Source organism: Streptomyces sp. NBC_00873, from assembly GCF_045207415.1.
Lineage (GTDB): Bacteria > Actinomycetota > Actinomycetes > Streptomycetales > Streptomycetaceae > Streptomyces.
The window spans coordinates 7556006-8017378 of sequence record NZ_CP108803.1 but is presented as its reverse complement, the minus strand read 5'-3'; the positions used below and the strand labels follow the sequence as shown (position 1 = coordinate 8017378).

General features: G+C 69.6%; 392 protein-coding genes, 3 rRNA genes, 28 pseudogenes and 2 riboswitches (2 of these 425 only partly in view). Of the genes and pseudogenes, 200 read left to right on the top strand and 223 right to left on the bottom strand.

Features of this window, described 5'->3' with window-relative positions; translation table 11 throughout:
• A protein-coding gene (locus OH809_RS37020) for a hypothetical protein (RefSeq protein ID WP_406416945.1) crosses the window boundary here: on the top strand, nucleotides 1-45 show its end. It extends 132 nt beyond the left edge of the window; only the last 45 of its 177 coding nucleotides appear in the window; the start codon falls outside the window, past its left edge; it ends in the stop codon at nucleotides 43-45.
• Between the two features lie 197 nt (nucleotides 46-242).
• Here the strand turns inward: OH809_RS37020 and OH809_RS37015 are convergent, their stop codons facing one another.
• The 3 genes from OH809_RS37015 to OH809_RS37005 form a co-directional block, all read right to left on the bottom strand.
• Nucleotides 243-1409, bottom strand: coding sequence for a catalase family protein (locus tag OH809_RS37015; protein WP_406416947.1), 1167 nt, complete (start codon nucleotides 1407-1409; stop codon nucleotides 243-245).
• Nucleotides 1410-1464: 55 nt separating this feature from the next.
• Nucleotides 1465-2817 (bottom strand): Dyp-type peroxidase, encoded by a 1353-nt coding sequence (locus tag OH809_RS37010; RefSeq protein WP_406416949.1) that lies wholly within the window; start codon nucleotides 2815-2817, stop codon nucleotides 1465-1467.
• 115 nt (nucleotides 2818-2932) lie between these two features.
• Nucleotides 2933-3706 carry a hypothetical protein gene (locus tag OH809_RS37005; protein WP_406416950.1) on the bottom strand — a complete coding sequence of 258 codons (774 nt, stop codon included), beginning with the start codon at nucleotides 3704-3706 and terminating at the stop codon, nucleotides 2933-2935.
• A 583-nt stretch (nucleotides 3707-4289) separates the two neighbouring features.
• Between OH809_RS37005 and OH809_RS37000 the strand changes: the two genes are divergently transcribed.
• Nucleotides 4290-4967, top strand: coding sequence for a GAP family protein (locus OH809_RS37000; RefSeq protein WP_406416951.1), 678 nt, complete (start codon nucleotides 4290-4292; stop codon nucleotides 4965-4967).
• Nucleotides 4968-5338: 371 nt separating this feature from the next.
• Nucleotides 5339-5563, top strand: a complete 225-nt coding sequence (locus tag OH809_RS36995; RefSeq protein WP_406416953.1) for a hypothetical protein — start codon at nucleotides 5339-5341, stop codon at nucleotides 5561-5563.
• A gap of 1 nt (nucleotide 5564) precedes the next feature.
• On the opposite strand, the gene OH809_RS36990 is transcribed toward OH809_RS36995, so the two are convergent.
• Nucleotides 5565-5831, bottom strand: coding sequence for a hypothetical protein (locus tag OH809_RS36990; protein WP_266988742.1), 267 nt, complete (start codon nucleotides 5829-5831; stop codon nucleotides 5565-5567).
• A gap of 314 nt (nucleotides 5832-6145) precedes the next feature.
• On the bottom strand, nucleotides 6146-6793 hold the full coding sequence (locus OH809_RS36985; RefSeq protein ID WP_406416956.1) for a class I SAM-dependent methyltransferase: 648 nt from the start codon (nucleotides 6791-6793) through the stop codon (nucleotides 6146-6148).
• 300 nt (nucleotides 6794-7093) lie between these two features.
• Here OH809_RS36985 and OH809_RS36980 point away from each other — a divergent pair, with 300 nt between their 5' ends.
• Entirely contained in the window at nucleotides 7094-7318 is a 225-nt protein-coding gene (locus OH809_RS36980) for a hypothetical protein (RefSeq protein WP_406416958.1), read from the top strand.
• A 386-nt stretch (nucleotides 7319-7704) separates the two neighbouring features.
• Here OH809_RS36980 and OH809_RS36975 read toward each other — a convergent pair whose 3' ends face one another.
• The 3 genes from OH809_RS36975 to OH809_RS36965 are packed head-to-tail and all read right to left on the bottom strand — an operon-like array spanning nucleotide 7705 to nucleotide 10848.
• Nucleotides 7705-8631 carry a carbohydrate ABC transporter permease gene (locus OH809_RS36975; RefSeq protein ID WP_406416960.1) on the bottom strand — a complete coding sequence of 309 codons (927 nt, stop codon included), beginning with the start codon at nucleotides 8629-8631 and terminating at the stop codon, nucleotides 7705-7707.
• Entirely contained in the window at nucleotides 8628-9542 is a 915-nt protein-coding gene (locus tag OH809_RS36970; RefSeq protein ID WP_406416962.1) for a carbohydrate ABC transporter permease, read from the bottom strand. Before OH809_RS36970 ends, OH809_RS36975 begins: the two co-directional genes overlap by 4 nt.
• A gap of 16 nt (nucleotides 9543-9558) precedes the next feature.
• A complete protein-coding gene (locus OH809_RS36965; RefSeq protein ID WP_406416964.1) occupies nucleotides 9559-10848 on the bottom strand; it encodes an ABC transporter substrate-binding protein in 1290 nt (429 codons plus the stop codon).
• A 267-nt stretch (nucleotides 10849-11115) separates the two neighbouring features.
• Here OH809_RS36965 and OH809_RS36960 point away from each other — a divergent pair, with 267 nt between their 5' ends.
• The gene (locus OH809_RS36960; protein ID WP_406416966.1) at nucleotides 11116-13158 is read left to right on the top strand and encodes an NPCBM/NEW2 domain-containing protein; all 2043 of its coding nucleotides are present in this window, start codon (nucleotides 11116-11118) and stop codon (nucleotides 13156-13158) included.
• A 198-nt stretch (nucleotides 13159-13356) separates the two neighbouring features.
• Here the strand turns inward: OH809_RS36960 and OH809_RS36955 are convergent, their stop codons facing one another.
• Entirely contained in the window at nucleotides 13357-14301 is a 945-nt protein-coding gene (locus OH809_RS36955) for an ROK family protein (RefSeq protein ID WP_406416968.1), read from the bottom strand.
• A gap of 183 nt (nucleotides 14302-14484) precedes the next feature.
• On the opposite strand from OH809_RS36955, the gene OH809_RS36950 reads away from it, so the two are divergent.
• A complete protein-coding gene (locus OH809_RS36950; RefSeq protein WP_406424763.1) occupies nucleotides 14485-15513 on the top strand; it encodes a LacI family DNA-binding transcriptional regulator in 1029 nt (342 codons plus the stop codon).
• Between the two features lie 43 nt (nucleotides 15514-15556).
• On the opposite strand, the gene OH809_RS36945 is transcribed toward OH809_RS36950, so the two are convergent.
• From OH809_RS36945 to OH809_RS36920, 6 genes are all read right to left on the bottom strand, one after another.
• Nucleotides 15557-16048 (bottom strand): ArsR/SmtB family transcription factor, encoded by a 492-nt coding sequence (locus OH809_RS36945; RefSeq protein WP_406416969.1) that lies wholly within the window; start codon nucleotides 16046-16048, stop codon nucleotides 15557-15559.
• 222 nt (nucleotides 16049-16270) lie between these two features.
• Nucleotides 16271-17569, bottom strand: a complete 1299-nt coding sequence (locus tag OH809_RS36940) for a DUF6986 family protein (protein WP_406416971.1) — start codon at nucleotides 17567-17569, stop codon at nucleotides 16271-16273.
• 172 nt (nucleotides 17570-17741) lie between these two features.
• The gene (locus OH809_RS36935; protein ID WP_406416077.1) at nucleotides 17742-18704 is read right to left on the bottom strand and encodes an electron transfer flavoprotein subunit alpha/FixB family protein; all 963 of its coding nucleotides are present in this window, start codon (nucleotides 18702-18704) and stop codon (nucleotides 17742-17744) included.
• Nucleotides 18705-18768: 64 nt separating this feature from the next.
• Nucleotides 18769-19554 (bottom strand): electron transfer flavoprotein subunit beta/FixA family protein, encoded by a 786-nt coding sequence (locus OH809_RS36930; protein WP_406416972.1) that lies wholly within the window; start codon nucleotides 19552-19554, stop codon nucleotides 18769-18771.
• 201 nt (nucleotides 19555-19755) lie between these two features.
• Entirely contained in the window at nucleotides 19756-20262 is a 507-nt protein-coding gene (locus OH809_RS36925) for a flavin reductase family protein (RefSeq protein ID WP_406416973.1), read from the bottom strand.
• 196 nt (nucleotides 20263-20458) lie between these two features.
• Nucleotides 20459-20785, bottom strand: coding sequence for a TlpA family protein disulfide reductase (locus OH809_RS36920; protein ID WP_406416974.1), 327 nt, complete (start codon nucleotides 20783-20785; stop codon nucleotides 20459-20461).
• A gap of 218 nt (nucleotides 20786-21003) precedes the next feature.
• On the opposite strand from OH809_RS36920, the gene OH809_RS36915 reads away from it, so the two are divergent.
• Nucleotides 21004-21726: a lysophospholipid acyltransferase family protein gene (locus OH809_RS36915; protein WP_359117771.1), complete on the top strand. Its 723-nt coding sequence runs from the start codon at nucleotides 21004-21006 to the stop codon at nucleotides 21724-21726.
• Between the two features lie 107 nt (nucleotides 21727-21833).
• Here OH809_RS36915 and OH809_RS36910 read toward each other — a convergent pair.
• From OH809_RS36910 to OH809_RS36895, 4 genes and pseudogenes are all read right to left on the bottom strand, one after another.
• Nucleotides 21834-21923: pseudogene (locus OH809_RS36910) on the bottom strand (transglutaminase); the annotation flags it as partial.
• An 80-nt stretch (nucleotides 21924-22003) separates the two neighbouring features.
• The gene (locus OH809_RS36905) at nucleotides 22004-23065 is read right to left on the bottom strand and encodes a threonine aldolase family protein (protein WP_406424765.1); all 1062 of its coding nucleotides are present in this window, start codon (nucleotides 23063-23065) and stop codon (nucleotides 22004-22006) included.
• The gene (locus tag OH809_RS36900; RefSeq protein WP_406416975.1) at nucleotides 23062-23829 is read right to left on the bottom strand and encodes an SDR family NAD(P)-dependent oxidoreductase; all 768 of its coding nucleotides are present in this window, start codon (nucleotides 23827-23829) and stop codon (nucleotides 23062-23064) included. Before OH809_RS36900 ends, OH809_RS36905 begins: the two co-directional genes overlap by 4 nt.
• 26 nt (nucleotides 23830-23855) lie before the next feature.
• Nucleotides 23856-25253 (bottom strand): DUF6421 family protein, encoded by a 1398-nt coding sequence (locus OH809_RS36895; RefSeq protein ID WP_406416977.1) that lies wholly within the window; start codon nucleotides 25251-25253, stop codon nucleotides 23856-23858.
• Nucleotides 25254-25559: 306 nt separating this feature from the next.
• Between OH809_RS36895 and OH809_RS36890 the strand changes: the two genes are divergently transcribed.
• Together OH809_RS36890 and OH809_RS36885 are read left to right on the top strand one after the other, a co-directional pair.
• Nucleotides 25560-25685: a hypothetical protein gene (locus tag OH809_RS36890; protein WP_406416978.1), complete on the top strand. Its 126-nt coding sequence runs from the start codon at nucleotides 25560-25562 to the stop codon at nucleotides 25683-25685.
• Between the two features lie 122 nt (nucleotides 25686-25807).
• Entirely contained in the window at nucleotides 25808-26458 is a 651-nt protein-coding gene (locus tag OH809_RS36885) for a glycerophosphodiester phosphodiesterase (protein WP_406424767.1), read from the top strand.
• Between the two features lie 12 nt (nucleotides 26459-26470).
• Here OH809_RS36885 and OH809_RS36880 read toward each other — a convergent pair whose 3' ends face one another.
• A complete protein-coding gene (locus OH809_RS36880) occupies nucleotides 26471-27028 on the bottom strand; it encodes a GNAT family N-acetyltransferase (protein ID WP_406416980.1) in 558 nt (185 codons plus the stop codon).
• A 75-nt stretch (nucleotides 27029-27103) separates the two neighbouring features.
• On the opposite strand from OH809_RS36880, the gene OH809_RS36875 reads away from it, so the two are divergent.
• The 6 genes from OH809_RS36875 to OH809_RS36850 all read left to right on the top strand — a co-directional run bounded on the left by OH809_RS36875 (nucleotide 27104) and on the right by OH809_RS36850 (nucleotide 30967).
• Nucleotides 27104-27490, top strand: coding sequence for a VOC family protein (locus OH809_RS36875; RefSeq protein WP_406416981.1), 387 nt, complete (start codon nucleotides 27104-27106; stop codon nucleotides 27488-27490).
• A gap of 152 nt (nucleotides 27491-27642) precedes the next feature.
• The gene (locus OH809_RS36870) at nucleotides 27643-28242 is read left to right on the top strand and encodes a DUF5134 domain-containing protein (protein WP_406416983.1); all 600 of its coding nucleotides are present in this window, start codon (nucleotides 27643-27645) and stop codon (nucleotides 28240-28242) included.
• An 86-nt stretch (nucleotides 28243-28328) separates the two neighbouring features.
• On the top strand, nucleotides 28329-29264 hold the full coding sequence (locus OH809_RS36865; RefSeq protein ID WP_406416985.1) for a M56 family metallopeptidase: 936 nt from the start codon (nucleotides 28329-28331) through the stop codon (nucleotides 29262-29264).
• Between the two features lie 34 nt (nucleotides 29265-29298).
• Nucleotides 29299-29997 (top strand): phosphatase PAP2 family protein, encoded by a 699-nt coding sequence (locus OH809_RS36860; protein ID WP_406416987.1) that lies wholly within the window; start codon nucleotides 29299-29301, stop codon nucleotides 29995-29997.
• A 19-nt stretch (nucleotides 29998-30016) separates the two neighbouring features.
• Nucleotides 30017-30709, top strand: a complete 693-nt coding sequence (locus OH809_RS36855; RefSeq protein WP_406416989.1) for an HAD family hydrolase — start codon at nucleotides 30017-30019, stop codon at nucleotides 30707-30709.
• Between the two features lie 78 nt (nucleotides 30710-30787).
• Nucleotides 30788-30967 (top strand): hypothetical protein, encoded by a 180-nt coding sequence (locus tag OH809_RS36850; protein WP_358860614.1) that lies wholly within the window; start codon nucleotides 30788-30790, stop codon nucleotides 30965-30967.
• 654 nt (nucleotides 30968-31621) lie between these two features.
• On the opposite strand, the gene OH809_RS36845 is transcribed toward OH809_RS36850, so the two are convergent.
• Nucleotides 31622-33112: an LVIVD repeat-containing protein gene (locus tag OH809_RS36845; RefSeq protein ID WP_406416990.1), complete on the bottom strand. Its 1491-nt coding sequence runs from the start codon at nucleotides 33110-33112 to the stop codon at nucleotides 31622-31624.
• A 176-nt stretch (nucleotides 33113-33288) separates the two neighbouring features.
• Between OH809_RS36845 and OH809_RS36840 the strand changes: the two genes are divergently transcribed.
• Both OH809_RS36840 and OH809_RS36835 read left to right on the top strand, forming a co-directional pair.
• Nucleotides 33289-33957 carry a DUF305 domain-containing protein gene (locus tag OH809_RS36840; RefSeq protein WP_406416992.1) on the top strand — a complete coding sequence of 223 codons (669 nt, stop codon included), beginning with the start codon at nucleotides 33289-33291 and terminating at the stop codon, nucleotides 33955-33957.
• Nucleotides 33958-34035: 78 nt separating this feature from the next.
• Entirely contained in the window at nucleotides 34036-35418 is a 1383-nt protein-coding gene (locus OH809_RS36835; protein ID WP_406416994.1) for an FAD-dependent oxidoreductase, read from the top strand.
• Nucleotides 35419-35592: 174 nt separating this feature from the next.
• Here OH809_RS36835 and OH809_RS36830 read toward each other — a convergent pair whose 3' ends face one another.
• Nucleotides 35593-35979 carry an ArsR/SmtB family transcription factor gene (locus OH809_RS36830; RefSeq protein WP_406416995.1) on the bottom strand — a complete coding sequence of 129 codons (387 nt, stop codon included), beginning with the start codon at nucleotides 35977-35979 and terminating at the stop codon, nucleotides 35593-35595.
• A 387-nt stretch (nucleotides 35980-36366) separates the two neighbouring features.
• On the opposite strand from OH809_RS36830, the gene OH809_RS36825 reads away from it, so the two are divergent.
• The gene (locus OH809_RS36825; protein ID WP_406416997.1) at nucleotides 36367-36987 is read left to right on the top strand and encodes a DinB family protein; all 621 of its coding nucleotides are present in this window, start codon (nucleotides 36367-36369) and stop codon (nucleotides 36985-36987) included.
• Between the two features lie 7 nt (nucleotides 36988-36994).
• Here the strand turns inward: OH809_RS36825 and OH809_RS36820 are convergent, their stop codons facing one another.
• The 4 genes and pseudogenes from OH809_RS36820 to OH809_RS36805 all read right to left on the bottom strand — a co-directional run.
• Nucleotides 36995-38092: an NADH:flavin oxidoreductase/NADH oxidase gene (locus tag OH809_RS36820; protein WP_406416998.1), complete on the bottom strand. Its 1098-nt coding sequence runs from the start codon at nucleotides 38090-38092 to the stop codon at nucleotides 36995-36997.
• Nucleotides 38093-38323: 231 nt separating this feature from the next.
• Nucleotides 38324-38704: a hypothetical protein gene (locus tag OH809_RS36815; protein ID WP_406416999.1), complete on the bottom strand. Its 381-nt coding sequence runs from the start codon at nucleotides 38702-38704 to the stop codon at nucleotides 38324-38326.
• Nucleotides 38705-38735: 31 nt separating this feature from the next.
• Nucleotides 38736-38870 (bottom strand): annotated as a pseudogene (locus tag OH809_RS36810) (hypothetical protein); the annotation flags it as partial.
• A 17-nt stretch (nucleotides 38871-38887) separates the two neighbouring features.
• Nucleotides 38888-39136 (bottom strand): annotated as a pseudogene (locus OH809_RS36805) (glycosyl hydrolase); the annotation flags it as partial.
• 190 nt (nucleotides 39137-39326) lie between these two features.
• Between OH809_RS36805 and OH809_RS36800 the strand changes: the two are divergent.
• Together OH809_RS36800 and OH809_RS36795 are read left to right on the top strand one after the other, a co-directional pair.
• Nucleotides 39327-42062, top strand: a complete 2736-nt coding sequence (locus OH809_RS36800; protein WP_406417000.1) for a SpoIIE family protein phosphatase — start codon at nucleotides 39327-39329, stop codon at nucleotides 42060-42062.
• Between the two features lie 193 nt (nucleotides 42063-42255).
• The gene (locus OH809_RS36795; RefSeq protein ID WP_406417002.1) at nucleotides 42256-42780 is read left to right on the top strand and encodes a GNAT family N-acetyltransferase; all 525 of its coding nucleotides are present in this window, start codon (nucleotides 42256-42258) and stop codon (nucleotides 42778-42780) included.
• On the opposite strand, the gene OH809_RS36790 is transcribed toward OH809_RS36795, so the two are convergent.
• Complete coding sequence (locus tag OH809_RS36790; RefSeq protein WP_406417004.1) at nucleotides 42768-43484, bottom strand: cupin domain-containing protein; 717 nt, start codon at nucleotides 43482-43484, stop codon at nucleotides 42768-42770. The genes OH809_RS36795 and OH809_RS36790 overlap by 13 nt on opposite strands.
• A gap of 275 nt (nucleotides 43485-43759) precedes the next feature.
• On the opposite strand from OH809_RS36790, the gene OH809_RS36785 reads away from it, so the two are divergent.
• From OH809_RS36785 to OH809_RS36770, 4 genes are all read left to right on the top strand, one after another.
• Nucleotides 43760-44848 carry a WD40/YVTN/BNR-like repeat-containing protein gene (locus tag OH809_RS36785; RefSeq protein ID WP_406417006.1) on the top strand — a complete coding sequence of 363 codons (1089 nt, stop codon included), beginning with the start codon at nucleotides 43760-43762 and terminating at the stop codon, nucleotides 44846-44848.
• 34 nt (nucleotides 44849-44882) lie between these two features.
• Nucleotides 44883-45560, top strand: coding sequence for a uracil-DNA glycosylase (locus OH809_RS36780; RefSeq protein ID WP_266988694.1), 678 nt, complete (start codon nucleotides 44883-44885; stop codon nucleotides 45558-45560).
• Nucleotides 45557-46588: an N-acetylglucosamine kinase gene (locus OH809_RS36775; protein ID WP_406417008.1), complete on the top strand. Its 1032-nt coding sequence runs from the start codon at nucleotides 45557-45559 to the stop codon at nucleotides 46586-46588. The genes OH809_RS36780 and OH809_RS36775 overlap by 4 nt, the downstream gene beginning before the upstream one ends.
• 119 nt (nucleotides 46589-46707) lie before the next feature.
• The gene (locus OH809_RS36770; RefSeq protein ID WP_406417010.1) at nucleotides 46708-47631 is read left to right on the top strand and encodes a sirohydrochlorin chelatase; all 924 of its coding nucleotides are present in this window, start codon (nucleotides 46708-46710) and stop codon (nucleotides 47629-47631) included.
• A 103-nt stretch (nucleotides 47632-47734) separates the two neighbouring features.
• Here the strand turns inward: OH809_RS36770 and OH809_RS36765 are convergent, their stop codons facing one another.
• The 3 genes from OH809_RS36765 to OH809_RS36755 all read right to left on the bottom strand — a co-directional run bounded on the left by OH809_RS36765 (nucleotide 47735) and on the right by OH809_RS36755 (nucleotide 51910).
• Complete coding sequence (locus OH809_RS36765; RefSeq protein WP_406417012.1) at nucleotides 47735-48820, bottom strand: lactonase family protein; 1086 nt, start codon at nucleotides 48818-48820, stop codon at nucleotides 47735-47737.
• A gap of 173 nt (nucleotides 48821-48993) precedes the next feature.
• Nucleotides 48994-50508 (bottom strand): FUSC family protein, encoded by a 1515-nt coding sequence (locus OH809_RS36760; protein ID WP_406417013.1) that lies wholly within the window; start codon nucleotides 50506-50508, stop codon nucleotides 48994-48996.
• Nucleotides 50509-50770: 262 nt separating this feature from the next.
• A complete protein-coding gene (locus tag OH809_RS36755) occupies nucleotides 50771-51910 on the bottom strand; it encodes an MFS transporter (protein ID WP_406424769.1) in 1140 nt (379 codons plus the stop codon).
• Between the two features lie 812 nt (nucleotides 51911-52722).
• Here OH809_RS36755 and OH809_RS36750 point away from each other — a divergent pair.
• The 3 genes from OH809_RS36750 to OH809_RS36740 all read left to right on the top strand — a co-directional run bounded on the left by OH809_RS36750 (nucleotide 52723) and on the right by OH809_RS36740 (nucleotide 55438).
• Entirely contained in the window at nucleotides 52723-54141 is a 1419-nt protein-coding gene (locus OH809_RS36750; protein ID WP_406417015.1) for an APC family permease, read from the top strand.
• Between the two features lie 87 nt (nucleotides 54142-54228).
• Nucleotides 54229-54714 (top strand): Lrp/AsnC family transcriptional regulator, encoded by a 486-nt coding sequence (locus OH809_RS36745; protein ID WP_406417017.1) that lies wholly within the window; start codon nucleotides 54229-54231, stop codon nucleotides 54712-54714.
• A 25-nt stretch (nucleotides 54715-54739) separates the two neighbouring features.
• Nucleotides 54740-55438: an HAD family hydrolase gene (locus OH809_RS36740; protein WP_406417019.1), complete on the top strand. Its 699-nt coding sequence runs from the start codon at nucleotides 54740-54742 to the stop codon at nucleotides 55436-55438.
• A gap of 358 nt (nucleotides 55439-55796) precedes the next feature.
• On the opposite strand, the gene OH809_RS36735 is transcribed toward OH809_RS36740, so the two are convergent.
• Nucleotides 55797-57659, bottom strand: a complete 1863-nt coding sequence (locus OH809_RS36735; protein ID WP_406417021.1) for an APC family permease — start codon at nucleotides 57657-57659, stop codon at nucleotides 55797-55799.
• A gap of 220 nt (nucleotides 57660-57879) precedes the next feature.
• Here OH809_RS36735 and OH809_RS36730 point away from each other — a divergent pair, with 220 nt between their 5' ends.
• Both OH809_RS36730 and lepB read left to right on the top strand, forming a co-directional pair.
• Nucleotides 57880-58470 carry a hypothetical protein gene (locus OH809_RS36730; protein ID WP_406417023.1) on the top strand — a complete coding sequence of 197 codons (591 nt, stop codon included), beginning with the start codon at nucleotides 57880-57882 and terminating at the stop codon, nucleotides 58468-58470.
• Between the two features lie 121 nt (nucleotides 58471-58591).
• Nucleotides 58592-59293: a signal peptidase I gene (gene lepB, locus OH809_RS36725; protein ID WP_406417025.1), complete on the top strand. Its 702-nt coding sequence runs from the start codon at nucleotides 58592-58594 to the stop codon at nucleotides 59291-59293.
• 27 nt (nucleotides 59294-59320) lie between these two features.
• Here lepB and OH809_RS36720 read toward each other — a convergent pair whose 3' ends face one another.
• Nucleotides 59321-60193: a PLP-dependent aminotransferase family protein gene (locus OH809_RS36720; protein ID WP_406417027.1), complete on the bottom strand. Its 873-nt coding sequence runs from the start codon at nucleotides 60191-60193 to the stop codon at nucleotides 59321-59323.
• A 295-nt stretch (nucleotides 60194-60488) separates the two neighbouring features.
• On the opposite strand from OH809_RS36720, the gene OH809_RS36715 reads away from it, so the two are divergent.
• Nucleotides 60489-60872: a hypothetical protein gene (locus OH809_RS36715; protein WP_406417029.1), complete on the top strand. Its 384-nt coding sequence runs from the start codon at nucleotides 60489-60491 to the stop codon at nucleotides 60870-60872.
• On the opposite strand, the gene OH809_RS36710 is transcribed toward OH809_RS36715, so the two are convergent.
• Together OH809_RS36710 and OH809_RS36705 are read right to left on the bottom strand one after the other, a co-directional pair.
• Nucleotides 60778-61623 carry a zinc ribbon domain-containing protein gene (locus OH809_RS36710; RefSeq protein WP_406417031.1) on the bottom strand — a complete coding sequence of 282 codons (846 nt, stop codon included), beginning with the start codon at nucleotides 61621-61623 and terminating at the stop codon, nucleotides 60778-60780. The two genes, OH809_RS36715 and OH809_RS36710, sit on opposite strands and share 95 nt — an antisense overlap.
• Nucleotides 61578-61997: a hypothetical protein gene (locus tag OH809_RS36705; protein ID WP_406417033.1), complete on the bottom strand. Its 420-nt coding sequence runs from the start codon at nucleotides 61995-61997 to the stop codon at nucleotides 61578-61580. Before OH809_RS36705 ends, OH809_RS36710 begins: the two co-directional genes overlap by 46 nt.
• A gap of 254 nt (nucleotides 61998-62251) precedes the next feature.
• On the opposite strand from OH809_RS36705, the gene OH809_RS36700 reads away from it, so the two are divergent.
• Entirely contained in the window at nucleotides 62252-62542 is a 291-nt protein-coding gene (locus OH809_RS36700) for an MFS transporter (protein WP_406417035.1), read from the top strand.
• On the opposite strand, the gene OH809_RS36695 is transcribed toward OH809_RS36700, so the two are convergent.
• The 3 genes from OH809_RS36695 to OH809_RS36685 are packed head-to-tail and all read right to left on the bottom strand — an operon-like array spanning nucleotide 62526 to nucleotide 65147.
• Nucleotides 62526-63539, bottom strand: a complete 1014-nt coding sequence (locus tag OH809_RS36695) for an NAD(P)/FAD-dependent oxidoreductase (protein ID WP_406417036.1) — start codon at nucleotides 63537-63539, stop codon at nucleotides 62526-62528. The genes OH809_RS36700 and OH809_RS36695 overlap by 17 nt on opposite strands.
• Nucleotides 63536-64072 carry an isoprenylcysteine carboxyl methyltransferase family protein gene (locus OH809_RS36690; RefSeq protein ID WP_406417038.1) on the bottom strand — a complete coding sequence of 179 codons (537 nt, stop codon included), beginning with the start codon at nucleotides 64070-64072 and terminating at the stop codon, nucleotides 63536-63538. The genes OH809_RS36695 and OH809_RS36690 overlap by 4 nt, the downstream gene beginning before the upstream one ends.
• Nucleotides 64073-64079: 7 nt before the next feature.
• Nucleotides 64080-65147: a type III polyketide synthase gene (locus OH809_RS36685; RefSeq protein ID WP_406417040.1), complete on the bottom strand. Its 1068-nt coding sequence runs from the start codon at nucleotides 65145-65147 to the stop codon at nucleotides 64080-64082.
• A 42-nt stretch (nucleotides 65148-65189) separates the two neighbouring features.
• On the opposite strand from OH809_RS36685, the gene OH809_RS36680 reads away from it, so the two are divergent.
• The 5 genes from OH809_RS36680 to OH809_RS36660 all read left to right on the top strand — a co-directional run bounded on the left by OH809_RS36680 (nucleotide 65190) and on the right by OH809_RS36660 (nucleotide 69015).
• On the top strand, nucleotides 65190-66092 hold the full coding sequence (locus tag OH809_RS36680; protein WP_406417042.1) for a UbiA family prenyltransferase: 903 nt from the start codon (nucleotides 65190-65192) through the stop codon (nucleotides 66090-66092).
• A 254-nt stretch (nucleotides 66093-66346) separates the two neighbouring features.
• Nucleotides 66347-66742 (top strand): nitroreductase family deazaflavin-dependent oxidoreductase, encoded by a 396-nt coding sequence (locus OH809_RS36675; protein ID WP_406417043.1) that lies wholly within the window; start codon nucleotides 66347-66349, stop codon nucleotides 66740-66742.
• 610 nt (nucleotides 66743-67352) lie between these two features.
• Entirely contained in the window at nucleotides 67353-68156 is an 804-nt protein-coding gene (locus tag OH809_RS36670) for a metallophosphoesterase family protein (RefSeq protein ID WP_406417045.1), read from the top strand.
• A gap of 13 nt (nucleotides 68157-68169) precedes the next feature.
• Nucleotides 68170-68328 carry a hypothetical protein gene (locus tag OH809_RS36665; RefSeq protein ID WP_406417047.1) on the top strand — a complete coding sequence of 53 codons (159 nt, stop codon included), beginning with the start codon at nucleotides 68170-68172 and terminating at the stop codon, nucleotides 68326-68328.
• 219 nt (nucleotides 68329-68547) lie between these two features.
• Nucleotides 68548-69015 carry a DUF5709 domain-containing protein gene (locus tag OH809_RS36660; protein ID WP_406417048.1) on the top strand — a complete coding sequence of 156 codons (468 nt, stop codon included), beginning with the start codon at nucleotides 68548-68550 and terminating at the stop codon, nucleotides 69013-69015.
• 397 nt (nucleotides 69016-69412) lie between these two features.
• Here OH809_RS36660 and OH809_RS36655 read toward each other — a convergent pair.
• A pseudogene (locus tag OH809_RS36655) lies at nucleotides 69413-69610 on the bottom strand (aminotransferase class I/II-fold pyridoxal phosphate-dependent enzyme); the annotation flags it as partial.
• A gap of 924 nt (nucleotides 69611-70534) precedes the next feature.
• Nucleotides 70535-71179, bottom strand: coding sequence for a TetR family transcriptional regulator (locus tag OH809_RS36650; RefSeq protein ID WP_406417050.1), 645 nt, complete (start codon nucleotides 71177-71179; stop codon nucleotides 70535-70537).
• An 80-nt stretch (nucleotides 71180-71259) separates the two neighbouring features.
• On the opposite strand from OH809_RS36650, the gene OH809_RS36645 reads away from it, so the two are divergent.
• Nucleotides 71260-72198 (top strand): oxidoreductase, encoded by a 939-nt coding sequence (locus OH809_RS36645; RefSeq protein ID WP_406424771.1) that lies wholly within the window; start codon nucleotides 71260-71262, stop codon nucleotides 72196-72198.
• 160 nt (nucleotides 72199-72358) lie between these two features.
• Here OH809_RS36645 and OH809_RS36640 read toward each other — a convergent pair whose 3' ends face one another.
• The gene (locus tag OH809_RS36640) at nucleotides 72359-73465 is read right to left on the bottom strand and encodes an AI-2E family transporter (RefSeq protein WP_406417052.1); all 1107 of its coding nucleotides are present in this window, start codon (nucleotides 73463-73465) and stop codon (nucleotides 72359-72361) included.
• A gap of 761 nt (nucleotides 73466-74226) precedes the next feature.
• Here OH809_RS36640 and OH809_RS36635 point away from each other — a divergent pair.
• Nucleotides 74227-74760, top strand: a complete 534-nt coding sequence (locus OH809_RS36635) for a SixA phosphatase family protein (RefSeq protein WP_406417053.1) — start codon at nucleotides 74227-74229, stop codon at nucleotides 74758-74760.
• A 149-nt stretch (nucleotides 74761-74909) separates the two neighbouring features.
• Here the strand turns inward: OH809_RS36635 and OH809_RS36630 are convergent, their stop codons facing one another.
• The 5 genes from OH809_RS36630 to OH809_RS36610 form a co-directional block, all read right to left on the bottom strand.
• Nucleotides 74910-75374, bottom strand: coding sequence for a zf-HC2 domain-containing protein (locus OH809_RS36630; protein WP_406417054.1), 465 nt, complete (start codon nucleotides 75372-75374; stop codon nucleotides 74910-74912).
• A gap of 445 nt (nucleotides 75375-75819) precedes the next feature.
• On the bottom strand, nucleotides 75820-76632 hold the full coding sequence (locus OH809_RS36625) for an ABC transporter permease (RefSeq protein WP_406417056.1): 813 nt from the start codon (nucleotides 76630-76632) through the stop codon (nucleotides 75820-75822).
• Complete coding sequence (locus OH809_RS36620) at nucleotides 76629-77567, bottom strand: ABC transporter ATP-binding protein (RefSeq protein ID WP_406417058.1); 939 nt, start codon at nucleotides 77565-77567, stop codon at nucleotides 76629-76631. The genes OH809_RS36625 and OH809_RS36620 overlap by 4 nt, the downstream gene beginning before the upstream one ends.
• A 149-nt stretch (nucleotides 77568-77716) precedes the next feature.
• Nucleotides 77717-78415: a response regulator gene (locus OH809_RS36615; protein WP_406417060.1), complete on the bottom strand. Its 699-nt coding sequence runs from the start codon at nucleotides 78413-78415 to the stop codon at nucleotides 77717-77719.
• A complete protein-coding gene (locus tag OH809_RS36610) occupies nucleotides 78387-79643 on the bottom strand; it encodes a sensor histidine kinase (RefSeq protein WP_406417062.1) in 1257 nt (418 codons plus the stop codon). The genes OH809_RS36615 and OH809_RS36610 overlap by 29 nt, the downstream gene beginning before the upstream one ends.
• Nucleotides 79644-80004: 361 nt before the next feature.
• Between OH809_RS36610 and OH809_RS36605 the strand changes: the two genes are divergently transcribed.
• The gene (locus tag OH809_RS36605) at nucleotides 80005-80838 is read left to right on the top strand and encodes a pentapeptide repeat-containing protein (RefSeq protein WP_406417063.1); all 834 of its coding nucleotides are present in this window, start codon (nucleotides 80005-80007) and stop codon (nucleotides 80836-80838) included.
• 125 nt (nucleotides 80839-80963) lie between these two features.
• On the opposite strand, the gene OH809_RS36600 is transcribed toward OH809_RS36605, so the two are convergent.
• The 4 genes from OH809_RS36600 to OH809_RS36585 all read right to left on the bottom strand — a co-directional run bounded on the left by OH809_RS36600 (nucleotide 80964) and on the right by OH809_RS36585 (nucleotide 84756).
• Entirely contained in the window at nucleotides 80964-81458 is a 495-nt protein-coding gene (locus OH809_RS36600; protein ID WP_366134960.1) for a lamin tail domain-containing protein, read from the bottom strand.
• Nucleotides 81459-82020: 562 nt separating this feature from the next.
• Nucleotides 82021-83067: a M4 family metallopeptidase gene (locus OH809_RS36595; protein WP_406417064.1), complete on the bottom strand. Its 1047-nt coding sequence runs from the start codon at nucleotides 83065-83067 to the stop codon at nucleotides 82021-82023.
• Nucleotides 83068-83529: 462 nt separating this feature from the next.
• The gene (locus tag OH809_RS36590) at nucleotides 83530-83823 is read right to left on the bottom strand and encodes a hypothetical protein (protein WP_406417066.1); all 294 of its coding nucleotides are present in this window, start codon (nucleotides 83821-83823) and stop codon (nucleotides 83530-83532) included.
• Between the two features lie 84 nt (nucleotides 83824-83907).
• Nucleotides 83908-84756 carry a universal stress protein gene (locus OH809_RS36585; RefSeq protein ID WP_406417068.1) on the bottom strand — a complete coding sequence of 283 codons (849 nt, stop codon included), beginning with the start codon at nucleotides 84754-84756 and terminating at the stop codon, nucleotides 83908-83910.
• Nucleotides 84757-85037: 281 nt separating this feature from the next.
• Here OH809_RS36585 and OH809_RS36580 point away from each other — a divergent pair, with 281 nt between their 5' ends.
• A complete protein-coding gene (locus OH809_RS36580; protein ID WP_406417070.1) occupies nucleotides 85038-85460 on the top strand; it encodes an Hsp20/alpha crystallin family protein in 423 nt (140 codons plus the stop codon).
• 606 nt (nucleotides 85461-86066) lie between these two features.
• Here the strand turns inward: OH809_RS36580 and OH809_RS36575 are convergent.
• Nucleotides 86067-86780, bottom strand: coding sequence for a TetR/AcrR family transcriptional regulator (locus OH809_RS36575; RefSeq protein ID WP_406417072.1), 714 nt, complete (start codon nucleotides 86778-86780; stop codon nucleotides 86067-86069).
• A gap of 137 nt (nucleotides 86781-86917) precedes the next feature.
• Here OH809_RS36575 and OH809_RS36570 point away from each other — a divergent pair, with 137 nt between their 5' ends.
• Nucleotides 86918-88138: a saccharopine dehydrogenase family protein gene (locus OH809_RS36570; RefSeq protein WP_406417074.1), complete on the top strand. Its 1221-nt coding sequence runs from the start codon at nucleotides 86918-86920 to the stop codon at nucleotides 88136-88138.
• Here the strand turns inward: OH809_RS36570 and OH809_RS36565 are convergent.
• From OH809_RS36565 to OH809_RS36535, 7 genes are all read right to left on the bottom strand, one after another.
• Complete coding sequence (locus OH809_RS36565) at nucleotides 88098-88466, bottom strand: hypothetical protein (protein WP_406417076.1); 369 nt, start codon at nucleotides 88464-88466, stop codon at nucleotides 88098-88100. The two genes, OH809_RS36570 and OH809_RS36565, sit on opposite strands and share 41 nt — an antisense overlap.
• Nucleotides 88467-88655: 189 nt before the next feature.
• Entirely contained in the window at nucleotides 88656-92030 is a 3375-nt protein-coding gene (locus OH809_RS36560; protein WP_406417077.1) for a pyruvate carboxylase, read from the bottom strand.
• A 459-nt stretch (nucleotides 92031-92489) separates the two neighbouring features.
• Nucleotides 92490-94670 carry an MGH1-like glycoside hydrolase domain-containing protein gene (locus OH809_RS36555; protein WP_406417078.1) on the bottom strand — a complete coding sequence of 727 codons (2181 nt, stop codon included), beginning with the start codon at nucleotides 94668-94670 and terminating at the stop codon, nucleotides 92490-92492.
• Complete coding sequence (locus tag OH809_RS36550; protein ID WP_406417080.1) at nucleotides 94667-96700, bottom strand: beta-galactosidase; 2034 nt, start codon at nucleotides 96698-96700, stop codon at nucleotides 94667-94669. Before OH809_RS36550 ends, OH809_RS36555 begins: the two co-directional genes overlap by 4 nt.
• Entirely contained in the window at nucleotides 96697-97554 is an 858-nt protein-coding gene (locus OH809_RS36545; protein ID WP_406417082.1) for a carbohydrate ABC transporter permease, read from the bottom strand. The genes OH809_RS36550 and OH809_RS36545 overlap by 4 nt, the downstream gene beginning before the upstream one ends.
• Nucleotides 97551-98477, bottom strand: coding sequence for a carbohydrate ABC transporter permease (locus OH809_RS36540; protein ID WP_406417084.1), 927 nt, complete (start codon nucleotides 98475-98477; stop codon nucleotides 97551-97553). Before OH809_RS36540 ends, OH809_RS36545 begins: the two co-directional genes overlap by 4 nt.
• 4 nt (nucleotides 98478-98481) lie before the next feature.
• Complete coding sequence (locus tag OH809_RS36535) at nucleotides 98482-99819, bottom strand: ABC transporter substrate-binding protein (RefSeq protein WP_406516089.1); 1338 nt, start codon at nucleotides 99817-99819, stop codon at nucleotides 98482-98484.
• A gap of 136 nt (nucleotides 99820-99955) precedes the next feature.
• On the opposite strand from OH809_RS36535, the gene gcvPA reads away from it, so the two are divergent.
• From gcvPA to OH809_RS36505, 6 genes and pseudogenes are all read left to right on the top strand, one after another.
• Nucleotides 99956-101347 (top strand): aminomethyl-transferring glycine dehydrogenase subunit GcvPA, encoded by a 1392-nt coding sequence (gene gcvPA / locus OH809_RS36530; protein WP_406417087.1) that lies wholly within the window; start codon nucleotides 99956-99958, stop codon nucleotides 101345-101347.
• On the top strand, nucleotides 101344-102936 hold the full coding sequence (gene gcvPB / locus OH809_RS36525; RefSeq protein ID WP_406516088.1) for an aminomethyl-transferring glycine dehydrogenase subunit GcvPB: 1593 nt from the start codon (nucleotides 101344-101346) through the stop codon (nucleotides 102934-102936). The genes gcvPA and gcvPB overlap by 4 nt, the downstream gene beginning before the upstream one ends.
• Nucleotides 102933-104363, top strand: a complete 1431-nt coding sequence (locus OH809_RS36520) for an ATP-NAD kinase family protein (protein WP_406516087.1) — start codon at nucleotides 102933-102935, stop codon at nucleotides 104361-104363. The genes gcvPB and OH809_RS36520 overlap by 4 nt, the downstream gene beginning before the upstream one ends.
• Nucleotides 104364-104411: 48 nt before the next feature.
• Nucleotides 104412-105158, top strand: a complete 747-nt coding sequence (locus tag OH809_RS36515) for an SDR family NAD(P)-dependent oxidoreductase (RefSeq protein ID WP_406516086.1) — start codon at nucleotides 104412-104414, stop codon at nucleotides 105156-105158.
• 49 nt (nucleotides 105159-105207) lie between these two features.
• A complete protein-coding gene (locus OH809_RS36510; RefSeq protein WP_406417092.1) occupies nucleotides 105208-105849 on the top strand; it encodes a GntR family transcriptional regulator in 642 nt (213 codons plus the stop codon).
• A gap of 111 nt (nucleotides 105850-105960) precedes the next feature.
• Nucleotides 105961-106116 (top strand): annotated as a pseudogene (locus tag OH809_RS36505) (aldehyde dehydrogenase); the annotation flags it as partial.
• Here OH809_RS36505 and OH809_RS36500 read toward each other — a convergent pair.
• Nucleotides 106115-107527: an aminopeptidase P family protein gene (locus OH809_RS36500; RefSeq protein WP_406516310.1), complete on the bottom strand. Its 1413-nt coding sequence runs from the start codon at nucleotides 107525-107527 to the stop codon at nucleotides 106115-106117. The pseudogene OH809_RS36505 and the gene OH809_RS36500 sit on opposite strands and share 2 nt — an antisense overlap.
• A gap of 241 nt (nucleotides 107528-107768) precedes the next feature.
• On the opposite strand from OH809_RS36500, the gene OH809_RS36495 reads away from it, so the two are divergent.
• Together OH809_RS36495 and OH809_RS36490 are read left to right on the top strand one after the other, a co-directional pair.
• Complete coding sequence (locus OH809_RS36495; protein WP_393304225.1) at nucleotides 107769-108752, top strand: LuxR family transcriptional regulator; 984 nt, start codon at nucleotides 107769-107771, stop codon at nucleotides 108750-108752.
• A 327-nt stretch (nucleotides 108753-109079) separates the two neighbouring features.
• Nucleotides 109080-109952, top strand: coding sequence for a universal stress protein (locus tag OH809_RS36490; protein ID WP_406516085.1), 873 nt, complete (start codon nucleotides 109080-109082; stop codon nucleotides 109950-109952).
• A gap of 179 nt (nucleotides 109953-110131) precedes the next feature.
• Here OH809_RS36490 and OH809_RS36485 read toward each other — a convergent pair whose 3' ends face one another.
• Complete coding sequence (locus tag OH809_RS36485) at nucleotides 110132-110863, bottom strand: response regulator (protein ID WP_406417096.1); 732 nt, start codon at nucleotides 110861-110863, stop codon at nucleotides 110132-110134.
• A 458-nt stretch (nucleotides 110864-111321) separates the two neighbouring features.
• Here OH809_RS36485 and OH809_RS36480 point away from each other — a divergent pair, with 458 nt between their 5' ends.
• Together OH809_RS36480 and OH809_RS36475 are read left to right on the top strand one after the other, a co-directional pair.
• Nucleotides 111322-111585, top strand: a complete 264-nt coding sequence (locus OH809_RS36480; RefSeq protein ID WP_406516309.1) for an STAS domain-containing protein — start codon at nucleotides 111322-111324, stop codon at nucleotides 111583-111585.
• Nucleotides 111586-111742: 157 nt separating this feature from the next.
• A complete protein-coding gene (locus tag OH809_RS36475; protein WP_406424778.1) occupies nucleotides 111743-112204 on the top strand; it encodes a pyridoxamine 5'-phosphate oxidase family protein in 462 nt (153 codons plus the stop codon).
• Between the two features lie 51 nt (nucleotides 112205-112255).
• On the opposite strand, the gene OH809_RS36470 is transcribed toward OH809_RS36475, so the two are convergent.
• The 4 genes and pseudogenes from OH809_RS36470 to OH809_RS36455 form a co-directional block, all read right to left on the bottom strand.
• On the bottom strand, nucleotides 112256-113953 hold the full coding sequence (locus tag OH809_RS36470; RefSeq protein ID WP_406516084.1) for a GAF domain-containing protein: 1698 nt from the start codon (nucleotides 113951-113953) through the stop codon (nucleotides 112256-112258).
• Nucleotides 113954-114048: 95 nt separating this feature from the next.
• Nucleotides 114049-114338, bottom strand: a pseudogene (locus OH809_RS36465) (bifunctional acetaldehyde-CoA/alcohol dehydrogenase); the annotation flags it as partial.
• Nucleotides 114339-114507: 169 nt separating this feature from the next.
• A complete protein-coding gene (gene gap / locus OH809_RS36460) occupies nucleotides 114508-115536 on the bottom strand; it encodes a type I glyceraldehyde-3-phosphate dehydrogenase (RefSeq protein ID WP_406516083.1) in 1029 nt (342 codons plus the stop codon).
• Nucleotides 115537-115707: 171 nt separating this feature from the next.
• Nucleotides 115708-115995, bottom strand: a pseudogene (locus tag OH809_RS36455) (hypothetical protein); the annotation flags it as partial.
• Between the two features lie 334 nt (nucleotides 115996-116329).
• Between OH809_RS36455 and OH809_RS36450 the strand changes: the two are divergent.
• Nucleotides 116330-117127, top strand: coding sequence for an HPF/RaiA family ribosome-associated protein (locus OH809_RS36450; protein ID WP_406516082.1), 798 nt, complete (start codon nucleotides 116330-116332; stop codon nucleotides 117125-117127).
• A 494-nt stretch (nucleotides 117128-117621) separates the two neighbouring features.
• Here the strand turns inward: OH809_RS36450 and OH809_RS36445 are convergent, their stop codons facing one another.
• From OH809_RS36445 to OH809_RS36425, 5 genes are all read right to left on the bottom strand, one after another.
• Nucleotides 117622-119178: a YfcC family protein gene (locus tag OH809_RS36445; protein ID WP_406417103.1), complete on the bottom strand. Its 1557-nt coding sequence runs from the start codon at nucleotides 119176-119178 to the stop codon at nucleotides 117622-117624.
• On the bottom strand, nucleotides 119175-120128 hold the full coding sequence (gene arcC / locus OH809_RS36440; RefSeq protein WP_406516081.1) for a carbamate kinase: 954 nt from the start codon (nucleotides 120126-120128) through the stop codon (nucleotides 119175-119177). Before arcC ends, OH809_RS36445 begins: the two co-directional genes overlap by 4 nt.
• A gap of 34 nt (nucleotides 120129-120162) precedes the next feature.
• A complete protein-coding gene (gene argF / locus OH809_RS36435; RefSeq protein ID WP_406417107.1) occupies nucleotides 120163-121164 on the bottom strand; it encodes an ornithine carbamoyltransferase in 1002 nt (333 codons plus the stop codon).
• 65 nt (nucleotides 121165-121229) lie between these two features.
• Nucleotides 121230-122453, bottom strand: coding sequence for an arginine deiminase (locus OH809_RS36430; RefSeq protein ID WP_406417109.1), 1224 nt, complete (start codon nucleotides 122451-122453; stop codon nucleotides 121230-121232).
• A gap of 522 nt (nucleotides 122454-122975) precedes the next feature.
• The gene (locus tag OH809_RS36425; protein ID WP_406516080.1) at nucleotides 122976-123722 is read right to left on the bottom strand and encodes a universal stress protein; all 747 of its coding nucleotides are present in this window, start codon (nucleotides 123720-123722) and stop codon (nucleotides 122976-122978) included.
• Nucleotides 123723-123751: 29 nt separating this feature from the next.
• Between OH809_RS36425 and OH809_RS36420 the strand changes: the two are divergent.
• A pseudogene (locus OH809_RS36420) lies at nucleotides 123752-124315 on the top strand (tyrosine-type recombinase/integrase); the annotation flags it as partial.
• An 80-nt stretch (nucleotides 124316-124395) separates the two neighbouring features.
• Here the strand turns inward: OH809_RS36420 and OH809_RS36415 are convergent.
• The 4 genes from OH809_RS36415 to OH809_RS36400 all read right to left on the bottom strand — a co-directional run bounded on the left by OH809_RS36415 (nucleotide 124396) and on the right by OH809_RS36400 (nucleotide 133191).
• Complete coding sequence (locus OH809_RS36415; protein ID WP_406516079.1) at nucleotides 124396-124776, bottom strand: hypothetical protein; 381 nt, start codon at nucleotides 124774-124776, stop codon at nucleotides 124396-124398.
• Complete coding sequence (locus OH809_RS36410) at nucleotides 124773-128144, bottom strand: polymorphic toxin-type HINT domain-containing protein (protein ID WP_406516078.1); 3372 nt, start codon at nucleotides 128142-128144, stop codon at nucleotides 124773-124775. Before OH809_RS36410 ends, OH809_RS36415 begins: the two co-directional genes overlap by 4 nt.
• 390 nt (nucleotides 128145-128534) lie before the next feature.
• Nucleotides 128535-132887, bottom strand: a complete 4353-nt coding sequence (locus OH809_RS36405; RefSeq protein ID WP_406516077.1) for a tetratricopeptide repeat protein — start codon at nucleotides 132885-132887, stop codon at nucleotides 128535-128537.
• On the bottom strand, nucleotides 132877-133191 hold the full coding sequence (locus OH809_RS36400; RefSeq protein ID WP_406417117.1) for a trypco2 family protein: 315 nt from the start codon (nucleotides 133189-133191) through the stop codon (nucleotides 132877-132879). Before OH809_RS36400 ends, OH809_RS36405 begins: the two co-directional genes overlap by 11 nt.
• Nucleotides 133192-133614: 423 nt before the next feature.
• On the opposite strand from OH809_RS36400, the gene OH809_RS36395 reads away from it, so the two are divergent.
• Entirely contained in the window at nucleotides 133615-134040 is a 426-nt protein-coding gene (locus OH809_RS36395; RefSeq protein WP_406417118.1) for a hypothetical protein, read from the top strand.
• A 39-nt stretch (nucleotides 134041-134079) separates the two neighbouring features.
• Here the strand turns inward: OH809_RS36395 and OH809_RS36390 are convergent, their stop codons facing one another.
• Together OH809_RS36390 and OH809_RS36385 are read right to left on the bottom strand one after the other, a co-directional pair.
• Entirely contained in the window at nucleotides 134080-134502 is a 423-nt protein-coding gene (locus OH809_RS36390) for a secondary thiamine-phosphate synthase enzyme YjbQ (protein ID WP_406417120.1), read from the bottom strand.
• Nucleotides 134503-134609: 107 nt separating this feature from the next.
• Nucleotides 134610-135170: a GNAT family N-acetyltransferase gene (locus tag OH809_RS36385; protein ID WP_406516076.1), complete on the bottom strand. Its 561-nt coding sequence runs from the start codon at nucleotides 135168-135170 to the stop codon at nucleotides 134610-134612.
• Between the two features lie 459 nt (nucleotides 135171-135629).
• Here OH809_RS36385 and OH809_RS36380 point away from each other — a divergent pair, with 459 nt between their 5' ends.
• A complete protein-coding gene (locus tag OH809_RS36380) occupies nucleotides 135630-136769 on the top strand; it encodes an NAD(P)-binding domain-containing protein (protein ID WP_406516075.1) in 1140 nt (379 codons plus the stop codon).
• Between the two features lie 316 nt (nucleotides 136770-137085).
• Here OH809_RS36380 and OH809_RS36375 read toward each other — a convergent pair whose 3' ends face one another.
• Entirely contained in the window at nucleotides 137086-138891 is a 1806-nt protein-coding gene (locus tag OH809_RS36375) for an ABC transporter ATP-binding protein (protein WP_406417125.1), read from the bottom strand.
• Between the two features lie 117 nt (nucleotides 138892-139008).
• Between OH809_RS36375 and OH809_RS36370 the strand changes: the two genes are divergently transcribed.
• The 5 genes from OH809_RS36370 (at nucleotide 139009) to OH809_RS36350 (ending at nucleotide 148100) form a co-directional block, all read left to right on the top strand.
• Nucleotides 139009-139452, top strand: coding sequence for a MarR family winged helix-turn-helix transcriptional regulator (locus tag OH809_RS36370; protein ID WP_406417127.1), 444 nt, complete (start codon nucleotides 139009-139011; stop codon nucleotides 139450-139452).
• Between the two features lie 165 nt (nucleotides 139453-139617).
• Nucleotides 139618-142542, top strand: a complete 2925-nt coding sequence (locus tag OH809_RS36365) for an FAD-binding and (Fe-S)-binding domain-containing protein (protein WP_406516074.1) — start codon at nucleotides 139618-139620, stop codon at nucleotides 142540-142542.
• A gap of 220 nt (nucleotides 142543-142762) precedes the next feature.
• Nucleotides 142763-144223 (top strand): Gfo/Idh/MocA family protein, encoded by a 1461-nt coding sequence (locus OH809_RS36360; RefSeq protein WP_406417130.1) that lies wholly within the window; start codon nucleotides 142763-142765, stop codon nucleotides 144221-144223.
• A gap of 197 nt (nucleotides 144224-144420) precedes the next feature.
• Entirely contained in the window at nucleotides 144421-146322 is a 1902-nt protein-coding gene (locus OH809_RS36355) for an ABC transporter transmembrane domain-containing protein (protein ID WP_406417132.1), read from the top strand.
• A complete protein-coding gene (locus OH809_RS36350) occupies nucleotides 146319-148100 on the top strand; it encodes an ABC transporter ATP-binding protein (RefSeq protein ID WP_406417133.1) in 1782 nt (593 codons plus the stop codon). Before OH809_RS36355 ends, OH809_RS36350 begins: the two co-directional genes overlap by 4 nt.
• Nucleotides 148101-148130: 30 nt before the next feature.
• Here the strand turns inward: OH809_RS36350 and OH809_RS36345 are convergent.
• Nucleotides 148131-148463, bottom strand: a pseudogene (locus OH809_RS36345) (hypothetical protein); the annotation flags it as partial.
• On the opposite strand from OH809_RS36345, the gene OH809_RS36340 reads away from it, so the two are divergent.
• A complete protein-coding gene (locus tag OH809_RS36340) occupies nucleotides 148429-148581 on the top strand; it encodes a substrate-binding domain-containing protein (RefSeq protein ID WP_406417134.1) in 153 nt (50 codons plus the stop codon). The pseudogene OH809_RS36345 and the gene OH809_RS36340 overlap by 35 nt on opposite strands.
• 24 nt (nucleotides 148582-148605) lie before the next feature.
• On the opposite strand, the gene OH809_RS36335 is transcribed toward OH809_RS36340, so the two are convergent.
• A complete protein-coding gene (locus OH809_RS36335; protein WP_376664236.1) occupies nucleotides 148606-149397 on the bottom strand; it encodes a metal-dependent hydrolase in 792 nt (263 codons plus the stop codon).
• A 139-nt stretch (nucleotides 149398-149536) separates the two neighbouring features.
• On the opposite strand from OH809_RS36335, the gene OH809_RS36330 reads away from it, so the two are divergent.
• Together OH809_RS36330 and OH809_RS36325 are read left to right on the top strand one after the other, a co-directional pair.
• The gene (locus OH809_RS36330; RefSeq protein WP_406516073.1) at nucleotides 149537-152050 is read left to right on the top strand and encodes a DEAD/DEAH box helicase; all 2514 of its coding nucleotides are present in this window, start codon (nucleotides 149537-149539) and stop codon (nucleotides 152048-152050) included.
• Nucleotides 152051-152099: 49 nt separating this feature from the next.
• The gene (locus tag OH809_RS36325; RefSeq protein ID WP_406516072.1) at nucleotides 152100-152972 is read left to right on the top strand and encodes an acyl-CoA thioesterase; all 873 of its coding nucleotides are present in this window, start codon (nucleotides 152100-152102) and stop codon (nucleotides 152970-152972) included.
• A 6-nt stretch (nucleotides 152973-152978) separates the two neighbouring features.
• Here OH809_RS36325 and OH809_RS36320 read toward each other — a convergent pair whose 3' ends face one another.
• Nucleotides 152979-153209 carry a DUF6011 domain-containing protein gene (locus OH809_RS36320; protein ID WP_406417139.1) on the bottom strand — a complete coding sequence of 77 codons (231 nt, stop codon included), beginning with the start codon at nucleotides 153207-153209 and terminating at the stop codon, nucleotides 152979-152981.
• A gap of 505 nt (nucleotides 153210-153714) precedes the next feature.
• Between OH809_RS36320 and OH809_RS36315 the strand changes: the two genes are divergently transcribed.
• Complete coding sequence (locus OH809_RS36315; protein WP_406417141.1) at nucleotides 153715-155190, top strand: DUF2252 domain-containing protein; 1476 nt, start codon at nucleotides 153715-153717, stop codon at nucleotides 155188-155190.
• Nucleotides 155191-155246: 56 nt separating this feature from the next.
• Here OH809_RS36315 and OH809_RS36310 read toward each other — a convergent pair whose 3' ends face one another.
• From OH809_RS36310 to OH809_RS36300, 3 genes are all read right to left on the bottom strand, one after another.
• A complete protein-coding gene (locus tag OH809_RS36310; RefSeq protein WP_406516071.1) occupies nucleotides 155247-156275 on the bottom strand; it encodes a glutathione S-transferase family protein in 1029 nt (342 codons plus the stop codon).
• Nucleotides 156253-157779 carry an MFS transporter gene (locus OH809_RS36305; protein ID WP_406417145.1) on the bottom strand — a complete coding sequence of 509 codons (1527 nt, stop codon included), beginning with the start codon at nucleotides 157777-157779 and terminating at the stop codon, nucleotides 156253-156255. Before OH809_RS36305 ends, OH809_RS36310 begins: the two co-directional genes overlap by 23 nt.
• Before the next feature lie 106 nt (nucleotides 157780-157885).
• Nucleotides 157886-158260, bottom strand: a complete 375-nt coding sequence (locus OH809_RS36300) for a hypothetical protein (RefSeq protein ID WP_406424780.1) — start codon at nucleotides 158258-158260, stop codon at nucleotides 157886-157888.
• Between the two features lie 70 nt (nucleotides 158261-158330).
• Between OH809_RS36300 and OH809_RS36295 the strand changes: the two genes are divergently transcribed.
• The gene (locus OH809_RS36295) at nucleotides 158331-158564 is read left to right on the top strand and encodes a hypothetical protein (RefSeq protein WP_406516070.1); all 234 of its coding nucleotides are present in this window, start codon (nucleotides 158331-158333) and stop codon (nucleotides 158562-158564) included.
• A gap of 99 nt (nucleotides 158565-158663) precedes the next feature.
• Nucleotides 158664-158939 carry a hypothetical protein gene (locus OH809_RS36290; RefSeq protein ID WP_406516069.1) on the top strand — a complete coding sequence of 92 codons (276 nt, stop codon included), beginning with the start codon at nucleotides 158664-158666 and terminating at the stop codon, nucleotides 158937-158939.
• Between the two features lie 9 nt (nucleotides 158940-158948).
• On the opposite strand, the gene OH809_RS36285 is transcribed toward OH809_RS36290, so the two are convergent.
• The 4 genes from OH809_RS36285 to OH809_RS36270 all read right to left on the bottom strand — a co-directional run bounded on the left by OH809_RS36285 (nucleotide 158949) and on the right by OH809_RS36270 (nucleotide 165620).
• On the bottom strand, nucleotides 158949-161780 hold the full coding sequence (locus OH809_RS36285) for a DUF1349 domain-containing protein (protein ID WP_406516068.1): 2832 nt from the start codon (nucleotides 161778-161780) through the stop codon (nucleotides 158949-158951).
• Between the two features lie 68 nt (nucleotides 161781-161848).
• Nucleotides 161849-162880, bottom strand: coding sequence for an ABC transporter permease (locus OH809_RS36280; protein ID WP_406417153.1), 1032 nt, complete (start codon nucleotides 162878-162880; stop codon nucleotides 161849-161851).
• Nucleotides 162877-164472 carry a sugar ABC transporter ATP-binding protein gene (locus OH809_RS36275; RefSeq protein WP_406417155.1) on the bottom strand — a complete coding sequence of 532 codons (1596 nt, stop codon included), beginning with the start codon at nucleotides 164470-164472 and terminating at the stop codon, nucleotides 162877-162879. The genes OH809_RS36280 and OH809_RS36275 overlap by 4 nt, the downstream gene beginning before the upstream one ends.
• A 104-nt stretch (nucleotides 164473-164576) precedes the next feature.
• Complete coding sequence (locus OH809_RS36270) at nucleotides 164577-165620, bottom strand: substrate-binding domain-containing protein (protein WP_406417156.1); 1044 nt, start codon at nucleotides 165618-165620, stop codon at nucleotides 164577-164579.
• Nucleotides 165621-166016: 396 nt separating this feature from the next.
• Here OH809_RS36270 and OH809_RS36265 point away from each other — a divergent pair, with 396 nt between their 5' ends.
• The 9 genes from OH809_RS36265 to OH809_RS36225 all read left to right on the top strand — a co-directional run bounded on the left by OH809_RS36265 (nucleotide 166017) and on the right by OH809_RS36225 (nucleotide 172987).
• Nucleotides 166017-166784: an SDR family NAD(P)-dependent oxidoreductase gene (locus OH809_RS36265; protein WP_406417158.1), complete on the top strand. Its 768-nt coding sequence runs from the start codon at nucleotides 166017-166019 to the stop codon at nucleotides 166782-166784.
• 66 nt (nucleotides 166785-166850) lie between these two features.
• Nucleotides 166851-167567 (top strand): FadR/GntR family transcriptional regulator, encoded by a 717-nt coding sequence (locus OH809_RS36260; protein ID WP_406417160.1) that lies wholly within the window; start codon nucleotides 166851-166853, stop codon nucleotides 167565-167567.
• Nucleotides 167564-168709: a galactonate dehydratase gene (dgoD, locus tag OH809_RS36255; RefSeq protein ID WP_406417161.1), complete on the top strand. Its 1146-nt coding sequence runs from the start codon at nucleotides 167564-167566 to the stop codon at nucleotides 168707-168709. The genes OH809_RS36260 and dgoD overlap by 4 nt, the downstream gene beginning before the upstream one ends.
• On the top strand, nucleotides 168703-169596 hold the full coding sequence (locus OH809_RS36250) for a hypothetical protein (RefSeq protein ID WP_406516067.1): 894 nt from the start codon (nucleotides 168703-168705) through the stop codon (nucleotides 169594-169596). The genes dgoD and OH809_RS36250 overlap by 7 nt, the downstream gene beginning before the upstream one ends.
• Complete coding sequence (locus OH809_RS36245; RefSeq protein WP_406417164.1) at nucleotides 169596-170222, top strand: bifunctional 4-hydroxy-2-oxoglutarate aldolase/2-dehydro-3-deoxy-phosphogluconate aldolase; 627 nt, start codon at nucleotides 169596-169598, stop codon at nucleotides 170220-170222. Before OH809_RS36250 ends, OH809_RS36245 begins: the two co-directional genes overlap by 1 nt.
• Complete coding sequence (locus OH809_RS36240; protein WP_406417166.1) at nucleotides 170219-171184, top strand: sugar kinase; 966 nt, start codon at nucleotides 170219-170221, stop codon at nucleotides 171182-171184. The genes OH809_RS36245 and OH809_RS36240 overlap by 4 nt, the downstream gene beginning before the upstream one ends.
• Nucleotides 171185-171208: 24 nt before the next feature.
• A complete protein-coding gene (locus OH809_RS36235; protein WP_406417168.1) occupies nucleotides 171209-172081 on the top strand; it encodes an SMP-30/gluconolactonase/LRE family protein in 873 nt (290 codons plus the stop codon).
• A gap of 85 nt (nucleotides 172082-172166) precedes the next feature.
• Nucleotides 172167-172463 carry an Lrp/AsnC ligand binding domain-containing protein gene (locus tag OH809_RS36230; protein ID WP_406417170.1) on the top strand — a complete coding sequence of 99 codons (297 nt, stop codon included), beginning with the start codon at nucleotides 172167-172169 and terminating at the stop codon, nucleotides 172461-172463.
• A 35-nt stretch (nucleotides 172464-172498) separates the two neighbouring features.
• Entirely contained in the window at nucleotides 172499-172987 is a 489-nt protein-coding gene (locus OH809_RS36225; protein WP_406417171.1) for a glutathione peroxidase, read from the top strand.
• A gap of 176 nt (nucleotides 172988-173163) precedes the next feature.
• Here the strand turns inward: OH809_RS36225 and OH809_RS36220 are convergent, their stop codons facing one another.
• Nucleotides 173164-174390 (bottom strand): acyl-CoA dehydrogenase family protein, encoded by a 1227-nt coding sequence (locus OH809_RS36220; protein WP_406417172.1) that lies wholly within the window; start codon nucleotides 174388-174390, stop codon nucleotides 173164-173166.
• A 183-nt stretch (nucleotides 174391-174573) separates the two neighbouring features.
• Here OH809_RS36220 and OH809_RS36215 point away from each other — a divergent pair, with 183 nt between their 5' ends.
• On the top strand, nucleotides 174574-175224 hold the full coding sequence (locus OH809_RS36215; RefSeq protein ID WP_406516066.1) for a TetR family transcriptional regulator: 651 nt from the start codon (nucleotides 174574-174576) through the stop codon (nucleotides 175222-175224).
• Nucleotides 175225-175240: 16 nt separating this feature from the next.
• On the opposite strand, the gene def is transcribed toward OH809_RS36215, so the two are convergent.
• The gene (def, locus tag OH809_RS36210; protein ID WP_406417176.1) at nucleotides 175241-175786 is read right to left on the bottom strand and encodes a peptide deformylase; all 546 of its coding nucleotides are present in this window, start codon (nucleotides 175784-175786) and stop codon (nucleotides 175241-175243) included.
• 114 nt (nucleotides 175787-175900) lie between these two features.
• On the opposite strand from def, the gene OH809_RS36205 reads away from it, so the two are divergent.
• The 5 genes from OH809_RS36205 (at nucleotide 175901) to OH809_RS36185 (ending at nucleotide 180373) form a co-directional block, all read left to right on the top strand.
• Nucleotides 175901-177139, top strand: coding sequence for a MurT ligase domain-containing protein (locus OH809_RS36205; RefSeq protein WP_093893409.1), 1239 nt, complete (start codon nucleotides 175901-175903; stop codon nucleotides 177137-177139).
• 34 nt (nucleotides 177140-177173) lie between these two features.
• Entirely contained in the window at nucleotides 177174-177902 is a 729-nt protein-coding gene (locus OH809_RS36200; RefSeq protein ID WP_037690275.1) for a glutamine amidotransferase, read from the top strand.
• Between the two features lie 158 nt (nucleotides 177903-178060).
• Nucleotides 178061-179086 (top strand): 6-phosphofructokinase, encoded by a 1026-nt coding sequence (locus OH809_RS36195; protein WP_406417178.1) that lies wholly within the window; start codon nucleotides 178061-178063, stop codon nucleotides 179084-179086.
• A 111-nt stretch (nucleotides 179087-179197) separates the two neighbouring features.
• A complete protein-coding gene (locus OH809_RS36190) occupies nucleotides 179198-180148 on the top strand; it encodes a cytochrome c oxidase assembly protein (RefSeq protein ID WP_406417180.1) in 951 nt (316 codons plus the stop codon).
• 66 nt (nucleotides 180149-180214) lie between these two features.
• The gene (locus tag OH809_RS36185) at nucleotides 180215-180373 is read left to right on the top strand and encodes a hypothetical protein (protein WP_266988512.1); all 159 of its coding nucleotides are present in this window, start codon (nucleotides 180215-180217) and stop codon (nucleotides 180371-180373) included.
• Nucleotides 180374-180569: 196 nt separating this feature from the next.
• On the opposite strand, the gene OH809_RS36180 is transcribed toward OH809_RS36185, so the two are convergent.
• Nucleotides 180570-182081, bottom strand: a complete 1512-nt coding sequence (locus OH809_RS36180; RefSeq protein WP_406516065.1) for a glycoside hydrolase family 71 protein — start codon at nucleotides 182079-182081, stop codon at nucleotides 180570-180572.
• A gap of 113 nt (nucleotides 182082-182194) precedes the next feature.
• Nucleotides 182195-183364 carry an LCP family protein gene (locus tag OH809_RS36175; RefSeq protein WP_406516064.1) on the bottom strand — a complete coding sequence of 390 codons (1170 nt, stop codon included), beginning with the start codon at nucleotides 183362-183364 and terminating at the stop codon, nucleotides 182195-182197.
• Between the two features lie 555 nt (nucleotides 183365-183919).
• Between OH809_RS36175 and OH809_RS36170 the strand changes: the two genes are divergently transcribed.
• Both OH809_RS36170 and OH809_RS36165 read left to right on the top strand, forming a co-directional pair.
• Entirely contained in the window at nucleotides 183920-186643 is a 2724-nt protein-coding gene (locus OH809_RS36170) for a LamG-like jellyroll fold domain-containing protein (RefSeq protein WP_406516063.1), read from the top strand.
• Between the two features lie 125 nt (nucleotides 186644-186768).
• Entirely contained in the window at nucleotides 186769-187473 is a 705-nt protein-coding gene (locus OH809_RS36165) for a hypothetical protein (protein WP_406417187.1), read from the top strand.
• Here the strand turns inward: OH809_RS36165 and OH809_RS36160 are convergent.
• Nucleotides 187452-188579 (bottom strand): glycosyltransferase, encoded by a 1128-nt coding sequence (locus OH809_RS36160; RefSeq protein WP_406516062.1) that lies wholly within the window; start codon nucleotides 188577-188579, stop codon nucleotides 187452-187454. The genes OH809_RS36165 and OH809_RS36160 overlap by 22 nt on opposite strands.
• A complete protein-coding gene (locus OH809_RS36155; RefSeq protein ID WP_406417191.1) occupies nucleotides 188576-189115 on the bottom strand; it encodes a WcaF family extracellular polysaccharide biosynthesis acetyltransferase in 540 nt (179 codons plus the stop codon). Before OH809_RS36155 ends, OH809_RS36160 begins: the two co-directional genes overlap by 4 nt.
• Before the next feature lie 123 nt (nucleotides 189116-189238).
• On the opposite strand from OH809_RS36155, the gene OH809_RS36150 reads away from it, so the two are divergent.
• Nucleotides 189239-190744 carry a hypothetical protein gene (locus OH809_RS36150; RefSeq protein WP_406516061.1) on the top strand — a complete coding sequence of 502 codons (1506 nt, stop codon included), beginning with the start codon at nucleotides 189239-189241 and terminating at the stop codon, nucleotides 190742-190744.
• A 31-nt stretch (nucleotides 190745-190775) separates the two neighbouring features.
• Here the strand turns inward: OH809_RS36150 and OH809_RS36145 are convergent, their stop codons facing one another.
• The 3 genes from OH809_RS36145 to OH809_RS36135 form a co-directional block, all read right to left on the bottom strand.
• Complete coding sequence (locus OH809_RS36145) at nucleotides 190776-191993, bottom strand: hypothetical protein (RefSeq protein ID WP_406516060.1); 1218 nt, start codon at nucleotides 191991-191993, stop codon at nucleotides 190776-190778.
• Nucleotides 191994-192067: 74 nt separating this feature from the next.
• Nucleotides 192068-193762 carry a lipopolysaccharide biosynthesis protein gene (locus OH809_RS36140; RefSeq protein ID WP_406516059.1) on the bottom strand — a complete coding sequence of 565 codons (1695 nt, stop codon included), beginning with the start codon at nucleotides 193760-193762 and terminating at the stop codon, nucleotides 192068-192070.
• Nucleotides 193759-194964 carry a glycosyltransferase gene (locus OH809_RS36135; protein WP_406424782.1) on the bottom strand — a complete coding sequence of 402 codons (1206 nt, stop codon included), beginning with the start codon at nucleotides 194962-194964 and terminating at the stop codon, nucleotides 193759-193761. Before OH809_RS36135 ends, OH809_RS36140 begins: the two co-directional genes overlap by 4 nt.
• 386 nt (nucleotides 194965-195350) lie before the next feature.
• Here OH809_RS36135 and OH809_RS36130 point away from each other — a divergent pair, with 386 nt between their 5' ends.
• The 3 genes from OH809_RS36130 to OH809_RS36120 all read left to right on the top strand — a co-directional run bounded on the left by OH809_RS36130 (nucleotide 195351) and on the right by OH809_RS36120 (nucleotide 197675).
• Nucleotides 195351-195839 carry an adenylyltransferase/cytidyltransferase family protein gene (locus OH809_RS36130; protein ID WP_406516058.1) on the top strand — a complete coding sequence of 163 codons (489 nt, stop codon included), beginning with the start codon at nucleotides 195351-195353 and terminating at the stop codon, nucleotides 195837-195839.
• A 10-nt stretch (nucleotides 195840-195849) separates the two neighbouring features.
• A complete protein-coding gene (locus OH809_RS36125; protein ID WP_406516057.1) occupies nucleotides 195850-196560 on the top strand; it encodes a lysophospholipid acyltransferase family protein in 711 nt (236 codons plus the stop codon).
• A 65-nt stretch (nucleotides 196561-196625) separates the two neighbouring features.
• Nucleotides 196626-197675 (top strand): NAD-dependent epimerase/dehydratase family protein, encoded by a 1050-nt coding sequence (locus OH809_RS36120; protein ID WP_406516056.1) that lies wholly within the window; start codon nucleotides 196626-196628, stop codon nucleotides 197673-197675.
• Nucleotides 197676-197745: 70 nt separating this feature from the next.
• On the opposite strand, the gene OH809_RS36115 is transcribed toward OH809_RS36120, so the two are convergent.
• From OH809_RS36115 to OH809_RS36090, 6 genes and pseudogenes are all read right to left on the bottom strand, one after another.
• Nucleotides 197746-199323 carry an alpha/beta hydrolase gene (locus tag OH809_RS36115; RefSeq protein WP_406417202.1) on the bottom strand — a complete coding sequence of 526 codons (1578 nt, stop codon included), beginning with the start codon at nucleotides 199321-199323 and terminating at the stop codon, nucleotides 197746-197748.
• A gap of 159 nt (nucleotides 199324-199482) precedes the next feature.
• Nucleotides 199483-200229: pseudogene (locus tag OH809_RS36110) on the bottom strand (urease accessory protein UreD).
• Nucleotides 200230-200234: 5 nt separating this feature from the next.
• Nucleotides 200235-200430 (bottom strand): annotated as a pseudogene (locus tag OH809_RS36105) (TetR/AcrR family transcriptional regulator); the annotation flags it as partial.
• A gap of 189 nt (nucleotides 200431-200619) precedes the next feature.
• A complete protein-coding gene (locus OH809_RS36100; protein ID WP_406417204.1) occupies nucleotides 200620-200904 on the bottom strand; it encodes a type II toxin-antitoxin system Phd/YefM family antitoxin in 285 nt (94 codons plus the stop codon).
• Between the two features lie 974 nt (nucleotides 200905-201878).
• Complete coding sequence (locus tag OH809_RS36095; RefSeq protein WP_406417206.1) at nucleotides 201879-202226, bottom strand: hypothetical protein; 348 nt, start codon at nucleotides 202224-202226, stop codon at nucleotides 201879-201881.
• A 51-nt stretch (nucleotides 202227-202277) separates the two neighbouring features.
• Nucleotides 202278-202781 carry a hypothetical protein gene (locus tag OH809_RS36090; protein ID WP_406516055.1) on the bottom strand — a complete coding sequence of 168 codons (504 nt, stop codon included), beginning with the start codon at nucleotides 202779-202781 and terminating at the stop codon, nucleotides 202278-202280.
• Nucleotides 202782-203174: 393 nt separating this feature from the next.
• Between OH809_RS36090 and OH809_RS36085 the strand changes: the two genes are divergently transcribed.
• Both OH809_RS36085 and OH809_RS36080 read left to right on the top strand, forming a co-directional pair.
• Nucleotides 203175-204503 (top strand): PP2C family protein-serine/threonine phosphatase, encoded by a 1329-nt coding sequence (locus tag OH809_RS36085; RefSeq protein ID WP_406417209.1) that lies wholly within the window; start codon nucleotides 203175-203177, stop codon nucleotides 204501-204503.
• 84 nt (nucleotides 204504-204587) lie between these two features.
• On the top strand, nucleotides 204588-205295 hold the full coding sequence (locus tag OH809_RS36080) for a transposase (RefSeq protein ID WP_406417211.1): 708 nt from the start codon (nucleotides 204588-204590) through the stop codon (nucleotides 205293-205295).
• Here the strand turns inward: OH809_RS36080 and OH809_RS36075 are convergent.
• On the bottom strand, nucleotides 205288-206283 hold the full coding sequence (locus tag OH809_RS36075; RefSeq protein WP_406424786.1) for an IS110 family transposase: 996 nt from the start codon (nucleotides 206281-206283) through the stop codon (nucleotides 205288-205290). The two genes, OH809_RS36080 and OH809_RS36075, sit on opposite strands and share 8 nt — an antisense overlap.
• A gap of 399 nt (nucleotides 206284-206682) precedes the next feature.
• On the opposite strand from OH809_RS36075, the pseudogene OH809_RS36070 reads away from it, so the two are divergent.
• Nucleotides 206683-207330: pseudogene (locus OH809_RS36070) on the top strand (IS6 family transposase); the annotation flags it as partial.
• Nucleotides 207331-207528: 198 nt separating this feature from the next.
• Here the strand turns inward: OH809_RS36070 and OH809_RS36065 are convergent.
• Nucleotides 207529-207840: an FCD domain-containing protein gene (locus tag OH809_RS36065; RefSeq protein WP_406417213.1), complete on the bottom strand. Its 312-nt coding sequence runs from the start codon at nucleotides 207838-207840 to the stop codon at nucleotides 207529-207531.
• A 103-nt stretch (nucleotides 207841-207943) separates the two neighbouring features.
• Between OH809_RS36065 and OH809_RS36060 the strand changes: the two genes are divergently transcribed.
• The 3 genes and pseudogenes from OH809_RS36060 to OH809_RS36050 all read left to right on the top strand — a co-directional run bounded on the left by OH809_RS36060 (nucleotide 207944) and on the right by OH809_RS36050 (nucleotide 214661).
• Nucleotides 207944-209908: a hypothetical protein gene (locus tag OH809_RS36060; RefSeq protein WP_406417215.1), complete on the top strand. Its 1965-nt coding sequence runs from the start codon at nucleotides 207944-207946 to the stop codon at nucleotides 209906-209908.
• 109 nt (nucleotides 209909-210017) lie between these two features.
• Nucleotides 210018-211850 (top strand): annotated as a pseudogene (locus OH809_RS36055) (glycosyl hydrolase family 95 catalytic domain-containing protein); the annotation flags it as partial.
• 6 nt (nucleotides 211851-211856) lie between these two features.
• Complete coding sequence (locus OH809_RS36050) at nucleotides 211857-214661, top strand: right-handed parallel beta-helix repeat-containing protein (protein ID WP_406516308.1); 2805 nt, start codon at nucleotides 211857-211859, stop codon at nucleotides 214659-214661.
• A gap of 413 nt (nucleotides 214662-215074) precedes the next feature.
• Here OH809_RS36050 and OH809_RS36045 read toward each other — a convergent pair whose 3' ends face one another.
• Nucleotides 215075-215401 carry a hypothetical protein gene (locus OH809_RS36045; RefSeq protein ID WP_406417217.1) on the bottom strand — a complete coding sequence of 109 codons (327 nt, stop codon included), beginning with the start codon at nucleotides 215399-215401 and terminating at the stop codon, nucleotides 215075-215077.
• Nucleotides 215402-215455: 54 nt separating this feature from the next.
• Nucleotides 215456-219253, bottom strand: a complete 3798-nt coding sequence (locus OH809_RS36040; RefSeq protein WP_406417219.1) for an endo-alpha-N-acetylgalactosaminidase family protein — start codon at nucleotides 219251-219253, stop codon at nucleotides 215456-215458.
• A gap of 91 nt (nucleotides 219254-219344) precedes the next feature.
• Here OH809_RS36040 and OH809_RS36035 point away from each other — a divergent pair, with 91 nt between their 5' ends.
• The 6 genes from OH809_RS36035 (at nucleotide 219345) to OH809_RS36010 (ending at nucleotide 224498) form a co-directional block, all read left to right on the top strand.
• Complete coding sequence (locus tag OH809_RS36035; RefSeq protein ID WP_406516054.1) at nucleotides 219345-219788, top strand: dihydroxy-acid dehydratase; 444 nt, start codon at nucleotides 219345-219347, stop codon at nucleotides 219786-219788.
• Complete coding sequence (locus OH809_RS36030) at nucleotides 219701-220465, top strand: dihydroxy-acid dehydratase (protein WP_406424792.1); 765 nt, start codon at nucleotides 219701-219703, stop codon at nucleotides 220463-220465. Before OH809_RS36035 ends, OH809_RS36030 begins: the two co-directional genes overlap by 88 nt.
• Before the next feature lie 39 nt (nucleotides 220466-220504).
• Nucleotides 220505-221206 (top strand): FadR/GntR family transcriptional regulator, encoded by a 702-nt coding sequence (locus tag OH809_RS36025; RefSeq protein WP_406417221.1) that lies wholly within the window; start codon nucleotides 220505-220507, stop codon nucleotides 221204-221206.
• Nucleotides 221207-221386: 180 nt separating this feature from the next.
• Nucleotides 221387-222706 (top strand): ABC transporter substrate-binding protein, encoded by a 1320-nt coding sequence (locus tag OH809_RS36020; protein ID WP_406417223.1) that lies wholly within the window; start codon nucleotides 221387-221389, stop codon nucleotides 222704-222706.
• Between the two features lie 59 nt (nucleotides 222707-222765).
• On the top strand, nucleotides 222766-223665 hold the full coding sequence (locus OH809_RS36015) for a carbohydrate ABC transporter permease (protein ID WP_406417225.1): 900 nt from the start codon (nucleotides 222766-222768) through the stop codon (nucleotides 223663-223665).
• The gene (locus OH809_RS36010) at nucleotides 223662-224498 is read left to right on the top strand and encodes a carbohydrate ABC transporter permease (RefSeq protein ID WP_406417227.1); all 837 of its coding nucleotides are present in this window, start codon (nucleotides 223662-223664) and stop codon (nucleotides 224496-224498) included. The genes OH809_RS36015 and OH809_RS36010 overlap by 4 nt, the downstream gene beginning before the upstream one ends.
• 262 nt (nucleotides 224499-224760) lie before the next feature.
• On the opposite strand, the gene OH809_RS36005 is transcribed toward OH809_RS36010, so the two are convergent.
• Nucleotides 224761-226293 carry an alkaline phosphatase family protein gene (locus OH809_RS36005; RefSeq protein ID WP_406417229.1) on the bottom strand — a complete coding sequence of 511 codons (1533 nt, stop codon included), beginning with the start codon at nucleotides 226291-226293 and terminating at the stop codon, nucleotides 224761-224763.
• Nucleotides 226294-226400: 107 nt separating this feature from the next.
• On the opposite strand from OH809_RS36005, the gene OH809_RS36000 reads away from it, so the two are divergent.
• Nucleotides 226401-227294, top strand: coding sequence for a LysR family transcriptional regulator (locus tag OH809_RS36000; RefSeq protein ID WP_406417231.1), 894 nt, complete (start codon nucleotides 226401-226403; stop codon nucleotides 227292-227294).
• Nucleotides 227295-227301: 7 nt separating this feature from the next.
• Here OH809_RS36000 and OH809_RS35995 read toward each other — a convergent pair whose 3' ends face one another.
• From OH809_RS35995 to OH809_RS35975, 5 genes are all read right to left on the bottom strand, one after another.
• Nucleotides 227302-228759: an aldehyde dehydrogenase family protein gene (locus tag OH809_RS35995; protein ID WP_406417233.1), complete on the bottom strand. Its 1458-nt coding sequence runs from the start codon at nucleotides 228757-228759 to the stop codon at nucleotides 227302-227304.
• Between the two features lie 34 nt (nucleotides 228760-228793).
• Entirely contained in the window at nucleotides 228794-229894 is a 1101-nt protein-coding gene (locus tag OH809_RS35990; RefSeq protein WP_406417235.1) for a zinc-binding dehydrogenase, read from the bottom strand.
• Nucleotides 229895-229906: 12 nt separating this feature from the next.
• Nucleotides 229907-231220, bottom strand: coding sequence for an MFS transporter (locus tag OH809_RS35985; RefSeq protein WP_406417237.1), 1314 nt, complete (start codon nucleotides 231218-231220; stop codon nucleotides 229907-229909).
• Nucleotides 231221-231367: 147 nt separating this feature from the next.
• Entirely contained in the window at nucleotides 231368-232720 is a 1353-nt protein-coding gene (gene phnA / locus OH809_RS35980; protein ID WP_406417238.1) for a phosphonoacetate hydrolase, read from the bottom strand.
• Nucleotides 232721-232998: 278 nt separating this feature from the next.
• Nucleotides 232999-234252: an RICIN domain-containing protein gene (locus OH809_RS35975; protein ID WP_406516053.1), complete on the bottom strand. Its 1254-nt coding sequence runs from the start codon at nucleotides 234250-234252 to the stop codon at nucleotides 232999-233001.
• Nucleotides 234253-234263: 11 nt separating this feature from the next.
• On the opposite strand from OH809_RS35975, the gene OH809_RS35970 reads away from it, so the two are divergent.
• Nucleotides 234264-234983, top strand: coding sequence for a GntR family transcriptional regulator (locus OH809_RS35970; RefSeq protein WP_406417242.1), 720 nt, complete (start codon nucleotides 234264-234266; stop codon nucleotides 234981-234983).
• Nucleotides 234984-235053: 70 nt separating this feature from the next.
• On the opposite strand, the gene phnE is transcribed toward OH809_RS35970, so the two are convergent.
• The 5 genes from phnE to OH809_RS35945 all read right to left on the bottom strand — a co-directional run bounded on the left by phnE (nucleotide 235054) and on the right by OH809_RS35945 (nucleotide 241188).
• Nucleotides 235054-235872 (bottom strand): phosphonate ABC transporter, permease protein PhnE, encoded by an 819-nt coding sequence (gene phnE / locus OH809_RS35965; RefSeq protein WP_406417244.1) that lies wholly within the window; start codon nucleotides 235870-235872, stop codon nucleotides 235054-235056.
• On the bottom strand, nucleotides 235869-236582 hold the full coding sequence (locus OH809_RS35960; protein ID WP_406417246.1) for a phosphonate ABC transporter ATP-binding protein: 714 nt from the start codon (nucleotides 236580-236582) through the stop codon (nucleotides 235869-235871). The genes phnE and OH809_RS35960 overlap by 4 nt, the downstream gene beginning before the upstream one ends.
• On the bottom strand, nucleotides 236582-237490 hold the full coding sequence (locus tag OH809_RS35955; protein ID WP_406417248.1) for a phosphate/phosphite/phosphonate ABC transporter substrate-binding protein: 909 nt from the start codon (nucleotides 237488-237490) through the stop codon (nucleotides 236582-236584). The genes OH809_RS35960 and OH809_RS35955 overlap by 1 nt, the downstream gene beginning before the upstream one ends.
• 225 nt (nucleotides 237491-237715) lie before the next feature.
• Complete coding sequence (locus OH809_RS35950; protein WP_406516052.1) at nucleotides 237716-239833, bottom strand: alkaline phosphatase D family protein; 2118 nt, start codon at nucleotides 239831-239833, stop codon at nucleotides 237716-237718.
• 275 nt (nucleotides 239834-240108) lie between these two features.
• Entirely contained in the window at nucleotides 240109-241188 is a 1080-nt protein-coding gene (locus OH809_RS35945; protein WP_406417252.1) for a zinc-binding dehydrogenase, read from the bottom strand.
• A gap of 290 nt (nucleotides 241189-241478) precedes the next feature.
• On the opposite strand from OH809_RS35945, the gene OH809_RS35940 reads away from it, so the two are divergent.
• Nucleotides 241479-242207: a GntR family transcriptional regulator gene (locus OH809_RS35940; RefSeq protein WP_406417254.1), complete on the top strand. Its 729-nt coding sequence runs from the start codon at nucleotides 241479-241481 to the stop codon at nucleotides 242205-242207.
• Between the two features lie 37 nt (nucleotides 242208-242244).
• Here the strand turns inward: OH809_RS35940 and OH809_RS35935 are convergent, their stop codons facing one another.
• The gene (locus OH809_RS35935; RefSeq protein ID WP_406417256.1) at nucleotides 242245-243000 is read right to left on the bottom strand and encodes an SDR family NAD(P)-dependent oxidoreductase; all 756 of its coding nucleotides are present in this window, start codon (nucleotides 242998-243000) and stop codon (nucleotides 242245-242247) included.
• A gap of 216 nt (nucleotides 243001-243216) precedes the next feature.
• Between OH809_RS35935 and OH809_RS35930 the strand changes: the two genes are divergently transcribed.
• Together OH809_RS35930 and OH809_RS35925 are read left to right on the top strand one after the other, a co-directional pair.
• Nucleotides 243217-243774, top strand: a complete 558-nt coding sequence (locus OH809_RS35930) for a FadR/GntR family transcriptional regulator (protein WP_406417258.1) — start codon at nucleotides 243217-243219, stop codon at nucleotides 243772-243774.
• Nucleotides 243771-243914 (top strand): hypothetical protein, encoded by a 144-nt coding sequence (locus tag OH809_RS35925; RefSeq protein ID WP_406516051.1) that lies wholly within the window; start codon nucleotides 243771-243773, stop codon nucleotides 243912-243914. The genes OH809_RS35930 and OH809_RS35925 overlap by 4 nt, the downstream gene beginning before the upstream one ends.
• Nucleotides 243915-243961: 47 nt before the next feature.
• Here OH809_RS35925 and OH809_RS35920 read toward each other — a convergent pair whose 3' ends face one another.
• The 4 genes from OH809_RS35920 to OH809_RS35905 all read right to left on the bottom strand — a co-directional run bounded on the left by OH809_RS35920 (nucleotide 243962) and on the right by OH809_RS35905 (nucleotide 251607).
• On the bottom strand, nucleotides 243962-247687 hold the full coding sequence (locus OH809_RS35920) for a glycoside hydrolase family 2 TIM barrel-domain containing protein (RefSeq protein WP_406417262.1): 3726 nt from the start codon (nucleotides 247685-247687) through the stop codon (nucleotides 243962-243964).
• 136 nt (nucleotides 247688-247823) lie between these two features.
• Nucleotides 247824-248858, bottom strand: coding sequence for an ABC transporter permease (locus OH809_RS35915; RefSeq protein ID WP_406417263.1), 1035 nt, complete (start codon nucleotides 248856-248858; stop codon nucleotides 247824-247826).
• Nucleotides 248855-250450, bottom strand: coding sequence for a sugar ABC transporter ATP-binding protein (locus OH809_RS35910; RefSeq protein WP_406417265.1), 1596 nt, complete (start codon nucleotides 250448-250450; stop codon nucleotides 248855-248857). Before OH809_RS35910 ends, OH809_RS35915 begins: the two co-directional genes overlap by 4 nt.
• Nucleotides 250451-250566: 116 nt before the next feature.
• The gene (locus OH809_RS35905; RefSeq protein WP_406417267.1) at nucleotides 250567-251607 is read right to left on the bottom strand and encodes a substrate-binding domain-containing protein; all 1041 of its coding nucleotides are present in this window, start codon (nucleotides 251605-251607) and stop codon (nucleotides 250567-250569) included.
• A 322-nt stretch (nucleotides 251608-251929) separates the two neighbouring features.
• Here OH809_RS35905 and OH809_RS35900 point away from each other — a divergent pair, with 322 nt between their 5' ends.
• From OH809_RS35900 to OH809_RS35840, 13 genes are all read left to right on the top strand, one after another.
• Entirely contained in the window at nucleotides 251930-253690 is a 1761-nt protein-coding gene (locus tag OH809_RS35900) for an IlvD/Edd family dehydratase (protein WP_406417268.1), read from the top strand.
• Nucleotides 253691-253699: 9 nt separating this feature from the next.
• Nucleotides 253700-254644 carry a dihydrodipicolinate synthase family protein gene (locus OH809_RS35895; protein WP_406417270.1) on the top strand — a complete coding sequence of 315 codons (945 nt, stop codon included), beginning with the start codon at nucleotides 253700-253702 and terminating at the stop codon, nucleotides 254642-254644.
• Nucleotides 254641-255594, top strand: a complete 954-nt coding sequence (locus OH809_RS35890) for a sugar kinase (protein WP_406417272.1) — start codon at nucleotides 254641-254643, stop codon at nucleotides 255592-255594. The genes OH809_RS35895 and OH809_RS35890 overlap by 4 nt, the downstream gene beginning before the upstream one ends.
• A 50-nt stretch (nucleotides 255595-255644) precedes the next feature.
• Nucleotides 255645-256265: a bifunctional 4-hydroxy-2-oxoglutarate aldolase/2-dehydro-3-deoxy-phosphogluconate aldolase gene (locus OH809_RS35885; protein WP_406417274.1), complete on the top strand. Its 621-nt coding sequence runs from the start codon at nucleotides 255645-255647 to the stop codon at nucleotides 256263-256265.
• Between the two features lie 63 nt (nucleotides 256266-256328).
• Nucleotides 256329-257081: a FadR/GntR family transcriptional regulator gene (locus tag OH809_RS35880; protein ID WP_406417276.1), complete on the top strand. Its 753-nt coding sequence runs from the start codon at nucleotides 256329-256331 to the stop codon at nucleotides 257079-257081.
• A 188-nt stretch (nucleotides 257082-257269) separates the two neighbouring features.
• Entirely contained in the window at nucleotides 257270-258253 is a 984-nt protein-coding gene (locus OH809_RS35875) for a hypothetical protein (protein ID WP_406417277.1), read from the top strand.
• 108 nt (nucleotides 258254-258361) lie between these two features.
• The gene (locus OH809_RS35870; protein WP_406417279.1) at nucleotides 258362-259450 is read left to right on the top strand and encodes a LacI family DNA-binding transcriptional regulator; all 1089 of its coding nucleotides are present in this window, start codon (nucleotides 258362-258364) and stop codon (nucleotides 259448-259450) included.
• Nucleotides 259451-259564: 114 nt separating this feature from the next.
• The gene (locus tag OH809_RS35865) at nucleotides 259565-260869 is read left to right on the top strand and encodes an ABC transporter substrate-binding protein (protein WP_406417281.1); all 1305 of its coding nucleotides are present in this window, start codon (nucleotides 259565-259567) and stop codon (nucleotides 260867-260869) included.
• Between the two features lie 96 nt (nucleotides 260870-260965).
• Nucleotides 260966-261862 (top strand): carbohydrate ABC transporter permease, encoded by an 897-nt coding sequence (locus tag OH809_RS35860; RefSeq protein WP_406417283.1) that lies wholly within the window; start codon nucleotides 260966-260968, stop codon nucleotides 261860-261862.
• Between the two features lie 8 nt (nucleotides 261863-261870).
• Nucleotides 261871-262803, top strand: a complete 933-nt coding sequence (locus tag OH809_RS35855; protein ID WP_406424794.1) for a carbohydrate ABC transporter permease — start codon at nucleotides 261871-261873, stop codon at nucleotides 262801-262803.
• Between the two features lie 21 nt (nucleotides 262804-262824).
• On the top strand, nucleotides 262825-263835 hold the full coding sequence (locus tag OH809_RS35850) for a hydroxyacid dehydrogenase (protein ID WP_406417285.1): 1011 nt from the start codon (nucleotides 262825-262827) through the stop codon (nucleotides 263833-263835).
• 86 nt (nucleotides 263836-263921) lie between these two features.
• Complete coding sequence (locus OH809_RS35845) at nucleotides 263922-264593, top strand: ThuA domain-containing protein (protein WP_406417287.1); 672 nt, start codon at nucleotides 263922-263924, stop codon at nucleotides 264591-264593.
• Between the two features lie 72 nt (nucleotides 264594-264665).
• On the top strand, nucleotides 264666-266654 hold the full coding sequence (locus OH809_RS35840) for a hypothetical protein (RefSeq protein ID WP_406516050.1): 1989 nt from the start codon (nucleotides 264666-264668) through the stop codon (nucleotides 266652-266654).
• Between the two features lie 237 nt (nucleotides 266655-266891).
• Here OH809_RS35840 and OH809_RS35835 read toward each other — a convergent pair whose 3' ends face one another.
• Both OH809_RS35835 and OH809_RS35830 read right to left on the bottom strand, forming a co-directional pair.
• Nucleotides 266892-267743, bottom strand: coding sequence for a transposase (locus tag OH809_RS35835; RefSeq protein WP_406417291.1), 852 nt, complete (start codon nucleotides 267741-267743; stop codon nucleotides 266892-266894).
• Between the two features lie 123 nt (nucleotides 267744-267866).
• Nucleotides 267867-268208, bottom strand: a pseudogene (locus OH809_RS35830) (VOC family protein); the annotation flags it as partial.
• Between the two features lie 485 nt (nucleotides 268209-268693).
• Between OH809_RS35830 and OH809_RS35825 the strand changes: the two are divergent.
• From OH809_RS35825 to OH809_RS35815, 3 genes are all read left to right on the top strand, one after another.
• Nucleotides 268694-269329: an ATP-dependent Clp protease proteolytic subunit gene (locus tag OH809_RS35825; protein ID WP_406417293.1), complete on the top strand. Its 636-nt coding sequence runs from the start codon at nucleotides 268694-268696 to the stop codon at nucleotides 269327-269329.
• Between the two features lie 7 nt (nucleotides 269330-269336).
• Nucleotides 269337-269645: a hypothetical protein gene (locus tag OH809_RS35820; RefSeq protein ID WP_406417295.1), complete on the top strand. Its 309-nt coding sequence runs from the start codon at nucleotides 269337-269339 to the stop codon at nucleotides 269643-269645.
• A 315-nt stretch (nucleotides 269646-269960) separates the two neighbouring features.
• Nucleotides 269961-270147, top strand: a riboswitch (cyclic di-AMP (ydaO/yuaA leader).
• A gap of 3 nt (nucleotides 270148-270150) precedes the next feature.
• Nucleotides 270151-270624 carry a C40 family peptidase gene (locus tag OH809_RS35815; RefSeq protein WP_406417297.1) on the top strand — a complete coding sequence of 158 codons (474 nt, stop codon included), beginning with the start codon at nucleotides 270151-270153 and terminating at the stop codon, nucleotides 270622-270624.
• A gap of 29 nt (nucleotides 270625-270653) precedes the next feature.
• On the opposite strand, the pseudogene OH809_RS35810 reads toward OH809_RS35815, so the two are convergent.
• Nucleotides 270654-270872, bottom strand: a pseudogene (locus tag OH809_RS35810) (LysE family transporter); the annotation flags it as partial.
• Nucleotides 270873-271006: 134 nt separating this feature from the next.
• A complete protein-coding gene (locus tag OH809_RS35805; RefSeq protein WP_406417299.1) occupies nucleotides 271007-272149 on the bottom strand; it encodes an 8-amino-7-oxononanoate synthase in 1143 nt (380 codons plus the stop codon).
• Between the two features lie 144 nt (nucleotides 272150-272293).
• Here OH809_RS35805 and bioB point away from each other — a divergent pair, with 144 nt between their 5' ends.
• From bioB to OH809_RS35785, 4 genes are all read left to right on the top strand, one after another.
• Complete coding sequence (gene bioB / locus OH809_RS35800; RefSeq protein ID WP_406424796.1) at nucleotides 272294-273478, top strand: biotin synthase BioB; 1185 nt, start codon at nucleotides 272294-272296, stop codon at nucleotides 273476-273478.
• The gene (locus OH809_RS35795) at nucleotides 273471-274775 is read left to right on the top strand and encodes an adenosylmethionine--8-amino-7-oxononanoate transaminase (protein ID WP_406417301.1); all 1305 of its coding nucleotides are present in this window, start codon (nucleotides 273471-273473) and stop codon (nucleotides 274773-274775) included. The genes bioB and OH809_RS35795 overlap by 8 nt, the downstream gene beginning before the upstream one ends.
• A gap of 1 nt (nucleotide 274776) precedes the next feature.
• Nucleotides 274777-275472 (top strand): dethiobiotin synthase, encoded by a 696-nt coding sequence (gene bioD / locus OH809_RS35790; protein WP_406417303.1) that lies wholly within the window; start codon nucleotides 274777-274779, stop codon nucleotides 275470-275472.
• Nucleotides 275473-275612: 140 nt separating this feature from the next.
• A complete protein-coding gene (locus tag OH809_RS35785; protein WP_406417304.1) occupies nucleotides 275613-276296 on the top strand; it encodes a class I SAM-dependent methyltransferase in 684 nt (227 codons plus the stop codon).
• A 43-nt stretch (nucleotides 276297-276339) separates the two neighbouring features.
• Here the strand turns inward: OH809_RS35785 and OH809_RS35780 are convergent, their stop codons facing one another.
• Both OH809_RS35780 and OH809_RS35775 read right to left on the bottom strand, forming a co-directional pair.
• Nucleotides 276340-276711, bottom strand: a complete 372-nt coding sequence (locus OH809_RS35780) for a fic family toxin-antitoxin system, toxin component (RefSeq protein ID WP_406417305.1) — start codon at nucleotides 276709-276711, stop codon at nucleotides 276340-276342.
• Nucleotides 276708-276935: a hypothetical protein gene (locus tag OH809_RS35775; protein WP_024493431.1), complete on the bottom strand. Its 228-nt coding sequence runs from the start codon at nucleotides 276933-276935 to the stop codon at nucleotides 276708-276710. The genes OH809_RS35780 and OH809_RS35775 overlap by 4 nt, the downstream gene beginning before the upstream one ends.
• Nucleotides 276936-277086: 151 nt before the next feature.
• On the opposite strand from OH809_RS35775, the gene OH809_RS35770 reads away from it, so the two are divergent.
• From OH809_RS35770 to OH809_RS35750, 5 genes are all read left to right on the top strand, one after another.
• Complete coding sequence (locus tag OH809_RS35770) at nucleotides 277087-277521, top strand: hypothetical protein (protein ID WP_406417307.1); 435 nt, start codon at nucleotides 277087-277089, stop codon at nucleotides 277519-277521.
• A 53-nt stretch (nucleotides 277522-277574) separates the two neighbouring features.
• Nucleotides 277575-278000, top strand: coding sequence for a GNAT family N-acetyltransferase (locus tag OH809_RS35765; protein ID WP_406417308.1), 426 nt, complete (start codon nucleotides 277575-277577; stop codon nucleotides 277998-278000).
• Between the two features lie 196 nt (nucleotides 278001-278196).
• The gene (locus OH809_RS35760) at nucleotides 278197-279534 is read left to right on the top strand and encodes a hemolysin family protein (protein WP_406417310.1); all 1338 of its coding nucleotides are present in this window, start codon (nucleotides 278197-278199) and stop codon (nucleotides 279532-279534) included.
• Nucleotides 279531-280550, top strand: coding sequence for a hemolysin family protein (locus OH809_RS35755; RefSeq protein WP_406417311.1), 1020 nt, complete (start codon nucleotides 279531-279533; stop codon nucleotides 280548-280550). The genes OH809_RS35760 and OH809_RS35755 overlap by 4 nt, the downstream gene beginning before the upstream one ends.
• A 127-nt stretch (nucleotides 280551-280677) precedes the next feature.
• Nucleotides 280678-281520, top strand: coding sequence for an SGNH/GDSL hydrolase family protein (locus OH809_RS35750; protein WP_406417312.1), 843 nt, complete (start codon nucleotides 280678-280680; stop codon nucleotides 281518-281520).
• A 75-nt stretch (nucleotides 281521-281595) separates the two neighbouring features.
• Here the strand turns inward: OH809_RS35750 and OH809_RS35745 are convergent, their stop codons facing one another.
• The 3 genes from OH809_RS35745 to OH809_RS35735 all read right to left on the bottom strand — a co-directional run bounded on the left by OH809_RS35745 (nucleotide 281596) and on the right by OH809_RS35735 (nucleotide 283593).
• Complete coding sequence (locus tag OH809_RS35745; RefSeq protein ID WP_406417314.1) at nucleotides 281596-282288, bottom strand: hypothetical protein; 693 nt, start codon at nucleotides 282286-282288, stop codon at nucleotides 281596-281598.
• Between the two features lie 65 nt (nucleotides 282289-282353).
• A complete protein-coding gene (locus OH809_RS35740; RefSeq protein ID WP_406417316.1) occupies nucleotides 282354-282980 on the bottom strand; it encodes an RNA polymerase sigma factor in 627 nt (208 codons plus the stop codon).
• A gap of 178 nt (nucleotides 282981-283158) precedes the next feature.
• Nucleotides 283159-283593, bottom strand: coding sequence for a hypothetical protein (locus tag OH809_RS35735; RefSeq protein ID WP_406417318.1), 435 nt, complete (start codon nucleotides 283591-283593; stop codon nucleotides 283159-283161).
• Nucleotides 283594-284453: 860 nt separating this feature from the next.
• Here OH809_RS35735 and OH809_RS35730 point away from each other — a divergent pair.
• Nucleotides 284454-287171, top strand: coding sequence for an FG-GAP-like repeat-containing protein (locus OH809_RS35730; protein WP_406417319.1), 2718 nt, complete (start codon nucleotides 284454-284456; stop codon nucleotides 287169-287171).
• Here the strand turns inward: OH809_RS35730 and OH809_RS35725 are convergent.
• The 3 genes from OH809_RS35725 to OH809_RS35715 are packed head-to-tail and all read right to left on the bottom strand — an operon-like array spanning nucleotide 287108 to nucleotide 289523.
• Nucleotides 287108-288286 (bottom strand): hypothetical protein, encoded by a 1179-nt coding sequence (locus tag OH809_RS35725; RefSeq protein ID WP_406417320.1) that lies wholly within the window; start codon nucleotides 288284-288286, stop codon nucleotides 287108-287110. The genes OH809_RS35730 and OH809_RS35725 overlap by 64 nt on opposite strands.
• Before the next feature lie 38 nt (nucleotides 288287-288324).
• Nucleotides 288325-289017, bottom strand: coding sequence for an anti-sigma factor family protein (locus tag OH809_RS35720; RefSeq protein WP_406417322.1), 693 nt, complete (start codon nucleotides 289015-289017; stop codon nucleotides 288325-288327).
• A complete protein-coding gene (locus OH809_RS35715) occupies nucleotides 289014-289523 on the bottom strand; it encodes a sigma-70 family RNA polymerase sigma factor (RefSeq protein ID WP_406417323.1) in 510 nt (169 codons plus the stop codon). The genes OH809_RS35720 and OH809_RS35715 overlap by 4 nt, the downstream gene beginning before the upstream one ends.
• An 872-nt stretch (nucleotides 289524-290395) precedes the next feature.
• Here OH809_RS35715 and OH809_RS35710 point away from each other — a divergent pair.
• Together OH809_RS35710 and OH809_RS35705 are read left to right on the top strand one after the other, a co-directional pair.
• Nucleotides 290396-291091 (top strand): hypothetical protein, encoded by a 696-nt coding sequence (locus tag OH809_RS35710; RefSeq protein ID WP_406417325.1) that lies wholly within the window; start codon nucleotides 290396-290398, stop codon nucleotides 291089-291091.
• Between the two features lie 464 nt (nucleotides 291092-291555).
• Complete coding sequence (locus tag OH809_RS35705; RefSeq protein ID WP_406417327.1) at nucleotides 291556-292818, top strand: vanadium-dependent haloperoxidase; 1263 nt, start codon at nucleotides 291556-291558, stop codon at nucleotides 292816-292818.
• A 230-nt stretch (nucleotides 292819-293048) separates the two neighbouring features.
• On the opposite strand, the gene OH809_RS35700 is transcribed toward OH809_RS35705, so the two are convergent.
• Together OH809_RS35700 and OH809_RS35695 are read right to left on the bottom strand one after the other, a co-directional pair.
• A complete protein-coding gene (locus OH809_RS35700) occupies nucleotides 293049-295865 on the bottom strand; it encodes a family 20 glycosylhydrolase (protein WP_406417329.1) in 2817 nt (938 codons plus the stop codon).
• Between the two features lie 126 nt (nucleotides 295866-295991).
• On the bottom strand, nucleotides 295992-296372 hold the full coding sequence (locus OH809_RS35695) for a hypothetical protein (protein ID WP_406417330.1): 381 nt from the start codon (nucleotides 296370-296372) through the stop codon (nucleotides 295992-295994).
• Nucleotides 296373-296407: 35 nt separating this feature from the next.
• Between OH809_RS35695 and OH809_RS35690 the strand changes: the two genes are divergently transcribed.
• Nucleotides 296408-296782 (top strand): hypothetical protein, encoded by a 375-nt coding sequence (locus OH809_RS35690; RefSeq protein WP_406417332.1) that lies wholly within the window; start codon nucleotides 296408-296410, stop codon nucleotides 296780-296782.
• A gap of 1 nt (nucleotide 296783) precedes the next feature.
• Here OH809_RS35690 and OH809_RS35685 read toward each other — a convergent pair whose 3' ends face one another.
• The 14 genes and pseudogenes from OH809_RS35685 to OH809_RS35620 form a co-directional block, all read right to left on the bottom strand.
• Nucleotides 296784-297455, bottom strand: a complete 672-nt coding sequence (locus OH809_RS35685; protein WP_406417334.1) for a hypothetical protein — start codon at nucleotides 297453-297455, stop codon at nucleotides 296784-296786.
• A gap of 85 nt (nucleotides 297456-297540) precedes the next feature.
• Complete coding sequence (locus OH809_RS35680; protein WP_406417335.1) at nucleotides 297541-299652, bottom strand: type IIA DNA topoisomerase subunit B; 2112 nt, start codon at nucleotides 299650-299652, stop codon at nucleotides 297541-297543.
• A 68-nt stretch (nucleotides 299653-299720) separates the two neighbouring features.
• Nucleotides 299721-301766 carry a DNA topoisomerase (ATP-hydrolyzing) subunit B gene (gyrB, locus tag OH809_RS35675; protein WP_406417337.1) on the bottom strand — a complete coding sequence of 682 codons (2046 nt, stop codon included), beginning with the start codon at nucleotides 301764-301766 and terminating at the stop codon, nucleotides 299721-299723.
• A gap of 377 nt (nucleotides 301767-302143) precedes the next feature.
• Entirely contained in the window at nucleotides 302144-302698 is a 555-nt protein-coding gene (locus tag OH809_RS35670; RefSeq protein ID WP_406417338.1) for a hypothetical protein, read from the bottom strand.
• A gap of 319 nt (nucleotides 302699-303017) precedes the next feature.
• Nucleotides 303018-303548: a TerD family protein gene (locus OH809_RS35665; RefSeq protein WP_406417340.1), complete on the bottom strand. Its 531-nt coding sequence runs from the start codon at nucleotides 303546-303548 to the stop codon at nucleotides 303018-303020.
• Between the two features lie 394 nt (nucleotides 303549-303942).
• Nucleotides 303943-304116 (bottom strand): annotated as a pseudogene (locus OH809_RS35660) (serine hydrolase); the annotation flags it as partial.
• A 77-nt stretch (nucleotides 304117-304193) separates the two neighbouring features.
• Entirely contained in the window at nucleotides 304194-305585 is a 1392-nt protein-coding gene (locus OH809_RS35655; RefSeq protein WP_406417341.1) for a serine hydrolase domain-containing protein, read from the bottom strand.
• Nucleotides 305586-305725: 140 nt separating this feature from the next.
• Nucleotides 305726-306619 (bottom strand): serine hydrolase, encoded by an 894-nt coding sequence (locus OH809_RS35650; protein ID WP_406417342.1) that lies wholly within the window; start codon nucleotides 306617-306619, stop codon nucleotides 305726-305728.
• A gap of 74 nt (nucleotides 306620-306693) precedes the next feature.
• Nucleotides 306694-307950 carry an MFS transporter gene (locus OH809_RS35645; RefSeq protein ID WP_406417344.1) on the bottom strand — a complete coding sequence of 419 codons (1257 nt, stop codon included), beginning with the start codon at nucleotides 307948-307950 and terminating at the stop codon, nucleotides 306694-306696.
• Between the two features lie 140 nt (nucleotides 307951-308090).
• Nucleotides 308091-309746 carry a PucR family transcriptional regulator gene (locus OH809_RS35640; RefSeq protein ID WP_406417345.1) on the bottom strand — a complete coding sequence of 552 codons (1656 nt, stop codon included), beginning with the start codon at nucleotides 309744-309746 and terminating at the stop codon, nucleotides 308091-308093.
• 76 nt (nucleotides 309747-309822) lie between these two features.
• Nucleotides 309823-310926 (bottom strand): o-succinylbenzoate synthase, encoded by a 1104-nt coding sequence (menC, locus tag OH809_RS35635; protein ID WP_406417346.1) that lies wholly within the window; start codon nucleotides 310924-310926, stop codon nucleotides 309823-309825.
• Nucleotides 310923-311819 carry a GNAT family N-acetyltransferase gene (locus tag OH809_RS35630; protein WP_406417348.1) on the bottom strand — a complete coding sequence of 299 codons (897 nt, stop codon included), beginning with the start codon at nucleotides 311817-311819 and terminating at the stop codon, nucleotides 310923-310925. Before OH809_RS35630 ends, menC begins: the two co-directional genes overlap by 4 nt.
• 85 nt (nucleotides 311820-311904) lie before the next feature.
• Entirely contained in the window at nucleotides 311905-313017 is a 1113-nt protein-coding gene (locus OH809_RS35625) for a M20 family metallopeptidase (protein WP_406417350.1), read from the bottom strand.
• Entirely contained in the window at nucleotides 313014-314489 is a 1476-nt protein-coding gene (locus OH809_RS35620) for an amidohydrolase family protein (RefSeq protein ID WP_406417351.1), read from the bottom strand. The genes OH809_RS35625 and OH809_RS35620 overlap by 4 nt, the downstream gene beginning before the upstream one ends.
• Nucleotides 314490-314962: 473 nt before the next feature.
• Here OH809_RS35620 and OH809_RS35615 point away from each other — a divergent pair, with 473 nt between their 5' ends.
• Complete coding sequence (locus tag OH809_RS35615) at nucleotides 314963-315265, top strand: hypothetical protein (protein WP_406417352.1); 303 nt, start codon at nucleotides 314963-314965, stop codon at nucleotides 315263-315265.
• 140 nt (nucleotides 315266-315405) lie between these two features.
• Here OH809_RS35615 and OH809_RS35610 read toward each other — a convergent pair.
• Nucleotides 315406-315558 (bottom strand): annotated as a pseudogene (locus OH809_RS35610) (NUDIX hydrolase); the annotation flags it as partial.
• 191 nt (nucleotides 315559-315749) lie between these two features.
• The gene (locus tag OH809_RS35605; RefSeq protein ID WP_406417354.1) at nucleotides 315750-315917 is read right to left on the bottom strand and encodes a hypothetical protein; all 168 of its coding nucleotides are present in this window, start codon (nucleotides 315915-315917) and stop codon (nucleotides 315750-315752) included.
• 434 nt (nucleotides 315918-316351) lie between these two features.
• On the opposite strand from OH809_RS35605, the gene OH809_RS35600 reads away from it, so the two are divergent.
• The 6 genes from OH809_RS35600 to OH809_RS35575 are packed head-to-tail and all read left to right on the top strand — an operon-like array spanning nucleotide 316352 to nucleotide 321879.
• Nucleotides 316352-317962 carry an ATP-binding protein gene (locus tag OH809_RS35600; RefSeq protein ID WP_406417355.1) on the top strand — a complete coding sequence of 537 codons (1611 nt, stop codon included), beginning with the start codon at nucleotides 316352-316354 and terminating at the stop codon, nucleotides 317960-317962.
• 2 nt (nucleotides 317963-317964) lie between these two features.
• The gene (locus OH809_RS35595) at nucleotides 317965-318372 is read left to right on the top strand and encodes a roadblock/LC7 domain-containing protein (RefSeq protein ID WP_406417357.1); all 408 of its coding nucleotides are present in this window, start codon (nucleotides 317965-317967) and stop codon (nucleotides 318370-318372) included.
• On the top strand, nucleotides 318369-318734 hold the full coding sequence (locus tag OH809_RS35590; protein ID WP_406417358.1) for a DUF742 domain-containing protein: 366 nt from the start codon (nucleotides 318369-318371) through the stop codon (nucleotides 318732-318734). The genes OH809_RS35595 and OH809_RS35590 overlap by 4 nt, the downstream gene beginning before the upstream one ends.
• Complete coding sequence (locus OH809_RS35585) at nucleotides 318712-319320, top strand: GTP-binding protein (RefSeq protein ID WP_406417359.1); 609 nt, start codon at nucleotides 318712-318714, stop codon at nucleotides 319318-319320. Before OH809_RS35590 ends, OH809_RS35585 begins: the two co-directional genes overlap by 23 nt.
• The gene (locus OH809_RS35580; protein WP_406417361.1) at nucleotides 319317-320591 is read left to right on the top strand and encodes a cytochrome P450; all 1275 of its coding nucleotides are present in this window, start codon (nucleotides 319317-319319) and stop codon (nucleotides 320589-320591) included. The genes OH809_RS35585 and OH809_RS35580 overlap by 4 nt, the downstream gene beginning before the upstream one ends.
• Nucleotides 320592-320649: 58 nt before the next feature.
• Complete coding sequence (locus OH809_RS35575) at nucleotides 320650-321879, top strand: cytochrome P450 (protein WP_406417363.1); 1230 nt, start codon at nucleotides 320650-320652, stop codon at nucleotides 321877-321879.
• A gap of 73 nt (nucleotides 321880-321952) precedes the next feature.
• Here the strand turns inward: OH809_RS35575 and OH809_RS35570 are convergent.
• Nucleotides 321953-322565, bottom strand: a pseudogene (locus tag OH809_RS35570) (transposase); the annotation flags it as partial.
• A 10-nt stretch (nucleotides 322566-322575) separates the two neighbouring features.
• Nucleotides 322576-322707, bottom strand: a pseudogene (locus OH809_RS35565) (DUF6907 domain-containing protein); the annotation flags it as partial.
• A 477-nt stretch (nucleotides 322708-323184) separates the two neighbouring features.
• On the opposite strand from OH809_RS35565, the gene purB reads away from it, so the two are divergent.
• Nucleotides 323185-324627, top strand: coding sequence for an adenylosuccinate lyase (gene purB / locus OH809_RS35560; protein WP_406417364.1), 1443 nt, complete (start codon nucleotides 323185-323187; stop codon nucleotides 324625-324627).
• Between the two features lie 19 nt (nucleotides 324628-324646).
• Nucleotides 324647-325204 (top strand): G/U mismatch-specific DNA glycosylase, encoded by a 558-nt coding sequence (gene mug, locus OH809_RS35555; protein ID WP_406417366.1) that lies wholly within the window; start codon nucleotides 324647-324649, stop codon nucleotides 325202-325204.
• A gap of 300 nt (nucleotides 325205-325504) precedes the next feature.
• Here the strand turns inward: mug and OH809_RS35550 are convergent, their stop codons facing one another.
• Both OH809_RS35550 and OH809_RS35545 read right to left on the bottom strand, forming a co-directional pair.
• On the bottom strand, nucleotides 325505-326242 hold the full coding sequence (locus OH809_RS35550; RefSeq protein ID WP_406417368.1) for an ABC transporter permease: 738 nt from the start codon (nucleotides 326240-326242) through the stop codon (nucleotides 325505-325507).
• 2 nt (nucleotides 326243-326244) lie between these two features.
• On the bottom strand, nucleotides 326245-327183 hold the full coding sequence (locus OH809_RS35545; RefSeq protein ID WP_406417369.1) for an ABC transporter ATP-binding protein: 939 nt from the start codon (nucleotides 327181-327183) through the stop codon (nucleotides 326245-326247).
• Between the two features lie 108 nt (nucleotides 327184-327291).
• Between OH809_RS35545 and OH809_RS35540 the strand changes: the two genes are divergently transcribed.
• From OH809_RS35540 to OH809_RS35530, 3 genes are all read left to right on the top strand, one after another.
• Nucleotides 327292-328467, top strand: a complete 1176-nt coding sequence (locus OH809_RS35540; protein WP_406417371.1) for a sensor histidine kinase — start codon at nucleotides 327292-327294, stop codon at nucleotides 328465-328467.
• Nucleotides 328468-328471: 4 nt separating this feature from the next.
• Nucleotides 328472-329122 carry a response regulator gene (locus tag OH809_RS35535; RefSeq protein WP_406417373.1) on the top strand — a complete coding sequence of 217 codons (651 nt, stop codon included), beginning with the start codon at nucleotides 328472-328474 and terminating at the stop codon, nucleotides 329120-329122.
• A 100-nt stretch (nucleotides 329123-329222) separates the two neighbouring features.
• On the top strand, nucleotides 329223-330380 hold the full coding sequence (locus OH809_RS35530) for an ROK family protein (protein WP_406516049.1): 1158 nt from the start codon (nucleotides 329223-329225) through the stop codon (nucleotides 330378-330380).
• Nucleotides 330381-330428: 48 nt separating this feature from the next.
• Here OH809_RS35530 and OH809_RS35525 read toward each other — a convergent pair whose 3' ends face one another.
• Nucleotides 330429-331193, bottom strand: coding sequence for a GntR family transcriptional regulator (locus tag OH809_RS35525; RefSeq protein WP_406516048.1), 765 nt, complete (start codon nucleotides 331191-331193; stop codon nucleotides 330429-330431).
• A 395-nt stretch (nucleotides 331194-331588) separates the two neighbouring features.
• Nucleotides 331589-331801 (bottom strand): annotated as a pseudogene (locus tag OH809_RS35520) (helix-turn-helix domain-containing protein); the annotation flags it as partial.
• 61 nt (nucleotides 331802-331862) lie between these two features.
• Here OH809_RS35520 and OH809_RS35515 point away from each other — a divergent pair.
• The 5 genes and pseudogenes from OH809_RS35515 to OH809_RS35495 all read left to right on the top strand — a co-directional run.
• Nucleotides 331863-332356: pseudogene (locus tag OH809_RS35515) on the top strand (saccharopine dehydrogenase); the annotation flags it as partial.
• Between the two features lie 340 nt (nucleotides 332357-332696).
• Nucleotides 332697-334277 carry an alkaline phosphatase D family protein gene (locus tag OH809_RS35510; RefSeq protein WP_406516047.1) on the top strand — a complete coding sequence of 527 codons (1581 nt, stop codon included), beginning with the start codon at nucleotides 332697-332699 and terminating at the stop codon, nucleotides 334275-334277.
• A gap of 494 nt (nucleotides 334278-334771) precedes the next feature.
• Nucleotides 334772-336145 carry an SWIM zinc finger family protein gene (locus OH809_RS35505; protein WP_406516046.1) on the top strand — a complete coding sequence of 458 codons (1374 nt, stop codon included), beginning with the start codon at nucleotides 334772-334774 and terminating at the stop codon, nucleotides 336143-336145.
• A complete protein-coding gene (locus OH809_RS35500; RefSeq protein ID WP_406516045.1) occupies nucleotides 336142-338844 on the top strand; it encodes a DUF6493 family protein in 2703 nt (900 codons plus the stop codon). The genes OH809_RS35505 and OH809_RS35500 overlap by 4 nt, the downstream gene beginning before the upstream one ends.
• Nucleotides 338845-339054: 210 nt before the next feature.
• On the top strand, nucleotides 339055-340488 hold the full coding sequence (locus OH809_RS35495) for a GNAT family N-acetyltransferase (protein ID WP_406516307.1): 1434 nt from the start codon (nucleotides 339055-339057) through the stop codon (nucleotides 340486-340488).
• On the opposite strand, the gene OH809_RS35490 is transcribed toward OH809_RS35495, so the two are convergent.
• On the bottom strand, nucleotides 340424-341635 hold the full coding sequence (locus OH809_RS35490; RefSeq protein ID WP_406417384.1) for a trans-sulfuration enzyme family protein: 1212 nt from the start codon (nucleotides 341633-341635) through the stop codon (nucleotides 340424-340426). The genes OH809_RS35495 and OH809_RS35490 overlap by 65 nt on opposite strands.
• 59 nt (nucleotides 341636-341694) lie before the next feature.
• Between OH809_RS35490 and OH809_RS35485 the strand changes: the two genes are divergently transcribed.
• From OH809_RS35485 to OH809_RS35475, 3 genes and pseudogenes are all read left to right on the top strand, one after another.
• Nucleotides 341695-342198 (top strand): Lrp/AsnC family transcriptional regulator, encoded by a 504-nt coding sequence (locus tag OH809_RS35485; RefSeq protein WP_406516044.1) that lies wholly within the window; start codon nucleotides 341695-341697, stop codon nucleotides 342196-342198.
• Nucleotides 342199-342322: 124 nt separating this feature from the next.
• Complete coding sequence (locus OH809_RS35480; RefSeq protein WP_406516043.1) at nucleotides 342323-344008, top strand: DUF885 domain-containing protein; 1686 nt, start codon at nucleotides 342323-342325, stop codon at nucleotides 344006-344008.
• 91 nt (nucleotides 344009-344099) lie between these two features.
• Nucleotides 344100-344294: pseudogene (locus OH809_RS35475) on the top strand (hypothetical protein); the annotation flags it as partial.
• Nucleotides 344295-344431: 137 nt separating this feature from the next.
• Here the strand turns inward: OH809_RS35475 and OH809_RS35470 are convergent.
• Complete coding sequence (locus tag OH809_RS35470) at nucleotides 344432-344920, bottom strand: rhodanese-like domain-containing protein (protein WP_406516042.1); 489 nt, start codon at nucleotides 344918-344920, stop codon at nucleotides 344432-344434.
• Between the two features lie 94 nt (nucleotides 344921-345014).
• Between OH809_RS35470 and OH809_RS35465 the strand changes: the two genes are divergently transcribed.
• Nucleotides 345015-345461, top strand: a complete 447-nt coding sequence (locus tag OH809_RS35465) for an Lrp/AsnC family transcriptional regulator (RefSeq protein ID WP_406417391.1) — start codon at nucleotides 345015-345017, stop codon at nucleotides 345459-345461.
• On the opposite strand, the gene OH809_RS35460 is transcribed toward OH809_RS35465, so the two are convergent.
• From OH809_RS35460 to OH809_RS35445, 4 genes are all read right to left on the bottom strand, one after another.
• Nucleotides 345451-348537: an AAA family ATPase gene (locus OH809_RS35460; RefSeq protein WP_406516041.1), complete on the bottom strand. Its 3087-nt coding sequence runs from the start codon at nucleotides 348535-348537 to the stop codon at nucleotides 345451-345453. The genes OH809_RS35465 and OH809_RS35460 overlap by 11 nt on opposite strands.
• Entirely contained in the window at nucleotides 348534-349700 is a 1167-nt protein-coding gene (locus tag OH809_RS35455) for an exonuclease SbcCD subunit D (protein WP_406417395.1), read from the bottom strand. The genes OH809_RS35460 and OH809_RS35455 overlap by 4 nt, the downstream gene beginning before the upstream one ends.
• Before the next feature lie 197 nt (nucleotides 349701-349897).
• A complete protein-coding gene (locus OH809_RS35450) occupies nucleotides 349898-350263 on the bottom strand; it encodes a hypothetical protein (RefSeq protein WP_406417396.1) in 366 nt (121 codons plus the stop codon).
• Between the two features lie 87 nt (nucleotides 350264-350350).
• Nucleotides 350351-350977 carry a YigZ family protein gene (locus tag OH809_RS35445; protein ID WP_406417398.1) on the bottom strand — a complete coding sequence of 209 codons (627 nt, stop codon included), beginning with the start codon at nucleotides 350975-350977 and terminating at the stop codon, nucleotides 350351-350353.
• 59 nt (nucleotides 350978-351036) lie between these two features.
• Here OH809_RS35445 and OH809_RS35440 point away from each other — a divergent pair, with 59 nt between their 5' ends.
• Both OH809_RS35440 and OH809_RS35435 read left to right on the top strand, forming a co-directional pair.
• Nucleotides 351037-351462 (top strand): CoA-binding protein, encoded by a 426-nt coding sequence (locus OH809_RS35440; protein WP_406417399.1) that lies wholly within the window; start codon nucleotides 351037-351039, stop codon nucleotides 351460-351462.
• A gap of 70 nt (nucleotides 351463-351532) precedes the next feature.
• Nucleotides 351533-352366, top strand: coding sequence for an aminoglycoside N(3)-acetyltransferase (locus tag OH809_RS35435; protein WP_406516040.1), 834 nt, complete (start codon nucleotides 351533-351535; stop codon nucleotides 352364-352366).
• A gap of 43 nt (nucleotides 352367-352409) precedes the next feature.
• Here the strand turns inward: OH809_RS35435 and OH809_RS35430 are convergent, their stop codons facing one another.
• Nucleotides 352410-352970 (bottom strand): YbaK/EbsC family protein, encoded by a 561-nt coding sequence (locus tag OH809_RS35430; protein ID WP_406516039.1) that lies wholly within the window; start codon nucleotides 352968-352970, stop codon nucleotides 352410-352412.
• Between the two features lie 56 nt (nucleotides 352971-353026).
• Entirely contained in the window at nucleotides 353027-353599 is a 573-nt protein-coding gene (locus OH809_RS35425) for a helix-turn-helix domain-containing protein (RefSeq protein WP_406417404.1), read from the bottom strand.
• A 93-nt stretch (nucleotides 353600-353692) separates the two neighbouring features.
• Between OH809_RS35425 and OH809_RS35420 the strand changes: the two are divergent.
• Nucleotides 353693-354148 (top strand): annotated as a pseudogene (locus OH809_RS35420) (EamA family transporter); the annotation flags it as partial.
• A gap of 109 nt (nucleotides 354149-354257) precedes the next feature.
• On the opposite strand, the gene OH809_RS35415 reads toward OH809_RS35420, so the two are convergent.
• Entirely contained in the window at nucleotides 354258-354995 is a 738-nt protein-coding gene (locus OH809_RS35415) for an acyltransferase (RefSeq protein WP_406516038.1), read from the bottom strand.
• Between the two features lie 144 nt (nucleotides 354996-355139).
• Between OH809_RS35415 and OH809_RS35410 the strand changes: the two genes are divergently transcribed.
• Nucleotides 355140-355670, top strand: a complete 531-nt coding sequence (locus tag OH809_RS35410; RefSeq protein ID WP_406417407.1) for a gamma carbonic anhydrase family protein — start codon at nucleotides 355140-355142, stop codon at nucleotides 355668-355670.
• 41 nt (nucleotides 355671-355711) lie between these two features.
• On the opposite strand, the gene OH809_RS35405 is transcribed toward OH809_RS35410, so the two are convergent.
• Both OH809_RS35405 and OH809_RS35400 read right to left on the bottom strand, forming a co-directional pair.
• Nucleotides 355712-356371 carry a DedA family protein gene (locus OH809_RS35405; protein ID WP_406417408.1) on the bottom strand — a complete coding sequence of 220 codons (660 nt, stop codon included), beginning with the start codon at nucleotides 356369-356371 and terminating at the stop codon, nucleotides 355712-355714.
• 154 nt (nucleotides 356372-356525) lie between these two features.
• Nucleotides 356526-356963, bottom strand: a complete 438-nt coding sequence (locus OH809_RS35400) for a DUF4442 domain-containing protein (RefSeq protein ID WP_406516306.1) — start codon at nucleotides 356961-356963, stop codon at nucleotides 356526-356528.
• Between the two features lie 168 nt (nucleotides 356964-357131).
• Between OH809_RS35400 and OH809_RS35395 the strand changes: the two genes are divergently transcribed.
• A complete protein-coding gene (locus OH809_RS35395; RefSeq protein WP_406516037.1) occupies nucleotides 357132-358172 on the top strand; it encodes a hypothetical protein in 1041 nt (346 codons plus the stop codon).
• A 63-nt stretch (nucleotides 358173-358235) separates the two neighbouring features.
• Entirely contained in the window at nucleotides 358236-359540 is a 1305-nt protein-coding gene (locus OH809_RS35390; protein WP_406417412.1) for an MFS transporter, read from the top strand.
• On the opposite strand, the gene OH809_RS35385 is transcribed toward OH809_RS35390, so the two are convergent.
• The 5 genes from OH809_RS35385 to OH809_RS35365 all read right to left on the bottom strand — a co-directional run bounded on the left by OH809_RS35385 (nucleotide 359502) and on the right by OH809_RS35365 (nucleotide 363514).
• On the bottom strand, nucleotides 359502-360347 hold the full coding sequence (locus tag OH809_RS35385; RefSeq protein ID WP_406417414.1) for a spermidine synthase: 846 nt from the start codon (nucleotides 360345-360347) through the stop codon (nucleotides 359502-359504). The two genes, OH809_RS35390 and OH809_RS35385, sit on opposite strands and share 39 nt — an antisense overlap.
• 22 nt (nucleotides 360348-360369) lie before the next feature.
• Nucleotides 360370-361215, bottom strand: coding sequence for a patatin-like phospholipase family protein (locus tag OH809_RS35380; protein ID WP_406417416.1), 846 nt, complete (start codon nucleotides 361213-361215; stop codon nucleotides 360370-360372).
• A 68-nt stretch (nucleotides 361216-361283) separates the two neighbouring features.
• Nucleotides 361284-362453 carry an elongation factor Tu gene (gene tuf / locus OH809_RS35375; protein WP_406417418.1) on the bottom strand — a complete coding sequence of 390 codons (1170 nt, stop codon included), beginning with the start codon at nucleotides 362451-362453 and terminating at the stop codon, nucleotides 361284-361286.
• Nucleotides 362454-362546: 93 nt separating this feature from the next.
• Nucleotides 362547-362714: a hypothetical protein gene (locus tag OH809_RS35370; RefSeq protein ID WP_406417420.1), complete on the bottom strand. Its 168-nt coding sequence runs from the start codon at nucleotides 362712-362714 to the stop codon at nucleotides 362547-362549.
• A gap of 83 nt (nucleotides 362715-362797) precedes the next feature.
• Nucleotides 362798-363514, bottom strand: coding sequence for a DNA alkylation repair protein (locus OH809_RS35365; RefSeq protein ID WP_406417422.1), 717 nt, complete (start codon nucleotides 363512-363514; stop codon nucleotides 362798-362800).
• A 49-nt stretch (nucleotides 363515-363563) separates the two neighbouring features.
• Between OH809_RS35365 and OH809_RS35360 the strand changes: the two genes are divergently transcribed.
• The 8 genes from OH809_RS35360 (at nucleotide 363564) to OH809_RS35325 (ending at nucleotide 368457) form a co-directional block, all read left to right on the top strand.
• Nucleotides 363564-364277 carry a TVP38/TMEM64 family protein gene (locus OH809_RS35360; RefSeq protein WP_406417424.1) on the top strand — a complete coding sequence of 238 codons (714 nt, stop codon included), beginning with the start codon at nucleotides 363564-363566 and terminating at the stop codon, nucleotides 364275-364277.
• Between the two features lie 231 nt (nucleotides 364278-364508).
• The gene (locus tag OH809_RS35355) at nucleotides 364509-365381 is read left to right on the top strand and encodes an undecaprenyl-diphosphate phosphatase (RefSeq protein WP_406417425.1); all 873 of its coding nucleotides are present in this window, start codon (nucleotides 364509-364511) and stop codon (nucleotides 365379-365381) included.
• 702 nt (nucleotides 365382-366083) lie between these two features.
• Nucleotides 366084-366215 carry a hypothetical protein gene (locus OH809_RS35350; protein ID WP_406417426.1) on the top strand — a complete coding sequence of 44 codons (132 nt, stop codon included), beginning with the start codon at nucleotides 366084-366086 and terminating at the stop codon, nucleotides 366213-366215.
• A gap of 9 nt (nucleotides 366216-366224) precedes the next feature.
• Complete coding sequence (locus OH809_RS35345; RefSeq protein WP_406417428.1) at nucleotides 366225-366398, top strand: hypothetical protein; 174 nt, start codon at nucleotides 366225-366227, stop codon at nucleotides 366396-366398.
• Nucleotides 366399-366476: 78 nt separating this feature from the next.
• Nucleotides 366477-366683, top strand: coding sequence for a hypothetical protein (locus tag OH809_RS35340; protein WP_406417429.1), 207 nt, complete (start codon nucleotides 366477-366479; stop codon nucleotides 366681-366683).
• Between the two features lie 192 nt (nucleotides 366684-366875).
• Nucleotides 366876-367271 carry a hypothetical protein gene (locus OH809_RS35335; protein WP_406516036.1) on the top strand — a complete coding sequence of 132 codons (396 nt, stop codon included), beginning with the start codon at nucleotides 366876-366878 and terminating at the stop codon, nucleotides 367269-367271.
• A 329-nt stretch (nucleotides 367272-367600) separates the two neighbouring features.
• Nucleotides 367601-367951, top strand: coding sequence for a DUF6191 domain-containing protein (locus OH809_RS35330; protein ID WP_406516305.1), 351 nt, complete (start codon nucleotides 367601-367603; stop codon nucleotides 367949-367951).
• The gene (locus OH809_RS35325) at nucleotides 367948-368457 is read left to right on the top strand and encodes a DUF3995 domain-containing protein (RefSeq protein ID WP_406417433.1); all 510 of its coding nucleotides are present in this window, start codon (nucleotides 367948-367950) and stop codon (nucleotides 368455-368457) included. Before OH809_RS35330 ends, OH809_RS35325 begins: the two co-directional genes overlap by 4 nt.
• 431 nt (nucleotides 368458-368888) lie before the next feature.
• On the opposite strand, the gene OH809_RS35320 is transcribed toward OH809_RS35325, so the two are convergent.
• The gene (locus OH809_RS35320; RefSeq protein ID WP_406417434.1) at nucleotides 368889-369251 is read right to left on the bottom strand and encodes a holin; all 363 of its coding nucleotides are present in this window, start codon (nucleotides 369249-369251) and stop codon (nucleotides 368889-368891) included.
• A gap of 76 nt (nucleotides 369252-369327) precedes the next feature.
• On the opposite strand from OH809_RS35320, the gene OH809_RS35315 reads away from it, so the two are divergent.
• The 5 genes from OH809_RS35315 (at nucleotide 369328) to lnt (ending at nucleotide 374087) form a co-directional block, all read left to right on the top strand.
• Nucleotides 369328-369834, top strand: coding sequence for a hypothetical protein (locus OH809_RS35315; protein ID WP_406417436.1), 507 nt, complete (start codon nucleotides 369328-369330; stop codon nucleotides 369832-369834).
• 514 nt (nucleotides 369835-370348) lie between these two features.
• Nucleotides 370349-370606, top strand: a complete 258-nt coding sequence (locus OH809_RS35310) for a hypothetical protein (RefSeq protein ID WP_406417438.1) — start codon at nucleotides 370349-370351, stop codon at nucleotides 370604-370606.
• 281 nt (nucleotides 370607-370887) lie between these two features.
• Nucleotides 370888-371751, top strand: a complete 864-nt coding sequence (locus OH809_RS35305; protein WP_406417439.1) for a universal stress protein — start codon at nucleotides 370888-370890, stop codon at nucleotides 371749-371751.
• A gap of 102 nt (nucleotides 371752-371853) precedes the next feature.
• Entirely contained in the window at nucleotides 371854-372354 is a 501-nt protein-coding gene (locus OH809_RS35300) for a nuclear transport factor 2 family protein (RefSeq protein ID WP_406417441.1), read from the top strand.
• A gap of 107 nt (nucleotides 372355-372461) precedes the next feature.
• Nucleotides 372462-374087 (top strand): apolipoprotein N-acyltransferase, encoded by a 1626-nt coding sequence (gene lnt, locus OH809_RS35295; RefSeq protein ID WP_406417443.1) that lies wholly within the window; start codon nucleotides 372462-372464, stop codon nucleotides 374085-374087.
• Here the strand turns inward: lnt and OH809_RS35290 are convergent.
• The 3 genes and pseudogenes from OH809_RS35290 to OH809_RS35280 form a co-directional block, all read right to left on the bottom strand.
• Complete coding sequence (locus OH809_RS35290) at nucleotides 374082-374429, bottom strand: hypothetical protein (RefSeq protein ID WP_406417444.1); 348 nt, start codon at nucleotides 374427-374429, stop codon at nucleotides 374082-374084. The two genes, lnt and OH809_RS35290, sit on opposite strands and share 6 nt — an antisense overlap.
• 92 nt (nucleotides 374430-374521) lie before the next feature.
• Nucleotides 374522-375421: a Gfo/Idh/MocA family protein gene (locus OH809_RS35285; RefSeq protein WP_406417445.1), complete on the bottom strand. Its 900-nt coding sequence runs from the start codon at nucleotides 375419-375421 to the stop codon at nucleotides 374522-374524.
• Nucleotides 375422-375437: 16 nt separating this feature from the next.
• Nucleotides 375438-376184, bottom strand: a pseudogene (locus tag OH809_RS35280) (FAD-dependent monooxygenase); the annotation flags it as partial.
• A gap of 84 nt (nucleotides 376185-376268) precedes the next feature.
• Here OH809_RS35280 and OH809_RS35275 point away from each other — a divergent pair.
• Nucleotides 376269-376781, top strand: a complete 513-nt coding sequence (locus OH809_RS35275; protein ID WP_406417446.1) for a DinB family protein — start codon at nucleotides 376269-376271, stop codon at nucleotides 376779-376781.
• A 129-nt stretch (nucleotides 376782-376910) separates the two neighbouring features.
• Nucleotides 376911-377357, top strand: coding sequence for a hypothetical protein (locus OH809_RS35270; RefSeq protein ID WP_406417447.1), 447 nt, complete (start codon nucleotides 376911-376913; stop codon nucleotides 377355-377357).
• 100 nt (nucleotides 377358-377457) lie between these two features.
• Here OH809_RS35270 and OH809_RS35265 read toward each other — a convergent pair whose 3' ends face one another.
• The 7 genes from OH809_RS35265 to OH809_RS35235 form a co-directional block, all read right to left on the bottom strand.
• Nucleotides 377458-377931 carry a hypothetical protein gene (locus tag OH809_RS35265; RefSeq protein WP_406417449.1) on the bottom strand — a complete coding sequence of 158 codons (474 nt, stop codon included), beginning with the start codon at nucleotides 377929-377931 and terminating at the stop codon, nucleotides 377458-377460.
• Nucleotides 377932-378155: 224 nt separating this feature from the next.
• Nucleotides 378156-378839, bottom strand: coding sequence for a uracil-DNA glycosylase (gene ung, locus OH809_RS35260; RefSeq protein WP_393309580.1), 684 nt, complete (start codon nucleotides 378837-378839; stop codon nucleotides 378156-378158).
• 77 nt (nucleotides 378840-378916) lie between these two features.
• A complete protein-coding gene (locus tag OH809_RS35255; RefSeq protein ID WP_406424802.1) occupies nucleotides 378917-380497 on the bottom strand; it encodes an ABC transporter substrate-binding protein in 1581 nt (526 codons plus the stop codon).
• A 118-nt stretch (nucleotides 380498-380615) separates the two neighbouring features.
• A complete protein-coding gene (locus OH809_RS35250; RefSeq protein WP_406417451.1) occupies nucleotides 380616-381371 on the bottom strand; it encodes an SDR family oxidoreductase in 756 nt (251 codons plus the stop codon).
• 20 nt (nucleotides 381372-381391) lie between these two features.
• Nucleotides 381392-382153 carry a 3-oxoacyl-ACP reductase FabG gene (gene fabG / locus OH809_RS35245; RefSeq protein ID WP_406417453.1) on the bottom strand — a complete coding sequence of 254 codons (762 nt, stop codon included), beginning with the start codon at nucleotides 382151-382153 and terminating at the stop codon, nucleotides 381392-381394.
• A 202-nt stretch (nucleotides 382154-382355) separates the two neighbouring features.
• On the bottom strand, nucleotides 382356-382739 hold the full coding sequence (locus tag OH809_RS35240) for a DUF3037 domain-containing protein (protein ID WP_406417455.1): 384 nt from the start codon (nucleotides 382737-382739) through the stop codon (nucleotides 382356-382358).
• A complete protein-coding gene (locus OH809_RS35235) occupies nucleotides 382736-383650 on the bottom strand; it encodes a HipA family kinase (protein WP_406417457.1) in 915 nt (304 codons plus the stop codon). The genes OH809_RS35240 and OH809_RS35235 overlap by 4 nt, the downstream gene beginning before the upstream one ends.
• Before the next feature lie 523 nt (nucleotides 383651-384173).
• Here OH809_RS35235 and ctaD point away from each other — a divergent pair.
• Entirely contained in the window at nucleotides 384174-385808 is a 1635-nt protein-coding gene (gene ctaD, locus OH809_RS35230) for a cytochrome c oxidase subunit I (protein ID WP_406424804.1), read from the top strand.
• The gene (locus OH809_RS35225; RefSeq protein ID WP_406417458.1) at nucleotides 385805-386194 is read left to right on the top strand and encodes a cytochrome c oxidase subunit 4; all 390 of its coding nucleotides are present in this window, start codon (nucleotides 385805-385807) and stop codon (nucleotides 386192-386194) included. The genes ctaD and OH809_RS35225 overlap by 4 nt, the downstream gene beginning before the upstream one ends.
• A 9-nt stretch (nucleotides 386195-386203) precedes the next feature.
• Here the strand turns inward: OH809_RS35225 and OH809_RS35220 are convergent, their stop codons facing one another.
• The gene (locus OH809_RS35220) at nucleotides 386204-387844 is read right to left on the bottom strand and encodes a cytochrome bc complex cytochrome b subunit (RefSeq protein WP_406417459.1); all 1641 of its coding nucleotides are present in this window, start codon (nucleotides 387842-387844) and stop codon (nucleotides 386204-386206) included.
• Nucleotides 387845-388214: 370 nt separating this feature from the next.
• Nucleotides 388215-389645 carry an amino acid permease gene (locus OH809_RS35215; RefSeq protein ID WP_406417460.1) on the bottom strand — a complete coding sequence of 477 codons (1431 nt, stop codon included), beginning with the start codon at nucleotides 389643-389645 and terminating at the stop codon, nucleotides 388215-388217.
• Nucleotides 389646-389892: 247 nt separating this feature from the next.
• Between OH809_RS35215 and OH809_RS35210 the strand changes: the two are divergent.
• Together OH809_RS35210 and OH809_RS35205 are read left to right on the top strand one after the other, a co-directional pair.
• Nucleotides 389893-391341: pseudogene (locus OH809_RS35210) on the top strand (prolyl oligopeptidase family serine peptidase); the annotation flags it as partial.
• A 65-nt stretch (nucleotides 391342-391406) separates the two neighbouring features.
• Nucleotides 391407-391853, top strand: coding sequence for a Rieske (2Fe-2S) protein (locus OH809_RS35205; protein ID WP_406417462.1), 447 nt, complete (start codon nucleotides 391407-391409; stop codon nucleotides 391851-391853).
• Here OH809_RS35205 and OH809_RS35200 read toward each other — a convergent pair.
• Complete coding sequence (locus OH809_RS35200; protein ID WP_406417464.1) at nucleotides 391850-392497, bottom strand: cysteine hydrolase; 648 nt, start codon at nucleotides 392495-392497, stop codon at nucleotides 391850-391852. The genes OH809_RS35205 and OH809_RS35200 overlap by 4 nt on opposite strands.
• A 143-nt stretch (nucleotides 392498-392640) precedes the next feature.
• Here OH809_RS35200 and OH809_RS35195 point away from each other — a divergent pair, with 143 nt between their 5' ends.
• Complete coding sequence (locus OH809_RS35195; RefSeq protein WP_406417465.1) at nucleotides 392641-393111, top strand: pyridoxamine 5'-phosphate oxidase family protein; 471 nt, start codon at nucleotides 392641-392643, stop codon at nucleotides 393109-393111.
• A gap of 24 nt (nucleotides 393112-393135) precedes the next feature.
• On the opposite strand, the gene OH809_RS35190 is transcribed toward OH809_RS35195, so the two are convergent.
• Nucleotides 393136-394065 carry a LysR family transcriptional regulator gene (locus tag OH809_RS35190; protein ID WP_406417467.1) on the bottom strand — a complete coding sequence of 310 codons (930 nt, stop codon included), beginning with the start codon at nucleotides 394063-394065 and terminating at the stop codon, nucleotides 393136-393138.
• A 74-nt stretch (nucleotides 394066-394139) separates the two neighbouring features.
• On the opposite strand from OH809_RS35190, the gene OH809_RS35185 reads away from it, so the two are divergent.
• Nucleotides 394140-395189, top strand: a complete 1050-nt coding sequence (locus tag OH809_RS35185; RefSeq protein WP_406417469.1) for a DMT family transporter — start codon at nucleotides 394140-394142, stop codon at nucleotides 395187-395189.
• A 9-nt stretch (nucleotides 395190-395198) separates the two neighbouring features.
• Here OH809_RS35185 and OH809_RS35180 read toward each other — a convergent pair whose 3' ends face one another.
• Nucleotides 395199-396530 carry an aminotransferase class I/II-fold pyridoxal phosphate-dependent enzyme gene (locus OH809_RS35180; RefSeq protein ID WP_406417470.1) on the bottom strand — a complete coding sequence of 444 codons (1332 nt, stop codon included), beginning with the start codon at nucleotides 396528-396530 and terminating at the stop codon, nucleotides 395199-395201.
• Nucleotides 396531-396565: 35 nt separating this feature from the next.
• Between OH809_RS35180 and OH809_RS35175 the strand changes: the two genes are divergently transcribed.
• Nucleotides 396566-397261, top strand: a complete 696-nt coding sequence (locus OH809_RS35175; protein ID WP_406417472.1) for a pyridoxamine 5'-phosphate oxidase family protein — start codon at nucleotides 396566-396568, stop codon at nucleotides 397259-397261.
• A gap of 43 nt (nucleotides 397262-397304) precedes the next feature.
• Here the strand turns inward: OH809_RS35175 and OH809_RS35170 are convergent, their stop codons facing one another.
• From OH809_RS35170 to OH809_RS35155, 4 genes are all read right to left on the bottom strand, one after another.
• Complete coding sequence (locus OH809_RS35170) at nucleotides 397305-398261, bottom strand: DMT family transporter (protein ID WP_406417473.1); 957 nt, start codon at nucleotides 398259-398261, stop codon at nucleotides 397305-397307.
• 158 nt (nucleotides 398262-398419) lie between these two features.
• Nucleotides 398420-399430, bottom strand: a complete 1011-nt coding sequence (locus tag OH809_RS35165) for an EamA family transporter (protein WP_406417475.1) — start codon at nucleotides 399428-399430, stop codon at nucleotides 398420-398422.
• 93 nt (nucleotides 399431-399523) lie between these two features.
• Nucleotides 399524-399715 carry a hypothetical protein gene (locus OH809_RS35160; RefSeq protein ID WP_406417477.1) on the bottom strand — a complete coding sequence of 64 codons (192 nt, stop codon included), beginning with the start codon at nucleotides 399713-399715 and terminating at the stop codon, nucleotides 399524-399526.
• Between the two features lie 111 nt (nucleotides 399716-399826).
• Entirely contained in the window at nucleotides 399827-400378 is a 552-nt protein-coding gene (locus OH809_RS35155) for a Clp protease N-terminal domain-containing protein (RefSeq protein ID WP_406424806.1), read from the bottom strand.
• Between the two features lie 504 nt (nucleotides 400379-400882).
• Here OH809_RS35155 and OH809_RS35150 point away from each other — a divergent pair.
• On the top strand, nucleotides 400883-401314 hold the full coding sequence (locus tag OH809_RS35150; protein WP_406417479.1) for an SRPBCC family protein: 432 nt from the start codon (nucleotides 400883-400885) through the stop codon (nucleotides 401312-401314).
• A gap of 86 nt (nucleotides 401315-401400) precedes the next feature.
• Here the strand turns inward: OH809_RS35150 and OH809_RS35145 are convergent, their stop codons facing one another.
• On the bottom strand, nucleotides 401401-402006 hold the full coding sequence (locus OH809_RS35145; RefSeq protein ID WP_406417481.1) for a PadR family transcriptional regulator: 606 nt from the start codon (nucleotides 402004-402006) through the stop codon (nucleotides 401401-401403).
• A gap of 132 nt (nucleotides 402007-402138) precedes the next feature.
• On the opposite strand from OH809_RS35145, the gene OH809_RS35140 reads away from it, so the two are divergent.
• On the top strand, nucleotides 402139-402942 hold the full coding sequence (locus OH809_RS35140; RefSeq protein WP_406417482.1) for a class I SAM-dependent methyltransferase: 804 nt from the start codon (nucleotides 402139-402141) through the stop codon (nucleotides 402940-402942).
• An 86-nt stretch (nucleotides 402943-403028) separates the two neighbouring features.
• A complete protein-coding gene (locus tag OH809_RS35135; protein ID WP_406417484.1) occupies nucleotides 403029-403850 on the top strand; it encodes a PhzF family phenazine biosynthesis protein in 822 nt (273 codons plus the stop codon).
• Between the two features lie 59 nt (nucleotides 403851-403909).
• Here the strand turns inward: OH809_RS35135 and OH809_RS35130 are convergent, their stop codons facing one another.
• Both OH809_RS35130 and OH809_RS35125 read right to left on the bottom strand, forming a co-directional pair.
• Nucleotides 403910-404689: a CPBP family intramembrane glutamic endopeptidase gene (locus tag OH809_RS35130; RefSeq protein WP_406417486.1), complete on the bottom strand. Its 780-nt coding sequence runs from the start codon at nucleotides 404687-404689 to the stop codon at nucleotides 403910-403912.
• Nucleotides 404690-404878: 189 nt separating this feature from the next.
• Nucleotides 404879-405118, bottom strand: a complete 240-nt coding sequence (locus OH809_RS35125) for a hypothetical protein (RefSeq protein WP_406417488.1) — start codon at nucleotides 405116-405118, stop codon at nucleotides 404879-404881.
• 5 nt (nucleotides 405119-405123) lie between these two features.
• Between OH809_RS35125 and OH809_RS35120 the strand changes: the two are divergent.
• Nucleotides 405124-405522 (top strand): annotated as a pseudogene (locus OH809_RS35120) (hypothetical protein); the annotation flags it as partial.
• A 60-nt stretch (nucleotides 405523-405582) separates the two neighbouring features.
• Here the strand turns inward: OH809_RS35120 and OH809_RS35115 are convergent.
• On the bottom strand, nucleotides 405583-407088 hold the full coding sequence (locus tag OH809_RS35115) for a glutamate-cysteine ligase family protein (protein WP_406417489.1): 1506 nt from the start codon (nucleotides 407086-407088) through the stop codon (nucleotides 405583-405585).
• A gap of 481 nt (nucleotides 407089-407569) precedes the next feature.
• On the opposite strand from OH809_RS35115, the gene OH809_RS35110 reads away from it, so the two are divergent.
• Together OH809_RS35110 and OH809_RS35105 are read left to right on the top strand one after the other, a co-directional pair.
• Nucleotides 407570-408163 carry a hypothetical protein gene (locus OH809_RS35110; protein WP_406417490.1) on the top strand — a complete coding sequence of 198 codons (594 nt, stop codon included), beginning with the start codon at nucleotides 407570-407572 and terminating at the stop codon, nucleotides 408161-408163.
• A gap of 340 nt (nucleotides 408164-408503) precedes the next feature.
• A complete protein-coding gene (locus OH809_RS35105; protein WP_323135913.1) occupies nucleotides 408504-408710 on the top strand; it encodes a DUF5999 family protein in 207 nt (68 codons plus the stop codon).
• Nucleotides 408711-408796: 86 nt separating this feature from the next.
• On the opposite strand, the gene gcvP is transcribed toward OH809_RS35105, so the two are convergent.
• Nucleotides 408797-411682: an aminomethyl-transferring glycine dehydrogenase gene (gcvP, locus tag OH809_RS35100; protein ID WP_406516035.1), complete on the bottom strand. Its 2886-nt coding sequence runs from the start codon at nucleotides 411680-411682 to the stop codon at nucleotides 408797-408799.
• A 194-nt stretch (nucleotides 411683-411876) separates the two neighbouring features.
• Nucleotides 411877-411974, bottom strand: a riboswitch (glycine riboswitch).
• A 101-nt stretch (nucleotides 411975-412075) separates the two neighbouring features.
• On the opposite strand from gcvP, the gene OH809_RS35095 reads away from it, so the two are divergent.
• The gene (locus OH809_RS35095) at nucleotides 412076-412456 is read left to right on the top strand and encodes a PRC-barrel domain-containing protein (RefSeq protein ID WP_406417494.1); all 381 of its coding nucleotides are present in this window, start codon (nucleotides 412076-412078) and stop codon (nucleotides 412454-412456) included.
• Here OH809_RS35095 and OH809_RS35090 read toward each other — a convergent pair.
• The 13 genes from OH809_RS35090 to OH809_RS35030 form a co-directional block, all read right to left on the bottom strand.
• Nucleotides 412381-413835 carry a DNA polymerase IV gene (locus OH809_RS35090; protein WP_406417496.1) on the bottom strand — a complete coding sequence of 485 codons (1455 nt, stop codon included), beginning with the start codon at nucleotides 413833-413835 and terminating at the stop codon, nucleotides 412381-412383. The genes OH809_RS35095 and OH809_RS35090 overlap by 76 nt on opposite strands.
• A 57-nt stretch (nucleotides 413836-413892) precedes the next feature.
• On the bottom strand, nucleotides 413893-414510 hold the full coding sequence (locus tag OH809_RS35085; protein ID WP_406417498.1) for a MerR family transcriptional regulator: 618 nt from the start codon (nucleotides 414508-414510) through the stop codon (nucleotides 413893-413895).
• A gap of 168 nt (nucleotides 414511-414678) precedes the next feature.
• On the bottom strand, nucleotides 414679-415152 hold the full coding sequence (locus OH809_RS35080) for a bifunctional nuclease family protein (protein WP_037690563.1): 474 nt from the start codon (nucleotides 415150-415152) through the stop codon (nucleotides 414679-414681).
• A gap of 53 nt (nucleotides 415153-415205) precedes the next feature.
• Nucleotides 415206-415949, bottom strand: a complete 744-nt coding sequence (locus OH809_RS35075) for a MerR family transcriptional regulator (RefSeq protein ID WP_406417500.1) — start codon at nucleotides 415947-415949, stop codon at nucleotides 415206-415208.
• Nucleotides 415950-415966: 17 nt separating this feature from the next.
• Nucleotides 415967-416740 carry an FHA domain-containing protein gene (locus OH809_RS35070; RefSeq protein WP_406417501.1) on the bottom strand — a complete coding sequence of 258 codons (774 nt, stop codon included), beginning with the start codon at nucleotides 416738-416740 and terminating at the stop codon, nucleotides 415967-415969.
• A gap of 190 nt (nucleotides 416741-416930) precedes the next feature.
• Complete coding sequence (locus OH809_RS35065) at nucleotides 416931-417719, bottom strand: DUF881 domain-containing protein (protein ID WP_406417503.1); 789 nt, start codon at nucleotides 417717-417719, stop codon at nucleotides 416931-416933.
• Nucleotides 417720-417724: 5 nt separating this feature from the next.
• Complete coding sequence (locus OH809_RS35060; protein ID WP_023543062.1) at nucleotides 417725-418057, bottom strand: small basic family protein; 333 nt, start codon at nucleotides 418055-418057, stop codon at nucleotides 417725-417727.
• Nucleotides 418054-418974 carry a DUF881 domain-containing protein gene (locus tag OH809_RS35055; protein ID WP_406417504.1) on the bottom strand — a complete coding sequence of 307 codons (921 nt, stop codon included), beginning with the start codon at nucleotides 418972-418974 and terminating at the stop codon, nucleotides 418054-418056. Before OH809_RS35055 ends, OH809_RS35060 begins: the two co-directional genes overlap by 4 nt.
• A gap of 98 nt (nucleotides 418975-419072) precedes the next feature.
• Nucleotides 419073-421568, bottom strand: a complete 2496-nt coding sequence (locus OH809_RS35050; RefSeq protein WP_406516034.1) for a sugar phosphate nucleotidyltransferase — start codon at nucleotides 421566-421568, stop codon at nucleotides 419073-419075.
• A gap of 114 nt (nucleotides 421569-421682) precedes the next feature.
• Nucleotides 421683-422291 (bottom strand): CDP-alcohol phosphatidyltransferase family protein, encoded by a 609-nt coding sequence (locus OH809_RS35045; RefSeq protein WP_266988138.1) that lies wholly within the window; start codon nucleotides 422289-422291, stop codon nucleotides 421683-421685.
• Nucleotides 422292-422434: 143 nt separating this feature from the next.
• Nucleotides 422435-422551 (bottom strand): 5S ribosomal RNA (gene rrf / locus OH809_RS35040).
• 79 nt (nucleotides 422552-422630) lie between these two features.
• Nucleotides 422631-425754, bottom strand: a 23S ribosomal RNA gene (locus tag OH809_RS35035).
• A 299-nt stretch (nucleotides 425755-426053) separates the two neighbouring features.
• Nucleotides 426054-427579: ribosomal RNA gene (locus OH809_RS35030) — 16S ribosomal RNA — on the bottom strand.
• Together the 16S, 23S and 5S rRNA genes form the textbook arrangement of a ribosomal RNA operon.
• A 702-nt stretch (nucleotides 427580-428281) precedes the next feature.
• On the opposite strand from OH809_RS35030, the gene OH809_RS35025 reads away from it, so the two are divergent.
• On the top strand, nucleotides 428282-428731 hold the full coding sequence (locus OH809_RS35025) for a PTS glucose transporter subunit IIA (protein WP_406417508.1): 450 nt from the start codon (nucleotides 428282-428284) through the stop codon (nucleotides 428729-428731).
• A 75-nt stretch (nucleotides 428732-428806) separates the two neighbouring features.
• Nucleotides 428807-430477 (top strand): phosphoenolpyruvate--protein phosphotransferase, encoded by a 1671-nt coding sequence (gene ptsP / locus OH809_RS35020; protein ID WP_406417510.1) that lies wholly within the window; start codon nucleotides 428807-428809, stop codon nucleotides 430475-430477.
• A 63-nt stretch (nucleotides 430478-430540) separates the two neighbouring features.
• On the opposite strand, the gene OH809_RS35015 is transcribed toward ptsP, so the two are convergent.
• Nucleotides 430541-431440: a hypothetical protein gene (locus tag OH809_RS35015; protein ID WP_406417512.1), complete on the bottom strand. Its 900-nt coding sequence runs from the start codon at nucleotides 431438-431440 to the stop codon at nucleotides 430541-430543.
• 67 nt (nucleotides 431441-431507) lie between these two features.
• Nucleotides 431508-433484: an acetoacetate--CoA ligase gene (locus tag OH809_RS35010; protein WP_406417513.1), complete on the bottom strand. Its 1977-nt coding sequence runs from the start codon at nucleotides 433482-433484 to the stop codon at nucleotides 431508-431510.
• A 223-nt stretch (nucleotides 433485-433707) separates the two neighbouring features.
• Here OH809_RS35010 and OH809_RS35005 point away from each other — a divergent pair, with 223 nt between their 5' ends.
• Nucleotides 433708-436071 carry a glycoside hydrolase family 31 protein gene (locus tag OH809_RS35005; RefSeq protein ID WP_406417515.1) on the top strand — a complete coding sequence of 788 codons (2364 nt, stop codon included), beginning with the start codon at nucleotides 433708-433710 and terminating at the stop codon, nucleotides 436069-436071.
• Between the two features lie 355 nt (nucleotides 436072-436426).
• Here the strand turns inward: OH809_RS35005 and OH809_RS35000 are convergent, their stop codons facing one another.
• A complete protein-coding gene (locus tag OH809_RS35000) occupies nucleotides 436427-436951 on the bottom strand; it encodes an NUDIX domain-containing protein (protein ID WP_406417517.1) in 525 nt (174 codons plus the stop codon).
• Nucleotides 436952-437048: 97 nt separating this feature from the next.
• Here OH809_RS35000 and OH809_RS34995 point away from each other — a divergent pair, with 97 nt between their 5' ends.
• The 6 genes and pseudogenes from OH809_RS34995 to glpK all read left to right on the top strand — a co-directional run bounded on the left by OH809_RS34995 (nucleotide 437049) and on the right by glpK (nucleotide 441492).
• Nucleotides 437049-437855: a M15 family metallopeptidase gene (locus tag OH809_RS34995; RefSeq protein ID WP_406417519.1), complete on the top strand. Its 807-nt coding sequence runs from the start codon at nucleotides 437049-437051 to the stop codon at nucleotides 437853-437855.
• A 126-nt stretch (nucleotides 437856-437981) separates the two neighbouring features.
• Nucleotides 437982-438329, top strand: coding sequence for an Mpo1-like protein (locus OH809_RS34990; RefSeq protein ID WP_406417521.1), 348 nt, complete (start codon nucleotides 437982-437984; stop codon nucleotides 438327-438329).
• A 70-nt stretch (nucleotides 438330-438399) separates the two neighbouring features.
• A pseudogene (locus tag OH809_RS34985) lies at nucleotides 438400-438647 on the top strand (Zn-ribbon domain-containing OB-fold protein); the annotation flags it as partial.
• A pseudogene (locus OH809_RS34980) lies at nucleotides 438646-438865 on the top strand (thiolase C-terminal domain-containing protein); the annotation flags it as partial. The pseudogenes OH809_RS34985 and OH809_RS34980, both read left to right, overlap by 2 nt.
• Before the next feature lie 263 nt (nucleotides 438866-439128).
• A complete protein-coding gene (locus OH809_RS34975) occupies nucleotides 439129-439890 on the top strand; it encodes an MIP/aquaporin family protein (protein ID WP_406417523.1) in 762 nt (253 codons plus the stop codon).
• Between the two features lie 84 nt (nucleotides 439891-439974).
• Entirely contained in the window at nucleotides 439975-441492 is a 1518-nt protein-coding gene (glpK, locus tag OH809_RS34970) for a glycerol kinase GlpK (protein WP_406417524.1), read from the top strand.
• A 167-nt stretch (nucleotides 441493-441659) separates the two neighbouring features.
• On the opposite strand, the gene OH809_RS34965 is transcribed toward glpK, so the two are convergent.
• Genes OH809_RS34965 through OH809_RS34950 form a run of 4 tightly spaced genes read right to left on the bottom strand, consistent with a single transcriptional unit; the run spans nucleotide 441660 to nucleotide 446072 of the window.
• A complete protein-coding gene (locus OH809_RS34965) occupies nucleotides 441660-442265 on the bottom strand; it encodes a GTP-binding protein (protein WP_406417526.1) in 606 nt (201 codons plus the stop codon).
• Nucleotides 442246-442683 carry a DUF742 domain-containing protein gene (locus OH809_RS34960; protein WP_406417528.1) on the bottom strand — a complete coding sequence of 146 codons (438 nt, stop codon included), beginning with the start codon at nucleotides 442681-442683 and terminating at the stop codon, nucleotides 442246-442248. Before OH809_RS34960 ends, OH809_RS34965 begins: the two co-directional genes overlap by 20 nt.
• Before the next feature lie 9 nt (nucleotides 442684-442692).
• Nucleotides 442693-443136 carry a roadblock/LC7 domain-containing protein gene (locus tag OH809_RS34955; protein ID WP_406417530.1) on the bottom strand — a complete coding sequence of 148 codons (444 nt, stop codon included), beginning with the start codon at nucleotides 443134-443136 and terminating at the stop codon, nucleotides 442693-442695.
• Nucleotides 443133-446072 (bottom strand): nitrate- and nitrite sensing domain-containing protein, encoded by a 2940-nt coding sequence (locus tag OH809_RS34950; RefSeq protein WP_406417531.1) that lies wholly within the window; start codon nucleotides 446070-446072, stop codon nucleotides 443133-443135. The genes OH809_RS34955 and OH809_RS34950 overlap by 4 nt, the downstream gene beginning before the upstream one ends.
• Nucleotides 446073-446485: 413 nt before the next feature.
• On the opposite strand from OH809_RS34950, the gene OH809_RS34945 reads away from it, so the two are divergent.
• Nucleotides 446486-446932 carry a hypothetical protein gene (locus tag OH809_RS34945; RefSeq protein WP_406417533.1) on the top strand — a complete coding sequence of 149 codons (447 nt, stop codon included), beginning with the start codon at nucleotides 446486-446488 and terminating at the stop codon, nucleotides 446930-446932.
• Between the two features lie 66 nt (nucleotides 446933-446998).
• On the opposite strand, the gene OH809_RS34940 is transcribed toward OH809_RS34945, so the two are convergent.
• Nucleotides 446999-448342: an IS630 family transposase gene (locus OH809_RS34940; RefSeq protein ID WP_406417535.1), complete on the bottom strand. Its 1344-nt coding sequence runs from the start codon at nucleotides 448340-448342 to the stop codon at nucleotides 446999-447001.
• A gap of 83 nt (nucleotides 448343-448425) precedes the next feature.
• Between OH809_RS34940 and OH809_RS34935 the strand changes: the two genes are divergently transcribed.
• Nucleotides 448426-449547: an IS630 family transposase gene (locus OH809_RS34935; protein ID WP_406417537.1), complete on the top strand. Its 1122-nt coding sequence runs from the start codon at nucleotides 448426-448428 to the stop codon at nucleotides 449545-449547.
• On the opposite strand, the gene OH809_RS34930 is transcribed toward OH809_RS34935, so the two are convergent.
• The 5 genes from OH809_RS34930 to OH809_RS34910 all read right to left on the bottom strand — a co-directional run.
• Entirely contained in the window at nucleotides 449544-454430 is a 4887-nt protein-coding gene (locus tag OH809_RS34930) for a hypothetical protein (protein WP_406417538.1), read from the bottom strand. The genes OH809_RS34935 and OH809_RS34930 overlap by 4 nt on opposite strands.
• Nucleotides 454431-454483: 53 nt before the next feature.
• Nucleotides 454484-455419 (bottom strand): hypothetical protein, encoded by a 936-nt coding sequence (locus OH809_RS34925; protein WP_406417540.1) that lies wholly within the window; start codon nucleotides 455417-455419, stop codon nucleotides 454484-454486.
• A gap of 151 nt (nucleotides 455420-455570) precedes the next feature.
• Nucleotides 455571-457097 carry a hypothetical protein gene (locus tag OH809_RS34920; protein WP_406417542.1) on the bottom strand — a complete coding sequence of 509 codons (1527 nt, stop codon included), beginning with the start codon at nucleotides 457095-457097 and terminating at the stop codon, nucleotides 455571-455573.
• Nucleotides 457098-457115: 18 nt separating this feature from the next.
• Nucleotides 457116-460769, bottom strand: coding sequence for a hydantoinase B/oxoprolinase family protein (locus tag OH809_RS34915; protein WP_406417544.1), 3654 nt, complete (start codon nucleotides 460767-460769; stop codon nucleotides 457116-457118).
• Nucleotides 460766-461373, bottom strand: partial view of an SGNH/GDSL hydrolase family protein gene (locus OH809_RS34910; protein ID WP_406417546.1) — the 3' portion only. The gene runs 433 nt beyond the window's last position; only the last 608 of its 1041 coding nucleotides appear in the window; the start codon falls outside the window, past its right edge; it ends in the stop codon at nucleotides 460766-460768. Before OH809_RS34910 ends, OH809_RS34915 begins: the two co-directional genes overlap by 4 nt.

The window sequence follows — 461373 nt, the reverse complement described above, 5'->3', positions numbered from 1 at the left end:
TTCCTGGTGGTCGTACCGCGGCAGGCGGCGGACCGGGGCCAGTGACCCCGCCCCGCGCCCGCCGCTACGGCCTACGGCCGGGAGCAAGCTACGCGCCGCGGCCAGTGCGGACGGCTCGGCGCTGATTGAACTCAGCAGCCACCGCGCGGGATATCGCTGCGATCACCCGGAGAGTTGGCGTCCCGGAGCGCAGGGCCGGCTGAGCGTGAGCAGATACGAACCCACTCGCTCCGGACGGGCTCCTAAGGGCTGTCCGCCTTGGTCGACGCATCGCCGCGGTGGTGGGCCGGGCCAAGTACCTCGTCGGCGCTGCGCGGCTCTGTGCGCGGCTGCTGGTTGAGCTCGTGGCGCTCGATGGAGGAGCGCCGGTAGACCTCCTTGCGGGCCCGCATGATGTTGCCCAGGGGCGCGTGCTCGGCGGTGACCCGCCAGGGCGTGAATGACAGTGAGTCCATCTTCTCCAGGTTTTCGGGGCCGGAGATGTCCTGCTGCGGCAGCCGCAGCTTCGCCACGGTGACGGACGGCGAGAGCTGCTCGGGCCACTCGACGGTGGTGTCCTCCACCGGCATCCGCTCCAGGTCGGTGCAGAGCTGGACCTGGATGTCGAAGGCATAGGGCCGCTCCTGCAATTCGGCCTGCAGGGTCGGTCGGAAGACCTCTGCCCCCGAGGCCGGGTCGATGTCGCGCCGGACCACCGCGGCGGCGAAGAGCGGGTCGGGGGTGATGCGCACCTTGGCGATGTAGTCCCCGTGCCGGACCGCGCCCATCGTCCAGTAGCTCGACAGCAGCAGGTTGGCCGGAGGGGTCTTTGACAGGCGCAGGAAGGCCAGGAACTCGTCCCACGCCCAGTTGTCCTGGTCCAGCGTTCCCTTTCCGGTCACGAAATCGGTGAAGAAACGACGCGCGCCGGGTCGGCCCTGGGAGAAGTAGGCCGGCGCATTCAGGAACAATTCCTGGATGAACAGGTAGTGCTCGACCGTGTTGCAGAAGAAGATCGGTCCGTTGATGTTGGCGTAGTCGAAGGTGCCCGTGTCCGGTTCGTCTTCCAGCAGGGTCGGGCCGGGAATGTCGAACATCTTCAGGGCCAGTCCGGTGGCGCAGCCCAGTCGCGCGTCGGCTCCGGCATGGGGCGAGCCGTTGGAGAAGCGGATGAGCGCATCGTGGGTTCCCGGAGTCGCGTAGATTCCTTGGGCGTACTCGGGGGGAAGCCCGGCCAGGATCTCCACTTCCCCCCGGACCAACCCGTAGCCCTTGGCATGGGCGTCACGGAGGGCCCGGCCGGTGCCACCGGCCTCGACCGACTCGGCGATGTAGCTCTCGGTCTTTTCAATCACCGTCTGCAGGTTCTGGTCGAAGTACGGATCGTCGTCTTCGACGTCCGGCGTGTAGGGGACGAACTGTGCTGTCATGACTTCGGCCTCTCCTCGGAGAGCGTGATCGGACCTCAGAGGGTGGGAATTGCCGTCAGTCCTCCAGTTCGGCGAGCCAGCGCAGGGCACGCAGACCCGGCACGAAGCAGTACTCGCCGCCGCGGGTGACCACGAAGCTGGGCAGGTTCTGCAGGCGGCGCCGGACCGGCTTCTCCGGGATGGTGGCGCTGCCGGTTCCGTCGTGGTGCCCGGCTACCGGGTCCTTCTCGCCGGGGTAGCCGATGAAGTTGCCGTCGTTGACCCACTCGGCCTTGATGAATTCGAACTGCCGTTGCAGGTGGGCCCCGATGAAGACTCCGACCAGGCCCCGGTCGGCGCCGTCGTCCTCCAGCACGCCCTCGGGCAGCGGCGGGCCGTAGGTGGTGCCGCGGCGGATGAGGCGGTGCATCCGTGCGTCGCCGATGATGGTGGCATCGCGGGGGTTGATACGCCGGATGTGCGCACCGGCGGGGCACCGGAAACCGCGATCGTCGTTCTCCCGGTACAGGAAGTTGTTGACGCGGTGCGGATCGGCCGCCAGCTCCGGATCATCGTGCTCCGGGGCCAGCGCCAGCGGCGCCCCACTGGGCCAGCGCCCGACCATCTTCGCCGCCAGGAGCACCTCCTCCTCGGCGCTGGAGGTGTTCGCGCGCAGGTACCGGCGCCAGGCCGCCACGTTGGTGTGGACCTTGCGCACGGCCGCGTAGGTCCCGTTGCGCCCCAGCACGTCCGGGCTGGGCATGCGCGGCAGGCGGCCGGTTTCGTCGGGGTAGCCGAGGATGAACTCGCCGGCCTTGATGGGGGCTTCCTGCGGGTTGGAGCCGGGCAGGCCGACGCCCTCGATGTTCGGTTGGCTGATGCCGTCGCGGAAACCGAAGGTGGTGCGCCCGGTCGGGAGCTGGTGGACGCCCTGCTGCCAGATCACCCGGACACCGGGCGTGTCCTCGTAGGCGACACGGGCCCGCTCCAACTCCTTGTCCAGCTGCGCCGTATCGGAGGAGAGGGCGCTCAACGCGATGTGGACATCGCCCGTTCCGAACGGTGCCTCCCAGTGGGCCGGGGCACTCTCGCCCACGTCACCGATCAGCTCCGCCCGAGCGGCCATGCCCTCACGAAACGCCCGTGGAAAGCTGTCCAGCGACTCCTGGGGCACCCCCAGGGCCCTCAGTCCCTGGTAGGTGAACGCCACCGCCACCCACGCATCCTGGCTCCGGTCCACGCTGGGCAGACCACCCGCGGTCACCGGAAGCAGCCGCCGCAGCAGGGCGCGTCCAGCATGGCGGTCGTCGACGCGCAGGAAGATGAACTTTCCCTCGTACGGCACTGGCCGTGGACGCAGTGCCCCGCTTTGGACGTCGTCGATCTCGACACCCACGCTGGCTGCGCTGCTACTTGCCGCCGTGTTCATGCTCGCCTGTGCCTCCACATCGGTCTCTTCCTGGACAGTCCGGCAGCGACTGGGGCGCCCGTCGGCGCGGTCCAACGATGTTGCGTCGGCTCCGAGGGTTGGCTGTGCCCGGCTTCTAGCCTGCGGCCTCCTCCATTAGCTTCTGGAAGGCCGGCGTGGCCAGCAACTCGGCGTTCGCCGGGTTGTCCAGCGCCGCCCGGAACTCGGGGGTGTCCAGCACCTCCTGGAACGCCTCGCTCACGCGCTGGTCCTTCCAGACCTGCTGAACGGTCAGATCGGGATAGGCACTGACGAAGACCTCCGCGGGCGCCTGGTGGGCGACGAACCAGTCCTTCACCCCGGGATCGGCGACGCCGGGGAACCCTTCAGCATGCGAGAAAACCTTGTCGAAGCGGGCCCCGACTTCCGTCTTGGCGAAGTCGTCGATGTAGGCGTCCCAGGATCCGTCGAAGACGCTGGCGAACATGTGCCGGGCGTCATTGTCGAAAATCACATGGCGTGCGTCATGCAGGGTGCCGATCTGGCGCACCGCCGCACGGACGCCCTCGTCAGCCGCCGCGCTGGCGAGCGCGGCGAGATCCTCACGCAGCGCATCCGCGTGGCCCGCCTTGATCTTGGTGAAGACGGTGAACTCGCTACAGACCCCATCCGACCTGCCCGGGCGCTCGGGCTGAGCCGATTGGGCTGCACCTGTCGTCGCAGTCATCGTGAGTTTCTCCTGCCACGGATCGGTCCGAGGGTCGCCAAGCGCCCGAATACAAGGCACCATCGCCCTCACGTCTTCACCCTGACTGCACACGCGCTGCCTCGCATCTTCGCCCGTGGGTGATGCGGTCACCTGGGGCGGATGCTCGAGAAGCTCCGGCACTGTGGGGTCCAGCCTGATCACTTCACGATTCCCCCACCATGACCGATGACGTTCCGTGCCGCTTCCGTCACGGCGTCGAGAAGGAAAAGAAGCCTCGGGTGCCGGCTTGCCGTCCAGTTCCGGGAAGGCGGCAACGCGGGTGCGACAGGCCGGTACCGGGGTCCTCGCGTCCAGAGAAGCTCCCGAGGACAGATCCGGCCAGACGCAGGAAGATACAAGTGGGATGTGCCGAGTACGTCGTCGTCACGTTCTCGGGCAGCCACTTCCGTGTGGCCGTGAAGACAGCGGCGCAGCCGATCACATGGCAACCCGCTGCTCCGCCCAGACTCCGTCCTCGCTACACCGTAAGCGGGCTCGAATGACGAGGCGCTCAGCAGTCCCGAACGTCCGGGAAAGCTGGCGGGACGGGTGCTGACCGCCGAGGACTTCGCCGTTCAGAAGGACCGCTTCCGGAAAGGCGGCGATCCACGGCCCAGGTTCCTTCTGCAGACCCGGGGCACGTCCACGACAGTCCCGCGGCTGCCCGCCCAGGTGGTCGCGGCACCCATGTGCGCCAAGCCTCGCTCAACTGGATCGCCACCCTGACCCCCACCCGGAGGCAACCATGGGCAAAGTTCTCGGTGACGTGCTGGGTTTTGCGGCCGCCGTCGCGATCAGCCCGCTCCCGATCATCGCCATCATCCTCATACTCGCCACGCCCCGGGGACGTCTCAACGGACTCCTCTTCACCGCCGGCTGGATCCTGGGACTCTCGGCACTGGGCGCGGTGATGCTGGCGATCGCTTCCCCCGCAGGTGCCTCCGCCCACAATCACCCGGCCACCTGGGTGGGAGCTCTCAAGCTCGCTCTGGGCGTGTTCCTCGTCCTCTTCGGCGCCCGGCAGTGGCACCGGCGCCCGGCGGATCCCTCGCAAGCTCAGCTGCCGAAGTGGATGGACGCGATCGACCACCTCACGCCGGTCAAGGTCTTCGGACTCGGACTGGCCCTGGTCGCGCTCAACGCCAAGAACGCCCCGCTGACCATGGCCGCGGGCGCCGCGATCGGCTCAGCCGGACTGCCGGTCGGGCAGCAGATCGCATCGCTGGCAATCTTCGTCCTGATCGCCACCCTCGGCCTGCTGGCCCCACTGGGAGTCTTCCTACTCGGGGGAGAGCGAGCCAAAACCACGCTCGGCAATTGGAAAGAGTGGGCAGCCCAGCACAATGTCGCCGTGATGGCCGTCCTGTTCTTCGTTCTCGGGTTGAAACTGCTCGGAGACGGCATCTCCATCCTCACCTCCTGACAGGCTTGGACCGACCGGCACATGGGGGTGGGAGAAGGAGCGGAGCTGGGTGCGTGCAGCTGCAAGGCGGAGGCGTCGATGCCGTAAGGAGGGACACTGAATCGCTTCTTGATCAGCACTGCGGCCGGCAGAGAAGCGAGCAGTTGATATGCGTCCGGAGACGGATACGTGTTCGTGATCAGCCCCTGTCGGGTCCCCGCCGGGACCGGACAGCAGCGGGCATGCGTACCTCCACGCCCCCGCCGCCGGCTACGGAGCATCGGCCAAAGGCCGGGGCAACCGGTCCACCGCCCGTGCCCCCGGTCCTCACACACCACGCATCCGGACCAGCCGGATGGGCGCCCACCGGCAGCAGGCGTCACCCTGGAAACATGGCGACTCCACCGATCATCGTTCACGCCCCCACACCGTCCGGCGCAAGGCTCGTGACCGTCCACATCAACGGCCGCGACGAAAGGCTCGGGCTGGCGCACAGCGACCGCGACATCATTGTGTTCCTCGCCGACGCCGGAATGGCAGACCCGGAGCGGGCCCTTGACACTCCCGCCCTGGTGGAATGGCAGGGCGCCGCAGCGCACCAGTACGAGTCCACCTGACTCAGGGGGTGTCTCCCCGCCAATCCCACTTCAGTGAATCGTCCGCCCGCGGCCCGTACTCCGACCTGCCACCCGGACCGTGCATGCCGATCTCGGTGATCAGTGCGGCCCCGTCGGCCAGTGCCACCTCCGACCAGCCCGTCACGTCGAGGAGCAGTCCGTCGAGCGGGCCTCCGACCAGCTCGCGGTATGCACGCCCGGGCTGCGGGCCCGGATCGGGATCGTCGTGGTCGGCGCCGTACACCCGCCGGCGCATGATTTCGTCCATGCAGGCAGCATCGCAGCCACCACTGACACTGCCGCGCCTCACGGAATGGGGCCGCCCGGAGCCTCGGGGACGGATCTCCTGAAGCCGCCGTGGCCGGCTTCTGGCGCGCCACGCCTTCCCGCCGTCATACGCAGCCTCGATCGGCGGGACCCCGCCGGGGCTGCGTATGACGGCGGCTGCCGGGACACGGACGGCCAGGAAACCCGCCGTACAAGCAGTGCCCGTGTGGGCCTCCTCCTCCTCGCAGTGGCCGGTCCTGGTCCGACCGCGTTGCACGGAATGAGCGCGTGGCCGATCGAGCGCCTTCAAGCGTTCTAGGCTTTGCGCGCGAGCAGTTGAATCTCCTGGAACTGCCGTCGGTCGGTGGGCTGAGGCTCGCGAACCATCCGGGCCACCTCGGCCAACCCGGACTTGCGGAGCATCGCGGCGAGGTGATCAGGCGACCACCGATAGGCCGGCGCGACGGTGTGATCGAAGACCTGCGTCGGGTGAGACGGATCATCGCTGGCCGAAAAGCCGACCAGAAGGTGACCGCCAGGTGCCAGCACGCGGTGGAACTCCGCCAAGATGACAGGGAGTTCTTGCGGCGGAGTGTGGATGATGGACCAACGTGAGAGTACGCCGCCCAGCACGCCGTCAGCGATGTTCAACGCGGCCATCGAGCCCGTGTCGAACCGCAGGCCCGGATAGGCATGTCGAGCCAATTTGATCATCGCGGAAGAGGCATCAACGCCAAACACGGCAAGCCCCAACTTGTCCAGATAGGCGGTGATATGGCCAGGCCCACATCCCAGATCCGCGACCTGACCGTCCCCACTCGCGCATACGACCTCGACGAAGGCACTCAAGATCGCGCGGTCCAAAGGCCTGTCACGCAGCTCGTCGCGGAACCGCTGCGCATAGGTGTGGGCAGCAGCGTCGTAGGCCTTGCGGGTGACACTGAGGGCATCGTGTTCGACCATGCTCGCGACAGTAATTCCTGGCGCGGAGGCGCGCCGAGAAAATCACGATCTTCCCTCCCGCCTGTTCGCCCGGGCTATCGCTAATTCAGAGAAGTGACCGGCCCAAAACTGATCGCCCCACTCCAGATCGTCGACGGGATGCGTACTTCCGGGCCCCCTGGGGCCGTCGGGAGGCGGCCCGAGCCGCGGCTGGGAGGACATCTGGGCCCCCGTCCGTACACCGACCGTCATGCCGGACCAGGCCCTTCGCATCTGGGTCAGCCAGATGCGCCCGCCGTCACTCCGGGCCACCCTGGAGTCATGGCAACCCCACCGATCACCGTCCACGCGCCCACCCCGTCCGGTGCCCGTCCCGTGAGTGTGCACGTCAACAACCGCGACGAACGGCTCGGACTCGCGCACAACGATCACGACCTCATCGTGTTCCTCGCCGACGCCGGGCTGAAGGACCCGAAGCGCATCCTCGACAACCCCGCCGTGGTCCAGTGGCAGGGCACCAAACCGCATCAATACGTGGCCGCCTGATTCACGGCGGGCACGAGCAGCCAAGTCGGCAGAGGCTAACGGCATGAGCGCCTCGTTAGCCCCACGGCATCTCCCGCTGTGCCCGGCGATGGCATCGGCTTTGAGGTGAGACCACCACCGGGCCCGTCCAGCGTGGCACGGAGCACTGCCAATCAGATCCCGTCCTTGAGCATCTCCGCCATGTCAACGACACGGTTCTCGTCGATCCAGCCCTCTCGACGGGCGGTCACGCTGACCACGAGGGTGCTCCGCCGACCCCCACCCGCGGTCATCATCCGATGCTCGTAACTCCCCGCCCGGGCGTGGACCGCGACAACCTCAACCGGGTCTCAGTCCGCTCACTGTGTGTCCTGACGTGTCCGCGTGCCTGTTTACCCAAGTCGGACCTATCCCTTGCTCGACCCCAGCGTGAGCCCCGCGATGAAGTGCCGCTGCAGCAGCAGGAAGACCACAAGCGTCGGCAGGGCGACGATCACCGAGCCCGCGGCAAGGAGGTTGTAGTCCGTGAAGAACTGCCCGCGCAGGTTGTTGAGGGCGGAGGTGATGGGCAGCTTGTCGCCGTCGGAGACGAAGACAAGGGCCCAGAGGAAGTCGTTGTACATCCAGGTGAATTGAAGCGTGCCGAGTGCGGCGAGGGCCGGGCGGCACAGTGGCAGCGTGATCCGCCAGTACTGCGTCCACACGCCCGCGCCGTCGACAATGGCGGCTTCCAGGATCTCCTGCGGCAGGGTGCGCATGAAGTTGGCGAGGACGAAGACGCAGAAGCCGATCTGGAAGCCGATCTGGACGACGACGACGGCCCAGTACGAGTCGTACATCGTCATCGAGTCGGACATCCAGTACGGCAGCGGGATGCGGTTGAACACCACGTACAGCGGGGTCACGATCACCTGCTGGGGCAGCAGGTTGCCGGCCGTGAAGAGCATCAGCAGCACGATCCCGCCGCGCATCTTCAGCCGGGCCAGGGCAAAGGCCACGAACGAGGCGAGGAAGAGGGTGACGAGCACCCCCGGGACGGCGATGATCATGGTGTTGACGAAGTACTTCGTCATCCCGGAGTCGGCGAATGCCTGCCGGTAGTAGTCGAACGACAGATGCCTCGGCAGCGAGAAGTAGCCGTACCGGGAAGTCTCGTCGTACGGCCGCAGGGAGGCGTACACCGCCAGCAGCAGCGGCGCGAGGAAGGCGAGCGAGACCACCACCAGGAAGGCGTGCACGCCGAGCCGGCCCGGGCGGAGACCGAGGCGCACCGCAGCGGGTGGCGGGGGCGCGGGCTCTGCGGCGGGGCGGGCGGGGGCGGTGTCGACGGTCATCGGTTCTTCTCCCCTCGGAGCTCCTGGACCAGGTACGTCACGACGAATCCGAGGGAAACGGTGAGCAGGACCACGGCGATGGCGGATCCGAAGCCGACGCGGCTCGCCTCACCGATGATGTTGTCGGTGACGAGCACCGAGAGCAGTTCGAGTCCGTTGCGGCCGTGGTTGACGGCGTACACGATGTCGAAGGCGCGCAGGGACTCGATGACGGTGATGACGCCGACGATGACGTTGACCGGCCGCAGCGTGGGGAAGACGATGCGGAAGAAGGTCTGGGCCTCGTTCGCCCCGTCGATGGCGGCCGCTTCCTTCAGCGAGGGATCGACGGCCTTGAGCCCGGCAAGGTAGAGGATCATCACATAGCCGGTGTGCCGCCACGCCGCGGCGAGCAGGACCATCCAGATGTTGACGTCCGGGTCGCCGAGCCAGTCGGTCGGCGACGCGGTGTCCCCGATGATCGCGTTGAGGGCCCCCTGGTCGCGGGAGAAGATCAGCTGCGCGATGAAGCCGACCACGGCGAGCGACAGCACGACCGGCATGTACAGCGTCGACTGGTAGAAGCGGCTGAACCGCACGCCCCGGTCGATGAGTACGGCGAGGAACAGCCCGAACGGCGCGGCGACGAGCCCGAGGAAGGCCAGCCAGAGCAGGTTGTGCCGGGCGGCGGGCCAGAACTGCGGGTAGTTGGTGAAGAGGTTCACGTAATTCTGCGTACCGACCCACTTGATGTCGCCGATGCCGTCCCAGCTGGTGAAGGAGAGCACGATCGAGGCGAGGGTCGGGCCCCACACAATGGCGATGTCGAGCAGGACGGGTATGCCGAGCAGCAGACCGATGACGGCGAGGTCGCGGCCGGAGAATCGGCGCGGGCCCCGCCGTTCGGTGCGCCGCTCCGAGAGGAACGACACGGTCGGTACTCCAGATTCAGTCGGAGGCGAAGATGGTCTTCTTCTGCCGCTCGATGCCGTTGACCAGGCCGTCCACATCGTTCGGGTTGCTGATGAACTGCTGGATGGCCGGGATCATGACGGTCGAGGCGAAGTCCGGCCGGGTGTCGCGGTCCAGGAACTGGGAGATCTGCTTGGCACCGGAGACGAGCTCCACGGCCTTCTTCTGCAGCGCCGAGTACGGGGAGATGTCCGCCTGGTCGTTGACCGCGATGTTGTTGGGGTCGCTCTTGAGGTAGATGTCCTCGGCCTTGCCGGTGGCCAGCCACTTCACGAGGTCCTTGGCGCTCTCCAGCGTCTTCTTGTTCTTGAGGTTCTTCGACTTCTTCGCCAGCAGGAACCCGTCGATGGGTGCCTCGACCGCGTCCTGGCCGTGCTCCGGGTTGATGACCGGGAACGGGAAGAAGTCGATGTCCTCCTGTTCGCCCTTGGGGAACTGGGCGCCGGGGTGCGGCAGCCCGAAGACCGCCATGCCGGCTTCCTTCTTCTGCAGACTGGTCGCGGCCTCCTGCCAGGTGCGGCCGTTGGCGCCCTGCTGGCAGTACGGCAGGAGCCGGCGCCAGGTGTCGAAGACGTCCTTGACGCGCTTGTCCGTCCAGGCTTCCTCGCCGGCCATCAGGCTCTTGTGGAAGTCATAGCCGTTGGTCCGCATGTTGATGTAGTCGAAGGTGCCCATCGCGGGCCAGCCGTCCTTGTCGCAGAACGCGATGGGGTCGAGTTTGTCCTTCTTCATCTGCTCGGCGAGCGCCACGTACTCGTCGAGGGTCTTGGGCGCCTGGTAGCCGCGGTCGGCGAAGAGACTCTTCCGGTGGAAGACGGCCCACGGGTAGTAGTAGTACGGCGTGAGGTACTGCTTGCCGTCCTCGCCGGTGGACTGGGCCTTCAGTGCGGACGAAAACCCTTCGTAGTGCTGCCAGTTGTCGCTGATGTCGTACAACAGCCCCTTCTTGGCGAAGAACTGCATCCGGTAGCCGGCAAACCACATGAACACGTCGTCCGGATTGCCCTGCAGGTATTTGTTGATGTTCTCCTGGAAGGTGTTGTGGTCAACGGTGTTGACCTCGATCTTCCGCCCTCCGGACTGCGCCTCGTACGCCTTGAACGCGTCGGCGAAAGCCTTCTTGGGAATGGGGTCGGACGAATTCGACCCCATGTGGATCGTCTTGCCGTCACCACCGGGACCACTGCTGCATGCCGTGAGCAGCGAGGGAAGCGTGATCGCGCCCGCGCCAACTGCCGCACCACGCAGCAGATTTCGCCGAGACATCCGATGTCCTGCCATACTGCCGGGCATGCTTGACCTGTCGTACGACGAGTGCGCCATGACCCCCTCCTCCGGGATGCAACCCAACACGACCGAACGCGCGATTGGATCCCACCCCCAAGTCAGAGTGCGGTCAAGGGTTTTGACGAGATACCGAACAACCTTTACCGCTCCCCTTCCAACAGACTCCAACACGCCATAACGTAATCGCGCGCCCCTGGCGTGCGCATGATGTCATCCGATCTGACACGAGCGTGGAGGAACGTTACGATGCGTCATCTTCCAACCCGTACGACCCGAGCAAGCGGCAGAACAGTCATCGGAGCGCTGGCCGCCGGTCTGCTCTGCGCAGCGGGTGCAACCGCTCCCGCCGTCGCGGACTCACCGACGACGGCGGCTGCCGCAGCGGTCAGCCCGCAGTCCGACAACGGGCTCGCACTCACCCCGCCGATGGGATTCAACAACTGGAACTCGACCCACTGCCGGGCCGAGTTCAACGAGGCGATGGTCAAGGGAATCGCCGACATCTTCGTCGAGAAGGGCCTCAAGGAAGCCGGCTACCAGTACGTCAACCTCGACGACTGCTGGGCGAAGCCGCAGCGCAACGCGGACGGCAAGCTGGAGGCCGACCCGGTGCGCTTCCCGAACGGCATAGAAGCCGTCGCGGACTACGTCCACTCCAAGGGGCTCAAGCTCGGCATCTACACCAGCGCGGGCACGAAGACGTGCGACGGCACCGGACTGCCGGGAGCACTCGGCCATGAGTACAGCGATGCGCAGCAGTTCGCGGACTGGGGCGTCGACTACCTCAAGTACGACAACTGCAACAACCAGGGCGTCGACGCGAAGAAGCGCTATACAACAATGCGCGACGCACTGCAGGCCACCGGCCGTCCCATCGTCTACAGCATTTGCGAGTGGGGCGAGAACAAGCCCTGGGAGTGGGCCGCAGACGTCGGCAATCTCTGGCGCACGACGGGCGACATCAGCGACAGCTGGGGCAGCATGCTGTCGATCATGAAGCAGAACCTGCCGCTCGCCGCCGCCGCGGGACCGGGGCACTGGAACGACCCCGACATGCTCGAAGTCGGCAACGGCGGAATGACGGACACCGAGTACCGCACCCACTTCTCCATGTGGTCCGTGATGGCGGCGCCGCTGCTCATCGGCTCCGATCTGCGCAAGGCGACTCCGGAGACCTTCGAGATCCTCTCGAACCAGGAGGTCATCGCGGTCGATCAGGACCCGCTGGGAAAGCAGGGCACCGTGGTCTCCTCCACCGGCGGGCGCTGGGTCGTCGCCAAGGAGATGAAGGACGGCAGCCGGGTCGTGGCGCTCTTCAACGAGACCGGGTCCGCGCAGCGCATCTCGACGACCGCGAAGGAGGCGGGTCTGCCGGAGGCCGACGCGTACACGACGCGCGACCTGTGGCAGCACACGACGTACAACACGGCGGGCGGTATCTCCGCGACCGTCCCGGCGCACGGCACGGTACTGCTGCGCGTCGCCGCCGACAGCAAGTGGGCCGCCTACCCGCCGGCCGTGGAACTCGGCCTGACCGGCAGCCCGTTGGTGGAGGCCGGCCGCAGCGCCCCGCTGACGACGACGGTCACCGATCTGGGCCGTACGCCTGCCACGAGCGTCTCCGCGGCTCTCACCGGCCCGTCGGGCTGGCAGATCGAGGCGCTGTCGCCGACCGGCACCGATGTCGTGCCCACCGGCCGTGCGCTGACCACACGCTGGCAGGTGACGCCTCCCGCGGGCACAGCCACCGGTACGTACGATCTGAAGCTCAGCGCCCAGTACCGGTCACCGACCGGGACGCGCGTGCGGTCCTCGGTGCCGTTCCAGGCGCATGTGGTGGTGGCGCCCCCGGCCGACAGCAGCTATCTGAGCGATCTGCCGCAGCTCTCCGCTTCCAACGGCTGGGGTCCGGTCGAGAAGGACACCAGCAACGGTGAGAACCGGGCCGGCGACGGCCATCCGCTGACCATCGGCGGCACCGTCTTCGCCAAGGGACTCGGGGCACACGCGGACAGCGCCGTCGAGTTCTACACGGGTGGTGCGTGCAGCGCCGTGACCGCCCAGGTCGGAGTCGACGACGAGGCGGGTGCCCATGGCACGGTGGCGTTCGAGATCTGGGCGGACGGCACGAAGGTGGCGTCCACCGGGGTCCTGACCAACGCGATGGCCGCGCAGCCGATCACCGCGGATGTGAGCGGCGCGCAGGTGGTACGTCTGGTGGTCACCGACGGCGGGGACGGGATCAACTACGACCACGCCGACTGGGCGGACCTGCGGATCGGGTGCTGAGTCCGGCACGGGTGCCGGGCCCCGTAGGAGGAGTGCCCGCCCGGTAGGGGGCCGGGCGGGCACTGAGTACGGGCCTGGAGCCGCTTCCGGAACGGTTCCGGGCAGGGGCGCGGCCACCGGGCACGCCCGGCTTCCGGACCATCGTTCGGCTGCCGGACGGGACGGGTCGCCGCGCACCGTCCGGCAGCCGGACCCTGTTCAGCCGCTCAGTACGGCTGCGGCCGCCGAGGCGGCGGCCGCGGCGCCCACCAGGCCCGCGTCCGTACCCATCACCGCGGGTGCCACCGTGAACTGTTGGACGAAGGAGAGCGTGGCGTAGCTGCGCAGGGCGCGGCGCAGCGGAGCGAAGAGGACGTCGCCCGCACCGGCCACTCCCCCACCGATCACGGCGATGTCGATCTCGACCAGCGTGGCGGTGGCGGCGATTCCGGCGGCCAGCGCCTGCGCAGCGCGCTCGAAGGAGGCGACCGCCACCGGATGTCCGGCCCGCGCGGCGGCGGCCACGGCGGCGGCCGTGGCGTCGCCGTCCGGGCCCGGCTGCCAGCCGCCCTGCAGGGCGCGGCGGGCGATGTTCGGCCCGCTGGCGATCCGTTCCACACAGCCACGCGAACCGCACGGACACGGGTCGCCGTCCAGATCCACACTGATGTGGCCGATGTGACCGGCGTTGCCGGTGGGACCCGGGTGCAGCTTGCCGCCGAGGACGAGACCGCCGCCGACCCCTGTCGACACGACCAGGCACAGCGCGTTGTCGTAACCGCGGGCCGCACCGAGCCAGTGCTCGGCCGCGGTCATCGCGACCCCGTCACCGACCAGCTCGACGGGGAGCCCGCCGACGGCCCTCCGTACCCGGTCCACCAGCGGAAAGTCGCGCCAGCCGGGAACGTTGACGGGGCTGACCGTCCCCGCCGAGGCATCCACCGGACCTGCGCTGCCGATGCCGACGGCGGTCGCCCGGCCCCACAGCGGCGAGGCGGTCAGCTCGGCCAGCACGTCCGTCACCGCGCCCATCACCGTCTCGCCGCTCTCCAGGGCGGGCGTCGGCCGCTGCGCCCGCACGAGGAGCGTGCCGCTGCCGTCCACCAGAGCGCCGGCGATCTTGGTGCCGCCGATGTCGAGCGCGGCGACGAGGTCGGTATGCATCGGTGTGGGCTCCGGATGAGTGAGGAGGCGGGGACCTGCAGCTTCAGTAAATAGTCTGCATAGTCTCTATTCAGTTGACAACGTTGTCCAGGGCCTATGCTCGACGACACAGCCTCCGGCACCTCCGCAGCACCCGTCTGCGACCGGCCGGACAGCCCGCACCCGACGACAGGACAGCGCATCGTGGCAGAGACCGCCCGTCACTCCGAGCCCCGCTACGGCAATCGGCCGACCATGAAGGATGTGGCCGCCCGGGCCGGAGTGGGCCTCAAGACGGTCTCCCGCGTGGTCAACAGCGAACCGGGGGTCACACCGGACACCGAGCGCCGGGTCCAGGAGGCGATCGATGCGCTCGGCTTCCGCCGCAACGACAGCGCGCGCGTGCTCCGCAAGGGCCGTACCGCCTCCATCGGCCTGGTCCTGGAGGATCTCGCCGACCCGTTCTACGGGCCGCTGAGCCGCGCCGTCGAGGAGGTCGCCCGCGCCCACGGCGCCCTGCTCATCAACGGGTCGAGCGCCGAGGACCCGGAGCGCGAGCAGGAGCTCGTGCTCGCGCTGTGCGCCCGCCGGGTGGACGGGCTGATCGTGATTCCGGCCGGTGACGACCACCGCTACCTGGAGCCGGAGATAGAGGCGGGGATCGCCACCGTCTTCGTGGACCGCCCGGCGGGCCGGATCGACGCCGACATCGTCCTTTCCGACAGTTTCGGTGGCGCCCGGCAGGGTGTCGCCCATCTGGTCGCGCACGGACACCGCAGGATCGGCTTCATCGGCGACCAGCCGCGTATCCACACGGCCACCGAGCGTCTGCGCGGATATCACGCCGCGATGACGGACGCCGGGATCACCGTCGAGGACTCCTGGGTCTCCCTCGGCTCCACCGACCCGGCGCGGGTCAGGGCGGCCGCCGAGGCGATGCTCTCGGGCCCCGAACCGGTCACCGCGCTCTTCGCGGGCAACAACCGGGTGACGGTCACCGCGGTGCGCGTGCTGGCGGAGCGGGAGCGTCCGGTCGCCCTGGTCGGTTTCGACGACATCGAACTGGCCGACCTGCTGGGCATCACGGTCATCTCCCAGGACGCCGCGGCCGTGGGCCGGACGGCGGCCGAGCACCTCTTCCGCCGGCTGGACGGCGCGGACGACGCCCCGGCGCGGGTGGAACTGCCGACCTCCCTCATCGCCCGCGGCTCGGGCGAACTGCCGCCCGCCTGAGCCGGGGCGTCGACGGACCGGCTCGATCAGCTTCCGGCGGGCGTCAGCAGCGCTCCGCTACGGACGTGCGTGCGTAGCGGACCGAGCGTCCGGCGCGGTGGGCAGTCACCAGGGCGGCGTCGCGCAGGGCTGTGAGGTGCTGGGAGACGCCGGCCGCGGACAGTCCGGAACGCCGGGCGAGCGCGGTGGTCGACGCGGGGGTGTCGAGCTCGGCCAGAAGCAGGGTGCGGGAGCGGCCGAGGACAGCGGCGACCGCATCGGCGGCTTCGGTGCTGCGCGGCTCCCAGAGGGTGCCGATGCCCCGTGCCGGATAGGCGAGTTGCGGCGGGTCCGGCGCCACCGAGCGGGTGAGCACCCGCGGCCGGGCGAACACGGAGGGCACCAGCAGCATCCCCGCGCCCGAGTCGGCGCGGGTGAGGGCGCAGTGGCGGCGCACCAGGCGCAGGCTGCTCTCGTCCCACCGCACCGAGTCGTGCAGTTCATTGAGGACCTGCGCGACCCCGAGCTCGGCAACCTGCCGCGCCCGGCGGAACACATCGGCTTCGAGCAGCCGGCGGATCCGGGCCCAGTACGGCGCGAGCGCCAGCTCCCAGTAGGTCTCGATCTCGGCGGCGACCTTCTCCAGCGCCGTTCCCCAAGGCCGAACTGACCGTCCAGCCGGGCGCAGGTCACTTCCCGTGGCTCGACGATCCCGTCCGCTTCAGCGGGACCGTCGAGTCCTTCCTGCGGGGCTGACGGTACGGGCCCGGCCCGCGGCCTACGGCGCCGTCACCGTCAGTCCTCCGCGCCGGGGCGAGGCGAACGCGTCGAGGTCCGCCCGTGTCAGCCCCGTCAGGCGGGCGACCTCGGCGGTGTCGAGTGCGCCGCAGTCGATGCCGCGCAGCAGGTATCCACTGAGGGCCTTGGCGGTGGCGGGCTCGTCCATGACGTCGCCGCCGGCCTTGGCGACATACGCGGCGAGCCGGGCGGCGGCCTGTTCCAGGCCCTCGCGATAGAAGGTGTAGACGGCCGCGTAACGGGTCGGCAGGTGGCCGGGGTGCATGTCCCAGCCCTGGTAGTAGGCGCGGGCCAGCGCACGGCGGGTGAGCCCGTAGTGGAGCCGCCACGCCTCGTGGACCTGGTGGGTGGGGCCGACCGGGAGGACGTTGGTCGAGCCGTCGGAGACACGTACGCCGGTACCCGCGGCGGCCACCTGCATGACCGCCTTGGCGTGGTCTGCGGCCGGATGGTCGCCGGCCTGGTAAGCGGCGCTGACGCCGACGCAGGCACTGTAGTCGAAGGTGCCGTAGTGCAGGCCGGTGGCGCGGCCCCCGGCGGCACCGATCATGCGGGCCACGGCGGCGGTGCCGTCGGCGGCGAGGATGGACTGGCTGGTCTCGATCTGGATCTCGAAACCGAGCCGGCCCGACGGCAGACCGTGGGCCTGCTCGAAGGCGTCGAGGAGCCGGACGAAGGCGGTGACCTGTTCGGGGTACGTCACCTTGGGAAGGGTGAGCACCAGGCCCTCGGGAAGCCCGCCCGCCTGCATCAAACCGGTGAGGAAGATGTCCGTGGTGCGGATGCCCCGGTCGCGTACGGCGGCCTCCATGCACTTCATCCGGATGCCCATGTACGGGGCCGCCGTGCCGTTCTGGTACGCCTCCGAGACCAGCCGCGCGGCGCGGGCGGCAGCCTCGTCCTCCTCGGCATCGGGGCGGGGGCCGTAGCCGTCCTCGAAGTCGATGCGCAGGTCTTCGACGGGCTCGCGCTCCAGCTTGGCGCGGACCCGGTCGTGGACGGGCGCGGCGAGCTCCTCCGGGATGCCGAGGACGGCGGCGAACGAGGCCGCATCGGGGGCATGCTCGTCGAGGGCGCGGAGCGCCTGATCGCCCCAGGAGCGGATGGTGTCTGCGGCAAAGGCGTCGCTGGGGACGTAGACCGTGTGGACTGGCTGGCGGGTGCCGGGGTCTCCCGGATAGCGGCGGGCGAGCTCGGCGTCCACCGCGGTGAGGGAGGCACTGATCTCCTCGCTGACCGCACCGGCGAGGCTCGTTGCCACCTTCTCCTGCTGACCCATGTCCACACCCTCCACAGTGCCGTTGTTTCCGCTTCCCGGAATCAACAATCCGTATAGTGAAGTTATAAGGCCACCGGACCTGCGTCAATGGTGATCAGAAACGACCCGGGGCCGCGCGGTGAGAACACCACGCGGCCCCGGACCATCGAGAAGGGGCACCGCCCCCGACAGGTCAGCCCTTGCGGGAGTTGACCTCTTCGGTGAGCTGGGGGACGACCTGGAAGAGGTCGCCGACGATGCCGTAGTCGACGAGGTCGAAGATCGGGGCCTCGGCGTCCTTGTTGATCGCGACGATGGTCTTCGAGGTCTGCATGCCGGCCCGGTGCTGGATCGCGCCGGAGATACCGGAGGCGATGTAGAGCTGCGGGGAGACGGACTTGCCGGTCTGGCCGACCTGGCTGGAGTGCGGGTACCAGCCGGCGTCGACCGCGGCACGCGAGGCACCCACGGCCGCGCCGAGGGAGTCGGCGAGCGCCTCGATGATGTGGAAGTTCTCCGCACCGTTGACACCACGGCCGCCGGAGACCACAATCGCGGCCTCGGTCAGCTCCGGGCGCCCGGTCGACTCGCGCGGGGTGCGGGACAGGACCTTCGTGCCGGTGGCCTGCGCGGAGAACGTGACCGGCAGGGTCTGGACCGCACCGGCGGCGGGGGCCGGCTCGACAGGCGCCGAGTTCGGCTTGACCGTGATGACCGGGGTGCCCCGCGAAACACGGGACTTGGTGGTGAACGACGCGGCGAACGCGGACTGGGTGGCCACCGGACCCAGCTCACCGGCCTCCAGGTCCACCGCGTCCGTGATGATCCCGGACCCGATCCGGACCGCGAGCCGGGCCGCGATCTCCTTGCCCTCCGCGGAGGACGGCACCAGCACCGCGGCCGGGGACACCGCATCGAACGCGGCCTGCAGCGCGTCGACCTTCGGCACGACCAGGTAATCGGCGAACTCCGGCGCCTCGGCGGTCAGGACCTTGACCGCACCGTGCTCGGCGAGCACCGCCGCGGTGCCGGCCGCACCACTGCCCAGCGCGACCGCGACCGGGTCACCGATCCGGCGGGCCAGCGTCAGCAGCTCCAGGGTGGGCTTGCGGACGGCACCGTCCACGTGGTCGACATAGACGAGAACTTCAGCCATGGGACTTCAATCTCCTGCGGAAACGAGGGTGAGAGGAACGTACGGGGCCGAACAGGCCGACAGGTCAGATGAACTTCTGGCCCGCGAGGAACTCAGCCAGCTGCTTGCCGCCCTCGCCCTCATCCTTGACGATCGTGCCCGCCGTGCGGGCCGGACGCTGCGCCGCGGAATCCACCGCGGTCCACGCACCCGCCAGACCGACCTCGTCCGCCTCGATCTCCAGGTCCTCCAGGTCCAGGGACTCAACCGGCTTCTTCTTCGCCGCCATGATCCCCTTGAACGACGGATACCGGGCCTCACCGGACTGGTCCGTCACCGACACCACCGCCGGCAGCGACGCCTGCAGCTGCTCACTGGCACTGTCACCGTCCCGACGCCCGGTCACCGTGCCGCCCTCGACCTTCACCTCGGACAGCAGCGTGACCTGCGGAACACCCAACCGCTCCGCCAGCACCGCCGGCAGCACACCCATCGTGCCGTCCGTCGACGCCATACCGCAGATCACCAGGTCGTAACCCGTCTTCTCGACCGCCTTCGCCAGCACCAGCGACGTACCGATCACATCCGTACCATGCAGACCGTCGTCCTCGACGTGAACGGCCTTGTCCGCACCCATCGACAGCGCCTTGCGCAACGCGTCCTTGGCATCCTCCGGACCCACCGTCACCACAGTGATCTCCGCGTCATCCGCCTCATCGGCGATCTGCAGCGCCTGCTCCACCGCGTACTCGTCCAGCTCCGACAGCAGACCGTCGACATCCTCACGGTCCAGCGTCAGGTCATCGGCGAAGTGCCGGTCACCGGTGGCGTCGGGCACATACTTCACACAGACAACGATCCTCAAGCTCACGCCGGCTCTCCTACTGCATCGTCATTTCTGGGCTGCCTTGATGCACGCAGCATAGGCGCCTGATGGGGCGGATTCCGGTCGGGGCGACCGACGCTCCGAGCGAAATATTACTCGCCAGTACACCCAGTACGTTACCCATGAGCAAGCGCTTTGCACTGTGACCTAGCCGACGCTCGGTGCCCTTGCGCCACCTGGGAACCCTCAGTCCCGCAACGCCGTGAAACGACCCTGATGGTAGAGAAGCGGGCGGCCGCCCCCGGCCGGATCGCCGACGACGGCCTCCGCGATCACGATCCGGTGGTCCCCCGCCGGGATGCGCGCCACCACGCGGCAGACCAGCCACGCAAGCACTCCGTCGAGGACCGGGACACCTTCCGGCCCACTGCGCCAATAGGTGGACGGACCGAACCGGTCGGCGCCGCTGCGCGCGAATGTGGCGGCCAGCTCCTGCTGGTGCTCACCCAGTACGTGAACGCCGATGTGCTCGGCCTCCGCCACGACCGGCCAGCTGGAGGACGAGGTCCCCACACCGAAGGAGATGAGCGGCGGCTCCGCGGCGACGGAGTTGAGGGAGGTCGCGGTGAAGCCGACCGGCCGGTCACCGGCGGCGGTGATCACCGCGACACCGGCGGCATGCCGCCGGAAGACGGAGCGCAGGAGATCGGGGGAAGCCGTGCGGGCACTGGAAAGCTCGGGCGAAGCCGTCATGGAGATGTCCTTCTGCGAGGGAGGCGTACGGGGCCGTGGGTGCTCAGACACCCGGACAGCGCGCACTCGCGTTGCGGGCGAGGTCCATGGGGACCCGGCCGTAGAGAAGGAGTTCCGGCGGCATAGCGTCAGACTGACGATGCGTGGTGGGTGCAGTCAAGAGGGTTCCGCAATGTGGGAGATGCATCACGGTCCGTCACATCGCGTGCCCCAGCGCCGCGACAACATCGACGGTGCGGGGCTGCCCGACCGCTCGGCGGACGATCCGGCCGGTCGCGTCGAGAACCAGCACCGTCGGCGTGCGGCTGATGTCGAGCTCGCGTACAAGAGTGAGATGTGCCTCGGCGTCGATTTCGACGTGGGCGACGCCGTCGACCATTCCGGCCACCTCGCCGAGGGTGCGGCGGGTGGCCCGGCAGGGCTGGCAGAAGGCGCTGGAGAATTGCACGAGGGTCGCCCGTTCCCCCAATTCCGCGCCGAGTTGGGCCGCATCCAGCCTGTTCGCACGTGTCTGCCCGTCCACCGTCCGCCTCCTGTCAGAGCCCTTCGCAAAGGGTCAGCACCGTCGGGCACGGAGTCATTCCCGCCGACTCCACGTGACGAGAATCTCGCGCCCCACGCCCGCCGAGACTGGCCACCGCGACGGACATGGGGCACGATCGGCGCAATGCCGAAAACCTACGGCTGCGTAACTTCCGCCGGGAGAACCCTCCTCAGGCGCTGAAGAAGGGTCTTCTCCAGATGGCAGAACTCGTCTATCGGCCGGTCATCGGCGCCGCTCGCACCATGTTCAAGGCGCTGGACCTGAAGATCGACACTCAGGGTTCGGAGCACATCCCGAAGACCGGCGGTGCGGTACTGGTCAGCAACCACATCAGCTATCTCGACTTCATCTTCACCGGGCTCGCGGCGCTCCCTCAGAAGCGGCTGGTCCGCTTCATGGCGAAGGAATCGGTCTTCCGGCACAAGGTCTCCGGTCCGCTGATGCGCGGCATGAAGCACATCCCGGTCGACCGGAAGCAGGGCGAGGACGCGTATGCCCATGCGCTCGCCTCGCTGCGCTCCGGCGAGATCATCGGCGTCTTCCCCGAGGCGACCATTTCGCAGTCGTTCACGCTGAAGAGCTTCAAATCGGGCGCGGCCCGGCTGGCCCAGGAGGCCGGCGTGCCGCTGATTCCGATGGCCCTGTGGGGAACGCAGCGGATCTGGACCAAGGGGCGGCCGCGCAATTTCAAGCGCAGCCACATCCCGGTGACGATCCGGGTGGGTGCGCCGGTGGAGGCCCCCACCGACCAGTACGCGGGTGCGATCACCCGACGTCTGCGGGAGCGGGTGCAGGAGCTCCTCGAAGCCGCGCAGCGCGCCTACCCGGTCCGGCCGAAGGACGCGAGCGACACCTGGTGGGTGCCCGCGCACCTCGGCGGTACGGCTCCGACGCCCGCCGAGGTGCGCGAGGCCAGCTGACCGGGCCCGTTCGCTGTCACGGCTGAAACGTCACTCCGGAGTGCGGACGGTGATCCGCGCTCCGGGGCTCAGCTTCTCCAGCGACTCGACAAGTTCGGCGCCTGCGGGGTCTGCCGCACGAGCGGATGCTCGTGGTCGATGGCCACATCGGCGGCGAGACAGGCAGCCATATCCGGGGATTGCTGCGTCAGCTCCATGCATGCAGAGCGTACGGAAGCGACCGACCGGAAAGCAATGACTTTCCGGTCGGTCGCACATTCATGCGCAGCTTGGTGCTCTACTTGGCGATCTCTTCCTTGAGGGCGAGGACGAACGCGTCCACGTCGTCCTCCGTGGTGTCGAAGGAGCACATCCAGCGCACATCGCCGGCGGTCTCGTCCCAGAAGTAGAAACGGAAGCGCTTCTGGAGCCGCTCGCTCACGTCGTGCGGCAGACGCGCGAAGACGGCGTTGGCCTGGACCGGGTAGAGGATCTCCACGCCGTCCACCGCCCGGACACCCTCCGCGAGCCGCTGAGCCATGGCGTTGGCGTGCCGGGCGTTGCGCAGCCACAGATCACCGGCGAGCAGCGCCTCCAGCTGCACCGACACGAAACGCATCTTCGATGCGAGCTGCATCGACAGCTTCCGCAGATGCTTCATGGCCCGTACGGCATCGGGGTTCAGGACGACGACGGCCTCACCGAAGAGCGCCCCGTTCTTGGTGCCGCCGAACGAGAGGACGTCGACGCCGACCTCGCTGGTGAACGTACGCACCGGGACGCCCAGCGACGCCGCGGCGTTGGCGATCCGCGCCCCGTCGAGGTGAACCTTCATGCCGCGCTCGTGGGAGTGCTCACAGATGGCGCGGATCTCATCGGGCGTGTAGACGGTGCCGAGCTCGGTGTTCTGAGTGATCGACACGACCTGGGGCATGGCGCGGTGCTCGTCGTCCCAGCCGTACGCCTGCCGGTCGATGAGCTCGGGGGTGAGCTTGCCGTCCGGGGTCGGCACGGTGAGCAGCTTGAGGCCGCCCACGCGCTCCGGAGCGCCGCCCTCGTCCACGTTGATGTGCGCGGACTCGGCGCAGATGACCGCGCCCCAGCGATCGGTCATCGCCTGCAGCGAGACGACATTCGCCCCGGTGCCGTTGAAGACCGGGAACGCCTCGGCGATGGGGCCGAAGTGCCCCTTGACGATCTGCTGGAGGTTCGCGGTGTAGTCGTCCTCGCCGTAGGCGATCTGGTGACCGCCGTTGGCGAGGGCGATGGCCGCGAGGATCTCCGGGTGGGCGCCCGCGTAGTTGTCACTGGCGAATCCGCGTATCTGCGGATCGTGGTGCCGTCGCGCGTCGGTCCTTATGGTTGCGGGGTCAGCCACAGACGCTTTCCGTTCACTTCGGAGGCGGGCTTGGACCAGACGCCGGCGATGGCCTCGGCCAGCTCCTTGACGTCGGTGAAGCCCGCGAACTTCGCATTCGGGCGCTCGGCGCGCATCGCGTCGTGCACCAGTGCCTTGACGATCAGGATCGCAGCCGCTGCCTTCGGCCCTTCCTCGCCCCCCGCCTTGCGGAAGGCGTCGGCGAGCGCGAGGGTCCAGGCCTCGGCGGCCGCCTTCGACGCGGCGTAGGCGGCATTGCCCTCGGTGGGCTTGCTCGCCCCGGCCGCGCTGGTCAGCAGATAGCGGCCGCGGTCGCTGCGCTGGAGCCCTTCCTGGAAGGCCAGCGAGGTGTGCTGAACCGTGCGGATCAGCAGCTTCTCCAGGAGATCCCAGTCGGCGAGGTCGGTCTCGGCGAAGGTGGCGCTGCCGCGCCAGCCGCCCACCAGGTGGACCAGGCCATCGATCCGGCCGAACTCCTTCTCGGTCTTGTCCGCCCATCCCCGGGCGGCGGCGAGGTCGAGCAGATCGACGGTGTCGCCGGTGACGGTGGCGCCGCCGTGGGCGTATCGTGCGGCGTCGACGGCCTCCGCCAGGCGGGTGGCGTCGGCGTCCGAGGCGACGACGATCGCACCGGCCTCGGCGAGCCTGAGCAGCGTCGCCCGGCCGGCCGGTCCGGCGGCTCCGGCAACGGCGATCACCGCGCCTTCCAGCGCGCCGTTCCCATTGCCCGTGCCGTTTGCGTTCATGGCCACTGCCTCCTTGGAACGAGCGCTCACGCGGCTGCCTGCTCGGCGTCCGCCGCGGTGATCCCCTTGGTGGAGGCGATCACATTCTTCAGCTTCTTGGAGAGCGCCTCATAGAACATGCTCAGCGGAAACTCGTCGGGAAGCACGTCGTCCACGAGTTTGCGGGGCTGCTGCGAGAGGTCCAGGGCGTCCGGACCCTTGGCCCAGCGGGAGCCGGGGTGCGGGGCAAGGTAGGTCGAGACCAGGTCGTACGCGGCGAACCAGTGGACCAGCTTGGGGCGGTCGATGCCGTCGCGGTAGAGCTTCTCGATCTCGCCGCAGAGCTGGTTGGTGACCTGCGGGGCCCGGTCCCAGTCGATCTTCAGGGTGTTGTCGGTCCAGCGGATCACATCGTGCTTGTGGAGGTACGCGAAGAGCAGCTGGCCGCCGAGACCGTCATAGTTGCGGACCCGCTCGCCGGTGACCGGGAAGCGGAACATCCGGTCGAACAGCACGGCGTACTGCACGTCACGGCCCTGCGGGAAGCCGTCGGCCTCCAGCTTCACGGCCTCCTTGAAGGCGGTGAGGTCGCAGCGCAGCTCCTCCAGTCCGTACATCCAGAACGGCTGGCGCTGCTTGATCATGAACGGGTCGAACGGCAGGTCGCCGTGGCTGTGGGTGCGGTCGTGGACCATGTCCCAGAGCACGAATGCCTGCTCGCAGCGCTGCTGGTCGCCGACCATCCCGCGGATGTCCTCGGGCAGCTCCACGCCGAGGAGCTCGACGGAGGCCTCGGTGACGCGGCGGAAGCGGGCAGCCTCACGGTCGCAGAAGATGCCGCCCCAGCTGAAGCGGTCGGGGGCTTCGCGCACGGCGATCGTCTCCGGGAAGAGCACCGCGGAATTGGTGTCGTAACCGGAGGTGAAGTCCTCGAAGGTGATGCCGCAGAAGAGCGGGTTGTCGTAGCGCGTGGCTTCGAGCTCGGCGAGCCATTCGGGCCAGACCATCCGAAGGACGACCGCTTCGAGATTGCGGTCCGGGTTGCCGTTCTGCGTGTACATCGCGAAGACGACCAGGTGCTGCAGCCCGTCGGTGCGGTTCTTGGCGGGCTGGAAGGCGAGCAGCGAGTCCAGGAAGTCCGGCACACCGAAGCCGTCCGCCGCCCAACGCCGCAGGTCCATGACGAGGGCGCGGTGGTACGCGGCATCGTGCGGGAGCAGCGGGGAAAGCTCTTCGATCGCGGCGATCGCGCGTTCCAGCGTCACCATGACGGTGGCAGGCGACGGGGCGCCGTCGGCGTCGAAGTCGATCGAACCGTCCTTCGCCTGCCAGGGCCGGATCTCCTCCACGGCATCCTTGAGCGCAGGCCAGGCAGGCTGCTCGACCACCCGCTGGGCAGTAGCTATCGCGCCGGCCTCGGCGTCGTGCACAAGAATTTCCGTCATCACACTTCCTCCACAGGAGAACCTCGCGTCAAGCAACCGTATCCATGTGTGGTTCCTCGAGACAAGTGAGCCTCAGAAAATTATCCTGCCGACCCCCTATGGTCACCGCGATTCTTCCTGTCGCATTCCGCTTGCGCGACTCCTTCCGTCGGTTCCGGGGGATTCCGGACCGCCGACGGTCGCACACCCGGGCGTTCAGGCCGGGCGGGACGCGCCCACGTACGGGTGACACAGCTCGCCGGGCACCGGCGCTACCGGTAGGACGGGTGCCATCCGCCTCCCTCCCACTCGTCCGGAGACCGCCGCGTGAGTATCCGTGCCGTCCTTGTCGCAGCCGTCATCACCGGATTCCTGCTCGGTGTCGCCGGCGTCCAGGGACACGGCGCCACTCACCCGCGCGTGACCGGCTCTCCCTCGGGTCCGGGCCGCTAGGCTGCCGAGTTGCCGTAAGCCGAGTGCCGAAGTGCCGCGTGGGCAGGAGCAGCACGCGGGGAGACGCCGTCGACGGAAGCGAGATTGCCTTGACTTTTCTCACCATCGGTCATCGCGGGGTGATGGGTGTCGAGCCGGAGAACACCCTGCGGTCGTTCGTCCACGCCGAGCAGGCCGGCATGGACGCCATCGAACTGGACCTTCATCTGAGCAAGGACGGCGCACTCGCCGTCATGCACGACGCCGAGGTGGACCGGACGACCGACGGCACGGGCCCGATCGCCGAGAAGACCCTGACCGAGCTGCGGGAACTCGATGCCGGGCAGGGCGAACGGGTGCCCTTCTTCGAGGAGGTGCTCGATGCCGTGCGCTCCCCCTTGCAGGCGGAGATCAAGGATGCGGCCGCAGCCCGGGCTCTGGCCGAGGTGATGCGGCGGCGCGATCTCGTCGACCGGGTCGAGGTGTCGTCGTTCCACGACGAGGCAGTCGCCGAGATCGCTCAACTGGTGCCGGGGGTACGGACCGTGCTCATCGCCAGCCGGTGGAAGAGCGATGTGGTGGACCGGGCGAAGGCGGTGGGCGCGGCGACGCTCGCGCTGAACATCCGCCGCCTCACGCTGGAGGTCGTCGAGCAGGCGCACGCCGAGGGAGTGAAGGTCATCGGCTGGGTGGTGAACACCCAGGATCATCTGCGTCTGGTGCGCGCCCTGGGGCTGGACGGCGCGACCACCGACTTCCCGGAGATCCGCCGCGCCGGCCGTTTCACCGCGTAGGTGCAGGGAGGGCTAACCCTCCTTCAGGTCCTTGATCAGCAGTTCGAAGGCGAGATCGTCGCGCTGCGGGACGCCGAAGCGCTCGTCGCCGTAGGGGAACGGGCTCAGCTCTCCCGTACGGCGGTAGCCGCGGCGCTCGTACCAGGCGATCAGTTCCTCACGCACCGAGATCACGGTCATGTGCATCTCGGTGGCGCCCCAGCTCTCCCGGACGGTGCGTTCGGCCTCGGCGATGATCAGCTTGCCGAGGCCACCACCCTGTAGCTCGGGGCGGACCGCGAACATCCCGAAGTAGGCGGCTTCCCCGCGGTGTTCGAGCTGACAGCAGGCGATCAGTTCGCTGTCCCGCTCCACCACGAGCAGCCGGCTGCCGGGTGCCTCGACCACCGCGCGGACTCCGTCGGGGTCGGTCCGCTGCCCCTGCAGGATGTCCGCCTCGGTGGTCCACCCCGTGCGGCTCGAGTCGCCCCGGTACGCCGACTGGATCAGCGTCACGAGCGCGGGCACATCGGCATCCGCCGCGTCGCGGAAGGTCAGCTGTCCCGGGTCGCGGGGCGGGGCGGTGTCCATGGTGAGGCTCTCCGTTTCTCTGCTGGGCCGTGCCGCAGCAGAGTAACCCGCTGGTCCGCGCTTAATGTCTCGACCATGGTGCATGTGCTGAGCAGTCGGGTCCTGTTGAGCCCTACCGACCCCGAGCGGTCACGGACGTTCTACGGAGAATCCCTCGGGCTGCCGGTGTACCGGGAGTTCGGTGCCGGCCCCGAGCGCGGGACGGTGTACTTCCTGGGCGGCGGCTTCCTGGAGGTCTCCGGGCGCTCCGTCGCACCGCGCTCGCCCGGGCTGCGGCTGTGGCTGCAGGTCGCGGACGTCCGGGCGGCGTACGAGGAGCTGTCGGCCCGGGGCGTCGAGGTGGAACGCCAACCGGTGCGCGAGCCGTGGGGGCTCGTGGAGATGTGGATCTCCGATCCGGACGGGGTGCGGATCGCCGTCGTCGAAGTGCCCCAGGACCATCCGCTGCGCTATCGGCCTTGAGGACAGTGACCCGCGACGGCGCACAAGTGGCCACGTCCTTCTGCGGGTTTCCTCCACGCGCTCCCCTCGTACATCAGTGCGCCGCGTACGACCTGCTGGGTCGGGGCATCGACTAGTCGACACCGACGTCGTACGTCCTGGGGAGGTGCGCTGTGCACGGACCGGCGATGTCCGGCTGGCTGCTGATGGCGTTGTGCGGGGTCACGGGCGCGTACTGCCTGCTGCGGATGCGCAGCGGGACGGAGGAGGAGCGCAGAACGGCGCGCGCCGAGGCGGTCATGGGCTTCGGCATGGCCGCGATGGCGGCGCCCGCCGCGGTCTTCCCGCCGCCCGTGTGGGGATGGGCTGTGTACGTGGTGCTGTTCGGCGCGGCCGCGTTGCGCGCCCTCTGGTTCGCCCGCCGCAAGGGGCACCATCTGCACCATCTGGTCGGCTCACTGGCGATGGTGTACATGGCGTTGGTGATGGCGCCGAGCAGCGGCGCGGCGGCGCACGGTGCGGGCGGTGTGCAGGGTGCGCACGGCGGACATCAGATGGCGCAGGTCGCCGGTGGCGTGCCGCTGGTGACGGGGATGCTGCTGGTCTATTACGCGGCCTATGTGCTGCGGTCCGGGACGCGGCTGATTCCGGTCGCCGCCGCGGGTCCGGCCGAGGGGTCGACGGGAGGAGGCTGGGGCGCACGGCCGGAGCTGGCACTGGCCTGCCGGCTGACGATGGGGATCGCCATGTTCGCGATGCTGCTCACGCTGTGAGACACGGGGTGCGGTCAACCGTGGCGTACATCACTTGCCGAGCGCAGCCATACCCGCGGGTACCGCGCCACTCATAGGCTGACGCCATGTTGGTCTCCCTCATGCTGCTGCTGCTCGGTGCACTGGCCGCCGTCGTGACCCCGCGGCTGATGGCGCGGGCCGAGTGGCCCGAGCGCGAGCCCGTGGTGGCGCTGTGGGTGTGGCAGTGCGTGGTGGCCGGGGTGCTGCTGTCCTTCGGACTCTCCATGACGTTCAGCGCGGCCGCCGCCTGGCAGGCGGTGCGCGGGCAGGTGTTCGCACCCGCACCGCACGCCGTGGTGGAGGCGTACGCGCTGGCCGCGTACGGGCCGTGGTCCGCCGTCATGGCCGTTCTGCTGGCACTGGGTGGTATTTGGAGCGCAGCAATGCTGACACGGGAGATCCGCCGGGCTCAGGTGCGGCGCAGGCGGCGCCGGGCCGAACTGCTGGTCCGTTCCCCGTTGATGCCCGGCGAGGAGCCCGGGAGCGGCCGCCTCGTGGTGCTGGAGGGTGAACGCCCCGACGCCTGGTGGCTGCCCGGTGCGGCACCTCAACTGGTCATCACTACTGCGGCACTTGGTCGACTGAAAGGCCGTCAGCTGGATGCTGTGCTGGCCCATGAACAGGGGCACGCGCAGGCACGGCACGACTGGCTGCTGCACTGTTCTGCAGCGCTGGCGAACGGCTTCCCCCAGGTGCCGGTGTTCGCCGCTTTCCGCGACGAGATGCACCGGCTCGTCGAACTGGCAGCGGACGATGTGGCGTCACGGCGCTTCGGGCGGCTGACGATCGCTCTCGCCCTGGTCGAACTGAACGAGGACCGGGGCGTGTTCGGCCCCTGCCCGACGCCCGACGCGGAGCTGCCACTGCGCGTGAACCGGCTGCTGTCCCCCGTCGAGCGGCTCACCGCGGGGCGGCGGCTGCGGCTGACCGCGGCTGCTGCACTGGTGCCGGTGGTCCCGCTTCTGGTCGCCTTCGTGCCGGGACTCAGCGCGCTGGGATAGCCGTTGTCGTGGTCCGTCCGCAAGGATCACCCCCATGCACTCGACAGCCGCGCCCCCGCCCCTCTCCCCGCCGGACCGCTCGCCTGCTCTCGGAGCCGGCATCGTGTGCGGGTCCCTTGCCCTGGTGCTGCTGATCCTGGTCGCCCTGCGCTGGTCCCCGCTGATGTCGCTGGACCGTACGGTCGCCGACGCGCTGCACCGGCGGGCGGTGGCGGAGCCGGGTCTCGTGCACATCAACCGGATCCTGACCGACTGGGTGTGGGACCCCTGGACGATGCGCATCCTGATCGCGCTCGCCGTGGTGAGGCTGTGGTGGCGCGGGGCCCGGATGCTCGCGGGGTGGGTGGCGGCGACGAGCCTGTTCGCCACCCTGCTGCAGCAGGGGCTGAAGTCCGCGGTCGGCCGGGAGCGTCCTCAATGGCCGAACCCGGTGGACTCGGCCCACTACGCGGCGTTCCCGTCCGGTCACGCCATGACGGCGGTGGTGAGCTGTGGTCTGCTGCTGTGGCTGCTGCACCGGCACGGCGTGCGGCGGCGGGTGTGGCACGTCGCGCTCGCGGTGGCGTGGGTCTCGGTGATCGGCGTGGGGGTGACCCGGCTCTATCTGGGGGTGCACTGGATGACCGATGTACTGGGGGGCTGGCTGCTGGGCGCGGCGGTGGTCGCGTTCTCGATCGCCGTGTTCGCCCGGTACGAGGGGCGGGAACGGGCGGCCTTGCCGCAACGCTCCTGAACCGGCGAGGATCGGACCCATGGTGATCAAGGGTGTGCTCTTCGACTTCTCCGGGACCCTCTTCTGTATCGAACCCGTCCGGTCCTGGCTTTCGGCGGTCCTCGCCGAGCGGGACATGACCGTGGCCGATGCCGACTTCGAGCGGTACGTGGCGGACCTGACGGCCGCCGGGGCGCTGCCGGGCGGCCCGACGCCGCAGCACGTTCCCGACCGGCTTGCCGCGGCGTGGGCTACGCGCGACGAGAATACGGAACGGCACCGTGAGGTGTATACGGGGCTGGCCCGCCAGGTCGCCCTGCCGGATCCGGGGCTGTACGAGGCGCTCTACGACCGGCACATGTCGCCGACGGCGTGGCAGCCGTACCCGGACGCGGCGGAGGTGCTGGGGGCGCTGCGTGCGGGCGGGATCCGGGTCGGCGTGGTCAGCAACGTCGGCTGGGACCTGCGGCCGATCTTCCGCGCCCATGGTCTCGACGCTCTGGTCGACGCCTATGTCCTCTCGTACGAGCACGGGATCCAGAAGCCGCATCCACATCTTTTTCACACCGCCTGCACACTTATCGGCCAGGATCCGAAGGATGTGGTCATGGTGGGTGACGATCGACACGCGGATGGCGGAGCGGCCGCACTGGGGTGTGACGTGCGCTTCGTCGACCATCTACCGGTGGAGGAACGGCCGGGCGGGCTACGGGCACTCGGGCTCATTCCGTGATCCCGCGGAGGGACATGTGAGAGATGTCCCTGACGCCCAATGGGTCCGATTGTCACACCAGGGCCTTAGCCTGGTGGCATGTCCCGTTCTCCCCGCTCATCTGATTCCGTGCGCTCCGCCGCCGTGGTGAATGAAGAGATTCGCGACCTGTGGCAACGCTCCGGCGGATGCTTGTCCCCGGACGACGAGGAGGAGTACCAGCGACTCCTGGTGGAGTGGGCCGCTGTGACCGGCGGGAGCGCGAGGTCTGCCGCGTAACGGCCTCCCCCGCGGTAGGGAGTGGCCAGGAACGGCCGATCCCGGCGATCCCCTGCGTCGCCGGAACCAGGCAGCCACCCCGGTCGACCTGGCCCGTCGGGCATCGGTCGGGGGCCGTGTTGATGACGGACGGCACGAACCGGTCAACGCAGGGGTTCACAACTGCTGGGCAAGCACATCGTTTTGGCGAACGTGGACACGATTGGGTGAACGGTGTGCCGAGCTGCGGGTACGCCCGGCGGGGTGTGCGTAGCGTTCTCGGTGCGATCTGGGACGCCGGGTGTGGCGTCAGCAGTCGGGGCCCCCGTATCACCAGCGAGATCGTTCGGGGCCTCCCCGTCGCCTCCGGCCACACCCACATGGCCAGGTCGTAGGAATTCCGCCCGCCCGGGACGGACCGCATACGGGATATGCGTCGCCGACCGGGACGCGAAAGCGGAGGACCAGTGCGCCCAAGACCGTTCGGGGCGTACCGGTGAGCCGGGACTCACTCCTGCTCACTGCCCAGGAACGGTTCAGCATGTGCCCGCGCGGCGCATCGGTCAATGAGGCCGTGCACCACGCCGGGCTGCTCGCCGTGTCCCGCCGGGCGAGGATCCGCCCGGCGGGAACGCGCCGTGAGCCCACGGGTCCGGCGATACCTGCACAGCCGGATCAGTTGTCGAAGTAGTCCGGCTGCGTCTGCACATTGAGCTCCGGCATCCGCACGCGCTTCGCCGGGTCGGTCCGCGGGTCGTCGAGCTTCAGGACGTCGAAGCCCTTGGCGATGTCGTTGGAGTAGATGTATCCGTTGTAGTAGTACGCCGACCAGGGACCGGCCGTGGTGACGGCGTTCAGGTTGACGGGACCACGCTCGAAGAACGCGATCTCCTTGGGCGCCGAGGAGTCGGTGAAGTCCCATACCGAGACTCCGCCCTGGTACCAGGCCTGGACCATCAGGTCGCGGCCCTTGACCGGGATGATCGAACCGTTGTGGGCGACGCAGACCTCGGTGGCGGCCTGCGGGCGGTCGATCTTGAAGTAGCTGCGGAAGACAAGCTTGCGGTGGTCACCCTTGCCGACGATGTCGTAGATGCCGTCCGCGCCGCGCTTCGGCCCGATCTCCTTGTTGCAGGTGGCCGCGCCACCTCCGCCGAGCTCATCGGTGAAGACGACCTTGTCCGCCTTCTGGTTGAACGTCGCCGAGTGCCAGAACGCGAAGTTCACATTGTCCTGAACCCGGTCGATGATCTTCGGGTTCTCCGGGTCCTCGATGGAGAACAGCAGGCCGTCCCCCATGCAGGCCCCGGCGGCCAGGTCCTTCGACGGCAGCACCGTGATGTCGTGGCAGCCGGTCGTCTTCGAGACGCCGGGGTTGGTGGGCGCGCCCGGGTTGCCGCCGTCCGGGAAGAGCACCGGGAAGTTCACGACCGCGGCCTGCTCGGGCGCCTTGCGTGGCACCTTGATGACGGAGATCCCGTCGTGCGGCGGCTGGCAGTCCGGGAACGCCTCGCTCGGCGAGTACGAGGAGACGTATATGTACACGCTGTTGCGCTCCGGAACCAGCGTGTGGGTGTGCGAGCCGCAGGCGGTCTCGACGGCGGCGACGTACTTCGGGTTGCGCTTGTCGCTGATATCGAAGATCTTCATGCCCTCCCAGGAGGACTTCTCCGTGGCGGGCTGGGTGGTGCTGGCGCACGAGTTGTCGTTGCGCGAGGAGTCGGTGGACAGGAACAGCAGGTTCCCGGAGACCGAGACGTCGTTCTGGGATCCGGGGCAGAGCACCTGGGCGACGGTCTGCGGGGAACTCGGGTTGCTGATGTCGTAGATCCGGAAGCCGTCGTAATTCCCGGCGAATGCGTACTTCCCCTGGAAGGCCAGGTCCGTGTTGAGACCCTTGAGTGCGTCCTTCGGGACGTTGGCCACCGGGGTGATGTTGTCGCTGTGGACGATCTCGTCCACGCCGGGTATCTCGCCATCCTCGATGGCGGCCGTGGCGGCGGCCTCCTGGCTTGCGGAGAGACCGGTGCGAGTGGCGGGTGAATCACCGGGGTCGGGCGTTGCGGCCGCCGGTCCGGCCGTCAGCAGAGTGGCGAAGAGTCCGGCCGCGGCTGCCGCCACACCCAGACGTCTGCGCCGCACTTGGGTGGTGTGCAACGAAGTCACTGCTTCCTTCCCTGTACCAAAGCGTGGTTGAACGGTTGACTGACCCCGGCAGTATCGTCCTTCCCATGGGCATCCCAACAGATGGCAACAGCAACGTAATGAAAGTTACCGACCCCTGAGGTTGCGGATGTGCGCCAAATGACCCGCTACGACCTCATGTGGCAGTGGAGGCAGCCTTGTTGATTTTCCGTCAGGTCGCGTATGTGCACAGATCCGTAGTCGTCGCTGCCGTGGCGACCGCCGTACTCTCCCTCGCCGCGTGCGATGCGGACGGTGGCGGCCATGACGCCAACGCGCGTACAGGAGGGGGTCCTTCGGTCGTGGCACCGGGGAAGCCGGGCGAGCCCGCGCAGACCCTGTCCGTCGAGGAAGCCGCGAAGGCTGCCGGGGACGACACCCCCAACTCGGCCGATTTCCGCTACGTACAGCTGATGATCCAGCACCACGCCCAGGCACTGGAGTTGACCGCCCTGGTGCCGTCCCGTTCCTCGTCCGCCCCGGTCAAGCGACTTGCCGAGCGCATCTCCGCAGCGCAGAAGCCGGAGATCGGCGCCATGGAGGGATGGCTCACGCACAACGGCGGCGAGAAACACGCGGGCGGTCACGACCACGCCGGGATGCCCGGCATGGCGACGGAGGCGCAGCTGAAGGAGTTGCGGGCGGCAGAGGGCAAGGCCTTCGACAAGCTGTTCCTGCAGCTGATGATCACCCACCACCAGGGAGCGATCACGATGGCGACCGAGGCCCTCTCGGAGGGGAACAACGTTCAGGTCGAGGAGATGGCGGGCGATGTCGTCGCCCAGCAGACGGTCGAGATCGACCGGATGCGCGCACTGTCCTCCTGACGCGCCGCGCGGCCGCACCTCTCCCCTGCTCCGCCGACCGGTGGGATGCTGGAGTCACCTTCCGGGAAGAGGTGCACCGTGCTCCGTGTCGCCGTCGTCGGCTCCGGACCCAGCGGGGTCTACACCGCCCAGTCTCTGGTCGAGCAGTCCCGGGTGCCGGATGTCCGGGTGGACGTGCTGGACCGGCTGCCCTGCCCGTACGGCCTCGTGCGGTACGGCGTCGCCCCCGACCACGAGAAGATCAAGTCGCTGCAGAACAGTCTGCGGACCGTCCTGGAGCACGAGCGGATCACCTTTCTCGGCCATGTCCAGGTGGGCGGGGACGGGCTGCCACCCGAGCGGCTGAGCGAGCTCTACCATGCGGTGGTCTACTGCGTCGGGGCGGCGACCGACCGCGGTCTCGGCATTCCCGGCGAGGATCTGCCCGGCAGCCACTCGGCGACCGAGTTCGTCTCCTGGTACAGCGCACACCCCGATGCGGCTGCCAACAGCTTTGCGTTGCAGGCCCGTTCGGCCGTGGTGATCGGGGTCGGCAATGTCGCGGTCGACGTGGCGCGGATCCTCTCGCGCGGCGCCGAGGAACTGCGGCCCACCGATGTGCCCCACCCGGCGCTCGGCGCGCTGGCCGGCAGCCGGGTGCACGAGGTGCACATGGCGGGCAGGCGGGGACCGTCGCAGGCCAGGTTCACCACCAAGGAGCTGCGCGAGCTGGGCGGGCTGCCGGGGGCGCGGATCGTGGTGGACGGGGCGGAGCTTGCCCGCGATCCGGCGTACGCCCCCGTCGGGGCGCCGGCGGATTCACCGGTGCCGCTGCCAGCGGTGGTGCGGCGCAATATCGAGGTGCTGCGCGGGTGGGCCGAGGCCGGTGTCCCTGCCACCGGGCCGGACTCGATGCGCACGATCCACCTGCGGTTCTTTCTGCGTCCCGTCGAGCTCCTCGAACGGGACGGGCGGGTCGCCGGGGTCCGGTTCGCACGTACCGCGCCGGACGGCAGCGGAGGCGTACAGGACACCGGTATGTACGAGGAGATCGGCGCCCAGCTCGTCCTGCGGGCCGTCGGCTATCGCGGGCTGCCGCTGCCCGGTCTGCCGTTCGATCCGGCCCGCGGTACCGTGCCCCACCTGGCGGGGCGGGTGCTGCGGGACGGCGTGCCGTCACCCGGGGAGTATGTCGCGGGGTGGATCAAGCGGGGGCCGACCGGAGTGATCGGCTCGAACCGGCCGTGCGCGAAGGAGACGGTCACATCGCTGCTGGACGATGCGCCACTGCTCGAGGGGCGGCCGTCGGCCCCCGATCCGGTGGCCGCGCTGCGGGCGTGGGGGCTGCGGCCGGTGGAATGGGACGGCTGGCTGTCGATCGAGCGGGCTGAGGCAGCACTCGGGCAGTCGCTCGGCCGAGGGCCGGTGAAGATCCCGGACTGGGCGGGGCTCCTGCAGGCCGCACACGGCGACCGCCGCTGAGACCGGCCGGCAATTGGGGGGTGGGTGAAGGAGCGGGGCTGGGGTGCGTGCATCGCAAGGCGGAGGATTGAGTCATGGCGGAGCCATGGTGATTGACGACAACGCCGCGAGGTGCGTGCCCCAGCCCCGTGACGCCGCCCCCCAATTGCCGGCCGGTCTGAACCGCTCCGGGGATCAGTCTTCGCCGAGCCGGTCCGCCTGCTGGTTCGCGGCGGCGAGAATCGCGTCGAGCAGCCCCGGGAAGAGCGTGTCCAGATCGTCGCGGCGCAGCCCGTTCATCTTGGCGGTGCCCCGGTAGGTCTGACTGACGATGCCGCTCTCGCGCAGCACCCGGAAGTGGTGCGTGGTCGTGGACTTGGACACCGGCAGTTCGATACGGGAGCAGGTGAGTTCGTCCTCGGCGGCGGCCAGCTCACGGACCACCTGCAGCCGCATCGGGTCGGAGAGCGCGTGGAGCACCGCCTCGATACGGATCTCCTCGCGTGCGGGGTGGGCGAGTACACGGGCGCCGGCAGCCGGGGCGGCGGCGACACGAGCGGCGGCGGCGCTGGTGGCGGTCACGGTGACTCCCCTGACGTCGTTTCGAACGGGCACCTTATGGTACGAGACTCATCGTACTTTGCCGCACGGCTGACGCGTCAGGACGGCTTCTGCCCTGTACAGCGCCCGGGTGCGGCTGTCACCCTCTGACACGAGTTTCACGACGGCGCGAACGCGGTTGCTGTCCGGAAGCCGGTCCGCCGCTGAGCAGGTCCGGCCTCTCGGCCGGCGAGGCGGGATGTCCGGTCGGCGTCGGAGAACAGCGCGGCAGTATGCCGCGCGAGAAGTGGCCGCCGCTCCCCCGGAAAAAATGGGGCGCGCTCTCGCGCGCGCTGTGACACCCTCGCCCCGATTGAGCAGTTCAGCCCTTGCCCCCGAGGCCCCGCCGGGCCACCACAGGAGCGTCCGATGGCGACACCACCCCGCCTGATCCCCCTGCTTCAGCAGTTCGACTTCGCGCGGGGGCGCCTGGCCGACCGCCTGGCCGGCCCGGTCATGGACAGCGGCAACGGCACGGACGTCGAAGTCCCGCCCATGACCGACGCGGAGTACCTCTGGGAGCCGGTGCCGGACTGCTGGTCGGTACGCCGCCGCGCGGACGGACCCGGGAAGGGCGCGACCCTCCTGGTCGGTGCGGGCGACTGGGGGCGCGACTCGTCGCACGCGCCGCACCCCACACCGCCGCCGTTCACCACCCTCGCCTGGCGGTTGAGCCATGTCAGCGAGATGCTGGCCCTCCGCGCCGACCACACGAACGGCAGCCACACCCTGACCCGGGACGACTACCACGCCGCCGGGGACGCCGCAGGGGCGATCGCCGACTTCGATACCAGTGCCAGCGCCTGGCGGGAGGCTCTGCTGAGCACCGACGACACCGCGCTGGACACAGTGGGACACAGCACGTACCCGCATGGCAGTGACCCGGAGGACCCGTTCATCGAAACGGTCTGGTGGGTCAATCAGGAACTGCTGCACCACGGGGCCGAGATCGCGTTGCTTCGCGACCTCTTCCGCGCACAGCAGCACTGACGGAACCTCAGACTGCGCTCAGGTACTGATCGGGCCCGTGGACCTCACCGCTCAGTTCGCGCGCCGCATGCTGCGCCCATGACGGGTGCCGCAGCAGCTCCCGCCCGAGGAGGACGGCGTCCGCCTGCCCGTCGGCGACGATCTTCTCGGCCTGCTGCGGCTCGGTGACCAGACCGACGGCGGCGACGGGGAGCGAGGTCTCCTCCCGTACCCGGGCGGCGAACGGAACCTGGTATCCCGGCCCGGTCGTCATGCGGACGCCCGGTGCGTTGCCACCGCTGGAGACGTCCAGCAGGTCGACGCCGTGCGCCTGCAACTCCTTGGCCAGCCGTACCGTCTCGTCGACGGTCCAGCCCTCGCGGTCGTCCTCGTCGTTCTCCGTGAGCCAGTCGGTCGCCGAGATCCGGAAGAAAACGGGCAGATCCTCGGGCCACACGTCGCGCACGGCGTCGACGACCTGGAGAGCGAACCGGACGCGGTTCTCGAAGCTGCCGCCGTACTCGTCCGAGCGCCGGTTGCTGTGCGGGGACAGGAACTGTCCGATGAGATATCCGTGGGCGCCGTGCACCTCGGCGACATCGAAGCCGGCCTCGCGGGCACGGTGGGCGGCCTCGCGGAACTGCTCGACGACGCCGTGGATCTCGTCCACGGTCAACTCGTGCGGTACGGGGTGACCCTCGTCGAACGGGAGCGGGCTGGGGGCGACGGGCTGCCAGCCGTGCTCGTCGGGTCCGACGGGACCGCCGCCCAGCCAGGGCGCCGCCGTCGATGCCTTGCGGCCGGCGTGGGCGAGCTGAATGCCTGCGATCGAGCCCTGGCTCCTGATGAAGTCGGTGATCCGCCGGAAGGCTGCCGCCTGGGTGTCGTTCCAGATCCCGAGGTCGGCGGGGCTGATCCGGCCTTCGGGGCTGACGGCCGTCGCCTCGGTGAGGATGAGACCGGTGCCGCCGATCGCGCGCGCCGCGAGGTGGGCGAAGTGCCAGTCGGTCGCGACGCCGGTCTCCGGTCCCACCGGTTCCGCGCTGTATTGGCACATGGGCGCCATCCACACCCGATTGGGTATGACAAGCGATCTCAGGGTGCAGGGCTCGAAAAGGACACTCACGGCAGACTCCGTTTCGCCGGGAACGGCAGGATCGCTAGTACGATACATCTCGTAGTACGAGATCCGTCAAATTACGAAGGTTCTCGTACAACGAGACACCCGTGCATGAGGCCCCCCGGCTTCCTTGAGTTCTAGTGGTCGTTGCAACACCCCAGCTCAGGGGATGCAATGGACTTCGAGATACGCCCTTCAGGAGGGGCCTCATGCACGGGTGGGTCAGTCCTTCAGGATTCAGCCGCGGCGCCGCAGCGTGATCTCCGCATCGGCGTCGTAACCCTGGGTCCAGCTGCGTCCGGCACCCGACTTCCAGGTGATGTGGGCCCTGACCCCGTCGGCCTTGACCGCTTCCACGGTCATGGCCCGGTCGCCGTCCCGCACATCGCCGCGACGCAGCTCCCCCGCCTTGACCGTCACGGGCTCAGCCGACTGCGCGCTCTCCACCTCGTCCGCCGCACGGGCGAGAGCCGCAGCCAGCTCCCGGGCCCGGGCAGGAGTGCAGATCAGTGAGAGCTCCCCCGACGGACCCGCTGCCCGGACCTCGACCCCCGCCGCAACGGGGGTCACGCCCAGGGTCGCACCGCGTCCGTCGGTGTCCTCGATCTCACTCTTCATCGCTCTGCTCTCCCCTTGCCCGTCCCACGGCTCACTTCAGCCGGAGGCTCTCCGGCGGGCCCAGGTAGCTGGGCTTGAGGCCGCCGGTGTCGACCACCAGGTTGGGCAGCACCACCGTCGGGTCGACCATCCAGAATTTCAGCACATGCACACCGGCCCGGCCGATGTGGTGCGCCGTACGCTGTCGCGGCCGATCCGGTGGGCCATCCCGGTCACCAACTCCGGGTTCCAGGCGGCTCCCCAGGACAGCGGTACGGGGTAGGCGGTGGCGCCCCAGGCGGTGAAGCCCGCGAGGCACTCCTCGTGGGCGAGCGCCGGGATGCCGAACCGTCCGGCCTCCACGATCCGGGCCTGGGCCCGGGCCAGGGAGACGGCGGCGACGCCGGGGTCCACCGGGGCGGTCCCGAACGGCCGGGTCAGCTGGCGCCGCCCTGTCTGACCCAGCAGGGGTTTCGGGGGGTGGGTCAGCTTGCAGACGGCGGCGCGGAAGGGCGGCGGGCCGGGCCGGCCGAGTTCCCCTTCGTCGAACATGCGCCGCCCCCATGATGAAGGCCGCAGCCTGACCGCGTACCGGCACTACACGCGCGACATTTTGTATGGACATAGCGGGTAAACAGGAGCTATGGGTGGCTTTGGTCGATATATTTCAAGGCTTCGACAATCGAAACCTGGGCGCACCCGCACCCTGCTCGGCGTGCGCAGCGTGGCCGCGGAAGTGCTGCTGCTGGAACTGGCGCTCGTGGTGCTGCTCGTCGCCGCGGCGGCGTTCTCGCTCGTGGTGCAGGGTCGGCGGGCCGCCGTTCACGAAGCCGAGAGAAGTTCGTACGCCGTCGCCGAGGCGTTCGCTCACTCCCCCGGCATCGTGACGGCGCTGGACAGCCCCAATCCCACCGCTGTGCTGCAGCCGCTCACGGAGAAGATCCGGAAGACCACCCACGTCGATACCGTCGTCGTGACCGACATACACGGTATCCGCTACACCCATCCCGATCCCGCGCTGATCGGCAAGCACGTCCTGGGCCCGTACAAGGAGGCGCTTCACGGGCATGGCTTCACCCGTACCTTCACGGGGAGCCGGGGGCCGGCCGTGAACTCGGTGGTGCCCGTACCGAGGGCCGACGGCTCGACCGCCGGCCTGGTGTCCGTGGGCATCACGATCAACAAAGTGAACAAACTGGCCGACCGCGACCTGCCGGCGCTGATCGGCGCCGCGGTGGGCGCATTTGCCCTCACCTCCGGCGGTGCGGCACTGATCAGCCGGCGTCTGCGGCGGCAGACGCACGGCCTCGGCCCCGCCGAGATGACGCGGCTGTACGAGCATCACGACGCGGTACTGCACTCCGTACGCGAAGGTGTCCTCATCATCGACGGCAACGGGCGACTGCTGCTGGCCAACGACGAGGCCCGGCGCCTGCTGCGCCTGCCCGCGGGCGCCGAAGGACTTCCGGTGACAGGCATCGGCCTGCCTCCTCCCCTCGCGGAACTCCTCGCCTCGGGCCGCTCCGCCTCCGACGAGGTGCGCCTGGCCGGCGACCGGCTGCTGGCCGTGAACCTGCGGCCCACCGACGAACACGGCGGACCTGCCGGGACGGTCGCGACCCTTCGGGACACGACGGAACTGGCCGCACTCGCCGACCGGGCCGCAGAGGTACGGGAGCGGCTTCTTCTGCTGCACACGGCCGGTGTGCGCATCGGTACGACGCTGGATGTGACCCGGACCGCGAAGGAACTGGCCGAAGTGGTGGTCCCCCGTTTCGCCGACTTCGCCTCGGTCGACCTCGCCGAGCCCGTGCTGCGCGGTGAGGAACCGTCGGTGCCGCTCGGCACCGTGCTGAACATGCGGCGTACAGCCGCGGCGGGCGTGCGCGCAGATCACCCCTTCTACCCGATCGGGCGGGTCGTCGGGTTCGTTCCCACCAGCCCGGCGGCCCTGGGACTGATCCGTGGGCACACCATGCTGGTGCCGGACCTGTCCGCCGAACCGGGCAGGCTGAGGGCCGACCCCGAACGGGCGGCGAGGATCATCGCGTACGGTGTCCACTCCCTGCTCTCCATTCCGCTGCACGCACGCGGTGCGGTCCTGGGCATGGCGAACTTCTGGCGCTCGGAGAATCCGGACCCCTTCGACGAGGACGATCTGACGTTCGCCGAGGAACTGGTCGCCCGGGCGGCCGTCTGTGTCGACAACGCCCGCCGCTACACCCGCGAGCACGAAATGGCAGTGACGCTGCAGCGCAGCCTGCTGCCCCGCGACCTGCCCGAACAGGACGCGCTCGACGTCGCCTACCGCTATCTGCCGGCTCAGGCGGGGGTGGGCGGTGACTGGTTCGACGTCATTCCGCTGCCCGGTGCCCGCGTCGCGTTGGTCGTCGGTGACGTCGTCGGGCACGGTCTGCACGCCGCCGCGACGATGGGCCGCCTGCGCACCGCGGTCCACAACTTCTCCGCATTGGACCTTCCGGCCGACGAGCTCCTCGCGCGCATCGACGAAGTGATCGCGGGCATCGACCAGACGGAGAACGCCGACGGCGGGCGCGCGGAGATCACGGGGGCCACCTGCCTGTACGCCGTCTACGACCCGGTGACCGGCACCTGCTCCGCCGCCCGGGCCGGCCATCCCGGTCCCGTCCTGGTGCTGCCCGACGGCACGGTGCAGTTCCCCGACGTCCCCGCAGGCCTGCCCCTGGGCATCGGCGGACTGCCCTTCGAGGCGGTGGAGTTGCCGCTGCCGGAAGGGAGCCGTCTGGTGCTCTACACCGACGGTCTCGTCCAGTCGCGCGAGCGGGACCTCGACACCGGACTCGACACGATGCGCGAAACGCTGGCCGGACAGCACCGGACCCCGGAGGAGACCTGCGACGACCTGATCTCTGCGCTCCTGCCCACCCCTCCGGGTGACGACGCCGTCCTCCTGGTGGCCGCCACCCGCATCCTCGCCCCCTCCCGTGTCGGCGAATGGGACGTCGAGCCCGACCCGTCGGCCGTCGCCGGGGTCCGCAAGGACGTGTCCCAGTGGCTCAGCGACCGTGGGCTGGAGGAAGAGACCTTCGCCACTGAACTGATCCTCAGCGAGCTGGTCACCAACGCCATACGCTACGGCGCCCCTCCCATCAGGGTCCGGATGCTGCACAGCCGCGCCCTGATCTGCGAGGTGTCCGACTCCAGCAGTACCGCGCCGCATCTGCGCTATGCGTCGACGATGGACGAGGGTGGCCGCGGCCTGTATCTCGTCGCCCAGTTCGCCGATCGCTGGGGCACTCGCTACACAGCCGAGGGCAAGGTCATCTGGTCCGAACAGACACCGGGCACGAGTGGTGCGCCGTCATTCGAGTGGACCGACGAGGCTCTGGGTCTCTGAGCGCACCGTCAGGAGCGCCGTCGCCGGATGAACCGGCACCTCACGGTGCAGGAGTCGCGGCACAAGCCCACCCGGGACGTGTGCCTCGGCAAGCTTCCGGCCGTCCCCTCGAGCACAGCAACCTCGGCGTCCGGGGTCGCCGAATGCCGTATTCCGTTGCCGGTCGCAGGGGGTGTGTGTACGGTCGACCGGCATGACGCCCCCAACCCTGCACACAGCACGGCTGCTCCTGGAACCGTACGCACCTGCCGACGAGGACGATTTCGTGGCGCTCTTCCAGGACACCCGGGTATCCCGGTGGATGGGGGACGGCCCCGCGGCGGAGACCGAGGACCGTGCCCTGTTCGGGCGAATCTTCAGCAAGGTGTACGCGCAGGATCTGTTCGACGTCTGGGTGGTGCGACAGGACAGCCGGTTCGTCGGCCATGCGGAGATCAAGCCGTCGTCGGACGTGGATGGCCACGAGATCGTCTACGCGCTGGCTCAGGACTCCTGGGGGCAGGGACTCGGGACCGAGATCGCGCAGGCAGTCACCGCGTACGGGTTCGCCACCCTCAAGCTGACCGAGGTGCATGCGACGGTCGCCGCGGAGAACAGCGCATCGCTCGCCCTGCTGGGCCGGATCGGCTTCCGGCACGTGCGGGACAGGACGGAGGACGACGGGAGCATTACCCGGGTCCTTACCGTGGCCGCGGCCACGGACACTCAGCCGCTGTAGACGTCGAGACGGCCGCACATCCCGAACCTTCCGTAGGCCGAAGGCTGTTGGGCGTGCACACAGGCAGCGGCGAGATGGCCGCCGTCCCCGAGCGCCAGGGCGTCGAGCTGTTCACCGGTTGCCCGGGACGCGGCGGCGGCGCCCTGTTCCCAGCGCCCCCGCCAGTCGTCCGTCCGATGCCTCACGAGCGCGGCGGCCGCCCGGTGGAAGGCGGCGAGCGGCTCGGTGTCGCCCGCCTCCGCGGCCCGGCGCAGCGCGAGAAACCCCTGGATGGCAAGGTCGCGGCGGGCACGGGCGGCGCCTTCCTGTTCCGGCTCGGAGCCCTCGACGGGCAGAGCAACGGCCGCGCGATAGGTGTCGGGGTCCGTCAGGAAGCGGGGCGGGAGGGTGAGCACGGCGTCGCCCGCCTCGGGCAGTCCGCTGTTCTGCATGAGAACGACGATGCGCAAGTCCGCGTCGTTGACGAGCCGGTGGATCGTGCCGGGGGTGAACCACACCAGCGAACCGGCGGCCAGGGGCGTCTGCCGGAAGCCGGACTTGGTGAGCGTCTGCACCGAGCCTGTGCCCCCGACCACCACATACCCCTCGGAACAGGTGAGATGGAGGTGGGGCGTGCCGCCGCGCAGTCCGTCCTCGGTGGGCCAGTCGTAGACCCTGAGGTGGGAGACGGCTACGGCGCCGGGCAGTCCTTCGAAGGTCACCACGGGCGCTCCTCGGTCCGGTTCGTCGGCTGTTCGTCGGGGGGCCGATCGAGGGCCCACCGAATGGGCAAGCGCTTTCTGCCAGGAAGTTACGGCCCGCCCGGGACGGCGGTCAAGGGTGCCCCGACAGCGTCGGCCGCGCCCCGGGGTTCCGGATCGCCGCCCGCCCCCGCACTCGCCGTCCGACCTGCGCAAACGCCTACTCTGCCCGCCACTGTCAGTGGCCGGGTGCAGACTGGACCCTATCCGTCACAAAGGCGTTTCGGGAGGTGTCGGCGATGTCCGACGTACTGCTCACTGTGGGAACCCGCAAAGGACTCTTCATCGGCCGCAGACGCCGTGGCACATGGGAGTTCGGCGACCCGCATTTCAACGCGCAGGCGATCTACTCCATCGCCATCGACACCCGCGGGCGGGCCCCCCGGCTGCTGGTCGGCGGGGACAGCGCGCACTGGGGGCCCTCGGTGTTCCACTCCGACGATCTGGGCGCGACCTGGGTCGAGCCGAAGCAACCGGCGGTGAAATTCCCCCAGTTCACCGGGGCCTCGCTGGAGCGGGTCTGGCAGCTGCACCCGGCCGGGGCAGAGGCGCCGGATGTCGTGTACGCGGGGACGGAGCCGGCCGCACTGTTCCGCTCCGAGGACCGCGGGGAATCGTTCGAGCTGGTGCGCCCGCTGTGGGAGCATCCGACGCGCTCGAAGTGGGTCCCGGGCGGGGGCGGCGAGGGGCTGCACACGATCCTGACCGATCCGAGGGACGCCCAGGCGATGACCGTCGCGGTCTCCACGGCCGGGGTGTTCCGCACCAAGGACGGCGGAGCGAGCTGGGCCCCGTCGAACAAGGGGGTGTCGGCGGTCTTCCTGCCGGATCCGAACCCGGAGTTCGGCCAGTGCGTCCACAAGGTCACCCGGGATGCGGTCGATCCGGACCGGCTCTATCTCCAGAACCACTGGGGTGTGTTCCGCAGTGACGACTCCGGGGACAACTGGACGGACATCGGCGGGGGGCTGCCCTCCGACTTCGGCTTCGCCGCGGCCGCGCATCCGCACCGGGCGGAGACGGCGTACATCTTCCCGATCAACGCCGATGCCGACCGCGTGCCGGCCGAGCACCGCTGCCGGGTGTTCCGTACGAGCGACGCGGGCAACAGTTGGGAGCCGCTGTCCACCGGACTGCCCGAGGAGATGCATTACGGCACGGTGCTGCGCGACGCCCTCTGCACGGACGACGCCGATCCGGCGGGGGTCTATTTCGGCAATCGCAACGGCGAGGTGTACGCGAGCGGGGACGACGGGGACAGCTGGGAGCAGCTCGCCTCGCATCTGCCGGACGTCCTCTGTGTACGGGCGGCAGTCGTCGGCGGTTGATCACCCCGGTCGTATGAGCAGTAGAGTGCGCCCCGTGGCAGCACGACCGTTGAAAGAAATCATCGAGCCGGGATGGGCGCAGGCCCTGGAACCCGTGGCCGAACGCATCGCCGCGATGGGCGACTTCCTGCGCGCGGAGATCGCCGCTGGGCGCACCTATCTGCCTGCGGGGCAGAATGTCCTGCGGGCGTTCCAGCAGCCGTTCGACGAGGTGCGGGTCCTGATCGTCGGTCAGGACCCGTACCCCACACCGGGACATGCGGTGGGGCTGAGTTTCGCCGTCGCGCCGGAGGTCCGGCCGCTGCCGGGCAGCCTGGAGAACATCTACCGGGAGCTTCACACCGATCTGGGGCTGCCCCGGCCGTCCAACGGCGATCTGACGCCCTGGACCCGGCAGGGGGTGCTGCTGCTCAACAGGGCACTGACCACGGCGCCCCGTCGGCCGGCGGCGCATCGCGGCAAGGGCTGGGAGGAAGTGACCGAGCAGGCGATCCGGGCGCTGGTGGCGCGCGGAACACCGCTGGTGTCCGTCCTGTGGGGGCGCGACGCCCGCAATCTGCGGCCGCTGCTGGGTGAGCTCCCGGCGATCGAGTCCTCGCATCCCTCCCCCATGTCCGCGGACCGCGGGTTCTTCGGCTCGCGGCCGTTCAGCCGGGCCAATGAACTGCTGGAGCGCCAGGGCGCCCGGCCGGTCGACTGGCAGCTGCCGTGACCGCCGCCGCGGGGTCGTACGTCCTCGGAGTGGACTCGGGCGGTTCCGGGCTCCGGGTGGCGCTCGGCGCGATCGGGGCCGAGAAGCCGGTGGCGACGGCGGTCTGCGCCGAGCCGGTGCGGACCGGTCCGGCCGGGATCGATGCCGGACACCTGTTGGAGCAGCTGCTTCCCGCCGTCGACGAGTTGCGGGCGCAGGCCGGGGAGCGGGCGAAGACGGCCGCCGGCTCGTCCGTCGTCGCCGTGGCGATCGGCGCCGCCGGCATGGCGACGCTCGGGGACCAGCTGCGCGCGGAGCTGCCCGCGGCGCTGGAGCGGGCGCTCGGGGTGCAGCTGCTGGCACTGGCCGCCGACGCGGTGACGGCGTATGCGGGAGCGGTCGGGCAGCGGCCGGGAGCCGTCGTCGCGGGTGGCACCGGCATGATCGCGCTGGGGACGGATCTGACGAGCTGGCGCCGGGCCGACGGCTGGGGTCATCTCCTCGGCGACAGCGGCGGCGGTGCCTGGATCGGGCGGGCCGGGCTCGATGCGGCGATGCGCGCCCATGACGGGCGGCGCGGCGGTTCGGTCGCGCTGCTGGCCCGGCTGGAGGCGGTGTTCGGTCCGGCGCCGGAGCTGCCCGGTCTGCTCTATCCGCGTACCGACCGCCCGGCGCTGCTGGCCTCGTTCGCCCCCGAGGTCGCCGCGTGCGCCGGGGACGATCCGGTCGCCGCGGGCATTCTGCGGGACGCCGCCGGTCATATCGCGGAGGCGGCCGCCGCGGTGTGCCCGGAGGGCGGGGCGGCCGACGAGCCGTGCGAAGTGGCTCTGACGGGTGGCTTGTTCCGGATGGGCGATCCACTCCTCGCACCCCTGCGTGAAGAGCTCGCCCGGCAACTGCCGCAGGCGCGGACGGTCCCCGGTTCGGGTGATCCGCTGACCGGTTCCCTGCGCATCGCCGAGGCGCTGGCCATGGGTGATCTGCGGTTGCCGCTCCACCCGACGCTGCTGTGCGTACCTGCGTACGGGCCCGGGCGGGGGCGGCCGTAAGGGGCGACAGAGCAGGGCAGTTGGCCAGTAAGCCATTGATCGGATAAAAGCGGACAGATAACGCCCGACTGGGCCCTCCCCGAACAGTGGGGCAGCCAAAACCAGTAGCATGCGGCGCCATGAGCACCCCCACTGGGCCCGCTTCCGGCCTGCCTGTACGAATGCCGCGACCTCGCCAGTCCGGACGGCACCGCCGCCCGGAGCCCGTGGTCGCGCCCGAGGGCGCTGCCGCGCTCGTTCTCGCCGTTCCCGGTACCCCCTCTTCGGCCACGCGCAGTCTGGCCGAAGAGGTGATCAGCATTGCCCGTTCCGAGCTGCCCGGTCTCCATGCCCGGATCGGTTACCTCGACGGCGACGATGCCGAGTACCCCACGCTCGTCTCCGTACTCGCGGATTCCGCCGCCGAGCGCATCGCGCGCTTCGAGCAGGCGAAGGCCGTGGGCCATGAGGTCGCCGAGCCCGAGGGCCCGGCCGCCGTCGTGGTGCCGCTGCTCGCGGGACCGGATAACGCCCTGCTCCGGCGGATACGCCAAGCCGTCATGGACAGCCGTGCACCGGTCGAGCTGACCGATGTGCTGGGCCCGCACCCGCTGCTCGCCGAGGCGCTGCACGTACGCCTCTCCGAGGCCGGTCTGGCCCGCGCCGACCGCGCCCGGCTGTTCACCGTGGCCACGGCCGCGGACGGGATCGTGCTGGCCACCGTGGGGGGCGAGGAGGCCGTACAGGCCGCCGGGATCACCGGCATGCTGCTGGCCGCCCGCCTCGCGGTGCCGGTGATGGCCGCTGCTCTCGATGTCGAGGGTTCGGTCGCGTCCATCGCCGACCAGCTGAAGGCCTCCGGTTCGGTGCAGCTGGCCGTGGCGCCGTACCTGGTGGGTCCCGAGGTGACCGAGGGGCTGCTGGACGCCGCCGTGAAGGAGGCGGGCTGCGCGACGGCCGAGCCGCTCGGCGCGTACCCGGCGATCGGCAAGCTCGTCCTGTCGATGTACACGACGGCGCTCGGCATCGCCCCGGTGACGCCGCAGGGGGCCCAGGCCCACTGACCTGATCAGCAGGGAGCAGCGGGGCCTGTACCGGACGTTCGACCGGTACGGGCCCCGCTGTGTCTGCTGTCTGCTGCGCCCCGGGGCCGGACGGTGGGCCGGGTCAGTCGAAGATCACGCAGGAGGCGGCAGGAGCGGTCAGGGAGCCCGTGTGGCGTGGGATGCCGGTGCTCGGGTCGACGGCGAACCAGCTGACGTTCCCGGACCGCTCATTGGCCGCGTACAGCCACTGCCCGGTGGGGTCGAGGGCGAGGTCGCGCGGCCAGTGGCCACCGCAGCTCACGGTCGTGACCAGGGACACCTTCTCGCCAGTCGCGTCGAGGGTGAGGACGGCGATGCTGTCGTGTCCCCGGTTGGCGGCCCAGAGGAACCGACCGTCGCGCGAGATGACGAGCTCGGACGGGTGGACGACCGCGTCCGCGTCGGCGGCCACGTCCTCGGGCACGACGGTCGTTTCGCCGACCGGTGCGAGGGTTCCGGTGGCGGCGTCCCACCGGCAGACGGTGACAGTCGGTTCGAGTTCGTTGAGGACGTAGGCGTGGGTGCCTGCGGGGTGGAAGGCCAGGTGGCGCGGTCCGGTGCCCGGTCGCAGCGCCGTCTCGTCGTGCAGCCGCAGCGTGCCGGTGCTCGGGTCGAGGACGCAGATGCGTACGGAGTCGGTTCCGAGGTCCACGCTCAGCACCCAGGCGCCCGACGGGTCAGCAAGCACCTGGTGGGCGTGCGGGGCCTGCTGACGGGCCGGGTGCGGTCCGCTTCCCTCGTGCCGGAGCACGGAAGTGGCGGCGTCCAGCGATCCGTCGGCGCGCACGGGGAGGGCGGTGACGCTGCCGGAGCCGTAGTTGGCGGTGATCAGGTGTCCGCCGGTCAGTGCGAGGTGGGTGGGTCCGCTGCCGTCCACCGGCCGGATCCCACCGAGCAACCGCGGGTCGTCGCCGGTGATGTCGAGGGCGGCGGCCGCGCCGGACTCGGTCTCGCTGACCGTGTAGAGGGTGGTGGAGCCGGGGCCCAGGGCGATATACGAAGGATCGGGGACGATGTCCGTGGCGCCGAGGACGGTCAGCGCCCCGGTCTCCCGGTCCACGGCTGCAACGGTGACTCCCCGACCGCCCGCCGACGTGAACGACCCTATGAATGCCCGTCCGGCACCGTTGCTGCTCACCGCTTCTGCCCCTCCCCGCCGACTGATCATGACGGCTCGGGCCGCCGTGATCTTCCGGGGCGACGGTAGCAGTGCGCCCTGCGCGGTCCAGTGCCGTGACCGGCAGTGTTTGCCCCATGAGGAGCGTCGTCCGGTGCGTGCCGAGCCGGGAGCGGCACTGGACCAGGGCCGTGTCACCGCCGCCTGCTGCCGCGGGTCGCAGGTCAGGCCGGGACGAGCGGGGCGCGGGGCGAGGTGCGCAGGGGCGCGGCAAGTTCCCCGAGGGCCCGCTCCAGGGCGTGCAGATGCGCGAGTGCGGCCTCGGCGCCGGGGTGGTGGTGCGGCGCGTGTGCAGGCGCGGCGTTCAGTTCCGTACGGGCGGGTCCTGGCTGCGCCAGGGCGAGCACCGCGGCCTCGACGCGGCGGCAGGCCGCTCCGAGCCGGGCGTCGTGCGGGGCGTCGGGATCGGCGGCGACCGCGGCAAAACCACGCACCTCGCGGGCGCACAGGTCGAGCAGGGCGAGGACCTGGCGGGCGCGCGCCTTGCGGGCCCGCAGCGGGTTGAGTGGATGCACCAGGGGGGCGAGCGAGAGCCGGACCCGGCCGAGCAGCGCCTCCAGTTCGGTCACCTGCGGACCGGGGTCGGCGCTCGGGGAACCGGCCAGACGGGCGGCAGCCCCGGCGGTGCAGGCGTGCACGCAGCGCAGTGCGCGCTGGATCCAGGCGTCGGTGGTCGCGTGGAGGGTGACGGGCAGGACGAGGAGGACGGCGAGCGTCGAGCCGAGGGCTCCGGCCCCGGTCTCCGTGAGGCGGAGCACGAGCAGCCCCGGATTCAGGACGCCGAGCAGGCCGTACAGCAGTCCGGCCATCACGGTCACGAAGAAGACCATCCAGCTGTACGAGACGGCGGCGGTGTAGAAGATGCCGAAGACGCAGACGGCGACGAGGGCCGCGGTGGGGACCGTGTCGCCGTGCAGCGGCACGGCGACCAGCAGCCCTGCGGCGATCCCGGCCACCGTGCCGAGGACGCGGCGGAAGCCGCGGACCAGCGTCTCGCCGCGCGAGGCGGTGTTCACGAAGACCCACCAGACGGTGCCGACGGCCCAGTACCAGCGGTCGGCGGACAGCAGCTGCCCGATGCCGAGCGCGAAGGCACTGGCGGCGGTCGCCTGGAGCGCTTGCCGCGTGGTCGTCCGGGCCAGCCCGCGACCGCCCTGAAATGCGGGTACGACGGGCGTGGGCAGCCGTCGTTCGTAGCACCAGGCGCCGAAGCGGACGGCCGAGGCGGTGATGAGCGAGAGCGCGACGGCGGCGTACAGCTCGGGCAGCTGGCCCGGTACGGCGTGCAGGAACTGCGCCATGAAGAACGTCATGAACGCGAACACCCCCAGGGCATGACCGCGGGGACCCCAGCGGCGCACGTACACCCCCGCGCAGACAACGGCGAGGAACGCGGCGTCGCGCGCCAGGGGGTAGTCGTGCAGCGCCGTCGCAAGTGCCAGGACCGGGAATCCGGCGACGGGCAGCAGCGCGGTGGTGAGCGCCTGGTCGCGGACCTGGGCGTCGGTGACTGTGAAGAGTGCGAGCAGAGCGGCGAGGCCGCCGGCGACGGTCGCGGGAAGCGAGTGACTGACGAGGCCCGAAAGGGTCACGGCCAGACCGATACCGAGAACGGCCCGGGCCGAGCTGCGCAGCCGCAGCCGCCCCGGGTCCGGAGCCACCAACATCCGCTTCAGCACCGATTACCACTCCCTGTTCTGTCCGGGCATGAAAAAGGCGCCGCGGGATCCGCAGCGCCATCGACTGGCCCAATCAGAGCATCTCGCCACCATCTGGCTCAAGTCGAGCCGACACAGTTGCGCCATTGGCACAGCCTGATGTGCTTCCGATGTGCCAGGTGAGCGCCAATGGACCACGTCCTGCTGAACCGTCGGGCCGAAGAAAGACCCTCCGGGCGCGGCACCCCCCGGGTGACCGCGGCGCGCTGAACCGCCGGGAAGGTCAGCCGCGCTCCGGGGGTGTGCGGCGAGCACCCAGGAGAAGCGGCAGAACGGCGGTCGCTGCGGCGAGTACCGCGAAGCCCCAGGTCAAGGTGGCGGCACCGGCGACGGCGGCGACCAGCAACGGGCCTCCGGCGTCGCCGAGTTCACGTCCGAGTTCGGCCGTTCCCATGGTCTGGCCGACCCGTTCCTGCGGGGTGGTGCCCGCGAGGGCAGCGAAGCCGAGCGGAGTGATCAGCCCGGTTCCGGCCCCGATCAGCACGGCGGCCGACAGGATGCCGGGCAGGCCGGACAGCATGGCGGCGGCCAGTCCGCACGCGGTGACCAGCAGTCCGGCCGCCAGTCCCCCGCCGGCGCCTAGGCGCCCTTCGTCCAGGGCCCGCCCGGCCCACGGCTGTACGAGCGCGGCGCACAGGGCGAGGACGGAGACGGCCGCGCCGGTGGCCACCGGCGACAGACCGGCAGCCACCCCGGACACCGGCAGGAACCCGACCCCGACGGACAGCGCGGCGGTGGCGGCGGCCAGGGCCGCCACCGGCCGCAGAAAGGCACCCTCGGCCAGTCGCCGGACAAGTCCCAGGACGGTCTGACGGGTCTTGGGCAGAGGCGGGACGGCAGGTACCGCGAACGCGGCCCACAGGGCGACCGCGGCGGCCAGCGCGGCCAGCACCGCGAACAGCAGCGTCAGGCCGCCGGCCCAGACCAGCACGCCGCCGAGCAAGGGCCCTGCGGTGTAGCCGATGCCCTTGAAGAATCCGTACGAGCCGAATGCGCGGCCGTGCCGGGCCTGCGGGCTGAGTCGGGCCACCAGCGCGGAGGCGGCAGGTGAGAACGCGGAGGCGGCCGCGCCCTGTCCGAGGCGGGCGGCCCACAGCCAGCCGGGATCGCGGACCACCACGAAGACCGCGGAGGTGGCGGCGAACGCGATGAGCCCGCCGAGCAGCACCGGCCGGGCGCCGATCCGGTCGGCGAGCGTCCCGAACACCGGCTTGAGCACCACCTCGGCCCCGTCGTACAGCGCGAGCAACAGCCCGAGATACAGCACCGAACGTGTCAGACCGGGATCGCCCTGGCCGAGGTTGGCCGCGACGCCGTGCGCGCCGAAGGCGGTGGTGAACCCGGCTGCGTACAGCGGCCACATCCGCCGCCGCGACCCCGCGGGCAGAAGCCTCGATTCCTGGGCAGGCCCGGGGGTCACGGCTGCCGCCGTACCACGACCCGGTGCCGGGACGGCTGCGTCGGCAGCCGCACGATCAGCACCACCCACGGCTGCCGGGACGCCGAAGACTCCTCACCCACCGGGCAAAAGTAACAGTCGTTACGTCCTGAGGGGCGGGCGTCACGTGCCGGGCGCGACCTGCGCCGCGGGCAGGTGGCGACGGTGGGCCGGACCCTCCACGGCGACCGATGCGGCGAGCAGCGCGTCGACGCGCCCTCGTCGTGTGACATGACCCAGGAGACTAGCGCCCCTCCCGGCAAGCTTTGCCCCCGCCGGAAAGCGGGCGGAGATTTCCTGGTCGCCCCTCACCTGGGCATCCGGCCCGGGCCGGACCCCCCGCGCGCCTCCCAAGGCAAAAATCCGGACAACGTGACCGGTTACACGCTGCGCATCCCGTTGCGGTCCGAGCGCAGTTCGCCGCGCCCGAGCCCCTCACCGCCGACTCGCGCATCAAAGGCACTGGCGAATACGCGCCTTCATTTCGAAGGTCATCAAGTGAACGAAGACGCTGAACCATCAAGTTGTCAATAGGAGCCCGACCCTCGCCCAAGCTACGAATACCGCCGGACATACGCCTGACGGCAACGAATTCCGTAGGTAATAGGTGGTTGACGTGATGGATCCCACAGGTTTCCATAACGCGCCGGGAGCAGACGAAACCAACAGCGCAGCAAGCCACGGAGGCGATAGCGCTCCCGCCGTACCCGTCACACCCAGTCGATCGGAACCGCTCCATGACCGACATGCTCACCCAGCCCGTCACCTCCGGCACCTCACCGGCGGAGACCGATCCCCACAGCCAGGACGGCCCGCACACTCTCAAGCGTTCCATCGGCGTCGTCGGAGGAACCCTGCTGACCCTCTCCTGCGTGACGCCCGCATCCACGCTCTTCGTGGTCGTGCCCGACCTGTTCGGCGACCTCGGCTCCGCCACCGCGCTCACCATCGCCATCGGTTCGCTGCTCTGTATCGCCGTGGCGTTCTGCTACTCGGAGCTGGGCACCATGATCCCCAGCGCGGGCGGCGAGTACGCCATGGTCACCACTCTGACCGGTCGGCTGGCCGGGTGGCTGGTGTTCGTCCTGTCCCTGCTGGTCGTGATGATCGTCCCGCCCGTGATCGCCATGGGCACGGCGGACTACCTCGCCCCGCTGGTCCACATCCCGGCCGAGGCCGCCGGGGCCGGGGTCATGGTGCTCGCCACCCTGGCCGGTCTGCTGGACCTGCGTGCCAACGCCTGGATCACCGGCGTCTTCCTGGTTCTCGAAGTCATCGCGGCGGCCGTCGTCGCCGTGCTCGGCTTCGCCCACACCGAGCGCGGCGCGGGCAGCCTGATCCATGGTGTGGTCGCGAGCGACAGCGGGGCGTCCCGCCCGGTCACCGCGATGCTGGTCGTCTCGGGTCTGGCCATCGCACTCTTCATCACCCAGGGCTTCTCCACCGCCGTCTACCTCTCCGAGGAGATGGAGAACCCGCGGCGCAACGTCGCCCGCACGGTCCTCGCCACCCTCGCCATCTCGACGGCCGTCATCCTCGTCCCAGTGGTCGCGATCACGATGGGCGCACCCGACCTCGCGGCGCTCACCTCCGGTGACATCAGCGGCATGGTCACTGCCTGGAGCAACTCGGCCGTCGGTACATTCGTGAGCCTCTGCGTCGCACTCGCGATCATCAATGCGGGCATCGTCATGGTCATCCAGAACTCCCGGGTGCTGTTCGCCTCCGCCCGGGACAAGGCGTGGCCCGAGCCGGTCAACAACGCCCTCGCCCGCCTCGGCCGCTTCGGTTCGCCGTGGGTCGCCACCCTGGTGGTCGGAGTTCCCGGCGCGGCGCTGTGCTTCGTCAACCTCGACACCCTGTACGGCGTGACCGGTGTCTCGGTCACCGGTATGTACCTGCTGGTCGCCGTCGCCGCGCTCGCCGCCCGCCGCACCGGCCACAGGGAGCTGCCCGCCTGGCGGATGCCGCTCTGGCCGGCTGTGCCGGTGGCGCTGATCGTCGTACTCGTCTACATCCTCAGCCAGCAGGAGGCCACGTACCTGCTGTGGACCGGCGGCATCATGGCGGCGGCCACCCTCTACTGGGCCTTCTACCTCCGCCCCCGCCGCGACACCCGCTGGCTGGTCACCCTCCCCGAGGATGCCCGTCCCTGACCCCGCGTGGGCGGGCCCATGCCCGTACACTGGGCCATTGGTACAGTCGGAGTCCGCATCAGCAGACCAGGAAGAGGCCGACGGACCATGGCGGTGGACGCGCTCGACACCCGCATCCTGCGGCTGCTCATCGAGCAGCCCCGGACCAGCGTGCGGGAGTACGCGCGGATCCTCTCCATCGCCCGGGGCACCGTGCAGGCCCGTATCGACCGGCTGGAGCGGAACGGTGTGATCACCGGTACGGGCCCGGTCCTCTCCCCCGCCGCGCTCGGCCACCCGGTGCTCGCCTTCGTCCATCTGGAGGTCACCCAGGGGCATCTGGACGAGGTGGGCGAGGCCCTCGCCTCCGTGCCGGAGATCGTCGAGGCGTTCTCGACCACCGGCGGCGGGGATCTGCTGACGCGGGTCGTGGCCCGCGACAACGGGCACCTGGAGGATGTGATCCAGCAGCTGATCCAGCTGCCCGGCGTGGTGCGGACCCGCACCGAAGTGGCCCTGCGCGAGCGGGTCCCGCACCGGCTGCTGCCTTTGGTCCAATCCATCGGCCTGGCCACGGCCGGACCGTCGAACTGACCACCGCCTTGGCATGCTGGGTGCCATGAGCACTCGGCCCACCCCTGCCCTTTCGGTCATCTTCGATCTCGACGGCACACTCGTGGACAGCGAGCCGAACTACTACGAGGCGGGGCGCCGGCTCCTCGCCCGTCACGGCGTGCCGGACTTCACCTGGGAGCACCACACCCGGTACATCGGGATCAGCACCCGCGAGACGCTGACGGCACTGCGGGCCGAGTACGGGATCGCGACGCCCGTCGACGAACTCCTCGCCGGCCAGGACGCGCTCTATCTGGAGCTGGCGCGATCCTCGACGGAGGTGTTCCCCGAGATGCGGAAGTTCGTGGAACGGCTGCATCAGGAGGGGATCGCGACGGCCGTGGCATCGGGTTCGTCCCGGGCCGCGATCGAGGCGGTGCTCGCGGGCACCGGACTCGGCGCATACGTCACGGTGTATGTCTCCGCCGACGAGGTGGCGCACGGGAAACCGGCACCGGATGTGTTCCTGGAGGCCGCGCGGCGGCTGGGCGCCGCGCCCGGCGACTGCGTGGTGCTGGAGGACGCGGCGCCGGGAGTGGCGGCAGCGCATGCGGCGGGCATGCGCTGCATCGCGGTCCCCTATGTGGCGTCGACGGCCGACGATCCGGCGTTCGCCACGGCGGGGCTGCTCTTCCGCGGTGGTCAGGGCGAGTTCACGGCGCAGACCGCGTACGACTGGCTGGCTGGGGCTCAGCCTTCCTGATCCTGCCGGTGGCGGTCATCGGGAAGTTCTCGACGACCTGGGCCACCAGAACCACAGCAAGACGGACCGGATGCTCTCGATCGCCGAGCAGCGACGGCTGCCGGTGGTGCTCTTCGCGGAAGGCGGCGGGCTCGGCGCGTACCGGCCGGAGGAGGTCGGACCGCTCTCCGTCCAAGTGCCGAACGGCGTCGTCGATCTCCCGGTCGCGGACGAGGCCGAGGCAGTGGCGACGGCACGGCAGTGCCTCTCGTACTTCCAGGGAAAACAGAGCAGTTGGGAGACACCGGACCCGCGCGCCCCGCGCCGCGCCATGCCGGAGAACCGGCAGAGCGGGATCCGGAGCAGCCCCGGGCCCTGGTCAGGCCACGTCCCGGTCCAGCCGGAAGCGGAGTCGGCAGATCACCGCGTCGGTGTCGCGGCGTACCGCATGGGCCACCACCGCACCCCGCTGGTTCTGCAGTACGCGCTGCCAGACGTGGACGGGTTCGACCTCGGGGATCAGCACGGTGACCCGGGTGCCGGGCTCGGCGGCGGTCAGCTCCCGTACGTATGAGGCGATCGGTCGGCCCAACGAACGGCGGTCCGAGTCGACGCGTATCAGGGGCACTCCCGGGTTCCACAGCGCCCAGTCCCGTTCCAGTGCCTCGCTCAGGGCGCTGTCCTCCGGGTCGAGGTGGCAGACCGTGACCGCCCTGACCTCGTCGCCCAGCGACACCGCGGCCGTCAGCGCCTCGCTGGTGAGGCGGGTCAGAGAGGAGACCGGAACGATGATCAACGAGCAGTCGCGGTGCGGCGGTTCGGGGATGCGGCCCACCCCGAGCCGGTCACCGATCTTCCCGTACGCACGGTGCACGAACTCGAACGCGGCGACCAGCAGGGGCAGCACGACAATGACCAGCCAGGCGCCGTCGTGGAATTTGGTGGCGGTGACGACGACGGCGGATACGCCGGTGAGGAGGGCACCGACACCGTTGAGCAGCGCCTTGCCCACCCAACCCTCGCCGTGTGCCTGGCGCCAGTGCAGGACCATGCCCGCCTGCGCGATGGTGAAGCCGACGAAGACACCGATCGCGAACAGCGGCACCAGAGTGTTGGTGTCACCTCCGGAGAAGACAAGAAGCCCAGCGGAGACACCGGCGAGGGTCAGCACACCGTGCCGATGGACCTGACGGTCCGCCTTCAGCCCGAAGACGTGCGGAAGGTAGTTGTCACGGGCCAGCAGCTTCAGCAGCACCGGGAGCCCGCCGAACGAGGTGTTGGCGGAGAGCGCCAGCAGGGTCATGGTGGCGAACTGGATGAGGTAGAAGCCCCAGTTGTGGCCGACGGACGCGTCCGCGAGCTGCGCGAGCACGGTGACGCCTTCCACCGGCTGAAGTCCGAAGCGGGAGATCAGGACGGACAGCCCGACCAGCATCACGCCGAGGAGTGCGCCGAGGGCGATCTCCGCATGCTGGGCGCGGCGGGCGGCCGGGGCGCGGAAGGACGGGACGGCGTTTGCGATGGCCTCGACGCCGGTCAGGGCCGAGCAGCCGGATGCGAACGCCTTGAGCAGGAGCAGCGCGCCGACGGTGGTGGCGTTGTCGGCGAGCACGGAGGCATGACCGGCGGCCGCCTCCGTGGAGACCGGGACGTCACGGAGCAGTCCGACGGCGATCAGTACCAGGATCGAGCCGACGAAGACGATGGTGGGTATGACGAACGCCCGCGCCGAGTCGACGATTCCGCGCAGGTTCACCCCGGTGATCAGGACCAGGACGAGGAGGCAGAGCCACACCCGGTCGCCGTACAGCTCGGGGAACGCGGAGGTGAGCGCCGCGACCCCGGCGGTCACCGCGACGGCGACATTGAGCACGTAGTCCAGGACCAGTGAGGCTGCCGCGACCAGGCTCGTGCGGGCGCCCACATGCGCCTTGGCGACCGCGTAGCTGCCGCCGCCTTCCGGGAAGGCTGCGATCACCTGCCGGTACGAGGCGACGAGCACCGTCAGCAGCGCAGCAATCGCAAGGGTGACCGGGAGAGTGAAGCCGAGCCCGTGCGCCCCGGCGGCAGCGAGGACCAGAACGACGGCCTCGGGGCCGTACGCCACCGAGGCCATCGCGTCGAGCGAGAGCGCGGCAAGTCCGGTGACGACGGTGAGTCTGTGCTGCGCGCCGGTATCAGGGGGTTCCTCGACGTCGGGTCGCGCGCCGCTCGGTGCGGTCTCGGTGGTCGGAGCGGACATGGAACGGACTCCTTCTGTTCAGGTCCGCTCAGGTTGCGCCCGTCCGTGTCGGGCTGCACCCGGCCCTGTCGACTTCTTGCCGTCGGCAGACCGTGTATTCACGCCTTCTTGACTCCGGCCACCGCTGGTCGTCAGACATCCGTCAGGAGATACGGTTCCGGCGTCAGCGGTTCGTCAAGGCGCGCCGACCACCCGTCCCGCTCTCCATAGCCTCTGCGCCATGCAACGACCTGTGCCCGGGGCAGTCCCCGATCCCCACGCGGGCCCTGCCGGCCGCGTCAGCTGTTCCGGCCGTGCCCTCCCGACTCCAGACAGGACGGCGTACGACCGCGAGTGGTCCGGGGACGTCCGCTTCGCGGGCGGCTGCTCCGTCACGCTGCTGGGCCTTCTGCTGGCGGTCGACGCGGCCGCCGGCCGGCTCACCTGGCTTCGTGTTCTGCTGTGGGCGGCGATCGCCGCGGTGCTGTGTGCGGTCCTGGTGCCGCCGCGGGTCTGCGCGGGCACGGGGTGGCTCTCCTCCCGCGGCCTGCTGCGCAGAACGACCGTGCGCACGGACCTCCTGGTGTCCGTACGCTGGTCCGACGGCGTCGCGGAACGCCTGCTGCTCCGGGACGCCCACGGCTGCCGGGTCGAGCTCGACCCCCGGGTGTTCGTCGCCAACCCGGCCCTGTGGCACCGGCTGGACGAGGACGCGCGCACCTGTATGAAGCGCGGGACGCTGCTCTGCGGGGCGACGGCGCTGCGGCAGCTCGGTGACCGTATCGACCGTCGCACGGCCCGGACCGTGTTCGAGGTCTCCGGTCTGGAGTAAGAGGCCTCCGGGTCCGCCGTCCCGTCGTCACGGTCCCCGCTGCATGCCCGGTGACCGGGACCCTCTACGGTATCGCTGCACGTGTGCGGTGAGGGTGATGGCTGTGAGGGGAGATCGGCGGATGCGACGCGCTGGACATGGGTTGTTGATCACGGGGGCCGTACTTGCCGTCCTGGGGATCGTGCTGACCGCGGGGGCGCTATGGACCGTCAGCAGCAGCTACACGACGGTCACTCTCAGGAGCCGGTCCATGGAGCCGACATACGCCCCGGGTCATCGGGTCCTCATCGCGAAGACCGGTGGCGAGAAGACGCGGAAGGGCGATGTGGTCCTCTTCAGCCTGCCCGGCCGTTACCGGGGCGAGGCCGTGATGCAGCGTGTCATCGGGCTCGGGGGCGACCATGTGGTCTTTGACGGGACCCGGTTGACCGTCAACGGGACACCGCTCAAGGAGCCGTATCTGAAGGAGTCGGAGGTCGACGGCGGGCACGGCCCGTACGACGTGAAGGTTCCGGCCGGGCGGATGTTCCTCCTCGGCGACAACCGTGGGAACTCCAACGACTCGCGCTACTTCTCCGGCGAGGACGCCGGAACCGTGCCCGTGACGGCCGTGCGGGGCCGGGCACTTGACAATGCCACCGTGCCGACGGTGCTGGGCCTCGGTGCCCTGCTCGGTGTGGTTCTCGCCCTCGCAGGTGCCGTCTGTGCGCTGGTGGGCGGGCTGACACGGCGGCGCCGGGCAACGGTACCCCCGCCCTTTACCGGGTACGCGGGTGCCGGATATCCCGCTCCCGGGGGTCCGCCGCCCTTCCAGCGCCCCTGACGCGCGGCGCCATGTGACGCGTGGCCCTCAGAGGCTGTCGGCGCCTCGCCCCGCCGCGCCGAGACGGCTGGCGCCCTCGGTCAGTTCGGCAGGGTCCGCAGCGGCGGCAAAACCCAGGCGCAGGTAGGTGTCCGGCGGTTCGGCCGGGTAGTAGCGGCGGCCCGAGTCGACGACCACACCGTGCGCCCGCGCCACCTTGGAGATCGCGAAGTCGGAGTATCCCGACGGGAGTTGGATCCACAGGTGCAGACCCCCCACCGGCAGCCCGGCCACATTCCAGTCGGGGGTCTCGCGGGCCAGCGCACCGGCCGGCACCGCGCAGCGTTCCCGCAGCGCGGTGGACAAGGCGCGCAGGTGCCGCTCCCAGGCGGGTGTGCTGACCAGTTCGACGGCGGCTTCCTGCAGGGGCCGTGCGATGAAGAAGTCCTCGACCGCACGCATCCCCTGCAACCGTCGCATCACCGGGCCGCGGGCGATCACGGCTCCGATGTGCAGGCTCGGCGACGCGGGTTTGGTCAGTGAGGTCAGCTGGACCACGGTGCCGTCCGGGTCGTCGGCGACGAGCGCGCGGGGTACCGGCCGGCCGTGGCCGAGGTTCCGGGCGAAGTCGTCCTCGATGAGGAAGGCGCCGGCGGCGTGGGCCACGTCCACGACCTGGCGTCGTCGTGCGGGCGCGAGCACCGTACCGGTCGGGTTGTGGAACGTCGGCTGGCAGTACAGCAGTCGGGCTCCGGTCATGGCGAAGGCGTCGGCCAGCAGATCGGTGCGGATGCCGTCGCTGTCCATCGGGACGGGTACCGGCCGCAGCCCTGCGGCCCGGGCGGCGGCCAGCGCCCCCGGGTAGGTCGGCGACTCGACCAGAACCGGGCTGCCCGGTGCGGCAATCGCCCGGAACACCATGGACAGGGCATCAGCTCGTCCACGGCGGAGGTGGCCGGTCCCGGGATCGCCGGCATTCTCGTCTCGGTGCTGTCCGCGCCGGCAGCACTGATCGTGGACGCCTTCTCGTACGCGGTCTCCGTGGTCTCGCTGCTGCTGATCCGTACCCCCGAACCACGCCCCCGGCAAGCCGCGAAGCGGCACGTGGGGACGGAGCTCAGGGGACGGTCTACGCTGGGTTCTGCGCGACAGGATCCTCCGGGCGCTGGCGCTCATCGGGTTCTGCTGCAACTTCTCCATGATCACCGTGTGGACCATGTTTCTGCTGTACGGAACCCGGGACCTGCACCTCGACTCGAAGACCCTCGGCGGCATCCTCGCGACCGCTTCCGTGGGAGGGCTGATCGGCGCGGCAATCTCCGGGCGTGTCATCGGACGGTTCCGGCTCGGGCGCGTCTATCTGGTCGCGCAGTCGGCGCTGCTGCTGGGCCCGACGCTGATCGTGACCGCTGCCGGACCCCGCCCGGTGATGATCGGCATGTTCGTCCTGTCCTTCTTCATCACCTACCTGGGCCTGGGCGTGGGCGTCATCATCGTCAGCGTCTCTAGAACTCTGTGGTTGCCTGTGGTTTCCAGGCTTTTCGGGCGCGGCGGCGTGGCCGGGTGCGGTCACCGTTGTGGGGTCCGAACCTCGGGGTGAGGGGGTGGACTTCGGTGGCGTGCAGGTGGTGGAAGCCGGTCCGCTCAGCGGCGCGGGTGCGCCGCCGACAGGTTCTGCGTGAGAGCCGCACCCGGCCGACCGGAAGTTGGTCTTCTGGCTGGTGGGGTGTGGGTACTCCATGACCTGTCACCGGCCCGGTGGGGGTGGGTGTCGTGGTGTCATGCCCCGCCGGACGCTGAACCACCCCGATGGGGGTGGTGGCGGGGACCGTACGCACTTCGGGCATACGGCGGGAAGTCTTCGGGCCCGGAGCCTGCTCTGCGGCAGCGCGCGGGGCGCCTCGGTGCCGGGGACCGGTGGGCCTGCTGGGGGTGGAGCGCCCCTTGCCCGGGGTGATGTTGGTTCCGTCCGGCCGGGGCGGGGCCTGCTCCGCTTGGCGTTGGCGGCGCATACGACGGGTGGTCTTCTTCGGGCGCCGCACCAACGTCATGGTGCCGTCCACGGTGGTGCGGATGGTCCAGGTGTTGGTGGCACGCTCGGTGGTGGTGTGGGTCTGGGCGAGCAGGCCGCGGGAGACGATCCGGCGGGCGGCGGCATGGTCGCGGTCCATGGACAGCCCGCACCCGGCGCAGTGTGCCCATTTCCAGCCTCGCTCACCGAGCCGGTCGGGGGCGGGGTGGTGGGTGAGGGTCGCCAGGCAGCCGGGGCACAGTTTGGAGGTGCCCCGGGCCGGGACGGTGACCACTACCATGCCCGCCTTCGCGGCCAGATGCCGCACCGCCTGGGCCACCGTGCCGCGCACCTGCCCCGACAGGCGGGCATTGCCCTTGCGGTGGCCACGGCGTACTCCTCGGCACCCCGCCGCACCCGGTCCGACACATACACCCCGGCCAGGGGCCGCATCTCCTGCGGCCAGTTCAGGCGGCGTATCGCCATCCATCCCTTGGACGGCAGATCCTCACCCCGCTCGTCGACCCCGGCGGCCAGCACGTCCAGGGAGTCCTCGTCCCACCGGGAAGCCACCAGAGCACCAGTCAGCTCCTGGCTCAACCGGGCCCAAAACCCCACCCGTTCCCACAGCAAGCCCTGCCCGACCCGCTCACCGCTGCCCTCAAGGACACCACGGAAGGCGGTACAGGTGGCCGTCGCCATCAACCTTGCCACACCCACCACCCCGCTTCCCCGCACGAACCCGGCCAGTCCACCGGAGCGGCCGCATTCCGCCGCTCCGATCGGCCTAACGACCGACCATCACACAAAGACACGGCCCGAGCCTCGTCGCCACATACGCACAACAGTGCGCCCTGAAGCGGAGTCCGTGGACGCCCGCCGAGAGCAGGAGCGCGCAATCGACTACCGAATCCTCCAGCCCCCGTGATGCAGCACCGCTACGGCTCCTTAAGCCAATCACCCAACAGTTGAAGACCCTGCGGCAGACCAGTACGCCGCAGTCGATGACGGGGCGGATGACCGCGGTGTTCCGGACGCTGCTGTTCGGTGGCGGCGCTTTGGGCGGTCTGTCCGCCGGTCTCCTGGCCGGCGCCATCGGCGCCAAGGGCGCTCTGACCGTGGCGGCGATCGGCTCCGCCGCCGTGGTGATCGGGCTCGTCGTCTCACCGGTCAGCAGACTGAGCAGGCTGCCGTCGGCGGTGAGGGAGGAAGCTGCTGAGACAGCCACGCCCGGAGAGCCGGTCACGCCAACTGGTTGACCAGGGCGGTGAAGACCGCAGGATGGCGGGTCGCGGCCGGGACGATACGACGGGCGAGTCGCGGGTGCTGACGGACCCGGAGCAGCGACTCGGTGAGCAGGCGGTGGCGCCGGGAGACCTTGCGCCACGCCCGTTCGTACGCCAGTGGGCGGTCGTCCCGGATGCAGCGCACCAGTTGCGCGGCCCCGGCGAGGGCCAGGGAGACCCCTTCGCCGGTGAGCGCGTCGATGTATCCCGCGGCGTCCCCGACCAGCAGGACCCGCCCGGCCGCCCGGGAGCCGACACGCTGGCGCAGCGGTCCGGCGCCGCGCACAGGGGTGGTGGTGCTCGGGGGCAGATGGCGTGAGAGGAGGGGGAAGCGGGCCAAGTGGCTGTCGAACGGTCCGCGTTCCGCGGTCAGGACGGCGACGCCGACCAAGCGCGGGCCGAGCGGCGTGACGTAGGCCTCCGCCCGTGGTGACCAGTGCACCTCGACGCAGTCCGTCCAGGGCTCGATCGCGTAGTGCCGGCGCAGGCCGAATCTGGGGGGTCGCGGATCCGGGCGGTCCAGGCCGAGTTGGCGTCTGATCGGTGAGTGCAGTCCGTCGGCGGCGGCCAGGTAGCGGGCGGTGATGCCGGCTGCGCGGACGCTGTCGGTGCTCTGCCGGATGCCGCCTGCCCGCGCCTGGATCACCGGTACACCGAGTTCCGCCGCTCGGCGGGCCAGGGCGGCGTGCAGTTCGGTGCGCCGGACGCCGCAGCCGGGGGCGGGTGCGAAGAGGGCTTCGGCACTGTGGTGGTCGTCGACGTACCGGATCCCGCGCAGTGGGTGTCCGGCGACGGTGACGCCGAGTTCGGCCAGGGCGCGTACGGCGCCCGGCATGAGGCCCTCACCGCAGGCCTTGTCGATCGGGGTGGGGCGCGGTTCGGTGACCACCGCTTCGAGTCCGGATCCGGCGGCGTGGATCGCGGTGGCGAGTCCGGCGGGACCGCCGCCGACCACCAGCAGGTCGATCACGGCGTTGCCGCAGGGGTCGGCGCCGGGGCGGTCCCGGCCAGAGCGGTGTTCTCGCACCGCACGCGGGTTGCGAGAAGAGGCAGGTTGAGGAGTGTGAAACCGGTCGCGGTGAGCCAGTTGGTGTGTACGAGCGGCAGCGCGGCACCCTCGACGATCACGGCGACGTAATTGGGGTGGTCCATCCATCGGTACGGTCCGGCGGTGACGAGGGGCAGGTCCGGCACCACGATGACGCGGGTGTTCCAGCGCGGCCCCAGCGTGGTGATGCACCACCAGCGCAGCCCCTGGGCACCGAGGGCCAGGACGAGCATCGGCCAGCCGAGCGCGGGCAGGAAGGGGCGGCCGCCCAGCCAGGTCTCCCCCAGGCAGCCGGCCAGCAGCGCGGTGTGGAGGGCGACCATGACGGGGTAGTGCCCGCGCCCGTACTCCGTTCCGGCCTGGCGGCGGCTCCAGGCGGCGTTGCGCCGGGCGGTGACGAGTTCGGCGAGGCGCTCGACGGCGACCACGAGGATGAGGACGGTGTAGGGGATCACGGGGCGGCTACCAGCGGAGGAGGACTTGTTCGGTGCAGAAGCCCGGCCCCATCGCGAGAAGGAGACCGGGCGATCCGGGCGGTGGCGGGTGCAGCGCCAGGGTGTCCCGCAGGATGTGCAGGACGGACGCGGAGGAGAGATTGCCGACCTCGGCCAGCGAACGCCAGGTCGGTTCCAGCGCTCGGGCTGGCAGATCGAGCGTCTCGCGTACGGCTTCCAGGACCTGGGGACCGCCGGGGTGGCATACCCAGGCCGTCACGTCCTGCGTCTTGAGGTCGTGGTCGGAGAGGAAGGAGCGCACCTCGTCGCCGAGCGTCTCGCGTACCAGGTCGGGGAGGTCGGCGCCGAGGACGATACGGAAGCCCGCGTCGCCGATGTCCCAGCCCAGGCTGCGTTCGGTGCCGGGGTAGAGCGTGCTGCGGGTCGCGACCACCTCCGGCCCGCTCTGTTGTTCCCGACGGTGCGGGTGGTCCCGGCCGACCGCGAGGACCGCGGCGGCGCCGTCGCCGAACAGTGCGCCCGCCACCAGGTTCGGCATGGACGCGTCGGTACGTTGCAGGGTCAGCGAACAGAGTTCGACCGAGAGCAGCAGCGCGACCTGTCCGGGATGGCCGTCGAGGTAGTCGTGGACCCGGGCCAGTCCGGCGGCTCCCGCCACACAGCCCAGGCCGAAGATCGGCACGCGTTTCACATCGGGCCGCAACCCGACCCGTCCGGCGAGCCGCGCCTCCAGCGACGGGGCGGCGATGCCGGTGACCGAGGTGGAGATGACCAGGTCGATCTCGCTCGCGTCGAGACCCGCCCGGTCCAGGGCACCGCGCACCGCCTGCTCCCCGAGCCGGAGCGCGGATTCGATGAACGCGTCGTTGGCCTCACCGAAGCCGCTCAGGGAGGCGTACCGCTCCAGGGGCAGGGCCAGATGGCGGCCGCGTACCGTGGCGGACGTGTGCAGGCGTTCCAGCACACCGCGGTCGGCGCCCGATGGCAGGCACATGTCGGCGAAGGCATGGGTGATCTCGGACTGCTCGTACCGGTGTGGCGGGAGCACACCATGGATCGCGATGATTCGCGTCATGCCATCACCATACGGTCGAATAACGTATTTTGATTGAACGTCATGGATCACACTTTTCGGGCAGATTCCGCGTCCGTCTCGGTGCCTGCCTCCGCGCCGGCGGCCGCTCCCCGCCCCGGCCGGGTCGCGGTGGCCCTGTTCCTGTCGGCCCACCCGGCCCCCGCATTGACCGTCTCCGCCCTGATCACCGCGCTGGCCGTGGCCGCGGGACGCGATGCGTCCGGCAGCTGCCTGGTCGCTCTGACCATGCTCACCGGGCAGCTCTCCGTCGGCTGGAGCAACGACTGCATCGACATCGCACGGGACACGGCGGCGAACCGGCGCGACAAGCCGCTCGTGGACGGCGCCGTGAGGGCCCGAACCGTCGCGGTGGCCGCCTGTGCCGCACTTGTCCTGTGCGTCCCCCTGTCGCTGGCGAACGGCGCGACGGCGGGCGGCGCCCATCTGATCGGGGTGGCCGCCGCCTGGTCCTACAACCTGGGACTCAAACGAACACCGTGGTCCTGGCTCCCGTACGCCGCCGCCTTCGGCCTCCTGCCCGCCTTCGTCACGCTCGCGCTGCCGGGCCACCCCTGGCCGGCTACCACGCCAGTGGTCGCGGGCGCGCTCCTCGGCGTCGGCGCGCACTTCACCAACGTCCTCCCCGACATCGACGCCGACCTGGCCGCGGGCGTCCGCGGCCTGCCCCAGCGGTTGGGCCGACGCCGGACCCGTACCGTCGCGGCACTCGCGCTGCTCGCCGCATCGGCCGTCCTCGTCCTCGGCCCACCGGGATCGCCGGACGCGACGGGCTGGACCGGTCTCGTCGTGACCGGGACCCTGGCCGTGGCCGTCTGCCTCCCGCTGCGCTCCGCACCCGACAGCCGCCTGCCGTTCCTGGCCACGCTCGGCCTGGCCGGGACCGACATCGCACTGCTGCTCCTGCACGGCACGGCGCTGGGCTGACCACCCCTCCCACGGACGCCGCAGGCCGCCCGGCTTCTCGACCAGGGGTGTCCGGCGGATCGGGGCCGGACAGGTCGTGGCGTCCGGTGCGGTGCGTCGCGAGGCGGAGGAGCGTCCTCATACTGGACCTATTCGCTGCGTTCCGACACCGCGGCAAGGTGCCGTAGCTGTCGGTTCCGCACCCGCCAGGGATGACGGGACAGTCCTTGGGCCGGCTCCGGCGAAAGCTACCGGCAACGACGGGAGAGTCACCCATGTCGCGCTATCACGAGATGAAGTTCCGGGCGGTCACGACGTTCCAGCGGCGGATCGGCAATCCGGTGCTCCGCCGGCTGCCGAATCAGACCCTCCTGGAGACCACGGGACGCACGTCCGGACTGCCCCGCCGGACCCCGGTCGGCGGCCGCCGGGTCGGCAAGGAATTCTGGCTGGTCTCGGAGTACGGCGAGAAGTCGCAGTACGTACGCAACATCCGGGCGAACCCGGAGGTACGGGTCCGGATCAGGGGGCGCTGGCACGCCGGAACCGCCCATCCGGTCCCGCAGGACGACCCGCACGCCCGGCTCAGGACACTGCCGCGCTTCAACAGCGCGGCAGTCCGGGCGCTCGGCACCGACCTGCTGAGCGTGCGGGTCGATCTCAGCGACTGAGGGCGACCGGCCGGTCCGCCTACCAGCGCTGGTGGATCCCGGCCCGGATACGACGGTCGCAGAGGTCCCGTACCGCTTCCAGCGTCCCCTGCGGCAGCGGCGGAAGCGACGCAGCCGCGCAGGAACGCCGGGCCACGAGGACGAATGGACCTGGGCAGCGTTCGATCCGGCCCCCGACATCGCCCGATCCCCGGGTGTCAGCCCCCTCATCATCGGGCCGGACACACCTTCGCGCGGAACAGGCGTACTCGCCCTGACCCCGCACGGCGTAGCCCACGGCGCGCCGCAGGCGCGTACCGCATCCGAGAGGATCACCGGCTCCGCGGCCGGACCCGTGGGCCCTGCCGGAGTTCGGCGACCACGCCCGGCGTCATGGGGTCTCGTACATTGCCGGGCCAGATGGTTCGATCGGAGCCGGACAGGGCGAACGGGCCTGCCAGGCGCACGGCGTCACGCTCGCCCGCTCCGGTCCGGGACTGTTCCACCACTGACGGGAAGTACCGGGGGACGGCCGGGTGCGAAACCCACGGAACGAGGAGGGCTTGCCCTGAACGGACAGCTGCTGGCGGTCAGTGACCTGCACGTCGCCTACGCCGATAACCGTGCCATCGTGTCGTCCCTGCGTCCCGGCACCGACGCCGACTGGCTCGTCGTCGCGGGCGATGTCGCCGAGAAGGTCGCCGACGTCGAGCAGACGCTGAAGATGCTCAGCGAGCGCTTCGCGAAGGTCGTGTGGGTCCCCGGGAACCATGAGCTGTGGACCCACCCGCGCGACCCCGTGGAGCTGCGGGGCGAGGCGCGGTACCTCCATCTGGTCGAGCTCTGCCGGAAGCTGGGCGTCGTCACCCCGGAGGATCCCTATCCGGTGTGGGAGGACGAAGAGGGGCCGGTGACCGTGGCGCCTCTCTTCGTGCTGTACGACTACACGTTCCGCGCACCGGGAACGACCACCAAGGAGGAGTCCCTCGCCTATGCCCACAGGACCGGGGTCGTCTGCACCGACGAGCACCTCCTGCACCCCGACCCGTACCCGACGCGCGACGACTGGTGCCGTGCGCGGGCACGGCAGACCGAGCTCCGACTGGCCGCCGTTCCGGAGAACCACCGTACGGTCCTGGTGAACCACTATCCGCTGGTGCGTGAACCGACCGATGTGCTGCGGTACCCGGAGTTCGCCCAGTGGTGCGGGACGGAACTCACCCGGGACTGGCACCGCCGCTTCCGCGCCGCGGCCGTGATCTACGGGCACCTGCACATTCCGCGGGTGACTCACTACGACGGCGTGCGGTTCGAGGAGGTGTCGATCGGCTACCCGCGCGAATGGCGGGCCCGCCCGCCGCGCACCCCGCTGCGGGTCGTCCCGTTGTCGTCTCCCTCGGCGGACCGGACCCGCGCGGACAGGGAAAAGGGGTGATCGCGGAGTGCGAGTGATCGGCGCATGCCGCCGATCGGCCGGACCGGCTCCGCCGTCGGCCGAGGCGCCGCGCAGACAGGACTCCTCCGACTTCACCGCCACGGTGACCCGCGAGGTGCTGCGCCGGGCGGAACCTGACCCCGCTCTGCGGCCCCGCGTCCACGTCGGCTGACCTTGGGCCCGGCGGCGCCCGCGCGTATCCGGCCGGCCCCCCATACGGCGCCTCGGAGAGAGATTCTGCCCGTCGACGGCGCATTCCGCTGAGCAGTGCGTCGGGACGCCTGCGCGCTTCCGGTCGTCCCGACGGCCGACACCCCAGATGATGATAGAGAGGACATGGCGCGAAATGGGACGTTTGTCCCGACGATTCATTCGCGACAGTGGAGGTGCCATGGACGGCGACACCACGATGGGTGACGAGGTCTACCAGCCGGACGGCTCGGAGGTGCAGGACGACGCCGGGCTTCTGGACCCGGCCGACACTCTTGACGACAGGGCGGGCCAGGACCCGCTCGACACAGGCTATTCACCCCCTGAGCGGCCATGGGCCGTGGAACACCATGGCGTCACTGCGGCTGAGCAGCGAGAGGGAGAAAGTCTCGACCAGCGCCTCAGCGAGGAGGAGCCGGACGTGTACCCCCCGGACGGGGACGGGATCGGTGATGCCGTCGACACGGACGGTGAGGTCCGGGACGGGGAGGTCGGTGATCTGCGCGCGGGGCGACTGGTCGCGCCCGACGAGGGCGCGCACGGAGACGATGAGAGGTGCATGATCGCGCTCGACATGGGTATCGATGGCGCGGCGGCCTCCGCCGAGGAGGCGGCGGTACATGTGGTCCCCGACCAGAACGAGCAGTAGGCCACTCGTAGGGGCAGCCTGAGCGCTGATGCCCGCGCCTGGGCTCTCGGCAGAGTTCGGACCATGCGCGCTCGATCCTGTCGCAATGAAAAGGGAGACGATCCACGTTCAGTGAACGCGGTCGATGAACTCGGAGGCCAACATCTCAAACCTGTCCTGCACATCGTCAGTGATTCGCCGATAGACCTTGCCACGCACCGTCGCAGCCGTTCCGCCCCGGCCTCCAGGAACGTCAGACTCCGCCCCGGAAAACGGTTGAATCACCCGCCGATCGAGGCGGTCGACCGGCCGCTGGTGCGCCGGGCCCACCGCGCACACGCCGCCGGGTGCACCCGTGACCACGACAGCGGCCCCCGCAAAATCCACCTGCCCCTGCCACCCACGTCGCCTGGCACGGCCCGTTCGATGTGCCGGGCACCGGCGCGACGGGGATGTCCAGCAGGCTCGCCGCGCCGGTGATGCCGACGTACGAGGGGCTGTCGACGAGGAGCACGTCGTCGGGGCCGGTGAACAGCGCGCGGAGCGCGAGCAGGACGGCCTCCTGGCAGCCGACCGTCACGACCACGGAGGCGGGGTCCACCGTCACGTCCTCGTCGTGAAGATGTTCTCGCGCACCCAGTCGCCGATGAAGCGGTCGCCGATGATGTGCGACCGGCCTCCGCCTTGCGATGCACGCACCCCAGCCCCGCTCGTTCACCCACCCCCCAATTGCCGGTCGGTCATGGCCGGGCGGGTTCCAGGTGCCCTGACGCTTGCCGCGCGAGTTCGGCCCCTTCAAGTCCTGCGGACAGATCAGCGCCGTGGCACCGGTCGGTGTACCGTCCACCAGCGGCTGGCAGTTGTACCGCTCGCTGCGGGGCTGGGTGCAGGCGCCCCCCTCGGTGTCGGGGAGCAACGGAGGCCGGTCCGCGCTGCGGTCGATTTCGACCCAGTGCTTCTCCACCTTGTCGTCGTCGCCGAATGTCTGATCCGAGATCCAGTCGGTGGCCATGTCCGATGGGCTCTCGAAGCCGGCGAGATCGGCAACCGCACTCACACCGGTGCTGAACAGGTTGCGCTTTCCGATCGTCTTGAATCCGAACTTGAAGAATCCCTTGACGCCGCCGCTGGTGGCTTCTGTGTAGGTCCCCTTCGCGGCCTCCTCGATGGTGTCGATGACACCATCGAAGGACAGTGCCCGTCGATCTCCACCGAGGACGGATTGCCGCCCGCGAACGCGTACCGTGGGACTGTAAAACGTACCCGGAAGGCAGGTGCCCTGCCGCCTTTCCTGAGGGCTGTCCCGTAATCCCTGACGGGCGCACGAGGACAGCTACGGCACCGCGCCGCGTTGTCGGAACACCCGACACATGCGGAGCTGCAGCGGTTCCGGGCACGTGCACCCGCGGCTGGACACCGGCCAGGGTGCCGGGGTCAGCGGCATGCCGGTTTCCGGCCCTGCGGGTGAGGTGCGGTGTGGCGCAGCCGTTGCCTCGGCCGGTGCATCGGCAGGCCCACGGAGACCGCCGGCGCAGCCGGCTCAGGCATCGTGGGGCATGTGCCCGGAAGAGGCTCGCCGTTCGACGACGTCCAACGCCGGGGCGATCACCCTGAAGGCCCGGTCGGTCAGCTCGGCGGGGTCCTCGGCACCCTCGCTGCTGCTCCACCGTTGCAGCACGGCGCCGAAGGCCGTCAGCGCCATCCCGGCGGCCAGCTGCGGGTACAGATCGGTGTCGGGGTCTAGCTCCAGGCGGCGCGCCAACTCCGTCGTCAGGTCATCGCGCCACTGCGCCTGGCGCTCCAGAAAGCGTGCGTGCAGGGCGGGGGTACGCAGAATCAGCTGCACCACTCGCAGGGCCCTGTCGGATGGGTCGCCGCAGGCAGCCATGGAGACCCAGACGGCGTGCTGCAGCGCCACGGAGGGCCGTTCCTCGATGGGGCGGGCCGTCAACTCCGCGTGCATGCCGATGCCCATGTCGGCCAGAAACTGGACAACCACGTCCTCCTTGGACGCGAAGTACCGGAAGAAGGTGCGCTTGGACACTCCGGCCGTGGCCACGATCTCGTCGATGGTGACCGCGTCGAACCCCTTCAGCGCCAGCAGCTGCAGCGCCGCTTCGGTCAGCTCGTTCGAGACGAGCTGACGCTTGCGCTGGGCCAGGCTGATTTCGGGGTGGGAACTCACCGGTCAATCGTAGCGTCATGCCACGCATGACACTCAGTAGCAACTTGACACCAAGTGCCATGGGCGACAACATCTGCCATATGACACAGGAGCAGCGCTGGACTGTCGAGCAGATCCCGGACCAGACCAAGCGGGTGTTCGTCGTCACCGGAGCCAACAGCGGCCTCGGTCTGGCGACCACCCGGGCGCTCGCCCGCCAGGGCGGGCACGTGATCCTTGCGGTGCGCGACGAGGAAAAAGGTCACCGAGCGGTCGCAGAGATCACCGCCGAGCAGCCGGGCGCCTGCCTCGAAGTGCGCCACCTCGACCTGGCCGATCTCGACTCGGTCCGCGCCTTCGCCGATCAGTTGAAAACCGACCATCCACGGCTGGATGTGCTCGTCAACAACGCCGGTGTGATGGCGCCGCCTCGATCGCTGAGCACGCAGGGCCACGAGTTGCAGTTCGCCTGCAACCACCTTGGCCACTTCGCGCTCACCGGATTACTGCTCGACCTGCTGGCCGTCGGGCGCGACCCCCGCGTGGTCACGGTGAGTTCGATCAACCACCGACAGGGCCGCATCCACTTCGACGACCTCGCCGGCGAGCGCAGTTACTCGCCCATGGCCTTCTACAACCAGTCGAAGTTGGCCAACGCCGTCTTCGGATGGGAACTCCACCGGCGACTGACCGAGGCCGGCAGCCCCGTGCGCAGCCTGCTCGCCCATCCCGGCTATACCGCCACCCACCTGCAGATGAGTGCGCCGGTCGCCCTGTGGCGGGTGATATTCGGCCGCATCGGCAACCCGCTGTTCGCCCAGCCCCCGGCCCGCGGCGCGTTGCCACAGCTGTACGCGGCGACCGACCCGAATGCGGAGAGCGGTCAATTCATCGGGCCGGACGGCCTGGCCGAGCTGCGCGGCGGACCGACGCGGGTGCAGTTGTCCCCCGCGGCGGCCGACACCGAGACCGGCCGTCGCCTGTGGGAGCTGTCGGAACACTTGACCGACGTGCAGTTCGCGATTCCGACTCCCGACTGATCAATTGGGGCGCTCACCCCGCCCCGTACGAGGAGCGGCGGCGCCGGGACACAGCTCAGCGGTGACGGTGCCGGGCTTGCGCCGTCGACTTCGCGTACGAGGAGGTAGCGCTCATCGAGGTATTCGCTGGAGGCGCCGTCGAAAATCCGGTCCCGGGTCGCTACACGCCGGGACGGTTCGGCCCTCGTCCCCTGCGCATACCGGTCGCCGACCGCGTGCGGGTGGCCTTCGCCTGCGTGGATCCCCGTGCCCGCTGCAGAGCCTGATGGACGGACCAGACGACGGACACCAGCGGAACAATCACCACCGCTCCCAGTACCCCCGCCGCGATCGCTCCACCGATCACCGAGAGTGCGACCACGACTGGATGCAGGCGGACTGCCCAGCTCATCACGATCGGGTGCAGCAGGTGCCCCTCGATCTGGCCGATGATGACGATAAGCGCGATGACAACGGCCGCTACGATCGGGCCCTTTGACGCCAGAGCCACGACGGCAGCCACTGCGAGGGCGATGGGTGAACCGATCAGCGGGACGAAGGCGGCGAAGAACTCCAGCAGCGCCAGCGGAATCGCCAGCGGCACTCCGAGTACGAAGAGGGCAAGTCCCACGAGTACGGAGTTGGTAGTGGCCACCACGACGATGCCGTGGGTGTACCCGGTGAACGTCCGCCACGCCGCTCGGCCCGCGATCTCCATTCGCTCCCGCGCCGTCGCCGGAAGCTGTTCGCACAACCAGTCCCACTGCCGGTCGCCCGAGTGGATGAAGAAGACCGAGCAGAACAGCGCGAGAGCGAACACGGTCATCACCTCCACCAGTCGGCCCACGCCACTGAGCGCCGTACTGATCAGGGTGGACCGATGGCTGGACAGGTACTGTCCGATCCGGACCTGCAAGTCGCTCAGCGCCCCGGGGTTCAACCGGAACGGTGGCTCCTCCAGCCACCGCTCGATCCTGGCAAGGCCGTCGCTGAACTGCCGCTCCAGCCCGGCACGTTCTCCGGCGACCGCCTCGCCGACCAGGGACAGCACGCCGAGGACCAGGACGATACTGCCGAGGAGCGTCACTGCCACCGCCAGTGACCGCGGCATCACACGAGCCAGGAGGTCAGCCCCCGGGCGCAACAACGCGGTGACGACCAGGCCGAGGAAGACTGCCACCGCAACCTCGTGGAACCGTCCCAGTACGGAAAAGACGGCGTAGACGACAGCTCCCACGACGAGCGTCCGCCAGGCGTAGGCAGCGGCCGTCCGCAGCGCGGGAGGCACCTGCAGTTCCTGCGCCGGGTCGGCCACTGCGCGCTGCGAGCCCAGGTCCCGACGCGCGGGGCCTCTGATGCCACGCCTCGCCTGGCGCGACGCCGCACGGATCAGGTACCTCCGCCTTCCAGGCCGGGAGCCGGGGTCCGGGTTGTCGGGCTGGAGATGCGATCGCCTGGGCATTCCTTGCTGGTACCAGACGGCGCCGCGTCCCCCCGGCTCCCGCGGCTGCACACTCGCGAAGTCACCCGACAGGCGCAGTCGCTGGTTCCCGGCGGAGATCGGAGGCTGATTGCCCGCAAGGATGGCCACTGGTCAAACAAGCGGGGCCGGGACGGAACTGCGGCAGCAGCCCGGCTGATCACGCCCTCATCGGTGAACTGTCCGTCCGGGAGCGGCACTTTCGCCCGCGGTGGGCCTCCCACCATGCCACCCTCATGAACCCGGTCCGGATCCGGGGTGCTCCCTTGCGCATTCCGCCGGGTGGAGCAATCGACTGGTTCGGTGCCGGATGCCGACCAAGACTGGTCCCGTCAGGGCCGGCCGGTTTCCGGCCTGCCATTAGGAGAACCGACCCATCGAGCTGGAGGGAGCGCCCGTGGGCCTCACGATTCTGCGAGCCGGTCAGGGCAAACGGCTGTTACTCGTCCTCGCGAGCTGCACGCTCGTACCGCGGAGCGCTCCCGGCGCGCTGCCGGCATCCGGGCAAGCAGCGGCGGACGTCAGGCGCGGAGTCGGTGGCATCCAGCCGGCGGAAGCGAGATGAGACCGTGCCCAGGTCCGCGCACACCCGGTTGATCGTGCTGCGGCACGCCAAGTCGGCCTGGCCGGAGGGTGTACCCGACGACGAGCGTCCGCTCGCCGGGCGGGGCCGCCGGGACGCCCCGGCGGCCGGGCGGTGGCTGCGCGAGGCTCGGTGTGTGCCCGATCTGGTCATCTGCTCTACCTCCAGGCGTACCCGTGAGACATGGGAGCTTGTCGCGGCGGAACTCGATGCGGTACCGAAGGCGGTCTTCGAGCCGCGGGTCTACGAGGCAACCGCCTCCGCCCTGCTCGATGTGGTGCGTGCGGTCCCGGAGCGGCGGCGGACCGTGCTGCTGATCGGTCATCAACCAGGCGTACAGGACTTGGTCCTGTCCCTGGCCGGAGAAGGTGACGACCAGGCACTCGCACGGGTCCACGGAAAGTTCCCGACCTCGGCCATCGCCGTGCTCCTGTTCCCGGGCCCGTGGGCCCGGCTCGGACCCGGTACCGCGGCACTCACCGCCTTCGCGATTCCCCGCGGCCTGACCGTCAGGCCTTGAGCACCCCCGCCCCCAGCAGGCCGAACACCAGCGCTCCGACGACGATCCGGTCGTTGACGAGGGCATGGGAGGAGCGCTGGGCAACGAACCTCAACAGCCAGGCGGTCGAGGCGTATGCGACCAGGGAGCCCGGTTGGCACGCCTCGGCCTCACGCGGCCGGCCGGGGTGTGGCCACCCGGCGGAGAGGCTGAGGCGCGGCCCGCCCCTCGGCGCCGTCTGCCGTCGCCCGGGAGCCCTGGGCATCCCTGCCTGCGCACTTCCCGGATTCACCTGACGCACGCGTCCTGCTCACCAACTGGGTGAGCGTGAGCTGCCTGGCCATGACCCCCCGGGCCGGCCGACGCCGACGGGGCTGGGGACGGAGCGTGTGGCAGCCCTCCGCCGGGGCGGGCACGTACATGTGCTGCCGTCGGCCGGTGTCGCGGGCCAGAGCGTCGCGGAGCAGGGGCAGGTGCGCGCTCACCGCTGCGAGGCAGTCGTGTTCGTCCCGGCAGGCGGGGCAGGTCGTCAGGTGGGCGCGGACCTGAGTGGTTTCGTCGGCGGCGAGGGCATTGAGTGCGTATCCGGCCAGCAGCTCACGGATCGTGCCGCATTCCTGGGGTGTGGTGAACATGGCGGGTGTCCTCTCGGTGCGGGGCGGCCGCGCGGTCGGTGCGGCCATGGGGTTCAGGCGCGGGCGTCATCCTGGTCCTGCTCGGTGACGTCCACGGTGGACGTGGTCTGTTCGGCGGTGCTGTCCTGGTGGGTGTGGGTCGCCTTCGATCGGCGGGGCCTCCGCTCTGCGGGCCGGCCCGGCGCCGGGAGAGGAAGACTGCGGCTGCGAACAGCAGCGGGAAGATCCAGGAGATTCAGCCGTGGATCGGGGATGCGGTGGGCGGGCGGCGCAGCGAATGGTGCGCGGTGCCGTGGGCGCCGGGGCCGCGGCCCGAAAGAGCGGGGATGAGCGTGCCTCTCACCATCCGCCCCCGGTGTGTCGGTCAACTCCGGACGGGGCGTGCGGTCGGCGAATCCGGCGGGGCGAACCTGTGGCGCTGTTGTGCGGCGTCGCCCTGCGCCGGTCAGGCGTCGCGTCGCTTGAGGAGCCAGGCCGCGAGGCCCAGGAGGGCGGCTGCGTATCCGGCGAACAGTGACAGACCTGTCCAGGGGGCCATCGCGGGATCAGGGACGACGGAAAGTACGGCTTGTCCGGCGTTGCTGGGCAGGTAGGGGTCGATGCGCTGCGCCCAGTCGGCCGGAAGCAGGGCGCCCAGTCCGGGCAGGACGAGCAGGATCCCCACCAGCGTGGCGATGGCTCCCGCAGAGCTGCGGATGATGGCGCCCAGGGCGACGCCGAACAGTCCGACGACAGTGAGGTAGAGGGCGGTACCGAAAACCACACGGGTGACGCCGGGGTCGGAGAGATGCGTGGCCAGGTGAGCGGAGGACAGGACAGCCTGGCCACCGAAGAAGGCGGCGAAAGAGGCTGCGGTCATCAGGACGAGGACGACGCCGGTGAAGACGGCGGCCTTGGCCACCAGCATGGGCAGCCGCTTGGGGACGGCCGTGAGTGTGGCGTGGATCATTCCGGTGGAGTACTCGCCCGTGAACACCATGACGCCGAGGACACCGATGGCCAACTGTGCGGGCCGGTACATGCCCAGGCTGACCTCGGCTCCGTTGAAGTGCGCAAGTTCCCGCGCGTCGAGGTGGCCTGCCCGCAGGTGACTGACCAGCATGCCCAACCCGACCATCGCTACCACGGCGGTCAGCAAGGTGATCGACGTGGAGCGCACGGTGCGCAGCTTGATCCATTCGGACTTCAGGACCCGCCGCAGGGTCACCTTGCCGGGGCGCGCTGTCGAGCCGAGCGGGTACGTAAGGTACGTAGTCATGACACGCCCCTTACTCCGACCGGCTCGTCGGTGCTGTTGGCGCGGTACTCGACCGCGTCCCGGGTCAGTTCCATGAATGCCTCCTCCAGAGAGATCCTCTGGGGGGAGAGTTCGAGCAGGGTGAGCCCGTGCCCGGCGGCGACCGAGCCGATGTGGTCACTCGTCAGGCCGACTACCTCCAAGGTGTGCGGCGCACAGGAGGTGAGGGTGACGTCCGGACCGGCCAGCAGACGTTTCAAGCGGCCGATTTCCGGGCACCGCACGCGCACCACGGTGTGGGCCGCGCCGCGGGTGAATTCCTCGACCGAGGTGTCGGCGATGAGCCGGCCGCGGCCGATGACGACGAGATGGTCGGCGGTGAGCGCCATCTCGCTCATCAAATGCGACGAGACGAACACCGTGCGCCCCTCCCCCGCCAAGCTCTTGAGGAGATTCCGGATCCACCGGATGCCCTCCGGGTCGAGGCCGTTGACCGGCTCGTCGAGGATGACCGTGGCAGGGTCGCCGAGAAGCGCGCTGGCGATGCCGAGGCGCTGGCCCATGCCCAGGGAGAACCCGCCGGCCCGCTTGTTGGCGACCTCGCGCAGGCCTACGAGGTCGATGACCTCGTTCACGCGCCGGCGGGGGATGCCAGTGGTGGCGGCCAGGGCCAGCAGGTGGTGGTAAGCGGTGCGGCCGGTGTGGATGGCGCGGGCCTCCAGCATCGCCCCGACCTCGCGCAAGGGCGCTTCGTGCATTGCGTAGGGGCGGCCGTTGACGGTGACATGCCCTGCGGTGGGGGCGTCCAGGCCGAGGATGAGCCGCATGGTGGTTGATTTGCCGGCCCCGTTGGGACCGAGGAACCCCGTCACGGTGCCGGGGCGGACCGTGAAGGACAAATCCTCGACGGCGGTTCTGTCGCCGTACCTCTTGGTCAGGCAGTGGGCTTCGATCATTGCGAAACCTCCGTTCACCACCTCACTTTCGCCCGGGGAGGGCCCCTTGCGCATCGTCCCCGTGCAGCGATTCCGGGGTACCACGTCCGTGGTAGGGAGTCCGCCGGCCTACAGCAGGGACGGAACGCGGCACGTACCCGTCCCGGCGATTACGCGGATGTTGCTGAGCGACTCGGCTCCATCGCCGTGCTGACCAGGCCGCTCTGGTAGGCGATGACCACGAGCTGGGCCCGGTCACGAGCCGCCAGCTTGGTCATGGCCCGGTTGACGTGGGTTTTGGCAGTCAGCGGGCTGATGAACAGGCGATCGGCGATCTCTTCGTTCGACAGGCCCAGCGCGACGAGCGCCAGGACATCGCGTTCCCGTGGTGTCAGGCACTCCAGCCGCTCGTGCATGATGGCTGCCGGGCACGCTTCCGGCTGCGTCAGGAATCGCGTGATCAGCGCTCGGGCGGCGGACGGGCACAGCAGCGCTTCCCCGGCGGCGACCGTGCGGACGGCCTCGAGAAGCTCCTCGGGCCGCGCGCCCTTGCCGAGAAAGCCGCTCGCACCCGCGCGCAGCGCCTCGGCAACGTACTCGTCGTCCTCGAAGGTGGTCAGAATGAGTACCTTCACCCCTGCGAGGTCCTCCGACTCGCCGATCAGCCGCGTCGCGGCGAGGCCGTCCATCTCGGGCATGCGGATGTCCATCAGGAGCACATCCGGGTGCTGCGCATGGGCCAGCTCCACTGCCTCGCGGCCGTTGGATGCCTCGCCCACGGTCTCCATGTCGTCCGCAGAATCGAACAGCATCCTGAAGGTGCCCCTCAGCAGGGCCTGGTCATCGGCGAGCAGTACGCGGATCGTCATACCCATCTCTCCTCGGCGGTCCGTTCGTTGCCGGACCGCCCGTGGCCGTTGCGGCTCGCAGGGGCAGATCGGCAGTCACAGCGAAGCCGCCCTGCGGGCGGGCTCCCGCATACAGCGTGCCCCCGACGATGGCAGCCCGCTCGCGCATCCCGATCAGTCCGTGCCCCGTCCCCTGGGTCGGCTGGTGGTGCGGTCCGACGCGTCCGTCGTCCTCGACGGTGATCGTCAGCCATTCGGGGCGGTAATGCAGGAACAATCGGGCGTGGTCCGCGCCGGCGTGCTTGTGCACATTGGTCAGCGCCTCCTGCACGATGCGGTACGCGGCCAGGTCGACCGCCGGCGCCAGAGGTTCACTGATACCGCGCTGACTGTGCCTGACAGCCAGGCCGGCGCCTTCGAACGAGGCCAGTAGGGCCGGTAGCTGCGTCAGACCCGGCATCGGATCGCGCGGCGCCGCCGGATCACCCGACTGCCGTAGCAGGCCTACGGTCACGCGAAGTTCATCCAGCGCCGACCGGCTGGTGTCCCGGATGTTCTCCAGCGCGGCAAGTGTCTGCTCCGGCTGCCGCTCCGCAAGATGGACGGCGACGCCTGCCTGAGCGTTGATCAAGGCGATGTGGTGCGCGACGACGTCGTGCAGCTCGCGCGCGATCCGGACCCGCTCGGCCGCCACCCGCTGCTGTGCCTCCTGCTCACGGGTCCGCTCCGCGTTCTCCGCCCGTTCCTCCACGGCTGCCACATAGGCACGGCGTGACCGCACCGCGTCCCCGATGGCGGCCGACAGAGCCGTCCACGCCAGCATCACCGCCTTCTCCGGCTCCAGCCAGGATCCCGGAGCGAACACCACGGCCGCCCCCACCAGGACGGCGGCCGTGATCGACGTCGTGGTCCAGGTGGTGCGCCGGTCGGTCGTCACCGCCACGGTGTAGACGGACACGTCGACCGGGCTTGCCACCACCGGGCTCTCCCGGAATCCGAGCACCTGAAAGACCACACCGCAGCCGACCGCGATAGCCAGTACGCCGAATGGGTGACGGCGTCGCCACATCAGGGCCGAGCAGCCGACCGCCGCCAGCACCACGCCCTGCCACCGGTACTCGATCCGGTGCTCGTCCGGCACAACAGCAGAAGCCACAACCGACAGCGCGAACAGCACGGCCGACATCAGCGCGTCCATCACGCCAGGCCTGGCTCGTGCTTCCCGCCTCCAACCGTTGATCACTGCCATCTCACCACCGTAAGCGCGGTGGCCGGGTCAGGCATCGTGTCGGTTCGGCGGGGCGGCGCCGGGCACGGCGTCGTTGACCGGGTTGCGTAAGGGCTTGAAGGCCGGGCCGGCGGCCTCCATCGGGGTGGCCACGCCGGAACCGCTCCGGCCAGCGGCCGGGCGGCCATCTCGAGCAGCGGATCCTCCCGGGCAGGCCGTCTCCTGGGGGGAGCGCCGACCACCGATCCATGCGGACTGAGCCCGCCGCCGCCCCCGGGGCCGTGCTCCCGCGGACGGCAGGCACGCGCCGTCTGCGAGAATGGGCGCTCGCCTCGGAGCGCGGCGGACCGCCATGCTCGTCTCGTCACAGGAGAGCACGCAGTTGTCCCAGAAGAACGCGGCCCAGTCCGACAGCAGCGGCCGCAACGATCTGCAGGCCGACTGCGCGAGTTGCTTCGGGCTGTGCTGTGTCGCGCTGCCCTTCGCCCGTTCCGCCGACTTCGCGGTGAACAAGGACGCCGGGCAGCCGTGCGCGAACCTTCAGACGGACTTCCGCTGCGGCATCCACACACGTCTGCGGGAGAAGGGCTTCCAGGGCTGCACCGTGTTCGACTGCTTCGGTGCGGGCCAGAAGGTCTCGCAGGTCACCTTCGGTGGAACGGACTGGCGGCAGGCGCCGGAGACTGCCCGCCCGATGTTCGAGGTCCTGCCGGTGATGCGGCAGCTCCACGAACTGCTCTGGTACGTCACTGAGGCCCTCGATCTCGCGCCGGCCCGCCCCGTCCACCCGGACCTGCGCCGTGCGCTGAAGCGCGTCGACGGCCTCACCCGGGGGGACGCCGCATCGCTCACGGACCTTGACGTGGCGGCGCTGCGCGACGATGTGAACGCTCTGCTGCTGCGGACCAGTGACCTGGTGCGGGCCGAGGTGCCCGGCCGCAAGAAGAACCACCGGGGAGCCCAGCTGATCGGGGCCAGGCTGAGCGGCGCCCGCCTGCAGGGGGCCAGTCTCCGCGGTGCCTGCCTCATCGGGGCCGATCTCAAGAAGGCCGACCTGCGCATGGCCGACCTGATCGGGGCGGACTTGCGCGGCGCCGACCTGAGCGGAGCCGACCTCACCGGGAGCATCTTCCTCACCCAGGCCCAGCTCAACGCGGCCAAGGGCGACTCGGCCACCAAGCTGCCTGCCGCCCTCACCCGTCCCGCCCACTGGTAGCCCGCGGCGGGGCCACGACGACCGCGGTCGCCACGATGCCTGCGCCGCCCGCCGGGCCGCCGGCGAGCCGGCGGCAGAGCACCCACCCTCTGCCGCCGTTCCCTGCGGTCTGCGGTGATGGTGCGTCAGCCGTGGTAGTTGATGTAGCCGTTGCGGTCGGGGTCGGAGCCGCTCTTGGTGTAGGCGTGGACGTCCGCCCGGCTGCCTGACGGCTTGTACAGGTAGATGGTGTCCTTGTCGTTGTTCCAGATGAAGTTGCAGTTCTGGCGGTAGACGACGTTCTTGGCGTCGGAGTCGGTGCCGTGGCCTCCCCGCAGCTTTATGTAGTCGCCGGGCTCGAGGTAGTGGCTGGTCGAGAAGGTGAAGCGGTTGCCCGCGGCGTCCTTGACGACGTAGCCCTTGAGATTGACGGTCGCCTTCGACGAGTAGTTCTTGATCGTCAGGTACTCGTCCTTGGTGTTCCCGGTGGAGCACCTGTTGGAGTCCGGGCCCGGCGCGTCGTACTGGACACCCTTGATCTTCAGCGCCGACGAGTACTCGGCTGCCTGTGCCGGGGCAACGGCAACAGCCGCGATGGCCCCGGCAGCGGCGACAGTGGATATGGCATGGCGTATGCGCATGAGGAAGTCCCCCCAGTGGTGCGGATGAAGCGCCTGGAGCATACACAATCCGTGATGAAGAGATGCAGAAAACTTGATGGATATGTGAAGGCGGCCGTGGGACGCATGTCCGGAATCCCTCAAGTACGTTGCGCAGCTGATGAATTGACGGCGACGCACGCAGGTCGACGCTGGGCAGTCGGTCGAACGCCGGACGCCTGCTACCTGGTCCTGCTTCTGGCCTTCGCGGCCCTGGCGGTCCCGGGCCGACAGCGCCCGGCCGTGTCGGCCGCGCTCGTGGCCGCCCGCCTACGCCTGCGCCTGGCGGCCCGAATCCCCGCCACGGCTGCGTGGGAGCACAGTCCTCTCCGTCTACGTGGCACCCCCCGAACCAAGGGATGGCACGCCGTCAGAAAGGCTGTCGCCATGATGCAATCCCCGGGCGCCAACCCGCACTCGCCGCATCTGCCGAAGCAGTGCTCGGTGATCGATCCGGCCGGCGCGTGGCCTCGCAACGGCCTCAAGGCCGACGCGAGACCACGCTGAGGGCCGCCCTGGAAAGGGGCAGCCGCCGTCACTCTGCCTACTGGATGCCAGGAATCTCGCGGGCCTTGAACGCGGCACGGACCGCGTCCGCCGCGCTCTTGCCGTACATGCGTTGCGCCGTCGCAATCGTCGTCAACGCGGCGTCCCCGAAGCTGGTGTCGGGCGCGAAGCCGAACTGGGCGTTGACGATGATGCGGTCGGCCACCCTGGCGCCGAGCGCCCCCCGGATGTCCAGGAGTGCGCGGGACCAGATCTCGCCGTCCGCGTGCACCTCGCCCACCCGGTCCCCGTATACCTTGTTCCCGTCGATCCGGCGCAGACAGTGCGGGGCGGCGCTGTAGGCGACCGAGTCCCAGTCGGCGACGCACGCCAGGTCGGCTTTGCGGGGCCAGCCGTACCGGGCGTCCGCATGGGCGCCGACCTCGACTGCCAGGTAGTCGCCGAAGGCCTCACCGATCGCCCCGGCCTCCGGGGAGGTACCGAAGCCGGGCACCTGCGCGTTGTGCACCGCGTGTCCGTACTCGTGAACGATCACCTCGGCGTCCTCGGCATCGTCCACGCCGCCCTTGCCGAAGCGGATCTCGGCCTTCTTGTCGGTGAAGAAGGAGTTGTCCGCACCCCACTGGTTGATACGGACGGGCTGCGCACGGTTGTTGGCGCCGGGCAGTTCGCTGCCGAAGCCGAGGCCCTGCAGGTACTCCTGTGCCTCATTGACCCAGAAGTAGGCCATGACCTGCTCGAACTGGTCGTCGTGCCGGGTGTACGTGCCGGCGTCGGCGGTCTTTGCGGAGCCGCCGGTGTCCGACCTGATGTAGGCCCACCGTCCGGAGAGTCCGCCACTGCCGTCGAGATTGCGCAACGCGGCGGAGGCATAGCTCGAGGCGGGGACGGCGTCGGCCGAGTCCTTGGCATCGGAAAGCGACTGGTCGCCCGAGGACTGGACGGGGTTGACCATGAATACCCGGGCCTGTGGTTCGGCCGGGGCGGGGACTGCGCCCGAGGCCGAGGCCGCTCCGGCCGGAGCGAGCAGAGCCACGGTGGCGGTGGCCGCGGCGATCAGGCCGCGGGGTGTGCGGCGAGTCATGTACATCCTCCCGTGCTGGGATGTGGTGCGGTGGTGTGTCGAATAGCGGGGGATGGCGTGGTGCGGTGGTGTGTCGAATAGCGGGGGATGGCGTGGTGCGAGCGTGATCCTTGCGCACGGGCCCTTCTTTGGCCAGGCCTTGAACGCGTTCTTCGGCCGGGCCTTGAACGCGTTTGCCACTCACAGCGGCGAGGGCCCCACCGTGCGGTGGCGCTCTGTTCGTGTGCCGGGACGGTGGGCATCAGGTCGCCGTGGAACGTCACTCGGCGCCGCGAGATCGGCGTCGTTGGGTGCGGTGTTGGGTGCGGTGCACCGGTACACCCAGCGCGGCGCTCAGGGCGGCTCTCCGGCCCACGGTCGGCGCCGTTTTCCACCGGCCCGGCCGACGCGGAGCGGCTGTGGTGGTCCCGCGACACCTGGACGGCCGCGGCCCGGCGCCGGGCCGCGGATGGCGGGCGCTCGTCACCTGGTGCCGCCCTCGGCGTCGCAGGTCGGGTAGAACGTTGTCAGGTCGGCCTCGGGCATGGAGTCGGGGGTCTGCTGGTCGGTCTGATCGGCAGAGATCGTGTAGCGCCCGTTTTCGTCGTCGGACTCCCGGTCGAGGCCCTTCTCGCTGCCGAGGCGGGCCCTCGTCGCGTAGACGCCGTCGCCCTCGTGGCCGTAGGCCGCGAGGTCCGGGTAGTGGTCGTGGTTGTAGTCGGCGACGGCGCGCGGCTCATGCAGGCGTGCTTGCGGCGGCCGGCAGCGAACCCACACGCAGTTCCGTCCGTGCGCAGTCGCTGGGCGAGAGGCTCGCACAACCGGTCGGTGCGGTATGCGCTTCGGTCCGGTCTCCCGGTCTCAGATCCCTTCGCCGGCCGGCGGGGGCACAGTGATCACGGGGCAGGTTGCCCTGTGCAGCAGCCCATGCGGGACGGAGCCCAGCCGCATACCGGTGAAACCCTCCCGGCCACGGCGGCCGACAATCACAGCGAGCGCGTGCTCGGAAGCCTCCGCCAACGCCTCGACAGGATGCCCCCGCAGCACCGCGTGGCTCAAGGGAACATCGCGGTAGGCACTGGACCGCCCCGCGGTTGCTTCATGCAGCTGCCTGTGGCACGCCTCAAGCGCAGCGTCCTCATCGAAAAGCCCTGGCAGCCGCCGCTGCCACACCCACACCGCACGCACGGAGGCGCCTCGCGAGGCAGCGGCCTCCAAGGCATGATCCAGCGCGGCATCGGCCGACCGGCTGGCGTCCACCCCGACCACCAGGTACGGCGGCTCCTCCTCGGTGCGCCCGGCTTCTGGCACAACGGCCACCGGGCAGGCAGCGTGAGCGCTGACCGGAACGGTCGTCGAGACAGCACTGAGCACCTCCCCCAGCCGGCCCAGCCGACGCGAGCCGAGGACCACCAGCCGCGCGTGAGCGGACCTCCGTACCAGGACCTGGGCCGGATTGCCATCCGTGATGAAGGTGGTCACCTCAAGACCCGGCTGCCGCTCATGGGCACGAGCCGTCGCCTTGTCGAGCGCCTCGTCGCCCAGCTGGCGCAAGGCCTTGTGGTGTGCCGTCTCCTCGACGCCGCGTACGCGATGGGTCACGGGCAACACGGCGTGGACCAGATGCAGGCGCACCCCACGGCGGGCGGCTTCATCGATGGCCCAGGCCAGGGCCGCATCGGCCGGCTCCGCGGCGTCGACGCCGAGCATGATCGGGAGTGGTTCACTGGCAGCTGTCATGGCTTCCTCCACCTGTCTGCGTGCACGGGGCAGCAGCCGTGGGCTGCGGCCGCAGCTCATACCTGCACGGTACGCACATGGACGGCGAGGCGGAGGGCCGAGCGGCCCCCGTTCTGAGAGCTGTTCCCCGGGGAAAGGACGAACTCCAGGGCCCTTCGGACCCCCGTTGCGGACTGTTCGGCCCCTGCGTTCGGAAGCGTGGCGCGGTGGACTGGACATGTCGTAACCCGCAGGACCGAGGAGGTCTGGGCATGGTTGTACTCGCACGCAAGCAGAAGTTCCCGTTCCCGGATCTGCCGGACTGGTTCGAGGCCTTCCCCACTCGATTCACCATGCCGGCGATGGCTGATCTGTACACCATGAGGATCGAGGAGTTCACCGAGGAGGGCCGGTACGTCATTCGAGCGGAACTCCCGGGCATCGAGGTCAAGGATCTGGACGTCGCGGTCGAGGACGGCAACCTCACCATCAGGGCCGAGCGCACCGAGCGCGAGGTGGACAAGAATCGCAGCGAGATCCGCTACGGATCCCTCACCCGCAGTGTCGCCCTGCCCAAGAGCGCGGACGAGAACGACGTCCATGCCGAATACATCGACGGCATGCTGACCGTCAGCGTTGGCCTCGGCGAGGAGAAGGCGGAGGCGAAGCACATCGAAATCAAGCACGCCATGTGACCCGCACCAGGTGGTCGCCCGGCCGGACATGCGCTGCCGTCCGTCCGGGCGGCCCACGTCGGGCCCGGCCGCGGGCCCCGCCGCAACACGTCCTCCCGCACGGTCGCGGCCGTCGCCGAGTCCATGGCAGGAAGCGTCGACGGCGAGAGGTCCATCGTCGGCAGGCGATGGTTCGTGGCTGAGAAACCGCTTGCAGGCAGCCGCGCCTCGGGGCTCTCGCCGCGGTCACACGTACAGTCGGGTCGTCAGCGCTGAAGCCAGCCCGTCCGGCCCTCCCGCGTGGCCCTGGCAGCCTGTATGCTCCGGCGCCCGCTTCCAGCAGGTCGGTCTCCCGATGCGTCGGCTCCCCTGGCTAGTGCTGTGACCACATAGGTTCACCGTGTCCGGGATCCGTCTACCCGCGCAGGTGAACGAGCGCCCTCGTACCGTTCGAGCCACAACTGGTCGACTCCGGCCACGAGTTCGTCGATCGTCTCAAGCTACGGCGCGTTGTCCGCCGGCATCGGACGATCGCTGCGCCTGCCCGGTCGGGGCCTGAGGGTGCCTGGAAGGCCTCAGGATCGGCCGGGCGGACGGGCCCGCCCCGCAACGACCCCGGACGATCCCCTATCGCCGGAAGCGCAGTGCCTCCCACTGCGCTGCGGCGCTGTCCAGCAGCATCTCCAGGGCCGTGGGATAGGCGCTGTCGACCATGCGGGTCGCCAGGAGTGGCGCCGCCTCGGCGATCCGGGGGTGTGTGGTGCGCGGCAGGCGGGCGTACGTCGAGCGCCACATGTCCTCGTCGGCGCTGAGGCTTTCGCGTGGCAGGGCCAGCGAGGCGGCGTCGAGCGCGGCGAAGGCCAGGGTCTGGTCGATGAAGGCGTGGTAGATCCGTACCGTGTCCGGCAGCGGGAATCCCGCCGCGCGGAGTACATCAAGGATGGCCTCGTCGGCGGCCAGCTCGTGGGCCCGGCCGGTGACCCGGTTCGCGGTCAGCAGTGCCGCCTGCGGATGCCCGACATACACGGCGTGGATACGCAACCCGAGGCCGCGCAGATCCGACCGCCACTCCCCCGTGGGCCGCCAGCCTTGCAGGGCCTGCCCGATGAGGGCGTCGCCGATGGCGAGGGTCAGATCGTCCATGCCGCGGAAGTACCGGTAGAGGGTGCTGGGGTCGGCGTCCAGGGCCAGGCCGAGACGGCGGGCGGTGAGTCCCGCGCTGCCGTGCTCACGCAGCATCCGCAGGGCGGTCTCGACGATCAGTTGCTCGGACAGCACGGTGCCGCTCCTGGTGGGACGGCGGCGTCGCCGTTTCTCCTCGGGCACCACCGCTTTCGCCACCGCCGCCTCCTCGCCCCGGCCCTTATGCCAACACCATTGACCTTACCCGAGCACGCGGCGTTGGATCTCCCGGCAGGGGCGCCGCGCCTCCGTTCCGCGCGGGCATGCCCCATCTCCACAGAGAGGAAGTACGTGTCATGCGCGTTCTGCTTGTGGGAGCCGGCGGTGTGGGCACCGCGATCACCCGGATCGCGGCCCGGCGCTCGTTCTTCGACGAGATGGTCGTGGCCGACTACGACCTGAGCCGGGCCGAGGCGGCGGTCGCTGCCCTCGCGGGCACCGCGGGCCGCTTCCGTGCCGAGCACGTCGACGCGTCGGATCAGGCCGCGGTGACGGCGCTACTGACGCGGCACGGGTGCGACGTCCTGCTCAATGCCACCGACCCGCGGTTCGTGATGCCTCTCTTCCAGGCGGCGCTCGCGGCCGGCGCAACCTATCTCGACATGGCGATGTCTCTGTCTCGCCCGCACCCCGAGCGGCCGTACGAGGAGTGCGGGGTCATGCTCGGCGACACGCAGTTCGCGCAGGCCGCCGACTGGGAGAAGGCGGGCGCGCTGGCTCTCGTCGGCATGGGTGTGGAGCCAGGGCTGTCCGATGTCTTCGCACGGTACGCGGCCGACGAACTCTTCGACGAGATCGAGGAGATCGGAATCCGCGACGGCGCGAACCTCACCGTCGACGGCTACGAATTCGCACCCTCTTTCAGTATCTGGACCACCATCGAGGAGTGCCTCAATCCGCCGGTCGTCTACGAAGCGGACCGCGGCTGGTTCACCACCGCGCCCTTCAGCGAGCCGGAGGTGTTCGACTTCCCCGAGGGCATCGGCCCGGTCGAGTGCGTGAACGTGGAGCACGAGGAGGTGCTGCTTGTCCCCCGTTGGGTCGACGCACGGCGCGTGACCTTCAAGTACGGCCTGGGCGAGGAATTCATCCAGACCCTCAGGACACTGCACCTCCTGGGCCTGGACCGCACGGACCCGGTGACCGTGCCGAGCGCTGCGGGCCCGGTGGGTGTGTCGCCCCGCGACGTCGTGGCCGCCTGCCTGCCGGACCCGGCGACGCTGGGCGAGCGCATGCACGGCAAGACCTGCGCGGGCACCTGGGTGCGCGGTACCAAGGACGGCGAGCCGCGCGAGGTCTACCTCTACCACGTGGTCGACAACCAGTGGTCGATGGCCGAATACGGCTCCCAGGCAGTGGTGTGGCAGACGGCCGTCAACCCGGTCGTCGCCCTCGAACTCCTGGCCACGGGCGCGTGGACCGGCTCGGGAGTCCTCGGCCCGGAGGCCTTCCCCGCGCGCCCCTTCCTGGACCTGCTCAGTGCGTATGGCTCTCCGTGGGGCATGCGGGAGCAGTGACCGCCCTCGGCTCACCAGGGGATCCGACGTCCCCCCTCGGTGAGGGCGAGCGTCGGACAGCCGATCCGATCGCCGCTGTGGGGTACTCCCAGTTGTCGGCGTCGGCCAGGAGCACCGTCAGTTCCTCCCCTGCAAGGGGCGTGCCGTGGCGGCAGCCGTGCCTCCCGTCGGGAGCGGTCCAGGGAGTGACAGGGCACACCTCGATCCAGCCCCGGTCGACGACGGACAGCAGGACGGCCGCCAACTCCGCGGCGGGTGCGGAAACCAGCGGCTCGTCCAGATCCCCTCGTACACCGGGCAGGATGTCGGTCCCGAACGCGTTGATCATGAAGGCGCGCTCTGCGTCGGAAAGACCGTCGGGAGGGTCGGGAGCGTCGCATGCGCGGTGAACCCTCCTGGCCGGTGGACCTCCGGGCCGGTGGACCTCCCCGCTGGTGAACCCTCCCCGCCATGGAGTCCCGGAGCCGGGCCGGGCGACTGCACGGCCCCGGGGCCCGGGCGATCGCCCTCACGGGGTCTAGGAGATCACCATCAGAAGGTCGCCCGCCTCGACCTGCTGAACGGAGGTGATGGCCAGACGGTCCACCGCGCCGGCGACCGGAGCGGTGATGGCGGCCTCCATCTTCATCGCCTCGATCGTCGCGATGGTCGCACCCGCCTCGACCCGGTCTCCGGCTGCGACCGACAGCGTCACCACCCCGGCGAACGGCGCGGCAACGTGTTTCGGGTCGGACTTGTCGGCCTTCTCCGCGGCCGGCAGTTCCGAAGCCACCGAGCGGTCACGCACCTGGATCGGCCGGAGCTGGCCGTTGAGCGTGGCCATCACGGTGCGCATGCCGCGCTCATCCGCTTCACCGATCGCCTCCAGTGCGATGAGCAGCCGCACCCCGGGCTCGAGGTCCACCTCATGCTCCTCCCCCGGCCGCAGACCGTAGAAGAAGTCCTTGCTCGGCAGGACTCCGGTGTCGCCGTAGGCGTCCCGATGCGCCTCGAACTCCTTCGCCGGCCCGGGGAACAGCAGCCGGTTGAGGGTGGCCCGCCGGTCCTTTTCCAGTCCGTCGCGGTCCCCGGCGGACAGTTCGGCGACCGGCCTGGGCGCGGCGCGGCCCTTGAGGGCCTTGCTGCGGAAAGGCTCCGGCCAGCCGCCGGGCGGGTCGCCCAACTCGCCGCGCAGGAACCCGATCACGGAGTCCGGGATGTCGTACGCGCCGGGCTCGGCGGCGAACCGCTCGGGTGAGACGCCCGCGCCGACGAGGTGCAGGGCCAGGTCGCCGACCACTTTGGACGACGGTGTGACCTTGACCAGGCGGCCGAGCATGCGGTCGGCCGCGGCATACATCGCCTCGATGTCCTCGAACCGGTCGCCAAGGCCCAACTCCCTTGCCTGGACACGCAGGTTGGACAGCTGACCGCCGGGGATCCCGTGGTCGTACACGCGCCCGGTGGGCGAGGCCGGGCCGGCCTCGAACGGCGCGTAGATCCTGCGCACGATCTCCCAGTACGGTTCGAGGTCGCCGACCGCCCGCAGGCTCAGCCCGGTCGGCCGCTCGGAGTGGTCGGTGGCCGCGACGATCGCCGACAGCGAGGGCTGCGAGGTGGTGCCCGCCATCGAGGCCACCGCTCCGTCCACGGCGTCGGCGCCCGCGTTGATCGCGGCCAGGTAGGTGGCCAGCTGACCGCCGGCCGTGTCGTGGGTGTGGAGGTGGACGGGCAGCTCGAACTCCCTGCGCAGCGCGGTCACCAGTTTCGCGGCGGCGGGTGCTCGGAGCAGCCCCGCCATGTCCTTGATCGCCAGGACGTGCGCGCCGGCCTCGACGATCTGCTCGGCGAGCCGGAGGTAGTAGTCGAGGGTGTAGAGCTTCTCGGCCGGGTCGGACAGGTCCGAGGTGTAGCAAAGGGCCACCTCGGCAACGGCCGATCCGGTCTCGCGTACGGCGTCGATCGCCGGCCGCATCCGGCCGACGTCATTGAGCGCGTCGAAGATGCGGAAGATGTCGATGCCGGTCCGGGTGGCCTCCTCGACGAAGGCGGTGGTGACCTCCGCGGGGTATGGGGTGTAGCCGACCGTATTGCGGCCACGCAGCAGCATCTGCAGGCAGATGTTGGGCACCGCCTCACGCAGGCGGGCCAGGCGGTCCCATGGGTCCTCGGCCAGGAAGCGCAGCGCCACGTCGTAGGTGGCGCCACCCCAGCACTCCAGCGAGAGCAGCTGCGGCAGAGTCCGGGCCACGGCCGGGGCAACGGCCAGCAGATCCTTCGTCCGCACCCGGGTGGCCAGCAGGGACTGGTGGGCGTCCCGGAAGGTGGTGTCGGTGACGGCCACCACGGGTGATTCCCGCAGCCGCCGCGCGAAGCCCTCCGGCCCCAGCTCGGTCAGCTGCTGCTTCGACCCGGCGAGCGGTACGCCGTTCGCGATGTCCGGCAGTTTGGTCGTGGGGTCGATCAGGTGCGGGCGCTCGCCGTGCGGCTTGTTGACCGTGACGTCGGCGAGGTAGGTGAGCAGGCGGGTGCCGCGGTCGGCGGAGTGGCGCGAGGTCAGCAGATGCGGGCGCTCCTCGATGAACGACGTGGTGACCCGGCCCTCCTGGAAGTCCGGGTCGTCGAGGACCGCCTGCAGGAACGGAATGTTCGTGGCCACGCCGCGGATGCGGAACTCGGCCACCGCGCGCCGGGCCCGTCGCACCGCGGTGGCGAAGTCGCGGCCCCGGCAGGTCAGTTTCACCAGCATGGAGTCGAAGTGGGCGCTGATCTCGGAGCCGACGAAGGCGGTGCCACCGTCCAGCCGGATGCCGGAGCCGCCCGGCGAGCGGTACGCGCTGATGGTGCCGGTGTCCGGCCGGAACCCGTTGGCCGGGTCCTCGCTGGTGATCCGGCACTGCAGTGCGGCACCCCGCAGGTAGATCCTGTCCTGGGCGAGACCGAGGTCGGCCAGGGTTTCGCCGGCGGCGATGCGCAGTTGCGCCTGGACCAAGTCGACGTCGGTGACCTCCTCGGTCACCGTGTGCTCGACCTGGATGCGCGGGTTCATCTCGATGAAGACGTGATTGCCTTCCCGGTCGAGCAGGAACTCGACGGTGCCGGCGTTGCGGTAGCCGATGCTGCGCGCGAAGGCGACCGCGTCGGCGCAGATGCGGTCCCGGATCGTGGGGTCGAGGTTGGGCGCCGGGGCCAGTTCGAGGACCTTCTGATGGCGCCGCTGCACCGAGCAGTCCCGCTCGAACAGGTGGATGACGTCGCCGTCTCCGTCGGCGAGAATCTGCACCTCGATGTGGCGGGGGTCGACAACGGCCTTCTCCAGGAACACCGTGGCGTCGCCGAAGGCGGACTCGGCCTCGCGGGACGCCGCCTCGATGGCCTCGCGCAGGTGCGCGGGGTCGTCCACTCGCCGCATTCCGCGTCCGCCGCCTCCGGCAACCGCCTTGACGAACAACGGGAAGCCGATCTCCTCCGCGGCCGCCGCCAGCTCGTCCACGTCGGTCGACGGCTGCGACGACCCCAGGACCGGCACACCCGCCGCACGGGCCGCGGCGACCGCGCGCGCCTTGTTGCCGGTCAGTTCCAGCACCCCGACGCCGGGACCGATGAACGTGATTCCGGCGTCCTCGCAGGCCCGGGCCAGATCCGGATTCTCGGACAGGAAGCCGTACCCGGGGTACACAGCGTCCGCCCCGGCCCTGCGCGCCGCGCCCACGATCTCCTCGACCGACAGGTAGGCGCGCACCGGGTGCCCTCTCCGGCCGATCTCGTAGGCCTCGTCGGCCTTGAGACGATGCAGTGAGCCGCGGTCCTCGTACGGGAAGACAGCCGCCGTTCCCGCGCCCAGTTCGTAGGCGGCGCGGAACGCACGGACGGCGATCTCACCACGGTTCGCGACAAGTACCTTCCGGAACATGCGCAGTCCCTTCCTGACGTTCGCGACGTGCGCGCCCGACGGGCGCCCTCGTAACTGATGCCCTGTCTACACCCGCGCAAGAGCAGCTCGGGCCGAATCACCACGGCTGGTCGCTCTTCTGCAGGTTCGCGGAGGTCATCATCGAGCGGTCGGGCAAGACTCGGCTCGGTGTGCGCGGTGCTGATCAGCCACGTCCAGCGGCCTGCCGCCTGTGGGACGGGATCTTTCGGGACGGCCGAGAATCGCAACCTCAGCGTCGGCGGCGACACGAATCGCCGCCGGCGCCTGTGGCGCTCGTCTTCTCCGCGCTGCGGTCCTTCGCGCTCGACGGCACCGACCACGCCACCCGGAAGGAGCAGGGCAGCATGGTCCGCCGCTACATCGTCTGGCGAAACCGCGCTGCCGACGACCGGCGCCTACACGCCGTGGTCGACAGGGCAAACACTGCCGGTCACGGCACTAGTTGTCCCGTGTCAGCATCGGCAGCAGCAGAGCCGCCGACCAGCTGAAGTTGGGCGAGTTGAGCGGGGCTCCCGTCGTCGGGTCGTAGTTCTCCATGATCGGCCCGTTGCCGGTGAGGCCCGACGCATGGGTGAGGAGTTGATCCGTCAGGGCGTTCGCGTCGTTGACGTAGCCGTAGCGGCGCAGGCCGCCGCGGGCGAAGTAGGCCTGGTCGAACCACACGGGGCCGCGCCAGTACGCCGTCGGCGAGAAGTAGGGGGAGCTCTTCGATACGGTCGGGAACGGGACGGTCGTCGCGAACTCCCCCGGGTCCATCAGCTTGTCGCGCACGGCGCGGGCCTGTGTCCTGGACGCGGTGCCGGTCCAGAGCGGGATCGCGCCCTCGATGCCGCGGCCGCGGGCCGTGAGCGGCGCGCCGCCGCCCAGCGCGGTGTCGTGGAACCAGCCGTCGGTGGGGTCATACATCGTCGTGCGGACGGCGGAGGAGGTCGCGGCGGACCGCTGCTTCCACCGCTCGGCGTCGGCACCGCGGCCGAGCGCGCCCGCGATGCGCGCCAAGTGGCCCTGGTCAGCGGCGAGATAGGAGTTCAGGTCGACGGACTCCTGGTTGAGGGAGTAGCCGAGGAGCGTTCCGTCGGCCGCGCGGTTGGCGACGACGTTCGCGCCGAGGGCGGCGTCGAAGCGGGGCGCGTTGTCCATGCCGCTCTCCCAGGCAGCGGCCAGGCGCCGTTCCTCGGGCGAGTTGTTGGCGGGGTCGACGGTGGCACCGTACTCGGCGAGGCCGTTGTGGTCGTGGTCGCGGTTGCGGTACCACCAGGCCTGGTAGGCGGCGAGCTTCGGGTACATCTCACGAAGGAAGGCCTTGTCGCCCGTCTTCGCGTACACCTCCCACACGGCCCAGGCGGCCAGCGGGGGCTTGGAGTTGCGCTCGTTCCAGTTGCCGCCGCCCCGCGAGGGGGTGTTGTAGAAGATGACGTCGGGGATCATCCCGGCGTCCTGCGGGCGTGTCGCGGAGTCCGACGTGATCTGCCAGTCGAACATGGAGCGGATCTGTGACTCGGCCAGATCGGGCGCGAAGCGGGCCGTGCCCACGGCCTGCTTCCAGGTGTCCCAGGCCCAGATACCGCCGGTGAACCACTTGTAGGAAATCGACGGCGTGATCCCGTCGTGCTTGATCTGCCCTGCCGCGCTGCGCCAGTTGGTGACGAGGGTCTCCAGGGACTTCACGGCGGCGCGCCGCCGGTCCGCGGGCACGTTCCGGGTCACTCCGGCGACGTAGCCGTGCCAGCGTGCGTCGCCCGCCGAGACGACCGACGCCGGGTGGTCGAGGACGTCCCGCACCGTCGCCTTCTCGCGGGTCCTCTCGGCGGCGGTGAAGGTGTAGGACTCGGTCCAGTCGAAGCTGTGCGAGCGACCCGGCGCGAGGGTCACCGGCTCGGTGGCCTCGGTGCGGTACGTGTCGCCGTCCACTGTGGTGCGGACGCGGTCCTTGTGGGTGACCTCGAAGCGTTCCGTGCCGTCGGTGAGGTAGTCCCAGGTCTCACGGACCTTGGCGAAGTCGACGCCGACGCCCGAGCGGGTGGCGGTCAGCGAGGGCGCGTCGCGCATCGGTCTGTCGGCGGGCCGCAGCAGGCGGCCCGTCCAGTCGGCGCCCAGCGTGCGGGGCGCCGAGCCGGTATTGCGGACCTGGGCGCGCACCAGGGCGCTGCGGTCGGTCGCGAAGCGGAGTTCGAGGGTGAGGCGCAGTCCGTGGCCGAGGTCGTACGACTGGAGGAGCCGGCCGGGCAATGACGTGAACCGGGGTGTGCCGCCGCCGGCCAGGTCGAGAGTGCGGCCGTTTTCGGTGAGGCGGATGCGGCTGAAGGACTTACTGAGCCACCAAGGGTATTCCTGGGCGATGTAGAGGGGCCCGGAGAAGCCGCCGTACGCGTCCTTGTCACCGGCTTTCGGCAGGGCGTAGGCATGCCAGGCCCCTTGGTCGGCGAAAACGGTGACAGGGTTGTTGTCCTCGTCATCGCCGGGCAGGGCGGCGGCCGGGGTGCCGTCCAGGTCGAGCACGTCGGCGTACGGGGATGCCGGCGCCGGGTGCTCATGGGCGGAGGCCGCTTGCGGCGCGGCGAGGGCGCCGCCGGCAAGAAGGAGTGCGGTCAGAGCTCTCAGGGGCCGGTTTCCGGTCACTTCTGGGTCCCTCCAAGGGAGTCGCTGGCGATGCGCAGGACCGCGGCACCGAGCGGGCCGAGGCGTACGTGGTCACGGACGGTCGTCCCGGTGAGCAGATCGGTGCCGCCTGCGGCGTAGGCGCCGGTCAATGGCGTCCGTGTGTCGTGGTCCGTGTGGTTGAGGACGAAGAGGTACGTGCCCTGCTCGCTGGTCCGGACGGTCGACTCGACTCCCTCGGGGACGTCGAGCACGGGCCGCACACCGGCCTCCAGCAGGGCTGCGTCGAGCACGGCGCCGATGCCGTCGCCGAGGTGAGCACTCGCGTACCAGGCGGTGCCGCTGCCGTAGGGGTGGCGGGTGACGGCCGGGCGGCCGGTCAGCTCTCCGGCCGCGTACACGTCGACGACCTCGGTCTCCGGGCCCTCGGTCTCGATCCACTCGCTCCACAGTGTGGCCTCGGCGCCGGAGGCCAGTTGCACCGCCTCGCCGTCGGGGATCGGCCAGAACTCGTCGACGCTCACGCCGAGTACGTCTCTCAGTGGTCCGGGCGCGCCCCCGTCGTGGATGTGGTCGTGGCCGTCGACGACGCCGCTGAAGGGTCCGCACACGAAGTGGCCGCCCCCCCGGACGTACGCGGCGATGCGTTCGGCGTTCTCGGGGCGCAGCAGGTGGAGGTTGGGCGCGAGAACCGCCCGGTAGCCGTCGAGGTCGGCGTGCGGGGGCGCGAACTCGGCGGTGACTGCGCGGGTGTGGAGCGCCGCATACCAGGGGCGCAGAAGGTCGCGCCAGCGCATGCGGGTCGAGGGGTGGTCGTCGGCCTCGAGGGCCCACCATGAGTCCCAGTCGAGAACGATCGCCACGTCCGCAGGGGTGGTGGCCCCTGTGACCTCGCCGAGCCGGGCGAGTTCGGTGCCGAAGCGGACGGTCTCGCGCCAGCCGCGGGAGTCTGTGCCGCGGTGCGGGAACAGTGCGCTGTGGTATTTCTCGGCGCCCGCGCGGGAGGCACGCCACTGGAAGTACATGATGCCGTCAGCCCCGCGGGCCAGGGCCTGGAGGGACCAGAGACGTTGCAGGCCGGACTTCTTGGGGACGTTGACCGGGCGCCAGCTGACCGCGGACGGCGCCTGTTCGAGGAGCAGCCAGGGGCGGCCGCCCTTGAGCGAGCGCATCAGGTCGTAGTTGAGGGCGGCGTTGACGTGGGCGTGCGGGTCGGCGGGGTCCGGGTAGGCGTCGTCGGAGACGAGGTCCTCGTGCTCGGCCCACTTCCAGTAGTCGAGTGCCTTGAACATCGACATGAAGTTGGTGGTGGCCGGGATGTCCGGGCTCAGCTCGCTCAGGACGCCGCGCTCGGCGCGGTGGCAGTCCAGGAGGGCGTCGGAGCAGAACCGCCGCCAGTCGAGGAGCTGCGTCGGGTTGACCGGTCCGGGCGCGGTGCGCGGGGGTTCGATCTCGGCGTAGGTGCCGTAGCACTGCGACCAGAAGGCCGTGCCCCAGGCGTGGTTGAGGGCGTCGATCGTGCCGTAGCGGTCGGTGAGCCAGCTACGGAAGTGATCGGCGGAGCGGGCGCAGAAGCACTCGGTGACATGGTCGCCGTACTCGTTGTGGATGTGCCACAGGGCGAGCGCCGGGTGGTGTGCGTAGCGTTCGACGAGGGTGCGGGTCAGGCGCACGGCGGCGGCGCGGTACACGGTCGAGGACGGGCAATAGTGCTGGCGCGAGCCGAATTCGAGACGTACGCCGTCGGCCGTGACCGGCAGGATCTCGGGGTGGGCGCGCACGAGCCAGGCGGGGGGTGACGCGGTCGCGGTGGCCAGGTCGACGGCGACACCGTGGGCGTGCAGCAGGTCGAGGAGCCGGTCGAGCCAGGCGAAGTCCCAGGTGTCCGGGCCGGGCTGGAGTCTCGCCCAGGAGAAGACGCCGACGGTCACCATGGTGACGCCGGCCTCGCGCATCAGCTCGGCGTCCTCGGCCCAGACGCTCTCGGGCCACTGCTCGGGGTTGTAGTCACCGCCATAGAGGACGCCCGGGACCCGGGTCAGGCGGCTCATCCCTTTACCGCCCCGCCGAGCAGTCCGGCCACGAACTGGCGCTGGAAGACCAGGAACAGGGCCATGAGGGGCAGCGTCGCAAGCAGCGAGCCGAGCATCAGGCCCGAGTAGTCGACATGGGAGAGCCCCGTGAGGGTGTTGAGCGCGACAGGCACGGTGTATTTGTCCTCGGAGTTGAGCATGAGCAGCGGCCAGATGAAGCTGTTCCACTGCGCCATGAACGTGAAGATGACCAGGGCGCCGAGCTGTGGGCGCACGCACGGCAGCACAACCTGGTAGAAGGTGCGCAGCTCGCCGGAGCCGTCGATGCGGGCCGATTCGAGGAGCTCGTCGGGGAAGTCGACGAAGCCCTGCCGCATCAACAGGACGCCGAAGGAGTTGGCAAGGAACGGCAGGACGACGGCTTGGTAGGAGTCGATCCAGCCGACGCTCGCCATCATCTGGAACAGCGGCACGAGCAGCACCTGGAACGGGATCATCATGGTGGTGAGCACGGCGCCGAGCAGCAGGCCCCGGCCGCGGAAGCGGTACTTGGCGAGCCCGTAGCCGCACATGGCGGAGATCAGCGAGCTGAGCGCGGTGTGCACGACGGCGATGCCGAGGCTGTTGAGGAGGACACGGCCGAAGCCGATGGTGTCCTGGAGCCGTGCGAGGTTGTCGAGCAGGCGTCCGCCGGGCAGGACCGGTGGCGGCGAGTGGAACAGTTCGGAGGTGGAGTGCGTCGCGGCGATCGCCATCCACAGGAACGGCAGAAGACTGACAACGGCGCCCGCCACAAGGAACAGACGCACCGCGTAGCGGCCGACGCGCCGGGCGGGGTGGACGCGTACGGGGGCCTGCTGGAGGGCGGTCACCGGCGGCGCTCCCTTCCGAAGGCGGCGTACTGGAGGGCGGAGACCGCGGCGATGAGGGCCACGACGACCCAGGCGATGGCGGCGGCGTAGCCGAAGTCGAGTTGCTGGAAGCCGACTTTGTAGAGGTAGACGACCGGGGTGAGCGTCGCGTCGTCGGGTCCGCCACGCGTGAGGACGTAGTTCTCGTCGAAGAGCTGGAGCGTGCCGATGGTGGAGGTGATCACGCAGAACAGGACGACCGGGCGCAGCTGCGGCAGGATCACGCGCGTGTACGTGGAGAGGGTGCCGGAGCCGTCGATGGCTGCGGCCTCGTACTGCTCCTTGCCGATGGCCTGGAGCCCGGCGAGGAGAATGACGGCGTTGTAGCCCGTCCAGCGCCAGGTGAGGGACGCGATCAGTGAGACACGGGCCCAGGTGGGGCTGTTGAGCCAGTCGATCGGGCCGATGCCGACGGCGCCGAGTGTCTGGTTGACGAGGCCGCCGTCGGTCTTGAGGAGGACCTGGAAGACGACGGCGTACGCGACGAGTGTGGTGACGGCGGGCAGGAAGTGGACCGCGCGCCAGGTGCCACGGAAGCGCAGCCAGGACTGGTTGAGGAGGACGGCGAGGACGAGGGCAAGGCCGATCATCACCGGGACCTGGACGACGAGGATGATCCCCGTGTTGAGCAGGGACTCCACGAAGGCGGGGTCGTGGATCATGCGCCGGTACTGGTCGAGGCCGACCCAGCGGGTGGCGCCCGCGTCCTCGGTGGTGAAGCTCTGCAGGAGGCTCGCGCCGAGCGGATAGGCGAAGAAGAGCGCGAAGAGGGCGGCGGCCGGTCCGGCGAAGATCCAGGCGACGGGGCGCGGGCGCCGGCGGCGGGTGGCCGCGGGGGCGCGGGCGGGTGCGACCGGCCGGTCGTAGGTGGTGTGGACGGCCATCGGGCTACTTCACCCTCTCGCGGCCGGTGGCCGCGGCGATCTGCCGCGCCGCCGAACTCAGCGTGGCGCGCGGGTCCTTGCCCCGCAGCATCACACCGGTGACTGCGGAGATCATGATGTCGGTTGCCTTCGCGTCGTCCTTGTTGTTCTCGACCGGCGGGATGTTGCGGGCGAGCCGGGCGAACACGTCGAGGGCCGCCTGGCCGCCGAAGTACCCCTGTTTCGCGCTCAGATACGGGTCGTCGAGCGCGGGCAGATACGCCGGGAACAGGCCCTCGCGCTTCAGCATGGAGACCTGGTTCGCCTTGCCCGTGAGCAGGAACTCGATGAACGCCCAGGCCAGGCGAGGGTTCTTGCTCTGCGCGGGAACGCAGAGAGTGGAGCCGCCGATGTTCGAGGTGCGGATGCCGTCGACGGTGAACCCGGGCAGGGGCACCACCTCGAACTTCCCCTTCAGCTCGGGCATCTCCTCGGTGAGCGTGCCCGTCCACCAGGCGGCGGTGGGCGTGGTGGTGGCCTTGCCCTCCTTGGTGCCGGTGACGAGCCCGTCCCAGCCCTTCTCGTAGTCGACGAGTCCCTTGTCGTGCAGGGTCTTCATCAGCGTCATGGCCTGCACGGCCTCGGGGGTGTCGACGGCGACCCGGCCGCCCTTGAAGTAGGACTGCCCCTGCTGCTGGAGCAGCATCGGCAGGATGCCCGCGTCGGTGGAGTCCATGATGAGCAGCTTGCGGCCGGTGGCCTTCTTGATCCGTACACCCGCCGCCACGTAGTCGTCCCAGGTCAGCAGAGACTTGGGGTCGACTCCGGCGGCACGGAAGTGGTCCGTTCGGTAATAGAGCGCGCACGGGCCGATGTCCCAGGGCAGGGCGAGGACGGCGCCCCCCGTGCCGGTGACGGTGCGCCACGCGGCGCGGTCGAAGTCGCCGCCGTAGCGGCCGCCGAGGCTCGTCAGGTCGTAGAAGCCGCTCGGGAAGTTGCCTGCGTAGCGCGGCATGTAGCTGCCCTCGACCGTGAGGACGTCGGCGAGGCCCGAGCCGCCGCGCAGGCCAACGGTGATCTTGTCGTAGGCGTTGTCGTATCCGATGTCTACGACATCGACGGTGGTGCCGGGGTGGTGCTCCTCGAAGGTGCGGGCCAGACGCTTCATGGCCTTGGCGGCCACGTCCCACGACCAGACAGTGATCTTTCCGCTGACCTTGCCCTTTTTGTCACCCTCCTTGCCGCTGATGCCGCGGGCGCCTCCGCCGCCCGCACCGCCCATGGCACACGCGCTGACCAGGGACGTTGCCGCGGTCGCCAGACCTGTGGCCAGAACAACCCGTCGGGTGGGTCTCGTTGACACTCTTGCCTCCTGGAGCCTGAATGCCTAATGCTGTATTCAGAACACTGAATGACGGAGCCCGCCGTCAAGAGGTGTACACCCAAAGACTTTTGCTGCTGTGGTTCAGACTTCCGTCGGCTCACGCGAAAGGCGCGGCATGACGTCACCCCAGGAATCCGCCCCCTCTTACGTCCACCCCTACATCCCGAACGCGGTCCCCGCCGTGCGGCAGGCGATGCTCGAGGAGATCGGTGCGGCGAGCGTCGAGGACTTCTACGCCGACATCCCGGACTCCATCCGGCTGCACCGCCCCCTCGACCTGCCGACCCCGCTGCGCTCGGAGGCCGAACTCACCCGCCACATGGATGAGTTGCTCGGCCGCAACACCTCGACGCGGCAGGCGCTCAGCTTCCTCGGCTCCGGCTGCTACCAGCACCACGTACCGGCGGTCGTGGACGAGGTGGTCAACCGCAGCGAGTTCCTCACGGCGTACGCGGGCGAGCCCTACGAGGACCACGGCCGGTTCCAGGCACTGTGGGAGTACCAGTCGATGATGGCCGAGCTGCTCGACGTCGAAGTCGTCAACGTCCCGGTGTACGACGGCTTTCAGGCCTCGGGAACCGCGCTGCGGATGGCCGGCCGGATCACGGGCCGCCGCCGCGTGGTCGTCGCCACGGCCGTCGACGACGACAAGCTCTCCCGGATACGCGACTACGTACGCCCCGACCACGACGTGACGGTCGTGCCCGTCGACCCGGACACCGGCTGCGCCGACCTCGAGGCCGTACGCGCCGCGCTCGCCGCCGGCGACACGGCCGCTGTGTACGCGGACTCGCCCTCCGCGCTCGGCATCGTCGACGAGGCGCTGCCCCGTCTCGCCGAACTCGCCCACGAGTCAGGGGCGTTGTACGTCGTTGGCTGCAATCCGCTCACGCTCGGCGTGCTCGCGCCGCCCTCCGCGTACGGCGCGGACATCGCGTGCGGCGACATCCAGCCGCTCGGCCTCCACCAGAGCTTCGGCGGCGGCAACGCGGGCTTCATCGCCACACGGGACGAGGAGACGCTGGTCGCCGAGTACCCGTCACGCCTGTTCGGTCTCGTGCCGACGACCGTCGAGGGCGAGTACGGCTTCGGTGACGTCGCCTACGAGCGGACGTCGTTCGCGCTGCGCGAGGAGGGCAAGGAGTGGGTCGGCACGGCCGCCGCGCTGCACGGCATCGGCGCCGGGGTCTATCTCGCGCTGATGGGACCGCGGGGCATGCGGGAGATCGGCGACACGATCCTCGCGCTCACCGCGTACGCCCGCCGACGCCTCGCCGAGGTGCCCGGCATCGAGGTCCCGTACGGCGACGCCCTGCACTTCGCCGACTTCACCGTCCGCTACACGGGCAACAGGACCGCCGCCGAGATCCGCGCCGACCTCAAGGAACGGGGCATCTTCGGCGGCACACCGACCGGCACGCACGAGGCCACGTACTGCGTCACCGAAGTCCACACCAAGGCCGACATCGACCGACTCGCCGCGACCCTCGAGGAGATCGTCAAGTGACCGCCCCGCACGTACCCGTGTCCGTCTCCCCCGAGGAGGCCCGCGTCGCCAACAAGCCGCGCCTCCGCCGTTTCCAGCAGGCCTCCTGGGACGAGAAACTGATCTTCGAGCTGGGTTCGCCGGGCGAACGAGGCATTCTCGTACCGGCGGCCGATCCGTCGGTCGACCAGGTCGAGATACCCGCCGCGCTGCGCCGCGCAACGCCGCCCGCCCTGCCCGAAATGTCCCAACAGCAGGTCCTGCGCCACTACTTGCGCCTGTCGCAGGAGAACCTGGGCGCGGACCTCAACATCGACGTCGGCCAGGGCACCTGCACCATGAAGTACAGCCCCAAGGTCAACGACCAGTTCGTCCGCGACCCGCGGATCGCCGCGCTGCATCCGCTCCAGGACGAGGACACCGTGCAGGGCGTCCTCGGGATCATTCACAGCCTGGAGCAGCTCCTGAAGGAGATCTCCGGCATGGACCGGGTCTCGCTCCAGCCGGGCGCGGGCTCCGCGGCGATCTACACGAACGTCGCCATGATCCGCGCCTACTTCGCCGCGCGCGGCGAGCTGGAGCAGCGCGACGAGGTGATCACGACGATCTTCTCCCACCCGTCGAACGCGGCCTGTGCGAAGACGGCCGGCTTCAAGGTCATCACCCTCCACCCGGACGCCGACGGCTACCCGGACATCGAAGCGCTCAAGGCGGCGGTCGGCCCGCGGACGGCGGCCCTCCTCATCACCAACCCCGAGGACACGGGCATCTACAACCCGCGCATCGAGGACTTCGTACGGATCGTGCACGAGGCGGGCGGACTGTGCTCGTACGACCAGGCCAACGCCAACGGCATCCTCGGCATCACGCGGGCGCGGGACGCAGGCTTCGACCTGTGCCACTTCAATCTGCACAAGACGTTCTCGACACCGCACGCGTGCGGCGGTCCGGCGGCCGGCGCGTGCGCGGTCACTGCGGACCTCGCCCCGTATCTGCCGCGCCCCACGGTCGAGTTCGACGGGTCCGCCTACCGGCTTGACGACGACCGGCCCGAGTCGGTCGGCAAGATGCGGCCGTTCTACGGGGTCGTGCCGAACCTGGTCCGCGCCTACGCGTGGATCATGTCGCTCGGCGCGGAGGGTCTGCGGGCCGCCGCCGAGACGGCGGTCCTGAACAACAACTACCTCCTCCACAAGGTCCGGCAGATCCCCGGCGTCTCGATCCCCTACGCGGCCGGGCGCCCGCGCGTCGAGCAGGTCCGCTACAGCTGGGAGAAGCTCCACGAGGACACCGGCCTGCACTCCGAGGACATCGGCCTGCGCGCCGCGGACTTCGGCACCCACTACTGGACGAGCCACCACCCGTACGTCGTGCCCGAACCAATGACGCTGGAGCCGACCGAGTCCTACACGCGCGCCGACCTCGACGAGTACGCGGCGATCCTCGCGGAGATCGCCCGCGAGGCCTACGAGGACCCGGAGACCGTGCGCACGGCGCCGCACCGCTCGACCATCCACCGCGTACGCCCTGAGGCCCTCGACGACCCTGCGACGTGGGCGGTCTCCTGGCGCGCCTACCGCCGCAAGGTTCTCGGCGAGGCGACCCGTTGACCCGGCTGCCCAGGATCGGCCTGGTAGTCAACCCGGTCGCCGGCCTCGGTGGCCGGGTCGGCCTCGGCGGCACCGACGGCCCGGAGCGCCCCCGCGTGGCGCTCTCACTGGGGGCGCACCCTCTGGCCGGCGGGCGAGCGGTGGCCGCGCTGGGTGAACTCGCGCTGCGACTGGGCGAGTTGGCGGGGGCGTGGCGCCCCCGCCGAACGCCCGGCGCCCCCGGCCCCGGCCCCGGCGAACAGGTGAACGTGCGCGCCAGTTCGGCGACCCGTGTACCGGACGGGCGCCACGATGGGTCGGCAGGCGCGGCGCACGCCCCGTACGACGTCCCGGGCGGCGCGCCCACAGGCGCGCTCCACGCACCCGACGGCATGGCCGAACTCCCCGCGCATCCCGCGCCGGACACGCTCAACGGCCGGCCCGGTGGCGCGCCGCCCCCTGACACGGCCGGCCCGCCCCCGGGGTCCCGCATCCTCGTCGTGACGGCCGCCGGCACCCTGGGCGCCGACTCCGTCGCCGCCGCCGGGCTTCCCGCGCGGGTCGTGTACGCGGCCGAGGACGGTCGGGACACCTCGGCCGCGGACACGGCAGCCGCGGTGCGCGCCGTCGTCGCCGAGGGCGTCGATCTGCTCCTCTTCGCCGGGGGCGACGGCACCGCGCGGGACGTGCTCGCCGCTCTCGGGGACGCGCCCTGCCCCGTCCTCGGCGTGCCGACCGGTGTGAAGATGCACTCGGCCGTCTTCGCCGTCAGCCCGCGCGCCGCGGGTGAGGTCGCCGCTGCGTGGGTCGTCCGCAAGGGCGCCGTACGGCTGCGGGACGCCGAGGTGATGGACCGCGACGAGGATGCCCTGAGCGAAGGCCGCGTCACATCCCGGCTCTTCGGCTGGCTCCCCGTCCCCGACGTGCCGGTACGCGTACAGCAGCGCAAGACCGGCAGCACCGCCACCGCGCCGGAGGCGGTCGGCGGCATCGCGGCCGAGGTTGCCGAGCGCGTCGGCGACGGGCTGCTGGTACTCGGCCCCGGGAGCACCACCCGCGCCGTCGCGGCCGCGCTCGGCGCGGACGTCACCCTCACCGGGGTCGACGTGCTCAGCCTGCGCACCGGTCAGCCGCCGCGCGTCGTGGCCCGCGACGCCGCCGAGGACACCCTCCTCGCGCTCGGTCCGGCCTGGATCGCGCTCTCCCCCATCGGTGGCCAGGGCTTCCTCCTCGGCCGCGGCAACCAGCAGATCTCGCCCCGGGTCCTGCGCGCGGCGGGCGGCCGCGATCATCTGCTCGTGCTGTGCACCGAACAGAAACTGTCCGCGCTCGGCGGCCGCCCCCTCCTCCTCGACACCGGCGACGACGCGCTCGATGCGGAACTCTCCGGCCACCTCCCCGTCATCACCGGCAGGCGGCGTACGTCGCTGTACCGGCTCGCGACCTGACCCGACACCCCTGGAACCCGTACCTCCACGTCCCAGAAGGAGCCCAAGATGATCTCTCTTGACGGCAAGCGCGCCCTCGTGACCGGTGGCGGAGCCGGTATCGGCCGCGCCACCGCCCAGGTCCTCGCCGAACTCGGCGCCCGCGTGGTGATCGCAGACATCGACACGGAAGGCGGCGAACAGACAGCGAAGGACACCGAAGGGACGTTCGTACGCTGCGACGTGTCCCGGCGCGAGGACTGCGAGGCCGTCGTGAACACGGCGCAGGAGCGGTTCGGCGGCGTCGACGTACTCTTCAACAACGCCGGCATCATCCGCCGCTCCACGGTCTGTGAGATCACCGAGGACGACTGGGACCTGGTGATGGCCGTGAACATACGCTCGGTGATGCTGATGAGCCGCCTCGTGATCCCGGGGATGGCCGCCCGGGGCGGCGGCTCGATCGTCAACACCGGGTCCGGCTGGGGCATCCGCGGCGGCGGCCGAGCCGTCTCGTACTGCGCGTCGAAGGGTGCCGTCGTCAACATGACCCGCGCCATGGCCATCGACCACGGCCCCGACAACATCCGCGTGAACTGCGTCTGCCCCGGTGACACGGCGACCGGGATGCTCGCCGAGGAAGCCCGCCAGCTCGGTGAGAGCTCCGACGCGTTCTACGCCGATGCGGCCGACCGTCCGCTCGGCCGCATCGGGCAGCCCCGCGACATCGCCCAGACCGTGGCGTTCCTCGCCTCGGACGCCTCGGCGTTCCTGAGCGGGGCGATCATCCCGGTCGACGGCGCCGGTACCGCGTGACCTGCCGGTAGCGGATAATCGACCGCACCGAAGGGGAGGGCAGCCTCACATGCCAATCGAAAACCGCCCGCTGCGCGAACAGGTCAAGGAGGAATTGATCAAGCGCCTCGGGCGCGGCACGATCGCGACCAGCGAACCTATCAACGAAGGACAGCTCGCCACCGAGCTCGGCGTCAGCCGTACTCCGCTGCGCGAGGCCCTGATCACGCTGGAGCGTGAGGGCGTCATCACCAGTGAGCGCGGCAAGGGCTTCCGCTTCACACCGCTCAGCGCGCAGGAGTTCCGTGACCTGTCCGCGATCGTCGCGACACTGGAGGCGCTGGCCCTGGAGTCCAGCGACCCCGAGCATCTGGCGGCGACGGCTCCCCGGCTGCTCGAGGAGGCGCGCGCGTTCTCGGCCCCGCAGGCACCGCACGACGTCATAGAGCGGTACGACGACGCGTGGCACGACCTGCTCCTGTCGGGCTGCACGAACGACCGCCTGATGAAGCTGATCACCTCCCTGAAGGTGACGATGCACCGCTACGAGCAGGTGGCCCTGGGCGACCAGGACATCCTGGAGCGTTCCGCGGTGGAGCACGAGCGGATCGCCGAGTGCCTCCAGCGCGGCGACCTCGACGCGGCGGTCGCGGCGCTCAAGGAGAACTGGAACAGCGGAATGCACCGGATCCTGGAACACCTCAAGGACTGACGCCGTGCGGCGAGTCCCCGGCGGAGCCGTGGTGCGGGTCGGGCCCCGGGCTTGACCCGCACCGTCCATTCGGGGTCCGATCACCGTGGATCGGACGTGAGGAGCCGGCTGGGCCAGTACTTCGAGAACCCGAGTCCGGTCAACGGTCAGCCGTTCTCGGATATCGCCCGAGGCACCGAGGCGGACGCGGAGCGCGCCCCGGACACGGTGCACGCTGCCGCGCCCGCCCGGGGCCGTACGTCGCCCACCGCACACGCCGCCCGGCTCAGCCGGCGAACTGGGCCATCCACAGCTCGACTTCGTCCGCGGCGCGCGGCAGGCCGGCCGACAGGTTCTCGTGGCCGCCGTCGGTGACGACCAGATCGTCCTCGATCCGGACGCCGATGCCGCGCCATTCCTCGGGCACGGTCAGATCGTCCGCCTGGAAGTACAGGCCTGGCTCGACGGTGAGCACCATGCCCGGCTCCAACACGCCGTCGACGTACTCCTCGTTCCGGGCCATCGCGCAGTCATGGACGTCCAGACCGAGCATGTGGCCGGTTCCGGCCATGGTGAAGCGGCGCTGCAGGCCGAGTTCGTACGCGCGGTCGACGGGGCCGTCGATGAAGCCCCACTCGACCAGCCGCGCCGCCAGGTAGCGTTGCGACGCCTCGTGGAAGTCGCGGTACAGGGCCCCCGGCTTGACCGCCGCCATGCCGGCCTCCTGGGCCTCGTACACCGCGTCGTAAATCTCGCGCTGCAGTGGCGTGAAGGTCCCGTTGATCGGAAGTGTGCGGGTGATGTCGGCGGTGTACAGGGAGTGCGTCTCCACGCCGGCGTCGAACAGGAGCAGATCGCCCGGGCGCACCGGACCGTCGTTGTCAGTCCAGTGCATGATCGTGGCATGCTCGCCCGCGGCACAGATCGAGCCGTAGCCGACGGCGTTGCCCTCGAGACGTGCCCGGCGGAAGAAGGTTCCCTCGATCCACCGCTCGGACGACGCGATCGCCCGGGAAAGCTCCCCGATGACGTCGGTGAATCCGCGCACGGTGGAGTCCACAGCCTTGCGGATCTCGGCGATCTCCCACTCGTCCTTCACGAGGCGGAGTTCGCTGAGCGCCTCCTCCAGCTCGGCGTCACGCTCTTCATCAGTGGTGACAGCGGCTTCAAGGGACGGGTCGTAACCACGGACGATCCGCGTCGGTGCGCCGGGAGCAGCGGCCAGGTCGCGGGCCACCGTGCGGACGTCGCGGCAGGGCAGTCCGAGCACGCGCTCCGACTCGGTGAGGGAACGGCGCCGGCCCATCCACAGCTCTGCCGTCGCGCCTGTCCAGAAGACGTCGTTGTCCCTGCTGTCCCGTGGCAGCTGGTAGCAGTACGCGTCGTGGCCACCGTCCGCGCGGGGTTCGAGCACGAGAGCGCCGTCACGGGCCTGGTCCCCGGTCATGTGCACATAGCCCGAGTACGGTCGGAACGGGTAGCTGTCATCGTTCGAGCGGGTCTTGAGGTTCCCCGAGGGGATCACCAGGCGTTCGCCGGGAAAACGCGCGGAGAGCGCGGCGCGGCGGCGGGCCGCGTACGGAGCCTGCTCGCTGAGCTGCAGACCGTGCTGCTCGGTGTCCGCCCACCCCGTCCGCATCAGGGCGGACAGCTCCTCGGAGATCTCTTGGTAGAGACCGTTCTTTCGACCTTTCGCCACTTCGTACACCTTCTTCTGGGTGGGTTCCTCGCGGGCGAGGGGCAGAGAGGCGCGTGCGGACAGGCCGAACTTCCTCCCGGTGCAGCCCCAGGCGCATTCGCTGCCACCGATTGTCGGCGGCTCCCGGACGGTACCCCGCATCGCGCTCACCGGGTGCCGAAGACTGCCACTGGCACAGATCGGCCACCGGACATCCGAACCCCCCGCCCGGCCCGAACGGGAGCCGTCGATAATGAGGCACATGGCTAACGCAAAACTCAGCGAAGCTCTTCGGCTTCTGGGGATCGATCACGAGGCAGGCCGGGTCTATCTGGCCCTGCTGGATCTGGCGCCCGCTCCGCTGAGCGCGATCGGGGCCGCGGCCGCTCTGGACGGCGCGGAACTCGCCGCGGCGTACGGCGAACTGGTCGACGCAGGCTTGGCCAGTGCCGCCGTGGAGGGCCAGGATGTGGTGGCCCCGGTTCCGCCCGCCGCAGGGCTGGAGATCCTCGGCCGGCACCGGGCGGCCGAGCTCGACGAGTCGCGCATCACCGTCGGGGGCGCGTTCGAGTCGTTCCGGCGGCAGCGGCTCGCCGCGTACAACGACGATCTCGTCGAAGTCGTCACCGGGGAGGCCATCGGTCCCAGGATGCGCCATGCCTGGGCCAGTGCCCGCGAACAGATCCGGCAGTTCGACTCACCGCCGTACTTCCCCCTCTCCGGCGCCACCGACGATGCGCTGGCCACCCTCGCCCGCGGTGTGACGCAGCGTGTCGTGTACTCGCGGGAGTCACTGGAGCATCCGGGCCAGCTGGAGGCGGTCATCGAACCGTGCATCGAGGCCGGTGAACAGGCCAGGGTGCTGCCGTCGGTGCCGGTCAAGCTCGTGATCATCGACGAGGCGTACGCGCTCGTGTCGTTGTCGATCAAGGAAGCCGACGTGCACAACACCATGCTGGTCGTGCAGCCGTGCGGGCTGCTCTCCGCGCTCGTGGCACTGTTCGAGCAGGCATGGCAGAACGCACTGCCCTTCCACGGCCGCACCGTCCGGCCGGGCGGCCTGCTGCCCGCCGACCGCCGCCTGCTGTGGCTCCTTGCCGGCGGTGCGAGCGACGAGGTCATCGCCCGGGAGATCGGAATCAGCCGCCGCACACTGTTCCGCCGGGTGCAGATCCTGATGGCCCGGCTGGGTGCCACGAGCCGGTTCCAGATGGCTCTGCAGGCGCAGCGTTGCGGATGGCTTTGACTGGGGCATGCCCGTCTGCCCCGACCGGGACGACGCGTCGTCCCCGGTCGGTTCGGTGCGCGCAGGTGTGCATCTGCCGGCCGCGGCCGGCGGCCATCCCCAGGGCACACAGCCTCCGGAGGGTGGATCTGTTTCGAGGACGAGGCCGGTGCCTGGCTGAACGGCCCGGTCCGCCGCACCTGGGGCAAGGTGGGGACATCCCGGCCGAACGGGCCCGCGTGTCGGGCCTACCGGCCCTCGTCGAACGGCTCCCGGCTCCATGAGGATCGAAGGACAGAGGGGCGGCCGAACCGGCCGTGCCCGCCCGACCCGTACGGAGGCCATCACATGACCCGCCCTGTCACTGTAGGAGTGGACGGTTCCCCGGAAAGCCTGGCCGCGGCCGACTGGGCAGCCCGTGAAGCCGCGCTCCGCGGCCTGCCCCTGCGCGTTGTGTACGCCTGGCTCTGGCAGCCCCTGGACGTACCGATCGTCCAGGACAGGGAAGTGCAGGCCCACTCCGCCAACGCCGTGCTGCGAGAGGCCGAGACACGCGTGGCCGACCGGTATCCGGACCTGTCGGTCACAGCCGAAGTGGTGCCGAATACGGCAGTTCCCACCCTGCTCACCGAGGCCGACCAGGCCGGCATGCTGGTCCTCGGATCACGCGGGCACGGAGCCATCGCCGGATTCCTGCTCGGCTCATACGGTCAGCAGGTGATCGCGAGCGCGACGCGCCCGGTGGTGTCGGTCCGGGCCCCCAATGGGCAGGCGCATGAGCCGGAAGGCGACGAGGTCGTCGTGGGCCAGCAGGGTGAGGCCGAGGACAGTGACGCCGTGCTGGAGTTCGCCTTCGAGGCGGCTGCCGCACGGGGCGCGACCGTGCGCGCGGTGCGGGCCTGGAGCCTGCCGCCCATCTTTGCCTACAGCCCGGGTTCGATGCGCCTCGCCGACGAGGCGGGAGGGCTGGAACCGTTCGAGAGGAAGACGCTGGAGCAGGCGCTCGCTCCCTGGCAGGAGAAGTTCCCCGCCGTGCCGGTGATCCCGCACGTGGAAATCGGAAGCGCTGGACAGGTGTTGCTGTCGGCCGCCTCCGGGGCCCAGTTGCTCGTGCTGGGCCGCCGGGTACGCCGCTCCCCCGTCGGTAACCGCATCGGATCGGTAGCCCATGCCGCTCTGCACCATGCCGACTGCCCCGTCGCAGTGGTGCCGCACGCCTGAGAACCGATCCGCGCCAGGATGGAGGCTCCCGGGATCAGGTCCTGCGATGCATCCCCAGCCTGGTCCATGCTGGCCGGCCCCCTCGTCCGACGGCTGACACCCCGATTCCGAGAGGAACCGGGGTGTCAGCTTCTTCCGCGGGACGCGGTCCGGGCACGTCACTTCCGGTGCGCGGCACCTCAGTTCCATGAGCGGGCCGCATGCGTCGGGGAGACTGGGCTTGCCTGGCCCGTGCCCGCAGCCAGGGCCTGGGTGGCTATGACGGCTGCCTGCACCCGACGCTCCACACCCAGCTTGGCGAGCAGCCGGGAAATGTTGTTCTTGACCGTCTTCTCCGCCAGGTAGAGCCGCTTGCCGATCTCCCGGTTGGTCAGCCCTTCGCCCACGAGCGCCAGGATCTCCCGCTCACGGTCGGTCAGCGCGGGCAGCCCTCGCTGTTGCTCGTTCTGCGGGGTGTCGCCTCGCAGACGTGCCATCACACGGGCTGTGGCGCCAGGACCCAGCATGGACTGGCCGGAGGCCACGGTCCGTACAGCGTGGACGAGGTCGGTGCCGGTGATCTGCTTGAGGACATAGCCGGACGCCCCGGCCATGATGGCGTCCAGCAGCGCCTCCTCGTCGTCGAACGAGGTGAGCATCAGGCAGGCTAGATCGGGCATCCGGGACCGCAGCTCGCGGCATACGCTCACACCGTCCCCGTCCGGGAGACGCACGTCCAGTACGGCGACCTGCGGGCGCAGCGCGGGCACCCGCACCAGCGCCTGTTCGGCGGTGGCCGCTTCGCCGACCACGATCAGGTCGGGCTCGGCGTCCAGCAGGTCGTACACACCGCGGCGCACCACCTCGTGGTCGTCCAGGAGGAACACCCTGACCGGGTCCTTCTCAATGGGGCCGCCACTGCTGTCCGTCATCACACACTCCGTATCGGCTGGGTACGTCCGCCGGGGCGGACCCTCTGCATAGTGTCCTCGTACGGTTCGAACGACCAGGGCCGAACGGCCCTGATCCGCCCTGCCCGGCAGAAGCTCCCCTGCGCTGCCTATGCCTACCGCTCCGTCACCCCATTCGGTGCCCAACACATCAGGATCGTCTCCGGCTACGGCACCATCGCCCCATCGTGCCAGGAGGCTCGCTCCGCAGGGAGCCGCTCCCCATGACCTCGCCGTCGCGGACCAGGAGGGACCAACGGCCCTGCGTGAGGGGCCTGAGGACCTGCCGGCTCCGGCCGGTCACCTGATGGACTTTCGGGCGTCGGCCGAGCCGGCGAAACCGGCGCCCCCTGACGACGCCCTGACGGAGAGGCCCCCCAACTCATGACTTCGATCACCCTGACCACGACAGCACTGAACGACAGCACCCTGGCCGTCGCCTGTCCGGCGAGCCCGACATAGCCACCGCCGGACGAATCGAGCAGGATCTGGCTCACTTGACCGTCGGCACAGTACGCGAACTGCGCCTCGATCTGTCGGGCGTCACCTTCTGCGACAGCTCCGGAGCCGACCTGTTCGTACGGGTGCATCAACACTGCGCGGCGACGGGCGTGCGACCTCACATGTGCGGTGTGCCGCGCCTTTGCACGACGGTGTTTCGCGTGCTTGGCGTGGATGGCACCCTCCCCTGCTCCTTTGCCTGACCACCGCTCACCAGCGGCGGGCCGACATTGAGCGTCCGGGCAACCGGACCCCGGAAAGGTCCGTTCGGCCCTGTCGCCGCAGCGGCCCCTGGGAAACGCTGGCTGTCACGGCAGCGAGCTGCTTCAAGGCACGAAGCAGGAGCAAAGGGTGGGCATGATGGACGACGAAGCCACGCAGCGGACAGGGAGAAGCCGCGTCACGGTGGCGCCCCGGCGTGTGACGCGACTGGACCGCGACGAGGCGCTGCGGCTGCTCGGCACCGTGTCACTCGGACGCATCGTCTTCACCGAACGAGCTCTGCCCGCTGTCCGCCCGGTCAACCACCTCCTGGACGGCAAGGACATCATCGTCCAGCTGCACGAAGGGGCGGCGCTCACTTCGATCGTGGCACCGACCGACGAGACAGGTGTCGTCGTTGCCTACGAGGCCGACGTCATCGACCCCGACACCCATCTCGGCTGGAGCGTCGTCGTCACCGGCTACGCCCACCGGGTCACGGATCCCGGGGACCTCGCCCGCTACGCGGCAAGGCTCCGCCCGTGGGTAGTGCATCCCGCCATGAACGCAGCTCTGCGCATCCAGCCCGACCTGGTCACGGGTTCCAGGCTCACGGTCTGAGAACGTTGGCGACTTCCCCGTGCGCCGACCCGTCGCGGGACCTCCGTCCCTTCACGCCTCGCGGACGGCGGCGAGTGGAGCCCGCCATATGAGCCGGCTGCCGCCCTCGGCCGGAGTCCGGATGTCCAGGCTGCCGCCCACGCTGCTCGCGCGTTCGCCAAGGTTCCGCAGTCCGCTGCGCCTGCCGTCGGCCGGGATTCCCTTTCCGTTGTCCGACACGGTGAGAACGACCTCGTCCACCGTGGCCTGCAGGGACACCTCCACCCGCGTCGCATGCGCGTGCCGGGCGGCGTTGCTCAGCGTTTCGCCGAGGGCTGCCATGACGTGGTCGGCCACCGCCGGTGGGACATCCGTGTCCAGCAGGCCCTCCATGCTCAGGCGCGGCGGGAACCCCAGCGCCGCACCGGCTTCGCCGACGGCGCGGGCGACGCGCGCACGCAGACTCGGCCCGGTCTCGTCCTCCCGGGCCCGCAGGCCGAAGATCGTGGAACGGATGATCTTGATGGTTTCGTCCAGGTCCCCGACCGCGCGCTGCACACGCTCCGCGGCGCCGACGTGCTCGACGAGCCGTGCGGCACTCTGCAAGGTCATGCCGGTGGCGAACAGCCGCTGGATGGCCAGGTCGTGCAGGTCACGGGCGATACGGTCCCGGTCCTCCAGCAGCGCGAGCTGCTCGGCGTCACGCCGGCGCTCGGCCAGTTCCAGAGCCAGCGCGGCCTGTCCGGCGAAGGCAAGCAGCGGCTGCAGCTCCCCCTCGGTGAAGACCGGCTCGCCCTCGGCGCGTGCCAGCAGCAGAACGCCTCGGGTGTCCTTGGCCGCAGCGCCCAGGGGTACGGCCGCGGCCGGCCCCAGGCCCTCGAAGCGCGTGGGGCCTGCGGTGAAGCGGGCATCGTCGGCCAGGCCCACCGTCGTCACCGGCGTACCGATCTGGTAGGCGGCGCCCGACAGGGTGCCTTCGACCGGTACCACGAGGCCCCGGCGCATGCTGTCGTCCGCGCCGATGGCCAGCTCGACGACCAGGTCCTCGGTCCCGGCGACGGGCACGGACACATCCGCGACTCGCGCGCCGGTGATCTCCCGGGCGCGGCGCGCAATCAGTTCCAGGACCTCCAGCCGGGGCTTGCCGGAGAGCAGTCCGTTGGTGATCTCCGCATTCGCCTGCAGCCAGCGCTGCTGGCGCTGCGACGCCTCGTACAGCCGGGCGTTGTCGATGGCCACACCTGCGGCGACGGAGAGCGTGGAGATCACCGCCTCGTCCTCGGCGTCGAAGTCCCGGCCACCCCGCTTGTCGGTCAGATAAAGGTTGCCGAACACCTCGTCGCGCACCCGGATCGGCACACCGAGGAACGTACGCATCTGCGGGTGATGGGCGGGAAAGCCGTACGACGCCGAATGGGAGCCGAGATCGGTGAGGCGCAGAGGCTCGGGGTTGCGGATCAGCTCGCCGAGCAGCCCGTGTCCGGCCGGCAGCGGCCCGATCCTGGCGATCTCCTCCTCGGTCAGCCCGACGGTCAGGAACTGCGACAGCGTCCGTCCGTCCGGCCCGATCACGCCCAGCGCCGCGTACTGCGCGTCGACCAGCAGAGCGGCGGCCTCGGCGATGCGCCGCAGCACCTGGGGAAGGTCGAGCTCGCGGCCCACCGAGACCACGACTTCCAGGAGGCTGTGCACCCGGTCGCGCGTACCGCGGGCCGCGTTGATGCGCGTCTGCAGCTCTTCGAGCAGCTCATCGAGCCGCATCTGAGGCATACGTGACAACGACTCCTCGACGCTCACGCGCCTCCCCTCCGCTTTCACCCACTGGACGCGAACAGCTTATCGCTCCGTACGGGTGAAAACGGCGGCTACGCGGAAGGCATGAGACGCGGGTCGGCGTAAGATGTCGCGCGCATGATGTCCTCCATGTCATGGATCATCGGCATACGGGGGTTGGCCTGTGCGCACTGGTCCTCGTAGGCGTTGAGGGCCTGCTGAGGCGGGGTAGCCATGAATGCCGCTTCGTCGATGCCCATTGTGCGGAACGATAGCTCGATACCGACCGCGTCACGCAGCCGTTCCACCGCCGCGGCGCAGGAGGCCACGCCCTCGACGGGTGTAGCGGCCGGCAGTCCCGAGCGCGTGCGATGTCCTGGAAGGCCCCGGACCCGATGGGCTCCAACTCCTGCCCGGTCAGGCGTTTCTGCGATATGATCCGGCCCTCCACGACGTACGAGCGCCGACGCAGGGGATTGCGCCGCCACCGCCACAGCCGTGCCTTCCTACCCATCGTCGCGCCCCTTCCTTTCACCGTCTGCGAGTCCGCGTCACCGGTCGCCGAGGCGGACGGCGACGTACTCTGTGAGGTCGAGGAGACGATTGGTGTAGCCCCATTCGTTGTCGTACCACCCAAAGACCTTGACGAGGTCGCCATGAGCCTGCGTCAGCGGGGCGTCGACGATGCAGGAAGCGGGATCGCCGACGATGTCGCGCGAGACGATCGGTGCGTCACTGACGCGCAGAATGCCCTTGAGCGGTCCCTGGGCGGCCTCCCTGAACGCGGTGTTGACCTCGTCGGCTGTGACGGGGCGGTCCAGCACGAGGCTCAGATCGGTCAGGGAGCCGTCCTCGACCGGTACACGCACCGCTATGCCGTCCAAGGTGCCCGCGAGGCCGGGGAGTACGAGACCGACGGCGCGGGCGGCGCCGGTGCTGGTCGGGATGATGTTCACTGCGGCCGTGCGGGCCCGGCGCAGGTCCTTGTGGGGGCCGTCGAGAACGGCCTGGTCGTTGGTGTAGCCGTGGATCGTGGTCATGAGGCCCTTGACGATCCCGAACCGCTCGCTGAGCACCTTCACCATCGGCGCCACGCAGTTGGTGGTGCAGGAGGCGTTGGAGACGACGTGGTCGGACTCAGGGGCGTACGTGTCCTCGTTGACGCCCATGACGATGGTGGCGTCGACTCCCTTGCCCGGCACCGACAGCAGCACCTTGCGTGCCCCGGCGTTCAGGTGCAGGCCGGCGGCCTCCCTGGTGCGAAAGCGTCCCGTGGACTCGATGACCATGTCGACGCCCAGCGCGTCCCACTTCAGAGCGGCGGGGTCGCGTTCGGAGGTGACCGCGATGCGGTGTCCGTCGACCGCGATCGAGTCGGAGTCGTGCTCGACGGTGCGGTGCAGCCGTCCGTATGTCGAGTCGTACTTCAGGAGGTGTGCGAGTGTCTCCGGGGAGGCGAGGTCATTGACCGCCACCACCTCCACCGGGATGCCGTCGCCTTCTTCCACGCGCTCCATGACGCAGCGCAGATAGTTGCGCCCGATGCGGCCGAAACCGTTGATGCCGATGCGTACGGTCATGTCCTTCGTCCTTCCGATGAGTGCTGGGCTGTGTGTCCCGAACAGCCTGGGTTCAGCGCCCGCGTGGTGGGCAGGGGCCGACAGGGATGCGGCACCGGGCCGTTCGGCCCTCATCGACCCCGTCGATCCGGGGCCCCCAGGCTGCGGCGTCCCCGAATGCTCCGGATGTCGTCACAGGAGCCAGCGGTTACGGCGGACGAGGGGCAGGCGCTCCCAGATGGTGCCCAGGCCCCAGGTGCGGCCGGCGCCAATCGCGGCGAGCGTGACGAGGATGGCCGCGTACAGGACGTGATAGTCCACCAGAGGATTCGCCGACATACTGAGGCTGCCGTCCGACAGATGCCTGGCCAGAGGCCACTCGGCAGCCCACATGAGCGCCATCATCACGGTGCCCGCTGCTGCTGCGACGCGCAGGGCGACGCCGCTCGCCAAGGCGACACCGACGCCGAGCTGACCTACGCCTTCGACGACCGCGACGTACCCGCGGCGAATCCGGCTGCAGTGGGGCGTGGGCGGCAGCTGGCCCCGTCGGCTCCAGGCAGTGGCCAGCACATGGTCAATGATCGCCCGGCACCTTGCGACCTGGGGTTCCGTCGCCCGTGAGAGCGGTGGAGACCCACGCCAAGGGGCATGCATGTGCCCGCGTTGTGGACCGAAGGTCCCTCCTGCGCGGCCGAACAGCCCGCGAAACCCAGGTGGCCAGGTACAGGTGGGCCCGGGGCCGGGGCCGGACGGCACTGACCTCGGACGGCGGGCCGAAGCAAGGCTGGGGACGACCAAGAAGGAGTCTTCCATGAACCGTCTCAAGTCCAGTCCGATCGTCGATGTCCTGGTGAACAGCCGTGGTCCGGTACCCGAGGGCGCCTCCGAGTACGCCCAGGAGAAGATGCTTGCGGCGATCGCGCATGTGAGTTCGCCGGTCCTGGCCGTTCGGGCGCAGCTCACCCAGGCGGCCAATCCGTCGGCGAGCCGTCCGGCCACCGCTCAGGCGGTGGTGGACGTGAACGGGCGCCCGGTGCGCGCTCACGTTGCCGCGGACACGATGTTCGAGGCGGTCGACCTCCTGCAAGACCGGCTGGCCGCACGACTGGCCCGTACCCGGCGGCACATCGGCCAGGAGCACCGCGGCGGCCCGGCCGCCGAGGGGACGTCGCGGGAGAACCGCCGTCGCGGGCACTCCCCCGACCGGCAGCAGCCGCCGGCCGAGGAACGTCGCATCGTGCGGCACAAGTCGTTCAGTCTGGGCCGGCAGACGCCCGAGGAAGCCCTCATCGACCTGGAGTCCATGGGCTACGACTTCTGGTTGTTCACCGACATGACGTCGGGACGTGACAGCGTCGTCTACCGCTACGGCGGTATCGGCCGGCATCGCGTGGCCTCGGTCGGCGCGGGCAGCCCGGCACACGAAGCCGGACCCCTTTTCAGTGTGAGTTCGGCTCCGGTGCCCGAGTGCAGCGTCGACGAGGCCGTCCGGCGTATGCGTCTCACCGGACTTCCGTTCGTCTTCTTCGCCGACGCTGCCACCGGTCGGGGACGCGTGCTCTACCACAGGTACGACGGCCACTACGGGTTGATCACTCCCGCCCGGTAGAACCGCCGCGACACAGCAGACACACCGCAGCGTCGCCCTCCGCAGCCGTACTCCCACCGCCTTCGGCATGAGGCGGGCCGACTGCAGGCCGGCTCTTCGGCCCGGAAGCACCGTCACGACGCTTCCGGGCCTTGTGCGTTGCGCGCATCGGCCGGTACGCGCATACGTGTCCGGATACCGAGGCCTGTGCTGTCCGCGCACTCGGCATGCACATCCGCCGCCGCACGGCACGCATGCGGCGCCGCCGGCGGGCGGAACGGCATGGGGTCGGTCCATGGAGAGGCGCGGCGGCGGATACGCGCAGGGGAGGATGACGGAGCCCGGTAGGCGGGACAGGACGAACGTCCAAGTCCCATGCCGCCCCCGCAATTTGGCAGAGCACCGTCGTATCGAAGTGGCAGCCTGAGAAGCCGCACGTGCCGGGGCACACGTCCGTGGCTGGCGACCGAAGGGTTCGGTCGCCAGCCACGGCTACAGCCGTTCTCACTCACACGTCAGCCCAGCATCGCCCCCAGTGCCAGGAAGCCGGCGATCACCACCAGGAGTGCTCCCATCAGCGGAGCCATGAACCGCAGGTACCGGTCGTAGCGGACCTTGGCCAGCGCCAGGCCGCCCATGACGACGGCGGAGGTCGGGGTGATCAGGTTCACCCAGCCCGAAGCCGACTGGTAGGCGGTGACTACAAGGGCCCGGCCGACTCCCGCGAAGTCGGCCAGCGGCGCAAGGATCGGCATGGCCAGGGCCGCGTGCCCCGACGAGGAGGGCACGAAGAAGGCGAGGGGGATGTTGATGAGGAACATCAGGATGCCGAAGATGCCGGAGGACGTACCGGAGACGGCGCTGTGCAGGCCGTCGAGGATGGTGTCGGTCACGGCGGCGTTGTTCATGATGACGGTGACTCCGCGTGCGAGCATGACGATCAACGCCGCGCCGATGAAGTCGCCGGCCCCGCTGGTGATCGCGGTCGCCGTGCCCTTCTCCCCCAGCCCGCCGATCAGGCCGACGGCGATCGCCGCGACGATGAACAGGGCTGCGAGTTCGGGGAAGTACCAGCCCAGCGTGGGCAGGAAGGTGATGTGCAGGTCGGCCCAGGGAATCACGGCGAATATCATGAAGAGGAAGGTGCCCGCGAAGGTCCAGAGCACGGTGCGCTGACGGCCGGTGAGCTGCGCCGCCTCCTGGACGTCGCTCTTGAGGAGTCGGTCCTCCTCCGTGGCGGAAACGAGTGACCGGGCGGGGTCCGCGAGGATCCTCCGGGCGTAGCGCACCACATAGGCTGCCGCCACTGCGGTCAGGCAGACCCACATCGCCAGCCGCAGGACGATCCCGTCGCCGGTACCGATGCCCGCGCTGTCGGAGGCGACGCCGGTGGCGAAGGGGTTGACCGTGGACGCGAGCGTGCCGACGCCGGCACCGACCATGATGACCGTGGCGGCGACCATGCGGTCGTATCCCAGTGTGAGCATGAGGGGGATCATCAGCCCGTAGAAGCCGAGAGTTTCCTCCGCCATGCCGTAGGTGGTGCCGCCGAGGGAGAAGACGGTCAGGAGCACCACGAGAAGCAGTGTCCTGTGGCCCCGCAGGCGGTGGGCGAGACGGGCCACGCCGAGGGTGAGAGCGCCCGTGCGCATGATGACGGTGATGAAGGCGCCGACCGCCAGGATGAAGAGGAACACCCCGGCCGCTCCGGCGAAGTCGCCGCTGCCGCCGGGCGCGGTGAGTGCGCTTTCGGGGTCGGTGACTCCGTACAGGCCGTTGACGGGTGCCAGGAACAGGTCCTTCAGCCGGTCCCAGAAGCCGGTCGTCAGCTCCACGGAGTGGTAGGTGCCGGGGACCGGGCTGCCGTCCTTGGTGTCGTAGCGGCCGGCGGGTATGACGAAGGTCAGGGCCCACACGGCGACGGTCACCGCTATCAGCACGGTGAAAGCCGAGGGGAAGGTGAAGCGGCGCCTGCCGGCCGGGGCACCCTTCAGGTCGGTGTCCTGCGGGTCGGCGTCCTGCCTCGCCGGTTCCGGAGCAGGGGAAACGCTGTTGGCGCTGCCGGTGGTCATCTCGGGTCCTGGGGTGCGTGGGAGCCGTCGTCACTGTGGCGGCCGCTGGGTGTGACGACGGTGCCGGTGGCGCCGTCGAGGATGGCCTGCGCGTCGTCGAGGGCACCGATGGCCGCCATGCCGCCGGTCAGTTCCACGAAGCGGCAGACGGCGTCGACCTTGGGGCCCATCGAGCCGGCGGGGAAGTGGTGCGTCCGCAGCCGGGCCGGGGTCGTGTGGTCGATGGGTTGCGCTTCGGGGGTGCCGTGGGCGAGTTCGACGTGGGACACGTCGGTGAGCAGCAGGAGCGCGTCTGCGTCGAGGGCCTCGGCCAGCAGGGCGGCTGTGAGGTCCTTGTCGACCACGGCCTCCACGCCGGTGAGTTGTCCCTGCTCGTCCCGGATGACGGGTACGCCACCGCCTCCGGCGCACACGGCCACGGCGCCGGAGTTCAGCAGCAGGCGGATCAGGCGCGTCTCCACGACGCGCTGCGGGCGGGGTGAGGGCACGACCCGGCGCCAGTGGGTGCCGTCCTGTCGGACCGTCCAGCCTCGTTCGGCGGCCAGCCGTTCGGCCTCGGCCTGTTCGTAGACGGGGCCGACGAACTTTTCGGGGTCGGCAAAGGCGGGGTCGGCTGCGGAGACGAGGGTCTGGTTGAGCAGGGCGCAGACCTGGCGCTCCGGCAGGGCGTTCTGCAGGGACTGCAGCAGCCAGTAGCCGATCATGCCCTGGGTCTCCGCCCCGAGGACGTCGAAGGGGTACGGGCGGGTCAGGGCGGGGTCGGCTGCGCTCTGCAGGGCGAGAACCCCGACCTGTGGGCCGTTGCCGTGGGTGATCACCAGCTCGTGGCGGTGTGCGAGAGGGGCCAGGGCGGCCACCGCCGCCTGGATGTTGGCCAGTTGCACGGCGGCGTCCGGCCGGTCCTGGCGGCGGAGCAGGGCGTTGCCGCCCAGTGCGACGACGACACGCATGGGGTGCCTTTCCTGGGGTGCGGACGGAGGGGTGTCAGTCGGCGAGGGTGGCGACCAGGACGGCCTTGATGGTGTGCAGCCGGTTCTCCGCCTGGTCGAAGACGATGGAGTGGGCGGATTCGAAGACCTCGTCCGTGACTTCCATCGCGGTCATGCCGGTCCGTGCGGCGATCTTCGCGCCGACGGTGGTGTCGCTGTCGTGGAAGGCCGGCAGACAGTGCAGGAACTTCACGTCCGGGTTTCCGGTGGCCTTGAGCACGTCCATGGTCACCTGGTACGGCCTGAGCAGGGCGATCCGCTCGTCCCACATCTCCGGGGGCTCCCCCATGGACAGCCATACGTCGGTGTAGACGAAGTCGACGTCCGCGACGCCCTCGGCGATGTCCTCGGTCACGGTGATCCGTGCCCCGGTGGAGGCAGCCGTCGCGCGGGCTTCGGCCACCAGCTCGGGGGCGCTCTGCAGGGAACGGGGGCCGACCATGCGCACGTCCATGCCGAGCATCGCGGCGCTGATCAGGAGGGAGTTGGCGACATTGTTCCGGGCATCGCCGAGATAGGCGAACGACACCTGGGACAGCGGCTTGTCGGTGTGCTCCCACATGGTCAGCACGTCCGCGAGCGACTGTGTGGGGTGCCACTGGTCCGTCAGCCCGTTCCACACCGGGACGCCGGCGTACTGGGCCAGTTCCTCCACCAGACGCTGATCACTGCCGCGGTACTCGATGCCGTCGTAGTAGCGTCCCAGGACCCTGGCTGTGTCCTTGATGGACTCCTTGTGGCCGAGCTGCGAGCTGGAGGGCCCCAGATAGGTCACATGGGCGCCCTCCTGGTGCGCGGCCACTTCGAACGCACAGCGCGTGCGCGTGGAAGTTTTCTCGAAGATCACTGCGATGTTCTTGCCGCGCAGGCGGGCTTCTTCGGTGCCCGCGTGACGGGCACCCTTCAGGTGCGCGGACAGCTCGAGAAGGTGGCGGAACTCGTCCGGGGTGAGGTCGAGTTCCTTGAGGAGGGAACGGTGACGCAGATCGACGGCCATGGCGGCTCGGCTCCTTGATTCTTTGACGAGTAAGGGTGGTGATACGGAAGAGAGGTGACTGTGCGTCAGGCTGCTTCGCGTTCGATCGGGCAGCTCATGCACCGCGGGCCGCCGCGGCCCCTTCCGAGTTCGCTGCCCCGGATGGTGATGACCTCGATGCCGCTCTTGCGCAGATGTGTGTTGGTGGTGACGTTGCGCTCGTACGCCATGACGACACCGGGCTCCACGGCCAGTACGTTGCAGCCGTCGTCCCACTGTTCCCGTTCTGCGGAGCGGACGTCCTGGCTGGGGGTGAGCACCTGGATGGCATCGAGGCCGAGGGCGTCGGCGATGGCCTGGTCCATGTCCTCGGGCTCGTGATCGGTGATCTTCAGTCCCTGGCCGCCGGGGCCGGGTTCGATCGTGGAGGACGGCAGCATGCCCAGCCCTGCGTAACGGGTGAAGGTGTCGCCGCTGAGCATGGTCATCACCGTGTCCAGGTGCATGAAGCTACGGCTCTTGGGCAGGTCGAGCGCCACCACGCGCCGTGCGGAGCCCGCGGCGAACATGCGCAGGGCCAGGCTCTCCACGGCCTGCGGGGTGGTGCGCTCGCCCATGCCGATGAGCACCGCACCGTTGCCGATGACCAGGACGTCGCCGCCCTCGATCGTGGACGGATAGGCCGCCTCCCCGTCCGTCCACCGCTCGAACTCCCCCTTCTCAAAGAGGGGGTGGTGCCGGTAGATCGCCTCGAAGTGGACGGTCTCGCGGCGCCGCGCCCGCTTCTTCATCGGGTTGACACTCACGCCGTCGTACATCCAACACGAGGTGTCCCGAGTGAACAGATGGTTGGGCAGCGGGGCCAGAACGAAATCGTCGGGTGCCATGGCATGCAGCCGGACACTCGGCAATGGTCCCATACGCCCCAGCAACTCCCTCTTCGTGACACCACCGATGAGGCACATGGACAGTTCAGCCGGCTCCAGGGAGTCGAAGAACGCGCGCATCCGGTCGGTCGCGAGCGGGCCGAACTCCCGCTCGTCGAAGACGCGGTCCTGGACGAGGGTGCGGGCGGCCGGTCGGGCCAGGGTCTCGGTGAGCAGGTCGGAGAAGAGGTGAACACGGACTCCGCGGTCGCGCAGGGTGTCGGCGAAGGCGTCATGCTCCTCCCGGGCTCGTTTGACCCAGAGAACGTCGTCGAAGAGCAACGCGTCCTTGTTCGTCGGGGTCAGGCGCTTCAGCTCCAGGTCGGGCCGGTGCAGGATGACCTGCTTGAGTCGGCCGGTCTCGGAATCGACGTGAAAGGACATGGTTTTCCTCGGCATAGTGGGAGACGGGAGTTGTGCTCAAGGCGCGATGTGGAGCTCTCGCCGGAGAGTGCTGCCTCCGCCGGCCACAGCGCCTCGGCCATGACTTGACCCTGTCACCCGGGCGGTACGGAATCGGGTGGCAACAGTCCCCACTCAGAGGCCCTTCGGGACCTGTGACCGGGGCCCGGTCGCCGGACTGGACGGGACCTTCGGCCCTCCGCCGGCTGCGAACGGCTGGCGTTGTCAGTCCGCTCGCAGGCCGTAGGCGCCGAACTGACCTCGGACCCGCTCCACAAGCTGCACATATCGATGCTCGCCACTCCCCAAGTCCCGGCGCACTGCCGTCCGGCCCTGCCGGGTCCGTGGAGACGGGGCCCTCGGTCCCGTCTGCCAGGAACTTGTGGGCGCCGCGTCATCTGCCGGAGCACATTGCCTGCCTGCCCACGCTTGATCCCGTGGAGCACCAGCACACGCGGCGCCGCTGCCCAAGAGGCGGGCTGCGGCGCCGGTCGGACGCGTCGGTCAGTCGTGCGGCACCACAGCGACCGGGGCGGCACAGTGATGCAGGACGGAATGCGTCACGGGCCCGGTGTGCGTACCGATCGAGGACGTGCGGTTGCGGCGTCCGACCACCACGAGACGGGCACCGCGCGCTGCGGCCAGCAGGTCGGAGGCGGGACGGCCCAGGCGGCATTCCTCGGTGACCCGCACTTCAGGGAACTTGTGCCGCCACGGCAGGAGCACCGCAGCCAGGGCGTCCGTCTTCGCAGACTCCAGGTCGCCCTTGAGCACGACGGCCGCCGCTGCCGCATCTGGACCCCAAACCAGCGGGAAGTTCCAGCTGTGCACCACGCGCAACCCGGCCCCGTGCCGGTCGGCATGGGCGAAGGCGAACTCCAGCAGCTCATCACACGGATGGGAGATGTCGACTCCGAGAACGACGTCGCCGTTCACCGCCCCGGGCGCACTGGCCGGCACCAGCGGCTCCTGGTCCCGGACCAGTACGACGGGGTGGCGGGTACCGGCGACGACGGCCAGGGACACCGACCCGACGACGAAGCCAGTGATCGCGCCGAGCCCTCGGGACCCGAGGACCAGCAGATCGGCCTCGTTCGCCACCTCGCAGAGAACCGCAGCCGGCTCCCCGCACCTCAGCGCCGTCTTCACCTTGAGCCCGGGATGGTGCCTGTGTACCCACACCGCGGCCTTGCGCGGTGTGCGCTCGGCCCAATGGCGGCGCGTGTCCGGACCGATGAGCGGCGTGTGCACGTCCAGCTCGAGGTCCCAGACATGGACGAGTCGAATGGGAAGACCTCGACGTCGACGGCGGTACGGCGAGCGTCCGCCGCTCACTCCAACGCACCCAGAGCGGCGGCCTGACCGCCCTGCCCACCAAGACCCGGGCGTCCGAACGTCGTATCGCTCTCCCCACCGAATGTCTCCACTCCCTCAAGGAGCACAAGGAGCGGCAGGACAAGGAGCGCAAGGCCGCAGGGTCAGCCTGGCAGGACAGCGGCCTCGTTTTCACTACCCCGACTGGACGGCCTCTCGACCCGGCAAACCTCACGCGCCGCTTCCGCACCTTCCTCGACCAAGTCGGGCTCCGGCGCATCCGCTTCCACGACCTCCGACACTCGACCGCGACCCTGCTTCTGGAGCAAGGTGTCGACCTCGTCGTCATCAAGGAACTCCTCGGCCACGCCCACATCGGCGTCACCGCCGGCGTCTACGCCCACGTCCGACTCCGCCTCCAGCGAGACGCCATCGACGCCCTCGGCACCGCCATTGACGGCCCTGCCAACAACGAGTCGACCCGCGACAACGGCGACGACCCGCCACTGTGCGGAGCCACCGTCCGCTGACGTTGCCGTCAACTACTGCCGTCACCCCACGCTGAAGCCCCGCCAGGCGCTGCCTGGCGGGGCTTCAGATTTGCGGTCGCTTACATGATCTCAAGCGACACGCTTGCGATCGCAGCTAGCACACTGATTTGAACCGGCCCTTCCGCTCGGAACCAGATCAATGCCGGGAGCGACGATGAGCGGATCAGTTCGAGAGCCAGCCCGTCAGGCCAAGGTGACTCGCTCGGCTCCAGAAGTGTTGCCGTCACCTGATCCAGCGGCGCGTCACCAGGACCCGGAGGCCGCTCAATCGAGCAAAAGTAGACGTCACGAAAAGCGAGCGTCATATCTGGCTTCTCGGGCCCCCAGCGGAGCCCCATCTCCAGCGCGTCGACGTCGTCGATGCGCTCTAGCGAGAGGCGGTCCAGGAAGTACCCCTGGCAACCTGGGGCGATTTCGAGAAACGTCTGAAGTGAGCTCACCGGATCACCATCTCTCCCGTGGAATGCTCCTGCGTAACCTGCCCATCCGGGCCGTACCTCTGACGGTAGTTCTTTTGGTTCGGACCAGGATCAATCGAGGGGCCGAGCCTCTGCACTTCGCCGTTCGGCCTGATCCAGATCTGACTGCCGTCGGGGTGGTCATAGCGGCGATATCCACTCTTGGTCTCCGACGTGAACGAGAAGCCTTGACCAAACACGTCCTGCTCGGCGTCGGCCAAACTCTTCCCGTGAAGGTTGGAGATACCGGCGACACCACAAGATCCATTGCTAGTGTGAACAAGGACCGGCGTGGCCCCCGCCAGCACATAGTACGTGTGGAGGCCGTCAACAGTAAGGTTCCGGGTTACCAGCCTCTGACGGAAGGGCCGGGTTGCCTCGATGGTTGGCGTGGCACCCTTGTCGGTCCGCAGTCGCATGCCGGCCTTTAGATCGCCTGCGTCGATCCAAGCATGTTTCGAGGGTGACCAGAAGGGGTGGTGGCTGGTAGTGATGATGGAGGCGTCGCCGTGAGCCGTCCCTATGAGTAGCTCGGTGAAGTCTTTGTCGTCGTTAGTGGTGATAGTGGCCAGGACAGTGCGGCTCTCGCTCTTCCCGGTCTCAGGGTCAGTCGCCAGGATTTTTTCGCCGACCTTGACATCTTCGATCGCTTTAGTGGAACCGCTTGAAAGTTCGACCTGAGTGTCGGGCGTAAAGCTATTCGGGCAATTAGTTCCCTTAACTCTGCTCGCCCCACCACTTCTTCCCAGATCGCCGTTCAACACCCCGTGCGACCCGTCTTTTCCACCTGCAGCCAACCCTGCAGCCACTCCAGCTGAGGCCATTTCGCTAATACTGAAGACGCTCTTGGGGCATCCTCCGATTTGCGCACAGGCCATCATTATGTGGTAAAAGTGATCGTATGCGCTGGGCCCTTCCGGTTTCAGAAAGAGGCAGTAGCTGACCATTTTGCAGTAGTTATTGATGCGATCGTAGAACGCCTTGATAAAGGCGTCGCGCTTGCCCCAGTTTTGGGGAACTACAACCTTCTGACTTCCGGCCGAATAGACGGTGGTTTTCCCGCCCTTATTGAAGACGATATTTCCGTCCGGGGTTGCTTCAGCGGTTCCGCCCGCTCCGTCGTCTCCCCGCGATGGGTCATAAGAGTCCGGGTCCTGGGGTTTTTGGTAGTCGTCGGCGGCGCGCTGCAGGCCAGTGGGGTCGCTGTAGTTGATGGGGTCGTTGCCGCTGTAGCTGTAGGCGGAGAGGTTTTGCGGGTCGTAGGGGGTGCTGAGGGGGTCGGGGCTGAGGAAGCGGCCGAGTTTGGGGTCGTAGGCGCGGGCGCCAAGGAGGGAGAGGCCGGTGGTGGTGTCTTCGGTTTTGCCGAGGAAGCCGTGGTCGGTTCCGGCGGGGAGGTTGCCGCTGCGGTTGTCGCCGAAGGGGGTGTAGCGGCGGCGGGTGGTGGTGCCGGTCTTGGCGTCGACGGCGAGCTGGGTCGATGCCTGGGTGTCGGCCATCAGGTAGGTGACTTTGCCGCCGTCGGGGGCGGTGGTGCGCATGGCGACGGCGGCTGAGCCGCAGGCGTAGTAGCGGGTTGCCGTGGCTGTGTTGCCGTCGGTGGTGCGTAGTTCGGTGCCGCCGAGGTAGGCGACTGTTTCCTGGGGGCTGGTGCGGATCAGGAGGTTGCCGTCGGCGTCGTAGGTGTAGCGGGTGAGTTCGGTGCCCGAGGATTTGGTGGTGGTGACGGTGTTGAGCTGGCCGAGGTCGGTCCAGGTGTAGTCGGTGGTCTTTTTGTCGGCGGTGGTAGCGCCCGGTTCGATGCGGTGCTCGAGCTGGCCGTCGGGGGTGTAGGTGAAGGTGTCCTTCGAGGTGATGGTGGTGCCGGACTTGTTGTCGATCTGGCGGACGCCGTGCGGTGGTTGGTCGGGGTTGGCCGTGGTCCAGGTGCCGCTGTCGTCGTAGCCGGGGTAGAGGTAGTCCCGGATTGTCTTCTTGGCGGCGGCGTCGGTGTCGGTGACGCTTTGCAGGTTGCCGAGACGGTCGTAGTTGTAGTGGGTCTGATACGGGGCTTCGCCGGTGAAGTCGGAGACTGCACCGATAGCGGGGATGGCCCAGTTGGAACAGTCGCTCGCGGCTGCTCTGGTGTAGGCATCGGTCAGGCGGGCCAGGTCGTCGTACCTGAAGCACTGGGACTGGGCTGTCTGGCCGCTGGCCTGCTCCCGCAGCTCGGTGAGCTTGCCGTCCCAGTCGTAGCTGTAGGTGTCCTTCTGGGATTCCTTGATGAATCCGTTGACGTTGACCGTCGTGGAAATGGAGTCCAGGCGACCGGTGCCGTTGGAGTCCTGGTAGGTGTAGGAGCGTGCTGCGTTGACGCCGAGTCCGGCGAATTTGGCGCCGTAGTCGCGTCCTACGAGACGGCCGTAGGCGTCGTAGAAGGTGTTGTTCACGTAGACGGCGTTGCCGAGTGTGCCGGTGAGCCGGTCGGGCTGTCCGTAGGCGTTGTACGAGGTGGTGACGGTCTCGGCGTCCAGGCCGCCGGCCTTGGGATAGGTGGCGGTGATGATGTGGTCGGCTGCGTCGTAGGTCTGCGTGGTGGTGTAGCTGCCGGCGAGGCCGTTGACGTTGGCCGGGATGGTTGTGGTGCTGCTCAGTGGCCGGCCGCGGGTGTCGAAGCCGTTGATCTTCGACGTGTACGCGTTGCCGGCGGCGTCGCGGCTGGTCGTTGTGGCGACCTGGCCGAGTCCGTTGGCGACGGTCGGGTCGTCCCAGGTCCAGGCGGCCAGTTCACTGCTGCCGCTCGACACTGAGGTCGTGCGCCCGAGGTTGTCGTAGGAGTACGCAACAACAGTCTGGCGGGCATTGCTGGTGGCGGTCTCGATCTGTCCGTTGGCGTCGTACTTGGTGCTGGACTCGCCGGAGTCCGGGTCGTTCACGGTGAGGCGCTGCTTGGCCCAGTCGTAGGTGTAGATGGTGTTGTTGCCGCGGGTGTCGGTGATCTGTGTCAGTTCGCCTTTGCCGCCGTACTTGTACTGCGTGGTGAAAAGCGAGGTGCCATCGTGCTCGACGACCTTCGAGACCTGCCCGTAGACATCGGTGTAGGTGTCGGTGTCGCCTCTGTTGGCCTGGGTGACCGTGGTGAAGTCGCCGTGGTAGGTGGCGACCACCCGATTGTTGGCCTGGAGCTGGGAGGTGCTCCCGTCTCCCACGCGGAGCCGGGACATCACCGTTCGTCCGGCCCAGTCGACCATGAGGTCCGTATAGGACGGCAGGGCCTCGATCTTGGGTGAAACGAGTCCGGATCCGGCGGTTCCCTCGCTGCGGAAGACTGTTGAGGCGCCGACGTTGTTGCCCGCGCTGTCGTAGCGCGTCACGGCGACCTGCCGGGTGCTGACCGATTCGGAACTGTTGGGCAGCGGGTTCTGGACTTCACGGGCACGCCCGAGGGCGTCGCTGTAGCGTAGGACGACAGATACGTGGACCCGGACTGAAGCGTCTGGGTGCTCACCCGGGGAAAGCCGTTCACAGAGTCCGGTATGCCGCCGCTGATGGTGGTGGGAATCGAGTACCCGAATTTCAGGGACGGGGAAGTGCCCGTCTCGGTCGGCTTCCACACTTCGATGGCCCGCGTCCTGCGTTTCCGGCGCACCACGCGCCTGCTCACCTCGACCGACTCCCGGCTCAGCCTGATCAGCGAGGCTTGCGGCTACAGCGACCAGGCCCACCTCGACCGGGAATTCCGCGCGCTGGCCGGATGTAGCCGCTCAGTCCTCGTCTTCCGTGTCGTCCTCGTCGACTTCGAGTGCTTCATTGATCCGTTCGAGGCTCGCCTCGTATCGCCGCGTTCGCGGATCACTCACCCCGAATATCCGCATGGCCCGCTCCAGGGTGTCCTCTGCCAGAACCTCCGCTTGCGCGTATCGCTTGAGCGCCCGCAAAGTGAGGGCCAGGTCGCCCGCGACGCCGAGTGCTTCCTGGTGGTCGGCGCCGAGGATGTTCTTGTATCTGCGCAACAGGTCCTGCTGCTGCAGCAGTGCCTCGTCGTATCGCCCGCGTCTGAAAAACAGTCCGGCCTGGTTGCTCCGCAGCCGCAGTACGTCGGGATGATCTGGCCCCAGGACTCGATCGCCCCGTTCGATGGCCGACTCGTATAGATCCTCCGCCTGATCGAATTCGTCGAACGTGACGAGGCCGGCGGCGAGGTTGCCGGCGGCGACAATGGTGCGCTGATGATCCGGCCCGAGCACCAGTTCGCGCCGGTGGACCACGTCCTTCCAGAGGGCCAGGGCACGCCCGTGATCACCGGAGGCGTACACGTTCCCGGCGAACCGATCGTTCAGCGCGATGAAGTCCGGATCATCGGGATCCCGGAAGCCGTCCCACACGCTCTTGATGAACCATCCGGCGGTGAGCCCGGCCAGATGGTCACCGGCCAGATACGTGTAGCGGAGAATTCCGGGGACGATGGCACGGAAGGTCTCGGACTGCGCCCCGAGCCTCACGGCCGACCCGCCGAGCATGCCGAGGGCACCCACCGCCAGCTTGAAGGATCCCCAGTGCGCCCGGTCGTCCGGATCCAGGCGCGAGAGGCCTTCGTGGTCCGCGAGGAATTCGCGAAGCTGCTCCTGGCCCGCGCCGTCGACGACGTCGGCCTGGAGGGCGTCCGCGACGCTGGGCAGGGCCCGGAGACAGGCTCCGAGTCTCTCGTTCGACGGATCCGCGAGCATCCGGATCGCCGGCTCCGACCGGATGAACTGCACGAGTTCTTCGAGGCGCGGTAGAAGCAGGCTGTTGTCGGTATAGACGCGGACCTCGTCGCCCGGCTCCATGCTCTGCTTGAGTTCCTCCAGTCCGTCGAGCGTCGCCGGATCCACGGAGGTTCCGTCGAACATGATCGGCGGCGCTGTCCGCCAGTCAGGGTCCCTATACAGGCGCCCCCGGGCCTGGTCGCTCAGGATCTCGATCGTCTGATCGATCGCCCGGGTGAACTTGAGGCCGAGATCGGTGTCCGCCATCCGGAGCCTGAAGCCGAGATCCCCTACGAACTCCTGGCGGGTCTTCTCCAGGTTCTCGGCGATGGCACGCCCTTGGTTGCAGATCCGCAGGGCCGTTTCGAGATCCTGTCCCGCCGCGCAGCGAAACCTGATCGCCGTCTCGTACGCTCTCAGGAGAGGGGGGAGATACCGCTCCTCGCCGTCCTCGACGAGCTCCTCGTAGACCGCGACGGTCCTGGAGATCGCAGTGACCGCGTCGTCCATTCTACCGAGGACGTAATAGCTCACGGCGAGTCCGTCGGTCCGGTCCGCCAGTTCGCGACGGAAGGCGGCCCTGTCCTGGTCCACGAGTTCCTCGGCGAGAAAAGCGCTGTACTGGTGCAGCATGAGGGATTCGTTCGGCTCATTGTTGTCGGCGAGGGCGTCGGCGAGCCCTCCCGTGATCTGGGTCATGTACGGCAGATGAGCCTTGTACGCCTTGTAGCCCCAGTGAGCCAGCTCCTCGTAGCTCTGGAAGGCCTGGCGAGACACTGTGAGAGCCTCGGCCGCGCGCTCCGCCCTGCGCAACTCACCGCTGTATTGGCCCTGCGCAAGTGACAGGAAGTGGAGGTGCTTCCCACGGTTTTCGGCGACGAGCTCCGTCAGGTAGTCCACCGCGCGTCCGGCCGTGCGCAGGGCTTCGTCGTATTCGCCGGCGTCCGCGAGAGTGGCGGCCAGACTGTGCAGCGCGGCCGCCAATGATTCCAGCCGGTCTCGCCGGCCGGATGCGACCGTGTCCTCGAGGTGGCCGATTCCGCGCCTGACGGCGTCCAGAGCCCTGGTCGCCTCGCCGAGACCGCGCAGGCGGATACCGTAGTTCAGGTAGACGTGATAAACGTCCTCGGGTTCGCCCGAGGCAGTGCCGTAAACCACACCCCGAGCCGCGAGCGCGGCCGCGAGCCCGTCGAGCGCATCGTGCGGGTACGGCACGGTGAAGTGAGCGTGGTACGCGGCCTCGTTGATGACATCCACCCCGGTCAGGTAGGGCAGGCCAAGCGCAGTGGTCAGCTGCCGTGCCGCCCTCAGGTCCTGCCGCCCGGCGAGTTCCACGGCGACGTTCACCAGGCGCCGCAAGTGCGCCTGGAGCAGTTCCGAGAGCGATTGCGAGGCGTCGGCGCTGTCGACGAGTTGAGCGAGGGATTGCCCCAGGTGGGTTCTGAGATCGTCACTGATCTCGGGGTAGTCGTCCGCGGCGAGCGCGAGGGAGTTCAGCAGGCGCGCGAGATACGCCGGGTGCGCCGCGACCGCGCGCGAGACGACGAGTCGCTCGACGAGAGCAGCTCGGCCCTCCGCGGTCGCGAGCAGGTGAGAGGCGATCAGATCTGGTTCGATCGGCGCGAGCAGGGCGCCTGGGGCTCCGTCCGCGACGGCTGCGGCCGGGTAGCGCTGGTGCAGCGCGTCGGCAACGTTCCTGCGGGACCACTCCGGCTCGCCCTCGAAAGCGGGCGTTGATTCGAGCAGTTCCACAAGATCCTTCACAGTCGGAGCCGTGAGAGTCATGACGCAGAGCGCCTGCTTCGCCCGGCCGCGATCCGCCAGCGCGCTCGCGCCGTCCGTATTCGCCGTGCTCGACCTGGTCAGACGGTCGACTTCGACGTCGATGAGCGTGTCAAGGAGCAGACGCGCCGAGTCGTCGGCGGCGGAGATGGGCACCGCCCGGCCGGAGGCCGCCAGCAAGGCGGCGACGTGGACCAGCAGCGGCCGATCGTACTCGGCGATCCGCCGGACCTCTTCGGCCGGCAGATCCCGCGGCGCGTCCGGTCCGCCGACGGCCTTGCTGAAGGAGCGATAAGCGGCCTCGGCATGCCGTTCGCGGACATCCTGCTCATCGAACGCCTGGGTGGTCAGGTCGAAGGAGCCGGTGAGCAGTGAGGAGAGATCGACATTGCGGGGACGGAGCTGTCCCGGCCAGGCCTCCTCGCTGCGGGTGATGACGAGGAGCCGGATCGAGGCGCCGAGGTGACCGTCATTGATCGCCTGCTTGTAGAGGTTCTCGATGAACGTGCCCAGCATTTCGTGCTGGTGCTCGGCATAGTCGAAGACGATGAAATGCGGCGTGGCGAAGCTGTGCGTGCCGGAGAGCTGGTCGTAGTCGGCGAATCCCGCCTGCCACATCGTCCGCAGGTCCCGGGTGAGCCTCCGGCAGGCCTCGGCGGCGATCCTGGACTTGCCCACCCCGGCCGGGCCGGTCAGCCGTCCGATCCTGATATCCGGTCTCAGCGGCAGATCGTTCGCCCAGTCGACGATGCTGTCGAGCACCGCGCCGCTTTGGCCGTCGTTGACGAACTCGACCTGGCGGAACCGGTAGTTCACAAAGGCGAAGAGGCTTGCGTCGGGCAGCCGCGGCGGGTCACCGGACCAGCCCTCGGTGCCGAAGATCGACGGCCGCGCCGACAGATTGACGAGGGGAAGGCTCTGTAGTGGTTCGAGTGCATTCGCCGCGCGCTGCCGGGCCGCCGACTGGACCGCGGCGATCGAGACGCCGCGCAGGCGGCCGTCCCACTGAGTAGGGACGCTGGTCACGATGCCCAGCAGATGCCCGCCCGGGCCAATCACGCCCGCCCCCGAGATCCCGCCCCAGTCCTCGTCGGCCCGCGGCTTCGGGTCGATGACCTGAATCGCGATCGCCGTGTCGTCGTCGCCGACCACGGGGGCGAGGTTCACCCGCACGACGATCGGCTTGGGCGATCCGGAGCCGGATTCGATGCCCGCGACCGGGTATCCGATGATCCAGCAGTTCTCCAGCGCCTGGACGCCGTGGCGGGTTCCTCCGCGGGCGGCGGTGCCCCTGGGCTCGTCCAAGTCCGGGACAATGAGCAGCGCGGCGTCGAGACCGTCGGCCTCCAGCGAAACGATCTCCGCGACCGCCGCCGACGACGCGGATCCCTCCAGCTTGACCGTGAACCGCCGCGCGGGAACGCGGCCGCCGGTGCACTCGGACGCCTTCGTCACGACGTGCTGGGCAGTCAGGACGAGGCCGTGGGCAAGCAGAAACCCGCTGCCGAGGAACACTCGGCCGTCGGCCGCGTCGAATCTGATCTTGGCCACTCGGGCGGCGAGGTTCCCGGCCATTTCAGTCGTCATCCAGGATCAGCGCCGAGGGCGTGACCAGAAGCTCGCCCCGGTTCGCGTCGGAATCGACGAAACCGGGGTCCAGAGTGAGCGTCAATCTATGAGAGTGCGTTGACGCAGAAGTTTTACTTCCTTTGGCGACCACGAGCCAGCTGATACCCGCGTCGGCCGCAGCTTGTTTGGTCACCTCGACCGCGAGCTCGACCTCGATCGCCTTTACCTGTAATGGCATGAGCGGATCACGCTGGCCGTGAGCGATAGCGAGTTCCCTGCGAAGGCTCGCCAATACCTCACTCAAAGGAAGTCCGTCAGACATAACCGGATCGTACCGGAGACACCGCCGTCAAGTAGACCCAACCACGAACCGAACAAAAGCCCACACCCCGCCCTCTGGGAGGGCATTTAGAGATGGATTGTGGTGCCAAGTCGCTCCGGTGGTCAACAATCTTCGGATCGATCCGCAACTTACGTGCGCCTTCACGGCCTTCCGGGCGCCGATCCGCGTGCCCGTTAAATCCACTTCTCGGCATTAGATTCCGTCTGGTCTAGCAATAGGGCGGAAGGTTCCCGCCAGCGTGGAGCTTCCAGGCATTTCAGGCTGTGCACGTTGACAATGAATACGGCAAAGCGGGTCGAAATGCCCGTCTTGAATCAGCATCCAACGCCCGCTGAGAGGGGACTGCCCGAGGTCAGCGCAAGGTGGCAGGCGGAAACTACATACTTTTCGATCAAAGCCACCATGCTCGACGGCCGCGTCCTGCGCTCTCGCAGCATCGATGGCCTCGATCAGGAGGTCTACGCCCTGCTCACCGTCTACCAGGCTCTGATCCGCGCCGGCGACGACGCCCTGACCGGTCGGCCGGAAGTACCCATGGAACGGATCAGTTTCACCGTCATGCTGGCCGCCGCAACCGACACCGTCACCGCCGGCCATGGAATCTTCCCTAACACCCTCGTCGACCTGGTCGGCACGATCGGCCACGCGGCCCTGGACGCCCTCCTGCCCGCCCACCGACGGCAACGAGTGAAGGCCCGCACCCGCAAGAACCCCACCAGCAAGTACGGACCGAACGCCGGGCAGCACCCCCAGAAGGCCCAGAACTACACCGTCCGCACCACCGTCGCGTTCTTCGACCACGGCCTCAACAGCCGCTCACGGCGCTAACGCAACGGTGTTGGGCAGGACCTCCGCGAGCGATCTTGGTCAGCCCAAGAAGCTCAGTCGAACCTGACGGTTGTCTTTAGACATGTTCGTGTCGACCAGGCACACCGACTGCCACGTACCCAGTTCCAGCCGTCCGTCGATCACCGGCAATGTGGCGTGCGGTGCGATCAGGGCCGGCAGGACGTGGTCGCGGCCGTGGCCGGGGCTGCCGTGGCGGTGCTGGTAGCGGTTGTCCGCGGGCAACAGTGTGTGGAGGGTGGCGAGGAGGTCGTCGTCGCTGCCCGCTCCGGTTTCCAGGATGGCGATTCCGGCGGTGGCGTGGGGCACGAAAATGTTGAGCAGGCCGTCCCGGCCGACGGCGGCGCGGCTGAGGAACCGTACGCAGTCGTCCGTCAGGTCGGTGACCGTCTCGGCGCCACCGGTCGTAATGTGCAGAACGCTGGTGATGAAGGCATCGGGCATGCCCCCCATCTTCTCGCTCGTGGCGCGAGACGGCGCGCCCACGTTCCGAGATCGGCGGTGACGATCGCGGCGACCGGTGAACAACACCTCGTCCGGTATGGGATACGTCAGGTGGTGTGTAGCACTGACGCTGAGTAACAGTCCTCGCGGCCTGCCCGCAAGGTCTTCTCGAGAAGTGTGAACGACTTGGGTCTACCGCCCGGCTGTGGCTTGCCCGCCTTGTGGCCAACGACCCGGTAACCGTCGTCCAGGTAGTAGGCGTTCAGGCGCGCGTTGCCGGCCAGGCAGTCCAGACGTACGAACGCCCGCCCCGCGGTGGCCACGCGGTGTTCCGCGGCTTGCAGCAGCCGCCGCCCGGTCCCGGGCAGGGCGCTGCTGCGGTCCACCATCAGCCGGTGCACGTAGCCGGCCACCGGCGGCTGCGGTCCCCAGGCCTCCTCGTCCTCCCACCACAACTCCCACGCCCCGGCGACGCGGTCGTCAACCTCGGCGAGCCAGACCTCGCCGCCGCCCGCCATGATCCGGCGGAAGTGGTCCTCATCCAGCTCGCCGGGCTGCCACTGGCCGGTGATGCCCTGGACGAGCATCCAACGGGCAGCATCGTCACGCACGCGAACGAGAGTGGCGAGGTCGGCATCCTCGGCGAGGCGGAAGTTCAGATCGTTCATCGCGCGATCCTCGCACGAACCCCCACGAGCCCCCAGGGGCGCTCGGCGCTGTGCTGACCGGCCGACCGGGGAGCGACCGCCCCCTGCCTCTCCGTCTTTCCTCCGGTCACAGTCGCCCGATCGCGACACACCGGTCCGCCGCAAAGCCCTGAGCCTCACACAGAGCTGCACGCCACCTGGCCGTAGCTGTACGAGGTCCGTTCGACCTGGGGCGAGCCGCCGACCGCCGTGAAGGCGAAGATCGACTGGATCCGCGGGCTCGCTGAGGAGCAGGGCCATACGGTCCGGTGACACCGGAGCCGGCGGCGCGCGGTCTGCTGTCGACCGTTCCGGCATCGCCGCTGCTGGGGTCCCTGCCGCGAACGGGCGCCCGGCGTCCGCTCCGGGCGGGGCGCCACTGCTGATCGCTGGGGGCCGCTGACCGGGAAGATCCCCGAGCCCGAATTAGTTGGTAGAAGCGTGAACAACTTTGGGGTCGGGGCAGCACGCGAAGTGGACGTGGTCGTGATCGGCGCCGGACAGGCTGGTCTGTCCGGCGCCTATCATCTGCGCCGCGCAGGTCTGGAGCCCGACCGCGACTTCGTCGTGCTCGACCACGCACCCCGTCCGGGCGGCGCCTGGCAGTTCCGGTGGCCCTCACTGACGTACGGCAAGGTCCACGGCATGCATGCGCTGCCCGGCATGGAACTTTCCGGCGCCGACGACAGCCGCCCGTCGTCCGAAGTGATCGGCGAGTACTTCGACGCGTACGAGCGCACCTTCGACCTGCGGGTCCACCGGCCCGTGGAAGTGAGTGCGGTGCGGGAGGGCGACGGCGGGAGGTTGCTCGTCGAGACCTCCGAGGGCGCGTATGCCACGCGCGCCCTGATCAATGCCACCGGCACCTGGGACCGGCCGTTCTGGCCGCGCTACCCGGGCCAGGAGACCTTCCGGGGGCGTCAGCTGCACACCGCGAACTATCCAGGGCCCCAGGAGTTCGCCGGGCGGCGGGTGGTCGTGGTCGGTGGCGGCGCCTCCGGCACTCAGCACCTGATGGAGATCGCCGAGGTGGCGGCGGACACCTTCTGGGTGACACGTCGGCCTCCGGTCTTCCGGGAGGGGCCGTTCGGCGAGGACCAGGGGCGGGCCGCCGTCGCCATGGTGGAGGAGCGCGTACGGCGGGGGCTGCCGCCGCAGAGCGTGGTGAGTGTGACCGGGCTGCCGGTCACCGACGCCGTACGGCGGGCCCGGGAGGAGGGAGTGCTCGACCACCTGCCGATGTTCGACCGGATCACTCCGACCGGGGTGGCGTGGGACGACGGGCGGACGGTGGACGCCGATGTGATCCTCTGGGCGACCGGGTTCCGCGCCGCCATCGACCATCTCGCACCGTTGCGGCTGCGCGAGCCCGGCGGCGGTATCCAGGTCAAAGGCACGCAGGCTGTTCGGGACCCGCGGATCCATCTGGTCGGGTACGGGCCGTCGGCGAGCACCATCGGTGCCAATCGGGCAGGACGGGCGGCGGTGCGTGCCATCAGGCACCAGGACGGGACGACACGGCTCCACACCGCGAGGACAGAACACACGAACAGGGGATCGGATGTTCGCTGGAACGCGTGATCGTATGGCCGATCGTTGCTCAACTCACCTGTGACACCTGATGATTACAGGGCGCAAGCAACGGGCTGCAGACCGCGATTGCGCTGTCCCAGAGATGCACCATGTACGAGGAGAAACACCTGATGAACGTCCTGACCAACCTGCTCGCCGGACTCGTCCACTTCGTGGGTTGGCTCGTCTGACCTCTGCTCCGCCCCGGCGCCGTCGCTCCCCGTCCCACGGGAGCGGCGGCGCCGTCGCGTGTGCGCTCTCAGCCTCGGCTCCCGCCTGGACCCTCACCACCATGCTGCACCCAGCGCGGCACGGTGAAGCCTCCTCAGCTTGTCACGGGGTCGAGTTGGGTGTCCCGGCGGACAAGCGCGGCATAGCGGCCGTCCTGCTGGAGCAGCTCCTCGTGGCTGCCGCGCTCGGCGGTCCGGCCGCCGTCGAGGACGACGATCTGGTCCGCGTCGCGAACGGTGGAGAGGCGATGAGCGATGGTGATCGTGGTGCGCCCTGCGGACAGTGCGTCGATCGCCTCCTGTACGGCGAATTCGGTACGGGTGTCGAGGGAGCTGGTCGCCTCGTCGAGGATCAGGACGGGCGGGTCGCGCAGGATGGTACGGGCGATGGCCAGCCGCTGTTTCTCGCCGCCGGAGAAGCGGTAGCCGCGCTCGCCGACCAGGGTGTCGTAGCCGTCGGGCAGCGAGGCGATGTGGTCGTGGATCTGCGCCGCGCGGGCGGCCGCCTCGATCTCGGCGTCCGTCGCGTCCGGCTTGGCGAAGCGCAGGTTCTCGGCGACGGAGGCGTGGAAGAGGTAGGTCTCCTGGGAGACCACACCGACGGCCCGGGCGAGCGTGCCGAAGTCCAGTTCGCGTACGTCGACGCCGTCGAGCGTGACCCGGCCGCCGGTGACGTCGTACAGCCGTGGCACCAGGTAGCTGAGCGTGGACTTGCCGGAACCGGTGGGTCCGACAACGGCGAGGCTGCCGCCGGCCGGCACGGTGACATCGACACCGCTGAGCGTCGGGCCGCTCTTCTCGTCGTAACTGAAGTCCACGTCCTCGAAGCGGATCTCGCCGCGGATCTTCTCCAGTTGGACGGGTTCCTCGGGCTCGGTGATGTCCACCCGGAGGTCGAGGTACTCGAAGATCCGCTGGAAGAGTGCGAGGGACGTCTGCATCTGCACCCCGGTGGAGAGCAGGCTCACGGCGGGCCGGAAGAGGCCCTGCTGGAGCGAGACGAAGGCGACGAGCGTGCCGATGGAGACAGCGGGTCCGCCGGACTGCAGGGCGAGTCCCGCGGCCCAGTAGATGACGGCGGGCATGGCGGCCATGACGATGCCGATCGTCGACATCCGCCACCGCCCGGCCATGCTGGAGCGCACTTCGAGGTCGACCAGGCGCTCGGACTCGTCGGCGAAGCCCTGGGTGAGGGAGTCCGCCCGGCCCATCGTCCGGCCGAGCAGGATGCCGCTCACGGAGAGGGACTCGGTGACCGTGGCCGCCATGGCGGCCATCTGCTTCTGGCGCTGGGTGGTGATCTTCTTGCGCTCGCGGCCGACCCGGCGGCTGATCCAGACGAAGACCGGCAGCAGGAGGAGCGAGACGAGAGTGAGCCGCCAGTCGAGCGCCAGCATGGCGACGACGGTGGCGATGACCGCCGTGAGGTTGGAGACCAGCGAGGTGGCGGTGGAGGTGACGGTGGCCTGCATGCCGCCGATGTCATTGGCGATACGGGACTGCACCTCGCCGGTGCGGGTCTTCGTGAAGAAGGCGAGCGGCATCCTCTGCAGCTGGGCGTAGACCGACGTGCGCAGGTCATGCATGACGCGCTGGCCGACGGTGGTGGAGATCAGGGTCTGCAGGACGCCGAAGACGCTGTTCGTCACGGCGGTGAGAATCATGCCGAGGGCGAGCAGCGAGAGCAGTCCCGTCCGCCCCTGGGGAATGGCCGTGTCGAGGATCTCGCGGAGCAGGAACGGCGAGGCGACCGACACCAGCGACGACGCGCCGACGAGCAGTCCGACCAGCGCGAGCCGGCCGCGGTACGGATGGAAGAGGCGGAGGATGCGGCGCAGCTCGGCGGGCGGCCGCGTACCGTCCCTGGGCGGGGGTGTCCACGTGGGTTCGTCGGGTTTCATGGGCTCCTTCGGCAGGCGTGACGGAGGGAGACGGCCGCAGGCGGCAGTCCAACCTTTGCGAGCATAGCTCATTGTTACCTACCCTCACAATGAACGTCGTCCTGATATTGTTCCTCCATGGACTCCCCCGACTCCGACGGCCTGCTGGCCGAGCAGCTGCTGCGGCTCACCCGCCGGCTCCAGCGCATCCAGAGCCGCCAGCTGGAGCCGATCGGCATCACGCCGGCCCAGTTCCGGCTGCTGCGCACGGTCGCCCACTACGACGGGCCGCCCCGGATGGCGGATCTCGCGCAGCGCCTGGATGTCGTGCCGCGCGCCGTGACCAGTCTGGTCGACGCGTTGGAGGCGAGCGGCCGGGTGCGCCGCGCCCCGGACCGGGACAGCCGCCGGGTGGTCCGGATCGAGATCACCGACGAGGGCCGCGCCACGCTGCGCTCGCTGCGCGACGCGCGCAGGGCGGCCGCGGAGGAGATCCTGGCTCCACTGACCGCCGATCAGCGCGAGGTGCTGGGCGGGCTGCTGTCCGCTCTGGTCGCGGGAATGCCGGAGCGTCGCTGCTGAGGCTCCGCCTTCGGATTGTGCCGGGTGCCCGGGCGAGTCGGCGCAGCCCCGTGCCGGGCCGGTTCGCCTGCCGTTCTCGAGGCCTTGCACCGATCATGAGCGGTGTGAATCATCGCTGTGAGAAAGGTGGGAGTACCGCACCGATCCACCGAGGGGACCATCGCCATGCCGCTGCTTGAGCCGAAGCCGGAAGTCCTCCGCCCGGGTGCGGCACGCACCCCGTCCCCCGACCGGGTCCCGGACGTGCGGGCCACGGGCACGCCCGAGCCGCTGCGTGGCGAACTGACCGCGCTGCTCGGGCCGGAGAAGGTGTTGTGGACCGTCTCCGACCTGGTGAAATACGCCTCCGACGCCAGCCCCTACCGGTTCGTCCCGCAGGTCGTCGTCGTCCCGCAGGACATCGACGACATCTCGGCGATCCTGTCGTACGCGCACGGCAAGGGCCGCGAAGTCGTCTTCCGGGCCGCGGGCACCAGTCTGAACGGCCAGGCGCAGGGCGAGGACATTCTCGTCGACGTCCGCCACCATTGGGCGGGCATCGAGGTGCTGGACGACGGTGCGCGGGCCCGGATCCGCCCCGGGACCACAGTCATGCGCGCCAATGCCACCCTCGCCCGGTACGGCAGGCTGCTGGGCCCCGACCCGGCCAGCGCCATCGCGTGCACGATCGGCGGGGTCGTCGCCAACAACGCCTCCGGAATGACCGCGGGCACCACCCGCAATTCGTACCGCACCGTCGCCTCGCTCACCTTCGTGCTGCCGAGCGGCACCGTCGTCGACACGGCCGATCCGGCGGCGGACGAACTGCTCGCCCACGCCGAACCACAGCTGTGCGAGGGGCTGCTGGCCCTGAAGTCGGAGATCGAGGCGGATGCGGAACTGACTGCCCGGATCCGCGCCAAGTACGAGATCAAGAACACCAACGGCTACCGGCTCGACGCGTTCCTGGACGGCTCGACCCCCGTACAGATCCTGCGCGGACTGATGGTCGGCTCGGAGGGCACCTTCGGTTTCATCTCCGAGGTCGTCTTCGACACGCTGCCGCTGGACCGGAAGGTCTCCAGCGCCCTGCTCTTCTTCCCCTCGCTGACCGCCGCCGCCGCTGCCGTGCCCCGCTTCAACGAGGCGGGCGCGATCGCCGTCGAGCTGATGGACGGCAACACGCTGCGGGCGTCGGTGAGCGTCCAGGGCGTGCCTGCGGACTGGGCCGAGCTGCCGAAGGAGACCGCGGCGCTGCTGGTGGAGTTCCGGGCTCCGGACGAGCCGGGGCAGGAAGCGTACGAGCGGGCTGCGGCCGCGGTCGTCGAGGGGCTGGACCTTGTCGCGCCGGTCGCCTCGGTGACCAATGAGTTCACCCGCGAGGCCAAGGTCATCTCGGGTTACTGGAAGGCCCGGAAGGCGTTCGTCACCGCGGTCGGCGGCTCCCGCCCGTCCGGTACGACTCTGATCACGGAGGACTTCGCGGTCCCGCCGTCGCTGCTCGCCGACGCCTGCGAAGCCCTCCTCCAGCTCCAGGCGGAGCACGGTTTCGACGCCGCCGTCGCGGGCCATGCCGCGCACGGCAATCTGCACTTCCTGCTCGCGTTCGACGCGGCGAAGCCGTCCGATGTCGACCGGTACGCCGCGTTCATGGACGACTTCTGCCGGCTGACCGTGGAGCGCTTCGACGGCTCGCTCAAGGCGGAGCATGCCACCGGTCGCAATATCGCGCCCTTCCTGGAACTGGAGTGGGGCCCGAAGGCGACCGAGCTGATGTGGCGTACGAAGCAGGTCATCGACCCCGACGGGGTGCTCGCGCCGCGGATCGTCCTCGACCGTGACCCGAAGGCCCATCTGCGCGGGCTGAAGACCATTCCCGAGGTCGAGCTGATCGCCGACCCGTGCATCGAGTGCGGGTTCTGCGAGCCGACCTGTCCCAGTCACGACCTCACCACCAGCCCGCGTCAACGGATCGTGCTGCGACGGGAGATGATGCGCCAGCCCGACGGTTCGCCGGTGGAGACCGGGCTCCTCGACGCGTACGGGTACGACGCCGTTGACACCTGCGCCGGTGACTCCACCTGCAAACTCGCCTGCCCGGTCGGCATCGACACCGGCGCCATGATGAAGGACTTCCGCCACCAGCGGCACTCACCGCGTGAGGAACGGATCGCGGCACTCACCGCGAGGAACTTCAAGGCGGTGGAGGCCTCGGCGCGGCTCGCGGTCGCCGCGGCCGACAAGATCGGCGACCGGCTGCTGGAAACCGTCACTGGGCTCGCCCGCAAGGCCGTACGCCCCGATCTGGTGCCCGAGTGGCTGCCCGAGATCCCCGGCGCGGCGCCCCGCAAGCTGCCCCGCACCTCGCGGGTCGGGGCGAGCGCCGTCTACTACCCGGCGTGCGTGAACCGTATCTTCGGCGGCCCGGACGGCCACCGTGGCCCGTCGCTGCCGCAGGCCGTCGTCGCGGTCTCGGCCCGTGCCGGAAAGCCGGTATGGATCCCCGGGGACGTCGCGGGGACCTGCTGTTCGACGATCTGGCACTCCAAGGGCTACGACGAGGGCAACGCCGTGATGGCCAACCGCATCGTGGAGGCCGCCTGGGGCTGGACAGCGGGCGGAAAGCTGCCCCTGGTCGTCGACGCCTCGTCGTGCACGCTGGGCATCGCCCATGAGGTGGTGCCCTATCTCACCGAGGACAACCGGGAGTTGCACCGGGAGCTGACGGTCGTCGACTCCCTCGTCTGGGCGGCCGACGAGCTGCTGCCGGAACTGACGATCCTGCGGAAGACCGGCTCGGCGGTGCTGCACCCGACGTGCTCCATGCAGCATCTCGGCGACGTGAAGCAGTTGCGTACAGTCGCCGAGGCCTGTGCGGAGGAGGTCGTCGTACCGGACGACGCCGGGTGCTGCGCGTTCGCGGGCGACCGCGGGATGCTGCACAAGGAGCTGACCGCGTCGGCCACGGCGAAGGAAGCGGCCGAGGTCAACGCCCGTGAGTACGACGCCTATCTCTCCGCGAACCGGATGTGCGAGATCGGTATGGACCGGGCCACGGGGCGCGCGTACCACTCGGTCCTGATGGAACTGGAGCGGGCGACGCGCCCCTGACACGTCTCTCGCACGACCGCGTACGCAACCGACCACCGGGTCCGGCCACATCCGCCGGGCCCGGTGGTCGCGATACCCGGTGAGCCGCGTACAAAAGTCCATGGTTTCGGTTTCGAGAGTCCAAACCCTCCCCTTGCGTATCAGCAGTCTCAACTATCAGGGTCATGACCAAGGTTCAGAGCGACAGCCGCGCACGTCAGACCCCCCTCCTGGAGGATCGATGAACGACGCAGCACAGCAGAACCACGGTACGGAGGACGGTGACGACGGCTCGATGAGCCGTCGTTCGGTCCTGTGGACGACCGCCGCCGGCGTGGCCGGTGCCGGGCTCGGACTGGGCGGTCTCGGCAGCGGCACCGCATCCGCCGCCACCCCCCTCGGCACCGATTCCGCCGCCGGTGCACAGGCGCAGACGGCCACGCCGCAGCGCCAAGGCGCCACCATGGTGGGAGTGCCGTTCGAAGGGCGTTCCACCGTCCGGGTCGGCCTCGTCGGCCTCGGCAACCGCGGCGGCAGCATGATCGATCTCTATCTCGCCATCCCCGGAGTGCAGGTCGTCGCCGTGTGCGACCCGGTCAAGGAGAAGGCGCAGCGGGCCGCCGCGAAGGTGACCGCCGCCGGTCAGCCGGCGCCCGCCGTCTACACCAACGGCGAGGACGACTACGAGAATCTCTGCAAGCGCGGGGACATCGACTTCGTCTATGTGGCGACTCCCTGGGACTTCCACTTCGAGATGGCGAAGACCGCCATGCTCCACGGCAAGCATGTCGGGGTGGAGTGTCCGATCGCTCTCCAGCTCGATCAGCTCTGGGAGCTGGTCGATCTCTCCGAGCGCACCAGACGGCACTGCATGCAGTTGGAGAACTGCTGTTACGGGCGGAACGAGATGCGGGTGCTCCGCATGGCGCACGCCGGTCTCTTCGGCGACCTGCTGCACGGCGCGGGCGCGTACAACCACGATCTGCGCGGCCTGATGTTCGACCCGGACTACTACGAGGGTCCCTGGCGCCGGCTGTGGCACACCCGGCTGCGCGGCGACCTCTACCCCAACCACGGGTTCGGTCCGGTCGCCAACTACATGGACCTCAACCGCGGGGACCGTGCGGTGAGCATCATCAGCGTCGGTTCGCCGTCCCTGGGGCTCGCCGAGTACCGGAAGAAGCACATGCCGGCAGGTGACCCGAGCTGGAAGGAGACCTATATCGAGAGCGACCGCACGATCAGTCTCGTCCAGACCGCCAAGGGACGGGTCATCCGGCTGGAGCACGACGTGTCCACACCGCATCCGTACTCGCGGATCAACAGCCTCGGCGGCACGAAGGGACTCTTCGAGGACTATCCGGCCCGCATCTATATCGAGCCCGACCACACCAACGACAGCTGGGGCGACTTCGGCACGTACGCCGACTGGGACCACTGGCTGTGGAAGGAACACGCCAACCCGCCCGGCGGGCACGGCGGAATGGACTACATGCTGGTGTTCCGGCTGATGCAGTGCATGCGTCTGGGGCTCGTTCCCGACTTCGATGTGTACGACGCGGCGACCTGGACGTCTCCCGTACCGCTCAGCCACCTCTCCATCAAGGCGAAGGGCGCGCCGCAGCAGATCCCGGACTTCACCCGCGGCGAGTGGAAGAACGCCCGCCCCGGCATGGACTCGGAGAAGCCCGCGAAGGCCTGACGGCCGGCGCGACGCTGCGGGCCCGGCCGCAAAGGCCGGGCCCGCAGTGCGACCTCCCACGGTCCGCTCGGTGACCTTGGCGCGAAATACGCATTCCGTGGAGAAAACCCTTTGCTTCGACCGGGGGCCCCGGGTGAACCTTGCACGGTTTGAGTCAGCCACCGAACAAAAACCGATCCTCGGAACCATGGGACGTCATGCACATTCGCGATCTTCCCTACTCGGATCCTGGCGATCCCGATGTCCGGTCAGGCCCACGCTTCCTGCTCTGGCTCGGCCGCAACCAGATCCGCGGACAGCTCAAGTCCCTGTCCTGGGGTCTGCTGCACCAGTGCTCCGTCGCCGGGCTGCCGCTGGCCGTCGGCTTCGCCGTGCAGGCCGTCGTCGACCGTTCCGGCAGCCGGCTCGCGCTGGCCGGCGGGCTGATCGCCGTCCTCGGTGTGCTGATCGCGGTCGGCGACACCATGCTCCACCGGACCGCCGTCACCAACTGGATCACCGCCGCCGCCCGCGTCCAGCAGCTACTGGCCCGCAAGACCGCGGAGCTCGGGTCCGCACTGACCCGCCGGGTCGCCGCGGGCGAGGTCGTCGCGGTGTCCACCGGCGACGTCGAGAAGATCGGCTGGTTCGTCGAGACACTCTCCCGCTTCGCCGCTGCCGCCGTCGCTCTCGTGCTGATCTGTGTCGGACTCGTCCTCTATCTGCCGTCGCTGGGGGCGCTGGTGGCACTCGCCATGCCGCTCCTGGCACTGGCCGTGCTGCCGCTGCTCCCCCGCGCCACCCGGCGCGCGGATCTTCAGCGCGAGAAGGCCGGAAGGGCCACCGAACTGGCGTCGGACACCGTGGCCGGGCTGCGGGTGCTGCGCGGGATCGGCGGCGAGGAGCTGTTCCTCGGCCGCTACCGGCGTGCCTCGCAGGAGGTCCGCCGGGCGGCCGTCCGCAGCGCGCAGATGTGGTCGCTGATCTCGGCCATCCAGGTGCTGCTGCCGGGCGTGCTGCTCATCTCGCTGGTCGTGTACGGGGCGACGCTGGCCCGCGAGGGCCGGATCGAGGTCGGCCAGCTGGTCACGGTGTACAGCGCGGCGACGCTGATGCTGTTCCCGCTGCGGCACTTCGAGGAGATCGCGATGGCGTACTCCTTCTCGCGGCCGTCCGCCAAGCGGGCCGTGCGGGTGCTGTCGCTGCACCGCACCGTCGAGCCGTCGACCGTCGACGTGGTGCCTTCCGGTGATCTGTACGACCCGGTCACCGGGCTGATGGCCCCCGCGGGCAGGTTCACCGCGGTGGTCTGCGGCGACCCGGACGAGGCCGGCCGACTGGCCGAACGGCTCGGTGGGCACGCCGAGCCGGCCGCGGAGCAGGACCCGACGGGCGACGCTCCCGAGGGCTCGCCGTCACCGGAGAAGAACCCGTCCGTCCTGCTCGGCGGCGTCCCGCTGGACGAGCTGTCGCTGGCGGCCGCCAGGACCGCGGTGCTGGTCCAGGACAAGGACCCGGTGCTGCTCTCCGGGGCGCTCCGGGAGCTCTTGGACGTGCCGTCGTCCGGCCAGGTGACCGCTGAGGAAGCGCTTGCCGCCGCCCAGTGCGGTGACGTGCTCGACGCGCTGGCACAGGCCTCGGTGACCAGGGACGGCGATCCGATGACGACCAGGATCACCGAGCGCGGCCGGTCGCTCTCCGGCGGCCAGCGGCAGCGGCTCGCCCTGGCCCGCTCCCTGGTCACCGATCCGGAGGCACTGGTTCTCGACGAGCCGACGTCCGCTGTCGACTCGCACACCGAGGCCCGGGTCGCCGCCGGTATCAAGGCACTGCGCCAGGGTCGTACGACCGTCGCGTTCGCCTCGTCGCCGCTGCTGCTGGACCTCGCGGACCGGGTGGTGCTGGTGCACCGGGGCACCGTGACAGCGGTCGGTACGCACCGCGAACTGCTGCACACCGAACCGCGATACCGGGCGGTCGTCACCCGGGAGACCGACGACGAGACCGCGGCACTGAGCGCACCGGACGAGATCGACGGGATCGGCGGGATCGGCGGGATCGGCGAAGTCAGCGGGATCAAGGAGATCGAAGAGATCGAAGGAATCGAGGAGAGGGCATGATCGGCGTCGCACAACCGGCGTACGACCCGGCCGCCCCGGAGTCGGCGACAACGCTGCCGGTCGGCACCCCCACCACCGTACGCAGCTATGTACGGGACCTGATGCGGCGCCACCGCAAGCCGTTCGCCGTACTCATCTCGGTCAACGCCGTCGCGGTGATCGCCTCGATCGTCGGGCCGTATCTGCTGGGCGGACTGGTCGAGGACCTGTCGAACGGGGTCGCCGACCTCCATCTGGAGCGCACTGCCGCGGTGTTCGGGCTCGCACTGCTCGTACAGACCGTGTTCACCCGGATGATGCGGCTGCGCAGCGCGATGCTCGGCGAGGAGATGCTGGCCGATCTGCGCGAGGACTTCCTCGTGCGGTCGGTCGGGCTGCCGCCGGGCGTGCTGGAGCGGGCCGGGACCGGTGATCTGCTCTCCAGGATCACCACCGACATCGACCGGCTGGCCAACGCGATGCGGGAGGCCGTGCCGCAGTTGGCGATCGGTGTGGTGTGGGCGGGGCTGCTGCTCGGTGCGCTCACCGTGACCGCGCCCCCGCTGGCACTCTCCGTATTGATCGCGCTGCCGGTGCTGATCCTCGGCTGCCGCTGGTACTTCCGCCGGGCGCCGTCCGCGTACCGCTCGGAGGCCGCCGGGTACGCGGCGGTCGCCGCGATGCTGGCGGAGACCGTGGACGCCGGACGGACGGTGGAGGCGCACCGTCTCGGCGCGCGCCGGGTGGCGCTGTCGGACCGGCGGATCAAGGAGTGGACGGCATGGGAGCGGTACACGCTGTTCCTGCGTTCGGTGCTCTTCCCCGTCATCAATGTCACGTACGTGACGATCCTCGGCGCGGTGCTGATGCTCGGCGGCTGGTTCGTCATCGAGGGATGGCTCACCGTCGGACAGCTGACGACGGGTGCGCTGCTGGCGCAGATGATGGTCGACCCGCTCGGTCTGATCCTGCGCTGGTACGACGAGTTGCAGGTCGCGCAGGTGTCGCTGGCCCGGCTGGTCGGCGTGCGGGACATCGAACCGGACGCGGGCGACACGGAGGTCGCCCCGGACGGCCGGACCGTCCGGGCGGACGGTGTGCACTTCGGCTACCGCGCCGGGGTCGACGTGCTGCACAAGGTGTCCCTCGACGTCGCCCCGGGCACGCGCCTCGCGCTGGTCGGCCCGTCCGGTGCGGGCAAGTCCACGCTCGGCCGGCTGCTGGCCGGGATCTACGCCCCGCGCAGCGGTGAAGTCACCCTGGGGGGTGCGCAGTTGTCACAGATGACGGCGGAGCAGGTGCGTACGCATGTGGCGCTGGTCAACCAGGAGCACCATGTGTTCGTCGGTTCGCTCCGCGACAACCTGCTGCTGGCCCGTGACGGCGCGCAGGACGCGGAGCTGTGGGCGTCGCTCGCCGCGGTCGACGCGGACGGCTGGGCGAAGGCGCTGGGCGAGGGTCTGGACACCGAGGTCGGTTCGGGCGGTCTGGCCCTGACCCCGGCGCAGGCGCAGCAGATCGCCCTGGCCCGGCTGGTGCTGGCCGATCCGCACACGCTGGTGCTGGACGAGGCGACCTCGCTGCTGGACCCGCGGGCGGCCCGGCATCTGGAGCGCTCGCTGGCACGGGTGCTCGACGGCCGTACGGTCGTGGCGATCGCGCACCGGCTGCACACCGCGCATGACGCGGATGTGATCGCGGTGGTCGAGAGCGGCAGGATCAGCGAACTGGGCAGCCATGACGAGCTCGTTGCGGCGGACGGCGCGTATGCGGCGCTGTGGCGGTCCTGGCACGGCTGAGCGGAAAAGGCGGAGGTGGTGCGCGGACCGTCACCCGTTCGCGCGCAGCCACGCGTCCAGAGCGGTGAAGTCCGCGTCGGTGAGCCCCTGGACGGGGTCGACGCGATGGAGGAGGGCCGGCCCCGGGTGATGTGCGGCCACCCAGGCCCGGTCGGTGCCGGTGATCTCGTCGTCGACCCGGACGAAGGGGCGCCCTGCCGCCCGGTCGACGAGGGGGCGCGTCTTCCAGTGCAGCCCGCCCCGCCGGTCGGGTTCGTCCTCGTCCGCCGGCTCCGGCCAGGCCACCAGGGGCAGCTCCGGCAGGCCGAGCCGCGGTGCGATGCACTCGTTGGCCTCGTCCGTCCAGGTCGTGGCCCGGACGACACGGGAGATCGGCCGTTCAGCGGCGCAGCTGCTGCTGGACCGGCTGGAGGGCGAGGACTCGGGCCCGGCCCGGGAGATCGTTCTCGCGCACCGTCTGGTGCCGCGCGAATCGGCCTGATCCCCCGGCGGCCGGGTGGGGTGCTCAGATGAAGTTGAGGGCGGCCGCCCCGCCCACTCCCCCGAGCACCATGAACGCGGGCATCAGCACCTTCAGCTCCACCCAGCTGCCTGCGCGGAACCGCATGCCCTTCGGCGGCCCGATCGGGTACCAGCGCTTGCGGCCCAGCGGGATCGGCCACAGGATCGGGCAGCCGGAGACGGTCAGCGCGTCGCCGATGTCATGGACGAGGGCGCCGAGGACGATCGGCAGCCCGAGCCAGAGGTACTCCTGGCCGGGGGCGCTGAAGAGCCAGTCCGAGCCGTTGCCCGGCTTGTCGAGGACGCCGGCCAGTATCCAGGCGCTGGTCGCGCCGAGCAGCCACACCAGGACGTCGCTGGACATCCGGGCGGCCCGCCACAGCAGTCCTTCGACGGCGAGCACGAGGTGGACGAAGAGGATGGCGAGGACTGCCCACCGGCCGCCGGTGATCGCTGCGGCGGAGGCCCCGGCACCGATCAGCACCGCCCAGAGCCAGGTGTGCGTCAGAGTCCGGTGACCGCCGTTGCGGCGCGGGTCGCCGGATCCCCTGGTCGCCTTGTAGACGGCGTGCGAGAGCTTGTCGACGATCTCGCAGAGTCCGCGGGAGACCGGTCCGAAGGCGCGCGAGATGGTCGCGGACTTGTGGTCGAGGTCCGGGGCGAGCGCGGCGCCCGCGGTGATCAGTGCGCCGACGACCAGGACGGGCCACGGCATCGTATGGCCCGCGGCTGCCGCCGCCGCGCCCACCCCCAGCCAGGCCGCCGCCCCGGACAGCGAGTGTGCCGGTCCCATCATGGTTCTTCCGCCCCCAGAGTTTTGTCCGGCCGCCATCGCCGTTGCGATGCGGCCGAGTTGAGTGGGCAGCGTACCGTCCGTGATCTTCGTACGATCGTCCGGTTCCCTCATCCGGGCGGAAGGCAGGCAAGATAGGGGCGTGACCCTTATCGATCAGCTGCCCCCGACCGACGACCCGGACGCCCTCTTCGAGGCCTTCTCGTCATGGACCGAGACCCAGGGCATCACCCTCTACCCTGCTCAGGAGGAGGCGCTGATCGAGGTGGTCTCCGGGGCGAACGTGATCCTTTCCACCCCCACGGGCTCCGGAAAGAGCCTGGTCGCGGCGGGTGCACACTTCACGGCTCTGGCCCAGGACAAGGTCACCTTCTACACCGCCCCGATCAAGGCGCTGGTCTCGGAGAAGTTCTTCGACCTGTGCAAGCTGTTCGGTACGGAGAATGTCGGCATGCTCACCGGCGACGCCTCCGTCAACGCGGACGCCCCGGTGATCTGCTGCACCGCCGAGGTGCTGGCCTCCATCGCGCTGCGCGACGGGAAGTACGCCGACATCGGCCAGGTCGTGATGGACGAGTTCCACTTCTATGCGGAGCCGGACCGCGGCTGGGCCTGGCAGATCCCGCTCCTGGAGCTGCCGCAGGCCCAGTTCATCCTGATGTCGGCGACGCTCGGTGACGTCAGGATGTTCGAGGAGGACCTGACCCGGCGCACCGGCCGTCCCACCTCCGTGGTGCGCTCGGCGACCAGGCCGGTCCCGCTCAGCTACGAGTACCGGCTGACCCCGATCACCGAGACGCTCACCGAACTCCTGGACACCCGGCAGTCGCCCGTCTACATCGTGCACTTCACGCAGGCCGCGGCCGTCGAGCGGGCGCAGTCGCTGATGAGCATCAACATGTGCACCAAGGAGGAGAAGGAGAAGATCGCCGATCTGATCGGCAACTTCCGCTTCACCACGAAATTCGGCCAGAACCTCTCCCGCTATGTGCGTCACGGCATCGGGGTGCATCACGCGGGCATGCTCCCGAAATACCGCCGCCTGGTGGAGAAGCTCGCCCAGGCGGGTCTGCTGAAGGTGATCTGCGGTACGGACACGCTCGGCGTCGGCGTCAACGTCCCCATCCGTACCGTGCTGTTCACGGCGCTCACCAAGTACGACGGCACCCGGGTCCGTACGCTGCGCGCCCGTGAGTTCCACCAGATCGCCGGCCGCGCGGGCCGGGCCGGCTTCGACACGGCGGGCTTCGTCGTCGCGCAGGCGCCCGAGCATGTCATCGAGAACGAGAAGGCCGTCAAGAAGGCGGGCGACGACCCGAAGAAGAAGCGCAAGGTGGTCCGCAAGAAGGCCCCCGAGGGCTTCGTCGCCTGGTCGGAGACCACGTTCGACAAGCTGATCCAGTCCGACCCCGAGCCGCTGACCTCCCGCTTCCGGGTCACGCACACGATGCTGCTGTCCGTGATCGCGCGCCCCGGCAATGCCTTCGATGCGATGCGGCATCTGCTGGAGGACAGCCACGAGCCACGCAGGGCGCAGCTGCGCCACATCCGCCGGGCCATCGCGATCTACCGCTCGCTGCTGGACGGCGGCGTCGTGGAACAGCTCGCCGAGCCGGACGCGGAGGGCCGCATCGTGCGGCTCACCGTCGATCTCCAGCAGGACTTCGCGCTCAATCAGCCGCTGTCCACGTTCGCGCTGGCCTCCTTCGACCTGCTGGACGCCGAATCGCCGTCGTACGCCCTGGACATGGTCTCCGTCGTCGAGTCGACGCTCGACGACCCGCGGCAGATCCTCGCCGCCCAGCAGAACAAGGCGCGCGGCGAAGCGGTCGGCCAGATGAAGGCGGACGGTGTCGAGTACGAGGAGCGGATGGAACGGCTCCAGGACGTCACGTACCCGAAGCCGCTGAGCGAGCTGCTGTGGCATGCGTACGACGTGTACCGCAAGAGCCACCCGTGGGTGGGCGACCACCCCGTCTCGCCGAAGTCCGTGATCCGGGACATGTACGAACGGGCCATGACGTTCACGGAGTTCACCTCCAACTACGAGCTGGCCCGCACCGAGGGCATCGTGCTGCGGTATCTGGCGAGCGCGTACAAGGCGCTTGAGCACACCATCCCGGACGACCTGAAGTCCGAGGACCTGGAGGATCTGACCGCCTGGCTCGGCGAGATGGTCCGTCAGGTGGACTCCAGTCTCCTCGACGAGTGGGAGCAGCTCGCCAACCCGGAGGTGGAGACGGCCGAGCAGGCGCAGGAGCGGGCCGACGAGGTCAAGCCGGTCACCGCCAACGCCCGCGCCTTCCGGGTGCTGGTCCGCAACGCGATGTTCCGCCGGGTGGAGCTGGCCGCGCTGGACAAGGTCGCCGAGCTCGGCGAGCTGGACGGCGAGGCGGGCTGGGACGAGGACGCGTGGGGCGAGGCGATGGACGCGTACTGGGACGAGTACGAGGATCTGGGCACCGGCCCGGACGCCCGCGGTCCGAAGCTGCTGAAGATCGACGAGGACGCCGCGCACGGCCTGTGGCGGGTGCGGCAGACGTTCGCCGACCCGAACGGCGACCACGACTGGGGCATCAGCGCGGAGGTTGATCTGGCGGCCTCCGACGAAGAGGGCCGGGCGGTCGTCCGGGTCACCTCGGTCGGCCAGCTGTGAGCGTGACCGCCGCGACGACGGCACCTTTGCGAGAGTGGAGAGGGACGGCATGACGAACCCCGCCGAGCGCCTGGTCGACCTGCTCGACCTGGAGCGGATCGAGGTCAACATCTTCCGGGGGCGCAGCCCCGAGGAGTCGCTGCAGCGGGTCTTCGGCGGCCAGGTCGCCGGGCAGGCGCTGGTGGCGGCCGGCCGGACCACCGACGGGGACCGGCCGGTCCATTCGCTGCACGCGTACTTCCTGCGGCCGGGCCGGCCCGGCGTGCCGATCGTCTACGAGGTCGAGCGGGTGCGGGACGGGCGGTCGTTCACCACGCGCCGGGTCACCGCCGTGCAGGAGGGCCGGACGATCTTCAATCTGACGGCGTCCTTCCACCGGCCGGAGGAGGCGGGCTTCGAGCACCAGTTGCCGCCCGCCCGGACCGTTCCGGACCCCGAGCAGCTGCCCACCGTCGCCGAAGAGGTGCGCAAGCATCTCGGGGTGCTGCCGGACGCGCTGGAGCAGATGGCCAGGCGCCAGCCGTTCGACATCCGATACGTGGACCGGCTGCGCTGGACGCAGGAGGAGATCAAGGACGCGGACCCGCGCAGCGCGGTCTGGATGCGTGCGGTCGGCCCGCTGGGTGACGATCCGCTGGTGCACACCTGCGCGCTGACGTACGCGAGCGACATGACGCTCCTCGACGCGGTCCGTATCCCGGTGGAACCCCTGTGGGGGCCGCGCGGTTTCGACATGGCGTCGCTGGACCACGCGATGTGGTTCCACCGTCCGTTCCGGGCCGACGAATGGTTCCTGTACGACCAGGAGTCGCCGATCGCGACGGGCGGGCGGGGACTGGCGCGGGGCCGGATCTACGACCGGGGCGGCAATCTGCTGGTGTCCGTGGTGCAGGAGGGGTTGTTCCGCCGGCTGGGCACGTAGCCCGGCTCACGTGCCGGGCAGGGGTTCCTGTTCGACCTCGTGGCGGCGGGTGCGGATGTCCGGCGCGGCAGGATGCAGTTTGGCGTCGCAGGCGGGGCCGAGCCCGGTGCGCCGTGACTCCCTGCCGGTGAGCGGGCGACCGCACAGGCGGCAGCGGACCGGACGGCGGCCGGTCGCCCGGTCGGGCTCGGCCGGGGCCTCGATGTCGGACCCGGGGAACGGCTCAGGATTCTCCACGGATCGATCTTCTCAAGTCCGCGGTCTACCCTGCGACTTCCAGCGACTGGCGGCTGGGCGCAGTTCTGGTGGCGCTGCTGCGCACCTTCGACAGCTGGCTGGGGACCCCCTGGGACGACAAGCGGGCGTGACGCGGACCGCGTATCCGGGTCGCGCCGGCGGTCGCGGGCTCGCGTGGCTCGTCGAGGGTCCGCGCGCGGACTTCACGGCCGTGGTCGAACCGGGGGCCGGCGCCCCAGGGCGAACCGTACTGCCCCCCGCCCGGCGCGGCCGGCCCGTACCCGGATGTGCCGGTCGGTCGCGGTTCCGGAGCCATCGCGCGTCGCCCCGGGACGGATCCGTACCCCCGCTGTTCGGCACACGCGGTCCTCCGCCCGCGGTGGCGCCGTCCCCCGGCCCGTTGGCTCACCAGATGATGCCGGAGACCGGGGCTGCCCGCGATAATCGGAGAGGGGCAGCACACGTCCGGGCGGTGAGGCGCCTGCGGCAGTCAGGAGAGTCTTCGATGCCCCAGGACGCCACGTCGGCCCAACGCGCCGCGCCGCACCTGACACCCGAGGAGCGGGCGGCCGCAGGAAAGGCCGCCCGCCGACGCACCCCCCGTTCGAGCCACGCCGCGTTCGCACCGCCGGCGGACCGGCCCGACCCGATGGGCGTCCTCGAGGCCCAGTCCGCGACCAGGGTTCCGGAGCTCGTCCCGATCCGCCACAGCCGGATGGCCGAGTCGCCGTTCCGCTTCTGCCGGGGCGCCGCCGCGATCATGGCAGCCGATCTTGCCACCACCCCCGATTCCGGGATCAGGGCCCAACTGTGCGGAGACGCACATCTGTTGAACTTCGGGCTGCTCGCCTCCCCGGAACGGCATCTGCTCTTCGACATCAACGACTTCGACGAGACGCTGCCGGGCCCCTGGGAGTGGGACGTCAAACGGCTGGCGGCAAGCCTTGTCGTCGCGGGGCGGGCGAACGGCTTCACGGAGCGGGAGAACGCCGACATCGTGTCGGCAGCGGTGCGGTCGTACCGCGAGTCGATGATCCGGTTCGCGGACATGCGCAACCTGGATGTGTGGTACACGAAGACTGATGTGGAACGCCTCCGGACCGTGGCGTCACAGCAGTTGGCGAAACGTGGCCGCAAGAACCTGGACCGTGCCATGGCCAAGGCCCGTACCCGGGACAGTCTGCAGGCCTTCGGCAAGCTGACCGAGGAGGTCGACGGGCGGCTCCGGATCGCCGCGGACCCGCCCCTGCTCGTACCGCTCACCGATCTGCTGCCCGGTGAGGAGCGCGATGCGACGATGGAGTGGTTCCGCGAGCTGATCGGACGTTACGCGCTGAGTCTCCCGTCGGACCGGCGGTTCCTGCTCCGGGACTTCCGGCTCGTGGACGTGGCCCGCAAGGTGGTCGGCATCGGCAGTGTCGGCACGCGGTGCTGGATCATCCTGCTGCTCGGCAGGGACGACCGCGATCCGCTCTTCCTCCAGGCCAAGGAGGCCGGGACCTCGGTGCTCGCCCCGCACGCCGGCCCCAGCGCGTACCGGAACGAGGGCGAGCGGGTGGTCGCCGGGCAGCGGCTGATGCAGGCGGCGAGTGACATCTTCCTCGGCTGGGAACGCACGGGAGAGATCGACGGGCGGCGCCGCGACTTCTATGTGCGGCAGCTGCGCGACTGGAAGGGCGCCATCGAGCCGGAGTCGATGGTGCCGGTCGGGATGCGGACGTTCGGTGAGGTCTGCGGCAGCACCCTGGCCCGCGCCCACGCGAGGTCCGGCGATCGGATCGCCATCGCCGCTTATCTGGGACGCGGCGACTCGTTCGACCGTGCGATCGCGCGGTTCGCGGAGACGTACGCCGACCTGAACGAGCGGGACCACCAGGCTCTGGTCGACGCGGTCCGCGCGGGGCGGCTGCCCGCGTCCGAGCCGAACGGCCCGGTCGCAGCCCGGCGCGCACCAGAAGCTCCGACGACGAGCAGACCATGATCATGTCGGCCAAGCCCGCCGGAGCGTCCTCACGGCGCCACCCGTTCCCCTCGCGCTCATCCGTTCCCGTCGATACGTGGGACTGCTGACCGGCCTGGCTCCGGCGGGGTCCCGTCGCCGAACGGGCGGCCCCCGAGCTGCTCGCGGTGGTGCGGTGTCCCCCAACCGGAGAGATCGGGTCCCAGGGGCACGATGCCGGTGGGGTTGATGCCCGTGTGGACTCGGTAGTAGTGCTGCTTGATGTGGTCGAAGTCGACCGTGTCGCCGAATCCGGGGGTCTGGAACAGGTCCCTGGCGTAGGCCCACAGCACCGGGTACTCGGTCAATTTCGAGCGGTTGCACTTGAAGTGCCCGTGGTAGACGGCGTCGAAGCGGACAAGCGTGGTGAACAGCCGGATGTCCGCCTCCGTGAGAGAGTCCCCGACCAGATAGCGCCGGTGCGCGAGGCGTTCGGAGACCAGGTCGAGCCGGCGGAACACCGTGCGGTACGCGGCCTCGTACTCGTCCTGTCCACAGGCGAATCCGGCCCGGTAGACACCGTTGTTCACATCGCGGTAGATACCGTCCATGACCTCGTCGATCTCGTCCCGCAGCCGTTCGGGGTAGAGATCGGGGGCCCCGGACCGGTGCAGCGCGGTCCACTCGGTCGCGAAGTCCAGGGTGATCTGCTGGAAGTCGTTGGTGCCGAGCTTCCCGCTGGGGACGTCCACAATCGCGGGCACGCTGACGCCACCGGGGTAGCCGCGTTCGCGCGCGTCGTACGCCTCGCTCAGGTAGGCGATGCCGAGCACCGGGTCCCGGCCACCCTCGTCCAGGGTGAAGCGCCAGCTGCGATCGTCCTGGATCGGGTCGGCGACAGCGAGCGACAGGGCGTCTTCCAGGCCCAGGAGCCGCCGGGAGACGAGTGCCCGGCTCGCCCAGGGGCAGGCGCGGCTGACGACCAGCCGGTAGCGGCCCGCCTCGACCGGCCAGCCGTCCCTGCCGTCGGCCGTGATCCGGTCGGCGAAGTGGCTCCTGGACCGTTTGAAGGCCGTGCGTCCGTACGCTGCGTTGCCGTGCGGCTCACTGCCGGTCGGGTTGCTCATGGTGGTCTCCCTTCCGGTGGGACGGACGGGTCGGACACGTCGCCCTATGTCTTCCGCCCCGCCGGGAGGCCACCACATCGGTCAGTGCGACCACGAGTGCCCCCATGACGAAGGCGACGGAGACGACGAGCCCGAGGTCGAACGCGGTGGTCCAGCCCTCGGAGGCCAACTGGGCGAAGAAGACCGAGCCGACTGCGGCGATCCCGATCGCGGAGCCGACGCGCTGCCCGGTCTGGAGCGTGCCGCCAGCGCTCCCACCGCCGACGACCGGCACCTGGGACAGAGTCAGGGTCAGGTTCGGAGCGATGACAAGACCGCTGCCCACACCCGCCAGGAGCAACGGGGCAGCCATCGCCCAGGCGACGCCGCGGCCCGGGACGATGTGCACAGCGAAAACGGTGGCCCCGAGTCCGACGACCACCATGGACAGCCCCACAACGACCAGCGGTCGGCCGTAACGGTGGACCATCCGGCCACCTGGTCCCGCGGCGGCCGCCGCCCCCAGAGCGAACGGTGTGATGGCCAGTCCGGCCTGGAGGGCGGTGCAGTGCAGGCCGGCCTGCAGATAGAGCGTGCTGATGAAGAAGATCGAGGTGAATCCGGCGAAGTACAGCAGGCTCAACAGACAGCCCAGCCAGTAGGAGTGCAGCCGGAACAGCGACAGGTCGAGGACCGGCGCGGTGCCGCGTCTGCTGCACCGGGACTCCCAGCCGACGAAGGCGGCGAGCAGAGCCGCTGCCACGGCCAGCAGCAGCCACTTCTCGTTGCCGGGCCACTGCTGTTCCTGGACGAGGGGCAGCAGCAGGGCCAGCACGCCCGCGCCGAGAAGGAGGACGCCGACGGGGTCCAGGTCGCGCGGCCGTACGGGGCCGGCGGACGGGGTGTCCGGCAGGAGGCGCCGGGCGAGCAGGAAGCAGACGACGCCGAGCGGCAGGTTGACGTAGAACACCCAGCGCCAGCCCTCGGCCGGTCCGGCCGCCTGGATCAGCAGCCCGCCCACCAGAGGGCCGACGGCGGTCGAGATACCGACCACCGTGCTGAACATGCCGAAGGCGCGGCCCCGCTCCCGGCCGGAGAACATCTGCTGGATCAACGCGGAGATCTGCGGCGAGATCAAGGCTCCACCGAGGCCCTGAATCACTCGGGCACCCACCAGCCAGAAACTGGACTGGGCGATTCCACAGGCTGCCGACGCCAGCGTGAACAAGGCCAGTCCCGCCAGGAACACCACCCGGCGCCCCCGGGCGTCGCCGAGCCGTCCGGCGGGAATGAGAAGCAGCCCGAAGGCGAGGGAGTAGCCGGAGAGAATCCATTGCAGATCGGATTCCGGGCTCCGCAGGCCGTTCCGGATGGACGGCAGGGCGACGTTGACGATGGACACGTCCAACAACGTCATGAAGCCCGCCACCAGGCACACACCAAGTGCCTGCCAGCGGCGGGGGTCGGGCGCCAGGGCCGCCCCGCCCCCCGCCGCACCTCCCTTGGACGTTTCGCTCTCCAGCATGATTCGCACCTTAGGCGGCGCGTCCGGGTTCCTCATGCCCGACAGGGCCGACTGCCGTAATCGTCGCCGTCCCGGAGAAGGTGCCGGCCGGCCGGGCACGCCCGGGTCAGGCCGTCAGACCCTCGCCCGCCTCTCGGTGCATGCCCGTGCACAGCGCCCAGACGATGAAGATGTTGATGGCGACCAGCACCATGGCCCACAGGGGGTAGTAGGGAACCCACAGGAAGTTGGCGATCGCGCCGAGGCCGGCGACGAAGACACCGAAGTAGCGCGCCAAGAGGGCTCCGGTCAGCACGGCGCAGCCGGCGAGGACGATGACGATGCCGAGAATGAGGTGGACCCAGCCCCAGCCCGACAGGCTGAACTCGAACACGTAGTGACGTGTCGCGAGGAACAGGTCGTCCTTGGCGATGGCCGCGATCCCCTCGAGGATCGCCATCGCTCCGCCGAAGATCATCAGGGCTGCTGCCAGGACGGTCATTTCGGATGTTGGCGCGTGCGTGGGGCTCGGCTTGGCGCGGCCCGCTTTGGGTCCGATGGTGTCACTGGCCATGTCGGCCTCCTCGGGTGGCTGTGCCGTCGGGCCGACCGAGCAGGCCGGTCCGGGCGTGATCCCCCGTCCCAGCGTGACACGGCGGCTCTCCGTCGGCACTCCGGCCGACGGCACCCAGCTCTTGTGGGAGCGGTCCGGTGGGCGGCTGTCGCCAGACGGTGCGGCGGCGTATGAGCGGCTGCTCGTGGAGTGGGCGGCCGCAGTCCGGGCCGACGTCGTCGAGGCGGCGTGACATGCGGCTGATTGTCAGTGCCGCCCGCACCCTGCGGCGGCCCAAGATCCTCCGAGCCCCCACGTTGCTGGATGCCGAACTGAGCACATTCATCCGTACGTGACTGAGCACTTCAACGTTCACGTGTACGACGACAAGGCCGTGCTGCGGGCGATTAGCGGACAGGAGCCGATGGCCCTGTCCCCGGTCGCCAAGGCGTCCGCGCTGTCCCTGCAGACCGTCGACGTGGCCACGGCCGAGCGGGCCGAGCGGGCCGAGCTGGGCTGGATCGACGAGGTCGCTCCCGGCAAGGGCAAGGGCCGCCCGGCACGGACACCGGCGGCCTTCGGATCCGAAGGCCGCCGGTGCTTCATCGTTCGGCGTCGCGCCCGGTGAGGCGACGGGTCACCATTCCGAAGCGAACCGGACCTTGACGTCCCCGGCGGTGAATCCGCTGAAGAGGAACGGCGTGTCCGCGGCAGAGCTGTTCTCGGCCTCGGCCAGTACACCGAAGCGGGCATCGCCGAGCCAGGACGCGTCGAGCGGTCCGCCGACAGCGGTGAAGGTCGTGCCGTCGAGGGAGTAGGAGGCGGTCACGCTCGTGCCGGTGCGCTGCAGTCGGAGCCAGACGTCCTCCTGAGCGGGATCGGGGATACGGGCCGGCTCCGCCGGGGACCCGCTGTGTTCGGTCGAGACGGTGAGGGTCGGTGCGCCCTGGTTGTGCTTGCGCTGGAGGGCGATGTAGTCGTTGTCGCCGCGGTAGAGGATGAGCCCGGCCTCCATGTAACCGCGGGTGGTACGTCCGGTCATCTTCACCGTCGTGGTGCCTGTGCCGTTACCGGCACCGGTGAGGAGGACGTTGCGGGCGCTGTTCTGTCCGGCCCACAGGAATCCGTGGCCGGTGGGCGTCAGCGCCAGCGTGTCCGTCGGTCGCACGGTGCGGTGGTCGGGCTGGTCCCGAACGACCGACCAGTCGCCGGTGTTCAGGCTCAGGGGGGGCTTGGCGCAGCCGGACGAGGAGGGGTCCCCGCCGATGTGCAGGGTGACCGGAACGCCGGTGACGCTCCCGAGCTGGCTGGGCGCGCTCGGGGTGAGGGTGACCGTGCCGGCCGCCTTCGCGGTGACCTTCCCGCTCCCGTCGACAGTGGCGATCGCGGTGTCGCTGCTGGCCCAGGTCGTCGAGGGGAGCAGCGGGAGGATGTGGTCGGCGCCCTGGACCACCTCGTCGCTCGTGACCTGCGCGGTGTCGGTGGCGTTCAGATCCGCGCGCAGGTTGAGGCCGTTGTCGAAGTTGTTGCCGTTGATCGAAGCGCCGGACGAGCCCTGGTAGCTGAACAGCGGGGTGGAGTACGTCGAGGTGGTGGTGGTGGCACGCACCTCCGTGGTGGTGCCGGGCGCCGGGCAGGGGTTCTTCGCCCGGGCGGTGAAGGTGGACTCCCGGTCGAGTCGGGAGACGTCGTTGCGCGCGAAGGTGATGCCGCTGACGCTCTTGGCGTCGAGCAGCTTCACGTCGCCTGTCTGGAAGGTGTTGTCCTCCACTCGGATGTTGTGGTGCACCGGCTCGGCGGCATCGACGACCTGGTTGGTGGGCTCGACGAGGATCACCGGGCCGGCGGGCCTCCTGAAGGTGTTGTGGCTGATCAGGACGTCGTTGACGGGTCCGGACTCGTACCACTGGTAGGCGTCGGAGGAGATGAAGATGCTGGACATCTGCATGCCGTCGAAGACGTTGTCCTTGATCACGACCGGCTTGCGGCTGGTGACCAGGACTCCTCGGGTGGGGATGTTGCGGAAGGTGTTGCCGCTGATGTCGACGGTGGGGGTGTACGTGGTGTTCTCGACGACAAAGTTCCCGGCCGTCACCGTGTCGGGTATCGCCTTGTCGAACGTGACCGTCATGCTGGTCAGGGACTTGTCGTGGTCGGTACCGGAAGGGCCGTCCACCGACACGACTTTCGCGGACACACCCGGCACCGGCGCCATGGTGCGCTTGTCCACGATCTCGACCGAGTCACCGGGGTGGAACTGGGGGAAACCGGCCGTCTGCGGGTGCTTGTAGGCGAGGGTGAGCACCTTCTTGTCGGCGGGCCGCGAGGTGACCTCGACGTAGGTGCCGTGGATGTTGATCGCGTCGTCGTGCGCGCCGTCGAAGATGTTCCCGGTGACCTTCACGTGGCCCTTGATTCCGGACATCTGGACGAAGTCCGCGAATCCGGCCGTGCTGCGCCCGGAGGCCGGATCGGTGCGGAACTCGTTGCCGTCGAGGGTGATGTTCTTGCTGAGCTGCCCGAGGAAGCCGAAGCCGTGCAGGTAACGGGCCTTGAGACCGCGCACGGTGATGTCCTTCGACTCCCAGAACACGGCCGATGCCGTGTCCCGGGTGTCCTCACGCATCTGGTAGACGAGCCCGCGATCGCCCGGTGCGGTGGCGGTGGAGTAATCGATGCGCAGCTTCTGCCCGCCGAGGTCGCTCATCGCGGACACGTTGTTGAACAACGGATTGGCGCCGCGCCAGGTGCGCTGGGCCGCCGGGTCGTAGGTCTGGCTGTAGCGCATCTTGTCGACGCCCGACCAGTACGGCAGGCCGGTGGCCGGGCTCGTCTCGCCGAGCCAGGTGACATGGTTGTTCGCCACCGAGAAGCCGTTGGTCGGCGGGACGGACAGCACGCGGTACGCGTGCCCGTTCGACACGCCGGCCTCGGTGACCTTGGCATCGACCACCTTGGGCGCGGTGACGTCGAAGCTGAAGTCGGTGACGGCCACATTCCGCGAACGGATCGCCACGAACGTGCTCATCAGCCCGTGGAACTGCAGGTGCGAGCCGTCGCCGTCGATGGTGACGTCATGCATGTCCTCGATCAGAATGCCGATCCGCTTGTCGCGGTAGGTCTGGTTCGCGCCCACGGTGTTGGAGAGATAGAGCTCCCGGGTCTCGGCCTGCTCCGGATAGAGCTGGTAAGTGCCGTGCGGGAACAGGATCCGCGTCGGGCCCTTCAGGGTCTTGGCGTGCCGCATCGCTTGGGCGACGGCCGCGGCGCTGTCCTGCTTGCCGGTCGGATCGGCGCCGAAGTCGGTGACGTCGACGACCGTCTCGGCGGCGCCGTCCGACGCGGCCGCCGTGATCGGGACAGGCGCGCAGAGCGAGAGCAGGAAGGCCGCCGCCAGTACGACGGTGCGCGGGCGACGGTGCGCACCGCGCGGTACCCTGCCCGCCGCTGCCATGGTGGTGTCTGTCATCGAGGCCTCATCTCTGGGTAGGGGCGACTGACGTGCGGGGTCAGCCGTGGAATCCGGTGATGCGGTGGTCAGTGCGGCAGTCCGACGGGGCGCTCGCCGCTGCGGCGTTGCTGAATGACGACGGCGATGACGAGGAGCGCGCCCTGGGCGACGTTCTGCCAGAAGCTGTTGATGCCCTGGACGGTGAGTCCGTTCTCGAGGCAGCCGAGGAGAGCCACGGCCAGAAGGGTGCCGCCGATGCCGCCCTTGCCGCCCTTCAGCGCGGCGCCACCGAGCGCGGCGGCGGTGATCGCCTTCAGTTCCAGGCCCTCGCTGCCCGAGGTGGGCTGACCGGACCCCGTGCGGGCGGTCAGGAGGATGCCGGCGATGGCGGCGACGATGCCGATGAGGGCGTAGACGGCGATCAGGTACTTGTTGATGTTGATGCCGGCAAGGCGGGCCGCGGTGTCGTTGCCGCCGATGGCGTAGACGTTGCGCCCGATGTCGGTGTACTTGAGCAGGAGGTGCACGGCCGCCGCGACGACGACGAGGATCCAGACCATGACGGGCAGGCCGGCGATCTTGCCGCGGCCGAGGAAGATGAAGACGTCGTTGTTGAGCACGTACCCCTGGGCCCGGCCGTCGGACAGAAGCTGGGCGAGGCCCTTGTAGGCCGCGAGCCCGGCGAGTGTGGCGATGGTGGGGTTGACCCTGCCGTAGACGATGACCAGACCGTTCAGGACCCCGATGAGGAGACCGACGCCGACCGCGGCGAGCATGCCGACGAAGGCGTTGGAACCGGCCGAGGTGAAGACCATGGCACTGACCACGGACGCCACGCCTGCCTGGGAACCGACGGAGATGTCCAGCCCGCCACAGATGATCACGACGGTCTGCACGATCGCCAGCAGGCCGGTGATGGTGGCGGCCTCGGCGATCACCTGCATGTTCGACCAGCTGAGGTAGTTGCTGTTGAGGATTCCGAACAGGATCAGCACGAAGGCCAGAGCACCGATGAGGCTGATGTTCTGCCCGCCGAGGCCGGCGAACCGCTTCGGCCCGGCGGGCCGCGGGTCCTCAGGGCTTCCCTTCAGTGCTGTGGAAGTCGTCGTGGTCGTCATGAGGTTGCTCCAGAGGCGCCGGCGTCGACGATGTCGTCGGCCATGGCGAGGGCGAGGATGGATTCTTCGGTGGCGTCGTGATGGTCGAGTTCCCCGGTGATCCGGCCGCCCTGCATCACGACGACCCGGTCCGCGAGACCGAGGAGTTCGGGGAGTTCGGAGGAGATCACGAGGAGGGCGACGCCCTCGGCGGCGAGGTCGGCGATGATCTGGTAGATCTCGGCCTTGGCACCGACGTCGATGCCACGCGTCGGCTCGTCGAGGATCAGCACCTTGGGCTTGCGGGCCAGCCAGCGGGCCAGGACGACCTTCTGCTGGTTGCCGCCGGACAGCTTGCGGACCTCGTGGTTGATGGAAGGGGTACGTACGCGCAACCGGTCGGTGTACTGCTGGGCGAGTTCCCGCTCCGCGGACCGCCTGACGAACCTCAGGCGCCGCAACCGGTCCAGGACCACCAGGGAGGTGTTCTCCCGGATCGACTGCTGGAGGAACAGTGCCTGCGCCTTGCGTTCCTCGGGCGCGAGCCCGAGACCGGCGCGGATGACGGCGCCGGGGTCGCCGGCGCGCAGCGCCTTGCCGTCGAGGGTGGCGGTGCCGCTGTGGACGGGCAGGTCGCCGGCGAGCGCCAGGGCCAGCTCCGAGCGGCCCGCGCCGATCAGCCCGGCCAGCCCCACCACCTCCCCCGCATGGACCCGCAACGAGATGTCGGTGACGTCGTCGGTCGTGAGGTTGTTGACGTCGAGCACGAGACGGTCGGTGGCGACCTTCTGCCGGACGAACATGCTCGACAGGTCCCGGCCGACCATGAGGCGCACCAGTTCGCCCTCATTGGTGGTGCTCGCCTGCTGAACGCCGACCAGGTTGCCGTCGCGCAGTACGGCGATCCGGTCGGCGAGCCGGAAGATCTCTTGCATGCGGTGCGAGACGTAGACGATGGCGACGCCCTGCCCGCGCAGCCGCCGGATGAGTGCGAACAGCGCCTCCACCTCGTGTTCCGACAGGGACGAGGTGGGCTCGTCGAAGGCGATCACCCGCGCCGGGACGGTGCCCGTCAGGGCCCGCATGATCTCCACCAACTGACGCTGTGCTGGCGTGAGTTGCGTACCCAGGAGGTCCGGGTCGAGCACGTCGGCGAAGCCGAGTCGTTGAAGGTCGCTCTCGATCCGACGGCGCAGCTCCACGCGGTCCAGAAGCCGTCCGGCCTTGCGGGGCAGGGCGCCCGCGTAGACGTTCTCCGCGACGGAGATGTGCGGGATGATCTCGGGCTCCTGCGGGATGATGCGGATCCCCGCAGCACGCGCGTCGGCCGGTGACCCCAGCAGCACGCGTTCGCCACCGATCAGCACGTGTCCCTCGGTGGGCTGATGGTCGCCGGTGAGGATCTTCAGGAGAGTGGACTTCCCCGCCCCGTTCTCACCCATCAGCGCGGTCACCTGACCGCAGGGAAATTCGAGCGTTACACCGCCGAGCGCCTGCACAGCACCGAAGCGCTTCGTGACCGCCGCGACGCCGACGGAACCGTTCGGGGTCCCCGGCTCGGGTTCCTCGCCCGCCGGGCCTGTTCGAGCCGTGTTCTTGTGAGGACTGGTCATGTATCGGTTCACCTCAAAGGTGTCGTGCAGGTCGGTGTTCGGAGCGGCGGGATGCAGCGGGCCGGCTGCGGCCTTTGTCCCGCGGCAGCCGGCCGGAAGCGGCGTCAGCCGCAGTTGACGCCGGACTTCTGCCAGTTGGAGGCGTCGACCATGCTCGTGGGGGCGAAGGCCTCCTGCGGGAAGTCCTTGCCGTTCTTGAGCTTGTCGTACATCGTCTGCACGGCCAGCGCACCGACGTCCTTGCCGTTGATGAACAGCGCCGCCTTCATGCCGCTGGGCTTGTCCGCCTGCCACTCCTTGCAGGCCAGGTACGCGCCCAGACCGACACCGATGACGTGGTCCGGGCCGATGCCCGCGTTCTGCAGTGCGGTGACCCCGCCCATGACGTTCTCGTCGTTGCAGCCCCACACGACCCAGTTCTTCACGCCCGCGTTGGCGGTGATCGTCGCCGCGATCTTGTCCTGGGCGCCGGTCGGGGTGTTGTCGGTGGGCACGTCGAGGGCCTTCACACCCGGCACGGCCGCGTCGAAGGCCTTCTTGGCGGCGGCGACCCGGTCGCCGCAGACCGTCACGTCCTGCTTCCACGCCGAGACGACACGGGTGTCGGCGGCCTTCCAGCCCGCCTTGTCGAACTCCTCCGCCGCCCGCTTGCCGACCTGCTCACCCATCTGCTGACCGCTGAAACCGATGCGCGGAACGAGGTCGCCCTTGCCGCAGGCGACCGGGTCGGGACCGGTGGTGCAGATCTGGTCGTCCGAGGTCAGCAGGGCGACCTTGCCGTCCCGCGCGGTCTGCACCACCTGGGGACCGACGGCCGGGTCCGGCACGACGATGATCACGCCGTTGGCCTTCTGCGCGACGGCGGACTGCACCTCGCTCACCGTCTTGTTGGCGTCGTTGCCCAGGTTGACGACCTTCAGGTCGATGCCCAGCGCCTTCGCCTTCGCCTTGGCTCCCGCCGCCTCGCCGACGAAGTACTCCTGGTCGCCCTGCTTCTGCAGGTAGGTGAGAGAGATCTTGCCCCCTGCCTTGGCCGTCGAGTCCCCTCCTCCCGCATCCTTGCCGGAGGAACAAGCGGTGCTCAGGCCGAGGGTGAGCAGCAGGCCGGTAGCGGCGGCGATGTTCCGGCGTTGGTGTGTGGTGAACATGTCGGCTCCATTGAGGGAGAGTTCGGAACTCAGGTATGCGGACCGGGGCACCGGGCTCCGGCATGGGCGTCGGCCACGGTCCGTGCCGTTGGTGAGGGTGGTGCGATGGCACGGTCGAGGCGCGCGGCTCGGGCTGGTCATGTGACTCGACGCGCCGGAGCCCATGGCGGCCTGTCGACCGCGTCCGGAGCGCCGGCGTGTGCTCACGGTGTCGGTGGAGCCCTGCGCATCGTGCGCACCGCAGCACCCGCACCGGAAGCCCGAGTCGGCGGCACGGGTCCGGTGGGGCCGTGCGCCGTGCCGCCTTCTCACGCGTCGTCCTGCGGAATCCTGGGCTCGACCGGACCCCCTGTCAAGGTATTTGCATAATTAATGTCCAGAGGTACGGTGTGCCGCATGACAGAGCAGACGGGCCTCCGATTCCAGGGCCGGGTGGCGGTGATCACCGGCGGGGCCGCCGGGATCGGCGCCGCGACGGCACAACGGCTGGCGGCAGAGGGTGCGGCGGTGGTCGTCGTGGACATCGCCGACGCCGCGGGCCGGGAGACGGTAGCGGCGATCACCGAACAGGGCGGCCGGGCCGAGTACCGGCACGGCGACGTGACGTCGGCGGGGATGTGGGACGACCTCGCCGCGCATGTGGCGGACCGCTACGGCCGGCTGGACGTGCTGCACAGCAACGCCTACTCCGTGGTCGTCAAGGCCGCCCACGAGCTGACCGAGCCGGAGTGGGACGGCCAGCTGGCGGTCACGCTCAAGGCCGCCTGGCTCGGCGTGCGCGCCTTCGCCCCCGCGCTGCGCGACAGCCACGGCTCGGTGGTCCTCACCTCCTCCGTCCACGCGCTGATCGGTCTGCCGGGCCATCCCGCCTACGCCGCCGCCAAGGGAGCGCTGGTGGCTCTGGGGCGGCAACTGGCCGTCGAGTACGGGCCTCAGGTACGGGTCAACACCGTCCTGCCGGGTCCGATCATGACCGCGGCCTGGGACCGCGTGGATGAGGCCGGGCGGGCCGACAGCGTGGCCGAGACGGTGGCCAAACGCTTCGGCAGGCCCGAGGAGGTCGCGTCCGCGGTCGCCTTCCTGGCGTCGGCCGACGCCTCGTACGTCACCGGCACGTCCCTCGTGGTGGACGGCGGCTGGTCCGTCGTCAAAGCTTCCTCGTGACATGAACCAAGATCCGCGCACCGGACGTCCCGAGGGACGACCCGGCGCTCGTTGGGGGGAGCCCACATGAACCAGCCCACACGCGGTCTGCACCAGCAGATCGTCGACATCCTCGGCGAGCGCATCGTCCGCGGCGTCCACGCACCCGGGTCGTCCCTGTACCCCGACCGGATCGAGCAGGAGCTCCAGGTCAGCAAGACCGTGCTGCGCGAGGCCCTGCGGGTCCTGGCCTCCAAGGGCCTGATCGGCTCCCGGCAGAAACGCGGCACCTTCGTCCGGCCCCGCTCCGACTGGAACCTGCTCGACGGCGACCTGCTGCGCTGGCAGGGCCAGGGCATCCCGGCCGCCGGCTTCCTGGACAATCTCGCCGAGGTCCGTGGCATCGTCGAACCGGCCGGGGCCCGTCTCGCGGCCCTGCGCCGCGACGACGACGACCTCGCCGCCCTGGCCGAGGCGCTGGAGCGCATGGCCACGGCCGGCAAGGACACCGACGCGATGGTCGAGGCCGACCTCGCGTTCCACCGGTCGCTGCTGGCCGCTACCCACAACGAACTGCTCACCCGCATGGAGGTCGTCCTCGAGGCCGGTCTCCGGGTGCGCGACCACCTCGTGCACGGCGCGGACCACTGGGCCGACTCGATCCCCGCCCACGACGCGGTCCTCGCGGCCGTGCGGTCGCAGGACCCCGACGCGGCCGAAAGCGCCGTTCACGCGCTGCTCGACCAGGCCGGCGCCGACCTGCGGAACGTGATGAAGAACCGCCCCCCGGAGGAGACCGGATGAAGATCACAGCACTGGAGACGTTCCTTGTCGCCCCACGCTGGCTGTTCCTGCGCATCGCCACCGACGAGGGCATCACCGGATGGGGCGAACCGGTGATCGAGGGCCGAGCCGAGACGGTCCGCGCCGCCGTGCACGAACTCGCCGACCTGCTCGTCGGCGAGGACCCGCTGCGCATCGAGCACCACTGGCAGGTGCTCACCAAGAGCGGCTTCTACCGCGGCGGCCCCATCCTCTCCAGCGCCGTCGCCGGCATCGACCAGGCCCTGTGGGACATCGCCGGCAAGGCACACGACGTACCCGTGCACCAACTCCTCGGCGGCGCCGTCCGCGACCGGCTGCGGGTGTACGCGTGGATCGGCGGCGACAGCCCCGAACACGTCGCCGAACTCGCCCGCGAACAGGTCGAGGCCGGGTTCACCGCGGTCAAGATGAACGGCTCGGCACAGCTACGGCCCATCGACACGCTCGCGCAGAGCCGGGCCGTCGTGGACCGGGTCACCGCCGTCCGCGAGGTACTCGGCGACGACCGCGACGTGGCCATCGACTTCCACGGCCGGATGTCCACCGCCACGGCGAAGCGGATCCTGCCACTGCTTGAGCCCCTGCACCCCCTCTTCGTCGAGGAGCCCGTCCTTCCGGAACACTCTCGCAACCTGCCTCAGCTCGTCGGCGTCACCTCGGTGCCGCTGGCACTGGGCGAACGACTGTACTCCCGCTGGGACTTCCATGACGTGCTGGCCAGCGGAATCGCCGTAGCCCAGCCGGACGTCTCGCACGCCGGCGGCATCTCGGAGGTCCGGCGCATCGCCGCACTCGCCGAGGTCCACGACGTCGCCATGGCCCCCCACTGCCCGCTCGGCCCGATCGCGCTCGCCGCGAGCATGCAACTCGGCTTCGCGATACCGAACTTCCTCATCCAGGAACAGAGCCTGGGAATCCACTACAACCGCGGTCACGACCTGCTGGACTACCTGCTCGACCCCGCACCGTTCCGCTTCACCGACGGACACGCCGCCCGGCCCACCGGACCGGGCCTCGGCATCCAGATCGACGAGAACGCCGTCCGACGCGCGGACGCCATCGGGCACCGCTGGCGCAACCCGGTCTGGCGACACAGCGACGGGTCCTTCGCGGAATGGTGACCGGACCCGCGCTGCCCCGCCCCGCACGGCTCCCGGTCCTGGCCGAGACCGACCCCGACCACGGCGGCCGCTGGACCTCCCTGCGCGCGGGCGGCCGGGAGTGGCTGTGGCACCGCCCTGATGCCGCGCGCCACACCGTCCGCCCGGGTGACGCGTTCGTCGACGCCGGCGGATTGGAGGAGTGCCTCCCGACGGTGCGCGGCACCCCCGATCACGGCGCCGCCTGGTCCCGCCCCTGGCAGCGCACCCGCGACAGCGACGTGCTGGAATGCCCGGACTTCGTCCTGCGCCGGACGATCCGGCAAGGCCCGGACGCCCTGCGGGCCCGCTACCGGCTGACCGCCGATCCGGGACACCGCCTGCTGTGGGCGGCCCACGCCCTGCTCGACGTCGGCCGCGACGCCCGGCTGGACGCCCCCCGCCCCGCGGCGACCAGGCTCTTCCCCGAGGCGGCGACGCTGCTCGACCGTGCCTGGCCCCCGGGCGCACCCCACCTCACGGGCCCTTGGCCCTCCCCGTTCGGGCTGCGGCTGGACCGGCTCGGTCCCGATGACGGCACCGCCGTCGGGGCGATCATCACCGACTGCCCGAGCGTGCGGGTCATCGACGGTCCGGACACCCTCACACTCACCGTACACACCGACGCGGACATCCCCGTGTCCGTCGCACTGTGGCGCAACCTCGGCGGCTGGCCCGACGGCGCGCCCTACCGCAGCATCGGCGTTGAACCCATGCTCGGTGCCGTCTTCGACCTCGCCGAGGCCGGACCGGACGACGCAGCCACGGTCCCGTCCTGCGGTGAGCTGTGCTGGGAACTCGAGATATCGGCCACCCGCACCCCCCGTACACCACACACTCCTCCCCCGACACTCCCCGGAAGTCCCTGATGAAACTGACCGACCTGCCTCACCGCACCCTCGCCATCGTGCGCGGCAGCGACCGCGAGGCCGCGCTGCGCACCGTGCTCACCCTGGCCGAAGAAGGCATCACCGCTGCCGAGGTGTCCCTCACCACCGCCGACGCGCTGTGGGTGATCGAGCGTGCTCGCCGTGAACTGGGCCCCGATGCCGCGCTCGGCGCGGGTACGGTCCTGACCGCGCACGACGCCGCCCGTGCCGCCGACGCGGGAGCCGGCTTCCTGGTCACACCCGGGTTCGTCCCCGACCTTGCCGCGGAGGGGCCGGTTCAACTCCCCGTACTGATGGGCGCGCTGACACCCAGCGAGGTGATCGCGGCGGTCCGCTCCGGCGCCCTCGCCGTGAAGCTCTTCCCCGCGTCCCTCGGTGGGCCGGCCCACCTCAAGGCACTGCGAGCCCCCTTCCCCGAGGTACCGTTCGTCCCCGTCGGCGGCATCGACACCGAGCAGGCAATCGCCTTCCTCTCCGCGGGCGCCGTCGCGGTCGGTGTCGGCAGCCCCCTGATCGGTGACGCGGCCAGTGGCGGCGACCTCGCCGGACTACGTGCCCGTGCGGCACGCTGGCGCGCCGCGCTGGCCGGAACGGTGACCGCATGAGCGCGCTCCGAGCGCCCGACGTGGTCACCGTCGGCGAGACCATGGCCGCTCTCAGAGCCACAGGCCCGGTCAAGCTCGCCCGCCCCATGGAACTGTCCGTCGCCGGCGCGGAGTCGAACGTCGCCATCGGCTTGGCCCGCCTGGACCACCACGTCTCCTGGGTCGGCGCCGTGGGAGACGACGAGTTCGGGGCTCTCGTCCTGCGCACTCTGCGCGCCGAACAGGTCGACGTGTCCCATGCCCGTGCCGACACCGAGGGGCGCCCGACCGGGCTGCTGGTGCGCGAGGACGGCATCGGCGACCTGGCCAGTGTCCGCTACTACCGAGCCGGTTCAGCCGGAGCGGCGCTTCGGCCCCCGGACGTCCTGGCCGCGCTGCGCCCCGGGGTACGCGTCCTCCACCTGACCGGGATCACTCCCGCCCTCGGCGCTTCCGCCGCCAAAACCGTCCTGGTCGCCGCCGAGCGGGCGGCGGAGCTGGGGGCGACAGTCTGTCTGGATGTCAACTACCGTGCCCGGCTGTGGTCGACGGAGCAGGCCAGACAGACTCTGCTGCCACTGACCCGCCGCTCCGACGTCCTCATCGCCTCCGCCGACGAACTGCACCTGGTGGGAAGCGACCCGTCCCTCACCGAGGAGGAGGCCGTCGCAGCCCTGATCGCCGAGGGGAGGCGTGAGGTGGTGATCACTCGCGGCGGCGACGGCGCCTGCGTCACGACCGCCGAGGGCACGGTCGACTCCGGCGTCCGCAGCGTGCCCGTCCGCGATGTGGTCGGAGCGGGCGACGCCTTCGTCGCCGGTTATCTCTCCGCGCTGCTCGACGACCTGGACGTCGCCGAACGCCTGCAACGGGCGACGGCCACGGGCGCCTTCGCAGTCGCCACACGCGGCGACTGGGAAGGGCTGCCCACCCGCTCCGAACTCGCCCTGCTGGACAGCCCGGCGGGCATGACCCTGCGCTGACGCACCGTCTGGAGAGAAACCTGAATGAACCGACATGAGTCACCAGCCGACATCTGGGCCGACGGCGACCACGAGCTCGGCGAGGGCGCCCGCTGGGTCGACGGACGTCTGGTCTACGTCGACATCCTCGCCGGACGGCTGTTGGAGGTTTTGGAGGACGGGAAGCGCACACCACGCGAACTGCTACGGCTCGACGTCCCCCTCGGCGCGGTCGCCCCGGTGCACGGCCGCCCCGGCCACTGGATAGCCGCCGCCGGCACCGGCATCGCTCTGCTGACGCCGGATGGCCGGCCCGAGTGGCTGGCCCGCCCCGAGGAGCACTCCCCCGTTCCGACCCGCATGAACGACGGGGTGTGCGACCCACACGGCCGGTTCTGGGCGGGCAGCATGCCTTACGACGGCACACCGGGCGCCGGCTCCCTCTACCGGACCGATCCCGACGGCTCCGTACACCGCGTCCTCGCCGGCATGACCATCGTCAATGGCCCCGCCTTCTCCGCCGACGGCGATCTGCTCTACGTCGCCGACAGCGCTGCCGGTGTCATCCACCGCTGCACCCTCGACAGGGACGGAAATCCGACGGACCGCGAGGAGTTCGCCCGTGTCACTGCCGGTGGCAGCCCCGACGGCATGACCGTGGACGACACCGGGCGGCTCTGGGTGGCGGTGTGGGGCCACGGGGTCGTCCATCGATACCGGCCCGACGGCACACTCGACGCGACCATCCCGCTGCCCACTCCACAACCCACCTCGGTGTGCCTGGTCCCGGAAGGCGGCCGCCTGCTCATCACCACGGCCCGGCACGGACTGACAGGGGCCCCGGGTGTCGCCGGTGCTGTCCTCGCCGTCACGGTCGACGCGACGGCGCCAGCCGCCCGAGTCTTCGGCGCACCGTGAGAAGCCACTTGTTCCGACGCAGCCCGGCTGCTCACGGCGCGGACGACAGCAGGAGGTCCGTTCACTGTCGGGTTCGCCGGTCGCCGTGACGCTCTTCGGCAGCGTGGCGGCAGAGCATCTGGAATCCACCGCACGGGAGTTGGCGAAGCTTCCGGAGATCCGGCAGTGCCTGGTCCTGGCCGGTCCGACCAATCTGATCGCGACGGTCCGGGTCTCCTCCCTGGTCGATGCCCAGGACCTGGAGGTACGTCTGGCCGCGCGCCTCCCCCATCTGCGCATGGCCGACCGGGCGGTCGCGCTGCGGGCGGTGAGGCTCATGGGCCGGCTGCCGGATCCGGACGGCCGGGCGGTCGGCTTCGTGCCGATGAGCCTGTGGGCGTAAGAATGGCCTCGGAAGCGACTTACAAGGAGACCCTCATGACGCTGTACGACATTCCGCTCCACACACTCACCGGCGAGCCGACCACCCTCGGCGCCTACCGCGGCCAGGCGGTCCTGCTGGTGAACGTCGCCTCCAAGTGCGGGCTCACCCCGCAGTACGCGGGCCTGGAGCGGCTGCAGAAGGAATACGGGGACCGGGGCTTCACCGTGCTCGGTGTTCCGTGCAACCAGTTCGCGGGCCAGGAGCCGGGCAGCGCGGAGGAGATCCAGACGTTCTGCTCGACGACGTACGGAGTCAGCTTCCCGCTCCTGCGGAAGGTCGACGTCAACGGTGACGGGCGGCACCCGCTGTATGCGGAGCTGACGCAGCTCGCGGACGCGGACGGCGAGGCGGGTGACGTGCAGTGGAACTTCGAGAAGTTCCTGATCTCCCCGTCCGGCGAGCCGGTGGCCCGCATCCGCCCCCGCACGGAACCGGAGGCGCCGGAGCTCGTGGCGGCAATCGAGGCCCTGCTGCCCGCCTGACGGATGCGCACCACCGGGCGGGCCGAACGCCGCATCCGGCCCGCCCGGCCGAGCAGCCACCCCGCCCGCCGAATATCCAGCCCGTCCGGCGATCCGGACCCGTCCCGCGATTGACGACAGAAGCGGGGCCGGAGGCACCGCGAACGAGCGCGGCGCCCTCACCCCGCGGCACCGCGCTAGCGGATCGGCATGCCCGACAGCGTGCGTGCAATCACCAGCCGCTGAATCTCGCTCGTACCCTCGAAGATCGTGTAGATGGCGGCGTCCCGGTGCATCCGCTCCACCGGATACTCACGGGTGAAGCCGTTGCCGCCGAGGATCTGGATCGCCTGCGCGGTGACCTTCTTCGCCGTTTCGCTCGCGTACAGCTTGGACATGGAGCCCTCGGCCGACTCGAACGGCTTCCCGGTGGTCGCCATCCAGGACGCCCGCCAGACGAGCAGCCTGGCCGCGTCGATCTGCGTGCGCATGTCCGCGAGCTGGAACGCGATGCCCTGGTTGTCGATGATCGGACGGCCGAACTGGGTCCGGGTCCTCGCGTAGTCCAGCGCGACCTCGTACGCGGCGCGCGCGGTGCCGACCGCCATCGCGCCGACCGCCGGGCGGGACGCCTCGAACGTGGCCATCGCCGCGTTCTTGACGCGCTCGCCACCGGACTGGGCGCGCTCGCGGGCCCGCGCCAGGCGCTGGTCCAGTTTCTCCTTGCCGCCGAGCAGGCAGTGGCCCGGGACACGCACATCCTCAAGAACGACCTCCGCCGTGTGTGAGGCCCGGATGCCGTGCTTCTTGAACTTCTGGCCCTGCGAGAGCCCGGGGGTGTTCGGGGGCACGATGAAGGAGGCGTGGCCCTTGGAGCCGAGCTCCGAGTCGACCACGGCGACGACGACGTGGACATTGGCGATGCCGCCGTTGGTCGCCCAGGTCTTGGTGCCGTTCAGCACCCACTCGTCCTTGGCCTGGTCGTACACCGCACGGGTCCGCATCGAGGCGACGTCGGAGCCGGCGTCCGGCTCCGAGGAGCAGAAGGCGGCGACCTTCACATCGTTCGCATCGCCGTACATCTGCGGGATCCAGGTGCCGATCTGCTCCTCGGTGCCGTTGGCGAGGACGCCGACGGCGGCCAGGCCCGTACCCACGATCGACAGGGCGATGCCCGCGTCGCCCCAGAACAGTTCCTCCATGGCCATCGGGATGCCGAGCCCCGTCGGGTCGAAGAACTGCTGGGCGTAGAAGTCGAGGGAGTAGATGCCGACCTTGGCCGCCTCCTGAATGACGGGCCAGGGCGTTTCCTCACGTTCGTCCCACTCCGAAGCAGCCGGACGGATCACATCCGCGGCGAAGCCGTGAAGCCAGTCACGGACCTGCTTCTGGTCGTCGTTGAGATCGAGTGTGAACTCGGCCATGTTCCCCTCCATGTACTACCGTAAAAAATCACGTTACTTGCGGTAACAGAAGCCTGTTACCAGTAAGTAGCCTCTGTCAACCGGTCAGACTCCGATCAGCACCACCGATGGGCAGGGTGTTACGTTGCGCAGGCGTAACGGACTTGCACGGCCAATTGCACGGCCAGGGTGGGGAGAGGCGACATGGAGACCACACGACAGGCCGAAAAACAGCGGACCGCGGCCGAGCAGCGCCGCCGGGAGCTGCTGGAGGCCGCCGACCGCGTGGTGCTCAGGGACGGGCCCAAGGCCTCGATGAACGCCATCGCGGCGGAGGCCGGGATCACCAAGCCCATCCTGTACCGGCACTTCGGCGACAAGGGCGGCCTCTACCGCGCGCTCGCCAAGCGCCACACCGACGCGCTGCTGAGCGCGCTGCGGGCCGCACTCGACGCCCCCGCCGAGCGCCGCCAGAGGGTGGAGGCGACGCTCGACACGTATCTCGCGGCGATCGAGGCCCGCCCGCAGGTCTACCGCTTCCTGATGCACCCGTCCGACGACGCCGCCCCCTCCCCCGAGCAGGGCTTCGACGTCGGACGCCACTCCGCCCCGCTGCTGCGCCGGCTCGGCGAAGAGCTCGCCCTGGTCATCGCCGAGCGCGTGGACCTGGGCCCGGACAGCGAGGAGATGGCCCGCATCTGGGGCCATGGCATCGTCGGCATGATGCATGCGGCGGGCGACTGGTGGCTGGGCGAACGCCCCTGCTCACGCGCCCAGTTGGTGCGCAGCCTGGCCGATCTGCTGTGGGGCAGGCTGGCCGCAGCGGGCGACCGGCCCGGCGGGCCCGGCTTCTGACGGCGGGAGAGCGCGGTCAGTCGGTACGCCCCCACGGCGCCCGGCGGGCCGCACGCAGTGCCCTCACCCGGCGCAGCCCGGTCAGCCGGTCCGTGTAGACGGTGCCTTCGAGGTGGTCGCACTCGTGCTGGAGGCAGCGCGCGAACCAGCCCGTGCCGTCGACCCGCACCGGCTCCCCGTCGACGGTCACGCCCTCCACCACCGCATGGTCGAAGCGTGGGGTCCCGGCTTCCAGGCCGGGAAGCGAGAGGCAGCCCTCCGGTCCGCGTACCGTGATGCCGTCCGCCTCGACCAGCTTCGGATTGACGAGATGGCCGAGGTGACGGACGTCGTCGTCGTCGGGACAGTCGTAGACGAACACCCGCAGCGGTATGCCGATCTGATTGGCGGCGAGACCGACCCCCTGCGCCGCGTACATCGTGGCGAACATGTCCTCGACGAGCCGGGCGAGCGACGGACCGAAGTCGGTGACCTCCTCGCAGGCGCCGTGGAGCACCGGGTCACCGAGCAGAGTCATGGCGCGGACGAGTCCGGAACTGCCGGGGATCGGGCGGTTTCGCATGGCCGTCATCGTACGTTCCACGTGACCTCCGCCTTCCCGGTGGTGCCGTGGTGCGGTCGCCGCGCCGGACATCGATAGGCTGGGCGCGGACCGATGCAAGGAGGATCTAGGACGATGGCAGGCAACACGGAGCCGTTGTCGCCGCGGGCCAAGCTGGCGGTGACGGCGGGCAAGGCCGCAGCGGCGGTGTCGCGCGCTGCGGGGCGCGGCAGCGGATCGGTGATCGGCGGCCGGGTGGCGCTCAAGCTCGACCCCGACCTGCTGGGGCGGCTGGCGCAGCACCTGGACGTGATCCTCGTGTCGGCGACGAACGGCAAGACCACGACGACCCGGCTGATCGCCGAGGCACTGCGGGCCGCCGGCCCGGTCGTGTCGAACGCGCTCGGCGCCAACATGCCCGCGGGCATCACCTCGGCCCTGGCCGGTGGCTCGGACGCGAAGTACGGCGTGATCGAGGTCGACGAGAAGTACCTCGCCGGCGTCGCGCGGGACACCACACCCAAGGTGATCGCGCTGCTCAACCTCTCGCGCGACCAGCTGGACCGCGCCGCGGAGACCCGGATGCTGGCCGAGAAGTGGCGTGAGGGGCTGTCCGGCTCGAAGGCCGTGATCGTCGCCAACGCCGACGACCCGCTGATCGTCTGGGCGGCGTCCTCCTCCCCCAACGTGGTGTGGGTCGCGGCCGGCCAGGCGTGGAAGGACGACGCCTGGTCCTGCCCGTCCTGCGGCGGTGTGATGCAGCGCCCCGGCGACGACTGGTTCTGCGGCGAGTGCGGTTTCCGCCGCCCCGCCCCGAGCTGGGTGCTGCACGGCGACTACGTCCTGGACCCGCACGGCTCGGCGTGGCCGATCCACCTGCAGCTCCCCGGCCGCGCGAACAAGGCGAACGCCACGAGCTCGGCCGCCGTCGCGGCCGTCTTCGGTGTGCCGCCGCAGGTCGCCCTGGAGCGCATGTATCAGGTGCAGGCCGTCGCCGGCCGCTACGACGTGGTCTCCTTCCTCGGCCGTGAGCTGCGGCTCCTGCTGGCGAAGAACCCGGCGGGCTGGCTCGAAACGTTTTCCCTGATCGACCCGCCGCCCACGCCGGTGATCCTCTCCGTCAACGCCCGGGGCGCGGACGGCACGGACACCTCCTGGCTGTGGGACGTCGACTACACCCAGCTAGCGGGCCACCCGATCTTCGTGCTCGGCGACCGCAAGCTGGACCTCGCGGTCCGCCTCGAAGTGGCCGGTCTCGACTTCCGGGTCTGCGAGAACCTCGACGAGGCCGTGCAGCAGGCCCCGCCCGGCCGTATCGAGGTCATCGCCAACTACACCGCCTTCCAGGATCTGCGCCGTCGTGTCGGCAACTGACCCCGGGCCCGGCCACCTCCGGAGAGGACGAAGCATGAGCAACAACGGTCTGCGTCTGGTCTGGGTCTACCCCGACCTGCTGAGCACCTACGGCGACCAGGGCAACGCGCTGGTGGTGGAGCGCCGGGCCCGGCAGCGCGGTCTCGACGTGCAGCGCGTCGACGTGCGCAGCGACCAGCCGATCCCGACGTCCGGCGACATCTATCTGATCGGCGGCGGTGAGGACCGGCCCCAGCGCCTCGCCGCGGAGCGGCTGCGCCGTGACGGCGGTCTCAGCCGGGCCGCGTCCAACGGCGCGATCATCTTCTCGGTCTGCGCCGGCTACCAGATCCTCGGCCACGAGTTCATCAACGACCTCGGTGAGCGCGAGCCCGGTCTCGGCCTGCTCGACGTGGTCTCCACGCGTGGCGAGGGTGCCCGGTGCGTCGGTGACGTACTGGCCGACATCGATCCGCAGCTGGGCCTGCCGCAGCTGACCGGTTTCGAGAACCACCAGGGCGTCACCCATCTCGGCCCGACGGCGCGGCCGTTCGCCCGGGTGCAGTTCGGCCGGGGCAACGGCACGGGTGACGGCACCGAGGGGGCGTACAACGACACGGTCTTCGGTACGTACATGCACGGGCCCGTGATGGCCCGTAACCCGTTGATCGCGGACCTGCTCCTGAAGCTGGCCCTCGACGTCAACGCCCTGCCGCCGACGGACGACCGCTGGTACGAGGCGCTGCGCGCCGAGCGCATCGCGTCGGCGACCCAGCCCGCGTGACCCGCATGGCCCGCATGACGCACATTTCGCTCAACTGAGCGGAGTCCACCAGGCGGACGTCTGGTTCGGTCCCGCCACCCTGCGCCGGTAGGGTGGCAGGGATCCAACCGGACGACGTGGTCCGGTCGTCGGCCCACGTTGCAAAGGTTTCCCGGGCAATGCGTATTGGTGTGCTCACCTCCGGCGGCGACTGCCCCGGCCTCAATGCCGTCATCCGTTCCGTCGTGCACCGCGCGGTGGTCGACCACGGCGACGAGGTCATCGGCTTCCACGACGGGTGGAAGGGCCTCCTTGAGTGCGACTACCGCAAGCTCGACCTCGACGCGGTCGGCGGCATTCTCGCCCGCGGCGGTACGATCCTCGGCTCGTCCCGGGTCCAGCCCGCACATCTGCGGGGCGGCGTCGAGCAGGCCAGGGGCCATGTCGCCGAACTCGGTCTCGACGCGATCATCCCGATCGGCGGCGAGGGCACGCTGAAGGCGGCTCATCTGCTCTCCGAGGCGGGACTGCCGATCGTCGGCGTGCCGAAGACCATCGACAACGACATCGCGTCGACCGACGTGACCTTCGGCTTCGACACCGCGGTCGGCGTGGCCACCGACGCCCTCGACCGGCTGAAGACCACCGCCGAGTCGCACCAGCGGGTACTGATCGTCGAGGTCATGGGCCGCCACACCGGCTGGATCGCACTCCACTCGGGCATGGCGGCCGGTGCGCACGCCATCGTCGTGCCGGAGCGCCCCTTCGACATGGACGAGCTGACCGAGCTGGTCGGCAAGCGTTTCTCGGCGGGCAAGAAGTTCGCGATCGTCGTCGTCGCCGAGGGTGCCAAGCCGCGCGAGGGCTCCATGGAGTTCGAGCAGGGCACCAAGGACATCTACGGCCACGAGCGGTTCACCGGGATCGCCACCCAGCTCTCCGTCGAGCTGGAGCAGCGCCTGGGCAAGGAGGCCCGCCCGGTGATACTCGGCCATGTCCAGCGCGGCGGCACCCCGACCGCGTACGACCGGGTCCTGGCGACCCGCTTCGGCTGGCACGCGGTCGAGGCGGCGCACCGCGGCGAGTTCGGCATGATGACGGCGCTGCGCGGCACGGACATCACCATGGTGCCGCTGGCCCAGGCCGTGGAGACCCTGAAGACGGTCCCGGCCGAGCGGTACGCCGAGGCCGAGTGCGTGCTCTGAGCAACACCAGCACCCGAGAACTGCCCCCGGTCGCAGCTGCGGCCGGGGGCAGTTCTACTCTGGTCCGGACAACCGGCACGAAACGGGGACGTCCCCATCGGGAGTGAACAGATGGATCACAGCGGGCACGGCATGACCATGGATCTGCCGCCGTTCACGCTGGGACGTGGGCTCCAGTTCTCCGCGGACCCCGTATTCCTGATCGGCTGCGTCCTCGCGCTCGGCCTGTACGGCTACGCGGTGCTGCGACTGCGCAGACGCGGGGACGGCTGGCCGGTCAACCGGATCATCTTCTTCGCGGTCGGCGTGCTGAGCATCGCCCTGGTGATGTGCACGAAGCTCAACGACTACGGCATGGTCATGTTCAGCGTGCACATGGTGCAGCACATGGTGATCAGCATGCTGTCGCCGATCCTGCTGCTGCTGGGTGCCCCCGTGACTCTGGCGCTGCGCTCACTGCCGGTCGCCGGCCGTGGCCGCACGGGCCCGCGCGAGCTGCTGCTCATGCTGCTGCACAGCCGGTACATGAAGATCATCACGCATCCGGTCTTCACCATCCCGATCTTCATCGCCAGCCTGTACGCGCTGTACTTCACTCCGCTCTTCGACTTCCTGATGGGCTCGAGGACCGGGCACCTCGCGATGATGGTGCACTTCCTTGCCGTCGGACTGGTCTTCTTCTGGCCGATCATGGGCGTCGACCCCGGACCGCACCGGCCCGGCTATGTGATGCGGATGCTGGAGCTGTTCGCGGGGATGCCGTTCCACGCGTTCTTCGGTATCGCGCTGATGATGGCGACCTCTCCGATGGTGGAGACGTACAAGCATCCGCCGGCCTCGCTCGGCATCGACGCGCTCAGCGACCAGAACTGGGCGGGCGGCATCGCCTGGGCGTTCAGCGAGATCCCCTCGGTGCTGGTGCTGATCGCGCTGGTCTTCCAGTGGTACCGCTCCGAGCAGCGGACTGCGAAGCGTGCGGACCGCGCCGCCGACCGTGACGGGGACCAGGAGCTGAAGGCGTACAACGCCTATCTCGCCTCGTTGCAGGCGCGCGGACAGTAGCGGTGGAGACACCTTCCGGGTGACGATGGGGTCCACGGCCGCGCGGCCGACGAGGAGGGTGCGCGCATGTCCGGATCCACGAAGACGATGGGGATGCTCACCGTCGGAGCCCTGGTGGCGGTCACCGCCTACACGGTGGCGCTGGGGAGCAACGGCTGGCTCTGGTTCGGCTGGGTGGTGCTCGGGCTGATCACCCTGGGGATGGTCGCCACGCGCGACACCTGAGCGGGGCTCTTTGTCCGGTACGACGGGCGGGCCCGGCCGGGCGCGGGCGACCCGTCCTTCTACGGATATCGGCGAGCTACGACGGCTGTCGTCACCAGCCGCTCGCACCGACAGCACGCCTCCATGCCCGCACGAGCGGCATGAGGGCCATCGAGCGGGGCCGGACGGTGGGCCCTTTCGGAAGCTTCCGAGGAGTTCATCGGCCACTGGAGACCGCGTAGTACTGAAGGTCCTGCACGGTGACCGCACGCCGCGCCGGACAGCGGGTCGTGACGGCGGCGGCGGTATCCCCCGCGCGGCGGACCACGGCCTCGGTGCGACCGGGGCTCAGCGGCAGGTCCCGGGCGTACACGCCGACGGGAGCACGGTAGGTGTGGGGCACGGTGCCCACGCGCGCGGAGACCGTGGCGGGCGCGGTCAGGAAGGTGAGCACCTCCACCTGGTCGCGCGGGGGCGCGGTGCCCGGACGCGGGCGCATCAGTCGGGGCTGAAGCGAGGCACTGCCGGCATCCGTGAACTGGACGCGGGAGGTGACGTACACGGTGTCGCGGACGATCTGCGGCCAAGCCCCGGTCTTGAAGCGGGTGAGGTAGTACGAGGAGATGTCCAGGTACGTGTGGCCGTTGTGCAGTGAGGGGGCGAACTGGCTGCCTTCCGAGTAGTCGTTCCAGGTGGTGAGCTGCACCCAGTCCGCACCGTCGGAGATGGCGTGGTTCCAGGTCGACCGCAAAGTGGCGGTGTTGCCCGCCTCGTCGTAGATGCCCTGGTTCGGTCGGGCGTCCTGCACGGACACGGCCTGCATCCACTTCTTTCCCAGGGAGTGGGCGAGCTGGATGTCGCCGGGAACGTTGTCCTGGCGGCTGTAGCTGCGGTTGCCCCAGGACGAGAAGGCGTGACTGATCGGCGCGAACCTCTCGGCGTTGGCGCGGAAGTCCAGGAAGACCGGGACGAGCGCGGTGCCGATGCCGTGGTCGCGCAGGCGCGCGATGACTTGACCCCACCAGGCGGGGTCCTGGGCCTCGGCCTTGAACGGGGATACCACGAGGCGTCCGTCGGCCAGCCGGTATGCGGACGGGGACGCGGCAAACCGGGCCAACTGGTCGGCGAGGGTGCGCGGGTCGGTGTGCAGGGAGGTCATGTCCGGCATCAGCACGATCCGGAAGCCCGGATCGACGCGCTGCGCCGCGCGCAGCAGCATGTCGACGCGCTGCCGGTTGATGCCGGTCAGGGAAAGGATGTCGACAGTGAATCCGTCGAGGCCGGCGTCCCGGGCAGTCCGCACCTCCCGCTCCAGATTGGCGAGTTGCCAGTCGCCGCTGGACCGCTGCACGGGCAGCGGCCGGTCACGCAGCAGTCCGCCGTAGGCCGCGTGCTTGCCCTGCTCGCCCTGCGGCGTGAGGTAGTTGCGGGCGTAGTAGTCGTGCTCGGCGGGCTGGTTGTCGAGGGAGAGCGGATACGGCGGAAAGTAGTGCGCGAAGACCAGATGCGGTCCGTCGCGGAGCACATCGGCAGCCGGCAGGTCGAAAGGAAGCGCCTCGACGCCCGTTCGCTCGGCGCGGGGCGCGGCGTCTTCCCGGTCACGGGCCAGCCCGGTGCCGGCGATCAGTCCGATCAGTAGCAGGCCGAACAGGGCACCGAGTGCGGCGCGCCGCCGGCGGCCTGACGGCCTTCGATGCTGGTACGTTTGACGAGCGGGATGATCCGTCATGGGTGTCCTCCGCGGACGCCGGTGGGCCGCCGGTGCGGACTCTAGTGCATGTGCGGCCCATTGTCTGGCGAACCGTCACCAGACGGGCATTTCCGGCGGTCACCGCCGTCCCGTCAGGGAGTCGTGGCGCCGAGCCGGTCGACGTCGTGCGACTGCAGGTAGATGTCGAGGGCGTCCTCGCGCATGGCCCGCCACAGCTGAGGGCCCGCGCCGGAATCCAGGAGGACCACGGACTGACCGGAGATCATGCCGGTTCCCTCGGCGGGAGCGTTCATGAACACGATGTTCCCGGGTCGGACCTCCTTGTTGTCCCACAGCAGGGCACGCAGGTCGCCGTCGCCGAGCCGGTCGTCGACGCTCACGGCGGCGGTCAGGTCGTCCAGCACCTCGGTGGCCTTGACAGGGTTGGAGAAGGTCGAAGGACTCATGACCTTCGCCAGCAGCGTCCGCAGGAAGTACTGCTGGCGGTGCGTGCGGTCGAAGTCGCCGCGGGCGAGGTGATAACGCTCACGCACGTAGGCCAGGGCCTGCGTTCCGTTCATGTGGCGGCCGGCGCCGTCCACGACGAGGTCCACTCCGCCCACGGAGTCGGTGAGTTTCTTGAAACCGTCCCAGTCGATGACGGCGAGATGGTCGACGCGCACCTTGGTCAGCCGCTGCACGGTGTCGATGAGCAGCGGTGGTCCACCCCAGGAGAAGGCGGCGTTGAGCTTGGCCTTGCCGTGTCCGGGGATGTCCACCCACGCGTCACGGGGCAGCGAGACGACGTACGCGCCGGAATGGTCGGCCGGGAGGTGGACCAGCATCATCGTGTCACTGCGCTGGGCCCCGTACTTCCACTCGGGGGCCTTGGCGTCACGGCCCGTGGTCGGCAGCACGGAGCGGCTGTCGACGCCGACGAGGAGGAAGGTCTGCCCGCCTTCGGAGGGCGCAGGCTGCGCCGCCGCAGGGACCTTCGTCGGGAAGACACCGGAGATGCGGTCGACCTTCCCGGTGTAGTGGTCGACGGCCCACCAGGCGCACCCGCCCACCATGAGCAGTCCCACGGCGAGCAGTGCGAGCGCCCCGAGGAGCACCCGTCGCGCGCGGTTTCTGCCGCGCCGGGGCTGCGCCCGCGTGGTTCCGGCGGCATCAACCCCCTTTTGTGAAAGGCCAGTTGACGGATCGCGGTCGTCGGCCACCGGGTCGGATGCCATCGAACCGGCTCCGCCCGCCCCTTCTTCCCGGTCCGCCGCTTCGTCCAGGCCCGTCGCTTCGGCCTCGGCTGTGTTCTTCTCCCCCACCACGCACTCCCCACATGGACGCGGTGCGGCCCCTTCCGCACCAGGCGCACACTGTAGCCAGCACGTTCGACATTCGTACTACTTTCGCGCGGCCATCACCACGCGACATCAACCAGCGGGCTCGGTGCGGGATTTCGTATGGCTCGGCACTTCTCAGCGACGTTCACGTAAACGCCCCCATGTGTGCACAAGTTTGCCGTACCGTTCACCATCGTGCCGCATGTTCGACGAATGGGTGTTCGCGACATCCGGCAACCCGTGCCGCAGAACGTGCGTGGGGGTACATGTGGGATGTTCAGGCCGCTGAATCCGACAGATCACGTAAGGCGCGCTCGCGGGGGCGCGCGTCCTCACTGTGGGGACGTCCGGGATGCACGGGATCATCACGAACACACCGGAATTTCCTACTAGATGAGCCAAGTGCGCTCCATCGCGTGTCATGTACTCGTATGGTTCGCGAGTAAACACGTTCATGCAGCCCGTTCGGATCCGGGGGACACCGGCGGGCTCGTCGAGGCAGAGGGCCCGCGACCGGGCCCGGAAGCCGGGGGGTACATGCAAAGATCCAGAGGGCTCAGCGCCGCCCTCGTCCTGTCCACCGCGGCGGGCCTGGGCCTGGTGGCCCTGCCACAGCCGGCCGCCGCGCTGACCCCGCCCATCGCCTTCACCGCCGACGACCTGCCGACCTGGCAGACCAACGGCATCGTGTGGGCCCTGGCGGAGGCGCACGGCACGGTCTTCGCGGGCGGCACCTTCTCGCAGGTGCGTCCGCCGGACGGAGGAAGCGGCACCGCGCAGAACGCGGTGAACTTCGTCGCGCTGGACGCGGCGACCGGCGACCCCACCTCCTGCACGCTGTCCTTCACCATCGGCAGCGGCACCGCGACCGTACGGGCGCTCGCGGTCTCGCCGGACAAGAAGACGCTGTACGCGGCCGGTTACTTCGGCGCGGTCAACGGCACGCAGGTCAGCAGCCTCGCCGCCATCGACATCGCCACCTGCACGCCCAAGGCGGCCTTCCACCCGAGCGTCTCCGCCACCGTCCGGGCGCTCGCGGTCACCGACGACACCGTGTACCTGGGCGGCGACTTTCCCTCTGTCGGCGGCAGCGCGCACGCGCGGTACGCGGCGGTGGACGCCACCAGCGGCGCGGTCAAGCCGTTCCAGGCCGACGTCGACGAGCCCGGCCGGGCCGTCGCGGTCACCCCGGACGGCCAGAACGTGATCCTCGGCGGTGACTTCTTCACCGTCAACGGCGCGAACTCGCACGCCCTGGCCGTCGTCGACGCGACCACGGGCGACAACGTCCGCACCTACCCGGGGTTCATCGAGACCAACTCGGTGGTCAAGGCGCTCGACACCGACGCCACGGGCTTCTACACCGGCAACGAGGGCACCGGCGGCGGCGTCTTCGACGGCCGCATCGCGCTCGACCTGTCCACGCTCGACCAGCGCTGGCGCGACACCTGCCTGGGCGCCACCCAGGCCGTCAAGTCGTACCAGGACGTGCTCTACAGCGCCTCGCACGCGCACGACTGCTCCAGCGTCGGAGAGTTCCCCGACGGGCGCCGCCACCACCTGCTCGCGGAGCCGACCACCGGCACCAACAAGCTGGGCTGGTTCCCGGACACCAACGACGGTCTGGGCGAGGGTATCGGCCCGCGAACCATGACAATCTCCGAGGCCTCCGACAACAAGTACATGTGGGTCGGCGGCGAGTTCACCACCGTCAACGGCTCGGCGGCCCAGGGCCTGACGCGCTTCGCGGCCTCCCCGGACACCGGTGCGCCGACGGTGCCGTCAGTCAGCGCCGAGTCCGTCAAGCCGACCGAGGCCCACGTGCGCTGGCGCGCCGGCCTCGACACGGACGACACCAAGCTGACGTACAAGGTCTACCGCAACGGTGGTTCCACACCCGTGTACACGGTCGACGGCGACTCCGTGGAGTGGTCGCGCCCGCAGCTGTCGTTCACCGACAAGAACGTCACCGCCGGCTCCACCTACAGCTACCGGGTGACAGCCACCGACGGCGCGGGCAACACCTCCGCGCTGTCCGCCGCGGCCACGGTGACGGTACCGACCTCCGCCCAGAAGTACGCGGCGAATGTACTCGACGACGGCGCGAACCTGTACTGGCGCTACAACGAGTCCGCCACCCCGTTCGTCGGCGACACCTCACCCGGTGACCAGAACGGCATCCACCTCAACGGGCCCTCGCTGCGCCAGACCCCGGCTGCCGTGACCGGTCCGTCCACAGCCATCGGCTTCGACGGCAGTGACCAGATCGTCTACAGCGACAAGCGCACCACGGTGCCGAGCCAGTACTCGATCGAGACTTGGTTCAGGACGACCACCAACAGCGGCGGCAAGCTCGTCGGGTTCGGCAACAACACCACGCGGCCCAGCGGCAATTACGACAAGCACGTCTACATGCGCAACGACGGCCGACTGGTCTTCGGCGTGTGGACGGGCACCGCCCGCACCATCACCTCGCCCGCCGCCTACAACGACGACGCCTGGCACCACGTCGTCGCCACACAGGGATCCTCCGGGATGGCACTGTATGTGGACGGCACCCGGATCGGCACGCTCGCCGAGACCAATAGCCAGAGCTACAGCGGCTACTGGCACGTCGGCGGCGACAACCTCAACGGCTGGCCGAACCAGCCCTCCAGCAACTACTTCGCCGGGAAGATCGACGAGACCGCCATCTACCCGTCGGTGCTGAGCGCGGCCCAGGTGCAGAGCCACCACACCCTGGCCTCGGCCCCGGCCGACAGCGTGCAGACCGTCCGGGCCTCGGACGACACGTACGTCAACGCCGGTGCCACCGGCACGAACTATGGCACCTCCACCTCGCTGGCGGTGCGCGGCAGCGCGGCGTACGAGACGTATCTGCGCTTCGACCTGCCGACGGCCCCGGCCGGGACGGAGCTCAAGAGCGCGCGGCTCGCGGTGAAGACCACCACGCTGAGCAGCGCGGGCAGCACGGACGACATCTCCGTGCGGCCGGTCACCGGAAGCTGGACGGAGGCGGGGACCACCTACGCCTCCAAACCCGCTGTGTCCTCGACCGTGGTCGGCACCCTGAGCGGGGCCACCGACCTCTCGACGGTCTACTCGGCGACGCTCGACACCACGGCGCTCTCCCCGGCCCTGGGCGGCAGCTACGACCTGGCGCTCACGAGCACCGGGACGGATGCGCTGTGGCTGTGGTCCAGTGAGGCGTCGGCCGCGGAGAACACCCCGCAGCTGGTGCTGACCTTCGGGGCGCCGTAACCCTCACCGCGTCCCCGCGTGCGGGGCACCGGGCCACGGACCGGCGCCCCGCACACCCGCTCGGGCCCGCACCTCTGTGTGGGCCCGCATCCATACCCTGGCCCACTGGGGCCGCAGGAGCCACCATGCACACTCGTACTCTTCGGCCTCTTCGGCCTCTTCGGCGCGGCGGCGCCGCCGGCGCCGTCGCTCTCACCGCGCTCCTCGCGCTCGCCGGCTGCAGCTCGGAGGGCGGCACCGAGGCGAAGCCGAAGCCCACACAGCGCATCTCCGACGACCAGGCCGCCGCCGTGCCCGACGACCAGGCGAGCCCCGCCTCCGAGGGCCCGTCGACACCATCCAAGGGCCCGGCCCTGCCCGACGCGAAGCTCACCCCGGCGACCGGTTCCTTCACCGCCAAGGAGAAGAAGTACCTGCACGGCCGGGTACCGGCGAACATGGACCCGGCCGCCGTGCTCCAGGTCGGCCAGGAGGCCTGCCAGCGCATCGAGCGCACCGCCGTCCACGACAAGAACGCCGCGATCGGCGCGCTCATCGCCGGGGACGTGCCGGACGCCGACGACGCGATCAACCAGCTGTGCCCGAAGCAGAAGCCCCTGCTGGACGCCGCCGCGACCGGTTTCGCCGACGGCACGCGCAGGAAACCGGAGCCGGACACGTACCGGGCGCTGACCACCGCCGGGGGCTGCACCTGGAAGGCGCTGGGCGCGGGCGACAAGGTGCTGGCCTCCGGCCCTGGTCCGGGCAACACGGAGAAGGTGACCGCGAAAATCCCGGCCGGGACCCGTACGTTCGTCTCGTCGGGCTGCTACGCCTGGCTTCCCGCGTAGGCCCGCTCGTACACGTCGAGCAGCGTGCCCAGGACCGCGTCCATGGAGAACGTCCCGGCGGTGAGCTTGCGGGCCGCCGCCGACGCGGACCGGAGCACGGACGGCTCCAGCAGGTCGAGCACCGCAGGGGCGATGCCGTCCGGGCCGGTCACCACGCGCCCGGCTCCGGACCGGTCCACGTCGCGGGCCAGCCCGTTGGAGTCGGTCACCACGACCGGGGTGCCCACGGCCATCGCCTCCAGGACCGACATCGGGAACGGCTCGTCCACCGACGGCAGCACGTAGACGTGCGCCCGGCGCAGTTCCTCGGCCATGCGCGCCTTGGTGAGCGGCCCTGGGCAGCTCACCTTCCCCACCAGTCCCAGCTCGTCGATCCGCCGCCGCGCGGCTGCGAGTTCTCCCTCGTCCGGCCCGGCCACGACGAAGGTCGCCTCCGGGTGCCGGGCCAGGATCGCGGGCGCCGCGTCCACCAGGTCGACGGGGCGTTTTCGGGCCTGCAGCCGGGCCGCGTACAGGATGCGCGGCGGCCCCTGGGGTGCCGTGCCCCCTGGCTGCGCGGGAACGCCGTTGACCAGGCGGACGGCTCGGTCGAGGCCCGCTCCGCCCACCACGGATTGCAGATCCCGGAGTTCGTGCGTGGTGAGATGCAGTACGGCAGCGGCGCCGCGCAACACCCTGCGGACCGCGACCGCGTCGAGGAGCCGGGCCGACAGCCGTTCGCTCGGGTCGACCATTCCGTGCGTCTGCAGGACCAGGGGCTGCCCGGCGCGCAGCGCGGCGAGCGCCACCGGTAGCGTCACCAGGTCGCGCGCGAGATGTACATGGACCACGTCGGCCCGCCGCACGAGGCGGTGGGCGCCGGCGAGGAGCGACGGGGAGGTCAGGCCGCTGAACCCCAACGGCAGAACCCTGCGCGCCTGATGGAGGCGGGCGGGCACGCCCTCCACGGCCTCGGGCAGCGGCCGCTGAAAGCCGTCGGCCAGGGCGGTGAGGCGGGCGTCGTGTCCGCGTTCGCGCAGGCCCTGGCAGAGATTGAGGGCGACCCGGACCGGGCCGCCGAAGGCGTGGGTGGTGCTGTGCAGGGTGACCGCGTGCAGCACTCTCACGCCGGCTCCTCGACGGTTCGGCGCCGGTTGTCGGCGGTGTGCAGAGTCAGTTCGGGCAGGTCCTTGTGGAGGATTGCCCCGGCGCCGACGACGGCGCAGCGGCCGACCTTCACTCCGGCCAGGACGGTGGCACGGGTGGCGATCCAGGCGCCGTCGTCCACGGTGATCGGCGCGTTGCGGTACCGGAAGTCGGCGGCGCGATGGTCGTGGCTGCCGGTGCACAGAAGGGCTTCCTGCGACACGCACACATGGGCACCGAGGGTGACCGGTTCCAGGTTGAGGATCCACGCCCCCTCGCCGATCCAGGTGTGGTCGCCGACCGTCAGCTTCCACGGCCACAGCACCCGCACGCGGTGACGGATGAGCACCCCGGTTCCGATCTCGGCGCCGAAGGCGCGCAACAGGGCCGCCCTGACCCGGGCCGGGGTGAACCATGCCATGAAGACCGTGTTCATCACCGCGAACCAGAGCGCCTGGACGAGTTTGCCACGCCCCTTGTCGTATCCGGCCAGTGTGAAGGCCGGGAGATCACGCATCGATCCATCCCCCCAACGGCGCCTTTCCAGACGCTACTTCGCCACACTCTAGTAGCTGTCCGCTCACCACAGGCGCGGCGTCGATACACTGCGGCGGGGATCTTTTTCGGGGGCGGGGGCGCCATGACGCAGCAAACGGACCGGAGCACGACGGCGATCGGGTCGCCGGAGCCGAGTTCGCCCGAGCGCACCGCCGTGCCGCTTTTCTCACCGCGCACGCTGCTCTCACGCGCGCTGTCGGTCCCGCTCGTGCTCGGCTTCTCGGCGTTCCTGCCGCTGCTGGTACTGGTCCAGCCGGGCACGGGCCTGCGCGACTCCGCTTTGTGGATGCAGTTGGTGCTGACGATGTACGCGGGCACCCGGCTGTCGGCGATGATCCTCACCAGCCGCCGCAAGCTGCTCGCCGGTTCGTTCTGGCTGTTCGTCTACATGGCGATGGGGGTGGCGCCGCTCGCCCAGGCCGTGCTCGGACGCACACCGACCCCGGTGGTGGGGGCGCGCACCGATCTGACCGAGGCCGTCTCGCTCGTCCTGATCGGCTGTGTCGCCTTCGACATCGGCTCGCTGCTGGCCCGCCAGCGGCCGGGCCGGGAGCGGGACGACAGGCTGCGCCCGGCGCTGGTGCACCGCCGCCGCCTGTACCTACTGGCACTTGTCGCCTTCGCCGGCTCGGCGCTCCTTGTGGTCAAACTGGGCGGCCCCGCGGTCTTCTTCACGAGCCGCCAGGAGATCACCAGCAGCGTCGAGGAAGCGGGACTCTCCCAGGCGGACTCGCAGGCCGGCCAGGCCATCGTGCGCGGCTTCGGCACCGTGCCCGCCCTCATCGCCTGGCTGGTGTACACGCGGTGGCTGGTGACCTCGCGGCGGGCCCGCCGTTCCATGGTGATCATCACCGTGTGGCTGGCGCTGGCCGCGCTGAACGCGGTGGTCAACAACCCGATCTCCAATCCGCGTTTCTGGTTCCTCACCGTCCTCTTCTCACTGCTGTTCACCGTCTTCCCGGTGAGTGCCACGCTGTACCGGATCGCGCTGAGCCTGGGCGTGGTGATGGCGCTGATCGTCTTTCCGTTCGCGGACCGGTTCCGCTACGACGACGCCAACTACCGTCCGTTCCAGACAACTTCACCCCTGGAGCCGCTGGCCCTCAAGGACTACGACCAGGTCGGCATGTTCGCGAACACCATCACCTACGTGCAGTCGAAGCGCGGCCACACCTACGGTCGCCAACTGGCTGGCTCGGTACTGTTCGCGGTACCCCGGTCGCTGTGGCCGGGCAAGCCGATGGACACCGGCGTGGTGATCGGCCAGTGGATGGGGGCGACCAACACCAATCTCTCGTCTCCCGTGTGGGCCGAGTTGTGGATCGACTTCGGCCCGGTCGGCATGACGGCGGGGTTCGTGGCCCTGGGGTACGCGGCGGCGCGGGTCGACTACCGCTATGCGCGTCGGGCGGTGCGCCGGGCCCCGCCGGGCAGCCTGATCGCGCTGACCGTGCCCCTGGTCGCCGGGTACTCCTTCATCCTGCTGCGGGGGCCTCTGCTGCAGGCGTCGGGGCGTGTGGCGATCGCGGCGTGCTGCATCGCGCTGATCACCACTTTCCGGCAGGACCGGGCGACCGGGCTGCGCTGAACAGGGACGGCCGGGCAGATCCTGCCGGCTCTCAGCCCGTGGGGACAGCCGGGACGGGAGCGGCCGTAGGCCGCTCCTCCGCGCGCGGGCGGGCAACGCGTGTCCAGGCCGCCACCGCCTTCAGCGCGGAACCCGCGGCCAGTCCCCAGGCCGCGCCCAGCGCCGACCCGCTCAGCAGGTATCCGCCGAGCATGAGGACGACCGAGAGCAGCGAGAACACCACCTGCACCGACAGTGTGGCGCGCGGGCTGAGCACCCGCAGGGTCACCAGAGCACAGGTACCCAGGCCCATCACCGCGTACTGGGCACCCGAGGCGGGCAGCAACGCGGAAGCCGACTGCCAAGTGGCGCCGAGGAGTTGACGTCCCACACTGTCGGGCAGGGCGTAGAGCACCAGTCCCCAGGCGAGCCCGACGGCGCAGAGCGCGAGGCCGAGCACGGCGGCGGCGCGGGCGGTGGCCCGGCGGCCTCTGAGACGGCCCAGCAGCGGCGGCCCGAACGCGTTGACCGAGTTGAACAGGACGTTGAGCGGGCCGAAGAGCGTGGTGGCCCCGCGCAGCGCTCCGACCGCCAGCGGGGCGGCGAACAGCCCGAGGCCCAGCACGGCGAGCTGGCTGGAGGCGTTGCCCACGGCGAACTCCACCACGAAGCGCTGTCCGAGGTGACCCCGGCGCACATAGGGCAGCAGGTCGGCTCGGGCGCCGCGCACATGGGGCCACAGCAGGCGCAGGCCGAGCAGCAGCGCCGGCACAGCCGACAGTCCCCAGACGGCCACGAGCAGCCCCGGCGCGGTATGCCGGGGCAGGAGCAGCAGCGCGGGGACCGCGCACACCAGGCGCAGGCTGTCCGCAGCCAGCGCCAGGCCAGGGCGCCGCAGGGTGGAGAACGCGTACCGCAGCCCGTCCTGCACCAGCACCAGCGGCAGGACGAGCCCCAGGGCGAGGAAGGCTCCGCCCGGCCCGGCCCAGCCGTCGGTGACGACGGCGGTGACCGCGCCGACGGCGGCAAGCAGGGCGCCGACGGCCGTGGCGGCCAGCGCGGTGAAGGAGACCGCGGACCGACAGGCGGCCCCGGTGTCGCCCCGGGTGAGGACGACGGCCTGGCCCACGTACGCCATGTTGAGGCCGAGCAGGACCGTGAAGGTCAGGTAGACCATCGAGAAGGTGGCGAACCCGTGCACGGTGGAGTCACGGGCGGCGATCACCAGCACGGCGATGTTGGTGAGACTGGATGCCGCCTGGTCGAGCACGGAGGCGAACACAGCCGTCGAACGCCGCGATACGCGCGGCGGGTCGGATGTCGGCGGCTGCTCCCCCGGGGCGGTCACCGGTCCCCCGAGCGGACGGTGCGCAGAGCCACCGTGTCGCCGCCGTCGCCGTCGAGGTGTCGCCCGGGCTCGGGGCGGGTGCTGGACGGAGCGGGGCGGGCTGCCGAGCTCCTGGGCTCGCGGTGCCGGTTACCGCGGCGGGCGGCGTTCGCCGATGCGCCCCGGCGCGACTCGGTGTGCGTCACCGCACCGAGCACGGTGCCCCCCGCACCGACTATCAGCTCGCGGATGCGAACCAGGTCGGCGCGGTGCACGGTGCGCGGGTCGCAGACGATGAGCACCCCGTCGACACGGTCCACGAGAGCGAGGGCGTCGGCGTAGGCGAGGACGGGCGGGGCGACGACCACGACGGTGGCATCGGGATCGTCGGCCTCGGCGATCAGCCGGGTTGTGGCCGCGGAGGTCAGCGCGCGCGGGACATTGCGCACCCGCTCGCCGGGGACGAGGCCGAAGGACCCGGACTCGGCCGCGTCGACCATGAGTTGGCCGCGACCGGGCCACTCACCCTCCGTGTGCTCAGGGACGCGGCTCCAGCGGGGCCGGGACGCGGTGGACACGTCGAGCCGTTCGGAGAGAGACGGGGTGCGCAGATCGGCCTCCACGAGCAGCACGTTCTTGCCGGTCTCCGCGAAGGAGGCGGCGAGGTTGACCGCGACGGCCACGCTCGACTCCATGGAACCGCGCGGGGCGACGACGAGCAGGCGGCGCCGGTCGGCGAACCTCTCGTCGTAGGCGAGCCGGAAGGCGATCGAGCGGTACTCCTCTGCCGCCCGGGAGTCGGTGCGGCCGACCACCAGGGCACCTGCCGAGCCGCGTGGCAGCGCGCCGAGGACGGGACCGCGCACCGCACGGGCCACGTCACCGGCCGAGCGCGGCGCGGGATCGAAGACCAGGCGCACCCAGGCGCCGAGCAGGCCGAGGCCGACGCCGACGCCGCCGCCGAGGCCGAGCGAGAGCGGCAGGCCCGGCCCGTCGGACGAGGTGGGGACGGTGGCGTCGCGGATCACGTTGCCGGGCGTCATGTCGAGCGCCTTCAGACTGGTGATCTTGCTCCGCAGGTCGGTGATGCGGTTGAGCAGGTTGGCCTGCACCGCGTAGGCGGAGTCCGCGGCAGAGCCGTCGGACAGTCCCTTGATTCGCTGGGAGAGTTCGTCGTTCTGCTTGGCGACGGGATCGAGCTGGTCCTGCAGGCTCTTGAGCATGGAACCCCGGACGGATTCCCACTGTTCCCTGCGCAGGTCGACGTAGGACCGCGTCAGGGCGTTGGCGCGCCGCGCCGCCTCCTTCGGGTCGGAGGCGTTGTACGTGAAGTGCAGGACGAGGGTCTGCGGCGGGTTGGTGACCTGGAGCCCGTGCTGGAGCCGGTCGACCTCGTCCGCGCCCATCCCGAGTCGCTTCGCGGCGCCTTCGGCGACCTTGCGGCTGAGCGCCGTCTGCCGCTCGGACCCCATGTTGATCGCCTTGTCGCTGGAGAGGGTCGGTGCGAAGGGGTCACCGGTGGGGGCACGAAGCACGATGTCGGTGGTGGCGGCGTAGCTTTCGGCGCCGGTGATGCCGAGCCAGGCCCCGGCCAGCAGCCCGACGCCGACGCCGCCGCCGATCAGCCAGCGGTAGCGCAGCAGTTGACGGAACTGCTCGCGCAACTGCTCCGGCTCGTCCTCCCCCCGGACGGGAACGTGTGCGTCGCTCACCTGCCAAGACCCCCCAAAGCCTCGTCGATCAGCGCGTCGATCCGCGCAAGACCTGCTGCCCGTGACAGACGAGCAGTCACATGGCGCGGCCCCGCAGCGCCCAACTCGTCGGCCATCGCCGGATCTTCGACGAGTCTACGCACTGCTGACAGGAATTGATCGGGATTCTCCGGTTCCACGAGCATTCCGGCACCGGAGCGCAGCACCTCGCGGGCCGTGCCGCCTTCGGCGGCGACGGAGGCGACCACCGGGCGGCCGGCCGCGAAATAGGAGGTGAGCTTGGAGGGGACGCTCATGTCGAGGACGGAGGCGCGCTGGGTCACGGCGAGCACGTCGGCTGCGGCCAGCACGTCGGGGAAGTCGGCATCTGCGGCGGGGGGCAGGAACTCCAGATTGGGCAGTCCGAGGCCACGGCGGGTGAGGTACTGGCGCTGGTTGCCGTCCCCCATCAGCACGATCCGGGTGGCCGGGTCGCGGCGGGCCGCCTCCACCAGCACGTCCAGCCCCTGCTTGAGGCCCATGTTGCCGGAGTGCAGGACCACGGTCTGCTCCGGCCGCCAGCCGAGGCGCTCACGGGTGCGGGCACGGGGCGCCGAAGGAGCGTTTATGTGCGACCAATTGGGAACCAGGCGGATGCGTCCTGGATCAACGCCCATGGCCCCCACCCGCTCGACGAACGTCTCATGGATGACGCCGACGAGGGTGGCCCGTCGCAGCACCCACGACTCCGCACGCTCGGCCAGCTCAGCGGCGCGGCCGCCGCCCTGGATGCCGGACTGTGCGGCGGCGGCCCCCATGAGGTCCTGCACGACCGGCACGTACGGGGCGTGGTGCCGGGCGGCGATACGGGCGCCGAGCACTCCCCCGGCGAGGCTGGGCAGTTGGGCGAGCACGGCGTCGACGCGCCCGGTGCGGGGCGGAGCGGCGAGACCGTGGGCGAGGATCGAACCCTCGAACAAGGCTCTGCGCAGGGCGCTTTGTCGCGCCGGGACGCTGTGCCGACGACGGTGGACGGTGACCCCGGCACGCTGCTCGGTGGTCCGCCACACCTTGCCGTAGGCGGGGTCGAGGCGCCAGGACGGGTAGTGTGGAAGCCCGGCGAGGACGTGGGTGTCGTGTCCGCGGCTCGCCCAGTGCTCGGCAATGCCGGTGGCGTACGGGCCGATACCCGTGTGCTCGGGCGCGTAGTTGGTGGACACCAGGAGCAACCGACGTCTATACGGGGCGAGTTCACCCTCCTCGTCAGTAACTGCAGTGACGTCCGGCTGAGTGGTGCGCTGCCGCGGCACGGAGGCCGCTGCGCGGGCAGTCCCGCTCCCGTCCCGATTGCGACGCTCGTCGTGGGTGTGTGTCACGCGACGAAACCCTCCCCCCGGCCGCCTCGGCGGCCTCCCCTGTGTGTTCGCGCCTTACGGGACCCCCGGTCCCACGCGCTGCTCGGCAGTGAACCAGGACGCACCCCAATTGTTCACCCTTCCTGCACCGAGCATGGACGCTATCGTCAAAGTCCGCCCCCCCCCCCCCCCCCCCCCCCCGCAAAGGAGTGCGCACAGGGGGACATCATCGATCGCGGGGGGCATCTGTGCCATTGAGCAAGGCGCATCGCGTGGGCTACGCGCCGGGCGCATACGATCTTTTCCACATCGGGCACTTGAACATCCTGCGCCACGCACGTGCCCAGTGCGACTGCCTGGTGGCAGGCGTGGTCTCGGACGAGATGGCCGAACGGGCCAAGGGCAGGCGGCCGATGATCCCGCTGGTCGAGCGGCTGGAGATCGTCCGGAGCATCCGGTACGTGCACGCCGCGTTCGTCGAGACCGTAGAACGCGATGACGACGGCGAGTTGGAAGCCGAGCGGCACCAGCAGCAATCCGTCGGCCGCGGTCGGACCGACCCCGGCCCGCACCGACTCCAACGCGGCGCCCGAGCTGACACCTCGTCAGTGAGGTCAGCAGAGGATCAGCATCGACCTGCCCGAAGACGGTTACACGTGACGCCGGCTGCACATAGGCTGTCCTCCCTGAGATCTCCGCCGACCTGGCAGAACGCAGCCCTGGAGCCGATCCGGCAGAGCTAGGAGCCGCCCCGTGTTCTACTACGTGCTCAAGTACGTCATTCTGGGGCCGCTGCTGCGCTTGCTGTTCCGGCCCAGGATCGAGGGACTGGAGCACATCCCGGAGCAGGGTGCGGCCATCGTCGCCGGCAACCATCTGTCGTTCTCCGACCATTTCCTGATGCCCGCGATCATCAAACGGCGCATCACCTTCCTCGCCAAGGCGGAGTACTTCACCGGCCCGGGCCTCAAAGGGAGGCTGACTGCCGCGTTCTTCCGCAGCGCCGGGCAGATTCCGGTGGACCGGTCCGGGAAGGACGCGGGGCAGGCCGCGATCCGTGAAGGGCTCGGGGTGCTGAGCAAGGGCGAACTGCTCGGGATCTACCCGGAGGGCACCCGTTCGCACGACGGCCGGCTCTACAAGGGCAAGGTCGGTGTCGCGGTCATGGCACTCAAGGCGCGGGTGCCCGTCGTGCCGTGCGCGATGGTCGGAACGTTCGAGATCCAGCCTCCCGGCAGGGTCGTGCCGCGCATCAAGCAGGTCACCATCCGCTTCGGTGAGCCGCTGGACTTCTCCCGCTACGCGGGCATGGAGGATCAGAAGGCGGCGATCAGGGCGGTCACCGACGAGATCATGTACGCGATCCTCGGGCTCTCCGGCCAGGAGTACGTCGACGAGTACGCGGCCAAGGTGAAGGCCGAACAGGCCGAGCAGGCAAAGAAGTTCCCGAAACGGCGACGCTGACGGCGAATCCGCGACGCGCGAACTCCCATGGTCCGACGGGCCGGCCACCACCTAGCGTGCACCTCATGAGCAAGGGACACGCATGGGTTCTCGGAGCAACGGGACAGATCGGGCGGGTGGCCGTGCGGGCGCTCGCCGAGGACGGCTGGAAGGTGACGGCGGCCTCGCGCGCGGGCGGCCGGGACGAGCGATGGGCCGATGAGGTACGAACAGTCGCCCTCGACCGCGACGAGGAGGGGGAACTCGCCGTGGCGCTGGGCGACGGGTGCGACGTGCTGGTCGACATGGTGGCGTACGGCGAGCAGCACGCCCGGCAGCTGACCGGGCTCGCCGACCGGATCGGTTCGGCCGTCGTCATCTCCAGCGGCGCGGTGTACGAGGACGACCGCGGCCGCAGTTTCGACACGCAGGGCGAGCCCGACGGCGCGCCGCAGTACCCGCTGCCGATCCCGGAGACGCAGGCCACGGTGGCACCGGGCGCTGCCACGTACGGGACCCGGAAGATCCGGCTGGAGCGGGATCTGCTGGCGGCGGGTGACGCCCTGCCGGTGACGCTGTTGCGTGCCGGTGCGATCCATGGCCCGTACTGCCGCTCCCCGCGCGAACTGTACTTCGTGAAACGGCTCCTGGACGGCCGCAGGTGCCGGGTGCTCGCGCACCATGGTGCGAGCCGGTTCCATCCGGTCCATGTGTCCAATATCGCCGAGCTGATCAGGCTTGCCGCCCTGCGGCCCGGATCGCGGGTGCTCAACGCGGGCGATCCGCAGGCGCCCACGGTCGCGGAGATCGCGTCGGCGATCGACGGCGTGCTGGGCCTGGAGACGGAGACGGTGCTGGTGGACGGACCGCCTCCCGCGGGGCACGTGGGCGAGACGCCGTGGAGCAGTGCCCATCCCATCGTGTACGAGATGACGGCCGCCGAGAAGGAGATCGGCTACCGGCCGGTGACCGGCTATGCGGAGTCGCTGCCGGAGACCGTGGAGTGGCTCGCCGCGCGGCTGGACGGACGGGACTGGCGGGACGCCTTCCCGGCGATGCTGCGGGCGTACGGCGAGGTCCTCTTCGACTACTCGGCGGAGGACGCCTGGTTGGAGCGGTACGACCGGGGGGTGTGAACGGTCCTCGTACGGGAGGACGGGCGGCCGGTGGTTCCTGTCCGGCCGCCCGTCCCCGTCACTCAGTCGCCTACGGCTTCGGCGTGGCGTGCGGGGTGCACGTCACGTCCTGCCCGTCGGTCTGCCCGGTGAGCAGGTAGGTGTCCACCCGCTCGTTGATGCAGGGGTTGACCTGGCCCGTGACGCCGTGCGAACCGGCGTCCTTCTCGGTGATCAGACGCGAACCCTTGAAACGCTTGTGCAGCTCGACGGCGCCCTCGTACGGGGTGGCGGCGTCACGCGTGGACTGCACGATCAGCACCGGCGGCAGGCCCTTGCCGGTCTTGACCTCCAGCGGGGTCTGCTGCTTGGCCGACCAGGTCGCACAGGGCAGGTTCATCCAGGCGTTCGCCCAGGTCATGAACGGGTAGTCCTTGTGCAGCCGGGTGTTGTCGCGGTCCCACTGCTGCCAGTTGGTGGGCCACTTGGCGTCCGCGCACTCGACGGCCGTGTACACGGCGTTGCCGTTCTCGGAGGAGGCGTTCCCCGCGAGGTCCGACATGTTGGGGCCCGCGGCCTTGACCAGCGCCTGGGTGTCGCCGGCCCGGTAGTCGCTCCAGGTCCGGGCGACGAGCGCCCAGGTGGAGTCGTAGTACGGCGCGTTCTGGAAGAATCCGATGAGTTCGGCGGGTCCGACGACCCCACCGATCGGGTTCTTCTTGGCCGAGGCACGCAGCTTCAGCCACTCCTGCTCCACCTGGGCAGGGGTGGTACCGATGTGGAAGGCCGCGTCGTTCTGGGCGACCCATGCCTTCCAGTCGTCCCAGCGCTTCTGGAAGGCGATGTCCTGGTTGAGGTTGGCCTCGTACCAGATGTTGTCCTTCGCCGGATTGACCACGCTGTCGACGACCATGCGCCGGACGTGATCCGGGAACAGCGTGCCGTAGACCGCCCCGAGGTAGGTGCCGTAGGAGACGCCCAGGAAGTTGAGCTTCTCCTCACCGAGCGCGGCGCGGATGACATCCAGGTCGCGTGCGGTGTTCGGTGTGGTCATGTGCGGCAGCATGTCGCCGCTGCGCTCGGCGCAGCCGTCCGCGTACTCGGCGGCGAGCTTGCGCTGGGCGCGCTTGTCGGCCTCGCTGTCGGGTACCGGGTCGGGCTTCGGGGCCTTCACGAACTCCTGCGGGTCGACGCAGGAGATCGGCGCCGAGTGGCCGACACCGCGGGGGTCGAAGCCGACGAAGTCGTACGCCTTCGCGGTCTTCGTCCACAGCGGGTTCTTATTGGTGATCCGGGTGGGGAAACGCAGCCCGGAACCACCGGGGCCGCCCGGGTTGTAGAGCAGCGCGCCCTGTCGCTCCTCCTCCGTGCCGGTGCTGACGTGCCGGTCGACCGCGAGCTTGATCTGCTTGCCGTCGGGCTTGGCGTAGTCGAGCGGAACGGTCACCCAGCCGCACCGAACAGCGGTGGGCAGGGCCCAGTCGGCCGGGCAGTCCTTCCAGTCGATGCCGGCGTGGGCCGCCCGTGCGGCGGCGATCTGGACGCCGCGCGCCTCCGAACCGCTGTGGTGGCGGCCTTCGGCTGTGGCTGCTGGTGCGGTTATCGCGCCGACTATGAGCGTGCCCGCGATCAGAGTGCCGGCCGAGCCGAGCACTGCTGTGCGTCTCAAGTGGAACCTCCCCCATTGTCTGAAGCGCCGCAGGTAGCGGCGCCGTTCACATCGGGTCCTCCCGCGGATCCTGTCGTCCATGGGGTTCCTAGGAACAGGCTGTACACGCACTTCTTTACCGAATCGATAACCGGAGTCCCGTGTCCCGCTGAGCGGTGTTCACTCGCGTCCGGCGTCCAGCAGCTCGTCCAGGGCGCCGTCCAGGACGGTACGCAACAGTCGGGCATCGGGGGCCACGGCGGTCACCAGCACCCCGGGGCCGGCGAGACGGGTGAGTACGGCGGTCGGCCCAAGCAGTCGCGTCTCGGGGCATTCATCCTCGAATGCTGGTCCACGACCAGGAGTTGACCGACCGCGATGGCCGCCGAGTACGGCCCCGCCGTCCCAGCCGCCGGGCGCCCCGGGACCGTACGCCACCTCCTGGTCGAGCAGCGGACGACCGGCACGGTGGACGGTGAGGCGGGCGCCGAGAGTGCCGGTGGACTCGCCGTACCGACCGAGGATCTGCTCCTCACGCAGCACCAGCCGTGCCGTGGCGGCGAGTTCGACCCGGGTGGTCATGTGCAGATCGCTGCCGGACGAGGAAATGAGCTGCTCCGGAAGTCAGTTGAGCACGGCCCGCTCCCCCACGGTCAACGCGATGTCGTACGAGGCGGGTTGGGGTATCCGCCCGGGTCCTGGCAGCGCAACGGTGGCCGCGGCGGAGTCCACCGTGAGCCGGGCGCCCTCCTCGACGCGCACAGCGAGGGACAGCCGGTCGCCGCCCAGCGGTGCGCTCATCGCGCCGACGACGGTGACGCGGGCGTACGGGGCGGTGGTGGCCCTGGTCCTGCGCAGGGCGAGCGGCCCGTCGCTCTCCAGCACGGGAAGGGCCGTGGCGCCGCGGCCGTCGAGGACGGCGGTGATCCGGGCGGCCGCCTGGACATCAGCCCGCGCAGGCCGTCCTCCAGCACCTCGGGCGCGGCGTCCCCGAACATCGCCAGCTGCGCGACGAACCCCCTGGGCGGTGGCGATCAGCGTGCGGGCCACATGGTCGGACGTCACATCCGCGGCGAGCATGCCGGTGTCGCGGTACACCTCGACCAGCTCCGCCCAGGCCGGCCGCAGACCGCCAACTGACGCTCGCCGTCTGGGTGGCCCTGGGACTGACGGCCGTTCTCGCCGGAGGCCGGCGCCGGAGGTCCCGGCACCCAGCACGCCGGAGCCGGCCCTGGCGGGCTGAGCCCCACCGTCACGGCCGCCGTGCGCCCCCCGCCGTAGCGGACGGGAATGCACGGCTTCTGCGTGCAGGGGCGGTCAGTTGCCCCCCTCGCGCTGTCCCCGGTGTTCCGCCGCGATGCCGAAGCGCCGCCGTTCGCCCGGAGCGGACGCCGCAGAGCCGATCGAGGAGACCGAGCTGATCACCTGCTCCTCCCCAACGGCCGCGTCATTCTCAAGTCGCTCCAGGTCAGCGGCCGAGACGAGCGCAACGAGCGGCTTTCCGTGCCGCGTCACCACGACTCGCTCGCCGCCGTAGACGACGCGGTTGATCAGTTCGGCGAGTTCAGCTCGCGCTTGCGTCACCGGAATCTCGTAGGCCATAGTCCCCAGCCTATGTAATGTCCACCTGGTCCGCCGTGGTCCGTGGCGACAGCAATTGTCCAGGTCAGAGGCTCTCGTGTGCTCCCGTGCGCTCTCGTCTGTGAGAGATGTGTGAGACGAGGTGAGACGAAGAGTTTTCTGGTTGCCCTGAATCCTGGCGGTCTCAGCGGGGATCAACGCCTCACATGACGCGATCGGGCTGGTGCAGCCAGACGTCCTGGCCGTGAGGTCTCCCGGCCAGCCCGAAGGCGTCGGCGGGCGGCTCACCGAGACCAACATTCCGCGCGCACAGCCTCGGTCTGGTCCCACAAGCAGCGCGGCCCGCGCCCGCCGCCGTCGCGTGTGCGACATCCCCCGGGTTCCCCTGAGCGGACATCCTCCACTTCCGGGCGGCGACGGACGACCCAGGCGGCGACCTGGGCACCTGGCAGGCATTCGGCGGTGGGCGGCTATCGTCTTGCGACATCGCGTGCGGCCACTACGAGATGCTGGATCCCGCTCCGCTCGCCTCCATCGGCAAGGTGCTGTCGGACCGGGCCACGGGACGCCGTACGACTGAAGGGACGGCAGGGCAATGAGCAATCCGGCGGAGCTGGACCTGCTGGAGCTGGATCTCACCGATCCAGCGCTGCACGCGGAGCACGACCTCCGGGGTGTGGCGGCATCTGAGGACGCATGATCCCGTCCACTGGCAGCCGGGACGCGGCTCCCGGCCAGGGTTCTGGGTGCTGACCCGCCACGCGGACGTCACGGCCACGTACCGAGACACGGAGCGGTTCCGCTCGGACGGGGGCAATGCCCTCGACACCCTGCTGGGCGGCGACGCAGCTGGCCCGGACGGCTGTCGAAACCGCGTACGCCGCAGAGCTCGACCACCACAATTACACCTGGTAGAGAACCGTGCACACCGGCCCGCCGCCCCAGAGACACAAAAGAGAGTGCGGCGGGCCAGCCAGTGCCCGCATCTGAGATGGTCACGCACCGGGCTCGACGGCCACGCCGGTCAACCGCACGAGCTGCTCGGCGAATCCCGGGTAGCTGGTGGCCACTGCGTCCCAGCCCTGGATCTCGCTGGTGCCCTCGGCCGCGCATGCGGCGGCTACCGCCGCCGTCATCGCGATCCGGTGATCACCGCAGGCGTCGACAACGCCGGCGTGAAGCTGGGTTCCGTCCTCGATGACCAGGCCGTCCTCAGTCTCGCTCACGCGCACGCCGAACGCCCTCAGCATGTGCACGGTCGTCGTGATCCGGTCGCTCTCCTTCGCCCGCAGCTCGCGAGCACCGGAAATGACCGTGGTGCCCTCGGCGACGGCCGCCGCCATAGCCAGGGCCGAATCCCGTATTTGAGCCCCACGCGTCTGGGCGGACGGCGGCTACACCGGCTCGATCGTCGACTGGTGTCGCGAGAGACTCGCCTTCGCCCTCAAAGTCGTCAAACGCAGCCGGGTGCCCGTGGGGGTGCGGATGGCCGCGCACAGGTCGCCGCCGATCAGGGACTGCTCCTGCGCCGCCAGATAGACCGATCCCACCCGCAGCGGGCCGATCCGGCGCGGCAGTGGCCGCAGCACTACCCGCTGCGTGGCCTCCGACACCGTGCGCACCAGCGCCAGCTCACGGGCGTGCCGCGCGCGCAGATAGCGGAAGACGGTCACCATCACCGACATCACCAGCAGGGCGATGATCTGCGAGCCGAAGGAAATCGTGCCCCCCATCAGGTGGCCGCCTTGAAGGCCGATGACGAGCATGCCCGCCACCGCGAGGGCGGCGATCGCCCCGGTGGTGAGGGTGGAGGTGAAGGACGCGGTGAGCGCCGGCGCCACGATCAGCAGCGACGGGCCCAGCGGCAACCCGTGCGGGGCCAGCACGTCGGTCAGCACGATCGCCACAATCAAACCCAGCGGAAATGCCAGCAGGGCGTCACCGGCCTGCCGTGAGCGAGGGCGGTGTGCAAACCGCTGCCGCAGACGCATACCTCCTGCCTACATCCTGCCGGGCAGTTCCGCAGGCGCAGGAACGCGACTGGGACGCAGGCCAGCAAGGTCTTGCAGCACCCTGACGGCACCCAGGGACCCGGCTGAGCGATCCCGTAGACGGCTGGAGACTTGCGGCGCTCTCTCGCACCGCGCCCTGACCTGGCCCGTCGGCGTTCGGAAAGCCGCCGGGGACCATCAGCTTGTCATCAGATTTTCTGCTCCGCCCCGCCCCAGGATCCACTCGTGGCCCTCGCGTAGATGGCCGATAGTGGAAGAGAGCAGCCCGCTAGGAGCCTCATGCACCGTCGCGAAGTATTCGATCAGGCGGCCGACGCAGCGGAGGTACGCCTGGGTGGCCTGTGGCCGAACGAATTGCTGGTGGCCGGGGTGCGGGTGGACGCCTTGGGCCGCATCGTCCACTGGGATGCGGCGGCCGAGGCCCTGCTCGGCTATCCGGCGTCGGAGGTGCTGGGCAGCCGGGGCGAGCTGCTCATCCCGGCGGAAGGTCGCTCCGCGGCCTGGTCGCTGCTGGAGCGGGTCGCCGCCGGCCGTGCCACGACGGGGCCGTGCACGGCGCGGCACCGGGACCGGCACCTGATGGAGCTCGCGGTGTGGGCCTATCAGGTGCCGGAACGGTCCGGTGCCGGCGGCGATGTGCTCGTGTTCCTCGTGGACGTTTCCGCGGCGTTGGAGATGCGGGTGTCCCGCGCCGTTCTGGACGGGCTGTTCAGCCGCTCGCCGATCGGGCTGTGCGTCTTCGACAGCGAACTGCGCTACCTGCGTGTCAACACCGCCCTGGAGGCGATCAATGGCGTGACCGAGGCGGGGCACCTCGGTCGGCGGCTGTCCGAGGTGCTGCCCGGTGTGAACAGCGCCGAGGTGGAGACCGTGATGCAGCGGGTGCTGGACACCGGCGAGTCCGCGGCAGTGCTGCTGCAGCGCAGCCTGCTGCCGCACCGGCTGACTCCCCCGCCCGGGATCGAGGTCGCCCACTGCTACCGGCCCGCAAGCGACGTCAACGTGGTCGGCGGTGACTGGTACGACGTCGTTGAGATGCCCGAAGGACGGACCGCCCTGATGGTCGGGGACGTCATGGGACACGGCATCGCGGCCGCGGCCGCCATGGGTCAGCTGCGCAGCACCATGCGGGCGCTCGCCCGACTGGCGCTGCCCCCCGAGCAGCTGCTGCGGCAGCTCGACACCTGCCTGGAAGACCTTCCCGACACACCCCTGGCCACCTGCACCTACGCAGTTTGCGAACCGGCGGCCGGCTGCTGCTCGATCACCCGGGCAGGCCATCCCCCACCCGCCGTCATCCACCCCGACGGCACCGCCGAACTACTGGAACTGCCCGCCGGAGCGCCACTGGGCGTCGGCGGCATCGACTTCGTACCGACCGACCTGCCACTGCCCCCAGGCAGCATTCTCACCCTCTACACCGACGGCCTCGTCGAGACCCGCTGCACGGACCTCGACCAGCGACTGACCCAGCTCCGCGACGTGCTGACCACCAACTCCGCGCTGCCGCTGGACGCCCTCAGCCGAACCGTACTGGACCGGCTCGCCCCCGCACCCGCCGACGACGTCGCCTTGCTGCTCGCCCGGATCAGCACCCCAGAGCCGTAGGAGTGAGCGGCATGGACGCGTCAAATCGCGGTCGCAGCACACTGCCACGACCACATCACAGCCCCGCCCGACGATCACGCTCGGTTGCGCGACCAGCACGCCGCTGTCCACGAGTTGTGGGAGCAGGGCATGTCGAAAGCGGCCATCGGCCGGAAACTCGGACTTCACCAAGCGACCGTCCGCAAGCTCGTCAACGCCCGCACCGTCGACGAGGTCATTGCCAGGACCCTCCAGCGGGCCCACGTCGTCGACCCCTATATCGGCTATCTCCACCAGTGGTGGAACGAGGGCGTCAGAAACGCCACCCAGCTCTACCGGGAGATCAAGGAACTTGGCTACCCCGGCGGTGAGTTGGCCATCCAGCGTCACCTTCGCCGCTACCGCGACGGACGCGGACACGCCCCCGAACCCGGCCCCAAGCCCCCCACAGTCCGAGAGGCCACCTCCTGGATCATGCAGCATCCCGAGCATCTCGCCGACAGCAGTGCCGACAAACTGCAGCAATTGCGGCAGCGCGATCCGGAACTGGACCGTCTCACTCTTCACGTCCGTAGGTTCGCCGCCATGATGACCGGACGCCACGGAGACCGCCTGGAAGACTGGATCGCCACCGCGGGATCCGACACTCTCACGCCGCTGGCCTCCTTTGCGAAGAACCTCCGCCGCAACCTCGACGCCGTCCGCAATGGCCTCTCCCTGCCGCACAGTTCTGGTGCTGTCGAGGGCAACATCAACCGGCTGAAGATGCTCATACGCCAGATGGGCAATGATGCCCCTATGGATGTCAAGTAGCGGTTGCGGCACGTGCGCGGCTGGCTACGGGGCTCGGAGTGGCGATGAGCCGGTAGACCTCCCGTGCGATGTAGCGCTTGAGGCAGCGGATGACTTCTCGGCGCGTCTTGCCCTCGGCAAGGCGTCGCTGCAGGTAGTTCCGGGTGCGGTCGTCCCAGCGCAGGCGGCTGAGGACGATCCGGTAGAGGGCAGCGTTGGCCTGGCGGTCGCCGCCGCGGTTGAGTCTGCGGCGCTGGGTCTTGCCGGAGGACGCTTCGACCGGGCTGGTGCCGCACAAGGCTGCGAAAGACGCCTCGCTGGTGAGGCGTTCGGGGTTGTCACCTGCGGCGATGAGCAGGGCTGCGGCGCTGTCCGGGCCGACGCCGCGTACGTCGAGTAGACCGGGCGTACTCGCCTTGACGGCCTCGGCTATCCGCTGGTTCAGGTCGTCGATCTCTTCGGTCAGGTGCTGGATTCGGCGGGCCAGCAGACGCAGGGTGTGCCGGGCAGCTGTAGCAGGCCCGGTCGCGTCCAGAGCTTCCAGTGCGGCGCACCGCTTGATCAGGTGCGGGTTGGTCAGGCTGGCCAGAGCCTCGCGCAGGGCGGAGTCGGCGCAGACCAGGACGCTCTTGAGCTGGTTGATGGCCTGGGTGCGGGACTTGATCGCGGACCCCTTGGCGAGTTTGAACAGCCGCAGCATCTCCACCGGGCCGTCGCTCGTCTTGGCCGCGGCGGTGGCGCGTCCGGACAGCACGGCGCGGGCGGCGGCCTCGGCGTCGACGGCGTCGGTCTTGCCGTGGCGCCGGCGGGCGGCCTTGTCCGGCTGGTTGACCTCCGTGACCTCGATTCCCTCGGCGTGCAGGTGGCGGGCCAAGGCCGCCCCGTAGGAGCCGGTGCACTCGACGCCGGAACGTCGCACCACTCCGAACGAGCGGGCCCAGGCGACGAGTTGGCGGTATCCCTGCGCGGTCGCCGGGAAGCTCCGGCCGTCCAAGGCGGCACCGAGCATGGTGATGACAGCCGCGGCGTGAACGTCCTTGTGGGTGTCCACGCCGAGCAGGACCTCCTCGGCGGCGTCGGCCGGGATGTTACACGGGGCAGCGGATTGCGTGATGCTGGGCAAGGTCGCCTTCTCCTGATCGCCTTGGGTGCTGGTGGCCGTCGCCGGGCCGGGGCGGTCAAGACTGTGACGGTGCCTGTCGCGAAGGCCCCTATCGGGACACGTCCCCTGCCCGGCGGCAGCACGCACCGCACCGAGCAGGCAGCCGACAGATCAATGCCAAGGCACACGGCCAGTCACGTTGCGAGTCAAGCCACCGCCCGGAGCGGCACCCGATCATCCTCACAGTCACGTTGGCGGATGGCGTGGGAGGATCCTCGGGTTGATCATGGTGGAGGGGGATCGTCCGTGGGGAGCACGTCGCCGTCGTACAAGGGGCACCGGTACCCGGTCGAGGTGATCTCCCACTGCGTGTGGCTGTACTTCCGCTTCCCACTCAGTTTCCGTGAGGTGGAGGAGCTGATGCTCCAGCGCAGCGTGATCGTCTCCTACGAGACGGTCCGGCGGTGGTGCGCCAAGTTCGGGCAGGCCTACGCCGACGGACTGCGTCGCCGTCGGCCCCGACCCGGGGGTAAATGGCATTTGGACGAGGTGTTCATCAAGGTCAACGGGGAGCGGAAGTACCTGTGGCGGGCCGTCGACCAGGACGGCAACGTGCTCGACATCCTCGTGCAGAGCCGCCGGGACAAGGCCGCCGCCCGGCGCTTCTTCCACAGGCTGATGAAGAAGACGAGCGCAGTGCCGCGCGTGATCGTCACGGACAAGCTCCGCTCCTACGGCGCGGCCCACCGCGAGGCCATGCCCTCGGTCGAACACCGCTCCCACAAGGGCCTGAACAACCGGGCCGAGAACAGCCACCAGCCCACGCGGCAGCGTGAACGCGCAATGAAGGGCTTCCGCAGCGTCGGCGCGGCCCAGCGGTTCCTGTCCGCGTTCAGCGGCATCTCACCCCACTTCCGGCCCCGCCGCCACCTGATGACCGCCCTCGAACACCGAGCCGAGATGACCACCGCTTCGCCATCTGGGACCAGATCACCGGCGCTGTCGACCGGCCCACCACGGCCTGAACACAGGCCCGGACCGCGGGCCCACCATGCCCCGACGCACCGTCAGACACTTACACGCCCAACAAGGTGACAGCGCCTCCGTCGCAGATGGACGCGGCAGGACGGTATCCGGCGGAGGCTCCGCAGGTCACTGGTCCATCCTCTGTGTGAGCTGGCGCTCGAGGCTGTTCTTCAGGTGGTTCGCCATGGCCTCCGCTGCGCGGTCGGCCTTCCTGCGCGAAATGGCGCGTAGGACACGTTCGTGTTCCGCCGGCGTCGGATCTTCGGAGACCTGGACACTGGCGATCCGGAAGATGTGCAGATGCGAGTGGAGCCGCTCCACGGCGTCCGCGAGCAACGGCCGGTGTGAGGCCAGTGCGACCGCGTCGTGGAACCGCTGGTCCAGAGCGGCGAAGCCGCGACCTCGGCCGTACGGCGTTGCGGACGCAGCTCGGCCCACCCGAGGAACACTTGACAGCCTAGCTGCTATATCGCCAGGCTGCTGATCGTGCCACTCCGCGCCCGCCTCCCGGCCGGCGCCCGAAGACCGAAGGTGCGAACAGGTGACCTCACGCTTCGTCCTGCGCTTGCAGGTGGATCCCGCCGACGACCCGACCCTGGTGGGCGACCGGCTGCTGGCCATGGCGCGCGCTGCTCGCGCCGAGGAGATCTGTGTCTTCCTCTTCGGCATGGAGTACAACGACGGTCACGACAGCCTCGACCGGATCGACCACTGGCTGACCGCCACACGCCCCTGGCGCACCCGGCTCCGCGCCGAGGGCATCGCGGTGAGCCTCAACCCCGGCCACACCGTCGGCCACAGCGACTGGGCCCGTTCACTGAAGCCGGACCAGCCGTGGCAGCCGATGACCGACCAGTACGGGACGACTGCCGCCGCCCAGGTGTGCCCCCTGGACCCGGAGTGGCGCGCGTACTACGCCGAGACGCTGCGCCGCTACGCGGCCGAGGACGTCGACGCGGTGTGGATCGAGGACGACATCCGGCTGCACAACCACCGGCCTCTGGACTGGGGCGGCTGCTTCTGCGAGCTGCACCTGTCCGAGTTCGCGCGCCGCACCGGCATCACCACCACGCGGGAGGAGTTGGTCGCAGCCTGTACCGCACCGGGCGAACCGCACCCCTGGCGTGGTCGGTGGCTGGACTTCTGGGAGGCCACGCAGCTCGAGCTGCTCGATTCCTGGCGCGGCATCCTCGGCGACCGGCTCGGTCTGATGTCCTCGCGCACCGATCAACACGCCGCCGAGGGTCGCAACTGGTCGGCGTGGCTGAAGCTGCCCGGGCTGCACCGCCCGCACTTCTGGGCATACTCCGACACGAACGGCGCCGAACTGCCGTACGCCTCGCTGCAGCTCGACATGCAGCGCTCGGTGCAGCCGGAAACAGTCCGCAGTCTGCCGGAGATCGAGTGCTGGCCGTACGGGCAGTGGAACAAGTCCTTCCGGCAGACCGCCGCGCAGATGTCGCTGGCCCATGTGCTCGGCTGCGACGGGCTGGCCATCAGCCTGTACGACTTCCTCGGCAACCACCCGGACGACGAACCGCGCCGGGCGACCTTCCTCGCCGAGTGGCGCGACACGTTCGACTGGCTCTCCGAGACGTTCCCCAAGTCCTTGCGGACTGTCGGTGTCGGCCTGCCGTGGTCACAGGCGACCGGCCGCCGGGTCCACACCGAGAAGGCACGCTGGCAGTCGCTCGTCGTGGAGCAGGGCGGATGGGCCGGCCTGCTCGGCGCCGCCGGGCACGCGGTGACCGGTCGCGGCGGCGCGAGGGTCAACGCCCTGTCCGGGGCCTCCACCTGGGCCTTCGACGACTCCGAACTGCGCAAGTGGCTGAGCGGCGGACTCCTGCTGGATTCCGTGGCCGCGCGCATCCTCTTCGAGCGGGGTTACGGCCCCCTGATCGGTTTGGCCTCTGTCCGCTCCGCGCCTGAGGGGTACGTCCGCGAGGTGTGCACGGACCCGGAGTTCGCGCTGCGGCCGGGCTGCGTGATCTCCCTCGACGTGGAGAGCTACGACCGGGCGGATTTGATGCACGGGGAACCTCTTCCGCGGGCACGCGTGGCGAGCGTCGTACACGATCAAATCGGGCGTGAGACAGGCCCCGGCCTGGTCCTCCATGACAACGATCTAGGCGGCCGCGTCGCGGTCGTCCCGTGGCCCGCACACACAGCGGACCGCGTACTGATGAACCCGCAACGCGCCGTCCAGCTCGGTGCCGTCCTCGACTGGATCTCCGACGCGTCCCATGCACGCGCCACGGGCCACCCCTGGCTGGTGACACAGGCGCTGACGGACGGTCGCGCCTGGCGCGTGGTCGTCTGGAACGCGTCCCCGGACGAGGCGGACGACGTCCGGGTCCGGCTCCCCGCAGGGATGCCGGAGCCAGCCGCGGCCGTCCAGGTCACCGCGCGCGGCGCTCGCATGACCGTGGGATGGAAGGACGGCCGGGTCGTGCTCGAACAGCCCCTGGGCCAGTGGGAGTACGTGGTGCTGAGCACCCAGGACTAACTGATCTGCCGTGCGGTGGCATCGGACGAATTGACAAGGCGTCACCACTTCAGTCCCGCCTATTGCCGTAATGATCCCATCAGATATCGGACCTCTATGAGACGGATTCATGTCACGGAGATACACACGTGGAGCGGTCCCGGGCGCGGCGGCCGGCGGCGTCGCCGCGACGGCCTTGACGGGTGTCCACCGCGCCGGGGCCGCCGCGGCACACCGTGCGGCGAGCGCCACGGCCCCCGTACAGGGCTCGCAGACTCTCTGGTACGACAAACCTGCCACGAGCTGGGAGCAGGAGGCCCTGCCGATCGGCGACGGCGCCCTGGGCGCCAAGATGTTCGGCGGAGTGGCCAGCGACCAACTCCAACTCAATGAGAAGTCGCTCTGGACGCGCGGACCGGGCAGCACCGAGGGGTATGACCACGGCGACTGGCCCGTCCCCCGCCCCGGAGCGACAGCCGACGTGCAGAAGGCCGTCGACGAGCACAGTTCGATGGATCCGGACGAGATATCGCGGCGGCTGGGGAACCCGACGTACGCGACCGTCGGCAAGGTCCCCAGCTTCGGCAACCACCAGAACTACGGCGACCTCTTCCTCGACATCGCCGGCGCGCCCTCCTCCCCCACGGGCTACCGCCGCAGCCTCGATATCGGCACGGCGCTCGCGGCGGTGAGCCACAGCGACGGGGAGACCCGCTTCAGCCGCGAGTACTTCGCGAGCCGTCCGGGCAACGTCGTCGAGGGACGTCTCAGCGCCGACCGTCCGGGCAAGGTCTCCTTCACACTGCGCTTCACGAGCGCCCGGAGCGGCACCTCCTTGACGGCCGAGAACGGGAGTCCGCGCATCCGGGGCGTTCTCGCCGACAACGGTCTCGTCCACGAGGGCCAGGTCCAGATCCTCATCAGCGGCGGCACCCGCACCGACGGCGACGACCGGATCACGGTGACCGGAGCCGACGACGCCACCTTTGTCCTGGCCGCCGGAACCGACTACGCCGACATCTGTCCCCACTACCGAGGTCCCGGCCCGCACCCACAGGTGACCGCGGCGGTCGACAAGGCCGCGGCACAGTTGTACGACGATCCTCGCGACGGCAGAAGGGTCGTCTCCCCCAGCTACTCCCCCGAGCAGGGCGCCTTCACCGCCGGCGCCTCCGTCTCGCAGCAGATCGTGTTCGATCTCCTGACGAACACCGCGGAGGCCGCCGAAGACCTCGGCGACGACAAGGAGTTCCGAGCGAAGGTGCTGGCGGCGCTCGACACCATGAACCCTGGCCTGCGCATCGGATCCTGGGGCCAGCTCCAGGAGTGGAAGGCCGACCTCGACGACCCCGCGAACACCCACCGCCACGTCTCACACCTGTTCGCGCTCCACCCCGGCCGACAGATCGACCCCGGCTCGGCCTACGCCGATGCCGCCCGGGTGTCGCTCACCGCACGCGGTGACGGGGGTACCGGCTGGTCCGAGGCATGGAAGATCAACTTCTGGGCCCGGCTCGGGGACGGCGACCACGCGGCCAAGATGCTCGGCGAGCAGCTGAAGTCGTCGACGCTGCCCAATCTCTGGGACACCCACCCGCCCTTCCAGATCGACGGCAGCTTCGGCGCCACCTCCGGCATCGCGGAGATGCTGCTGCAGAGCCACGCCCGCGACGGCGCCGTCCATGTCCTGCCCGCGCTGCCCGCCACCTGGCGAGAGTCGGGCTCGTACGACGGCCTGCGGGCGCGCGGGAACTTCACCGTCGGCGCGACCTGGCGTCAGGGCGCGGCGACGGAGATCCGGATCGCCTCCGGCAGCGGAGCGACCGCGCGACTGCACCATCCGCTGTTCGCGGGCAAGTTCCGTGTCGTGCGGGCGAACGGAAAGCCGGCGGACCACACGGTGCGGGACGGGGTCCTGACCCTGCCGACCCGGACGGGAGAGGAGTACCGGATCGTCGCCCAGGCGGGGGTGGTGCTGGAGCTGCCGGAGACCGTCGAGCCCGGCGGCTCCGTCGCCGTGACCACGACCCTGCGCGCCGTCGGCACCAAGACCCTGTCGGTCGGGCGTCTCTCCCTCGGCGTGCCCGAGGGGTGGACGGTCGAGCCGGGCGCGGTCAGGAACCCCCGCCTCAAGCCCGGTGAGTCCGCCGTCGCGGAGTTCTCGCTGACCGCTCCGAAGGACCGGCAGGGCAAGGTGGCGGTCGGCGCCACCGCACGTACCGACGACTGGACGGTCTCCGCTGCGCGTGACGTCCTCGCCTTCGACGCACCCGAGGTCGGCCCGCGGCAGCGCGTCGACACGACGCGGGGCGACTGGAAGGGCGCGTACGGGGCGGACGGCTGGGAGATCCCCGGCTTCGGGCGCAAGAATCCCACCGGGGTCGTGCTGGACACCTCGCAGGCCGGCGGTACCTGGACCTGGAACGGCAACAGCACCGAGGCGCGGGGCCCTCCAGCACCCCACGGAGTCGGGGCGCCGCATCCTGCCCTCCTGGTTCGGTGCCCCCGTGACCTTCACCGTCGACACCGGAAGCACAGCCAAGCGTGTCGCGCTGTATCCCGTCGACGGGGACGGGGTCGCGGGCGGCTTCCCACGCGACGAGGAGGTCGTCGTGTCCGATGCGCTCGACACCGTCCACGACTCCTTCCGTACTGGCCGCTTCGACGAGGGTTTCTGGCTCTCCTGGGTCGTCAAGTGCCGCGTGACGATCGCGCTCAGGAAGGCGGCCGGTGCGAATGCCGGCGCCAGCGGCGTATTCGTCGGCTGATTTCCGTTCCACGAACACAAGAGAATCGAGACTTCATGAGACACCTTCTGACGCATGGCGTGGCCTTCCTGTGTTCCATCGTGCTGGTGGCGGGGGCGTCGTCGGCCGCCGCCGCGGCGGACGGCGAGGGCCGCAGGGTTCATCACGTCGACTGCCGGGCGACCGGTGGAGGTGCGAACGGGTCACCTACCCATCCATGGCGCACTCTGGACCAGGTCAACTCCCTCGCCCTTGACGCCGGTGACCGACTCGTGTTCGCGCGCGGCTCACGGTGTACGGGCACGCTGGCTCCGAAGGGCGCCGGGCGTCCCGGTCACCCGCTGGTCATCGGCGCGTACGGCGAGGGGGCCAAGCCGGTGATCGACGGTGCCGGCGCCCCGGACGCCGTCCTGCTCCACAACACCGAGTGGGTGGAGGTCTCCGGTCTGGAGATCACCAACGCGGGGAACCCCGGCCGGAACAAACGCGGTGTCCACGTGCTGCTCGACGACTACGGCACGGGCACCCACTACTGGCTGACGGATCTCGTCATCCACGACGTGCTCGGCGACGACACGAAGCACACCGGCGGTTCCGCGGGCATCCTCTTCTCCGTCACCGGCTCCACGGTGGAGACGCGGTTCGACGACGTTCGCGTCGAGGGCAACACCCTGCGGACGGTGGACCGGGAAGGCATCTACTTCGCGTCCAGCTGGAACAACCGGCCCGTGATCACCGACTACAACCCCGCCGGTCCCCGGTGGCTGCCCGCCACCCGCGTCGTCGTACGGGGCAACACCCTGGAGGACCTGGGCGGCGACGGCATCGTCCTGACCGCCACGGACGGCGCCCTGGTGGAGCGGAACGTGGTCCGCGGCTTCCAGCGCCGCTCCGCCGGTTACAACGCCGGGATCTGGCCGTGGAACGCCGACCACACCGTCTTCCAGTACAACGATGTGTCCGGCGGCGAGACGACGCGTGACGGCATGGCCTACGACGTCGACGAGGGCTCCTTCGGCACGGTGTTCCAGTACAACTACAGCCACGACAACGCCGGCGGCTTCTTCCTGGTCTGCACTGCGGGCGGCACCCTGGGCGACGCGGTGATCCGCTACAACATCAGCCAGAACGACCGTTTCCGGGGCATCGAAACTTGTTCCGGGTCCTTCGACGACGTGCGCTTCCTCAATAACACGATCTATATCGCCCCCGGGGTCTCCCAGACCGTCGTGAACGAGAACACCGCCCAGCGGCACGAGATCGCGTTCCGCAACAACGTGGTCGTGAAGGAAGGCACGGGCAAGGCGACGTTCGCGTTGCGCTCCGGCGCGGTGACAGTGTCGGACAACATGCTCCACAACATCGCGGGCGCGCCCGCGAATCCGGGTGGCGGCACGGCAGATCCGCTGCTGACGGGTCGGGGCACTGCGACCGGGATCGGGGACGCGGGCGCGGCGTACGCCCTGCACGCGGACTCCCCCGCGCTGGGTGCCGGTGCGGCACTTCCCGACATCGGCGACCGCGACTTCTCCGGCAACCCGGTCCCTCCTGACACGGCCCCCAGCATCGGCGCCTACAACGGCCCGGGAGTCGAAGGCGCGCGCCCCACTCCGGTCGAGGCTTCCCCGGTCACCCCGCTGCTCTCCAATAGCGGCTTCGAGAACGGGCTGACGGGCTGGGCGACGCGTAACGCGGCGTCCGTCGCCGACGCCCACGAAGGAACGAAGGCGGCCCGGCTCACCGCGCCTGCCGGCGGCTTCGCCACGGCGGAACAGTCCGTGACGGGTCTTCGCCCCGCCACCCGCTACGTGCTCTCGGCCTGGATCAGGAACGACGGCGGGTCCACAGTCCTCGGCGCCAAGGGCTTCGGAGGAGCCGCAACGTCCGCCTCGGTCTCGGACAACGAGTGGACTCTCGCCTCGGTGGAGTTCACCACCGGCACCACCGGCAGTACGGCGACGGTCTTCTGCTACCGGGAGCAGCCGGGCACAGCGGTCTGCGACGACGTGACCCTGCGCGCGCTCTGACGGAGCTCGGCTGGAGATGAGAGGGAAGGGGCTCCGTCCACGATGCGGACGGAGCCCCCTTCGCCAGGTCGCGGCGTGGTTCAGGTGCAGTGGATAGCGTGGGGGCCACTGGCCGCGGCCAGCCGTCGGCGACGGCGCGGGTGAGGGCCTCGCGGGCGGCGGAGTCCGGCGTGGCAGGGTCGAACTCCCGGACGGGGCCCACGCCGATGCGGGCGAACAGGTGCTGCAGCCCTCGTCGCCCGGGCGCATGCCGCCCTCGCGCAGGCAGCGGTTGAGGACTGTGAAGAACTCCAGCAACCCTCGGTGACGCCGGGCGGAAGCGGTCGGCTCCATCCGGGCCCGACCAGGGCGTAGTCGCCAGGGCCGGAACCGATCGAGCGCGGGAGATGTTGGCGGCGGTGTCAGTGAAGCTGTCAGGATCTGCGCGGGCCAGTAGCGCATGTCGCCGGTGTCCGGCAGGTGTGCAGCGCAAAGGGCTCGATGCACAGGTCGATGAACGCCTCGGAGTACAGCAGATCCGCGTTGGGCGTTCCGTTCTCCACCACCGGCGGGACGCCGATGGTGCAGGCGTCCAGGAGCCGCGCGTCGTGGGGGGGCGTTGATCGGGGACTCGTCGTGCTCGACACGGCCCGCACGGACGAACCTGGCCGGGGGGTGTCGATGCTGAAGTCGGACGACCAGGTCACTGAAGTGCGGCGGACCGCAACCTGAAGGCTGCCGATCAGAGGGGACGACGACAAGCCCCGTCCGCGATGCGGGCGGGGCTCCTCTTGCCGTGCGGCTCTACGAAGCCGTCAGTCCTGGGTGAGGACGTTCAGTTCCGCCGCGCCCGCCCACGGCTGGCCGTTGACGGAGCTGAGGGCGACGAGCTTGATGAAGCTGCCGGTGCGTCCGCCGAGCGGGACGATCTGCTCGTCGGCGCTGTTGGGCCAGGTGCCCTTGGCGACCGGCTGGCCCCAGTTCTGGCCGTCGGTCGAGACGTAGACCTCGTAGTCCTTGATCCGGTCGTTGGTGTGGTTCTGTCGCGGCAGGTACCTGAACTCCTTCAGCGGGTGGGAGCCGCCGAGGTCGAGCGTGATGTGGTGCGGGTAGTTCGGGGACGAAGCCGACCAGCCGGTGCCCCACCAGGTGGCGGGGTCGCCGTCGAGGGCGTTGGTGGCCGGAGTGTCCTCGCCCTCGGTCTCCTGGCTGTCGACGTCCACGATCTTGATGCGGTCCTGCGGGAGGTAGTTGGGCGGGACCGTACTGACCTGGACGGCGGCCGCGGTCGAGGCCTTCTTCTCACCCGCGGTGTACGACGCCTGGGCGTTCAGGGTGAACGTGTCGGCGGGGATGCCGGCCTTCGGGGTGACCTTCCAGGTCACCTTGCCGGTGGCGCCGGGGGCGACGGAGGCGAGCGTGGCGGACGTCTCGGGCTGGGCGGTCCAGCCGTCGGGGACGGTCAACTCGGCCTCGACGGCGGTGGCCGTGGTCGTCTCGCCGTTGGTGAACGCCACGTCGACCTTGTTGGCCACGCCCGGCACGAGCTTGCCGGACTTGGGCTGGACGGCGAGCGTCGCGCAGGAGGAGACCTCGTCCGTCTCGCCCAGGTCGGTCACGGTGAAGTCGTCCATGACGAAGTCGGCCTGCTCGAGGGCGGATCCGACCTTGCGGATGCCGACGTAGTAGTCGCCGCAGTCGCCCGCGGTGAATTCGTGGTTGTAGCGGGCGGTGGTGCGCTGCTGCCCGAAGAGGTTCTGCTGCGTCTCGGTCGTCCTGGCACCGCTCGCATCGAGCCGGTCGTACCCGGTGGACAGGGCGTACTGGCCGGCGAAGGCGTTCTGGTAGTCGAAGGAGACCCGGAAGCGGTGGCCGGGCTCGAACCGCACGGTCTGCGGAATCGTCCGGTAGACGAGCTGGGCGCCCTCCTCGTGGGACTTCAGCGAGTGGTTGCCGTCGAGGGTCTGGTCAGTGAGCTGGCCGTTCCAGCCCGCCTGAGTGTACGGGGCGTGCTTCTCGGAGCGCACGGTGCGGATGTCCCCGGGCTCGGTCTGCACGAACGGGCCCCAGCCCTGCTCGTTGTCCTCGAAGTCCCAGTGGGCGACCGTGCCGGCCTTCTCGGACTTGGTGGTGTTCACCACGCGGACGTCGTCGAACTTGACGGCGGCATCGCCGGCCGCGGCGTCGACGGTCAGCTTCGCCGTCCCGGCCGTGGCCGTGAAGCGGGCTGTAGTGCGCTGGAAGTAGGTGCCTCCCTTCTCGTCGATTCCGAAGGCGTCCTTGGCTGTGGAGCGGTCGATCCAGTTCCGCGCACCGCCCGCGGTCAGTGTGACCCTGCGGGACGTGCCGGGCTGTACCTCGACCCAGACGGAGGCTGCGTAGCGCCTGCCCGGGACGAGGTCACGCAGGGTCGTGGTGAGCCGGGTGCCGGTGGCGGAGCCGGGGACGGCGGCTTCGTACTGGCCGAGTGCGTTGCGCTCGACGGAGGCGGGTCCGTCGACCTGCCAGTCCTTGAGGGTGCCCGAGTTGAAGCCGGGGTCGGTGACGTGCGAGCCCTGGCCGAAGTCCGGCCGCTGGGTGGTGTCGTGGTCGTTGCGGTAGACGACGTACGGCTGGTTCTTGACCGCGTCGATGGTGATCTTCCCGTTCTGGACGGGGAGCGCGCCGACCTTGACCCGGCCCTGGTCGGTCAGCTTGTAGAGGGTGACCGACTTCTCGTTCTTCCACTGCTTGGGGACCGGCCAGGTGCTGGTGCCGCCGGCCGGGTTCCAGTGGTAGGCCTTGGCGCCGGTCCAGGGGAGCAGGTAGGCATTGCCGTCCTGCACCTTGTCGTCGCCGACGAACACCTGGCGGGTGCCGGAAGCGTCGGTGACGCGGACGCCGCCGGTGAGCTTCGCGTCGTGGTCGGTCCACCGGGTGATCTGCTGCTTCTGGAGGAACTTGGCGGGAAGGTTCCGGTTCCAGATGTTGGCGTAGAACTTGTTCCAGTCGTTCTGGTTGCCCCAGCCCTCCCACTCCTTGATGTTCGCGGAGCCGAGCAGCGGGTTGTCGATCCAGACGTCCTTCTCGCTGTTACGGATGAACCGGATGACCTTGGAGTTGATGCCGCGGTTGGCGTCGCCGCCGTAGCTCGGCTCGTTGGCCCAGTGCGACCAGAGGGAGGAACGCTCCATCTTGTCGCCCCACTCGGTGCCGAGCTGCCAGCCCTGCTTGCGCAGTTCGGTCTGGAGGCGGTCGGACTTCCAGCCGTGGCTGTAGTAGACATCCATGTAGAGGAACTTGAGGTTGGGGTCGGTCTCGTCCCTCAGCTGCTGGAAGCGCTGGGCTATGTCACCGCTGGTGAGGTCGCGGCGCTGGTCGATGTAGTACGACTGGCCGAGCCAGTCCCAGCCCTTGGCCTTGGCGTCGACCAGCTTGTCGCTGAACGCCTTGGCCTCCGGGTACGCCTCGGTGGAGTTGACGTGGACGCCGAAGGAGGCGCCCCAGTCCTTGCCTTCCTTCGCGAGGGCGTTGAGGTCCTTGAGTCCGCCGGCCCGCGTGTTGTAGTTGCCGCCGTAGTCGGGGTGGGCGGAGTCGTGGCCCTCCTGGGCGTAGCCCTTGAGGATGGCGAGCTGGCCGAGGCCGTCGGTGGCCAGCGAGATCCGCTTCACGTTGTCGAGTGTCTTGGTGAAGGGGTTGCTCGCGTAGCTCGCGAAGTTGAAGGGGATGTGGGTGACCACACGGCCGGGGGTGTCCTCGGATCCCTCGGCCTTCACTCCGATCGAGCGGAAGGCGATGGCGCCGTCCTGCCAGTCGACCTTGGCGTCGGTGTTGCGGTCGCCGGTGACGACGACCTTCGCCCACGGAAGCTCCTCGGTGAAGGGTGACCCTGCGGCGCGGTAGGTCCACTGCCCGCTGGAGACTCCGACCTCGGTCGTCCCGTCGGCCTTGACGGCCTGACGCTTCACCCGGCTGTTCTCACTGGTGGCCTCGTCCTGCACGGAGTTGGTCTCGATCGCGGCGGCGAGCCGGTCCGTGTTGACGATGGCGTACGCCGAGCCCTGCGGGGACGCGTCGGCGGGCGTGTCCCGGGTGACGGCGGTGAAGGTATCGCCCTTGCCGTTCTTGTCCGGGTCGACGCGGGCCGCGGTGACGTGCGCGCCGGGCTGGTCTCCGCGTACGGAGAGGAGGTTGTGGCCCGGGATGTCGATCGTGTGGACACGGAAGTCGGCGGTGTCGGTGATCCGGTCGATCCGGAAGGTGACCTGGGAACCCTTGACCGCTATGTGCGCGTCGATGCGAACGCCGTCGAGGTCGGGGAAGGCCAGTCGGTAGCGGACCGTCGCGCCGTCGACGCTCGCTCGACCCGCGGCCCGGTGAGGCGTGCCGTTGAGTACCACGGTGTCGAGGGGCGTGGCCCGACCGCCGAGGACGGCGCCGGTCGCCCGGTCGCTGTAGTCGACGACGTAGGGGAACTGCGCTCCGGTGCGCACCCGCAGACCTGCGGATTCGATGACCAGTGCGGTCTCCGGCGAGTCCGTCGCGTCGGTCGTCGCGTGTGCCTGCCCCATGACGGCAGGCGACACGGTCAGCACGGCCGCCAGAAGCAGGCCTGCTCGTGAGTATCGTTGCATGAGTACTACTTAGCAGTTAAGCAGCTATGCCACTAGATCCCGCACACTTCGAGTTTCGAGCGGCGCTCGGTCCGGTTCGACAAGATCCCTGGTGGGGGGTGTCTGCCTAGCCGCCGAGTTGGCGATCGTGTACGCCGAAGAGGATCTGCGCAGCCGCCAGTGGTTCGGCGGGGACATCAAGAACGGCTTCATAGCCTGGCACCATCTGCGGGCAACCGGACTGGGATCCTGGGCCTTCGACGGACGCCCCGTCGTCGGGATCTGCCAGTCCGCCTCCGATCCGACTCCCTGCAACCGGCATCTGACCGGCCTGGCCGAGGCGGTCGAGCGAGGCGTTCTGCGGGCGGGTGGAGTACCGCTGGAGTTCCCGGTCTTCTCGCCCGGAGAGCCCTTTCTGCCCGCTCGTCAAGGAGTGCGCCGACGCCGAAGTGCACGGCGAGGGAAGCGATCAGCCCCCTCGCCGATCCCGTCCAGGCCGCGGGCAGCGGCATCGCCGTGCTGCGCGGCCCCCTCGCTCCCGGCGGACCGGTGGTGAAGCAGTCCGCCGCCTCACCGGAACTCCTGGTCCACGAGGGGCCCGCGCTGGTCTTCGTCCTGCAGGAGTACACGGCGGCCGCCGACGACCCGGACCTCGAGGGTCGCCGCCGACACCGTCCTGGCCGTCCGCGGCATGGGTCCGTGCGGCTGTCCCGGCATGCCCGAAGCGGGCAATCCGCCACTCCCCCGCAAGCTCCCGGCTGGCCGCGCTCGTCGGAGCGCTTCCTGGTGTGCCCGTCCCTGCACCCGGCCGTGCCGGCCTGCGGCCACCGGTACGGGCTCGTCGTGCTGCCGGGCGCCGGGAGCGCCACGGAGATCGTGGCGGCGCTGGAGGCAGGGGCGGCCGCGGTGAACCTGTTCCCCGCCCGCGCGTTCACGCCGGACGTGCTGCGTGACCTGCTGCAGGCGCCGCCCCAGACGCGGGTCGTTCCCACCGGTGGCATCTACGCGGCTTCCGCACCGGAGTGGATCACGGTCGGCGCCGTCGCAGTGGGTATGGGAGGCGCGTTCTCGTCGGACGCCGACAGGGGCGCCCTGCGCGGTGTCCTCGCGTCGGTCGACGCCTCACGCCGGCCCGACGGTGGGACGGCGAGGACGGCGGGCATCCGAGGTCGCTTCAGCACGGGACCACGATCGAGGAGACTGCACCGGAGCAGGTCGAACGCCCGGCAGTAGGCTGATGCTGCCCAGCAGCATCCTTGAAGGAGTCCCGACGTGGCAGTGCGCCGCACCACGCTGTTCGATCAGGTCGCAAGCGAGATCATCACTCTGATCGAGGAGACCGGCCTGAAGCCGGGCGACGAAGTGCCGCCGGAGGGCGAACTGGCTGCCCGGTTCGGGGTGAACAGGCTCGCGGTCCGTGAGGCGATCCGGGCCCTGGCCGCACGGGAGATCCTCGTCTCCAGCCAGGGCCGGCCGGCCCGCGTGAATGTGCCGACCTCACGCGTCTTCGGCCAGATCCTGGGGTTCCGCCTGCGCCAGCAGTCGCTGCGCTTCGAGGACGTGCTGGACGCCCGTGGCGCGGTCGAAGGGGCCATGGCCTCGCGTGCGGCGGTGCGTGTGGGTGCGGGAGAGGCGACCACGGACGATGCCACCGCGCTGCTGGAGAAGATGGAGGAGTCTGTCGACGACCGCGAGCGCTTCGTGGCGCTCGACCTCGCGTTCCATCACGAGATCGCCAGGACGGCCGACAACGGCATCCTGGAGCTGGTCCTGGAGTCCCTCGGTGACGTCCTGACCGAGCACCGGCTGGCCAGTTACGACGGCCGCTTCCTCCGCGGCGAGAGCCAGCAGGACACGATCACTGCCCACCGCGCGATCCTGGACGCCATCACGGCGGGCGATCCCGAGAGGGCTGTCGCAGCCGTGGCGGCACACCTGTCGGAGACAGGTGAGGACTTGGAGATCACGCCGTAACGACGCCCTCGCAAGGGCCGCATTCACGGCTTCGTGCGGGCGGTGGGCACGCCCCCACGAGGCCTCATGCATAACGAATGAGCGAGTCATCCGACCTTACCCGAGCATGCATTGACAGCTTAGCTGCTAACCAGCCAATATGCAGACTACTCAGAGCTGTCCTACTTCAGGGGATGTCGCATGACCAGACGCTTCACCCAGCACGCCGGAGTCGCCGTCGGACTCGCGCTCACTGCCATCGCCCTCACCGCCTGCGGCTCGAGCGGCAGCAGCGAGACCTCCGAGGACAAGGCCGACAGCTCGTCCGTGACGGTGGACTTCTGGGGCTGGGCCCCCGGCTACGCCGAGGCGGTCGAGGCCTACAACGCCTCCCACCCCGATGCCAAGGTCACCTTCACCACCACGCCGCCCGGCTCCAAGGGCGGGTACACGAAGATGTTCTCGGCAGTGAAGTCCGGCAACGGACCGTGTCTCGCACAGGTCGGCTACGAGTCGCTCCCGAGCTTCATGGTCGAGGGCGCGCTGATGGACGTCGCCAAGTACACGGGCGACACCAAATCGCAGTTCGTCGACTGGTCCTGGAACCAGGTCAAGCTCGGCGACGCCGTGTACGGCGTCCCTCTCGACACCGGCCCGATGGCCATGTACTACCGCAAGGACGTCTTCGAGAAGCACAAGATCCCGGTACCGGCGACCTGGGACGCGTTCCGGAGCGCCGCCGAGCAGCTCCACAAGGCCGACCCGAAGGCGTACATCGCCAACCTGGCGCCCGGTCCCGACTACAACCTGGCCGGCCTGTCCTGGCAGAACGGCGGGAAGTGGTTCTCGATCGAGGGCGACGCCTGGAAGGTCGACGTCGACGGCCCGAAGACCCAGCAGGTCGTCTCGTACTGGCAGGACCTCGCCGACCGCGGGCTCGTCACCAAGGACGAGGCGTTCGGCCCCAAGTTCTTCAAGAACCTCCAGGACGGCAAGGTGGCGACCTGGGTCTCCGCCGTCTGGGCCTCCCCCATCATCCAGGAGAACGCCAAGGCCTCGGCCGGCAAGTGGGCGGTCGCCCCCATGCCGCAGTGGACGCCGGGCGGCAAGGCCTTCGGCAACGAGGGCGGCTCCAGCACGGCGGTCCTGAAGGGCTGCAAGAACCCGGAGAAGGCGCTGGAGTTCGCCACGTGGCTCTCCACCGCGCCGGAGAGCCTGAAGATCCTCATCCCCAAGACCGGTATCTACCCGGCCTCCAAGGCAGGACTTGAGATGCCGGAGGTGAACAAGGCCGAGCCGTTCTTCGGCGGCCAGAAGATCTACGACGTGTTCCGTGAGTCCGCGGCCGGGACCGACACCTCGTGGCAGTGGGGTCCGGCCACCACCCAGATGACGGCCGATCTGAACGACGCCTTCGGTAAGGCCCTCACCAGCGGCGGGAGCCTCGGCGGCGCGATGGACCAGACCCAGAAGAAGACTGTGGACGGGCTCAGGGCCAAGGGCCTCACCGCCACCGAATAATCCTCCCCAGGGCGGTGCGGATCCTCCCGCGCCGCCCTCGTCCTGCCTCAAGGAGTGACGTGAGCCCGTCCAAGGCCCCACACAGGAGAGGCGCGACAGCCGTACTGCTGGTGCCCTTCCTCGCGTTGTTCACCCTCGTCTACCTCGTGCCGATCGGGTACGCGGCCTATCAGAGCCTCTTTCGCACCCAGCGCTCCGGCCTCGGCCTCGCCCCGCCGACGACCGTCTTCAGCGGACTCGACAACTACCTCAAGGTGCTGAGCGACAGCTCCTTCCTGACCGGAGTCGGTCGCGTCCTGCTCTTCGGCGCGGTGCAGGTCCCGCTGATGCTCGGTTTGGCCCTGCTCCTCGCACTGCTGCTGGACAGCGGAGCCGCGCGTTTCGCCAAGTTCTTCCGTCTGGCCTACTTCCTGCCCTACGCCATCCCCGGAGTCATCGCGGCCATCCTCTGGTCGTTCCAGTATGTGAAGGGCATCAGCCCGCTCCTCGACGGCTTGGCCGCACTGGGCATCGACGCCCCGCTCCTGAAGCCCGGCTGGGTCCTCGCCTCGATCGGCAACATCGTGACCTGGTCCTGGACCGGCTACAACATGCTGGTTCTCTACACCGCCCTGCGGGCGATACCCAAGGAGCTGTACCAGGCCGCCCAGCTCGACGGCTGCAGCGCCCTGCGCACCGCCTGGCACATCAAGATCCCGTTGGTGCGACCGGCACTGATCATGACCGGCGTCTTCTCGATCATCGGCACTCTCCAGCTCTTCAACGAGCCGTCGGTGCTGAAGCCGATCGCGGCCGGATCGATCGACACCGGCTACACCCCCAGCATGCTGGCCTACCAGGCAGCCTTCGGCGCGAACGACTACAACATCGCGGCCACCATCGCGGTCGTCCTCGCCCTCACCACGGCCGTGCTCTCCTTCACCTTCCTCAAGCTGTCCCAGCGAGGTACGACATCGTGACCACCCGCCGCCATCAGGTCCTGACCACAGCCCTGCTCTCCGTGGTCACCTGCTACTTCCTCCTGCCCGTGTGGTGGCTGCTCGTCTCGGCCGGCAAGTCCAGCTCGGACCTCTTCGCCACCAATGGCCTGCTCCCTGCGGACGACTTCGCCCTCGTCGACAACGTGCGGGACGTCTTCACCTGGGACCACGGCATCTTCGCCGACTGGATGGTCCACTCCCTGCTGTACGCGGTGGTCGGTGCTGCCGCGGCCACTCTGCTCTCCGGCGGGGCGGGATACGTCCTGGCAAAGTACGCGTTCCGGGGCCGCGAAGTCGCCTTCTCCGTGATTATCGGCGCGGTACTGATCCCCATTCCGCTGCTCACACTGCCGCTCTATCTGGTCTTCGCCGAGCTGCACGTCACCGACACCGTGTGGTCGGTGCTCATACCAAGCGCGGTCAGCCCGTTCGGCGTGTACCTCGCCCGGATCTACGCGACGGACTCGGTGCCCGACGAGGTCCTGGAGGCCGCTCGCGTGGACGGCGCGGGCGAGCTGCGCATCTTCTTCCAGATCGTCACCCGGCTCATGTCCCCAGGCCTGGTGACCGTGTTCCTCTTCCAATTCGTGGCGATCTGGAACAACTTCTTCCTGCCCCTGGTGATGCTGTCCGACCACCACAAGTGGCCGGCGATCCTGGGCCTCTTCTACTGGAACAGCCAGCCGCAGCAGCTCTACTACAACATCACCATCACCGGTGCGCTGATATCCGTGCTCCCGCTGGTCCTCGCGTTCCTGACCCTGCAGCGCTACTGGCGCTCGGGGCTGAGCGCGGGCAGCGGAAAGCTCTGACCCTCTCCCACCCCGCCTTCGGAGGCATGCCCATGACCGACCGGCCCGTGCTGCGCAGCTACACAGGTGACCGTCTCAGTGCGATCCAACCGCCGTTGAGTGGGATCGCCGCGGGAACGGGGAGCCTGGGACGACGCGGCAAGTCGTCGACTGGGAGGTGGGAAACCGCCCGGCCAAGGGCGGGTGGAGATCGCAGTGCCGCGGGACCGGGCGAAGCCACCGCGCGGCCCTCACATCGCGGCGCCCTGTGAAGCCGTCGGCGTCACTCGGCGTGGAGCCGGAACCTGTCGATCACCCAGAAGAAGTCGTTGTCGCCGGTGTAGTGGAAGCGTACGTGGGCCGAAGCGGCACCAGGTGGGATCGGGACCGCGATGGACTGCTCCTGCGAGGTGACGTCCGTGGTGTAGCTCCTGACCTCCTCGGGTGTGCCGGCGTTGAAGGAGACAAGGACCCTGGCCGTCTGCTGCTCCACCTGGCGGTAGTGCGTGATGAACTCGACCATCATCGTGCTCCTGCCCGAGAGACCGCCGAACGTCGGCGACACGAGCGTCGAGTCGAACCGGCCGGAGAACGTCCTGTCGGACCATTCGTCCGAGTCGGCGACCGCGAACACGCCGCGTGCACGGACATTGAGCTCCCGCCACTGGTCGCGTTGGGTACGCGACCAGAACTCGTTCGTGGTGAAGGTCCAGCCGCGCCATTCGGTGACGCCGCCCGTGCCCATGGCGTCGTTGATGACGGACCAGCCGCTCGGCACGGCATGGGTGAAGCCCAGTACGTCGGCGGGGATCCCCGTCTCGTCGACGCGGGGAGCCAGCTTCGGCTGCAGCGTGTCGAAGCCGTCGTCCGTCCGCTCCTGGACCGGCTTGCCGTCCAGGCCCCACGAAGGGTCGACGGGGAGACCGAGCTGCTTGAACACTGTGGGCACGACGTCCACGAGCCGAGTGTCGATCGGTCGGCCGCCGGCCTCGATCCCGGGCCCCTGGGCGAGGACGAAGGTCCGCCGCTCCTCGAATGAGCTGCCGCCGTGACCGCCCGCGTCCACGTGACCGTGGTCCGTGGCCACGATGACGGTCCAACGTTCGGAGGAATAGGTCGGCCGGGCCTTGATCGACGCCCACAGCTTCCCCAAATGGGCGTCCTGCCCGGCGATCGCGTCGAGGTACCGCTCGCCGGTCCCGCTCTCGTGGCCCACCTGGTCGGTGTTGCCGAAGTAGACGAAGAGGACGTCCGGATTCTGGTCGCGGATGACCGAGGCGGCCTCGTCCGCGATCTTCTGGTCGTTGGGTATGTCGTGCTGGGGCAGCACGAGTGTGGCGTCGGCACCCGCCGTGATGGCGCCGTAGGTATCCAGCGGGGGCCAGTCGACAGCCGCGTAGGTGGACAGCCCCGGCTTCACCTGGGCGAGGCGTGCCAGGAGACCGGGGTACTCGTCGAACCGTCTGCCGCTGAAGTCGTTGTCCTTGACGCCGTGCTTGTCGGGCCAGACCCCGGTCGAGATCGTCGACCATCCCGGCCCGGACAGCGTGGGGGCCATGGGGCTCGCGTAGAGCAGGGACTTCGCGTAGGTGCCGGCCGACATCATGGCCTTGAGGTGCGGCGCGTTCGCCGCTTCGATCCGGTCATGCCGCAGACCGTCCATGCCGACGATGAGCACCTTGTCCTTGCTGATGCCGTTCGGGAGAGCCGGGGCGGCGTGGGCCGCGGGTGCGTGGCCAAGCGTCGTGGTGGCGGCCGCGACTGTGGCAGCACCTGCCACGAGCACGGTGCGGCGGGCAATTCCGTCGTTGGGCATGGGTTTCCTCCGCTGATGGATGAAGATCGTGGGTGGGACAGTCAGCCCCCGCAACGTGTGAGGAGTGCATGCACACGTCACGGCTCGTATGTCGGGAGATCCGCAGCATGGTGACGTTGAACCAGTTGGAAGTCCTGTTGAGAGTGCTGGAGCACCGGGGCTTCTCAGGAGCCGCGAAATCGCTCTTCATGAGCCAGCCCTCGGTGTCCAACCACATCCGCAATCTGGAGAACTCCTGCGGGATCCAGCTGGTCCACCGCACGAGCACCGGCGCGCGCCCCACGCCCGCCGGGGAGGTCGTCGCCGAGCACGCACGCCAGGTGTTCGCGATCATGGACTCCCTTGAGCGGACCGTCGCCGACTTCCGCGGGCTCGGGGGTGGCCGGCTGGTCCTCGCGGGTACGACCACCCTCGGCACGTACCTCCTGCCGCGTCTTGTCGCGGACTTCTCCACCCAGGCTCCCAAGGTGAGTTGTCAGATCCGCGTGGGCAACGAGGACGCGGTCGAGTCGTGGCTGCTGCGCGGGGAGGTCGCACTGGGTCTGTGCGCCGGCACGCCCCGCGATGAACAACTGGTCTCCCAGGGCATGTTCGAGGAGGCCATGGTGCTGGTGGCCGAGCCGCACACACCGCTTGCCGACCGTGCGCTGACTCCCCCCGATCTCAAGAACCAGCGCTTCCTCATGCGCGAGGCGGGCTCGGCCACCCGGCATCTCCAGGAACAGACGCTGCGCGCCTGGGGACTCGAGGACGCCGAACAATGGGACATGTGGGGTCCCGGCACCCTCAAACAGGCGGTGTGCGAAGGGCTCGGGGTGGCCTTGCTCTCCGAGCACGTGGCCCGCTATGAGATTGCAGCCGGGACGCTCGCCGACCTGACAGTCACCCCCGCACCACCGAAGCGCACCGTGTCTCTGGTGCGCCGGATCGACCGCGTGCTCACACCGCCGGAACAGGCATTCGTCGACCTGGTCCGGGCCGTCGCCGAATGGCCTTCCTGACAGGCCATCAGTACTTGATGCAGGCCGACCGCAGGTCGGTGTAGAAGTCCCACACATCGGGCGAGCACTCGGGCGCGCCGAGCTGTGACGCCTTCGCGCCCATGTGCGGCAGATGGGAGTACGCGCCGACGCCAGGCCGGTTCACATGGAGCATGCCTGCCTGGAAGTCCTGGAGCGCCTGGAACATGTAGCCCGGATTCTGCGTGAAGATGGTGCCGGACATCCCGTACTTCACGGAGTTCGAGATGCTCATGGCCTCCTCGTAGCCTTCGCATTCGATGACCGACAGCACGGGCCCGAAGACCTCTTCCTGCGCGATCCCGCTGTCCCGGACCACACCGGTCAGTACGGTCGGCTCGATGAAGTAGCCCGGGCTGTCCGCCTTGGCTTCGCGGCCACCGCAGACCGCGGTGGCACCCTCGGCCATCGCGCCCTCCACCGCCGCCAGACAGGCCCGCAGCCGTTCCTCGCTGACCACCGGGCCGATGTCCGCCCAGTCCTGGTCGCCGCGGCCGACACGCATGGCCGCGACCCGCGGGACCAGTCGTTCCAGCAGCGCGTCCCGTACGCAACGGTCCACCACGACCCGGCTGGTGGCGCTGCACCGCTGTCCGCTCTGCCCGAAGGCACCGTGGACGATGGCGTCGACGGCCGCGTCGAGATCGGCGTCGGCAAGCACGATGAGGGCGTTCTTGCCGCCCAGTTCCAGTTGCGTCCGCATCAGTCGCCCGGCACCCGCCCTGTTGATCGCCTGCCCCACCGGCAGTGATCCGGTGAACGAGATCCCTGCCACCCGTTCATCGGCCACCAGCGCCTCCCCGGGTTCGCGGTCTCCCTGTACCAGGTTGAGAACACCCCGGGGAACACCCGCGTCCGCGAACGCCTGCACCAGCAGGGCCGAGGTCCACGGGGTCAGCGGGGACGGCTTGAGCACCGCCGTGCAGCCGGCCACCAGAGCAGGAGCGACCTTCCACATGGGTATGGCCACGGGGAAGTTCCAGGGAGTGATCAGACCCACGACACCGAGCGGACGCCGGAAGGTCATCGCCATCGTGCGCGGCTCCTCCGCAGGGGTGGTCACCCCGTTGATCCGCCGGGCCTCCCCTGTGGTGAACTCGAGGATCGCCAGCGCGCGGGCCACCTCCCCCTTCCCCTCGGAGAGTCGTTTGCCCTGCTCGCGGGTGATGGCCTCGGCGAACGCGTCGCAGCGCTCGCCGATCAACCTGGCGGCCGCGTTGAGTACCTTGGCCCGCTCGATCGGACCGATCGCGTCCCACTCGCGCTGTGCGGCGTACGCCGCGTCGACGGCGGCGGTGACATCCTGCGCGCCGGACTCGGCGAACTGCCCTACGACGTCATCGGTGTCGGCCGGGTTGATGTTCGCGCGCACCGCTCCGGTCAGAGGCGGTACCCAGCGCCCGTCGATGTGGTTGAGCAGATGGTCGGGGCTCGGCTGTGCTGCCATGAGGGGACTCCTCGGTGGTCTCGACGGGCGGAGGTCAGTTCATGTGCACGGCGATCCGGGGCGCCGCCCCCGATCGCGCGGCCGCGACGGCGGCGTCGATGTCCCGCAGGGAGTACGGCTCCGGCACCAGGTCCGCGAGCAGGCGCTGGTGCGGGGTGCGTACGAGGAAGTCGACGGCTTCGGTCAGGTCCTCGACGGTGTAGTTGTGGCTGCCGATGACGCGGGTGAGGCCACGGACGACGGCGTCGGGCTCGAAGGTCACCTCGGGGCCGGGTGACACGGAGCCGACCAGGGCCACGCACCCGTCGAGTCCGACGATGCGCAGAGCCGACTGCACCGCGCTGCTGCTGCCGGAGAGCTCCAGGACCACATCCGCGCCGAGGTCCTTCGCGGCTTCGTCCAGCGCGTCGGGCGGGCAGGCCACCGTGGCGCCGAACCTCATCGCGAGATCGCGGCGGGCGGGATCCACATCGCAGGCGATGACGTGTTCGGCGCCGAGGTCGCGCGCGTACGACACGGCGGTGAGCCCGAGCATCCCGCAGCCGGTCACCACGACCGTGTCCCCCGGGCCGAGGCCGGCCCGACGCGCGGCGCAGGCGACCGTGGCAGTGGCGCAGTTGGCAGGCGCCGCGACCGCGGCGGGAATCGAGTCGGGGACCCTCACGAACTCCGTGCCCGCGACGAGGTGGCAGTGGGTGGCGAGGCCGCCGTTGAGCCGCCAGTCATCCGTCATGGCCTCGTGGCCGTACTTGCGGACGCTCTCGCATTTCTGCGGAACCCCGCGCCGGCAGCGTCGGCAGAAGCCGCAGGATGTACCGATGGTCCAGGTGATGCGCTGTCCAGGGAGCACGGGCCGTCCGTCGGAGGCGACCGGTGTTCCGCCGACGGCCTCCACCACGCCGACCGCCTCATGGCCCAGCACGGTGGGCAACGGGGTGGGCCGGTCACCCGCGATCGTGTGCAGATCGCTGCCGCACAGGGTGGCGAGTTCCACCCGCACCAGCACCTCGTCGGCCGCCGGCCTCGGCATCGGCTGGGACTCCACGGTGAATCCTCCGGCGGGTCCCCTCCACACGGCCGCCGTCGCGCCTGTGCCCTCACGGAGTGCGGGCGGGCCGCTGCTGAGTTCGGTCATGTTCCTGTCCGCCTAACGTCGGATCGTGAGCGCGACCAGGGCACTGCACCCGCACGCCGCGGCCACGATGGGGAAGATGAGGCTCGTGTTGCCGGTGCTGTCCATCAGTGCGCCGACCATCGGCTCGGCGGCCCCCGCGAAGAGGTACGCGAAACAATTGACCACCCCGGTCGCTGTGCCGGCCATCCGCCTGCCTGCGATATCGGGGCACAGGGCCCAGAAGGACGACTGGGGGCCGTAGACGAAGAAGCCGGTGAGGAAGAGGACGACGATTCCCGTCGTCATGTTCAGGGGCGCCACGTACATCGTGAGGGCCATCAGCGCGCCCAGGACCATGAACAGGATGATGGGGCGGTCGCGTCGGGACCCGAACAGCCGGTCCGATATCTGACCGTTGACGAGGGCGCCCGCCGCCATGCCCACCGGCAGGGCGACCGAGATCCACAGGGGGCTGATACTGCTGCCCCCGTCCTCCCAGTTGTCGCCCAGGAAGTAGACGGGAACCCAGATCAACAGGCCGTAGCGGGCCATGTTCTGAAAGCCGATGGCGATGCCGGTCGACCAGATCCTCGGGTTGCGCAGCACAGCCCTGTACCGCTGGAAGGACGACTCACCGGCCGACATGCCGGCTTCTTCGGCCACCTTGTCGGCCTCGGTGGCATCGGCCGGGCCGACGGGCGGGGTGACACCGGCCTGAGCGGGGCTGTCCCTGGCGATCAGATAGAAGGTGACGCCGCCCACGAGCATCAGGAGCACCGGCACCCGGAAGATCCACTGCCAGTCCAGGTCGAGCGTGTCCACGACGATCGTGGAGGTGACGAATGCCAGGACGGAGGCCATACCGGCGGCGAAGGTGTAGAAGCCGAAGCTCTTGCCCCGCTCGTGCGGGGCCCACCAGTTGGAGATGACCCGCCCGCCGGAGGGCCAGCCGAGCGACTGCGCGAAACCGTTCGCGCCCCAGAGGATGCCCAGGGACTTCACACCGGTGGAGAAGCTGGTACCCCAGTTGAGGACGGTGGACAGAATCGCACCGGCCGCCATCATGCGCCGGCCACCCCACTTGTCGGCCAGATTGCCGTTGATCATCTGTCCGGCGGCGTAGGACCAGAGCAGGATGCCGCTGATGGCGCCCAGCGTGGCCTTGCTCAGGCCCAGGTCCTCCTCGATGCCGGGGATGGCGAAGCCGAACGTCTGCCTGCCGGTGTAGAAGAAGAAGTAGCAGAACATGGCGGACAGCAGCATGCGCCACTTGAGCCGGGTGTACGCGTGCTCCTGCAGGGGTTCGGGAGTGCGGCTCCCGGCCATCACGTTCTCGGCGTTCGACATGGTCGCTCAACCAATCCGGGAAAAGTGCCGTCTGTCCGGCCTCGGAGAAGGAGCCGGTGTGTGAGGTGGTGGTGGCCGCCGGGGCGCGGCCGCCCTCCAAGGCTGGTCCGGGGCCGCAGGACTTCCCTGGAGGGTGGCCACGTCTTGTCAGTGGGTCCGAGCGGACGCGCTCTCCTGCTCCGCGACCAGCGTGGTGGCGACCCAGAAGGCGTCGTAGTTGTGGATGCGGGCGGGGTCGCCGAACGGTGTGTCCAGCAGCTCCGGCTGTGCCGGCCGGCGGTTGATCAGGAACGGGATCTGCAGTTCGCCCAGGGCGCCGTGGGATCGCAGGGGGGCGTCGAGCCCGCTGAGGTCGTGCCAGGCGGCGAACCGGCCGAGCGCGGTTCCGGCCTCCGCGAGGACCACGATGTCGCCGATGCGGTCGGCGGGCAGGGCGTAGCGCTCGGCGGCCTCCTCGCGACCGTGTACCTCCTGCACTCCCTCGATGGTCCGCAGCGCTTCGATCGTGGAGCTGCGAACGGCCCCCTCTGGCAGGTACACGCTCGCGAAGGAGCCGAGTGCGCCGTGATGCACGGTGTACGGGTCGGTGATCGGGAGGATGACCCGCAGGCCCTCCGCCCGGGCGTCCTCGCCGATGCCGAGAATCCGGCGGACCTCCTCCTCGACGTAGACCACCCGAGGCACGCCCGCGTCGTCCGTCTTGGCGCTCATGCCGTGATCGGCCGTCAGGACGACGATCGCGCCGAGCTCGGCCAGCCGACCGGCGTAGCGGTCGATCTTCTCGTACAGGTCGTTGGCGGCCTCGGTGCCGGGCGCGTGCTTGTGCTGGATGTAGTCCGTCAGCGACAGGTACATCAGGTCGGCGCCGCGGGTCTCCAGAATCCTGACACCCGCGGCGAGGGCGAACTCGCTGAGTTCGGCGGAGTAGACGCTCGGCAGCGGCTTGCCGACGAGTTCCAGCACGTTGTCGATGCCGTTGTCCTCGACGGTGGCCCGGTCGGCCTTCTCCGCCGAGAAGCAGATGCCGCGGCGGGACGGTGCGACGAACTCGCCGGAGCCGTCGAGCGAGGGGCCCTCCTCGACGAGCCCGGCGCCGAGCAGCCTGCGGAGCTTGTCCTTGGCGGTCACGACGACCACGTCGAGGCCGGCCTCGTTCGCCGCCCCGAAGACGGTGGGGACGCGCAGGAACCGCTTGTCGTTCATCAGCACCTCCTCACCGAGCTCGGTGTCGAAGAGGTAGTTGCCGCTGATCCCGTGCACGGCCGGCGGGCAGCCGGTGGCGATGGACACGTTGTTGGGATTGGTCAGGGCCGGCATCGCGCCATGGGCAGGCCACGACGTGCCCTCTCCTTCCAGCACTTTGGTGAGCCAGGGCATGCGTCCGGCCGCCATCGCCTCGATGTGGTAGTCGGGCTCACTGCCGTCGATGCAGATCACCACCACCGGCCTGGGAGGCTTCGCGTAGGTCCTGCCGTTGACGCTGAACGTCCCTGATGTCACGAAGGGCTCCCTGCTGTATGTAGCGTGGCCGAAATCCTGCTGCCCATGAGCGTGCTGGCAGGAGCCGCCCCGAGGAACCCCTCTTTCGGCTATCGCCGCCATAGCGCGAGCTCACAGCCCGCCCGTCGGCCTTCCCGCACGCCGAGGACCTCGTTCCGGGCGCTGCAGCCACGGAGGCAGGTTATGCGATCCGGTCCCGGTCACATGGCACAGCGGCCCCACGGTCGGGCTCCAGGAGCCGGGCCGCAGGGCTGCCGTGCGATGTGAGCGTCGTCAGTTCACCGGCCGATGCGTCGCCACTGCTGGCCTGTGCCGCCGTCGGCGTCCTGCTGCTCGACCGCCGCACCATCGGCGGCGGAGTCGTCGGCCATTCCGAGGTACTTGCCGCTGCGCACGCAGGTGAGGGTGATGTAGCCGTCGCCGGCGTCGGCGATCGTCCACTGCTGACTGGTGCTGTGCTCGGGCGTCCACTGGGTGATCTTCGCGCCGGCCTCCGTGACGCCGCCCCAGACGGCCCAGGTCAGGGGTGTGCTGCCGTGCGTGGTGTGGATCTCGTACTGTCCTCCGCCCACGGGGACGAACCGGAATTGCTGGTTCGCTGCCGAGCTCGGGGTGTTCTGGATCAGTCCGGTGCCCAGGCCGGTGGAGGCGCCGGGAACGTCGACCGCCTTGCCCGACCGGCGATTGACCAGTTGGAAGACGGAGTGCTGAGCGGGCGGTGCGACCGTCACGAACCCGGCGGAGGGGATCGTGCCGTGACTGCTCCACTCCCCGAAGACGACGTCGGTCGACCTGCCCGCCGCTCCCCGCAGTGTCGCGTCGGTGACCTGGCCGTCCTTCCACCGCATATCCAGGGTGAAGCCCCCGCGCACTCCGATTCCGGTGACGGACCCGGCAGCGGCCCAGGCGCGCGGGAGGGCCGGAAGCAACTCCACCCGTCCGGGGCGGGACTGCGCCAGCATCTGGATCATCGCCACGGGCGTCCCGTAGTTGGCGTCGATCTGGAACACGGAGCTGCTGCCGAAGCTGTACATGTCGAACAGGTTGATCGCGCTGCCGTTGCTGAAGTTCACCGACGGCCTCAGTACGTCGAGGACCAGCTCGTACGTCTTGTCCGCGTGCTTCAGCTTCGCCCAGCAGATGGCCCGCCAGGCGCTGGCCCAGCCGAAGCTCGCCATGCCGCGTGCCTCCAGCAGCTTGGTCGCGCCAGTGACGAGTTCGGGCGGCGAGTCCTCGATGGCGATACGGTCGCCGGGGAAGAGGCCTATGAGCGGTGACAGGTGACGGTGGGTCGTCTCGCCGAGGTTGTCGTCGCTCATCCATTCCTCGAGCCAGCCGCTGGTGGCGCTCACCTCCGGGAGGTACAGCCTGTTCTGGAGCCCCGAGACGGTGGCGGCGTAGGCGGCGTCCTTGCTCAGGGCGGTGGCCGCGGCGCGGTAGTTCCGGAACAGCTGCCGGACCAGTTCCTGCGCGTAGGTGATCCCTCGTGCGTCCTCCGGCCCGTGCTCCGGTGACCAGTCGGTCCCGAGCAACAGGAGAACGAATGCCCCCACAGGAGCGTTCTGCCGACGGGCTCAGGGAGCCGGCCGGAAAGCCACCGGCCGCGCCGCCTGCCAGGCAGGTGCTCTCGGACAGTGTCTACGAGAGCATCAAGGCCATGGTCATGGACCACGAGATCGCGCCGGGTGCCCGCGTCGGCATTGATGCCCTCTCGCGGACCCTGGGAGTGTCGCCGACACCCGTGCGTGAGGCCCTGGCCCGCCTTGAGGCAGACGGACTGGTGGTGAAGCGATCCCTGTCCGGCTACCGCGCGACCGAGTTGCTGACGCGGCACGGACTCGAGGAGCTCTTCGAGATGCGTCTGCTGCTGGAGCCCCGGGCCGCGGCCCTGGCCGCGACGCACGCCACCGACGAGCAGCTGGACACGATCGAGCGGATCGTGGAGGAGATGCGGACGCTGCCGGGGCCGACGGGCCGCTACGCGGACTACCGCGACTTCGCCGTCCTGGACCAGCGCTTCCACGACGCGATCGCGTCCGCGTCGCATCGGCCCCTGCTCGCCGATGCGGTCGAACGGCTCCACTCGCACCTGCACGTCTTCCGGCTCAGCAACGTGAAGGTCGCCGAGGATCCGACGCTGGCCGAGCACGAGCGGGTCGTACGCGCCGTACTCCGAAGGAAGGCCGACCGCGCGGCTGAGGCCATGACGGAGCATCTGACCCTCAGCCTCCGGCGCCAGCTCGCCCGTGAGACCGAAACCTGAGCCCACGTCCCGCCACTCGACGACCGTGCCCGGACCTCGGGTCCGGGCGCCCTGCTGTCGTGGCCGGCGGTCAGGCCAGGCGCAGCCGCACCCATGCCGACAGCCGGTCGACAGCGACGATCAGGACCAGCACCACCATGATGTGAGTCAGCATCTCGTCGAACTGGAACAGTTTGATCGACTGGTTGATCAGGAAGCCGATCCCACCCGCGCCGACGAGGCCGAGTACCAGCGACGAGCGCACATTGACGTCGAGCCGGTACAGCAGCAGTCCGATCAGCTGGGGTGTCACGGTCGGCAGCAAGGCGTGCGCCGCTACCTGGATCCGGCCCGCGCCCGCCGATTGCAGGGCCTGCACCGGACCGGGGTCGGCGTCCTCCAGCGCCTCCGCCCACAGCTTGCCCATCACACCGACGTTGTGGAGAAGCAACGCCAGTACGCCCGGGAAGGGACCGAGTCCGACAGCGGTGACGAAGATCAGGGCGAAGACCACGTCGGGTACGGCGCGCAGGAACGACAGCAGGGAGCGCGCCGCCTGGTAGACCGCCGTCGAGGGGGCGGTCCCGCGTGCCGCGAGCAGGGCCAGGAGAAGCGAGAACGGCACGGACAGGGTCGTGCCGAGCAACCCGATCCACAGAGTGACCAGCGCGCCGTTGAGACTGGGTTCCAGGACGTCCCAGCTCAGATCGGGCGGGATCGCGTCGCCCAGGAAGTCCGCGATGCCGCCCCAGCCCTCGGCCAGTGCGCCGAAGGACATGTCGGTGGTGTTCCACGCGACGACATGAGCGGTGACCACCGCGGCGGTGACCACGGCTCCCACCACTGTGGCGCGTGGCCGGGCGGGCTTCGCCGGGACGGGAAGTCTCCGTACCTCGTCGAGATCGATCATGACACGGCCTCCACGACCACGGTCTGGTACAGGGTGTCGACGTTCTGGCCGGGTGGCCCGTTCAGGATCACCCGGCCGTTTCGCAGGCCGACCATGCGGTCGGCGTGGCGGGCGGCGAGCGAGGGCTGGTGCAGGACGGCGAGGACGGCCAGGCCCGCGTCGTGGGCGAGCTCGGCCAGCAGCGCGAGTACCTGCTCGGAAGCGGCCGGGTCCAGTGCGGACACCGGTTCGTCGGCCAGCAGGACGCGGGGGCGCTGGCACAGGGCACGGGCCACGGCGACGCGCTGCTGCTGGCCGCCGGAGAGGCGGCCCGCGCGTTCGTGCGCACGGTCGGCGAGACCGACCCGGTCCAGGCAGGCCATCGCCTCCTCCCGCAGCGCGCGTGGGAACAGGGCGGGAACCAGTGAGTGCCGCAGCGGCAGCCGGCCGAGGGCGCCGGCGCACACGTTCTCCAGGACGCTGCGCCGGCGCACGAGGTGGATGTGCTGGAAGACCACGGCGATGTCCAGCGGTCCGCAGGCCTTGCCGTCGATGTGCACGCTGCCCGCCGCCATCGGCTCCAGCCCGGCGGCGGCCCGGAGCAGGGTCGACTTGCCGGAGCCGTTGGCCCCGAGCACGGCGAGCAGTTCTCCGCGGGCAACGTCCACGTCCACCCCGTGCAGCACCTGCCGGTCTCCGTACCGCACGGTGACCCCGGACAGTGCGAGCATCAGACGTCCTTCTCGGTCAGGTGCAGCGTCGCGGCCAGGTCGAACAACGGCTGGTACGTGGACTTGTCCACGGCGACCAGGGGCGCCGGCGGGTCGACGTCGAGGAGGGCGCCGATCTTGCCGACCTTGTCCGGCGGCAGCTTCAGCAGGGCGTCGGTGACCGCCTTCTTGAACTCTGCGTCGAGGCCGCCGCGGACGGTGATCGGGTCGTTCGGGATCGGGGCGGAGCCCCACACCTTGCGGAACTCGGACGGGTCGAAGGTGCCGGAGGCGGTGGCGCTCGCCAGCTGCTGGGAGTTGATCTCGGCGGCGTCGACCGTGCCCTTGGCAAGGGCCAGCAGAGCCTCCGGGTGACCGCCCGCGTAATTGACCTTGACGTCGTCCTTCTTCAGGCCGGCGTCGAGCATCGCCTTGCGCGGCAGGGCGTCGCCGGACGTCGATCCGACGGACGCCAGCGCGAGGGAGTGCCCCTTGAGGTCCCCGACCGACGTGATGCCGGAGTCCTTCGGCACCCAGATGCCGGCGGTGTAGCTGGACACCTGGCCCTTGCCGTCACCGAACGAGGCGATGGACTCGGCCTTGGCCCGCCCACTGGCGAAGACGTAGCCGAGGGGGCCGAACATGGCGATGTCGAGCTTGCCGTTCTCCATGGCGAGGACCTCGGCGGAGTAGTCCTCGGTGACGGTCAGCTCCACCTCGCAGTCCAGGCTTTCACCGAGGGCGTCGGCGAGGACCTTGGCGGCCGGGGTGAGCTTGGCGGGGTCCTCGAAGGGCTCCACACCGAAGCGGATCTTGCCCCCGGGGCAGGTGGCGGACTCGGCCGCGTCCGAACTGCCGCCGCAGGCGGTCAGGGTCAGCGCGGCGACGACAGCCAACGAGGTGGCAAGGGTGAAAGGGCGGACGGGCACGGTGAACTCCGGGTTCGAGGGCAGCACAGGGGAAGGACGCGGTGTGTGTACGGGGTGGGGGGAGTCGCTCGCCGGGGCGGCTGTGGCCAACGTGTCAGGCACAGCCACCCCGGTCAACACTTGTATCGACAGGTTGCCAACTGTTCATCTGCGAGTCGGCAGGGGGTTGTCCGGCCTCCCGGCGGAGGGCCGGGAGGGACGGGGGCGGGGGCAGTGGTGACTGTGTCAGCGACCGTCGCCGGAGTGCTTCTCGTCCCGGCCGTGGTGGGTGTGCGCGGGACGCCTCGGGTAGGAGGTGTGGCCGAGTTCGGCCGCGGTGCGGGTGACCTCGAAGAGCCGCTCGGCGTCGCGGTTGATCCAGGTCGCCGTGAGGGTCGGCATGTCGAGCGTCGTGTCGGCGACCAGCTTGAGGAAGACGTGCGGTTCGACGGCACTGTGCACCAGGTAGGGGCTGGGCACGTTGAGGCTCGGGATGGTGCTGTCGTGCATGGGGCTGACGATGAACTGCCACAGGTCGTAGCCGACACGGGGGCCGTAGCTCAGGGCACGGGAGACATGGATGTCCCCGCCGATCAGGAAGCAGCCGGGGATCTTCTCCGCGGCGATGAAGTCGTAGATGGCGTCCCGCTCGTAGGAGTAGGTGGCCCAGTCGTCCTTCTCGGCGTTCTGCTTGTCGTCCCAGATCATGCCGGTGGCGATGGCCTTGAACGGAGCCGTGCTCTGGCGCAGCTGATTGCGGAGCCAGTCCCACTGCACCGTGCCCAGGCAGGTCACCTGGGTGCTGTCGGCCCAGCTCGGTGCCGTGCGGCTGAACCAGCGCGGGTCCAGCAGGAAGACCTCGATCGGGCCCCGGCGGAAGGATGTATAGACACCCTCTCCGTCCGTCCGCTGCCGCAGGATCCTCCCGTCCGCGGTCTGCCCGAAGGTGGGGTTGGCGCGGTAGTTGACGAAGGCGGTGCGGTTCTGGCGTTTGCTCTTGTAGTCGCCGTGGAAGTCGTTGCCGCCGAAGTCGTGGTCGTCCCAAGTGGCCCAGACCGGCATGGAGGAGACCAGCCGGGAGATCTCCGGCTGCACCAGGAACGTACGGTGCTTCCGGCGGGCAACCTCGAGGTCGGAGCTGTCGACGTACGGAGTGTCGCCGAGCATCACGAAGCTGTCGCAGCCCTCGTCCATGATCGCCGTCCATACGTGGTCGGGGACCGACGGGCCGCACGAGCCCATCCCCATGGTGACCACGGACGGCTTGTCCGGGTCGGGCGAGGTGGTGAAGGATCCGGTCATCGGCGTGAAGCCAGCCGCTTCCTTCACCGGGGTGAGGGTGAACTCGTAGGCCGTGTCGGGAGCCAGGCCCCGCAGCTGGGCGATCAGCGTGTTGTCGTTGTCGGGTTCGACGGCGGTGGTGACGGTGCGCCAGGTCCTGTTCCCCTTCCCGCCCAGCTCCCGGTAGGCGCAGTTCCAGCGGGAGTAGAGCGAGGGGTCGAGGCCGGGGCGGGCCCAGATCCGGGCGTTGCCGGGTTCGGTGTGGCCGACCATCGGCCCTACCGGCTGCTCGGGCGGCATCGGCGTCGGCACCACGGCGGGCGCGGTACCGGTGCGGACCGACGCGACGTAGCCGGCCAGCGCGGTGAAGAACGCCTCGCTGTCCGCCACCGCCTCGGCCGGCTGCACCACCGCGCCCGCACTGTTGCGGATCTTGTCCACGGTCAGGCTGGTGACGAGGAACCGGCCGGCGCCGAACTGGCCCTCCAGAAGCGCGGGCGGGAACCCGGAGGCGGAGCAGGCCATCAGCACCCGCATCGAACTCCACCGCTGAACCGTCTCGTAGCTCACCCGCGGACTGGCGTTCCGGCCGGTGAACAGCCGGCCGTTGCTGACGCGCAGCCCCTTGACGAGCGGGTGGCCGGCGTCGACCGGGTGGATCGTGTCGTAGTCGGCGTCGGTGCGCACGGCGGACACACCACTGGGCAGATAGGCCACTGCGGCGCCGTACTGGTCGGACTGCGCCAGATCCAGCACGACCCGGCGGTCGGCGACGAACCGGCGCAGGGAGTCGGCCTGGTCGGCGACGTAGTCGAGGTAGTCATCGCTGTTGTTCGTGAAGGTGCCGAACGCGATCAGGTCGACCTGCTGCGGCTGCTCGTCGGCCGGCAGCGTCAGGTCGAGCGGCACGACCTCGAAGCCCGCGGTCCGCAGCAGTTCGGCCAGCCCCAGGGCCTTGGTCCAGGGGTCTTCGTACTCCAGGACGGCGGCGCGCAGCGGGGGGGGTTTCGTCCGCGGCGCGCGGCGCGCCGCCCGCGGCGAACGCCGGTGCGGCGGCACCGACCGTGAGAGCGGCGGCGACACCGCCCGTCAGTATCTTCCGTCTGTCCAGGCCGTTGTCCGGCATCTGTTCTCCTTCGGAACGCGGCCTGCGGTCCGCCTTATGCGGATACGGAGACCGAGCGGTGGGTGCCCGTCTTGGGGCGTGTGCCGCAAACGCTGGCAGAGCGAGCGGCGGGCGGCAATAGCTTGTATCGACAAGTCATTCGGAGTTCACGCAGACCTTCGACGCGCTGCGCGATGTTCACCCGCGCCGGGATGACGCGTTCCGTGCCCGGCGGTCTCGGGTGAGGGCTGGTTCAGCCCAGGCCCGGCAGAACGGCCTGGCGTGGGGCATCCGCTCCCTGCGCAGCGCGCACGGCCGTGCCGAGATCCCCCAGGGAATGAGCCCCTTCCACCAGGTCGGCGAAGGGGTGGGCGGCGTGGCGGGCGGCGAGGAACGCGACGGCCGCATGGAGGTCGGCGGGCCGGTAGTTGTGCACACCGGTGACCGTGCGCAGGCCCCGCACCAGCCACTCGGGGTCGACGGGGACGACGTCCGCCGGGGAGACCGAGCCGGCCAGCACGACGGTCCCGCCGATGTCGAGGGCGGACAGACACGCCCGGACCGCGTCCGTGCGGCCCGACAGTTCCAGGGCAATGTCGGCCGGGCCCGTCGGTTCGTTCACGTCCAGCACCCGGGCGGCCCCGAACTGTCCGGCGCGCGCCCGCCGGGCCGGGGACGGATCGACGGCGGTCACGCGGGCGCCCCCGAGGGCTGCCATCGCCACCGCCGTCAGGCCGAGCATGCCCGCGCCGGTGACCAGCACCTCGCGCCCCTCCAGGGGGCCGGCGGCGGCGATGACCGAGGCCACGGTGGCGGTCGCGCAGGACGCCGGGGCGGCGACCGCGTCCGGCAGTCCCTCGGGTACCGCAACGATGGCGGTACCCGGCAGCAGTACGCAGTGAGTGGCGAACCCGCCCGTCAGGGGGGCCTGTTCGTCCAGCGGCTCGTGCCCGTACTTGCGCAGCTCACGGCACTTCTGCGGGTGACCGCGCAGGCAGCGCGGGCAGGCCCCGCAGGAGGCGGTGACCGACCACACCACCCGCAGCCCCGGCACCACCGGAGTGCCGTCCACACACGACGGCGCCCCCGGACCCACCGCCAGCACGGTGCCCACCTGTTCGTGCCCCAGCAGCGCCGGAACCGGGGACGGCCGCTTGCCGTTCACGGTGTGCAGGTCGCTGCCGCACACCGTGGCCAGGTCGATGCGCACCAGCACCTCGCCTTCGCCCGGCGACCTGGGGGTGGTGGTGGTCACCAGCGTGAACGGCCGGTCGACCCCGTCCCAGCGGGCGTAGCGGACGGCGAGAAGTTCGTCGGAGATAGTCCCAGGCATCGCGTCAACCCAATCCGTCACGATCTTGTAAGTGAACAAGCAACATGTATAGATACCTTTTCGGGGTCGGGGTAAAACTCTGGGTGAACAGAGGATGCAGAGACCGTTCACCGTCGGCGCCCGGGTGGTCGCACCCGAGGTCCGCGGTCGGCCGCACGGCAGGTCGAACCATGCGTGGCAGGCGGGCAGTCCGGTCCGAATCGCCCAGCACCCGAGGTGACAGCGACGGGGACCCCGCACGGCCGGCCGGGGACCGGAGGAACGGGGGCGAGACCTGTAGGGTCAAGTCCATGGCCACCCCTCTGCACCGGACGATCGCAGCCGAACTCCGTCATCGGATTCGTTCCGGCAACCTCGTGGTCGGTGGGTCGTTGCCGTCCGAGTCCCAGCTCTGCGAAGAGTTCTCGGCATCGCGAGGACCGGTCCGGCAGGCCCTCGCCACCTTGCGTGACGAGGGGGTCATCGGTGGCGGGCAGGGCAAGCGGGCGGTGGTGCTCGACACTGTTCCCACCCAGCCGTTCGAGTCGTTCCTGTCCTTCACCCGCCGTGCGGAACTGACCGGCTACTCCCCCGGTCAGAAACTGCAGGAGATCGCGCTGCGCCGCCCCGAACCGGAGATCGCCGCGGCCCTGCAGATCAACCCCGACGACCTCGCGGTCCAGCTCGTCAGACTGCGCCTGCTCGATGGACGCCCCGCGATGCTGGAACGCATGACGTACGTCCAGTCGGTGGGGCGCCCGTTGATCTCCGCGGACCTGGACGCCGGTTCCATCTACGCCCTGCTCACCGAGCAGGGCGTAGATCTGCACTCGGCCCGGCACACGTTCGACGCCGTACCCGCCAACACGCTGGACGCGAAGCTGCTGGACGTCCCCAAAGGCTTCCCGCTGCTCAGGGAGCGGCGCCTGACGACGGACTCCCAAGGCACCCCCGTCGAATGGTCCGAGGACCGCTACCGCTCGGACACCGCGACCGTGACGGTCACCAACACCCGCAGTTCCCGCACCGCCATGCTCTGAGCGCCGCCGCACCGCGTCGGGATCCGGCTTCCGCTCCTCAGGCGAACCGGGCGGACACGCCTCCGTCGACGGCCCAGTCGGCACCGGTGACGAAGCCCGCGGCGTCGGACAGGAGGAAGGCGACCACGGAGGCGACCTGGTCGGGGGTTCCGAGCCGGCCGAGGATGTGTTTGGCCACCGCCTCCCGGCGGACCTCGGGCTTCTCCTGGTCGAAGTACTCGGCCAGCAGATCGGTCTCGATGTAGCCGGGGCTGACCGCGTTGACCCGGACTCCCTTCGGTCCCACCTCGAGGGCCATGCTGCGGGTCAGACCGACCAGGCCCGCCTTGGCCGAGGCGTAGGGGAACATGCCGGGGCAGGTCATCGTGGCGTGCATCGAGGCGATGTTCACGATCGCGCCCCGCCCCTGGGCCGTCATGGCCGGCAGGACGGCCCTGGCCATGAGCCACGCCCCCTTGAGGTCGACCCCGAACACCTCGTCCCACTGCTGGGTGGTCATGGTGACCACGTCGGCGTAGGAGTTCCGTCCCGCGTTGTTGACCAGGCCCGTAGCCGGGCCGAGTTCCTCACGCAGGGCGGTCACCGCGTCATGGACCTGATCCTCGCAGGTGATGTCGCACGCCGCCCAGCCCGCTGCCGGACCGATGAGGGCCGCGGTCTCCCGCGCGCCCTTGCCGTCGATGTCCAGCACACCCACCCGTGCACCAGCGGCCGCCGCCATGGTGGCGACGGCTGCGCCGATGCCTCGGGCAGCACCGGTGACCAGTACTACTTCGCCGGTCAGGTCATTCATGTCGGTCCTCCGTTCCGCGCGTGGCGCGGGGTGCCGTCGAGGTGGGTCACGAAGCCCGCAGGGCGGCCGGGCAATTCCCTGCCGCGGGGGCCTCGTTCGGCGTGCTGCTCGGATGCGGGCACGATCGAACTTACCAGCTAAGCTGCCAAGAGATCAGAGGTTCGGAACCGGAAGACGGCCCAGACCGTGTTTCCGGAGCGGTGAGAGAGTGAGCGCATGACGATCGGGCGGACGACACTGAGCCACCACGTGGCGCAGGAGATCATCGGCGAGATCAAACTGCGCGGTCTGCGCGCGGGTGACGAGATCCCGGCCGAGGGTGAACTCGCCGAGCGGCACGGCGTCAACCGTCTTGCCGTGCGCGAAGCGATCCGCACCCTGGTCGCCCGCGGTGTCCTTGTCTCCAGCCAGGGCAAGCGTGCGCGTGTGGCGGTCCCCGCTCCCGCTGTCCTGGAGCAGATCATCGACTTCCGCCTCAGCCAGAGCTCGATGGATCTGGTGGACCTGCTCGTCACCCGGCGCGTGATAGAGGCGGAGCTCGCACGGCGGGCCGCGGTGCGGGTCGCCACGGGTGAGGGCTCCATGACGGAAGTGGTTCGCGCACTGGACGGGATGGGTAGCGCGGTCGGTGACCGGGAGGCGTTCATCGCCGCGGACCTGGCCTTCCATCAGGCCGTGGCCGAACTGGCGGCATCCGGCCTGTTCTCCTTCGTCCTCACGGCGATGAACGGGGTCCTGCTCGACTCCCGCAGGGCGAGCTACCACGGGTCGTGAGCGCCGGGGTGCCGGACAGGAAGCCTGCGGTCGAGGCGCACGGGCGCATCGCCGACGCGATCGCCGCCGACGAGGGGGACCGTGCGGCCGAGGTCGTGACCGCCCACCTCGCGGAGACCGGTCACGACCTCGGACTGTGATTCGACCCGGACGACTGTCCTGGTGTGTGATGCGGTCCGAACGGCTGTCAGGGCAGCAGTCGTACCCGTGCCGTGCCGCTCCAGCCGGCCGGCAGCTTGATCGCAGGGTCGATGTAGTTGCCCCAGGCGAGGTCCGGATAGTTGATGCGGGCGCTGACGATCAGGCCGACTCCCGGAGCCCGGCGCGGGAACGCGTCGCTCGTCAGCGTCTCGAACGCGTCGAGGGCCACGTGGGCATCCGTGGCAGCGGCGTTCTTGCGGCCAGTCACGCGCACGCTGACGGTGTGCTCGCCTTCGGCCAGACCGGTGCGTTCGAACGCCTGTTGCTGGAACTGCTTGCCCGGCGCGTAGAGGTCCACCTCGGTGGCGGTCCCGCCGTCGACAGAGATCTCGGCGATTCCCTGGCTCGGGCCCTTGGGACAGACGACGCGGACGCCCGTACCCCAGAACCTGACGGTCGCGGTGTCACCTGCGCTTCTGCTGAAGGATTCGGTGCGTCCGAGATCGCCGTTCGTCCACGTCTCGGCCTTGTCCGCATGGGTCCATGACCCCGTGTAGACGACCTTGTCCGAGGCGTCGTCGATGACCGGGTCCACCACCTGAAACGCGTCGACGAGCGCGAAAGCGCCCTTGGAAGCGGCGTTCTTGGTGCCGGTGCACTCCACCCTGACGGTGTGCCGGCCGTACGCGAGCGATGCACTCCGGAAGACGAGCTGGGCCGGAGCCTTTCCCGGTCCGTAGAGGTCGACGGTCTCCGCGGGCTTGCCGTCGACCGAGATCTTCACGATGCCGAGGTTGTCCGCGCGGGCCGCGTACAGACCGACACCGGTGCCCGTGAACGCCAGCTCCGCAGTGTCCCCCACCGCATCGGTGAAGGATTCCGTGCCGAAGAGGTCTCCGGCGGTGTAGTCCGCGCTCGCGTCCGCGTGGGTCCAGGCGCCTGTGTAGACGATGTCCGGGGACGCGTCGTCGATCAGCGCCGGCTCGATCGGTGCCAGCCGGACCGATTCCGTGCCGTCCGACTCGACCTGCACACCCGGTCCGGCCGTGCCGGCCGTCGCCTTGGCGACCCGGACCTGCGCCTTGGTACTGCGGAAGTCATTGGTCCAGTGCGCGGCACTGTCCTTGCCGAACAGGAAGTAGCTGTGGGTGTCCTGCGCCCACGGCCAGTGCGGCCTCGTACGGTATCCGTCGGCGCCGGAAGCGCGGTCGCGGGTCGCGGTGCCGGAGGCCCGGCCGATGTGGTCATCGGGGTACGCCGTCCACTGGGCGTCCCGCTGCCAGCTCAGGGTGTCCGTGCTGTCGGCGAGGACGTACCGTATGCCGACGTCGCTGACCTGGCCGGAGGGCGGGTTGGCCATCGTGTAGGTCGTGGTCAGCAGACCGCGGGGGCTCACGGCCACCTTGATGGTGGTGTCGATGGTGCCGAACCTGCCCGTCAGGGTGACGGTCACCTGGCCGTCGGCCGTGGTCACGCGCGCCGACGTTCCCGCCCACTGACCGGGAACCGCACGGGAGATCACCAGGTCCGGGCCGCCGGTGAGGATCACGGTGCCGTCGGCGGTAGCTTCGGTGAGCCGTGCGGTGTGCTTGTCGAACACCACCGCGAACGGCGCGTCGACACCCGTGACGGTGATCGTGTCCGCGGTCTCGCCGACGGTGGGCGCCGTGCCGCTGTCGGACGGGAAGGACGGCTTCGCCCGGGTGTTGAGCGAGAGGCGGTAGTCGTCCACGAGCGCCGTGCCACGCCGGAAGGTGAGCCGCAGGGTGTCGCCGGGAGACCAGACACCGGCCGGGACGGTCAGCGTGCCGTTCTGCCTGGGCGCGATATCAATCCCCCGGAGGGTGCCCGACCTGCTGCCTGTCTGCCAGCTCACCGTCAGTTCGCCGAGGTTGCTGTGGTCGTGCCAGTTCATGACGGGTACCCGTATTGGCCGTCCGGGGGTCAGGCCGGTGAGCACCCCGTCCGCGATCTGTACCGGGGAGTAGGCCTTCTGAGTGAGCCAGAACTCGGGCTTGCGGCGCCGCCACAGGTCGATGATGCCCCATTCGCCGTATCCCACCGGCCCGTTGGACAGGTGGAACACCTCGTCGATGGCCGCCCAGATGGCGCCGCCCACGACTCCGTCCGTGGCACGGAACTTGGCCGCCAGCTTCGCGATGCTGTGACCCCAGTAGTCGCGCACCCCCGGATCTTCCTTCAACGTCCCCACGTTGTAGCACGGCACATGGGCGAACTCGCCGTACTGGATGGGCTGGTTGGCGTTGCCGTTGGCGTTCTGAAGATTGGGGTAGTGACCGCTGTAGATGTCGGTCTGGTCACCGCCGTTGTGCTGCTGCATGTCCTCGAACAGCGTCGGGCGTGAGGGGTCCGTCTCGTGGGCGTAGGTGTTCTCAGAGGCGAAGTTGCGCCCCATGCCGCTCTCGTTGCCGACGGACCACTCGATCACGCAGGCGTGGCTGCGGTCACGTTCGATCATCTCGGCGAACTGCGTCATGTACTGCTCGGTATAGGCGGGGTCGTCGACCGTGCTCTGCTGGAAGCAGACGGGCGCCTCGACCTCGACGTAGAGTCCGAGGCGGTCGGCCCAGTCGAGCAGGGCCGGCGTCGGCGGGTAGTGCGAGGTGCGGATGAAGTTGCAGTTCGCCTCCTTGTAGAGCCGGGCGGCCTGCTCCTCCATGTCCGGGTTCGTCGAACGGCCCTGCTTCTCCGTGATGCTGTGATGGCAGACGCCCAGCAGGTGCACGGGCCTGCCGTTGACCACCAGTTGGTTCCCGTCGACCGCGACCTGGCGGAACCCGACCCTCCGGGTAACCGTCTGCGTCACGCCACCAGCGGTGAACACAGCTGTCAGTGTGTACAGGTGGGGGTGTTCCGCGTCCCATTTGAGGGGAGCGCTGACCGGGATCACTGCCTGCTGTTGCGGATCCGTGCCGGTCAGGGTGATCTTCGACGGGGCGATCGCGACGGGCCGGCCCTCGGGGTCGGTGAGGGTGAGCTCGGCTGTTCCCCTCTGGCCTGCCTTGAACGCCGCGGCGGCGGTCACGGTGAGCGTGGCGTCCCGGTACGCGCTGTCGAAGGTCGTGTCGGCGTGCAGTCTCGTGAGGTGGGAAGCCGGCAGGGCCATCAGTGTGACCTCGCGCAGGATGCCGCCGATGATGTGGTGCGCGTAGTCGGACTGGCGGGCGATGCTGGTCGGCCGGTCGGTGACGCCGAGCGTGACCACGGCCTCGCGGCCCGGTGTCACCAGGGAGGTGATGTCGGCGTACCACGTGGTGAAGCCGCCGTCGTGGGTGCGTACGGCCGTCCCGTTGACCCACAGCCGGGCATAGCTGTAGACGCCGTCGAAGCGGAGCATGACGCGCTTGCCCGCGAAGTCCGCCGGGACGGCGACCTCGACTGTGTACGCGCATTCGGTGTCCGAGGGTACGGGTTCGATCTGGAGCGCGGGCTCCCCCGGTACGTCGAGCGGGTGCCACGAGGAGGTGTCCGTCCCGGACGCCCAGAACGATGCCGGAGGACTGGACGTCCAGCGCCATCCGGAGGTGACGGGAACGAGCGGAGTACGTACTCCGGAGACCTTCTCGGGCAGGGGCGGGATCACCGGCGGCGCCGTTGCGGCATGGGCGGGCGCGGCAAGAAAGACGTCACCTGCGACGGCGAGGAATCCCGCTGCCGCCAGGCCCTTCAGCGCATTGCGACGGGTGAACGCACCAGTCTGCGCTGCGGTGTCCGCGTGGTCCGAAGGTGTGCGGCGGTGAGAGAACGTCACGTCAAACCCTTCTTGACAAATAGGCTGCTAAGTAAATCGACGAGTGTGGGGCGTGGATGTTCCGAGGCTTCCTCCTCCCTTCGAGAGGACCGTTGAGGGATCCTTGGGGGCCGGTGGCGCGGCTTCGCCGGGTCCGTCAGCCGGGAAGTCCCACCGCGCGTTCGCCGCTGCGGCGCTGCTGGATGACGACTGCGACGACAAGGAGGGCTCCCTGGGCGACGTTCTGCCAGAAGGAGTTGATGCCTTGGACGGTGAGCCCGTTCTCCAGGGCTCCGAGGAGGGCGACGGCCAGGAGGGTGCCGCCGATGCCTCCCTTGCCCCCCTTGAGAGCCGCGCCGCCGAGTGCGGCGGCGGTGATCGCTTTGAGTTCGAGGCCCTCGCTGCCGGAGGTGGGCTGGCCGGACCCGGTACGGGCGGTGAGCAGGATTCCGGCGATCGCGGCGACAACACCGATGAGTGCGTAGACGAAGATCAGGTACTTGTTGATGTTGATGCCGGCGAGGCGGGCGGCGGTGTCGTTTCCGCCGATGGCGTAGATGTTGCGGCCGATGTCGGTGTAGCGGAGCAGGAGATGAACGGCCAGGGCGACGACGACGAGGATCCAGACCATGACGGGCAGACCGGCGATCTTCCCGCGGCCGAGGAAGATGAAGACGTCGTTGTTGAGGACGTACCCCTGGGCCCGTCCGTCGGACAGCAGTTGGGCGAGGCCCTTGTAGGCGGCGAGACCGGCCAGAGTGGCGATGGTGGGATTGACGCGGCCGTAGACAATGACCAGACCGTTCAGGGCGCCAATGACCAGACCGACCGCGACGGCTGCCGCCATGCCGAGGAAGGCGTTGGTTCCGGTACTGGTGAAGACCATCGCGCTGACGACGGACGCCACACCGGCCTGCGAGCCGACGGAGATGTCGAGCCCTCCGCAGATGATCACGACGGTCTGCACGATGGCGAGCAGGCCCGTGATGGTGGCCGCCTCGGCGATCACCTGCATGTTCGACATGCTGAGGTAGTTGTCGTTGAGGGCCCCGAACAGCACGAGGACGAGGACGAGCGCACCGACGAGGCTGATGTTCTGCCCGCTGATCCCGGCGAGCAGTTTCGGCCGGAAGGCGGCAGGGCTGTCCGGCGGCCCCTTGACGGCCGGGGAAGGAGGGCTGGTGAGGGTCATGAGGTGGCTCCGGGGGTGCTGACGCCGATGATGTCGTGGGCCATCGCGAGGGCGAGGATGGATTCTTCGGTGGCTTCGTCGTGGCTGAGCTCGCCGGTGATGCGTCCTTGCTGCATGACCACCACACGGTCGGCAAGACCGAGGAGCTCGGGCAGCTCCGAGGAGATGACGAGGACGGCGACGCCCTCGGCCGCGAGGTCGGCGATGATCTGGTAGATCTCAGCCTTGGCGCCGACATCGATGCCGCGGGTCGGCTCGTCGAGGATCAGGACCTTGGGTTTGCGCGCCAGCCACCGGGCGAGGACGACCTTCTGCTGGTTGCCGCCGGACAGCTTGCGTACTTCGTGGTCGACCGACGGTGTACACACTCTGAGCCGGTCGGTGTAGTGCTGGGCGAGCTCCCGCTCGGCGGTGCGGCGTACGAAGCGGGAACGTCGCAGCCGGTCGAGGACCACCAGCGAGATGTTGGCCCGGACGGACTGCTGCAGGAACAGCGCCTGCGCCTTGCGTTCCTCCGGCGCGAGCCCCAGTCCGGCCCGGATCACCGCGCCGGGCCGGCCACTGGGCAGGGGGACGCCGTTGAGGCTGGCACTGCCGCTGTGGACGGGCTGGTCGCCGGCCAGGGCCAGGGCCAGTTCGGAACGCCCTGCTCCGATCAGGCCGGCCAGGCCGACGACCTCACCGGCATGGACCTGGAGCGAGATGTCGTGCACGTCGTCGGTGGTGAGGTTCCTGACGTCGAGAACGAGGCGGTCGGTTGCCACGCGCTGTCGTACGAACATGGCGGACAGATCGCGCCCCACCATCAGGCGCACGAGTGCCGCTTCGTTCGTCGTGCTCGCCTCCTGCACGCCGACCAGACTGCCGTCGCGCAGCACCGCGATGCGGTCGGCGAGCTGGAAGATCTCCTGCATGCGGTGCGAGACGTAGACGATCGCGATGCCCTCGTCACGCAGCCGCCTGATGAGGGCGAACAGGGCGTCCACCTCGTGCTCGGCCAGGGAGGAGGTGGGTTCGTCGAAAGCGATCAGCTTCGCGGTCGTGCTGCCGGTGAGGGCGCGCATGATCTCGACCAGCTGGCGTTGGGCCGGGGTCAGCTGTGAGCCGAGGAGGTCCGGGTCCAGTACATCGGCGAAGCCCAGCCGGGCCAGGTCCGCATCGATCCGGCGGCGCAGTTCGGCTCGGTCGAATCGTCTGCCGGCCTTACGCGGCAACGCACCGGCGTAGATGTTCTCGGCGACTGAGATGTGCGGGATGATCTCCGGTTCCTGCGGAATGATCCGGATCCCCGCCGCCCGTGCCCTGGCCGGGGAGTCGAGCACAACCATTTCGTCGCCGAGGACGACATGGCCCTCGGTCGGCTGGTGGTCCCCGGTGAGGATCTTGAGCAGGGTCGACTTGCCCGCGCCGTTCTCACCCATGAGTGCGGTGACCTGCCCGCGTGGGAAGTCGAGCGTCACGCCGCCGAGCGCCCGCACCGCCCCGAACCGTTTGGTGACGTCCGAAATACCCAGGGACGGGGATGCCGGCGCTGTAGTGGGCTGCGTTTCGGAAGGGCCCCGGCCGGGGGGTGAATGGGAGGCTCTGGTCATGTGTCGGTTCACCTCGAAGGCATGGCGCGCGGTGTGGTCAGGGGTGTGGGGCCGGTATGCGGGAATGCCGTCGGCCCGCGGCGACAACGGCTGGGGCAGCCGCGGGCCGGGACGGTTCAGCTGCAGGAGAGGCCGGAGTCCTTCCAGGAGGACTGGTCGACCATCGTGGTGGGGGCGAAGGCCTCCTGCGGGAAGGCCTTGCCGTTCTTGAGCTTGTCGTACATGGTCTGGACGGCCAGGGCGCCGACGTCCTTGCCGTTGATGAAGAGGGCCGCCTTCATGCCGCTCTTCTTGTCGGACTGCCACTCCTTGCAGGCGAGGTAGGCACCAAGACCGACGCCGATGACGTGGTCGGGGCCGATGCCGGCGTTCTGCAGCGCAGTGACCCCGCCCATGGCGTTCTCGTCGTTGCAGCCCCAGACGACCCAGTTCTTGACCTTGGAGTTCGCGGTGACCGTCGCGGCTATCTTGTCCTGGGCACCGGTGGGGGTGTTGTCGGTGGCCACGTTGATGGTCTTCACGCCGGGCACCGCGGCGTCGAAGGTCTTCCTGGCGGCGTCGACCCGGTCACCGCACACGGTGACGTCCTGCTTCCAGGCCGAGATGACCCGAGTGTCGGCGGCCTTCCAGCCGGCCTTCCTGTACTCGGCGGCGGCGCGCTTCCCGACCTCCCCGCCCATCTGCGCACCGCTGAACCCGATCCGGGGAACCAGGCCGTCCTTACCACAGGCAGCCGGGTCGGGGCCGGTGGTGCAGATCTGGTCGTCGGAGGTGAGCAGGGCGACCTTGCCGTCTTTCGCCGTCTGGACGACCTGCGGCCCCACGGCCGGGTCGGGGACGACGATGATGATGCCCTTGGCCTTCTGGGCGACGGCGGACTGCACTTCGCTGACCGTCTTATTGGCGTCGTTGCCCAGATTGACCACCTTGAGATCGATGCCGAGTTCCTCGGCCTTCGCCTTGGCGCCGGCTGCCTCGCCCACGAAGTACTCCTGATCGCCCTGCTTCTGCAGGTAGGTGAGGGAGATCTTGCCGTCGGCCTTGCCGACCGGATCGCCACCGGCGGACTCCTTACCCGAGGAGCACGCCGTGGTGAGACCGAGGGTGAGCAGCAGGCCGGTGGTGACAGCGATGCGCCGACGGGACGAAGAGTTCATGGGGAGCTCCTTTGAGCTGGCAGCGACCGCCGCGCATCGCGCTACTGGGGTCGTGCGGTGAGGGCTGGTGTGGTGGTGACGGGTCGAGCCGACGTGTTCCGTCGACGGAGCGGCCGGCCGCACGCGGGAGGGGCCCTTTGCCCACCGCCTTGCGTTCCATGGGCTGCCCCTCCGGCTCCGGGGACCGACCTCTTGCGGCCCATTCAGCACTATCGTCATTTGATAGCATCATTAAATCCGTCGGCAGGGCAAGCCCCTGCTCGGTCACAGCGCGGTCTCGAACGTCACCCCTCGTCGCCGTACCCCCATCGGAGGGCCACCCATGGCAGAGCCAGAGACACCGTCAGCCGCAGCTCCCGCCACGGGTGGAGAGGGGCTCAGGAGCCGGGCCTGGTTCGGCGACGGCGGCAAGAACGGCTTCATCGCCCGTCACCATCTGCGGGCCATGGGACGCGGCGGTCACAACTTCGACGGCCGCCCGGTCATCGGCATCTGCAATACGTTCTCCGAACTGACCTCGTGCAACGGCCACTTGCAGATCCTCGCGGACGCCGTGAAGCGCGGCGTGCTGCAGGCAGGCGGCTTCCCCCTGGAATTTCCTGCCATGTCTCTCGGCGAACCGTTCCTGCGGCCGACGTCGATGCTCTACCGCAACCTGGCAGCCATGGAGATCGAGGAGCAGATCCGGGCCAATCCGATCGACGCCGTGGTGCTGCTCACCGGTTGCGACAAGACGACGCCAGCAGCTCTGATGGGCGCCGCCAGCGCGGGCGTACCCGCCATCGTCCTCACCGGCGGGCCCATGCTCAACGGCCGGTTCAAGGGCCGGAACGTGGGATCCGGCACCGACATCTGGCGGATGACGGAGGAGTTGCGCGCCGGGACGATCTCGCAGGAGGAGTTCACCGAGTTCGAGTCGTCCCTGAACCGTTCCGCGGGTCACTGCATGACCATGGGCACGGCCTCCACCATGGCCTGCCTGACGGAGGCCCTGGGCATGATGCTGCCCGGTGGCTCCGGGCTGCCGGCCGTGGACGCCCGGCGTGGCACGCTGGCAGAAGAAACCGGCGCACGGGCCGTGGCGCTCGCGGGGAGCGATCTCACCCCGCGGCGCATCATGACGCGGGCGGCCTTCGAGAACGCGGTCCGGATCAACGCGGCGATCGGCGGGTCCACGAACGCGGTGGTGCACCTGCTCGCCCTGGCCGGACGGCTGGGGGTGCCCCTGGAACTCGACGACTTCGACCGCCTGGGCGCCGAACTTCCCCTGCTCATCGACCTGATGCCCTCCGGGCGGTTCCTGATGGAGGAGTTCGCCTACGCCGGAGGGCTGCCGGCGCTCGTCAACGACCTGCGGGACGCCCTGCACCAGGACACGGTGACGGTCACCGGCCGTTCCCTGACGGCCAATTGCGTGGATGCCCAGGTGTACGACCGCGAGGTCATCCGGGCCTTCGACAACCCGGTGCTGCCCGCGGGACGGGGGACGGCCGTGGTCCGCGGCAGCCTCGCCCCGGACGGTGCCGTCATCAAGCTGTCGGCCGCCGCGCCGCGCCTGCTGGACCACACCGGCCCCGCTCTCGTCTTCGACTCCATCGAGGACTACCTCGCCGTTGCCGAGGACCCCTCACTCGATGTCCGCGCCGAGACGGTGCTCATCGTGCGCAACACCGGCCCGCGCGGTTACCCGGGCATGCCCGAGGTGGGCAACCTGCCGCTGCCGAAGAGGCTGCTGGACGCCGGGATCAGGGACATGGTGCGGGTATCCGATGCCCGCATGTCCGGAACGGCCTTCGGAACGTGCGTTCTGCACGTGGCGCCGGAGGCGGCGGTCGGCGGTCCGCTGGCGTTCGTCCGCACCGGCGACCAAGTCAGGCTCGACGTCCCCGGCCGACGGCTCGACGTGCTGATCGACGAGACCGAGATGGACCGGCGGCGCTCCGCGTGGCAGCGGCCGAAACCGCCCGTCACCCGTGGCTGGACCCACCTCTACACCGAACACGTCACCCAGGCCGACACCGGCGCCGACCTCGACTTCCTCGTCGGCTCGACCGACTCGCCCCCGCCCCGACAAGCCTTCTGAGGAACCGCTATGTCCGCACTCGTACACAAGGATCTCGACACGCTGGTCCGCGGCGTCTCGCCCGTCCTGGAAGTCCCGTTCCACGGTGACGGCGAGCTCGACCCCGACGGGTTCACCACGGTGGTGGACCGGGTACTCGCGGCTGGGGTCGGTTCGCTGATGTTCCCGGGCTTCGCGAGCGAGTTCCACAAACTCGACCCAGAGGAGAGGGCACTGCTCACCGGGCTTCTCCTGCGGCGGACCCGGCAGCGCCACGATGTCGCCGCCATCGTCTCCGTGCCGGACCACGCCACCCGGTCCGCGGTCCGCCAAGCGCTCCGGGCCGCCGAACTCGGGGCCGACGCCGTCAACCTGCTCCCGCCGCACTTCCTCGCGCCCTCCAAGGATGCCGTCACGGCCCATCTGCGCGAGGTACTCACCGCCGTCGATCCACTGCCCGTTGTGGTGCAGTACGCCCCGGCGCAGACCGGAACGGCGCTGGACGCACCCACCCTGCACCGGCTGGCCGCCGAGCACCCCAATCTGCGCTGGGTCAAGGTCGAGTCCGCCCCGCCGGGCCGGCTGATCGCGGCTCTGGCCGCCGGGCCACGTCCGCTGCCCTCGCTGGTCGGCTACGCCGGTCTGCAACTGCCGGACGCCCTACGGCGCGGGACGGTCGGCGTGCAGCCGGGCTGCTCCTTCACCGAGCTGTACGTCGAACTCTGGGAGCGCTGGGAGCGCGGCGACGAGGCCGAGGCCGTCGCCCTGCACACCCGGATGCTGCCCTACCTCTCGTACTGGATGCAGAACGTGGAGCTGATCATCGCCGTGGAGAAGGAGATCTCCGTGCGCCGTGGCTGGTTCGCGTCCGCGCACTGCCGGGCGCCGGGATACCTGCTGGACGAGGAGGAGCTGAGAATGATCGACCGCTTCTGTGCGGAGTTCGCCACCCTGGTACCGGAGCTGGCTCGATGAGCGCAGAAGTCGTCGTGTGCGGCGAGACCATGCTCCTCATGCTGGCCGAACCCGGGGTGCCGCTGGAACACGCGCTCTCGTTCCGCCGCTCCATCGCGGGCGCCGAGAGCAATGTGGCGGCGGGCCTGGCCCGGCTCGGACATGGCGTCCGCTGGCTCGGCCGCGTCGGTGACGATCCGGCGGGGCGGGCCGTGCTGGCCCAGCTGCGCGCGCAGGGCGTAGACAGCTCGTACGCGGTGACGGACCCCGAGGCTCCGACCGGGGTCCTCATACGTGACAGTCACCCTGCGCGCGCGATCGACGTGCAGTACCTGCGTGCGGGTTCGGCCGCGTCCCGGCTGTCGCCACACGAACTGGAGCCCCACATGTTCGAGGGGGCACGACTGGTACACATCACCGGGATCACCCCGATGCTGTCGGCCTCGGCGAACCGGGCGACAAGGCGTCTGGTCGAACTGGCCCGAGCCGCCGGAGCGGTCCTCTCGTTCGATCCGAACATCCGCCACAAGCTCGGCTCACCGGACCGCTGGCGCGAGGTCATCAGTCCGCTGCTGGCCCACGCGGACGTGGTGCTGGCAGGCGAGGACGAACTGGAGCTACTGGGCGTTCCAGACCCGTCCTCCCTTCTGGGGATGGGCCCTGGAACGATCGTCGTCAAACACCGCGACAAATCAGCGACCTGTCTCACGCGCGAAGCAAAAGCGTGCCGCCAGCCCGCCTTCCAAGTCCCGGTCGCCGACCCCGTGGGAGCGGGAGACGCCTTTGCCGCAGGCTTCCTCTCCGGCCTGCTGCACGGTCACGGCCCGGATCAGTGCCTGCGCCAAGCCGCCGCTGTCGCGGCACTGGTAGTCCAATGCCCAACCGACACGGACGGCCTGCCCGACCGCGTCGGCCTCGACCGCGCCCTGGCTGCCCTCACCAGCACCAGCGGCGAAACCGTCATCCGCTGACGCCACCCACCGGCGGCGCACCACTTCAGGAGCAGGAGAGTACGAACATCATGTACCAATGGGAGACCACCCAGGCCGTCACCGCACAGCGCGTGTTCGGCATCATCCGCACCGCAGGACCGAAGCAAGCCGTCGCCGCAGCGGAAGCTGTGCTGAACGCCGGACTGCACGCCGTAGAGATCGCCCTCACCACCCCACGTGCCCTCACCGCCCTGGCCCGCCTCGCCGAGACCCACCCCGATGCGCTGCTCGGCGCGGGCACCGTCATCGACGCGGCCGCCGCACGCGCCGCCGTCGAAGCGGGCGCCCGCTTCCTCGTGTCACCGAGCCTCCACCCGGAGGTCATCCGTACCGGCCACCGCTACGGAGTCCCGGTCTTCCCCGGCGTCGCGACACCCACCGAGATGGTGCGCGCCCTGGAAGAAGGTGCTGACGCGCTCAAGCTCTTCCCGGCCTCGGCCGTCTCACCCTCCTGGCTGCGCGATGTGCGTACCGCGCTCCCCCAGGCGCCGGTGCTACCCACGGGAGGTGTGACAATCGACAACGCGCCGGAATGGATAGCCGCAGGTGCAGTGGCCTGCGGCATGGGCTCGGCCCTGACATCGGGGGGTGCCCGCAGCGCCGGTGAACGGGTGAGCACACTCCTGCGCACACTCGCCGAGGCTCGTTGACGTACACCAAACAACAGAATCGGCAAGTGTCGGCGTTTCTGGAACAAGCGACAAGGAGTAGCAGTGGAACTGCACGGGCTGCACGGTCAGGTGGTCAAGCGGATCGGGGAATCCCTCGCCGCGCAGGAGATCCGTGCGGGCCAGGTTCTCCGTCTCGAAGACGTACAGGACCGGTACGGAGTCTCCCGAACCGTGGCACGCGAGGCCGTCCGGGTCCTGGAGTCGAAGCGGATCGTCACCAGCCGGCCCCGTGTTGGCATCACCGTGCGGCCGATGGCCGAATGGAACCTCTACGACCCCCAGGTCATCCGATGGCGGTTGGCCTCCCCCTTCCGCAGCGCGCAGCTGCGCGAACTCACCGAACTGCGGGCCGCCGTGGAACCATCTGCCGCGGCCCTCGCGGCAGTGGGCGCTTCGCCTGACACCCGCAATACGCTCGTCGAACTCGCCCGGACGATGGAGAGCATCGCCCATACCGATGACACTCAGGGCTTCATAGCGGCAGACCTGGCCTTTCACCGAGCTCTGCTCAGCGCATCGGGAAACGGCATGTTCGCCCAGCTCTCCGAGGTCACCGAGGAACTGCTTGTTGCCCGCCGCGACCTTCCTCTGATGCCGGACCACGTGGACACGGACGCAGTACGCCGCCATACAGAGGTGGCCGAGGCCATCGCCGAGGGACGCCCGGACGACGCCGCGCAGTGCGTCCGCGCGATCGTAGACTCCGCCCACCGCGAGGTAGAACAACTACTGGAAGGGGGCGCACACTGCGCGCTCAGCAGTCGCCCCATGCCCGAACGTGGTGACGCCACTTAACTGATCGCGGCCCCACCGGTCACCAGTTATGTGTTCGCTTATCGTCACAGCTCCTCACGGGACGCTCCGGTACGGCGGCGCCGGTCTCCTCGGCGTGGTCGCGGTAGTTGAGGCCGATGCACACCACCTTGCCAGGACGGGCGACCGGCGGGCCGATGCGCAGCCCTGTGGCGTCCAGGACGGGCAGCGTGCCGGCCCGCAGGGCCGCTTGCGACCCGCTCGATGCCGCCGACGGCAAGGAACGCCCCGTCGATGTCGCCGGTCAGGCCGGTGAGGTCGTGGGTGGTTCCGTCGTCGCAGAGGACGGGATCGCCGCCGGCCACGGGTATGTCTACCTCGGCGGCAACGGCGCCATCTCACGGCGCAACCTGAAGACCGGCGAGGTCGTCAACCTGCAGGCACCGGGTGAGGCCAAGGACGCTGAAGTGATCGAAAGCGTCCTGTACACCGGCCAGGACAACGCGCAGGGCATCTGGCGGTACGACTCTTCCCGGCGGCGGCAGCCGCAGCAGGCGGCGAAGTTCCCCAGCGAGCAGAACCGTCCGCTGAACCTCTCGTGGGACCCGGACAACAAGCTGCTCCTCGTCGGTGTGCAGTCCGACACCGAGGGCGGCGGCGCCCTGTGGACGTACTCTCCCAGAACCGGGAAGTCGGCGTCCTACGTCAATCCGATCGACGACGTCCAGCTCGTGCGGGCGGTGGCCAACCGGGACGGCGTCGCTTACCTGGGCGGCGATAACGCCGCCAAGGAGGGACCGCGCGCCACCGTCGTCGCCGTCGATCCGGCCACCGGCAAGGAGCGGTGGAGCGTCGACACGAAGCAGTCGGCGGGGGTGGCGGCTCTGGCGGTGCTGGGCCGGAACCTCTACGGCCTCACCACCAAGGGAGGGCTTTTCGTCATCGACGTGCGGGCCAGGAAGGTGGTGCACACCGCGGACGTCAGCAGTGTCAGCAAGGGCTTCGCCGCCATGGTCACCAACCGAGGCGCGGTCTACGGCGTCTCGGACACCACGCTCTTCCGCTTCCGTCCGAAGACGTTCGCCGTCACCACGGTCGTCGCCGACGTCAACGGGGCCTGGTACAGCGGCCCGCATGTCAACGTCCACGAGGGGCTGCTCTACACGCTCCGCGGTGGCAGCCTCGTCGCCGTCGACGACAGGCCGACGCACTGACCCCGCCACGAGATCCTCTGCTCCAGGCCATCGTTTACCTTTGATTGATATCTTTTCGGTTGTCGAGTGAAGAATGATGACTCACTCGTTACCGAGAGGGGACTGAAGGTGTTGGCTAACGAGCGGCGGGAAGCGATCCTGCGCACTGTGGAGCGCCAGGGTTCGATCACCGTGAAGGCGCTGGCGGAGGAGATGGGAGTCTCCGCCGTGACCTTGCGCCAGGACGTGCGGGAGCTGGCCGGCCAGGGACTGCTGAACCGTGTGCACGGCGGTGCCAGGGCCCTGGCCTCGGACGCTCCCGCTCCCGTCGAGGCCTCGGCCCCCGCCCCGGACCTCGCCGGGGAGAAGTACGCCGTCGGGCTGGTGGTGCCGCCAGGCGGCTACTACTACGCGGAGGTGATCCGGGGCGTCCAGAACGCGGCCCGCGCGCGTGGCGTCCGCGTCGTACTGACCGTCTCCGGGGAGTCGCTGTCCGAGAACCAGGAGCAGGTCCGCCAACTCGTGGCCGGCGGGATCAACAGCCTGCTGCTGATGCTGCACCCGGGCCTGCGCCCTCTGGACAAGGCCGAGCAGTGGCTGAGCACCCTCGATGTGCCGGCCGTGCTGGTGGAGCGCCGGGCCGGGATACGGGCCGGCCGGCTGGAGCAGGTAGCCTCCGACCACGCCTACGGCGCGGCCCTCGCGGTGCGCCATCTCGCCGGGCTCGGACACGACAAGGTGGCCCTCGTCGCCAGGATCGAGAGCCCCAACACGGCTCTTCTCAGCGCCGGTCATGCCGACGCCGTGAAGGCCATGGGGCTGACGCCGGGGCCGGAGTTCCTCATCAGCACCACCGGTGATGCGGCTCCGGCCGACGCGCGCTTCGAAGAAGTGGTCCGGGCCGTGGAATCCGGCGAGGTCCGGGCCGCACTGGTGCACAACGACATCGACGCCATCGCCCTCGTCGGCATCCTGCGCACACGCGGTATGCGCGTGCCGGAAGATCTGGCACTGGTCACCTACGACGACGAGGTCGCCGAGCTGAGCGACGTCCCCCTCACCGCCGTCGCACCCCCCAAACAGGCGGTGGGGTCATGGGCGCTCGACCTGGCGGTACGCCGACTGTCCGACCCGGCCGCCCCCCTGGCCGAGATCCTGCTCCGCCCGGAACTGCGAGTCCGCGCATCCTGTGGCGCCAACCGCCGGGCCGACGCGTAACCATGTGATGACAGATGGTTTCGTTGCCGAAAAACGAAAGCATATGCATTGACTCACTGTCGTATGTAACGAATGATTGCGGTGACACCCAAGCGAACGATCGGTGACACACTCATGTTTCGTAGACGACTGACAGCGCTGGTCTGCTCCGTCGCAGCAATCGGCCTTCTCGCCACGGGATGTGGAGACTCGGACAGCGGGACTTCCACGGCGGAGAAGGGCACCGGAAAGGTCACCTTCTGGTCCTTCGTCAAGGGCTCCGACGAAGTGGCGAAGGCCTTCAACCGGACCCACCCGGACATCAAGGTGACCTTCGAGGCGGTGCCCTCGGGCCAGGAGTACTACTCCAAACTCACGAACGCCGTGAAGGCCGGCACCGCCCCGGATGCCGCGGTCGTCGAGTACCCGCAGCTGCCGGAGTTCGCCACTCAGGGCAAGCTGGAGACGCTGAGCGATTCGCTCGCGCCCCTGGTCAAGGAACATTTCCCGAAGTCCGTAAGGCAGTTGGTCGAGCTGGGGGGCCAGACGTGGGGTGTTCCCCGCGACGCGGCTCCGCTGATGCTGTACTACCGCAACGACTTCTTCAAGAGCCACAAGATCAGTGTCCCCAAGACGTGGGACGCGTATCGGAACATGACCGCCCAGGTGAAGAAGGCGGACCCGAAGGCCCGCGGCGGGGTTCTCTACACCGACAACCCGGGACTGCTGACCGCCCTCGCCTGGCAGGCCGGTTCGCAGTGGTTCGGCACGGAGAAGGATTCCTGGAAGGTGTCGCTGGACGACGCTCCTTCCCGGAAGGTCGCCGACTACTGGGGTGACCTCGCCCGGAAGGACCTCGTCACCTCGGTGAGCTCGCTCGACCCGTTCTGGACAAGCGTCCAGCAGAACCGGACCGTCGCCTACGTCTGCGCGAGCTGGTGCGCGGGGGCCCAGCAGGCGACCGTCGCCGACCAGAAGGGCAAGTGGTCGGTGGCCCCGGTGCCTACCTGGGACGGCAAGCCGGCCTCGGCCATGTACGGCGGCTCCTCGTTCGTCATACCGAAGGGCGCCAAGAACAGCGGTGCCGCCGAGGAGTTCATCAAGTGGATCACCACCGACCCCGCGGGCATGAAGGCGTGGGTCTCCTCCGGGACCAGCAGCATGTTCCCCGCCGACCCCAAGCTCGTGCCGGTCACCAAGGCCGCCTTCCCCACCGACTACTTCGGCGGCCAGGACGTGTACGCCGTGGGCAGCAAGTCCTACGCAGCGGTCCGGCCCGGCTGGACGTGGGGCCCCGTCATGGGGACCACGAACACGGCCATCGTCGATCAGCTTCCGAACGTTGCCCAGGGCAAAGTGAAGCTCCTCGACATCCTCACCGGCTCCCAGCAGGCGACCGTGAAGGACATGGAGCGGCGCGGGATGAAGGTCGCCCCGTAGTACGCGAACCCCGGTGAGCCGATGCCCGCCCCGCAGGCCGAGGCCGGCATCGGCTCCCGCCCCGACGCTTCCCGCTCCCATCGAGAAAGGCCCGGTATGACAACTTCGTCAGCCCGCGCCCAGCGCCGCACCGCCACGCTGCTCCTGGCCCCCTTCTTCATCCTTTTCGCCGCCGTTACCCTCGCCCCACTGGTCTACGCGGGGTGGATGAGCCTGTTCACCACCCACACTTCCGGCCTCGGCTTCGGTGGCACAGAAGAGGTCTTCGCCGGACTGGACAACTACGTACACGCGTTGTCGGACCCGGCGTTCCGCGGCGGATTCCTCACCATTGCCGCGTACGTCGCGATCTACATTCCGGTGATGATCGGCGGCGCGCTCGTCCTCGCCCTGCTGCTGGACTCGGCACTGACCAAGGCGCGGACCTTCTTCCAGCTGGCCCTGTTCCTCCCGCACGCGGTGCCCGGTCTGATCGCGGCACTCATCTGGGTCTACCTGTACACGCCCGGACTGAGCCCGGTGATCGACTTCCTCAGCGTCGGCGGCCTCGACATCGATTTCCTGTCAGCGGACAACGCTGTCTTCTCCGCGGCGAACATCGCCGTCTGGGAGTGGATCGGGTACAACTTGGTCATCTTCTACGCCGCCCTCCAGGCGGTGCCGACCGAGGCCCTGGACGCGGCGAAGATCGACGGTGCCGGCCAGATCCGTACCGCCCTGTCGATCAAGGTGCCGATGATCCGCCCGGCCATCGCCCTGGCCGTGCTGTTCACCGTGATCGGATCGGTCCAGCTCTTCACTGAGCCGAAGGTCATCTACAGCGCCTCCAGCTCGATCGGCAGCAGCTGGACGCCCAACATGTTCGTCCAGACCGCCGCCTTCACCCACAACGACTTCGGTCTGGCAGCAGCGGCCTCGCTGCTCATCGCGCTGTTCGCCGCGCTGCTGTCCTTCCTCGTCACCCGCTTTTCGCGCAGCAGGAGCAAGCCGTGACCAAGACCATGACACGCGTTGCCCCCGCCGGCTCCTGTCCGGCTCCGGAGCGGACGGACAGGAACCGGCCGGGCCGGCGCTGCCCCGGGAACCGTCCATCGGTCCTGCTGTCCAAGGCCGGTGTGACCGCGATGCTGGGTCTCGCCGCCCTCTACACACTTCTGCCGATGCTCTGGCTGGTCCTCTCGTCCACCAAGAGCCGCCAGGACCTCTTCGCCACCAACGGCTTCGCCCCGGGCAAGGACTTCGCGCTCGTCGACAACCTCACGTACCTGTTCGAGGTCGACAACGGGATCTTCCTGCGCTGGCTGCTCAACACCATCCTGTATGCCGGTGTCGGCTCGCTGCTGGCGACACTGTTCAGCGTGGCCGCGGGGTACACGTTCGACAAACTGAACTTCCCCGGCAAGGAGAAGCTCTTCTCCTTCGTCCTGCTGGGCGTGATGGTGCCCGGAACGGCGATGGCGATACCGCTCTACCTGCTCGCGGCCAAAGCGGGTCTGGTGAACACCTTCTGGGGCGTGTTCATCCCCGGCCTCCTGTTCCCGTTCGGGGTGTACCTGGCCCGCGTCTTCAGCGCCTCGTACATCCCCAACGAGGTCCTCGAGGCCGCCCGTGTGGACGGGGCAGGCGAGTTCAGGACCTTCTGCAGGATCGCCCTGCCCATGATCGCGCCGGGCTTCGTGACCATCTTCCTCTTCCAGTTCACCCAGATCTGGAACAGCTTCTTCCTTCCCTTGGTGATGCTGTCCGACAAGGACCTCTTCCCGGTCAATCTCGGGTTGTACGTCTGGTACTCCTCCGCGCTCTCCCAGGGGCACCCGCAGGACTACCTCCTGGCCATCGTCGGATCGCTGGTGTCCGTGGTCCCGCTGGTCGTCCTCTTCCTGATGCTCCAGCGGTTCTGGAAGTCCGGCATGACAGCCGGCGCCGTCAAGTAGGCCATCGTCCTGAGGATCCCCATGTCATCCACTCCGCCCCGCCCTCGTGCCCTTTTCGCGATGGGCCGCCCGCACCGAGATGCCCTCTTCCCTCGTGCCGCGATCGACCGCCTGACCCGTCTCGTCGATATCGAACCGCATTTCGTCGCCGAGGACTTCGACCGCGTGCCCCGCCTGGCAGCTGTCGAAATCCTGATCACATCCTGGGGATGCCACCCGCTCGACGACGCCGTGCTGGCCCGCATGCCTGCGCTGAAGGCAGTCGTGCACGCAGCGGGAAGCGTCAAACACCATGTGACGGAAGCCTGCTGGGACCGCGGACTCCTCGTCTCCACTGCGGCCGCCGCCAACGCCGTAGCCGTCGCCGAATACACGCTCGCCGCCATCCTCTTCGCCAACAAGCGCGTCCTGGAGATCGGCGGGCTCTACCGCGAGCACCGAAACGCCCTGGACTGGGCGGCTCACTTCCCCGGCTTCGGCAACTACCGCAGGACGATCGGCCTGGTGGGCGCGTCCCTCGTGGGACGCAGGGTGCTGGAGCTGCTCCGGCCCCACGACTTCGACATCCTGCTGGCCGATCCGCACCTCGATCCCGAGGCGGCCCGGTCGATGGGCGCCCGGCTCATCGAGCTCGACGAGCTGCTGGCCGTCTCCGACATCGTCTCGCTGCACGCCCCCGCGCTGCCCGAGACGTACCACCTGCTGGATGCCCGCAGACTGTCGCTCCTGCGGGACGGCGCCACCCTCGTCAACACGGGGCGCGGCTCCCTCATCGACACCGAGGCCCTCACCGCCGAGGCGTTGTCGGGACGCATCCACGCCGTCCTCGACGTCACCGAGCCCGAGGTGCTGCCGGTGTCCTCACCGCTGTACTCACTGCCGAATGTGCTGCTGACCCCGCACATCGCCGGCTCACTCGGCGGTGAGCTCCTGCGCATCACCCGCAGTGCGCTGGATGAGGTCGAACGCTACTGCGCCGGGCGGGAGTTCGCGTATCCCGTGACCCGAGCGGCCCTTTCCACCTCGGCCTGAGCACCCGGGCGGCTGCCGTGCCGTCCCCGCCACACGAGAGTGCCGATCACCGCGACCACCCTGCGCGGCAGAACCCGGAGTGCCAGATGTCCCAGACCGACCGCCTGTCGGACGTTCTCGTCTTCACCCGCACCACGGCCTACCGCCACGACTCGATCCCCGCCGGGCAGGCGGCTCTGCGTGAGCTGGGCGAGGAGCACGGCTTCACCGTGGAGACCTCCGAGGACCCCTCGGTCTTCACCGACGCCTCCCTGGCGGGACGCAGTGCGGTGGTATTCCTGTCCACCAGCGGCGAGGTGCTCACCCCGGACGGGCAGCTGGCGCTGCGTCGCTGGACCTCGGACGGCGGCGGCTTCATGGGCATCCATTCCGCCGCGTGCACCGAGTACGACTGGCCGTACTACGGGGAGTTGCTCGGCGCACGCTTCGCCGGCCACCCGGACTTCCAGTCCGGCACCGTGCTGGTCGAGGACCGGAGCCATCCATCGATGCGCCATCTGCCGCCGCGGTGGGACTGGAACGACGAGTGGTACGACTTCCGGAGCAATCCGCGGCGCCCCGGCGTACAGGTCCTCGCCACCATCGACGAAGCCGGCTACGAGGGAGGCGGCATGGGCGCCGATCACCCCCTGGTGTGGTGCAAGGAGTCCGGCGCCGGCCGCTCGTTCTACACGTCGCTGGGCCACGCGGATGATGCCTACACCGACCCGGCCTTCCGCGGCCACCTTCTGGGCGGCCTGCGCTGGACTGCGGGCTGATCCCTCCGGCCGCGGGGAAGGCGATGAATTCCCCGTGCGCATCCTCAGAACCCGACGAAGGAGCACAGAACCATGCAGGACGTACCGATCACACGACGCCAGATGATGCAGTGGGGGGCCGTCGGTGCGGGTGCACTGGCCGTCGCCGGCCTGCCCGCGACCGACGCCAGGGCGACGCCGAGGTCAGGGGTGCGGGTCACGGACCTCGGTCCGGGGGTGAACAACTTCTCTCTCGCTGCTGCCATTCCGGTGGGAAACAAGGCGTACATCGCCTCGCGCAACATCGATCCGATGCGGATCATCGGCTTCGACTTCGACACCGAGAAGGTCACCAGTGTCACCGAGGGGTCCGGGATCAGCACGCAGTTGCTCGCCGTCGACCCGGACGGGCGGTATCTGTACTCAGCGATCCGCGAGTACGACTCCGCCCCGGGCCCGGGCTTCATCCGGCTCGATCTCTCCGCGGCCGGCGCACCCAAGGAGGATCTCCACTCGATCCCCGGCCTCGATCCGTACGCGATCAGTGCGTCGCCGGACAACAAGATCTTCTTCGGCGGCCGAGAGCCCCAGCCCAAGCTGCGCCAGTACGACCCGGCTACCGGTGAGCTCACCGAGATCGCAATCCCCGATCCGAACGTACCGATGATCCGCTGCCTGCTGGCCACGCAGGACAAGATCTACATCGGCACCGGCGCGTCGCTCGGCGCCACTCCGACCAGCACCAAGGCCGGACTCTTTGTCATGGACCGCGCCACGAAGAAGATCACATCGATCCTGCCGAAGGAGTTCACGGGGCAAGTAGAGGTTCGTGACGTCGGTCTCTACGACGGCACGCTGTACGTGTGCTCGACCACCGACGACGGCGCAGCGGTCGCGATCATGGACGCCGACGACCCAACCCAGTACACACTCGTGCAGAGTGAGCAGCACTTCCTTCGGTTGCCGCGCAAGCTCGGCGACACGATGTACTTCAATGGTGCCGCGCTGATCGAGTTGACGTTGAGCACCCGTACGTTCCGCGAGATCAAGCCCAAGGACGGGGAATTCGGCGAGATCTGGGGCCTGTGGATCCGCGACGACAAGGTAATCGTCGTCTCGGCCTTCGGCCTGATCTTCGAGGTCGATCCGAGCACGAGTTCGGACACCTCATGGGACCTGATCGAGGCAGGCGCCCCGATCGGGCCTCAGCTGGCGATGTCGATAGCCGCCGACACGCAGGACGTCTACGTCGGCGGGACGAACTCGGTGGCACGACATGATCTGCGCACCGGGAAACAGAGCAGGGTGCTGGCGACGAGCGAAGCCAAGGACATTCTGCTGCACCGGGGCACTGCCTACCTCGCCCAGTACAACGCAGTCGGCCTCTTGGCGTACAACCCGCACATCGACGACGAATGGACCCGCAAGTTGGCCGATCTGCCGGCGGAGCAGAACCGCCCGCACCAGATCGTCTGGGACGATCGTCACCGACTGATGATGATCGGGCTGCAGTCTGACTACGAGTTGGGCGGATCGCTGATGACGTTCGACCCGAAAAACGGCGCCACCACGGTCGCCGTCAACCCGATCGATGACGACCAGATGATCCGTGCGGTCGTGGCGCACGACGGCGTGGCCTATCTCGGCGGCCAGAATGTCGCCGCCACCGCCGGCACCTTGGTCGCGTGGGATCCGATCCGGAGGCGCGAGCTGTGGCGGATGACGCCGCAGTCCAAGCCCACCGGGATCACTGGCCTCACCGTGCTCGGCCAGAACCTGTACGTCATGTGCTTCAGGGGTGATTTCTTCGTGATCGACCTGCACACCCGAAAGGTGATCCACTCCGCCAATCACGGCCCGGTGGTGCCGAACTACGGGACGCTGCTCGCCGACCGGGGGTATGTATACGGGGCGTCCAGCTCAGATTTCGTCCGCTATGACCGGAAGACATTCGCGCGTACCGACCTGGTCGCGCTCGACGCGGACTGGTACGGCATCCCGCGAGCCGCAGTGGACGAGCGTGGCAGGTTCTACGCCATCCGCGATCGCAATCTGATCCGGATCGACGTCAGCCGCTGCTGAGCGACTCGTGACGACGTACAGGAGGCACACGGGAATCCGCCAGGACGCCGAGGAGGTCGTCACCGCGGCGGCCGCCGGCGACCCCATCGCCTATGCCGAGTCCGACCGCCGCTTCGACTGGACCGGTAGACGGGGGCGCGGACCATGCGGTCCGGTTCGGCGGCGCGTGCGTAGCGTTTGACGGTGTTCAGCGAGACGTCCAGGCGTCGGGCGCAGGCGAGCAGACCGATGCCCTGATCAAGGAGGTCGTGGATCTGCCGCCAGCGCTCCCGTGTGGTAGCCGCGCGCTTGCCCTGCGGCAGTGGTGGGCCGAACTTGCTCCAGCATGAGGCGTGCCCGCCAACCTCCTTCAGTGCTGTCTCGTGCCAGGCCGTGCCAGAGATGCCACCGGTCGCTGACCTGGACGATTCCCGGGTTGGCGTCGGTGGTGGCCTGGGCGAAACCGCCGGAACCGTCCCGGCACATGAGGCGAATGCCGGGGTGTTCACGCAGCCAGGTGGTGACCGTGGCCCTCTTGTGGTCGGGCAGGACCTCAACGCTCTGTCCGGTATCGGTATCGATGATGATCGTCGCGTAGCGCTGGCCTCTGAGCAGGGCGAACTCGTCAATTCCGGCCACCGTAGGGGTCGGACGCCGTGGCAGCGGGGTCCGCATCAGACAGTTCACCGTCACCAAGGACAGGACCTGGTGCAATACAGTCAGCAGCTGGGCGGCGGCCGAGCCAGCCAGGACCACCGTGAGGGCCTCGACCAGCCGCCGCAGCGCAGAAGTCCTGCGCTGGTAGCGCTCGGTCAGCCCGTCGACCTGCTCGACGAACGTGGCCTTCGCGCAGCCGGAGTTCTCGCAGTACAGGCGCCGCACCGAGACATCGATCACCACGGGTCTGCCGCCGATCGCCTCGTCGGCGACCCGCCGCACATAGCAGCTGTGGTCCCAGCCCGAGGGCTGCCCGCAAGCGGAACAGTCCACCGGCACCGCGTCCAGGGTCCGCACCGCGACCCTGACCAGGCTCTCGCTCGTATCTACCGTCTCGACCAGCACCGATGCCAGATGCGGCAGCAGGTCCGTCAGCTCGACATCACACGTCACCAGCCTGCCGCACCAGAGCACCCGACCGGACCGAAACCAAGCAACCGATCAACGCCTACGAAAATCTTGGAAGACCCAAAAACAAGACACTCCCGGTCCGCGAGGTGAAGGTGATGAGCGTGAACGGTCTGCTGTTCCCCCGGCACGGCCCTCACCCAGGACCAGAGGGCCGACGGCGAGCGTGGCGCCGCGCTCACTGATCCGGGCCGCCGTCTCGTCCGCGTCCCTGACGGCGAAGTACGGCGTCCAGACGGCCGGATGGCCACCGCATTGGCAGCATCCGATCCCGGCGACCGGTTCACCATGTGCCAGAGCCACCGAGAAGCCGCTGCCGAGCGTGCTGGGCCTGAACGTCCAACCCATGACACCGGCGTAGAAGGACTCTGCCGCGCGCAGGTCCCGTGCCATCAGGCTCACCCAGCAGGGCGCACCGGCCACCGGCACGGTTCCTTCAAGGGCTGGCATTCGGTGCTCCTGCGGGTGCCTGATGGACGTCAGGCCATGCCCGAGTTCGACGGGTGGGGGTGCGGAGCAGGTCGCGCACCCGGTCCACCAGCCCGGCGCCCGGAACGAGCAGTCTGCTGGCGGGCGGGGTGTTCGGGGAACTCACACGACTGTCCGAGACGTCGCACCGCAGTCGCGCCCTTCGCCCGGCAGTGGGGATACGTAGCGGGCATAGGGCGCGGCGTTCAGCAGGTTTCGTCGAACTTCACTGCGGTCAAGGTGACAGGCTGGACGTCGAGCTTGGTGCTGGCAGTGCCTGATGATCAAGACGTCGTGACAGATTTGTGAGATATCTACGCTCGGCGAACAGCAAAAAAGCCTCTGCCCTCGGCCTTTTAGTGGATCACTAGGATGCGTGCTCCCCATCATAACCTTCTGTACGTCCTGTACATTTTTTACGGATGCCCCCGCAGGCCGCGCACAGACACCGGAGGAGAGGCCTCGCCATGTTCCGCCCTGCCGCCCGTTACGTCCTGCCCGAGTTCACCGAGCGCACGACCGACGGGACCCGGACCCTCGACCCGTACTCCAAGCTGCTCGCCGAGCGCATCGTCTTCCTCGGCACCCCGGTCGACGACACCGCGGCCAACGACCTGATCGCGCAGTTCATGTATCTGGAGCACGCCGCGCCCGACCGGCCGATCTCCCTCTACATCAACTCCCCCGGCGGCTCGTTCGGCGCCATGTCCGCCATCTACGACACGATGGACTACCTCACCTGCGAGGTGGAGACGTTCTGCCTCGGCCAGGCCGGTTCCAGCGCGGCGGTCCTGCTCGCTGCGGGCGCTCCCGGCCGGCGGCACGCCCTGCCCGGGGCCAGGGTCGTCGTCCAGCAGCCCGAGCTCCCGGAGCCGGTTCAGGGCCAACCGTCCGATCTGGAGATCGAGGCGCGGGAACTGGTCCGCGTCCGTGAGCTGCTCACCCGCATGCTGGCCCGCCACACCGGCCGCAGCGCCGAGCGGATCGCCGCCGACTTCGAGCGCGACCTCATCCTCGACGCCGCCGAAGCCAAGGCGTACGGGCTGGTGGACCACGTCCTGGAGAACCGCAAGACGTCGCTCCCGCCGAACAGCGCGAGGTGAACCGCCGATGCAGCCACCCCACCTCCCGCCGCTGCCCGCGCTGACGCGCGCCGAGGCCGAGTTCATCGACTGCTACCTGGAAGTGCTCGACCAGCTGGGCCAAATCAACCCCGCCCGCGGCAGCGACACCTACGGTGCACTGCGCGCGGCCCAGGCACTCGCCTCCCGGGCGGGCGCCCTGCGGGACGCGCTCACCTTGATGCACGAGCGGGGTGAAGCACAGATCCACGCCGCCACGTTGGCGCGGGCACTGCGCGTGTTGGACGGGGAACGGCGGGCCGGACGGGTCACCGTGCCCCCGGCCCCGATGAGTTGATCATCTCTCCGTAGGCGACACGCCCGGCGCGCTGATCGAATTTTCTCGCTCGTCCGGCGCAAGGAATCCCCCGCGAGAGGGATAACTCGACTTGCGCCGCCGGCGTGGACGGTGAGCGAAATATGCCGTTCCACCGCTGGTACCGGACCGGTCGAGACAGCCTGACGAGTACCCAAATCACACCTTGCTCACCCAAACAGACCATTAGTGCTGAATTTCGCATATCGCTGTTTTGCTTCGGAAATCCGGCAGGCGGTGAGTCAAGATCCGTGGGACGACAAGCCCCCGCCACCACGGCGAGGCGGTCCGGGCGGACGCCGAGTCCTGCCGCCGCCCGGATGACTGGTCGACAGAAGTGGATCGGCAGGAGTGGAGGACCCGAGCGCAACGGGTCGACCGGTCATCCGGTCGGCCCTCGGGGTGAAGCCGCATCGCGCGGCCGGGCAACTTCGCCAGCCCGAACCCGACAGGTCATCCTTCACAGGCGGCTGACGAAGGGTTGCGCATGACTGCGCAGGTTCATGTCCCGTTTCTGATCACCCGGGCCGGTACGGCCACATTTCTGACGCTCGCCGCCGTCGGCGGCTCCATGTTCGCCCCCGGCGCCGTGACCGACGCCCAGGCCGCGACGCAATCAACGAAGGCGCTCAAGATCGCCGCGTCGAAGAAGGGATCGCCATACCGGTACGGGGCCACTGGCCCCCACGGTTTCGACTGTTCCGGGCTGATGCTGTATGCGTTCAAGAAGGTGGGCAAGAGGCTCCCACGCACGGCCCAGCAGCAGTACAACAAGACCCGCCACGTCTCGGCGTCGAAGCGGAAACGCGGCGATCTGGTCTTCTTCCACTCGGGACGCAGCGTCTACCACGTGGGCATCTACGCCGGCAGGGGTAAGATCTGGCACTCCCCGAAGACCGGTTCCGTCGTGCGGCTGGAGAAGATCTGGACGAGGAGCGTCTGGTACGGACGAGTTCGCTGATCCCTCCGATTCTCCTCCGGTTCCCCCATTCACCACGTGCTGCAGTGCATCAGAGGTCCGGTCACCAGGACCAGCCCCAGCGCGGTGAGCGCCGCGCCGCTGCCGCCCTCGATGGCGCGGGCGGTACGCGGCCGGCGCAGCCACCGGCCCAGGCGGTCCACCAGGAGTGCCACGGACGGGAACCAGATCAGCGCGAGCAGCACGACGAGGGCGGCCAGCAGCAGGGTCCTGGGGAGGGGCGGTTGCTCGCCGCTGTCCCGGGCCGGCAGTCGACGTACACAGCGGGACTCCAAAGACGTGTCCAGGCCCCCGCCGCGGTTCTCCGCGGCGGCCTGGACTTCGTTCGTCTCCGGTCTGAACGACGGTCCGGCCGGCTGACCGGTCAGGTCAGTGGCGCGGTCCGCAGGACGGTCGCCACCGCGGTCGCGATCTGCGCCTCCGTCAGATCGGCCCGTGCGGTGAGCCGCAGCCGCGAGATGCCGTCCGGGACCGACGGCGGTCGGAAGCAGCCCACCGCGATCCCGGCCGCGCGGCAGTCGGCCGCCCAGCGCACCGCCGCGTCCGGCGAAGGTGCCCGGACCGAGACGACTGCGGCGTCGGGGCGTACGGCGGTCAGCCCCTCCGCGGTCAGCCGTTCGTACAGTGCGGTGGCGACCGTACGGGCCCTGCCCGCGCGTGCCGGCTCGCGGCGCAGGAGGCGCAGGCTCGCGAGAGCCGCGCCCGTCGCGGCCGGTGCGAGCCCGGTGTCGAAGATGAAGGTGCGGGCCGCGTTGACCAGATGGTCGATCACCCGGGCCGGGCCGAGGACCGCTCCGCCCTGACTGCCCAGGGACTTGGAGAGGGTCAGGGTGGTGACGATCCCGTCACCACCCGCGAGACCGGCGGCGGCGAGGGCGCCGCGCCCGCCCTCGCCGAGCACGCCCAGACCGTGCGCGTCGTCGACGAGCAGCGCGGCGCCCTCCGTACGGCAGACGCCGGCCAGTTCCGGCAGCGGCGCGGCGTCTCCGTCGACGGAGAAGACCGAGTCGGTGACAACCAGGGCACGGCCGCCGTGCGCGCGCAGCTCCTTGGCGACGGCTCCGGGATCGGCGTGGGGTACGACGGCGGTGTCCGCCCGGGAGAGGCGGCAGCCGTCCACGATGGAGGCGTGATTGCCCGCGTCGGAGACGATCAGGGAGCCACGGCCGGTGAGGGCGGTGAGCGCGGCGAGATTGGCCGCGTAGCCGGAGGAGAGGACGAGGGCCGCTTCGAAACCGCAGAATTCGGCCAGTTCGCGTTCGAGGTCGGCGTGCAGCGCGGTGGAACCGGTGACCAGCCGGGAGCCGGTGGCGCCCGCACCCCACCGGTGCGCGGCCTCGGCGGCGGCCGCGGTCACCTCGGGGTGCCGGGTGAGGCCCAGGTAGTCGTTGCTCGCGAGGTCCAGCAGTTCCGGCTCGGCCGACCGCGGGCGCAGGGTACGGACGAGCCCTGCGTCCGCACGGCGGCGCGCCTCGTCATCGATCCAGTCGAACGGGGCGAAGGACATGTCGGCGGTCCCTTTTGTAGGCAGCTCACAGAGCCTAACCGGGCGCTTGGCCCGTCATGGTGTGGCAATACACACATGCTCTGTGGGCTCTGTTGTCCGGTTCCTCCTTGGCTGCGGGCGGTGCCGTAAGCCAGGATCATGACCATGGACCTCCTGAACACGTTGGTGGACAAGGGGCTGCGGCGCGAGCTGCCGACCCGCGAAGAAGCGCTCGCCGTGCTGGCGACCTCGGACGACGACCTGCTCGAAGTGGTGGCCGCGGCCGGAAAGGTGCGCCGTCAGTGGTTCGGCCGGCGGGTGAAGCTGAACTATCTGGTCAATCTCAAGTCCGGGCTCTGCCCCGAGGACTGTTCGTACTGCTCGCAGCGGCTCGGCTCGAAGGCCGAGATCCTCAAGTACACCTGGCTGAAACCGGACGAGGCGTCGAAGGCCGCCGCCGCCGGGGTGGCGGGCGGCGCGAAGCGTGTCTGTCTGGTGGCGAGCGGCCGCGGTCCGACGGACCGGGACGTCGACCGGGTGTCGCAGACGATCGAGGCGATCAAGGAGCAGAACGAGGGCGTCGAGGTGTGCGCCTGCCTCGGTCTGCTCTCCGCCGGGCAGGCCGATCGGCTGCGTTCCGCGGGCGCCGACGCGTACAACCACAACCTCAATACGTCCGAGGGGACGTACGGGGACATCACCACCACCCACACCTATGCGGACCGGGTGGAGACCGTCCAGCAGGCGCAGGCCGCGGGACTCTCGGCGTGCTCCGGGCTGATCGCCGGGATGGGTGAGAGCGACGCGGATCTGGTCGACGTCGTCTTCTCGCTGCGCGAGCTGGACCCGGACTCGGTTCCGGTGAACTTCCTGATCCCGTTCGAGGGAACCCCGCTCGCCAAGGAGTGGAACCTCACCCCGCAGCGCTGTCTGCGCATTCTGGCGATGGTCCGGTTCGTCTGCCCGGATGTCGAGGTCCGGCTCGCGGGCGGCCGCGAAGTACATCTGCGCTCGATGCAGCCGCTCGCCCTGCACCTGGTCAACTCGATCTTCCTGGGCGACTATCTGACCAGTGAGGGCCAGGCGGGACAGGCGGATCTGGACATGATCGCGGACGCCGGTTTCGAGGTGGAGGGCGCGGGTACGACGACGCTGCCCCGGCACCGTACGGACGCGACGGCCGAGGCGGAGACCGGTGGCGGCTGCGGCTCGCACGCGGGGGGCTGTGCGCCCTGCGGTGACGTGGCCGACGAGCCGGGGGACGCCGAGGCCGGGGTGCCGGGCGCGCGTACGGATCTGGTGGCGGTCCGCCGTCGTGGCGCGGGAACGGATCTCGCACCCAATGCCTGAGCCCCTCTCCCCGGCCGAACTGCGGACCCTGGACCGGGACCACGTCTGGCATCCGTACGGCCCGATGCCGGGCCGGCAGGAGCCGCTGGTGGTGGAGTCCGCGTCCGGAGTACGTCTCCGGCTCGCCGAACCGGCCCACGGGCAGAGCGAGTTGGTCGACGGCATGTCGTCCTGGTGGTCGGCGGTGCACGGCTACAACCACCCGGTGCTCAATGAGGCGGCGCGTGGCCAGCTGGACCGGATGAGCCATGTGATGTTCGGCGGGCTCACCCATGAGCCCGCCGTGCGCCTGGCCGCCAGGCTGGTCGAGATCACACCGGAGCCGCTGCGCCATGTCTTCCTCGCCGACTCGGGTTCGGTGTCGGTCGAGGTCGCGGTGAAGATGTGTCTGCAGTACTGGAACTCGACCGGAAAGCCCGCCAAACAGCGGCTGCTGACCTGGCGCGGCGGCTACCACGGGGACACCTGGCAGCCGATGTCGGTCTGCGACCCCGAGGGCGGCATGCATGAGCTGTGGTCGGGGGTGCTGCCCCGGCAGGTCTTCGCCGACGAGCCGCCGGGCGGTTTCGACGAGGAACCGGATGAGACGTACGTACAGCATCTGCGGGGGCTGATCGCGCAGCATGCCGATGAGCTGGCCGCGGTGATCGTGGAGCCGGTGGTGCAGGGTGCGGGCGGGATGCGGTTCCACTCCCCCGGCTATCTGCGGGTGCTGCGCGAGGCGTGCGACGCCCATGACGTGCTGTTGGTGTTCGACGAGATCGCGACCGGTTTCGGGCGTACGGGGAAGCTGTTCGCCGCCGGGCACGCCGGGGTCTCCCCCGACGTGATGTGCGTCGGCAAGGCGCTGACCGGCGGCTATCTGACGATGGCGGCAACCCTCTGCACCTCACGGGTGGCGGACGGTATCTCGCGCGGCAAGGTCCCGGTGCTTGCGCACGGGCCGACCTTCATGGGCAATCCGCTGGCCGCATCGGTGGCCCTCGCCTCGATCGATCTGCTGCTCGGCCAGGACTGGCAGCAGGAGGTCAAGCGCCTGGAAGCGGGGTTGCTGGGGGGCCTGGCCGGGGCCCGTGCGATCGCAGGTGTACGGGATGTACGCGTTCTGGGCGCCATCGGTGTCGTACAGCTCGATCACGACGTGAACATGGCGGCGGCCACCGAGGCCGCGGTCCGTGAGGGCGTGTGGCTGCGCCCGTTCCGGGACCTGATCTACACGATGCCGCCGTACGTGACGGGCGAGGATGATCTGGCGCGAATCTGCCGTGCGGTGTGCGCGGCGGCGCGGGAGGGCTGAGATGTCGGTACTGATGGTGAGCGGTACGGGTACGGAGATCGGCAAGACGGTCGTCACGGCGGCCGTGGCCGCGGTGGCGGTTGCCGCCGGGTGTTCGGTGGCCGTGCTCAAGCCTGCCCAGACGGGTGTTGCGCCGGGGGAGCCGGGCGATGTCTTCGAGGTGCGCAGGCTTGCCGGCGAGGCGGTGACCGGCCTCGAACTGGCCCGGTTCCCCGAGCCGTTGGCGCCGGACACCGCCGCGCGGCGGGCGGGCCTGGCGCCCGTGCGCCCGGAACAGATCGCGGAGGCGGCCGAGAAGCTCGCCACCGAGCACGATCTGGTGCTGGTCGAGGGCGCGGGAGGGCTGCTCGTACGGTTCGACGACGAAGGCGCCACGCTCGCGGACGCGGCACGGCTGCTCGGCGCTCCGGTCCTGGTCGTGGCACCCGCCGGGCTCGGCACGCTCAATTCCACCGCGCTGACCTCGGAGGCGCTGCGGGCGCGCGGGCTGGAGTGCCTGGGCGTGGTCGTGGGCAGCATGCCCGCCGAACCGGATCTGGCCGCGCGCTGCAATCTCGACGATCTGCCGGTGGTGGCGGGCGCGCCGCTGCTGGGCATCGTACCGGCGGGCGCGGGCGCCCTCGCACCCGCCGAATTCCGTGCCCGGGCGGCGAGTTGGCTGACCGCGGAGTTGGGCGGGAACCGGACCGCCGAGTGAGCGGCTGAGTGGCCCAGGACGGGGCAGAATCAAAGTAGCCGTACTTTGCCGGCCGGGTTTCTCACGTCGGGCAGTTCCGGTCGGGCGGCCCCGCCCGACCGAGCCGTCCCGTGCAGCCGGTCCTGTCGAGGAGGTCCGTCATGCATCTGCGGAGCACGAAGATCCCGAAGGACGCGGTGCACCACCCGGTCTTCGCCCGGTTCTACGCCCGCATGAGTGTGGCGGCGGAGACCAGGGCCGGGATGGCGGCCATTCGCTCGGAACTGCTCGCCGGCCTGTCCGGACGCATCATCGAGATCGGCGTGGGCAACGGCCTGAACTTCGCCCACTATCCGCCCGCCGTCTCCGAAGTGGTGGCTATCGAACCCGAGCGCGCCCTGCGGCAGTTGGCGGTACGGTCCGCGCTGCGTGCCGGTATTCCGGTGGATGTCGTGCCGGGTGCCGCGGAGGCGCTGCCAGTGAAGAGCGAGGCGTTCGACGGGGCCGTCGCGTCACTGGTGCTGTGCACCGTACGGAATGTCGAGCGGTCGCTCGCGGAGATCGAGCGGGTGCTGCGTCCCGGCGGGGAGCTGCGCTTCTTCGAGCATGTGCGGGCCGATGACCGCGCCATGGCGACGGTGCAGCGGGCACTGGACCGCACGGTGTGGCCGCTGCTGGGCGGCGGGTGTCATACGGCGCGGGACACGCTCACCGCGATCGAGGAGGCCGGGTTCGTGGTGGAGACGTACCGCAAGGTGAGAATGCCGGACTGGGGGATCCGGCTCCCCACCTCTGCGTGCGTGCTGGGCGTGGCCCGCCGGACGACCGTGGTGGACGCCTCCTGAGGCGTACAGAAGGTGGCATTCCAGGAATCTCACACAAAAGGATTCACAGACTCCACTGACGCAGTTCGTCGGCGATGGCCCGGACGTCGGCCTTGCCCTCCTTGACCAGCCGGGCCAGGTCGCGCACCTGCTCGGGCGAGGTGATGACCTTCAGCCCGGAGGCGACGAGGTAGCCGTACGCGACGGCCGAGCCGAACATCGCGTTGGAGTGTTCGAGCGCGGGGACATGGAGGAGCAACTGCAGGAGCGCGGCAGCCCTGGTGTGCGGATCGCTGTAGACGGGGCTGCCGAAGATCTCCGCCTCATGACGGGCGACCGCGGCGACGAGCGCACCCCAGTCGACGACCTGCGGGTCACCGGGCGTCTTGTGCTCGGCGACCATGAGCAGCCAGGAAAGGTCGATCCTGAGGTTCAACGGTTACCTTTGCGCTCCGGGCCGAACTCCTCGGCGAACACCGACTCGTACTGCTTCATGAAGTCGGCAGCGGCTTCGACAAAGGTGTGTCCGACTTCGCCCGCATCCTGTTTGACGAGCTCCTCTATGTAGCGGTTCACGCTCATCCCCCTCTGCAGCGCGCGCTGCCGCGCGGCCTCGGCGGTGGCCTCGTCCACTCGTACGTTCAGCTGAGTCTTGGGCACACGACCAAGCTAGCGCGGGATTGCTAGCACCGGCAAGGGGAGCGATTCGGCAAACGGATGCGGCTCACCCTTGGCAGAGTAGGTGGACTGTCCATCGAATGTCCCGACGCAAGGAGAGTTCATGGCAAGGCCGTTTCAATTCGGGGTAAACATGCTGACGCCGACAGGTGGGCACGAGTGGCGCGCCCGGTGCCGCCGCGCGGAGGAACTCGGCGCGTTCACCGGGGCCGTCGGCGACCGGAACGGCACGCTCACGCCCCTCACCGCCGAGCAGCTCGACGGGCGCGTCGCCGCCTACCGGCGATTCGCCGCAGGACGGGAGAGCCCGGCCGAACTGAATCTGCTGATCCAGCACGTCCGCGCCACCCACGACCGTCGTGCGGCCGTGCGCGAAGTGCTGCCGAAGACACCTCACCTCGACGAGGACCAGGCGCTGGCCCTGCCGCTGTTCACGATGGGCACGGTCCGGCAGATGGCCGAACAGCTCAGAGAACAGCGGGAGCGCTACGGCTTCTCCTACCTGGCGGTGCTGGAGCCGAACATGGAGGCGTTCGCCCCGGTCCTCCAGGAACTCGCGGGGAGCTGACCGCATGGCGGAATTCGTTCGACGGTGCGGCGGCCCGGTGATGGGGTACGGACATGAATGATCTCGCAATCCGCGCAGCAGCACCGGCCGACCTCGACGCCGTCCTCGCCTTCTGGAAAGTGGCGGCGGAAGGCACCGGCATCAGCGACGACCGGGACGGCATCGAACGGCTGGTCGCCCACGACCCCGGAGCCCTCATCCTCGCGGAACGTTCCGGCGAGCTCGCCGGAACCGTGATCGCAGGCTTCGACGGCTGGCGGTGCCACCTCTATCGGCTCGCGGTCCATCCGGACCAGCGGCGGCAGGGCGTCGGCCGGGCGCTGCTCACGGCGGCGGAGGAACGATTCGTACAGCTGGGCGGACGGCGCGGCGATGCAATGGTGCTGAACCGCAACGAGCTCGCGCACCACGCCTGGCACGCGGCGGGATATGCGCCCGAGCCGCAGTGGAGCCGTTGGGTGAAGCACCTCAAGGACTGAGACCGGGGGCTGGGACAATCGCAGAGATCACCCACACGCGGCGTAACTTTACCGGTCCTTTACCATGGGTGTCCGTAGCACCGCCCCCTTCCGAAAGGTGTGAGCGTCCGCCCATGGGCGAGCCTCCCAGTAGCCGACATCGCCGACACCAGGCGAGCCTCCTGCCCCTGCCCGATCATGGGACGGAGGTGAACCGATGACCGAAGTGCTTCTGCTGCTCGTGGCGGTCCTGCTCTCGCTGGCCTGCGGTGCCTTCGTCGCCGCCGAGTTCTCTCTGACCACGGTCGAGCGCAGCCAGCTCGAACGGGCCGTGGAGCGGGGTGAACGGGGCGCGGCGAGCGCCATGAAGGCGGTGCGCAGTCTCACCTTCCAGCTCTCCGGCGCACAGCTCGGCATCACCGTCACCAATCTGGTCGTCGGCATGCTCTCCGAACCGTCGATCGCGAAGCTGATCCGCGGCCCGGTGGAGGCCACCGGGCTGTCCCCGAGCGTCTCGTCCTCGCTGGCACTGGTACTCGGAACGGCACTGTCCACGGTCTTCCTGATGGTCGTCGGCGAACTCGTCCCGAAGAACTGGGCGATCTCCTCGCCGCTCGCCGTGGCGAAGGCCGTGGCCACCCCCCAGCGCGCCTTCACCGCGATCTTCCGGCCCTTCATCAGCCACCTCAACAACACGGCCAACCGGACCGTGCGCCGCTTCGGTCTCGAACCGGCGGAGGAGCTGGCCTCCGCCCGCAGCCCGCAGGAACTGGTGGCGCTCGCCCGCCACTCGGCCAAGGCGGGCGCGCTGGAGGCGGACACCGCGGAGCTGTTCGTCCGTACCCTCAATCTGCCCGAACTGACCGCGGAGAACGTGATGACCCCGCGGGTGCAGGTCACCGCGCTGGAGGTGCAGGCGACCGCCGAGGACGTCGCCAATGCCACCCGGGCGACCGGACTGTCCCGGTTCCCCGTCTACCGGGGCAGCCTCGACACCGTCGTCGGTGTCGCGCACATCAAGGACGTCCTGGCGATCCCGGCCGAGGAGAGGTACCGCAAGCGCGTGTCGGAGATTTTGCGCGAGCCCCTGCTCGTACCGGAGAGCCTCACGGTGGACCGGCTGCTCGACAGGCTGTCCAGCAAGTTCCCGATGGCCGTCGTCATCGACGAGTACGGCGGCACGGCCGGTGTCGTGACGCTGGAGGACATCGTCGAGGAGGTCGTCGGCGAGGTGCGCGACGAGCACGACCCGCACGAGACGCCGGACCTCGCACCGTCCGGTGAGGACGCCGACGGGCGCACCCTGTGGTCGGCCGACGGCGCCGCCCGCATGGATCAGTTGTGGACGATCGGACTGCGGGTGCCGGACGGACCGTACGAGACGCTCGCCGGACTGATCGCCACGGAAGTCGGCCGGATCCCTGTCGTCGGTGACTCCGTCGAGCTGGCCGGCTGGCGGCTCGACGTCGTGGACGCCTCCGGGCGCCGCGCCGCACGGGCACTGCTGCACGCACCGCTGCCCGGCTCCGACGACGAGACGGAGGCCGGACGATGACTGCCGTCCAGCTCCTCATCGGTCTGTTGACCCTGGTCGTCAACGCATTCTTCGTCGGCGCGGAGTTCGCGCTGATCTCCGTGCGCCGCAGCCAGATCGAGCCCCAGGCGGAGGCCGGGAACCGGCGTGCGCGAAGCGTCATCTGGGGCCTGGAACATGTGTCGGCGCTCCTCGCGGCGGCGCAGCTCGGCATCACGCTCTGCACGCTGGTCCTCGGTATCGTCGCCGAACCGGCCATCGCGCATCTGCTGGAGCCGGTCTTCGACGTGGTGGGTGTGCCGCACGGACTGGTCCATCCGATCTCGTTCGTGATCGCGCTGTCCTTGGCGACGTATCTGCACATGCTGCTCGGCGAGATGGTGCCGAAGAACGTCGCCCTGGCCGAGCCGGTACGGACCGTGCTGTTGCTCGGTCCGCCGCTGGTCACCTTTGCCAGGGCGCTGCGCCCGGTGATCTTCACGGTCAACGCCTTCGCCAACACCCTGCTGAAGCTGCTGCGGGTGGAGACGAAGGACGAGGTGTCCTCGACGTTCTCCGACGACGAGCTGGCCCGGCTGGTGCAGGACGCCGGTGACGCCGGCCTGGTCGACGACCGCGCCGCCGAGCGGCTGCACCACGCACTGGAGCTGGGCCGTCGCCCGGTACGGGATGTCGTGCTGCCGGTCGAGCAGGTGGTCCACTCCAGGGTCGGGACGACGCCGGAGGAGCTGGAACGGCTCTCGGCCGAGACCGGATTCTCGCGCTTCCCGGTAATGGACAGCGAGCAGCGGATCCTCGGGTACCTCCATGTGAAGGACGCCCTGGACGCCGCGCCGCGTGATGTGCCGTTCCCGGTCACGGCGATGCGGCCGATCGCCCGGGTGCGGGCGGCGACGCCCCTCGACGACGTGTTGACCGCGATGCGCCGGAGCCGTACGCATCTGGCGGCAGTGCTCGACGAGGACGACAGGCTCGCCGGCATGGTCACGATGGAGGATGTGCTGCGCGAGCTGGTCGGACGGGCGCAGGCACGCTGACGGACGGACCGGGGGTACGCGGCGGGGGTACACGCCCGGCCGGCCCTCAGCAACTGCCCCGCCACCGGCCGCGGGGGCGGCGTCGCCCGGAAGGGGCCGGACCCCACCGCGATACGATCGCCCGGCCATGGAAATGAATGCCTCCTACACCAGTCTTGTCGCGGTCGGCGACTCATTCACCGAGGGCATGTCGGACCTGCTGCCCGACGGCTCGTACCGCGGCTGGGCCGATGTCCTCGCGGGCCGGCTCGCCGCCCGCACCCCCGGGTTCCGGTACGCGAATCTCGCCGTACGCGGGAAGCTGATCCGCCAGATCGTGGCCGAGCAGGTCGATGCGGCCGCCGCCATGCAGCCGGACGTCGTCACGCTGGTCGGCGGTCTCAACGACACTCTGCGGCCCAAGTGCGACATGGGCATGGTGCGCGGTCAGCTGGAAGAAGCCGTGGAACGCCTCGCGCCGTCGTGCAAGAAGCTCGTGCTGATGCGCAGTCCCGGCCGCAACGGACCGGTCATGGAGCGCTTCCGCCCCCGCATGGAGGAGCTGTTCGCCCTGGTCGACGAGTTGGCGGACCGCCACGGTGCGTTGGTCGTCGATCTGTACGGGGCACCGGCACTCGGCGATCCCCGGCTATGGGACGTCGACCGGCTGCATCTGACGGCCGAGGGACACCGCAGGGTCGCCGAGGCAGTCTGGCAGACGCTCGGACTGCCACCGGAGCACGCCTGGCGGACGCCACTCCCCATCGCAGTGCCCCCGCGGTGGGCGATACGGCGCGTCGACGACCTACGCTTCGCGCGGCAGCATCTGGCGCCGTGGATAGGGCGGCGTCTGACCGGCCGGTCGTCCGGGGACGGACGGACCGGCGCCCAGTTCAGCGCCGAGCTGGGGAAGGCATTCTGGGTCACCCCCGAGGACGCCCTCGCCCCGGGCCCGGTCGCGACGTGGCGCCGTGTGGACGGCGTCTGCTAGTGCCCTTCCCGGCAAGCTTTGCCCCGTCGCACCGCCCAGCACGCCCGCTCGCAGCGTTGGCCAAAAGCCCTGCTTTCAGCGTGCGGTGGAGTCGCTGTGGGCGCCGTTCCGGGTGCCCTTCACCGATTCCGAGGTCTGCCCAGGGTCCGGTACCTCCGGCTTCCCCTTGTCGGTCCGGTCCTTCTCCTTCGATGTCTGGGGACCGAGAAGCCCGTCGCAGTAGCCCGGCACCGCCGATGCACCGCCGGCCGCAGCCTCCAGGCGGTCGAAGGCTGTAGCGTCCGTGGCCTTTCCCTTGCCCTGAACCAGGCGGTACGCATGGCAGTGCGCCTCGTCGTCCTGTGCCTGGTCCGGGTGGCCGGCGGAGCGACCGGCACCCGGTGGATCCGTCGGCCCCTGTTGTGTACGGCCTGCGGCGGGAGTCGGCGCACCTGACTGGGGGCTGCCGGGCGCATCGGGTGCGGTGGAGGCACTCCTCGTGGGGTGTGCGGGACGCGTCCGGTCGCGCCCATCGTCATCGAACGGCGTCGGCATCGCACCCGAACCCGCGGCCACCGCGACCCCGCCGAGCGTCGCCGCGGCCGCGAAGCCGGCGATCATCGCCCGCGCCGAGCGGACGACGCGCAGCCGCTCGACCGGTCGCCAGTCGTCGCGTCTGCGACGCCGCAGCGGCGACACGGGGGCGAGTGCCCCCTCGTCGCGCGCCGCCCGGAAGGCATCGAGCGCCCGCTGCTCGGCTACGGGGCCGGCCTCACCGGAACGTTGCACGGCTGCCAGCAAAGCGGCCACTTCGGGGGATACCGACGCATCGGTCGCCCGTGGCGATTCTTCTCTCATGTCTCATCTCTCAGCGTGCGGCGTGACGCAGACGTCACACTGCCTGACCCTGCTGAGGCCAGATGCTCGGCCAGTCTCTTCAGTCCACGGTAGGCGGAGGTGCGTACGGCGCCCGCACGCTTGCCGAGCACCCGCGCCGCCGCGGGACCGTCGAGGCCGACGACGACACGCAGCAGAACGGCTTCCGCCTGCTCCCGCGGCAACCCGCGGATGAGTGCGAGCGCCTGCTGGGTGGAGAGCGTCTCCAGGGCGGAACCGGCGGTGTCCTGACTGTCCGGCAGTTCGAGGATGTCCTGCTCCAGAAACGCGGTGCGCGGCCGCCGTCGCTGCTTGCGCAAGTGGTCCAGCGCCCGGTGCCGGGCGATCGTCGCAGTCCAGCCACGAAACCCCGCCCCGTCCCCACGGAACCGTCCGAGGTCACGGGATATCTCCAGCCAGGCGTCGGAGGCCACGTCCTCGCCGTCATCGCCGACCAGTCCCCGTACGTAGCCGAGCAGCCCGGGATGGACGAGCCGGTACGCCACGGTGAAGGCTTCCTCGTCACCTTGCTGAGCCCGCTCCACCGCGACGCCGAGCTCGACGTCGTCCATCTCCCCACGGCGCTGTTCTCCGCCCTCGGCCACACTTTCCTCTTCGTACCGACTTCGTCCGACGTATACCGCCCCGACACGGCTCACCGGGCCCTCGCCCCTCGGCCCGTACACCCCTCAACTACCTCTGCGTGACGGCACACAGAAATGTCACAGCCAGGGGGTTCACGATGCGAGGGCAATCCGCTGCGCAAGTCCGGATCCGCTCAGGTCACAGGGCGGCGACGGGGCGGCGGGCGCGCCCGTGCAGCAACAGGTAGAAGCGCTGGAGCGACTCCTCCGACGCCGACTCGAATCGGTTCGCCACCGTCCCGATCGGGTTCCAGACCCGCCCGTCGGGCATGCGAACGCCCGCCGGCTGTCCGAACAACTCCCGCTGGCCGCCGTCGAGGTCCACCCACCGGCCGCCGGCCCGGCGCACCATGACTTCACCGGTGTACGCGCCCAGCCCCCGCAGAAAGGGCTCGACCTGTCCCCGCTCCGGCCGGCTGCGCCGCAGCCCGTCGACGATCAGGTCGACGAGCCGCAGGCTGACCACGGAGTAGTCGAGCGGCAGCCGGTTCCGCTCGGTCAACTGAGCGACAAAGCAGGTGACATAGGCCCGCATTTCCGACGCCACAGGGAGCTTCTCAAGATCACTATCCATGCCTGCCCCAGCGACGGACGGCCGGAGAGCATCACGGGTATCGGACGTGTCTGTTCCCATACGGCGAGTTCCAGCCAGTCATACAACCAACCGCCCCTCTCACACGTCTGCGGGCCCCACCGCATCAGCCGATGGCGATACGCGGATGGGCGGAATCCGCCCCCGTACCGCCATCCGCATCCGTCCCCGTCCCGCCCGGCGGATGCCGAACGGCTGCCGGACGGCTTCACGGATACAGAGGCGGACGCGGACGCAGAGACGGAGGCCGGCCCGGAAGGGGACGCAGAGGCGGAGGCCGGCCCGGAAGGGGACGCAGAGGCGGAGGCCGAAGCGGAACTGCTGGGAGAGTGGGACGCGTTCGGCGCCTTCGTACCCTCGCTCCGGGAACTCGGCACGGCATCTGCGGCAGAGGCGCCGTGATCCTGCCGGCCGCAGGCCGACGCAGGAGCATGACGCCGGTAACGGCCATGGTGGTGGATATCTTTCGGGAAAGGGCAGCACGGTGCACTCCTCCGGGGACAGGTGAAGTGGGCGTCCCGGCCGCCGGCAAGAGAGACGGGGAGAAGGCGGGACGGCGAGAGCGACGCGGTCATACATCAGCCCGTCGCCGACATGCACGCCCGCGAATATTTCGGACAAATCATCACCGACTCGGCCACGGGCGGCCTGGCCACCCCATCACCGCACCTGCAGCCACCACTCAAAACCGTGACGTACGCCACACGAGTCCGAGCTGTGTGACGTTTCGACACCTCCGTGCGCTGGGTACACCAGGCCGCCTATGTGACGGGTGTGCCTCCAGCAAACTTCTCCGAGGAGTGGGGCATTTGAGTCCACGCACGTCGCATGCGTACAGACCGATGAGCCTGAAACGCCGCGCATGGCTGACCGTCGGCGCCGTCGTTCTCGGCGGGGCCGGAGTGGTGACGGTCGCCATCGCGAATCCGTCCGGCGGCCCGGCCGGTTCCAAGGGCCCGGAGGAGCGTCCGGCGACGCTGCGGTCGCTCGCGATCAGCGGCGGCACCGCCAAGGAGCGGCAGTTGCCGACCACCAGCACGGAACCGTTCTCACTGATCGGCATCGGATGGGACGGAGCGGCGAAGGCGGACGCCACCGCTCAGGTCCGTACGCGGTCGGCCGACAACGGCACATGGTCCTCCTGGCGCGAGCTGGAGGTGTCCCCCGACGGACCGGACGGGCGGGAGCAGGCTGCCGCGCACCGCGCCACCGAGCCGCTGTGGGTCGGAGCGTCGGACGCCGTACAGGTGAGGGTGGGGTCGGGGCGGCAGGGCAAGGCGCTGCCGAAGGGCCTCAAACTGCACATGGTCGACCCAGGTGTCAGCAAGGCCGAGTCCAAGAACCCTGCGGGGGCGACCCTCGCACCCGGCGGTCCTGAGAATGCGGCGTTCGCACTGGAGGGGACCCCGACACCCACGACGTCGGACACCGCCGGCGCTCCCACCGACACCGCCACGCCGACCGGTCCCGGAACGCAGTCGGCCACGGACGCCGCCTCTCCGACGGAGACCACTGCCCTCACCCCGACGGAGACGGCCACCGGCACCCCGACGGAGTCCATCACCGCGACGCCCACGGACACGGGCACCCCCACTCCCATACCCACAGCGCCGCCGTCGACGGTCAACCGGCCGCCGGTCATCAGCCGTGCCCAGTGGGGAGCCGACGAGTCGCTGGTCGAGGACCCGCCCGAGTACATCGACAAGGTGCAGGCGGTCTTCATCCACCACACCGTCGACACGAACAACTACAGCTGCGGCGACTCGGCCGCGATGGTCCGCGCGATCATGACGTACCACGTGAAGACCGACGGCTGGAACGACATCGGCTACAACTTCCTGGTCGACAAGTGCGGCCAGATCTTCGAGGGCCGCGCCGGCGGCGTCGACCTGCCGGTCAAGGGCGCCCACACGTATGGCTTCAACTCCTACTCGACGGGCATTTCGCTGCTCGGCAACTTCGAGACGGGCAAGCCGACTCCGGCCGCGCTGCAGTCCGCGGCCCGCATCGCCGCCTGGAAGCTCGGTCAGTACGGCGTCAGCCCCACCGCCAAGGTGACGCTGACCCGCCTCGTCACCGATGCCGACGGCAACACCGCGCCCGACGGTGACGTCACGTTCAGCACCATCGCCGGACACCGCGACGGGTACGCCACCAAGTGCCCCGGCACGTACCTGTACTCCAGGCTCGGTGCCATCCGGACGTACGCCACCAACGGCACCCGCAACGCCGCGATCCCGACCACCGACTTCAACCGGGACGGCATCACCGACCTGATCGTCGGCCTCCCGAAGGCGGCGAGCAGCGACGGAAGCGTCACCGTGCTGCCCGGCACCGAGGACGGCCCGAACTCGGCGGCGAAGCGGACGCTGAACCAGAACAGTGCGGGCGTGCCCGGCAGCTCCGAGGCGGGCGACCAGTTCGGCTCGTCCAACGCCTGGGGCGACATCAACGGCGACGGGTACGCCGATCTGGTCGTCGGCGGGCCCGGCGAGGACATCACCCAGGCCGACAACGGCACGGTCGTTGTGATGTACGGTCCCGGCCTCACGACCGGCAAGGGCTACTCGGTCACATCATCCGGGCGGATCGGCGGCGAGAAGCTCGGTACGACCGTCACCTCGGGCGACTTCAACGCCGACGGCAAGGCCGACATCTTCTCCGTGGCCCCGGGCAAGCCCGGCCGCTGGTGGGCCTGGGACGGCAGGACCGGCGCAGCCAAGTCCGGTTACCTGAACAGCGCCGCCTACACCGCCGCGGTGAGTTACGCGGCCGCGGTCACCGGCGACTTCAACAAGGACGGCTACGCGGACACCGCCGTCGGCTACCGCGACCCGAGCGGCGTCGGACGCCTGCTGTGGCTGAAGGGTTCCGCCACCGGTCTCCAGCGGGTCGGCGTCCTCGACGCCCGGGGCGGACGTTCGCTGGCCGCCGGTGACATCAACGGCGACGGTGCGACCGACCTCGCGGTCGGCCAGCCCTCCGCCACCGAGTCCGGGCATACCGCCAAGGGCGGCGCCGTCACTGCGGTCTTCGGTTCGACGACCGGCCTGACCTCGACCGGCCGCAAGACGATCCATCAGGACACCACCGGCGTACCGGGCGGCGGCGAGACCGGCGACGACATGGGGGCGTCCGTCTCCATCGGCGACGTCAACCTCGACGGGTACGGCGACATCCTCACCGGTGCCCCGGGCGAGGACATCACCCGCGGCGGCGTCAACCAGAGCAACGCCGGACAGGTCTTCCTGATCCGCGGCTCCGCCACCGGTCCCACCGGCACCGGGGCTGTCGGATACAGCCAGGACACCACCGGCATCCCCGGCTCCACCGAGCCGAACGACCGGCTCGGCTCGTCCGTGTCGCTCACCGATCTCTCCGGCTACTCCCGGGCGGACATCGCGATCGGCGCGGACGGCGAGGACGCCAACAACGGCACGATCCTGCAGATAGACAACACCAGCACCGCGGGCATCGACACCGGCACCGGCCTCTATTACGGGGTGTCGGCACTCGGTTCATCCACAGGGATCCGGATCGGGCTGAACCTGGCCCCGTAACTCCCGTCCTCTCCCGCACACGGACCCTGGAGCCCCTCGGCCTCACCCGAGGGGCTCCGGACATGCGTGGGCGCGGCCACCGCCTCGTCACCTTCGGTCTGTGGCAACCGACCCGGTCCCTCGACCCAACCGCTGCGGGACGGCCCCTCTCGCACGAGCGGCCGCGTTTGTCGTAAGCCACAAACCGGACCACGGCGCCGGCCTGCAGAAACCACCAGTTGGTGCAGATAACTGCGCAGAGCCGGCGGGCGGCGTCGGGGAACATGCCCCGCTCCTCGACCAGGCCGAGCAGGCCGCCCTCGGAGCCGATGGCGACGAAGCGCAGGCCGTACCGCTCGGCCTGGCGCTGGGCGAGCTCGCGCACGCCGGGCCAATCGGAGGTGTCGCCCAGGTCGCAGTGCACGACGACGACCTTGTCGGGCGGCAGCATGGGACGGCCCGCCGCCCGGGTACCCGGGCGGCGGGCCGCGGTCAGGAGTGGGGCCGTCAGCCGAGATGGGGGTGCCGTCGTCCTGGGTCAGTACGGTGCTGCCGGTGTCCTTGCTCGGCATCCACTCGGAGCGGTGCCCGGCGGCGTCGGAGAACATCGGCAGGTTGACCGACAGGTCGTTGCCGGTGCGGGCCACCTGGGGGTTGCCGTCTGCCCCGCGCACGGAGAGCGAGGGGCCGAACGGGCCCTTGAGCCACCCGTCGGCGTAGGTGTGCCCGGCCTGGTACTCGGTGGGGTCGGTGTACTGCGTGCCGACCGCGTTGCTCTGAGCGTCGAGGATGTGGAACGTCCCCGTGGTCCACGGCACGCCCGGGGTCAGGTACAGATCGGTGTCGGCAGGCGAGCGCAGCACGGTGTACAGCTGCAGCCTGACCAGGCTGTCCAGCTGGACAAAGCCGTACAGTCCCTTGACGTCGTTCGGATACCCCGGCGACCAGAGGGTGGTGTGGACCTTGGCGAGGTCTGCGGTCCGGTCCGTCCACTGGATGCCGGCCGGGACCCGGCCACTGACCTGATGGTAGGTCAGGTAGCTGTACTTGCTGGCCCTGGTGCCGTTCACCCGCAGCTCCAGCGGCCCGGCGGCAAGCAACGCCTGCAGCCGCTTGGTGTTGGGGCCGTCGATCAACAGGATCGGGTCGGTGGGCTGGGAGCCGTCGAGGCAGGTCAGAGTGGTCGGGTCGTGGCGACCAGGCGTCCCGCATGGTCCATCACGGAGATGGATTGGATGTCGGGAAGGTGCAGAGCACTCGCCCCCGTCACGGCGGCGCTGCCGTTGGGAGTGATCGCCCAGGTGGCCGCCTGTTCCTTGCGGCCGTCTACCGAGGAGACCTGGAGGATGAAGGGTCCTGGTGCTCCTGCGGGCAGGTCGGCCAGGGTGACGCTCACCGCAGTGCCCCAGGGCTTGGCCGTGAGCGTGGCACGGCCGGACACGGAGTACCCGGCGGCCGAGGTGAAGGCCGTGGCCGGGCCGGTCGAGTGCCGGAACGGCAGGGTCGATCCCAGTCCGAGCCCGGCAACCACGATCAGAGCCGCAGCCAATGCCAGCCACTGCCAACGAGCCCGACGCCTGCGTGCGACATCGGCGGCGCGGACCTGCTCCAGCAGACGGTCGAGCCCGGCCGACGAAGCCGGGGGCGCCGCATCGGTGTCGTCCTCGCGCGTGGCCTGGGGACGGGGCGCGGACATGCCCGGGGCACGGCGGAGCAGTCCCGCCAGCGGGGCCGAGCGCGCGAGCTCGTCACGGCATTCCTGGCACGTGGGCAGGTGGGACTCCAGGACGCGGCGGTCGGTCTCGCTGAGACCGCCCAGCACATACGCGCCGATCAGCATGCGCACGTCATCGTGGTCGGTGCTCACCGTAGAACTCCCATTTCTTCAAAGGCTGCGCGCAGGTTGCGTACGGCGTAGTAGGCACGGGACTTGACCGTTCCCTCCGGGATCGTGAGCCGTGACGCGGACTCGGCGACGGTCAGCCCCTCGAAGTACAGCGCCTGGATCACGTCACGATGCTCGCTGGACAAGCGTTCCAACGCTGCGGTGATCACGTGCCCCTCCAGCGCCGCCTCCACATCATCGGCAGAAGGTACAGCCGCGAGTGCCTCGTTGTCGTAGAGCGGTTCCGGACGCCGCTGCTCAGCGCGCCAGCCGTCGGTGAGCACGTTGCGGGCGATCGTAAAGAGATAGGAGCGGATGGTGACCTGGCGTGGCTCGATCTTGTCGATGCTGCGCCACGCCCGCAGCAGCGTCTCCTGCACGACGTCCTCCGCCTGCTCAGGACTGCGCACGTACCTGCGCACGAAGGAGAGCAGCACATCGTGGTGCTCGGTGTACAACGCAGTCATCAACTGCTCGTCCGGCGTCACGCTCGATGTCCTCGTCTCGCAGGCTGGGGTCGCTTGGAGCATCGCCGGGCCCGGGCTGCAGGCGGTGGACAGTCCGCGCCCCGGGAGGCGCGGAACCAGATCCGATCCATCCGACTCACTTCCATACCTGACCGCACCGGCTGCGCCGTCTTCGAGGACGGCTGCGACATGCGGTTTCTTGTGTCCTGAGGCACTGATCGTGTGCCCTTGCGGCTACGTATACGACGAGTTGGCGGTTCAAGTTCACCCGCAGGCAGCGGACGAACTCCGGTTCTCGCCGTCCGTTGGAGCGAAGGCCCGTCGGCGCTCTTTGCAGCAGGGGTGTGCACGGGAGTGCTGACACGGAGCCGACGTTGAGACCACGGGCGCGCTGGACGGCATCCTCGTCCCCGCAGCCTTGACAGACGCCGGACGATCCCAGTATCCGTGGAGTTGCGTGAGCGTGCGGTGCGAATGTAACGCACCATCGAGCCAAAGCCCCAGATCAAGCGTCTGGCGCCCGAGTTGGGCGTGCATCCCGAGGCCCTGCCCGGCTGGATCCGCCTGGCCGATGCCGATGCCGATGCCGATGCCGATGCCGAGGCCGATGCCGGCGAGCGCGACCCCGGCTGATGGGTGGCGCCCGGCGCTCCGTCCGCGAGCGGGGCAAATCCGACCCTATCGACGCTGAGTCCGTCGCCCGGGTCGCCCTGCGGGAGCCCGACCTGCTCGTCCGGAACCACACGGACAAAGAGCCGCCGGAACACGACCGTGACCAGCGTCCGGCGCGCGCCACCCAACAAAGCATGACCAGTCGACCCGCGGGCTGAACCGGGTGCCGCAGGTGGTCGTACACATGACCGCAAGCCTCCCAACACTCAGGAGAACAAGTCATGAGGAAGAAGAAGCAAGGCTGGGCCCTCGGCGCGGGTGCGGCCATGATCATCGGCCTGGGCGTCGCGGCCTCCGGGCTGTCCAGCGCGAACGCCTCGAGCCCGGACACGTCCGCCTCCACCAATACGCACCCGGTCAAGGTGGAGGTCTTCGCGCCCAAGCAGGGGGACAACGCGGGCGTGGAGGGCAAGGGCTGGTTCGTGGACCTGAAGCTCTCCTTCCGGGGCAAGACCCTGGCCCAGACCGGCTTCAACGGGCTCCAGCTCACCGGCCCGGCCACGCACAACAACGTCGCCCCCTTCCCCGGCACGTTCTCCACCGGCCAGGACGACAAGATCCCTGGACTGGTCGTACTGGACTCCACCACCAACAGCACCCTCCCCGGCTTCTCCGGGCCCGGCACCAACCTGGCCAACCTGTTCAACCTCGCCGGCGTCACCAACCGCACCCCGCACAAGACCGAACTGTGGGACACCTGGATCGTCGGCGCCCCCATCGCAGGGCAGAATGTCGACACCACCCTGACCGTGGCCGTCGTCGACGACCTCAACCACGACGGCATCTACAACGACGCACCCGGCGTCGTGAAGGACCTCAACGGCGATGGGAAGATCGACGCCAAGGACCTGGGTCTGATGGGCGTCGCCTCCAACATCGTCACCGTCCCCTTCCACATCAACGCCGACCCCGCCTGATCCCCGCCAGGTCAGGAGGGCGCCGCCGCTGGGCAGGTGAACGCCTGCGCGTGCGCCGCCGTGCGCGCTGGTGCTGATGAGACGGAGCGACGACGATGCCGTCTCGCCCGTCTTCGTCTGCTGCTCCGTACGTGGTCCCCTGCGGACACCCGTCACTCGGCTGCAGACATGCCTGGGCACTTCCTGGGCTCGCCAGTTCCCCGGATACATCATTGTCGGCGCACGCCCGGCCACGCCGAAGACCGCCCCTGCCCGCAGTGGCATCCCTATCCGCGGGCAGGACGTCCGGTCCGACACGCCACCGTGCTCCGCAGGTTCCCGGGCCAAGGCCCCACGGCTTCGTCCGGGAACCTGCTGGGGCCAGTGCAAGGTCCTCAATTCTTTACGTCCCGTCGCACATGACTGCCGGACGAACGGGCCGACACCCGGCCCCCCACCCCACCCCACCATGAGGAGCTACTCCCATGAACTCCCCGAAGACCCGTGTGGCCCTGGTGGCCTCCACGGCACTGCTGGTCGTCTCCGGCGCAGCGCCGAGCGTCACCGCCGCCCCTGCGCCTGGGCACGGTCGCACATCCGTGGCGCTCGCCTGGTACGACACCACAGCTGACACGATCGCGACGGCTGGCTCATCACTCCCTCCGGTGACCAACAGTCGCACCTGGGCGGTCAGTTGGATCGCGGCGGCGCGGGCCTTGCAACATGTGCCGTCCGGGGTCGACCGTAGGGACTACCAGGAGGCGGCGCTGGCCGCCGCGGTGCACCGCGCCCTGGTGGAGCTGGTGCCCACCCGTGCCCCGGAGCTGGATGCCGCCCTGCAGCAGACCCTGGATCAGATCCCCGACGGCCCGGCCGAGACCTTGGGCGCCGCAGCCGGCGAACGCCAGGCGTTGGAGGTCCTGCACGACCGTGAGGGAGACGGCCTCGATGCGGCCTCGGTGAACACCCCCTTCACCGTGCCGCCGGCCGCGCCAGGCGTCTGGCAACCCACCCCGCCCGCGTTTGCTCCCGCCATCCAAAACGGCAGCCGGTTCGCCCGGCCCTTCCTGCTGAAAAGCGGCAGCCAGTTCCGACTGCCCGCGCCTCCCGCTCTGACGTCCAAGCGGTACCGGACCGATCTGAAGGAGGTGCGAGACTTCGGCGAGCTGAACAGCACCGTGCGCACCGCGCGGCAGACCGACACGGCCAACTTCTGGTTCGACTCCTCGCCGGCCCTGTGGACCAAGCCGATTCGCGTCGCGCTCGCCGCCACCTCCCATCAGCCGCTGCTCAAGCAGGCCGAACTCGTCGCCCTGACCAACGCCACGCTGGTGGACACCCAGATCGCCACCTCCGACAGCAAGTACGCCTACCCGCTGTGGCGCCCCGTCACCGCAATCCGAACCGGCGTCGGTGAGATCCCTGCCGACCCGTCATGGACCCCACTGCACACCACCCCGGCGCACCCGGACTACCCCAGCGGCCACAACACCTACGCGGGCGCGACGGAAACCGTTCTCACCGCCCTCGTAGGACCGCGCACGGCCCCGTTCACCCTGACCAGCGTCACCGCACCAGGCGTCGTCCGCACTTACACCGCGTGGCACCAGCTCACGCTGGAGAACATGGACGCGCGGGTCTGGCTGGGCATCCACACCCGACTCGCGGACGAGGCCGGGGTCACACTGGGTACCGATGTCGCCAGGTATGGCCTGAACCACGCCCAGTCGTTGTTCCAGGAACACTGAATCGGCCAGGCGAACACCGGGCTTGTGCGGCCCGACGAGGGCGAACTCCATGTGCTGGGGCACGAGGTTCGGCGGACCGGGGGCGGGCGTCGCGGTCGCGGAGCAGGTGGGTGACCTTGGCGCCCGCGTCCTCCAGGTCCATGACCAGATTCTTCGTGGCGGCTGACCTCCGATCGGGCGGCCACGCCCTGGCACGCACACTTTCCGATCGAAGGTCACCCGGCAGGATCTCAGGCGGGGTGGCCGCCCACGTTGATCTCCGCGGCACCAGCGAAGGCGTTGCCCGCCGGGGAGTTGAGGCCCGTCAGGCGTACGTACCGGCCGCGAACGGCACCGAACTCGGCGTTCTGGGGAGTGAGCGCCTCGGTGAAGGAGCCGGTGGCCGCGTCTTTCCACGTGGTGCCGTCGGCGGACACCTCGATCCGGTAGTCCTTGATCCTGCCGTTGCGGGCGTTCTGCCGCTGCGTGTACTGCAGGCCCGTGACGTCGTACTGCTTGCCCAGGTCCAGCGTGATGTGGTGGGGGAAGTCGGGGGACGCGGTGTACCACTGGGTGTGCCAGATCGTGTTGACGTCCCCGTCGATGGCGTTCGCCGCGGCGCCGTTCTCGCCGACGGTCTCCTGGCTGTCGACGTCGTGCACACGGAGCGTGGACCGGTCGATCAGGTTCGGCAGCGGGCGCAGTTCGGAGGCGACCGATACGGTCTGGCGTGCGGAGCGGTCGCCCTGGACGGCGCTGAGGGTGTGCGTGCCGTCGTAGGTCGCGGCCGGGACGACGCCGTGGCGATCGAAGCGGCCCGAGGCGTCGGCGCGGACCGTGTAGAGGGTCTTGTCGTCGATGCGGATGTCGACGTAGCCGGGGGCGAAGCCGGTGAGCTTCAGCGGGACCCAGGTTCCGGCTTTCACGTTCCGCGGGACCTCGACCGTCGGTGCGGCGGCCGGGGCTTCGCGGCCCGCGTCCTGCGCGTCCACGGCCCGGACGCGCACGGACACCGGGTCGCCCGTGTTCGGGGTGAGCACGCAGGTGGTGTCCTCGGTGAACGCCGTCTCCACGGTGGCGGTGTACAGGCCCGCGGCGTGCAGGGAGTCGCGTGCCTGACGCTGGGTGAACGTCACGGGCAGGACCCGGTCGCCGCACTGCGCGGTCGCGGTCAGGGGCTTGGTGAGCGCGCTGGAGGAGGCGGGGTCACCGTCGGTCGCCACGGTGTCCGGGACGATCGCGGTACCGTCCTCGGAGAGCTTGGTGCCGGGTGCGGCAACGAGGCCCAGCGCATGCCGGGCGGTGACTCCGCTCGTGGCGGTCGCGTCGGTACCGGCGACGGTGGCGGCCCACCGCGCTCCCGGGCTCTCGTAGAAGTTGGTGCCCGCCACGGTCAAACGCGTGCCGAGCCGGGCGAGGCGGGAGCCGAAGTCAGCGACGTCCTTGTGCGCCTTGGGCGTCCAACCGGTCTCGAGGATCGCGGCCGCCCGGGGCAGGGTCAGGAACTCCGCCTGGTCGTCGCCGCGGACGGTCTCCGACCACAGAGGGCCCTCGACGCCGAGCACGCCCGCCTCGGGGATGCCGCCGGACACCGTGGTGGTCGGGTCCCAGTCGTAGTAGCGCTGGAAGTCGCAGGTGCCGCCGCAGGCCCAGGTCAGGCCGATCGGGGTGTCCTTGGTGTACTTCTGGTCCAGGTAGGAGCCGCCGGCCGCCGACACCACGGCCTTGCCGCCCTTGGTGACGAAGTCGCGCACCCAGTCACCGGATCCGACCCAGTACTGCACGACCGAGCCGTCCCAGAAGCCGGGCTTCTGCGACAGTCCGGCCTCGGCGTACTCCGTCCAGCCCATGGTCCCGACTCCCGTCGCCGCCTTGATGCGGGGCACGGCGCGGGTGATGAAGTCGACGTAGCGGGTGTGGCCCATGGCGTGGGATTCGTCGCCGCCCATGTGCACGTACGGGCCGCCGGTCATCTCGGCCAGCTGGTGGAAGACGTGCTCCACGAACGTGTAGGTGAGGTCGTGCCGCTCGTCGAGGGCCGAGTAGCCCACGTTCCCCGTCCCGTTCCAGTCCACGACACCGGTCCTGGGGTCCGGCGCGGGCAAGGAGCGGTCGGTGTTGAGCTGCGGGATCGCGTGCAAGGCGGCGTTGGTGTGGCTGGGGGTGTCGACCTCGGGCACGACGGTGACGAACCGGTCCCTGGCGTAACGGACTATGTCACGGTATTGCTTCTGCGTGTAGTAGCCGGTACGGCCCAACTCGCCCCGGTGACCCTGCTGGTTCATCGCGGTCGCGCCGGACTCGCGGTGCAGCTTGGTGTAGTCGATCGGGTCGCCCGCGGCCTTGCCGTCGTTAGTGATCTCGATCCGCCACCCCTGGTCGTCGGCGAGGTGCAGGTGCAGCACGCTCATCTTCATCCGGGACAGCGTGTCGATGTAACGCTTGACGGCGTCGACGTCCTGGAAGGACCGGGCCACGTCGAGCATGACACCGCGGTAGGAGAAGCGCGGCGCGTCCTCGATGTGCGTGGCGGGCACACGCCAGTCGGTGACGACCGGGGTCGGCGACTCGGCCCAGGCGGGCAGCAGTTGGCGCAGGCTCTGCACGCCGTTGAACGCGCCGTGCGCGGTCCGCGCGGTGATGGACACGCCATCACTGTTGACGTCCAGGACGTACGACTCGGCGGTGGGCGCGGCGCCGTCGACGGTGTACCGCGCCACCGGATCCACTGTGACGTGAATGGCGTTGGCACCGCCGTGCGCCCGCAGCGGCACCCGGAACCCGCTCGCTTCACGCAGCTCGGCCGCGAGCTGCGAGCCGACGGCGGCCGCGGCGCCGTCCGCGACGACGGCGAGCGAGGGACGCAGGACGAACGACGCCTTGCTGGCGTCCTGTTGGAGAACGACTGGACGCGGGACGAGAGCGGTGTCCGGTGCGACGGACGCACCGGACACCGAGTCACCGGTCGCGACGTTCCCGGCGACGGCCGATGGCGCTCCGGCCAGACCGGCCATGGCCATGAGGACCACCGCGAGCAGCAGACGCGGCCCACGAGGTCGGAGGTGCACGGGACTTCTCTTCTTTCGCAATCGCACGGGGACTCCCTGAGAGTCAAATCAACGTTGCACACACATGCTTGGAGAGCCAGGCTTTCTTTCAGGTTTGAGCACCATAATGCGGTGGCGCGAAGTGGTCTAGTCCCTTCGCGAGAACTCGCTCGCTGACCTGTGCTCCCCCGTGCGTAAGGAACCGTCCACGCGGCGGCCCATGTCCGGGTCGATGTCCTCGGCGGTCGGAGCGTTGAGTATCCGCTGGTGCAGGTAGCGGCCCCGGATCTCGTCCGTGGTCAGCGCTTCCCATCCCTGCGGCAGGTCCTTGCCCGCATGCTTGAGCTCGGCCGTCCACGCCTTGACGAGTCCCGCCCGGGATTTCGGTACCTGCGACGCCGCCGGCTGCGGCACGCCGACCGTCACCGGAGGCACCTGGTCCTCCTGGACGGCCGCCACAGCGAACCCCACCGCGCTAACCGCCACGAACGCCGCCGCGGTTATGCCCCATACCTGCCTGCGTGACATCTTGCTCCCCTCGCGAACCGCACCCACCTCGTACCGTGCCACAGCCCGGCGAGGCGGACGACAACCAGGCACCCATGATCTGGGCCCGCCCGCTTAAGGTCGGCGAGGACGCACTCACCGGGATCGCGGAGCTCGCGAACATCGCCGCCGCGGCCGGCGCGGACGAGGTCGTGCTCGCCTGGGAGACCCACGACGTCGCCACCGCCTGCCAGCTGCCCGTCGTCGGGCCGGCCCCATGCCTGAACATGGTGCTCGCCACCCGGGACGGCCACGTGCTGCCCCAGTTCCCCTACACCGAGCAGCTCCTGGCCCGCGGTCCCGAGGGCTGGACGTCGGTCGCCCCCGACTGGCGGCCGGGCCCCATACCGCACGGCGGCGGCGAGCTTGTGCCCCCATCCAGACGGCGGTGAGCTACGCCTTCACCCCGATCGAGCGGGACCACCCCAACCCGCTCGGCGTCACCGTCGTGCTCATGGAGGAGCCGTCCTGGCGGTCGCGCCGCGCCGCGGCTCCCGGGGCATAGCCGACCTGGAGGACGCTCTCGACACCAACCGCGAGGCCGTGCGGTTCCTCAGCTCCCTCATCTACCCGACGTTGAAGGAGCGGCGCAGCCTCTACCGCGAGGATGTTGCCGGGGTCATCGAGCAGCACCGGACCGACAACCGCAGGTACCGGCTCGTCCACAACACGCTGCAGAACCTCATCATGATCGGGCCCGCGGCCACGACCACCGTCGCTGCCACCTGCTTCGAAGGCCGACAGCGGGCGCCCGGGGATCGCCCGGAGGGGGCCGCCGCGTTCGCCGATCGTGGGGCGGGAGGCCAGAAGGGCGCGGGTGCAGGGGTGTGCGGAGCGGCTGTGCAGGGCGCCGGCCGGCAGATGTTCGACGACGGAGCCCGCGTACATCACGGCGATGCGGTCGCAGACGGCGGAGGCCAGTTCCAGGTCGTGGGTGATGAAGAGCATCGCCAGGCCGCGTTCGGCGCGGGCCTCGTCGATGATGGCCATGACCTCGGCCTGGGTGGTCACGTCCAGGGCGGTGGTCGGTTCGTCGGCCAGCAGGAGCTTGGGCTCGGCGGCCAACGCTTACTGGTCAGACGACTGCGACGATCCGTAGTTGGCCATTTTGCCGTCCAGTAGTTGGCCAAGCGGGTGGTGGATCGATCGGCTACGCGTCGATGCGCGACCGGTCCAGCGTCGCCGCCGAGCTGGAGATGAACTCCTTACGCGGTGCCACGTCGTTGCCCATCAGCAGGTCGAAGACCTGTTCCGCGGCCTCCAGGTCGGAGAGGTTGATCCGGCGCAGGGTGCGGTGGCGCGGGTCCATCGTGGTCTCGGCCAGTTGGTCGGCGTCCATCTCGCCCAGACCCTTGTAGCGCTGGATGGAGTCCTTGTACCGGATGCCCTTGCTCTGGAACTCCATGAGCTTGTCACGCAGCTCGCGGTCGGAGTACGTGTAGACGTACTTGTCCTGGCCCTTCTTGGGCTGGACGATCTCGATGCGGTGCAGCGGCGGCACCGCGGCGAAGACCCGGCCAGCCTCGACCATCGGCCGCATGTAGCGCTGGAACAGCGTGAGCAGCAGGCAGCGGATGTGGGAGCCGTCCACATCGGCGTCGGTCATCATGATGATCTTGCCGTAGCGGGCCTGGTCGATGTCGAAGGTGCGGCCCGAGCCCGCTCCTATGACCTGGATGATCGCGCCGCACTCGGCATTCTTGAGCATGTCGGTCACCGACGACCGCTGCACGTTCAGGATCTTGCCCCGGATCGGCAGCAGCGCCTGGAACTCGGAGTTCCGGGCGAGCTTGGCCGTACCGAGGGCGGAGTCGCCCTCGACGATGAACAGCTCGCTGCGGTCGACGTCGTCGCCGCGGCAGTCGGCGAGCTTGGCCGGCAGCGAGGAGGACCCCAGGGCGGTCTTCCGCCGCTGGGCGTCCTTGTGCTGGCGGGCCGCGACGCGCGTGCGTGCGGCGGCGACGGCCTTCCCCATGACGACGCGGGCCTGGGCGGCGGCGTCACGCTTCGTGGACGTGAGGAACGCCTTGAGTTCCTTGGTGATCACGTTGTTCACGATGCGGCGGGCCGCCGAGGTGCCGAGGACCTCCTTGGTCTGCCCCTCGAACTGCGGCTCGGCCAGGCGCACGGTCACGACGGCGGTGAGGCCCTCGAGAGCGTCGTCCTTGACGATGTCGTCCTCGGCGACGCGCAGTAGCTTCTTGGCGCGCAGGACCTCGTTCATCGTCTTGGCGACGGCCTGCTCGAAGCCGGCGACGTGGGTGCCGCCCTTGGGCGTGGCGATGATGTTGACGAAGGACTTCACGGTCGTGTCGTAGCCGGTGCCCCAGCGCATTGCCACGTCCACGCCGAGTTCGCGGGTGACCTCGGCGGGCGTCATCTGGCCGTGCTCGTCCAGGACCGGGACGGTCTCCTTGAAGGTGCCCTGGCCCGTGAAGCGGAGCACGTCGCAGATGGGCTTATCGTCTGCCAGGTACTCGCAGAACTCGTTGATGCCGCCGTCGAAGCGGAAGGACTCCTCGCCCTTGCTGCCGCCCTCGCCGAGGCCGTACTCGTCACGAACGACGATGGTCAGACCCGGCACCAGGAAGGCCGTCTGACGGGCGCGCTGGTGCAACGTGTCGAGGGAGAGCTTGGCGTCCTTCAGGAAGATCTGGCGGTCGGCCCAGTAGCGCACGCGCGTGCCGGTACGCGACTTGGGGATTTTGGTCGTCCGGCGCAGGCCCTGGGCCGGGGTGAAGGGGGCGTCGGGCCCGGGGCCGGTGTAGGTACCGGGGGTGCCGCGGCGGAAGCTGATGGCGTGGGTGTGGCCGTGGCGGTCGACCTCGATGTCGAGCCGTGCGGACAGGGCGTTGACCACGGAGGCGCCGACGCCGTGCAGGCCGCCGGAGGCGGCGTAGGAGCCGCCGCCGAATTTTCCGCCGGCGTGGAGCTTGGTGTAGGCGATCTCGACGCCGGACAGGCCGGTGCGGGGTTCGATGTCCACGGGGATGCCGCGGCCGTTGTCGGTGACCTCCACCGAGCCGTCGTCGTGCAGGATGACCTCGATGTGATCGCAGGCTCCGGCCAGAGCCTCGTCGACGGCGTTGTCGATGATCTCCCACAGGCAGTGCATCAGGCCACGGCTGTCGCTGGAGCCGATATACATGCCTGGGCGTTTGCGCACGGCCTCGAGTCCTTCGAGGACCATGAGGTGCCGTGCGGTGTAGTCGGAGCCGTCCTGCAGGCGGTTGACCGTGGGTGGGGCGGGGAACGTGCTCACGCAGTGCTCTCCTCAGCAGCAAACGGTATGGGCGGGGCTTCAGACCGGGTCGGCCTGGGGGCGGCAGGTCAGATGTCGAGGAAGCGGACGTCTTTGGCGTTGCGCTGGATGAAGTGGCGGCGCGCCTCGACGTCCTCGCCCATCAGGACGGAGAACAGGTCGTCGGCGACGGCCGCGTCGTCGAGGGTGACCTGGCCCAGGACCCGGTGGTCGGGGTCCATGGTGGTCACGCGCAGCTCCTCGGCGTTCATCTCGCCCAGGCCCTTGAAGCGCTGGATGGAGTCGTCTTTGATGCGGCGGCCGGCCTGCCGGCCCCGTTCGAGGAGCATGTTGCGTTCGCGGTCGGAGTAGGCGTATTCAACGTGGTCCCGGCTCCACTTGATCTTGTAGAGCGGGGGGCGGGAGAGGTGGACGTGACCCTCTTCGATCAGCGGCCGCATGAAGCGGAAGAGGAAGGTCAGCAGCAGGGTGTTGATGTGCTGGCCGTCGACGTCCGCGTCCGCCATCAGGATGATCTTGTGATAGCGGAGCTTGGCGATGTCGAAGTCCTCGTGCACGCCTGCGCCGAACGCGGAGATGATCGCCTGGATCTCCTGATTGTGGAGGATCTTGTCGATCCGGGCCTTCTCCACGTTGAGGATCTTGCCGCGGATCGGGAGGATCGCCTGGTACTGCGGGTTGCGGCCGGACTTCGCTGAACCGCCGGCGGAGTCGCCTTCAACGATGAAGATCTCCGACTGCGAGGGGTTGCGGGACTGGCAGTCGGCCAGCTTGCCCGGCAGCGCCGCGGACTCCAGCAGGCCCTTGCGTCGGGTCAGGTCGCGCGCCTTGCGGGCCGCGACCCGGGCTGTGGCCGCCTGGATGGCCTTGCGCACGATGTCGGCCGCCTCGTTCGGGTTGCGGTCGAACCAGTCGGTCAGGTGCTCGTGCACGACCTTCTGCACGAAGGTACGCGCCTCGGTGTTGCCGAGCTTGGTCTTGGTCTGGCCCTCGAACTGCGGCTCGCCGAGCTTGACCGAGATGATCGCGGTCAGGCCCTCGCGGATGTCCTCGCCGGAGAGGTTGCCGTCCTTCTCCCGCAGCAGCTTCCTCTCGCGCGCGTAGCGGTTGACCACGGTGGTCAGCGCCGTGCGGAAGCCCTCCTCGTGGGTGCCGCCCTCATGGGTGTGGATGGCGTTGGCGTAGGAGTAGACGCTGTCGGCGTACTGGCCATTCCACTGCAGCGCGACCTCGACCGACAGCAGCCGCTCGGCGTCCCCGGCGCCGATGGAGATCACTGAGGGGTGGACCGGCTCGCCCTTGCGGGCGTTGAGGTGGGCGACGAAGTCGGTGATGCCTCCGTCGTAGCGGTAGGAAACCGTCTTCGCCACCTGCTCCTCGGCAGTGTCCGAGCCGGCTGCGTCGGCCGCGGCCGTGGCACGCGCGGACGGACGTTCGTCGGTCAGGGTCAGGGTGAGCCCTCGGTTGAGGAACGCCATCTCCTGAAAACGCCTGGCCAGCGTCTCGAAGGAGTACCTGGTGGTCTCGAAGATCGCACCGTCCGCCCAGAAGGTCAGCGACGTGCCCGTCCGGGAGGTGGCTTCGCGGCGGGCAAGCGGGGCGGTAGGGGCGCCGTCCTTGTAGTCCTGAGTCCACCGGTAGCCGTCGGTCCAGATCTCCGCCGACAGCCGGGTCGACAGGGCGTTGACCACCGACAGGCCCACACCGTGCAGACCGCCGGAGACCGCATATCCCCCGCCCCCGAACTTCCCGCCCGCGTGCAGCACGGTCAGCACGACCTCGACGGCCGGCCGCTTCTCCACCGGATGCATCCCCACCGGAATGCCGCGGCCGTCGTCGACCACCCGCACGCCGCCGTCAGCCAGGATCGTCACGTCGATCCGGTCGGCCACCCCCGCCAGCGCCTCGTCCACGGAGTTGTCCACGAGCTCCTGCACGAGGTGGTGCAGCCCTCGCTCGCCCGTGGAGCCGATGTACATCCCGGGCCGCTTGCGTACGGCGTCGAGACCGTCCAGGACAGTGATCGCGTTGGCGTCATAGGACGCAGCCTCGGCATGGCCGGTCTGCTCAGATCCGGAGGTGTCGGTGTCGGTGCGAGTGCCGTAAGTGGTCACAGATGCTCTCTTTCGGGCATGACAGACCGCGCTCTGGCACCACGGTGCGGGAGCGGCCGGCCATCTGGCGGGAACAGGGCGCGGCAACACAAAGAGGACCCCTGAGCCCGCAGGGCTCGGGACCAGTGGCTGCCGGAACGCTCTCCACGATACCGAAGATGCCTCCTACCCTCGGGGCGAGAAGGTGCCCGTACACCCCTGTGGCCCCCTTTCGCCTAATCGATCGATCCCCCCTGCGTCACGTCCATCAAAATGCGCCAGACAGGCGCACAGCGGCTTTCCTGGCGCCTTGCTGTGCAGGGCCGCAGACACTTTCTTCGGAGTGACTCTCCGCGCTCGTCAGTCGCGCTGCGTCAGGCCGCCGGCTCGCGGGCCCGTCAGAGACTCTGCCCGGCGGAGGGCTCTTGGCTGGAGGCGCCACCAAGCGCGTGAGGCTGCCGCTGGTCGACGGCGATGGCCAGCCGGTCGGCGTACTCCGTCAGGAGTGGATTGAGCTGGGCGTAATGGGTGTTCGCTCCCGGCCCGGCGAGACAGCCGGCGATCGATCCCCAGTGCCTGCGGTGCCGTAGCTGGGGCGGCAGGCCGGGGATGACAGGCGCGAGTGCGCGTTCGCTCCCGGTGACGCGCGACCAGACGAATTCCGAAGCGGCCTGGTGCTTCCGTGGACTGTCGTGAGGCGGGGTGGTGCCGGACCTCGGAGTGACCTGTCCCCAGATAGTGGCCCAGTGCGTTTGGGGCAGCGTCCAGGTTGCCAGGCTGATCCGGCGGTGGCGGTAGTCGGTTGTGCAAGTGGTGTCGCTGATCCGGTTCGCCAGGAGTTCGATCTCTCGGTCGTTGAGGAATGGGGCGATGGGCAGGCGCTGGTTGCCCGCTCGGCGCTCGGGCCAGGTGTCGGGGATGCCGAGGAAGCGTGCCGCCGCCTGAACGACCATGTCGGACACCATCTGAATGAACCGGACGGCCGCTGCTCGTCGCTGCATCGGATGCCGGAGGCGTGGGGCGAGGAAGTCGCCGTTGGGATATGGCAGCCAGTGGTCCGGCAGCCACTGGGGGATGTGTTCCGGGCGGTAGCTGTTCGGGCCGAGTCGGCTGCTGGGACCGCATGCCAGATTCTGCGACCGGCGGTCTCGATCTGCCCAGGCGGTACTTCAACGAGTACGCCGGCGAGCTGGCCCGCGCCCATCCCGACTGGCAGGACGCGGCCAACGGCGCGGCGAGCTGATCGTGAAGCAAGCAACGAGCACGACGTCCTTACCGGCTGGCGCCCGGGTGCCCCCACCCGCACCCGGGCTTGGCCACGCCCTTCAGCGGCACCGGTCCGGACGTCGACGGAGCCACCGGCACCGCAGCCTCCGCCACCACGGCCCCGACGTCCGTCGCCAGCCCCGCCGGCCCCGAGTCGTAGCCCTGACCCACCGCGCGGAACTTCCACGCCCCCTCACGCCGGTAGAACTCCCCGAGCACGAAGACCGTCTCGCTGGAGGCGTCCGTCACGTCGTAGTGCGCCACCACCGCGCCGTCGACCGACACCACCTGCGCGTACAGGCCGGGGACCTGCCCGAACACCCCGCCGTCGCAGGACCCGGCGATCAGCACCCGCTGAACGGCCGGTTCAATCCGCAGCAGGTCCAGCTCCAGCCACTCGGCGAGCTGCCCGCCGCCCTCACCGGTGCCCACGTGCCGCACGGCGCCGGACGGATGCGCGGGCTGGCCGTGGAAGACGATGTCGGCGTCGCCGCGCACCGTGCCGGTCGCGTCGAGCATCAGGGCGGCGGCGTCCACGCCCGGCACCCCCGGCACCCGCTGCCGGCCCACGGCGATCCGCAGCGGGACGGCCGGGACAGGGCGTTAGCGCCCTTGGTGATGTGCGTCATGCGGCACATGGTGACAGCGAAGACGGTGTGAAGAAAAGATCTTCGGTGCGGAGCCGAACGTTCCGTCAGAGACCGGTGTCATAGGGGAAACACGGTGAGGGGAGGGGTGGCCGTGCTGCGCGGAAGGGGCCGCGCCGGCCCGGGGGCGCTGCGGCCAGGGGGCGCCGTACGCGACGATCGGGTGGGATGCCGCCCGCATCGACGACCCTTCCGAGGACGCGCTGTTCATGATGATCAGCGACCTCAACCACTCCGACAACACTTGACACCGGCGCCCTCCTCTCGACGTCGTCGGCGCACCCGGCCATGCCGATCCCGCCGATGCGGTAGCGCGCGGTGACCTGTGTCCGTTCGGTCTCGTCCAGCCGTCCGGCGGCCACCTCGCGGGCGTAGGCGACCGCGACCGGGATTTTGAACACCGACGCCAGCACCACCGGGGCGTCCGCGCCGACGGCGACCTCGGGGCCGTCGGTCACTCCGACCTCACGGGCGTGCAGGGACCCTTGCGCACCCGCCTGGGCGAAGACCGCGGCGATCTCGTCAGCGATGGCGTTCACCGGCTCACCCGCCGATCGGCCCGGCCTGTGTGCAGGAACTGCGCCCGCCCGTTCCCGTTGTCTCCGACGAACGCGTGCACCATGTGCATGCCGTGCTGCGGCTTCGCCGGGATCAGCTTGTCGCCGTCGTACGCGACCAGTTCGATCCTTTCCGAGGGGCCGCCGTCGAGCTCGGCGAACACCCCCTTCGGGTTCCGCTGGACCCAGAGCCGGCCGTCGGCGTCCTCGCTGACCACGGTGTCGCTGACGGACGACGAGTACTCGCCCACGAACCTCGCCGTGTCGACACGTGGGGCGTTGGCGTCCGGCACCGGGAGTGCCGGCATTTCTATTCCGGCCAGCTCGCGAAGCACGCGCCCGACGAGCTCGGCGTAGAGCGGGAGCGAGTTGCCGCCGTTGGTCAGCAGTGCCACCGCGATGTCGTGGTCGGGAACCACCCGCAGGAAGGCGGACTGGCCGAGCGTGCCGCCGTCGTGGCCGACCACCGCGCCGCCGGGCCAGTCGAAGAGCGACCAGCCAAGTCCCCAGGCGTCGCCCATCAGACCGAGATCCAGCAGTTCCACCTCGCGGTGCCGCATGGCGAGCGCGCTCTCCGGTGTGAGCACCGCCCTCCCGTCGGGCCCCCTGCCCCCGTCGAGATGCATCCGTGCGAACGTCAGCAGGTCCCGCGGTCGCATCGCCAGCATCGATCCGGCGGGCGCGTTCGACCGGGGCAGTGCCCAGACCTGCGCGGGCTGCGGCTCGGCGTCCTGCTCCGGCGAGAGGTGCCCCAGCGCGGCACGGAACCTGACAGCCTCGTACGGACTGGGGGCGACGTGGGTCAGCCCCAGTGGCGTGAACAGGTGATCGCGCAGGCAGTCGTCGTAGGACTTGTCGCGCAGCACCTCGACGATGCGACCGAGCACACAGAACGCGGCGTTGTTGTACGAGAACAGCTCGCCCGGCGGGAACAGCTGGGGCACCTCGGCGAGGAGCGCGACGAGCTTGTGCACCGCGTCGTCGCCGCGTCCGGTGTCGAGGAAGATGTCGCCCTCGAAACCGGAGGTGTGGCACATCAGTTGGCGGGCGGTGATCTTCGCGGAGGCTGTCTCGTCGCTGACGGCGAATTCGGGCAGGTAAGCCCGGACCGGGGCGTCGATGTCAAGCGCGCCCTCGTCGATGAGCTGCATCGCCAGCGTGGTCGTCCAGACCTTGGTGATCGAACCGATCTGGAAGACGGAGTCCGCAGTGGCCTCGACGCCGGTGTCCTTGTTCAGTACCCCGGCCGCACGGTCGATCATCTCGCCGTGTGCGTATACGGCGATCGATGCGGCCGGCACCTTGTACTCGGCCAGCAACTCGGGAAGGCGACTTTCCAACCAGTCACACAGTTCATTGAGTTCGGACATGTGCACCTCTTGTCTCTGCGAGGGAGAACGGGTGATTCCGGGAGGGTATGACCTGCGCGCTCATGGCCGATTCGTGAGAAACGACGAGAACTGGCGAAACCTTCATCGGGGCCGACGAAACACCCGGATGCCGGTATGCGCTACCGCCGAAGCCAGTCCACCGCCTGGGCGGCGGCGAACCCGATGAAGGCGTCACGCTCGGGAACTCTCGATCGGGCGTCGACGGCCCTGGTGAAGACGCCGACCGCGTACCGGCCGCCGTCCGGGTACTCCACCACGCCGATCTCGTTGCGCAGCGAGGGCAGCGTGCCGGTCTTGCCGCTGATCCTGACGTCGTCGTCCGCGAAGCCGGAGCGCAGCCGGTGCGGCCACACCTGCAGTTCCAGCCAGCGCCGGACGTCGGCGCACGCCGCCGCGGGCGCTGCTTCGTCACGCCAGATCAGGCCCAGCAACCGGGTGCTTTCCGCGGCCGTGGTCCGGCAGGTCTCTTCGGGCGTCAACGCACGCAGCTTGACGAGTTGTTCGGCCGGCAACGCGGCCAGGAGCCGTTCGTCGTCCTGGTAGTCGATCCCGAGGTCCTCGCCGATCGTGCGCAACAGCTCCCCGCAGTCGTGGGGGACGGCCGTGTGCGGGAGGTCGAACCGGCGCAGCGTCTCGGCGACCGAGGCCTTTCCCACCTTCCCGAGGATCAGGTCTGTGGCGACGTTGTCGCTGATGCCGATCATCAGGACGGCCAGGTCGTACCAGGACATCGTGACGTCATGGCGGAACGTCGCGAGGCCGTACGGACTGGCGGTCGGATGTCCCGGCGGCACCGTGATCCGCTCGGCGAGGTCGACTTCGCCGTCGGCCGCCTGCCGGGCAAGTTCCACTGCTACGGGAACCTTGAACACGGAGGCGGTGACCACCGGCTCCTCGGCGTCGATGCCCACCTGTCGCGGGCCGTCCAGATCAGCTGCGTGCAGCCAGACCTGGACGCCGACTTCCGCCGCTCGGGCGGTGATTGTCCCGACCAGTTCCGATTCGGTGACCATGGAGTGGTCCCTTCTGTCTGTCCGGTGTGGACTGTCTGTCCGGACCGGATCCGTTTGCTGGGTGCGCCGGCCGACTAATTGGTGCCGGTCGACGGGAAGTTGAACTGCTCGGCGCGCTGCGGGACCCAGAACGCGAGCACCGCGGTGAGCAGCGTGGTGCCGATCAGGAAGCCGAACGCGGCGGTGTAGGAGAACGCGTCCGCCAGCCAGCCCATCGCCAGCGGCGCGATTACTCCGGCGACCTGGCCGCCGAAGTTCGTCATCCCGGAACCAAGTCCGGCCACCGCCGTGGGAAGCACCCGCAGCGGAAGGCCGAAGACGCACATCGTCGCCATCCCGAACACTCCGACGGCCAGCGTCTCGTAGATCGTGAATGTCGCCGCGCTGCCCGCCGACACCATCAGGGCGAGCAGGACCGCGGTCACCGTCGCGATGGACACCAGGTACCACCTGGCCTTGTCATGGAAGTACCGGTCGAACAGCCAGCCGCCGAAGATGGTCGTCGCGAAGCCCACCAGACTCGGGATCGCCGACAGCACGCCGGTCTCGTTCAGCGACAGGTGTCTGGCCTCGAGCAGATAGCTGGGCACCCAGGTGACCAGGCCGTAGCTGAGCATGTTCATCGCGCAGAACAGCACCGCGAACTTCCACACTGCCGGGGACTTCAGCACTTGTGCCCGCGAGATTTCAGGCGTCGTCACCGCCGTTCGCGGGAGCCGGCTGAGCCGGTCCGGCAACGCCTTGGGCAGGAGCGCCCACAAACCGATGCCGATGGCCGCGCCACAACCCGCCATCCAGAGGAAGGTGTGCCGCCAGCCGATGCCCGTCAGCAGGGGGGCGACGAGCAAGGGGGCAAGGCCGGCGATCCCACTGGCGGACAACATCACGCTGGTGGCGGTCCCCCGTCTCTCCGGTGTCGTTCGTTCCGCGATTGCTTTGAACGACGCCGCCGGGAACGCGCCCTGACAAGCACCGAACAGGCCACGGAACAGCAGGAGCAGACCGAACGTGCCGGCCATCCCGGTCAGCGCGGTGAACAGCGACCACAGCAAAAGCGTGATCAGCATCGGTTTGCGGGAGCCGTACCGATCGGCCAGGAAGCCCGCCGGTATCTGGCAGATCATGTAGACCAGCGCGAAGACAGTGACCAGCGAGCCCTGTGCGGTCTTGCCGAGATGGAACTCCTCTCCGATCGACGGCAGAGCCATGCTGATGGAGAACCGGTCGATGTAGTCGATCGACCAGGCGCACAGCATGACCACCATCGTGATCGTTGCTGTCCGGTTGACCCGCTTCGGTGTCCAGGTGTCCTCGGTGACCACCGCCGTCATGGTTACCTCCGTACCGCTGCGTCGTGGTTGATGGCCCATCCTGGACATCAGGTGACGCAGCGGGTTCGTGGAGTTCCACAATCCTTCAGGTGGTGTTCGGGCGGTGCGGACGAACGTTGTCCCGTTGCGGTGTCCGGCTCCTACTCGCGGTGCCGGGCCGGGTGGAGCCGGAGTTGCAGCATCGCCGCGAACCGCTCGCCGGGGTCGTCGAGATTGATCTCACCGACCTCTGCGACCCGTCGCAGTCGGTACCGGAAGGTGTTGGGGTGCACGTACGCCGCGGCGGACGCGGCACCCACGTCACCGAAAGCGTCCAGCCAGCACGACAGCGTGTGGACGAGCTGCGACTGGTGCCGGGCGTCATAGTCGAGCAGACGGGCGACGGGCCCGGTCGCCACGTCCCCGCGCGCGGCGGCTAGATCGGCAAGGTCCAGCATGAGCGCGTCGACGTGGACGTCCTCCGCCGTGGCCACCCGCCGGGCGCCCCCGTTGGCGAGCAGCACCCGCAGCGCCCGGTCCGCGCCGTCGCGCGAGCGGCTGAGTCCGGAGCCGTCGAGTGCGGGCGGGCCGATTCCGATCGCCGCATCCACGCGCTGCCCGGTGCGCTCCAGGAAGGTCGACGCAACGCGGATCGACCGCTCCTGGCAGTCCGCCTGGCTCCCCGGCATCGGCACGATGCCGTAGGCCACGTCGCCCACCAGCGCCACGGCCGAACGCGCCTGGACCGCACTCAGGTGCATGGCCAGCGCGTCCGCGACCCGCTGGCGGTCCGCGACCCGGCGCAGACCGTCCTCCGTCGACGGATCGGCGTCCGAACTGCCGAACAGACCCAGTGCCAGCACGATCGCGGGCTGCCCCACCAGCCCGAGCCGCGCGATCGCCTCCGGTGCCCCCGTGCCGCCTTCGAGCGCGGTGCTCACCAGGTCGGCGCGCAGGCGGCGTTCGACATCGGCGCCCGCACGCAAGCGCAACATGTGGAGCGCGACGAGCTTGCCGGCGTCGATCAGCGCCTGCGTGCGCTCTTTGGACAAGGGCCCGGGCACCGCCGCCCAGATCGAGCCGAGGATCTCGTCGCCGGCCCGGACCGCTAGCGCCACGCGGGGAACGGTCATCGTCTCGTCGTGAAGCGGATCGACGTACACGGGCGCATGGCCGCGATGGAGTCGCTCGAAGACGCCGTTGCGCGCCAGGCCGAGGGTGAAGCGTTCCGGTACCTGGCGGCCCAGGATCGTCTCCACGCGGGACTGGTCGGCCTCGTCCTGGCGGCCGGAGAAGGCGAGCACCCGTGAGCTGCGGTCCTCGATGGTGACAGGCGCGTCCAGCAGCGCGGCCACGGCGTTGGCCAGCGCGAAAAGGTCGCCCGACGGCATGCCGCCCAGCGTCTGCGGTGAGATGTCGCCGATGTCTCCCTCGACGAGCAGGGTGCGGAGCATGGCGGCGACCTGCGCCCAGGAGGCTCCGCGGGTGAGTCCAAGCAGTGCGACGCCGGACTCGTCGGCGGCCCGCCGGATTTCCACGGTCGCGGTGAAAGGTGACCGTACGACGAGCGCCGCCGCGCCCTTGCGGCCGAGGTCGTACAGGAGGCGGACCACGTCGTCCGGTTCGTGGACGCCCACCCCCAGGAGGACCGCCTGTGCGGGGAACTGCGCTTCGTCGAGCGGGTCGTGGATGACTACACCGCTCAGTTGCCGGCGCGTGCTCCCGCCGCCGGCGATCGACTCCAGCAACACGTCCCCGAGGTCTTCGAGAACGCGCGCCAGGCTTGTGTGTGGCTTACCAGACGTCGGTGTGAGCACCGCCCAAAGGTAACTCCGGCCGCACCGGAACCTGTTGGTCCGATCCGACCGGATTTCACGGCGAATTCGTCGCGTGCTACGAACCGAGCCACACCCTCGAGATGGTGACCTCCGCCAGCAGGTCGGGAATCGGGGTGACGCCGAGACCCGGCCCCTGGGGCACGGGCAGGTGTCCGTCCTTCAGGACGAACGGTTCAGTGATGTCGGTCCGGTAGAACCGGTCCGACGCCGAGGTGTCGCCGGGCAGGGTGAACCCGGGCAGCGAGGCGAGCGCGACGTTGGCCGCCCGCCCGAGACCAGTCTCGATCATGCCACCGCACCACACGGGGATCCCGTGGGCGGCGCAGACGTCATGCACCCGCCGTGCCTCGAGGTAACCGCCGACCCGGCCGGGCTTGATGTTCACGATGCGACAGGCGCCCAGCGTGATCGCGTCGGCAGCGGAACGGGCTGACACGATCGACTCGTCGAGGCAGATCGGCGTGCGGATGCGGCGGGCCAGCTCGGCGTGGCCCAGGAGGTCCTCCTCGTCCAGGGGCTGCTCGATGAGGAGGAGCTCGAAGGGGTCCAGACGGGCGAGCTGGGACACGTCGGACAGCGTGTACGCCGTGTTGGCGTCGACCTGCAGCAGCACATCGTCGCCGAAGCGCTCCCTCACCGCTCGCACCGGCTCGACGTCCCAACCGGGTTCGATCTTCAGCTTGATCCGCACGTAGCCGGCGTCGAGATAGCCGCCTACGACGTCCAGGAGTTGTGGGACGGAGTCCATGATGCCGACCGAAACCCCGCACGGCACGGAGTCCCGGGTGGACCCGAGCGCGGTGGCGAAGGACAGGTCGTGTGCTCTGAGTTCAGCGTCGAGCACGGCCATTTCGAGTGCGGCCTTCGCCATCCGGTGACCCTTGAACCTGGCCAACCGGTGCGCGACTCGGCTCGCGGTGACCTCGCCCTCCATCAGGGCCGGAACCAGGAAGTTCCGCAGCACGTGCTCGGCCCCATCGACGTATTCCGAGGAGTAGAGCGGCTCTCCCATCGTGACGCACTCGCCCCAGCCCTCGCCGTTCGGCGTCACGACTCGTATGAGCAGCAGTTCCCGTACGTTCTGGGTACCGAACGACGTCCGGAACGGTGCCACCAAAGGCATCTGGACACGCAGAAGTTCCACACCACTGGGCTTCATGACGACTTCTCCCTTGAGACCACGTACCAGCCGGCACGATCGAATCCGATGACCCTGGCTTCCTCCGCCATCAGGCCTCCCAACACCTCCCGCAGTGCGACGCGCCACGCCTGGCCCTGATCCGGGTCCGTGCGCCGGAGTGTCTCGATGTCGGGCGGCACGGCGACCAGCACGAGCGGCCCGTCGGCCATGGCGGTCAGCGGTCCCCCGTCGGGTGCGACCGACAGCGCAGCTGCCGCACCGCGCTGTCGCAGCGCGGCGGCGTCGACTCGGACAGCCTCACCGAGCGAAGCGGCGGACGCAGCCGGGCCGGAAAGCTCCCAACGGACCATCAGCCGGTCAGTGTCACCGGCGCCGTTGATGCCGTCGCGCATCGGCCCGTAGAAGTCGGGCAGGTAGCGCGCCGGGCCGGCGCCGAGTTTGGCCAGGTTGAAATACGCGTTCCGCCACACCAGGGGATCGAACGTCCAGGTGACGAGCGAGACGTCCTGGCGCAACGCCCAGGCGCGCTGGTGCAGTTTGAGGGCGAATCCGATCCCCCGCCCGAGCCCTCGCTGTGCCACGCCGGCGATGTGGCTGTGCAGGCTCGCCTTGGCCGGGCTGCCGAAGAAGCCGAGGCAGGCTCCCAGAAGCTCGTCCCCCTCATACGCGCCCGCGACATAGTTCCCCGCCACGGCCATCGCCCGCAGCAGCTCTGTCGTCACCGGTTGGGCACCGGCGCCCGGCTGCCAGATCGATGCGAAGAGCCGGCAGACATCGGTCAGGTCGGACACCTCGGTCAGGTCCCGGATTTCCACACGTGAGGCGGCGGCAGCAGCGGTCGCGGCGGCCAGCGCGGCTGCGCTCACGGCCGGGGAAACCAGACCTGACTCATGTGTCGCAAGATCTGTCACGGGACTGTCCTTTCCGGGCTTACCGGGCGGGTCACCGTGGTGCCGCACCAGGGTTGTCCGCCGCGTTTGTCGTAGTGCACGGTGTTCATTTCGCCAGCACGGCGTCGATCAGGGCGGTCAGCAGGGCGGTGCGCCGTGGCAGTTCGGCGACGACGACGTGTTCGTCGTCCGCGTGCGCACCGCCGCCCACGGCGCCGAGGCCGTCGAGGGTGGGGATCCCGAGGCCTGCGGTGAAGTTCCCGTCCGAGGCGCCACCGACAGCGGCGGCGGTGAGAGCTCCGAGGCCGAGTTCGCCAGCGAGCGTTGCAGCGAGGTCGAACAGCCGCGACGACGCGTCCGCCTGCAGCGGCGGGCGGTTGATGCCACCCGAGATCCGGATCTGCGAGCCCTCGAGTACGGGGCGGAGGTCCCGCACGGCCCGGTCGACCCGCCACTGCTCCGCCTCGTCCCACACACGTACGTCGACCGCCACGCTGGCATGGGCGGGAACGGTGTTGGTCGTGGTGCCGGCGGAGTGGGCTGTCGGCACAACGGTCGTGCCCCGTTCGGCGTCGGCCAGTGCCGCGACTGCGAGGATCTGGTGCGCCGCCTCCACGCCGGCGTTCACCCCCTTCTCCGGTTCGAGCCCGGCGTGCGCGGCGCGGCCGTCCACTTCGATCCGGTACAGGGAGGCGCCTTTGCGGCGGCACTTCAGCGCTCCGCCACCGGCCGATGCCTCCAGCACGAAGACCGCGTCGCAGCCGCGAGCCTCTTCCTCGATCAGCCGCCGCGACGACGGCGAACCGATCTCCTCGTCACCGGTGACCAGGATCGAAAGACCCGACCGGTTCCCGGCGGCCGCGGCGGCGTGCAGCGCCATCACGACACCCGCCTTCATGTCGAAGCAGCCCGGCCCGCGCAGCACTCCGTCCCGGACGGAATACGGGTGTGTCTCCAGCGATCCGGTGGGCCACACCGTGTCGTGGTGTCCGAGCAGCAGCACACGCGGCGACTCGCCGAACCGCCACCTCAGGTGCGTGCACCCGTCGATCACCACGCGATCCGGTTCCGTGTCCAGCAGCCTGCGCCCCAGTGCCGCCACGACGTCTGCGCTCCGGGCGACGGCTTCGTGATCGGACGAAGGTGACTCGCACCGCACCAGGGTCTCGATATCCGCGAGGAGGGCCTCCACCGCCACGTCGGCGCGCGTCGCGGTCATCGCGGCTCACCTCGCAGCGGCTGTCCGGGAAGCGCGTCGACCTGCAGCTCCCCCGCACTGACCACCGGGACACCACCGACAAACAAGTGACGCACGCCCACGGACGGCCGCGTGGGGTCGAAGTAGGTCGCGCAATCGGTGATCGCCACGGGGTCGAGTACGACGATGTCGGCGTCCGCCCCGACCCCGAGGTGTCCCTTCGCCCGAGCGCCCGGCGCCGCCTCGTCGAGGACCCGCGCCGGCAGGTGGGCACACCGCCGGAACGCCTCCGGCCAGTCCCAGGCACCGCTCTCCCGCACCATCACACGCAGCGTCTTGGTGAACGTTCCCGCGGTGCGCGGGTGCGTCGTTCCCGCGGGCGGCAATGGCCACTCGGTGCTGTCGTTGCTGCCGTCGGGCCAGTAGACCGGCATCGCGTCACTGGCGACAACCGCGTCCGGGAAGGCCAGCGCCTGGTGCAGCATCGCGAGCTCGCGCGGGTTGCCCTCGTCGAGGAACTCCAGAATGCAGGGCGCCCCGGGGTCACTGTTCCGCAACTGCCGCAGGCGCCCCTCGTCGGCGATGCGCTCCCCCGATTCGAGCATCACGACGCTCGACGGGGACAGGCCCTTCATCCGCAGGCGTTCGGCGTCGAGGAAGGCCGCTCCGATCGCCGTGCTGCCGGCCCCGTACGGATAGGCCTCGACCGTCACCCGAGATCCCGACCGCCGTGAACCGTCCAACGCGCCGAGTACCCGGTCGATGTGATGGCCCGAAGTGCTGTTGACGTGGCAGTGATGCATCGCGGCGCCGGTCTCGGCCGCGGCGATGACGATCTCCTCGGAGCCGTCTACCGGAGTGCCGGGATCCACCTCGACCAGCTCGCGGACGTGGGTATACGTCGGCACACCGGACTTCGCGGCAAGGCGGGCCACAGCGAGGAACTCAGCGGGCTCACTGTGGGGCGCGTACCCGAGGAGGACTCCGATGCCGAGCGCTCCGGCGCTCAGCTCACCCTCGATCAGGGCCAGCCACTCGGCGAGTTCACGATCGGTGGAGGAGCGCTGCCATGCGCGGTTGCCGAGCACCGCGAGGCCGCTCCCGATCTGTGCGTCGGGCTGGATACCGGCGAGCACCTGGGCCCGGGCACCACCCCACGAGGCGGAGAAGCCGTAGTGCAGCGGGCGTCCGTCCGCGGCGGCCTCGGCGTACGCACGCCCGATGGGCATGAGGCCCGCTTCCAGGTCGAGGGCCGTCGTCACGCCGTCCATGGCCTGCAGCCGCTGCCCAGCGATGGAGTGCACGTGGCTGTGCAGGTCGACGAACCCCGGACCGACGACCAAACCCGTGACGTCGACGACCGCGCATCCCGGTGGCGCGTCGAGCCCTGCGGCGACGGCGCTGACGACGCCGTCGGACACGAGGACGTCGGCGATGCCGTCGAACCCTGTTCCCGGATCAATGACACGGCCGCCACGCAAAAGTGTCTGCATGCTTTCGTCTCCTCGTCGAGGACGCACTGGAGCACCTGCTGGTCTCCAGTGCGACCCTAGGAGGGAGATCAGGCACCGCTGTTGGTCCAGGCCGACGAATCCGCGACGGCCTGTTCATGCACCCCGACGAACCCGGCACGACGTACTGCTTCTTCTCCAGGCCGGAGATGCCCAGACGAGTGCAGCGATCCGTGCCCGGCCGACGGCGACGACCCCGGCCCGGACGTCGCATGAACGCCGCCGCCGCCGTCCCGGCACCGCGCACGGCCGCGGCACGGCGACCACAGAACTCCGCCGCGCGGTGAGCCGCGTGCCTGGGGAACCCGATGGGCCGCCCGGCCGGATGGCCGGCGTAGTCCACCTCACCGCGCGGTAGCGGAAGTCGTACGCGCGTGAACTTCTGGCCGGTACTGAGGTGAGCGTCACGTGTCCCGGCAGCTGGAGAAGCGTCGCATAGATCATCAGCGTGCCGGGTGAAGACAGCTGCGGCCACGATCGTGCCGACACTGGTCCCGGCTCGCGTACGGCGCATCATCTTCACCGAGCGCGAAAGTGACTACCGGGGCGTCTACCAGCTCGCCCAGGGCACTTACGGACACATCGAGATCCAGCCGAACGCCATCCCCGGCGATGACGGCCAGGACGACCTCTACACCCCGGAACACCCGGCGGTCCAAGTCCTCTTGCTCACCAACACTCCGGCCCCAGAGCCCACCCTGCACACCCGCCTGGGCACCATCCAATGTCTCGCGCACCTGAGCCGCGAATCATGGTGAGCCGCTACTGACCCACAACTCTTGACAATTACTCCCCGCTGGTACCTGTCGTTTTCGGAGAGCGTGACCGGTGCCGGTTTCTCAGGCGTGACCGTGAAGACGAACTGGCGGATGACACGGCCGCCGGAGGTCGTGTGGCCGAAGTGACCTGCGTACTGGAGGACTGTGATGGTGAGACCGGTTTCCTCGTCCAGTTCCCGGATGAGGGCGTCAACGACGGACTCATTCCTCTCAAGCCGGTCGCCCGGGATCTCCCACGTACCGCCGAGGTAGTCGTCGGTTTTACGTCGCACGAAGAGGGCACGGACGTCGTGCACGACGATGCCCGCGGCGACGAGGTCGCGGATTCCGTCCGCGCGGGCCTGGTCCTCCAGATCGACGGAAAGCCCGCGCAGCGCCGCGTATCGGGCGGGGGCGCATGGGCAGATCGGCCATGTCCCGGGGGCCGATAAAGTCAAGGGCGGTGCCCTCGGTGAGCACGCGGTCAGCGCGAGAACGACGACCAAGGCGTGCCGCACACGCGCGGTTCGCGCGGTTCGGGCACCGCGGCCAGCCGCTTCAGCAGGCCGGGAACCTCGCCGGTCTCGGCCTTGGGCTGCTCGCGCAGTTGGTCAAGGGCGGACGGAATCGGCGATGATGCGTCGGCAGGCACGGTCTTCCCTCGAGGTCACGGAGCGTCGAGAACTCCATGATCTTGGAAGCCTGTGCCTGCTCTTGCTCCCGGGACCAACCCACCTGACACCTCGCCATGAACCGGATGCCAGGTGACTGTGCCGAAGCCCTGATTGCCGCTCTGCAAGGCGTGAGCTGTGGCGCAGTGCGCCCACGTGGGAAGGAGGCAACGGCTGTTCACGCCCGGAGAGCACTTCCGCTTAAGCGGATTGGAGATACGATCTTCAGACAACCTCTGGTGCAGGAGTGGTTCCTCCCGTGAAGACGATGACGAACCGGCGATGCCGACAGGTCGCCCGGGTCTGCGGACTCCTGTGCTGCCGCCCGCCCGGCCCTTCCCCCACCGCACGTCGCTTGATGTCCGACGCCTGGCTTCCACCAGACATCGACTTATTGCCGAATCAAAGGTTTTCCATGGCTCGTTCCCCCGCGTCCTCTGTCAAACCCCGTAGGAGCAACGGCCTTTGGGCGGCGTCTCTCGTACTCACGCTCCTTGCCTTCTCAGGAGCCGCGGTGCCCATCGCAGGCGTCGGCGTGACCGCGGCCGTGGCATACGTTGTGGCTTTTCTGCTGGTCTTCGCCTGCCTCGTCCAGCTGTGCAGGCAGCACCGAGCGAGCGTGGCCGAAGCCACCCGCCTGGGTGCCGAGATACGTGAGCGTGAGGCGGAGGCCGCACGCCGTGATGCTGACTGGCACGCATATGTACGTACGCAGTCCGAAGCGGCGCTCCAGGAGGCGGAGTTCCTCCTGGAGGAGCGGCTGCCTGCCGCTCTCGGCAGGAGCGGGATTCCCGCATCACGGGACAGTTCAGAGCCGCTCGTTCGGGAGCTCTCCAAGCGCTTCGACCGGCTGCTTACGGATGTGTCCGATGCGATCGACAACCGCGACGAGTCGCAGCGCATCGCATTGGTCGAGCTGGCGAGCAGAGTCCAGACCTCGGCACACCGGATTCAGGCGACGGTCACGGGTGTGGCGGAGCGTCACCCGGGCGACGCAGACCTGCTCGAGGCCACCATGCATGTGGACCATGCGGCGACTCAGCAGGCGCGACACGCCCAGAGTCTCAAGGTTTTGTGCGGGGAGTGGCCCGGCCAGCAGTGGCAGAAACCGCTGGCGCTGGTCGATGTGGTGCGGGCCGCCTCGGGCCGGATCGTCTCGTTCAAGCGTGTCGAGGTCACCGGTGACCCGGATGTCGGCATCACCGCATCGGTGGTCGAACCACTGATCCATCTCATCGCGGAGCTGCTCGCCAACGCGACCGAGTACTCACCGCCGAGGACCGGCGTGCCCGTCACGGTGCGGACCGTGCAGCGTGGTGCGGTCATCGAGGTGGATGACGGCGGCCTCGGCTTGGACGAGTACCGGCTGGCCGAAGCACGTGACATCGTCTCGGGCCGCCGCCTTCTCGGCGTCGGTGATGTCGGCGAGATTCCGCAGACCGGCTTCGCGGTCGTCGGCCGCTTCGCCCACCGGCACGGTCTCAGTGTCGATCTGGGTCCGTCGCCGTACGGAGGTGTCCGCGCGGTGATCCTCGTGCCGCTGGAGCTCCTGAAGACCCTCGCGCCCGCCGGAGCGCCCGGCGGGCGGGTGCTTCCCACGCCGCGGCCCGCTCCGCCGTCACCATCACCGGCCGTGCCCTCCGCGGACGTCACCCCGGCCGCCCCCGACCGCACCGTTCCTGCGCAAGCCCCGACTCCGGCGGCCGAACCCGCCCCGTCGCCCGAGCCGCCCCGGGAGGCTGACCCGTCCGGTTCGCTCCCGCCTGCCATCGATGGTCCGGCCGCACGTCACCACCGGTTGCCCCAGCGCAGGTCTCGACGTGACAGATACGTCCCCGCGGTGGAGGAGGCGCCGACCGCTGTCACTCCGCCGTATTCGCCGGAGGACGCCGGCGACTGGATGGGGCAGTTCTTCGAAGGCGGTCGGACCACGCCCCCCGCATCCGGCTCCGCTCCCGGTCACGACCCGCACGACCCCCCGTACGACTCCTCCGCCACCCCCGATTCCTCGGAAGGACAGATGTGAGCATGAATTACGTGGAGAACCCGGAGCAGCGTGGCTGGATGATATCCGAAGTCGCCGCAGTGCCCGGCGTACGGCTGGCGATCGTATTCAGTTCCGACGGTCTGCTGTTGGCCAACTCGGAGGGCATGGACCGCGACTCCGCCGACCGGTTGTCGGCGAGCTGCTCGGGTCTTCAGTCCCTCGGCCGCGGTCTCGGACGGGAGTTCGGTGAGGACGGCGGCGCCGTGCACCAGCAGATGGTGGAGTTCAACGGCGGTTTCCTGTTTATGCGCAGTGCCGACGGAGCACATCTCGCCGTGGTGACGGGCCCCGTGATCGACCCGAAGCTCGTCGCCCGGCAGATGCAGGCGCAGGTGATGAAGATCGGGGCGCGCAATCTCAGCAGCCCGCCGCGCCAGGGCTCCGCGTGAGCGGGCCGGGAGAGGGGTTCTCGGACGGTGCGTTACGCCCGTACGTGATCACGAAGGGGCGCTCCCGGCCAACCCGTAACACGATCGGCGTCGAGACGCTCCTCGTGGCGGTGGACCCCCTACGGGCCCTCCCTGTCTCCGCGACCAGGGAAGAGATCGCCCTCGTGCGCATGTGCGCGCAGCTGCTGTCCCTCGTGGAGGCCGCCGCTCATCTCGGGCTGCCGGTCAGCCTGGTGAAGGTGCTGGCGTCCGACCTCGTCGACAGCGGGCATCTGTCCGCACGCTCCGGTGTTCCACGGGCCGCCCTGCCCGATAAGCAACTGCTACAGGAGGTACTGGATGGTCTCCGTCGGTTCCGCTGACCGCTACTTGCCCGACACGGTGCAGCAGGCCGTCAAGATCCTCGTCGTGGGCGCGTTCGGCGTAGGCAAGACCACGCTCGTCGGATCCGTCAGCGAGATCGAACCGCTGCGCACCGAGGAGGTGATGACGGCGGCGAGCGTGGGGGTCGACGAACTGGCCGGTCTGAGCGACAAGACGACCACCACCGTCGCCATGGACTTCGGCCGTGTCACGCTCAGCTCGCGACTGGTCCTCTATCTGTTCGGTACGCCTGGCCAGCGGCGGTTCTGGGATCTGTGGGAAGGGCTGGCCGAGGGCGCCCTCGGTGTGCTCGTGCTGATCGATACCCGCAGGCTGGAGGAGAGTTTCGACGTACTGGAGCAATTGGAGATCCGCGGGCTCCCGTTCGCGGTCGCGGTCAATCAGTTCCCGGACAGCGAGCGCTACACCGACGAGGAACTGCGCGGTGCGCTCGATCTGCTGCCCGAGACACCCATAGTGACCTGCGACGCGCGCGACCGCGCCTCATCGGTCGATTCCCTGATCAGGTTGGTGGAACACGTATCAGGCACCCATGCGGCGCGCACCCTGGAGACAGCCTCATGAGCACTCTGCCGCCGCCGGGGTGCCCGGTGCACGCACAGCACGGCACCGGACTACTTCCGCTGTCCGCAGTCGTCGGCTCGTCCGACCTGCGTGCGGTCTACCGTAGGCTCCGCGAGGAGTGGGGCAGCGTCGCGAAGGTCGAGCTGGAGCCGGGCGTGCCTGCCTGGCTGGTGATGGGCTACCGGGAACTGCTGGTCATCACCCGGCAGGAGCAGCTCTACTCCCGCGACGCCCGTAACTGGCGTGACCTGAACGAGGGGGTCGTCTCGCCGCATTCGGGGCTCCTCCCGATGATGGGATGGCGTGCCAACGTCATCGGAGCCGACGGCCCCGAACACCGGCGGCTGCGCAAGCCTCTCGACGACGGGATCGCGCGGATAGACCAGCGCAGGGTGCGTCGTGAGGTGGAGGCGTTGTGCACGGATCTGATCGCGTCGTTCTCCGAGCGTGGCAGCGCTGATCTGGTCAACGAATACGCCACGATCGTGCCGATGCTGTCACTCGCTTCGTTGTTCGGCCTAGACAGCGAAGAGGGCCGGGAACTGCTCGACGCACTCATCGCACTGTTCGGCAGCGCGGTGGACTCCCAGGCCGGCAACCGCAACTTCGAGCAGATCCTCCTCGATACGGTGCGCGAGCGGCGGAGCAATCCGACCGACGACATGACGACGGTCTTCATCAACCACCCCAACCTGCGCAACGAGGCGGAGCGCCTGCAGTCCATCGTCGTGATGATCTCCGCAGGAAACGAGACGGTCACCGCCTGGATCTCGCACACGCTCCGGCTTATGCTCACCGATCCGCGTTTCGCCGCCCGCCTGCACGGCGGGAGGCTCGGAGTGGATGACGCGCTCGACGAGGCGCTGTGGCGCGATCCCCCCATGAACAACATGCCCGCCCGGTACGCGCTTCACGACACCGAGCTGGGAGGCCAGCACATCCGGCGCGGCGACTGCCTCATCCTCGGGCACGCAGCCGCCAACGACGATCCCGAGGTCCGGCCAGACGGTGCGGACGAAGGCTGGGGAAACCGCTCGCATCTGGCCTTTTCGGCCGGCCCGCATGTGTGTCCCGCACAGGTGCCCGCTCGGCTGATCACTCGTACCGCGGTGCAGACCGCTCTGCATCTGCTGCCGGACATGAGACTCGGCATTCCGGCGGACGAGGTGGCCTGGCGTCCCTCTCCCTGGACGAGGGTGCCGGTCGCACTGCCCGCGGAGTTCTCCGCGGCCCGTATACCGACCCGTGTCCCTACCAGGACGGGTCGATGAACCCACGTATCCGACAGGACCACCGCACGGCGGGTCCTGAGATTAGGAGCAGTTCGGCATGACGCCACATATACCTGTCATCGCTCTGGATCCTCATGGAGCGGACCATCACGGCGAGGCGGCCAAGCTCCGTGAACTCGGCCCCGTGGTGCGGGTCCAGCTGCCCGGCGACGTGATGGCCTGGTCCGTGACGGATCACGCCCTGCTGAATGAGATGATCACCGACCCCCGCTTCAGCAAGGACTGGCGCAACTGGAACGCCATCATCCGAGGCGAGATTTCGGACGGCTGGCCCCTCATCGGCATGGTGAAAGTCACCAACATGGTGACCTCGGACGGCCAGGAACACCGCCGCCTGCGCAAACTCGTCACCCAGACCTTCACACCGCGCCGTGTCCAGGAACTGCGTCCCCGCATCCAGCAGATCGTGGACGACCTGCTGGATGACCTGCCTTCGCATGCCGCCGCCGACGGCAGTGTCGACCTCCGCCGTCACTTCGCGCACCCTGTGCCCATGCAGGTCATCTGCGAACTGTTCGGTGTTCCAGCCGACGAGCGCCCCCGCCTGCAGGAGCTGATGGACAACATCTTCCGCTCCGATCTGCTGCCCGAGGAAGTCAGCGCCAGCCAGATCGAGCAGTACGAACTGCTGGCGCGGGTGGTGGAAGGCCGCAGGCATGAGCCGGGAAGCGACCTCACCAGCGCGATGATCGCGGCCCGTGCCGCGGACCCCGACGCGCTCAGCGAGGAGGAGCTGGTCGGTACTCTGCTGCTCATGCTGTCGGCAGGGCAGGAAACCACCCTGAGCCTGATCACCAATGCGGTGCGCGCGCTGCTGACCCATCCCGACCAGCGGGAGATCGCCGTACGGGGCGACGCGGGCACCTGGGCGAACGTGGTGGAGGAGACGCTGCGCTGGGACGCCCCAATTGGGAACTTCCCCTTCCGCTATCCCCTTGAGGACGTCGAGATCGCCGGGGTGCGCATCCCGAAGGGGGAGGCGATCATGGCTCCGTTCAGCGCCGTGGGGCGTGACACGGCCCAGCACGGCGAGGATGCCGACCGGTTCGACATCACCCGGAAACAGCGCAAGCACCTGGCCTTCAGTAACGGCCCGCACTTCTGCCTCGGCGCGCCGCTGGCGCGGCTGGAGGCCGCGTTGGCCCTGCCCGCAGTGTTCGAGCGGTACCCGGATCTCGCGATGGCAGTCGATCCGGACGCCCTCATCGCGGTGCCGTCCCTCTTCTCGAACAGTTCCTCGACCCTGCCCGTACGGCTCGGTATCTGACCCTGTGTGCGAGGCCCGGCGGAGCATGCCTTGACGCTGTTGGTCAATTCGGGCCTGGTTGCTTCGCCCCTCGTTATACAGCGGGGCGAAGTGCCGCAATGGGGCTGGTTCGGGTGCGTGCGTGGGGTGTGCCGGTGAGCCATGCGTTAATGCGGATGAGGTTGACCGCAGCGCCGGTGAGCTGGTGTTGGAGGCTGGTCTTTGGCAGGCCGAGGTAGCGGGATCTGCGCAGGCCGCAGGCTTGCACTGCCTGGGAGATCGTCCCTTCGACCCCGGGGCGGATCTTGTAGCGGTCCTTCCACTCGTCGGTTGCCTGGAGTTTCGGGGCCTGCTGAAGTGCTTCGTATTCGTCGCGGGGCCTGAAGTTGATCTCGCGGCGCTGGGCCTTCGGGGAGTTGACGCACTGCCGCAGCTGGGGGCAGCTGCGGCAGTCAGCCGGGGAGAACCGGACTCGAATGGTCGGCAGTCCGTTTTCCGAACGGCGCTGGTGCCACTGCGTGCTGGTGATGCCGTTGGGGCAGGTCACGTGCTGGTTGTCCCAGTCGATGGCGAACGCGTCCTGCCCGTAGGCGGCCTCACCACGGGTGTGCGGGACGGTCACGGACTTCAGTGGGCCGTGCAGCGCGACCCGGTGATCACGGCGGCGCGGCGACCAGTGCGCCGCCGTTGGCATAGCCGGCGTCGACCGAGCGGTTCGCCATCGTGGGTCATGACGCCCTCGGCGCCAGCGTGGGCGAGGACGACCCGGCACTCGACCGGGTGCTCGGTGTGGCCGGTGCACCAGGCCGGACAGGTGAGGGTGACCGGGCCGTGGTCAAGGGTCGGCACCGCGACGTGCGCGGCGCGCTCATCGGCCTGCCTGCCCCCCTCCCCGCAGCACCCCAGTGACAGTCCCCAGAGGAGGGGTGCTCGGCAAGACGAGCCCGCAGGTAGTCCGCAAACCAATCAAAATCGTCGCCCTGCCGGACCCGCTCCAGGGCGACCCGGGCGTGCACGACGCGGTCGGTATGCGGACGGACGTCTTCTTGTGGCCGGCGCGGGGATGGCGAGTGCTTCGAGGACAGCCGCAAGGAGGCCGCCCGGCTCGGCGCTCAAGCTACGGTCTTGCATGGTTCGGCTCCCTTGATCGGAAGGGTTTCGTCTCAAGGCCCCGGCGGTGCTGAAATCACCGGCCCGGGGCCGTTTCGTCTCACGCGTGTCTCACACACCATGTGTGAGACGGCGGTCTCGGAGCCTCTGACCTGGACCTTATGGACTTGGTGGGCGCTCACGAACCGCTGAAGACGACAGGTAAACTCTGGACACGTGACTGCTGTGTCTGCGAAGCCTCGCATCCCCAATGTCCTGGCCGGCCGCTATGCCTCCACGGAGCTGGCCGTCCTCTGGTCCCCCGAGCAGAAGGTGAAACTGGAGCGCCAGCTCTGGCTGGCGGTGCTGCGCGCTCAGAAGGACCTCGGGATCGAGGTACCCGACGCCGCCCTCACCGATTACGAGCGTGTCCTCGACCAGGTCGACCTCGCCTCCATCGCGGAACGCGAGAAGGTTACCCGGCACGACGTCAAGGCACGGATCGAAGAGTTCAACGCTCTCGCCGGGCACGAGCAGGTCCACAAGGGCATGACCTCCCGGGACCTCACCGAGAACGTCGAGCAGCTGCAGATCCGGCTCTCGCTGGAGCTCATGCGCGACCGCACCGTGGCCGTCCTGGCCCGGCTCGGCAGGCTTGCGGGCGAATACGGCGAACTGGTCATCGCCGGCCGCTCCCACAATGTCGCCGCCCAGGCGACCACGCTCGGCAAGCGTTTCGCGACCGCGGCGGACGAGCTGCTGGTGGCGTACGGCCGGCTGGAGAACCTGCTGGGCCGCTACCCCCTGCGGGGCATCAAGGGCCCCGTCGGCACGGCGCAGGACATGCTCGACCTGCTGGGCGGTGACGCCGCCAAGCTCGCCGCCCTGGAGCAGCGCATCGCCGTCCACCTCGGCTTCGGACAGGCGTTCACCTCGGTCGGCCAGGTCTACCCCCGCTCGCTCGACTACGACGTCGTGACCGCACTGGTGCAGCTGGCCGCCGCGCCCTCGTCGGTCGCGAAGACGATCCGGCTGATGGCCGGGCACGAGCTGGTGACCGAGGGATTCAAGCCGGGTCAGGTCGGCTCGTCCGCGATGCCGCACAAGATGAACACCCGGTCCTGCGAACGCGTCAACGGACTGATGGTGATCCTGCGCGGCTACGCCTCGATGACGGGCGAACTGGCGGGCGACCAGTGGAACGAGGGCGACGTGTCCTGCTCCGTGGTCCGCCGGGTGGCACTGCCGGACGCGTTCTTCGCGTTCGACGGTCTCCTGGAGACCTTCCTCACTGTGCTCGACGAGTTCGGGGCCTTCCCGGCGGTCGTGGCCCGCGAACTGGACCGGTACCTGCCGTTCCTCGCCACGACCAAGGTACTGATGGGCGCGGTGCGCGCCGGTGTCGGCCGCGAGGTCGCCCACGAGGCCATCAAGGAGAACGCGGTCGCCGCCGCTCTGGCCATGCGCGAGCAGGGCACGGAGCGCAACGAGCTGCTTGACAAGCTCGCCGCCGACGGCCGCATCCCGCTGGACCGGGAGCAGCTGGACGCGCTGATGGCCGACAAGCTCTCCTTCACGGGAGCGGCCGGCGACCAGGTCACCGCGCTCGTCGCCCGGATCGAGGAGATCACCAAGCAGCACCCCGAGGCTGCGGGATACACGCCGGGCTCGATCCTCTGACAGTCGGAACCGTCGCCGGATGACACGCGAAGAGCTTCAGTCCGCCCGCGACCGCATCGTTCCCGATGTGGTCGCGGGCGGCTTGCGCGTGCTGTTCTGCGGAATCAACCCGAGCCTGATGACGGGCGCCACGGGCCACCATTTCGCCCGCCCCGGCAACCGCTTCTGGCCGGTGCTCCACCTGTCCGGCTTCACTCCCCGCCAGTTGAAGCCCTCGGAACAGCACGAGCTGCTGACCTACGGTCTGGGCATCACCAATGTGGTCGCCCGGGCCACGGCGAGAGCAGACGAACTGGCCGTCGAGGAGTTCCGCGAGGGCGGACTGATCCTCACAGCCAAGGTCGAGCAACTGCGCCCGCAGTGGCTGGCGGTGGTGGGGGTCACCGCCTACCGCACCGCCTTCGGCGAGCGTTGCGCACAGATCGGCCCGCAGGACCGGACGATCGGCGGTGCCCGGGTCTGGGCCCTGCCCAACCCCAGCGGCCTCAACGCCCACTGGACCGCTCAGAGCATGGCCGAGGAGTACGGGCGCCTCCGCGCGGCAGCTCACTTCACCGCTCCCAACCATTCGGACTGAGCCGGACTACGGAAGCGAGCACCAGAGGTCTGCGGGGCTCGGGGGATTTGACGTCAGGGGGTGGGGCTGCAGGGCCGGCGGCACCCGCGTCCTCACCTCCGAGGCTCGATGCGCACCCCGTCGATGCGGCGGAGGTGATGGGCGGTCGCCATGCCGCCGGTCAACCGCCCGGCACTGACAACAGGTTCCCTGGCATGAGCCTTGAGAGGCTTTCAGCCTCTCGCCCATGCCCGGCGCCGTTCCCGGCCCCTTTCGCGGCCACCTCCCGATGTGCCCCACCAAGCCGCGGGACATCGGTCCTCAGGCGTCCCTGCGCCTCATCGCCCACCAGCCGGCGAGCAGCGCGAGGCCTGCCCAGCCGGCCGTGACGGCCAGCCCTGCCCATGGCCCCAGACTGCCCTCCGGATTCTGGTGCAGTACCAACTGTCCGGCCCGGTCGGGCAGATAGAGCGCCACGCCGCTCGCGATGTCCCCGACCACGAAGGAAACGATCAGGACGAACGGGATGAGCAGGCTGAGTACGGCGACCGCGCTGCGAAGCAGCACCGTCAGGCCTGCGGCGAACAGGGCCATGAGGGCGAGGTATATCCCGCCGCCGAAGGCGGCTCGGAGAGCTCCGGGTTCGCCCAGACCGATCGCGTACTTCCCCATGAACAGCTGGCCCACCAGGAACGCGGTGAAGCTGGTGGCGAGCCCGACCACCAGGGCGAGCGCGCCGATGAGGGTCATCTTCGCCGCGTAGAAGAGGTCACGGCGTGGCACCGCCGCGAGCGATATCCGCAAGGCACCATTCAAATACTCGGAGGAGAGCGCTGTGGCGCCGAAGCTGATGGCAGCGATCTGGCCGAAGTTGAGTGCGTAGAAGGCCCCGAAGACGAGGTCGGTGTCCGAGCTCTCCGCCTCGGCCTGACCAACGGTGGCGAAGGCGAGCAGGGTGACAGCGAGTGTCACCAGGAAGACCGCCATCAAGGAACCGGCCACGGACCGCACCGATCTGATCTTGATCCACTCGGAACGGAGCACGTCGGTGGTCGACATGGTCAGGCCTCCTGACGGGTAGCGGGTGACACCGCTGCAGACGCGAATTGCGTCGCATCGGCTGTGAGATCGAGATAGGCCTGCTCCAAAGTGGCCTGTTCGTCGATGAGTTCAAGAATGGGGATGCCCTCGGAGGCGGCGATGGCGCCGACCTCCTCCGCCCTGGCGCCCTCGACGATCCAGCGCCCGTCGTGGCTCTGTACGAGCTCGTGTCCCTTGCCGGTCAGCACGTCGCGGAGCCGACCCGACTCCGTCGTGCGTACGCGCACGCGCGGTCGGCTGCGGGAGTCGAGGAATTCCTGCGTCGGCTGGTCGACAAGGAGTCTGCCCCGGCCGAGGACCACGAGGTGGTCGGCGAACGACGACGTCTCGTTCATCAGGTGACTGGAGACAAGAACCGTGCGGCCCTCTCGGGCCAGCCGTTTCATCAGCTCCCGTATCCAGATGATGCCTTCCGGATCCAGCCCGTTCGACGGTTCGTCCAGCATGACGACGTCCGGGTCGCCGAGCAGAGCAGCCGCTATGCCGAGGCGCTGTCGCATACCCAGCGAGAACGTCTTGATCCGGTGGCCGCCGACCCGGCCGAGCCCCGCCTCCTCCAGAACCGCCTCGACCCTGCCGGCAGCAAGGCCGTTGCTCGTCGCGAGAGCCAGCAGATGGTTCCGCGCGGTCCGCGAACCGTGGGCGGCCTGGGCATCGAGCAACGCGCCGACCCGGCGCAGCGGATGGTCGAGTGCGGCGTAGGTCTGCCCGCCGACAGTGGCCGTACCACCGGTCGGCCGGTCCAGGCCGAGGACGAGTCGCATGGTGGTGGACTTGCCGGCGCCGTTCGGGCCGAGGAAACCGGTGACCCGGCCGGGGCGCACACTGAACGTGAGGCGGTCCACTGCGCGGGTCGCGCCGTATTCCTTGGTGAGCTCATGGACGTCGATGCTGGTCATGTCCTCAGCCTGGCGGCCGCGCCCCGCTCCCGGCCTCCCCCGCCGGAGGGGATCATCTCCCTCGCTCGGGGGAGCCGTCACGTTCGCGACGGCTGGCACGATGGCGGCATGCGCCGCATTCTCCGTCCGCTGACCGAGCCGGTCACCTATACCCGCTGGCTGCACATGCTCATTCCGTGCGCGGTCGCCAGTGTGTGGCTGTTCATCTCCCTAGACACCGCTCCATGGGCTCCTGTGATCTTTGCCGTGCCTGTAGGCCTGGTCCCCGGTATGCGGCTCGCCGAGGGGGTTCAGGCTCAGCTGTTGCTGACGCCGTCGGAGCGCGGCAGAGCCGACGCAGCGATCTCCGCGGCTCCGGCGGAAACCTGGGCGGCCCGCTGGCGGACCGTGGTCTGGCTGGAGGTGCGGCTGCTGCTCTCGGTGCTGACGCTGTTCGCGACGGTGTGGTTGTCCGCCACGGCAGTTGACCTCGTCCTCACCGCGTCGGGTTCGGGCCCGAGCGACGACTGGCTGATCCGCGGGGTGGAACCGCACTGGTGGTACGCGCTGCTTGCACCCGTGCCTCTTCTCCTGCTGCTCGCAGTTGTCGTGATGTGCGGTGACCTGATCACGGCGGCGGCGCGGCGGCTGCTCGGTCCGTCACCGGTGGAGCGGTTGACCGTGCTGGAGGAGCGCACCGAGCAGTTGCTGGAGCGCAATCGCATTGCGCGCGAGCTGCACGACTCGATCGGGCACGCCCTGACCGTGGCGGTCGTCCAGGCGGGTGCGGCGCGGGCGGCGAACGATCCGGCGTTCACCGAGCGGGCACTGGCCGCGATCGAGGAGACGGGCCGGGCGGCACTCGACGATCTGGAGCGGGTGCTCCGGGTCCTGCGGGAGTCGGAAGCACCGGTGGGACAGCGGCCGACACTCGCCGAGGCGGACCGGCTGCTGGACTCGGCACGCGGTTCGGGGGCGAAGGTCGACGCCGAGGTCTCCGGTCCGGTGGAGCTGGTGCCGGGACCGGTGTCCCGCGAGGGGTACCGGATCCTGCAGGAGTCCCTCACCAATGTGCTGCGTCACTCCGGGTCCGTCCCCGTGCGGGTGAGGATCACGGTCGCGGACGGCTGGCTGGAGCTTGAGGTGACCAATCCGCTCACCGGGTCGATAGGTACTCCGGGCGGCGGCAGCGGACTGCGGGGCATACGTGAGCGGGCCGCGCTCCTGGGCGGAAAGGCCAAGACCGGTCCGTACGACGGCGAGTGGAGGGTGCAGGCGAGCCTCCCGCTGGACGGCCTACGCTGACCGGATGCCGGTTACCGTTCTTCTGGTCGACGATGAACCCCTCGTGCGCGCGGGACTGCGGGCGGTGCTTGAGGCCCAGCCCGATATCAAGGTGGTGGGCGAGGCCGCCGACGGTGCCGCAGTGATCCCGCTGCTGCGCCGACTGCGCCCCGATGTGGTGGCGATGGACGTGCGCATGCCCTTGATGGACGGCATCGAGGCAACCCGGGTGGTGCTGCGCACGGTGCCGGATCCGCCGAAGATCCTGGTGGTGACCACGTTCGAGAACGACGAGTACGTGTACGAGGCGCTGCGCGCCGGGGCGGACGGTTTTCTGCTCAAGCGGGCCCGGCCCTCGGAGATCGTGCATGCGGTGCGTCTGGTCGCCGAGGGCGAGTCGCTGCTCTTCCCGGCCGCGGTCCGGCAGCTCGCCGCCGAGTACGGGACGAGCAAGGCCAAGGCGGCCATGGAGCGCGCGGCGCTCACCGAGCGGGAGGAGGCGGTGCTCCGTTTGATGGCCCGGGGACTGTCCAATGCGGAGATCGCCGCCAAGCTGGTGGTCGGTGTCGAGACAGTGAAGACCCATGTCAGCGCCGTACTGGCCAAGTTGGGGGCCAGGGACCGGACGCAGGCGGTGATCGCCGCGTACGAGTCAGGGTTCGTGGCTCCGGGCTGACGCCGAGGGCGCCCTGATCCCTGTTCCGGGTCACGGCCGCTCCGCTTCCGGGCAGCGAGTACGATCCGCCTGACATGCTCGCGAGCTGGGAGGACACACCGTGGGCCGGTTGACCGGTGGGGACCCGTCGCTGTTGCGACGGATCAATTCCGCGGTGGTACTCCATGCCCTCAGGGGCGCCCACTCCCCCACGCTCACGGACCTGACTCGTATCACGGGTCTGTCCCGGCCAACGGTCGAGGGCGTCGTCGAGGGGCTTTTCGAAGCCGGTCTGGTCGTCGAATCGGCGCCCGACGAGGGTGAGGCCCGACGTCAGGGCAGGCCGGCCCGCAGGTTCCGGTTCCGCGCCGAGGCGGGACATCTGCTCGGCATCGAGATCGGCCCGCACCGCGTCTCCGCACTTCTGTCGGGGCTGGACGGCAGGATCATCGGCGCCGGTTCGCGCGAGGTGTCGGAGACGGCTTCCGCGGACGACCGGCTCGACCGGGTGAGGGCCGTCGTCGCCGATCTGCTGCGGCGCTCCGGGGTTGCCCGGAGCAGTCTGCGCGCGGTCGGGGTGGGCAGTCCGGGGATCGTGGAGGCCGACGGGACCGTACGCCTGGGCACCGCACTGCCGGACTGGACCGGTCTCGCGCTCGGTGAGCGGCTGCGGCGCTCCTTCCGCTGCCCGGTGCTCGTGGAGAACGACGCCAACGCCGCGGCGGTGGCCGAGCACTGGAAGGGTGCCGCGACCGAGTCCGACGACATCGTGTTCGTCCTGGCGGGGCTGAGCCCGGGGGCCGGTTCGCTGATCGGCGGACGGCTACATCGTGGTTACGGCGGCGCAGCGGGCGAGATCGGCGCACTCCATCTGCTGGGCCGCGAGGTCACACCGGAAAAGCTGCTGTCGATGGCGGACACGCCGCTGGATCCGCTGGACGAGCAGGCGGTCGCCGCGGTGTTCGCGGAGGCCCGGCACGGCGATGTGCGGGCTCAGGCTGCGGTGGAGCGGTTCATCCAGCGGCTGGTGCACGATGTGGCGGCGCTGGTGTTGGCGCTCGACCCGGAGCTGGTGGTCATCGGCGGCTGGGCCGCCGGGCTGGACGGAGTGCTGGATCCGCTCCGCGGTGAGCTGGCCCGGTACTGTCTCCGGCCGCCGCGGGTCGCGCTGTCGCTGCTGGGCGAGGCGGCCGTGGCCACGGGCGCCCTGCGGCTGGCGCTCGACCATGTCGAGGAGCAGCTCTTCGCCGTGGAGGGATCGGTGACGGCCCGCCGCTGAGCGCGACGGGCCGTTCGTTGCGTTCGAAGCCGGCGGGACCGGCCGGGCTCAGGACGCGTGGCGCTCCTCGCCGGGGTGGCTGAACTCCAAGTCGCCGGAGTCACCGAAGGTGAGTCGGCACGTGTCGGCCCGGTAGGTGGCGACGGAGACCGCAGCCGTGCCGCCCGCCGCGAGGTAACGGGTGGTGACGACGAGGACTGGTGCGCCGGGGAGCCGGTCGAGCTCCTTGGCGTCGTCCGCTCGCGCGGAGCCGAGCTCCACCGAGCGGTCCTGGCCGTCGAGGCCGAGACGGTGCAGTTCCCGCACGACGCTGCGGGCTCGGGCGGCACCCGACGGGGTCTCGATCGCGGACAGTTCGGGCACGGACGCCGACGGCACGTACAGCAATTCCGCAGCGACCGGCTGCCCCTGAGTGACCCGGATCCGGCGAACGATGTGCACCGGCTCGTCGCTCCCCCCGTCGAGCATGGCGAGGACCGGGGCGGGCGCTGTCGCGGTCGTGCAGCCGATGGGCTGCCAGGCCTCGTCGGCGCCGCCCGTCCAGTCGTGCTGCGCGGTCGAGACGGCGACGCCCACGCGCGGCGGGGCGACAGTGGTCCCCACGCCGCGGCGGCGCTGCAGCCTGCCTTCGAGTTCGAGCTGCTCCAGAGCCTGTCGGAGCGTTGCCCGGGCGACGCCGAACCTGGCTGCGAGCTCGCGCTCGTTGGGCAGGATCTCTCCCACCGCAAAGTCCGAGTCGAGTGCCTCAGTGAGGACGGTCTTGAGGTGCCAGTACTTCGGCTCCTGTACCGATTCCAGCTGCGTGGTCCCCACCCTGTCCTCCGCAATCACCCAGCGTCTTTTTCCGCGACGTTATTTATTAAAGGTTCCTGTCTTAACGTTGAGACCATAGGGCGGCACACCCCCTTGGTCAAGACCAATCCTTGTTCCGTCACGCTGTGAATCGGGGCCCTGTCGCAGAGCGTTCACAGGACGTTCGTGGTGCCGTGCGGCGCGCGCTGCACAAAGCCCCAAGTCCGGAGGGTCCGTGGGGCTTCGGCCGGGCAGGGCGTCGGAACGGGTGGCTGTGCGACAGCCAGGTTGGCAAGCTTGTCAGGGTTGCGGACGATCAGGCCGATCCTTCGCGACGGCCAAGAGGAAGCGACCGACCTTGTCCTGGCTTTCGATGATCCGCAGCGCCGCCTTGGCTTTCCGCCGCTGTCGCCGCGTCAGCAGGTTTGCTGGCTGTCGTTCGAGCCGGGGCGGATCCGTGAGTGGAAGGTGCGGCGGTAGGTGTCCGGGGGCACGCCGACATTGCGGTTGAAGTGTCGGCGCAGCGTCGTGGCAGTGCCCATGCCGGTGGCTGCCGCGATGGCGTCAACAGTGTCGTCGGTGGTCTCCAGCAACTCCTGGGCATGGCGGATCCGCTGAGTCAGCAGCCATTACAGTGCTGCAGTCGCTGGCGGCGTCCAATCCCGGACTCGACGCCCGGCCGGCGTCGGTCGACGATCCGGCCGACGCGTCCGCTGCACGAACGGGCGGCTGGAGTACCGCAATGCCGCCCCGCCTACCCTGGAGTGGGCCTTTCCCGACCCGATGGGCACCCGGGCTGTCATCGGAGAGTTCACGATGGCCGACGCCGTCACCATCCCCAGCCGCCTGTCCATCCCTGAGGTGCGCACATACATGACGATTGAGGCGGCCGGGGATCTGTCGGCCCCGGACACACCGGCGCCGGCTGCGGTCGACGACCGTGGGCGGTCCGCCAAACCTCCCTCGTCGACGTGGTCGTGCGCTCAGGCGGCACTGAACGGCGCGCTGTGGCGAGAGGCCAGGACATCTACGCTGTCACCGCGCCGCTCGCAGTGGAAGCGGTTTGCCGCATCCTCACGGGACAGACCAGGACGGTCGGTGTCGCCTCCGCCGGCAAGTTCTTCGACGCGCCCGACTTCCTCCGCGCGCTGTCCCCGCACATCTCCCTTGAACTGCGTCAGTAGCGGACAGACCGCCTACGCTGTGCGTCGGCTCCGCGCGACCCGTCGATGGACAGGCGTCGGCCCTGGCGGTCGGAGTGAGCCACCACGGTGTGCTGCCAATGCCCGCGGCCACACGCCCCCGAACCTGGTTCTCGGTTATGCGCATCTGGCGCCCCCGGACATCGCGCGCGGCGTACGGCTGCTGGCGCAGGCCCAACGCGACACGCGCGGACGGGACATCGACGGGAGCCGGGGCCCGGTGTTCATCTGAGGTTGGTGTGCCCGCCGCAGACGGGCACAAAAGTGGGGCCGGTCGACCGGCCACCCGTACCTCTGTCCCGCTGCCCCCGGAGGCACCTCGATGTCGTACCTTCCGCGCATCTCTTCGCCCGACCGCCGCACCGTGCTGCGCGGTTCGCTCGCCGCTTCGGCCGCGCTCGCCCTTCCCGTGGCGGGAGCGGCGGCCCCCGCTTTCGCCCTGTCCGGCCGTCCGCGCGCGGGCTGGGGCGTTCAGGTGGGTGATGTCACTACGTCGTCCGCCCTGGTGTGGGTACGTGCGGACCGGCCGGCCCGGATGATCGTGGAGACGTCGGCGACGGAGTCGTTCAGGCGGGCCCGCACCTGGTACGGCCCGCTCGTCGGTCCGGGCACGGACTTCACCGGGACGACTCCGCTGTACGGACTTCCGGCGGGCGAGCAGGTGCACTACCGGGTGACGCTCGCGGACCCGGACGATCCGCGGCGGGCCGGTGAGCCGGTCTACGGAACGTTCCGTACCGCTCCTGCCCGGCGCCGGGACGGGGTGCGCTTCCTGTGGTCCGGCGACATCGCGGGACAGGGCTGGGGCATCAACCCGGACATCGGCGGATACCGGGTCTACGACGAGATGCGCCGCCTCGACCCGGACTTCTTCCTCTGCAGCGGCGACAACATCTACGCGGACGGTGTGATCGAGCCGAGCGTGACACTGCCCGACGGCAGGGTCTGGCGGAACATCACCACCGAGGAGAAGGCGAAGGTCGCCGAGACGCTCGCCGAGTACCGCGGGAACTTCCGCTACAACCTTCTTGACGACAACCTGAAGAAGTTCAACGCACAGGTGCCGTCGATCATCCAGTGGGACGACCACGAGGTACGCAACAACTGGTATCCCGGGCAGATCCTGGACGACGCCCGGTACACCGAGAAGAACGTGAATGTGCTGGCAGCGCGCTCGATGCAGGCATTCCGCGAGTACTTCCCGGTTTCCACACCGCACGAATCGTCCAGCGACGGCCGGGTGCACCGGGTGGTGCACCACGGGCCGCTGCTCGATGTGTTCGTCCTCGACATGCGGTCGTTCCGGAACGCCAACTCCCCCGGCCGGCAGCCCGATGACACCACGGGCATCCTCGGCGCCGAGCAGCTCCGCTGGCTCAAGCGCGAGCTGTCGCGGTCCCGCGCGGTGTGGAAAGTGATCGCCGCAGACATGCCGCTGGGACTGGTCGTCACGGACGGTGCGACGAACTTCGAGGCGGTGGCGCAGGGCGACCCAGGTGCCCCGCTCGGCCGTGAGCTGCAGATCGCCGAGCTGCTGCGATTCATCAAGCACCGCCGGATCACCGGCACGGTCTGGCTGACCGCCGACGTGCACTACACATCGGCACAGCACTACGCCCCCGAGCGCGCGGCGTTCAAGGATTTCGCACCGTTCTGGGAGTTCGTGTCGGGTCCGCTGGCCGCCGGTGGATTCCCCGCCAACGCACTCGACAACACCTTCGGCCCCGACCAGGTCTTCCTGCGCGCGCCCGACCGGGCGAACGTGTCGCCGATGGAGTCGCCGCAGTTCTTCGGCGAGGTCGACATCGACGGGGACAGCGGCGAGTTGACGGTGCGGCTTCGGGCACAGGGCGGTTCGGTGCTGTTCACCACGGTGCTGCAGCCGGGTCGCGTCGGACAGTGAGCGGACGCCCGTAGCCGACGTCGGGCGAGGCCCCGGACAGCCCGTCCGGGGCCGATTGCGGTCACGGTGCCGTGTGCGTTGAGGAACGCGATCGCCGCGGCGAAGCCGGCGGTCGTGGTCGGGAACTCGGCGTCGGTGACGTGGCCACCGTGGTCGGTGACGACCGCCACGTGGATCGTGTCCTTGTGGGAGTCGACTCCTCCGTACACGGTCTCGTGCGCTGTGTCCGTCATGCCCGCTGCTGTCATGCTGGAGGTGCCTTCCTAGCCGGAGGTGGCGCCCGGCCGGGTGGGGCAGACAGGACATTGAGGGGGCTTCTGACCAAGCTCCTATCAGGTCATGTTCCACCTGGCCGGAGCCATGAAGAACGGGTCCCGGCAGCCGGACAGAACAACCGGAGGACAGCCCAGCAGGGCGTCAGTCAGTGGTGGAGCCACGACCACCGGAACCCACTTACGAGTATCAATGTCAGTGGTGGGTTCTACGGTTTTTGCATGACCCGATCCGTACAGGCCCTGGCCTACTCCCGCCCTTCCGTTCTCGAGTCCTCCCAGGCCGGACAGTTGCTCGGCCTGGAGACCGCGGGCGGTCTGACGCCGCGGGGAGCAGAGCCCCACCCCCGGTTCTTCGCCGGCTTTCTCGCCTCGCCGCGGATCGCCGCCCGCGGGCTGCTGGCCGTGGCGGACGTGGCGTCAGCGCGCTATTACCAGCGGACCCTGCCCTCCTCCCTCGACCCGGTGGTGACGGGGAACGGCGACCGGCTGCGCTTCGAGTCGTTCTCCGGCTGCTGCGGGGTGTATGCGCCCCTCGATGTGCTGCAGGACGGTCTGGACGGCGCGGAGACAGGGCACGGCACGACGAATGTGGATGTCAACAACCCGCTGCGGGAGGCGCTTTCGCGGATAGAGGGAGACGATCCGCTGCATCTCCGGGTCGGTCCTGAGGAGATGGCGGTCACCACGTCGGCCGGTCCGGTGGTGGAGAAGAAGGTGCCGCTGCCGGACCGTTGGCTGCGCGGGTTCGCCGAGGCCCAGGTGGTCTCCGCCGGTTTCGATCTGCGGGCGGAGCTGTCCGCGCCGGATGCGGTCCGGTTCCTGCGCGCGCTGCCGCGCTCGTCGGGAAACGCGTCGCGCGGCGCTCAGTGGGTCGTCCCCGCCGGGAAGAACCTGCGGCCGACCACTCGGCCGGTGGCCGGCGCAGTGTGCCTGCCCGGGCCCGAGCGGCTGGTGACGCTCCAGCGGGTGCTGCGTCACGCGACGGCGTTGCGGGTGTACGGGCCCGTGGCCGACGGCGCCGCGGCCGCGAGCGCCTGGGAGGTCGTGCTGCCGGGAATGCGTCTCACGCTGACGCTGTCGCCCGACGCCTCGCGCGGCTTCTCCGGTGAGGGCGGCGTGCTCGAAGCGCTGGCCACCGACGATGCGGCGGCCGACGCCGAGCTGGTGTCCGTACTGCTCGCCTGGGAGCCGCGGATCGAACCGGCGGACCTCGCCGAGCAGTCGGGGCTTTCGGTGGAGCGGGTACGGGCCGCCCTCACCCGGCTGGGCACAGCGGGCCGGGTGGGGTACGACCTCGCGGACGCGGCGTACTTCCACCGTGAGCTGCCGTACGACGCCGACCGGGCCGAGCGGCACAATCCGCGTCTGGTCGCCGCCCGTCACCTGGCCGGCTCGGGCGCGGTCGCGCTGGACGGGGAGCTGGCTGCCGTCGCCTCGGGGGACCACCGCTACCAGGTGAGGGAGAAGGACGGAGTGCTTAGCTGTACCTGCCAGTGGTGGGCGGACTACCGGGGGCGGCGGGGCCCTTGCAAGCACGCTCTCGCCGTCCGGATGGTCCGCCGGGACGCGCCGGTTGCCGGGGGTGTGCGATGAAGGAACTGCTCACTGCCGTACGTGAGGGACGCAAGGAAGACGTCCCCGGACTGCTCCTGCCGCTGGAGCGGGCGGAACGCCGTTCTGCGCTGGCGGAGTTGAAGGCGCTGCGCAAGGAGTCGTGGAGCTGGGAATGGCGCGAACGGGACAAGGTCCAGAAGGCCCTGCTGATCGCCGGAGCGGGTTGTCACTCCGGAGCTGCCGGCTGCGCCACCTGGATCGGTGGCCGGGAGTTGCGCGACTGGACCCGCTCCCCGTACCCGCTGGTCCTCGACGTGCTCGCGGACCGTGATCCTGCCTGGCTCGGCGACCTCGCCCACCGGCTGGCCGCGCGGCCCACCGCCACCCGGATCGACTACGAGTTCGTCTCCGAACTGGTGAAGAGGGCACAGTGCCCCGTGCCCGCCACGGAGGGTTTCGTCGTCGGCTGGGCGGAGAGGGTCTCCACCCCGCAGTGGCAGCGGAAAGGCGCGCGGCCGCTGATCGACATACTGCGTGCGGATCCGCATCTCGCAGTGATGGCGCCGCGGCTCTTCGAGACGACGGAGCTGCCCCCGCAGGTCATCTGGTACGGCGATCAGGACCCCAAGTCCGCGGACAACTGGCCCTCGGCGCTGGCCACTTCGGTGGAGGAGGGGCTGCTGGAGCGGTCCGTGCTCGTCAACTGCTGCGTGACCCGGTTGCTCCGTGGCGGAAAGCCCGGCGATCTGCGGTTCTTCCTGGCCGTGCTGCGCCGGCTCGCGCTGACGGAGCAGGAGGAGGCCGAGCGGGTCGCCGACTGGATCGGGATGGCTGCGGACGGCATCTCGACCGTCGCGGGCCATGCTCAGGATGTGCTGGCCCGGCTGGACGAGCGCGGTGGTCTGACCGTGCGGGAGCTGGCGGACGTTTCGGGTTCGGTGCTGTTCCGGACGGAGAAGAAGCTGGTCCGGGCCCAGCTCGTGCTGCTCGGCAAGGCGCTGCGCCGCGACGCTTCGGCGGCCGAAGAACTGCTGCCGGTCGTCGCCGAGGCATTCGGTCACGAGGACATCGGCATCCAGGAGCGGGCGCTGAAGCTGGTGGCGCGGTACGCACCCCCTGTCGGCGACCCCTTGCGCGAGGAACTCGCCATGTCCGCGGAGCTGTTGGGGCCGGTGCGCCACGCAGCGGCGGCAGAGGTGTTCGGGGATCTGCTGGACGCCCGGCCACCGGCCGAGCCGTACGAGGAGATACTGCCGCCGGTTCCCGCTCCGCGTCGGCTCGAACCTGCGCCGGAGACGACCACCGAGCTCGTCGAGGAGGTGGTGGCACTGGTGCGATCCGGATCACGGGAGCCGGCCGCCTTCGAGCGGGCCCTGGACGGACTGGTCCGCCATGCCCACACGGACCGTCCGGCGCTGGCGGATGCGCTGCGCGACGCGCTGGCGGATCGGTGGTGGCTCGACGACACATCGTCCCACGTCGAGCGGACGCTCAGCTTGGACACGGGCATCGAACTCGTCGTGGCCGTACTGCTCGAGCGGGTCTCGGTGCGAGCCGTTCACGACGGGCGTGCCGGCTGGACCGAGGCCGGCACCTGTGTCCATGCCGCGCTCGACGGAGTCCTCCGGGCGCGGCTGTGGGAGGCCGCCTACTCGGTACTGATCGGCAGGTCGCCGTTCCTGCTGGCCACTCCGACATGGCACACCGGCTCGCTGGACCCGGCGGTGCTGGTCGAGCGGCTGCGTACGTATCAGCAGCTCGGGGTCGAACCCGGGGAAGCCGATTTCGCCCAGGCGCTGCTGCGCGTGCGGCGCAGCGGTCGGCGCGAGGCAGCGGAGGCGGCGGAGGCGGCGGCCGCCCTGCTCGGCACCGCGCAGGGTGACCGGCTGGCTGCCTGGCTCGACGCGGACGAACCGGTCGCACCTGTGCGCCAGCACCATCTGGAGAACGAACAGGCTCCTGCGCGCACCTGGTTGCAGCGATCTCCTGCCGGGACGCGACGCGTCCTGTTGGCCACCGCGGAAAGTCCGGTCATCGAGCAGGAGTTCCCGCGTTCCTTCCACTGGCTGGGCCGCCCGCACTTCCCGGACGGGCGCCTGTGCTACCACTGGGGCGAGGAGCCCGGCTCCTGGCTCGCCACCCTGCCCGAGGACGGCGAGACGATGGCCGCCTGGATGCTGCCCGCCGTCGCCACCTGCGCGACCGAGGAGCTACGGGGTGCGGCCTGGCCGCTGCCCCTGCTCGTCGAGCTCGGCGGCCCGGCCGCCGGGGCCATCCATCTGGCCGTGGCGTACGGGCTCGGCGCCCGCCATCCGGAGGACAGGTTGTCGGCGGTCGACGCCCTGCTGGTGCTCGCGGCCCAGGGCAGGCTCGACGCGGCGCTGCTCGGCCGGGAGCTGGCGATTCTGGTCGACCGTGAGCTGGTGAAACCCAGCCGTGTGGCGGAGTCCGCCCGTACGGCTTCCGCCACCGGCGCATACCGTACGGTGCTCACCGTGCTGGCCGCCGCGCTGCCCGCTCTGCTGGCGTACGAGCAGGCCCCGCGCGGGCTGAGCGACCTGCTGTCCGTGGCCGCCGAATGCACGGAACGCTGCGGTGCGGTGGCGGCCGAGCCGATACCCGGGCTGGCGGCTCTGGTCGCGCGCGGCGGCTCGTCGCAGCTGGTACGTCATGCGGCACGGCTGCAGGCGGCCCGGGAAAAGGGATCGGACACGACGGCCGACGACATCGTGCCGTAACCCGCAGCGACGGGTCATGCCCCACCGTGCCCCGTCCCGTCCCGCCTTCGAAGCGCCCAGGCCCGCCGCAAACCCCGCAGCGGCCGCAGCCATCCACGACAGCAACCGGTAGAAACGGGTGATAGAGGACTAGATCCACACTTAACCCATCAGACACAAGGCGTTCGTGATCAGGCAACACCGCTCCGTCACAGTGAGCTCATGACTGATGTGACATCCGCGAAGAGTACCCGCCGCCCGCACCACTGGCGACGGGACCTGATCGAGCTGGCCGCCCTGTTCACCGCCGTCGCGGTGGCCGACGCGATCGCCAACATGATCGGGCACCAGCCCGATGGACCGTATCTGCTGATCGCCTCGGCCCTGACCCTCGTGGCGACGGCCGCGTTCCACGCCTGGTGGGCACGGCGGCACAGTCACGCCCCGCCGCCAACCGGCGTCGACCACAGCGTGGACCTGTCCCACCACGCGGCCACCGACAACGCGGCGGCCATCGCTGCCGCCGAACTCGTGACCACGCCCACCGCCGCCGGTCCGGCCCCGTCCGACGAGGACACGGTGCTGTGGCGGATGCGCACCACGGTCCGGGACACCCCCGGCAGCCTCGCCGCGCTCTGCGTCGCGCTCGCCCGGCACCGGATCGACATCCTCACTCTGCAGACGCATCCGCTGGCACAGGGCACGGTCGACGAGTTCCTGCTGCGCGCCCCCGCCTCGCTCCAGGTCCGACCGCTGAGCCGGGCGATCTCCGCCGCGGGAGGCAGCTCCACCTGGATCGAGCGGGCCGACGCGCACGACCTGGTGGACGCCCCGACCCGGATCCTGGAACTCGCCACCCGCACCGCCCTGGACGCCGCTGAACTCCCGCTCGCCCTGCGCCAGTTGCTTGGGCGCTGCACCATCCACTCGCTGCCCGCAGTCTCGATCACCGGCCGTGCGACCGGCGAGAGCGCACCGGTCGAAGGGATGCTCGAGGAGACAGTGATGAGACTGCGCGACCCGTCCGGCGGTGCGATCACCATCGAGCGGCCCTATCTGCCGTTCACCCCGACCGAGTTCGCCCGGGCCCGCACCCTGGTCGAGCTCGACGCCCGGCTCGGCCCCCGCGTCCCGCGCAGCGAGCACGTGCTCATGCTCCCCGAGGGCAACGAAATCACCGTCCGTCGCGCGGACCGGAGCGACCTGGCCGCCGCCCGCGCCATGCACAGCCGCTGCTCCGAGCAGACGCTGCGGCTGCGCTACCACGGTCCCGTCCGCGACGCCGACCGCTACCTGGACCACCTGCTGAGCCCCAGGTTCGGCCGCACCCTGGCCGTCCAGACGGCCTCCGGCCGCCTGGTCGCCCTGGGACACCTCCTCTGGGACGGTGACGAGACCGAGGTGGCCCTCCTCGTCGAGGACGACTGGCAGCGCCGGGGCATCGGCTCGGAGCTCCTCGGCCGCCTGGTGACGCTCGCCGTCGAGGCCGGCTGCGACAGCGTCTACGCCGTCACCCAGGCGTCCAACACCGGCATGGTCGCCGCCATGCGAGCCCTCGAACTTCCCCTCGACTACCAGATCGAGGAGGGCACGCTCGTCATCACCGCCCGGCTGGACGCGACTCCGGTACGCTCCCTGCCGCCGTACGAGCAGGCGAGTCGCTGAGCGCCTGACAGAGGTCGGCCCACAGGTCCTCGACGTCCTCCAGGCCGACCGACATACGCAGCAGCCGGTCCCCGACACCGGAAGCCTGCCGGTCTCCCTCATCCACAATGCGGTGGCTGATGGAGGCCGGATGCTGGATCAGGGTGTCCACACTGCCGAGACTCACCGCGGGAGTGATGAGCCGTACGGCGGAGATCACCCGGTGCGGATCCCCGTACACCTCGAAGGAGACCATCGCCCCGCCCACCGCCGGGTAGTGGACCCTGGCGATGCGCGGGTCGGCGGCCAGCCGACGGGACAGTTCGGCGGCGCTCGCGGAAGCGGCACGTACCCGTACCGGCAGGGTGGACAGACCCCGCAGCAGCAGATATCCGGCCATCGGATGCAGTACCCCGCCGGTGGCGAAGCGCACCTGTCGCAGCCGGGCCGCGAACTCCTCGTCGCAGGCGACGACGCCGCCCATCACATCGCCGTGCCCGCCCAGGTACTTGGTGGCGCTGTGCAGCACGATCCGTGCGCCGTGCTCGACGGGCCGCTGGAGGACCGGGGTGGCAAAGGTGTTGTCGACGAGCAGCGGAACCGACCCGCAGGAGTGCGCGAGCGCCCGGATGTCGACCTCGGCGAGCGTCGGGTTGGCCGGTGTCTCGACCACGACCAGACCGGTGTCCGGACGGATCGCCTCCGCGATGCCCGCCGGATCGGTCCAGGTGACCTCGGTGCCCAGCAGCCCGGCACCGAGAAGATGGTCACTGCAGCCGTACAGCGGGCGGACGGCGATCACATGGCGCAGTCCCATGCTCGCGCGGGCCAGCAGAACCGCGGTGAGCGCCGCCATTCCGCTGGCGAACGACACAGCGCTCTCGGTCCCTTCGAGCCGGGCCAGAGCCGTTTCGAACCGTGCCGTGGTCGGGTTGTCGAGCCGGGCGTAGACGGGCGGCCCGTCGAGCCGGGCGCCGGTGGTGGCGAAGGTGTCGATCCGTTCCGCCTCTCCCCTGGAGTCGTACGAGGGGTAGGTGGTGGACAGATCGATCGGCGGGGCGTGCAGGCCGAGTGCAGCGAGGTCGTCGCGTCCGGCGTGCACGGCTTCGGTGGCCAGCGCCCTGGACCGGGGTGTCGTCGAGGGCCGCATCGAGGCTTCGGTGTCCATGACACCACTCTGAACAGGTGCCGGGCCGTGGCGTCGAAGCACCGTGCTACGTTCGGCGAATGGCCGATTCCGTCGTTCTGGACCCGGTGGACCTGCACATTCTGCGGCTGCTGCAGAACGATGCCCGGACCACGTACCGCGAGCTCGCCGCCGAGGTCGGGGTCGCACCGTCGACCTGTCTGGACCGGGTGGCCCGGCTGCGCCGCTCAGGCGTGATTCTCGGCCACCGGCTGCGTCTCGACCCGACCAGGATCGGCCGTGGTCTGGAGGCGCTGCTCTCGGTGCAGGTCCGCCCGCACCGCAGGGAGCTCATCGGCCCGTTCGTCGAGCGGATCAGGGCGTTGCCGGAGTCCCGCGCGCTCTTCCATCTGACCGGCCCCGACGACTATCTGGTCCACGTGGCCGTTGCCGACACCGCGGATCTGCAGCGGCTGGTGCTCGACGAGTTCACCTCGCGGCGCGAAGTGGCCCGGGTGGAGACGCGGCTGATATTCCAGCAGTGGGAGTGCGGGCCGCTGTTGCCGCCGGCCGCCACGGCGCCCGGAAGGACCGCAGAATCCTAATGACCGGTTCCGGCCACCTCGGTCGGTGATCCGCGTCCACCACGTCGAACCGGAATGGACTGTGTCAAGTCCCTGAGATCTATTGATAGTGACGCGGGCCCCCAGGCCGTACGAAGATGTCCACATGCCAGACACTTCGAACAGCGCGCTGCCCCGCCAGGTCGCCGACGCCTACGTCGACGCATTCATCGAACTCGACCCGATCTCAGGCACCTACCTCGGTGTGGCGGAAAGCTCCCGCCGTCTTCCCGACTTCTCCCCCGCTGGGCAGGAAGCCCTTGCCGAACTCGCCCGCGCCACCCTGGTGAAGCTCGACGCCGCCGAGCAGCTCCCGGGCGCGGACAGCGACGCAGAGCGCCGCTGCGGCCGCCTGCTGCGCGAGCGGTTGACCGCGGAGATCGCTGTCCATGAGGCCGATGAAAGCCTGCGAGCCGTCTCCAACCTGCACTCACCGGCGCACAGCGTCCGCGTGGCGCTGACGGTGACGCCGACCGAGACCGATGAGGACTGGGCGGCGGTCGTGGAGCGGCTGCTCGCGGTTCCCGGAGCCCTGGAGGGGTACCGCGCCTCGCTCGCGCTCGGCCTGGAACGGAAGCTGTACGGCGGTCCGCGCGCCACCGCCACCTTCATCGGCCAGCTGACCGAGTGGGTCGGGCAGGACGGAACAGGGTTCTACCAGGGCTTCGTCGCCGCGGGCCCGGACTCGCTGCGCGCGGATCTGGACGACGCCGCCCGGCAGGCCACGGAGGCCACGGAGGCGCTGCGTGACTGGATGCGCGATGTGTACGCCCCCGCGGTCGAGGGTGCGCCCGACACGGTGGGCCGCGAGCGGTACGCCCGCTGGTCGCGTTACTTCAACGGTACCGATCTGGATCTCGACGAGGCGTACGCGTACGGCTGGTCCGAGTATCACCGGCTGCTCGGCGAGATGAAGACCGAGGCCGAGAAGGTGCTGCCCGGGGCCGGCCCCTGGGAGGCGCTGGCCCATCTCGATGTGCATGGCAAGCACATCGAGGGTGTCGACGAGGTCCAGGCCTGGCTGCAGGGCCTGATGGACGAGGCGATCGAAGCCCTCGACGGCACACACTTCGAACTCGCCGAGCGGGTACGGAAGGTGGAGTCCCGGATCGCACCGCCCGGCGGCGCCGCGGGCCCGTACTACACGGGTCCGTCCGAGGACTTCTCGCGCCCCGGCCGCACCTGGCTGCCCACCATGGGCGAGACCCGCTTCCCGGTGTACGACCTGGTCTCCACCTGGTACCACGAGGGTGTCCCCGGCCACCACCTGCAGATCGCCCAGTGGGCCCATGTCGCCGACAGTCTCTCCCGCTACCAGGCGTCGATCGGCATCGTCAGCGCCAATGCCGAGGGTTGGGCGCTGTACGCGGAGCGGCTCATGGACGAGCTCGGCTTCCTGCCCGACCCGGAGCGCCGCCTCGGCTACCTGGACGCACAGATGATGCGTGCCTGCCGGGTGATCGTGGACATCGGCATGCACGCGGAGATGGAGATCCCGGCGGACTCCCCCTTCCACCCCGGTGAGCGGTGGACACCCGAGCTGGCGCAGGAGTTCTTCGGCAACCACAGCGGCCGGCCGGCGGACTTCGTGGAGAGCGAGCTGACCCGCTACCTGTCCATGCCGGGGCAGGCCATCGGTTACAAACTGGGCGAGCGTGCCTGGCTGCTGGGCCGGGAGAACGCGCGCAAGGCGCACGGCGACGCGTTCGACGCGAAGGCCTGGCACATGGCCGCGCTGTCGCAGGGGCCGCTGGGTCTGGACGATCTGGTCGACGAGCTGTCGAAGCTCTGATCCGGACGGTTTTCGCCACGAAGGCGGTCGGGCCCGGTTCGGTACGGTGGGCCCGGCCGCTTCCCCTCTACCGGAAGAGAGCGGCGCAACGATCACGACAAGGTTCCTGTTCTGCTCCGACCCGCTGCGTTCCACGCGCCCCGACGCACGGTTCGCCGGGGAAGCCGAAGCGGTACGGGAGTGCGGCGGCCGGGTCACGCTGCTGGACCACGACGCGCTGCTCGCCGGGGACGTCGGGGCTGCGCTCGCCCGGGTGGAGCGCGGCTCCGGACCGTACTGGTACCGGTCCCGGTCGCAGCGCCTGACGCCGCGCTCGACGTCGATGTCCCGCCCGGTGGTCGGCCCTCCTGCGGTATCCGCCCGGCTTGTCAGACGGGTTTCCGGCGCGCCACGCGGGCACGACGGTCCCGCCGCGTTCGCCGTTCAGCAGCCGCAGTCGTCGGAGTCGACCGGCGCGGTGAGCGCGTCCGCGGTGCGCCGCTCGCATCCCTCCCAGGTCTCGAACTCGAAGCCCTCACGCACCCAGTACTCGAAACCGCCGAGCATCTCCTTGACCCGGTAGCCGAGTTCGGCGAGTGCCAGCGCGGCGCGGGTGGCGCCGTTGCAGCCGGGGCCCCAGCAGTACGTGACCACGGGGACGGCCGGGTCGAGGAGATCCCGGGCCTGCTCGGCGATGAGCGCGGTGGGCAGGTGAATCGCACCGGGGACGTGCCCCTGGTCCCAGGAGGCGGTGGACCGGGAGTCGAGGACGACGAAGCCGGGGTCACCGTCGGCCGCGAGAGCGGCGGCGACATCGGAGACGTCTGCGTGGAAGGCGAGCGAGGCGCCGAAGTACGCGGCGGCCGCGGCCGGTGCGGTCGGCGGAACGCGGAGGACGGCGTTGGCTGCGGAGGCGGTGAGCTGTGAAGTCATGACCAAAAATCTACGACCAGTGACCCTTTGCCGGAAGACGAGATCCCCGGCACGACTCTTGATCCGCCGGGGATTTCCCTGTTGTCTCTCGGATATGACCGACTATTCCCCGGACGCCACCGACTGGCGCCTCCTCGATGTCCTGCAGCTCGAGGGACGGGCGACCTTCGCCGAGCTGGCCCGCGCCGTCGCGATGTCCCCGAGCGCGGTGACGGAGCGGGTGCGCCGCCTCGAGGAGGCGGGAATCATCAGTGGGTACGCCGCCGTGGTGGACCCGGAGGCGCTCGGACTGCCGATTCTCGCCCTCGTACGGCTGCGCTACCCGAACGGCAACTACAAGCCGTTCCACGATCTTCTCGACGCGACGCCCGAGATCGTGGAAGCCCACCATGTCACCGGCGACGACTGCTTCGTCCTCAAGGTGACCGCTCGCTCGATGAGCCACCTGGAGGAGGTCGCGGGGAAGATCGGCACGCTCGGTTCCGTCACTACCAGCGTCGTCTACTCCTCGCCCCTCCCCCGGCGGCCGGTCAGCCGCTGACCCCGCCGGCCGCGCGGTGGAACACCGCCGACCCGTGCCGCTCCTTGACCACTTCGAGCTGGGCGGGGATCCGGCGGCGCAGATCGCCGACGTGGCTGACGATGCCGACGCTGCGGTCCCGCTCGCGCAGCGAGTCCAGTACGTCGAGGACCTCGTCCAGGGTCTGGTCGTCGAGGCTGCCGAACCCCTCGTCGATGAAGAGTGTGTCCAGCCGGACCCCTCCCGCCTCGTCGGTGACGACGTCGGCGAGACCGAGCGCCAGAGCCAGGGAGGCGAAGAACGTCTCGCCGCCCGAGAGCGTCGCCGTGTCGCGCTCACGGCCGGTCCAGGCGTCGACGACATGCAGCCCGAGGCCGGACCGGCGGCCTCCGGTGCGGGCGTCGGAGTGGACGAGCGTGTAGCGGCCCGACGACATCCGCTGCAGCCGTGCAGTGGCGGCGGCGGCGACCTGTTCGAGCCGGGCGGCAAGAACGTACGACTCCAGCCGCATCTTCCGTTCGTTGTCCGCGGAGGTGCCTGCGGTGAGCCCGGCCAGCCGGGCCACCCGGTCGTACTCGTCGCGCAGCGGTCCCAGCGTGCGCACGTCCTGCGCCGCGCGGCGGGACAGCCGGCCGAGTTCGGCGCAGCGCTCCCGGGCGGCGGCGAGCGTGGCGGCGGCGTTCCGCAGTCGCCCCTCGGCCGCGTCGTACGCGGCCTGTGCGGCGTCGGGGTCGGCCTCCGGGTGCTCGGCGGCGGCGCGGGTCTCGGGCTCGGCGAGCCGTTCGGCGACGGCTGCGGCCTCGGCCTGCCAGCCATCGATCCGGTGCTGGATGTCGCGGTGCTCGGCGTCCGTGAGCAGGGTGGCAGCGGCAGCCTCAGGAGTGTCGAACCCGGCCCGGAACGCGGCGTCCGCGAGCCGGCCGTCGGCCTCCTTGCTGCGCCGCGCCGCCAGCTCCTCGGCGCGCACCGCCTCGGCGGCGTCGGCGAGCAGGGCCACCCGGCGTTCCAACAGGGCAGCGTGCGCGGCGACACTGCCGGATTCGCCGCGAGCGGCCGTCAACTCGGCTTCCAGGCCCGCCTGTTCCCGATCGAGCCCTTCCCGCCGCGAGATCCGGCCGGCGGAGCGGCGCTCGGCCTGCTGCCGCGCTTCGCGCCTCTCGGTCTGCTCCCGTTCGGCGACCGCGAGGGCCTCGCGCGCGGCGTGCATTCCGGCGGCGGAACGGTGCGCATGGGCGTGATCGGCAGCCAACTCGGCTACCAGCGCCTCAAGTTCGACAACCGCGGGTTCAGCAGCATGGGGCCCGTCATCGGCAGTCCCGGCGGCTCCGCGATCAGAGGCATCATCGGCAGCGGCCCCCACCACGGGCAGCGCCGCAGCACGCGCCGCCGCGTGCTTCTCCCGTACGACTCCGAGCTCCCGATCCGCCTCGGTACGCGCCTGCTCGGCCCGCCGGTACACGGCGAGAGCCGCCTCCTCGGCTGCCCGGTCGACATGCCCGTCCGCTGCCCGCGCGGGCTCCGGGTGGTCGCCCGACCCGCAGACCTTGCAGGCCTCGCCGTCGACGAGTTCCGCCGCGAGCTCGGCGGCGATGTCGCGCAGCCGCTGCTCGCGCAGCCCAAGCCACCTCTCGTGTGCACCCAGGGCGCGCTCGCGGGCCGCGGCCAGCCGGTCGGCCGCATCCGTCGCCTCGGCCGCGAGCGCGTCGCGGAGACGGGCCGCGTCCAGGCGGCGGCGGGCCGGCTCAAGCCGCCCCGCAAGATGTTCCGCGCGGGTCGCGGACTCCTGTGCCGTCTCGATGCGTTCCTGGAGCTCGCGGCGAGTGGACTCCCAGCCCGCCAGCCAGCCTTCCGCTTCCTGGATCAGTTCGTCGTCGGCGCCGGCCTGGCGTTCCAGTTCGGCCCGCTCGGTGTCGATCTCCGCGCTGCGCCGCTCGGCACGACGCGCGGCGTCGAGACCGCCGAGCTCCTGTCGGAGCCTGCGTTCCAGGGTTGCCAACTGCTCCGCACCGGCGTCGACAAGGGTGTCGGGCAGCTGGGCGCGGGCGCGCTCACGGGCTGCTCGGGCAGTCCGGTAGGCGCGCTCGGCGTCGTCGCGCAACTCCAGTGCGGGGGCGACGAGTTCAGCCTTGCGCGCGCGTTCGAGCCGCTCGCGCTGCCGGTCCCGCTCGGGGCGGCGGGCTTCGAGCTCGCAGGCGCGGCGGCGCGTCTCCCCGTACCGCTGCTGGAGTCTGGCGAGTTCGCGTGCGGTGTCGAGTTCGCGGCGGGCGAGGGCCTGCCCGCTCTCGGCGGCGGAGAGTACGGACTCGGCGATGTCGAGCCGTTCCCGGGCGTTACTGCGGGCCACTGCAGCCCACTCCAGTACGCCGTCCGCGAGTCCCGGATCGCCGGGCCGGGCGTCCGGCAGGGGCAGTTCACCGGCAGCAGGTCCGGCGGCCTGGGCGATCCGCTGGGCGATCCCGAGGATCTGCTCGTCCCCGGCCTTGACCTGCGTCTCGGTGGTGCGGCGCAGTTCGGTGAGCCGTTCCTCGACGGCCGCGAAGCGGCGGGTGTCGAAGAGTCTGCCGAGCAGTTTGCCGCGGGCTTCGGCATCGGCGCGCAGGAAGCGTGCGAAGTCGCCCTGCGGCAGCAGCACCACCTGGCAGAACTGGTCCCGGCTCATCCCGACGAGCTGGGTGATCTCCTCGCCGATCTCCTGGTGCGAGCGGCTGAGCGCCCGCCAGCCGTGCTCGGGGTCGTACTCGCGCAGCCAGCTCTGCGCCTTCTCGGTGGTGAAGCCCTCGCCCTTCTTCTTGGGGCGGGGCTGGGCCGGGCGCCGGGTGATCTCCAGGTGCCGTCCGCCGACGGTCAGTTCCAGCCGGATCTCGGTGGGGAGGCCGGCCGGGGCGTGATCGCTGCGCAGTGAGGTGCCGGGGCTCTGGCGGGCTCCGGGCACCGCGCCGTACAGCCCGTAGCAGACGGCGTCGAGGACGGAGGTCTTCCCCGCTCCGGTGGGTCCGTGCAGCAGAAAGAGTCCGGCGGCGGAGAGCGCGTCGAAGTCGACTTCCTGGGTGGCGCCGAACGGGCCGAAGGCGGTGAGGGTGAGCCGGTGGAGTCTCAACGGTTCACCTCTCGTACGCCGTCGTCCACCCGTACGTGGTCGAAGGCGCCGCGCAGCACCGTGCGCTCCTGGTCGTCCGCCCCGTTCCCGCCCCGGACATGCGCCACGAAGTCCTCCGCGATCTGCTGGTCGTCGCGCCCCCTGAGGCGCTGTGCGTACGAGGCGAGCGGGTCCTCGGGGGCCCGCTCGGGTTCGAAGACGAGGCTCAGGGTGTGCGGAAACCTGTCCAGGAGGCGGGCCATCGGCTCGTCCGGACGGACCGGGTCGGTGAGGGTCGCCTCCACCCATGCCTCCTCGTGCCGGGCCAGCGCGGGGTCTTCGAGCAGGGTGTCCAGGCGGCCGCGGAGGCGGGCGAGCGGGCGGGGCACCGGGCAGTCGATCCGCTCGGCGGTGATCGTTCCGGTGGCTCCGAGGTCGATCAGCCACATGGTCTTGCGGTGGGCGACCTCGGAGAAGGAGTACGCGAGGGGTGAGCCGGAGTAGCGCACCCGGTCGGTGACGGCCTGGGAGCCGTGCAGATGACCGAGCGCCGTGTAGTCGACGCCGTCGAAGACTCCGGCGGGTACGGCGGCCACACCGCCGATGGTGATGTCGCGCTCGCTGTCGCTGGGTTCGCCGCCCGCGACGAAGGCGTGGGCGAGGACCACGGAGCGGGTGGATTCCGGCCGGGTGGCGAGGTCGGCGCGGACCCGGTCCATGGCGGCGGTCAGCACCGCTTCGTGTCCGGCCCGCTCCGCCTTGAACACGTCCTTGACGAGGGCCGGTTCGAGGTAGGGCAGCCCGTAGAACGCCACATCGCCGTGCTCGTCGTGCAGAACGACGGGGGTGGCACACTCCGCCGGGTCGGTACGCAGATGTATACCGGCCCGTCCGATCAGTCCTGCGCCGACGCCGAGCCTGCGGGCCGAGTCGTGGTTCCCGGAGATCATCACCGTGGGTACGCCCGCGGCGGCGAGCCGGTGCAGGGCCCGGTCGAAGAGCTCGACGGCGGACAGCGGGGGCACGGCTCTGTCGTAGACATCACCCGCGACGACGACGGCATCGACCTCGCGCTCACGGACGGTCGCCACCAGATGATCGAGGTAGGCGGCCTGTGCCTCCAGCAGCGAGACCCGGTGGAACGACCGCCCCAGGTGCCAGTCCGATGTGTGCAGAATCCTCAAGACCCGGCTCCGACCTGCATGTTTCTCTTCCTTCGCACCCAGCGTCCGCGCCTGCCGTGCCCGGGAGCCGCACCGGACCGGCGCGGGAGCGCACGGTCGGCACCGACCACGCTGACGCCGCTGCGCCCCTGATCCCTCACGAACCCGCTTCCTCACAGCCCACAGTCTCCCATCGCCACGCGCCGCCTCCGACGTGTTCAGCCAAGAAGACCGATCCGCGTTCCGATGCCGAGCCGTTCCGCCTGCCGGTATGCGGCCCAGGCGACGGCGAGATCCTGCCAGGGAAGCCCGACGGGGGCGTACACGGATCGCTCCGAACCAGTGGTACGCCCGGGATGCTCGCCGCGCAGCCCGTCCCCGAGGGTGGCGTGGGCGACATCGGCCGGAAGCTCCGCCGCGGCGAGAGCCCCATGGCCGCGGCCTGCTCGCGGTCGTCCACGACGAGCAGGGGCGTAGCCGAGCAGATCCGCGGCGAGCTCCTGCTGTCCACAGCCTGCGGCTCGGCTCTCATGCGAAGGTCCCCTCGGGAGGTCGGATGCGCCCTGCAGCCCGACAATGATCAACTGACCGAGAGGCTGAGGGACGCGGCCCGCTCTCCCCCCACCGAATTCCGGTTCCGCTGCCCGGCCGTGCCACCCTGCCGGGGGCGTTCAGGTGTCCCCGTACGCCTCGCCGCCCAGCTCCAGCAGCGCCTCACCCGCCGTCGTGTCGGCCAGCCAGCGCCGGAAGTCCTCGACATCCGCGTCCGGCAGCCCGATCTCGATGATCACCGCTTCCTCGTACCGCACCTCCCGCACGGCCCGCCCGGTGGCGCGCAGGTCGTTCTGGAGCCTGCCCGCCCGCTGGTGGTCGACGGTGACCGTGGCGAGCCGGAACCGCTGCCGGGTGATCGTGCCGAGCTCGTCGAGCGCCTCGCCGACCGCTCCTCCGTACGCGCGGATGAGCCCTCCGGCGCCGAGCTTCACCCCGCCGTAGTAGCGGGTGACGACGGCGGCGACGTACCGCATCTCCCGGCGCATCAGCATCTGCAGCATGGGCACGCCCGCGGTGCCACCAGGCTCCCCGTCGTCACTGGCCTTCTGTACGGAGGCGTCGGCGCCGATCACGTACGCGAAGCAGTTGTGGGTGGCGGTCGGGTGTTCCCTGCGGATGCGTGCGATGAAGTCCTGCGCCTCCTGCTCGGTGGCGGCGGGGGCGAGCGCGCAGATGAAGCGCGATCGGTTGATCTCGGTCTCGTGCACGCCCGCTCGCGCGACTGTCCGGTACTGCTCCTGCATCCGGCCACTCTATGCGCAGCAGCGGGAATGGCCCGCGGCCGCAGTCCGTTGTCCGGATCATGTACGCAGACGCCGCAGAGGCCGAGACAGAGACGATCCGCAGGATTCTCCGGGACGCGGGCGACACCTGGGCCGTGGTCGGACTGTCCGACAACGAGTCGCGCGCGGCCTACCGCGTCGCCGCGGTCCTCCAGCAATTCGGCAAGCGCGTGGTCCCGGTGCATCCCAAGGCGGAACGGGTGCACGGCGAGAAGGGATACGCGTCGCTGGCCGACATCCCGTTCCCGGTCGATGTCGTGGACGTCTTCGTCAACAGTGAACTGGCGGGCGCCGTCGCGGACGGGGCCGTCACGATCGGCGCGAAGGCGGTCTGGTTCCAGCTCGGCGTGATCGACGACGCAGCGTACGAACGCACCCGGGCGGCCGGACTCGACATGGTGATGGACCACTGCCCGGCGATCGAAATATCCCTTCTGGACCGATAAGCGACATGCCACTCCTCGGCCGAATGTGCGGGGTATCACACATGGCGCTCCGCTGGGAGAATGCACCCTTGTGAGTGTCCCCAGTGCGCCGAGTGCCGTGAACGTCGCCCACCGCCGAAGCCGGCTGGCCGGTCAGCTGTCCCGGCTCGGCGCGGAGCGGAGTGCAGTCCTCCTGGTGCATGCGTCGATGCGGGCGGTGGGAGCGGTCAGCGGCGGGGCCGGTGCCGTGATCGGTGCGCTGCGGGACGCGCTCGGCGAGGACGGCACCCTGATCGTCCCGTCGTTCACACCGGAGAACTCCGACACCTCCCCCCAGTACCGCAACCGGGTCCGCGGCCTCACCGACCACGCCCGGGAGGCCGTCCGCGCGAGCATGCCGCCGTTCGATCCCGCCACCACGGCCGCACCCTCGATGGGCCGGCTCGCGGAGGCCGTACGGCTGACCCCGGGGGCGGCACGCAGCAGCCACCCGCAGACCTCGTTCGCCGCCCTCGGTCCCCTCGCCGACAAGCTGGTCGCACACCACCGCCCCGACTGTCACCTCGGGGAGGACTCACCGCTGGCCTGCCTCTACGACGTACGGGCTCAAGTGCTGCTGCTGGGCACCGGTTTCGACTCCTGCACCGCGTTCCACCTCGGCGAGTACCGCGTACCCACCCCGCCGCGCCGCACCTACCGCTGCGTGGTGACGACCCGGGGCAGACGCCACTGGTGGGAGTACGAGGACGTGGCACTGGACGACAGCGACTTCGCCGCGCTCGGGGCGGAGTTCGCCCGCACGAACAACGGCGCGGCGGTACGCACCGGCCCGGTGGGCTCGGCGACCGCCCGGCTCTTCGACTTCACCGACGCGGTCGACTTCGCGACCCGCCGGCTTCCGTCACTGCGGGGAACCCAGCCGTAACCCGGCGGCCGGTCCTCGGCTTGCGCCCTCTGCCAGACCCGCCTCACACCTCGACGCCGAGCCCCTCGACAAGCACCGCGTTCGGCAGCGAGGCCAGAGCCCTGCCCGGGACGATCAGCTTGCCCCGGCGGCTCCCGCTGCCGATCAGTACCCATTCCTGGTCGACCACCGCGGGATCGAGCAGCAGGGGCCACTCGTCCGGGAGCCCGATCGGGGTGATGCCCCCGTACTCCATGCCGGTCTCGCCGACTGCCGTGTCCATGGGGGCGAAGGAGGCCTTGCGGGCGCCGAGGTGCTTGCGGACCGCCCCGTTCACGTCGACGCGGGTGCGCGAGAGGACGACGCAAGCAGCCAGGGTGACGTCGCCACCGCGCTTGCCCGCCACCACGACGCAGTTGGCCGAGCTGTCGAGCAGCTCGGCACCGTGATGCTCGACGAAGGCCGCCGTGTCCGCGATCGCCGGGTCCGTGTCGACGTGGAGGATCCGCTCGGCGGGGACGTCGCCCCACCCCTCGCTCACCGCCTTGGCGACCGGTGGGGTGAGGAGGCCGAGGCGGTCGACGGCGGGGCCGGCGTTCTCGAAGGAGCCGATGGGTGCGCGCATGGATGCAACTTAACAAGGCCTGCGCGAGGCCCGGTTGGCCGTCTCAGCCGGTGAACTCAGCGGGCCGGCGGGATGGAGACCGCCATGGTGAGTTCGGTGGGCTCGGAGCCGTCGTTGCGGTAGGCGTGCGGGTGGTGCGCCTCGAAGGTGGCGGAGGTGCCTGCAGGTACGGAGTGCGCCTCGCCGTCGACGACCAGAGTGAGTACGCCCGTGGTGACGTGCAGGAGTTCGACGGTGCCTTCGGGATGCGGGTCGGAGGCACTGCCCTCGCCGGGCATCAGGCGCCAGGACCAGAGTTCGAGGGGACCCCTGGCCTCCGTACCGACGAGGAGAGTCGTGGAGCTGCCCGCCTCGGTGGACCACATGCGCACCGCCTGGCTCTCGGGCACCAGCCGCACATGGGAGCCCTGTTCGTAGTCGAGCAGGGTGGTGATGCTGACGCCCAGCGCGTCGGCGAGCTTGACGGTGGTGCCGACGCTCGGGTTGGTGCGCGCCTGCTCGATCTGGATGATCATGCCTCGGCTGACGCCCGCGCGGGCGGCGAGGGCGTCCAAGGTGAAGCCGCGTTCGCCGCGCCAGCGCTTGAGGTTGCGCGCGAGCGACTGCGTGAGCTGGTCGAGGTCAGACACGTTCCGTCCAATATTCTGGATGACAGAGTCGAAAATACTGCACTACGGTGTGGTGCACCCACTCGTTCATCGCACTGTACTGCGAGGCATGCCATGACAGCACTGTTCGCCCTGGCCACCAGCCTGCTGTGGGGACTGGCCGACTTCGGCGGCGGGCTGCTCACGCGACGTGTGCCCGCGCTCACCGTGGTCGTCGTCTCGCAGACGGTGGCAGCCCTCGTGCTGGGCGTCGTCGTGGTCGTGACCGGCGGCTGGAGCGAGGCAGGACCGCAGCTCTGGTTCGCCGTCGCGGCGGGTGCGGTCGGGCCGGTCGCGATGCTGAGCTTCTACACGGCGCTGGCGCTCGGCCCGATGGGGGTCGTCTCCCCGCTCGGATCGCTGGGCGTTGCCGTGCCGGTGAGTGTCGGACTGATCGTCGGCGAGCGTCCCGGTCTGCTGCAGTTCGCGGGCGTTGCCGTGGCGGTCGTGGGCATCGTGCTGGCGGGCGGGCCGGAGCTGCGCGGGGTGCTGGGTGAGCGGCTGCGCACAGTGCAGGCGGCGGGGGCCGGTCTGGCTCGGGTGGGAACGGTGCTGCTCGCCACCGGATAGGCGGCGGACTCGCGCCAGGCGTGTCCGGCGGATCAGGCCGGACCCCGCTCCCTGATCCAAACGAAAGACCCTAGCTGTCTTCCAGTTCCGCGACGGCCAGCAGCTGCTCGGGCGTCACGCCCGCCGGGATCGGCACCGGGGCGGGTGTGCGCAGGGGCGGCTGCCAGCCCTTCTCCGGGTCCCAGCTGCGTACGACGCGTGCGGGCGCACCGGCCACGACCGCGTGGTCGGGCACCTCGCCACGTACCACCGCGCCCGCCGCGACCACCACGTTGCGCCCGAGCCTGGCGCCCGGCAGGACCACCGCACCCGTGCCTATCCAGCAGCCGGGTCCGATGGTGACCGGCTCCATGCGCGGCCACTGCCGGCCGACCGGCTCGTGCGGATCGTCGTAGCTGTGGTTCGTCGACGTGATGTAGACGTACGGTCCGCAGTACGTGTTCGACCCGATGGCCACCGTGGTGTCGGCGACGACGTGGCTGCCGCGGCCGAGCACCACCCCGTCCCCCAGGGTCAGGATGGGTTCCGAGCCGAGGTCCAGGTCCGGCATGAGTCCGGCGGTCAGGGTGACCTGTTCGCCGATGATGCAGTGGTCGCCGAGCTCGATCCACGGCTCCCCGAAGACCGTGCCCTGGGGGAACGCCAGCCGGGTCCCCTCGCCGATACGGCCGAACCGCAGCCCGCCCGCGTGTTCCGCGGTGATCGCGCCGGCCTCCTGTACCGCACGCCAGCCGCGCTGGACGGCTCGGGACAGGAGGCGCCGTCGCCAGGCGGCGAGGGAGGAGAACGTGTTGCTGTTCTTGGGCACTCGCTCACCGTAGTCGGCGCACCCGGGCCGGTCACCGCGGCTCCTTGTGATGTTCACCCCACTCACCGGCGGCCGGACGGCTGTCGCATACCGTTCCCCTGGCGCGAACGGACAACCACGGTCGGAGACACGGAGGAACGGGCAATGGCAGAGCAGGCGTTGATCACGGGCATGGGCGGCCACGAGCCGTACATCGACGCGGACGCGTTCACCGCGCCGACGTCGGTCGTGATCGGCGAGGTGACCCTGGCCGCGGGCTCCAGCGTCTGGTACCAGGCGGTGCTGCGGGCCGACTGCGCTCCCATCGCCATCGGCGCCGGCAGCAACATCCAGGACAACTGCAGCGTCCATGCCGACCCCGGGTTCCCCGTCACGGTCGGCGAGCGCGTCTCGGTCGGGCACAACGCCGTACTGCACGGCTGCACCGTCGAGGACGACGTTCTCGTGGGCATGGGGGCCACGGTCCTCAACGGTGCGCACATCGGCGCCGGTTCGCTGATCGCGGCCCAGGCGCTGGTCCCGCAGGGGATGCGGGTGCCGCCGGGCTCGCTCGTCGCGGGCGTGCCCGCCAAGGTCAAGCGGGAGCTGACCGAGGAGGAGCTCGAGGGCATCACGTTCAATGCCGTCGGGTACGTGGAACTGGCCAAGGAGCACCGTCAGGCGCACGAGAGCTGAGTGACGGACGAGTGGGGCCCGGTCAGCCGGGCCGCCCGGGCTCAGTCCGCTGCCGGTACGGTCCCCGGCTCGGCCACGGTACGTTCGGCGGACTGGGCCGCCGCCTTCTTGGCCCGGTTCTTGAGGACCAGCATCGAGGTCAGCCCGATCAGCACGGCGACCACCAGGCCGAGCCAGGAGAAGCGCTTGAGCCAGGCCTCGGCGACGACTCCGACCGAGTAGATGACCGCCGTGGTGCCGCCCGCCCAGACGATGCCGCCGAGCACATTGGCGATCAGGAACTTCCAGTACGGCATGTGCAGGACGCCGGCCAGCGGTCCGGCGAAGATACGCAGCAGCGCGACGAAGCGGCCGAAGAACACCGCCCACATGCCCCACTTGTGGAACGACCGCTCCGCCGTGGCGATCTGGTCCTCGCCGAAGTGCTTGGGGAACTTCCCGCCGAGCCGGGCGAGGAGCGGCCGGCCGCCCTTGCGGCCGATGGCGTATCCGATCGAGTCCCCGATGATCGCCCCGGCGGAGGCGCAGGCACCGAGGATCACCGGGTTGATGCCGCTGTGTCCGGCGGCCAGCAGCGCCGCGCTGACGAGGACGATCTCGCCCGGCAGCGGAATGCCCAGGCTCTCCAGACCGATGACGACGCCCACCAGGACGTACACGCTGACCGCGGGGACTGTCTCCAGCCACTCCTGGATGTGCAACGCCGGTTCCTCCCGTGCTGATGTGCCGTCGCCCGCCGGGCAATTCCTCGGCGCACGGCGGGCAGCCTACCTGTCGTGCCATCTGCGCGGACAGCACGATGGGCCGCCCGTACCCTCGATGGGGTGGGACGGCCCAGCTGGGGAGGCAGGCCGCTCAGGCGTTCGGCCGGAGCGTCCACACGACGGTCATCTCGCCGGTGACCGCGCCGTCCGCACGCCGGATCTCGATGGCGACGGGGAATTCGGGCCGCTTGCCCGCGTCGAGTTCGGCGACGACCTCCGCCACCGGCCGGCCGAGGATCGCGGTGGCGGTGACGACGCCCATCGCGAGCTTCTTGTAGCCGATCTCCGCCTTCACGGCGAGCGGTACGGCGCGGGACATCTGGTCCCCGAAGGCGGCGAGGACGATCGCGCCGCTGGCCGACTCCGCGAGCGTGAACATCGCTCCTGCGTGCGGTCCGCCGACGTGGTTGTGGTAGTCGGCCCGGTCCGGCATCCGGACGACCGCGCGCTCCGAGGTCGTCTCGATGAACTCGAGGTTGAGGGTCCTGGCCATCGGAACCGTCGCGAGGAGCATGTCTCCGACTGTCATCTGTTCAGTGCTCATGAGCCGAAGGTTACTCACGGGTAGGAGCGTTTGGCCATCCCTGGATCACGCCCGCACGCTCCCCTTTCGGCATCCGCGCGGCCACCGCCCCGACCGATCCTTCACGGGGGCGGGCGTAGTCGACCGGCCGCCGTCCCTCTATGGTTACTCGCCATGTGGCCAGGACAGCAGCCGCCCGGGGGCGAGCAAAACCCGCAGAACCAGAATCAGAACCCGTATCAGCAGCCGGGGTACCAACAGCCGAACCCCTATCAGCAGCCGGGATATCAGCAGCAAGGCCAGGCGGGGCAGCAGCCGGGATACCCGCAGCCAAATCCGTACCAGCAGCCCACCGTGCCGCAGTACGCGGTCCCGGGCCCGCCCGGTGCACCGCAGCCCGGGGGCGACAACAAGAAGAAGACGACCGTCGTCGCGATCGTCGCAGCCACTGCTGTGGTCGTGGCCGCCGTGGTCACCGGCGTCGTGGTGATGAACAAGGACGACAAGGGCGGCTCCGACGTCGCCGACGGCGGGACGTCGTCGGCGACGTCGGAGCCGCCCGCCGACACGTCCTCCGCGGTACCGAACCCGCGGGGCGCCGACGGGGACGCCAAGCCTCTCGTCGCCGGCTGGAAGGTCGTCACCAACCCCAAGTGGGGCACCCAGTTCGACGTACCCGGTGACTGGGAGGTCGGTTCGCCCGGGACGTTCTCGTACTTCGAGGACGACGAGAAGGGCGACGGCTCGCCCCTCATCGGCTTCTCCGCTCCGGCGTACTTCCAGAAGAAGTGGTGCGTCGACGACGACGACAAGGACGGCACCAAGGAGGAGTACAGCCTGGCCGGTGCGGGCACCCGCGGCGCCGCGGGCGCCACCGACGCCGACGCCAACGCCCACAGTGAGGCCGGGACCTGGGCATGGGCCGCCTACGCGCAGCACATGCCGCAGAAGACCATCAAGTTCAGCAAGGCGAAGAAGTACACCACCCGGTCGGGTCTGACCGGCAGCCTCGTGACGGCCACCGCCCCTGACGTCACCAAGAAGAAGAAGTGCGACTCCGACGGCAAGACCTTCGCCTTCACCTTCAAGAACAAGAACGGTGACTTCTCCTCCTGGGTCCTCTACGGTGCCGACTCCGTCAAGGACGAGCTCCCGGATGCCACGATCATGAAGATCCTCAGCACGGTGCGGCTGACCGAGGTCACCGCCTCCTGACCTGCTCCACCTGCTCCGGCAAAGCATTTGGCAGGGCGGGGGCCCGGCAGCGATAGTTCCTCGGTGACTCCTGCCGGCATCCCCCGTCCCCGCATCCGCCGCCCCGCCTGGGCCGGCCGCAACTACGGTCTGCTGACCGCCGCCGCGATCATCACCGGCCTGGGTACCCACGGTGCGTTGATCGCGGCGGCGTTCGCCGTTCTGCAGTCCGGTGGCGACGGCGGTGACGTCGGCCTGGTGGCAGCCGCCCGTACCGCGCCGCTGGTGCTGTTCCTGCTCATCGGCGGCGCCATCGCGGACCGGGTGCCGCGCCACCGGGTGATGGTGGCGGCGAACGCGCTCAACTGTGTCTCGCAGGCCGCGTTCGCCTGGCTGGTCCTGGCCGGCGACCCGAAGCTGTGGCAGATGATGCTGCTCACCGCGTTGTGCGGTACCGGGCAGGCGTTCTTCAACCCGGCGGCCGAGGGCATGCTGATGTCCAGTGTCAGCGGCGAACAGGCCGGCCGCGCCTTCGCGCTCTTCCGGATGTCGATGCACGGGGCCGCCATCGGTGGTGCCGCGCTCGGCGGTGCCATGATCGCGGCGATGAATCCGGGCTGGGTGCTGGCCGTCGACGCGGCGGCCTTCGCGGTGGCCGGTGCGCTGCGCGCCTTCCTGGATGTCGCCCACATCCCGGCGCGGGAGCCGGGCGGCGGACTCCTGTCCGATCTGCGCGAGGGCTGGCAGGAGTTCAGCGGCCGCCCCTGGCTGTGGTCGATCGTGGCGCAGTTCTCGGTGGTGGTCGCCGTGGTCGGTGCCGCCGAGTCGGTGTACGGGCCACTGGTCGCCAGGGACGAGCTCGGCGGCGCCCGTCCCTGGGGATTCGCGCTCGCCGCGTTCGGGGTCGGGACGCTGTGCGGGGCGCTGCTGATGATGCGCTGGAAACCCCGGCGGCTCCTGCTCGCCGGGACGCTCTGCGTCTTCCCGCTGGCCCTGCCGTCGGCGGCGCTGGCGGTGCCGCTGCCGGTGGCCGGGCTCAGCGCGGTGATGTTCGTCAGCGGCGTGACCATCGAGGTGTTCGGCGTCTCCTGGATGACGGCCCTGCATCAGGAGATCCCGGAGGAGAAGCTGTCGCGCGTATCCGCGTACGACTGGTTCGGATCGGTGGCGATGCTGCCGCTGGCCACCGCGGTCGCCGGTCCGGTGGAGGGCCTGGTCGGGCGCGGTCAGGCGTTGTGGGGCTGCGCGGCGCTGGTCGTGCTCTGCACGGCGGCCGTCCTGTTCGTACCCGACGTACGCAACCTCACCCGCCGGACCGCAACCATCGAGGTTGCGTCAGGCAAGACGCTGTCAGCCGATACCGAAGGAACCGTCGGGCGGCTCGGGTGAGGCGACCGCGTCGGCGTCCCCGACCGGCCGTGCCGCGCCGATGAGCCGGGCCAGACCGGTGCCGTGCTCGACCCGGGCGGGGAAGACGTCTGCGGCGCAGCGGCGGGCCAGGGCCGCGGTGTCGAGGGGGCTGCGAGAGGCGACCAGGACGTGGTTGCCGAAGCGCCGGCCGCGCAGCACCGCCGGTTCGGCGATCAGCGCGAGCTCTTCGAAGACGGCGGCGAAGTTGGCCAGTTGCGAGCGGAGGAATGCGAAGGGTGCGCCGTCGGCGAGGTTGGCGGCATAGATGCCGTCGTCCCGCAGAGCCCGCCCGGCCGCCTGCGCGTACTCGACGGAGGTGAGGTGCGCGGGCACGCGCGATCCGCCGAACACGTCCGCGATCAGGACGTCGACGGTGCCGGGCGGTGTCTGTTCCAGCAGTCCGCGGGCGTCGGTGCCGTGCACGGTGATGCCGCTGTCGTCGGGGAGTGGCAGCTGCTCGGCGACCAGGGCGAGCAGGCCCAGGTCGGCCTCGGCGACGACCTGCCGGGAACCCGGCCGGGTCGCGGTGACATAGCGGGGCAGGGTGAGGGCGCCGCCGCCGAGGTGGAGTACGTCGAGAGGCGCGTCCGGTTCCGCGGCACAGTCCAGGACATGGGCGAGCCGTCGGGCGTACTCGAACTCCAGGTGGACCGGATCGTCGAGGTCGACGTACGACTGGGGTGCGCCGTCGACCGTGAGCAGCCAGGCCCGGTCCCGGTCCACGTCGGGAAGGAGTCTGGCGGTGCCCTGGTCCACTTCTCGGATCACGGGTATCGGCTCGTTCACTCCCCCATTGTGGGGTGCCGGTTCAGCTGCCGACGACCGCGGCGACCGCTTCGGTGTGCGCCGCGGACTGCGCGAGTCCGGCGCGGGCGGCGGCGGCCCGGCGGCTCGGGTCGAGGGAGTTGCGGCCGAATGCCTTCCTGGCAGCCGCGTCCGGGGTGATGACCGCGACCCGGGCACCCTTCGCTTCGAGGTCGGTGGCCTGGGACCGGGGGGAGATGATCACCTTGTTGCCACTGGCCGTCGGTGCGATGACGACGACGCGCTCATACCCTGCGGCCAGATGGGCGTTGGCCGGGGAGTACACCCCGCCGTCGATCCAGCCCTGCCCGTCGATGGTGGCGACCGGCCAGACTGCGGGGACGGCGCAGCTGGCGGTGACGGCGTCGGCGAGCGGGATACCGCTGTCCTTGTCGAAGATGTGGAGTTCACCCGTGTCCGCGCGGACGGCGGTGATCCGCAGCTGCCGCTCGGGCCAGTCGGGCGACAGGAGCCGGCTCGCGATCAGCTCCTGCCGTTCGGCCGCGGTGATGGCGGTCCGGGTCTCCCGCGCCATCCGGGCCAGCTTCTGCCCGTACGCCTCCGGGGTACGGGAGGTCAGCACCGCCCGGGCGTAGCGCATGAGGTTGGCGGTGCCGAGCTTCCCGCCGGTCTCGCCCTGCGGATCGGCCAGCTGACGTGCGTACAGTTCCGGGAGGCCGAGCAGTCCGGAGGCGAGCTGGGCACCGACGAGGGCCCCGGCGGAGCTTCCGATGACGAGATCCGCGGTGGACAGGTCCACGCCCGCCTCGGCGAGCCCGTGCAGGATTCCGGTCTCCCAGGCGCCGCCGGTGCCACCGCCTGCTCCGAGTACCAGTGCAATGTCTGCCATGCCGTCAGTCTCGCGCAGGGCACCGGGTCCGCCTCCCGTGGGGTCGGGATGCGGACCCGGCGCCCGGATCAGAGCAGGCCGGTGACGGTGCCCGCGCCGACCGTGCGGCCGCCCTCGCGGATCGCAAAGCCGAGCCCGGGCTCCAGCGGGGTGTCGCGGCCCAGTTCGACGGTCATGGTGACCGTGTCGCCGGGGCGCGCCACCGCCGCTTCGCCGAGGTCGACGTCCCCGACGACGTCCGCGGTACGGATGTAGAACTGCGGCCGGTAGCCGGTGGCGACCGGCGTGGTCCGGCCGCCTTCCCGCGCCGACAGGACGTACACCTGCGCGGTGAAACGACGGCTCGGCGTCACGCTGCCGGGCGCCGCCACCACGTGGCCGCGGCGGACCCGGTCGCGCTCCACCCCGCGTACGAGCAGCGCCACGTTGTCACCGGCCTGCGCGGACTCCATCGGCTTGCCGAAGGTCTCCAGGCCGGTGACGACCGTCTCGATGTCCGCGCCGAGCACGGAGACCCGGTCACCGACGCGTACGGTGCCGCGCTCGACGGCTCCGGTGACGACCGTGCCCCGGCCGGTGATGGTAAGGACGTTCTCCACCGGCAGCAGGAACGGCGCGTCGGTGTAGCGCACCGGCATCGGTACGTACGTGTCGACGGCGTCCAGCAATGCCTCGACGGACGCGGTCCAGCGCGGGTCGCCGGCCAGCGCCTTCAGGCCCGAGACGCGGACGACGGGGACGGTGTCGCCGCCGTAGCCGTGCGCGGAGAGCAGCTCGCGGACCTCCAGCTCGACCAGGTCGGTCAACTCCGGGTCGCCCGCGTCGGCCTTGTTGAGGGCGACGACGATGTGGTCGACGCCGACCTGGCGGGCGAGCAGGACGTGCTCGGCGGTCTGCGGCATGATCCCGTCGAGCGCGGACACGACGAGAATCGCCCCGTCGAGCTGCGCGGCGCCGGTGACCATGTTCTTGACGTAGTCGGCGTGACCGGGCATGTCGACATGTGCGTAGTGCCGGGTGTCGGTCTCGTACTCGACGTGCGCGATGTTGATGGTGATGCCGCGCTGTGCCTCCTCCGGCGCCCGGTCGATGCGGTCGAACGGGACGAACGTGCCGGTGCCGCGGTCACTGAGGACCTTGGTGATGGCGGCTGTCAGGGTGGTCTTGCCGTGGTCGACGTGGCCCATGGTGCCGATGTTGAGGTGCGGCTTGGTGCGCACGTATGCCGTCTTGGGCATGGCTCATTCCTTGGAAACTCGAAGCTGAGAGAGAAGACCCCAGGGCCCCGCCGACCCTCCCCTTACGGGGTCCGCCGGACTGTCGGGGGAGGGTCAGCTTCGGGCGCCGCCGATGGGCGCTGCGGGAGCGGTGAACGCTGCTGCGTCGACTGCGGCTGCTGCCGCGGTGATTGCGGCGGCAACGAGGAAGGAAGGGATGACGGCAGCCTTCGGCGCGTCCGCGACTGCGGACTGCGCTGCGAGGAAGGCGTACCGGAACATGGGTCCGATCATGGCCGACGGCCGCGGCCCCGTCGAATGGTTTTCCACCGGGCCCAAAAAGGGAGTTCGGCGCCGACCACGCCTCAGAGGTGCTTCATGGCTTCGCGTACGGACAGCGGCGAGAGCCGGTCCCGGGCGCCGTCGACGAAGTGCCTTACAGCCCGCGGATCGGTCTTGGCATACTCGCGAAGACACCAGCCGATCGCCTTGCGGACGAAGAAGTCGGGGTGATCCGCCCGGCGCAGGCAGTAGCCGAAGAGCCGTTCGGTGTCGGTGGCGTCCCGGTGGCGCAACTGGTGCAGCAGGGCGGTGCGGGCGATCCACAGGTTGTCGTCCTCGATCCACTCGTCCATCACCGTCTTCAGCTCCGGGTCGGCGGCGACGAGCGGTCCTGCGACATGGGCGGCGAGCACATCGACGGTGTCCCACCAGGGGACGGTGGAGACGAGGTGCCGTACGACGGGCAGGAACCGGGAGGAACAGCGGGGCACGTGGCGGCGCAGATAGTCGCCGGCGAAGTACTGGTACTCCCGCTCGGGCAGCTTCCAGCAGCGCACGGCGACGGCCGCGCAGTCCGCCTCGTCGGGACGCCCGGTGCCGTCCAGGACCGTGCGTGACAGGGCCCGGCGCTGCGGGGTGGGGATGCCGAGGAACGGGGCGACGTGCTTCATGTACGCGCCGGCGGATGCCGCCCTCCCGGGATCGGCGGCCGTGGGGTAGAGGACCGTCAGACGCGCCAGCACGGTGTCGGCGAGCTCGCTCGGCGGCACGCCGGGAGCGGCTTCGGCTGCGGGGCTCATACGGTGCACATTACGGCGATCACCAGCAGATGTCGGTTACTCTCCCCGAATGCTCGACCCCGTCCCCGCCGCCCGGCCCGCCACCGGCCTCGCCGTGCGCTGCACGAGGGCGCTGCTCTCGCCCTGGTCCCGGTTCTCGCTGCTCGTGGCCGTGCTGCTGGCCGCCGCGGCCACCACGCTGCTCCTCGATCCCCAGCGCCTCCTGGCCCATGGCTGGCCGGCGCAGCTGAGCGGTGGCGGCGCAGCGGTCCTGCTGTTCGGCCTCGCGTACGGCGTGTCCACCGTGGCGTTCGTGCCGCGGCCGCTCCTCAACCTCGCCGCGGGTGCGCTGTTCGGGTCGCAGGCCGGTCTGGCCGCCGCCCTGGCGGGCACGGTGCTCGGCGCGGGCATCTCGTTCGGGCTGGGCAGGGTGCTCGGGCAGGACGCGCTCCGTACGCTGGTGCGCGGGCGCTGGCTGAAGGCTGCGGACGGGCAGCTGAGCCGGCACGGCTTCCGTTCGATGCTGGCGCTGCGGCTCTTCCCGGGGGTTCCGTTCGCCGCCGCCAACTACTGCGCCGCGGTCTCACGGATGGGGTATCCGCCGTTCCTGGTGGCCACCGGGCTCGGCTCGATCCCGAACACCGCCGCCTACGTCGTCGCGGGCAGCGAGGCCTCGTCCCCGACATCGCCCGCGTTCCTGGCGGCGATGGGCTTCATCGTGCTGACGGGCGTCGGCGCGGCCTTCGTCGCCTGGCGCAAGCGGCACCGCCTCGCCTCGGACTGAGCCTGTGAGCCGGTCTGCGGTCCGGTGCCCCTCTGACACCACCGGGGGTCAGCAGTGGGTGCGGGGGCAGTCGTACCCCCGTTCACCCAAGGGCGATACGCTGCCCGCGCACCACAGACGAGCACCGGGCCCGACGTGGCCCGTCCCCCATATGACCGCAATCCGCACACTGTCGACGGCCCTGGAGGCCGTCGACCGATGCACGATCACTTCCGGGATGGCCAAAGCCCCATGAGCTGGTTCGAATCGTTCGTCCTGGGCCTCGTTCAGGGACTGACCGAGTTCCTGCCGATCTCCTCCAGCGCGCATCTGCGGCTCACCGCAGCGTTCGCCGGCTGGCAAGACCCGGGTGCGGCGTTCACCGCCATCACCCAGATCGGCACGGAGGCCGCAGTCCTCATCTACTTCCGGAAGGACATCGTCCGGATCGTCTCGGCCTGGTTCCGCTCGCTGACCAACCGGTCGATGCGCGGCAACCACGACGCGCAGATGGGCTGGCTCGTCATCGTCGGCTCCATCCCGATCGGCGTCCTCGGCGTGACCTTCAAGGACCAGATCGAGGGTCCGTTCCGCGACCTCCGACTCATCGCCACCACCCTGATCGTGATGGGCATCGTCCTCGGCATCGCCGACCGCCTCGCCGCCCGCGACGAGGTGGGTGGCAAGCACCGGGCGATCAGGGAGCGCAAGTCCCTCAAGGAACTCGGCGTCAAGGACGGCCTGATCTTCGGCTTCTGCCAGGCGATGGCCCTGATCCCCGGCGTCTCCCGCTCGGGCGCCACGATCAGCGGCGGTCTGCTGATGGGCTACACCCGCGAGGCCGCCGCCCGCTACTCGTTCCTGCTCGCGATCCCGGCGGTGCTCGCCTCGGGTGTCTTCGAGCTGAAGGACGCGGGCGAGGGGCATGTGTCATGGGGGCCGACGATCTTCGCGACGTTCATTGCCTTCGGCGTCGGATACGCGGTCATCGCCTGGTTCATGAAGTTCATCACGACCAAGAGCTTCATGCCGTTCGTCATCTACCGCGTGCTTCTCGGACTGCTCCTCTTCGCGCTGGTGGCTGCGGGGGTACTGAGCCCGCACGCGGGCGAGTCGGCGGGCTGATCGCGCTTCATTTCCGGCCTCGACGCTAGCTTCGAACTGGAGATTACTAGTGTGAACTAGAGGCATTTCGAGCCCGCTCGACATGATCATCTCCCACTCGTCTCCCATTCGGTCTCCCAGATGACTGAACCGGGGCGAGGCCGCCATCTGGAGGGGTGGACCGCAGCCTCGCCCCGGTCAGACCGTTCAACGAATGGCAGTGACACATGACGTCATGGCGCCTGCTCGGTTTCCCGGGCGGCGCAGGCGACGGCATCCGAGCAGGCCCGCGGGAACCAGCTGTACGCAGCACCTCCCTCGGGCCGAGCCCGCTTCTCTCCGAGGTCCATGTCCTCGCCGACGGTGAGAGGTGCCCTGCACCAGACGCAGGACCATCCGCGCTGCTGCTGTTCCGTCAGGTCACTGACTGTCGGTAAGTCCCTCACGGTCATGGCGTCCCCGGCTCTCGTTGATCTGCTGTGACTGCAAGGCAGGACGGGGTACAACGGGGGTGGGCACGCAAAGTGCGTGCTCTGTTCGGGAAGTGCTCCATGGAGACTGGACGCATCGGCCGACGCATCGCCTACTGGCGAGAGCGGCGCGGCTTCTGCCGCGCGGGCTGGCGCTGAGGCCAGCAAGGCTCACGCCCTGCTGTCGCGAGTTCTACAGCTCACGGCCTCATTCCTTCATAAGTACGGCCCAGCAACAGCCGTGCAGGCCGCGGTGGTCGCCGACAGAGCCCTGGCTGCGGCCGAACGCTCCGGTGACGCGGTGGCGATCGGTGCGGCATCGAGGCGGGTAGCGAAGTCGCTCGCCCTCGACGCGGTCGGCGCGGTTGTCAGTCCCACCTCGTAGCCTTCTCTCATGTCGATCACCCCTTCGCCCGCCACCCCTGTGCGCTCCCCCGTCGCGGTGAACGCGGACATCCGCGCGCTGTGGGCGGCCGGCCCGCTGTCGCCGGAAGGTGAGGCGGAGTATCAGCGGCTGCTGGTGGAGTGGGAGGCGGCAGTCCGGGCGGATGTCGTCGCAGCTGCCTGACCTGCGCGGCTGCAGTCGATTGTCAGTGCTGCCGTTTACGATCCGGCCGCGGCAATCGATCTCCCTGAAGATCTGATCATGCTGGAACGTTCCGCCGCTGAAGAGCAGCGCAAGGCCCTCGCCGAGCCGTACACGGAGGAGGCGTGGGCGCCGTGGCGTGAGGCGGCGGCAAAGTTCCAGGCCGCGGTGACCGCGCACGCCGAGGCGACCGGGGTGTCCCGGTTCGAGCTGGAGATGGCCGTGAAGAAGGCTGTGCTGCAACCGGAGCCAGAGGGCAACAGTTGATACGCGTCCGCCACGTCCGGGCGCTGTTCCGGGCGGGGCGGTCTCGTAGCTGCGCCCAGCCATAGGCGCGAATGTGATGAGTCCACGGTAGCGGGCCGGTATGACAACCGGTCCGAGGGTCACTTGGGGCCTGCGCAACTATCTGCGTACCTCACGGGTCAGACCATGCACACCTACACATGGAGTGCCATCGTGAGACCCGTCGCTGTCCTGCTCGCTGCTGTTGCTGCGCTGTCTCTCACCGCCTGCTCGGCCGGGGAAAAGGACGTTACGAAGCCCGCGCCGAGGGCGACGACGCCGACCGCCGACTATTCCGCCCCCGAGATGACGGCAGGCCTTCCTCCCGAACCGATGGGGGCCGGCCGCGAGGTCTACCTTCGCGCGATCCGGGCCGTGGACCCGCGCCTCGTCGAGGACGAGGAGAAAGCCATCGACGCGGGGCGAAACCAGTGCACCACGCTTATGGACGGGGGTGACAAGGCTGACTGGCTCGCGGCGCAGCGCTTCGGGAACGACTCCCGGCCGTTAACGGACGCGCAAGGGAAGCAGCTGAATGCCGCGCTGCGGGAGACGCTCTGCCCTGAGTGACAACCCCGCCGACCTGCCGACCTGTTTTCGACAGGGTGGACGGGAGCCACTCGGGCAATGGGAATGGGAGCCACGTCGCTCTGTTCGTGGCGGAGTTGGACCGTGGCACAGGTCCATGATCGGCAACGAGATTGGGAGCCACCCCTGTCCGGTGACATACGACGTTGCCGGGCTGGGTGCCGGAGTGCCTGTGCGAGCGGTCCACGCGCGGACCGATGGCTCGCGTGGCGATTTCTCCCAGTCCGCACGTCCGATAGGAACGACGCCGACCCCTCCGTCGTTTCCCGACCGTCAACTGTGTTGAGGGCGATGGGGGGTCAGCTGTGGCGATGTGGGCCATGTCGTTCTCGGCATTCGTGTGTCTACTGGTCTTGTTCGCCCTGGCGGAGAGCGCGTGGCGATGGTTCACGGGGCTGGGCTTGATCCCGTGGCTACGCAGGCGCACGGGGCGGTCGTTGTCGAACACGGCCTTCGATGAATTCACGGCGGTCGTGAACGGAAACAAAACGGTAGAGCTGGAGCAGCGGCGGGTGGAGCTGCTGCGGCGGGACGACGAGAGCGACGGTGCGCCGCCCCGCTCCAGCATCGACCTGACCAAGGGCACCGCCTTCATCGTGTTGCCACAGGAAGCGGACGACCCGTGCGCTGACAGGCGCGAGGCCCTTGAGGGCCGGCGGTGAAACGCGAACCGGAGGGAACGGGCGCAGAACCGTCCACGCTATGGGGGCGTATCGCATGCTTGTGGGCGGCCGCGTTCGCCGGGTTGCACTTCTACTGGGCCGTCGGCGGTGATGTGGGGCTGAGCATCTCCGCCGGTCCGCTGGCCACCGAGCGCCCGCTGTGGTTCGTCGTAGCCGGTTTGTGGGGTGTGGGTGCGCTCTGCCTCCTCGGCGCCCTGCTGGCATGGCTGCTTGCCCGGTCCAGGCTCCGGGGCGGTCCCGCTCTGCTGGCCAGGTGGCTGGGGTGGGGCGTCAGTGCCCTCCTACTGGCCCGTGGCGTCGGTATCGAGGTGCTGCTGCTGACCAACACAACGCACCTGGACACCTCCGTGAGTGTGGGGCAGCGGGCCTGGACGCTGGCCCTCTGGAACCCCTGGTTCATCGCCGGAGGACTGGCCTTCGGCCTCGCGACCCTTCGGTCCAGCAGGCATACCGACGCAGAACCGCCACCCGCGTCCAGCCGCTAATTGCTCCGCCAGTCAGCCCACAGCCCCACTACTCCAACAGCGGCAGGTCACACACCATCAGACAGGGTGGCTCCCAATCTCGTTGCCGGACCAGCGGCTCCCAATCTCACCGCCCCACCGGCTCTACTTCACCTTGTCGAAAACAGCCGACCGCTATCGATCAGCGACGGCCACAACGCGCAGTGAGTGGCCCCGCCGACGGGGGACGCAGCGGGGCCAAGGCCAGTGTGGCAGGCAGTCGACAGTTGGGGCGGTATCAGTCCGCCTCTTCTGTGGCTCTGTTCACTACGAAAGTAGATCTTGACCGCGCGATGATCTCGGCAAGTGCCGCCGATGTCGCAGGCCGGCCAGGCCCTTGGCAATGTCCGTGTCATCGATGAGCACGCGGTGCCTGAGTGGACCGTCGCTGACGATCTCGACCTCGTGCCTGCTCACGCGTTCCACCATCCTGGCTGCTCGCTGGCCGTGTGTCGGCTGTGGCATGACGTGCACAGGCCGCGGCCGTTGGCCGGATCGTCTGGATCCTTGCCCTGGGCCACGAGCTGCCGCCTGTCGAGCGGCCAGTGGTCTGCGTGTACGGATGGCTGGCCGCATGGTGATGCGTGGCCGTGGCCCTCGTCGGTGCACACACAGCGCGGGTCGCGGGGGAGGACGGCCGGCCGGAAGCGCGTCTCGTCCTGCTTGCCGTAGCCGCGGTGCCGTGCGGTGCCGCGTCGTTGCTCCACATCGCGCCGGTGGTCGAGGCAGCGGCCGCCCTGGTCGGTGTACTCGGGGCAGCCAGGGCGTGAGCACACGCGCCACCTTGTCCGTTTGGCCATCAGTGTCGTGCCGCCTTCCGTAGCATCCGGGGCACCGATTGAGGGGTTGCGCGTGAGGCTCTGGATTGTGACTGCTGTGGCTGTTGCCGGCGTGGTGTTGGCTGGGTGCAGCAGCGGTGACGGAGACGGTGAAGGGAAGGCGGGCGGGTCCGGGGGGAAGCCGTCGAAGGCGGCGTCGGCCCCGTCAGGGGAGACACTGTCCTCGGTGTTGGTGCCGAAGTTCGAGGAGGCCAGCAAGGAGGGTGGTGATGGGGTGTGTGCGGATCCGGGGTCATCTGGGTGTGCCGCGCATCTGGGCGGCATCATGGCGCTGGTCGACGAGTTGAGGACTACCGTCCTTGACGGTGGGATAGAGCAACGCTATCCGCGCACGATGGATCAGGTGTGGAAGATGGGCCCGGCCTGGAGGGACTATGAGTCCAGCGGGTGTAAGAAGTCGGCCGACGCGATGGTGGATGGGTCGTCGTGCTTCACGGACGCGGCGACGATTCTGGCGGGGGCGCCGATCATCGGGATGTCGCTGAAGACGGATGAGATCCGGTGGGAGCTGGACGGCTGACCTGCTGGACGTGACGAAGGCCGTCAGGCGGCCCGATCAGATGCAGCGGCCCGGAGACGACGAGGAGCACGCCGGTCCCGTAGCAGAGGCGCTCCACCGGGCGCACATTCCGCCACGCGGGCGCGGTCGGCAAGGAGCCGACTGCGCTACCGCGCACCGGCTCTGTCGTGGTGGCCCGTGCGGGCTGGTTCTCCATGCCCGGAGCATCGCTCGGGAAGCGCCCAGCGTCGTCGTACATCCGGAGGCAGTTGGGGTACGCCCCTCGGAGCACCGGTCATCAACCCACCCGTCGGTGGCGCGCCTTGAGCACGACGACGAGCGACACCGGGCTGGACGACCTGCTCCCGGGGCGCCGGCCTGTCGCTTCCCATCGCGTTGCACGTTTGACCGCCCCGGTCCGTAATCCTGCGCCAGGAGGACATCGAAGTCCCCGGCCTCGTCGACGAGTTGACGGCGCCGCCGAGAGCGGGCAACTCCACTGCCGCCTACTGCCTGCATCTGCTCCACCTCAGCCGTGGCGAACGCCGGGACGCCGGGACGCCGCACACTGGGCCGACCAGGCCGCTCACCTGGACTCCGCCCCGCCGTCCCGCCGACGAGCCGGCTGAACATCCGTCACTCCACCGCGCAGTGCCACCGGCGGGTGCCGAGCCCGGCCCTGCGCGCGGCCGTACAGCGGCTGACGGTCGAGGAGGACGACGAGTACGGCAGCGTCCCGCACCCCGACCCGTGGCTCGCCGAGCAGATCGAGGGCCTCGCCGCGGCCCTGTGAGTGCGCCGAGCCCGCGGGCCGGACGCGCAACGGGCCGCGCGTCGTGCCCGTGCCCGCCCGCGCAGGATCGTGCCGGAGCGCCGGAGGGCGACCGGCCGTAGCGTACGGAACAGGTCCCGCGGTGGTCCGGGTCGGCCTCCGCCCGGCACCGGAAAGCGGCCGGCCTGCACCCGCCGGGCCGGCCCTCGGACGCACAGGGTAGAAAAGGGCCGAAAGGCCCTGCCGGATGCTGCGTTCGCATACCAGCCTGGGACATGCACCGCCGGACTCTGGAGGACTCCATGACCACCACCGGGCTTCCCGTGATCGCCGCCGTCGACGGCTCGTCGCACAGCTACGAGGCCCTCGACTGGGCCGCGCGCGAAGCCGTCCGGCGAGGACTTCCGCTGACGATCGTGCATGTCCGGATCCCCACCCGGCGTACCGTCCAGGAGGCCCAGCAGCGACAGGCCGAGGAGCTGCTCACGGAGTCCGTACGGCGGGTGTCGCTGATCGCTCCGGACCTGCACCCGGCCACGCTCAGCCCGCTCGACTTCCCCGTGTCCGCGCTGACCTCGCTCGGCCAGAACGCGTCGCTGCTGGTGCTGGGCTCCCGCGGTCTGGGCGGATTCCGGTCCCTGCTGATCGGCTCGGACAGCCTTGCGACGGCTTCGATGGCCACGTGCCCGGTCGTCGTCATCCACAGCGGTCGGGGGGACGACGACGCGGTGGACGCGGCGGAGACATATCCGGACATCGTTGCGGGAGTGGCTGCCGACGAGAGCAGCAAGGCGGTACTGGATTTCGCCTTCGAGGCAGCAGCAGCCCGGCCCGGCGCGCGGCTGCGGATCGTGCACGGCTGGACGATGTTCTCGTCGATGCTCTCCGGCGGACCCGTCTTCGACCGGGACGCGGCGGCGGGCGCCGCCGAGCGGACCCTCGGGGAGCTCACCGCAGGCCGGCGCGAGAAGTACCCGCAGGTCGAGCTCGTGCTGGAGCCGATCCATGGCTCCGCGTCGCGCACCCTGGTCACGGCGTCGGCGACCGCCGCGCTCACGGTGATCGGGCGGCGCAAGGGCGGCGAGGAGCTCGGGTTCGGGCTGTCCCCGGTCGCGCAGACGACGCTCACGCACGCGCTCGGGCCGGTGGCCGTGGTCCCCTGCTGAGGCACGCACCGTGCCGGGCACCGGACATCCGGATCAGGACCGGACCGCCGCCGCGCGTGCACGGCCCTTGGCCTCGGCGGTCGACGGGCACACACTGACCGCATGACGCAGCGCGTGGCTCTCGCAACCGTGATGGACCAGCTGTCCATCGATGCAGTGATCACCGGCTATGCGGTGGCGGTGGACGACAGCGCCTGGCAGGACTACGGGGAGCTGTTCACCCCGGACGGCCGCGCCGACTACCGCAGCGCGGGCGGCATCGAGGGGACCGCCGCCGAGGTCGCGCAGTGGCTCGCGGAAACCATGCGCCTCTTCCCCGTACGACAGCATCTGATCGTCAACCGCCGGCTCGACCTCCAGGACCTGGGGGGCTATCCCGGCGACCGGGCCGAGGTGCAGGCCGACTACCTCAACCCGATGCGGCTGCGGGGCGCGCCGGACGACGGCGCCACCGAGGCCGCGGACACCACCACGGCGCCGAACTTCGTCTCCGGCGGCCGGTACGCGTTCGGGCTGTTGCGCACGGAGACCGGCTGGCGGATCCGTACCGTCGCCGTCCATGAGAAGTGGCGCAGCCTCACCGGGGAGCTCGCCCCCGGCTGATCCGCGCCTCGGGCCCCACTCCCCTCTGGCCGCGGCCGTTCCCCTCCCCCCACACTGGGGAAGGAGGAGGGGGACACTGCTCACCGGGCAGGACGAGGAGGCGCTGCATGCGAATTCCGGCCGTTCGGCGTGAGCAGGGGGAGCGCCTGCTCCGGTCGCCCTGGTGGCGCGGTGGTGCTGCGCTGCTCGCGGGTGCACTGCCCGCGCTCGCCTTTCCCGCCCCGGCTCTGTGGTGGTTCGCGTACGTCGCGCTGGTGCCGTGGCTGCTGCTGATCCGGTCGGCAGGTACGGGTCGGCGGGCCGCACTCGACGGCTGGCTCGGCGGTACGGGCTACCTGATCGCGGTGCACAACTGGCTGCTGCCGAGCCTGCATGTGTTCCTCGTGATATTGGCGGCGTTCCTCGGTCTGCTCTGGGCGCCGTGGGGGCTGCTGGTCTCCCGGCTGCTGGGCGGATCACCGTCCCTCGCGAGGGTCGCGGCGGCCCTGATCGTGGTCCCGTCCGGCTGGCTGATGATCGAACTGGCCCGCTCCTGGGATGCGCTCGGTGGTCCCTGGGGGCTGCTCGGCGCGAGCCAGTGGCAGGTGCCCGTGGCGCTCCGGGTGGCATCGGTCGGAGGGGTGTGGCTGGTGAGCCTCCTGGTGGTGACGGTGAACATCGCGGTCACCCTGCTGCTCGTGACGTCCGCCGCCCGTACGGCCGCGGCGGCCGGCGTCGTGGTGGGCGCGCTGGCAGTGGGCGCGATATGGAGGTGGGCGCCGCAGCCGGAGCCCGCGGGAGCGACCCGGATCGCCGTCGTACAACCCGGCGTGGTCGAGGGGCCGAACAGCGTGGAGCTGCGTTTCGCACGCAGCGAGCAGCTGACCCGCACGCTGGTGGGCCGGCAGCTCGACCTGGTCGTCTGGGGCGAGAGCAGCGTCGGCGAGGACCTGTCACGGCGCCCGGATCTCGCGGCCCGGATCGCGAAGCTGTCACGCGAGGTCGGCGCGGATGTGCTGGTCAATATGGATGCCCGGCAGACCGGCGCCTCGGGCCGGACGGGGATCTTCAAGAGTGCGGTGCTGGTGGGGCCGGACGGCCCGACCGGGGACCGCTACGACAAAATGCGTCTGGTGCCGTTCGGCGAGTACATTCCGGCTCGTTCGATGCTCGGCTGGGTGACGTCGCTGGGCAAGGCGGCGGGCGAGGACCGGCTGCGCGGGACCCGGCAGGTACTGATGTCCGTTCCCGAGCCGCCCTCCCCGGTGTATTCCTCAGGGTCCCCCGGCGGAGCGGAGAGGCTGCGTACAGGTCCGCTGATCTGCTTCGAGTCGGCGTTCCCCGACATGAGCAGGCAGCTTGCCCGGGACGGGGCCCAGGTGCTGATCGCCCAGTCGTCGACGTCCACCTTCCAGCACAGCTGGGCGCCGGCCCAGCATGCCTCGCTGGGCGCCCTCCGGGCGGCGGAGACCGGCCGCCCGATGGTGCACGCCACGCTCACCGGGATCAGTACGGTGTACGACGCGCAGGGGCGTCGCATCGGCACCCCGCTCGGTACGGACACCAGCGCGGCCGCCGTGTTCGACGTACCGCTGGCCACCGGCAGCACGCTCTACGTCCGGCTGGGCGACTGGCCGGCGCAGGGTGCGCTCGGGGTGCTGGCGGTGTTCTGCGCCAATGAGGGTGCACGGTCCCTCCGGCGGCGGAGCTCGGCGGAGCCGGTCGGTGCGGCCGCTCAGGCGGGCCGGCTATGACGGGGCGTTGACCGAGACGATGTGCCCCTGTGCGTCGACGGTGAGGGCAACCCGTTCGACCTTGTTCGTCACGGCCAGCGCCACCCACACGGCGCCCCACATAAAGCAGCTGAACACCATGAGCAGAGCGTGCAGCACATGGTTCAGCGGCTGCCCGCGGACCATGACGACCTGCGTCTCGGCGCGCGACTCCACCCGCCAGCCGCTCGCGATCCGCTGATTGACCGCCCAGTCCAGGATCAGGCCGCGCTGCATCGCGTCGGGTGGCCGCCCGTCCGCCGAGTAGTAGCCGGGCGGCGGCTGGAGAGCGCCCCACCCCTGTGGCTCGTCGTGGGGCTTCACCAGGTCACCTCCACGGGCTGGCGGTCCATCCCCCCAGCCTGCATCCGGCTCGTGCGGGACGCATCCGGACCCGCCCTGACCAGCGGTTTCCGCTACGCCCGGTCCAGGTCCCGCAGGATGCGCTCGCACAGTTCGTGCGTCTCCAGCGCGTCCCGGGCGCTCAGCAGCTTCCCGGCACGCACGGCGTCCAGGAAGGACAGCACGCACTGCTCGATGCCGCGCTGACGGGCCACCGGCACCCAGTCACCACGCCGCCGCAGGCTCGGCTGTCCCTTGTGGTCGATCACCTCGGCAAGGTTGACGACCTCACGCTTGGAGTCCTGTCCGGAGACTTCGAGCCGCTCCTCCGTCGAGCCGCTGAGCCGGTTCATCGCGCCGATGGCGGTGAATCCGTCTCCGGACAGCTGCAGCACGACATGGTGCATGAAGCCTTCGCGGATCCGCGCCCGTACGACGGTGTGCTCGACCGGCCCCGGCACCAGGAAGCGCAGGGTGTCGACGACATGGATGAAGTCGTCGAGCACCATGGCGCGCGGTTCCTCGGGCAGGCCCACCCGGTTCTTCTGCATGAGAATCAGCTCGCGCGGGTGCTCGACGCACTGCGCATAGCCGGGCGCGAACCGCCGGTTGAAGCCGACGGCCAGGCTGACACCGCGCTCCTCGGCAAGGTTGACCAGCCGCTCGGAATCGGCGAGTTCGTAGGCGAGCGGCTTGTCCACGTACGTGGGCACACCGGCCCGGAGCAGCCGGTCGGTGATCTCCGGGTGTACGGAGGTCGGGGCGTGGACGAAGGCGGCGTCCAGGTCCTGGGCGATCAGCGAGTCGAGCTCGGAGTGGCACTGCTCCGGCGGGATCCGGTGGGACGCGGCGACGGCGGCGAGGGTGGCGGGAGTGCGGGTCTGCAGATGCAGTTCGACCCCGGGCAAGGTGGTGAGGACCGGCAGATACGCCTTCTGCGCGATGTCGCCGAGCCCGATGCAGCCGACCTTCACTGGGGTCTCCCTCTGACTAACGCCGTGTCATATGCATGTCCTTCGCCCGGGCAGCATACGTGTGCTGCGGCGGCCGCCAGTCCGCAATGCCGTCGAAGGTACGCAGCACCAGGGCCGGCCCGAGCCGGGACACGGCGGACCTCAGCGTGTCGCGCACCGCGACGGAGGCGGCGCTGGTCAGGCACATCAGACGGGCCACCCGGGCAGCCTTGCGGACGATGGCGCCCGTCCGGGGGAGCCGGTCCGCACTGTATGCGGCGAGCGCCGTCCCGAGGTCGGCGTCGGGCGCCGCGTGGTGGGCGAGAACGATTGCGTCCTCGATGGCCTGATTGCCGCCCTGTCCGAGGCTGGGCGTCATGGCGTGGGCGCTGTCGCCGACCAGGACGGTCCGGCCTCGGTGGAATGCGGGCAGCGGGTCGATCAGATGGTGCACATCGTTGCGGAGGACCTGGTCGGGTTCGACGGCGGCGATGATCCCCGGGATCGGATCGTGCCACGCGCCGAAGCGGCGCAGCAGCTCGGCCTTCTCGTCGTCGGCGGCTCGGGCTCCGGCGGGGGCGACCGCGGCTGCATACGCGTGGATCCGGCCGTCCTTGAGCGGCTGGGTGCCCCTGAGAGGCTGTCGGGGGCTACCTCTGAGGGCGCCGCGGCCCCGGGTCTCGTGCGGGGCGAAGGGCTGCTCGGGCGCGGGGACGACGACGCGCCGGGTGGTGAAGCCGGCGTACGACGGCCCGGGTGATCGGGGAAGAGCTGCGCACCGGCTTCGCCGAACTGCTGCGCGGCATGCTGACACCCCCCTGCGAATAACATCTGGCCAGGTCTTGATCACTGAGAAAGAATGCCCGGCATGACCGCAGACGAACGCTCCGAACCCGCCATCACAGCCGCCGAACGCCCGATGCTCGAGGGCTGGCTCTCCTATCACCGCGACACGCTCGCGCTGAAATGTGCGGGGCTCACCGACGCCCAGCTGCGCGAGGCGTCCGTACCGCCGTCGCAGCTCAGCCTGCTCGGGCTCATACGGCACATGTCGGAGGTGGAGCGCCACTGGTTCCGCAACGTCATGGCCGGCGAGGAAGCGAAGTCGCTGTACTGCACCGATGAGGACGAGGACGGCGACTTCCATCCCACCGAGGCGGACACCTGGGAGGAGGCCGGGACCACCTGGCGGGCGGAGATCGACGCGGCCCGGGAGGTCGCCGCGAAGCACGGGCTCGACGACCTGTCGGTCGGCCGCAGCCGCAAGGGCGAGCAGTTCAACCTGCGATGGATCTACACCCACATGATCGAGGAATACGCGCGGCACAACGGCCACGCCGATCTGGTCCGGGAGCGGATCGACGGCGCGACCGGCGACTGACCCGAACCCCACGCCCCCGGTCGGCAGACGGCAGCAGCCGGGGCGTTGCGCTGACCGGGGTCACTCGTGAGGGCCAATCATCACCGGCCCGCTCGCCCTGCGCCCTGCCCGCACAGCAGAGTTGCCCGGGTGCAGCGAACCAGTATCACCGTGAAGCTCCTGGTCGGCGTGGCAGTCACCGCCGTCACCGGCTGTGTGTCCGTGGAGCCCCGGCCGGGCATTGCGCCCCGGCCCGAGACCAGCAGGCCCGTCCAGGACCTGGCGCCCCAGATCGTGCGGCCGCCGGTCCGGGACACCCTGGAGGCGATCCCCGACCCGAAGCCGTCGCCGAGGGCGTCCGGCCGACCGGCGAAGGCGCCGTCGGACACCCAACGCACCGCGCCACGCGCCCCGCAGCGGCGGGAACACATCGGCGTGCCCCGGCCTCGTCATGCCCCGCCCGCAGCCGCGCGGGTGCCGAATCCGCCGGCCGCCCCCGTCACCGGGACAAGTGTCTGCGCGCTCGGCCGGAGCTACGGAGGCTGGTCCGCGGGCAGCCCCGAAGCCCGGATCTGCGAGGACACCTACGGCCACTGAATGCCCTGTCGGTCGCGGATCCCGCCGGGATCCGGCCGAATCGGATCGTTGCGGCCCGCCGGCAACGGACGGGCCGCAACGATCCGCGGCAGGCCTCGGCTCACAGCTCCCGCAGCCGCCGCTCCAGCCGTCCGATCGCCGCGCGCACCCCTCCCCCGTACGCGTCGTCCGCGAGAGCCTCGGACGCCTTCCGCGCCCGGTCCAGATGGACCCGGGCCGCGTCGGGGCGCTGGAGCTTCACATAGTCCGCCGCAAGGTTGAGGTGGAGCGAGGGGTAGAAGGCCCGCACCGCGAGCGGGTCGCCGTGTTCCGCGACGCGCCCGTCGGAGAGCCCTTCGGCGGCGGTCAACGCCCTTAGATCCCATGCCAGTTTGTCGCCGGGATCGTCCTGGGTGTCGGCCATGTAGTGCGCGAGGGTGCAGCGGTGCAGGGCGTCGCCGTCCTCACCGATCTCCGCCCAGAGCGCCCCGAAGCGGTTACGGGCCTCTTCCCGGTCGCCGCCGTGGAGCAGCATGATCGCCTGGCCGATCCTGGTCATGACGGCATCCGTCGACGCCTCCTGCTGCTCCGTCACCGCGGTCTCCCTCGCATGCGTCCAGCCGTTCCCGGTTCACCCCGGTCGACGTCGATCGGGCCCGGTGGAGCCCGTTCGATTCCGGTCACGGCGACGCTAGCGGCTGGCAGCGGCAATCCCGCTCAGGCTCGGGCTAGGACCTTTCTTTCGGGTCCGGCGCCGTCGGCCATGACCCGACGGAGACCCCCGGGAGCCCCGGGCCCGTCGGGCCGGCTCCGGGCGGATCAGCCCAGATCGGGGATGCGCCAGTCGATGGCCTGGTGTCCCTGCGCCGCGACCGCCTCGTTGATCTGCGTGAACGGACGGGAGCCGAAGAACTTCTTCGCGGACAGCGGTGACGGATGTGCGCCCTTCACCACCGCATGGCGCTCCTCGTCGATCAGCGGGAGCTTCTTCTGGGCGTAGTTGCCCCAGAGCACGAAGACCGCCGGATCGGGCCGCGTGGCCACCGCGCGAATCACCGCGTCCGTGAACTTCTCCCAGCCCTTGCCCTTGTGCGAGTTGGCCTCGCCGGCGCGGACCGTCAGCACGGCGTTGAGCAGCAGGACGCCCTGCTCGGCCCACGGCATCAGATACCCGTTGTCCGGGACCGGCAGGCCGAGCTCCTCATTCATCTCCTTGTAGATGTTCCGCAAGGAGGGCGGTGTCCTGACGCCGGGCCGCACGGAGAAGCACAGCCCGTGCCCCTGCCCCTCGCCGTGGTACGGGTCCTGGCCGAGAACCAGGACCTTCACCTTGTCGTACGGAGTGGCTTCCAGGGCCGCGAAGACCTGCTCGCGGGGCGGGTAGACCGGTCCCTTGGCCCGCTCCTCCTCGACGAACTCGGTGAGCTCCTTGAAGTACGGCTTCTGCAGCTCTTCGCCGAGGACGCCGCGCCAGGACTCGGGCAGCAGGTCGGTGTCGGTCACTTCAACAACCTCCGGTACGCAATCGGTTCTTGACCACAGAACCTACCGGGGGCCACTGACAACCGGCCGGGCGAGCCCTACCAGCTTGTCTTGCGGTACAGCTCCCACATCTGCATGACCGTCTGCGGGTCCAGGGCGCGCTCGCCGCCACCGATGTCCTCGCCCGCCTCGACATAGAGCTTGCCCTGCCACAGGGGCAGCAGCCGGACGTCGTCGACCAGGATGTTCTGAGCCTGCTCGAACTGTTTGCTGACCGCGCCCCGGTCGCTCTCCTGGCGGGTCTGCGGCAGCAGGTGCTGGGTGATCTCGGTCTTGTCGTACGGCATCCCGGTGACACTCTGCTTGCCCACGAAGGGGGCGATGAAGTTGTCCGGGTCCGGGAAGTCCGGGTTCCAGCCGCGGCCGAAGACCGGGTACTGCCCCTTGGTGAAGCCCTGCTGGAGCTTCTTCCACGGCAGGCCCTTCAGCGTGATCTTGAACAGACCCGACGCCTCCAGCTGACGCTTCAGTTCACCGAACTCGGGTTCCGTCGACGAGCCGTACCGGTCGGTGGCGTACCAGAACGTCATCGCGACGGGCTCGGTGATGCCCGCCTTGACCAGGATCTGCTTGGCCTTCTCCTTGCTCGGGTTGCCGAAGCTGTCGAAGAAGCTGGTGGTGTGGCCGGCGATACCCTTGGGGATCATGGAGTACAGTGGCTCGGCGGTGCCCTGGTAAACCTTGGCAACGAGCGCGTCCCGGTCGACGAGCTGTGCGACGGCCCGGCGGACAGCCGGGTTCCCGGCAGCCGGGTCCTCGGGGTTGAAGACCAGGAAGCGGATGTCGGCGCCGACGGTCTCGATCAGCTGCAGGTTGCTGTTCTCGTCCTTGTTGTCCTCGAGGTTCACCACCTCCTCCGCGGTGAGGCCGCGGTAGGTGGCGTCGATCTCGTTCTTCTTCAGCGCGTCGACCATGGGGGCGGACCTCTTGAAGTACCGGATGGTCACGGCGTTGTTCTTGCGGTTGGCGAAGCCCTTGTAGCCCTGGTTCTTCACCAGCTCGGCGAGGTCCCCCGGCACGTAGCTGTCCAGGAGGTAGGGGCCCGACCCGGTGACCTTGCCGTCCTCGCGGATCTTGTCCTTCGGGTAGTCGCTGGGCGCCACGAGGGACATCGCAGGGGTGGCCAGAATAAACGGGAACGTGGCGTCCGGCCTGGTCAGGTGGAAGATAACGGTGTCGTCGCCCTTGGTCTCGACCCGGTCGAGCGAGCCGAGCAGGCCAAGGGGCCCGCCCTTGACCTTGATGGTCGTGATCCGGTCGATGGAGTACTTCACAGCCTCGGCGTCGAGCTTGTCCCCGTTGGAGAACTTCAGGCCCTTCTTGAGCGTGCAGCGGTAGGCCGTGCTGGTCCGGTCCGTGAACATACAGGAGTCCGCGGCGTCGGGCTCCGGGCTCGTACTGCCGGTGGGGAAGCTCACCAGGGTCTGGAAGACATTACGCATCAGCTCCCACGAGTTGTCCCATGCCGCCGCCGGATCGAGGGTGGAGGGCTCACTCGTGGTACCGACGACTATCTTCTGCTCCGCCTCCGAGCCATTGTCGGAAAGCAGACCGCAGCCGGCCAGCAGAGAAAGGGAAGCAAGGGCTGCAGCGGCCTGCAGCCTGGCCCGGTAGAACACGTGCACGCTCCTCGATCAGCCATGGGTCGGCAGACCATACCGCAGCGCCCCGTCGGGTCAATCCGCAGGTCCGACGGGGCACTTGAGTCAATCAGGGCCAAACCGGCGCAGGCTGCGCTCAGCCCATGCCCGCATTCAGGGAGATGCCTCCGTCGACCACCAGCGTCTGTCCGGTGATCCAGTCGGACTGGCTCGACGTGAGGAATGCGGCGGCTCCGCCGACGTCCTCGGGGGCACCGAGCCGGCCGAGCGGATAGGAGGCTGCCACCTCCGCCTCACGCCCCTCGTACAGCGCCTCGGCGAACTTGGTCTTGACCACGGCCGGAGCGATCGAGTTGACCCGGACGACCGGGGCGAACTCGTGCGCCAGCTGCAGGGTCAGATTGACCATGGCCGCCTTGCTCATGCCGTACGCGCCGACGAAGGGCGAGGCGGAGATACCGGCGATCGAAGCGATGTTGACGATCGCCCCGCCGTTCTCCTTCTGCCAGGCCTTCCAGGTCTGCTGGGCGAAGCCGAGCGCCGAGATCACATTGGTCTCGTAGACCTTGCGCGCGACATTGAGGTCGAGCTCGGCGATCGGGCCGAACACCGGGTTCGTACCGGCGTTGTTGACCAGGAAGTCCACGCGGCCGAACGCCTCCATGGTGCGCTCGACCGCCGCCGCCTGATGCGCCTCGTCGTGCGCCTTGCCCGCGACGGCGATGACCCGGTCGGAGCCCAGCTTCTCGACGGCCTCCTTGAGGGCTTCCTCGCCTCGCCCGGTGATGCACACCCGGTCGCCGCGGGCGACGAGCGCCTCCGCGATTCCGTAACCGATCCCCCGGCTCGCGCCCGTGATGAGCGCGACCTTTCCGCTGTCCTGCACAGTCATGATGTCTGCTGCCCTTCGGGTCAGTTGAGCGGTCCGCCGGCGACGTACATGACCTGGCCGGAAACAAAGCCCGCGTCGTCGCCGGTGAAGAAGGCGATGGCGTTGGCGATGTCCTCCGGGCGGCCGACGCGCTGCACGGGGATCTGGGTGGCGGCGGCGGCCTGGAACTCCTCGAAGCCCATGCCGACCCGGGCCGCGGTCTGCGCGGTCATCTCGGTGACGATGAAGCCGGGGGCGACGGCGTTGGCGGTGATGCCGAACTTGCCGAGCTCCTTGGCGAGGGTCTTGGTAAAGCCCTGCAGACCGGCCTTGACGGCGGAGTAGTTCGCCTGACCGCGGTTGCCGAGCGCCGAGGACGAGGACAGCGAGACGATACGGCCGAACTTGGCGTCCACCATGTGCTTCTGGACCGCCTTGGCCATCAGGAACGCGCCCTTGAGGTGCACGTTCATCACGGTGTCCCAGTCGGACTCGCTCATCTTGAAGAGCAGGTTGTCGCGGAGCACGCCCGCGTTGTTGACGAGGATGGTCGGCGCACCGAGCTCGGCGGCGACCCGCGCGACGGAGGCCTCCACCTGGGCGCTGTCCGACACGTCGCAGCCGACGGCGAGGGCGGTGCCCCCGGCGGCGGTGATCTTCTCGACGGTGTCCTTGCAGGCCGCCTCGTCGAGGTCGAGTACGGCGACGGCGCGGCCCTCGGCCGCCAGCCGTACCGCGGTGGCGGCGCCAATGCCTCGCGCCGCTCCCGTCACGATGGCGACACGCTGCTCGGTGGTGGACATGCTTGGTTCTCCTCGCCCTTGGATCGCGGCTCAGCGGACGTCAGGAAGTTCCCGATAACTGAGCAACCGCTTAGTACCTTCAGCAGACGAGACGCTAGAAGCCCTGGCACTCGGTGTCAACGGCCCACGGGCGCAGCAGTACATGTCACACCGGACGGCGCCGCGACCGCAGGGTCCGCGGGCGGCGCCGACAGTGGCCGGATCAGCGCACCAGCAGGTCGAGCAGCCGCTCGACCTCGGCCTCCGGATCGGCGGTGAGGCCGCTGTGCACGGCGCTCGGCTGGACCACCGTGGAGCGCGGGGCGATCAGCCAGCGAAAGCGCCGCCCGGCGTCGTCACCGGCGGCCTGGCCGGCCGCGTCGCCGCCGCCGCAGTGGTCCTCGACGGCCCGCAGCGCTGCCCGGACCCCGACCACGTCGGCGTTCGGGTCAAGCGCCCTCAGTTTGCTCTCGTCGAGATGGGTGCGGGCGGCCACGAAGGACTTTGCGCGGCAGTACACCAGCACGCCCGCGTTGAAGCACTCACCGCGCTCGACCCGGGGCACGACGCGCAGCAGCGCGTACTCGAAGACGTCACGCTTGCTCACTGACTGTCGCCCTTGCTGCTCTGCGCCTCGTCGGCCCGCTCGGCCGCCGCCTTCTCGGCCGCCGCCTTCTCGGCACGGTCCTTCTTCGTGGGGTGTGGCCACGGAGTGAGATGCTCGGTCAGCCACCCCGGCGCCCGGGACGGCTTCGTCTTCGTGGGCGCGTCCATCGAGATCCGCTCGTGGATCGTGGCGGCGCGCGCCAGCAGCGGCTCCACGTAGGCGCGGCGCAGCGCGTCCGTCGTGTCGAAACCGGACTCGTCGACCAGCCACTCGTCGGGCACCTCGGCGGTCACCTCGGTCAGCAGCTGCTCGGTGACGAGCGGGGCGAGCTCGGCGGCCGCGGCGGCGATGTCCGGGCCGAAGGGCGCGAGCACATGGTCGGAGGCGTTGTACGGCTTGGCCGCGGAGGCCTGCGCACCCGGCCAGTTGTGGTGCCAGATCATCGTGGCACCGTGATCGATGAGCCAGGCGTCCCCGTGCCAGACCAGCATATTGGGGTTCCGCCACGACCGGTCGACATTGTTGATCAATGCATCGAACCACACGATCTTCCCGGCCTCTGCCGGGTCCACCTGGTAGGCGAGCGGATCGAAGCCGATCGAACCGGGCAGATAGTCCATTCCAAGATTCAGCCCGCCGCTCGCCTTGAGCAGTTCCTGCACCTCTTGGTCCGGCTCCGCGAGCCCGATGACCGGGTCGAGCTGGATGGTGACGAGCTCCGGGACCCGCAGTCCCAGCCGCCGGCCGAGTTCCCCGCAGATGACCTCCGCGACGAGGGTCTTCCGGCCCTGCCCGGCGCCGGTGAACTTCATGACGTACGTACCGAGATCGTCGGCCTCGACGATCCCGGGCAGTGATCCGCCCTCCCGCAGGGGGGTGACGTAGCGGGTCGCGGTGACTTCGGTGAGCATTTTCCCAGGCTATCGGGTCCCACGTGCGGTCTTCACGAGCAACGGTGCGGGCCAAAGCCGACGCCTCCACCAGAACCTGGAATGAGCCGTGGGGAGAATCTGTGGAGTTTCGGCTCCGAACCTCGCTCCCCCCACGCGCACCAACACCAGCTTCCACACACTTCGAGGGTGTGGCGGACGTGGGAGCCACCGAAATAGCCGCTGCCAGAGCACAGTCGCGCATTCCCGCCCGAACGGACGTGCCGTCACCCGGTCGACCCCGGCGCTCGCACCAGAAGTGACGACGGTCTGGCTCATGACCGCCGGGCATCCGGGACCCGGCGGGCCCATGGGACACCCGATCGGACCACCGGTGAACTGGTGAAATTCGAGGTGCCACCGCCAGTCGTACGGGCCGTCGACGGTGGCAGGCTCCACCATCGAGTCAACCGGGAGGGACGGAGAACCGATGGCGCAGGAGCTGCAGGAAGCCGCGTCGGCCGAGCCGGTGGGCAACAGGCGCATCAATGCCGGTGTGAGGCTCATGGGCTGGCTGACGACCACGGACCACAAGGTCATCGGCAATCTCTACATGGTCACCGCGTTCGGGTTCTTCCTGCTGGGCGGAGTGCTGGCCATGCTTATGCGAGCGGAGCTGACCCGGCCAGGACTTCAGATTGTCAGCGCGGAACAGTACAACCAGCTGTTCACGATCCACGGCACCGTCATGATGCTGCTGTTCGCCACGCCGATGTTCGGCGGCTTCGCGAATGCCATCATGCCGCTGCAGATCGGCGCGCCCGACGTCGCCTTCCCTCGCCTGAACGCGCTCACCTACTGGCTCTTCCTCTTCGGCGGAATCATCGTGGTGTCCGGATTCGTCGTGCCCGGCGGCGCGGCACACTTCGGCTGGTTCGCCTACGCTCCGCTGAACAGTGCCGTCTTCTCACCCGGCGCCGGCGGAGACCTCTGGACCATGGGCCTGGTGCTGTCGGGGATCAGTACGACCCTGGCATCGGTCAATTTCATCACTACGATCGTCTGTCTGCGCGCCCCCGGTATGACCATGTTCCGGATGCCGATCTTCACCTGGAACGTTCTGTTCACCTCGATCCTCGCGCTGCTCGCGTTTCCGGTGCTCGCTGCCACGCTGCTCGTCCTCGAAGCCGACCGGAAGTTCGGGGCGCATGTTTTCGACTCCGCCAACGGCGGGGCACTGCTGTGGCAGCACCTGTTCTGGTTCTTCGGCCATCCCGAGGTCTACATTGTCGCGTTGCCCTTCTTCGGAGTGGTGAGCGAGATCATTCCCGCGTTCAGCCGGAAGCCGATGTTCGGGTATTTCGGAATGGTGATGGCCACGATCAGCATCACTATGCTCTCAGCGGTTGTCTGGGCCCATCACATGTTCGCCACGGGAGCCGTTCTCCTGCCGTTCTTCTCCGCCATGTCGTTCATCATCGCCGTGCCCACCGGTGTCAAGTTCTTCAACTGGATCGGCACCATGTGGCGCGGCAGTATCACGTTCGAGACACCCATGCTCTGGGCGATCGGCTTCCTCGTGACATTTCTCCTCGGAGGCCTCAGCGGGGTGCTGATCGCCTCGCCCCCGCTGGACTTCCACCTCACCGATTCGTACTTCATCGTCGCCCACCTCCATTACGTGCTCTTCGGAACAGTGGTCTTCGCAATGTTCGGCGGCTTCTACTTCTGGTGGCCCAAGTTGACCGGACGCATGCTGGATGAACGCATCGGACGTATCCATTTCTGGACCTTGTTCGTCGGCTTTCAGCTGACATTCCTGGTCCAGCACTGGCTGGGTGAGGCCGGAATGCCCCGGCGTTACGCCGACTATCTCGCGGCGGACGGCTTCACCTTGCTCAATACGATCTCGTCCTTCGGCTCCTTTCTGCTGGGCCTGTCGACACTGCCGTTCCTGTACAACGTGTGGCACACCAACCGTTACGCGCCGAAGGTCGAGGTGGACGACCCGTGGGGGTTCGGCCGTTCCCTGGAGTGGGCGACCTCCTGTCCACCCCCGAGGCACAATTTCCGGGCTTTGCCCCGCGTACGTTCCGACTCGCCGGCCTTCGACCTGCACCACCCCCTCAAGGAGAAGCCGGGCCTCGGCCGAGGCGGGTCCCACTCCATTTCGGGCGCTGAGGAGGAGTCGGGCGAATGAAGACCGAGGCCATTCTCTTCGCCGGAGTCGCGGGGTTCTTTCTCGTGACCGATGTTCTCTACGCCGTGTGGTCCCGGGATCCGACAGGCACGGCGGCTCTCACCGTCTCGTTCCTCATGGCGTTGCTGGTCACGTTCTTCTTCGCCACCAACTACCGGAGGAAGGGACTGCGCCCCGAGGACCGCAGGGACGGGCAGATCCATGAGCGGTCCGGTCCGGTGGACTTCTTTCCTCCGCACAGCATCGGGCCGTCGCTGACAGCCGCGGGGACGGCCCTGCTCGCTCTCGGTGTGGTGTTCGGTCTGTGGCTCTTCCTGATCGGGCTGGGCCTGGTCCTGGCGGGGGTGTTCGGAATGGTCTTCCAGTACGCGCGTGTGCAGGGCTGAGGGCGACTCTCAGTCCTCGGGCTCGCGAACCGGCTCCGGCGACGCGGTCCTCGCGGCGATCCGGGACCGTTGCTCGTCCGTGGCGGGCAGTTCCACGAGGTCCCTGTAGTACCACCCGCTCAATACGGTCCGAAGCCGTCGCCGACGCGAGATCGGGCCCTCCGCGGGGAGCTCCAGGGGCGTCGGGACATCACGCATCAGGATGCGGTAGCGGGCTGTCGGGCTCAGGCCACGGCGGCTCTCCGAGAGATCACCGTTCACCGACTGTGTCACCTGGCCGGTCTCCTCGCCCTCGGTCAGCCGACGGCGGTCCCGCATCTGAAGGGCGAGGCAGAGGCGTTTGGTCAGCGCGAACGCCAGGAGCGGGGCGGCGATCAGCGCGATCCTGAGGATCCAGGTCATGACCTCGACCGAAACCCTGAACGAGAAGGCGACGACATCGTCGCCGCCGGCGACCAGGAGAACGGCGTAGAAGACGATGGCCGCCACGCCGAGCCCCGTACGGGTCGGCCGGTTGCGCGGCCGGTCACACAGATGGTGCTCCCTGCGGTCACCCGTCACCCACTTCTCGAAGAAGGGGTAGAGGAACAGCACCGTGAAGACCACACCTGGCAGCACGATCGCCGGAATGAACACATTCCACATGATGGTGTGGCCCGCAATGTCGGTCTCCCATGGCGGCATCAGCCGGAGCGCGCCCTCCAGGAACCCGACATACCAGTCCGGCTGTGCGTTACCGGAAACCTGGTAGGCGCGGTAGGGGCCGTAGTTCCATACGGGGTTGATCTGGGCGAGCCCGCCCAGCAGGGCCAGTACGCCGAACACCATGAGGAAGAAACCTGTGGTCTTCGCGGTGAAGTGCGGGAACGCCGGTGAGCCGACGGCGTTCTTGTTGGTCTTCCCCTGCCCCGCCCAGTGGGTGTGTTTGAGGTAGACCACCAGCATGAGATGAGCGGTGATCAGCGCCACGATCAGACCGGGCACGAGCAGGATGTGCACGGCGTACAGACGAGGGATCACGTTTTTGCCCGGGAACTGTCCTCCGAAGACGAACAGCTCCACGTGCGTTCCGACGACAGGGATCGACCCCACAATGGTGGCCGCCGTCCTCAGCCCCGTACCGGACAGCAGATCGTCGGGCAGCGAGTAGCCCGCGAATCCTTCGAGGAGCGCGAGTACGAACAGTGTCACGCCCACGATCCAGTTGGCCTCCCGCGGCTTACGGAAGGCGCCTGTGAAGAAGATCCGCAGCATATGGGCAGCAATCGCGGCGACGAACACCAGTGCCGCCCAGTGGTGGACCTGACGGATGAGCAGGCCTCCGCGCACGTCGAAGCTGATGTTGAGGGTGGTGGTGTAGGCCTGCGTCATCCTCACGCCCCGCAGGGGCGCATAGGAACCGGTGTAGACGCTCTCCATCATGCTCGGGTCGAAGAACAGGGTGAGGTACACGCCGGTGAGGACCAGGACCACGAACGAGTAGAGGGCGATCTCGCCGAGGAGAAAAGACCAGTGGTCGGGAAAGGCTTTGCGCAGCAACTGCCTGGCCAGCTCGCTGACGGGCAGGCGCGCATCCATCGCACCGTATCCACTGACCGCCGCCTTCCCGGCCCGGGTCTTCAGCTGCGCCTTACGTTTCCGCAGGGGCATGCACCACTCTCCCGTCGATCTCCCTTCCGTCACCCGTCCCTTATTGTTCCGGTTCGCCCTTTACGAGTAACGCATTACTCGAAGGGATTACGCAGAATCGCGGTATCGGCACCTGATCGGCCGACCTGGCCCTGACGTACCGGGTGGGACCGCGCTGGTGCGCGGGGCACACCCCGCAAGTGCTGTGCGAGTCCCCGCTGCCAAAAGGGGCGATGCCCGTCGCCTCGTCGCCCTCGACGCCATGGCTCCGTTCGCCCAACCGGCAATCTCCATAGGCGGTCGGCGGAACCTTGAACGTCGGCGACTTCCCCCGCATCCGCGAACATCCGGTCCGCGCCAGACGCCCCCACGACGGGAGTCCCACGAAGCGTCAGGCGAGCGCCCTGCGGGCCGACATCCATGCGTAGACCAGGACACCCGCGAAGAGGAACAGCACGCCCTGGTAGACGGCGGCGTAGCCGGAGCCCGCCAGGAGCCACATGGAGAAGCCGAAGGCGGCCAGCGCGAGCACGGCGTCGCGGGCGAGGCGAGCCGGGCGGACCCGGTCGCCCTGCCCCGAGATGAGGAAATACAGCTGGGCCGCCGTCGCCAGGAGGTACGGAACGGTCGCGGTGAAGGTCGTGACCAGCACCAGGATCTCGAACACCCGGGCCGTCCCGGCCATGTAGTTGTAGACGGTCAGCAGCGAGGCGAGGACGACCGTGACGATCACGCCGAAAGTCGACACACCCCGCCGCTTCACCGCGAAGCGTGCCGGGAACAGCCCGTCGCGGGCGGCGGCGTACGCGGTCTGGGCGCTGAGCAGCGTCCAGCCGTTGAGCGCGCCCACGATCGACACCAGCGCCGCGCAGGCGACCGCCGCGCCGCCCCACGTGCCGCCGAACATGGCGTTGACGGCGTCGGTGAAGGGGGCGCTGGAGGTGAGCAGCTTGTCGTGCGCGACGGTGCCGAAGACGGCGAGAGTGCCCAGCAGGTACACCAGCGCCGCGCCGAGCGTTCCGAGGACGGTCGCCCGCCCGACGTTGCGCCGCGGGTTGCGCACCTCACCCGCGCTGACCGCCGCCGACTCGACGCCGAGGTAGCTGAAGAGCAGGATCGCGGCGGACGCCGAGACCGCGCCGAGGGCGCTCCCTTCGGTGGCCTGGAAGGGACCGAGGTTGTCCGGGTCGAAGAAGAACAGCCCGCCGATCGCGACCAGCAGCAAGGGCACGAACTTCAGCACGGTGGAGACAAGTTGCACCGCGCCGACGTAACGGGTCCCGGCGAGGTTGGCGAGTGCCGGCAGCCACTGCACGACGAGTGCGGCCGTCATCATCAGCCACGGCGAATCATGCAGGGGCAGCAGCACGTCCAGGTAGCCCACGGCGGTGACGGCGAGCGCCGCATTGCTCACCCAGGAGGTGATCCAATACGACCAGGCGGCCAGGAAGCCCGCGAAATCGCCGAAGGCCTCGCGTACGTAGACGTACGGCCCGCCGGTGCGCGGGTCGCGCTGCGCGAGCCGCCCGAAGACGAGCGCGAGCGCGATGGCACCGATGGTGAGCACGCCGAAGGCGACGAGGCTGATGGTGCCGTACGGGGCGACGGACACGGGGAGCAGGAAGATGCCGCCGCCGATGATGTTGCCCATGACCAGCGCGGTGGCGACCGGAAGCCCGAAGCGCCGGGCGTGCCGGCTGCCCCCTTCCCGCTCCGGGGACGGGAGCTGCCCCTTCTGGGCGGAGGCGGGGCCTTGGGCCGGGGCCGCAGCGGGGCCGCCCGGGGCCGGAGCCGACTGCGAGACGGTTCCGGTGTCGTGCATGGGGATGGTGCGCCTTTCATCGTGCTCGGTACCGTCGCCTGCCCCGCGGGGCCTCGCCACGGCCCCCGGCCCGCGTGCAGCGGCAGCGTGCGGGCGCACGCCTGCTGCGGAAACCGCCGGGGGATCCATCCCATGGTCGGATATTCGGACACCGCACACCAAATCGCCGGTAAATGTTCACTGAGGCGCTGGCCGCGACCGAAAATCGGACGGAATGGGCCCGTGTGACCGCGCATCCTTCTCCGCACGCGCGGTGGCGTACCCGGCGGCGGCCACGGCGAACGCGGAGGTGTCATTGCACCTGGTGCGGGTGTCGGACGAACGGGTCGCGGTGCGGCTGCCCACGGCCGCAGGCGAGGACCACCCGCAGGGGACGTGGACGGACCCGGCGTTCGAGTATGTCGCCACGGCCGCGTGGGACCGGCACGGTCCGCTGGTCTCCGTACAGGCGCGTGATCAGCGCTCGGTGTACGTCCTGGCGGTGGATCCGGCCACGGGAGAAACCCGGACCCTGCACCGCGCCCACGACGCCGCATGGGTCGCCCTCCGGCCGGGTACGCCGCTGCGCCTCGCCTCCGGGGCGCTCGTCGTCCCCGCGCAGCCCGGCGGCGACACCCAGGGGCTGGACATCGACGGCCGTACGACACCGCCGGGACTGGCGGTCCGCGAGGTCGTCGGCGCCGTCGGTGAGTGGGTGTTCATCACCGCGAGCGAGGAGCCGACGGACATCCATGTCTGGTCGTACGCGGCAGGGTCGACCGGCGACGGTCCCGTACGCATCAGTGGGACGCTGGGTGTACACACGGCCGCGGCAGGCGACCCCACGCTCGTACTGGACAGCAGGACCCCGGACGGGCAGACGGTGTCGGTGCTGCGCGACGGTGCCCCGACGGGGCGGATCGGAGCCCTCGCCGAGACTCCCGTGGTCACCCCGCGGCCCCTCGCACTGAGCCTGGGAGAGCGGGAGCTGCGCAGCCACCTGTACCTGCCGTCCTGGCACCGCCCCGGCGACGACCGCCTGCCCGTGCTCCTCAGCCCATATGCGGGCCACGGCATGCAGTTGGCCCTGCAGGCGCGCGGCTGGTGGACCGCAGTCGCCCAGTGGTTCGCCGAGCACGGGTTCGCGGTGCTGGTCACGGACGGGCGTGGCACTCCGGGGCGCGGCGAGGCGTGGGAGAAATCCGTGCGGGGCGACCGGCTGACGGCTGCCCTGCGGGATCAGATAGACGCGTTGCAGGCGGCGGTCGCACAGTATCCCCAGCTGGACCCGGGGAGGGTGGCGATGCGCGGCTGGTCGTTCAGCGGCTATCTCGCTGCCGCGGCCGTACTGCGTCACCCGGACGTGTTCCACGCTGCGGTCGCGGGCGCCGCACCGACCGACCGGCGGCTGTACGACACCCACTGGGAGGAGCGGTTTCTCGGCCATCCGGAGGTGGACCCGGAGACGTACGAGCGCAATTCGCTACTGCCCGAGGCGCACCGGCTGACGCGGCCGCTCATGCTGGTCCACGGACTCGCCGACGACAATGTGACCGTCGCCCACATGCTGCGGTTCTCCGCCGCGCTGCTGGCGGCGGAACGACCACACACGGTGCTGCCGCTCTCCGGGTCGACCCACCTGGTCACCCAGGAGGAGACGGCCGCCCATCTGTTGGTCCTGGAGCGGGACTTCCTGAGGAAATCCCTCGGTCGTTGAACACGGGACGTCGACCGCGCGTATCCCTGGTCGAAGCCATGAACAACGCGGAAGGGAACGTCAGCATGAGCGCATCGCAGGAGCACGAGGTCCGTCCCGGGCGTCGCACCGTCGTCGCAGCCGCCGGTGCCGTCGGAGTGGCCGCCGTACTCACCGCGTGCGGCGGCTCGAAGGACTCGGGCGGCTCGGCTGCCGTCGAACAGGCCGGTGCCCGGGGTGCTGCGGGCGTCCTGGCGAAGACCGCCGACATCCCCGAGGGCGGCGGAAAAGTCTTCGCCGACAAGGGTGTCGTCGTCACGCAGCCGAAGGCCGGGGAGTTCAAGGCGTTTTCGTCGAAGTGCACGCATCAGGGGTGCGCGGTGTCGAGCGTCTCGGGCGGCACGATCAACTGCCCGTGCCACGGCAGCAAGTTCGACGCCGCGACGGGCAGTGTGTCGGCGGGCCCGGCCACCGAACCGCTGCCCACCGCGTCGATCAAGGTCGTGGGCGACTCGATCACGCTCGCCCCCTAGGACCTGGCCCTCCGGGGGCTCTGCCAGCAGCCCAGCACGTCCTGCGTGGTAGCGACGGTGGCGACGAGGGCGAGCGTGTTACGGATCATCGCGGGGGTGTAGTCGGCGGGCACCCCCGCGATGGCGTCGGACGGCACGACCGCCGTGTACCCGAGGTTCACCGCGTCGAAGACGGCGTTGGGGATGGCGACATTGGCCGAGACGCCGGTGACGACGAGGGTGCGGCAGCCGAGATTGCGCAGCAGCGCGTCCACATCGGTGCCGGCGATGGGCGAGAGGCCGTGCAGCCTGCGTACGACGATGTCCTCGTCGGCCACCTCGATGGGCGCGGCGATCCGGACCGCCGTTGTGCCGGAGTGCTGCTGCACGGGCAGGCGCCCGGCGGCCCGGAAGAGGCGGGCGTTGTGGTTGGCACCGCGCCCGTCGGGGCGCCGCTCGGCGACCGCGTGCAGCACCTGGACACCGGCCTCGTGGGCGGCTGCGACCAGCCGGGCGACATGGTGGAGAGCGCCGGATCCGCGCGCCGCCTCGGCGAGTTCGGGCAGTGCGCTGTCGGGGCCCACGACGCCCTGCTGGCACTCGACCGTCAGAAGCACGGTGGTGGCCGGATCGAGCTGCTCGGCGAGCTGTTTCCTGGACGGCACAGCTGCCCCTCTCGGTGGCTCCTGGTGTCTGCAGGCGGTCTTTCTGCTGACGGCCGGGCGCGCGAGGCTAACGGCCATTGCGCCAGGAGGGAAGAGGATCCATGATTTCTGACACCTGGTCAGCTAATGGGAAGGGGCGCCCCATGGCCATCATTCAGCGACGGGGCCGTCGGATCATGATGACGGACGCGGAACGCGACACGTACCTCGCGGAGCAGCGCACCTGTCGGGTCGCCACCGTCTCCGCCGACGGCCGCCCGCACATCGGCGCACTCTGGTTCACCTGGGACGGCACCTCGCTCTGGCTGTACTCGATCACCCGGTCCCTGCGCTGGTCACAGCTGCGCCAGGACCCGAAGATCGCGGTGGTCGTCGACGACGGGGTGGAGTACGGAGAACTGCGTGGCGTCGAGCTCTCGGGCGCGGCAGCCTTCGTCGGCGAGGCCCCTCGTACCGGCGAGGCATGTCCCGAACTGGACTTTCCGGAACGGCTGTTCGCGGCGAAGTACTTCGGGATGGACGTGATGCCGCACGACGGGCGGCACGCGTGGCTGCGGCTCACCCCGGAGGCGATCACCTCCTGGGACTTCCGGAAACTGGCAAACCCGGCCTGATTCCACCGCCCCGCCGTCACGAGGTCAGGCCGCACCGTCCCCGTTCAACGGAGCGTCGAAGTCCCGGCCCGCCGCACGCAGGGCCGCAACCGCCGCCCGGATCGACGGGCGGCGGTCCGCGTCCGCCCGCCACACGGCGTGGACGTGCCGTCTCATCTTCTGCCGCACGGGCACGAGCCGCACCCCATCCGGCACAGCTCCCCGCCCCAGCCGGGGCGCCACGCAGACACCCACCCCGGCGGCGATCAGCGCGAGCTGGGTGTGGTGTTCGCCCGCGAGATGAGCGATGCGCGGCTCGATTCCCTTGGAGCGCAGCGTGAACATCAGCCAGTCGTGACAGAACTCGCCCTCCGGCCAGGAGATCCAGTCGTCGTCGGCGAATTCCTCCAGATCCACTTCCGTCCGGTCCGCGAGCGGGTGACCGGCCGGCATCGCGATGTCCGGTGCGTCGTCGAGCAGTTCGGCCATCGCCAGACCGCCGGGGACCGGCAGCCTCTTGTTGCTCCAGTCGAGCACCACCGCTAGGTCGATATCGCCCCGCATCACGGCACGAATGCCGACTTCCGGCTCCAACTCGGCGGTGCGCACCTTCAGTTCGGGGTGGTCCGCGCGCAGCGTGGCAAGCATCGCCGGGAACAGTCCGCGCGCTGCGGTGGGAAACGCGCCGAGCCGGATCTCGCCCACCACCTCTCCGCGCTGAGCCTCGATGTCGGACTGCGCCAGCTCGACCTGGGACAGGATCCTCGCGGCATGGTCGGCGAGCAGCTGCCCCGCGTCGGTGAGCCGGACCCCGCGGCCGTTCCTGGCGAGGAGCTGCTGCCCCACTTCGCGCTCCAGTTTGGCCAGCTGCTGGGAGACTGCCGACGTGGTGACATGCAGGCCCTCGGCCGCGCCGCTCACCGAACCGAAGCGGGCGAGGGCGTCCAGAGTACGCAGACGCTCGAGGTTCAACATGTAAGCGATGCTACGCGAAGACTTACATAAAGTCTCACTTGTCCTACGCGGTTGAATTCGTCATCGTTGTCCTCATGACCGCCCCCACCGCGACCGCCGCCCCCACCCGGGCGACCGGTGTTCCCGCCCCCTCCTCCGCACGCCGCCCCGCACTGGACTGGCGGATCCGCTTCGCGGCACTGTCGCTCATCTGGGGCTTCAGCTTTCTCCTGATCAAGGTCGGCACCGAGGCGTACGCCCCGTTCCAGGTGACGCTCGGCCGACTCCTGTCGGGGACGGCGGTGCTGGCCGTCGCCATGGTGGTGCGCCGCGAGCGGCTGCCGCGCACCGCCCGCACCTGGGGCCATCTCGCCGTCGCCGCGTTCTTCCTCAACGCGCTGCCGTTCTCGCTCTTCGCCTACTCCGAACTGACCATCCCGTCGACGCTGGCCGGCATCTGCAACGCCACCTCGCCGCTGTGGGGGATGGCGCTGTCCCTCGTCGCGCTCTCCGAGGACCGGCCGACCCGTCGCCGCGTGGCGGGACTCGGCCTCGGCTTCCTCGGTGTGCTGACGGTGCTGGGCGCCTGGCAGGGCTTCTCCGGGCTGGACGTCAGCGGCACGGCGATGGCGCTCCTCGCCTCCCTCAGCTACCCGGTCGGCTGGATCTACGTCCGCAGGACCCTGGCGGGCAGCGGGTCGTCCACCCTCGCCCTGACCGGCAGCCAGCTCTTCCTCGGCACCGTGCAGATCGCCCTGGTCACCCCTCTGTTCACGTCGGCCCCGGAGGGCTTTCCCCTGCTGCCGACGCTCGCTGTCGTCGCGCTGGGGGCGCTCGGTACGGGCCTTGCGGTGCTGATGCAGTACGGCCTGGTCGAGGAGGTCGGACCGACGACCGCACAGATGGTCACGTACTTCATTCCGGTCATCGCCACCGCGGCCGGGGTCGCCCTGCTCGGCGAACAGTTGACCTGGAACACCCCGGTCGGCGCCCTGATCGTCCTGACGGGCGCCGCCCTGACCCAGAGCAGAGCCCGTAAGCCCAAGTCCCGACAGCTCGCCCCGTCCCGCCGGACCACCGCGTCCGAGCCCGAACCGCTCGCCCCGTCCCGCCGGACCACCGAACGCCACCCGGCTCAGCCGTAATTCATCTGCTCAGCCGTAATTCATCGGGCGGAGCGGTCCCGCCGCTGCCGCCACCGCATCCGCCAGCGGCTCGATGTCGGCCGCGGTGAGCGGTGACACGGTGAGCCGGACCCCCTGCGGTGCGGCGACCCGGAACCGCGCCCCGGGCGCCACCGCCCAGCCCGCGCCCAGCAGCCGGGCGACGGTCCCGGTCTCGTCGCTCACCGGCACCCACACATTCATACCGCTGCGGCCGTGCGCCTCGACACCGCGCTCCTTCAGCGCCCGGACGAGCGCGTCCCGCCGCTCCCCGTACGACCGGGCGACCGCGTCGGTGTCGATGGCGCCCGAGGTCAGCAGGTGCGCCACCGCCCGCTGCAGGAGCCTGCTGACCCAGCCGGGCCCCAGCCCCTGCCGCCCCAGGACCCGGTCGACCGTGACCGCGTCCCCGGTCAGCACGGCAACCCGCAGATCGGGCCCGTACGCCTTGGCGACCGACCGCACGAACGCCCACCGGTCCGTGACACCCGCCAGCGGATGCAGCGGCAGATCGACGATGGCGTGCCCGTGATCGTCCTCGATCAGCAGCACTCCGCGGTGACCGGCGAGAACGCGGCGCAACTCCTCGGCGCGCGCCGCCCCGACAGCGGCACCTGTCGGGTTCTGCGCGCGGTCCGTCACCACGAGCGCACGGGCACCGGCGCTCAGCGCCCCTTCGACGGCGTCGGGCAGTGGCCCCTCGTCGTCCACGGGAATCGGCACGGGACGCAGACCCAGCGCCGGTACGAGATCGAGCAGGGAGCCCCAGCCGGGGTCCTCGACGGCGACCGCGTCACCGGGCTTGAGATGAGCGACCAGCACCCGCTCGATCGCGTCCAGGGATCCGGAGGTGACGGCCACGGGCCCGGCCGGCACCCCGTCGGCGTCGAGGGCGGCACGTGCCGGAGCGGCGAACTCCGGGTCCACCGGCGCCTCTCCGTACATCCCCGGCCGCTCCGCATACGCCCGCGTGGCCGCCGCGAACGCCTCGTCCAGTGGTGGCAGCAACGCCGGATCAGGGTTCCCCTCTCCCAGGTCGCGCGCCCCGGGCGGCGCCTCGACCCGGAGCGAGCCACGCGCCGTACTGGCGGGGCGCGGACGCACCCGACTTCCCCGGCGACCGGCCGTCTCGATCACCCCGCGCTCGCGAAGGGTGCGGTAGGCGGCCGCGACCGTATTCGGATTGACCTCCAATTGGGCGGCCAACTCCCGCATGGGGGGCAGCACTTGCCCGGGCGCGAGCTCGCCCGACCCGACCGCTCGCTCAACACTCGCGGCAATCTCCGATGCACGCCGCCCGACGATTCGATACTCTTCTAGCACAAACACGATTATGCACTAGTGCAATGGAGTTGGCCATGCCGGACACCGCACCGCCGCAGACCACGGGCCCGGCGGCGGCAGCCCCGTACGAACCGACCGAGCGGACCGTCCCGACCCGTTCCCCGAAGCGGGCCTCGTACGACCGGAAGCTGGTCCACTCGATACTCGACGAGGCCTACCTCTGCCATCTCGGCTTCGTCCGCGACGGCGCACCGGTCGTCCTGCCCACGCTCTTCGGCCGGATCGGCGAGCGACTGTACGTACACGGCTCGACCGGCTCGCGGCCGCTTCGGCAGGCGGGCGAGACCACCCCCGGCCTGCCCGTCTGCCTCACGGTGACGCATGTCGACGGGCTGGTGCTGGCCCGCTCCGCCTTCCACCACTCGATCAACTACCGCTCCGTGGTGGTCCACGGCATCGCCCGCACGGTGACCGACCCGGAGGAGCGGCGTACCGCGCTCGACGCGATCGTCGACCATGTCGTCCCGGGCCGGACCGCGGACTCCCGCCCGGCAAACACCAAGGAGCTTGCCGCGACAGCCGTGATCCGGCTGGACCTCGACGAGGTGTCCGCAAAGGTGCGCACCGGCGGCCCGAACGACGATCCGGACGATCTCGCACTGCCGCACTGGGCGGGCGTCGTTCCGCTGTCCCGCGGCTACCGCGCGCCGCAGCCGTCGGACGACCTCGATCCGGCCATCGCGGTGCCCGACTATCTGACCGTTCTCTGATGCCCCGGGGGGCGGCCACCACCGGTGGCCGCCCCCGGCACAGTCAGGCGGGAACGGCCGCCCGGCGGCGGGCGCTCGCCGCACTGCGCGTCTCGGCGACGGCGAGTCCCGCCACCGCCGTGAGGAGCAGCAGCGTGCCGACCACCGTGGCCGCGGTGAGCTGCTCCCGGAGTACGACGACAGCGATGACCGCGGCGCTCACCGGTTCGAGCAGCATGATCACGGACACCGTAGCGGCCCGCACCACCGCAGCGCCCGCGAAGTAGAGGGCGTAGGCGAGCGCGGTAGGGACGGCCGCCACGTACACCAGCAGCCACACCACCTGGGCGGCGTCCGCGGTGTGCGGCACAAGCCCTTCCGCAGCCGCCATCGGCAGCAGCCCGAGCGCACCGATCCCGAAGGCCCACGCGCTGGTGGCGAGCGGGTCCGAACCGCCGCCGTCGCGGCCGAGCCACCGGGTCAGCAGGGTGATGGCGGCGTATCCGGAGGCGGAGAGCAGCGCCAGTGCGACCCCGGCAGGACGCACCGCAGCGCCTTCACCGCCGAGCACCAGCACGGCGAGCCCGGCGAGCGCGCCCAGCACCGCGGCGAGCCCCCCGCCGCCGAGCCGCTCCCCCATGGTCAGCCGCGCGCCGACGGCGATGAGTACGGGCCCGGCGCCGAGGGTGACGACGGTCCCGACCGCGAGACCGGTCGCTTCGACGGCCGCGAAGTACGCGCTCTGGAACAGGGTGAGGCCGACGCCGGTCCCGAGGATGCGCAGCAGACGACGCCGCCGTGACTCGGCGGGGACGACTGCGCGTCGTGGCCGCAGCACGAGCGCAGCGAGCAGCAGCACGAGACCGCCGGCGCAGCGCCAGAACGAGAGGGCGAGGGGACCGAGATCGCTGACCCGGAAGATCAGCGAGGCGGCAGCCCCTGCGGTCCCCCAGGCCACCCCGGCGACGATCAGATAGAACAGGCTCCGCCCGACGGGCAGGCGGGAAGCAGGATTCGGCACGTGCACTTCTCCTGAGGAAGACAGATGGTGGTCGCTCGGCTCGGCACGCGGGCAGCGACGATCCGCTCGGGGACTTCCCGAGCCCGGTCTTCGTCAGGAGTAGCGGCCCGCGTCAGGCGGCAGGCGGCGGAAGCACAGTCAGATGCATGACCGGCACATTACGTGGCGGCACGGCGGGCGGACAACTCACCCTCGACGGCATCCCGGCCCCCGTCCCCGCCCGGCCCCGACGCGACGGGTCCGGAGGGCGCCTTCGGCGTGGACGACTGGGCGATGAACGCACCGATCAGCACCATGGCGCCACCGATGAGCTGCGGCGCTGCGAGATGTTCCCCGAGCAGCACCCAGGCGAGCACGGTAGCGATGACCGCCTCCAGACAGGCGACGACACCCGCCACCGCAGGAGACAGCAGCCGCACCGAGATCACGCCGGTGACGTAGGCGATCACGGTGGCGAGCAGCACGATCCAGCCGAGCAGCAACCAAGCGGGAACCTCCGTGCCGTTCATGCCGGTGCTGCCGCCGAGGACCGACCAGTCCATCCCCCAGGGCCGCGCCACCACCGTGAGGACGGCTGCACCGATCAGCAGTCCGTACGCGATGACGCCGACCGGATGCGGAGGCTCCGCGTCCGCCGCCTTGTCCCCGCTCCCCGGATCGGAGAGGACGAAGTAGCCGACCTGGCAGCAGGCGGCACCGAGGGCAAGCAGCAGCCCGACGACATCGAAGCTCAGCCCGGACCACACCTCGACCACGCAGGCGAGACCGCCGACCGCGAGAACGACGCCGACCGCGGCGGCCCGGGTGACGGGACGGCGCTGCACGAACCGGACCCAGCCGAGGACGAGCGCGGGCGCCAGATATTCGACCAGCAGCGCGACACCGACGGGTATACGGGAGATCGCGGCGAAATAGCAGGCCTGGACGCCCGCGACGGCGAGCAGCCCGAAGCCCAGGAGCAGCACGGGACGGCTGCGTACGAGATCCCGGTGGCGCCACGCCACGGGAAGCATGACGAGGGCGGCGCCCGCCACCCGTAGCCACACCACATGGAGCGGGTCGAGCCCTGCCTCGATCAGCGGCTTGGCCGCCACCCCGGAACCACCGAATGCGAACGCCGAGGCCAGGGCTAGTCCCAGGCCGGCGCTTCTCCCCTGAGACGCGTGCATCGGCACATCATGACAGCTGCCGTCATGAGCGTCACCCCGGTGACCACTGTCGCGCGTAACACTCCGATACCACTATGGCCCCTGACCGGAGCACTACTGCATGCGCTCTCCGATCCGGGCGACGGCCAGGCCGTCCATGTAGTCGCGTACCCGCGTGATCAGTCCGTCCCGGATGTGGAGTATCAGCAGTCCGGGGTCGGGCTCGACGCCCTCCGCGACACCCCGGCCGACCACATCGCCGCCCTGCTGCGGCCCGCTCTCACAGCGCTGACGGAGCCACCGCAAGAAACGCCCGGCCCTCACAGCCCTGACAGAGCCGCCGCACCACCGCCATGTCGGGCCGGCAACGCCCTGACGGAAACCGCCACGCCGAGGCAGGCGCGTGACGAGAAGCCGTCAGTCCCCGCCCGGCGCATCCATGATCCGGCCGGCGAGCCGCACCGCATCGACGCCGGCCCGCTCCAGCACCTCGACAGCCCTGCATTCCGGGTCGTCGGCCAGTGCCGCGAGCAGATCGAGCCCGCCGGCCCGCACGTCCCCGCGCAGCTCCGCGCGCTCCCTGGCACCGGCCATCGCCGACAGAGCCGAGGGCGACCAGCCCTCCACCCCCGCGTCCCCTGCCCCGGCAGCCACCTGAGTAACGACCGGAACCGCGCCGGAGTCCTCCACGGTGCCCTGCCAGCGAAGCCCGTAACCGATGGAGCGCTGCACGAGGTAGCCGAGCACCTTCGCGAGCTCCGGTCCGCCCTCGAATGCGGTGCGGACCTCGGGATCCGACTCGATGAGGGAATGCAGCAGATGAGCCGTGTCGATCTGCCGGTCACCGTCACGCAGGGCGCGCCTGCGGGCACCCGTCACCACCGAGGCCAGCTCCACGGTGAGTCTGGCTCCGAGTTCAGCACGGTTCGGTGCGGGCTGCTGAGGAATCCGCGGCATCCGGTTTTGCACACCTCTCACCCCATCAGTCCCGGGGCGCCCGAGCATCCCCGGAAGGGCCCATTTACACATCCCGCCGAAGTTGGGGACACCAGAGCGGTTCCTCCTCCTTACGGATGAGATCTCGCTATTCGCGGATCCGATTGCCGGAAACGGCGCGCGCCGCCTTGCCCTGCACTCCGCGAGCCGCCCCGTACACGTCCCCCACATCACGCGTACGGCGGCCGGAAAGGAGCAACAGAAGTGAGCTGGTTGGCCGCCCTGCCGGCGATCGTCGGAACGGGGGCGCACCTACCGGGTCCACGGCCCCCGTGACGCCCTGCCCGCCGACCTGTTCCGGGCGGCGTTCCACTGCCACGACGACGGCCAGCACCCCGCACCTCCGACCGGTTCGACGTGGCGCCGATCTGGCGCACGAAGCGGACCCAGCAGATCTGACAGTTCATCAGTATTAAATGTTTTCGCTACTGCGGCTACGTTCCGCGACACCGTAACCCGACGAGAAGGGGTGGTCGCATGGCCGAAGTCAGTGCCGCAGCGCGTATCGAAGCGCCGGCCGAAAAGGTCTGGGCCCAGCTGACGGACTTCACCGCGTACGGCCAGTGGAACGCCACCCACACCAGCTTCCCCAAGGGCGGCCCGGCCACACTCGAACTCGCGGCCACCTACGAGGAGAACATGAAGCTCATGGGCTTCCCCGCCGAGGTGACCTGGACCGTGGCGGAGCTGGAGACCGCCCGGCTGCTGACCACCAAGGGCAAGGGGCCGATGGGCGTCGATCTGGCGATGCGCTACTCACTGACACCCGACGGCGATGCCACCACGGTCCGGATCGACGGAAAGTTCACCGGAGCCGCGGTCTCCCTGATGGCGGGCAAGCTCAAGGACTCGGCGACCGCGGCACTCGTCGAGTCGCTGCGCAAACTGGGCGGGCTGGTCGCCGCCTGACCACCACCGGACGAACGAAGGGCCCCGTGAATCCGCCCTCAGCCACAGGGCCCTTCGCACCACACCCGCCGGGACCACCCCTCGGGTCAGTGCTCGTCGGCAAGGATCAGATAGAGCTTCTTCCGGGCGTCATTGATCAGCGACAGCGCCTTCTGGCGCTGATCGGTCGAGCCGGTCTTCCAGACCTGGCCGAAGGCCTCCATCAGACCGAAGCCGGCCTGCCGGATCTCGTTGACGCTCTCCCAGTCGACCCCGCGCCCGACCTCTTCCCAGGGCGCGTCCGGCCCGGATGCCGCCTCGGTGCGGCCGGTGTCGGTGAGCGTGAACAGCTTCTTGCCGCCCTCGCTCGCGCTGACGATCAGCCCCTCGTCCTCCAGCAGCTGGAGGGTCGGGTAGACCGAACCGGGACTGGGCCGCCAGGCCCCGCCGCTGCGCTCGCCGATCTCCTGGATCATCTCGTACCCGTGCATCGGCCGGTCCTTCAGCAGCGCCAGGATCGAAGCGCGTACGTCACCGCGCCGCGCCCTCCCCCGGCCGCCACCGCGACCGCGCCCCCCACCGAACGGACCACCACCGAACGGGGGTCCGAACTGCCCGAATGCGGCACGGCGGCCCTCGAAGTCACCCCGACCGTGATGACCGGGCCCGCAGTGCCCATGTCCGTGCTCATGCTCGTGTCCATGTGAACGCATCGCTACGCTCCCTCCATCGCTGATCTGTCGCGATGCGTCAACGATATATCGGAACCGGTCTTACGGCAATCGCTTCGGAAGGGCCTTGCTTGCATACTTGCTCCGAGACGCACAGGACGAAGGCGATGCGACATGACTGCACCCGGCCCGGACCACGGCTACCTGCTCGACAACCGGCAGTCCGAGGCGGGCATCCGCTTCGGCGCCCTCGCCGAACTCTTCGACCCGGTGACCTTCCGGCATGTCGACCGGCTGGGCATCACCGCGGGCATGCGCTGCTGGGAGGTCGGAGCCGGCGGCCCCTCCGTTCCCGCCGGCCTGGCCGCGCGAGTCGGTCCGACCGGCGCGGTGGTCGCGACGGACATCGATGTGTCGTGGGCGCAGGGCGCCGCGGACGAAGTCGTCGAGGTACTGCGCCACGATGTCGCCGCCGATCCCCCGCCTCCCGGTGGCTTCGACCTGGTCCATGCCCGGCTGGTCCTGGTGCACGTCACTGACCGTGCCGAGGCGCTGCGCCGCATGATTCAGGCGCTGCGGCCCGGTGGTGTACTCCTCCTGGAGGACGCAGACCCCGGGTTGCAGCCGCTGCTGTGCCCGGACGAGTCGGGCCCCGAACAGCGCCTCGCCAATCGCCTCCGGTCAGGCTTCCGCGAACTCATGGCGGCCCGCGGTGCAGACCTCGCCTACGGCCGGACCTTGCCCCGGCTGCTGCGCGAGGCGGGTCTGGACGATGTGCAGGCCGATGCGTACTTCCCGATCACCTCCCCGGCGTGCACCGTGCTTGAGGCCGCCACCGTGCGCCAGATCCGCGACCGGCTCGTGACGTCGGGACTCGCCACCGACGAGGAGATCGACCGGCACCTGAAGAACGTCGCCACCGGACGCCTCGATCTGACCACCGCTCCGCTCGTCTCCGCGTGGGGACGCCGGCCGTAGCGCCCCTGGGAGACTCTCGGAATCCCGGGCCAGCCGCCTGGAATTGGCCTTGGTCCGCCGCTCTCCAGAACCTCTACGGTCATCCCATGAGGATCCGAATCGTCGACGCGTTCACCGACCGCCCCTTCACCGGCAACCCCGCAGCCGTCCTGCTCCTGGACTCCGACACCTTCCCCGCAGCCGACCGGCTCCAGCAGGTCGCTCTGGAGATGAACCTCTCCGAGACCGCCTTCGCGCACCCGCTGCCGCCGGGCGGAGAGGCGGACTGGGCGCTGCGCTGGTTCACCCCGGCCACCGAAGTGGACATGTGCGGGCACGCCACCCTCGCCACGGCCCACGTCCTGCGCACGACCGGAACGGCCGACGGAACGGTGCGTTTCGCCGCCCGCTGCGGGATCCTCACCTCCACTGCCCACTCGGACGGCTCACTCACACTCGACTTCCCCACAGCCCCGCTCGCGCCGGCCTCCACCCCGGCCGGACTGGCCGTCGCCCTGGGCGCGGAACCGCTGTCCGTCCACGACACCGGCGCCCACATCGGCGACCTCCTCGTCGAACTGGCCGACGAGGAGTCCGTACGCGGACTGACCCCGGACTTCGCCGGGCTGGCCGCCTGCTCACGGCGCGGCATCATCGCCACGGCCGCCGCCGAGGACCCGGCCCGTGGCTACGACTACGTCTCCCGCGGCTTCTTCCCCCGGGTCGGTATCGACGAGGACCCGGTCACCGGCAGCGCCCACACCGCGCTGGCCCCCTTCTGGTCGGCCCGGTTCGGCCGTGACGAGCTGACCGGCCTGCAGGCCTCCGCCCGTTCCGGCCTGGTCCGAACATCGCTGCGCGGCGACCGCACACTGCTGACGGGCAGCGCGGTGACAGTCGTCGACGGAGAACTGCTGACCACGTTCTGAGCGACGAGAGAGGGGGCGTACGCAATGATCGGTACGCCCCCTCCTTGCGCGCCACCCGCTCACGGCGTGGGCAGCCACCCCACCTTGCCGGCCAGCAGCGCGTATCCGACGAACGCCCCGATGTCGAGCAGCGCATGCGCCGCGACCAGGGGCCCGACGCGCCCCCAACGCCGGTACAGCAGCACGAAGACGACGCCCATCACCATGTTGCCGATGAACCCGCCGATCCCCTGATACAGGTGGTACGAGCCGCGCAGCACCGAACTCGCCACCAGGGCGGCCATCGGCGTCCACCCCAACTGTCCGAGTCTGCGCAGCAGATACCCGACGACGATCACTTCCTCCAGCACGGCGTTCTGGAGTGCGGAGAGGATCAGTACCGGGAACTTCCACCACACGTCGGGCAGCGACTCCGGAACCACCGTGAGATTGAAACCGGCGGCCCGCGCCACCAGATAGAAGGCCAGCCCGGCACTGCCGATGCCCGCCGCGATCACCGTGCCGCGCCCCAGGTCCGGCCCTGGTCTGGTCCGGTCGAAGCCGATGGCCCGCAGGCCCACACCCTCCCTGATCAGCAGATGCGCCACCAGCGCCACGGGGACCAGGGCCGTGGCGATGTCGAAGAGCTGCCAGGCGAGATCCAGCCATGGCCGTCCCGGGGCGTATGAACTGTTGAGCGTCGCGGCCTGATCCTTCAAACCCCCTGGTTTCGTCAGTGATCCGACAAAACTGATCAGGGCAGACACTCCGCTGGCACCCAGTGAGAGAGCCAGCACCAGCACCGTTTCGGACCGTAGGATCCGCCGTGACACAGCCTCTTGGGGACAAGAATCAGCCACGCGCCCCTCCGTCACCTGTACACCTGCCTTCAGTTGTGCATTCGCATCTCATCCCACTCCCCGTCCCGCCAGTGTCTCGAATGCAGGTACGAAGATCATGCGCGACCGGCCGGGGGACCACCATTGACGACGGTGTGGTCCTCCTTTTCCTTGTTCATCCTCAAGGAGGGGCACCACCGACATGGGACGTCACAGCTTGCCCGACGGCTGAGCGACGGATGACAGCGGGGACGGTTCTCCGCCGCGTCGCCGCACCGTTGTCATCGCCGCCATGCCCGTCCTCGCCGTGGCGGCAGGTACGGCAGCCGCGGTGCAGGGTGGCGTGCTGTCGTTCTCGAAGTCGTGCGAGGACTCCGCGGTACGGCTCACAGTGATGGCCTCGCCCGACATCGCCCCCGCCGTGCGCGCCGTCGCCGACAAGGCACGCACGGACGAAGAAGCTCGCCGCGCCGTTCGCCGCACTGCAACCGGTGCCGGACGGTGCGACGGGTCTGTACGACACCACGCCGACCGCCTACAAGGAGGTTCAGTCGACGTATGTGTAGGGCAAGCTCAACGCCGTCGTGATCCTCACCGACGGTTCGAACCAGGACGACAAATCCATCTCCCGCAGCGGGCTGATCGCGGAGCTCGAACGGATCGCCGACCCTGAGCGCCCGGTACCGCTCCTCGCCATCGCGGTCGGCCCCGAGGCCGACCGCCAGGAGGTGGCGGAGATGGGCAAGGTGACCGGTGGCGGCAAGTACCGGGTCAACGACCCTGCCGAGATCCAGGCGGTGATCCTGCAGGCAGTGATGACGGCCGGGCAGGCCGGCCGCGCGGCCCAGGAGTAGCCGTGCCCAGGCGGGCACCGGCCGGGGACGGCAGACACCGGGCGCGCCGCGGCACACCCACTACGACACGGGGAGACCCACCGGCCAGCTGTGCACCGGTTCGCCGGAATGCATCAACTCGGCGTACCGGCGGGTGGTGGCCGCGAGCGTCGCGTCCCGGCCGAGCCCGGCGTCCACCCCCCGGTGGTACGTGTCCACCTGCCAGGACGCCCCGTTCACCCGCCGTTTGCAGCGCTCCTCGATGACCCCGAGGTAGTGGTCGCGGTCCGCGGGCTCGATGTTCCAGGCGTCGAGCCCCGCCGCGGCCAGCGGCAGCAGTTCGTCCCGTACGAGCTTGACGGCCGCCACCCGCGTCAGCCCGCCCGACCGCCCCGGCCGGGGCCAGACCAGCTCGGTGTCGATGCCTCGGCGGCAGGCGGTGTCGAAGTTCTCGGCTGCCGCGGCGAACGGCAGCCTGGTCCACACCGGACGGGACTCCTCGGCGAGCGCCCGCACCAGGCCGTAGTAGAGCGCGGCATTGGCGATCACGTCGGTGACGGTCGGCCCGGCGGGCAGGACACGGTTCTCGACACGGAGATGGGGGACGCCGTCGGCCAGGCCGTACACCGGCCGGTTCCAGCGGTAGACCGTACCGTTGTGCAGCACGAGCTCCTGGAGTCCCGGCACGCCGCCCTCGTCGAGCACCCGCAGCGGGTCCTCCTCGTCGCAGATCGGGAGCAGCGGCGGGAAGTAGCGCAGGTTCTCCTCGAAAAGCTCGTACGCCGAGCTGATCCATCGCTCGCCGAACCAGGTTCTCGGGCGCACCCCCTGGTTCTGCAGTTCGGGCGGCCTGGTGTCGGTGGCCTGCTGGAAGAGCGGCGGCCGCGACTCCCGCCACAGCTCCCTGCCGAACAGAAAGGGCGAGTTGGCGCCGAGGGCGATCTGAACGGCGGCGACGGCCTGGGCGGCGTTCCACACGTCCGCGAAACGCGCCGGGGTGACCTGCAGATGCAGCTGGACCGATGTACAGGCCGCTTCGGGTGTGATCGAGGTGGAGGTGCAGACCAATCGCTCCACGCCTTCGATATCGAGGGCGAAATCCTCGCCGCGCGCCGCCACTATCTGATCGTTGAGCAGCGTGTAGCGGTCCACGTCCGAGAGGTTCGCCGCGACCAGGTCCGCGCTGCCGAGGGTCGGCAGTATTCCGATCATCATGATCCCGGCAGCGACCTCGCCCGCCTTCCGGTGCGCATATCCGAGACCGGTCCTGAGCTCCTCGGCCAGCTGATCGAAAACACGACCGGCCAGGTGATGCGGAACTATGTTCACTTCCAGATTGAACATCCCGAGTTCGGTCTGGAAATCACGGCTCGCGATCCGCTCGAGCACCTCCGCATTCATCATCCGGGGCAGGCCGTCCGAACCCGCCAGATTGAGCTCGATCTCCATGCCCATGAGGTTGCGGGGGCGGTCGAACCTCTGCTCCGCCAGGAGCCTCCCCAGCCCCTCCAGGCACAGGTGGAGTTTCCTCCGGTACCTCTGCCGATCGGACAGGTCAAAGGCGCCCGCCACGACCTTCTCCCCCATCGAAGCGTCCCTCCGCCAGTGGGCAGCCCGCGGCCCAGGCCGCTCGCGTCACGATCGATAATGCCCAGGGGAGGTGATCCATAACGCCCCCATGGACAGCGCGGACCCAGTAATCTGATGGCGGCCGTCCCGGGCACATTCCGACGGCACGCAGCACGGTGCAGTTTCCGTCGGCCGGCGGTGGTAAAAAGCCGACGCGATTCGGCCTACCGCGGCTGCAGAAAAACACCAGGCGGTGGCTGCGCGGCTCACCACGAATCAGCAGAATCTCCGCATAATAAAGTCTCGATACCGCCTTGCCGGCAATACCTGCGGCGGCTAGTGGAAACACCGCGTGAACACGTGTCGTATAAACTCCGCGGACGAGGCAGAGAGTTGACGCACCGGCCAAGTCACCGGCCTCCTCTGGCCCCGCACGCCGACAGCGCCGTCTGCACCCGCCCACGCATCACCGTGTCTCCGAAGTGAGAGGCGACCCACTATGCCGCTGCACGTTCCCCCGGCTCCCGCGCCTGCCCTGCGCAGCGTCCTCGCGGCACTCGGTTCACCCACCGCAGTCCTCGAGGCCCGCACCCCGGCTCTCCGGTCCGTCCAGGGACCTCTGAGCCCCGAACTCCCGCTCCCCGTCCATGTACTGGACCGGATCGGCCCGAGCGGGCTCGCGCCGCGCACCCGGCTGACCGCGTGGCGCTTCCTGATCCGCAGCTCGGAGCGGGCCGTCGCCGCGGCCGATACCATGCTCACCCCGGACGGCTGGGCCTTCTCGCACTTCTTGGAGGGCCCTTACATCGCATCGACCGAACTCGCCCTGCGCCAGACGGAGACGGTGACACCCCACTACCAGCCCCGCCTGCTGTCGATCCCGGAGCTCTACATGCTGACGCTGTGGTTGCACGAGGACATCAAGGCCGACCCGTCGGGTGGCACCCTCGCCCCCACCGATCTTCTGGTACCGCTGGCTCCCGCCCCACCGGGTATCGCGGCACACCGCCCGCACCGGGTCGCCGATCTGCTCCCCGTCATGACCCTGCGCATCACCCCCGGCCCCGGCCCCCTGCTCGGTTCACCCGCCTGACCCCGTCCCGCCTCCGGCACGCCGTACTGTGCCCCGTCGCCGTTTCCGGTGGCGGGGCACAGTGCTGCGGGACACGCAGCGCGGGACGGCGGGCGCCCCCGGTCCCATCCGGACTAGTCCGGTCCGGCCACCCCGAACCACCCGAAGGGACAGTGCAGTTGTATTGAACCGTCCGCCCGGGTGATGCGTCATGAGAGTAGGAGCAGCGCTGCCGCGAAATCCCTGCGGATTGGCGCCCGTGGGGCAACACTGGAACCGGACCGATAGATACGGGGGGGCGGCCATGAACACCTCATCAAGCCGCAGGACACTCACTACAACGCAGCGAAAGAACCCAGCCATGTGCCAGCACAAGCCACCCTGCCCGACCGCCGACTCAGCCGACCGGGAAGCCGCACGCCTGATGGCACACCACCCGGAACAGGGCTGGAGCCTGCTGTGCAACGGCGTCCTGCTCTTCGAGGACACCGGTGAGCTGCTCCCGGACGGGCAGATCATCGCTCCGCACCGGCCGCTGGACGCCGGCCGGGTGATGAAGGCCGCCTGACCGCGGCCCGTAAGAAATGGGGCCGGCCCGGAGAAGATCTCCGAACCGGCCCCGAGGCATGTCCGCGTCACACCCGAACGGGTGGGTCAGTTGTCGTACTCGTCCAGCGCCGGGCAGGAGCAGACGAGGTTGCGGTCACCGAACGCACCGTCGATCCGGCGCACCGGCGGCCAGTACTTGTCGGCGGCCGAGACTCCGGCCGGGAAGACGGCCGTCTCGCGGCTGTACGCGTGCGTCCACTCCCCGCCGAGCATGGCGGCGGTGTGCGGGGCGTTGGTCAGCGGGTTGTCGTCCGCACTCCATTCGCCGGAGGCCACCTTCTCGACCTCGCCGCGGATGGCGATCATCGTGTCGCAGAAGCGGTCGAGCTCGGCGAGGTTCTCGCTCTCGGTCGGCTCGATCATCAGCGTGCCCGCCACCGGGAACGACATGGTCGGCGAGTGGAAGCCGTAGTCGATCAGACGCTTGGCGATGTTGTCGACGCTGATCCCGGTCGCCTTGGAGATCGGCCGCAGATCCACGATGCACTCGTGCGCGACCAGACCGGCCGGGCCGTTGTACAGGATCGGGTAGTGCGGTTCCAGACGCTTGGCGATGTAGTTGGCCGCGAGTACGGCGACCTGCGTCGCGCGCTTGAGGCCCTCCCCGCCCATCAGGCGTACGTACGCCCAGGAGATCGGGAGAATACCGGCCGAGCCCCAGGGCGCGGCCGAGATCGGTCCGACACCGGTCTCGGGGCCCGCGGCGGGCTGCAGCGGGTGGTTCGGCAGGTACGGCGCCAGATGGGCGCGCACGCCGACCGGGCCGACACCGGGGCCACCGCCGCCGTGCGGGATGCAGAAGGTCTTGTGCAGGTTCAGGTGCGACACGTCGCCGCCGAACCGACCGGGCTTGGCAAGACCGACCAGTGCGTTGAGGTTGGCGCCGTCGACGTACACCTGACCGCCCGCATCGTGCACCTCGGCGCAGATGTCGGCGACGTGCTCCTCGAACACACCGTGCGTCGACGGGTACGTGATCATGAGCACGGCGAGCTCGTCGCGGTGCTTCTCGATCTTGGCGCGGAGGTCCTCGACGTCGACCTCACCGTCGTCGGCGGTCTTCACCACGACGACCTTCATGCCCGCCATCACGGCGCTCGCGGCGTTGGTGCCGTGCGCGGAGGACGGAATGAGGCAGACGGTCCGCTGCTCGTCGCCGTTGGCCCGGTGGTACGCACGCACGGCGAGCAGGCCCGCGAACTCGCCCTGCGAGCCCGCGTTCGGCTGGATGGAGACCGCGTCGTAGCCGGTGACCTCGGCGAGGCGCTCCTCCAGCTCACGGATCAGCGTGAGGTAGCCCTCCGCCTGTTCGGCCGGCGCGAACGGGTGCAGCGCACCGAACTCGGGCCAGGTGATCGACTCCATCTCGGTGGTCGCGTTCAGCTTCATGGTGCAGGAGCCGAGCGGGATCATGCCGCGGTCCAGCGCGTAGTCACGGTCGGCGAGCTTGCGCAGGTAGCGCAGCATCGCGGTCTCGGAGCGGTGCTGGTGGAAGACTGGATGGGTGAGGATCTCGCCGGTGCGCAGCAGGGACTCGGGCAGCGCGTCGGCGGCAGCGGCGTCCAGCGCCTCGATGTCACCGTCGGCGCCGAAGGCGGCCCAGACGGCGGCGAGCTGCGCACGCGTGGTGGTCTCGTCGCAGGCGAGGGAGACCCGGTCGGCGTTGACAAGACGCAGGTTGACCCCGCGGTCGCGGGCGTCGGCCACGACATCCGCTGCCTTGCCGGGGACACGCACAGTGAGCGTGTCGAAGTAGGCGCCGGTCTCGACGTCGACCCCGGCCGCGCGCAGGCCCTCGGCCAGGATCGTGGCGTAGCGGTGGGTGCGCTGCGCGATCATCCGCAAGCCGTCGGGGCCGTGGTAGACCGCGTACATCCCGGCCATCACGGCGAGCAGCACCTGCGCGGTACAGATGTTGCTGGTGGCCTTCTCGCGACGGATGTGCTGCTCGCGGGTCTGCAGGGCGAGCCGGTACGCCTTGTTGCCGTCCGCGTCGACGGAGACACCGACGAGGCGGCCGGGCAAGCTGCGGGCGAACTTCTCGCGTACGGCCATGAAGCCAGCGTGCGGTCCACCGAAGCCCATCGGGACACCGAAGCGCTGCGTGGTGCCGACGGCGATGTCCGCGCCGAGGTCACCGGGCGAGGTCAGCAGGGTCAGGGCGAGCAGGTCGGCGGCGACGGTGACGATCGCGCCGAGCTCGTGGGCCTGCTCTATGAAGGGCTTGATGTCGCGGACGGCGCCGGAGGCACCGGGGTACTGGAGCAGCACGCCGAAGACACCGCGCCCGGCGATCTCAGCGGGGATACCCGCGGCGAGATCGGCGACGACGACCTCGACACCGGTCGGCTCGGCGCGGGTCTCGATCACGGCAATGGTCTGGGGCAGGGTGTCGGAGTCGACCAGGAAGACTCCGTCCTTGACCTTGCCGACGCGTCGGGCGAGCGCCATGGCCTCGGCAGCGGCGGTGCCCTCGTCGAGCAGCGAGGCGCCGGAGGTGGGCAGCCCGGTGAGCTCGGCGACCATCGTCTGGAAGTTGAGGAGCGCCTCCAGGCGGCCTTGCGAGATCTCCGGCTGGTACGGCGTGTAGGCCGTGTACCAGGCGGGATTCTCCATGACGTTGCGGAGGATCACCGGCGGGGTGAACGTGCCGTAGTAGCCGAGCCCGATCATCGGGGCGAGCACCTGGTTGCGGTCGGCCAGGGTGCGGAGCTCGGCAAGGACCTCGGCCTCGGTACGGGCCGACGGCAGCTGCAGCGCCTCCGCACTCTTGATCACATCGGGCACTGCGGCCGCGGTGAGGTCGTCGAGCGAGCCGTAACCGACCTGGGCGAGCATCTTCGCCTGCGCCTCGGCATCGGGGCCGATGTGGCGCTGCTCGAAGGGGATGCCCTGCTCCAGCTGGGAGAGCGGAGTGCGACGGGGGGTCATGGTGGAGGCCTCCTGGTCTGTCACGACCTGCGAGGGGCACCACGGCGCGGGTGCCCGGACGGCCTCCCCCTCTGTCATCTCAACCTGAGAGCTTCACCGGTGCGCCCTGAGGCATACCGGCTTTCACCGTCGGTGAGGGAGGGATCCGTCCCGGCTGCTGCCGCCACGAAACCCGCCCTGCTTTCCAGAGTGACCTCGTCCGTGCGGTACGGGGGCCTGAGAGATTCCGGGGAGGATTTGCTCCTTCGGCGCCTGCCGGATGTGCTCCGGAAGACTCTCCCGCACGGGGTCAGCAGCCATCACCAGCCTACCAGCGGGGCTCGCGACGGAATTCTCAAGTGGCCGACAGCCCGAATCTGCACTTTCGTAGTGCCTGTGGAGTAGCCGCGACCAATGGGAGGGACCGTGCAGACCGACATCGATCCGCGCAACCTGATCGGCCGCAAGGCATTCGACCGCAAGGGCACCAAGATCGGAACTGTGGACGAGGTGTACCTCGACGACGCGACCGGCATACCCGAGTGGGCAGCCGTGCGTACCGGACTGTTCAGCAGGGACGCCTTCGTGCCGCTCGAGCCCAGCGAATTCGTCGACGACGTGCTCCGGATCCCCTTCGACCGTGCGCTGATCAAGGACGCACCCGACTTCGGCGTGGGCCGCCATCTCTCGCCGGAACAGGAGCTTCAGCTCTACCGGCACTACGGTCTGGACTCGCCGCCCGACGAGCCGGGCCCGGACCGGGACTTCGGCAGGCTGGCCGGCCAGGACGAGTAGTCCGCCGGATCACTCACCAGCGGGAGCGGATCGGCCGGCTGCAGCTCCGGATCGTCGACACGGAACGTCCGCACCCGGCCGGGCGGTGACTCGGGTTCCTCGAACCGCACGGTCACCCGGCCCACTCCACTGCCCTGCACCCAGCCGTGGCCGAAGGTGTCATGGCATACGTCGTGCCCGGCGGGCCAGCGCCGGGCCGCGAGCTGTTCGGCGGTCTCCTGCTCCTGCACCCCGTCCGCCGGCTCGTCCCCGTGGCCGCCCGCGCGCTGTTCCTCACTGGCCGGGACCTCGAGCGCGGCCCGCTCACCGGCTGCCTGGGCGAAGAGATCCTCCTGCGTGTAGTCGGCGAGCCCAGTGACGCCCACCCCGAGCAGCCGCACCCCTCCGGTGGTGTCCACAGCCTCCAGGAGCCGCGCGGCGGCCTCTCTGACCACTGTGGGGTCGTCCGTCGGCCCCCGGAGCGTCTCGGACCGCGTGAGCGTCGAAAAGTCGTATCTGCGCACCTTCAGCACCACGGTGCGTCCCGAGCGCTCCGCGGCCCGCAGCCGCTGGACACAACGGTCCGCCAGGCGCTCGACCTCCGTCCTGACCCGGATCCGGTCGTGCAGATCCATGTCGAAGGTGTCCTCGACCGACACCGACTTGGCGTCTCGCTCGGCCACGACGGGGCGGTCGTCGTACCCGAGGGCCATGCGATGCAGCGCGACGCCGTGCGCCTTCCCCAGCAGCCGCACGAGCTCCGCCTCGCCGGCCGTGGCCAGGTCGTCGACCGTGGTCATCCCGGCCCGCCGCAGATGGTCCCCGGTGGCGGGGCCCACGCCGGGGAGGATCCGTACGGACATCGGGGCGAGCAGTTCCCGTTCGGTCCCCGGCTCGATGACCAGCAGCCCGTTCGGTTTCGCCTCCTCCGAGGCGATCTTGGCCAGCATCTTGGAGCCCGCGAGGCCGACCGAGCCGGTGAGTCCGGTGACGGCTCTGATGGCGTCGCGCAGCTGCTCGCCGATGGCCCGCGCCGAGGCGGTGTCGTCGGCCGCCCCACCGGCCTCCAGATCGACGAACGCCTCGTCCAGGCTGAGCGGCTCCACCAGTGGTGACAGCTGCCCCAGCAACCCCATCACCTGGTCGCTCACCGTCCGGTACAGGGTGAAGCGGGGCACCAGATAGGCGGCATTGGGCGCCAGCCGCCGGGCCTGCGCGGTCGGCATCGCCGAGTGCACCCCGAAGCGCCGCGCCTCGTAGGAAGCGGTGGCGACGACCCCACGGGGTCCGAGCCCGCCGACCACGACCGGTTTGCCGCGCAGGCTCGGTTTCGCCGCCTGCTCGGCCGAGGCGTAGAAGGCATCCATGTCCAGATGCAGGATGGTGGGCGCGGCTCTCACATCAACCGATGCTGCCCTACGGCACTGACAATCGCCGCGCCCCCGTTCCGCGGCCCGTCAGACGACGCGGTTGCGCCGCCGTGCGAGCTCGTCGGTGGGGTTGTTGCCGATCAGCGTCTCGCCCGTGTCCACCCGCTCACCGTGCAGCTGCGACAGTGCGGCGTCGACATCCCGCCAGACCACACCGACGGCGATGCCGAAGACCCCCTGGCCCCCCTGGAGCAGATCCACGACCTCGTCGGGCGAGGAGCACTCGTAGACGGTCGCGCCGTCGCTCATGAGCGTCATCCGCTCAAGATCCTGGAAGCCCCTGGCCCGCAGATGCTGGACCGTGGTGCGGATGTTCTGCAGGGCGACGCCCGTGTCGAGAAAGCGCTTCACGATCTTCAGCAGGACGACGTCCCTGAAGCTGTAGAGGCGCTGCGTGCCCGATCCGTAGGCAGGCCGCACGCTCGGCTCGACGAGCCCGGTGCGTGCCCAGTAGTCGAGCTGCCGATAGGTGATCCCCGCCGCCGCGCACGCCGTCGGCCCGCGATAGCCGATGTCGCCGACCGCTGCCGCCCCGTCCCCCGCCATCGCCGCCGGTTGAACCGGTTGCCTGATGGTGCGGTCGGCTGTACTTCCGTGCTGCCGGTACGGCCCACCCGCTGCCGTACCGTCGCCGCTTCTTCTCACGCCGACCTCCGTCCTTGACCTGCCATCTCGAAGGTAGGCAGTCGCTTGGGGTGCGTCAACGATCGCCACACTCGGCACGCCGAGTGATAATCACCCGGAGGGTGGTTTGCCGTGTCCCGTTCCCGGGAAAGGCTTGTCGAATGCGCTGACGGCGACCCTGCTGGACGGTCACTGGCTGTTGGTACCGAAGTCCTCCGGCGAGATCTGGTCGAGGAACTCCCGGAACTTCTCGACCTCGTCCTCCTGCTCGTCAGGGATGGAGATCCCCGCGTCGTCGAGCACCCCGTCACTGCCGTAGATCGGCGTGCCTGTGCGCAGCGCGAGCGCTATGGCGTCGGACGGTCGCGCGCTCACCTCGACCCCGCCGGCGAAGACCAGCTCCGCGTAGAAGACCCCTTCCCTGAGGTCCGTGATGCGGACCTCGGTGAGCTCCTGGCCCAGGGCCTCGAGCACATCCTTGAAGAGATCATGGGTCAGCGGCCTGGCCGGAGCCATGCCCTGCTGGGCAAAGGCGATCGCGGTCGCCTCACCAGGACCGATCCAAATAGGGAGGTACCGGTCGCCTCCCACTTCACGCAGGAGCACGATCGGTTGGTTGGAGGGCATTTCCACCCGGACACCCACAACGTCGAGCTCGTTCACACAGCAACCCTAGGACGTGCTCGGCAGGTTTGGGTAGTCGGGCTCCCCCGTGATCAGTGGAGCCGGATCCGCAGAGCGGTCTGCACAAGGGCCGAATGAAGCCGTACAGAGAGCTCCGCGAGCTCCTTCACCTTGGCCTCCGCATGGGCTCTGGTCTGCGGATTCCGGTGTCGGCGCAGTGGCGCGACCACCTGCTCGATCAGGCCGGCCTCGCGTTCCGCAGCCCCGCGCATCGCCCGCAGATGACGCGGTTCCAGACCGAATCGACCCAGATCCGCCACAAGTTTGGCAACGGTCACCGTCTCGGCGTCGTAGCCACCCTCCGCCGTCGGAGCGATGAGCCCGTACGACTCCCACTCCTTGAGCTCGCTCTCGGTGACCTCGGCGGCGGCCAGGAGCTCCGCACGCCCGATACGGGCCGCGGTGGCCCGCCAGGACTCGCCGTCCCAGGAACCGTCGCTCAGGTCCCGTGGACCCCCCTCGGCCGGCAGGGACACCTGCTCGCCGCGGGCCAGGGCGTCCAGGTGCTCGCGGATGACCTTGAGCGGAAGATAGTGGTCCCGCTGCATCCGCAGCACCTGCCCCAGCCGCTCGACGTCTTCGGGGCGGAATTTGCGGTAGCCGGAGGGGGTCCGCTGCGGCTCGACGAGCCCCTCGGCCTCCAGGAAGCGAATCTTGGAGATGGTGACTTCGGGAAATTCGTCCCGCAGCTGCAGGAGCACCGTACCGATGCTCATGGCCCGGTCGTCGGCGGCGGCGGTGCCGTGACCGGCACCGCCCGTCGGTGTTCTCAGCATGGACCTTCCCTGACGGGTCAGATGCCCCGCTGGCTTGCGTAGAAGACCAGCCGGTACTTCCCGATCTGCACTTCGTCGCCGTTGGACAGCGCGACGGAGTCGATGCGCTCACGATTGACGTACGTGCCGTTGAGGCTGCCGACATCCCCGACCGTGAAGCTGCCGTCGGGGCTCCGGCGGAACTCCACGTGACGGCGGGAGACCGTCACGTCATCGAGGAAGATGTCGCTCTGCGGGTGGCGGCCGGCCGTCGTCAGCTCGCTGTCCAACAGGAAGCGGCTGCCGGAGTTCGGACCGCGGCGCACCACCAGGAGCGCCGAGCCGAGCGGCAGGGCGTCGACGGCGGCCTGGGCCTCCGGTGAGAGGGAGGGCAAGGACGTCTGGCCCGTCGCCTCCGCCTCGTACGCCTCAAGACCGGAGATGGAGATGGTCGACGTCGTCTCCGAAGGACGCTCCGAAGACGCGCCTCCCCGAAGCGGCGCACCGCAGTTGGAACAGAAACGACTGGCCTCGGCGTTGCGATGGCCGCACCTCGTACAGACCGGCATGGACCCAAACCCTCCACCCGTACTTGAGGTTGATGGATCCCCGAAACCTATGCGGCCCGGACCGGCAGGGTCAACAGACGACGCGCCGGTTCCACCCGAAATGTCACCGCCCGGACCCGACACCTCGTCACGGAAGAGCGGGCGATCAGCGCCCTGCTCCTCGGCCTGGCCATGGCGCGGTGCGCGATGACGGGCCGCGTCATCGCGGGCGCTCTTGCCGAACAACTTCGCAAACAACTTCACGGGCGATTCCCCTTGACCGAAACAGACCCGCCCGTGGGGCAGGACGAACCCTGAATGAACACACCTGCCGACCCGGACATCTTCACAACGTCCGTATCCACTCGACAGTTTCCACCACGCGCCACCATTACGATGCGGCGACCCCCCGCAACCTCTTGCCCGTGTCCTCCGAGCCCCGTGTCCGGCGCCCTCACCGGGATGACGACCGAGCGTAGTCAGGCCGCTCCGCAGGTCGCAAGGCGTCCACGACGATGTCGTCCGCCTGCGCCACATGCACGGTCGCCTGCTCCTTCTCCAGCGTCTGCACGACACCACCGGGAATGTTCAGTGCCGGCTCCAGATCCTGCGGTTTGCCGATCACCTTGAAGACGTACGGTGAGGAGATGGACCGGTCGTCGACCTTGATGGCGCCACCGTCGCCGGAGAAGTACGTATTGGCCGCCACCCTCACCCCGTTGACCTCAATCGCCTCCGCTCCGGCCGCACGCAGCTCCTGGAGGGCGTCGAGCAGCATGTCTGCCTGCACCGCGTCACCCGGATCGTTGACCGTGAGCGTGATCCCGGGCCCGTGTGCCGCCACGGTGCCCGCGAGGATACCGAGTTGCCGTTCCTTCTCCACGGTCTGCTTACGGGCCTCCTCAGCCTGGTCCGAGCTGTTCTCCAGCTCTGTACGCTGATCGTCCAGACGCTGCTTCTCATCCTCAAGACGCTGCGTACGGTCATCGAGTTCATCGAGAATCCGGACCAGATCCTCCTGGCGGGCACCGCGCAGTGCGCTGTTGTCACTGTTCGACCGCACCTGGATCGCCAGACCCAGCCCCAGGACGAACAGCAGCAGCGCCACGATGAGTTGCGCACGGGTGACCCGGGGCGGCCACAGCCCGGCGATCAACCGCTGGCGCCCGGTGAGCTGCTCGGGCATGTCGGCCTGCTGCTCGCCAGTACGCTCCTGGTCACGGGGAAGCTCTTCGTTGCTCATCGGCCTCAGGCCCGGAAGACGTGCCGGCGGATCGCCGCGGCGTTGGAGAAGATGCGGATACCGAAGACGACGACCACACCGGTGGAGAGCTGCGCTCCGACACCCAGCTTGTCGCCCAGGAACACGATCAGTGCGGCCACGACGACGTTCGAGAGGAACGACACCACGAAGACCTTGTCGACGAAGATGCCGTCGAGCATGGCCCGCAGACCACCGAAGACTGCATCGAGAGCAGCCACGACAGCGATCGGGAGATAGGGCTCGACCACCGCCGGCACCTCGGGCCGGACCAACAGTCCGACCACGACTCCCACGACGAGGCCCAGTACGGCGATCACGATGTGCCCTTCCCTGTGTCTGCCGCACCACTGCCGGTGTCTGCGGCCTTCGGCTCTGCTGTTCGTACGATGAGGCTGGGCGCAGCCGGGAGGCGCACCTCGTCCTGGACGGACATGCTGGTCCGGATGTCGAAGGTGTCCTTCAGCGCCCTCAGGTACTGGCCGTCGGCACTGTCCTCGAAAGCGGTGCTGAGCCGCTTCCCGTCCCCCACCGCAAGCACCGTGTACGGCGGCACGAGCGGTCTGTTGTCGACCAGTATGGCGTCGCCCGCGGCGCGGATCGCCGACAGGGCCGTCAGCCGCTGCCCGTTGATGGCGATGGACTCCGCACCGGACTGCCAGAGGCCGTTGACGACCCGTTGCATGTCCCGGTCGCGCACCCGCCCCGTGTCGGTGAAACCAGTGGTCTCACGCGGTCCGCCGCCGCCCTGGTCGGTGCCCTTGGCATCGTCGACGACAAGTTTCACACCGGGTCCCTTGACGGCGGTCGCCCCGGAGAGCAACGCCACGAGCTGGCCCTGGTCCCCGCCATGCTTTTCCAACGCTTTACGTTGCCGCTCGCCCACGTCGTCACGGGCTTTGTCGACCTGGGACTCCAGCTTGTCGGCCGCCGACGTCTCCGTGTCGATACGTTCGATGAGCTCCCCGCGCTCCTTGGCCAGAACCGGCGCCGATACACGCGCCTCCGCGGCGCCCAGGGTGACGACGAGAGCAGCCAGCACAAGGCCCGCCGCGAGGCCCAGTTTCGCCTTCAGTGTGCGGGGCATGGCCGCACTCCCGTCGGCCTTGCGCTTGGCCGTGGCCTCGGCGTAGCCGTCGTCCAGGCTGTGGTCCATGACATTGGTCAGCAGCGACATGGACGCGTCAGGGCGCGCGGGCGGCGAGGGGGTACTCCGATCGGGGGGCTGCTGCGACATGCCGCACATCGTCGCACGCCGCAGCTAGTACCGCCGAATGGCCCCACCCGCGCGCCGGGAAGCGTCTGCGCGACACCTCCCGGCGCACCGGCGGCAGGTCACTGACCTGCGCTGTCCACGATCGCCGACCATTCGTCGAGCAGCGCCTGCGCCGAAGCGTCGTCGGGGCCCTCCGCCCACAGATGGGTGACGGCCTCGGCCGGGTCGGGAAGCACCATCACCCAGCGCCCGTCCGCCTCGACGACCCGCACGCCGTCGGTGGTGTCGACGTCACGGTCCCCGGCGGCTTCCACCACCCGACGCATGACCAGTCCCTTGACGGCCCAGGGCGTGGCCAGATCGCGGCGCAACACGTGCGCGAGGGGAATCCGGGCATCGATCTGGCTGAGCGTGAGCTGGGTCCGCGCGACGAGCCCGAGAAGCCGTACGAAGGCTGCCGAACCGTCGAAGACGCTGCTGAATTCGGGGACGATGAAACCGCCCCGCCCGTCTCCTCCGAAGATGGTGCCTTCCTCGCGTCCCACGCGCGTCAGGTCGTCCGGCGATGTCGTCGTCCATTCCACCTGCGTGCCGTGGTAGGCGGCGACCTGCTCGGCGACCCTCGTCGTGGTCACCGGCAATGCCACCCGGCCGCTGCGCCGCTCGGCGGCCACCAGGTCGAGCAGGACCAGAAGGGCCCGATCGTCCTCAACGATCCGGCCCCGCTCGTCGACCAGGGAGAGCCGCTCCCCGACCGGGTCGAAGCGCACGCCGAATGCGGCCCGTGCCGAGGAGACGATCTCCCCGAGCCGCACGAGCCCGGAGCGTCGGGCGTCGGCGGACTCCGTGGGCCGTGATTCGTCGAGCCCGGGATTGATGGTCAGCGCGTCCACGCCGAGCCGCCCGAGCAGACTGGGCAGAACAAGTCCGGCACTGCCGTTGGACGCATCGACGACAACCTTGAGACCGGCGGCGGAGATCCCGGCGGTGTCCACATTGCGCAGCAATGACCCTGTGTAGGAGTCGAAGACGCTGGACGGAAAGTGCAGATCCCCGATCTCCCCCGGGAAGGCCCGGCGGTACTCCTGGCGGGCGTAGACCCGGTCCAGCTTCCGCTGCCCCGCCTGGGAGAGGTCTGCCCCCCGCTCGTCGATGAACATGATGTCCACCGAGTCCGGCACCCCGGGCGACGTACGGATCATGATCCCGCCCGCGCTGCCCCGAGCGGTCTGCTGACGTGCGACCGGAAGCGGCACGTTCTCCAGGTCCCGTACGTCGATGGCACTGGCCTGCAACGCTGAGATCACGGCCCTCTTCAGCGCACGGGCGCCGCGGGAGTGGTCACGGGCGGTGGTGACGGTCGACCCCTTCTTGAGGGTGGTGGCGTACGCACCGGCGAGCCGGACGGCGAGCTCCGGCGTGATCTCCACGTTCAGGATTCCTGAGACACCTCGGGCACCGAAGAGATGTGCCTGCCCCCGTGACTCCCAGATCACCGAGGTGTTGACGAAGGCGCCGGCCTCGATGGTCTTGAACGGGTAGACCCGGACATTGCCCTGAATGATCGATTCCTCACCGACCAGGCACTCGTCCCCGATGACCGCACCGTCCTCGATGCGGGCAGCCCGCATGATGTCGGTGTTCTTGCCGATCACGCAGCCGCGCAGATTGCAGTGCTGGCCGATGTAGACGTTGTCGTGGATCACCGCCCTGTGCAGAAACGCCCCGGTCTTGACGACGACGTTCGAACCGACGACCGTGTGCTCGCGGATCTCGACACCGGCCTCGATCTTCGCGTAGTCCCCGATGTAGACGGGTCCGCGGAGCACCGCATCAGGATGGACCTCGGCGCCTTCCGCAACCCATACACCGGGCGAGATCTCGAAGCCGTCGATCTCCACGTCGACCTTGCGCTCCAGGACGTCGGCCTGAGCCTTCACATAGCTCTCGTGCGTGCCCACGTCCTCCCAGTAGCCCTCGGCGACATAGCCGTAGATCGGCTTGCCTTCCTTCATGAGCTGCGGGAAGACATCACCGGACCAGTCCACCGAGACGTCGGCCTGGACGTAGTCGAAGACCTCGGGTTCCATGACATAGATGCCCGTGTTGACGGTGTCCGAGAAAACCTGGCCCCAGGTGGGCTTCTCCAGGAATCGCTCGACCTGACCCGCCTCGTCGACAATCGTGATTCCGAATTCCAGTGGATTCGGAACTCGGGTCAGGCACACCGTGACCAGCCCGCCTTTTTCCTTGTGGAAGGCGATGAGGTCGGTCAGGTCGAAGTCCGTGAGCGCGTCGCCGGAAATGACGAGGAAGGTGTCGTCCTTGAGTGCTTCCTCGGCGTTCTTTACGCTGCCGGCTGTCCCGAGAGGTTTCTCCTCGTTGGCATAGCTGAGCTCCATCCCGAGCTCTTCGCCGTCGCCGAAGTAGTTCTTGACGAGGGAGGCGAGAAACTGGACGGTCACGACGGTCTCATTGAGCCCATGCCGTTTCAGCAGCCGCAGCACATGCTCCATGATCGGCCGATTGGCGACGGGCAGGAGCGGCTTGGGCATGCTGGAAGTCATGGGGCGAAGGCGTGTGCCTTCACCACCAGCCATCACGACGGCCTTCATGTCGGCAACGTCCTCCTTGAAGAGACGACGGTTTAGCCGACTTCGCCCGTCAGGGCAACATCTCAGAGTTCAGCCGCGGACCGGCCACACTGCGCGGCACCGCATCAAACGAGCTCAATCGGCTACTGCATCCGCCTTGACGAGTCGGCGGACCTGAACCACGTAGAGGATTCCTGCCCACCAATAGAGCGTTGTACCCCATCCTGCGAACGCCCATCCGAAAACGGCGGCCAGCGATCCAAGCCAACCACTTGCGTCGCTGAGCAGCAACAAGGGGAAGGCGTACATCAGGTTGAACGTAGCCGCCTTCCCCAGGAAGTTCACCTGGGGTGGTGGATAGCCGTGGCGTCGCAGGATTCCAACCATCACGAGAAGCATCAGTTCACGGGCCAGGAGTGCCGCTGTGAGCCAGAGCGGAAGGATCTCCCGCCAGGTCAGTCCGACGAGGGTCGAAAGGATGTAGAGGCGATCAGCGGCCGGGTCCAGGAGCCGCCCGAGGCTGCTGATCTGGTTCCATCGGCGGGCGAGTTTACCGTCGAGGTAGTCGCTGATGCCGCTGAGCATCAGCACGAGCAGCGCCCAGCCATCGCTCTTGGGCCCGCCGAACTCAGGGCGAAGAATCAGCCACAGGAAGAGCGGTACCCCGACCAGGCGCGCCATGCTGAGGATGTTGGGGATGGTGAGGACCCGGTCCGTCTGAACCCGAGTCTCCTGGACCTCCACCCGGGGGCCTCCTGTGAACGTGCCAATGATGCCCCCTGACCCTACCCTCAGCCTTCGCCGGCACCTGCACGGGGGTGACAAAGGGGGCATTGTGAACGCAGAAAAGCCCCGCACCAGAGGTGCGGGGCTTTCCCGGAATAATTGTTCGGCGGCGTCCTACTCTCCCACAGGGTCCCCCCTGCAGTACCATCGGCGCTGAAAGGCTTAGCTTCCGGGTTCGGAATGTAACCGGGCGTTTCCCTAACGCAATGACCACCGAAACACTATGAAATTAACCAACACCGGGCAACAACACGGCCGTTCGTTATTTCAGAACTAACACAGTGGACGCGAGCAACTGAGGACAAGCCCTCGGCCTATTAGTACCAGTCAGCTCCACCCGTTACCAGGCTTCCACATCTGGCCTATCAACCCAGTCGTCTACTGGGAGCCTTAACCCCTCAAAGGGGGTGGGAATACTCATCTCGAAGCAGGCTTCCCGCTTAGATGCTTTCAGCGGTTATCCTTTCCGAACGTAGCCAACCAGCCATGCCCTTGGCAGGACAACTGGCACACCAGAGGTTCGTCCGTCCCGGTCCTCTCGTACTAGGGACAGCCCTTCTCAATATTCCTACGCGCGCAGCGGATAGGGACCGAACTGTCTCACGACGTTCTAAACCCAGCTCGCGTACCGCTTTAATGGGCGAACAGCCCAACCCTTGGGACCGACTCCAGCCCCAGGATGCGACGAGCCGACATCGAGGTGCCAAACCATCCCGTCGATATGGACTCTTGGGGAAGATCAGCCTGTTATCCCCGGGGTACCTTTTATCCGTTGAGCGACAGCGCTTCCACAAGCCACTGCCGGATCACTAGTCCCGACTTTCGTCCCTGCTCGACCCGTCGGTCTCACAGTCAAGCTCCCTTGTGCACTTACACTCAACACCTGATTGCCAACCAGGCTGAGGGAACCTTTGGGCGCCTCCGTTACTCTTTAGGAGGCAACCGCCCCAGTTAAACTACCCATCAGACACTGTCCCTGATCCGGATCACGGACCCAGGTTAGACATCCAGCACGACCAGAGTGGTATTTCAACGGCGACTCCACAACCACTGGCGTGGCTGCTTCAAAGTCTCCCACCTATCCTACACAAGCCGAACCGAACACCAATATCAAACTGTAGTAAAGGTCCCGGGGTCTTTCCGTCCTGCTGCGCGAAACGAGCATCTTTACTCGTAGTGCAATTTCACCGGGCCTATGGTTGAGACAGTCGAGAAGTCGTTACGCCATTCGTGCAGGTCGGAACTTACCCGACAAGGAATTTCGCTACCTTAGGATGGTTATAGTTACCACCGCCGTTTACTGGCGCTTAAGTTCTCAGCTTCGCCGACCCGAAAGTCAGCTAACCGGTCCCCTTAACGTTCCAGCACCGGGCAGGCGTCAGTCCGTATACATCGCCTTACGGCTTCGCACGGACCTGTGTTTTTAGTAAACAGTCGCTTCTCGCTGGTCTCTGCGGCCACCCCCAGCTCATGGAGTAAATCCAATCACCAGTGATGGCCCCCTTCTCCCGAAGTTACGGGGGCATTTTGCCGAGTTCCTTAACCATAGTTCACCCGAACGCCTCGGTATTCTCTACCTGACCACCTGAGTCGGTTTAGGGTACGGGCCGCCATGAAACTCGCTAGAGGCTTTTCTCGACAGCATAGGATCATCCACTTCGCCACAATCGGCTCGGCATCAGGTCTCAGACTCATGTGTGACGGATTTGCCTATCACACGCCCTACACCCTTACCCCGGGACTACCACCGCCCGGGCTGGACTACCTTCCTGCGTCACCCCATCGCTTACCTAGTACAAGTCTGGTTCGTCGGCTCCACCACTACCCTCAACTCCGAAGAGATCGGGCCGGCTTCACGGACTTAGCATCGCCTGATTCAGTATTGGGCGTTTCAAAGCGGGTACCGGAATATCAACCGGTTGTCCATCGACTACGCCTGTCGGCCTCGCCTTAGGTCCCGACTTACCCTGGGCAGATCAGCTTGACCCAGGAACCCTTAGTCAATCGGCGCACACGTTTCTCACGTGTGTATCGCTACTCATGCCTGCATTCTCACTCGTGAACCGTCCACAACTCGCTTCCGCGGCTGCTTCACCCGGCACACGACGCTCCCCTACCCATCCCAGCAGGCGTTGGCCCTATACGCTGGAATGACACGACTTCGGCGGTACGCTTGAGCCCCGCTACATTGTCGGCGCGGAATCACTTGACCAGTGAGCTATTACGCACTCTTTCAAGGGTGGCTGCTTCTAAGCCAACCTCCTGGTTGTCTCTGCGACTCCACATCCTTTCCCACTTAGCGTACGCTTAGGGGCCTTAGTCGATGCTCTGGGCTGTTTCCCTCTCGACCATGGAGCTTATCCCCCACAGTCTCACTGCCGTGCTCTCACTTACCGGCATTCGGAGTTTGGCTAAGGTCAGTAACCCGGTAGGGCCCATCGCCTATCCAGTGCTCTACCTCCGGCAAGAAACACACGACGCTGCACCTAAATGCATTTCGGGGAGAACCAGCTATCACGGAGTTTGATTGGCCTTTCACCCCTAACCACAGGTCATCCCCCAGGTTTTCAACCCTGGTGGGTTCGGTCCTCCACGAAGTCTTACCTCCGCTTCAACCTGCCCATGGCTAGATCACTCCGCTTCGGGTCTTGAGCGTGCTACTAAAACGCCCTATTCGGACTCGCTTTCGCTACGGCTTCCCCACACGGGTTAACCTCGCAACACACCGCAAACTCGCAGGCTCATTCTTCAAAAGGCACGCAGTCACGACTGTTGCTCCGAAGAACAACAGCGACGCTCCCACGGCTTGTAGGCACACGGTTTCAGGTACTATTTCACTCCGCTCCCGCGGTACTTTTCACCATTCCCTCACGGTACTATCCGCTATCGGTCACCAGGGAATATTTAGGCTTAGCGGGTGGTCCCGCCAGATTCACACGGGATTTCTCGGGCCCCGTGCTACTTGGGTGTCTCTTAAACGAGCCGTCAATGTTTCAGCTACGGGGGTCTTACCCTCTACGCCGGACCTTTCGCATGTCCTTCGCCTACATCAACGGTTTCTGACTCGTCTCACGGCCGGCAGACCGTGAAAAAGAGATCCCACAACCCCGCATGCGCAACCCCTGCCGGGTATCACACGCATACGGTTTGGCCTCATCCAGTTTCGCTCGCCACTACTCCCGGAATCACGGTTGTTTTCTCTTCCTGAGGGTACTGAGATGTTTCACTTCCCCTCGTTCCCTCCACACTGCCTATGTGTTCAGCAGCGGGTGACAGCCCATGACGACTGCCGGGTTTCCCCATTCGGACACCCCCGGATCAAAGCTCGGTTGACAGCTCCCCGGGGCCTATCGTGGCCTCCCACGTCCTTCATCGGTTCCTGGTGCCAAGGCATCCACCGTGCGCCCTTAAAAACTTGGCCACAGATGCTCGCGTCCACTGTGCAGTTCTCAAACAACGACCAGCCACCCATCACCCCACCCTTATCAGGTGAGTTCACTGGGGCCGGCAACTGAAGGCGACCATACGGCCGTACCCTCAGATACCCAACAACGTGCCCGACACAACCGATCCCTTCCCACGTTCCACGCCGAAGCAGTACTAGTGAAAAACAACCTGTCGTGCCGAATAGTCAACGTTCCACCCATGAGCTACCACCGTCGAACATTTGCCGACGTAGTGGCCTCTGACCAAGCAGGCTTGGTAAGAAGTGCTCCTTAGAAAGGAGGTGATCCAGCCGCACCTTCCGGTACGGCTACCTTGTTACGACTTCGTCCCAATCGCCAGTCCCACCTTCGACAGCTCCCTCCCACAAGGGGTTGGGCCACCGGCTTCGGGTGTTACCGACTTTCGTGACGTGACGGGCGGTGTGTACAAGGCCCGGGAACGTATTCACCGCAGCAATGCTGATCTGCGATTACTAGCAACTCCGACTTCATGGGGTCGAGTTGCAGACCCCAATCCGAACTGAGACCGGCTTTTTGAGATTCGCTCCGCCTCGCGGCATCGCAGCTCATTGTACCGGCCATTGTAGCACGTGTGCAGCCCAAGACATAAGGGGCATGATGACTTGACGTCGTCCCCACCTTCCTCCGAGTTGACCCCGGCAGTCTCCTGTGAGTCCCCATCACCCCGAAGGGCATGCTGGCAACACAGAACAAGGGTTGCGCTCGTTGCGGGACTTAACCCAACATCTCACGACACGAGCTGACGACAGCCATGCACCACCTGTATACCGACCACAAGGGGGGCACCATCTCTGATGCTTTCCGGTATATGTCAAGCCTTGGTAAGGTTCTTCGCGTTGCGTCGAATTAAGCCACATGCTCCGCTGCTTGTGCGGGCCCCCGTCAATTCCTTTGAGTTTTAGCCTTGCGGCCGTACTCCCCAGGCGGGGAACTTAATGCGTTAGCTGCGGCACCGACGACGTGGAATGTCGCCAACACCTAGTTCCCAACGTTTACGGCGTGGACTACCAGGGTATCTAATCCTGTTCGCTCCCCACGCTTTCGCTCCTCAGCGTCAGTAATGGCCCAGAGATCCGCCTTCGCCACCGGTGTTCCTCCTGATATCTGCGCATTTCACCGCTACACCAGGAATTCCGATCTCCCCTACCACACTCTAGCCTGCCCGTATCGACTGCAGACCCGGGGTTAAGCCCCGGGCTTTCACAACCGACGCAACAAGCCGCCTACGAGCTCTTTACGCCCAATAATTCCGGACAACGCTTGCGCCCTACGTATTACCGCGGCTGCTGGCACGTAGTTAGCCGGCGCTTCTTCTGCAGGTACCGTCACTTTCGCTTCTTCCCTGCTGAAAGAGGTTTACAACCCGAAGGCCGTCATCCCTCACGCGGCGTCGCTGCATCAGGCTTTCGCCCATTGTGCAATATTCCCCACTGCTGCCTCCCGTAGGAGTCTGGGCCGTGTCTCAGTCCCAGTGTGGCCGGTCGCCCTCTCAGGCCGGCTACCCGTCGTCGCCTTGGTAGGCCATCACCCCACCAACAAGCTGATAGGCCGCGGGCTCATCCTTCACCGCCGGAGCTTTTAACCCCGTCCCATGCGGGACAGAGTGTTATCCGGTATTAGACCCCGTTTCCAGGGCTTGTCCCAGAGTGAAGGGCAGATTGCCCACGTGTTACTCACCCGTTCGCCACTAATCCACCCCGAAGGGCTTCATCGTTCGACTTGCATGTGTTAAGCACGCCGCCAGCGTTCGTCCTGAGCCAGGATCAAACTCTCCGTGAATGTTCTCCCGTAATCGGGATGACACACACGAGAGCGGAACGACCGGTCGGAATAGGACCGATCGTTCACAGCGTCCTCGCTGTGTAATTGCCTACCGGAACCGTGAGGCCCGGCAGGACTTTCAAAGGAACCTCCAACCTGCCGAAGCAGGCCGGGGTATCAACATATCTGGCGTTGACTTTTGGCACGCTGTTGAGTTCTCAAGGAACGGATGCTTCCTTTGTACTCACCCTCTCGGGCTTTCCTCCGGGCTTTCCCTTCGGTCTTGCGTTTCCGACTCTATCAGACTCTTTCGTGTCCGATTCCCGGTCGAAGCGGGCCCTCTGCGAAGCAGAAGATTTGTTACTGCGCTTTCCAGTTCTTCGCTTTCGCGTTTCCCTTTCCGGCGAGTCCGACTCTATCAGGCCTTTTCCATTTCCTTGACCAGCTGTCTGCAGGCATGCAGGTGCCGAATCCGGTTTAAGGTCTGGGCTTGATAGTCGCCGCCGACCCCCGACTGAATGTCATGTTGGGGCCAGGCAGGAGTACGACAGTACAGGCCGCAGGTAGTCGAGGCAAATCGTTTCCGGTGCACCCCTAGGTCCGCGAAGCTGCAGGACTCGGGCGGAACCGGGACTTCTTATGACTTACGCTGCTGAACAGTACGCCGTCCCCTACAGGCCGCGGCGGCGCCGAGTGAAGCTTCACCCTGGGAGGCTCCCCATGACCACTGTGACGTCCCCTCTTGCCGGACGCGCCATCGGACTCGCGGAGGTACCCGACCCGGTCTTCTCCGGCGCGATGGTGGGGCCCGGAACTGCCATCGATCCTGTGCGCGAGCCGTCCGAGGCCGTTTCGCCGGTGGACGGAATCCTTGTCTCCCTGCACCCGCACGCGTTCGTCGTCGTGGACGGGCATGGGCACGGGGTGCTGACCCACCTGGGCATCGACACCGTGCAACTCAATGGCGAGGGCTTCGAGCTTCTCGTCAACAAGGGCGACACCGTCACGCGCGGTCAGGGCATCGTGCGCTGGAACCCGGTCGCGGTGGAAGAGGCCGGCAAGTCCGCGATCTGCCCGATCGTGGCGCTGGAGGCCACTGTCGAGTCGCTCTCCGACGTCCGTGAGGACGGGGAAGTGAAGGTCGGCGACGCGCTCTTCGGTTGGCAGTGACGCACTCGGCGCAGTAACAGGCAGTCGGTACACATCGCGGTGGCACGGGATCGCCGCACAATCGGAGACGGTGAAATGGAGACAACGCTGCGAGGCGTCGGCGTGAGCCACGGTGTGGCGATCGGCGAGGTTCGGCACATGGGTACGGCTGTCCTGGAGCCGCCGGCCAAGCAGATCCCGGCGGAGGAGGCCGAGCGCGAGCAGGGACGTGCTCGCCAGGCTGTGGACGCTGTTGCGGCCGACCTGAATGCGCGCGGCAATCTGGCCGGCGGCGAGGCGCAGGCCGTGCTCGAGGCACAGGCCCTGATGGCGCAGGACCCCGAGCTGATGGCCGATGTGGACCGGCGGATCGCCGTCGGGAGCAGTGCCGAGCGTGCGGTGTACGACGCCTTCGCCGCCTATCGGGCTCTGCTCGCCGCTGCCGGGGAGTACCTGGCGGGGCGGGTCGCGGACCTCGACGACGTGCGCAACCGGATCGTGGCGCGGTTGCTCGGTGTGCCGATGCCGGGTGTACCGGACAGCGACGAGCCGTACGTACTGATCGCACGGGACCTGGCGCCTGCCGATACTGCCCTGCTCGACCCGACGCTGGTGCTCGGCTTCGTCACCGAGGAGGGCGGACCGACCAGTCACAGTGCGATTCTCGCGCGGGCGCTCGGTGTGCCGGCCGTAGTGGCTCTCCCCGGGGCCGGTGAGCTGGCCGAGGGCACCGTGATCGCGGTGGACGGCAGCACCGGCGAGATCTTCGTCGAGCCGAGCGACGAGAAGCGTGCCGAGATGGAGAGCGCTGCGGCGGCGCGCAAGGCTGCGCTGTCCGCCTCGACCGGTCCGGGTGCGACGTCCGACGGTCACAAGGTGCCGCTGCTCGCCAATGTGGGCGGGCCCGGCGATGTGCCGGCGGCGGTCGAGGCCGGTGCCGAGGGTGTGGGGCTGTTCCGTACGGAGTTCCTGTTCCTGGACGACAGCAAGCAGGCGCCGTCCGAGGATAAGCAGGTCGCGGCGTACCGGGCGGTGCTGGAGGCGTTCCCCGAGGGGCGTGTCGTGGTGCGGGTGCTGGATGCCGGCGCGGACAAGCCGCTCGACTTCCTGACGCCCGCGGACGAGCCGAACCCGGCGCTGGGTGTGCGGGGGCTCCGCACTCTGCTGGACCACCCGGAGGTGTTGCGGAGCCAGCTGACCTCGCTGGCGAAGGCCGCCGAGGGGCTTCCCGTCCATCTGGAGGTCATGGCGCCCATGGTGGCGGACCGCACGGACGCGAAGGCGTTCGCCGACGCGTGCCGGGCGGCCGGGCTGCACGCGAAGTTCGGCGCGATGGTGGAGATTCCGTCCGCCGCTCTCCGGGCCCGCTCGATCCTGCAGGAGGTGGAGTTCCTGTCGCTGGGCACCAATGACCTGGCGCAGTACACCTTCGCCGCCGACCGTCAGGTGAGTGCGGTGTCCCGGCTGCAGGATCCGTGGCAGCCCGCGCTGCTGGACCTCGTGGCACTGTCGGCCGATGCGGCCAAGGCCGAGGACAAGAGCTGCGGTGTCTGTGGTGAGGCCGCCGCCGATCCGCTGCTCGCCTGCGTGCTGACCGGTCTGGGTGTCACCTCCCTGTCGATGGGCGCCGCGTCCATTCCTTATGTCCGGGCCACGCTGGCGAAGCACACGCTCGCGCAGTGCGAGCGTGCCGCTGCTGCCGCGCGCGCTGCGGATTCCGCCGATGAGGCGCGGCTCGCGGCTCAGACGGTGCTGTCGGGCGAGTAGGTCCGCGCAGCCGGTCGTGAAGGGGGCTCCCCGCCACAGGTGGCGGGGAGCCCCCTTCTTCTGTCAGTGGTGGGTCTCCGGTGCGTCGGCGCCGATGTCGAAGCCGGCGCAGTACTCCACGCCCGACTCCGGCGAGACCGGGTCTCCGGTGTCCGCGTCGGTGCAGTAGGCGCTGAAGACCTCTCCGGCGGTGAGCGGTACGAGGCTGCCGCGGGTCAGTCGCCAGCCGTGGACCCGGTCCGGGGTGCCGGGGTTGCTCGTACGGAGAACGAGTCCTCCGTGGCTTTCGAGGGCGACGCCGACGGCGAGGACGGTGACGAACTCTGCTCCTTCTCCGGATTCGAGTCGGGCCGGCCCCGTCGCGCCGCGCTCGGTGTGGAGGACGGCGAGCAGCTGCTCATTCTCCGTGGGGGTGCTGCAGACGAGGTGGTGGGTGCCCGGGCCCGCCGTTTCCAGGGTGCGCATCAGGAGGTGGGAGGCCCGGTCGAAGGCGGCGCGGCCGATGTCCTGGCCGCAGTCGGCGCATTCACCGAGGTCGGCCAGGAGCAGCGTGGCGTACTCCCAGGTGGCCTGGCGGACCGCTCGGGAGACCAGGAGCGGGATCAGGGTGTCGATGGGTTGCCCGGTGTAGGCGACAGTGGCTCCGGCTGCCGCGATTTCGGCGGTGAAACGGCTGCGGCTGGCCGGGGCGTCGGGCGCGAGCCCGGATTCCGCGCAGTATTCCGCGTACTCCTCGGGGTCGAAGAGGGCGACCGTGGTGTGCATGCCCTGGGCCGCGAGGATTTTCAGCAGGCCCTCGACCTGCCGCAGATAGATGGCGTGGTCGTCGAAGGTGAAGGTGCGGTAGCGCCGCATGGCCGCGAAGTCCTGCTCGTCGGCCAGGAGGCCGATGGTGCTCGGTGCTTCGCGGCGCAGCGTGCGTCGCATGGACGTGGTGTTCCTGGTGTTCCCGGTGTGCGCCATGACTCCCCCAGTGCACTGTCGAACATTGCTCACTCAGAGTAATCACGGCCACTGACAGTGCGGACTGTCAGTGGCGCTTGCGGGCCAGGTCCTCGTAGAAGTGGAGCAGTTCGAGGTTGTCGATCGAGCCGGGGTTGACGGCCTTGGCCAGCTCCGTTCCCTGGAGGAGGCGCTTGACCGGAACCTCGATGCGCTTGCCGGTGAGGGTGTGCGGAATGCCGGGTACCTCGATGACCTCGTCCGGGACGTGGCGTGGCGAGAGGTTGTCGCGGATGGTCTGATTGATCCGGTCGCGCAGGCCGTCGTCGAGGGCGGAACCGTCGGCGAGGTGGACGAAGAGCGGCATCCAGTACCCCCCGTCGGGCTCCTCGATGCCGATGACCAGGGATTCGCGGATCTCGGGGAGGCGTTCGACCGCTTCGTAGATGTCGGCGGATCCCATCCGTACCCCCTGCCGGTTGAGGGTGGAGTCGGAGCGGCCGTGGATGATGACCGAGCCGTGGTCGGTGAGGGTGATCCAGTCGCCGTGGCGCCAGACGCCGGGGTACGTCTCGAAGTAGCTGTCGCGGTAGCGGCTGCCGTCCGGGTCGTTCCAGAAGTGGATGGGCATGGAGGGCAGCGGGTTGGTGACGACCAGTTCGCCGACCTCGCCGACGAGCGGTTTGCCTGCAGGGTCCCAGGACTGGAGGTCCGTACCGAGACAGGGCGCCTGGAGCTCGCCGATGTGTACGGGCAGGGTGGGGACCGCGCCGGCGAAGCAGCTGCAGACGTCCGTGCCGCCGCTGACGGAGGCGATCCAGAGGTTGTCCGCGACCTCGTCATGGAGCCAGCGGAAGCCGTCGGGCGGGAGCGGGGACCCGGTGGTGGCCACGCACTGGATGCGTGAGAGGTCGAAGTCGCGGCCCGGGTGGATGTCGGCCTTGCGGCACGCCATGACGTAGGCGGCGGAGGTACCGAAGAGGGTGGCGCCGGTCTGTTCGGCAACGCGCCACTGGGCGCTGACGTCCGGGTAGCCGGGGCTTCCGTCGTACAGCACGACTGTGGTGCCGGTGAGCAGGCCGGAGACGAGGAAGTTCCACATCATCCAGCCGGTGGAGGTGTACCAGAAGAAGCGGTCGTCGGGCCCGAGGTCGCAGTGCAGTCCGAGCTGCTTGAAGTGCTCGATGAGGATGCCGCCCTGGGACTGGACGATCGCCTTGGGGAGCCCTGTGGTGCCGGAGGAGTACAGCACCCACAACGGGTGGTCGAAGGGGACCTGCTCGAAGACGGGTTCGGTGTCCGCGGAGGTGAGTGCTGACCATTCGAGGGCGCCTTCGGGGGCGGTGGTGCCCAGCAGCGGGATGTGGACGACGGCGCGCAGGGTGGGGAGTTCGCGGCGCAGTTCGGCGACCGTCCCGGAGCGGTCGTGTTCCTTGCCGCCGTAGCGGTAGCCGTCGACGGTGAAGAGGACGACGGGTTCGACCTGCTGGAACCGGTCGAGGACGCTGCGGGCACCGAAATCCGGGGCGCACGAGGTCCAGACGCCGCCGACGGCCGCGGTGGCGAGCAGCGCGACGACCGACTGCGGAATGTTGGGGAGGTAGCCGCTGACGCGGTCGCCGGGGCGGACCCCCAGGGCACGGAGTCCGGCGGCGAGGGAGCCGACCTGACGGCGGAGTTCGGACCAGCTGACGGGGACCTGGGTGTGGGTCTCGTCGACATGGAGGAGGGCCGGTGCGCCGGCGCGGAGGGGGTCCTCGGCGGTGCGCAGGGCGTGTTCCGCGTAGTTGAGGGTGGCGCCGGGGAACCACTGGGCGCCGGGCATGGTGCGGTCGCCGATGACGGTCTCGTACGGGGTGGAGAACCGGATGTCGAACCAGTCGGCGACAGCCTGCCAGAAGGTGTCCAGTTCGTCGACGGACCAGCGGTGCAGCTCCGGGTAGCCGCCTTCGGCCGGTGCTCCGTACCGCTCGGCCGCCCAGCTCTGGAAGCGTGTGACCGCCGCGGCGGCGATGCGCTCGGGATCGGGCTGCCAGAGGGGGGCTTCGTTCGCTGCTGAGGTCATGGGGTGGCTCCCTGGCTGTACGGGTACGCGGGGTGGGCGTGGTTCGCGCGCACACGTGCTGGGGTGTGCGCGTGAGGCGGCTTTCACGGACGATGCCATGTGATCGTCTTCCGCACCAGGGTTCCCCACCCATGGTTGTCTGTCCGGCTATGTGGTCCGGCCACGGGTGAACGGAAGTTGAACGGAGCCCGCTGACGCCTCGTCGGGTGGCAGGGTGAGCCGCATGAACGGTCGTGACCTGGTGCGCTCGGTGAAGATGGTGGGTTCGGTGCGGGGGATGCGCACGGTGCGCTCGGCCTGGCGGCGGCAGCGTGCGGATGCGCGGGCGCTGCCGCCCCGTGGCCCGGAGCGGGCCAGGGTGCCCGGTCTGCTGGCGGGGGCGGAGCCCGCACCCGGTGGCGGTGTGGTCAGGTTCGCCCGTTCGGAGCTGAGCATCCGGGTTTCGGCGGGCGGTGCGGTGTTCTGGGCGTGGGACGGGGCGGCGCCGCTGCCGTCGTACGCGCTGCCCGGTCCGGCGCCGGAGCCGGATCCGCGTGCCCTGCTGGAGCCGGACAAGGACGGCGGCTGGCAGGTGGTGTCGGAGCGGCTGACCGTGGTGGTCTCGCGGCACGGGGCGGTGGAACTGCGCACGCCCGGCGGTGTGGTGCTCCGGCGGGAGCTGCCGCCGCGGTGGTGGGAGCCGGTGGCGGGGGGTTCCGCCCGGTGGGTGCAGCGGTCCGAGCTGCCGGCGGACGCCCGGTTCTTCGGGCTGGGCGGGCGGGGGGCGGGGCCTCGGCTGCGGGACGGTTCGTACGCGCTGTGGAACACCGATCCGGGCGGGCACTTCGGGCCCGGTGACGATCCGCTGTATCTGACGATGCCGGTGCAGGTGGTGGTCTCGGACGCGGGGACGCATCTGGCGTTCCACGACAACACCTGGGCGGGGCGGGTGACGCTCAGCGAGGGCGAGGAGGGCGCAGGGTCCGGGCATGACCGTCCGGGGATGTGCGAGGTGCGGATGGACGGGGGGCCGCTGCGCTGCTGGGTGGTGGTGGGGACGCCGGCCCGGGTGCTTCAGGGCTGGACGGCTCTGACGGGTGCGCCGGCGCTGCCGCCGTCCTGGGCGCTGGGTCCGCAGCACGCCCGGTGGGGGTTCGGGAGCGAGCGGGAGGTGCGGCGGGTGGTCGCCGGGTACCGGGAGCGGGGGCTGCCGCTGTCCGTGCTGCATCTGGACATCGACCATTACGACGGCCATCAGGTGTTCACCGTCGACCGTGAGCGGTTCCCCGATCTGGCGGGGCTGGCGAAGGAACTGCGGGAGGAGGACGGGGTGCGGCTGGTGTCGATCGTCGATCCGGCGGTGAAGGCGGAGCCGGGCAACGCGGTGTTCGATGCCGGTTCGGCGGTCGGAAGCGCCGGGGCGTTCGTGCGGGACGCGCGGGGGCGGGCGGTGCGCGGGGAGGTGTGGCCCGGGGAGTGCGTGTTCCCGGACTTCACCGATCCGCAGGTGCGGGAGTGGTGGGGTGGTCTGTACGAGGAGCGGCTGGCGCAGGGGTTCTCCGGGGTGTGGCACGACATGAACGAGCCGGTGTCGTTCACGGCGTTCGGTGAGCCGACGCTGCCGCGGTCGGCGCGGCACTGTCTGGAGGGCCTAGGGGGCGATCACCGGGAGGCTCACAATGTGTACGGGCTGGCGATGGCGCGGGCCGGGTACGAGGGGCTCCGCCGACTGCGTCCGGACGAGCGGCCGTTCCTGTTCTCGCGTTCCGGCTGGGCGGGTATGCAGCGGTACGGGGGCACCTGGTCCGGTGATGTGGAGTCGGGCTGGCCGGGCTTGCGCGCCTCGCTGGCGCTGGTGCTGGGGCTCGGCCTGTGCGGGGTGCCGTATTCGGGTCCTGATGTCGGGGGGTTCGACGGGTCGCCGTCCCCCGAGCTGTATCTGCGGTGGTTCCAGCTGGGTGCCTTTCTGCCGTTGTTCCGTACACACTCGGCGATAGACGCGGGGCGGCGGGAGCCGTGGGAGTTCGGGCCGGAGGTGTTGCAGCACGCGAGGGCGGCGCTGGAGGGGCGGGAGCGGCTGCGTCCGTACTTTGTGACGCTGGCGCAGCTGGCCCGGCTGACGGGTGCGCCGTATGTGCGGCCGCTGTGGTGGGGGGCGCCCGGGGACCGGGCGCTGCGGGACTGCGAGGACGCCTTTCTGCTCGGCGATGCGCTGCTGGTGGCGCCGGTGCTGCAGCGGGGCTCGGATCGGCGGGCGGTGCGGCTGCCGCGGGGACGGTGGTACGACACGGTGACCGGCGAGGTGTACGAGGGGCCGGGGCAGGTCCTGATCGATGCGCCGTTGTCGCGGATACCGGTGCTGGCGCGGGCGGGTGCGGTGATTCCGGTGCGGGGCGCGGACGGCGGGCTGGAACTGGAGGTGTGGGCTCCGGCTCCTGGGCGTACCGGGGGCGGACTGGTGGTCCGGGACGCGGGTGACGGATGGGAGCAGGCGGAGGTCGAGCGGTACACGTCGCGGCTGTCGGGCGGGCAGGTCGTGGTGGAACGGGACGGTGAGGAGGGTGAGGTGACCTGCCCGGTGCGGGTGCGTGGGGTTCACAACTGCTGAGCAAGCACATCGTTTTGGCGAACGTGGACACGATGGGGTGAGCGGTGTGACGAGCTGCGGGTATGCCCGGCGGGGTGTGCGTAACGTATTCGGTGCGATCTGGGACGCCGGGTGTGGCGTCAGCAGTCGGGGCCCCCGTGTCACCAGCGAGATGGTTCGGGGCCTCCCCGTCGCCTCTGGCCACACCCATATGGCCAGGTCGTAGGGATTCCGCCCGCCCGGGACGGACCGCATACGGGATATGCGTCGCCGACCGGGACGCGAAAGCGGAGGACCAGTGCGCCCAAGACCGTTCGGGGCGTACCGGTGAGACAGGACTCACTCCTCCTCACTGCCCAGGAACGGTGTGATGCCGTCAGCGGTAGCGGTAGCGCCCTTCGAACCAGGCGCGGGCAGCCCGGGTGTGCAGGGGGAAGGCCAGTTCGGCGGGGGCCCTGAGCAGGCTGTGGCCGGCTGTCTCGTCGGTGGGGACGGACGGCGGGAGCTCGGCGGCCGGGCGCTGCGGGAGGAGGCCGAAGAGGAGCAGGTGGCCGTCCGGGGCGCTGAGGGCGTCGGCGAGGCGGACGTCCTGCTGGTCGGCCTCGATGCCGGTCTCCTCGCGGAGTTCACGGACAACCGCGTATTGCCAGTCCTCGCCGTGGTCGATGAAGCCGCCGGGCAGGGCGAGGCCGCCGAGCCGGGGCTCGATGGTGCGGGTGATGACGACGAGCGCGGTGCCCTGCCGGTCGGTGACGGGTAGCAGGGCGATGGCGACCGGGAGGGGGTTGCGGTAGGCGATGTCGCCGCAGGCGGCGCAGGCGCGGGGCCAGGTCGTGGATCCCGGCGAGGGGTACGGCGCTCCGCAGCTGCTGCAGTGGGAGTCCTTCGTCGGTTGCTCCACCTGTTTCCTCCGCTCGGTTTCCTTTTAGGGCGTGGACACGCGCGGACTGTATCCGATCGTGCTTCCGGGACCCCCATGATTCATGGATGATGCGCTCATGACAGGTATCGCTTCCGCTTTCCGTGCCCTGGCAGCCACTGCCGCCGCCCTGCTCGCCGTCACCGCCGCCACCCCCGCGGCGCAGGCGAAGACCGAGCCGAAGGCGCCCGAGGAGTTCGTCGCACTGCGTTCGGTGGACCCCACGATCATCCAGGAGATGCGCTATCCCACCGGCCACAACTTCCTGGGCGAGCCGGTCGACGGATACCGGCAGCCGCTCTGCATCCTGACCCGGCCCGCGGCCCAGGCCCTGCACCGGGCACAGACGCGGCTGCTGCGCCAGGGTTACTCGCTGAAGGTGTACGACTGCTACCGGCCGCAACGGGCCGTCGATCACTTCGTGCGCTGGGCCGAGGATCTCGACGACGAGACGATGAAGGGCGAGTTCTACCCCCGGGTCGACAAGACACGACTGTTCACGGACGGTTACATCGCCGAGAAGTCCGGACACAGCCGTGGCAGCACGGTGGACCTGACGCTGGTGAGGCTGCCCGCCGCGCCGACCAGGCCGTACCGGCCGGGCGAGCAGCTGGTGCCCTGTTACGCGCCGCAGGCCGAGCGGTTCCCGGACAACTCGGTCGACATGGGCACGGGATACGACTGCTTCGACACGCTGTCGCACACCGACGACCCACGGATCCAGGGTGCGCAGCGAGCCAACCGGCAGTTCCTGAAGACCACGCTCACGGATGCCGGCTTCGTGAATCTGGCCGAGGAGTGGTGGCACTACACCTTCAAGCCGGAGCTGTTCCCGGACACCTATTTCGACTTCCCGGTGGCCCGGCGGTCCGTCGCAGGGCACTGAAGCCCGCGGCAGCGCGGTGGGACGACGAACGGCCGGGGCCACCCCCGTGGGTTCCGGCCACTCGTCCTTCCTCTCGGACGCGGACCGGCCGTATCCGGTTGCGCTCCCAGCCATTACGGTGCCCGTATGTCACAGCAGACGTTCCATTCGTACGAGGAGTTCTGGCCCTACTACGTGGCGATGCACTCCAGGGCTGCGACCCGGTGGGCCCATCTCACGGGTACCCTGACCGGGCTCGCGGTCACCGCCTACGGCCTGGCCCGTGGCCGGAAGCGGTATGCGGCGGCGCTGCCCCTGATCGGGTACGGCGCGGCCTGGCCCGCGCACTTCCTGATCGAGAAGAACAATCCGGCCACCTTCGGGCACCCCGCGTGGTCGCTGCGCGGCGATGTGCAGATGATCCGGATGATGCTGGCGGGGCGCGACGGAGAACTGGCGGAGACCTCTGCCAAGTGGCTCGCCGAGAACCGCTGACCGTGACACGCTTCTGACGTTCCGTCAGATCCGGTGCCGGGGAGGGGTTTTGTCGCACACGCGCACACCCGTGGTGGCCGGGTGGTTCACCGAGGACAGCACCGAGGGGACTTCCGGCTGCTGGGCACCCGGTGTTCGGCCTGCTCGTCGGTCTTCTTCCCGCGCCAGGACGCGTTCTGCCGCAATCCGGGCTGCGCGGGCGGTGAGCTGGTCGAGACGCCGCTCTCCAAGCGGGGCACCGTCTGGTCGTACACCGACGGCCGCTACCGTCCCCCCGCCCCGTACGTCTCCGACCCGGACATGTCCTGGGAGCCGTATACGCGAGGGGGCGACAGCGCTCGGCGGCCGCATCCCGGTCAATCCGAGCGGCGGGCTCGCTTCGTTCGGCGAAGCGGTACCGGCGCAGGCCATCGCCCAGGTCTGCGAGCTGACATGGCAGCTGCGCGGCGGAGCGACAGGTTCCGGGGGCGCGTGCCGGAATCACCGCCAATCAGGGGCTGTTCGGGCACGGATCGGCGGTCGTCGCGGTCCGCTGAGATCTCCCGGATCCATCCGCAACGCGTGGAAGCGTCCGGTCCGTGCGTCGTGAACTGGGTTTGTTGTCAGCATTCTTGACGGCTGATCAGCACCGGTGAACACTCCTTGCTCAGTCGCTGCCGCCACTCCCGCTCTGCGGCAGTCCGACATGGTCACCACGCTCGTCACGGACAGCCGGGCAGGTCAACGAACCTCCCTGCCCTCGGCCTCCGTAGCCATGGAAGCGACCGGCGAGACCCGCCGGACAACCCCTAGGAGCGCCATGAGCAATGGAGACATTTTCGTCGGGGAAGTCATCGGTACGGCGATCCTCATCCTGTTCGGCGCAGGTGTGTGTGCGGCCGTCACCCTCCACCACTCCAAGGCGAGAGCCGCGGGATGGGTGGTGATCGCCTTCGGCTGGGGCTTCGGTGTGCTGGCCGGTGCGTACACAGCGGCCCCGCTGTCCGGCGGGCATCTCAATCCGGCGGTCACGGTCGGCATCGCCGTCGACACCGGGAAGTGGGACAAGGTCCCGCTCTACATCCTGGGGCAGATGGTGGGCGCGATCATCGGTGCGCTGCTGGCCTGGCTCACGTACTCCGCGCAGTTCCGCGCCAACGCGGACGAGAAGACGGCCGTGCCGACGCTGGGGATCTTCTCGACCGCTCCGGAGATCCGCAGTCCGGTGGCAAACCTCGGCACCGAGATCATCGCGACAACCGGTCTGGTGCTGCCGATCCTGGCCTTCGGGAAGAACGCCGGGATCGGGATCGGGCCGGTGGCGGGGGCAGGCGCTGGTGTCTACGGCTCCGGAATCTCCGTACTTCTGGTGTCCCTGCTGGTGGTGGGCATCGGACTGTCGCTCGGCGGACCCACCGGGTACGCGATCAATCCGGCCCGTGACCTCGGTCCGCGGCTGGTGCACGCACTGCTGCCGATACCGAACAAGGGAACCTCCGACTGGAGTTACTCCTGGATCCCGGTGGTGGGACCGCTGGTGGGCGGGCTCCTGGCGGGTGTCGTCTTCCGTGCCGCCTTCTAGTGCCGGGAGGGGCACTGGCCATCCGGGTTCCGGTCATCCAGGTTCTGCCACTTCGGCTCCTCGACCTTGCGACAAGGAGACGTCATGACGGGCAGGTTTGTCGCCGCCATCGATCAGGGCACCACATCAAGCCGCTGCATCATCTTCGATCAGGACGGCGCGATTGTCGCCGTCGACCAGCGCGAGCATCGCCAGATCTTCCCGAAACCCGGCTGGGTGGAGCACGATGCCACCGAGATCTGGACCACGGTCCAGGCCGTGGTGGCGGGTGCGCTCGCCAATGCCGGGCTGCGGGCACAGCAGCTCAGCGCGCTCGGCATCACCAACCAGCGCGAGACGACCGTGCTCTGGGACCGGGCGACCGGGCAGCCCGTGCACAACGCCGTCGTCTGGCAGGACACCCGTACGGCCGCCCTCTGCCACGAGCTCGGCGGCGCGGACGGTCAGGACCGCTTCCGGGACATCACCGGGCTTCCACTGGCCAGTTACTTCTCCGGCCCCAAGGCCGCCTGGCTGCTGGACCATGTACCGGGCCTGCGGAGCCGCGCCGAGCGGGGCGAGATCGCCTTCGGCACCATGGACTCCTGGCTGATCTGGAATCTCACTGGCGGCACGGACGGCGGCGTCCATGTCACGGACGTGACCAATGCGTCGCGCACGATGCTGATGAATCTGGAGACGCTGGAGTGGGATCCGTCGATCCTCACGGCGATGAACGTCCCGGCGGCGGTGCTTCCGGAGATCCGGTCTTCGGCGGAGGTGTACGGGACCGCGGTCGGCGCACTCGCCGGGGTGCCGGTGGCCTCCGCGCTCGGCGACCAGCAGGCGGCGATCTTCGGCCAGGCCTGTTACGACCCGGGTACCGCCAAGAACACGTACGGCACCGGGAGTTTCCTGCTCCTCAACACCGGGAACAGGCCCGTGCCGTCGAAGAGCGGGCTGATCACCACGCTCGGCTACAAGATCGGCGACCAGTCCCCCGTCTACTGCCTGGAGGGCTCGATCGCGATCACCGGGGCGCTGGTCCAGTGGTTCCGCGACCAGCTCGGGATCATCCGGAACGCCGAGGAGATCGAGACGCTGGCGGCGAGCGTCGACGACAACGGCGGGGCGTACATCGTCCCTGCCTTCTCCGGGCTGTTCGCCCCCTACTGGCGTTCGGACGCCCGGGGGGTCATCACCGGGCTCACCGGATACGTCACCAAGGCGCATCTGGCCCGCGCCGTTCTGGAGGCGACCAGCTGGCAGACGCGTGAGGTCGTCGACGCGATGTACCAGGACTCGGGGGTGCCGATCACGACGCTCAAGGTGGACGGCGGGATGACGGCGAACCGGCTGCTCATGCAGCACCAGGCGGATGTTCTTGGGGTTCCGGTGATCCGACCGAAGATCTCCGAGACGACGTGCCTGGGCGCGGCGTACGCGGCGGGGCTTGCGACCGGGGTGTGGTCGGGGCTCGACGAGCTCAAGACGCACTGGCAGCGCGATGTGGAGTGGGAACCGCGCATGGAGCCGGAGATCCGTGAGCGCGAATACGACAACTGGCGCAAGGCTGTGGAGCGGAGCCTGGGCTGGGAGGAGGAGGGCGCCGGCAGCAGGTAGAGGCTCCGTACGCCGACCCGTTCGCGGTCCCGGAGGCGGTTGCGGACATGGTCCCGTGACCGGTCCCGGAGTACGCGGTTCCCTGCGCGGTCCCGCATCCGGTGGCCCCACGACGCGCGGCCCGTACCCCGGTCGGCGGGGGTACGGGCCGCGTTCCGCCGCTGTGCTCAGGTGGTGGCCGGCTCGCGGAACCGGCCCGCGCGGGCAAGTGCGTGCTCGACGACCGCCACCAGCACGTCCCGTACCGAGGACCGGTCACGCGCATCGCACATGAGCACCGGCACCTCGGGATCGAGGTCGAGCGCCGCCTGCACCGTCTCCGTCGGGAACCGGTCGGCTCCCTCGAAGCAGTTGACGGCGACGGTGAACGGGATCGCGCGCTGCTCGAAGTAGTCGACGGCCGCGAAGCAGTCCTCCAGACGCCGGGTGTCGGCGAGGACGACCGCGCCCAGGGCTCCCTGGGCCAGTTCGTCCCAGAGGAACCAGAACCGGTCCTGCCCCGGTGTGCCGAAGAGATACAGCACCAGGTCCTCGCGGAGCGTGATCCGCCCGAAGTCCATGGCCACCGTGGTGGTGGTCTTGGACTCGACTCCGGCCGTGTCGTCCACCGGGCGGCCGGCCTCGCTCAGCCGCTCCTCGGTACGCAGTGGTCTGATCTCGCTGACCGCGCCCACCAGTGTCGTCTTGCCCACGCCGAAGCCGCCCGCCACCAGGATTTTCAAGGTAACCGGCTCCACGGGCCGCCTGCTGCGGCTAGAGCGCCCGAAGGCCATTGATCACCTCGCGAAGAATGTTCACGTCCGGCAGCTCGGCCGGCGGAACGGGACGGGTCACATGCACCAGCTCGTCCTCGACGAGATCGCCGACCAGCACCCGGACCACCCCGACGGGGAGATCCAGACCGGACGCCAGCTCGGCGATCGACTGGGGCATGGTGCTGCAGAGTTCGACGATCTCCACGTGTTCCGGGGAGAGCGTCTGGTCCCGGCCGGGGTCGTCGGCCGCCGGTTCGGGGACGACGATCGCGATCAGGTCGAGGCGGTGGCGGGACGCGCTGCTGGTACGGCCCCGGGTCATCGCGTACGGACGGACCACCGGCCCCGCGTCGGCGTCGTACCAGCGTGACGACTGCGGGTCGGCGGGAGCGGCCGGGGATCCGGGGGGTGTGCCCCGGGACGAGTCAGCGCTCATGCCCGCCCCTCACCCTCCGGCGGGCAGACCGGGCGTCCGTGGGGCGTTGGCCAGGTGTGCCCCCACACGCTTGACCATCAGCGTCATCTCGTACGCCACCTGCCCCACGTCGGAGTCCGAGTCGGCCAGCACGGCGAGACAGCTGCCGTCACCGGCGGCCGTGACGAAGAGGAACACCTCGTCGAGTTCGACGACGGTCTGACGGACACGGCCCGCGTCGAAGTGGCGCCCGACACCTTTGGCGAGGCTGTGGAATCCGGAGGCGACGGCCGCCAGATGCTCACCGTCCTCCCGGGTCAGGTCCTTGGACGTGCCGGTGGGGAGGCCGTCGCTGGAGAGCACCAGAGCCTTGCGGATGCTGCCGACACGCTCGACGAGTTCGTCGAGCAGCCAGTTGAGTTCGCCGGATCCCTGGCGTGTGGCGTTGGATGCTGCGGCGTTCGGTGCGGTCATCGACCGTCCCCTCCCGGAGTGGTTCCTTGTGCTGTCTCACCGGGCCCGGTCGCTTCCTCGGCGTTCTGCCGACGGCCGCGCTGCCAGCCTCGTTGCAGCGATGCCATTCGGCTGCGTACCTCGTCCGCGTTCCGCTCGATGTCCTCGGCCGGTTCCGCTCGGGCCGGCTCGGAAGCACGTCCGCCGGATGTTTCGCGGAGCTGCGGCGCGAGGCTGGCCTGCCGGATCCGGCGGGGCAGTCCGCCCACGGTTCCCCAGTGCGAGGGGGGTGCGGTCGGTGGCGTCGCTTCAGGCGGTGCCGACGCGGGTGCGACGGACTCGGTGGATGTCCGGAAGCCGGTGGGCTGCCGGGGTTCGGTGGGCCGCCCGGTGGCGGCGGAGACCCAGGCGTCGCTGGTGGACTGCCCGGGGGCACAGGAGGAGCGGCCGTTGTCGTACGAGGAGTGCCCGGAGTCGTACGAGGACGCGCCGGTGTCCCTTCCGGTGTCCGTCGGCTCCTGGTCGGTGGTCGTCGGGTGCGCGCGGCCGGCCTCGTCGACGCGGCGGCCCCGGTCGGTGACCAGCGTCGGTGACTTGCGGCGGGGCAGCGGCACCGGGCCGCCGGGGCGCGTCGCCCGGACATCGGCCGTGGGTCGGGAGATCCGGTCGGACGCCTGCTGGTGCTGTTGGCGGTCGGCATCACGACGGAGGTCGCGGGCGCGGAAGATGCCACCGCGTTCGCTGTCGGTGTCTTCGATGTCGGACACTCCGTCGAGAACCGGATCGAGTACGGAATCGAGTACGGGATCGGGTGTGAAGCCGAGTGCGTCGACCGGTCCTTCGAGTTCGACCGGTCCGTCCAGGACGGTCGGGTCCGCGAGCCCGCTGGAGACCGGAGCGAGTACGCCGGGCCTGGCTTCGCCCGCGCGATCGGCTGTCCGCCGGTCCGCTACGCCGTCCCTGCGGTTCTTGTCGCTGCGCGGCGCCTCCTTGCCGGTCCTGCCGCTGCCGATCGCCTTCTCGGCCCGTCGGTCGAGGCGGAATCCCGAGCCGTGCGTATCGGCGGCATCGGTGAGCAGAGCCGCCGGAATGAAGACGACGGCGGTGGTGCCTCCGTACGGGGAGGTCTGCAGGGAGACCCGGACGTTCTGCCGCTGAGCCAGTCGGCTCACCACGAAGAGGCCGAGCCGGTCGGTGTCGGAGAGCTCGAACTCCGGCGTTTCGGCGAGCCGCAGATTGGCGTCCAGGAGGACCTCGGGCGGCATGCCGAGGCCACGGTCGTGGATCTCGAGGGTGAAGCCGTTGGCGACGCGTTCGCCGTGCACCTGGACCGCGGTGTGCGGGGGCGAGAACACGGTGGCGTTCTCCAGGAGTTCGGCGATCAGGTGCGTGAGGTCGGCGACGGCCGGCCCGCCCACGCCGAGGCGCGGCAGCCGGCGGACCTCGATGCGCTCGTAGTCCTCGACCTCGGCGACGGCCGCGCGCACCACGTCCATCAGCTGGACAGGCTTGCGCCACTGCCGGGACGGCGCGGCGCCGGAGAGGATCACGAGGCCCTCGGCGTGCCGCCTCATGCGGGTGGTGAGGTGGTCCAGGCGGAAGAGATCCGCGAGTTCGTCGGTGTTCTCGGTCCGGCGCTCCATGGCGTCCAGCAGCGTCAACTGGCGGTGCAGCAGCACCTGGTTGCGGCGGGCGAGGTTGACGAAGACCTCGGAGACACCCCGGCGCATGTCGGCCTGCTTGACCGCGGCCTCGACGGCAGCGCGTTGCAGCGTGTTGAGTGCCTGGCCGACCTGGCCGATCTCGTCCTTTTCGTACCTCAGATGCGGGGCCTCGGTCTCGACGTCGACGTGCTCGCCCGCGGCAAGGCGGCGCATCACGCTCGGCAGCCGTACGCCGGAGACCTCGTGGGCGTCCTTGCGGAGCCGGGAGAGGTCGCGGACGAGCTCACGGCCGATGCGTACGGAGACGAAGACGGAGACAAGCAGCACGAGGAAGCCGAGGACACCCGCGACACCGGCCTTGATCAGAACGTTGTATCCGGCGGGCTTGCCGCGGTCCTGGAAGCGGTTGTTCATCTCGGTCGAGTCCTTGGCCAGCCGGTCCAGGACCGGCGGAGCCACTTCCTGCCAGCGTTCGGCGTCGACCGCGCGCGGGTCGTCGGTGGGGCCCGCGGCGACAATCTTGTTCTCCGCGGTGCGCAGCGGCTCGCTCTCCGGGCTCGCCCAGTACTGCTCCACCCGCCGCCGCTCCGCCGCCGGGAGTGCCTCGCTGTTGATCTCGACGAGCAGCTTGCGGTTCGCGACGAGGTCGGAGATCTGTCGGAGTTCAGGGGCGTCGAGCCGGTCGGCGACGAGTGCCGAGGCGACCAGTGCGTCCTCCCGGGACAGCAGTTCGCGGGCCCGTGAGACGCCGACCAGAGCGCGTAGCTGCTTGTCCGGCAACACGTCTTCCATGGTGTGGAGACCGGTCAGGAAGCGGTAGCAGGGGTCGATGAGACCGTTGTAGAAATCCAGTGCCTGATTACGGTCGATGGTGCGCTTCTCGACCGAGTCGCGGAGCGCGCCGAGACCTTCGACGGCGCTGAGGATCGAATTGAGCTGCGCTTCGGCGTCGGTGCTCAGGGCGTCGCGAATGCTCTTCTGCTGTGCGCTCTTCTTGACGTCCGCCACGACGCGGTCGGTGGCGGCACGTTCGCGGCGCAGCAGGGGAAGAGCGTCGGAGGCGCGGGGGTCCGCGAGGAAGACGAGGGTCTGCCGGCGCTCTTTCTGGACCACCCGGACGGTGTCCTCCAGCGGGTGGCCGACCTTCTCCACGATCGTGCTCCCACCCATCAACTGGCTGGCCTCGCGGCCGGTCAGATAGGTGGCGAAGCTCCAGAGGGCGGTGAGGGAGACGAGCGGCACCAGCAGCAACGCCACGATCTTCCTGCGGATGGACTTTCCGCGAAAGCGCATGGCCTCCCCCAGCTCAGCCCCTCGTGCGGGGGCGCTGTTCCGTCAATAAACGGCGCGAGCCTACTACTGCCTCACAGGCAACTCGAAGGCATGTCCGGACGATTTTCAGCCGGACTGGCAGACGCTGGGCGCGAGTTGTCCTGGTATTCCCGTGAGATGAAGTTCGCGAAAGCGGCAGAAGAGCCCTGCCAGAGCGCCACGTTCCCCCACATGGCAGTTGGCTGGAAGTCTTCGCTCCGTGATGGATCGAGGGAATCTTCACGACGATTCACTCGTCTGTCTGTACGAGCGTCGGCACAGGGTAGGGGATTACGGAGAGGGCGTACGGCAGGGCGATCCGGTCCGCCTGCGTAGAAACGCCGCATGCCGGGCAACAACCCTGAAGTCGGACAGTGGTGGGGAGTTGAAAGTCCTTGGACACGGAAGAGCGTCGGAGCACCGGGGCACCGGCGGAGAGCGGGACACGGATCCCGCGGCAGCCGCTGTGGGTGGAGGAGCCTGCGGTACGGCGACGCATGCCGGATCCGGTGCGTACGTCGGCCGTGCGCGCCGTGCTCATCATGTCGCTGACGATCATCCAGGCGATGGTGGCGTTCCTGGCCACCCTGACGGGCTCGTGGCTGGCCTTCCCTATGGTGCTGAGCAGCGTGGGCAGCACGGTGGTCGCCACCTGGTCGGTGCTGGATGTGTGGGTGACCCGCCAGGTCTGGAATCAGCGCCATGGCGTGGTGTGCATGCCCAGCAGCTCGGCACGGAAGCTGCGCCGGGAGCGGCGTGCGGCCCGTCGGGCGGCGAGGGCCGAGGACCGGGAGGCGGCTCGGATACGCCGCCGGGGCGCGGGCGGCCTGTCGCGGGCTTGACCGCGCGTGCCCCGGCGGGACGTCGAAGTCGCGCTAGTGTTCTGCGCCGCAAATGTCGACTCTAAATTAGTGTCGTGATTTCTTGACTGTCGGGTTGATCTTTTCCAGGTAGTCGGCGAGGGAGTTGAGGATCTCGTCGGCGCTCTTGGTCCAGGTGAAGGGTTTGGGGTTCTCGTTCCAGGTCTGGATCCAGGCGCGGATGTCGCGTTCCAGTGCCTGGATGGAGGTGTGGACGCCGCGGCGGATGAGTTTGTCCGTCAGCAGGCCGAACCAGCGCTCTACCTGGTTCATCCATGAGGAGCCGGTCGGGGTGAAGTGGACATGGAAGCGGGGGTGCCGGGCCAGCCACTTGCGGATCTCGTCGGTCTTGTGGGTGGCGTAGTTGTCACAGACCAGGTGCACATCGAGCTCCCCGGGCACAGCTTTGTCTATCGTGATCAGGAACTTCTTGAACTCGGTGGCCCGGTGGCGCCGGTGCAGGGCACTGATGACAGTTCCGTCAGTGATGTTGAACGCGGCGAACAGGCTGGTAATGCCATGCCGCAGGTAGTCGTGGGTGCGGCGCTCGGGCATGCCCGGCATCATCGGCAGGACGGGCTGGGACCGGTCCAGTGCCTGCACCTGCGACTTCTCGTCCACGCAGAGCACCACGGCCCGCTCGGGCGGGTTGTGGTACAGCCCGACGACATCGACGACCTTCTCCACAAACTGCGGGTCGGTGGACAGCTTGAAGGAGTCCTGCAGATGCGGCTTGAGGTCGAACCTCTTCCAGATCCGCCCGATGGTGGACTTCGACAGACCGCTGTGCTCGGCCATCGACGCACGCGACCAGTGGGTGTCGTTCTTCGGCGTGGATTCCAGGGTCGCCACCACGATGTCCTCGACCCGGTCGAGCAGGACCGACGGCGGCCGGCCCGGACGCGGCTCATCAGCAAGCCCGTCGAGCCGGTCCTCAACGAACCGGGCACGCCAGCGGTTCACCGTCGCCTGGGCGACACCGAGTTCGGCCGCCACCTGCTTGTTCGTCCCGCCCTCCGCGCAGCGCAGCACGATCTTCGCCCGCAGCGCAAGGAACTGGGCCGTCTTCGCCCGCCGAGCCCACCGGGTCAACTCCGCCCGCTCGGCCCCGGTGAGCACGAGTCCGGCCTTGGGCCGCCCGGCCCGCGGCTCGTCCGCAAGACCGGCCAGCCGCCGGACCGCGAACCGGCCACGCCACTTCGCCACCGTCGCCGACGTCACCTCGAACTCCGCCGCCACGGCCGCATTTGACGCACCCTCCGCACAGACCAGAATGATCCGCGCCCGCTCCGCCAGCTTGGACGACACCGCCCCGGCAGCCCACCGAGACAACTCGGCGCGCTCCTCACCGGACAGAACAATCTCCACAGCACGCGGACCAGAAGGCGACATACAAACACTCTACATACTTAGAGTCGACATTTGCGGCGCAGGACACTAGTGTCCTGCGCCGGAGATCCGTCGTTAGTGCCTGTATGAGTGTTTCTGCGGGTGTGCCCGCACCGCGTCGTGGTCCGAAGCTGGAACCGTTGTTGTTGTCCGTTGACGAGCGTGCGATGTTGGAGCGTTGGGCCCGGCGGGCGACGTCTGCGCAGGCGGTGGCGTTACGGGCGCGGATCGTGCTGGCGTGTGCAGGCCCTGACGTTCCGCCGATTGTTGTGGTGGCGCGGGATCTGCGGGTAGCGGCGGACACGGTCCGCAAGTGGCGTCGGCGGTTCCTGGCCGCCCGGCTGGACGGGTTGGTGGACGAGCCCCGGCCGGGCCGGCCGCCCACCATCAGCGTCGACCAGGTGGAAGCGGTCGTGGTCAGCACGCTGGAGGAGATCCCGAAGAATGCCACCCACTGGTCGCGCAAGTCGATGGCCGAACGCAGTGGGCTGTCGAAACCGACCGTGGGCCGAATCTGGCGGAAGTTCCATCTCAAGCCTCATCTGACGGACACCTTCAAACTGTCGACGGACCCCTTGTTCGTGGAGAAGGTCTACGACGTGGTCGGGCTGTACTTCAATCCGCCCGAAGGGGCGGTGGTGCTGTCGGTGGACGAGAAGTCGCAGATCCAGGCGCTGGACCGGTCCCAGCCGGTGCTGCCGATGATGCCGGGCATGCCCGAGCGTCGCACCCATGACTACGTCCGTAACGGTCTGACCACCCTCTTCGCGGCCTTCGACGTCGCGACCGGCGAGGTCATCACCTCGCTGCACCGTCGGCACCGGGCAGCGGAGTTCAAGAAGTTCCTCATCAAGATCGAGAAGGAGGTTCCTGGGCACCTCCAGGTCCACCTGATCTGCGATAACTACGGCACCCACAAGACACCCGCCATCAGAGCATGGCTGGCCAAGCACCCCCGATTCCACCTGCACTTCACCCCTACTGGTTCGTCCTGGATCAACCAGGTGGAGAGGTGGTTCGGCTTCCTCGCCGACCAGAAGATCCGCCGCGGTGCACACAAAAGCGTACGTTCCCTGGAAGCCGACATCCGATCCTGGGTCAAGGAATGGAACGAAAACCCAACACCGTTCATCTGGACCAAGACAGCCGAAGAGATTCTCGACTCACTCGCCCGCTTCTGCCAACGGATCTCCGGCGCAGGACACTAGCCGGCCGGCGTCCCGGCACTCCTGGATGGCTCGGGGGCCCGGGGGACGTCGGGGGCTTCGGCTGCCTCTGATGCGTCGAGCGTCGCCGGTGTGCGCTTGAACATGCGGGTCGCGGTGATCTCTCCGTGCACCGTCTCGCCGTTCGGATCCTGCTGCGGCAGGCCGGGGCGCAGGTGCTCCTCCACGCTGATGTACTTCAGGCCCGCCCTCAGGTCCGCATCGTTGCGCAGCCGGATGACCAGCGGGAATTCGGCGAGCGCCGTGGTGTCGAACAGTCCCGTGGTGTAAAGCAGTTGTACGCCGAGGGCGTCCGACACCGCGCGCTGGAGCTCCAGCAGATACGTGGCATTGGCGCGGCCGATGGGATTGTCGAGGAAGAGCGTGCCCGCGTGGCGGTGCTGGTGCCGGTCGCGGCCCCGGTCGTTGCTGCGCAGGGCGGCCATCGTGCAGTACAGGGCGATGGCGGCGGTCAGCAGCTGGCCGCCGGAGAAGACGTCGCCCATCTGTCCGACCGGGACGCGTTCCGCGCGGAGCACCGCGTCCGGCTTGAGGATCTCCACGGCGATGCCCTTGGGCTCCAGGGCCGCCTGAACGCCGCGCAGCAGGAGGGACATGCCGTCCCGCCGCAGGTCGGAGTTCTTCTTGAGGGCGGCGCGAGTGGCCTCGTCGATGACGTCGCCGAGCCGCTCGGTGAGCGTCGCCTGGTCGGGCTCCTCGAAGCGGATTCGGAGGAACTCCTGGCCGGACCACTCTCCCAGGCCCTCGGGGAGCTGGGAGAGCCGCTGGGCGGAACGGAGGGTGGTGAGCGCGGACTCCGCGAGTCCGCGGAGCCGGTCGACGATGGAGTCGCGGTTGCGCTCCAGCTGGGCCAGCTCGTCGGTGAGGACGCGGAGCCGGGGCGCGAAGGCGGCAGCCCACTTCTCGGCGTGCTCCGGCAGTGCCGCGGCCGGGAGTTCGCGGATCTGCTGCCGGGCGGGGGTGCGGACCTGCTCGTAGCGGGTGGCGTTGGCGTGCCGTACGAGGACGTCGCTCGCCTCGCGTACGGCGCTTTCGGCGGCGGAGAGGTCGGCGGTGCAGCCGCGCAGCGAGCTACGGGCCTCGGCTGCGGACCGACGGGCCTCGTCGAGGCTGCCGGGGTACGGCTCGGGGGCCTCCGGGTCGTCGTCGGCGCCGTGGTCCCTGAGAAGGTCGCGCAGCAGGGCGGCGGTCTCGTCGAAGCCTCCGGCGGATGCCTCGGCGGTGCGGTGGGCGTGGAGCAGTTCGGCGTGGGCGGCGCGGGCGGTGTCCAGGGCGCCGGTGGCGGTGCCGAGTTCGGCCGTGGCGGTACGCAGGAGGGTCTGGGCCTGCTCGGCGTCGGCGGGAACCAACTCGTCGGGGAGTTCGGTGTGGTGGGTCTCGCCGTCGACCGGGGCAAGGCGCTCGGCCTCGCCGCGCAGCCGGCCGAGCTGCTCGCTCGCGGCGGAGGCACGGGTCTCCAGGAGCTGGACCAGGGATTCGGCGCGGGCGGCAGCCGCCTGGCGCGACGGGCCGTCGGCTCCGTCGGTGCCCTCGAGGAGCTGCGCGGCGCGGGTACGGACCTTGTTGGTGAGCCGGTCCAGTTCGGCGAGGGCGGCGCTCTCGTCACTTTCGGCGCGGGCCTGTTCGGCGCGCAGGTCGGCGCCGACACCCACCTTCTCGTACAGCTGGGATGCGGCCCGGTAGGCCTCGCGCAGGGCGGGGAGGGCGGGGCGCGGGGCGTCGCCCTCGGGCTCAGGGAGGTTCTCCGGGGCGCCTGCGATCTCCGCACGTTCGGCGCGCAGGGCTCGGGCGGTGCGGCGGGCGTCGTCGGCCGCACGCTGGGCGGCCCTGCGGTCCTCGTCGGCGGCGCGGGCACGCTCCAGGCAGACGGTGGCGCGGGCCTCGGACTCGGCCGCCTCCTCGACCAGTTCACGCAGCCGTGCCTGCCAGCGCGAGCGTTCGCGGAGCCGGTGGGCCAGGCCCGCAAGGGCGTCGGCGACACGGCGGGCACGCTGGGCGGCCTCCTGGCGCTCGTCGCGGACGCGGGCGGTGTCCGCGGCGGCTTCGTCGGCCTCGGCGCGCGCCGAACGGGCCTCGGCGAGCACGGCCTGGGCCGTCTCGGCGGCCGTGCGGGCGGTACGGGCGGCCTCGGCAAGCTCGGCGAGCATGCCGGGCGGGCAGTCGGCGCGCCAGGAGCCGATGCGGGCGGCGAGGGACCGGTCTCCGGCGAGGCGGGCCGCGAGCGTGCGGATGTCCTCGTCGCGGTCGGCGGCCCGGCTCCGCAGCGCCTGGCGTTCCTCGTCGGCGGCATGCTCGTCGTGCATCGCCGGGTTCGGCGGGACGAGGAACACCTCGTCGGTGCTCCGGGCCGAGTCGGTGCCGGGAGCGGGTACGGGGGCGAGCAGTGCGGCAGTCGTGCCGACGGCAACGGCGGAGCGCGGCAGCAGGGCGGCGCCGCCCAGGACCTCGCGGGCGCGGGCGTGCGAGTCGGCGTCGGTGATGATCACGCCGTCGACGAGCTCGGGGCGGGCGGCGAGCACCGCCGCGTGGTCGGCGGGGTCGACGGCCTGGGCGAGGTAGCGCCAGCCCGGCAGGGCCGGGATGCCGTGCTCACCGAGGTATTCGACGGTGGCGAGCACGTCGGGTCCGGGCGGCAGCAGTCCGCCGTCGCCGAGTGCGCCGAGGATACGGGAGTCGTCGGCCGCGGCGGTGCGCAGTTCGAAGAGGCGGCGTTCGGCGGCGGCGATGCCCTCGTCGAGCAGCTCCCTCAGCTCGTCGGCGCTCCGGTCGAACTCCTCTGCGGTGAGCGGCTGTTCGGCGGTCAGGGAGTGCTCGCCCGTGGCGGTGCGGCCGGTGGCGAGTGCCTGGCCGACGACGGCCTGCCGGTCGGAGCCGGCCGCGGCGGTGCCGGGTCCTGTACCTGCCCCGTCCTCGTGCCCGTCCTGGGGAGCCGCGCCGTGCGGTGCCGCGGTGCCCGGCGCGGTGCCCGGTTCGTTACCGGTGGCTCCGCGACGGGGCCGGGGCACACCGGCGCCGTGCGCCGTGGGGAGGCCCAGCAGGTCGGCGAGGCGGTGGTCGGCGGCGATCGACTCGGCGGCCCTGAACTCGGCCTCGTACGACTGTTCCGCCGCCTGCGCACCGTCCGCGGCGCGCGCCGCGGCGAGCTCGGCGCGGCTCTCGGCGGCCGCCGCTTCCCTGGCCCGGTCGGCCGCGGCTCCGGCCGCTTCCCGTGCGGCGTTCCAGGCGGCGACGGTGGATTGTTCGGCGTCGCTCGCGGCGAGGGCGGCCCGCGCCGGGTCGGCGTCCGGCGCGGTGTTGTCGAGCCAGCCCGCCCGCACCGCCTCGGCGGTCTCCTGCTCCACCTCGGCGAGGCGCTGGCGCAGATGTCCGGCCTCGCTGCGGGCGCGCTGGGCCTCGGTGGCGGCGGTGGTGGCATCCCGGTGGGCGGTCTCGCCCGCGGCCTGGAGGATGTCCGAGCGCTCCTCCTCCTCGTTGGCCAGCTGCTCTCCGGCTTCCGCGGCGGTGTGCAGAGCGCGTACGAGGTCGGCGGCGGCGGTGGCCCGGGCGGCGAGCGCGGGTGCGGCGTCGCGTTCGGCCTCGCGGATGGCGACGGCGACGCGCGCGGACCGGTCGGCGGCGGCACGGTGGCGCAGCACGGCTTCGGCGGCCTGCCAGGCGGAGTGCAGGGTGCGGGCGTCGACCAGTTCGCGACGCTGGGCGGCCGCGCCCTTCTCGGCTGCGGCCAGGGCCAGGGAGGCGTGCCGGTAGGCCAGTTCGGCGGCGATGAGAGCGCTGCGGCTGCGGGCCTCCTCGGCGGCGGTGACGGTGTGGGCGGCGCCCGTCACCTGCTGGGCGAGGTCGGCGGTGCGGCCGCGCTCCTGGGCGGCCCGGGCAGAGAGCCTGCGGGCGAGGGTGCGGGTGCGGCGTTCGGCGCCCGCGTGGATGTCGCGGGTACAAGAGCGGGTGCCGGTGGCCTCGACGATCCGGCCGAGCAGGTCGACTGAGCCTGCGGTGAAGTCGCGTTCCGCGGTGAGTTCGGCCCGGCGGCCCAGCTTGTTGCCGAAGCCGCTGACCAGGTCGGCGAGACCGTCCGTGTCGCGGGTGTCCGTGACGGCGCGGAGCAGCAGGTCGGTGAAGTCGGAGTCCTTCTTGACCGCGAAGAGCCCGGCCGCCTCACCCTCGTCGGCGTTCATCTCGCGCTGGTAGCGGAAGAGTTCGGGGTCGAGGCCCAGGTCGCCGAGGTGCTCGTTCCACCGGTCGTGGATCTCTTCCCAGTGCACATCGAGGTGCTGGTAGAACTTGCCCGCATCCGTGAGGGCGTCCCGGAAGCCCTTCATGGTGCGGCGCCTGCCCTGGGCGCCGGAGGCGCCTTCGACGGGGCGGCCGACGGCGGTGGCCTCGGCGACCGGCAGCGAGTCGAGGCTGAGACCGGGTCCGGGGCGGAAGGAGTACCAGGCCTCCGCGAACTTCCGCGGGTCGTTGGATACCTGCCGTCCGCGCCACTCGCTGACCTTGCCGACGACGACGCACTCACCCGTGAGGGTGTGCTGCCACTCCAGCGCGACATGACCGCAGTCGTCGGCGAGCAGGAACTTGCGCAGTACACCGGAGCTGGCGCCGCCGAGGGTGTTGCGGTGACCGGGCAGCATCACGGAGAAGATCAGCTTCAGCAGGACGGACTTGCCGCCGCCGTTCTCCAGGAAGAGCACACCGGCGGGTGCCGGCCGGCGCGGCGGGCCGACCGGCTCCTCCTCGAAGAACTCCGCCTGGGCCGGCGCGGGGTTGGGCACGGGTTCGCCCACTCCGCGCAGGTCAAGCACGGTGTCGGCGTAGCGCGCACCGGCAGGCCCGATGGAGTAGAGGCGGACCCGGGACAGCTCGTACATGGCGGCGGACTCTCGTCGTTCGGAAAGCAGGAGTGGGGCGGCGGTGGGGGTGGTCAGGCGTGGAAGGGCAGACCGGCGTCGGCCGCCAGCTCCAGGTCGTCGCCGTCGGGCGGCGGCAGCAGCGTCGCCGTTCCGTCGGTGACGGGTACGACGCCGAGTTCCAGGAGTTCGGCCATGGCGGCGGTACCCGCCATGTCGCGTACCTGCAGCTGGTAGCGGGCAGTGGTACGGAAGGCTCCTCCGGCGTCGTCCCCGGTGCGCTGGAGGAAGCCGGAGTCGGTGAGGAAGGCGACGGCCTTGCCGACGATGCCGGTGGTGGATCCGGCCAGCCGCCGGGCGTCCTTCGTCGCGCCGGTGGCGCTGCGCCGGGCATAGATCCGCCAGGCGGCTTCCAGCCCCGGGGTGTCGGTGGCCGGGTCGGTGTTGTCGCCGTGTTCCGCGGCCCGCTCCTCCAGGCGGTGGCAGGCCTGGCGTACGAACGCGTCGATGCCGTTGACCGTGATCCGGCCGATGTACGCGTCGTCGGCGAGGTCCTCGGGGCGCGGGAAGGCCATGGCGGCGACGGCGAGATGGGCCAGCCCGTGCAGGAAGCGGTCGGCGGAGTCGGAGGAGGCGCGGCGGGCGTAGTCGCCCATGCGGACGGCGAAGACGGAGTCCTCGCCCGCCGTCACGGCCATGCCGGCGCGGGTGGAGACCTCCAGGACGACGAGACCGAGTCCGGTGGCCACGGCATCGGCGAGCCGGGCGAAGGGGGTCTCCTCCCGGTAGCGCCGGAGGAGCTCGGCGTATTCGGCGTCGCGGGCGGGCATCAGCTTGGGCTGCAGCCCGAAGGCGACGAGCCGGGCGGCGTCGGCCGCGTCGGCCGGGGTGACGGCGGTGGGTGCCGCAGTCTCGTGGGCGGCGTCGCCCTCGGTCGCGGGCCGGGCGGTCGCGTACCCGGCGGTCGGCTCGCTCCACGCGTCGGTGTGCTCTGCGCGGTGGTCGCTCACGACGGTCGCTCCTCGGTGCGGGATCTCGGTGGTACGGGGTGGGCGGCGCCGGCTCTCAAGGCGTCCGTACAGAAGGGTGCGGGCGGAACCGCGCGTCCGGAGGTGGCGGCCCGGTGATCAGGGGCCCGTCGGGTCCGACGCCCCTGCCCGCTCATGAGGCCTCCGAGCGGTCCGCGGCCATGCCCGCCGCGTCCAGCAGGGCCATGCCCACGATCAGGTCCGCCCCGCCGAACTCCGGGTCGTCCAGCCGGGTCCCGTCGTCGACGGCGAACAGCAGGCGCCGCTCGCCCTGCCGGTAGGCGGTGCCGACCGGCGGGGACGCGGCGTGCACCGCAAGCAGGGCGACCAGATAGGGCAGGTCCGGATCGCTCCGCCGGGCCTCGGCGAGGAGCCCGGAGAGCCGGCGCGGTGCGTCGTGCTCCAGATCGAGGAGGTTCATGGCGCTCGCCAGCTGCTCCTCGCTGAACCTGCTGTCGTCCGGGGTGGCGATCAGATCCGGCTCGGGCATCTCGGCCCCCAGATGCTCCCGCTCCAGGGGCGGGGTGAGCAGCATGTCGACCAGGTCACCCACCCGCACCGAGGTGGGCGTGCGCAGCCCCGTGCCGTGGGCGAAGAACGCGTCGGTGACGCGGATGGCCTCTTCGACGGGGAGCGGCAGCAGCGGGGCGACCAGCTGGCCGTACAGGTCGAGGCCGGTCCTGGCCGTGGGGGTGGCGAACGCCTGCCGGTCCTGCTCGGCACGGAACAGCGGTCCTGCCTCCAGCAGGCGGGACTGCAGCTGGGTGTGGCGGCGGATGCAGTCCTTGACTATGTCGACGAGCTCGGCGGCGCGGCGCTTGTGCTCGGGGTCCTCCGCCTCGTCCCGGGCCTTGCGGATGTTGGTGAGGATCGCGTTCTCGTGGCGGTAGCGGTCGGCCACGTGGTCCAGTGCCTCGGCGATCATGTCGGGCACGGCGTTGAGCCAGTCGACGGCTCTGACGTTGCGCCGGGTCGCCTCCAGTGTCTTGCGGAGCGTCTCCGCGTACTGCACGGTGCGGTAGCGGGCCTGTTCGGCGGCGAGCTGCGCATCGGCGAGGCGGCCCCGGCTGATCAGGACCTCCAGTTTCACCTCGGCGGCGATCTGGGCGCTGGTGACGTCCGTGTCGAGGGCGCCGACCAGGACGTTGACCGCTTCGTCGGTGGCCCTCAGATAGACGCTGCCGCCGTAACCGGGTACCTCTTCGATCAGCTTGAAGTCGTAGTCCCTGCGGACATAGACCCCGTCCGGGCCGAACGTGCCGTACACCGCGCGGAAGCCGCGGTCCACGCTTCCGACGTTGATCAGATTCTCGAGCACCCAGCGGGCGACTCGCTCGTGCTCCGCGGCGGGACGACGCGGGGCCTGGGCAGCGACGCGCGGGAGCAGCTTGGCCACTATCTGCTCGTGGTCGGCGCCCGTGTCGAAGTCCATGTGCAGTGTGACCTGGTCGATCGCGGCGAGCGCGACCTCCGCCATCGCGTAGACCGTGTACTCACCGGCCAGATTCGCCTTGCGCACGTCGAGGTCGTGCAGCGGCGCCGTGCAGGCGAGCGCGCGCAGCCGCCGGGAGAGCCCCTCGTCGGCGGCCGGGCCCGGGGCGGGCCGCGGCCCCGCGCTGAGCTGGGGCGCAGCGTTGTCCGTGTAGGCAGGCGAAGTCACGCTGCACAGATTAGGTCCTCACACCGACAACGGTCGAAACGGCGCAGAAGCGACCGGTTGCCGCACTCCGTATCCTCCGCCGCCGGGTGTGCGCAGGACCAGCACATCGCCGGGCGCCAGTTCGGCCGTGTCGCACCCCTCCAGCGAGGTGACCGTGTTCTTTCCGTCGGCTCGCTCGATGTGCTGGCTGCCCAGCGCGCCCGGTTCGCCGCCCGCCATGCCGTACGGAGGGACGCGGCGATGTCCGGTGAGCAGCGCCACCGTGACGGGTTCGAGGAACCGGAGTCTGCGCTCGACCCCGCAGCCGCCGTGCCACCGGCCCGCTCCCCCGCTGCCGTCCCGTACCCGGAAGCTCTCGACCAGGACCGGGTAGCGCCATTCGAGCACTTCGGGGTCGGTGAGCCGGGAATTGGTCATATGGGTCTGCACGGCGTCGGTGCCGTCGAAGCCGTCGCCGGCGCCCGAGCCGCTGGCCACCGTCTCGTAGTACTGGACGCGGTCGTTGCCGAAGGTCAGGTTGTTCATGGTGCCGGAGCCCTCGGCCTGGATGCCGAGCGCCCCGTACAGCGCGCCCGTGACGGCCTGGGAGGTCTCCACGTTGCCCGCGACGGTGGCCGCGGGATGGACGGGCGCCAGCATCGAACCCGCCGGGACTCTGACCTCCAGGGGTTTGAGACAGCCGCTGTTGAGCGGGATGTCGTCGGCGACCAGGGTCCGGAAGACGTACAGAACCGCGGCCATGACGACGGACTTCGGGGCGTTGAAGTTCCCCGGCTGCTGCGGTGAGGTGCCGGTGAAGTCGACGATCGCGCTGCGGGCGGTACGGTCCACGGTCAGCGCGACCTCGATCACGGCGCCGTTGTCGGTCTCGTAGCGGTACGAACCGTCGTGCAGCCGCGCGATGATCCGGCGTACGGACTCCTCGGCGTTGTCCTGCACGTGGCCCATGTACGCGTCGACGGCCTCGGCGCCGAACTGGTCCACCGTGCGGCGCAGTTCCGCGATGCCCTTCTCGTTGGCGGCGATCTGGGCCCGCAGATCGGCGAGATTGGTGTCGGGGTCACGGGACGGGTACGCGGCGGTGGTGAGCAGCTCGCGGGTCTCGGCCTCGCGGAACCTGCCGTCCCTCACCAGCAGCCAGTTGTCGAACAACACCCCTTCCTCGTCGATGGTGCGGCTGAAGGCGGGCATCGAGCCGGGGGTGATGCCGCCGATCTCGGCGTGGTGACCACGTGACGCCACCAGGAATCTCAGCCCCGACCCGTTCTCGCCGCGTTCGTCGAACACCGGGGTCACCACCGTCACATCGGGCAGATGGGTGCCCCCGTGGTACGGGTCGTTGATGGCGTACACATCGCCGGGGCGCATCGTGGAGCCGTTGCGCCGCAGCACCTCCTTGATGGACTCCCCCATCGAGCCGAGGTGCACCGGGATGTGCGGGGCGTTGGCGATCAGGTTGCCGTCCGCGTCGAAGAGCGCGCAGGAGAAGTCGAGCCGCTCCTTGATGTTGACGGAGTGGGCGGTGTTCTCCAGGCGCACGCCCATCTGCTCGGCGATCGACATGAAGAGATTGTTGAACACCTCCAGCATGACCGGGTCCACCCGCGTGCCGACGGCAGTCCGGTCGGGGCGCGGGCGGACCCTGGTGAGCAGCAGATGGCCGGTGCCGCCGATGGTGACCTGCCAGCCGGGGTCGACGACGGTGGTGGCGTCGGCCTCGGCGATCACGGCGGGACCGGTCACGGTGTCCGACGGTTGCAGGGCCTCGCGCCGGTGGAGCGGGGTGTCCTGCCATCGGCCCTCGGCGAACATCCGTACCGTGTCGTGGGGTTGTGGTGTGCCCTCACGGACCGTCCGGTCCACCGGGTGCGGTACGTGCCGGCCCGCCGCGCCGGTCGCCTCGACCGACACCGCCTCGACGAGCAGTGGTCTGTCCATGGTGAAGCCGTAGCGGGCGCGGTGCTCGTCCATGAACGCCCGGGTCATCGCGGGCGCGGTGTCCAGGTCGACGGGCAGGCTCGCGTCCGTGCCGGCATAGCGCAGGAGAACCCGGGCGTGGGTGCTGACGGCGGTGTCCTCGAGGCCGTCGGCGCGCAGTTCGGCGCGGGTGCGGGCGGCCAGTTCCGCGCAGAGCGCGTCGACCGTGGTCCCGGTGCCTTCGGCGTCCAGCTCCGCTTCGACCGACTGTTCGCGCATGGCGGTGGCGTCGGCGAGTCCGATGCCGTACGCGGACAGCACTCCGGCCAGCGGTGGGACGAGGACGGTGTCGACACCGAGTGCGTCGGCGACGGCGCAGGCGTGCTGACCGCCGGCGCCCCCGAAGCAGGTGAGGGCGTAGCGGGTGATGTCGTGCCCGCGCTCCACGGAGATCTTCTTGACCGCGTTCGCCATGTTGAGCACGGCGATCTCCAGGAATCCGGCCGCGGCCTCGGCTGCGGTACGTCGCGTGCCGGTGGCCTGTGCCACCTCGTCGGCGAGTGCCCCGAACCGCTCGCGCACGACGCCGGCGTCGAGCGGCAGGTTTCCCTCCGGCCCGAAGACTGCCGGGAAGTGCGCGGGCTGTACCCGGCCGAGCATCACATTGGCGTCGGTGACGGTGAGCGGCCCGCCCCTGCGGTAGCAGGCCGGGCCGGGGTCCGCGCCCGCGGAGTCGGGTCCGACCCGGTAGCGCCGGCCGTCGAAGTGCAGGACGGAGCCGCCACCGGCCGCAACGGTATGGATGTTCATCATCGGGGCGCGCATCCGCACCCCGGCCACCTGGGTGCCGAGCTCGCGCTCGAACTCGCCCGCGTAGTGCGAGACATCGGTGGAGGTGCCACCCATGTCGAAGCCGATGACCCGGTCGAATCCGGCCTGTCCGGACGTACGGGCCATGCCGACGACCCCCCCGGCGGGACCGGACAGCACCGCGTCCTTGCCACGGAAGTGCGCGGCTTCCCGCAGTCCGCCGTTGGACTGCATGAACATCAGCCGGACGGACTCCAGTTCGCCCGCGACCTCCTCGACGTACCGGCGCAGGATCGGCGAGAGGTACGCGTCGACGACGGTGGTGTCGCCGCGCGGTACCAGCTTGATCAGCGGGCTGACCTCGTGCGAGCAGCTCACCTGGGTGAAGCCTGCCTCACGGGCCGCGGCGGCGACGGCGGTCTCGTGGGCGGGGTGACGGTAGCCGTGCATCAGGACGACCGCCGCGCTGCGGAAGCCGTCCGCCCTCGCGGCTCTCAACTGCGCTGCCGTCGCAGGCAGATCGAGGGGGGTGAGGGTCCGGCCGTGCGCATCGATCCGCTCCGGGACCTCGATCACCCGGTCGTACACGGCCTCCGGCAGCAGGATGTGGCGGTCGAAGAGGCGCGGGCGGTTCTGGTACGCGATGCGCAGGGCGTCCCGGAACCCTTCGGTGGTGACCAGGACGGTCGGCTCCCCACGCCGTTGGAGCAGGGCGTTGGTGGCGACGGTCGTGCCCATCTTCACACTGCCGACCCGGTCGGCGGGGACCGGGTCGGCGGGACCGAGGCCGAGCATGAGGCGGATCCCGGCGACGGCGGCGTCGCGGTAGCGGTCCGGGTCGTCCGAGAGGAGCTTGCGGGTGACCAGGTGCCCGTCGGGATCGCGGCCCACCACGTCGGTGAACGTGCCGCCACGGTCGATCCAGAACTCCCAGCGTCCCGTCATCCCTCCATACTGACGCGCGGCGCGGACAACAAGGAAGCGACGTGCCGCCCCTCGGGCGTGACGGCGGCAAGCGCGCCCTGCAACGCCTGGTCGGCCCGCCGGTCCAGCTGCCCGCTCGTGCCGCGCGCCCAGTGCCGTACCTCCGCTCCCGCCAGGCACAGCAGCTGAGGCAGCAGATCGGCGCTCCGCCGCACCAGCCACCCGGTGCCCGCCGTGGCCAGCCAGAACAACGAGTCGGCACGGCTGGGCGGCGGCTGCTCCGGCTCGCGTCCGGGCGGGGCGCCGAGGGCGAGACCGCGGGCGGCGAGCAGGTCGTGGAATCCGGCCGCGACCGACCGATGGCCGCGCTCGGCCGGATGGAGCCGGTCGACGCTCCACAGCGACCGGTCGGAGACCCATGTCCCGTCCGAGGCGTGCAGATGGACGGCGTCGTAGCGGGCGGACAGGGCATGCACCACGGCATTCACCGCACTCTGCCGCCGGGCCAACGGGCGCCCCAGGGGTGCGGGCAGCCCGAGGACGGAACCGGGATCGGGCAGACACGCCGTCAGGAGTACGGCTCCGCCGCCGGTCAGGAGCGCACAGACCTCGTCGAGCCGCCGGG

Excerpts from the sequence above, each read along its gene's own strand:
- OH809_RS36270 (WP_406417156.1), bottom strand. The coding sequence starts at position 165,620 with ATGTTCACCACACACCAACGCCGGAACATCGCCGCCGCTACCGGCCTG.
- OH809_RS36765 (WP_406417012.1), bottom strand. The coding sequence starts at position 48,820 with ATGATCAGTCGGCGGGGAGGGGCAGAAGCGGTGAGCAGCAACGGTGCC.
- OH809_RS36365 (WP_406516074.1), top strand. The coding sequence starts at position 139,618 with ATGCCGCTGCTTGAGCCGAAGCCGGAAGTCCTCCGCCCGGGTGCGGCA.
- bioD (WP_406417303.1), top strand. The coding sequence starts at position 274,777 with ATGTCGGTACTGATGGTGAGCGGTACGGGTACGGAGATCGGCAAGACG.
- OH809_RS35430 (WP_406516039.1), bottom strand. The coding sequence starts at position 352,970 with ATGCGCGCACCCATCGGCTCCTTCGAGAACGCCGGCCCCGCCGTCGAC.
- OH809_RS36935 (WP_406416077.1), bottom strand. The coding sequence starts at position 18,704 with ATGGCTGAAGTTCTCGTCTATGTCGACCACGTGGACGGTGCCGTCCGC.
- OH809_RS36745 (WP_406417017.1), top strand. The coding sequence starts at position 54,229 with ATGGCGGTGGACGCGCTCGACACCCGCATCCTGCGGCTGCTCATCGAG.
- OH809_RS36595 (WP_406417064.1), bottom strand. The coding sequence starts at position 83,067 with ATGACTCGCCGCACACCCCGCGGCCTGATCGCCGCGGCCACCGCCACC.
- OH809_RS35840 (WP_406516050.1), top strand. The coding sequence starts at position 264,666 with ATGCAGGACGTACCGATCACACGACGCCAGATGATGCAGTGGGGGGCC.
- OH809_RS35225 (WP_406417458.1), top strand. The coding sequence starts at position 385,805 with ATGAAGACCGAGGCCATTCTCTTCGCCGGAGTCGCGGGGTTCTTTCTC.
- OH809_RS36085 (WP_406417209.1), top strand. The coding sequence starts at position 203,175 with ATGCACCGTCGCGAAGTATTCGATCAGGCGGCCGACGCAGCGGAGGTA.
- OH809_RS35505 (WP_406516046.1), top strand. The coding sequence starts at position 334,772 with ATGACCCGATCCGTACAGGCCCTGGCCTACTCCCGCCCTTCCGTTCTC.
- OH809_RS36610 (WP_406417062.1), bottom strand. The coding sequence starts at position 79,643 with ATGGCAGTGATCAACGGTTGGAGGCGGGAAGCACGAGCCAGGCCTGGC.
- OH809_RS34940 (WP_406417535.1), bottom strand. The coding sequence starts at position 448,342 with ATGTCGCCTTCTGGTCCGCGTGCTGTGGAGATTGTTCTGTCCGGTGAG.
- OH809_RS35440 (WP_406417399.1), top strand. The coding sequence starts at position 351,037 with ATGTACGCAGACGCCGCAGAGGCCGAGACAGAGACGATCCGCAGGATT.
- OH809_RS37010 (WP_406416949.1), bottom strand. The coding sequence starts at position 2,817 with ATGAACACGGCGGCAAGTAGCAGCGCAGCCAGCGTGGGTGTCGAGATC.
- tuf (WP_406417418.1), bottom strand. The coding sequence starts at position 362,453 with ATGCCCAAGACGGCATACGTGCGCACCAAGCCGCACCTCAACATCGGC.
- OH809_RS36040 (WP_406417219.1), bottom strand. The coding sequence starts at position 219,253 with ATGCAACGATACTCACGAGCAGGCCTGCTTCTGGCGGCCGTGCTGACC.
- OH809_RS36955 (WP_406416968.1), bottom strand. The coding sequence starts at position 14,301 with ATGCATACCGACCTCGTCGCCGCGCTCGACATCGGCGGCACCAAGATC.
- OH809_RS36960 (WP_406416966.1), top strand. The coding sequence starts at position 11,116 with ATGCGTCATCTTCCAACCCGTACGACCCGAGCAAGCGGCAGAACAGTC.
- OH809_RS36715 (WP_406417029.1), top strand. The coding sequence starts at position 60,489 with ATGTTTCTGCTGTACGGAACCCGGGACCTGCACCTCGACTCGAAGACC.
- OH809_RS35580 (WP_406417361.1), top strand. The coding sequence starts at position 319,317 with ATGAGCACTCTGCCGCCGCCGGGGTGCCCGGTGCACGCACAGCACGGC.
- OH809_RS36170 (WP_406516063.1), top strand. The coding sequence starts at position 183,920 with ATGCAAAGATCCAGAGGGCTCAGCGCCGCCCTCGTCCTGTCCACCGCG.
- OH809_RS36515 (WP_406516086.1), top strand. The coding sequence starts at position 104,412 with ATGATCTCTCTTGACGGCAAGCGCGCCCTCGTGACCGGTGGCGGAGCC.
- OH809_RS36485 (WP_406417096.1), bottom strand. The coding sequence starts at position 110,863 with ATGACGGACAGCAGTGGCGGCCCCATTGAGAAGGACCCGGTCAGGGTG.
- OH809_RS35855 (WP_406424794.1), top strand. The coding sequence starts at position 261,871 with ATGACACGCGTTGCCCCCGCCGGCTCCTGTCCGGCTCCGGAGCGGACG.
- OH809_RS36625 (WP_406417056.1), bottom strand. The coding sequence starts at position 76,632 with ATGACTACGTACCTTACGTACCCGCTCGGCTCGACAGCGCGCCCCGGC.
- OH809_RS36880 (WP_406416980.1), bottom strand. The coding sequence starts at position 27,028 with ATGGACACCGCCCCGCCCCGCGACCCGGGACAGCTGACCTTCCGCGAC.
- OH809_RS35860 (WP_406417283.1), top strand. The coding sequence starts at position 260,966 with ATGACAACTTCGTCAGCCCGCGCCCAGCGCCGCACCGCCACGCTGCTC.
- OH809_RS35490 (WP_406417384.1), bottom strand. The coding sequence starts at position 341,635 with ATGGACACCGAAGCCTCGATGCGGCCCTCGACGACACCCCGGTCCAGG.
- OH809_RS35905 (WP_406417267.1), bottom strand. The coding sequence starts at position 251,607 with ATGAACTCTTCGTCCCGTCGGCGCATCGCTGTCACCACCGGCCTGCTG.
- OH809_RS36560 (WP_406417077.1), bottom strand. The coding sequence starts at position 92,030 with ATGTTCCGGAAGGTACTTGTCGCGAACCGTGGTGAGATCGCCGTCCGT.
- OH809_RS35930 (WP_406417258.1), top strand. The coding sequence starts at position 243,217 with ATGACGATCGGGCGGACGACACTGAGCCACCACGTGGCGCAGGAGATC.
- OH809_RS36095 (WP_406417206.1), bottom strand. The coding sequence starts at position 202,226 with ATGGCGGCGGCCGTCGCCGAGGGCACCACGGTCATTTCCGGTGCTCGC.
- OH809_RS36470 (WP_406516084.1), bottom strand. The coding sequence starts at position 113,953 with ATGCCTCAGATGCGGCTCGATGAGCTGCTCGAAGAGCTGCAGACGCGC.
- OH809_RS36795 (WP_406417002.1), top strand. The coding sequence starts at position 42,256 with ATGACGCCCCCAACCCTGCACACAGCACGGCTGCTCCTGGAACCGTAC.
- OH809_RS35050 (WP_406516034.1), bottom strand. The coding sequence starts at position 421,568 with ATGAAGGCCGTCGTGATGGCTGGTGGTGAAGGCACACGCCTTCGCCCC.
- OH809_RS35670 (WP_406417338.1), bottom strand. The coding sequence starts at position 302,698 with ATGGTCGTTCAGGCGGCGGCACGCTTCCTCGGCATCCCCGACACCTGG.
- OH809_RS35695 (WP_406417330.1), bottom strand. The coding sequence starts at position 296,372 with ATGTCACGCAGGCAGGTATGGGGCATAACCGCGGCGGCGTTCGTGGCG.
- OH809_RS35025 (WP_406417508.1), top strand. The coding sequence starts at position 428,282 with ATGACCACTGTGACGTCCCCTCTTGCCGGACGCGCCATCGGACTCGCG.
- OH809_RS36220 (WP_406417172.1), bottom strand. The coding sequence starts at position 174,390 with ATGGCCGAGTTCACACTCGATCTCAACGACGACCAGAAGCAGGTCCGT.
- OH809_RS35195 (WP_406417465.1), top strand. The coding sequence starts at position 392,641 with ATGGCCATCATTCAGCGACGGGGCCGTCGGATCATGATGACGGACGCG.
- OH809_RS35785 (WP_406417304.1), top strand. The coding sequence starts at position 275,613 with ATGCATCTGCGGAGCACGAAGATCCCGAAGGACGCGGTGCACCACCCG.
- OH809_RS37015 (WP_406416947.1), bottom strand. The coding sequence starts at position 1,409 with ATGACAGCACAGTTCGTCCCCTACACGCCGGACGTCGAAGACGACGAT.
- OH809_RS35705 (WP_406417327.1), top strand. The coding sequence starts at position 291,556 with ATGAACTCCCCGAAGACCCGTGTGGCCCTGGTGGCCTCCACGGCACTG.
- OH809_RS36275 (WP_406417155.1), bottom strand. The coding sequence starts at position 164,472 with ATGACCAGTCCTCACAAGAACACGGCTCGAACAGGCCCGGCGGGCGAG.
- OH809_RS35865 (WP_406417281.1), top strand. The coding sequence starts at position 259,565 with ATGTTTCGTAGACGACTGACAGCGCTGGTCTGCTCCGTCGCAGCAATC.
- OH809_RS35395 (WP_406516037.1), top strand. The coding sequence starts at position 357,132 with ATGTGGCCAGGACAGCAGCCGCCCGGGGGCGAGCAAAACCCGCAGAAC.
- OH809_RS36865 (WP_406416985.1), top strand. The coding sequence starts at position 28,329 with ATGTTGGTCTCCCTCATGCTGCTGCTGCTCGGTGCACTGGCCGCCGTC.
- OH809_RS35540 (WP_406417371.1), top strand. The coding sequence starts at position 327,292 with ATGCGCCGCATTCTCCGTCCGCTGACCGAGCCGGTCACCTATACCCGC.
- OH809_RS35825 (WP_406417293.1), top strand. The coding sequence starts at position 268,694 with ATGTTCCGCCCTGCCGCCCGTTACGTCCTGCCCGAGTTCACCGAGCGC.
- OH809_RS35815 (WP_406417297.1), top strand. The coding sequence starts at position 270,151 with ATGACTGCGCAGGTTCATGTCCCGTTTCTGATCACCCGGGCCGGTACG.
- ctaD (WP_406424804.1), top strand. The coding sequence starts at position 384,174 with ATGGGCTGGCTGACGACCACGGACCACAAGGTCATCGGCAATCTCTAC.
- OH809_RS35535 (WP_406417373.1), top strand. The coding sequence starts at position 328,472 with ATGCCGGTTACCGTTCTTCTGGTCGACGATGAACCCCTCGTGCGCGCG.
- OH809_RS36915 (WP_359117771.1), top strand. The coding sequence starts at position 21,004 with ATGGCAGAACTCGTCTATCGGCCGGTCATCGGCGCCGCTCGCACCATG.
- OH809_RS36615 (WP_406417060.1), bottom strand. The coding sequence starts at position 78,415 with ATGACGATCCGCGTACTGCTCGCCGATGACCAGGCCCTGCTGAGGGGC.
- OH809_RS36630 (WP_406417054.1), bottom strand. The coding sequence starts at position 75,374 with ATGTTCACCACACCCCAGGAATGCGGCACGATCCGTGAGCTGCTGGCC.
- OH809_RS35760 (WP_406417310.1), top strand. The coding sequence starts at position 278,197 with ATGACCGAAGTGCTTCTGCTGCTCGTGGCGGTCCTGCTCTCGCTGGCC.
- OH809_RS35510 (WP_406516047.1), top strand. The coding sequence starts at position 332,697 with ATGTCGTACCTTCCGCGCATCTCTTCGCCCGACCGCCGCACCGTGCTG.
- OH809_RS36390 (WP_406417120.1), bottom strand. The coding sequence starts at position 134,502 with ATGCCCGATGCCTTCATCACCAGCGTTCTGCACATTACGACCGGTGGC.
- OH809_RS36720 (WP_406417027.1), bottom strand. The coding sequence starts at position 60,193 with ATGGTGTTCCGGGCGATTGCCGCACCGGGCAGCCCGGTTCTGGTCGAG.
- OH809_RS36245 (WP_406417164.1), top strand. The coding sequence starts at position 169,596 with ATGAAACTGACCGACCTGCCTCACCGCACCCTCGCCATCGTGCGCGGC.
- OH809_RS34950 (WP_406417531.1), bottom strand. The coding sequence starts at position 446,072 with ATGCGCTTTCGCGGAAAGTCCATCCGCAGGAAGATCGTGGCGTTGCTG.
- OH809_RS36815 (WP_406416999.1), bottom strand. The coding sequence starts at position 38,704 with ATGAAGAGTGAGATCGAGGACACCGACGGACGCGGTGCGACCCTGGGC.
- OH809_RS36680 (WP_406417042.1), top strand. The coding sequence starts at position 65,190 with ATGGATCACACTTTTCGGGCAGATTCCGCGTCCGTCTCGGTGCCTGCC.
- OH809_RS34975 (WP_406417523.1), top strand. The coding sequence starts at position 439,129 with ATGAGCAATGGAGACATTTTCGTCGGGGAAGTCATCGGTACGGCGATC.
- OH809_RS36495 (WP_393304225.1), top strand. The coding sequence starts at position 107,769 with ATGGCTAACGCAAAACTCAGCGAAGCTCTTCGGCTTCTGGGGATCGAT.
- OH809_RS35655 (WP_406417341.1), bottom strand. The coding sequence starts at position 305,585 with ATGTCCGAACTCAATGAACTGTGTGACTGGTTGGAAAGTCGCCTTCCC.
- OH809_RS36755 (WP_406424769.1), bottom strand. The coding sequence starts at position 51,910 with ATGTGGCCGCTGTACGCAGCCGGGTTCACCACCGCCTTCGGCGCGCAC.
- OH809_RS34960 (WP_406417528.1), bottom strand. The coding sequence starts at position 442,683 with ATGAGCGCTGACTCGTCCCGGGGCACACCCCCCGGATCCCCGGCCGCT.
- OH809_RS35750 (WP_406417312.1), top strand. The coding sequence starts at position 280,678 with ATGGAAATGAATGCCTCCTACACCAGTCTTGTCGCGGTCGGCGACTCA.
- OH809_RS35990 (WP_406417235.1), bottom strand. The coding sequence starts at position 229,894 with ATGACCGAACTCAGCAGCGGCCCGCCCGCACTCCGTGAGGGCACAGGC.
- OH809_RS35465 (WP_406417391.1), top strand. The coding sequence starts at position 345,015 with ATGACCGACTATTCCCCGGACGCCACCGACTGGCGCCTCCTCGATGTC.
- OH809_RS36580 (WP_406417070.1), top strand. The coding sequence starts at position 85,038 with ATGGTTGTACTCGCACGCAAGCAGAAGTTCCCGTTCCCGGATCTGCCG.
- OH809_RS36450 (WP_406516082.1), top strand. The coding sequence starts at position 116,330 with ATGAACCGTCTCAAGTCCAGTCCGATCGTCGATGTCCTGGTGAACAGC.
- OH809_RS36585 (WP_406417068.1), bottom strand. The coding sequence starts at position 84,756 with ATGCTCGGCGTCGACGCCGCGGAGCCGGCCGATGCGGCCCTGGCCTGG.
- OH809_RS36355 (WP_406417132.1), top strand. The coding sequence starts at position 144,421 with ATGCACATTCGCGATCTTCCCTACTCGGATCCTGGCGATCCCGATGTC.
- OH809_RS35140 (WP_406417482.1), top strand. The coding sequence starts at position 402,139 with ATGACTGCACCCGGCCCGGACCACGGCTACCTGCTCGACAACCGGCAG.
- OH809_RS35575 (WP_406417363.1), top strand. The coding sequence starts at position 320,650 with ATGACGCCACATATACCTGTCATCGCTCTGGATCCTCATGGAGCGGAC.
- OH809_RS36995 (WP_406416953.1), top strand. The coding sequence starts at position 5,339 with ATGGCGACTCCACCGATCATCGTTCACGCCCCCACACCGTCCGGCGCA.
- OH809_RS36165 (WP_406417187.1), top strand. The coding sequence starts at position 186,769 with ATGCACACTCGTACTCTTCGGCCTCTTCGGCCTCTTCGGCGCGGCGGC.
- OH809_RS36990 (WP_266988742.1), bottom strand. The coding sequence starts at position 5,831 with ATGGACGAAATCATGCGCCGGCGGGTGTACGGCGCCGACCACGACGAT.
- OH809_RS35300 (WP_406417441.1), top strand. The coding sequence starts at position 371,854 with ATGACGCAGCGCGTGGCTCTCGCAACCGTGATGGACCAGCTGTCCATC.
- lnt (WP_406417443.1), top strand. The coding sequence starts at position 372,462 with ATGCGAATTCCGGCCGTTCGGCGTGAGCAGGGGGAGCGCCTGCTCCGG.
- OH809_RS35105 (WP_323135913.1), top strand. The coding sequence starts at position 408,504 with ATGTGCCAGCACAAGCCACCCTGCCCGACCGCCGACTCAGCCGACCGG.
- OH809_RS36315 (WP_406417141.1), top strand. The coding sequence starts at position 153,715 with ATGCCCCAGGACGCCACGTCGGCCCAACGCGCCGCGCCGCACCTGACA.
- OH809_RS36855 (WP_406416989.1), top strand. The coding sequence starts at position 30,017 with ATGGTGATCAAGGGTGTGCTCTTCGACTTCTCCGGGACCCTCTTCTGT.
- OH809_RS35470 (WP_406516042.1), bottom strand. The coding sequence starts at position 344,920 with ATGACTTCACAGCTCACCGCCTCCGCAGCCAACGCCGTCCTCCGCGTT.
- OH809_RS35205 (WP_406417462.1), top strand. The coding sequence starts at position 391,407 with ATGAGCGCATCGCAGGAGCACGAGGTCCGTCCCGGGCGTCGCACCGTC.
- OH809_RS36860 (WP_406416987.1), top strand. The coding sequence starts at position 29,299 with ATGCACTCGACAGCCGCGCCCCCGCCCCTCTCCCCGCCGGACCGCTCG.
- OH809_RS36185 (WP_266988512.1), top strand. The coding sequence starts at position 180,215 with ATGTCCGGATCCACGAAGACGATGGGGATGCTCACCGTCGGAGCCCTG.
- OH809_RS35625 (WP_406417350.1), bottom strand. The coding sequence starts at position 313,017 with ATGACCGCGACGCGCGCCGACGTGGCGGTGGAGGCCCTCCTCGCGGAT.
- OH809_RS36600 (WP_366134960.1), bottom strand. The coding sequence starts at position 81,458 with ATGCGCATACGCCATGCCATATCCACTGTCGCCGCTGCCGGGGCCATC.
- OH809_RS36310 (WP_406516071.1), bottom strand. The coding sequence starts at position 156,275 with ATGAGCAACCCGACCGGCAGTGAGCCGCACGGCAACGCAGCGTACGGA.
- OH809_RS36785 (WP_406417006.1), top strand. The coding sequence starts at position 43,760 with ATGTCCGACGTACTGCTCACTGTGGGAACCCGCAAAGGACTCTTCATC.
- OH809_RS35220 (WP_406417459.1), bottom strand. The coding sequence starts at position 387,844 with ATGCCCCTGCGGAAACGTAAGGCGCAGCTGAAGACCCGGGCCGGGAAG.
- OH809_RS36430 (WP_406417109.1), bottom strand. The coding sequence starts at position 122,453 with ATGTCCTTTCACGTCGATTCCGAGACCGGCCGACTCAAGCAGGTCATC.
- OH809_RS36445 (WP_406417103.1), bottom strand. The coding sequence starts at position 119,178 with ATGACCACCGGCAGCGCCAACAGCGTTTCCCCTGCTCCGGAACCGGCG.
- OH809_RS35650 (WP_406417342.1), bottom strand. The coding sequence starts at position 306,619 with ATGGTCACCGAATCGGAACTGGTCGGGACAATCACCGCCCGAGCGGCG.
- OH809_RS36770 (WP_406417010.1), top strand. The coding sequence starts at position 46,708 with ATGAGCACCCCCACTGGGCCCGCTTCCGGCCTGCCTGTACGAATGCCG.
- OH809_RS35175 (WP_406417472.1), top strand. The coding sequence starts at position 396,566 with ATGCCGGACACCGCACCGCCGCAGACCACGGGCCCGGCGGCGGCAGCC.
- glpK (WP_406417524.1), top strand. The coding sequence starts at position 439,975 with ATGACGGGCAGGTTTGTCGCCGCCATCGATCAGGGCACCACATCAAGC.
- OH809_RS35185 (WP_406417469.1), top strand. The coding sequence starts at position 394,140 with ATGACCGCCCCCACCGCGACCGCCGCCCCCACCCGGGCGACCGGTGTT.
- OH809_RS34965 (WP_406417526.1), bottom strand. The coding sequence starts at position 442,265 with ATGGCCTTCGGGCGCTCTAGCCGCAGCAGGCGGCCCGTGGAGCCGGTT.
- OH809_RS36370 (WP_406417127.1), top strand. The coding sequence starts at position 139,009 with ATGGACTCCCCCGACTCCGACGGCCTGCTGGCCGAGCAGCTGCTGCGG.
- OH809_RS36980 (WP_406416958.1), top strand. The coding sequence starts at position 7,094 with ATGGCAACCCCACCGATCACCGTCCACGCGCCCACCCCGTCCGGTGCC.
- OH809_RS36405 (WP_406516077.1), bottom strand. The coding sequence starts at position 132,887 with ATGACGACTGAAATGGCCGGGAACCTCGCCGCCCGAGTGGCCAAGATC.
- OH809_RS36215 (WP_406516066.1), top strand. The coding sequence starts at position 174,574 with ATGGAGACCACACGACAGGCCGAAAAACAGCGGACCGCGGCCGAGCAG.
- OH809_RS36900 (WP_406416975.1), bottom strand. The coding sequence starts at position 23,829 with ATGAACGCAAACGGCACGGGCAATGGGAACGGCGCGCTGGAAGGCGCG.
- OH809_RS36975 (WP_406416960.1), bottom strand. The coding sequence starts at position 8,631 with ATGACCGTCGACACCGCCCCCGCCCGCCCCGCCGCAGAGCCCGCGCCC.
- OH809_RS36335 (WP_376664236.1), bottom strand. The coding sequence starts at position 149,397 with ATGATGGGACCGGCACACTCGCTGTCCGGGGCGGCGGCCTGGCTGGGG.
- OH809_RS34990 (WP_406417521.1), top strand. The coding sequence starts at position 437,982 with ATGTCACAGCAGACGTTCCATTCGTACGAGGAGTTCTGGCCCTACTAC.
- OH809_RS36190 (WP_406417180.1), top strand. The coding sequence starts at position 179,198 with ATGGATCACAGCGGGCACGGCATGACCATGGATCTGCCGCCGTTCACG.
- OH809_RS35550 (WP_406417368.1), bottom strand. The coding sequence starts at position 326,242 with ATGTCGACCACCGACGTGCTCCGTTCCGAGTGGATCAAGATCAGATCG.
- OH809_RS35355 (WP_406417425.1), top strand. The coding sequence starts at position 364,509 with ATGAGCTGGTTCGAATCGTTCGTCCTGGGCCTCGTTCAGGGACTGACC.
- OH809_RS35015 (WP_406417512.1), bottom strand. The coding sequence starts at position 431,440 with ATGGCGCACACCGGGAACACCAGGAACACCACGTCCATGCGACGCACG.
- OH809_RS36385 (WP_406516076.1), bottom strand. The coding sequence starts at position 135,170 with ATGAACGATCTGAACTTCCGCCTCGCCGAGGATGCCGACCTCGCCACT.
- OH809_RS36325 (WP_406516072.1), top strand. The coding sequence starts at position 152,100 with ATGACGAACCCCGCCGAGCGCCTGGTCGACCTGCTCGACCTGGAGCGG.
- OH809_RS35165 (WP_406417475.1), bottom strand. The coding sequence starts at position 399,430 with ATGCACGCGTCTCAGGGGAGAAGCGCCGGCCTGGGACTAGCCCTGGCC.
- OH809_RS36510 (WP_406417092.1), top strand. The coding sequence starts at position 105,208 with ATGCCAATCGAAAACCGCCCGCTGCGCGAACAGGTCAAGGAGGAATTG.
- OH809_RS35150 (WP_406417479.1), top strand. The coding sequence starts at position 400,883 with ATGGCCGAAGTCAGTGCCGCAGCGCGTATCGAAGCGCCGGCCGAAAAG.
- OH809_RS35735 (WP_406417318.1), bottom strand. The coding sequence starts at position 283,593 with ATGGATAGTGATCTTGAGAAGCTCCCTGTGGCGTCGGAAATGCGGGCC.
- OH809_RS36620 (WP_406417058.1), bottom strand. The coding sequence starts at position 77,567 with ATGATCGAAGCCCACTGCCTGACCAAGAGGTACGGCGACAGAACCGCC.
- OH809_RS35500 (WP_406516045.1), top strand. The coding sequence starts at position 336,142 with ATGAAGGAACTGCTCACTGCCGTACGTGAGGGACGCAAGGAAGACGTC.
- OH809_RS36565 (WP_406417076.1), bottom strand. The coding sequence starts at position 88,466 with ATGATCAACGCGTTCGGGACCGACATCCTGCCCGGTGTACGAGGGGAT.
- fabG (WP_406417453.1), bottom strand. The coding sequence starts at position 382,153 with ATGTCCACCACCGAGCAGCGTGTCGCCATCGTGACGGGAGCGGCGCGA.
- OH809_RS35805 (WP_406417299.1), bottom strand. The coding sequence starts at position 272,149 with ATGTCCTTCGCCCCGTTCGACTGGATCGATGACGAGGCGCGCCGCCGT.
- OH809_RS36260 (WP_406417160.1), top strand. The coding sequence starts at position 166,851 with ATGAACCAGCCCACACGCGGTCTGCACCAGCAGATCGTCGACATCCTC.
- ptsP (WP_406417510.1), top strand. The coding sequence starts at position 428,807 with ATGGAGACAACGCTGCGAGGCGTCGGCGTGAGCCACGGTGTGGCGATC.
- def (WP_406417176.1), bottom strand. The coding sequence starts at position 175,786 with ATGCGAAACCGCCCGATCCCCGGCAGTTCCGGACTCGTCCGCGCCATG.
- OH809_RS36305 (WP_406417145.1), bottom strand. The coding sequence starts at position 157,779 with ATGCTGGAGAGCGAAACGTCCAAGGGAGGTGCGGCGGGGGGCGGGGCG.
- OH809_RS35215 (WP_406417460.1), bottom strand. The coding sequence starts at position 389,645 with ATGCACGACACCGGAACCGTCTCGCAGTCGGCTCCGGCCCCGGGCGGC.
- OH809_RS36475 (WP_406424778.1), top strand. The coding sequence starts at position 111,743 with ATGGACGACGAAGCCACGCAGCGGACAGGGAGAAGCCGCGTCACGGTG.
- OH809_RS35345 (WP_406417428.1), top strand. The coding sequence starts at position 366,225 with ATGTCGATCACCCCTTCGCCCGCCACCCCTGTGCGCTCCCCCGTCGCG.
- OH809_RS35135 (WP_406417484.1), top strand. The coding sequence starts at position 403,029 with ATGAGGATCCGAATCGTCGACGCGTTCACCGACCGCCCCTTCACCGGC.
- OH809_RS36265 (WP_406417158.1), top strand. The coding sequence starts at position 166,017 with ATGACAGAGCAGACGGGCCTCCGATTCCAGGGCCGGGTGGCGGTGATC.
- OH809_RS35795 (WP_406417301.1), top strand. The coding sequence starts at position 273,471 with ATGCCTGAGCCCCTCTCCCCGGCCGAACTGCGGACCCTGGACCGGGAC.
- OH809_RS36645 (WP_406424771.1), top strand. The coding sequence starts at position 71,260 with ATGACACAGGAGCAGCGCTGGACTGTCGAGCAGATCCCGGACCAGACC.
- OH809_RS36100 (WP_406417204.1), bottom strand. The coding sequence starts at position 200,904 with ATGGCCTACGAGATTCCGGTGACGCAAGCGCGAGCTGAACTCGCCGAA.
- bioB (WP_406424796.1), top strand. The coding sequence starts at position 272,294 with ATGGACCTCCTGAACACGTTGGTGGACAAGGGGCTGCGGCGCGAGCTG.
- OH809_RS36250 (WP_406516067.1), top strand. The coding sequence starts at position 168,703 with ATGGTGACCGGACCCGCGCTGCCCCGCCCCGCACGGCTCCCGGTCCTG.
- OH809_RS36280 (WP_406417153.1), bottom strand. The coding sequence starts at position 162,880 with ATGACGACCACGACGACTTCCACAGCACTGAAGGGAAGCCCTGAGGAC.
- OH809_RS36540 (WP_406417084.1), bottom strand. The coding sequence starts at position 98,477 with ATGGCCGTCCACACCACCTACGACCGGCCGGTCGCACCCGCCCGCGCC.
- OH809_RS36925 (WP_406416973.1), bottom strand. The coding sequence starts at position 20,262 with ATGACGGCTTCGCCCGAGCTTTCCAGTGCCCGCACGGCTTCCCCCGAT.
- OH809_RS36075 (WP_406424786.1), bottom strand. The coding sequence starts at position 206,283 with ATGCTCGGTGCCGCCTTGGACGGCCGGAGCTTCCCGGCGACCGCGCAG.
- OH809_RS35110 (WP_406417490.1), top strand. The coding sequence starts at position 407,570 with ATGCCGCTGCACGTTCCCCCGGCTCCCGCGCCTGCCCTGCGCAGCGTC.
- OH809_RS35600 (WP_406417355.1), top strand. The coding sequence starts at position 316,352 with ATGGCTCGTTCCCCCGCGTCCTCTGTCAAACCCCGTAGGAGCAACGGC.
- OH809_RS36875 (WP_406416981.1), top strand. The coding sequence starts at position 27,104 with ATGGTGCATGTGCTGAGCAGTCGGGTCCTGTTGAGCCCTACCGACCCC.
- OH809_RS35770 (WP_406417307.1), top strand. The coding sequence starts at position 277,087 with ATGCTGACGCCGACAGGTGGGCACGAGTGGCGCGCCCGGTGCCGCCGC.
- OH809_RS35940 (WP_406417254.1), top strand. The coding sequence starts at position 241,479 with ATGGCCACCCCTCTGCACCGGACGATCGCAGCCGAACTCCGTCATCGG.
- OH809_RS36300 (WP_406424780.1), bottom strand. The coding sequence starts at position 158,260 with ATGACCGTCCTGGCAGCAGCCCTGATGATCTTCGGCGGAGCGATGGCG.
- gap (WP_406516083.1), bottom strand. The coding sequence starts at position 115,536 with ATGACCGTACGCATCGGCATCAACGGTTTCGGCCGCATCGGGCGCAAC.
- OH809_RS35365 (WP_406417422.1), bottom strand. The coding sequence starts at position 363,514 with ATGAGCCCCGCAGCCGAAGCCGCTCCCGGCGTGCCGCCGAGCGAGCTC.
- OH809_RS35885 (WP_406417274.1), top strand. The coding sequence starts at position 255,645 with ATGTACCAATGGGAGACCACCCAGGCCGTCACCGCACAGCGCGTGTTC.
- OH809_RS35480 (WP_406516043.1), top strand. The coding sequence starts at position 342,323 with ATGCCAGACACTTCGAACAGCGCGCTGCCCCGCCAGGTCGCCGACGCC.
- OH809_RS36885 (WP_406424767.1), top strand. The coding sequence starts at position 25,808 with ATGGGTGTCGAGCCGGAGAACACCCTGCGGTCGTTCGTCCACGCCGAG.
- OH809_RS35445 (WP_406417398.1), bottom strand. The coding sequence starts at position 350,977 with ATGCAGGAGCAGTACCGGACAGTCGCGCGAGCGGGCGTGCACGAGACC.
- OH809_RS34915 (WP_406417544.1), bottom strand. The coding sequence starts at position 460,769 with ATGACGGGACGCTGGGAGTTCTGGATCGACCGTGGCGGCACGTTCACC.
- OH809_RS36490 (WP_406516085.1), top strand. The coding sequence starts at position 109,080 with ATGACCCGCCCTGTCACTGTAGGAGTGGACGGTTCCCCGGAAAGCCTG.
- OH809_RS36240 (WP_406417166.1), top strand. The coding sequence starts at position 170,219 with ATGAGCGCGCTCCGAGCGCCCGACGTGGTCACCGTCGGCGAGACCATG.
- OH809_RS36985 (WP_406416956.1), bottom strand. The coding sequence starts at position 6,793 with ATGGTCGAACACGATGCCCTCAGTGTCACCCGCAAGGCCTACGACGCT.
- OH809_RS35900 (WP_406417268.1), top strand. The coding sequence starts at position 251,930 with ATGGCAGAGCCAGAGACACCGTCAGCCGCAGCTCCCGCCACGGGTGGA.
- OH809_RS36965 (WP_406416964.1), bottom strand. The coding sequence starts at position 10,848 with ATGTCTCGGCGAAATCTGCTGCGTGGTGCGGCAGTTGGCGCGGGCGCG.
- OH809_RS35845 (WP_406417287.1), top strand. The coding sequence starts at position 263,922 with ATGTCCCAGACCGACCGCCTGTCGGACGTTCTCGTCTTCACCCGCACC.
- OH809_RS35820 (WP_406417295.1), top strand. The coding sequence starts at position 269,337 with ATGCAGCCACCCCACCTCCCGCCGCTGCCCGCGCTGACGCGCGCCGAG.
- OH809_RS35985 (WP_406417237.1), bottom strand. The coding sequence starts at position 231,220 with ATGTCGAACGCCGAGAACGTGATGGCCGGGAGCCGCACTCCCGAACCC.
- OH809_RS35765 (WP_406417308.1), top strand. The coding sequence starts at position 277,575 with ATGAATGATCTCGCAATCCGCGCAGCAGCACCGGCCGACCTCGACGCC.
- OH809_RS35895 (WP_406417270.1), top strand. The coding sequence starts at position 253,700 with ATGTCCGCACTCGTACACAAGGATCTCGACACGCTGGTCCGCGGCGTC.
- OH809_RS35485 (WP_406516044.1), top strand. The coding sequence starts at position 341,695 with ATGGCCGATTCCGTCGTTCTGGACCCGGTGGACCTGCACATTCTGCGG.
- OH809_RS36375 (WP_406417125.1), bottom strand. The coding sequence starts at position 138,891 with ATGAAACCCGACGAACCCACGTGGACACCCCCGCCCAGGGACGGTACG.
- OH809_RS36360 (WP_406417130.1), top strand. The coding sequence starts at position 142,763 with ATGAACGACGCAGCACAGCAGAACCACGGTACGGAGGACGGTGACGAC.
- dgoD (WP_406417161.1), top strand. The coding sequence starts at position 167,564 with ATGAAGATCACAGCACTGGAGACGTTCCTTGTCGCCCCACGCTGGCTG.
- OH809_RS34930 (WP_406417538.1), bottom strand. The coding sequence starts at position 454,430 with ATGTACGAGCTGTCCCGGGTCCGCCTCTACTCCATCGGGCCTGCCGGT.
- OH809_RS36395 (WP_406417118.1), top strand. The coding sequence starts at position 133,615 with ATGCTCGACGGCCGCGTCCTGCGCTCTCGCAGCATCGATGGCCTCGAT.
- OH809_RS35005 (WP_406417515.1), top strand. The coding sequence starts at position 433,708 with ATGAACGGTCGTGACCTGGTGCGCTCGGTGAAGATGGTGGGTTCGGTG.
- OH809_RS36195 (WP_406417178.1), top strand. The coding sequence starts at position 178,061 with ATGCGTATTGGTGTGCTCACCTCCGGCGGCGACTGCCCCGGCCTCAAT.
- phnE (WP_406417244.1), bottom strand. The coding sequence starts at position 235,872 with ATGATCGATCTCGACGAGGTACGGAGACTTCCCGTCCCGGCGAAGCCC.
- OH809_RS35145 (WP_406417481.1), bottom strand. The coding sequence starts at position 402,006 with ATGCGTTCACATGGACACGAGCATGAGCACGGACATGGGCACTGCGGG.
- OH809_RS36000 (WP_406417231.1), top strand. The coding sequence starts at position 226,401 with ATGGTGACGTTGAACCAGTTGGAAGTCCTGTTGAGAGTGCTGGAGCAC.
- OH809_RS35645 (WP_406417344.1), bottom strand. The coding sequence starts at position 307,950 with ATGACGGCGGTGGTCACCGAGGACACCTGGACACCGAAGCGGGTCAAC.
- OH809_RS36225 (WP_406417171.1), top strand. The coding sequence starts at position 172,499 with ATGACGCTGTACGACATTCCGCTCCACACACTCACCGGCGAGCCGACC.
- OH809_RS36120 (WP_406516056.1), top strand. The coding sequence starts at position 196,626 with ATGAGCAAGGGACACGCATGGGTTCTCGGAGCAACGGGACAGATCGGG.
- OH809_RS36285 (WP_406516068.1), bottom strand. The coding sequence starts at position 161,780 with ATGACAGACACCACCATGGCAGCGGCGGGCAGGGTACCGCGCGGTGCG.
- OH809_RS36685 (WP_406417040.1), bottom strand. The coding sequence starts at position 65,147 with ATGACGCGAATCATCGCGATCCATGGTGTGCTCCCGCCACACCGGTAC.
- OH809_RS34955 (WP_406417530.1), bottom strand. The coding sequence starts at position 443,136 with ATGACCGCACCGAACGCCGCAGCATCCAACGCCACACGCCAGGGATCC.
- OH809_RS35065 (WP_406417503.1), bottom strand. The coding sequence starts at position 417,719 with ATGAGCAACGAAGAGCTTCCCCGTGACCAGGAGCGTACTGGCGAGCAG.
- OH809_RS36895 (WP_406416977.1), bottom strand. The coding sequence starts at position 25,253 with ATGACGGAAATTCTTGTGCACGACGCCGAGGCCGGCGCGATAGCTACT.
- OH809_RS36750 (WP_406417015.1), top strand. The coding sequence starts at position 52,723 with ATGACCGACATGCTCACCCAGCCCGTCACCTCCGGCACCTCACCGGCG.
- OH809_RS36550 (WP_406417080.1), bottom strand. The coding sequence starts at position 96,700 with ATGAGCCGCCTGACCCGGGTCCCGGGCGTCCTCTATGGCGGTGACTAC.
- OH809_RS35970 (WP_406417242.1), top strand. The coding sequence starts at position 234,264 with ATGCCCCCACAGGAGCGTTCTGCCGACGGGCTCAGGGAGCCGGCCGGA.
- OH809_RS36005 (WP_406417229.1), bottom strand. The coding sequence starts at position 226,293 with ATGCCCAACGACGGAATTGCCCGCCGCACCGTGCTCGTGGCAGGTGCT.
- OH809_RS34935 (WP_406417537.1), top strand. The coding sequence starts at position 448,426 with ATGAGTGTTTCTGCGGGTGTGCCCGCACCGCGTCGTGGTCCGAAGCTG.
- OH809_RS35095 (WP_406417494.1), top strand. The coding sequence starts at position 412,076 with ATGGGAGGGACCGTGCAGACCGACATCGATCCGCGCAACCTGATCGGC.
- OH809_RS36825 (WP_406416997.1), top strand. The coding sequence starts at position 36,367 with ATGGCGACACCACCCCGCCTGATCCCCCTGCTTCAGCAGTTCGACTTC.
- OH809_RS36295 (WP_406516070.1), top strand. The coding sequence starts at position 158,331 with ATGTCGGCCTCCTCGGGTGGCTGTGCCGTCGGGCCGACCGAGCAGGCC.
- OH809_RS35960 (WP_406417246.1), bottom strand. The coding sequence starts at position 236,582 with ATGCTCGCACTGTCCGGGGTCACCGTGCGGTACGGAGACCGGCAGGTG.
- OH809_RS35340 (WP_406417429.1), top strand. The coding sequence starts at position 366,477 with ATGCTGGAACGTTCCGCCGCTGAAGAGCAGCGCAAGGCCCTCGCCGAG.
- OH809_RS36155 (WP_406417191.1), bottom strand. The coding sequence starts at position 189,115 with ATGCGTGATCTCCCGGCCTTCACACTGGCCGGATACGACAAGGGGCGT.
- OH809_RS36675 (WP_406417043.1), top strand. The coding sequence starts at position 66,347 with ATGTCGCGCTATCACGAGATGAAGTTCCGGGCGGTCACGACGTTCCAG.
- OH809_RS35595 (WP_406417357.1), top strand. The coding sequence starts at position 317,965 with ATGAATTACGTGGAGAACCCGGAGCAGCGTGGCTGGATGATATCCGAA.
- OH809_RS35995 (WP_406417233.1), bottom strand. The coding sequence starts at position 228,759 with ATGGCAGCACAGCCGAGCCCCGACCATCTGCTCAACCACATCGACGGG.
- OH809_RS35585 (WP_406417359.1), top strand. The coding sequence starts at position 318,712 with ATGGTCTCCGTCGGTTCCGCTGACCGCTACTTGCCCGACACGGTGCAG.
- OH809_RS36020 (WP_406417223.1), top strand. The coding sequence starts at position 221,387 with ATGACCAGACGCTTCACCCAGCACGCCGGAGTCGCCGTCGGACTCGCG.
- OH809_RS35935 (WP_406417256.1), bottom strand. The coding sequence starts at position 243,000 with ATGAATGACCTGACCGGCGAAGTAGTACTGGTCACCGGTGCTGCCCGA.
- argF (WP_406417107.1), bottom strand. The coding sequence starts at position 121,164 with ATGGCCGTCGATCTGCGTCACCGTTCCCTCCTCAAGGAACTCGACCTC.
- OH809_RS36180 (WP_406516065.1), bottom strand. The coding sequence starts at position 182,081 with ATGACGGATCATCCCGCTCGTCAAACGTACCAGCATCGAAGGCCGTCA.
- OH809_RS35360 (WP_406417424.1), top strand. The coding sequence starts at position 363,564 with ATGCTCGACCCCGTCCCCGCCGCCCGGCCCGCCACCGGCCTCGCCGTG.
- OH809_RS35330 (WP_406516305.1), top strand. The coding sequence starts at position 367,601 with ATGTGGGCCATGTCGTTCTCGGCATTCGTGTGTCTACTGGTCTTGTTC.
- OH809_RS35055 (WP_406417504.1), bottom strand. The coding sequence starts at position 418,974 with ATGTCGCAGCAGCCCCCCGATCGGAGTACCCCCTCGCCGCCCGCGCGC.
- OH809_RS36735 (WP_406417021.1), bottom strand. The coding sequence starts at position 57,659 with ATGTCCGCTCCGACCACCGAGACCGCACCGAGCGGCGCGCGACCCGAC.
- OH809_RS35755 (WP_406417311.1), top strand. The coding sequence starts at position 279,531 with ATGACTGCCGTCCAGCTCCTCATCGGTCTGTTGACCCTGGTCGTCAAC.
- OH809_RS35400 (WP_406516306.1), bottom strand. The coding sequence starts at position 356,963 with ATGACAGTCGGAGACATGCTCCTCGCGACGGTTCCGATGGCCAGGACC.
- OH809_RS35275 (WP_406417446.1), top strand. The coding sequence starts at position 376,269 with ATGACCGCAGACGAACGCTCCGAACCCGCCATCACAGCCGCCGAACGC.
- OH809_RS35010 (WP_406417513.1), bottom strand. The coding sequence starts at position 433,484 with ATGACCTCAGCAGCGAACGAAGCCCCCCTCTGGCAGCCCGATCCCGAG.
- OH809_RS36350 (WP_406417133.1), top strand. The coding sequence starts at position 146,319 with ATGATCGGCGTCGCACAACCGGCGTACGACCCGGCCGCCCCGGAGTCG.
- OH809_RS36850 (WP_358860614.1), top strand. The coding sequence starts at position 30,788 with ATGTCCCGTTCTCCCCGCTCATCTGATTCCGTGCGCTCCGCCGCCGTG.
- arcC (WP_406516081.1), bottom strand. The coding sequence starts at position 120,128 with ATGCGTGTCGTCGTCGCACTGGGCGGCAACGCCCTGCTCCGCCGCCAG.
- lepB (WP_406417025.1), top strand. The coding sequence starts at position 58,592 with ATGCGACGCGCTGGACATGGGTTGTTGATCACGGGGGCCGTACTTGCC.
- OH809_RS35850 (WP_406417285.1), top strand. The coding sequence starts at position 262,825 with ATGTCATCCACTCCGCCCCGCCCTCGTGCCCTTTTCGCGATGGGCCGC.
- OH809_RS35620 (WP_406417351.1), bottom strand. The coding sequence starts at position 314,489 with ATGCAGACACTTTTGCGTGGCGGCCGTGTCATTGATCCGGGAACAGGG.
- OH809_RS35890 (WP_406417272.1), top strand. The coding sequence starts at position 254,641 with ATGAGCGCAGAAGTCGTCGTGTGCGGCGAGACCATGCTCCTCATGCTG.
- OH809_RS36940 (WP_406416971.1), bottom strand. The coding sequence starts at position 17,569 with ATGGGTCAGCAGGAGAAGGTGGCAACGAGCCTCGCCGGTGCGGTCAGC.
- OH809_RS36740 (WP_406417019.1), top strand. The coding sequence starts at position 54,740 with ATGAGCACTCGGCCCACCCCTGCCCTTTCGGTCATCTTCGATCTCGAC.
- OH809_RS36660 (WP_406417048.1), top strand. The coding sequence starts at position 68,548 with ATGGACGGCGACACCACGATGGGTGACGAGGTCTACCAGCCGGACGGC.
- OH809_RS35380 (WP_406417416.1), bottom strand. The coding sequence starts at position 361,215 with ATGGCAGACATTGCACTGGTACTCGGAGCAGGCGGTGGCACCGGCGGC.
- OH809_RS35115 (WP_406417489.1), bottom strand. The coding sequence starts at position 407,088 with ATGGGGGAGAAGGTCGTGGCGGGCGCCTTTGACCTGTCCGATCGGCAG.
- OH809_RS35710 (WP_406417325.1), top strand. The coding sequence starts at position 290,396 with ATGAGGAAGAAGAAGCAAGGCTGGGCCCTCGGCGCGGGTGCGGCCATG.
- OH809_RS36800 (WP_406417000.1), top strand. The coding sequence starts at position 39,327 with ATGGGTGGCTTTGGTCGATATATTTCAAGGCTTCGACAATCGAAACCT.
- OH809_RS36235 (WP_406417168.1), top strand. The coding sequence starts at position 171,209 with ATGAACCGACATGAGTCACCAGCCGACATCTGGGCCGACGGCGACCAC.
- OH809_RS36200 (WP_037690275.1), top strand. The coding sequence starts at position 177,174 with ATGAGCAACAACGGTCTGCGTCTGGTCTGGGTCTACCCCGACCTGCTG.
- OH809_RS35410 (WP_406417407.1), top strand. The coding sequence starts at position 355,140 with ATGGCAGAGCAGGCGTTGATCACGGGCATGGGCGGCCACGAGCCGTAC.
- OH809_RS35910 (WP_406417265.1), bottom strand. The coding sequence starts at position 250,450 with ATGACCAGAGCCTCCCATTCACCCCCCGGCCGGGGCCCTTCCGAAACG.
- OH809_RS37000 (WP_406416951.1), top strand. The coding sequence starts at position 4,290 with ATGGGCAAAGTTCTCGGTGACGTGCTGGGTTTTGCGGCCGCCGTCGCG.
- gcvP (WP_406516035.1), bottom strand. The coding sequence starts at position 411,682 with ATGACCCCCCGTCGCACTCCGCTCTCCCAGCTGGAGCAGGGCATCCCC.
- OH809_RS35915 (WP_406417263.1), bottom strand. The coding sequence starts at position 248,858 with ATGACCCTCACCAGCCCTCCTTCCCCGGCCGTCAAGGGGCCGCCGGAC.
- OH809_RS35235 (WP_406417457.1), bottom strand. The coding sequence starts at position 383,650 with ATGCTCACCGAAGTCACCGCGACCCGCTACGTCACCCCCCTGCGGGAG.
- OH809_RS35190 (WP_406417467.1), bottom strand. The coding sequence starts at position 394,065 with ATGTTGAACCTCGAGCGTCTGCGTACTCTGGACGCCCTCGCCCGCTTC.
- OH809_RS35305 (WP_406417439.1), top strand. The coding sequence starts at position 370,888 with ATGACCACCACCGGGCTTCCCGTGATCGCCGCCGTCGACGGCTCGTCG.
- OH809_RS35250 (WP_406417451.1), bottom strand. The coding sequence starts at position 381,371 with ATGACTGTGCAGGACAGCGGAAAGGTCGCGCTCATCACGGGCGCGAGC.
- OH809_RS34995 (WP_406417519.1), top strand. The coding sequence starts at position 437,049 with ATGACAGGTATCGCTTCCGCTTTCCGTGCCCTGGCAGCCACTGCCGCC.
- OH809_RS35945 (WP_406417252.1), bottom strand. The coding sequence starts at position 241,188 with ATGCCTGGGACTATCTCCGACGAACTTCTCGCCGTCCGCTACGCCCGC.
- OH809_RS35370 (WP_406417420.1), bottom strand. The coding sequence starts at position 362,714 with ATGTTCCGGTACGCCTTCCTCGCAGCGCAGTCCGCAGTCGCGGACGCG.
- OH809_RS36150 (WP_406516061.1), top strand. The coding sequence starts at position 189,239 with ATGACGCAGCAAACGGACCGGAGCACGACGGCGATCGGGTCGCCGGAG.
- OH809_RS36400 (WP_406417117.1), bottom strand. The coding sequence starts at position 133,191 with ATGTCTGACGGACTTCCTTTGAGTGAGGTATTGGCGAGCCTTCGCAGG.
- OH809_RS35545 (WP_406417369.1), bottom strand. The coding sequence starts at position 327,183 with ATGACCAGCATCGACGTCCATGAGCTCACCAAGGAATACGGCGCGACC.
- OH809_RS35075 (WP_406417500.1), bottom strand. The coding sequence starts at position 415,949 with ATGCTGAGAACACCGACGGGCGGTGCCGGTCACGGCACCGCCGCCGCC.
- OH809_RS36730 (WP_406417023.1), top strand. The coding sequence starts at position 57,880 with ATGCAACGACCTGTGCCCGGGGCAGTCCCCGATCCCCACGCGGGCCCT.
- OH809_RS36205 (WP_093893409.1), top strand. The coding sequence starts at position 175,901 with ATGGCAGGCAACACGGAGCCGTTGTCGCCGCGGGCCAAGCTGGCGGTG.
- mug (WP_406417366.1), top strand. The coding sequence starts at position 324,647 with ATGACACGCGAAGAGCTTCAGTCCGCCCGCGACCGCATCGTTCCCGAT.
- OH809_RS35730 (WP_406417319.1), top strand. The coding sequence starts at position 284,454 with ATGAGCCTGAAACGCCGCGCATGGCTGACCGTCGGCGCCGTCGTTCTC.
- OH809_RS36570 (WP_406417074.1), top strand. The coding sequence starts at position 86,918 with ATGCGCGTTCTGCTTGTGGGAGCCGGCGGTGTGGGCACCGCGATCACC.
- menC (WP_406417346.1), bottom strand. The coding sequence starts at position 310,926 with ATGAAGCCCAGTGGTGTGGAACTTCTGCGTGTCCAGATGCCTTTGGTG.
- gcvPA (WP_406417087.1), top strand. The coding sequence starts at position 99,956 with ATGACGTCACCCCAGGAATCCGCCCCCTCTTACGTCCACCCCTACATC.